This is a genomic window from Corynebacterium pseudopelargi, assembly GCF_003814005.1.
Classification (GTDB): domain Bacteria; phylum Actinomycetota; class Actinomycetes; order Mycobacteriales; family Mycobacteriaceae; genus Corynebacterium; species Corynebacterium pseudopelargi.
The window spans coordinates 1,656,313-2,113,166 of sequence record NZ_CP033898.1 but is presented as its reverse complement, the minus strand read 5'-3'; the positions used below and the strand labels follow the sequence as shown (position 1 = coordinate 2,113,166).

The window sequence follows — 456,854 nt, the reverse complement described above, 5'->3', positions numbered from 1 at the left end:
GCAGGCCTATGAGCGTCTCTGTGCCGAGGCGAAGGCCAGTGGCGCTAAACGTAAGCCGCACCGCCCCGCACCGCCCACGGCCGCTGAGATCGAAGATGTCTCCAGCGAAGAGTCCGTCGAAGATGTGGTGCAGCGCTTAAAGGCATTGTGCCAGGGTGGCCAGCAGGTGATTCGCCTGGTTCAGGGTAATCCGCTTGCCGACGAACGCACGCTCGCAGAGATCAACGAAGTTACCGAGCAGGGCCTGGAGTTCCATATCGTTCCGGGCATGTCTTTGCCTGCCACCGTGCCGATGTTTGCCGGCATTGCCTTAGGTTCTACCTATACCGAGACTGACCTTTCTCAAGGCAAGATCGACTGGGATCAATTGGCAAGCGCCCCGCAGCCACTGGTGTTGCAGGCAAGCCGCGATGATCTAGCGCTGATTGCAGAGGAGCTTTTAAGCCGAGGCATCCCAGAAGATACTTCGGCCACGGTTACTGCCTATGGCACCACCCGTTTGCAGCGCAGCTTCGATGTGGAGCTGTCTCAGCTTGCTCGCCTAGACGTTGATCTCAGCCCCACGGTGGTGGTGACCATTGGCCGGGCCGTGGATGAGCGCACCAAGTATTCCTGGTGGGAAAATAGGCCACTCTTTGGTTGGCGTGTGCTTGTGCCGCGAGCAAAGGATCAAGCAGGGCCAATGAGCGCCAGGCTGGCCTCGCATGGTGCGATTCCGCAGGAAGTTCCCACGATCTCCGTGGAGCCTCCCCGCAACCCCGCCCAACTTGAGCGTGCCATCAAAGGTGTGGTGGAAGGTCGCTACCAGTGGGTGGTATTTACCAGCGTGAATGCTGTGAAGGCCGTGTGGGAAAAGATCCGCGATTTTGGCCTCGATGCCCGCGCCTTTGCCGGTGTGCGCATTGCAGCGGTGGGCACCAAAACCGCCCATGCTGTGCGCGAACTCGGTATCACCCCAGAGCTATTGCCGCCGCGGACGCGTCAAAATGCTGCGGGGCTTGTTGAGGTATTCCCCGAATACGTCGAAGACCTCGACCCAGTTTCGCGCGTGCTGCTACCCAGGGCCGATATCGCCACCGAAGTGTTGGTAGAAGGCCTTGGTGCCGCTGGTTGGGAAGTAGACGATGTCACTGCCTACCGCACCGTTCGAGCAGCGCCTCCAAGTGCCGAGGTGCGCGACATGATCAAAACCGGCGGTTTTGATGCCGTGTGCTTTACCTCTGCATCTACTGTGCGCAACCTCGTCGGCATCGCCGGCAAACCGCATCAGCGCACGATCATTGCCTGCATTGGGCCGATGGCGAAGGCCGCCGCAGAAGAAGCGGGTTTGAAGGTCGATGTGGTGCCAGAGGTCGCCGATGTGCAGTCTTTGGTGGATGCGCTTGCCAGGCACGTAGCGGATTTGCGCACCGCCGGGCAGTTGCCTCCACCGCGAAAGAAGCGCCGTAGTCGTAAACAACCCACTGCCGCAAGCAACTAGCCTGCGTCTGTGTGCAAAAAGGGTAGCGTTAATACAGCGCCAGTGAGGTTGCCCGCAGCAACCTCACTGAAGCTCAGCACACTACCCAGATTGCCTAGGCAATGCTGTTTGGAAAGGAAGCCATGTCTGCAGCCGAATCTCAATTGAATCGCCGCCCACGCCGCCTGCGTTCCTCGAAGCAGATGCGCGAATTTGTCGCGGAGACGCAATTGCGCCCAGCAGATCTGATCCTGCCCATGTTCGTAGCCGATGGCATCGACGCACCCAACCCGATCGTCTCCATGCCTGGGGTGGTGCAGCACACGCTCGATTCTTTGGTTGAGGCAGTGCGCGAAGCCATCTCGGTGGGTATTCGCTGCGTGGATCTCTTTGGTGTACCCCTCGATAGCGATAAAGACGCCGAGGGCAGCGCCGCCTGGGATAAGGAGGGCATTTTAAATGTTGCTCTTCGCACCCTGCGCCGTGAATTTGGAGATGAAATCCTCATCATGGCCGATACTTGCTTAGATGAGTTCACCGATCATGGCCACTGCGGCGTGCTCAGCACCGATCGCTTTGGCAAGGTGATCGTGGATAATGATGCCACCTTGCCGCTCTATGCGCGCATGGCGGTAGCACAGGCAGAAGCCGGTGCTCATATCGTCAGCCCCTCGGGCATGATGGACGGCCAGGTGGCCTATATCCGCCAGGCGCTCGACCAAGCTGGCTTTAGCGATGTCGCCATCATGGCGTACTCGGCAAAATACGCCTCCGCCTTCTTTGGCCCATTCCGCGATGCGGTGGGATCCTCCCTCCAGGGCGATCGCCGTGCGTATCAGCAAGACCCTGCCAATATTCGTGAATCGCTGCTCGAAGTCGATCTCGATATCGAAGAAGGCGCCGACTTTGTCATGGTCAAACCAGCCATGCCCTACCTGGATGTGCTCCGGGAAGTCAGCGAACGCTCGCTCGTACCCGTGGCCGCCTATCAGGTTTCAGGTGAATACGCCATGCTCAAGGCTGCCGCCGCCCAGGGTTGGTTGGATGAGCGCCAGGTGATGATGGAATCACTCATGGCCATCAAGCGCGCAGGCGCGAACCAAATTCTGACCTACTTTGCAGTCGATGCCGCCAGGGTGCTGCGAGGTGAAGTCTAATTTTGAGCACCGAGAGCAAGAACGCCACGGCGGTTTCAGCGCAACGCCCGGAACCACTGCGCTTTGCCCTAAGGTGCTGGTGGGTGGTGGTGGCCGCAGAGATCATCCACCAGATCACGAATTTCATCATCGCGTTATTAACGCGCGGTCAGCTCCGCAATGAGATTGCCTCAAGCCAAAGCCAGGAGCTATCACCAAAGCTTCTCGACGCCGCCACCATCATGGCACTGGCCGGCATCACAGGTCTTTCGCTGATCATCGTCGGGATCATCGCTTGGTTGGTCTATACCCTTGGGCGTGCCGAAAAACGTGCGCCCATTGCGCGGAGGGTGCTTGGATATTTTGCTATCTACTTCGCGTTGCGCGCCGGGCTGCTGTTTAGCATGCAACCCCAGGGTGGCATTGATGTTGCCTACTACGCCATCGATGGCTGCTTACAAATGCTCATCGGTGTGCTTGGGCTTCTGGCCATCTACTTTGCTTCGCGCCCGGAGTCGGTGGAATTCATCGAGGGCAAAAAGGAGCAGCAGGAATGATCACGCAGCCGTCGAAAAGCGAAACTGTGCTGATCTATCTTGGCATCGTCGCTGCTGTGTTACTCATGGTCTCGCGTGGAGTGATGACGGTGTTATCGGACTCCTCGGCGCTGGGGCAGCACCCACTGCTTGGCGTGGCCAATATTTTTTGTGGCGTCTTGCTTGCGGCAGCCACAGCCCAAAGCTCGCTTAACCAGGCGAAATCTCGACGGGGGCTCTCGCTTGGGCTGCAGCTTTGTCTAGCCTTAAACCTTCTCGCCCTGGCGCTCGGAGCAGCCATTGCAGAGCATGTACTCATTGTGCTGATGTTGGCCTATAGCCTCTTTGCGATCCGTCGCCTGCACCCAGATAGTTGAATGGAAAATCCCGCGGAGTTCACATGAGCCAGGAACCACATCTCACCGACCCAGATGAGCAACTGGGGCGGGTCATTAGCCAAGCCAAAGAGGCCGCGGCGCTCGCCGGTGTTGATACTCGCGCTGGAGTCGATCCAGAAGAAAACGCCCAAGCCCTTGTTCATGCGGGTAAAACCTCATTCGCCTTCGAACTCAGCGGCCTGTCCAGCGCCACCATCGTCGGAGAAATCGAAGAGGCCTTAAGCCAGCTCAACGGTGTGGATGCGCGCATCGTCTACCCATCTTCAACCGCCTGGGTGAGTGCTTCGAGCACCTTTGATCCTCAAAGCATCGTGGACGTCTTCGCGCGCTTTGGCGTCGATGCCCAACTCACGGATTCTTCACTGCGCAGGCGCGTTGCCTGGTCAGATGTAGAAGACGGCCGTTTTCGACGCTCCGTGCGCCGGCATCGTCGTCGTGCATCCAAAGAACAAGTAGAACAAGAAGAACGCCAATTTGAGCTCGCCCGCAGGCAAGGCTTTTTAGAGCGCCAATCCGATCACCGCCGCCGCCAAGCCTCCACGCAGGTGCTCTTTACTGCTCGTGAGCTGATTACAAAGAAGCGCTTCTGGGTATCCCTGGCCTTCTCCATTCCGGTGCTCATCGTCAGCTATTACCCGTGGATGCAATTTGATTATTGGCAGTGGGTCCTTGCTGCGCTATCAGCACCGGTGGTGTTTTATGGCGCGTGGCCTTTTCACCGCGCCACCATCGGCGGTGCGCGCCGGGGCATGTCGGCTTTGGATTCGGCAAGCTCAGTGGCCATCCTGCTCGGTTGGTTCTGGTCTTTGGCCGCGATGTTGTTTAGCCGAGTCGGTGATATTGGCTACCGGGCAGACCCAACGTGGGCATCCTTAAGCCCGGATCAAGCCAGAACCGGCATGCTCTTTTTCGACGTCTCCTGCGGCATGACCTGTATTTTGCTGGCAGGCAGGCTCTTGATTCGCCACACCCGCAATAATTTGCTGGATGATTTAGACCGTCTGCGCACAGACCACAACACCAAGGTCACCTTGGTTACCCGGCACCGCAAAAACCCAAAGCCGGTTGAAACCAGCGTCGCTGTACAAAAACTCAATGTTGGCGACGATATCTTGGTAGGCCCTGGTGATCTTGTGCCTGTAGACGGCGTCGTCATCGGTGGTTCTTCCACGATCAATACTGAAGCGCTCGGCATCGAGCCACGCGAGGTCTCTGTCAACGACAAGGTCTATGCAGGCAGCATCAATGGTGATTCGCGCCTAAAAATCCGCGTCTCGCACACCGGTCACCGCACCTGGTTGGCAGAAATTTATCGTTGGGTGGCAGATACCAACGTCAACCAAAATATGGCCGATGATTTGGCCACCCGCACCGCCTCAACGCTGGTGCCGGTGTCATTTATGATCGCCGCCGCGGATTTTGCGCTTTGGGCGTTGATTACCGGCAACCTCACCCAGGCGTTTGCTAGTGCTTTGGCCGTGCTCGGTGGCGTAGCCCCGGTGGCCTTGGCTGTTTCGGCATCGCTGGCGATGCGCCAAGGCATTGAAGGAGCCGCGCGCCGGGGTATCTTGATTCGTTCTGGTAATACCCTGCGCGCGCTCGACGAGGTAGACACGGTGATTTTTAATCGCGTGGGAGCGCTTTCAAGCGGTGAGATGCACGTTGAAACGGTGACGGCTGATCGCGGTGAGAACCTAGATCTGGTGCTTCGCGTTGCCGGCGCCCTGGCGCTGGAAAGTGATCACCCCGTATCACGCGCCCTGGTGCGCGCTGCCCGCGAGGCTCGAGACGCACAGCACACCAGCACCATCCCCAACTGGATCGAGGTCTCGCACTATGAGCTCGATGAGGACGGAAACTTCCACGGCATGGTGGAACTGCCCATTCAAAATTCCGATGGGGAAGAAGAACTGCGCCAAGTAGAAGCCATTTTGTGGCGTCCGAAGAATCTTTCCGAGCTGGACGGCAGGCTTGCACAAGCAGCGGTCTCTGGCGGCACCCCCTTGGTGGTGCGCTGGAAGGGCAAGGATCGAGGCGTGATCACCTTGCACGATGACGCCAAAGACGATGCCATCGATGCCGTTGATGCACTGGAACAAATGGGGCTTGAGACCATGATGCTCAGCCGCGATACCTATCCAGTGGCACGGCGCTATGGCGATACGGTGGGCGTTTCCCATGTGCTAGCAGGCATCCAGCCGGCGAATAAAGCACAGACCGTGCGCTCTGTGCGCACGCACGGTGCACGCATCGCCATGGTGGGCGACGATTCTGTGCGCCGCTGCTTCCGGGTAGCCAATGTGGGTATTCAGATCGGGGCCATGAGCCACGTACAAACCGCCTCGGCCATCGAGCACAGTGAAGCCGATGTGGTCATGCTTGAAGGCAACGTCAAACCCATTCCGCAACTCTTCCAATTTGCCCGCAAGATCAATAGGGTTGTGCACTCCAATATCGCCTTTGCGTGGGGCTATAACTTCTTAGCAATGTTGGCCGCCATTGCCGGTGTTTTGCACCCAATGATTGCGACGGTGTTGATGCTGGTATCCACCCTGTATATCGAGGTGCGTTCCAACCGAGTGGGCAGCTTTGCGCCCGTGAGCAACAAAGCAGAAGCAGACAACCAAAGGATTGAGGGATCCCAGGTAGCATAGGGCGCATGCCTAATACTGCGCCCAACCCTCAAGCGCCCAACACAGAAGCACCCGAAGCGCCGATCCTCGCTGCTGCTGCCGGACGCACGCCCACGCGCCGACCAGTATGGTTTATGCGTCAGGCTGGCCGCTCCTTACCCGAATACCGCAAGGTGCGCGAAGGCATCAGCATGCTCGATAGCTGCTTCATGCCAGAGTTGCTGGCAGAGATCACCCTCCAGCCGGTGCGTCGGCATGATGTGGACGCCGCCATCTTGTTCTCCGACATTGTGGTTCCACTCAAGGCCGCGGGCGTCGACGTAGAGATCGTGCCAGGCCGAGGCCCCGTGATGGGCCAAGCGATCGAGAGCGCGGGGGACGTGGACAAGCTACCCATCCTGGATCAGGACGTGCCCGAAGTTGCTCAAGGCATTGGGATTATCCGCGAGGAACTCAACGAGCAGCAAACGCTTATCGGTTTTGCCGGCGCGCCATTTACGCTGGCCAGCTACCTTGTTGAGGGCGGGCCGAGCAAGAATCACGAGAAAACCAAGGCCATGATGCACGCAGAGCCTGCCACCTGGCACAAGCTCATGGAGCGCCTGGTACCAACCATCGTGGGATTTTTAAAAGTGCAGGTAGAAGCAGGCGTGCAGGCCATGCAGCTTTTCGATTCCTGGGCCGGATTCTTAAGCGACCGCGATTATCGCGAGTTCGTGTTGCCCTATTCCAAGCAGATCCTCGCGGAGATGGAAGGCACCCCACGCATCCACTTCGGTGTCACCACCGGTGAGCTGCTCGCCAGCATGAGCGAGGCCGGGTCCGAGGTTATGGGCGTGGATTGGCGCGTGCCCATGGACGTTGCCGCCAAGCGCATTGCCGCCCGCAGCGGAGCGAAGGTGCTGCAGGGCAACCTCGATCCAGCCATCCTTTTCGCTGGCGAGTCCGTGATCCGCGCCGAGGTGCAACGCATCTGCGAGGAGGCCGATCGCGCCATCGCCGCTGGTGATGCCACCGGGCACATTTTCAACCTCGGCCACGGTGTGCTTCCGAGCACCGACCCGGAAGCCATTACCCGCGCCGTGGAGATCATTCACGAGTTTTAAGCTTTTCGACGCCCCAGCGTCGCCTTATTGCCGCAATTCAAGGGAAGGATCCGCAAATAATGCGCATCGCCATCATTGGTGCAGGCCTAGCAGGTCTGGTGTCTGCCTATTCCATTCACAAGCAGCAGCCCGAAGCCAAGGTGGAGGTGTTTGAGGCCACTGACCGCATTGGCGGCAAGCTGTTCACCGTGCCCTTCGATTCCGGCCCCACCGACATGGGTGCGGAGGCGTACCTGGCGTTTCGTAAGGATGCCACCGAGTTTTTTGAGGAGCTCGGCTTAGGAGATCAGATCGTCGATCCCTCCGGTTTGCCCTCGCTGTTGTACGTGGACGGCAAGCTACAAGCGATGCCAATGGCCACGGTGATGGGCATTCCAGGCAGCTCCGAAGGCCTTGAAGGCCTGGTAAGTGAGCAGTCGCGCGCTCGCATCGATGCCGAAGGTGATGCGGAGCCGATTGAATGGGCGCTGGACAAGGAAGTGTCCGTCGGTGCGCTGGTGCGCGAGCGCTACGGCGACGATGTAGTAGAGCACGTCGTTTCTGCGCTCCAAGGTGGTGTGTATTCCTCTACCTCCGATGACCTCGGCCTGCGCGCCACGATGCCGCAGGTTGCCAATACTTTCGACGCCATGCTCGCCGAAGGCCAAGCGGTGACCTTAAGCGGAGCGATTAAGCGCATCATGGAATCACGCCCGGTAGCCCGCGGCTATAAGCCCAAGGTTTTTGGTGCATTCCGGGGCGGTTATGCCCAGGCCTATGAGGCGCTGGCTGAGCAGTCGGGTGCTGATATTCACATTGATGCGTTTATCTCACAGATCACCCGCACAAAGGAAGGCTTCAAGCTCAAGGGCGCAGATGGTGTGTTTGATCGTGTGCTGTTGGCTGTGCCAGCGCCTACCGCTGCGGTGCTGCTGAAGGGGCTCGGCGAGGATGCCCAGGTTGCTGCTGAGCAGCTCAAGCGCATTCCGCTGGCAAGCTCAGTGGTGGTTGGTATGAAGTTCGATAGTGACGAAGGCCTGCCCGATAATTCGGGCATTTTGGTAGCCACCGATGCCAAGGACGTTCGCGCAAAAGCCTTTACCTTCTCATCCAAGAAGTGGCCACACTTGGGCGAACGCGGCGGTGCGCTGGTGCGTGCATCCTTCGGACGCTACGGGGATGATGCCATCACGCGTATGGAAGAAGACGAGCTGGTGGATTTGGCGCTCGACGATTTGCAGCGCATCACCGGCTTTGATGGCCGTGCCGCTGGGCTCTCGGAGATTTTTGTGCAGCGCTGGTTCGGAGGCTTGCCCGTCTACAACGTGGACCATCTTGACGCGGTTGCTGCTGCGCGTGAGGCCTTGAGCAAGGTGCCGGGCATTGAAGCCACCGGTGCCTGGGATCAGGGCGTGGGTGTGCCGGACGTGATCGTTGCGGCCAAGGATGCTGCTGCACGGGTCTTGGAGTGACCTTTGGGCATGGCTTGGGTGGCGGAAGACAATGGTGTAGACGCCGCAATTCGCGCATCGTGGCGTCGAAAAGCAAGGCGTGATTGACCCCGGTTTGCCCCCGTCTGCTTAGAATGGGCGACATGACGCTTACTTCCGAAAACACCCGTCGTTCCGCGCAACTCATGGAGCAGGCGAAGGTGCTTACCCCCGGTGGCGTAAATTCGCCGGTGCGCGCTTTTGGTTCCGTGGGTGGGCAGACTCGCTTTATTGCTTCGGCGAAGGGCTCGAGGCTTTTCGACGTCGACGGTAATGAATACGTTGACCTGGTGAATTCCTGGGGGCCGATGCTCCTTGGCAATGCTCACCCGGCGATTGTGGAAGCTGTGCAGCAGGCGGCAGCGAAGGGGCTCTCCTTCGGCGCGCCCACGGAATCCGAGATCGAGCTGGCCAAGCTGATCGTGGATCGCACCTCTGTGGAAGAAGTCCGCATGGTCAATTCCGGTACTGAGGCCACCATGTCCGCCGTGCGTTTGGCTCGCGGGTTTACTGGCCGTGCCAAGATCATCAAGTTTGAGGGCTGCTACCACGGTCACGTGGATGCGCTGCTGGCATCGGCAGGTTCTGGTGTGGCGACCTTCGCCCTGCCGGATTCGCCTGGTGTGACCGGTGCATCGGCTGCCGATACCATCGTGGTGCCCTATAACGACATTGCCGCTGTTGAGCAGGCCTTTGCTGAAAACGACGGCGAAATCGCCTGCATCATCACCGAGGCAGCCGCCGGCAATATGGGCACGGTGGCGCCTCAAAACGAGTTCAATGCCAAGCTCAAGGAAATCGCGCACGCCAATGGTGCGCTGCTGATCCTCGATGAGGTAATGACTGGCTTCCGCACCTCCTACTCCGGTTGGTTCGGCGTGGATGGTGTCGCAGGCGATCTCACCACCTTTGGCAAGGTCGTATCCGGCGGTCTGCCCGCTGCGGCCTTTGGTGGTCGCGCCGAGATCATGCGCTACCTCGCCCCCGAAGGGCCCGTCTACCAGGCAGGAACGCTTTCGGGTAACCCAGTAGCCATGGCTGCTGGCAAGACCTCCCTTGAGCTTGCCACTGAGGATGTGTACGACACGGTGCGCGCCAACGCTGATCGCCTCGCCGGCATGATCTCCGATGCGCTTTCGGCTGAAGGCGTTGCCCACCACATGCAGCGCGCCGCCACGATGTTCAGCATCCGCTTTGCCGAAGGCCAGGGCAATAACTTCGCAGAGATGAAGGATGCGGATACCTTCCGCTTCCCGGCCTTCTTCCACACGCTGCTTGATCATGGCGTCTACGCCCCGCCGAGTGTGTTTGAAACTTGGTTTACCTCCGCAGCGTTGACGGATGAGGATTTCGAGCGCATCGAGGCCGCCCTGAAGCCAGCCGCGAAGGCTGCTGCCGCAGCGAAGAAGGAGCACTAAGTGCCACATACCATCGTGCACCTCGTGCGCCACGGCGAGGTCGATAACCCCGAGCGCATTCTTTATGGGCGCATCCCCGATTACCACCTTTCAGAGCGTGGCCGCCGCCAAGCGCAGCGCACCGCCGATGCCTTTGAAGGCCACGAGGTAGTCAAACTCTATGCCTCGCCACTGGAGCGTGCTCAAGAAACTGCTGCACCCTTTAGCCGCGGCCTGGGCCTTGAGATTGAAACAGAGGATCGTCTTTTAGAGGCCGGGAATCAATTTGAAGGCCTGCACGTCAAGGGTGTGCGCTCTCAATTGTGGAATCCGGTGCGCTGGCCTTTGATGCGCAATCCGCTGACCCCAAGCTGGGGTGAGCCTTATACCGAGATTGTGCAACGCATGGTTCAAGCCATTGAGCGTGCGGTAGAAGAGGCGGAAGGCTATGAGGCGATTATGGTCAGCCATCAGCTTCCCATCGTGTGCATTCAGCGCCACATGCAGGGCAAGCGCTTGGCGCACAACCCGGCGATGCGCCAGTGCAACCTGGCCAGTGTGACGTCGTTGGTCTTTGATGATCAAGGCTTGTGCGATTACCGCTACAGCGAACCGGCCAGGGGGCTATAAGTGGCACATACTGCGATGAAGAAGTTGCTGCTTGCTACAAGCCTTGGCATGAGCCTGGTGTTGGCAGCCTGTGGCGGTACCGCAGGCCAAGATGCCGTGGCCTCTGGTGGTACCTTCCAATTCCACTCACCCGGTGGCCAGCAGGAGATTTTTTATGAGCCTTCGGAGCGCTCTCCTGTCAGCGATATTGAAGGCCCATCGGTGATGGATCCGGATAAGACGATCAAGCTTTCAGATTTCGACGGCAAGATCGTGGTGCTCAATGCCTGGGGGCAGTGGTGCGCGCCGTGTCGCAGCGAATCGGATGATCTCCAGGAGGTTCACGAATACGCCAAGCAGCACGATGGCACCGTCTTGGGTATCAATGTTCGCGACTTTAACCCGGAGATCTCCCGCGATTTCCTCCGCGATAATGGCCTCACCTATCCAAGCGTGTACGATCCGCCCTTTAAAACGGCTGCTGCTTTAGGTGGTGTTCCGGCCTCGGTGGTTCCCACCACGATTGTCCTGGATAAGCAGCACCGCCCGGCGGCGGTGTTCCTTCGTGAAATTACCGCCGATGATCTCAAGCCCGTGATCGATAAGATCAACGCCGAGTAATCGGCGCGGGGAATCCACAAAACACTATGGGAAATTATTTTGCAGATCTCGCTGCCTCCGGCCCGCTGCTTCTAGGCATGCTGGCGGCGGCGTTTGCAGGTCTTGTGTCTTTTGCCAGCCCTTGCGTGATCCCACTGGTTCCCGGCTACATGTCCTATCTCGCCGGCGTGGTGGGTGCCGAAATGGAATTTGGCAAAGAAGGCCCCCAGGTCGCACGCCGTGGCCGCTGGAAAGTCGCCGGTGCAGCGCTGCTGTTTGTCGCAGGCTTCACGGTGATTTTTGTGCTGGCCACCGCCACGGTATTCGGTGCCATGAGTGCGCTAACTTTGAATGCTGATGTGCTCATGCGCGTCGGTGGTGTGGTCACGATTGTGATGGGCGTGGTGTTTCTAGGTTGGGTGCCGATGCTCCAAGAAGAACACCGCTTCGCGCCCAAACGCTGGAGCACCTGGCTGGGAGCGCCCTTACTCGGCGGAGTCTTCGCCCTTGGTTGGACACCGTGCTTGGGTCCCACCTTGGCCTCCATCGTTTCGATTTCTGTTGGTACCGAAGGCATGACCGCGCTGCGTGGCGTGTTGTTAATCATTGCCTACTGCCTTGGTTTAGGGCTGCCCTTTATTGTGGTGGCGCTGGGTTCTGCCCGCGCGATGCAAGGCGTTGGTTTTTTGCGCAAGCATTCGCGCACCATCCAAACCATCGGTGGTATCGCGTTGATTCTTGTTGGCCTTTGCCTGGTCACCGGCCTGTGGGGTGAGTTCATCACCTGGATCAGGCAGTGGATGGAGCCGTTCGGTACTACGCTGGTGTAGTTGCAATGTCCGCGATCTTCGCGGGCAGAAGAAAAAGTGAAAGGTCCATTGTGCGGACGATTTCTTTGTGGCTGAAACGCGCCTGGCGCTGGCTGACTTCGATGCGCACCGCCTTGGCGTTGCTCTTCCTTGTCGCCATCGCAGCCATCCCCGGTGCTTTGCTCCCGCAGCGGCAGCTCAACGAGCAAAAAGTACAGGAGTACATCGAAAACAACGGCAAGATCGCAGAGATCTACGATCGCCTCCAGCTTTTCGACGTCTTCCGTTCCACATGGTTTAACGCCATCTTCTTGCTGCTGTTTATCTCTTTGATCGGCTGCATCATCCCTCGCTCCATCGAGCACTATAAAGCGATGCGCACCCCACCGGTGCGCGCGCCGAAGAACTTATCCAGGATGCCCTGGCACGGCGAGGGCACCGTGGACAAGCCGATGCAGGCCGTGGAAGCGGATGTGCGCTCAACCTTTAAGGGCTGGCATTTAGCCGAATACACCCCGGAACAAGACCGCGCCGGTGCGCGTTCTTTTGCCGCGGAGCGCGGCTATTTGCGCGAGTTTTTCAACCTCGTGTTCCACCTTGGCCTGGTTGGCCTGTTGGTCACGGTGGCCATTGGCCACCTCTACCACTACGAGGGCCAGGTGATCATTGTTGCTGATAGGGAGAAGAATCAGAACACCCAGTTCTGCAACACCGCCACTGCGAATTACGACTCGTTCCGCGCAGGTCCGCTATTCGACGGCACTGGGCTGCACCCATTTTGCTTCGAGGCGCATGATTTCTCGGCCGATTACCTGCCCAATGGCCAAGCCGAGATGTTTAGCTCAAATGTCTCCTATGCCACCGGTGAAGATATCTTCAGCGATCCTTCGACGTGGAAAGACTATGAGCTGAAGGTGAATCACCCGCTGCGTGTGGCAGGCGATCGCGTGTATTTGCAAGGCCACGGTTTTGCCCCGACGTTTACGATCGAGTGGCCTAATGGTGAAAAGCGCAGTCAGACGGTGCAGTGGCAGCCGCAGGATCCCACCTTCTTCCTTTCTTCCGGCGTGATGCGCTTTGATCCGCCGGCGGGGATGTACCCGGATCTCTATGAGCGACGCCAGCACCAAATCGCCATCGAGGGGCTGTTTGCCCCAACCGCGCAGTGGGAAGGCGAGAACAAGAATCTGCTCACCTCCTCCTATCCGGCCATGACTGATCCGGCCGTGGCCATCGATGTGTATCGCGGCGATAACGGCCTCGATACTGGCCGTGGCCAGAGCATCTTCTCGCTTGATCAATCACTGGTGCATTCTGGTGCCTTGCAAAAGCTTGAGCGCGTGAACCTTGGCGTGGGTGAATCCATCACGCTTGACGACGGCACGAAGATCACCTTCGACGGGGCAAAAGAGTTTGCGAACTACCAAGTCAGCTACAACCCCACCCAAGTGTGGATGCTGGCCTTCTCCTTGATCTCCTTGACCGCCTTGGTTGGTTCTCTCATGATCAAGCGCCGCAGGATCTGGGTGCGCCTGTACCCAGAGGGCGAGCACACCACCCGCATTGAAACGGCCGGGCTTTCTCGCACCGACCGTGCAGGTTGGGGTGAGGAATATCAGAAGATCCACCGGCACCTTCTGGGATTGCCGGAACCCGAAGATGATGATTAGCCACCGGCCTTGGCGTTTGGCTGGGGCTAGGCCATATTTCAACTTTTAGTCGAGCACGAGTAGTGTGTTCGATACTGAGATGCAATCCCGAAGGATGAGGTGACATGCCAATCAATTCGAGTCTCGCTTCGCTGTCAGACATGGCGTTTGGTACAGCGTTCGTGATCTACCTCTTGGCGCTAGTGCTCTCGGTGATCTTCTACGTGAAGGCCGCTGGCGAAAAACCAGAAGGTGCCACCAAGTTCATTGGCATGACCCAAACACTGGTGTGGTTGGGCATTTTGGTGCACATCGTCTCTGTGGTGACCCGTGGCTTTGCCACCCACCGCTTCCCCTTTGGCAACCTCTATGAATACATCGCCATGATCACCCTGTTTGCCATGGTGGCAGCGGCGGTGTTCATGCAGCGCAGAGAGTTTAAGCCCCTGTGGCCTTGGGTGCTCGTGCCGGTGCTCTCGCTGCTGTTCCTCGGTGGCAAGAACCTCTATGCGGATGCAGCCCCGGTGGTGCCTGCCCTGCAATCGGTGTGGCTGCCCATCCACGTCTCCATCGTCTCTTCTGGTGCATCCATCGGTTTGATCTCAGGTATTGCCTCGCTGGCATATCTGCTGCGTCGCTGGCAGCCCGAGGGCAAAGAAAAGGGCTTCTTTGGCAAACTCGCCCGACCCTTGCCCAGCGCAAAGCGCCTAGATCTGGTGGCGTATCGCACGGCGATTATTACCGTGCCCGTGTTTGGCCTGGGCATTATCTTGGGTGCCATTTGGGCAGAAAGCGCCTGGGGACGTCCCTGGAACTGGGATCCTAAAGAGACGTTCTCGTTCATCACCTGGTTTTTGTATGCGGCGTATCTTCACGCCCGTGCAACCTCGGGTTGGCAAAACACCAAGGCGGCCTGGATTAATATCCTGGCCCTAGCTGCGATGACCTTCAACCTCTTCTTTATTAACCTGGTTACCTCGGGCCTGCACTCTTATGCGGGGCTGAACTAGAGCTGGTCAATCAGCGCTGCAATGCGCTGATACTCGCCGGGATTGACCTGATACCTCGTCCACTTGCCTTGGCGGTGGCGTTGCACCAGGTTGACCTCGGCGAGTTTTTGCATGTGGTGCGTCACCGTGGGTGCGGTGATGGCCAAATGCTCTGCGAGGTCTACTCCACAGATTGATTCTTGCTCGGCCACGAGCTGAAGAAGTTGTAGGCGCGTAGGGTCGCCAAGCGCCTTGAAAATTTGCGATGCGCGGTCGAGCGTCATGCCTCCAACTATAGAGGCAAGGCTAGGCTAAGTAAATGATTATCCTTCATCATTCTTTTGTTTATCTTCGCCCTCGCCGCGCTGCCGGCGCTCCTTTTCTAATCGCTCCTGCTCACGCTGCTGCTTAAAGCGTTCCTTTTCCAGCTTCCACAAGAACTCAGGATCATCATCAGGGCCTTTAATGGCCTCAGGCTCCACAGTGTTCTTCTTCCAAGAGGAAGGCCCAAATGCCCGCCACGCAATCCAGATCGCGGCAATGAGCAAAATGATCAAAATGAGACGTCCCAAGAGTTCGCTCCTAACTTCAAGTCTTGATCCACAACCGCCACTCAGTTTTCGTACCAGACTACCTTTGCGCCAGCAGGGTTGAGTAGGCTACGAGGTTGTGAATGAGCAAGCACCCCAAGCCCCTGATCCGCAGCTCAAGCGCGAGGCGCGCCGTGCGGTAATCGTCTACGGCCTCGCAAGGCTCGCGCTATTTATTGGCCTTACCGCCCTAATCCAGCTTCTAGCCGTAGCCATCGGCGCGCCCGTGCCGCTGCTCATCTCGGCCACACTCGCACTCATCGTTGCCATGCCACTTTCCATGTTCGTATTCAAAGGCATGAGGCTGCGAGCCACCCAAGCCGTGGCCGGATGGGACGCACAGCGCAAAGCGCACAAGGCTTGGCTGCGCGAAGAACTTTCCAAGCGCTAAATCAGCGCCAAGGCCACGCTCGTGGCAATCGACCACACCAGCATCGCCCTGCCACTGAGCCCAAGCACCGGGATAAGTGCCTTGCCCTGTTGCTGCGATCGAATCGGCTGAGCAGCAGCCAGGGCAAAAGGCAAGGCAAGCACACCTGCTGCGGCCCAAGGCGCGGTGGCAGCCAGAAGCAGCGAGATTACAAAGGGGGTTGCCATTAACCCCAGGTAGAGTTTCCTGGTCGCGGCGTCGCCAAGCTTGACCGCTAGGGTGATCTTCCCGGCCTCTCGGTCGGTGGGGATATCGCGCAAGTTATTGGTGAGGTTCACGGCACTCGACATCGCCCCAACGGCTACCGCCAAGCCAAGACCCACCCAGGAAATAGCCCCGGATTGGGTGTATTCGGTGCCGAGCACAGCTACCAGCCCAAAGAACACAAACACGGCGATCTCTCCAAAACCCCGATAGCCATAAGGGTTCTTGCCGCCGGTATAAAACCACGCGCCTGCAACGCAGAGGATGCCCAGCAGGATCAACCAAGGGGCAGAAAGCAAAGAAAGCCAGATGCCGGCGATGCCTGCCAGGCCAAAAGCGCCGAAGGCGGCGAACTTCACGTGCTCGGGCTTGGCAATGCCAGAGCCTGTCAGGCGCAGAGGACCAGAGCGATCATCATCGGTGCCACGAATGCCATCGGAGTAGTCATTGGCATAATTCACGCCCACGATCAGCGCCCACGCCACGATGGCGGCCAGCAATGCGCGACCAAGGTGGAACTGGCCGGCATACGCCGCAGCGCCGGAACCTGCTAGCACTGGTGCGAAGGCATTTGCCCAGGTATGAGGCCGCGCCCCCTCGAGCCAATCGGCGGGGGTGGCGGTGTGTGGCTTAGAAGAACTCATAGGCGATATTGTTCCACGCACGCCCGCCTACGCGGCAGAACGGGTAGCTATTGCCTGGTCTTGTCGCTGTTAAACAAAGCCGCGATGGCCTGCCGATCCACCTTGCCTACCCCAATAAGCGGCAAAGCATCCAGCTTGAGCATTCGTTTGGGAAGCTGCCAGCGGGGGAGATCATCAAGAGCCTCAATCAGATCCTCTGGGCTGGCATCGCCCTCAAAAGCACAGACGATGGCCTGACCAAGACGCCGATCAGGAATGCCCACCACGCACACCGCCCGCACGCCGGGCACATTGGCCAGGCGATGCTCAAGGACTTCCGGGTGAATCTTTAACCCCCCAGAATCAATGATCGTGTCCATGCGCCCAGTAATGCGCAAGACACCATCTTCCACCACACCAGTATCACTGCTGGCAAACCAACCAGGCTCAGCAAAGGCCTCATGGTCTGGCATATTCCTATACCCTCTAGCCACCATCGGCCCGCCGAGGATAATGCGCTCGCCGCGCAAGCGCACCTTCGCCCCAGGAATAGGCTTGCCGTTATACACACAGCCACCGGAGGTTTCAGAAGAACCGTAGGTGCTAATCAACGTGATGCCCAGTTCCGATGCGGCACGTTGGTCGTCGACAAGCAAAGGCGCGCCACCAACAAGAATGGCATCAAAGCTACGAAGCGCATCGATGCCCTCCAAACTATCCATGGCCTTGAGCAACTGCAGGGGAGTAAGCGAGGTATAGCGCCTGCCCTCCAAATTGCCCGCGGCCTCGGCAAAGGCATGCACCTGGAAGCCCTGAGCCACATTGAGCACCGCCGGGGTAAAGCCTGCAACCATCGAACGGATCAACACCTGCAGGCCAGCAATATGATTCGGGGGCATCGCCAACAGCCACTGCCCCTCACCGCCGAGATACTGGTGGGTGGCATCGGCAGAACTGATCACATTGGCGGGGCTGAGCATCGCCCCCTTGGGAGTTCCCGTAGAACCCGAGGTGGCCACCACCAAGGCAACGGAAGGATCGATATCGTGCCCGGCGCGCTGCGAAGCACGCAACACCGCCTCGTTTTCTTCAGAAACCGGCAAGAGGGTGCGCTGGCCTGCAATGGCAGACTCTAAAGCCCCAAGCACTTCCTCTGTGGCATGTGCCTGGGCAAAGCCCAATCCCGATTCAGGGAACAGCAGACGGTGGATAGGGAATGTTTCCAGGGTATGCATCGCGGTGGCAGGGGCTCGCAAACTAGTAGTAGTAGGGGAATGCGGACCAATCGGGGTCGCGCTTTTCTAAGAAACTATCGCGGCCTTCCACGGCCTCATCCGTCATATAGGCAAGGCGGGTGGCCTCACCGGCGAATACCTGCTGGCCCATCAGCCCATCATCGGTGAGGTTGAAGGCAAACTTCAGCATGCGCTGGGCCGTGGGGGACTTGCCGCAAATCTCGCGGGCAGCCTGAATGGCCTCCTGCTCCAGCTCGCCGTGATCGGCAACGATATTCACCGCACCCATGCGCTGCATCGTCTCTGCATCATAGGTGCGGCCAAGGAAGAAGATCTCGCGGGCAAATTTCTGCCCCACCATCTTGGCCAAGTAGGCCGAACCATAGCCGGCGTCGAAGGAACCAACATCGGCGTCCGTTTGCTTAAAACGTGCCTCTTGGCGTGAAGCGATGGTCATGTCGCACACCACATGCAGCGAGTGCCCGCCACCTGCAGCCCAACCATTGACCACAGCGATGACCACCTTGGGCATGGTGCGAATCAAACGCTGCACCTCGAGAATGTGCAGGCGCCCACCCTCGGCCTGCTCGCGGGCCGTATCGACGGTATCGGCTGTTTCGCCCTCGGCGTAGCGATAACCCGAGCGGCCACGAATGCGCTGGTCGCCACCGGAACAAAAGGCCCAGCCACCATCTTTTTCGCTCGGGCCATTGCCGGTGAGGAGCACCGCGCCCACATCGGGGGTGCGGCGAGCATGATCAAGCGCCCGGTAGAGCTCATCTACCGTGTGAGGGCGAAAGGCGTTGCGCACCTCGGGGCGATCAAAAGCGATGCGCACAATGCCGTTCTCGCGCCCCTCACCCACATGGCGGTGGTAGGTGATGTCGCTGAAATCCTCAAAACCTTCCACCAGTTTCCACTGCGTGGGATCAAAGGGATTATCCGTGGAGTATTGCTTGGAGTTTTGGGTGGCTTCGCTCATACCTAGCAAATGTAGTCGCTTCAATCCTGGCGATGGCGCAAGGCATTGCCGCGAGCCTGCGCGGTGATGGGGGCTGCGCGGCGGCGGAGCCTGAGGGCGCGCATGTGGGGAGACCCAGGTGGTGTTTAGACTCTGCAAGTATGGCGATTGCTTTAGAAGACGTCCTCGAACGCAGCTATGTCGTAGCACTGCCGATGCGAGTGCAGTTTCGCGGGATCCAAACCCGCGAGGCGCTGCTGATCCAAGGGCCTGCCGGTTGGGGCGAATTCTGCCCATTTGAAGATTATGCGGCACCCGAGGCCGCCCACTGGTTAGCCAGCGGCTTGGAAATGGCCTATCAGGGGCCACCGCCTTTGCTGCGCGAGTGGGTCGATATCAACGCCACGGTGCCAGCGGTACAACCCGAAGATGTGGCAGGAATCCTTGAGCGCTTTGAGGGCTGTAGCACCGTGAAAGTGAAAGTGGCAGAGCCTGGGCAAAGCCTTGCCCAAGACGTAGCCCGCGTGCAGGCGGTGCGTGATCTGTGGCCTTTGGCCAAGATTCGTGTGGATGCCAATCGTGGCTGGAGCGTGGATGAGGCCTTAGAGGCCGCCAAGCAGCTTGGCCCTTTGGACTATATGGAACAGCCCTGTGCCACGGTGGCCGAACTTGCCCAACTGCGCGATCGTCTGGTCCGCAGTGGCATCTTTCTCAGAGTCGCGGCCGATGAATCAATCCGAAGAGCAGAAGATCCCTACGAGGTGGCGCGCGCCAAAGCCGCTGATGTGGCCGTGGTAAAGCCTGCGCCGATCGGCGGAGTGCGCAAGGTGTTGGAGGTAGCGAAGTTTATGCGCGCCCAAGGCCTCGATATCACCGTTGCCAGTGCACTTGATACCGGCGTGGGCATCAACGCCGGCCTTGCGGCAGTGGCCGCCTTGCCGCGGCATAGCGATGATGAGGAATTCGATGTGCCACCTGCGGCCGCGGGCCTTGGCACCCAGCGGCTATTCCTTGAAGATGTCACCGCCAGCCGCGAATTGGTCGATGGCCGGCTCAAAGCCGAAATGTTGGCACCTGAGCCAGAGCGCTTAGAAGCACTTCAAGCTAGTGGGGCGCGCAAAGATGCCTGGTTGAAGCGTTTGGCGCAGGCATGGGAGTACCTGCCAGATGAGGCACTAGACTGCTAAACCATGACCTCCTCGCCAGAGCTTGCACGCCTTTTTGCCGCCGAACTCGCCCGCTTTGTTAGCGACGTAGTGATTTGCCCTGGTTCGCGGAACTCCGCGCTTTCACTTGCGGTATTAGCGCGCAATGATCTTCGCGTGCATACCCGGATTGATGAACGCTCCGCCGCTTTCTTGGCTTTAGGTATGGCACGGGTGCAAGGCCGCCACGTTGCCATCATCACCACTTCGGGTACTGCGGTGGCTAATTGCGCCCCGGCGATGGTGGAGGCCGCCTACTCCCATACGCCTTTGGTGATGATCTCTGCTGATCGTCCGGCGCGTTTGCAAGGAACCGGCGCGAATCAAACCATCGTGCAAGACGGCATCTTTAATGTCGCACCCACGGTGAATATCTCCGAAGCTGCCCACTTAGAGCAGCTCGACCAAGCATTTACAGCGCACGCGGTACACCTCAACGTGCAATGCGATACCCCACTGGTGGAAGATTCGCTGCTCGAAGCACCTTCGCAGGCAGAGCAGCCCCAGCGCGGAAGCAACCAGAGCCTTTTTAAAGATCACGGCGAAGTAGCCATTGATCTTAGAAAGCCAACCTTGGTTATCGCAGGAGATGAGGCCTGGGAGGTGGCAGGCTTAGAAGATGTCCCCACCATCGCAGAACCCAGCGCGCCCGCGCCTTTTCACCCGGTGCATCCGCTGGCTGCCGGGGTGTTTAGCAAGCAGCAGGTTTCCGCAGAAGGCTATGTAGTAAACACCAAGCCTGAGCAGATCATTGTGGTAGGCCATCCCACCTTGCACCGCGAGGTGATGGCGCTGCTATCTGATCCCGCCATTGATCTGTATGTGCTGAGCCGAAGCAACACCATCACCGATCCAGCCCAGCGGGCCAAGGCCGTGGGCTCCCGGGTGAAAGCTAGCGGTGCGCCAAGCAAAGAATGGCTCAATATTGCCCAGGCCGCTGCAGAGCTTGGGGCAGAAGCGGTGCGCGATACTTTGGCCGAAGATCACGGCTTGAGCGGATTGCATGTAGCAGCAGCGGTAGCAGATACCCTCGGCACCGGAGACACGCTGTTTCTCGGCTCCTCTAATCCGGTGCGCGATGCTGCATTTGTGGGCCTGCCTTTCGCGGGTGTGGATACCTTCGCCGCCCGCGGTGCTGCAGGCATTGATGGCAGCGTTTCGCAAGCCATCGGCATTGCCCTTGCCTTACAGCAGGCACACCCGACGGAGCTTCGTCCGCCGCGCACGGTGGCGTTGATGGGTGATGTGACCTTCTTGCACGACATTGGCGGCCTGCTTATCGGTGAGCAACCCCGCCCAGAAAACCTCACCATCGTGGTGGCAAATGATGATGGCTGCGGCATTTTCGAGACCTTAGAGGTTGGCGCCCCGCAGTATCGGGAGCGCTTCGAGCGTGCCTTTGGCACTCCCCATCACGCCGACCTTGAGGCGCTGTGCCAGGGCTATGAGGTGGAGTATCAGCAGGTGGATTCGCTGCAGGATCTCATCGTGGCATTGATTGATAGCACTGAGTACGGCGGTTTCCGGGTGATCGAGGCCAAAACCACCCGCGCTACTCGCCGCGATATCCATGCAAGCCTTCAGGCTCGGGTGAGCATGTGAGCCCGCTGCACCGACCAGGCATCACCCCAGCTATTCGACGCCGCGCTCACCAATTAGTGCTGGTGTTGTACATCTTTGCTGTGCTCGGTTGTGCCGCCATGGTGATTGGGCCTGCATTAAATGACCGCACCATCAATAACAACCCCGGGCGTGCCCTGGCCACGGTGGTTGATGTGGGAACTTTGCGCACATCGGTGGAATACCAAGGCGATGATGGGCGCTTACATTCGCCGAAAACGGGGTTGCTCTATCCCAGCGACTTAGGCGAAGGCCAGCGAGTGTGGGTGACCTACGCGAAAGACAACTACGACTTAGCCAAGGTTGAGGGAAGAAAGTGGACGCTTTCGCTGATTCCCGCCTTGAGCACGCTAGCGGTCGCGAGTGCCATAGCCGCCGGGTTATGGTGGCTGGTGAGCAGGTGGCCTGCTACGCAAGCCGCCAAGGCCCCCACTATTCGCACCACCGTGAGGTAAGCGTATGCGCGTGGCGATCATCGCCGAGTCCTTTTTGCCCTACGTCAATGGAGTAAGCAACTCCGTGTTGCGCATCCTCGACTATGCCTCGCGCCACGGGCACGAATGCATCGTGATCGCGCCGGGTAGCGCCCAAGACATCAGCAACGTAGGCACCACACCGGTCATTCGAGTACCGCAGATCCGAGTACCAAGAATTAACTCCCTGCCGGTAGGAGCCCCGAGCCCGAAGGTGCTTTCTGCCTTACGTGAATTCCAACCAGACGTCGTGCACCTGGCAAGCCCCTTCGTGCTTGGCGGCGCCGGTGCTTGGGCTGCAAAGCACCTCGATGTTCCCTGCGTGGCGGTATTTCAAACAGATATTGCAGGCTTTTCACTTCGCTATCGCCTGAGCTGGCTCTACCAAGCCTCCTGGCGCTGGATTGCCACCTTGCACAATGCCTGCAGCCTCACACTGGCCCCCAGTAGCGTGGCCGAGCAGGAACTGCGCCGCGCAGGTGTGCACGATATTCAGCGCTGGGGCAGGGGAGTAGACGTAGCGCTTTTTCACCCCAAGAAGCGCCGCCGCCAGAAGTCACAAGACCAACCAATCAGGGTGGGCTACGTGGGCAGGCTCGCCGCAGAAAAAAGCGTGCACCGCCTGGCCTGCCTGGATCAAGACCCAGCCTTTGAGCTGGTGATCATCGGTGATGGGCCAGAACGCGGCGCGCTGCAAAGAGCGATGCCCAATGCTGAGTTCCTCGGTGCACGGTATGGCGAAGAGCTCGCCGAGGAGATGGCGAACCTGGATATCTTCGTGCACACCGGGGAATTTGAAACCTTCTGCCAAACCATTCAAGAAGCTCACGCCAGCGGTGTACCAACCATCGCCCCGCGCGCCGGTGGCCCGATTGACCTCATCGACCCAAGCGTTGGGGAACTGCTGCCTGTTGCATCATTTGAGCAGGAATTGCCTGACGCGGTGCGTCGACTAGCTAAGCAACACGACGCGATGAGCAAAGCAGCCAGGGCGAAGGTAGAGCCGCGAACCTGGGACGCCGTGTGCGAAGCATTATTTGAGCACTACGCCCAGGTGCGTGCCTGTTTTGTGGCTTAGCGCCCAAAGGCAGAAGCGGCGTTGACTACACTTACACAGCGTGGCTAAGGCATCTTTGGATAAACAACCCAGCGACGTGGCAAAAATGTTTGACGCGGTGGGCAAAAAATACGACCTCACCAACACCATCTTGAGCTTTGGTCAGGATCGGCACTGGCGCAAACGCACCCGCGAGCGCCTAGACCTGCGCCCCGGCGAGCTCGTACTCGACCTTGCCGCCGGCACCGCAGTATCTACCGAGGAGCTAGCCAAGTCCGGCGCCACCGTGATTGCCTGCGACTTCTCCCAGGGCATGCTCGCAGCAGGTGCCGAACGCGACGTGCCCAAGGTCTGCGGCGATGGCATGCAACTGCCCTTTGCCGATAACACCTTCGACGCGGTCACAATCTCCTACGGCCTGCGCAATATCCACGATTTCCGCGCCGGGCTGCGCGAAATGGCGCGCGTGACCAAACCCGGTGGCAGGCTGACGGTGGCGGAGTTTTCCAAGCCCGTGGTGCCGGTATTTGGCACCGTGTACAAGGAATACCTGATGCGCCTCTTACCGCCGGTGGCTCGCCTCGTATCTTCCAACCCCGATGCCTATGAGTACTTAGCCGATTCCATCCGCGCTTGGCCGGAACAAGAGGCCTTGGCGCGTGAGATCAACGCCAATGGTTGGTCGGATTGCGGCTGGCAAAACCTCACCTTCGGCATCGTGGCCATGCACTCTGCCATCAAGCCTGCCTAGTAGTGCCAGGTAGCCTCGGGGCATGCAAAAAATCGTCCCGAATATTTGGTGTAACGGCAATGCCGATGAAATGGCCGAGTTCTACTTGGCCGCCTTCGAAGATGCCCACGTTGTTGAGCACCAGCGTTACCCCGAGGAAGGCCTGCTGGATTTCCAGCAGCCCATGGCCGGGCAAACGCTATTGATCGAGCTTTCCCTGCGCGGCTTTCACATCATGCTCATCAACGCTGATGACACCTTCACCCCCAACCCCTCGATCTCTTTGATGGTGAGCAACCCCAGCGTCGAGGCCACCGCCAAGCTCTATGAGCACCTCACAGATGGTGGCTTTGCCCTCATGCCCTTGGGCTCTTATGACTTCAATGAGCATTACGCCTGGGTGCAGGACAAGTTTGGTGTGAGCTGGCAGTTGTTCAGCCACACCGAACCCACCGACCTCCCCGCCATGTACCCCAGCCTCATGTTCTGCGGCGAGGCCCAGAATCGCGCCGGGGAGGCCATCGAGCGTTATACCAAGCTTTTTAGCGGCCGCGTGAACCAAAAGGTGACCTACGGTGAGATTGGCCAGGATGCTAACGGGGTGATTGAGCCCGAGTCGGTGGTGTTTGCCACCTTCGAGCTGCTCGGTGAAACCATCGGTGCCATGGACTCCGCGGTCAAGCAACCGTTTAGCTTCGATGGCGGCGTGGCGCTGCTGGTCAATGCCCACGGCCAGGAAGAAATTGACCACTACTTCGATGGCCTCAGCGCCGTGCCGGAGGCCGAGCGTTGCGGTTGGCTTCGCGACGAATTCGGCGTGAGCTGGGAGATCGTGCCAGACAACATGGGCGAACTCATGACCAAGCCCAATGCCTATGAAAAGCTCATGGGCATGGGCAAGATCATGATTGAGGAGTTTTAGCAGGTTGTTGCACGATCCGCGGAACTGCCCCCGGCCTGCTACTGCTTGGTGTTCTCCACGGTGTCGAGGATGAACTTGGCCGAGTGATGCAGTTGCTCAATTTCCCAGTCGTTGAGCTGGGGTTGGAGGCGTTTTGCCCAACCCTCGGGTTCGATGAAGGTGGGCAGGGACAGTGAGACTTCGGGCAAGTCGTAGATGCCGTCAGTGATCAGCGTGCAGATGGGGTGCACGGAGCGTTCGCCGATGAGCAGGCACTTGGCCAGTGCGTTAGCAGAGCGTGCCACACCGGCGTTGGTCCAGCCTTTGTTCAGCAGCACGTCGTAGGCGGAGCGGATCACGCGTTCTTGCATTTCTGGTGCGCTTGGCAGCGCGCTGCCGCGCCATTGGCCGAGTTCTTCCCAGCCAAGGCCAAAGACATTGACTTGTGAAAGGGCTGGCAGGGCGGTGGAGCCGTGCTCGCCGATCATGTAGCCGGTAACGGATTTGGGGTCGATACCGAGCTCTTGGCCGATGGCGTAGCGCAGGCGCGCGGAATCGAGCATGGTGCCGGTGCCGAAGATCTTGTGGGTGGGGTAGTCGAATTCGGTCACGGCCACATGCACCACGGCATCCAGTGGGTTGGTGATGAAGATAATCACCGCATCCTTGGTGTGTTGGACGATATTGCTCATCACATCGCGCACCACCACGCCGCTGAGCCCTGCCAGTTCGGAGCGATCGGGTAGGCGCTCGGGATCGTTGGGGTCTGGCACGATGGAGGCGCCGGCGGCCACGATGATGATGTCTGCATCTTTGCAGTCGCTGTAATCGCCTGCGTGGCAATAGGTGTGCGTAGTGCCCATCACGCCGGTGGATTGCGCTTGGTCTACTGCTTCACCGAGCGCGATCTTCGGCTCAATATCGATGGTGACAATTTCTGAATACAGGCCTGAGTCCATGGCATAGCTCAACACATAAGAACCAACATGACCCAGACCGACGACGACGAGTTTTGATTGCTGCATGCCTTTAACTCTAGAAAGCGTCGTTGCGTTTGTGTGCCCTATCGCCTGCGTTTATCCCCACAGCACCCTATCGCCGCGCAAACGCATGCTCATCCCTGAGGCCGCGCGCCAGCAACGAGCCACCAGGTCGCGGTCTTGTTCTACCACGAGGTTGCCCATCAAGCGGGCGGCCGTGGGCATGATGTACTTCCCCAGCGGTTTGCGCAGCGCGAATGGACCTGTAAGTGGCAAGAATTGTGGGTAGGTCAAAGCACGAGCCAAGGTGCGCGCCAGCAGGAAGGCCTCGCCATAGTGTTCGCGCAAGACAGCAGGCCATGTATCGCTGAAGTCTTCGCCTTGGCCCAGGATCGCTACTGCCATGCGGGCAGTTTCTAATCCATAGTCGATGCCCTCGCCGTTGAGCGGGTTCACGCAGGCGGCTGCATCACCAATGAGCATCCAGTTCGGTCCTGCCACGCCAGATACTGCGCCACCCATGGGCAGCAGCGCGGAGGTGACGTGCTGGGGCTTAGCAAACTCCCAGGCAACGCGTTGCTGATCGGCATAGAGATGCAGCAGCTTTTTGGTATTCACTTTCGCTGGGCGCTTGTCAGTGGAAAGGGCGCCGCAACCGACGTTCGCGCGGCCGTCGCCAAGCGGAAAGATCCACCCATAGCCTGGCTGAATCGTCCCTTCGGCGTCGCGAAGCTCAAGGTGCGAATGGATCCAGGGTTCATCGCAGAAGGGCGTATCGCAGTAGGAGCGCGCGGCAATGCCAAATACTTCACCTTTATGCCAGGTGCGGCCGAGCTGTTTGCCAAAGGTGGAACGCACCCCATCGGCCACGATGACAAAACGCGGATGGATCTGGGTGCCGTCGCTCAAACGCACCTGCTTGATCGACCCCTCGACTGTTACCTCCGTAGCGCCTGCGCCACCAAGGAAACGAACACTGTCCTGCGCCACGGCGTGATCCAGCAGGGTTTGATCCAGCTCGGTGCGGGGCATGGCCGAGCCGAGGGTGCCGAAGGGGGAGTCGGGCCAGGGTGCTTCAACGGAACCGCCGAAGCCGTGCAATTTCAGGCCCTTGGAGTGGTAGTGGGAGGTGACGTCGATGCCCATCAACTCAAGCTGGTGAATCGCGCGAGGGGTGAGGCCATCGCCGCAGGTTTTATCGCGGGGGAATTGTGCTTGATCAACGATCAGCACGTCGAGGCCTTGTTGCGCGGCGTGCCAAGCAGCGGCGGATCCGGCTGGTCCTGCACCGATCACGAGCAGCTCTGGGCTTAATTGCGTAGGAGTCACAGGGGTTATTGTGGCAGTTCAACTGCTGGCCGTGCACCCCGGGGTGTGTGTATGTGGGCGTTTCGACTACGGTAAAGGGGTTAGTTGGAACATGCTTCACGTGGCACGACGCTTTGAGCCCCTCGGCGCCGAGCCCTCGACCTCAATGTAAGGCAGTGTGGAAATGAGCAACGGCGCCGAAGGATCGCAGCCAGTGGCGGCGGCACACGTCGATCTTGGCGACGACACCCTAAACAAGGCCGTAGCCGATGGCATGGAGCGCGTAGAAACGCTGCTGATCGAGGAGCTATCGAAAGGCGAGGCCTTTGTTTCCGAGAAGGTGCTGCACCTGACCAAGGCAGGCGGCAAGCGCTTCCGCCCCATGTTCGCGCTGCTGGCCTCCCAATACGGCAGCGAGCCGATGAATGATCGCGTGATCAAGGCCGCCGCGATTGTAGAGATGACGCACCTGGCCACCCTCTATCACGATGATGTGATGGATGAGGCCGATAAGCGCCGTGGCGTGCCCAGTGCCAACGCCCGTTGGAATAACTCGGTGGCCATCCTGGCTGGCGACATCCTGTTGGCGCACACCTCGCGCATCATGAGTGAGCTGGGTGTGGAAACGGTGGCGCACTTTGCCGAGACCTTCGGGGATCTGGTTACCGGCCAGATGCGCGAGACCATCGGCGCTGGCGACGGGGATCCGGTGGAGCACTACATGAATGTGATCCGCGAAAAAACCGGCGTGCTGATCGCCTCTGCTGGCTTCCTTGGCGGCCTGCACTCCGGGGCAAGCCAGGAGCACATCAAGGCCTTGCAGGGTTACGGCTATGCCATCGGCATGGTCTTCCAGATCGTGGACGACTTCATCGACATCTTCTCTGATACCACCCAGTCCGGCAAGACCCCCGGCACGGACCTGCGCGAAGGCGTGTTCACCCTTCCTGTGCTCTACGCGCTGCAGGAAGACACCCCGGTGGGTGAGGAGCTGCGCGGCATCCTCACCGGCCCCATCCATGACGACGCCACGGTGGAGCATGTGCTGGGCCTGCTGGCGAAGTCGCAGGGGCGTCAAAAGGCGCTTGACGACGTCTCCGCGTACCTCAACGAAGCCGAGCAGCACCTCGAGGCGCTGCCTGCATGTGCCACCACGGATGCACTGCGCAACTTGGCTCGCTTTACTGTCGCACGCGTTGGATAATGGCTGTTGTAGTGCGAATTTGCAATGTTGCGGGATGGGCAGTGTAGAGTGTTCAACGCACGCCAGGTTGCCCGAGCGGCCAAAGGGAGCGGACTGTAAATCCGTCGGCATTGCCTACAGAAGTTCGAATCTTCTACCTGGCACAGCAATGTAAGGAGCCCGTCACGAAAGTGACGGGCTCCTTCGCGTTTCCCAAAAAACCTTGACCATAGTTCGATCAAGCCTACAATGAGGTGACCTACGACACGGTGGAGGGGTTATGAAGCGGAAAATTCTATTGGCTTCGGGATCGATGGGCGCAATACTTGCGGCGACTGGCGTCTTTCCCGTATTCCTGCCGGCATGATGCAGCGCAAGGTTGCTAAGCGTTCAGAAGAGCATGATCCCCAGGCGCGTCAGGCGGCGCTGGACTTCCAGCGGGACTTCGATCGAGGGCGCGCTGGCTTCTGGCGCGGCCGTGGTGATCAGGGGCGTTGGAAACGGAAGCGTTGGGGCGCTGAAAAACTAGGCTGTAGTGCAGATTTGTGTTCTTTCAATGCTTCGGGTTAATCTTTATCAGGCTTCAACAGGAGCGGGTCGGAAAATACCGGCACAATTCAATGAGGCTAGCGCCCCCTTAGCTCAGTCGGCAGAGCGTTTCCATGGTAAGGAAAAGGTCGACAGTTCGATTCTGTCAGGGGGCTCTGTTCTTTTATCTAGGGTAACCTAGTTGGAAGATCGTGGCGGTGTAGCTCAGTGGTAGAGCAAGCGACTCATAATCGCTGTGTCGCGAGTTCAATTCTCGCCATCGCTACCAAAGGGGCGTGGCTCAATTGGTAGAGCATCGGTCTCCAAAACCGAAGGTTGCAGGTTCGAGTCCTGTCGCCCCTGCAAGAGGAAAATAGAGAACACCCGGTTGCCTTGAGGCACCGGGTGTTCTTGCGTTCTATTGGCACCACCATCAGCGTGCTATAGTTGCCAATCTGAACGTGGTGTACCTGGCGGTGCGCCAAAAGGTCCCGATAGGCAACATGATTAAGGGAATGCAGTGAGCGAAGAACAACGGCAACCTACCTCGGCAGCCCGGCCCACCGGCAAGCGCCAACTCGCCGGAACGAGCACCGTTGATGCTTCCCAAGCGGAGGCCAAGAAGGTAGCCAAGCGCGAGCATGATGATCGCCCCGGTGGTTCCGTCGTGCAATTCCTGCCTGAGGTGGGCAAGGAAATGCGCAAGGTGATTTGGCCTACCACCAAGCAGATGGTCAACTACACCATCATCGTGTTTGCCTTCCTGATTTTGATGACGGCTCTTGTGGCAGGCGTGGACTTCATCGCCGGCTTGGGAGTTGAAAAGGTGTTGAGCCAGTAGTTATACTGACACCCACAAAAAAGAAGATCCCGCCTCACCGAAAGCACTGGTGAGGCGGGATACTTTATGTCAGCGAGCAGGCTAGGCTTAAAAAGCAGCACGGCCACCACGCTGGCAGGAAGTACGACACACCTTCAAAAGGATGGAACACAGTATGAGCGATGAGCACAATGGCTCCTTTGCTGATGCCTTCGGCGAAGCCGTCGAAGCATCACTAAGCGCCGAGCAAGAGCAAGAGCAGCAGACCGAAACCTCCAACGAGGTTGAGGTTGAAGAGCAAACGGTGCAGGAAGCCGACTACGAGGCTGCCATCGCTGAAGACTCCGAGGAACTCGACGCCGATGCCGAGTACAAGGCTCGCCTGCGTAAATTCACCCGTGAGCTGAAAAAGCAGCCCGGCAAGTGGTACATCATTCAGTGCTACTCCGGGTATGAGAACAAGGTGAAGACCAACCTGGACATGCGTGCCCAGACCCTTGAGGTAGAAGATTCCATCTTCGAGGTCGTTGTGCCCGTGGAGCAGGCCGTGGAGATCCGCGACGGCAAGCGCAAGATTGTCAAGCGCAAGCTGCTGCCCGGCTATGTGCTGGTGCGCATGGACATCAACGACCGCGCCTGGTCCGTGGTACGCGATACCCCTGGTGTGACCAGCTTCGTGGGCAACGAAGGCAACGCCACCCCCGTCAAGCACCGCGACGTGGCCAAGTTCCTCATGCCGCAGGAATCTGCGCCCGGCACCGACAAGGGTGCAGCGACCGAAGATGGCGAGCAGGTTGTGGCAATGCCCACCGAGGCCACCAAGGCTCCGGTGCAGGTGGACTACCAGGTTGGCGAGGCCGTGACCATCCTCACCGGCGCCCTGGCATCGGTATCGGCCACCATCTCCGAGATCGATGCCGAAAACGGCAAGCTCCAAGCGCTCGTGTCGATCTTCGGCCGCGAAACTCCTGTGGAGCTCGGCTTTGATCAGGTAGAAAAGATCACCTAGGCCTTTTCAAGTCCTGATTGCACTAGGAAAAACCCCGGCTGCTTTGGTTGCAGGCGGGGTTTGAGTGTATTCTGGTTGATCGCGTGTGTTTGAGGCATGCGCGAATAAGAACATATACATCCCCGGTGGCTGGATGAATGAAGCACAGGCACGCTTTTTCGCCTCGTTTCATGTCTCTGGCATCCGGACGTCGAAAAGCTAAAAAGGCGCATCGGCGTTAACACGGAAAGTTGGTAGAAGTCTCCATGGCTCCTAAGAAGAAGAAGGTCTCCGGCCTGATCAAGCTGCAGATCGAAGCAGGCCAGGCAAACCCGGCTCCCCCGGTTGGTCCTGCCCTTGGTGCTCACGGCGTGAACATCATGGAATTCTGCAAGGCTTATAACGCTGCAACGGAAAACCAGCGCGGCAACGTTGTGCCTGTAGAGATCACCGTCTACGAAGACCGCTCCTTCGACTTCAAGCTGAAGACCCCTCCGGCAGCCAAGCTGCTGATGAAGGCCGCTGGCATCAAGAAGGGCTCCGGCGTTCCTCACACCCAGAAGGTGGGCACCGTCACCCTCGACCAGGTCAAGGAAATCGCCCAGACCAAGCTTGAAGATCTCAACGCATACGACGTTGACACCGCAGCCAAGATCATCATGGGCACCGCACGCTCCATGGGCATCGAGGTCAAGGAATAAACAAGGAATAACGTGCTGCACCTTTTCGCAGCACCTTCCTTTCCCGTGGCAGGGCCAGCTTCGGCTCGCACCACACAATCCGAATAAGAACCACAGAAGGATTTTTCAACATGAGCAAGCGTTCTAAGGCATACAAGGCCAACGCAGAGAAGGTAGACAAGAGCCGCGTGTACAGCCCCATGGCTGCTGCAGAGCTGGTGAAGGAAACCTCCTCCAAGAACACCGACGCCACCGTTGAGGTTGCACTGCGCCTCGGCGTTGACCCCCGCAAGGCTGACCAGCTTGTGCGCGGCACCGTCTCCCTGCCCAACGGCACCGGTAAGACCGTGCGCGTGGCCGTATTCGCCGAGGGTGAGAAGGCAACCCAGGCTCAAGAAGCTGGCGCCGACATCGTGGGCACCACCGAGCTGATCGAGCAGATCACCGCTGGCACCATCGACTTCGACGTTGCCATCGCAACCCCCGACCAGATGGCCAAGGTTGGCCGTGTGGCTCGCGTGCTCGGCCCCCGTGGCCTGATGCCGAACCCCAAGACCGGCACCGTGACCACCGACGTGGCAAAGGCTATCGCCGACGTTAAGGGCGGCAAGATCTCCTTCCGCGTGGACAAGGCTTCCAACCTGCACGCCATCATTGGTAAGTCCTCCTTCGACGCCAAGGCATTGGCCGAGAACTACGGCGCACTGATCGACGAGATCCTGCGTATCAAGCCTTCCTCCTCCAAGGGCGTCTACCTGAAGAAGGTCACCATGGCCTCCACCTTCGGCCCTGGCGTTCCGGTTGATCCTTCCGTTCAGAAGAACTACACCGAGGCTTAAAGCACTCGCACGTGAGTGCACACTGCTAGCGCAAAACCGCGGCCAGCCCACTGTAATTGGGGCTGGCCGCGGTGTTTTGTATTGAATTAGCTCGTGGGGAAGCGCATTCCGTCGATGATGACTTCCTCTGTGCCCTTAGGTACTAGGAATTCGCCGAACACCTTCACCTTGCTGCCAACTGGTGTTGGAGTACTCCAATTCTGTTGTCCATCGTCTGGCGCCGCGCAGCTCACCAAGGTCTCTGCGTCCTGAGTGAAACCATCGGCGGTAACTACCATGGGGGTGCCTGGCATGGCGGGTAGCACCTGAGCCATTGGCCCTTCATAGCGTTCGACTTCGAATACGCCAGAGATCTGCATGATTTCTTGATCAGGTCCGACCTGTGGAGCTTCCTGGAATTCAGCCACACCAAACTTGCACTCAGAAGCGAAATCTACGGAATTGACTGTCATGAAAATGTCGTTTTCCGGTTGAATGGAAGTTTCCACACGCTCGCCTAGCGCGGCTCGCTTGTCATTGGAAGCGTTGTTGGGAGCGTCATTGCTGCCTGCGTTTTCCTGCGTCTGTGAGCTTTCTTGCTTCGCGGAGTTTGCATCGTCGGAATCGTTCGAGCAGGCGCCGAGCGCGAGAGCAGGGACGAGCAGATATGCAGCGATCTTTGCAGTTTTCATCTACATCTTTCGGTCATGTTCGAGGGAATGAGGGAGGGAGCCATCAATTGGCTTCACTTCGGAATATCGTTTCCAAGCCGGCGAATGTTATTTTCGCCTTAGAACTGAGTGCTTCGACTGTGCTTCTCCGATGTTGAGGGCACTAGCTACCTCAGGGGTGGTTCGGGAAAAATTCCAACTGTCACCTGGACTGGCCCCTCCTTATAATTCTTCACTTCTCAATTTGGTACCGACCAAAGGCTTCATGTGTGTTGCTTGAATCGCGGGGGCGTCGAAAAGCTCGCCCCCGAATAGGGGAATACTTGATCGGTTCAGTGTTAAATCTGAATCGGTTAAGCCCTTGAGCTGCATGTTTTAGGCAGCTTGGAGGGGTTAGTCTCGTGGGCATGGCAAAAATCAATGTGGCTATTGCAGGCCTAGGTAACTGTGCAACCTCCCTGATTCAGGGGATCCATTACTACCGTGATGCAGACCCGGCATCTGAAGTTCCTGGACTCATGCACGTCCAATTCGGCGATTATCACGTTGGTGATCTCAACGTGGTGGCAGCCTTCGATGTGGATGCAGACAAGGTAGGCAAGGACGTTTCCGAGGCGATCCAGAGCGGCCAGAACTGCACCATCAAGATCTGCGATGTGCCTGAGACGGGAGTGAAGGTCCAGCGTGGACACACCCTGGATGGCTTGGGCCGTTACTATCAGCAAACCATCGAGGAATCCGATGCTGAGCCGGTCGATGTAGTGCAGGCTCTCAAGGACGCCGAGGTAGATGTGCTGGTGAGCTACCTGCCGGTGGGCTCTGAGGAAGCAGACAAGTTCTACGCCCAGTGCGCGATTGATGCTGGCTGCGCCTTTGTCAACGCCCTGCCGGTCTTTATCGCCTCTGATCCTGAGTGGGCTGAGAAGTTCCGTGCAGCCGGTGTGCCGATCGTCGGTGACGATATTAAAAGCCAGGTGGGTGCCACCATTAGCCACCGCGTGCTGGCCAAGCTCTTCGAGGACCGCGGTGTTCGACTTGAGCGCACCATGCAGCTCAACGTCGGCGGCAACATGGACTTTAAAAACATGCTTGAACGCGAGCGCCTGGAATCGAAGAAGATCTCCAAGACCCAATCGGTGACCTCGAATCTGCACTCCGGGCCTTTGGCCGGCAAGATCGAAGACCGCAACGTGCATATCGGCCCTTCCGACTATGTGGAGTGGTTGGATGACCGCAAGTGGGCCTATGTGCGCCTTGAGGGCACTGCCTTCGGCGATGTGCCGCTGAACCTGGAGTACAAGCTGGAGGTGTGGGATTCGCCGAACTCCGCCGGCATCATCATCGACGCCATCCGTGCCGCAAAAATCGCCCTTGACCGTGGCATTGGCGGGCCGGTGGAGTCTGCTTCTTCCTATCTGATGAAGTCTCCGCCTACCCAGCTTGGCGACGACACCGCTCGTGCCGAACTCGAAGCGTTTATCGCAGGCAAGACTGAAGAATAATCCCCTCGGGGGCCAAGCAGGAGCCCTGTTTCAGCCGGAATTTGCGCTGTAGTGCGTGTGTGCTGTAGCCTCGCAAGTCGAAGTTTGAAACGGACCGCTTGGTCCCCGCTCAAGTTTCACCGAAGACCGTCGGTTAGCCAATGATTGGCTCGAAGGAATCCAAGCAATTGGATCAGCCCACGCAGGAGACACTGAAGCGTTTTACTCCTTCCAAGGAGAACAACGTGCCCTGTGCTCTTGCACGGGGTTTTTGTTTTGTCTCAAGCGCTAGCGCTTTCAGGCGAGCAGAAGCCCCGGCGGATCAGAACACGATCTATACGTACATGAGGAAGGAGGCGAAGTAATGGCAAACCCGAAGAACGAGCAGTCCCTCGCTGAGCTGAAGAACCGCTTTGCAGAGGCTGACTCCGTCGTGCTCACCGAGTACCGCGGCCTGTCCGTGGCTCAGACCACCGAACTGCGTCGTGCACTGGGTGCAGATGTCCAGTACTCCGTCGCCAAGAACACCCTGGTCAAGCTTGCCGCTAAGGAAGCTGGCATCGAGGGCCTTGATGACCTCCTCGTAGGCCCCACCGCTGTTGCCTTTGTTAAGGGCGAAGCTGTGGACGCTGCGAAGGCGATGAAGAAGTTCGCTTCTGACAACAAGGCATTCGTAGTCAAGGGTGGCTACATGGACGGCAACGCCCTGAGCGCTGCTCAGGTTGAAGCCATCGCCGAGCTGGACAACCGCGAGACCACCCTCGCAAAGCTGGCTGGCGCCATGAAGGGCAACTTGGCAAAGGCTGCAGGCCTATTCAACGCCCCCGCTTCTCAGGTTGCGCGCCTCGCAGTTGCGCTGCAGGAGAAGAAGGAAGCGTAAGCCTTGCCCCCAAGCGGGCAACACACGTTTTACACATAACACTTTGGATGCGAACCTGCGGACGAGCATCCGCCTTAAGAAAGGAATACCACCATGGCTAAGCTCACCAAGGACGAGCTCATTGAAGCTTTCAAGGAGATGACCCTGATCGAGCTCTCCGAGTTCGTTAAGGAATTCGAAGAGGTCTTCGAAGTTACCGCTGCTGCTCCGGTTGCTGTTGCTGCCGCTGGCGCTGCAGGTGGCGACGCTCCTGCCGCTGAAGAGAAGGACGAGTTCGACGTTGTGCTCGAGGACGCCGGCGCCAAGAAGATCGGCGTGATCAAGGCTGTTCGCGAGATCGTTTCCGGCCTGGGTCTGAAGGAAGCTAAGGAGCTCGTTGAGTCCGCTCCTAAGGCTATCCTCGAGGGCGCTAACAAGGACGACGCTGAGGCTGCCAAGACCAAGCTCGAAGAGGCTGGCGCTAAGGTTACCCTCAAGTAATATCCCCTCGGATATTCACTTCAAATCCCCCAACCGGCATCACGCTGGTGGGGGATTTTTTGCTTCTCGACGCTCACGCTTTCACAATCAAGCGCATGACACCCCATCCCACGCCTCCAGCGATCCTGGCCGACGTCGATACCGGCATCGACGACATGCTCGCGTTGATCTACCTTTGCGCCCTGCACCGTACAGGAGCAATCACCCTTGCCGGGGTAAGCGCAAACGCAGGGAATACCACCGCCACCATGGCGGCCAATAACACCCGCTACATCCTCAACCTGATGCAATGCGAGGATGTACCAGTAGCGCTCGGAGCCCAAGCACCGCTGAATGTGGCGCTAACGATCACCCCAGAAACTCACGGCCCGGCAGGTCTTGGCTACGTCTTAGCCCCCGGCAATGAGCACGCCCAAAACCTCAGCGTTACAGCAGGAGTAGTGCCGAATGCTCAAGTAATGCAGGCCTTGGAAGAACCAAGCCCACTGGCCCCGGGCATTATGAACGACGCCCCCAAACTGTGGAAGCAGGTACTTGACACCTACCCCCAGTGCCGGCTGCTGATCAGCGGGCCTTGCACGCTTGCCGCTAAGAATATGGATCTTGCCCGCGCTTTCTCCCATATCACCGTCATGGGTGGGGCAGTGGACTATCCCGGCAACACCACCGAACATGCCGAATGGAATTTTTGGTCCGATGCTGATGCAGCCCAAGCGCTACTGAGCCTAAATCCCACGCTGCTGAGCCTGCAGATCAGCGAGCAGATCACCATCACGGCAGAAGAACTAGACCTGCTAGCCTTGCCGCCCAAGCCGCACCAAGTAGTAGCCGAGGCACTGCGTTTTTACTTTGAATTCCACCAGGCAATGGGCGAAGGCTATCTTGCCCAAGTCCACGACCTGGCAGCGGCCATGATTGCCTGCGACACCGTCTCCTATTCCACCACCACCTGCAAGCTCAGCATGGACCCGGAGGATCGTGGAGCCGTCATACGCGGGCACGGCGATGATGTGGACGTTGTAAGCAGCCTGGAAAAAGCATCGGTACTAGAAGAATTTCGCCGGGTGTGCGCGCTGCTTGGCACGTAGGCAGCAACTATCCCGAGAGTGCGTTGTGGAGGTGTACGCGGGGCGTCGAAAAGCTTTTTGGGGGCACCCATGTGGAAAGCCCAAGGCCCAACGTGGTTGAATGCCCAAGTGTTGAGCTCGAGGTGACATAGAGCCAACCTGACCCAAGCCCAGTGGCTGCAAGCCCATCATCGGAGCTAACGCAAAGGTTATCTATGTCTGAAATCTCGAATCGTCGCAGTTATATCCTCACCGGTGTAGCACTTGCCATCATGGCGCTCACCTGGCTGATCCTGGTGCTCATGCACCCCGAAGATCAATGGGATTCTCTGGCCCAAGGCCCCGGAGCCGTAGTGGCACTGCTTGGATTTAGCCTCGGAGCCATCGTTGCCCTTGTGGCCGTCATCCCCGTGCTACACCCCCGTGCACTCGCACTGATCCCCGTGGCACTGGTGCTCAATATTGTGCTCGGGCAGATCGTGGGCACCAACCCGCTGCCCATTCCGCTCTACCTTGACTCCATCGGAACGGTACTGGTGGCAGCACTCTGCGGCCCGCGCGCAGGCATGGCTACCGGTGCGCTCTCGGCCCTGGTGTGGGGTACTTTTAATCCCACCGTGGTGCCCTTCGCCGCCGACTACGCCATGATCGGCCTGCTCGCAGGTCTGGCTCCCTGGGTTACCCGCCGCTGGCTCGTGCCGATCTGGGGCGCATTCGTTGGTCTGCTTTCCGCGCTCATGGCAGCACCCATCGCCTCCTTCATCTTTGGTGGCACCGCCGGCACCGGCACCGGGCTGCTGGTGAGCTTCTACCGCCAGCTCGGACTTTCGCCCATGTCTGCGGTGTATGCGCAGTCGTTGAGCTCTGATCCCATTGACAAGGTGATCGTGTTTAGCCTGGTGCTGCTGATCGTGGCTGCCCTGCCCAAGCGCACCATGCGAGAATTCCGCCCCAAGGATGCCGCACCAAAAGCCGTAGCAACCAACACCAATCCCGCCTAGTGCCCCTAGGTTTGCCTGCCGTGCGTCTGCACCCATTTACGCTGCTTACCTTCGCCGGATGCTCCATGGTGCTGCTCAGCGCCTTAAACAATGTGGTGGCATCCGCCATTGGGCTTGCCGGAGTGATCGTTGTAGGCCTGCTGGCTAGGCGCAAGGCAGTGCTGCTTGCCACCGCAGCACTCGGGCTTCCAGCAGTGGCCTCCTTTAGCTTGATGTATGGCCTGTTTGGCCAATGGCAATCGGCAGCAGAACTCAGCCTCCGCTTCGCCGCGATCCTAGGCTCAGGGCTGCTCTTTTTTAGCTTTATCGACGCCGACGAGATGCTTCGCGCCATGAGCACCAAAGTGCCCGCACCGGTGGTTTTTATCCTGGGCTCCATTAGCCGAATGACCCAACTAGCCCAGCAGCGCCTGAGCACCATTGAAGAGATTCAACGCTCGCGAGGCATGAAGGTGCGCAAGTTCTCGTGGAATAACGTGCTCTTGCCCCTCATCGTGGGCATGGTCACCGACGCCGCAGTGCGCAGCAGACCCCTCCAACGCACCGGCATTGCCAGGCCAGGACCACGCACCGTGCTCTACCCAGTAGCTGACCGCACCGCCGAGCAGGTCTTAAGATGGCTTTGTGTACTCATTACTGCCTTGGTCTGCATCGCGGTGGTGATCTGATGCAAGAGCAGCAAGGACAGCACTCACGCCGATATATCTGGGGTGCCTCTGGCAGCGGCTTGAGTCAATACGCCTGGGAGATGGCAGAACACACGGGGGCGGCGTGGGTTGGCAATGATGCAGCGGCACACATCAGCCTGCTGAGAGCCACCGTTGAACAAGAGCTGGCCTTTGGCATGGAGCAATTGGCAGTGCCGCGCGATGAGATGTTTGCACGCATTGCCAAGGCTGCCGAGCAATGGGGGCTTACACCGCTGCTCCAACGAGACCCAGCGAGCCTTTCTACCGGCCAAACCCGCAGAGTGGCCATCGCCAGCGCCTTACTCGTGCAGCCGTCTGGCCTGGTATTAGATTGCCCCCTCGATGGCTGCGATACCGCAGCGCAAGCAACACTCGCGCAGGTGATAAACGGCTTTGATGGTGAGGTGAGCATCTGCGATCGCCGCTGGACCGTGCTGGCCGATGATGCCGAAAGCTTTGAATACCGCGAAGGTGTGCTGCACCCGATGCAGCCACCGCGGCCGCAACTGCAACAGGGTTCATACCTGCCGCTGGAACAAGGCGTAGAGGCTGCGGCGCAAGACAATGACGTTGTCTTAAACGAGGTGATTGTGCACCGCGGGGAGCGCAAGGCTGGGCGCGGTGGTGGGCGCAGTGGCTGGCGCGGTGCTGGGTCTAAGCCAGGACGCGGTGCTGGGCCTAAGGCTGAGCGCGGTGCTGCACCTACCTTTGCCTTAGGCCCTGTGAGCCTGCGCTTTCCGGCAGGGGCTATCACGCACCTTCGAGGCGCAAATGGTTGCGGTAAAACCACGCTCATGCTCGCAGCAGCAGGGCTGATTCCGCACCAAGGCCAGGTGCAGGCTCCAACCATTGGCTGGGTGCCAACGGCGATGGACCAAGCCTTTTCGCAGCCCAGCGCATTGCGGGAGGTGTCTTTGGGTAGCGATCAAGCCCATGCCGAGGCTGCACTTGCTTGGTGCGGTTTAGAGGAGGTTGCCCAGTTGCACCCCCTTGATCTGCCGAGCTCTCAGCGACGCTTATTGGCATTTGCGTGTGCCATCGTCCGTGGCCCGGGCGCGATTTTTCTGGACGAACCTACCGTGGGCCTTGATACTGCCGGCATTGAGCAGCTTGCGGTGTTGATGCAGCGCTTTGTTCAAGGAAAGTGGCATGAGCACTTACGCGAACGTGGCCTTGCTGCGCTGCATGAGGGGCTGCCGAGCGTGGTGTGGAGTTGTCATGAGCAAGACTTCGCTCATATTTCTGATTTTGTTGTGGATCTGCCCTTGAGCTGATGGCTTTCGGGCTTTCCTGATCTCCTTCTTCCTCGTTAATGCGTTCTTGCAGGCGCGGTGGGTTCCTTGTGCTTGCTGCACAGCTCGGGGTGGATATATTGTGCATCACTTGAAGCGCAATGTGACCGGCGTTATAGTCGCAAGTGACACCGAGCACACTTGGTGTTCTGTGAATTTCCTACACAAGCACCACCCGGCTTGTTTTCTTCCGATAACTGCACCGCCCCGAATGCCTGTAAGGAACCACCATGAACGCGATCAACGAGCTGCCAACGCTTCCCCGCTCTGAGAATCCCTACGAGGACTTCCGCTACTTCTACCGCGACGGAATGCCGCTTCGCCCTTCGCCACGACGCCGCACCGAACGACCCTCTTGGAGTACTGTGCGCCACAACCTCTTTGATAAGTGGCACCATGTGCGCGATGACTGGAGCTACGACACGGCACAAACTCGCCTGCTCGACGACCACATGTGGCAAACCGACGAGCTAGGCGCCGCCGTGGCCGAGATGTTCAAGCGTGTGGGATCCAAGCAAGCTCGCGCCGATTTCGAGTTGGCCTTAGAGCAGGGCATTGACAAGGTAGAAAACCCCGAGCCCGAGCTCGTTGCACTCTTTGAACAGCTCGACCATATTCCTGAGTGGATCGACTTGGAGGCCGCAGAACGCGGGCGCGTGGCCTACTGCAACACCACCGAAACCTCAGAGTTTCTCACCTTCGCCTTCGGCTACTGGGCCACCACCATGGAGGATCGAACCTCCGCCGCTACCGGCGAAACCCAGATGTTTGAGCTGCGCCCACTACAGCGCGCGATGGAAACCAGCGAGTTCTTTGTCAATACCGGACTCCACGGCGTATTCGACCGTTATAGCGAGGGCTTTAAATCTGCCGTTCGTGTCCGCCTCGCGCACGCACAGGCAAATCGCTACCTAGAAAAGCTCTGGGGTCCGGAGCACTTTAATGAGTTCGGCCGCCCCATCGGATCAAGCTTCCTGGTGTCTGGAGAAGGGTGGTTCGCCCTGCTGCCGCTGGCCTTAGATGAATTCTTCGGCCGCCCACACTCCGGGCAGGAATGGGACGATGTGGCCATGTACTGGGCGTACATCCTCTACGTGATGGGCGCAGAAGAGCGCATCATCCCCAAAAACGGCGATGAGATGCGCAAGATGACCGACTTCATCTTTGCCAATGGCGGTATGAGCTCAAGCTATCGCCAACAAATCGCCACCGCGTTATTCGAGATCTTAGAAATGATGAACCCCGAAGCACCGCTAAAGTCACTGGCCGGGCTCTCTTTGATCGTGGGTGAAGAAGATACGCGTTTTATGATCAGCGGCACCCGATGGGCCGAGCTGGATTGGTCTGAGGAAGCCAAGAAGCTGGAAGCTGAGGCGCGCGAGCAGGCTGCGCAAATGCGCGAGGAAGATGCGCACACCGATGCCTGGCAGCGCATGGAAGCACGCTCCCGCGAAGGCAACCCGCCGTGGATGACCGCCCTGCGTGAGCAGATCCACCACGCCGAAGAACACGGCTTGGATGTGCCCAGCAACTTCCAATTACACGACGCCACTACCGACGCTCACTAGTGCCAACTCCGCCGGCGACACCGCAGCCTCCACCGATCACAGTGGGGGCTGCGGTGTCAGTATTTCGGCGCATTGGCCTTGTGCTTTGGCATGATGGGGCACATGAAGATCGCATGGCTTGGAACTGGACGTATGGGCACCGAGCTCGCCCTGCATTTGCTGGAAGATCATGAGGTGACGGTGTGGAATCGCACCGCTGCGAAGGCACAGAAGCTTGTCGACGCCGGCGCGACCCTCGCCAACTCTCCCGCAGAGGCAGTAAGTGGTGCTGATCTGGTGGGGACCTGCCTTTTCGGCCCGCCGCAGATCAAGGAAGTTGTGCTCGATGCCAACCTAATTCCCGATGGGGTGCCCTGGGCGGACGCCACCACCGTATCCCCAGCAGATACTTCCGATTTTGCAGAGGCCGTTCCCACTTACGTGGCAACTCCCGTGGTTGGCTCACTTGGCCCTGCTCGTGAGGGCAAGCTGGGCGTCTACGTTGGCGGCGCCGACGCCCAAGCTCGTGAGCTGGTGGCCAAAGTTGTGGCTCCGTGGGCCGCTGCCAATCCTGAGCGCCTCAAAGTGGTGGACTCCGCGGCCAAGGCTGCAACCGGCAAACTTATGGCCAACCTTGCCCTGGCTGTCAGCGCTCAGGGCGTGCTGGAGGCATTGCAGCTTGCGGCTTCTAATGATGTGGATGCTCAAGAGGCTCTGGAGATGCTGGACTCTACTGGTTTGGCCTTTTTAAAGAACATGAAGGCGCCGTTTGTCCTCGGCGAGCGTGAAACCTGCCCGGGTGATTTCACCGTGGATGCCATTGCTAAAGATGTGGGCTTGATGTTGCGCAGCGCCAATACTGTGCTGCCGGCTACCGCCGCTGCCCTTGAGAGCCTGGAAGGCCAGCAGGAGCAGGGTAGGGGAGATGAGGATTTCTCCGCTATGTTGGTGTACCGCAATAAGATCAACCCGGCTCAATAGTAGGATCAGACCTCATGCTGCCAAAGTCTCGCATTCAGTCGGCGCTCGCCATCGGCATCGGCCTGTTCCTTGTCGTGGTCGGTGTGCTGGCCCCCGTGCTGCTTGATAAGGGCGTGCAGTTGCCCATGGATCTCAAGCACAGCACCTATACGCTGCGAGACGAAGCGGCTCAGAGCCGAGTCATTGGCAAAGATGTGGAAGTCACTGCACCGGTGACTCGCCAAACCCACTTCGAGATCTTCCCGGCAGCAGACGAAGAGCATGCCACCTTGCAAGTTGGTGTGACCAATATGCGCGATAGCATGCAAGACGAGGTGGATAGGCTTATTACCGCAAGCGTGTGGTCAGTAACGATCGACCGCGTCACAGGTGAGATCACCGGCCCGATGACGGTTACGGATCAGCTTGGCAATCCCCCGCGTGAGGTGCAGGCCGAAGGCGTGTGGATGAAGTTCCCCGCCGATGCGCAGCAAAGCACCTACCAGGTATTTGATCCGCTGCTGCGTGAGGCTCTGCCGGCAGAATTTAGCCAAGAAGAGCAGCGCGATGGCAGAACGCTGTATCGCTATGTGCAGCGTATTGAGCCCAAAAACGTGGCCTTGAATTATGCCGCGGTGCAAAACACCGTCTCGGTTCCTCGCGATGATAAGCAGATCACCGCCTATCTCTATCACTCCGGTACCCGCGAGTTTCTCGTGGATCAGGCCACGGGGCTTGTTGTGGGCTTAGAGGAGCATATCGACGATTACTACGCCACCAATACCGGCGAGCGGGTGGCTGTGGGCATGTTGTTTAATGGCAGCTTGAATGAGCAGCAGGCCGAGGAGCTGCTTGCAGAAACGGACCAGTTCCCCGATTGGCATATCTGGCGCTATATCTGCTGGGGTATTGCAGGCCTGGGTGGGTTGTTGACGCTCATTGGGCTTTTCGGCGCCTTCGGTACTGGCAATAAGCAGAACAAGCCTCAGCCGGAAGCAGGCGGTGGCGACGATGCTGGATCCACTGCTAGCGACACGCCGCAAGGGGCGGCTACCCTAGACCAGGATTCGACCATGTATATTCCCCTCAAAGATGCATCCGCTGCTGCTGAGGATCTCAACCTTCCCCCTAGCAGACCGGCGGGGGAGCAACCAAAAAAGTAGTTGACGCTTTGGCTTTGGGGGTATAAGCTAAACCGTTGCGCTGGAATCCGTGTTGGATAGAAGCTCTGGCCTTGTTCAAGTTCGAGGAAAACGACAACTTGACAAGGTCATTCCGTGCTATCTGTGCACGATGATTCCTTAGCAGACCGAAATGCTCATTTACCAGCGGTTTTGGTGGTCAATATTGCGGGGCCATCATCCGCGCGAGGTGCTGGAAGGACCCATCTTGGCAGTCTCCCGCCAGACCAAGGCCGACATCCCTGGGGCTCCCGAACGTTATTCGTTCGCAAAAATTACCGAACCTATCGAGGTCCCGGGACTTCTCGATATTCAGCTCGATTCCTTTGCATGGCTGATTGGTACGCCTGAGTGGCGCGCCAAGAAGCAGGAGGAGTTGGGCCCTGATGCCCGCGTAACCAGCGGGTTGGAGGACATCCTAGAGGAGCTTTCTCCTATTCAGGATTACTCCGGCAATATGTCTTTGTCGCTCTCGGAGCCACGCTTCGAGGACATGAAAAACACCATCGACGAGGCTAAAGATAAAGACATCAACTACTCCGCGCCTCTCTACGTCACGGCGGAGTTCATTAACAACGACACCCAAGAGATCAAGTCTCAGACGGTGTTCATCGGCGATTTCCCGATGATGACCGACAAGGGCACGTTCATCGTCAACGGCACCGAGCGTGTTGTGGTGTCGCAGCTTGTTCGTTCCCCTGGTGTGTACTTCGACCAGACCATCGATAAGTCCACCGAGCGTCCCCTGCACTCCGTGAAGGTGATTCCTTCCCGCGGTGCGTGGCTCGAGTTCGACGTGGACAAGCGCGATACCGTTGGCGTTCGCATCGACCGCAAGCGTCGCCAGCCTGTCACCGTGCTGTTGAAGGCTCTGGGTTGGACCACCGAGCAGATCAAGGAGCGCTTCGGCTTCTCCGAGATCATGATGTCTACCCTTGAGGCAGACAACGTTGCTAGCACCGATGAAGCGCTGCTGGAGATCTACCGCAAGCAGCGTCCAGGCGAGCAGCCGACCCGCGATCTGGCTCAATCGCTGCTGGATAATTCCTTCTTCCGTGCAAAGCGCTATGACCTAGCCAAGGTGGGCCGCTACAAGGTCAACCGCAAGCTCGGTCTTGGTGGCGATAACGAGGGTCTGATGACTCTTACGGAAGAAGACATCGCTACCACCATCGAATACCTGGTGCGCCTGCACGCAGGTGAAACCAGCATGACCTCGCCTGAGGGCATCGTCATCCCCGTGGAAACCGACGATATCGACCACTTTGGTAACCGTCGTCTGCGCACCGTGGGTGAGTTGATCCAAAACCAGGTTCGCGTTGGTCTTTCCCGCATGGAGCGCGTCGTGCGTGAGCGCATGACCACCCAAGACGCAGAATCGATCACGCCTACCTCGCTGATCAACGTGCGTCCCGTTTCGGCTGCAATCCGCGAGTTCTTCGGCACCTCCCAGCTCTCGCAGTTCATGGACCAGAACAACTCCCTGTCTGGTCTGACCCACAAGCGTCGTTTGTCTGCGCTTGGCCCCGGCGGCCTGTCTCGTGAGCGCGCCGGCATCGAGGTGCGCGACGTGCACCCCTCGCACTACGGCCGTATGTGCCCGATTGAGACTCCCGAAGGCCCGAACATTGGTCTGATCGGCTCGCTGGCTTCCTATGCCCGCGTCAACGCCTTCGGCTTCATCGAGACCCCTTACCGCAAGGTGGTCGACGGTGTTGTCACCGATCAGGTTGATTACCTCACCGCTGATGAGGAAGACCGCTATGTGGTGGCGCAGGCCAACACTCCTTTTGATAAGGACGGCAAGATCCTCGAAGAGCGCGTCACCGTGCGCGTGAAGAACGGCGATATCCAGGTCGTTTCCGGCGACGCCATCGACTACATGGACGTTTCGCCTCGCCAGATGGTCTCCGTGGCAACCGCCATGATTCCCTTCCTGGAGCACGACGATGCAAACCGTGCCCTCATGGGTGCGAACATGCAGCGTCAGGCTGTGCCGCTGGTGCGTTCCGAGGCTCCGCTGGTTGGTACCGGCATGGAGCTGCGTGCCGCCTACGACGCCGGCGATCTGCTGATTAGCAAGAAGTCCGGTGCTGTTGAGAACGTCTCTGCAGACTTCATCACCATCATGGACGATGAGGGCATCCGCGATACCTACCGTCTGCGTAAGTTCGAGCGCACCAACCAGGGCACCAGCTACAACCAGAAGCCGCTGGTAAGCATCGGCGACCGTGTCGAGGCCGGCCAGGTTATTGCCGATGGCCCCGGCACCCACAACGGTGAGATGGCGCTTGGCCGCAACCTGCTCGTGGCATTCATGCCTTGGGAAGGCCACAACTACGAGGACGCCATCATCTTGAACCAGCGCCTGGTTGAAGAAGATGTGCTCACCTCCATCCACATCGAAGAGCACGAGATCGATGCCCGCGACACCAAGCTCGGTGCCGAGGAAATCACCCGTGAGCTGCCGAATGTTTCCGAAGACGTGCTCAAGGACCTCGATGAGCGCGGTATCGTGCGCATCGGTGCTGACGTGCGTGACGGCGACATCCTGGTGGGTAAGGTCACCCCGAAGGGTGAAACTGAGCTGACCCCTGAAGAGCGCCTGCTGCGCGCCATCTTCGGCGAGAAGGCCCGCGAGGTTCGCGATACCTCCATGAAGGTGCCTCACGGCGAAACCGGCAAGGTGATCGGCGTGCGTCGCTTCTCCCGCGAGGACGACGACGATCTCGCCCCCGGCGTGAACGAGATGATCCGCGTCTATGTGGCTCAAAAGCGCAAGATCCAGGACGGCGATAAGCTCGCTGGCCGCCACGGCAACAAGGGTGTTGTGGGCAAGATTCTGCCTGCCGAGGATATGCCCTTCATGCCCGATGGCACCCCTGTCGACATCATCTTGAACACCCACGGTGTGCCGCGTCGTATGAACATCGGCCAGGTGCTGGAAGTGCACCTTGGTTGGCTGGCTGCCGCTGGTTGGGAAATCGACACCGATGATCCCGCCAACGCCGAGCTGATGAAGATGCTGCCCGAGGAGCTCTACAGCGTTCCTGCTGGTTCGCTGACCTCCACCCCGGTATTCGACGGTGCATCCAATGATGAGCTGGCTGGCCTTCTTGCCAACTCGCGCCCCAACCGCGACGGCGACGTCATGGTTGATGCCGACGGTAAGGCGCAGCTTTTCGACGGCCGCTCCGGCGAGCCTTTCCCGTACCCGGTTTCGGTTGGCTACATGTACATCCTCAAGCTCCACCACCTGGTGGACGAGAAGATCCACGCACGTTCCACCGGCCCGTACTCCATGATTACCCAGCAGCCGCTGGGTGGTAAGGCTCAGTTCGGTGGCCAGCGCTTCGGCGAGATGGAGGTGTGGGCAATGCAGGCATACGGCGCTGCCTACACCCTGCAGGAGCTGCTGACCATCAAGTCGGATGACGTGGTTGGCCGTGTGAAGGTCTACGAGGCGATCGTCAAGGGCGAGAACATCCCGGATCCGGGTATCCCCGAATCCTTCAAGGTGTTGCTCAAGGAGCTGCAGTCGCTGTGCTTGAACGTGGAAGTGCTTTCCGCAGACGGCACCCCGATGGAACTGTCGGGCTCCGACGAGGACGACTTCGACCAGGCTGGTGCCTCCCTTGGCATCAACCTGTCTCGCGACGAGCGTTCGGACGCCGACACCGCATAACGCCAGGTCTGTAGGGGACGGCTTTTCAAGGCGCACATGAGCGTCGAAAAGCTCCCTGCAGGCGGACATTCAAAGAAAGCAAATAGTTTTTAACGAGCCCCTAAGCATTAGGGGGAAAGGGAGTTACGTGCTCGACGTCAACTTCTTCGACGAACTCCGCATCGGCCTGGCCACCGCCGACGACATCCGCCGTTGGTCCAAAGGTGAGGTTAAGAAGCCGGAGACCATTAACTACCGCACGCTCAAGCCTGAGAAGGACGGCTTGTTCTGTGAGCGTATTTTCGGCCCCACCCGCGACTGGGAGTGTGCCTGCGGTAAGTACAAGCGCGTGCGCTACAAGGGCATCATCTGTGAACGCTGCGGCGTTGAGGTGACCAAGTCCAAGGTGCGTCGTGAGCGCATGGGCCACATTGAGCTGGCCGCGCCCGTGACCCACATCTGGTACTTCAAGGGCGTGCCTTCTCGCCTGGGCTACCTGCTTGACCTTGCTCCTAAGGATCTTGAGCGCATCATCTACTTCGCTGCGAACATCATCACCAGCGTTGATGAGGAAGCTCGCCACAACGACCTGTCCACCCTGGAAGCTGAGATGCTTCTAGAAAAGAAGGACGTTGAGGCCGATGCAGAATCCGATATTGCAGAGCGTGCCCAAAAGCTTGAGGAAGACCTCGCAGAGCTTGAGGCCGCAGGTGCAAAGGCTGATGCGCGCCGCAAGGTGCAAAATGCAGCCGATAAGGAAATGCAGCACATCCGCGAGCGTGCCGAGCGTGAGATCGACCGCCTCGAGGAAATCTGGCAGACCTTTGTCAAGCTTGCCCCGAAGCAGATGATCATCGATGAGTCCATCTACGAAGAGCTCATCGACCGCTACGAGGATTACTTCACCGGCGGCATGGGTGCTGAGGCCATTCAGACCCTGATCCGCAACTTCGACCTCGACGCCGAGGCCGAGGAGCTGCGCGAGATCATCAACAATGGCAAGGGCCAGAAGAAGATGCGCGCGCTCAAGCGCCTGAAGGTTGTGGCCGCATTCCAGCGTTCGGGTAACGACCCGGCTGGCATGGTGCTCGACTGCATCCCAGTGATCCCGCCGGAGCTTCGCCCCATGGTGCAGCTCGACGGTGGCCGTTTTGCCACCTCGGACCTGAACGACCTCTACCGTCGCGTGATCAACCGCAACAACCGCCTCAAGCGCATGATCGATCTCGGTGCCCCTGAGATCATCGTGAACAACGAAAAGCGCATGCTGCAGGAATCTGTGGACGCGCTCTTCGATAACGGCCGTCGTGGCCGCCCCGTGTCTGGTCCGGGCAACCGCCCGCTGAAGTCTTTGAGCGACCTGCTCAAGGGCAAGGCTGGCCGTTTCCGTCAGAACCTGCTGGGTAAGCGTGTGGATTACTCCGGCCGTTCGGTGATTATCGTCGGCCCGCAGCTCAAGCTGCACGAGTGTGGTCTGCCCAAGCTCATGGCGTTGGAGCTGTTCAAGCCCTTCGTGATGAAGCGTCTGGTGGAAAATGACTTCGCCCAGAACATCCGCTCCGCAAAGCGCATGGTGGAACGCCAGCGCCCCGAGGTGTGGGACGTGCTGGAAGAGGCCATTGCAGAGCACCCCGTGATGCTCAACCGTGCACCTACCCTGCACCGCCTGGGTATCCAGGCCTTCGAGCCGAAGCTGGTGGAAGGTAAAGCCATCCAGCTACACCCGCTTGCCTGCGAAGCCTTCAACGCCGACTTCGACGGCGACCAGATGGCTGTGCACCTGCCGCTTTCGGCAGAGGCACAGGCAGAGGCCCGCATCCTCATGCTTGCCTCCAACAACATCCTTTCGCCTGCCTCGGGTAAGCCCTTGGCTATGCCGCGTCTGGATATGGTGACCGGCCTGTACTTCCTCACCATGGATAAGGCCGAAGGCGAGCTCGGTGGCGAAGGTGCCTACAAGCCTGCTACCGAGGATCACCCCGCGCAGGGCGTGTACTCCTCCTATGCTGAGGCAATCATGGCGCGCGACCGCGGCGTGCTTGGCCTGCAGGCCAAGATCAAGGTGCGTATTTCTCACCTGCGTCCGCCGGCAGATATCGAGGCCGAGCAGTTCCCCGATGGCTGGCAACAGGGTCAGACCTGGTTGGCAGACACCACCTTGGGTCGTGTCATGTTCAACGAGTTGCTGCCGTGGAACTACCCCTACCTTGAAGGCGTCATGGTGCGTAAGGGCGGCGGCTCCGACAAGATCATGCTTGGCGATGTGATTAATGATCTCGCTGCCAAGTACCCCATGATCACCGTGGCTCAGACCATGGACAAGATGAAGGATGCCGGCTTCTACTGGGCAACCCGTTCCGGTGTCACCATCGCCATGTCCGACGTGCTCGTGCTTCCCAACAAGGACGAGATGCTCGAAAACTACGAGGCCGAGGCCCGCAAGATCGAGCGCAAGTACTGGGAGCAGGGTGCGCTGACCGAGCGCGAGCGTTACGACCGCCTGGTGGAGCTGTGGAAGGATGCCACCGACGAAGTTGGTCAGGCCGTCGAGGATCTGTACCCCGACGACAACCCGATCCCGATGATCGTGAAGTCCGGTGCTGCCGGTAACATGCGTCAGATCTGGACCCTGGCCGGCATGAAGGGCATGGTTGTGAACTCCAAGGGTGACTACATCACCCGCCCGATCAAGACCTCCTTCCGCGAAGGTCTTTCGGTGCTGGAGTACTTCAACAACTCCCACGGTTCGCGTAAGGGCCTGGCCGATACCGCGCTTCGTACCGCCGACTCCGGCTACCTCACCCGTAGGCTTGTCGACGTCGCACAGGACGTCATTGTGCGCGAGGAAGACTGCGGTACCCGCCTTGGTATCCGCGTGCCCGTAGCCGAGGCCGTGAAGAATGCCGAAGGCAAGGTCACTTCCTACACCGGTAACGCCTTGATTGAAACCTCTGTGGCTGGCCGCGTGGCTGCCACCGATATCAAGGACTCCGAGGGCGAAGTGCTCGTTGCTGCTGGTGAGAACCTCACCGAGGCTGCCATCGAGAAGATCATCGCCGCTGGTGTGGAGCAGATCAAGGTGCGTTCGGTACTGACCTGCCAGACCGCCACCGGCGTGTGCGCCAAGTGCTACGGCAAATCCATGGCTACCGGCCAGCTCGTCGATATCGGCGAGGCCGTAGGCATCGTGGCTGCACAGTCCATTGGTGAGCCCGGTACCCAGCTGACCATGCGTACCTTCCACCAAGGTGGCGTGGGTGGCGACATCACCGGTGGTCTGCCGCGTGTGCAGGAGCTCTTCGAGGCTCGTGTACCAAAGAACCGCGCGCCGATCGCTTCGGTGGCCGGCACCGTACACCTGGAAGACGAGGGCAACTTCTACACCTTGACCATTACCCCGGACGATGGATCCGACAATGTGGTCTACGAGAAGCTCTCTAAGCGCCAGGGTCTTGCCACCGTGCGCGTGCCCATGGAATCCAACCCGGGTGCCATGATCGAACGCACGCTGGCCGAAGGCGATCACGTTGAGGTTGGCGACCGCCTCCTGCGCGGCCCTGCCGATCCTCACGACGTGCTTGAGGTGCTTGGTCGCCGCGGTGTGGAACAGCACCTGGTAGACGAAGTGCAGGATGTGTACCGCGCCCAGGGTGTGGCCATCCACGACAAGCACATCGAGATCATCATTCGCCAGATGCTGCGTCGCGGCACCGTGATCGAGTCGGGCTCCACCGAGTTCCTGCCCGGTACTCTGGTGGATCTCTCCGAGGCCAAGGCAGCCAATGCCGAGGCACTGGCTTCCGGTGGACAGCCCGCCGAGCTGCGTAGCGAGATCATGGGTATTACCAAGGCCTCGCTGGCAACCGAATCCTGGCTCTCCGCGGCCTCCTTCCAGGAGACCACCCGTGTGCTTACCGATGCCGCTATTAATAAGCGCTCCGATAAGCTCATCGGCCTCAAGGAGAACGTGATCATCGGTAAGCTGATCCCGGCCGGTACCGGCATCTCGCGTTACCGCAACATCTCGGTCAAGCCCACCGAGGCTGCGCGCAACGCCGCCTACTCCATCCCCACCTATGGTGAATCCGTCTACGGCGATGAAACCTTCGGTGAGTTCGTGGGCAAGTCTGTGCCGCTCGATGAGGCATACGACCTCTAAGCGCTAGACAAGCACAAAGCTCCCGGTACGTTCCTTCACTTGGAACACCGGGAGCTTTTCTTCTTGCTGCTAGGCCTTGCGCACGACGGAGGATTTGAGCTTCATCGCACCAAAACCATCGATCTTGCAGTCAATATCGTGGCCATCGCTTGCCTCAGGTAGCAGGCGAATATTGCGCACCTTCGTGCCTGCCTTAATGCCCTGGGGCGAGCCTTTGACCTTCAAGGTTTTGACTACGGTGACCGAGTCGCCGTCGACAAGCTCATTGCCCACGGCATCCTTGATCACCGGGCGTTGCTCTGCCACCTCCTGCTCAGGCTGCCACTCGTGGGCGCACTCGGGGCACACCAACAGCGGCGGCATCTCATAGGTGTACTCGCTTTGGCACTCAGGGCAGGGCTGCAGGGCTTCATCACTCATGGCTACTCATGCTACTTCTCAGCGCAGCGACTGCCCCCGGAAGCTAACCCCTGCGCTTAGAATAACTGTCTGTGAACAAAAACGAGTGGAACGATCAGCCAGAATACGCCGACGAGGATTTCGCCGGCGGCGGTTGGGGCGAGCAAGCAAACACCCCAGAAACGAGCATGTTCCCGCCGCAGGGTGCCTCCCAGGCCGAAACGCCGAAACAGCAGTTCCCAGAAACTGCCTATGCGCCGCCGGCATACTCGCAACCACCCCAGCAATACCCCCAAAACCAGTACCAACAGCCCATGCAAGCTGCACCGGTGTACCAGCAGCAGGGCGGATCCAAAACCTGGTTAGTAGTGCTGCTCGCGGTGATCGTACTGTTAGCTGGAGCAGGCGTGGTCTATTACGTTTTGCAAAATAACAACAGCAATGACGTGCAAGGCGCAGATGAAGATCCCGTGACTGTCGTGACCACGGTCGCACCCGAAAATGGCGAGGATGCCACCCAGACCACCACCAGCAAGAAGAAGGAACAGCGCCCAGCAAGGCCGAATCTTCCTTCCTCCGTAGAGGCTGTAAGCCAAGGCGCGAAAACAGGGCGCCAATCCGGCAACCTGGATAATGTGTGGAAGTCTGGGCCTACCTCCGACGTCTTCGCCATGGCCGTGGCCAAGGCCTTTAGCGATGAATACCGCAGCACCAAAAACACCAGCCCCACCTTGCAGGTGTACTCTGCGGTCACCGGCCAAACCTACAAGATGGAATGCTCAGATAACGGCCAATACGTGCACTGCACCGGAGGTAATAACGCCAATGTCTACATTGCCTAAGCAGTACCTTCGCCTACCCGCTGCCCTTGGAGGGGCAGCGCTGCTGCTGTCCGGCTGCATGTTCCCCGAAGATGTCCAACAGGACGAACGTTCCACCGTTACCTCCACCACCACAGCAGAAAGCAGCACACCAGATCCCGGTGTTTCAGCCGATCTGCCCCAAGCCATCCTCGATGCCGTATCCGATGTAGAAGCAGATACCGGCTCTAGGGTGTCCTTAGCAATCAGCAGTGGGGTAGATCAGCAGCCGCAATTTGCTGGTTCACTAGCGCCAAAACAAGAAGCATGGTCCACCATCAAGGTGCCGCTATCCATTGCTGCCTTGCGCCAAGATCCCTCGCTTGAGCCCACCATGTATTTGGCCATTACACAGTCCGATAATGGTGCAGCCACACAGATGTGGGAAGCCCTCGGTGGTGGTGAACAGGCAGCCGCCGCAGTAGAGGCAGTGTTGGCTGAAGCCGGGGTAGAAGTAGATGTACCGGCAGAAAAAACCCGCGCGCAGTTCAGTGCCTTTGGCCAGACCATGTTTTCTACCGGGCAGCAGGCAAGCTTTGCCGCAGCCTTGCCCACCCTTGATGGGGCAGCGCCGGTACTTGAGGCAATGGGTGAAGTGGTGGCCGGCCAAGATTATGGCCTCGGCACCTTCGAGGGCGCACGCTATAAAGGCGGCTGGGGTCCAGATACCAGTGGGGCCTACTTGGTGCGCCAATTCGGATTAGTAGGTGATACCGCCATCGCCATTGCCACCAAACCCGCCGATGGCACCTATGAATCCGGGCAAGTCGTGCTGACAAAAATTGCGCAGGCAATCAAGCCGCACCTGGATTCGCTTGGCAGTGCCGATGCGCAAGCCCAAACGGCTGGGGCATCTACTGGCGAATCTTCAAAGCCGGCAACCAGCAGCAAGACACCACAGCCGCAGGAAGAAGCGCCCGCGGAGCTACGTACACCTCGCCAGGAGCAACCGCGCGGCCCGGAGGGATTTAGCACCATTCCCGCCGTATAAGCCCTAAAGCCGTACAAAACCCGAAGCCGATGTGTGCGCCGGCGAAGGACTCACAAGATAAGAAGGCACCAAGATGACGCAGTGGGGACCCCAACACCAGCAACCACAGTGGCAAGACAATCAACAGTGGCAGACGTCGACAAGCCAATGGCAACAAGCACCGCAACCGCAACCCCGGCGCAACGGCTGGGTGATCGGCCTAGGCGTGGCCGCGCTGGTGCTGCTGGGCCTGCTCGCGGCGCTGATGCTGAGCACTCGCGATGATTCCGACCCTGTAGCCGAAGCCCCAAGTAGCACCCAAACAACGGTCACAGTGGAAGAACAAGCCCCGGTCACGGTGACAGAGACAGTGCAGCCGCCGGTGACGGTGACAGACCGAACCACTGTGAGGCAAACGGTTACTACCCAACCAAGCGGAAGCGATTGGGGCAGGCTAATGAATGGCGTAACTGCCTGCTCCAACCCCGAATACGCTGCAACGAATGGCACCGATTATGTTTCGGTGTGCAGAAGCGGTGGCACCAGGGTGTATCACGGTTGGTTCAATGGCAAGGCTTTAGAGCTTGAAGGCAAAACCACCCGCGAAGGCTATGGCGAATACACCGTCGATGCCAACCCCAACACCATCGAAATCGATGGCTCCGAAGTGGATGTGTATGACGCCGACGGCGATCTGGCTGCATCCTTTGCCATGAGCAACTGGGATGCGAAATAACAAACTCATACCCAGGTAGCATGTGGGCAGCCCAAAAGGCTGCTTATGCTAACAGCCACCATGGATTCCCCCAAGCAGCAAGCACCCAGCGCGCAGGAAGCGCAGCCGAATACGCAGCAGGCTGGACCGGACCAGGCGCAAGCGGCGCAGCAGGTTGAAGCGGCGCAGGGCGCGCAACCTGGCCAGGGCGCGCCCTTGAAGGCTAAGCCCCAGCTCAAGCGCATCACCTTCGAGCTATTGATCCTCGCGGCAATACTCTGGTCTGTGCTGCCGGTGCGATTGACTTCCCCCTCGGCTACGGGCACGGCCTGGCAAATTATCGCCAACCTAGCTGCAATCCTCCTGATCCTGGCGCTATTGATCCAGCGCTACCGCTTTGGTGTGGGCACATGGATGATTGTGGGCGCCCTGGTGCTCATCGCCGTGACGGGCTTAGGCCAATATGTTCTGCCGATCTATGGGTTGGTGTGCTGGCAGGCATGGCTTTTGGCTAAAAATCTGCAACGCTATCGCCCTTGGGTGCTCGCCGGCATGATCCTAGCCAGCGTCTCGGGCATGTTCGTGCTCTTCTTCCGCTTCATCGGCGCCACTGAAGTTAAGGAACTCTTAGCCGACCCAGAAAGAAACATCGCCGGTGCCCTGGCGGTTGGAGCTGTGCTCTGCGTTGTCTCCATCGGGTTTTTCTGGCTGCTTGGTAATAACGCTCGAAGAAAGCACCTCCGCCTGGCCGATTTGCAGGCGCGCGCGGAACTTGCTGCCTTGAGCGAACGAAGCCGCATTGCTCGGGAGATGCACGATATTGTGGCCCATTCGCTTACTGCGGTGATTGCGCAGGCCGATGGTGGGTGTTTTGCTGCCAAGCAGCACCCTGAATTGGCCCAAGAGGCGCTGAGCACTATTGGCCAGGAGGCGCGCCGGGCGCTTGATCAGATGCGTTCTTTGCTTTCGGTGCTGCATGAAGATGAGCGAAGCCAAGACATTGCCCCTGGTAGCGAGCAAATTAGCCAATTGCTGAGGGAGTCTCAGCGCAATGGGCTTCGTATTGATTTTCAAGAAACGTCCCAACCCGGCCAGCTCAGCGAGGCGCAGTCGCTTACCGTGTACCGAATTGTGCAAGAGTGCATTACTAATACCCTCAAACACGCCGGTGCTGTGGATGCCACCTTGGCCATCGACTGGGGCCAGCAGATCACCATCACCATGGACAATGCCCCCGGCCAAGGCCTCGATGGTTTGCCCAAGGATTTCGGGCGCGGCCTCATCGGTATTCGCGAGCGCGCCCGGATCCACGGCGGCGATGCGCAATGGGGTGCCTCGACACGCTACCCGGGAGGTTGGAAGGTGCAAGCATGGATCATGAGGTAGTGCGCGTTGGGCTTGTCGACGACCAACGTCTTGTTCGTGCAGGCTTTGCCATGGTGCTCAGCTCTCAACCCGATCTGCTCGTTGCCTGGCAGGCCGCCGATGGCAAAGAAGCCGTGCACATGGCGCAAACGCAGCCCGTTGATGTGATCTTGATGGATATTCAGATGCCGGTGATGAACGGCATTGAGGCCATTCGCGCACTTCGCACCAACCCGGCAAAGATCGTGGTGCTTACCACCTTTGATGCCGACGCATATGTGATCGGCGCGCTCGAACACGGCGCCTCGGGCTTTTTGCTTAAAGACACTGAACCAGAAGCACTCATCGAAGCAGTGCGCACCGTAGCTGCAGGTGATGCCGTAATTAGCCCCCAAGCAACATCCACCTTGCTCAAGCACATGCGCACATCTGTGCCCGAGACTGCTTCACAGCGCGTACCGCTGAAGCTGATCGATCCGCTCACACCGCGCGAGGAAGAAATTCTGGTGTTAATGGCCAAGGGGCTCAGCAACGCAGAAATTGCCCGTGAGCTTTATATTTCTATGCCCACGGTCAAAACCCATGTGGGCAAGGTGTTGGCAAAAACGGATTCGCGGGATCGCGTGCAGGCGGTGCTCTTTGCGTTTCGGCATGGGATGGTCACGCAGGCCGAATTGCTTAGAGATCATCCCCGGGGCTGATTTTCTAAAGCTCATACCCCGGTCGGATGCCCCAGACGACCAAGCCGTGCATGATGGTAGTCATGTTCACCGTAGAGGGATTAACTAAGCGTTATGGCAATCACACTGCCGTGCAGGACTTGAGCTTCCATGTACCTGATGGCGTAGTCACCGGCTTTCTCGGCCCAAATGGTTCCGGTAAGTCCACCACCATGCGTTGCATGCTAGGGCTCGATGCCCCAAGCAGCGGCAAGGTCACGGTGCGTCACGGCAGCTTCGAAGGCCCCGTGCAAGCCTGCAAACACAAGGCCCAATTAGTAGGCGCATTGCTCGATGCCTCCTGGGTAGACCCAAAGCGCAGCGCAAGAAACCACCTGCGCATGCTGGCTCAAGGTGCAGGCATTCCCGATTCGCGGGTAGACGAGTGCCTCGACCTGGTGGGCTTGAGCTCGAAAGCCAAAGCAAAAGTCGGCGGCTACTCCCTCGGTATGCGCCAACGCCTGGGCGTGGCTGCGGCCTTGCTTGGAGATCCTCAGCATTTGCTTTTCGACGAACCCGTCAACGGCCTTGACCCTGAAGGCGTGAGCTGGATGCGCCAAACCATCCGCTACTTCGCATCTGAGGGCAAATCGGTGCTGGTGTCCTCGCACCTTTTGGCAGAGATGCAGCAAACGGCAGACCGCTTGGTGATCATCGGCCGCGGCAAGCTCATTGGCGAATATGACATGGACGAGTTCCTTGGCGATGCCCTGGTGGAGGTGCAAACCCCACAACAAGAATTTGGTGCGCTGCTAGAACACCAAGGCTTTGCACCTCAGGCGATCGAAGGTGGCTTTAGCGTGCCGGTAGAAGGCGATGAGCAGCAGGCCAGGGAGCGCATTGCCCGCCTCGCCCTGGAACACCAGGTGCTCATTACCGGGCTGAGTTCGCGTAGCGCTGGGCTGGAAGAACGTTTCCTTCAAGCCACAATGAACGAGCAAGAATATAGGAGCAAATAAGTCATGAACGTTTTAAAGTCCGAACTGACCAAGCTGCTCACGCTGCGTTCTACGTGGATCACCTTTGCCATCGCCATCCTGCTCATGCAGATCCCGGTGCTGGTGCAAGGCTTTGTGGGCACTGAAACCCAAGACATAAGCATTAGCGGTGCCCTAGTAGCCGACATGCTCTTCGCGCTGATCATGACCTACTTTGGTGCAGCCATTGGCCGCGACCTGAACTTCAAGCTCCATGCTCAAGCCATGCTCACTCAACCCAGCCGCGGCTCCTGGATCTTTGCCCGCATGTTCTGGATGAACCTCTTCGCCTTCCTCGGGCTTGTGGTAGTTGTTGCCCTCAGCGCGATCATCGCCACGATCATGCCTGATCTGCACTTCCAAACAGAAGGCTGGGAGAGTTTCGGCACCGCAGCACTGAAAACCCTGACCATGCTGAACCTGGGTATGGGCTTTGCCATGCTCACCCGCAGCACCGCAGCCGGTGTAAGCATCCCCCTTGCCCTGGCGCTGGTGGTGGATAACCTCCTGTACGTGGCGTCAATGAAGTTCGAGTTTGTGAAGTACCTGATGCTGATTAGCCCCACCATGCGCGCCGGGCAATTCGGTGTGGATAATGGCGAAGCTCGTGGCTTCGAGGTAGGCCAGTACCAACCCGATTGGTTCAATGCCATCGTGATGCTGGTGTGGCTGGCGCTGATGATCGCCCTGGCATTGTGGTCGAATAAGCGCGACGTGCGTTAAGCCAGTTCCTGCCCGCCGTGGGTATATAAGGCGATGCCGGTAGCAACGGAAACATTCAGACTTTCTACGCCCTCACGCATCGCAATGGCATAGCGGTGCTTGGCGTGTTCATGCAATTGCGTGGACACGCCTTTTCTTTCACTGCCCATCACAAGGGCAATGCGCCCTTCAAGCTGAGCAATCTGTGCCAGCGGCTCACTGGCATCGGCAGCCAGGCTCACCAGCGGAATCTCTAGGGCGTCAAGCGCACCCAGAACATCTTCCCTGGTGCTTAATACCACCGGAAGGGCAAAGACCAACCCGCGGCTGGCGCGCACGAGGCGTCGATCAAGCGCATCGTCTAAACCGGAATCCACTAACACCACAGCGGCTGCGCCTAAACCTGCGGCAGTTCGGATAATCGCGCCAATATTGCCCGGCAGGCGCACCCCATCGAGCACCACCACATCGCCTTTGTGCTCCAGCGCCTTATCAAGTGTGCTGGCCGGGGGAGTATCTGCAAGCGCGAAAAGCCTGGGGCGCTTATCGCTGCCGAAGAGCTTCTTTGCCACATGAACGGCAATGCCGGTGACCTCAATATGCTGCTGCTTGAGTAGCTGGGCTAGCGATTCTTCGGGCGTGCGATCGCCTACGCAGAACACGGTGTGGATGCTTAGACCGTGGAGCAGTGCTTGCTCGATATTTTCTTCGTCGTCAATGATGAAGCGTCCTGGAACCTCGCCGTCAATCACGGCGGAGATTTCGCGGGCTTGAGCATCGAGCAGTGATTCAATCATGGCGAAAATCCTACCGGAGCTTTCGCATGCGCGTGCGCTAGACAATGCGCAGGTATAGGGGGATAAGCGGGTGTGTGCCAGGTGTTCGAACTGGACTATTCACACGGGCTGAATGTGTATTTGAATTTGGTTGGCGCTATCCTTGGAGTGTTCGTCAGACAAGCAAGCAAGGAGCGCAGTACGTTGCAGCAGGAGTGCTCGAGAGCCTCAACTCGGCCTCGGTCCTATTTCGTTGCACTGCTTCCACTGCTGCTTACTGTGCTTGGTATTTGTGTAGCTAGCGCCTACTTTTTTGCAGAAAAACTCGATACCAACGCCGCAGAAAACGTCCGTACCGGCAGCGTTGGCACAGATGGCATCGAAGAAAAAGCCCAGAGCACCTCGGTGGCTAACCTGCAAGACCATAGCCACGAAGGCGGGGCTGCTTGGGGGCACCTGGTCAATTCCGTAACTCGCTGCCAGGGGGAATACGCCTACGCCGGCACCAACGGGCACGATTTCGTTTCTATCTGCGCCACCCCCGAGGGGCTGTTATATCAGGCCTATGTGGCCAACGGCATCCTGCGCAAGCCCGCCCATGAAATTGGCCCCGGTTCCTACCAGGTAGATGCCGGTGCACACCGTATTCATATTGAAGGCCCTCGTGTGCGCGTGGTTGAGCCTGATGGGGAAATTGCTCTGGTGGTAGATCTGCCCGATTGGCATGAGCGCCAAGCATCTCAGGAGAGCCAAGCAAGCTAGACAGGCTAGCTAGACAGGTGATGCTAGCCCGGCAGTGCTTGGCTCCTTCTGTGGCCACAGATTAAGGCTGAGGTGAAAAGGCTCGGGGCTTTTTTGAGGCCATCTTCTTTTTCGCGTTGACTCGTTTCGGCTGCTCCGGTATGTTGAATCTTTGGCTCTGTGGCTTTTGACCACAGAATCTCTACAAGTCATACGGTCGGCTGACGCCAAAGGCATTGGTGTCTATGCCTCGTTCGTTCTTCGTAGCTCCAGCACTATCGCCCCACCGGGTACCCAAGTAGCTGTCTGCGGAGGGCCGGCCCGTTTTAGAAGGATGGTTTATGCCTACTATTCAACAGCTGGTCCGCAAGGGTCGCCACGATAAGACCGCTAAGGTCAAGACCGCGGCTCTCAAGGGCTCGCCTCAGCGTCGTGGTGTGTGCACCCGTGTGTACACCACCACCCCGAAGAAGCCGAACTCCGCTCTGCGTAAGGTTGCGCGTGTTCGCCTGACCTCCGGCATCGAGGTTTCTGCTTATATCCCCGGTGAGGGTCACAACCTCCAGGAGCACTCCATGGTGCTCGTTCGTGGTGGTCGTGTGAAGGACCTCCCCGGTGTTCGTTACAAGATCATCCGCGGTGCACTCGACACGCAGGGTGTGAAGGATCGTAAGCAGGCCCGTTCCCGTTACGGCGCAAAGAAGGAGAAGTAAACAATGCGTAAGAATGCAGCTCCCAAGCGTCCTGTAATCAAGGACCCGGTCTACGGCTCTGAGGTTGTTACCCAGCTCGTGAACAAGGTGCTTCTCGACGGCAAGAAGTCCACCGCTCAGCGCATCGTTTATGGTGCACTGGACATCTGCAAGGAAAAGACCGGCACCGATCCGGTTCTGACCCTTGAAAAGGCTCTCGGCAACATCAAGCCCGACCTTGAGGTTCGTTCCCGCCGCGTCGGTGGCGCCACCTACCAGGTGCCCGTTGACGTTCGCCCCGCCCGTGCCAACACCTTGGCACTGCGTTGGTTGGTGAACTTCACCCGTCAGCGTCGCGAGAACACCATGGTTGAGCGTCTTGCCAACGAGATCCTCGATGCTGCCAACGGCCTCGGTGCTTCCGTGAAGCGCCGCGAGGATACCCACAAGATGGCAGAGGCAAACCGCGCCTTCGCCCACTACCGCTGGTAATTCGCGTCCCATGCGTTTTCGAGCCCAACCGATCGCGGCGAACACCCCAGTGGTGGCATTTTGCCGTGCATCGGCTGGGCTCCAGCGCTATTCAAGGCTGTAAATTTCGAGGTTCGTCGGGCAAAAGTCCAACAAACCTGGCAGCATTGAGAAGAAACACTATCCGTGTGAGCCGAAGAATCTTCGGCTTCCGCTACACAAGTTAGGGAATAACGTGGCACAAGAAGTGCTTAAGGATCTGAACAAGGTCCGCAACATCGGCATCATGGCTCACATCGATGCCGGTAAGACCACGACCACCGAGCGCATCCTCTTCTACACCGGTATCAACCGCAAGGTTGGCGAGACCCACGATGGTCAGTCCACCACTGACTGGATGGAGCAGGAAAAGGAACGCGGCATCACCATTACGTCTGCTGCCGTGACCTGTTTCTGGGAGGGCAACCAGATCAACATCATCGACACCCCCGGCCACGTGGACTTCACCGTTGAGGTGGAGCGCTCGCTGCGCGTGCTCGATGGTGCCGTTGCCGTGTTCGACGGCAAGGAAGGCGTTGAGCCTCAGTCCGAGCAGGTTTGGCGTCAGGCTGCAAAGTACGACGTTCCTCGTATCTGCTTCGTTAACAAGATGGACAAGCTGGGTGCAGACTTCTACTACACCGTGCAAACCATCATCGACCGCCTCGGCGCTAAGCCGTTGGTAATGCAGCTTCCTATCGGTGCTGAAGATGACTTCGACGGCGTTGTAGACCTGCTCGAGATGAAGGCCATCACCTGGCGCGGCAAGGTTGAGACTGGTGCTGAACCCACCATCGAAGAGATCCCTGCTGATCTGAAGGAAAAGGCTGAGCAGTACCGCGAGCAGCTCGTCGAGACCGTTGCTGAGTCCGATGAAGAGCTCATGGAGAAGTACTTCGGTGGCGAAGAACTCACCATCGAAGAGCTCAAAGCCGGCATCCGCAAGATGACCGTGAACTCCGAGGTGTACCCCGTGCTTTGCGGTACCGCTTACCGCAACAAGGGTGTGCAGCCGCTCCTCGACGCTGTGATCGACTACCTGCCCACCCCGCTGGACATCGGCGAGGTTCACGGCCACGCTGTTGGCGATGAGACCAAGGAACTCGTGCGTAAGCCTTCCGTTGAGGAGCCTTTCTCCGCACTGGCCTTCAAGATCGCCGCACACCCCTTCTTTGGCAAGCTCACCTTCGTGCGCGTGTACTCCGGTCTGGTTGAGCCCGGTGCTCAGGTGGCTAACTCCACCAAGGGTAAGAACGAGCGCATTGGCAAGCTCTTCCAGATGCACGCCAACAAGGAGAACCCGGTTTCCGAGGCTCGCGCAGGTAACATCTACGCGTTCATCGGCCTGAAGGACACCACCACTGGTGACACCCTCTGCGATAAGAACAACCAGATCATCCTCGAGTCCATGGACTTCCCGGATCCTGTGATCAAGGTTTCCATCGAGCCGAAGACCAAGTCTGACCAGGAGAAGCTCGGCGTTGCTATTCAGAAGCTCGCCGAAGAGGACCCGACCTTCACCGTTGAGCTGGATGAGGAATCCGGCCAGACCGTGATCGGCGGCATGGGCGAGCTGCACCTCGACGTGCTGGTCGACCGCATGAAGCGCGAGTTCAAGGTTGAAGCCAACGTTGGTAACCCGCAGGTTGCTTACCGCGAGACCATCCGCAAGCCTGTGGAGAAGCTCGAGTACACCCACAAGAAGCAGACCGGTGGTTCCGGCCAGTTTGCAAAGGTCATCATCTCCCTGGAGCCTTATGCTCCCGACGTGGAGACCTTGGAAGAGGGCGAGTCCGCCATCTACAAGTTCGAAAACGCCGTTACCGGTGGCCGCATCCCCAAGGAATACATTCCTTCCGTGGACGCTGGTATCCAGGACGCCATGCAGTACGGTTACCTCGCCGGCTACCCGCTGGTGAACATCAAGGCCACCGTGCTTGATGGTGCGTACCACGAAGTGGACTCCTCGGAAATGGCCTTCAAGCTTGCAGGTTCGCAGGCTCTGAAGGAAGCTGTGGCTAAGGCAAAGCCTGTGCTGCTCGAGCCCGTGATGGCCGTTGAGGTTATTACGCCCGAGGATTACATGGGTGACGTCATCGGCGATATCAACTCTCGCCGTGGTGAAATGTCTGCCATGGAAGACCGCGCTGGTGCCAAGGTTGTGAAGGCCAAGGTGCCGCTGTCCGAGATGTTCGGTTACGTTGGCGACCTGCGTTCCAAGACCCAGGGCCGCGCCAACTACACCATGATCTTCGACTCCTACGCTGAGGTGCCGAAGAACGTGGCAGACGAGATCGTTGCTGAGCGCAACGGCTCCTAATGCCCACCGGGGCGTGGGATAACAAGATTCCTGCGCCCCACCCCCAACTACTGTGTGCCAAGCTGGTGCGGTAGCGGCGGGTTGAAGACTTTCCCAGCAGGTGAAAGCCTTGAACTGGCCGTTACCTCATCGCAGATCCCTGGAAATGTATCTCGGGTTTGAAAAATAGCCCGGTGCAACCTAGGATCATGTAACTGGCACATTTGTAATCACTGTACTGCCAGGCTGCCGAATTAGTGGCCAGAACGTACAGGAACTGTCAATCCGTGGCTGCGGAATCGTAGCCACCACGAAGTCCAGGAGGACACATAGTGGCAAAGGCTAAGTTCGAGCGTACTAAGCCGCACGTTAACATCGGTACTATCGGTCACGTCGACCACGGCAAGACCACCACTACCGCTGCTATTACCAAGGTTCTGGCTGACACCTACCCGGACCTGAACCAGGCTTTCGCTTTCGACGCCATCGATAAGGCGCCGGAAGAAAAAGAGCGTGGCATCACCATCAACATCTCCCACGTGGAGTACCAGACCGAGAAGCGCCACTACGCACACGTGGACGCCCCCGGCCACGCTGACTACATCAAGAACATGATTACCGGTGCCGCTCAGATGGACGGCGCAATCCTCGTGGTTGCTGCTACCGACGGCCCCATGCCTCAGACCCGCGAGCACGTGCTGCTCGCTCGCCAGGTGGGCGTGCCTTACATCCTCGTTGCTCTGAACAAGTGCGACATGGTTGACGATGAGGAAATCATCGAGCTCGTCGAGATGGAAATCCGCGAGCTGCTCGCTGAGCAGGACTACGATGAGGACGCTCCGATCGTTCACATCTCCGCTCTGAAGGCTCTTGAGGGCGACGAGAAGTGGACCCAGTCCATCGTCGAGCTCATGCAGGCTTGCGACGACTCCATCCCGGATCCCGAGCGCGAGACCGACAAGCCCTTCCTCATGCCTATCGAGGACATCTTCACCATTACCGGCCGCGGCACCGTGGTTACCGGTCGTGTTGAGCGTGGCTCCTTGAACGTGAACGAAGAAGTCGAGATCATCGGTATCCGCGAGAAGTCCACCAAGACCACCGTTACCGGTATCGAGATGTTCCGTAAGCTCCTCGACTACACCGAGGCTGGCGACAACTGTGGTCTGCTGCTTCGTGGCCTCAAGCGCGAAGATGTTGAGCGTGGCCAGGTTGTAATCAAGCCGGGCGCTTACACCCCTCACACCGAGTTCGAGGGCTCCGTCTACGTTCTGTCCAAGGACGAGGGCGGCCGCCACACCCCGTTCTTCGACAACTACCGTCCTCAGTTCTACTTCCGCACCACCGACGTTACCGGTGTTGTGAAGCTTCCTGAGGGCACCGAGATGGTTATGCCTGGCGACAACGTCGACATGTCCGTCACCCTGATCCAGCCTGTTGCTATGGACGAGGGCCTGCGCTTCGCTATCCGCGAAGGCTCCCGTACCGTTGGCGCCGGCCGCGTTACCAAGATCATCAAGTAACGCACGCTACGCAACGTAGTAGAAGCACCCAAGCATCAGGCTTGGGTGCTTCTCTTATGCACTCGATAAGATCACATAGCGTGAGCAAGCATCAGCAACGCATTATCGAAGCCCTCGCGGCTATATGGCGCGCCCAACCAGACCTAGGCATTAGCGATGTGCTCACACAAATCGCCAACCGGCATGGAGGCCCTGGGGCAAGCGATGAAGAATTCCTGCAAGCCTGTCACAGCATCCAGGCTGAAGTGCTCGGGGCACTGCCAGAACCCCTCCATCCCGATCAAACGCTGCTGGTACACACCGACAAGTTTTATGTAGCCATACGCGGCCAACACGCACTACTCATGCGCAAAGGGGCACAACCTGTGCACTGGCGCTATGAGCACGTCGCAAGCGCCCAAGTGGGCGGCCCGCTGTTGCTGGCGGATGCAGAATTTCATGTGCACAACTACGGCACGATCCAAAACATCAGGGTTGGTACAGCAGAAGAACAAGCAGCGGTATGTGAAGATGTGATTGCCATTGGCCGCGGGCAACACGTCCAACTATGGCGCCAGCAAAGACGAGCGGTGGGCGTCGAAAAGCTGCGCACCACGCTCGATGCTACGCCAGGGCAGTCGCTCATCTTGGGCGGGGTGGACTATGGGGAAGTGGTGCAGACCTTCGATCTGGGGTAGGAAATCGGGTGAAAGCACCTGGGGCACTAAGCTAAACCAGCATGGAAGAGTTCAAAAGGCTCGTCGTTGAACAGATGACAATCGAGCTCAAGCGCATCCCCGTGGTGGTGCTTGCCGGTCTCGTTGTCTACATCACGTTTCTTGGATTAGTGCACCTCTTTGGCCCTCGCGTGCTGGCCCGCATGACTGCCTTTGACGCCGTGGTGATTGTCATGTTCGGTGCCGTGGCCGGGCGTGTGATCGTGGGGCACCCGCCCACCCTTGCCGCGGGCATCGTGGGTTTGATTACGCTGATGGGCCTTGAAGCAGCCTTTGGCACCATACGCTCGGTATCGGGTATTCGCCAGGCGCTTGATGGGCGAGCCAGAATCGTGGTGGCGCACGGCAAAGTGGTGGAAAAGCAACTGCGAAAAAGCCACATGAACCGCAATGACATCCGCTTTGCTGTGCGCAAAGCCGGCATCCCCACCATGTCGCAGGTGCAATGCATGATCCTTGAGCCCACCGGCGAGCTCACCGTGATTCGAACGGGCACACCGATTGACCCGGAGCTGCTCAAGGGCGTAGCTGGAGTCGAGGCCCTCTACCCCTAGACGCTTCTTGGCCTTTGTGCGCTGATAAGGCGCCTGCGCATAGCAAAACACCACCGCCAACATGAAGAGGCGGTGGTGTTTTTTGTGTGTGTTTAGTCTTCGACCGACTGCACGTGCAGGCGGTATTCGGTGCGCACATCAAAGTTAGGAAGTGCGACGCGAATATCTTCTTCGGCCTGTTGGTGAGCTGCCTCGATCACATCGGTACTGGCTTGCGGGTCCACCGTGGTGGTGATCCGAATGATGCGTTCGCGCTTGTTATCAATGGCAGTGCCTTTGGATTGCACCACACCGGGGGTCTGTTCGAGCACCTCGGCGGTCATATCCGCGATCTGATCCAAGGCCACAGCCGAGCGGGTTTTACCCTTGCGCTCGACGTTGACACGGCCCACGCGGTTGAGGCGCAGGTTGGCAATCAGAATCCACAAACCAAGCACGGCAAACAGCACCGTGAGCCCGAAGAGCAGGTAGTTGTACCAGGGCTGCTCGTAGAGCTGGTTCCAGCTATCAAAGCTTGCTGCCTCGCTGACTTGCTCTGCTTCGCGCACATCGTAGTGCGAGGCGATGGCCCACACCGAGATGGCGATGAGGACTGCAGCCAAGAGGAAGGTGAAGATGCGCCCGAAGGCTACGGTTGAACGTTTCATTCTTCTTCCTTTCCGAGCACCACGCGAACCTTTGGCTTGGATGCCAGCTTGTCGACGTGCGCACGAACTTCATCTTCCACGCGCGCAGCCAAGCTCGGGTCATCATTGCCGATCACATTGACGGTGATCTTGGTGGCCTTATGGTTCACGGTGGTTTGGGCATCATAAACGCCGGTGACGCGCTCAGCCACGGCAGTGCTACGACGAGCAATGTCGATGGGGCGCAGGTACAGGCGAGTGTTGGCGCCCGCATCGGAGGCGATGTACTTCGGCGGTGCTGGCTTGAGCGAAAGGATCAGCAGCACCACGCCGAGCACACCAATGGCGATGCCGACGGGGAAGAACCAGTCTTGCTGTCCAAGGTTGGCAATCCAATCCAGCAGCGGACGAATCCACGCCTGGTCGCCATTGCCTTCCTGGCGCACCCACCAAAGCTCGCGCCCGCAGATCACTGCAAGAGCGATCAGCAGCAGCGAGAACAGGATCATCAGCACGCGAACAGCGGGGCTGCCCTTGAGGTATTTCGGTCCTTGATCCTGAACCTGGTGCTCAGTGCGGGGTGCCACTTCGGTGTTGGCCTTGGCCTCGTTATCGCTGACCACCGGCAAGGTTTCAGTGTTTGCTTCGAGGTGTTGATCAGCCACGGCGTGCTCCTTCCGATGTGCGATCAGCAAAACCGCGTTTGAGATCCACGGGGATCACGCGAATGGGGGCAAGCTCGAAGGCTGCTGGCGCCTCAGCCTTTTTCAGCGGCTGCTCCTTGGGCCTGGAGATCTTCACTTCCGGCACGCCAGGTGCTACCACCGGGTTGAGGTCGTGTTGCTTGACGCGATAATCCTCGACCTTCGGCTCCGGCAGACCATCGAGTACCGAGTTGATCTTCGGCTCAATGACCCGGGCGGTATTGCGTTGATTGATCTTCGGCTCGATCACGCGCGAGGTGTTCACGGCATCTACGCGAGGTTCAATCACCTTGGAGGTGTTGCGAGCATCCACGCGCGGGCGGATCGGCTCGGCAATGCCACGGCGCACCTTTGGCTGCACAGGCTCGGTGATGCCGCGGCGCACCCTGGGTTCTTGCACATCTTGGATGCGGTGATGCACTCGGGGCTCTTTGGCCTCGGCTACCACGTGGTGTACGCGCGGCTCGATGGCTTCACGTTCGATGGCCTTGGGGTGGAACAGCGATGGGGGAGTGGGCGCCTGCAAGGTGCTCAGGCGCTGGCCACGCACGAGCTCGCTTACGACGACGTTGACGCGCAATGCCTCCACGCCGGCATAGGTTTCCAGCCACTCGCGGATAGCCTCGCGCACCACACCGGTGAGGTCGGTGACGGGGCTTGGCCACGTAGCGGCGATGAATGCCTCTACGTTTGCCGTCTTACGTTCTGCATCTAGACGCACATCAACCCGAGGCAGGTCGCGGCCAGCAACCTTGCTTACCGCCGAGGTGCCGCGTACCGAGAGCACCGCCGCTTTGGCGATGGTGGTGAGCGCACGCTCGTCAATGGTTAGGGTCGAAGACGGCATTAACCGCGCCCTCCGTTACGGAAGCCTTCGAGGCCCTTATTCAGATCGATGCGGCCTTCGAGCTGTGCGCCGGCCAGGCCGCCGATGGCAGCGAGCACGACGATGAGTAGCAAGCCGCTCAGGCCCCATTGCAACAGGGCTACGGCAATCACTACGCCCAGAAGAGCGCCGAGAAAGGTTTTATTGGACATCATGATGGTCCTTCAGGTGTTTTCGTTGAATAAGAAAGTCTAAGTGGGCCTAGTCGAGGCACCGTGTTGCTGCGCAAAAGCGCGGGGCTTGGCTGAACATGTGAGACAGCAAACCCCGCGCCGAAGCAGTCGAATTACTCTTGTTCTTCTGCTTGTTGTTCAGTGGCGATATCGGCGATTACTACCGATACCGGCATGTCTAACCCATCTGATTTGAGGGTCTGCGCAGCGGTGGCGCGAACTTCCTCGGCAAGGTCGTAGAGATTTTCGGCGCCGAATTCGGCAACGATATCTACTTCAAAAGATTCCTCGTTCACGCTTTGAAAACGTAAACCCTGGACGCGCTGCTTTGGGTAGAGCAGTGCAACCTCGCCGAAGCGCCCCGAGTGCATGGAATGCACGCCGGGGATGGCCACCACGGCCTCGACAAGCGCTTGTGCTTTATCGAGTGAAAGAGTCGGCATTGTTATTACTGAACGCGGCTCGGGAGCTGCTTCTGCTCTTCTTCGTTGTTCTCGTCCTCGTTTTCATCTTCGAACTCGAAGTGAACGTCGTGAACGGTCACGTTAACCTCGGTAACCTCAAGGCCGGTCATGCGCTCGATGGCAGAGGAGATGTTCTCGCGGATTGCGTCGGCAAGCTGGTGGATAGCAACGCCATACTCGGCAACGATGGAAACGTCGACGGCAGCCTGACGCTCGCCAACCTCAACGTCTACGCCCTGCTGCAGGTTGGTGTTGGTGCCGGGGATGGAATCGCGAAGGGCACCCAGTGCGCGAGCAGCGCCGCCGCCGAGGGCGTGAACGCCAGAAACTTCGCGGGCAGCAACGCCGGCGATCTTGCCAACTACCTGATCATCAATGATGGTGCGGCCGTGGCCGTTGTCTTCTGCGACGTTGTTGTCCTGGGCTTCCTTGTTCTCAGCCATGTTTTCTCCTTCTATATAGGCACACATCCGCAGGAGAGCGGATGTGTAAGCGAATTGCTTGCCACCATCATAGGGACTTTCATGCAAGACTTCGCATCTAGAACGGGATTGTTGCCGATTTGATACACAACCGCGCCCGAACCGTGTCGAATAATGCACAAAACGTTATGGAATTACGGGGCATCCTCGCGTATTGCAGAGCCAACACGGGGATCTGCGTGTTTTAGTTACACCTATATATAAGGCTGCAAAGAAGTCAGGGCGCTTGAGGCGCTGCAAGTGCCGGGATGGATCGGATCGGGGTGGGGTGAAGAGCCAAGAAAAAGATTTTGCCAGTTCGCACTTGCATATCCCGTGGTGGCGTGTTTTAATACTGGGGTTGCTTTGACAACGGCTACCTTTGCGTAGTTGATGGCAAGGCAAACATGACACCTTCGCTGTGAAGCTCATGTAGATGAGTGAATCAGGTAAGGATCCTTGAGGAATGAAGTGCAAAGCACGTTTTTCTTGAGGGCCGGAACCTCGAAGGGGCATGGCAAATAAACAGCGGCAGTTGGCTAGGGCTCTTGAGCGTTTTTAACGTTGAGACCCTTCCTCACTTGGAGTGCATCTTCGAAGTGTGTGGCAGTTGATTTGCAACGCCCCGAAGCGAAGTTGCCGGCAAGTCTTAAACGACAGTCAAGTAAGAACTGGCGTTGCGCCCAGGCCCCAAAGGTCCGGACAACGTTATAGAGATGAATGAAGCGATTCCCACCAATCCATTCAGTGATGTGGGACAAGCGAGGAAGAGGTAACCGTGGCGGGACAAAAGATCCGCATTCGGCTCAAGGCCTACGACCACGAGGCGATCGATGCGTCTGCACGCAAGATCGTCGAGACCGTCACCCGCACGGGTGCACGTGTTGTTGGCCCGGTGCCGTTGCCCACCGAAAAGAACGTGTACGCCGTTATTCGTTCTCCCCACAAGTACAAGGATTCTCGCGAACACTTCGAGATGCGCACTCACAAGCGCCTGATCGATATCCTCGACCCGACGCCGAAGACGGTTGACGCTCTCATGCGCATCGACCTTCCGGCCAGCGTCGACGTGAACATTCAGTGATCGACGAAATTTTTGGCAGCGGAGAATAACTAATGAGTGAAACAGAGATCAAGGGCATCTTGGGCACCAAGCTCGGCATGACCCAGATCTTCGACGAGGAGAACCGAGTCATTCCGGTCACCGTCGTTGAAGCTGGTCCGTGCGTGGTCACCCAGATTCGCACCACCGAAACCGATGGCTACAACGCCATCCAAATCGCCTACGGCGACATCGACCCCCGCAAGGTAAAGAAGCCTCAGGCGGGTCACTTTAAGAAAGCTGGCGTTACCCCCCGCCGCCACGTAGCAGAAATCCGTATGGATGATGTTTCTGCCTACGAGGTTGGTCAGGACGTCACCGTTGAAATCTTCGAAGGCGTGACCTTCGTAGACGTCACCGGTACCTCCAAGGGTAAGGGCTACGCCGGTGGCATGAAGCGCCACGGCTTTGCCGGACAAGGCGCAGCCCACGGTAACCAGGCCGCTCACCGTCGTGTGGGTTCCATTGGCCAGGCTGCCACCCCGGGCCGCGTGTTCAAGGGCAAGCGCATGGCAGGCCGCATGGGTAATGACCGCGTCACCACCCAGAACCTCAAGGTTCAAAAGATTGACGCCGATGCCAACCTCATCCTGATCAAGGGTGCGATCCCGGGCAACCGTGGCGGCATCGTAACCGTTAAGACCGCAGTGAAGGGCGGTGCACACGCATGACCAATCTGAAGTTGGACGTCCACACCGCTGAGGGTGCTACCGACGGCTCCGTAGAGCTGCCTGCAGCAATCTTCGACCGCGAGGTGTCCGTTGCACTCCTGCACCAGGTAGTCAACGCACAGCTTGCAGCACGTCGTCAGGGCACTCACTCCACCAAGACCCGCGCAGAGGTGCGCGGTGGTGGTCGCAAGCCGTTCCGCCAGAAGGGCACCGGTCGCGCTCGTCAGGGCTCGATCCGTGCACCTCACTTCACCGGCGGCGGCATCTCGCACGGCCCCAAGCCGCGCGACTATGCTCAGCGCACCCCCAAGAAGATGATCAAGGCTGCTCTGTTCGGCGCACTGTCCGATCGTGCTCGTAACGAGCGCATCCACGTGCTCACCGAATTGGTGCCTGGTCAGACTCCTTCCACCAAGTCCGCACGCGCATTCTTCGAGCGCCTCACCGATCGCCGCAGCATCCTGTTCGTGGTCGGCCGCGCAGACGAGAATGCTCAGAAGAGCGCCCGCAACCTGCCTGGTGTGAACGTTTTGTTCGAAGACCAGCTCAACACCTACGACGTTCTGAATGCAGACGACGTTGTGTTCTCGGTTGAGGCTCTCAACACCTTCATCAACCGCGTCCAGGGCGCGGAGAAGGAGGAGAACTAATGGCTAAGATCGCAGACCCCCGCGACATCATCCTCGCACCGGTCGTCTCTGAGAAGTCTTATGGCCTGATGGAGCAGGGAACCTACACGTTCTTTGTTGCTCCCACCGCCCACAAGACGCAGATCAAGGATGCCGTGGAGCGCATTTTCGGCGTGAAGGTCGCCTCCGTGAACACCGTGAACCGTGAGGGCAAGCGCAAGCGCACCCGCACCGGCTACGGCCGACGCAAGGCAACCAAGCGCGCATACGTGACGCTTCGTGAAGGCAGCGACGCAATCGACATCTTCGGCGGCTCCGCCGCTTAAGGGTCGAGGTAAGGACAAACTATGGCTATTCGTAAATACAAGCCGACAACCCCGGGTCGCCGCCAGAGCTCCGTTTCCCAATTCGACGAGATCACTCGCTCGAATCCGGAAAAGTCTCTGCTTCGCCCCCTGCCCAAGAAGGGCGGCCGTAACGTACACGGCCACATCACCGTTCGTCACAAGGGTGGTGGCCACAAGCGTCGCTACCGCGTGATCGACTTCCGCCGCACCGACAAAGATGGCATTCCGGCCAAGGTTGCTCACATCGAGTACGACCCGAACCGTACCGCCAACATTGCGCTGCTGCACTACGCCGATGGCGAGAAGCGCTACATCATCGCCCCGAAGAACCTCAAGCAGGGTCAAATCATCGAGGCTGGCGCTAACGCAGACATCAAGGTTGGCAACAACCTGCCGCTGCGCAACATCCCCGCCGGTACCGTGGTGCACTGCGTGGAGCTCAAGCCAGGCGCTGGCGCTAAGCTCGCCCGCTCCGCTGGTGCTTCCATCCAGTTGCTGGGTAAGGCAGGCAAGTACGCAGTGCTGCGTATGCCTTCCTCCGAAATCCGCCGCGTGGACATCCGTTGCCGCGCCACCGTGGGTGAGGTTGGCAACGCCGACCAGATCAACATCCGCTGGGGCAAGGCCGGCCGTATGCGCTGGAAGGGCGTTCGCCCGACCGTGCGTGGTGTTGTGATGAACCCTGTTGACCACCCGCACGGCGGTGGTGAGGGTAAGACCTCCGGCGGTCGCCACCCTGTGTCCCCTTGGGGCAAGAAGGAAGGTCGCACCCGCAACCCCAACCGTTACAGCAACAAGATGATCGTGCAGCGTCGCCGCACGAACAAGTCCAAGAAGCGCTAAGAGGAGGAAACTTAGATGCCACGCAGCCTAAAGAAAGGCCCGTTCGTCGATGAGCACCTCCTCGCAAAGGTAGATGCTCAGAACGAGAAGGGCACCAAGCAGGTCATCAAGACCTGGTCCCGCCGTTCCACCATTCTCCCCGACTTCATCGGCCACACCTTCGCCGTTCACGACGGCCGCAAGCACGTGCCGGTGTTCGTGGACGACTCCATGGTCGGCCACAAGCTCGGTGAGTTCGCACCCACCAAGACCTTCAAGGGTCACGTCAAGGACGACAAGAAGGGACGTCGATAAGCGATGAGTGAAGCTATCACCTCCGCACGCGCAACCGCGCGCTTCGTCCGTGTTTCTCCAATGAAGGCACGTCGCGTGATCGACCTGGTTCGCGGCAAGTCCGTTGAAGAAGCACTGGCTATCTTGAAGTACGCCCCTCAGGCTGCTTCGGAGCCCGTTGCCAAGGTCGTCGCATCCGCTGCGGCTAACGCCGAGAACAACTTCGGCCTGGATCGCAAGAGCCTGGTCATCTCCGAGGCTTTCGCCGACGAGGGTCCGACGATGCGTCGATTCCAGCCGCGCGCACAGGGTCGTGCATTCCAGATCCGTAAGCGCACCAGCCACATCACCGTGGTTGTTAGCCAGAAGGAAGGGGCCAAGTAGTGGGCCAGAAAATCCATCCTCACGGCCTACGTTTGGGCATCACTTCCGATTGGAAGTCCCACTGGTACGCCGACAAGAACTACGCAGACTACGTCGCTGAGGACATCAAGATCCGCGAGTACCTGCAAAAGACCTTGGACCGCGCCGGTATCGCCGACATCGTGATCGAGCGCACCCGCGACCGCGTCCGCGTCGACATCCACACCGCCCGCCCGGGCATCGTGATTGGTCGTCGTGGCTCCGAGGCAGACCGTCTGCGCCGCGAGCTGGAAAAGCTCACCGGCAAGCAGGTTGCTCTGAACATCCTCGAGGTCAAGAACATTGACGCCAACGCTCAGCTCGTGGCTCAGTCCATCGCCGAGCAGTTGACCAACCGTGTGGCATTCCGCCGCGCAATGCGCAAGGCCATCCAGTCCGCGATGCGCCAGCCTCAGGTCAAGGGCATCAAGGTTATGTGCTCCGGTCGTCTCGGCGGTGCCGAGATGTCCCGCACCGAGCGCTACCACGAGGGTCGCGTTCCGCTGCACACGCTGCGTGCGGAAATCGACTACGGCACCTACGAAGCACACACCACCTTCGGCCGCATTGGCGTCAAGGTGTGGATCTACAAGGGTGACGTCGTGGGCGGCAAGCGCGAGTCCGAACTGAACGCACCCGCAGAACGCCGTGGCCGCGGCGACCGCAACGCACGTCCGCGTCGTGGTGGCCAGCGCCGCCAGCGTGCTGAGAAGAAGCAGGAGGGCTAAGAATGCTTATCCCCAAGCGCGTGAAGTACCGCCGTCAGCACCGCCCGACCCGTCGTGGCGTGTCCAAGGGTGGTAACCGCCTTAACTTCGGTGATTATGGCATCCAGGCCCTCGAGCCCGCCTACATCACCAACCGTCAGATCGAGTCCGCTCGTATTGCCATCAACCGCCACGTCAAGCGTGGTGGCAAGGTGTGGATCAACATCTTCCCGGATCGTCCTTTGACCCAGAAGCCGCTCGGCGTGCGTATGGGTTCCGGTAAGGGCCCCGTGGAGAAGTGGGTTGCGAACGTCAAGCCCGGTCGCATCCTCTTCGAGATGAGCTACCCCAACGAGGCTATGGCACTCGAGGCTCTGCGCCGCGCAGGCCAGAAGCTCCCTTGCAAAGTTCGTATCGTTAAGAAGGAGGACCAGTTCTAATGGCTAACGGTACCCCCGCACACGAGCTTCGCGAGCTAAACGCCGAGGAGCTGACCACCAAGCTGACCGAGGCTAAGGAAGAGCTGTTCAACCTGCGCTTCCAGCACGCCACCGGCCAGTTGAACAACAACCGTCGCCTGCGCACCGTCAAGCGCGACATCGCCCGCATCTACACGGTGCTCCGTGAGCGCGAGCTCGGCCTGTCCGAGGTTCCGGGAGCTGAGGCTTAAACATGAGTGAGGCAAACGTGACTGAGAACAACGAGAACGCCAAGGAAAAGGGTGCCCGCAAGGTTCGCATCGGCTACGTGGTTTCCACGAAGATGCAAAAGACCATTGTGGTTGAGCTTGAAGACCGCAAGCAGCACCGCCTTTACGGCAAGACCATCCGCACCAACTCCAAGGTGAAGGCTCACGATGAAAACGAGATCGCCGGTGTTGGCGACCGCGTGCGCATCGAAGAGACTCGCCCGCTGAGCAAGGACAAGCACTTCCGCCTCGTCGAGATCGTCGAGAAGGCACGCTAGTCCAAACGCGGACAAACGCTTGAAGCACATCCCACCACGGGGTGTGCTTTTTGCATTTCTTAGCTTTTCGACGAGCCCATGCCTGGCCCAGCTCGATGTGAGCGTGCAGCCAGGGCGAGTCCCCTTCTCCACCGGAATGAAGGTGCGTCTCGGTCTTGCGATGGCCTTATTGACCGACCCTTCCTTGCTGCTACTCGACGAGCCACAAAATGGTCTGGATCCAGCAGGTATCAACCAGCTTCGGGCGCTGATTCAACACCTCACAAAAAAGCTAAGACGATTGTGATCTCTTCGCACCAACTCGGCGAAGTAGCTCGCATGGTCGATGACGTAGGAGTCCTCTCAAAGGGCAAAATGCAGTACCAAGGAACCATTGAAGGCTTAGCATCCGAGGAAGAAACACTCGAAGATGCATTCCTACGACTCACCTCGAGCGAAGGGGCACGATAATGCGCGCTCTAAGAATTGATTTATTGCGTTCGTGGCGAACCTTTTTGTTGGTGCTTCCGCTGGTGGTGGTGCTGTGCTTAGTGTTCGCAGGGATTTTGCGTGGTCTGGGAGCCGCTGAAGGAGGGCTGATCACGCTTCACTCTTATACGGTGGGTCTTCTCATACCTATTGCCGTGCTCACGAGTGTGTACTTTCCGGTGTGCTTCGCTGGGCGTAACTCGTCAAAGACCTTCCGCAATTCTCAGCCGTGGCATTGCTTGTTCTCCTCATACTGACATTGTCTGCCTTGGGGGTTGGCTCGAAGAAAGCTCAACGGCCGATTCGTCTTGGTTAAGCACGGATGACCACAGGTAGCAGGGCGAGATAACATCTGTCAGGCTCAACCTATGCGAGGCGCGGACTTGCTTTAGGTTGGGGGAACGTCGAAAAGCTTGAAAGATGGAGCAGCAGTGCTCGTTCCCAGGCCCGGCCAAAACGATCGGATACGATCGTGACATGGGACTTTTCGGGGCTTTTATCGCCGCAATCGCCTACGGCGCCGGCACCATCGCCCAAGCAATCGGTGTACAACGCGCAACGGCCACCACTGGCGGTTGGCTACGCAAAGCGCTGGCCGGCTGGGCGTTTGGCCTTGGCCTGGTGTTTGATGGCATAGGCTATATCGCCTCCTTTGCTGCATTGCGGGACCTGCCGCTCTTTCTCGTCGAATCCGCCACCGCGTCTTCGGTGGCAGTAACGGCACTGCTAGGCGTAGTGATCCTGAGGCAAAAGCTGCACCGCTTTGAAATAGCAGCGTTGCTGGCGGTGCTCGCCGGCCTGATCATGCTGTCTGTTTCGGCGGAACCAGGACCAGCACCTCATGTGCCTTCCTGGGTGGGATGGCTGCTACTCGGCGCCGCTTTGTTGTGTGGCGTATTCCTGGTCCTGAGCAAGGCTTCGCACGTCTACGCTGTGGTGTCAGGTTTGGGTTTCGCGGTGGTGGGCCTGGCCTCGCGGCTGCTTGAAATTCCTGTGCACCATGTCTTTCGCGTTATCGAGCAACCAATGGCCTGGGCTTTGATCCTTGGTGGGGTGATCGCCGTGGTGGCCTACGGCATGGCACTTGATCGAGGCAACGCTACTTCCGTGGCAGCCTTGAGCTTTGCTACAGAGACGATCGTTCCTTCGCTCATCGGCCTCACGTTATTGCACGATCACATCCGCAGTGGTTTTAGCCTGATTGCGGTGCTCGGCTTTGTAGCCACGCTCGCTGGTTGCCTGGCGCTCTCGTCTCGCGCCGAGGTGGAGATTCAAACTCCAGCCAACTAAATGCTGGCGCTTGAACAATTTCAGTTTTGACCAGGTATTTTGAGGCGGAAATTGCACCCGGCAATTTATGCTCGAAGGCGATTAACCACCGGATGCTGAATATGATGGCTGGGGCCTCAGGGGAGTCTTCTATGCCCCCTGAGCTGTATCCACGCCACCACTCATTTGCGCACCAACCCACCCAAGGGGCGTACTCGCTGCTCGCGGGCACGGCGTCGGTTGATGCTGCATTGCTGCTCCTGCATCCGACCGGCGTGCTTGGACTAGGCTTTGTTCTTATGAACGCCCTTCACGTCATCCTTAACATCATTTGGCTGCTCACCGCAGGTATCTGGCTGTGGCTTGCCTACATCATCGCTGGTGCCATCGCCTGCATTTTCATCATCACCATCCCCTTCGGTGTGGCCAGCTTCCGCATCGCCAATTACATCCTGTGGCCATTTGGCCGCGAGGTTGTTGATACCGGCAGGGGCGGTGGCATGTCGATGCTAGGCAACGTGATCTGGTTTGTAGTAGCAGGCCTATGGCTCGCCCTGGGGCATGTCGCCACTGCTATTGCGCAGGCACTCACCATTATTGGTCTGCCCTTGGCTTGGGCAAACCTCAAGCTCATTCCTGTGACCTGCTTCCCCTTTGGCAAGAAGATTGTGGATTCTTCCGATGCCAAGGCAAATATGATTCCGCTTGCTCGCCCTTAAGGCAGCAACGCAATCCGCGCACCACGTGCTGTGGTGCGCGTTTGTTTTTGGGTTAGTTGCCACGCCTTGTTTTGATAGCCAGGATGGCTGCGATGCCAAAGCCTGCAAAACCTGCCAGCCAAAGCGCGAGTGTGACCCACGATGCTTCCACGTTGACGGCGCTCAGGAGCGCAGCGCTACTGAACAAAGCGAGCGCGCAGATGATGGGGGTGAGTGGGGATCTCGATGCGTTGTTTGGTGATGTCATGGCATTGCCTCCCTTCCATCGCTTACACAATCGCTACGGGTGGTGTGCGCCTTTTCGCTTGGAAAGCATCGGGCGTTGCAATACCCGTAATGTGATGCGTGTAACTATCAGTGTATGTGGCGTGTTAAAAAAAACAAGGCTGCAGCAACTATCATCGCCAGCATTGACCAAGCATGCTCGCTGCTGGCCTGGCTGAATAAGTCAGCAGCTCAGAAGGCAAGAACGCAAGATTTCAAGGAGGCGCTAACGTGCTCGCTGCACTGCTCACCTGCGTTGCAATGCTCGCGATTGCCATCGTGGCTGATGCGCCTGGTTGGCTATATGTGCTCACCATAACCTGTGGCACATTCGGTATCGCCCCTTTCGTGGGCAACTCGCTTGTTCGTATCATCCCTGAGTCGTTTTGGCGGCGTCTGCGCCTTTCGCGGGATTCATCGCGCCGGCTGGGGGTGAAAATCTTTAACTCCACGCTCACGCGCATTGGGTGGAACAAGCTTGTGTTCGAGATGCGTGGCGATGATCCCTGGAATCCACGCCACATGCAGGCAGCCGCGGCAGGCCACGGTTGGGGCTTTCTTATTCACCTCGTCGCTAGTGTGTGGGCCTGTTGTGCCCAATCCTGCTTGGTGGCAGCCATCTTGGTGGTATTGGGCGTGCTCTTGCATCTTTATCCGGTGCTCTTACAAATCTATGTGCTTACCCAACTGCGCGAGCACAAGATTGGCAGGTAGCACAACACCCCAGCAGGCCTCGCAGCTGGGGTGTTATGTCAGGTAACGTAGCCTAGTTGCCTTCGCCGATCTTGCCCTTGGGGTTCCACACCACCGCTACACCTGGGCGTGGAGGGGTCTTGCCTCCATCTGGCCAGTGAGAGGCGGGGTTTTCCACGGTGGCCTCATCGGTTTCGCCGGGGTGCTGCACGTTGACCAGCACTCGGTCTTTGGTCACGATGGGCCCGCAGGTTTCTGCTCCTGTGGGCACGGTGAGGAAGCAACGGGTATTGCCGCGGTTTTCACCTTCGAGGCCGACGGCATAGAGGCCATCATTGGAGCCGAGTGCGTTGCCATCGGAGGAGATCCACAAGTTGCCGTGATCATCAAAAGCGAGGTTATCCGGGCAGGAGATCGGGGATACCTTGGATTTATCAAAGCCGCCGAAGTAGCTATAGGCAGCCTCGGGATCTCCGCAGACGAGCAAGATATTCCACTTGAACTTCTCGCCGGCGTGATCGTCGTCAAGCTCCATGACGAGGCCATTCTTGTTCTCGGTGATCGGCGCCCATTCTTTGGCGTCTTCTTTATTCTTCTTCGCGTCCTTGCCCGTGGCGCCGCGGTAAGAGTTGTTGGTCAGTGCAACGTACACCTTGCCGCTGTGCTTATTTGCCTCAAAGTCTTCTGGGCGGTCCATCTTGGTGGCCCCTGCCTCATCGGCTGCGAAGCGGGTGTACACGGCAACTTCTTCTGGGCTCATGCCATCGATATGGGATTTCGCCCCATCCTCATCCACCGTCAGCAGTGGTACCCAGGTGCCTTGGCCGTCGAAAAGCCCATCGCTGGGTAGCTCACCGGAGCCGTCGATTTCTTTTTCGGGGGAGTTGCCGTCCAGCTTGCCCACGTACAAGGTGCCGTAGTCGAGAATGCCCATGTTGTGGGCGGTATCGCCCTCTTTGATCTTGCGGGAAGAAACGAACTTATAGATGTATTCGAAGCGGGCGTCATCGCCGGTGTAGCACACGACGGTGCCATCGGAGGTGACATAAATATTGCCTGACTCGTGCTTGAAGCGGCCGGCGGAGGTGTGCTTGACGGGCACAGAGTTGGGATCAAGCGGATCGATTTCTACTAAGTAGCCAAAGCGGTTGATCTCATTGGGTTGCTTGGACAGGTCAAAGCGTTCATGCAGGCGTTCCCACTGGCGCAGCGTTGGGCCTTCCTCGGAGCCGAGGCGCTCACAGTACTTCTTGGCCTGCTCATCTTTGACGTCTTGGTAGTTGGCGAAGTAAGGCTCGAAGTTTTCCTCACCGGAAAGGTAGGTGCCCCAAGGAGTCATGCCGCCGGAGCAGTTAGCAATGGTGCCAAGCACCGTGGTGCCCTGGGGGTCATCTTTGGTTTTTACATACTCGGTGCCGGCGAGCACACCCTGGATCTTCATGGGGGTGGTGGCGGTAATGCGGCGATTTAAGGGGCCAAATTCACGCTTGAGCTCGCCTTTATCGCCAACCTTGGATACTTCGAGCACGCTTTGGCCGTGATTGGCCAGGCCGATATTGATTTGCTCATCGGTGGGATTTTCCACGTCGTAGCCAGGGAACATGTGCGGCTCGGTGGTGTATTCGTGGGAGCACACATACACCATGCGGTTGTCGTCGCTGGGGTGATCCATCAGCCCGGCGAAGTCATTATTAAAGCCGAATTGGCGCTCGGCATTGGCTGCGGTTTGGTTGTTGATGTCGAATTCCGGCACGCCCTCGAACATCGGATCACCCCAGGCGATCAGCACGTTCTTGTCGTAGCCTTCGGGTACAACAACCTCGTCTTTTTTATTGGGCTCAACCACGGGGAAGTTCATGCCCTGAGGCAATGCGATGTTCTTGGCCTCGCTGCTGGCTGCGGCTTGTGCGGTGCTGCTTGCCGCGCTGCTTCCTTCACTGCCGCAGGCTGCGAGTACCTGGGCGCCTGCGAGTGAGGCCACCGCCACGCCGGAGCCCTTGAGGATCCCGCGGCGGGAGACGATTGCGCCAAAGTACTGGTTATTCGATTGATTGGTGGGTTCGCCCAGGCAGGCGTTACCGCACTTATATTCGCAGGTTTTTGCCGATCGGCTCGATGCAAATGAGCTGAGTAGATTCAAGCCCTTGATCCCCATGCTGCTGTGCTCCTGAAGTGTTGTTGGATGTTGTCCGGCACTTCACGCTAGAAGCTTCAGGTGTCACCGCGATGTGGCAGAAGTAAATCAAGGGTAAACAATCAGCTTTTCGACGCCACCCTACTCACCACCGGCGAACATCACCGTATTATCTGGGCCAAACTCAATACCGGCTTTACGCAGATCGCTGGTTACAGCAACGATGGCCGCGTCGAGCGCTGCTACGGTATCCATCTGGCGTGAACCAGACCAGAAGCGGACCTCCATCGTGGCCATACCATCGGCTACCTGGCGCAACACAGCCACCGGTGCTGGGGATTCGAGGATGGCATCGACCTTTTCTAATGCCTTAACGGCTACTTCACGAGCCTTTTGGAAGTCCTCGGCATGGCGGATCTTGACGTCGAAATTGGTGCGCACCCATTCATGGCGCGTTTGCACCGTGACGATGGAGGTATGCAGCGTGCCATTGGGAATCAAGACCTGCCGGCCGGAGAAGGTGCGCACCGTGGTGGTGGATAGGTTGATATCGGTGATGGTGCCTGCAACATCACCAATTTGGATTTGGTCGCCCACCAGGGGAGTTTCTCGCATCAAAATGACCAGGCCTGCGAAGGTATTGCCAAGCACCGTTTGGAAGGCGATACCGGCTGCAATAGAGACAACGCCCAGCCCACCGATAAGGTTGACGGGCTTGACTGAAGGAAAGACGTAGGTAATCGCTGCCGCGACGGCCAGTGCAATCACCACCCACTGCGTAATCGAGGAAAACGCCCGGGCAGAGGCCTTGGTTCGGTGGGCAATCTTGAGCAGCGCCTGGTTCACAATCAGCTTGACTATCCAGGCGATCAGTGCGCCAACGGCAATAATGACTAAGCCAATGCCGAGATCGTGCCAAGTAAGCGATTGGACGGCCTGTTGTACCTGGTCGGCGGGATTATCAGCGGCGAGCGTAAAAGACATGAGAAAATTGTAATGTTTCAGCGCCTAAAACGCAGCACGCCCTACTCGCTGTGCTGTTGCCACCACTGCACCACGCTCATTGGCGGATGTCCGGTGAGCTTTTCCACGTGATTGGTTACCCCATCGAGCTCACCATTGGCAATGGCGGTGTAGGTGGAGATCCAGGCATCTACCTCCCATTCCGGGGCGTTATACGAAGCTCTGGATTCGCGGGCTTGCTCGAGTGTTTCGTTGATGTATCGCACCGGCGAGCCAAGGAAATGGCTGGCGATGGTGGCCACTTCTTCCATGCTGATGGCTGCAGGTCCGGTGAGTTGATAGGCCCGATCGCGGTGTTGTTCAGGCTGCGCTAATACCGCCGCGGCGCTGCGTGCTACATCTTCGCGGCTGACAAAGGCCGCCTTGCCATCGCCCGCCGGGCCACGGATGGCGCCATCAACAATGAATGCGGCTGTGGCCTCGGTATAGAAGTTGTCTTGGAGGAAGGTGTAGTGCAAACCGGAGCGTTTGATGTACTCCTCGGTGGCGTAGTGCAGCCGGGCATGTGCGAAGGTGGCATCGGGCGCGGCGCCATAAAAGGAGAGGTAGACAATGTGTTGCACGCCTGCCAGGCGTGCGGCGTCTACTGCGTGTTGGTGCAGTTCTAGGCGATCAGCGCGTTCTGTGGTGGAGACTAAAAAGACCACGTCTTGGCCTTGAAAGGCTGCCTGGAGCGTTTCGGGTTTTGCAAAATCCCCGTATATCCAGCCCGGTTCTTCTCGTGGGCTGCGCGATAGGCGGCTGATCTGAGCTTTGGGGGCAAGTTGGTTTAAGTTCGCTGCGGTGTGGCCGCCAATAAAACCGCTGGCGCCGGTGATTAGGATCTTCGTTGTCATGGCCGCGAGTGTACGTCGAAAAGCTTAAAGCGGCGCCGGGGTGAACTGGCCTGGGCGATGTGGGGAGCTTTGGAAAAGCTAAGGGTGCGTGCAGGGGAGGGGGTAGTGTGCAGCTTTTTGCCACCCCCGAATCGGTAGCTCGTGACCGTTTTGGTGATTTGGCAGCAATGAAAACGTTGGCGATGTGCCCAGCTTGGGCGGTATGTGGTCATTTTTCGCGGTGGAGCTGGGCTTCTTAGGTAACACTTAGATCATTGACTAATAGGTAAGGCTTACCTTAAATTGGCGCCAGCACAGCCGAGGCCGTGCGGCGCCTGGCCACCACCTCCAAGGGAGTTGGACGCCGAGGCGAGAGTGAAAACCCCCTGTTTCCTCCCTTAAGGAGCACCCCAGAACTATGAAGCGCTCAGCTCTACCCCGCCGCGCGGCGGTTGGAATGCTCGCAGCGACGATGGCGATCGCGCCATTTATGGTCGCAGTCCCTCAAGCCGGTGCCGATGAAACGCACCAATGCGCCCAAGTAAAGATCAAGCCCGGTCGCGGCGTCGGCGAGCTCACCATGGACACCTCCCGGAACTACGCACCAGGTGAGGTAGTCACAGTCAAAGGCTCCGGATTCGAGCAACGCCCCGCCGAGGGCGGCTCCATCGCCTTTAAGATCGACGATAATCAAAACCAATGGCCCGTCGACCAGCCCGATGCACGCTTTGACAAGCTCGACGCACCACACACCGATATCTCCATCCCCGCAGAATCCATGCTTTCTGCCGATGGAAGCTTCGAAGTACAGGTCAAGCTGCCCGAAAACCTCAAAGACGGCAAGCACGTCATCCGTGCCCTCACCGGCAATGACGGCGGCTCCTCCAACTCCGTGCCCGTGGTATTCACCGTAAACTCCGGTGCCAATGACGGCCACTGCGAAACCCTGGTTGAAGGCAACCAGGATCAAGCTGGCGAAGAAGCCCAAACTCCCGAAGGCGAAAGCCAAGACGGTGCCACCACCGAGACCCCAGCCGAGCCAGAGAAGCCGGCAGAGTCCGAAAAGCCTGCAGAGCCTGAACAGCCCAGCGAGACTGAAAAGCCCAGCGAGACTGAGAAGCCTGCAGAGTCTGAAGGTGCGCAGGACGGTTCCGAAGATCAAGCAAGCAGTAGCGATGCCTCGGCAAGCGCAAGCGATGCCCAAAACAATGATCGCGGCCAGACCGTCACCGTCAATGTCTCCCTCGAAGGATTCACCCCCGGTTCCACGGTTCGCGCAACCGTCAACGGCCAAGCAGTGCTGTGGGGAAGTGGCCGTAACGCAAGCGCAGATCCGATCACCATCGGTGAAGACGGCGCGCTCAACACCGCAGTGACCCTGCCCAAGGGCTCTGCTCCTGCCGGTGAAAACACCATCGTGTTCACCGCCAACGATGACAAGACCGCCGAAGCAAAGGTCACCACCAGCGCCGGCGTGCAGGCATCTTCTACCAGCGCTAACGCAGAAACCACCGTCACGGTGTACAACCTGCCTGATGGTGCCAAGGTCACCGCAGTAGGCGCTAAAGGCAAGAACTACTACACCGGCTCCGGCGTCAATGCCGACAACCACGTTGCCGTTGTAGAAGGCGTCAAGCTGCCCAAGGACGCACCAGTCGGTGCCGCACTGGAAGCAACCTTTAGCCACAATGGTGCAAACCACACCGTTGCAGGCCCGAAGATCACCGCCGATAACTCCCCGGTGGCAGCCGATAGCTACTCCAGCATCTCTACGCAGCTTCCTGCCGGCCTGTACCAAAGCGCTGCCAACACAGACACCAACGAGCTCTTTGTTACCCGCGCCGTAGGCCGCCCGCCAATCAAGGAATCCACCCTGTACAAGCTGGATGCCACCACCTTGGAGGCCAAGCAAGAGGCCAACGCATCCGCGATTGATCCCAACAACCCCGACGCAGGCGTGCACGCAGTGTACGGCGTTGGTCTGGATAACCAGCGTGGCCTGGTGTGGGCAACCAACACCCGTACCGGCTCCGTTGCCGTGTACAAGCAGTCTGACCTCTCCTTGGTCAAGCAATTCCCCGCTGGCATCGTCGATCACGCCCGCGACGTTGTAGTAGATGAGCAAACCGGCAAAGCCTACGTTTCCTCGCCCACCGGCAACGGCATCATCGCTGAAGTAAGCGCAGATGGCACCGTGCGCAACATCGAGCTCGGCGGCGATTTCGGCGGCACCATGTCGCTGGCCTTCGATCAGGCATCCCGCAGCCTGTTTACCGTATCGCTTTCCCAGCCCAAGGCAGCCAAGGTTGATGTGGCCTCCGGCGATGTCACCGTGATTGATCTGCCCGCCAACGACGTAGACCGTGGCTCAGGCGTGGCCTGGGATCCAAGCCGCGGCAACCTCTACGTAGCCTCGCAGGGTAGCTCCAATGTTGTGGTGTACAACCTCGAGCAGAAGAAGGTTGTGGCAGAAGTGCCCACCGGTGCTGGTGCCCTCAACGCTGCATACGATCCGGTACATGACCGCGTCTACGTGACCAACCGCGGTGGCGGCACCGTCACGGTCCTTGATGCCGAAGACTTCCAGATCGTGGCCAATCTGCCCGCTGGCGGCAACACCAACCACACCTCCCTTGGTGCCAATGGCGTGGTGTACACCGTGCAGAAGTCTTCTACCACCAATGACAAGGGCGAGCCCACCAACACCGTGTACCGCTTCGCGCTCAACGAGCCTGCCCCAGCGCAGCCCGGTGAGACGGACAAGCCCGGTGAGAGCGAGCAGCCTGGTGAATCGGACAAGCCCGGTGAAACGGACAAGCCCGGCGAGAGCGAGCAGCCTGGCCAGGGTGAAGATACCCAGACCCCAGGTGAAGGTGCTCAAGAGCCAGGTGATGGCGCTCAAGAGCCGGGTCAAGGCGAGGATGGCGAACCCTCTACTCCTCAGCCACCCGCGGAAGATGGCGTGTTCAAGCCTGGTCGTATCGTGTCCTTCCTGTTCTCCGCTGTGAGCTCCTTGTTCTCCATGAACTGGGTATTCCAGCTCACCGTCGCCTTCGGTGTGCCTTCCTGGATTAGCAAGTGGCTGCCGCGCTGGTAAGCACCACACCTTGTTGCCTTCTTGGCAACCCCGCCTCAGCATCACTTAAGCAATGCGTGGTGCTAAGGCACACCACCACCGCGGTGAGTGCCCAACGCAGCACGAGCCGTGGCTGGTGCACTCGATAACCGCGGGCGGCAACGCCCGCGGTTATACCCGCACTTACATCCCAATAACTTCGCGCAATTCTTGCGCAGCGATCGCTGAATATAACTTCACAGAATTAAAGGAACCCACCATGCTCACAATGCGCCGATCGGCTACCCATTGGCTCCTAGTATTGTTCGCACTGCTGATGGCACTGTTCCTCTTTGCCTGCAGCTCAGAGGATGCTTCTTCCCAGAACGCTGTTGGTGAAGGCAACACCCGTGTGGTCAAAGACAGTGACGGAGTAGAAGTCACTGTGCCTGAGCACCCCCAACGCGTGATTACCTTTTCTGAACCCACCTTGGACTCGGTGCTGGCCCTGGGTGTGAAACCGGCCGGCACCGTGGCTGGCCGTGGTTTGACCACCGTGCCTGCATATCTGCAGGAACGAGCTGGCGATACGCCTATCGTCGGCAGCGTTGGCCAACCCAATTTTGAGGCCATCGGCGCCTTGAATCCCGACATGATCTTGGTTGATGGCACCAGTTTGAATAACAACCCAGACGTGATGGCTGCGCTGGGAGAAATCGCCCCCACCGTCATGACGGGTTATGCAGGTGGCGACTGGCGCAAGAACTTCGCCATCGTGGCCGATGCGATGAACATGAATGAAGAAGGCAAGAAGGTGCTCGAAGAGCATGACCGCCAGGTTGCAGAAACCTCGGCCAAGCTCGAGCCTTTTAAAGATAAGACCTTCTCCATTGTGCGCTGGCAGGGCAATGGTGCCTCATTGATCCTCAAAGAGTTGCCCGCAGGACAGTCCCTGGAAGAACTCGGCCTGAAGCGCCCGGCTAATCAAGACAAGTTCGGTGGCGGACACTCTGAGCCTGTGTCGAATGAAAACCTTGGCGATATCGACGCCGATTACATCTTCTTTGGCACCCTCGGCGGCTCCTCGGTGGGCAACCCCAATGCCGGCGGCAATGCCGATACCGGCGCTGCCGATGCATCCCTGCAAGAAGCCCGCCAAGTACCCGGCTTTGACCAGCTCACCGCGGTGAAAGACAATCACGTGATCCCCGTTGAGGGCTCTGCTTGGACTTCCACCGGTGGCCCGCTGCTGGTGCAAAAGATCATCTCCGATGTGGATACCCTGCTCGTGCAAAATCCCGCGATGCAGCCCAAGGCCTAAAGGTTATTTGCCATGAACAAAGCTGTAGAACGCAAGCGGGCGGGAACCAGGCGCGCAGCGCGAATCACCGCCCTTGGAGCAAGCCTTGCCCTAGGTGCATCACTCCAGGCAGGCAACGTGGTGTCCTTTATCCCGGTGCAGCCTGCCCATGCCCAAGATGCCCAGTGCGCCTCCGGTGCTACACCAGAATTTGATGTTGCTGCCGAAGCCGATGCGCAGAATCAACTTCGCATCGTTGGTACCGGTTGGTGTAATTCCGAGGGGCTCGGTGGTGCAAAGATTGCCGTGAAATTGGATGAGGGCAATATCAATCACCTCGATACCTCGCTGCATGAAAACACCACCATTTGGTACATCATCGAAGCGCAAAGCGATGGCAGCTTCGATGTGAATATGCCCTTGCCGGATGGCACCAATAGTGGAAAGTTGGGCTCGAATCCCACCTTTGGCCCAGGTGAGCACTCGATTCGTCTATTGTCTGGTTCCTTACAAGACGGCGATGTGCGCGAAACACGCCCAACTCCTTCTGAGAAAAAGGAGGGCAAAGGCCGATTCCTGCTCGGCGAATATAAGCCCAATGGCCTGCCAGATACCGTCTTTCACTACGACAATGATTTAAGTAGTGACAAGAAAAACGGCGTGAAGGTCAGCACCAAGGGCGACAAGCTTCAGGTGCAGGTGCCTTCTGCCCAGCCTGGCACCTGGGTGTATCTCTCCGCCTATAACGAGTGCGGTCAAACCAATGATCCCTATGGTGAGCAGTGGTTCCAGCTCGCCGAGGGTTCTACCGTCACTGCGGCTCTTAAGCCTGTCGACGCCCTCCGTGGCAACGTGAAAGTTACCGTCCAAGACGGCAGCCGCGGGGCAGGGCAGAAGCTGATTGGTTGGGATTATCTCGATTCCTCCGGCAAGCGCCCCGGCTGTGCCGAGCCCGCCGAAAGCGACGAGGCCGAAGACAAAGACAGTCAAAGCAGCGATGCGCAGTCAGATAAGCAAGACGCAAGCAAACACGATGGCGACTCGGGTGCTGCAGATAAAGGCACGAACGATCGCAACGACGATGCTGATAGCAACACCTCGAGTTACTCCGGTGGCAGCACCAATCCCAGTAGCACCATCGCCCTAGGCGAAGATGCCGAGGCCGTATCGGGCGGTTTTTATGCCACCGATAATTCCTTCAGTGGCGGCGGCGGTGGCGATACCAGCGGTGGAGGTTTTTCAGATAGCGGCTTCGATGGTGGCGACGATAGCCAACCGCGCCCGGATCACGATCCGGAACCGCCGGTGAAAAAGGCCTCGGAGCTTAACGACGACAACGCCGGTGAGATCGACGCCAGCCTAGACGGCACCATCCTTTCGCTGCACGCAGAGCCGATGGGTGCTGGTGACTGGGTATTCCTGCACTCCTATAACCCCGACCCGAAGGCTTTGGGCTGGGTAGAAGCAGATGCCGACGGCAACGTCTACATCGACATCGCAGGGCTGAAGAAGGGCTCACCCAAGATCACCTTGACCAGCGCAGAAGATGAACTGCTGGGTTGGGTGCTGATCGATCTAGGTGATGAATCCAATGGCAACCGCCCGAGCGTTCGTACCGCTTCTTCTCAAGCACCACTCATGGATGGCCGCGACTGGGCCTTGATCATCGGCGCGCTGTTTGCCGTAGGTGTCGCCGCAGGTGGGTTGATGCTTGGACGCAGATCCCGAAGCTAGTGCCCAATGTTTTTTCAAAGCAATAAGAAAGTGCGAGACATGAACAAGATCTCTCCAAAAGCAATGCTGCGCAGCACTGCCCAAGCCTGTGCTGCTGTGTGCGCTGCCGCTGCTTTGGCCCTCGCGCCGAGCTTCGTGCCTCAGGCTGAGGCACTCCCGCCAGGTGGAGCTAATGGCTCTAATACAGGCAATAGTGTTTCCACCGTCTCTCCCACCACGGTGCAGCGCTGTAGCACCTTGAACTACCAGCTTCGCAATTTCGCCCCCAACACGATGGTGAGCGTGAAATTCGACGATGGCCAGCTTTCAAGCCAAGACCAGTCCCAGCAAGGCGCTGGCGTGGTGGCCCGCCAAATGAGCGATGGCAGCGGCAACGTGTCCGGCACCTTAAATATTGGCTGCAATTTCCCCACCGGAACGCACTGGTTGCGCTTCCTTGCCACGGAACGAAAAGGCGACTCTGATCGAGAAACCCTCGGCTGGAGTAACCGAAGCCCCAACTTCACCGTGGTAGAAAAAGCCTCCAAGCCTGCCTCTCAAGGCCAGGCATCTGGTGGCAACCAGGGTGCTAAGGAACAAAAGCCTGCCACCGGTGGCCAGAAGCAAAACCAGAGCCGAGGCAATGCAGGTTCCAATAACTCCGTTGGATCCAACAGCGCACAAGGCAATAAGCCCAAGGCCAAGAACTCCATCAGCCTGAACCGCGGTGGCAATTCCGGTGGCAACTCCGGTGGTGCGAGCGGCGGTTCCGGTGGCGCGGGCGCCCCGGGTGGGGCACTTGATTCCTCGCCAGGCGAAGAAGGCGACGATGGCGAGGACGCATCCTTGGCCGTGCTCGACGAAGGCGACGATGGCTCCAACGACCAGGGCAGCGATGCAACGCAGCAAGACAACACGCAGCTCAGCGCCGCTTCTCAAAACCGCAAGGATCGCGCACCAATCATGGGTGCGGTAATCGGTGGCGCCATTTTGATTGTGGGCTTTGCTGCCATGGCCTTGTGGTACGTCACCACCGAGCGTCGTCGTCGTGCGGATGCACAGCTTTTAAGCGCCCAGCATCAGGTAGTGGTGCCCGATGCTGCCCAAGGTGGGTATCAAGATGAGGCTTCGCACCCCAGCACCGCCACCTTTAGCCCCCAAAGCTATGATCCCCACGCCGATTATGGCCCACCCCAAGGCCCGCATGGGCCTCAAGATCCGCACTCGCCACGCTAGATGTTTGGCCAGGTGTGGTGTAAGTGAGAAAAAATACCGTGGCAGTACTAGCGCTGCTATTGCTAGTGCTGCTGAGCACGGGATTGTCTATGGCCATAGGCTCCAACCTCATTGCCTTTCGCACGGTGTGGCAATCGCTGTGGCATCCAGACGGCTCCTTTGAGTCGGTGGTAGTCACCCAACAGCGCTGGCCACGAACCTTGCTGCTGATTGCCGTGGGTGCTGCGTTGGGAACTGCGGGTGCGCTCATGCAGGCGCTCACCCGCAACCCTTTGGCCGATCCGGGCATCTTAGGTGTCAATGCAGGTGCTTCCCTTGCGGTCGTGGCTGCGGTGGCGGTGTTTGGGATATCCACCATCAGTTTTTATGTGTGGTTCTCATTCGTCGGTGCAGCACTTGCGGCGGTGGCGGTCTACATCATTGGCACCACCACCACCGCGAGCATCGGTACCGCAGGAGGCCCGCCAAATCCTTCGCGTTTGGCGCTCGCTGGTGTGGCGGTAAGCATGGCCATCCAGGCGATTGTGCAGGTCATCATCCTGACCAACCAACAGGCATTCAACGAGTTCCGCTTTTGGGCCGCAGGTTCCGCCCAAGGCCGAGGATTTTCGGTGCTGTTCACCGTGATCGGCTTTATCTTCCTTGGGCTCATCTTCGCCTTCGCCATTACTCCAGCGCTGAATGCCATGGCGCTTGGCGACGCCACCTCCACCGCCCTTGGCGTGCGCCTTGGATTGGTGCGAGCGCTGGTGATGTGTGCTGTCACGCTGCTCGCCGGTGCCGCCACCGCGGCAGTAGGCCCGATCATGTTCGTTGGCCTGGCAGTGCCTTATGCCGCGCGCACCATCGCCGGTGCAGATTGGCGTTGGATTGTTGCGCTCTCGGCTCTTGGTGCGCCCTCGTTTTTATTGCTTGCAGACGTCCTCGCACGAGTGGTGGTCATGCCCAATGAAATCGAGGTGGGTTTGATGTCTGCCATCATCGGTGGCCCAATTTTTGTCGCCTTGGTGCGTCGATCGAAAGTGAGCGCTATATGAGCCAATTCAATACCATCTCCTTTGGATCTTCGCGTCGCCCAATCACCTTGCGCATCGCACCAAGAAGCGCCCTGGTGGCGCTCATCCTCGCGGTGCTCATCTGTGCCCTGGGTGCCTTCGCGTTGGTCACCGGCGAATATCACATGACTATTGCAGAGGCGCTTCGCGCGCTTGCTGGTAACTCCCAAGACCGCCTGGCCAATTTCTTTGTCCAACAACAACGTGCACCCCGCGTGCTCGCGGCCATCATTGTTGGTGCTGCCCTAGGTGTATCCGGCACGATCTTTCAATCCCTTTCCGATAACCCCCTGGGCAGCCCAGATGTGATCGGCTTTAGCACCGGTGCCGCCACCGGTGCGCTGCTACAAATCATCGTCTTTTCTGCCACACCAGCAGGGGTGGCCGTAGGCGCATTGTGCGGCGGCTTGGTCACCGCCCTGGTGGTATATGGATTGTCCTATGACTCCACCGTGGGCGTAGGCGGAATCCGCTTGGTGCTGGTAGGCATTGGTGTTTCAGCCATCCTGCACGCGGTGAACTCCCTGCTAATCGTGCGGGCTTCGCTGGCGAGTGCTCAAACCGCTGCGCTGTGGCTTGCAGGCACGCTTAATGCCGTGAGCTTCGATTCCATGCGGCTATATGTGATCGCCATTGTGCTGCTATTGCCCCTAGCGCTCATGTTGAGCCGGCCGCTGAACACGCTTAGCAGTGGAGACGACATCGCCACCAGCGTTGGCGTGAAAGTTCGGACACGTCGCAGCCAATTGGTTGCCATTGGCGTCGCCCTGATCGCAGCGGCTGTGGCCATCGCAGGCCCTGTGGCCTTCGTTGCCTTGGCGGCACCACAGATTGCCAAGCGGCTTGCCCGCTCTGGCGAATGCGAAATGATCGCATCAGGTTTGTGCGGTGCGGTGTTGGTGCTGGGTTCAGACATCGCCGCCCAGCGCCTGTTTGCTCCTACACAATTGCCCGTTGGCGCAGTCACCGGCACCCTTGGCGGCGTGTACTTGGTGTGGCTGTTGATTTATCAAAGCAGGAGGTCTCAGTGATGCCTACTCATCACAGCAATGCCGAAGCAAGCGTTGCAGCACCCCAAGATCAAGCAGCCATCGCAGTGCGCGACCTTGTTGCAGGTTACGGCAGGGCAGCGCGGGCGAAAGAGATTCTGCACTCCGTCAACGTCGATATCCGCCCCGGCACCTTCACCGTGATTGTTGGGCCGAATGCCTGCGGTAAATCCACCCTGTTAAAAACCATGGCTCGCTTATTGCCAGTGGCCTCTGGGCAAATCGATATTCACGGCCGACCCCTTGACGCTTATGGCACCAAAGAGCTTGCCCGCACCATGAGCTTTCTACCCCAATCGCCACTCACACCAGAATCTATCGTGGTAGAAGATCTGGTTGGCCGTGGGCGCTATCCCCACCAGGGGATTGTCCGCCAATGGTCACAAGCCGATGAGGCTGCCGTGGAAGCCGCGATGGTGCAGGCAGGCGTAGACAACCTTCGCGGCAGGGTTGTACAAGAGCTTTCCGGTGGGCAGCGCCAACGAGTGTGGCTGGCCTTGGTGCTGGCGCAACAAACACCGATTGTGCTGCTTGACGAGCCAACCACCTATCTGGATATCACCCACCAGCTTCAGGTGCTCGACGTTGCGCAGGAGCTGCAACGCTCGGGCAAAACGGTAGTAGCGGTGCTCCATGAGCTTTCTTTGGCGTTTCGTTATGCCACCGATTTGATTGTGATGAAGCAAGGCCGCGTTTTCGCAGCCGGGCGCGTTGATGAGGTGGTGACCCCAGAGTTGGTGTCCGAGGTCTACGACGTGGACTGCGATTTAGTGCTCGACCCGCGCACCAGCCGCCCCATCTTGGTTCCGCACCCCCGCGGCTAACGCCAGCAACACCGCGGCTAGCGCCAGCAACTCCGCGGCTAGCGGCAGCAACTCCGCGGCGAGCGCCGGGGGGGGGGCTAAGCAAGCAGCGCCGCGACCCTAGCCAAGGTGGCAGGATGCACCATCTCGGGGTGGCTGATGCCAAGCGGATGGATGCGCAGTTCGGCGGTGTGTGCTTCCCACAACTGAGGATCCCGCACCGCCTCTGCTTCCCCCTGCGGCTTCGAGGTTGCTGCCACGGTGGCTTGGAAGAGGTCGATGCTGCCTGGGTAATAGCTGCTGCGGTGTTCGCGCATCAACCTCGCGTTGTGGCCTACTACTTCACTTACCTCGGCCAGCACCTCACTTGGCAGGTGCGCAAAAGGTCCGCCGCTGTTGCTTAATGCCTCTCGCAATTGCGCGCGTGCGCGTTGTGGGTCTTGGGTATCAAGCACAGCAGGATCGCATCCTGCCATGGTGGCAATGCCTTGGAGCTTTTCAATCTCTGTTGGTGCAGGCAGCGCCGCCCAGGCTTCTGCTGGGTAGGCATCTAAAAGGAGCACTCGGCGGCACTGAAAGCCAAAGGATGGGGCGCAGGCAGCAACCTCATGGGCAAGCACTCCGCCTACAGACCATCCCACTACATCAACGTCAGTGACACCTAATGTGGTGCACATCTGTGCAATGTCTTCGGCTGCGATCTTGGCAGCTTCAGCCAACGTGGCTGGCCGTGGGCTTGTTCCGTCCACTCCGGGTGCCTGGCATGCATACACACCTCGGCCAGGATCAAGTTGGGCTACTAAGCCCGCATAGGACCAGCCCAGCCCGCCGGCGGGGTAAAGGCAGATCACGGGGATGCCTTCACGGTGGGCTCGCAGGCTTAACCAGCGCGCGGTTCCTGCGTTGTTGCTTGGTTGTTCGGCGTCGAGCTGGCGCAGTGCATTGGCCAGCGCATCAACGCTGGGAGCTGCAAAAACATCGGCTACGCGCACCTTTGTTCCAAGCGCATTAGCTAAAGCGATGGCCTCAAGGGAGGTGCCACCTAAATCAAAGAAGTTATCTTCTGTTCCAACAACTCCTAAGTTCAGCACCTCGGCAAAGGCCTGTTGCACCTGGGCTGTGTATGGATCCTTGGAAAGCTCAGCACTGCCTTGGTGTTCCACCTCGGGCAGCGGCAGCGCCTTGGTGTCGAGCTTGCCGTTTAGGGTCATGGGGAAACGTTCCAGCAAGATGATCGCACTTGGCACCATATAACTGGGCAGCGCTGCTGTGCAGGCTTGGCGTATGGCGTGGATGAGTGCTTGCTCATCGGCGTGTGCATCGCTTGGGATTGCATAGCCTAGAAGCCTGCTGCCTTCGTGTACCACGGCCACGGCCTGGGCTACGCCGGAAACGTGTTGCATGGTCGCGCTGACTTCTCCAAGTTCGAGGCGTTGCCCGCGTAGCTTGACTTGGCCATCGCTTCTGCCGTGGTAGAGCAGCGATCCATCGGCGCGCCACGAGGCAAGATCACCGGTGCGATACATCCTGCGGTTCTCTTGGCCTGCGGGTGCAAAAGGATCTTCAACAAATTGCTGTGCCGTGAGCTCTGGTTGCCCCAGGTAGCCGTTGGCAAGTTGCACTCCGGCCAGGTAGAGCATCCCGCGTGCGCCCACCGGCACGGCTTGTTGCCAAGGATCGAGCACATAGGTGCGGGTATTCCACACTGGTTTGCCAATGGGAATCACGCGATCTTCGGGCCTCACGGTGTGGGCGGTGACGTCAATAGATGCCTCGGTAGGCCCATAGAGGTTGTGTACCTGCACATCAAAGGTGCTGGCAGTGGCATGGGCCAGGCCTGCATCCAAGGCTTCCCCGGAGGTGATGACATGTTTGAGGCAATCGAGATCAATGTCTGAGTCGCGTTGGCTATTAAGAAACGCCCCCAGGGCACTGGGCACAAAGTGGCAGTGGGTGACACCGGCGCTATTGATATGTTCTGCAACAGCTACTGGGTCGAGGTGTAGTTGCTCGGGCAAGATCGCGCAGGGTACGTCGTGGCTAAACGGCAAGAGCAGTTCCCACACAGAAACATCAAAGGAGCTCGGCGTTTTCTGCATAATGCAGGCCTGGGCTTCTCTGCTGATCTGGTAGTACTCCACCATCCATACCAGGCGATTGAGCACACCGCGATGCGGCACGGCAACAGCCTTCGGTTTGCCGGTAGAGCCGGAGGTAAACAGCACATAGGCGGTGTGTTCGGGCTTGGGCAGCTCAAGGTCTGCCAACCAGGCGGGTTGCTCAAAGCTTGGTTGCTGCCCTGCGCGGATATCGGTGGAAGAAAGCCGCAACGTCGCCTTGATGCCCACCGAAGAGGCATCGAAAGCATCCCACACGTCGGTATCTGGAATCACTAGCAGACGAGGTTGCGTGCGTTCGAGCATGTAGGCTCTGCGCGCTTCGGGCAAGGTGGGGTCCACCGGCACCCACTGGGCTCCCAGCAGAAGTACTGCGGCAATGCTTAAGCTTAACGACGCACTGCGCGGCAACCCGAGCGCCACCATATCGCCACTGCGAACCCCCAGGTCGTGCATCTTATTGGCAATGGTGGTGATCACGCCCCAGGCTTGATCTGACGGAAGTTCCTGTTGCGCAAAATATAACAGTGGCGCGGCACCATCAGGTGTTGCATGCAGCGCTGCCGCACGCTGTTGGTGCAGCAAGTGGCTCAGCGTGGTGGTGGAGTCCCAGGGCAGCACGTGTTGGGTGCGATTAAACACCTCGATGCACTGTTGCTGTTCTGTTTCAGTTGCGATGCTGATATCTGAAAGCCGCTGTGTTGGGCTGAGCCTGGATGCTTGTGCAAAGAACTCTGCCATGCGGTTGGCATGAGCCTCGATCATCTCTTGATCTTTTGTGCTGCCGTGGGCAAGCAAGAGGCAATCCCAGCCGCCATTGGGGGCAGATTGTAAGACCCATTCGGCATCAACCACAGGTCCTGCACTGAGTGTGCGAATTTCGCATTTCACACCAGCAAAGGAATAGCTGGGGGTAAAGGGGCGGATATTGATCGATGGGCCAAGCAGCCTGCGTGAGGGATCGCTGAGCCCATGGAGCCTGCGGATATCTTCTAACCTGATCGACGCATGCGCGCGAGCCTGACCGAGTTGTTGTGCCACACTGGCGATGCTTTCTTCTAACTTCGGAGCTATCCCCGGTGCCTGCACAGGGCAGTCAAGCGCGATGGGCAGCACGCTTGCTACAGGGCTCATCGCTATTGTTTGTTGGCCAAAGGGGCGATGCATCATGGGCAAGCCCAGTGTGATGTGTTCTGCATGCGTCATTGCAGCGGTGTAGTGAGCAATGAGCGTGCAAGCGATATCGAGTTCTGTGGCACCACTTGCTGCTGCGATCTTGCGCAACGCGGCACGGGTTTCGGCAGTAATATGCGTCTGGGCGCTCAGGCTATGTGGTCGCTTGGAGCCGTGGGTGTGGGCTATGAGCGAAGGTGGATCCACAGGCAATGATTGTGCGCGCCAATATTGCGCGCATTCGGTGCTAAATAGCTCATCCTTTGTGGCAGATGCTTGGCTAAACGGGCTTGGCGGCAGGGCCTGCTCCTGGATCAAGGCGGTATAGCAGCGCGCCACCCAAGCAATAAAGGCATTGACCGCAAATCCATCGGCCACAATATGATGCACGCGCATCACCCACACAGTCGTGTGGGATTGAGCCTGATGCGGGATGCTAGCTACTACATGATGGATGAGCCCTGTCCCGCTGATCTTTTGGGTAGATGCAGGGGCTTGATCCACCAGGTGATGTGCCCAACGCGCAAGCGCTTCTGTGGAAGTATCGCTTAGCCCCTGGGCTTCTAAGGTGCGGGGATCAAGCACCTGCACTTTATGGGTCACAGGCTGGTCGGGAATGCTCATCACCGGCTGCTGTGCTTCGGTGAAAAAGCTTGCAGAAAACTCCGGTACCTCCCTCGTGCAGTGCTCGATGGCGCGTGTGAGGGTGTCGCTATCCACGCTGTGATAAGTGCCAGCGGCATCCTTGGTGGGGCGAAGGATTACCAGCTCGGCGCATTGGCATTGCTCAGGGGTGGTGGCATTGATAAACCAATGTGCCTGCTGGCCGGCGTTGAGCAAACGCTTCACAGTAGTGTTGCCTTTCCGGGTGCATGTTGATTGTTGTTGCCTAGGGCTTGGGCCAGTAATTCGATGAGGTTTTCGCGCCACCAGCAATAATCGTGGCCGCCATCTTCTACAGCTACGGTGCACGGCCAGCCAGCGCGTTGGGCGGTAAGGCTCAACAGCAGCACCCTCGGCAGCAGGGGAGTTTCTCGTGCACCCACGGCCAGCAACAGTGGTACATGATGCTTCGGTGCAGCAAGGGCGTATTGCTCACTGATCCAATCAACCACCCTGCTGCCCAATGCACTCGGCGTAGCGTTTTCACCCGGTGCCCACCACATAGAAGGTGACTGTGCTACCGCGGCAGCGATGTGCTCTGGGAAAAGTTGTGCACAGCGCAAGGCCAAGATGCCGCCGAGGCTTTGGCCGGCTACCACCAATGGTTGCTGGGCTAGGGTATTCGGGCTTTCTTGCTTATCGAGCACCTCCTGCGCCCAGCGCTGCGCCCAGGGGATGACTGCTTGGGCAAAATCATCATTGCCGCCGAGCACGCGGCGTCGGTCGGGGATGTCATTCACACCAACGCCAATAACGGCACAAGGGGGCAGCACCCCTGCTGAACAGGCTGCATCTAGGGCGTCTGCGAGGTTGAAGCGGCGGAACCACGAGTCGGCGTCGAAAAGCACCACGGTGGGCAACGGCTTGTCAGTGGAAAGCCCTGGTGCTGGAACCCACAAAAATACCGGCCTTTGGCCTAAAAGCTCGGCGCTTGCCTCAAAGAGGTGGCCAGGGTGCAGCCGATGGCCTTCAAGGCAGCGTGCTTGGGCGCCGGGTACTGGGGGGAAAAATTGCGGCGTCGGTGCTGCCTGGCCGGCAAAATGCGATAGACCCCGTGGTCCTTGTTGGGCAAGTGCCGGGCGTGGGGAGTGGGGGTCGAGCAGGTGTCCCTCGGTGCCGTGGGCGGCGTGGTGGCGTGTGGGGCCATCGCCGCCATTGCCGGTGCGGAAGCCATACGAGCCCTGATAGCTTGGGGGCAATATAAGTGTGCGCACCCACCAGCGTGTGCCGGGAACATGGTGCATGACACCTTGTGCATAATTATCTTTATCGGTGATCCGATTGAGAAAAAGATGCACACTTGCCTGATCAGCGGGGGTGTCCTCCGGGAGCTGAAACAGGAAGGTGTAGCGATTGCTGCCTTGCTCGTGCAGGGGAGTGCCCAGGCACACCAGCGCATCAACGACTTGCTCGCAACGCTTCGGATCTTTATCCCCCAAGGCGCAAAGCTCGTCTTCATCAGCAAAACCCCTGGCCAACCAGGATCGGTACACGCTCGAAGGATGGGTGGAAGCCTCTGCCATTAGGCGTTCAACTCCGCGATCCACTCGCGTGCGGTAGGCAGCGCCATCATGCGGTGAAAATCAATATCGGCGCCTGCTGCTCGCCAGCTTTCAATCAGGGTGATCATCCTTAAAGAATCCAAGCCCTGCTCGCTGAGCAATGCGTCTAAATCCAGCTCGGCTGCTTCAATCTGCAACATTGTGGCAATGTCGGCCACAATACGATCCTGCTGGAGTGCTTGGGGTGAGGTGTCATTCATGTTTTTCTAGGCTCCTAAACGTTAAAAATGGCTCAAGGGCTTGAGTTTTACTGCGATGCATCGAGGGTGTCGGCAAGCGCTCTGCGGAGTTGCTTACGGCTAATCTTTCCCACGCCAGTAACGGGGAATTGGCGCACGAAGCGAAAATCGTCCGGGATCTTATACGCCGCTAAGCCACGGGCTTTCAGGTGTGCTCTTAATGCCTCGGCATTGCTGCGGTGCTGGCTGCTATCGCCGGCAATATCTTCGGCAACTAAGACGAAGGCGCAGCTTCTTTCACCCAAATAGGCATCTGGGATAGCCACTAAGGCGGCGTCTTTGACCAGGCTGTGGGCAAGGAGGTGATCTTCAATTTCCTCAGCGGAGATCTTCTCGCCCCCGCGATGGATCTGATCTTTATCTCTGCCTTCTACCACCAGATAACCATCCTCGCGGCGGCGGACAATATCGCCGGTGCGATAAAAACCTTCCTCGTTAAAGCTGCTGGCATCCACCCCGCCCAAATAGCCGCGGATGGTGTAGGGGCCGCGAGTAAGCAGATGCCCTCGCTGCCCAGCAGGAACCTCCTGGCCGTGATCGTCAACCACCAAGACTTCATCGGCGGGGCTGATTGGGCGGCCTTGGGTGTGGATGCATACCTCGTGCGGATCATCTAAGCGGGTGTAATTAACCAAGCCTTCTGCCATGCCAAATACCTGCTGCAATTGGCACTGCAAGGTCTCAGCCACACGGCTTGCTGCCTGCGGGGTAAATTTTGCACCACCTACCTGCAGCACCTCCAGGCTTGAAAGATCACAGCCCAAGGCCGGAAGGATATTCATCCACGCCATCGCTAGCGGTGGCACAGCCGCAGTCATGGTGATGGCTTCAGCCTCAATCAGCGCACCCACCGTGCTTGGCGAAGGATCAGTGCAAAACACCACCGTGCCACCGGCATAGAGCACACCTAAGATGCCGGGCGAAGACATAGTGAAGTTGTGGCTTGCAGGCAATGCCACCAAAAACCGTGTGGCGGTGTTGAGCTTGCAAATCTCGGCCGACTCGCGCACAGAATAGAGGTAGTCTGCGTGGCTTCTAGGAATCAGCTTTGGCACACCGGTGGTGCCGCCGGATACCTGCAACATGGCAAGCGCATGAGAGGCTGGCAGATCCACGGCCTCGAGCCCAGCAGATGCAGTGGAGGAAGGTGGCTGTGTTGTATCGCCCGCATCGTCGCCGTGGAGCAGCACAATTAAGTCCGGATAGTCGCGTTGCAGCTCGGCTGCTAAGGCTTGATGCGAAAAGCCTGCGTGTTGTTGGCAGGTGCTCAGCCCTCGTGCACCGGCTGAGCGAATGAAATGTTCGATCTCGCTTCTTCGGTGGGCAGGGAGTGCGAACACCGGCACCGCCGCCATGCGCCACAGCGCGAATACCTCGATGAGGTATTCCAGCACATTGGGCAATTGCACGATCACCCGATCCCCAGGGCGAATCCCTACGTTGAGCAACTGCTTTGCTCTTTGTGCCGCGGCTCGGTTGAGCTCCTGATAGCTCAGGCGGATTTGTTGGCCATCAAGGCGGTTGGCCACCACTGCCTCTTGGGTGCCAAAGCGCGAAGCCGCATCGTCGAGGAACTCGGCAAATGTCTCATCCGTCCAATAGCCTGCCTGGCGATAGGCTTGTTCGACACTGGCTGGATACAAGCTGCCTGGAGCAGGCATCGCTACCGTGGGAATGGCTTGGGGGTAAGTGGTGTGGTGCGTCATCGTTGCAGCTCCAATTCATATTCGGCGGCCTTAATAAGGCTGGGGCTTAGGCTCAGTGCCTGGATAAGGGGGCCGAATTTGCTTTGCGTTTCTTGCACCTCTGCTGCTGGATCGGAATGCTGCACGATGCCACCGCCAGCACTGGCAAGAATGCGAAGGTGCTCTGAGGCGTTGCTTGCAGGATCCATCGTTGGTGGCAGCATTGTTGCGCTTCGAATTCCCACTCGCCATTGGCCATTGCCTTGGGCATCGGACCAACCCACCGCGCCGGCATAAAAGCCGCGTTCGGGTTCTTCCTCGCTTAGGATGTGGCGCGCTTCGGGCTGCGGATAGCCAGAAACTGCGGGCGTGGGGTGCAGCAATGCGGCAAGTTCCAGGCTGCTGATCGCATCATCGCGCAATTCGCCGGTGATTTTGGTGCCAAGGTGCCAGGTATGGCTGGTAGCACTAATCGATGGGCGCGCTGGAATATCTAGGCGGGTACATAAAGGCCCGAGTGTTTCAGCAATGTCGTGTGTAACAAAGGCATGTTCGTGAAGATCTTTGGCCGAAAGCTGCAGTTCAGTTGCCCGAGCTTGGTCTTGCACCGGATCAGCACTTCTGGCGATCGTGCCAGCCAAGGGGAAGGATTCGATATAGCGCCCGCGTTTTGCAATGAGCAGCTCAGGGCTGCTGCCCACAAAATACGCACCTTGATATCGCTTGCCAGCGGCATCAAGGCGGAGCAGGTGGCCATCGCCTGTGGCGCTGCCTTGAAGGAAACGCCCCAGCAGCCACAGGGGATCGGCAACAAGGTCTGCGTATTCACCAGAGGCGATATCCACACGCATCTGGCGTGAAAGCACCACTTTTTGCGCGATGCCTTGTTTGAGTTGCTCCACCATGCGCGCGACTCGCCCATGGTGCTCCCCGCTGTTGTGATTAAAGCTGATTGATACCGCAGCATCGTGTTCTGATGGCCCAAGAGCAGGGCTTGAAAGCGTGAGTGGCTGTTGGCGAATGCTATGGCGCTTCGGCCTAAACAAGCACACTGGATCTGCTTCGTGGAAGGGCAAAGCGCCCACGATGATCTCCACGGCCTGAGTGTGCAAGGCTTGGGCGGCCGCGCTCACGCTGGAAAATGTTTGAGCGATGCCAGTTGCTTGAAGCGTCTCGGTGGCGGAGCTAAAGATGGCCGAGGGGTGCTGGGCAGTGCTGTGGCTATGGTTCACAGGCGCACCTCGTGGGTGCGTGCTTGCAGGGCGTTGAGCGCTTCGTTTGCAGCAACCACCTTGCCGCAGCGGGCTGCTACCCAATTAAGGGTGCGCTGGTGATCTTCTGCAGAGAAATCTGCAATGCCGTCTGCCACGAGGAAGGGTTGGATGTCGTTCATAAACGCATCGACGGCGCTGACTTGGCAGCCCATGTGGCCATAGACGCCGGTGATGATGAGTTGATCGCGGCCTTCAAATGCGAGTGCTTGGCGCAGGTCGGTGCGCTCAAAAGCGCTATAGCGCCACTTCGTAAGCAGGTGGTGGTGCGGCAGTGGGGTGAGCTCTTCTACAACCTGAGCATCCTGGGTAGTTTGCATGCCTTTGCCCCAGAAATCGCTAAGAAGCCCGCGGCGAGCAGTCTTTTGTTCGGGTGGCTGCACGGAGTAAAACACTGGAACTTCCGCATCGTCGGCAGCCGAGATGAGTGCTTGGATATTTGGCAGCACGGTTGCCATGGGGGCTTGGTTTCGGTCGTATGCCTCAATGAAGTAGTTCTGCATGTCGTGGACCAGCAGTGCGCAGCGGTTGAGGTCGATGTTCCAGTGCTCGGCGGTATTGGGGGTGCTCAACAGTGCCAGCGGCTCGCTTGAGCTCAAGGGGTAGGGAGCAATCGCGGGAATGGGCATGGTGTTTTACTCGAATCTTTCTGGGTTGTGTTCAGGGCGTTGTCCGACATGCCTCATCGGTGTAACTGAAGATAGCCTAACCTAAGCGTCTAGGGTAGCCCCGCCATCTACTCGCAGGTCATGCATGGTGATGTGCCGAGATTGCGGGCTAATGAGCCAAAGGCATGCCTGCGCGATGTCTTCCGGGGTGGCGACTCGCTGCAGCGGAATGCCTAGGCGATAAGCCTCGGGGTTGCCTGCAATCACCTCCTGGTGGCGCTGCTTGAGCTGGGTTTCGGTATCGCTGGGCTCATGCCACATGCCGCGAAGCATTGGTGTGTCGGTGGAGCCGGGGGAGACGGTATTGCAGCGAACCCCATAGGGGGCGAGCTCAAGGCCAAGGGTGTGGACCCAGCTTTTTGCGGCAGCCTTTGATGCTCCATAGGCGGCCATGCCGCTTCTCGGTACCGCTGCGGCATTGGAGGTCACCACCACGATGGCACCTCGTTTGCGTGCGGCCATTTGTTGGGCAATCGGAGAACATGTGGCGATCACGCCTTCGAGGTTGATGGCCACGCTTTGCCGGATCGCGTCCCAATCGGGCTGCAAGGCGCTATCGGGGCGTAGCACTCCGGCGGTGTGGATGAGGTAATCCACAGGTGCCGGCAGTGCTTGGAGGTGATGGGCAATAGATTCCGGGTCGCTCACATCTACTTCTGGTAGATCCCACCGCGACACGCTATAGCCGTGCTCAAGCAGCAAATCGCAGGTGGCCTGCCCAATACCGCCCTTGGCGCCGGTGATAAGACAGTGGCCGCGGTGTTCTAAATCCTCAGAGTGCTTCAAAGCCATAAGGTAAGGCTAGCCTATCTATCAATCTGGCAGTAGGTAGCCGTCCGTGGCGGCCAAAATGAACGCCAAGCCGATGCGCCTGCACTGCACGGTGTGCTCTGTGAACACCTCGATGCCTGCCTGGGGCTTAGCCTGCAAGGTGTTGGCGGTGGCAGAACTTGAAAAGCCCGGCCATGAGTGATTAAATACTCGGGTTGCCTGTAATAGGTCGCTTAGCCGTGCGTTTCCGAGCGGTGAATGCGAGACCCTTCGGCCTTAAAGGTCCGTCGTCACTTCGGTGGGATTGCAGAGCAAATGCAAGCGAGACCGCGCGCGTCAGGACGGAAATCTGCCGCGCATGTATCCAGGTCAAGGAGACCCATAGTGATTCAGCAAGAATCGCGTCTGCGGGTTGCCGATAACACTGGTGCACGTGAAATTCTGTGCATCCGCGTACTCGGTGGCTCCACCCGACGCTTCGCTGGTATCGGCGACACCATTGTCGCTACCGTGAAGGAAGCAACCCCCGGCGGCAACGTCAAGGCCGGCGAGGTTGTTAAGGCCGTAATCGTTCGTGCGAAAAAGGAAACCCGTCGTCCGGACGGCTCCTACATTCGTTTCGATGAGAACGCTGCCGTGATCATCAAGAACGACAATGAGCCCCGCGGTACCCGTATCTTCGGCCCCGTGGCTCGTGAGCTTCGCGATAAGAAGTTCATGAAGATCGTTTCGCTCGCACCGGAGGTGATCTAAGGATGAAAATCCGTAAAGGCGATATGGTCCTCGTGATCTCTGGCCCCGACAAGGGCGCCAAGGGCAAGGTTATCCAGGCGTTCCCCAAGGAGGACAAGGTTCTCGTTGAGGGCGTGAAGCGCATCAAGAAGCACGTCGCTAACTCCGCACCCGAGCGCGGTGCTGAGTCCGGCGGCATCGTGACCCAAGAGTCGAAGATCCACGTTTCCAACGTGATGCTCCTCGACGCCGAGGGCACCCCCACCCGCGTGGGCTACCGCTTCGATGAGAACGGCAAGAAGGTCCGTATCTCGCGTCGTACCGGGAAGGACATCTAACCATGAGCGAGAACTACACTCCCCGTCTTAAGACCCGCTACCGCGAAGAGATCCGCACCAAGCTCAACGACGAATTCTCCTACGAGAACGTCATGCAGATCCCCGGTATTACCAAGGTTGTTGTGAACATGGGTGTGGGCGACGCTGCCCGCGACTCCAAGCTCATCAACGGCGCTCTTGAGGATCTCACCCTCATCACCGGTCAGAAGCCCGAGCTGCGTCGCGCCAAGAAGTCCATCGCGAACTTCAAGCTGCGTGAAGGCATGCCCATCGGTGCTCGCGTCACCCTGCGTGGCGACCGCATGTGGGAATTCCTCGACCGTCTGCTCACCGTGGCTCTGCCGCGTATTCGCGACTTCCGCGGTCTGTCTGACCAGCAGTTCGACGGCCACGGCAACTACACCTTCGGCCTGACCGAGCAGACCATGTTCTACGAAATCGACGTAGACAAGGTGGATCGTCCCCGCGGTATGGACATCACCGTGGTTACCACCGCCACCAACAACGAAGAAGGCCGCGCCCTGCTGCGCGAGCTCGGCTTCCCCTTCAAGAAGAACGAGAAGTAAAAGCTTCGTTGCTTTAAAAGAGCTTAAGACCCCGCCTGGTGCGGGGTCTTTTCTTTTGCCCGAAAGCTCAACGCCTGAATAGGCGTAGTTGAAGGGCGCGCAAACATAGCTATTATGCAGCCAATTTCTTTCGTGCTCAGTTGTGCCGCTAATGTTCAGCTTCGTGTTACGCACCATGCTGAAATCGAAAATTCACCGGGCTACCGTCACCCAGGCAGACCTGCACTACGTGGGATCCTGCACCATTGACGCAGACCTCATGGACGCCGCCGACATTCTCGAATGCGAAAAGATCGACATCGTCGATATTGATAATGGCAATAGGCTGAGCACCTACGCGATTAGCGGCGAGCGTGGTTCCGGGATTATCAGTATCAATGGCGCTGCCGCACGATTGATTAGCCCCGGTGACCTCGTCATCATTATCGGTTACGGGATCTTCAATTCCGAGGAACTAGAGCAGTACGCACCCAAGGTGGTGTTTGTTAATGATCGTAACCAGCAGGTGGAGTTGGGTCATGATCCAGCAGATGCTCCAGCAGGTTCGGGATTGTCTAACCCCCGCACACCGCACTGAGTGCGCAGCCCTAGCATATTCCGGGGGTGGAAAGCGGTGAAAAGCCAAACAAAAACCCACTTGGTGCCCCCGGAAGGTGTAAAGGTGTGAGGGGGAAATGGGGGTAGGGGATAAGCCTGCGGTTGAGCGTGCAAAATGCAGCAATAAACCCAAAATAACGCTGCTTTTTTATCCCCTCTATACCTTTGGTGTAAAGCACCCCTTATCCCACATGGCGGTGAACAATACCCTGGGTTTTGTGAACACTATTGCCCAGATAACTAGCCCTAGGCCAGAGGCTTTAGGGTCAATACGCTATGGGCGTGTTCTGTACTTAAGAATCTGGGCAAGTGGCGCGGCATTCGGTGCGAGCGAGTGCGCTGGTGCGTCGAAAAGCTCCAGGTTGTCAAGCCCTCTTATCGGGTCTACTTGAGCTGTGAAGGTCGAACCCTATGTTTTCCTCCCGAAGCAAACCCCCGCTGTATTCACGTAAGCGTCGCATCGCGATCCGCTCCGCCGTGGTGATGGTGCTGGTGGCACCGCTGTTGGTGGCCGCGGCCTGGATGTGGTCGATGTGGGATCCCTCCCACTACCTCGACGAAGTCAAAATTGCCGTGGTCAACGAGGATAAAGGCGTGACCCAAGATGGCCAGAAGGTCAACTTTGGCAAGGACATTGAAAAAGGTCTGCTCGATACCAGCTACCTCAACGTTGAGGCCGTCTCCACCGATCAAGCCGGCAAGGGCATGCGCGATGGCGAATATATCGCCACCATTTCCATCCCCCAGGATTTCTCGCGCAACATCGCCACGGTGATCGACGAAAAGCCCAGCCAGGCAGATGTGATCATCTCCTATAACGATCACTATGGCACCAACACCCCGCTGCTGACCTCCGGTTTGATCCCAGGCATCCAGGCGGGCATCCAGGCCGGTATCACCGAAGGTTATGGCCAAGAAATTCTCGACGGCATGAACCAACTTGGTGCCGGTTTGAAAGAGGCAGCCGATGGCGCCGTGCAGCTCGACGATGGCGCCGGCATGCTCAAAGACGGCACCGAACAAGGCATTGATGGTGCACACCAACTCAAAGATGGCACCGAGCAGGTTCGCGACGGCGCAGGCCAGGTCGATGATGGCGTAAGCCAGCTTCTCGACGGCACCCGCCAACTCGGCGACGGCGCCGCCCAAATCGATGCAGGCGTTGGCCAACTAACCGATCAACTGATCCCCCTTGCCCGCCAAGCAGGTGCCGCAGCCGATCAGATCCGCCCCATGATCCAGGTGCTGCGCCAACTGCAGCTCAACCAGGAAGCTGATCGCCTCCAGGGCATCGTGGATACCTTGAGCAATTCCAGCCCCCAAGGCGTTGCCAACCAGCTACAAATGCTCAAAGACGGCACCGCCGAGATGAGCCGCCAGCTCAACAGCCCCTCTGCTGAATACCTCGGTGGCATGCTCCAACTCAAAGACGGCACCTCGCAGCTTGCCGCAGGCACTGTGGAACTCGACGAGGGCATGGGCCAGATGCTCGATGGCACCTATCAGCTTGACGACGGCGTGCGCCAGCTCAAAGACGGCACGACCCAATTGCGCACTGGCCTGGTAGAAGGCTCCGCGCAAGCACCACAGATCACCGATATTCCTGCTTCTTCGCGCCAATTGGCCATGCCAGTTGCCTACTCCCAGGATTATCAGCACCCGGTGCAAACCCTTGAAGATCTCAACGACCCCACCTCCAAGCAGCTCTCCGGTGGCGTGACCTTCATCTTGATCCTCGTCTTCGGCTTTCTGTTCATGGTGCTGGTGAGCATGTTGGCGCCGCATATCCTTGGCTGCGATCGCAAGCGCAAGCCCATTAGGCAGGTGCTCGGCGGCTTTGCCATCTGCTCGGCCATCAACACTGTGCTGCTGTTCTTGCTGGTGTGGGCTGGTGCTCAGCTTGGCTTCTCGGTGCTGCACCGCGCGGCCTTTGCCATCGGCGTGGTCATTTTGGCCACCAATGCCACGGCCTTCTTCCAGATGCTTCGCGTGGCCTTTGGCCGGCTGATCGGCGGCACCTTGGCGCTGGGATTCTTCGCCTACGGTGTATTCAGCTTCGGTGGCGTGTGGCCAATCCAGCTCACCCCGAAGCCGCTGCGCCTCTTGCACGATATTCACCCCATGACCTACGCTCGCCAGCTCTTTATCGCAGGTGTGGAAGGTGATATTGATAGCTCCTACTATGGCGCGGCACTACTGCTGGTGGTGCTGACCATCGTCTGCCTTTCCATCTCGGTATTCGTGCTCAACCGCCGGCTGCGCCAGGCGCAAGAGCGCGCCGCGGCAGCGCATGCACAAACTGCCGATGAAGATACCGGCGAGCTGGTGAATTCCTAGCCTGCTAGCTCAGAAAGCGGCTGCACCTTCAAGGTGCAGCCGCTTTGTTGTTGGGCTTAAAAGCGCTATGGCCTAGGGATCAGGTAGAGCCCTGCATGTTCTTCTACCGTGTATTCGATGGGCAGCACATCAAAGCGGTCGCCATCGGCATAGACGGGCATATCGGGCATCTCAATGCGGATCTTCTTGGCGCGGTACTGGCTCAAGCCTTCTTCGCCACGGATATTGCCGGTGTAGATCTTGGGGAACTTCCTGGCCACGTTATAGCGATTCATGCGGCCAAGCACCGTGAGATCCAGCAGGCCATCGTTGTGGCGAGCATCCGGGCAGATTTGCATGCCGCCGCCATAGGAGCGGGTATTGCCCACCGCCGCTAGGGTAATGGGCTCATCCACCACGAGTTCATCGTCGAGGAAGATCCGGCAGGGGATGGAGTGGAAGTGCAAGAACTCCAACACGATGGCTGCCACATAGCGTGCAGAACCCTTGGGCCAAGAAATGGTGTTCGCACGCTCGGTCACGATCGAGTCGAAGCCTTGGGTAACACAGGTGCCAAAGTAGCGCTCGTGGCCATCATCGGTGCGCATCTTGCCTAGATCGGTGCGCACGCTTACGCCTTCTACAACCACTTCGGCGGCGCGCTCGGGATCCAGCGGGATGCCGTATTCGCGGGCGTGGTCATTGCCAGTGCCGGCGGGGATGATGCCCAAGGGGGTATCAGTGTTGGCCTGGGCTTGCAGGGCTAAGTTAATCAGACCATCGCCGCCGCAAACCACCAGTGCATCCACACCGGATTCGAGTGCCTCTTTGGCAAGCTCTGCAGAATTCTCGGGGCTTGAGCCAGCAATGCTGATCACATCCACGCCGAGCTGGTGAAAACGTGCTTCGGCGCGGTTGCTTTTGTGCTTGGCCAGGCCTTTACCGGCAGCAGGGTTGGTCAACAGCGCGATTTTGTTGATCTCGCGCTTGGCAATCTTGATGTCGTTCATGGCAGGAGCTTTCCTGGGTTGAGCACGCCCTGTGGGTCGAGGTGATCCTTCACAGCCCGCAGGATGCCCAGGCCAAGCTGGCCTACTTCCTGCTGCATGAAGTCTGCGTGATCGGTGCCCACGGCGTGGTGGTGGGTGATGGTTCCGTTGTGCTCAGTAATGGCACGAAGAATAGAAAGCTTTGCGTGGCGCCACTGCTCAATGGGGGCCTCATCCTGGGCACCCAGGATGGTGAAGTACAAAGAGCAGCCATTGGCATATACGTGAGAAACGTGGCAGAGCACCAGTGCCACCGAGTTCCCTTCGCCCAAGGCCTCGGTTACAGCGGCGGTAATCGCCTTTTTTAGATTCGGCACATTAGACCAGGTGGTGGCAGTTTCGAAGGTTTCGCACAGCACGCCTGCATCCAGGAGGGCGTCGCGAAGCACCGGGGCGCCAAAGCGTCCCTTCTCCCACTTGCGCACAGGTGCCTCACCCAAGGAGGTGCCACCCATTTCCAGCAGGAGGTTGCGGGTTTCTTCGTGGCGAGAGGCAACGTGCTCGCGGGTGCCTTCATACATGGTCAGGCACAGGCAGCCATGCGGTGCTGCGGATTCTTGCTCGCCAATGGCATCGGTGGAGGTGAGGTTGGTTGCCGATTCGATTTCGTCGGAAAGCCTGATCACCGTCGGGCCGGTCTTGTGCTGCTCAACGGCGCGAACTGCGGCCACACCGCTAGCAAAGTCGGGGAAGACGAATGCTTCATAGGCCTTGGCCTCGGGGATCGCGTGTACCTTCAGGCGCACCTTGGTGATGATGCCGAAGGTGCCCTCGGAGCCCATGAACAGCTCCTTGAGGTCAGGACCTGCTGCAGAAGCAGGCGCTGCGTCGCCCACCGTCATGATGCCTTGAGGGGTGACCACTTCCATGGAAGCGACCATCTCATCAAAACGCCCATAGCCTGCAGAGTTCTGGCCAGAGGAGCGGGTTGCGGCAAAGCCGCCGATGGTGGCGTAGGGGAAGGATTGGGGGAAGTGGCCAAGCTGCAAGCCATATTTGGCCAGCGCGATTTCTGCCTGTGGGCCGGACATGCCGGCGCCCAAGGTGGCTTCGCCGCTGATGGAATCCACATCTTCGATGGCATCAAAGCGGGTGAGATCCAGGCTGATCACCGCATTGAAGCGGCCGCGCAGCGGGGAAACACCGCCAACCACCGAGGTGCCGCCGCCGAAGGGGACAACGGCCACAGAGCTTTTCGACGCCCACTGCAGCAATTCCAGCACCTGCTCATTGCTCTTTGGCGCCACCACGGCATCGGGTACATCGATGACCTGGTCTACGCGCCAATCCAGCAGGTCAAAGTAGGACTTGCCGCGTGCGCGGGGGATGCGCTGTTCGCGTTCGGTGGAGACATAGCCTGCACCACAGATTGCTTCGAGAGCTTCAAGCTGTGCCGCATCCAGGGCGCATTCGCTGATCTTGACCTCGGCGAGTTCGGGGGCAGGGCGCGGGGTGGTATTTCCTACCACTTTGCCCACGAGCGATTGCAGGCTTTTGCTCAGGGGCTTGGCTTCTTGCTCCGAGCCCCAAATGGAAAATGACATGGGAGGGAGTGGCAATGCGTTCATACTTTCAAGCTACAAGCGCCCCAAAAGCTCGGGAAGGGGGTAGGAGCTGAAAATGGGGCCAAAAACCGGGGTGTGTAAAGTTGCCAAAAAATTTCTTAAGCGCTTCTAGCCAGCGAAAATGGGAGCTTTTCTAGCGCCAGTATCAATGATGTAAAGCGCAATTCCTTGACACCCCCGCCTCCCTAACGGCCACAATTGAGGCATGAGCACCGATGTAGACGAGGCGATCATGCTCGCCGCACGCACCCAAGTAGTGCAGATGGGCATTCGTCGTACCACCATGTCTTCGGTTGCTCGGGGAGCGAAGATTTCGCGCCCCACGCTCTATGCGCGTTTTAGTGGAAAAGACGCGCTCATCAGCAAACTTCTCACCCATGAGTTGCTCACCGTCGTCGCCGAGGGCAAGCGCCTGCCGGACACGGGCAGCGGCTTCGTCGAAGCGCTCATGGATGCCGCCCGCGCGGTGGCAAGCAATGAAGTGGTCAAGGCAATCGTCGAAGAGCAACCGGAGCTGCTTGGCACCTACTTTTTTCGACGCCTTGGAGAATCACAGGTGCGCATCATCGGTGCGCTTGAGCGAAAGATCGCCCAGATCCAACGCAACGCCCCACACACCATCTGCCACCGCGACCCCCACGCCGCAGCCACGATGTGCTGTTCGGTGCTGCAGCACTTTGCTATCAGCGCCAGAATTTTCGACCCCGTACTGCGAGCCCAACGCTCAGGCAGCACCTGGGATCAAGAACTACAAGTCATGCTAGAAGGGTATCTACTGCCATGAACACCGCACTCAACGCCGTGCGCCGGGAAGCTGACCTGGACTACCTTGCCAGCGATCCCGATGATATCGACCTCATCGTCATCGGTGGTGGCATCACCGGCGTGGGTATTGCCCTCGACGCCACCTCCCGCGGATTAAACACCGTGCTGCTTGAACGCCGCGACTTCGGCTTCGGCACCTCGCGGTGGTCCTCCAAGCTGGCGCACGGTGGCCTGCGCTACCTGACCAAACTTGAGGTAGGCATTGCCATGCACTCCGCCAAAGAGCGCGGCTTGCTCATGGAACACAACGCCCCGCACCTCATCCGCGCACTCCCGCAGGTGGCCCTGCTTGCCAGCGATACCAACCTGGTGCAAAAAGTAGCCATGCGCCTGGGCTTTATTGCAGGCGATATGTTGCGCATCGCAGCGGGCACCAGCTCGAAGATCCTGCCGCGTTCTCGTTATGCCAATAAGCAAGAAACGCTGCAGATGTGCCCCACCGCCCTGCAAGACGATCTGCGCGGATCCTGGGTCAACTACGACGGCCAAATGGTTGACGATGCCCGCATCGTGGCCGCCGTTGCCCGCACCGCAGCAGGCGAGGGCGCAAGGATCCTCAACTACACCGAGGTCACCCACGCCGAAGGCACGGCCGTGGAATTCCACGATGCCATTGGTGGGCGTGATCTTCGCGTCCGCGCCAAGGCCGTAATCAACGCAACTGGTGTGTGGGCAGGCACGGTGGATGAAGATATCCGCGTGCGCCCATCGCGCGGCACGCACCTCGTGGTGGATGCAGCAACCCTGGGCAATCCCACCGGTGCGCTTACTGTGCCGCTGCCTGGTTCCATCTCGCGCTACGTGTTCTTGGTGCCGCAGCAGTATGGCCGCGTCTTTATCGGGCTGACCGACGAAGACACCCCAGGCCCAATCCCCGATGTGCCAGATACCCCGGAAGAAGACATCGACTTCATCCTCGAGGCCATCAACCACGGCCTTGGCACCAAGCTGCAGCGCAGTGATGTGATCGGTGCATTTACCGGTCTGCGCCCGCTGATCGATACCGGCGAGGGCGGTTCCACCGCAGATCTTTCGCGTCGCCACAGCACCATCGAGGCCTCCAATGGCCTGATCTCCATCGTTGGCGGCAAGTACACCGAATTCCGACTCATGGCAGAAGAAGCCATCGACGAAGTGCTCAAGCGCAAGGGCATGCGCGCTGGATCCTGCCGCACCACCAACCTTCCCTATGTGGGTGCTCCCACCCACCCCGGCAGCTTGAGGGTCAATGGAGCCGATTTAGCCGGCCTGCCAGAAACCATGGTGCAGCGCTATGGCTATGAATCCCCGAAGGTAGTAGCCGCAGCGCAGGCAGCAATTGAGCGCCCCCTGGATAAGGTCGCAGGCCTCGATATCACCCGTGCAGAAGTGGCCTTTGCTATCAGCCACGAAGGTGCGCTGAATGCCGATGACGTACTGGATCGTCGTACCCGCATTGGCCTGGTCCAGCGTGACCGCGATGCAGCGGAGCAAGAAGTAACAGAGATCGTGGAGCAGATGCTCGAATACATCAAGGAGAACCAGTCATGAGCAAGCGCAACGTCGCCGATCGGGTAGGGCGTAAATTCATCGGCCGCGGGCTGGCCTGGGCACAGGTGCAACACCCCGGTGCAGTAGCCCGAGTGATCCAATTTGCCATTGCAAGGACGTCTTCTTCACATAAAGATGCTCCAAGCAGCAGCGAAAAGGCCGTAGGGCTTGAGGCCGCCCACCAGGCAGCCGGAGTCCCTGCGCCACTAGAATTCCACCGCCTCAGTGGTATCCAGGCTGCCAGTGCCATTGCTGGTGTGACCCCCGATCAGGCCACCACCATCAAGATCAGCAACTAGCACCGCCTTTGTAATTAATGCTCCTGCCGGCTAATCACCAGCAGGAGCAATTCTGCGCAACTGACCGGATCTGAAAGATCGGCCTCGCATACCTGCGCTGCTAAGCCCACGCGGGTGCGCACGGTGTGGCGGTGAATGCCGAGCACCTCTGCGGCCCTGGCAATGGAATTGCCCTGCTGGAGGTACACCGCCAGGGTGCGGTAGAGCTCGGTGCGGTTTTGCTGGTCATATACCTTGAGCCGCTCGATGGTTTCTTGGGCTCGAAAATCCAAGGCGGCGCGCACGGCTGGGTCTTGGGTCCACAGCATCCTATTGGTTTGGGCGCTGAAGTGTTCCCCCAGCTTTAAAGCTCGCACCGAGGTGAGCAGGTGGTAGAGCGATTCTTTAGTAATTTCTGCCCACGGTTGTTCCACATCGATACCGATGCGTAGTTTTTGGGTGTGTTCGCGAAAAAGCGTGAGGATATTCTTTGCGCTGCGATTGCCGCGAAAGAGCACGAGTGCTGCGTCTTCGCCAAAACTCACAGTGCATAATTCGCGTTCTACCAGGCGTAATTCCTGATCCACGGTGCTTAGTGCTTTGGCAATTTGTTGAGGATCATTGGAGTGGATCAGCACGGGGCGCACGCGCCCTGAGCCATCGGCAATGCGATTAAAAATTGCATCTAAAGAGCTTGGGTCGGTGGTTTGCCCAAGTAACACTTTTAAGGCCAATTCATTGAGCATGCTGCGCGCTGCTCTGAGTTGCTCGGGGCGCTGCAAGAGCAAATCGCACAGCCTGCATGCCTGCTTAATCATGGCGCGATCAAAACTATTCAGCGCTGTTTCGCGGTAGGTGGCAAGCTCAATGGCTCGATCGCCGATGGGGGTGAGGCGATGCTGAACCATGCGCAAGGCGGTATCAGAGGATCGCACTCCTCGCGGATCAGCCTGGGCAAGGATGCGCTGATCACTATCGCGAAGGACCGCGGCCAAATTGAGGCTTTGGGCCAGTTTGAGCATCACACCCTGAAGGCCTTCTTGCATGGCCGCGTGCTGCAGCGCGGTTTGAGAGGCATAAAGCGCGCGCTGCTGGCTGGTGGCTCGGTGGCGAAATTCCCTAGCAATCAAGCTGCTGATTGAAACAAAGGGGGTATCTCTGGGCACCTCGAATAGCCCGATGCCTTCGCGTTGGGCTGCCTGGATTAAGGCCTCGGGCACCTGCTCAAATACCAATCCCGTGCCAAAGCCGATTGCGCTCACGCGGTGTTGGGCGAGGTTGGCTACATAGGCGCTGAAGTGTTCGGGGTGATGTTCAAAGGCCAGGCCCACCAAAAGCACGAGGGCGTTGGGTTGGAGGAAGGGGGTTGGGTCGAGCAGCTCGGTGGGTTGTACCACGTGGATTTCTTGTTCCGAATCGCAGTGAAGCTGCAGGTTGAGCTGTTGTTGGCTAAGCAGCCACTGCAAGTTAATAAAAGAAGTTTCCAAGATCTTCCCAATAAGCAGTAGACAGTGTGGATAAAAAGATTCCTAAAGTTGTCCTTAATGTATATGGCTCCGGTGGGCGGGCGCCATACAAAATATGTGGTACTAGACACTGCGCAACTAAGTTGCTGCGACCATCACAGAAGAGGTGAACGCGAGTTGTTAACGCTAAATGCTGACTTGGGTGAGGGGATCGGCCGCCACAGCTTCGGCAATGACGCTGCTTTGATGCAGCTTATCGACGTAGCCAATGTCGCCTGCGGCTTCCACGCTGGTGACCCGGCGGAAATGGAACGTACCGTGCACTTGGCCAAAGAGCACGCAGTAGCGGTGGGCGCGCACCCCGGTCTGCCTGACCTTGCCGGCTTTGGACGCCGTGCCATGAACCTTGACCCGGCTGATGTGCGCCGTTTAATCACCTATCAAACCGGTGCGCTCAAGGCCTTTTTAGATGCCGCCGATCTGCCGCTGAACCACATCAAGCCCCACGGCGCGCTCTACGGCATGCTCGCCCGCGATGCCAAGCTCATGGAGGCAGCCGCCGCAGTGTGCAAGACCTTTGAGGTTCCCTTCTTTGGCCTTGCCGGCACCGCTCATGAGCAGGTGTGTGAAGCCGAAGGGGTGGGCTTTGTGCCAGAGCTCTACGTCGATCTGGACTATGACAATGAAGGTAACCTGCTAATCCGCCCGCAACCGGAAGAAAAAACTCCAGAGCAGGTGGCGCAGCGTCTAAACCAAGCCCTTGAGCAGTCCACTATTGCTGCCGAGGATGGCACCGCCGTGCCCGTTCGTTTTAGCAGCGTGTGTATTCACTCAGATGGCGGGCACTCCGTGCAGATCGCGCAGCGCTGCCGCGAGGTACTCGATGCTTATGGGAAGGAACGCGCATGAGCGATCCACACAACATCACCATGGAATCTTTGGGCGAGGCTCGCATCACCTTCGGTGGCGATGAATTCGTCTTTGTGGAAGTCAGCGATGAGATGTCGCTGGCGGCCAATTTCCGCGTGACCGCCATTGCCAGGAAGGTGGCCGAAGCCAGAGCATCCGGGCAATTAGCGGGCGTGATTGATATCTGCCCCGCCAATGCATCCTTGCTGCTTCGGATCGATCCCGAGGTCATGCACCCCTTTGAGTTGGAAAAGCGAATCCGGGAATTTGAGCGCGAGGCAGCCGATGAAGGCGGGCGGGTACACACCCGCATTATCGAGGTGCCGGTATGGTACTCCGATCCCTATACCTCTGAGGTTGTAGCGCGCTTTCGCGAGGGCTACCACCAAGACCCCTCCGGCACGGACCTCGACTATGCCGCTGCCATCAATGACCTTGAAAATGCCGAGGCCTTTATCCGCGCCCACCATGAGTCTCCTTGGCTTGTGACCATGGTTGGCTTTGTGGCCGGGTTGCCGTTTATGTTCCAGCTTGTCGATCGCGAAGAGCAGCTAGAAGTGCCGAAGTACTTAAGCCCGCGCACCGATACTCCCGCGCTGACGGTTGGCCACGGCGGCTGCTTTGCCTGCATCTATTCCGTGCGAGGAGCAGGCGGGTATCAGATGTTCGGTATTGCTGCTGCGCCCATTTATGACCCAGAACAGCAATTGCCAGACTTTGAAGATTTCATGATCTTGTTCCGCCCCGGCGACATTGTGAAGTTCAGGCCTGTAGAAGAAGCGGAGTATCGCCAAATCCAGCAGGACGTAGACGCCGGTAATTACAACTACCGCATGAAAGACGTCAGCTTCGATATCAGTGAGGCCCTGGCGGATCGCCACAAGCTCAATGAGCGTCTGATTGGAGAGTTATATGCAGATTAATGTGCTTGAACCCGGCTTGAGCACCACTGTGCAAGACCAGGGTCGAACCGGCTACTACCACCTGGGCATCCCTCAATCAGGATCCGCTGATCAACTTTCCGCACAAATTGCCAATGCGCTCGTGGGTAATCACCGCGATTCCGCCGTGCTGGAATGTACCTACACAGGACCCACCCTCGTGGTAGATGATTACACGGAGTTGGCCGTCACCGGTGCTCCGGTAGAGGTGAAGGTAAATGGGCGCACGCAGCCAATGTGGCACCGCCTGCACCTACGCCCCGATGATGAGATTAGCTTTGGCGATTTAGCAGAAGGCATCCGCTTTTATCTAGCGTTTCGCGGTGGCATCGATGTGCCAGAGGTGCTGGGCTCTCGTTCTACCTATGTGCTTGGCCGCTTAGGTGGTATTAATGGCCGCAGGTTAGAGTCAGGCGATGTGATTCCCATTGGCGCGCCCCAAAAGGATCTGCCAAAGCTGATGTACCTGGCAGAAAAATTGCGCCCGACCTTTTCCAAGGAGCAAGAGGTTCGTATTCTTCGAGGCCTCTATGATCACTACCTCACCGAGGAGGGGTGGCGTAACCTCGTGGAATCGGAATGGACGCTGACCCCCACCGCCGACCGCATGGGCTTGCGATATGAAGGCCCCGGTGTGATGTGGGCTGAACGCGAGCCGAAATTTGGTGCAGGCAGCGACCCTTCCAACATTGTGGATGCAGGCTATGCGGTGGGCTCAATCCAAATTCCTGGTGGCACCCAGCCCATTCTTTTGCACCGTGATGCGGTATCCGGTGGCGGCTACGCCATGGTGGGCACCGTAATTAGTAGTGACATGGATGTGGTGGCCAGGGCTGCGGCAGGTACTAAGACTCGCTTTGTGGAGGTGGATATGGATACCGCCCTTGCATTGCGCAAGCAAGCCAGGGAATTGGTAGATATGTTCCACCCCTAAAGGTAACTTTTTTGCAACATTGCTGCTGCTGGGCAGGGGAACGTCGACAAGCAATGATATATTGCTGAATGTTTATACTTCCTCTTGAAAGGGATAGCAATGAAAAATGCTGCAAAAATTGCCGTTGCACTCATCATTGGGGCCGTGGTGGCGGTCGCCGGTTTTATTGGGCTTAACAAAGCTGGAATCATCGGCGACCCTAACCGCACCATCACCTCCACGGGAATCGGCGGGCAGCTAGAAGATATTTCGGAATTAGCTGTAGAGCAATACACCTATTCCAATGTGGGGCGCTTTGAAGAAGACGGCCTCAAAGCATTGGGTATTCGCATCCCGCTGACCGGCAAGAACTTCCTTGTTGCCTACGACGGCGTGGTAAAAGCCGGCCTGAAAAACTTTGACAAGGTCGATGTAGATATCAACGATGCCGAGCGCACCATCACCGTCAAAGCGCCGAAGGTGCAAATTCTTTCCAGCGAGATCGAACCCTCCTCGGTGGTGGTATATGACCAAAGCTTTAACCCCTTAAACCAGCTCAAGGTGGATGACCTCACCGAATTCCTCGATACCCAGGAAAAAGAAGCCGAGAAAAAGGCCAAGAAAGAACACCTGCTAGATCGAGCATCGCAGCGAGTAAAAACGCTGATGAAAAGCCAAACAGAGGCCTTTATCGAGGGCTCAGATAAGCAAGACTATGCCGTGAAGGTAGAAACCAAATAGCCCCAGCCGAGCGTGATGTGAACATCCGCTCGGTTTCTTTTATGTTCAAGCAACAGTGCATGGGTGGCGGTGTTCTTGGGAAAGAGGGGGATTTCACGCTGGAGAAGAAAAGCACTCGCACACCCCACCCATTTACCCCTGCTCTTGAACGCTATTCACCAATGCACAATGTTGTTGCTTGTGGGATTGCTACCCCGATAGGTTTATGTGACCCAACTCGCGCCGGGTTGTGGATGTGACCCAATGCTAGGCTTATCGGAACAAAACCAACTTCGCCTCCTGCCCAGGACTGCCCCTGGGCAGCACAGAGGGAGCAACGCTAGGAGATGAGCGCCTTGACCAGGAGCTTTCGCGATAAGGTGATCTACCAGATCTACCCAAAGTCCTTCTATGATTCCAACGGGGACGGGGTAGGTGACTTACGCGGTGTGATTGAAAAGGTGCCCTATATCGCCTCGCTTGGCATCGACATGGTGTGGTTTAACCCCTTCTTTGTCTCACCAGGGCGCGACAATGGCTACGACATTGCCAACTACTACGAAGTAGACCCAGCCATGGGCACCATGGAAGACGTTGAAGAACTCATCCAGGCCCTTGCAGAACACAACATCGGCGTGATGTTCGATATGGTGCTCAACCACACCTCCACCGAACACGAATGGTTCCAGCGAGCACTCGCAGGTGAGCAGGAATACCAAGACTGCTACATCATCCGCGAAGCCCCAGAAGGCGAACTACCCACCAACTGGGTATCCAAATTCGGCGGGCCTGCCTGGGCACCCTTCGGCGATACCGGCAAATACTATCTGCACCTTTTCGACCCCACCCAAGCAGACCTCAACTGGCACAACCCCAAGGTGCGAGAAGAAGCCGCCAATATTGTGAACTTTTGGCGCGAAAAAGGCGTGCGAGGATTCCGCTTCGACGTGATCAACCTCATCGGCAAAGAACCCGAACTGGAATCAGCACCAGCCGGTGTGGATGACCGCGTGATGTACACCGATGGCGTGCATGTAGATCGCTTCCTTCAAGAGCTCAACCGCCGAAGCTTTGGTCAAGACCCCGATGCCGTGACAGTAGGCGAGATGTCTTCTACCAGCATCGAACGCTGCATCGCGTACTCCAAGCCCGAAAACCACGAACTGAACATGGTGTTTAACTTCCACCACCTCAAAGTGGATTATGACCAAGGCCAGAAATGGTCCAAGGTTCCCGCAGATATCGTGGCGCTAAAAAAGATCCTCAACGAGTGGGCACTGGGCATGCAAGAAGGCGGCGGCTGGAATGCACTGTTTTGGAACAACCACGACCAGCCCCGCGCCATCGACCGCTTCGGGGATGCAGGCCAAGGGCGCGTGCACACCGCCACCATGCTCGCCGCAGTAATTCACCTTTTGCGCGGCACACCCTTTGTGTACCAGGGCGAAGAAATCGGCATGACCGACCCGCGCTACACCAGCATCGAACAATATGTAGATGTAGAAGCCCGCAACGCCTATCACGCCCTACTGCAGGCAGGACACAGCGAGCAAGGCGCATTTGAGATCGTGCATGCCAAAGCCCGCGACAACTCCCGCACACCCATGCAGTGGGATAGCAGCAAGTACGCAGGCTTTAGCAGCGTGCAACCCTGGCTTGAGCCCACCCGCCAAGAAGAGATCAACGTTGAAGCCGAGCAGGCAAGCGGCGAGATCCTGCCGTTTTATCAACGCCTGATCGAGTTGCGACACACCATGCCGATCATTGCCGAAGGTAGCTACGCACCCTATGCGCTCGAACACGAGCAGGTGTTTGCCTATTGGCGTGAATATGAGCAGCAACGCCTGCTGGTGCTAGCAAACCTCACCGGCGAGCCAGCCTCGGTGCAGGTGCCAGAAGCGATGCTCGATGCAACGGTGCTCGTGCACAACTACCAAGACCCCAAGCCGGCGGCGACGATGACGCTGCGGGCTTATGAAACCATCGCATTACTCAAGTAGTCCCCTCCGAAGAAGAAAGATTCCTCATGAGCGAACACTCCGTGCGGCTGCTGAGCCCAGCAAGTGGCACCATCATCCCGATCGGCCAAGTACCCGATAAAGTCTTTGCCTCTCAAGGCGTAGGCGATGGATTTGGTGTAGCCAACCCAGCATCGGGTGAGATGCGTACCCCCGTGGCCGGCAAAATCACCATGGTGGCAAAAACCGGCCACGCCATCGGCATTCGTACCGAAGAAGGCCTCGACCTTCTCGTACACCTGGGTATCGACACCGTGGAGCTTGAAGGCAAGCCCTTTAAGCTCAACGTTGAGCGCGGTGCACAGGTAGAAGCCGGCGAAGTCTTTGGCACCATGGACACCAAGGCCATCGAGGATGCCGGCAAGAACACCACCATCATCGTCGCGGTGACCAACTCTAAGAAGAAGTTGGAAGCCATCGAGGTAGAAGAACACCAGGTGCAAGCAGGCGAGGTTGCCGTAGAGGTCACGCTTCGGTCGGCCAAGCCAGCCGCCGCCGCTGCTGGTGCAGGTGCCGCAGGTGCTGCCACGGCCGATAAGCAGGATTCCGGCAAAGCAGTAGCACAGCAGCGCCCCGCAGAACTCAGCGGTTTTGATGCCCTGGCGTGGGACATCCTGAACCTCATCGGCGGCAAGGAAAACGTCAAGTCGGTGACGCACTGCATCACCCGTGAGCGTTTCTATCTCCACGATGAATCCAAGGCCAACGACGCTGCCGTTGCAGATCTCGACGGCGTGATCGACGTGGTCAAGGCCGGTGGACAGTACCAGGTCGTGATTGGCCCGGATGTTGAAGATGTCTACGATGCCATCGTCAAGCAGCTTGGCGAGGACAAAGCTGCAGGCGAGCAAGAAGCAGTAGAACAAAAGCCACGGCCCGACTCTGCTATCGGTTGGGTCAAGCAGGGCTTTAGCTCTTTGATCGGCGTGATTACCGGTTCGATGATTCCGATCATCGGCTTGCTTGCCGCATCCGGCATTATCAAGGGTATTCTTTCGCTGCTCACCACATTCAATGTGACGACGCAGGATTCCAATACCTTCCAGATCATCAACGCCATGAGCGACTCGGTGTTCTACTTCCTGCCGATTTTCGTCGGCTTTACCGCTGCGAAACGCCTAGGTGCCGATCCGATTATCGTGGCCATCATCGGTGGTGTGCTTACCCACCCATCCATTGTGGATCTCTCCGGCCAAGAAGCCTCCCGCGACTTCCTTTCTGTGCCGCTCAACGGCGATTTCTTCGGCCTGCCCATCAACATTGCCAGCTACTCCTACTCGATCTTCCCGATCATCGTGGCCGCCTGGGTGGCTTCCAAGGTGGAACCGTGGTTGAAGAAGATTGTGCCCAACACCGTGCGCATGATTTTCGTGCCGCTGCTTGAGGTAGTGATTGTTTCGCTGGCCATCCTCTTGGTACTTGGCCCCGTGGTGATGCTCATCTCCGGTGGTATTGCCAACGCTATCCAGTGGCTCTACAGCCTCTCGCCAACCATCTCAGGTTTGTTCATCGGTGGTTTCTATCAGGTGCTGGTGATCTTCGGTCTGCACTGGGCCGTGATTCCGCTGGTGGCACAAGACATCGCCAACACCGGCCACTCCTACCTCAACGCCATCATCTCCGCCACCATGGTTGCTCAAGGTGGTGCGGCACTGGCAATCCTGGTCAAGTCCAAGATCCAAAAGATCAAAGGCCTGGCAGGTCCTGCCACTATCTCCGCCTTCTGCGGTGTTACCGAGCCCGCCATGTACGGTCTGAACCTGAAATATGGCCGCACCTTCATCATGGCCTCCATCGGTGGTGCCGCCGGCGGTTTGCTCACCGGCCTGTTCAACGTGAACATGTGGGGCTTTACCGGCTCGCTCATCGGCTTTACTTCCTTTGTTAACCCCGATGGCCTGGACTTCAGCTTCTGGGGCTTCCTCATCGCCTCTGCTGTGGCACTGGTCGTTTCCTTCACGCTGACCTACCTCTTCGGATTCAAGGATTCAGATGTAGAGCAGGCGCGCGAGGTGAAGAAGGTTCGCCTAGGAAACCGAGAACCCGTGGCCAAGTAGCGCAGCCTACACAGCAACACTCAAGCGCCCCTTGCGGGGCGCTTTTGTTTTCTCCTTCTAGCTAACGCCGCGCAAGCACCTCACACTCTGGCAGAATCAGTACTCAACTACCCCATGTGCCACATACACCTCATAGAAAGACTCCTGCCACCATGGCCACACCACTATTTGCCCGTATCGCACCGATTGCAGCTAGCATCGCGCTGTGCTGCTCTATGATCAGCCCCGCCCAGGCCACAGAGTCTGAACCCGCGCAGGATCTTTTGCAGGGAGGAAGGCTCGCAGGCAGCTCAACCCAACTTCTTCCCCGGGGCTTGAGCTCAGACAATGCCTTAGTGGAGACTGCAAGCGCCGTTGATCTGGAACGCTTTGCCGGCACCTGGTACCAAGTAGCTGCCGTGCCACAGCCTTATACCTTGCAGTGCTTGAGGGATACCACCGCCACATATGAGCGCATCGCACCGGGTGAGCTTTCAGTAAAGAACGCTTGCGTTACCCCTTGGGGAGCAACCTCCAGCATCGAGGGCACCGCGACAGTGCGCAGCAAGGCCTCGCTCCGCGTGAACTTCCCCAACATCCCCTTCCAAAATCCAGAAGGGCCAGTAAATTACAGGGTCACGTACCTCGCAGATGATTACTCACTGGCCATCGTTGGCGATCCCGACCGGCTTTCGGGCTTTGTGCTGTCTCGCACCCCGGATCTTCCAGCCGAGCAGTGGAGGCTTGTGCAACGCACCCTCGATCAGCGCGGCTGGTGGCCATGCACCTTCCTTACTGTGCCTGCCCGCGGAGGCATGGAAGATATCAAGCCAGTGTGCACCCTTTGAGCTAAGCCAAAACCCCAATGCCTGGCGTGAAAGCACACGGCATTGGGGCGGTGCCGTCGAAAAGCTAAAGCAAATCGGCGGCTTTCAAGATGCTGGCGATGGCCTCGCGGGAGGGGGCATCGTCGATCGGTGCCAACGGGGCAGACATCAAGTTGGACTCGAATACGCCCATCAGCTCCAGTGCCGTCTTGAATGACCCCACCCCGGCTGCCGGGCCTACCTTGGCAATGGGCTGGAATACGATCTCGAACAGCGCTGCCAGGCGATCTTGTTCACGGCGCACCGTATCCCACTGGCTTTCTTGAGCGGCTTTCCACATGCGCACATAGCCGTCGGGATCCACATTGCCTAGTCCTGGCACGCAACCATCGGCGCCGGCAAGAAATGCCCCATCAACCACGGCCTCGTGCCCGGTGAGCAACACCAAGGGCGAGCCTGCGGCGCGGTTGAGTGCTACCAAGCGGCGGAAGGATACGTCGTCACCGGAAGAATCCTTCACACCTGCGAGCACACCTTCGCGGCCGAGCTGCACCAGCATTTCTGGGATGAGTTTGGTGTGGACGCACACGGGAATGTCATAGGCCAGCACTGGCAGGGAGGTGGCCTCGGCAATGGCGCGGAAGTGGGCTTCTACCTCCATTGGTCCGCTAATGGCATAGAAGGGGGCGGTAGCTACTACGGCATCGACTCCGGCCTGTTCTGCTTGGCGCACATGCTGGAGCACGCGATTGACCTGCATATCAATCACGCCGGCATACACGGGCACGCGGCCTGCTACGTGTTCTACAACGGCGCGAAGCACTGCGCCGCGGTCTTCATCGCTTAAAAAGGCAACCTCGCCGGAAGAACCGAGGGCAAAAATGCCGTCGACTCCAGCGGTGATGAGTTTGTCTACCAAGCGCTCCAGAGAAGCGAAGTCGATGCTTCGATCGGCGTGGAGGGGAGTCAGCAGCGGAGGGATGATGCCTTTGTTGATGTTCATGTTTCTTCCTTTCAGAGCAATGAGGGGGTAGCGGCCAGCAGGGTGGCGGTGTATTCCTGCTTGGGCTTGGCAAAGAGGTCTTCGGTGGGTTGTTCCTCGATGATCTCCCCGGCGAGCATCACGCACATGCGATCAGATACGTAGCGCACGGTGTTGATGTCGTGGGAAATAAACACCAGGCCAAGGCCTAATTCCTTGCGCAGATCAGTGAGCAGATTGAGCACTTGGGCGCGCACAGACACATCGAGGGCGGAGGTAGGTTCATCGGCAATAATCAGATCCGGTTCCAGTGCAAGCGCACGGGCAATGGCCACGCGCTGGCGTTGCCCGCCAGAGATCTGCCGAGGCATCACATCGAGTGCGGATTGGGGCAGACCCACCAGATCCAGCAGCGTGCGAACACGCTTGAGCCTTGAGGCCTCATTATCAATGCCATGCACTTTGAGCGGATCAATGAGCTGTTCTTTCACGCTCATTCTGGGGTTCAAGGCGGTGGCGGGATCTTGGAACACCATCGACACAGCACGCCCCAGTTCTTTGCGCTGCGCGCCGCGGTGATTCAGTGGAGCTCCGCGAAACAGAACCTCGCCGCTGGTGGGCTTTTGCAGCCCCACCATCACCCTTGCCAGGGTTGATTTTCCGCAACCAGATTCGCCAACGATCCCGACTACTTCGCCGCGGCGTGCCACGAAGTTGATGTCTTTATTGGCGTGCACCGTATCGGGGCGAAAGAGCTTGCCGGTACGCGTCTTGTGCACCACATTGACGTTTTTGAGCTCAATGGTTGGTGGTTTTTGGGTACGGGTCTTGGGCTGGCTCATTGGGTAACTCCTTCCGAACCGCGGGCGGCAAGTAAAGCATCGGTGGCAGCGAAGGTGTGCTCAGCTTCTGTATCCACCGGCCTGAGGGTTGGGCGCTCGTCGACGCCAATGTTGTGGAACTGCGAGCGAGGAGCAAAGCGATCTCCTTGAACAAATTCCCGAGGGCTTGGAACAGTACCGGGAACTTGATACAGCCGCTTGGCACCGGACTCAATAGAAAGCACAGCACCGAGCAAACCGCGGGTGTATTCGTGTTGGGGGTTTGCCAACACATCTCGGGTTTTGCCTTGTTCTACAACCTGGCCTGCGTACATCACGGTGATCTTGTGGGCGAGCTTTGCCACCAGTGCCAGATCGTGGCTGACAAAGATCATGGAGAAGCCAAGCTGCTCGCGCAGCTCATTGAGCAGATCAACCACTTGGTGCTGCACCGTCACATCGAGTGCGGTGGTGGGTTCATCGGCAATGAGCAAACGAGGATTGCGGGTGAGTGCCATGGCGATGAGCACGCGCTGGCGTTGGCCACCAGAAAGCTCGTGCGGGTAGCTCTTGAGCGTGCGCTTCGGATCGAGGCCGACGAGCTCGAGGAGCTCTTCTGCGCTGCGCTTACCGCCGCGTCGAATAAGCTGGTTGAGCTGCGACTTAATCAGCATCGATGGGTTGAGCGAGCTCAAAGCATCCTGGTAAATCATGGCCATATCGTGGCCCCGCAGTTGATTGCGCTGCTCGGCGGAAAGCTCCAAGAGGTTCTTGCCGTCGAATAGGATCTCGCCTTCGATGCGGGCGTTTTGGGGCAAAAGGCCCATGATCGCCATCGAGATCAAAGACTTACCGCAGCCCGATTCGCCCACCAAACCCATGGTTTGGCCTGGCGCTACATCAAAGCTGACGCGATCGACAATATTGACGTCACCGTGGGCATCGGGGAATGCGATGCTGAGGTCTTTGACCTGTAGGATCGGTGCTTCATTGCGGGTGTAATGCAAGCGGCGGTCGTCGGCAAGCTCTGCATTGCGCAGCTTTTCCAAGGAATTATTCAGCGATGCCCGGGCCTCATCTTCGGAGACTTGGCCAAGGGTGTTCTTGGTGGCAACCTGCTCGCCATCGGTGGTGGCTGCGGTGCGCTTGATGGTGGGCGAGGCCATTGCGTCGGTAAGGCCTTCGGAAAGAATATTCAGCGCCAGCACCGTCAGCAGGATCATCAGACCAGGGAAGAAGGTTGGCCACCAAGCACCAGAAAGCAAGAGCTGCTTGCCGTCTGCCAGGATATTGCCCCAGGAAGGATTCGGCGGCTTCACGCCTGCGTTAATAAAGGACAGCGAAGCCTCGAACACGATGGCATCTGCCACGAGCACCGTGGCAAACACCGCAATTGGCGCCACAGTATTACGGGCAACATGCTTGATCAAGATATGAGGAACTCGAGCACCCATGACCTTGGCGGCGGAGACATAATCCTCGCCGAATTCCGCCAGGATATTGGCGCGAACCACACGGGAAAGCTGCGGGACGTACAAAAAGCCGATGGCCAGCACCAGTACCGGCAGCGAGTTGCCAAACACTGCCACAAATACCGCTGCCAAGGCGATGCCGGGGAAGCTCATGATGATGTCCAGTGCTCGCATGAGCACCTCGGATACTGCCTTGCCGCCAGTAGCAGCAATGGAACCGAGGACCGCTGCCGCCAAAAGCGCCACGCCGGTAGCGAGCAAGCCGATGATCAACGAGGAACGAGCACCGTAGGCAACGCGGGCGAAAATATCGCGCCCGATGGCGTCGGTGCCAAACCAGTGAGTAGCAGAAGGCGATTGCACCGGCTTGGTGGATTCGAGCGGGCTAAATTGCGCAATGAGCGGGGCGAAGATCGCTAGCAGCGCGATGGCAATTAAAAACCCGAGTGCAATTTTTGAGGCGCGCGGCAGGTTGCGGAGGCCGCTGAAGCGCTGGCCGGCGCGTTGTTCGAGGTTAGTGGTCAATGAACGTCGCATTAGATGCTCCTGATGCGCGGATTGACGAGGACGTAGAGCATGTCCACGATGATGTTAATAACGATAAAAGCAATGGCCACGGTGAGCGTTACGCCTTGAACAAGGAAGACGTCATTGCGAGTAACGCCGTCGAGAATGAGCTGGCCCATCGCCTGAATATTGAAGATGATCTCAATGATCACCGCGCCACCCATGAGGTAGCCCACGCGCAAACCCAACACCGTGATCGGTGTGATCAGTGCATTGCGAAGGACGTTTCTGGAGATAACCTCCACCTTGGGCACGCCCGAACCGATGGCGGTGCGTACATAATCCTTATCCAATTCCTCCACCATGGCCGTGCGCACCACGCGGGTTAAAGAACCAGCAACCGGCACAGCCAGGGCGAAAGCGGGGAGGAACATGTTGTTGGTATAGGTAGCTGGATCCTGGCTAAACGGCACCCACTTGGTAATCAGCGCCGGGAAAAAGCCCCAACCACCAGGCACCGTGCCAACCCACTGGATGAGCAAGATCGCCAACCAGAAGGAGGGGGTAGCCAGTGCAGCGATGGAGACAACGCGGATGACCTGATCTGGCCAACGATCGCGATACAACGCGGCGATAACGCCGAAGACCAGCGATAATACCGCGGCGATGATCAAGCCAAGGAAGGTGAGCTGCAAGGTGATGGGGAAGGCCTTGGCAATTACTTCGGTCACTGGGGTGTTGCCGGTGGTGGTGCCGAGATCGCCGTGGAGCATATCTACCAGAAAGCGGCCGTAGCGCACTAAGAGGGGATCGTTGAGGCCGTGCGTTTCTCGGTATTCCTCGAGGGCATCCATGGAGGCGGCTTCGCCGAGGGCGAGGCGCGCCGGGTCGGCTGGGCTAAACGACATGATGAAAAAGACGAGGAATGTCACGCCCAGGATCATCACGGGTAGCGCGAGGAGCCTTCTTCCTATGAGGCGAAGGAGGTTGGACATAGTGGTTCTCCCGAAAGTTGAGGGTGCAAGCTTGGGGTGCTAGGGCAGTGGTGGCTGCGCTGGTGCTCGTTACTGCGTAGAGCCCACATCCAGGAATCGCAGGCCGGTGAGCGAAATCGGCTCAAAGTTCACAAGCGTGCCGGGGTTCCAAGCCGTAGGGGTCTTGCGGTGGAACAAGGGGTAAAGCGGCACTTCGTCGCTAAGCAAATCAAAGCACTGATTCCAGCGTTGCTGCTGCTCTTTTGCGTCTTGGGTATATAGGGCGCTATCGAGGAGCTGCTGCATTTTGGTATAGGAGGGCTGGCCTTTCCAGTGCATACGCGATTCGGTCCAGGTATCACCGGAGTACCACCAACGCATGAGCAGATCGGGGTCGTTGCCAAATACGCTGGGATCACCTGGGGCGATGACCACGTCGTAGGCATCGGGTTTGCCGTCGATGGTGTTATAGACGTCCGAAGACTTCTTCTCTATAAAATCCACCTCCACGCCGGCTGCTTTAAGCGACTGGGCAATCAGCGGGGTGCACTTTTTCACCCAATCGTGGTCGGTGCACAACATCCTTAAAGAACGCAATCCGCTGTCTTGGAAGAGCTTTCGTGCGCGATCTTCATCGTGGTCATACACGGTGGAGGCGCGATGATAGTTGGGGTGATCCTTCTGCAGGAAGCAGGTGGGCTTGCTGGCCTGATCCAACATCGCCACCTCGATCACCTTGTCCATGTCAATGGCGTAGAGGAATGCCTGCCTATTGCGCAGGTCGTGGAAGGGGTTAGAAGGATCGTTGTTAAACATGGCAAACAACAAACCAAAGCCCTGCACAGATTCCACCTTGCTGGTGGCTTTGAGCTGGGTAATTGAAAGATAGGGCACCGAGTCGATGGCTTGAACCGACTCTGATTGGATGGCATTAGAACGAGTCGAGGCATCGGGGATGACTTGCCAGACCATGTGCTTGGCTAGTGCCGGGCGCGAACCGTTGTAATCATCGTTGCGCTCGAAGCGCACGGCCTTAGAGGTGCCGCCGTTATCAGTCATCTTGTACGGACCGGTGCCAACAGGGTTGGCGTCGAAGGCTTCCGCATCGGCCTCTACAAGGTTCTTGGGCACGATCTTGACCACCGAGAGACGCTCGGGCAAAAGATTCACGGCCTTGCTTAATTGGATATTGACCGACTGTGGCCCGGCCGGAGTGACCGACTCGATAAAGGGGATGAAGCTTGCATAGAGCGACTTATTATCTGGGTTCAGTACGCGCTCGAAGGAGTAGGCCACGTCTTCGGCGGTAACTGCCTGGCCGTTGTGGAAGCGAGCACCTTGGCGTAGATCCACCTTGACATTGGTGCTGGAACCTTGAGGGATCTCGCTTGCTAGTGCTGCATATACTTCGCCGCTGGCCGGGTCGATTTCTGTGAGGCCTTCAAGGGTGTGCCAGTTGGCTGCGATGGTTAAGGCAGAGGTGGTGGTCATCGGGTCGTAGCCATTGGTGCCGAGCTCATAGGAGATGGCTGCGTCGATGGTGCCGTCGCGTTTGATCTCTTCGGGGCTGGCGGTGGGGAGGTTGCCGAGGGTGACTCGATCCTTCGGGGCGCAGGCTCCGAGCGCTCCGGCCAGGGCTGCGGAGGAGGCGATGGTGGCGGAGAGTTTGAAAAAGTCTCGCCGTGAGTACTGGCGACGCTGGTACTGGCGACCTTGGAAAAATTCCATGACGATCCTTTCAACGCTTTCGCACTGTGTGCCTTCGCCTTGCTTGACGACGTGGCCTTGCTTGACGACGAGGCCTTGCTTGACGACGTTGGCGGTGCAGTGCCGAGAGCAAAAGTCAGCTAGAACACATCGTGAGCCCTGATGTGATCTTCGTGATTCTCAGGATACATCAGACGTCTGACAAGTAAAAGGGCTTATGTTAAGATTGTGAGTAGAAAAACCAAAGAAAATGCCGTCTTGCAGTAGTGATGCTCAAGCGTCAAGGTGCGTGGCAGACCCTGAGATTGCACCTGGTACAACCCCAGGCGTCAGGTCAATTGGTGCCAGGTGCCAGGTGTCTGAGTGGCGAGGCCACCCAACAAGCCCCGGCGTCAAGCTGGGACCTTGGCTTGGGACGTTGGGCTGGAACGTTGGGCCTAGACATGGGAAGGTCTTGACGTACCGGCTGAGCCAACACTGCTGAGGGTGACACAAAAGCGCAGCTTTCAAGGAGTAAAGATGCCTCAGAATGCACCGCGAGAGGATCACAGCGTGCAAGGCCGATCGCCGCAGGCGCGTACTCATGCATCCAAAACGGCAGCACAAGGCCACGGCCAGATACAGGGCCAAGGCCGCGTAGAAGGCTATGTTGGCACCACCTTGCCCTCGCGCAACCCCACGGTGATTGCCATCGAAGATCTCATCCGCGATCAAAACCTCACCCCTGGTGATGTATTGCCTTCAGAGGCAGCGCTGTGCGATATGCTCGGCGTCTCTCGATCCTCGGTGCGCGAGGCGATGCGAACCTTAGCCAGCCTGGATGTGGTGGAAACCCGACACGGCCACGGATCCTATGTGGGCAACATGTCGCTTGCCCCGCTGGTCAACGGCATGGTGTTGAGGCTTACGCTCAACGAGGAACTGGCGCTAGAAAACCTTTCGCACGTTGTGGATATGCGCGTTGCCCTGGATATGGCCAACGCCGAAGAACTTGCGCGCTACTACCAGGGCAAGCCCATGGAAAAACTGCGCGGCATCGTCCAAGCCATGGCGCAGCGCTTTGCAGAAGGCGAGTCTTTTGCGCGCGAAGATTTCGAGTTCCACGAAGAGCTCACCAACCACCTCTCTAATCCCCTCATGCGTGAGATGAGCCTGGCATTTTGGGAGATTCACACCCGGGTCGTACCCGTGCTTGGCTTAAGCGACCCAGAAGATGTGGAAGATACCGTCAAAGCCCACGCCAAGATTCTCGATGCCCTTGAAGCTGGGGATCCAGCACGGTACCGGGAACTGATCACCGAGCACTATGGGCCGCTGCGTCGAGTAATTGAAAAGAAACGCGCCCAGGCACGCGGCTAGTCTCTCGCGCTCGGTGCCCTCTCAAGCCACCGAGCGCTGCACACCCCAAGGAAGGTTCATGCATTCCATCGGAATCGATATCGGCGGAACAAAAATCGCCGGAGGCATCGTCGCTGAACAACCCACCACCATCCTGCGCCGAGTACAGGCTCCCACCCCAAAAGAGCAGGTAATTGAGCAAGTAGTCGAGTGCATCGCTGAGTTGATCAACGCCCACGACGAGCCCATCGGCAGCATCGGCATTGGCGCCCCAGGGGTGGTAGACCCTCACAGCGGCAAAGTGATTTCTGCCGGGCCAACCATGCCCACCTGGGCAGGAACCGATATCCGCTGCGCTGTGGCAGCAGCCTTCCCGAACACTGCCATTGCCATTCACAACGACGTGCGAGTGATGGGTCTTGGCGAGGCACTCTATGGCGCAGGCCGCGGCTATCAAAGCGCGCTGTTTCTCAGCCTCGGCACCGGGGTGGGAGGCGCCATTGTGAGAAATGGACACCTCTTAGACTCTCCCCACCACACCGCAGGAGAACTCCGGTGCCTATTTGGCAGGCTGCCCAATGGTCAAGCAGCCACCATCGAATCTTTTGCCGCAGGCCCTGGACTCACGCTCGCCTACGAGCAAGCCGCAGGCGAACAAGGCCTAGATCTACGCGAAGTCATGCGCCGCTACCACCGCGGCGATGCCTTGGCCTATGAGGTAATTGATACCCACCTTTTTGCCCTCGGCGAGGCAATCAGCGGCTTTGTTGCAGCCATCGACGTTGAAGTCTTGGTGCTCGGCGGGGGAGTCGGCAATATTGGTGCGCCCATCCTTGACCCTTTTACTCGGGGAATAAGAAGTGGCGGCATTGCCCCCAGCAACACCATCGCTGTGCACCAAGCCCAACTCGGCACCGACGCCCCCATCATTGGCGCTGCAGCCCTGGGTGCTCGCAGCATGAGCACGAAAAACTTTTAAGAACCACCGCTTCTATCTTTTAAGGAATCAGCATGAACGCCGAAGCATTCTTTGAACAAGTTCGCGATTCACTCATCGTTTCTGCCCAAGCACCTGATGGCCACGTGCTTCGCCACACCCCCACGATTGCCATGTTGGCCAAGGCAGCCGAAGCAGGTGGAGCCACCGCCATTCGATGCGGCGGCTATGGCGGTGTGGCTGATATCCAAGCGGTGCGCGAAGCGGTGTCGGTGCCCGTGATCGGGCTGAGCAAAGAAGGCGACACCGGGGTGTATATCACCCCTAGTGTCAAAAGCGTCCAGGCCGTGGCAAAGGCGGGGGCAGACGTGGTCGCTATCGACGCCACCCAACGTCCAAGGCCAGATGGCTCCACCTTCGCCCAACAGGTAGCAGCGGCGCACGAGTGTGGTGTTTTGGCTATGGCCGATATCGCCACCGCCGATGAAGCACTCGCAGCCCACCAGGCAGGCGCAGACCTGATCTCCACCACGCTTGCCGGTTATACCGAGCACCGCGAAAAGACCACCGGCCCAGATCTTGAGCTGATCCGCGAAATCCGCGCGCTGCTGGCACGTGAATGCCCAGGCCAATCGGTGTTCCTTATTGGCGAGGGGCGCTTCCACACCCCCGAGCAAGTAGCGCAAGGGAGGAAAGCCGGTGCCGATGCCATCATCGTTGGTACCGCGATTACCGATACCGCTTGGATTACCCAGCAGTTCGCAGCGCAGGCAGGTGCATAATGCAAGGTTATGAACGCGATGGGGCGTTAAGGCTTAGCGGTAAAATTCTGTGCCCTGATGGCCTGGTGCAAGGCGAGATCACTGTTCGTGATGGCCGCATCGCCGAAATCTCGCCCCAACCCCAAGCAGCCCAACCCCAAGCAACCCAGCCCGACCAGCCCGACCAGCCCCAAACACCCCAACCCGCCGATGATCTCCTGATCCTCCCCGGCTTTGCCGATGTGCATAACCACGGCGGTGCGGGGGAGTCTTTCCCAACTTCGGATCAACAAGGGTGCGCCAAGGCTGCGCGCCATCACTTAGCGCATGGCACCACCACGCTATTGGCCTCCACCGTGTCGATGCGTGAGCCGGTGCTTTTACCGCAGCTTGCCCAACTTGCAGAGCTCGCCCAGGAGGGGCTGATTGCAGGTATCCACGCAGAGGGGCCTTTTGTGAATGCGTGTCGCTGTGGTGCCCAAGATCCTGACGCCATCATTGACGGCGATCCTGAGCTTTTTGCCAAGATGATCAAGGCCGCAAAGGGCTATTTGCGTTCGGTTACCTTGGCGCCGGAAACGGCAAATGTAGAGGCATTGATCGATGCCTGCGTTGAGCACAATGTGATTGTTTCTTTCGGCCACTCGGATGCTGATTTCAGTCGGGCGGCTCAAGCGATCAATTACGCACATCAGGCCGGCGCCACCATTACTGCCACGCACCTTTTTAATGCGATGCCTCCGCTGCATCACCGTAATCCGGGTGTTGCTGCGGCATTGATTGAGGCTGCAGGCCGCGGTGTTGCTTCGGTGGAGTTGATCGCCGATGGTGTGCATTTAAGTGATGACGCGGTTGCGATGCTCATGGCATCGCTTGGGCCTGATCACATCACATTTGTTTCTGATGCCATGGGTGCAGCAGGTAAGGCCGATGGTGATTACATGCTGGGTGCCCTTGAGGTGCAGGTTCGTGATGGTGTGGCGCGTTTGCGCACCGAAGATGGCGCTCCTGGTGCCATTGCAGGTGGCACTTCGCGGATCATCGATCAGGTTCGCAGGCAGGTGAAGTCAGGGCACAGCTTGGAGTCGGTGGTGCGCGCCGCTACTACCGGCCATGAGCTTTTGGGTGTGCCCACCGGGTTGAAGGTGGGTAATCCTGCAGATCTTGTGGTGTGTACTCCAGGCTTTGAGGTGCAGCAGGTGTTGAAACGTGGCCAGTTGTTTCAGCCCGATGCTCAAGCGCAGGGATCGTAGGCAGTAGGAATTTAAAAAGGAGCCAATAGGTTATGGAAATCGTCATTGTTCAGCATAAGGATGAGGCCGCTAAGATCGCGGCGGATATCGTCGAAAGCTATGTGCGTGAAGGAAAAACGCTTGGTCTTGCCACTGGCTCTACGCCTCTTGGCACCTATCAGGAGTTGATTCGGCGCCACCGGGAGCAGGATTTGAGCTTTAGGGATTGCCAGGCTTTCTTACTTGATGAGTACGTGGGGCTTCCCCGCAGCCACGAGCAGACCTATTATCAGACGATTCGCCGGGAGTTTACTTCCCACATTGATATCGACGATGCGCAGGTGCATAGCCCCGATGGCACCGCCGAGCATCCCGGCGAGGCTGCGCGCGCCTATGATCGCTCTATCGGCGATGCCGGTGGCGTGGATATTCAGATTTTGGGCATTGGTTCGGATGGCCACATTGGTTTTAATGAGCCCACCAGTTCGCTGCAAAGCCGCACGCGCATTAAGACCTTGCACCCGGATACCGTGCGCGATAACGCCCGCTTCTTCGATGATGATGAGTCGAAGGTGCCGCACCATGTGATGACTCAGGGCATCGGCACGATTGGCGAGGCCCGCCACCTGCTGCTCTTGGCTTTCGGCGAGAACAAAGCCGAGGCGATTGCGGCGATGGTGGAAGGCCCGGTCTCTGCCATGTGCCCGGCTTCTGCTTTGCAGATGCATGAGCATGTCACGGTGATTGTGGATACCGCTGCCGCCTCCGGGCTCAAGCACACCCAGTACTACAACTACGCCTTGGAAAATAAGCCCACCTGGCAGGCTTTTTAAGCTTGTCGACGAACAAAGCCCGCCCCACATCATGTGAGGCGGGCTTGTGTGTTGCCCTTGGAGCGCCTATTGGCAATCAATAATGCTGCGCAATGGGCGGTGGGTATTGCTTTGGTGCTGTTGTGAAAAACATGTGGCTATCTGGCGCAGCGGGGTTGTGGTGCCAAATACCCCATCCCAGGATTGCTGTGCTGCGCAGTGCTTAAGAAGCTCAACTGCAGGGCCTAAGTGGTGTGGCTCGTAATTGTGCACTCCACGGATGCTGCGCCATCCGCGAACCAGCCACTGCGGGTCTATGGCTGTAGCAGGTGATGGAAACACGCTTCCTACCAGCACTGCTGTTGCGCCAATACCCAGCGATTGGATGGCTGCCTCCACTCCTTGTGGTGCCCCTGAAAAATCCAGCGCCAGATCTACGCGCAGATCATCACGATGTACTGCTGGCAGTGTGGTTGCACCCCAGCGACGAGCCAACCCAAGGCGAGTGGGGTTCGGATCTGCGGCGATGATCTCATTGGCGCCAAACAGTTGCGCTGCCTGTACTGCATAGAGCCCGAGCATGCCCACGCCTTGGATCAGCACCCGTTTCCCGGCCAGCGCAGCGCTGCCGAGTGTGTGGCAGCCTACGGCATCAAAGGCCGCTATCACCGTTGCTGCGGCGCAGCCGGCGGTGGCAGCGATGGGATCAGGCAGATGATCATCGATGCGGATGACGCTTTGACCAGGGCGAAGCACCATGTGGCTGGCGTATGTGCCAGACAGTGCCCACGAGGATGTGATGGGCTCGTGTCCCACCTTCTGCAGGTGGCGACATTTTGCTTTGAGCCCACTTTCGCAACGATCGCAGTGGCCGCAGGCAGCGATCACCGACCACACCACGCGATCGCCTTCAGCCAGCGGCGTGCCGTTACAATCTGTTCCCTCATTGCTGGCAACGATCCTGCCTACCCCTTCGTGGCCTAACACCGAAGGGCACGGCGAATCGCGATGCCCGCTGAGGGTGTGCCGATCTGATTGGCAGATCGTACTGGTAGAAAGCCGCACCAGGCTTTCGCCAGGCAGAAGCTGAGGTACTTCCATTACGGTGGGCTCAAAGCTTGTGCCGCCGCGCCACACCATCGCAAGTGCTGTGGAATCGAGGGCCTTTGGCAGGAGTTGATGCTTCATAAGATGCGCGCAGGGGAGGCGTCGACAAGCAAGATGCCGCCTTAGCGCCTATGCCTTCAAGGAATCTGGACCGGAGACCACCGCTACAACATCGGCGGCTTTATCCAAAATGAATTCTGCCTGCTCAGCGGAAAAATCCTCGGCAGTTAGATGGCCTGTAAGCACCCCGGCGGAGTGGACTTTCGCGGCTTTGGCTGCCTGAATATCCACCGCAGTATCGCCAAGAGAAATCACCGCCTCGGGCTGCTCAACGCCTGTATCACGCATAATCTGCTGGATCATATCGGGTGCGGGGCGGCCCTGAGCCACCTCATCACCAGCAACGGTTGCATCAACCACACAGTCTTTTGCATCTCCGCTGGTCCAGCCGAGGGCATCGAGGATGATATCGGTGATATCGCGGGAAAAACCGGTGCTCAAACCGACCTTGATGCCGCGGGAGCGAAGCTCGGCAAAGGCTTCGATAATCTCCGGCATCGGGGTTGGAGGATCCTCGCGGTACACCCGGCCTAGTTCTTCGCGGAACCACTGGAAGCACTCCTTAACCAGGTCTTCGCTGGCTTCCACACCGCCGATTGTGAGCAAATTGCGAATGGCCCACTGCTTTTCTGTACCCATCCACTGCTGAAATTCGGCGTCGGAGAACCTAGCGCCTTCGCGTTCTACGGATTCGCGCAGCACACGGTAGACCTCGTCGCGGTCATCAATGGTGGTGCCTGCGAGGTCGAATACCGCAAGCTGTACCGGGGTGGGTTGAGACATAAAAACGTTCCTTTCAAGTATGCATAGCTTTGTCCAGCAACAGTGGATGCTTTCTAGCGCACAGCGTTACGCATCCACATGGCTAGGGCTTCGATAGCCAGGACTACCACGAGTATGAGCCCCACAATGTAGGTCACAACATCAAATTGATTCACCCGCGCGGCGTTGAGGAGCTGGAAGCAGATGCCGCCGGCGCCGATCACACCTAAGAGTGTGGCTGCGCGGAAATTGGTATCCAGCAGGTAGAAGACGTGGGCAAAGAAGGATGGCAGCGCCTGGCGCAAGGTGGTGGAGAAGAAAATCTGTACCTCCGTAGCGCCTGTGGCACGGGTAGCTTCTTGCACGCGAACATCCGTTTCTTCTAAGGAATCGGCAATCAGCTTGGATAGTAGCCCTACTGCTCCGAGTGCAAGCGCAAGCGTGCCGGCCACAGAACCCAATCCGGTGACGACCACGAAGATGATGGCAAGGATGAGTTCCGGGATGCCGCGGACACCGACGATAATCAGGCGGAAGAATCCGCTGATGGCGCGGTTCGATACCACGTTGCGCGCAGCCAGGATGCCGATGGGCAAGGCAACGATCGCGCCAAGCACGGTGGCAGCCAGCGAGATCTGAAGGGTGAGCAATAGTTGCTCAAACACACTTCTGCCAATGCCGCCATCGCTTGGTGGGAAGAACAAGGCAAGGGTTTCTGGCAAGGAGATGAGGCCTTCCCACAGCGCACGCGGGCTTAGATCCACTTTGGCCACCGAGGCAATGAGCATCACCAGGATTACCGCGGCAGCTAAGAAGCGACGTAGGCGGTCGATGCTCCACGGCGGGCTGATGCGCTGGAGATCTTTTGAGGCTTCTGTGCTTCGAGTGCGCTGCCACAAACGATCCACCCAGGTACTTGGGCGTTTTGCCTGCGAGCTATTGCCAAGCAGTGCTTGGCGGATTGTTCCAGAGATCAGCTCGGTAATAATGCACAGTGCTAGCACCACTAGGGCTAGTGCCATGCCACGCTGGTAATCCAACACTCTTAAAGATTCAGAGATCGCAAGTCCGATACCACCGACTCCCACATAACCCAGCAGCACCGAGGTGCGGAGGTTGATATCGAATCGGTGCAGCGCAGTGGCGATGATTTGGGGCAGGAGTGCTTGGGGGATGGTGGCAACGATTTGTTGGCGGCGGCTCGCACCTGCCACCTCTGCTGCCTCCCTGGGGCCATCGTGAAGGTCCTCGATGGCATCGGCATAGAGCTTGCCCACCATGCCCACCGAGTGCAGCGCCATGGCAAGGATGCCGGCGGTAGCGCCTAAGCCAAAGACTCTTAAAAAGAAGATCGCGAGCACCAGATCGGGGATGGCACGCGCCAGCACGATCAGCGTTCTTGCAGCTCCGCGCGAGATGCGATTGCGTGAGGTTGCCTGGGCCGCAGCAACGACCACGGGGATAGAAAGCACGACCGACAAGCTGGTAGCTAGGAAGACAATGGCCAGTGTTTCAGCCACCATGGAAAGCAGTTCTGTGGCAGAAGGGAAGTCCAGGGGGAACATCCTGGCAACAAATTCCACGGCGTTATCTGCCGATTGGGCAATCGCTGCAATGTTGATGCCTAAATCCTGCACGGACCATAACCCGGCGATGACCAAGGTGAGCACCACGCCGGTGGCAATCACATTGCGTGGTGCAAGTGTGGGGCGCGAACTTGGCCGGATTGGCCTTGTTTGTTCTAGCACGGGGGCCATTAGCGCGCTCCCGTCGCTACCGGGGAATGTGGGGTGTTGTCTTCTGTGGCCGATACTGCGGAGTAGATCGAGGATGCGGTGGTGGCATCCAGGCCGCGGGTCTCGCGGTCGAGCACGATCTTTCCGCTGCGTAGACCGATGATGCGGTCGGCAAAGTCGATGGCAAGCTGGACCTGGTGCAAAGAGGCCACAACAGTGAGGTTATCTTCGCGGCTGATCTTTTTAATCAGGTCGATCACCTGGTGTGAGCTCACAGGATCCAATGAGGCCACTGGTTCGTCGGCAAGCAAAATCTTTGGGTGCTGCAGCAGCGAGCGGGCGATGGCGACTCGCTGGCGCTGCCCACCGGATAGAGTATCGGCGCGCTGGAAGGCGCGATCTGCCAGCCCAACGCGATCGAGCTGCTCTAATGCCTCTTTGCGCAGGCTCTTGGGATACATCATGAGGGTCAGCCGCGGCCCTCGCAGGGAGCCAAGACGCCCAGCACACACATTTTCTAGCACCGACATGGGCCCTACCAGGTTGAAGTCTTGAAAGACCATGCCAATTTCACGTCGAAGGGTGCGAAGCTCCTTCTTGTTCAACTCGGCTAGATCCTGCCCAAGGACTCGAACATGGCCCTTGGTGGGTTGGTGGAGTCCGTTGAGGTGGCGAAGCAGCGTCGATTTTCCGGAACCGGAAAGGCCAAGCAGCACGGTAATTTCGCCCTTTTTCAGCCCTGAGGTCACACCATCAAGGCCGCGCACGGTGCCAAAGTCCTTGGTCACGTTTTGCATCTGGATGGCATAGATCTGATCGATTTCACGTTGCAGCTCGGTGGTGATGGGTTTGGGGTGATCCACGAAGTTCACTCTTTCCTGATGGTGTTGAAGGTTCTGGCCTTGGAGCTAGCCAACGTTTTTGCAAGCATCTGCCTTGGTTACTTCGCAGATCTTTCGAATGGAGTTGTAATCGGCATCGGTGACGGGAAGGTATCCGTACTCGATTTCCTCCGGCAGCACGCAGTCTTGTTCAGAGCTGCAGATGCCCGCCTTGACCAGTTCCGGCTTATTCGCCTTGGTCTGGATGGCGTCTCGGATCTTGTCTGCCACCTCTGGGTCAAGGGTGGAGGTGTTGAGCACGATCGGGTCTTCCGGGATGGGGTTAGAGGTCCAAATATCTTGTACTGAGTCAGGTTTGATCTGGCCGGACTTTTCCAAGGTCTTAAGCATGGAATCGTGGGCGAAGGCTACATCGCACTGGCCGGAATCAAGCCCGAGCAAGGAGGCATCGTGCCCGCCTGCCATGACTGGTTCCACGTCGTCTTTAGGGTCGATGCCCTCGCTGAGCAGGCCTTCGGAGGGCACGAGGTAGCCGGAGGTAGAGGCTGCATCGACGAAGCACACCTTCTTGCCCTTGACGTCTTTGAGGTCTTTGATCTCGGAGCCCTTTTTCACGTATGCCACGGAGCGGTACGCGGGGGCTTCGTCTTTGTTATTGGTGGGTGCGGCAACTGGTTCGATATCCACCCCGGAGTCTTTGGCAATCACATAGGAGAAAGGCCCATAGGATGCGATGTCGATTTGTCCTGCGCGCTGGCCTTCGATCACGGCGGCGTAATCGGCGGCGTTTTGGAACTTCACCTTCACGCCAGCTTCTTGTTCAATCAGCTTGGCCAAGTTGGAGTAGGTGGATTCAAGGGTTTGGGAAGATTCGGCGGGGACGGCGGCGAAGGTGACGGACTTTTCTGAGTCGGAACCATCAGAGCTACATGCGCTCAGCCCTGCGAAAAGGCCTAGTGCAGCGATGCTTGCAACGGTGGCGGTGGTAGCGCGTTTGGTGGACTGAAGAAGAGTGGTCATGGGGGTGGATATCCTCTCAGGATTGTGATGGTGCTGGCAGGGGTGTGGGGTCTGTGTTCCCCGCCTTCAGAGATGATTCTTACCCAACGCGCTGGAAATATCTATACAATTACCAAGAGTTCATCTTGGCTAGCTTCTATTAACCTCCGCGATATCCGGCCTTCAGCTTCTAGGCTAGGAATTGCGCTGTTAATCACAGTTTTCTACGGTCAGAGAAGGCTGAGGGCCGGTGCGAAGATGTAGATACTTCTTGCTAGAACTGGTCCAAGATGTGTTCTGCGAGCCCGAAAGACAGTGTCATGCCGATGCCTGAGGCCACCACTGCCACCACGGTCTTGGCGTCCGGGCGATGCACCACCAGATTGGTAGAAGGTGAATCGGCATACACGCCTTGCCAGCGCTGCTTAACGCGCAGCTTGTCCACGCCCAGGTATGCCGCAGCCTTGCTTTGGAGCAGCGAGGCGGTTTCCTCGCTAATAAACGGTGTGGGGCTGTCGTGGTAATCGTGAGAATCGCCAACGAGCAAACCCTCGGGGATAGCAGTGACCATGAGATTTGCAATGCACTCCACCAGTTCCGGTTCGCGCTGCTGGAGCTCCTGGCGCAGCTCCGGTACCGAAGCCATGGCACTAAAGCCGTCGTATCGCGCCAAAGAGGTGCCGGTGAGCATACAAAAATCAGAGGCGATATGGTCCGGGCGTTCCACTAGCGCCATGCTGAGGGTGCAGGATCGCACGCCTTCGGCCTGGGCAAGATCGGGCAAAAGATAGGAGAGGTTCACCCCAGGGCAAAGCACGACGCGTTGCGCCTCCCACTGGCCACGGCTGGTATCCACCACGCCATCGGCGGTGGATCGCAGCGTGGTGTTCCACTGGAATGTCACGCCTTGGGCTTCAAGCCATTGGGCAAGCGTTGCTGCTGCTTCGCGCGGATTCACGCGCATGTCCAGCGGCAACAGGGCGCCGCCAACCGGCTTGAGGCGTTGGTGGCCAAGGCGTTGTTCTACCTCGCTGGGGCTAAGCAGCGTGACTTGCTCCTGGCCGCGATGGTTGGCGAACTGCTCAAGCACACTCATTTCCACGTCGCTTGTAGCGGGGATCAGGGTGCCTGGTTGGGCTGCCCAAAAGCCCGCGTCTTGTGCTGCGCTGATCCAACCTTCGCGGGATTTGGCCACCATGGCCTGGAGTTCATCGGCTTGGCCGGTAAAGCAGGCGTGGCCGAAGTTTTGAATGGAGGCGCCAGTAGGGCGGCTATTTCTTTCGATGACCATCACATTGTGGCCTTGTTTATAGGCTCGGTAGGCCGTGGCCAGGCCGATGATTCCCGCTCCGACCACGATGATGTCGAAGGGCTTTGCTGGGTGCTGGGGGTTTTGGTGCATGGCCTTTATTATGCTCGCCACCGCCAGGCAAGATCCATAGTTGTCTATATAAGTTTGGCTAGAATTCACTTGGGTTACCTCACGGCTACATCGCGGCATTGATGCAGATAAAAGCGCATTTTCAGCCTCTGGGGCACCCAAAAACCCTCTGAGGCGCTGCCCACTTGTGGGGTATTCTGATCACTACATCGTGGCGCAATGAGCAAACACCTGCTGAAGCCGCCGCTTCAGTCCAGGCCTAGCATGGTTCCAGCCCAGCATGGTTTCGGCTCTGCATGGTCCGACCCAGCATGGTTCCGACTCTGCATGGTCCGACTCTGCGCGGCACGAAAAGCAAGACAAGTCATTGATATTGCCCCTAGGGCATGGCCCTAGCGTTCCTAGAAGCACCCCGTGCCAAACGTGGTGCGAGGCGGGCTCGAGAGTTGCAGGAAGTGGTTGTGGCGTTTCAACAGCATGAATTGATTGCTAATTTCCTGCGGAAAGAGATCACCTCTGGTGCGTTGTGCCCAGGTGATCCTTTGCCATCTGAGGCTGAATTATGTGAACAATTCTCCTCGTCTCGCGGCCCGGTGCGCCAGGCCATGAGCACGCTGCGCAACGAAGGGCTGATTTCTTCAGGCCGTGGCCGCCGATCAGTGGTGCTAGAAAATATCCGCTCCCAGCCTTTCGACTCTGTCATTTCCTTTACCCAGTGGTGCTTGGAAAGTGGAGTGCAGCCTGGCCAAAAAACGCAGTGGATGATGCGTAAGCCTGCAGATAAACCCATGGCAGATGCCCTTGAAATCGGAGAGGGCGAGCCCATTGTTTCCCTCCTGCGTTTGCGCACTATGGACGGCACGCCCGCGATGCTTGAGCGCCTTACGTATCCGCTGTGGGTGGGCCAGCATGTATTGAATTTCGACCCCGATTCCGGGTCGATCTACCAGCGCATCATCGATTGCGGTGTGGATATCCATCACGCGAGCCGTGCGATTGATGCCATCGCCGCGCCCAAAGAGGATGCCGCATTGCTCGGAGTTGCCGAAGGTGCCCCGCTGCTTCGCATGTACCGCAGGGCCTTTACCCGTGATGGGGTGCCGATCGAGGCCTCCGACGATCGCTACTTGCCTTCGCGAGCACGCTTTTCCTTAGTCTCTGTGCGAGGGAACCGCTCGCCGCTGAGTTTGGTCAAAAATCAAGGCGATGCCCTGCAATCCGAACCTGCCTGATTGAGCTTTTCGACGAAAAAAGCCCGCCCCACAACACGTGGGGCGGGCTTTTTAGGCGCTGCGGTTTTACTCGCTGCCGAGCTTCTTGTCGGCGGCGTCGCGTGCCTTATCGATCTTGTCTGCTTTGTCCTCGCCAAGCTTCTGCTTAGCTACATCAGCAGCCTTGTCTAGGGCCTTGTCGGTGTTTTCCTCGCTGTTGAGGAAGTCCTTTGCCTTATCCATGATGCCCATACGCAACTCCTTTGCATGTTGTTGGGAACATTGACCTTTAAGAGCATAAACCCCATGCCCGGAGGTTGCGAGCTGTAGACCAAAACGTGGGGGCACTAAAAAAGCTTGCAAAAGCGCTCGTGGATACCGTAGTGTTGCACTTTGGACTTTTTCGAGGAGTCCAATTTGTAAACGTAAAACACCTACTTTGTTGTAGGCCTCCCGCCTTTTGCGGCCGAGCGAGAAAGTGGCAGCGAGCCCTTATAGCTACTGAGCTATAAGAGCGATGAGTGGCCCAAGAACGCACGGTGACGTTTCAGGTGGGTGAAGGAACCGCAACGAGAAAGGCGCAAGGTCACTTCTTATGACCATGACCGATCCTATTGCCGACATGCTGTCGCGCGTGCGCAACGCTAACCACGCGCACCATGACACCGTGTCGATGCCTTCTTCCAAGCTCAAGGCAAATATTGCTGAGATCTTGAAGCAGGAAGGCTACATCGCTGACTACCAGGTTGAGGATGCCAAGGTTGGCAAGACCCTCACCCTGGACCTGAAGTACGGCCCCAACCGCGAAGGCTCCATCCAGGGCCTGCGTCGCGTGTCCAAGCCGGGTCTGCGCGTGTACGCAAAGTCCACCAACCTGCCGAAGGTGCTCGGCGGCCTGGGCGTGGCAATCATCTCCACCTCCCAGGGTCTGCTCACCGATCGCCAGGCTCACGAGAAGAAGGTGGGCGGGGAAGTCCTCGCCTACGTCTGGTAAGAGAAGGGGGACTAGAACATGTCACGTGTAGGTAAGGCACCTATCGCTATCCCGTCCGGTGTGGACGTCAAGATTGACGGCCAGCACGTAGAGGTGAAAGGCCCCAAGGGCACCCTCGACGTCGACGTACCGGCTCCGATCTCTGTTGCTGTTGATAACGGCCAGATCGTGGTCAGCCGTCCGGATGATCACCGCAAGAACCGCTCGCTGCACGGTCTTTCCCGTTCGCTCGTGAACAACATCGTTGTTGGCGTGACCGAGGGCTACACCATCAAGATGGAAATCTTCGGTGTTGGTTACCGTGTGCAGCAAAAGGGCCAGGATCTCGAGTTCTCCTTGGGTTACTCCCACCCGGTTCTGATCAAGGCTCCGGAAGGCATCACATTCGCTGTGGACGGCAACACCAAGCTGTCCGTTTCCGGTATCGACAAGCAAAAGGTTGGACAGATCGCCGCCAACATCCGCCGTCTGCGTAAGGACGATCCTTACAAGGGCAAGGGTATTCGCTACGAAGGCGAGCAGATCCGTCGCAAGGTCGGAAAGACGGGTAAGTAAAAGATGAGCAACAACGAGAACAACAACGGCAAGCGCCTGCCGGTTGGCAAGGACATTTCCACCCGCCGTCGCCAGGCTCGCGTACGCCGTCACGAACGCATCCGCAAGACCCTGCGTGGCACCGCCGAGGCTCCCCGCCTCGTCGTGCACCGCTCTTCGCGCCACATGCACGTCCAGGTCATCGACGACACCAAGGGCCACACCCTTGCTGCCGCTTCCACCATGGAAGCCGATGTTCGTGGCATCGAAGGCGACAAGAAGGCCAAGGGCGCCAAGGTTGGCCAGCTCATTGCTGAGCGCGCTAAGGCCGCTGGCGTAGAAAAGGTCGTCTTTGACCGCGCAGGTTACAAGTACCACGGCCGCGTTGCTGCGCTGGCCGAGGCTGCTCGCGAAGGTGGTCTGAAGTTCTAATGACCGCTTTCACCAAGAACATCAACGGAAGGATCGCGTAATGCCGGGACGTGAACGGCGTGACGGCGGACGCTCCGCCGACAACAACAACGACAACCGCAACGAGCGCCGCGGCGGCCGCCGCGACGACCGTCGTAACCAGCAGGACGAGCGCTCGCAGTACATCGAGCGCGTCGTGACCATCAACCGTGTGTCCAAGGTCGTGAAGGGTGGTCGTCGCTTCAGCTTCACCGCCCTCGTGATCGTCGGCGACGGCAAGGGCATGGTCGGCGTTGGCTACGGTAAGGCCAAGGAAGTTCCTGCGGCAATCCAAAAGGGTGCAGAAGAGGCTCGTAAGAACTTCTTCCGCGTGCCCATGATTGCCGGCACCATCACCCACCCCGTGCAGGGCGAAGCCGCTGCCGGTGTCGTGATGATGCGCCCCGCCGCACCGGGTACCGGTGTGATCGCCGGTGGCGCTGCCCGCCCCGTGCTCGAGTGCGCAGGCGTACAGGACATCCTCTGCAAGTCGCTGGGCTCCGACAACGCCATCAACGTGGTGCACGCCACCGTTGCTGGCCTGAAGCAGCTCGCTCGCCCCGAAGAGGTTGCCGCTCGCCGCGGTAAGACCTTGGAGGAAGTGGCTCCGGCTCGTATGCTGCGCCAGCGCGCAGGACAGGAGGCGTAAAACCATGGCCCTGAAGATCACCCAGAAGAAGGGACTGGTTGGCGCAAACCCGAAGCAGCGTAAGAACATGACTGCTCTCGGCCTGAAGCGCATCAACCACTCCGTAGTCCGCGAAGATTCCGCAGCCGTGCGCGGCATGATTCACATCGTGCGCCACATGGTTGAGGTCGAAGAAGTGGCAGGGGAGTAAAACATGAGCGAACCAATCAAGCTCCACGACCTGCGCCCAGCACCGGGCGCTCACAAGGACAAGACCCGCGTTGGTCGCGGTGAGGCCTCCAAGGGTAAGACCGCCGGCCGCGGTACCAAGGGCACCAAGGCTCGTAAGCAAGTTTCGGCTGCTTTCGAGGGTGGCCAGATGCCGCTGCACATGCGTCTGCCCAAGCTGAAGGGCTTCAAGGCTCGCAACAAGGTCTACTACCAGGTAGTCAACGTTGCAGACCTGCAGAAGCACTTCGAAAATGGTGGCGACGTCACCGTTGCAGACCTCGTTGCTAAGGGTCTCGTGCGCAAGAACCAGCCCGTCAAGGTGCTGGGTAACGGTGAAATCTCCGCCAAGGTCAACGTGACCGTGGAGAAGTTCTCCAAGTCCGCACAGGAAAAGATCGAAGCCGCTGGCGGCTCGATCACCGCTTCCAAGTAATCTTTGAAGCACGCTTAAACCCCGCTTACCTGCCGGTAAGCGGGGTTTTGCTATAGCTCAACCCACACAGATGAGCGTGGAGGCCAAGGCAATCCAAAAAAGGACATAAGCTCACATCATGATCCCTAGTACACATCCCGATGCACTTATCGCATACACCGCAGCCCAAGGCGCAGCCGAGCTGATTTCCAAGCGCAGAGCCGAATACAACCTCCACGCCCTTGGTGTGGAACATAAAAGCTCCACGGTGGACCCAGTCACGGTAGTGGATAAAGAATCCGAACAATACATCGCTACCTACCTACGCCAGCAAGAACCAGGGGTCGCCATCTTGGGTGAAGAATCCCAGGCCGGCGGCAGTAGCAATGGCACAAGAAGATGGATTGTAGACCCTATCGATGGCACGGTGAACTTTCTCTACGATGCCCAGGCCTATGCAGTCTCGATCGCTTTGGAAGTAGCAGGGCGCATCGAGGTAGGCGTGGTCCACGACGTTCCAGCCGAGATCACCTACCTTGGCGTGCGCGGCGAAGGAGCCTGGCGTTTGCGCCAAGGCCAATGGCAAGCCCTGCAGTGCTCTACACCAGATGGCTTAGCCTCCACCTTGCTTGCCACTGGGTTTAGCTATGATGCGCAGCGCAGGAGCACCCAAGGCGCCCTGATTGCAACACTGCTTGGCCAGGTGCGAGATATACGAAGGTTCGGCTCGGCAGCACTTGACCTGTGCCGCGTAGCAGAAGGCAGCGTGGACGCATACTTTGAACATGGCCTCAACCCTTGGGACGTAGCCGCCGGCAGCTTGATCGCCGAAGAAGCAGGCGCATCGTGCACACTACCTGCCCTAGATAGCTTTGCAGACGACGCCGCACTGGTGCTGGCAGCAGCGCCATCAGTGGCTCAAGAGCTTGCAGCACTGCTGCCAAAAAGGATCTAAGAATCAAGCTCGAACACTGTGCATGCTCATGGCTTGGAGTACATTAAAGATGACGCATAAGCACAAAAGAAGCTGGTTTTTAAGGAGCAGAAATGATCACAGGAAAGAATTGGTTGGCGCTGCTTTCGGGCGTGTTATTCATCATCGGCGGCGTGCTGGTCTTTGCCAACCCAGTGTGGAATATGGCCACACTCGGATGGATCTTCACCTTCATCGTCTTAGTTGATGCCATCGTCGCCATCGTGGATTACTTCCAACGCCCCAGGGCCTTAAGAAGCGGCTGGGACCTCGCCCTGGCAATTCTGACGCTGATCATCGGCATTGGTCTACTGGGTAATTCCGCAATGGCTCAGGCCACCATCGTGCCCTACCTGGTGGGATTCTGGCTGATCTTCATCGGTGCCGGCCGCATTGCCGCCGGTGTTGTAGGCCCGCGTTCGCTCAAAGCCACCCTGCTGATCACCGGCACCTTGGTGCTCCTGCTCGGTGTGGCCGTGATGTTTAACCCGCTGTTTTCTGCCATCGTCTTGTCCTATATCTTCGCCTCCGTGCTCATCGCCTTCGGCGTGATCCGTGTGCTCGAATTTTTCAGGCCAGCAGAAGGCTAAACGCCAAAAATAACAAAGCCGGGCTACAAAGCCCGGCTTTTTTCTGTGCCTTAAGGAGCCGAGCAGTCCAGCTCACCGGCATAGAGATTCAGCCTGTCATCACGAACAAACCCCGCTAAGATCATGCCGCTTGCACGGGCTAAGTCCACGGCCAAAGAGGTTGCAGCAGAAACAGCAACCAGGGCAGGAATGCCCGCCAGAGCGGCCTTTTGCACCAGCTCGAAGCTGGCGCGAGAACTCATCACCAGTACTTTGTCTTTCGCAGGAAGCGCATCATCCATCAGCAGCGCACCAATGACCTTATCGGCGGCGTTGTGGCGACCGACGTCCTCGCGTAGAAGCTCTAGTTCGCCCTGAGCGTTGAAGATACCCGCAGCGTGCACGCCGCCGGTGCGTCGAAAAAGCTTTTGTTGCTTGCGCAAGATCTGCGGCATCGCAGCGATCTGCTCGGCACTCAGTGGGGGAGGGCAGAGCTTGGCGGGAACGCGATTGAGTACCGCGTACATGGAGCTCGAACCGCACACCCCGCAGGCAGAAGTGCCAGGGCGAATGCGAATGTGCTCTAGCCCAGGCGCGCGCACGCCGGGCCGTAAATCCACTTCCAGCACGTTATAGGTGTTCACACCATCTGCTGTGGAACCGGCACAATAGCGAGCCTCTGCAATATCGGAGGCCGAACGGATCAGGCCTTCGGCAAAAAGGTAGCCGTGCAACCATTCAATGTCGTGGCCGGGAGTGCGCATGGTGCTGGCAACTACCTCTCCACCAATGCGTACCTCTAAAGGTTCCTCCACAGCCACGGCATCGGCGCGGCGCTCAACGTGGGGTGCTGGGGCGTCGACAAGCGAGAACTTGCTCACCGCGATATTGCGCGAAAGCCTACCCACTACTTTTGCTGCTCCTCAAGCACCAGACCCTGATCCTCGGCCTCGTTTGCAGTCATGCCCACAGGCTCAAGGCGTACCACCACCGACTTGGAAATCGGGGTATTTGAGTGCTCGGCGGCCTCGGAAAGCGGAATCACCGCATTTGCCTCGGGGAAATAAGCCGTTACGCAATCCTTGGCGGTTTGATACTCAACGACGCGGAAATTGGGGGCCACGCGGCGAATGCCATCATATTCAGAGACAATATTGACCAAATCGCCATGGTGAAGCTGGCGCTCGCGGCAATCCTCGGGGCTGACAAACACCACGCGACGGCCATTGGAGATGCCGCGGTAGCGATCATCCAAGCCATAAATGGTGGAGTTGTACTGATCGTGCGAACGCACCGTGGAAAGCAGGAAAGCGCCACGGGGCAAATCAATCACGTTGGTTTCATTCACCGTCAGCTGTGCCTTGCCGTCGGAGGTATTGAAGATGCGCTCACGAGGACCATTGGGTAAGAAGAAGCCGCCGGGGATATCAATGCGCTCGTTATAGCGCTCGAAACCGTCGATGGTGGCCTCAATATGATCGCGAATCACCGAATAATCATCGATCATCGGCTGCCAGAACTCATCACCAAAGGTGGCAATGCCCGTCTTGGCAATAATCTCTACCTCGGACTGCAAATCCAGATCCTTATTGGCAGTGCGCTTACCAATAGAGGCGTGCACAGAGGAGAAGGAATCCTCCACCGTGATCCTCTGCGGGCCGCTGGCCTGCACATCTTTATCCGTGCGCGCCTTCACCGGCAGGATCAACGAGCGACGGCCTGGGTAGGCATGAGAACCATTGGGCTTGGTGGATAAGTGCACGGTAAGTTCCTGGGAACTCATAGCCTGCTCAATGACGGTGGTATCGGGTGAAACGCGCACGAAGTTGCCACCGAGCGACATAAAGAACTTGGTCTTGCCATCGCGCATCGCACGCATCGAATCCACTGAATCAAAGCCGTGCTCACGGGGGACATCGAAACCGAAACGATCCTCCAAGGCCTGCAAGAAGTGCTCGGGCATCTTCTCCCAAATACCCACCGTGCGGTTGCCCTGCACATTGGAGTGCCCGCGCAGGGGAGCAGCACCGGCACCGGGTTTACCAATATTGCCGGTAAGCAGCAGGAAGTTGACCATCTCGCGCAAGGTGTACACGGCGTTTTTGTGCTGGGTTACACCCAAAGTCCAGCTCAGCACCACCGTCTCTGCGGCCTCCACCATGTCGGCCACGCGATTGACCTGGCGCTGAAGCACCCCGGAGCCGCGCTCTAGCTCGGCATTGTCAAGGGATTGCAGATGCTTGATCGTTTCCTCTGCCCCAGAGCAGAAGGTGTCTAGGAATTCGTGGTCGATCGCGTCGCGGCGAATCAATTCCTTATTCAGCGCCTGGAAGAAGGCGCGGTCGCCATCGAGGCGAACCTGCACGTATTCATCGGCAAGTTTCTCGGCCACACCGAGCGCACCTTTGACCGACTGCGGCTCCATAAAGCTAATCAGCCCAGCCTCGGGCAGCGGATTAATGGCTACGATCTTGCCGCCGTTGTCCTTGCACTTCTTCAACGCTGTGAGCGAGCGGGGGTGGTTGGTGCCGGGATTTTGGCCAACAGAAATAATGAGGTCGGTGTTATAGAAATCCGACATCACTACAGAGCCCTTACCAAGGCCAAGGGTTTCACCCAACGCAGAGCCGGTGGACTCATGGCAGAGGTTGCCGCAATCGGGCAGGTTATTGGTGCCAAGCCTGCGAGCCAGCAAGCCAAAGATATAGGCGGCCTCATTCGATGCGCGCCCGGAGGTATAGAAGATGGCCTCTTCTGGGCGAATGCTTTGCAGCTGGGAGGCCATAAGCTCATAGGCCTCGTCCCAAGAAATGGGGCGGTAGTGATCATCGCCGGAATCGCGATCATAGAGCATGGGGGTGGTTAAACGGCCCTGCTTGCCCAGCCAGTGATCGGTTTTCTCGCGCAGTTCGCTTACCGAATACTTTGCAAAAAACTCAGGTGTAGCGCGATGGGGAGTAGTTTCCTCAGCCACGGCCTTCGCACCGTTTTCGCAGAACTCCACCACGTTGAGGTCGCTTTGCGCAGGCTCTGGCCAAGCACAGCCGGGGCAGTCGATACCGCCGTCTTTATTCATTGTGAGCAGCGGCAGCAGCGCCCTATTAGGTACCGCGTGCTGCATTGCATGGAGCACACCTGGAACGCCGGCGGCTTTAGTTTTTCGCTTACCTACCTTCGGTGCGTCGAAGGTGTTTTGCTCTGCGTTCACAGGGATGGGAGTGTGCTGGCTCATAGTTGCCGATTCTAGCCAGCGCAAGGGGCAGCATGTGTGCAGCCTTTATGCTTTAGCCTAGGCAAAAGCCCTCGCCACGGGGGCTGGCAGCTACAAAAGCGCTCGCGCTTTATTGATCAGCCCCTGGATTTCTTCTGCGCTTGCGCCCTTGGCGGCAAGACCAACCAAGAAGGCGCTCAAGGGTGCTGCGGGCCGGGCTTGCTCGTGGGCGACATCGCGGGTGAGATCCAACAGAGCCGGCACCACTTCCCGGGCAAGCTCGGCGTCTATATCGAATTCCTGGGCAAGCCGGGTGACCCACTCATAGGTGCTTGAAAGATCCTGTGCCATAGTGCTTCATCTTAGGCACCGCCCAGGCCCGCCCCGGACCCGCCCAAGCACGCGAGCACCAGCGCCCAAGCACGCGAGCACCCGCGCCCTGTAATTACTGCGGCAAACGAAGGCCGCTGGACGTCGAAAAGCAATGCAAACCACCTGGGGTAATGCGCGCAAAGATGCGGCTTCCTTCCGCGGGGCTTACTCCGGGGGTGGTGCGGATGACTACCTGATTGCCTAGCTCGGTGTCAGGATCGCCCGCTGGGGCGGCGTGCCGGCCAGAGGCGCCTTCCAGCGCGCCATAAAGATAGGTATCGGAGCCGAGTTCTTCTACCAAGGTGATGAGCAGGGGCAGATGGCCGGGGCCTTCGTGTTGAGCAATCTCGAGTGCCTCCGGGCGAAAGCCCAAGGTGATGGTGCTGGCGCCTTCTTGTTCTAAGGCGGCAAGGGTGGCTGGGCTTAGTGGGATCTGCGCATCGCCGCGCACGGCCTGATCGCCTTCAACCTTGAAGGTGTGCAGGTTCATTGCAGGTGAGCCGATAAAGCCGGCCACAAAGGCGTTGGCGGGGCGTTCATACAGCTCACGCGGGGTGCCCACTTGCTGGAGCACGCCGGATTCGAGCACGGCGATCCGGTCGCCCATGGTGAGCGCCTCGGTTTGGTCGTGGGTAACATACACCGTGGTCACGCCCAGTTTCTTCTGCAGTGAGGCGATTTGTGTGCGGGTTTGCACGCGCAGTTTGGCGTCCAAATTGGATAGGGGCTCGTCCATGAGAAAGACTTGGGGTTCGCGCACAATGGCTCGCCCCATGGCCACGCGCTGGCGCTGACCGCCCGAGAGTGCTTTGGGTTTGCGGTCGAGCAGCTCGCTGAGGTCCAGCATGCGGGCGGCGTCTTCTACTCTTTGTGAAATTTCTTCCTTCGAGCGCCCGTCCATTTTGAGGGCGAAGCCCATATTTTCGCGCACGCTCATGTGTGGGTATAGCGCGTAATTTTGAAACACCATTGCGATGTCGCGGTCTTTTGGCGCCACATTGCTTACGTCACGATCACCGATGAGGATGCGGCCTTCATTTACCTCTTCCAGTCCGGCGAGCATGCGCAAGGTGGTGGACTTTCCACAGCCGGAAGGCCCTACGAGCACGAGGAATTCACCGTCTTGGATTTCTAGTGAGATGTGATCTACTGATGGGCTGCTCGCGCCGGGGTAGATGCGCGTGGCTTGTTCGAAGGTCACAGATGCCATGTGGCGCTCCTTATCTTCATTGGCAGGTACGTGCCAAACGATCCGAGTGAAGTGGGATGGATAACGCAAAAAGCTTTTCGACGTTGCCAGTCACATTACTTCTTTCTTGGTGATCTCGATGGCTGTGCGCAGGCGTACTGCTATGAGCAATACAACCTGGGTGGTAGAGTGACTGCGTCTAAGACTGTGAAGACCCCAAGTGCTGGCAAGTCAGAGCCCAACTGGCTTTGCACATGCCCAGCGCCTGGCCCGAAAACAACCACGTGAACTCTGTGCCACACCCTTTGGGGTAGTAACGCAGAGCCCAGGAGGATAAGTGTCCGCCATTACTCAGGCATTCCGGGACGCGGATCTGCGCAAGAAGATTCTGATCAGCATCGCTTTGATCGTGCTGTATCGAATTGGTGCCCAGATCCCTTCCCCAGGCGTGGACTACGCAAGCATCAGTGGAAGGCTGCGTGACCTCACCGCCGACTCCTCAAGCGTTTATTCGCTGATCAATCTCTTCTCCGGCGGTGCGCTGCTGCAGCTTTCTATCTTCGCCATTGGTGTGATGCCCTACATCACCGCGTCGATTATCGTGCAGTTGCTCACCGTGGTGATTCCTAAATTTGAGGAGCTGAAAAAGGAGGGGCAATCGGGTCAGGCCAAGATGGACCAGTACACCCGCTACCTCACCTTGGCACTAGCACTGCTGCAATCCGCCGGCATTGTGGCCCTTGCAGATCGCCAGCAGCTCCTCGGCGCAGGCGTGCAGGTGCTTGTCGACGACGCCTCGGTGTGGACCTTGGTGGTGCTGGTCACCACCATGACCGCCGGTGCCATCTTGGTCATGTGGCTCGGTGAGATCATCACCGAGCGCGGTGTGGGCAACGGCATGTCGCTGCTGATCTTCGCCGGCATTGCTACGCGCCTGCCTTCTGATGGCGCCAATATCCTCAACAGCTCCGGTGGCGTGGTCTTCGGTGTTGTGCTGGCCGCTGTGATCTTGCTGGTGATCGGCGTGGTCTTTGTTGAGCAAGGCCAGCGCCGCATCCCGGTGCAGTACGCCAAGCGCATGGTTGGCCGACGCCAGTACGGTGGCTCTTCTACCTACCTGCCGCTGAAGGTGAACCAGGCCGGCGTGATCCCCGTGATCTTCGCCTCCTCTTTGATCTACATGCCTGTGCTGATCACCCAGATCATCAACTCCGGCAGCGCCGAGGTTTCTGATAGCTGGTGGCAGCGCAACGTGATCGCTCACCTCCAACAGCCCAGCTCCTGGCAGTACATCGTGATGTACTTCGTGCTGATCATCTTCTTCTCCTACTTCTACGTTTCGGTGCAATACGACCCGAACGAGCAGGCCGAGAACATGAAGAAATACGGCGGCTTTATCCCTGGAATTCGCCCAGGACGCCCCACAGCCGAGTACCTTGGATATGTGATGAATCGTCTGCTGTTTGTGGGCGCGCTCTACCTGGGCTTTATCGCGGTGCTACCAAACATCGCGCTAGATTTAGGTGTGAGCGGTGGCGGCGCCACTGGTGCAACGCCATTCGGTGGTACGGCCATCTTGATTATGGTGTCCGTGGCACTGACCACCGTCAAGCAGATCGAATCGCAACTGCTGCAAAGTAACTACGAAGGATTGTTGAAATAATGCGTCTGGTACTCCTTGGCCCTCCCGGTGCTGGTAAAGGCACTCAAGCGGTGATCCTGAGCGAAAAGCTCGGCATCCCCCACATCTCCACCGGTGATCTCTTCCGCGCCAACATCGGCGAAGGCACCGACCTGGGTAAGGAAGCTCAGGAGTACATCGACGCCGGCAAGCTCGTGCCTACCGACGTCACCGCGCGCATGGTCAAGGCTCGCCTGCAAGAAGAAGACGCCAACAATGGCTTCCTCCTCGATGGCTTCCCGCGCACCGTGGAACAGGCCGATATCCTCAACGGTTTCCTTGAAGAGTTCGGCACCAAGCTCGACGGCGTAATCAACTTCCAGGTCTCCGAGGACGTGGTGGTAGAGCGCATGCTTGGCCGCGGCCGTGCCGATGATAATGAAGACACCATCCGCACCCGCCTTGAGGTGTATCGATCTGAAACTGCCCCGTTGATTGATTACTACGGCGATCAGATCATCAACATCACCGCCGAAGGTAGCGTGGAAGAAATCAACGCACGCACCCTCGAGGCTCTTCAGAGCTAACACCAAAAAATTTCAACACCGGGTGCGGCAAGGCTGCCCCGGTGTTTCTCATTGCTCCACAACGTATAAGAGGAAAGCCCATGGCTTTTAGAAGAAAACGCAAAACCATCCCCGCCAAAACCCCAGGCGAACTCGACGCCATGGAGGCCGCTGGCCGGATCGTAGGCGAGGCCTTGGATGCGGTGCGTGAAGCCGCAACCGCTGGCATGAGCACCCTTGATCTTGACCGTATTGCCGAAGAGGTCATCCGCTCCCACGGTGCCACTCCCACTTTCTTGGGCTACCAGGGCTTCCCGGCCTCTGTTTGCGCATCGATCAATGAGGAGATCGTTCACGGCATCCCCAATAGCCGCAAGATCCTCAAAGAAGGCGATCTGGTCTCCATCGACTGCGGCGCCACCTTCGAAGGCTGGGTGGGCGATTCAGCGTGCAGTTTCGGCATTGGCGAGCTCGACCACGACGTCCAAGCCTTAAACAAGGCCACTGAGTTTGTGCTCTATGAAGGCCTGAAGGCTATGGTTCCTGGCAATAGGCTTAGCGACGTCTCCCATGCCCTCGAACAGGCGACGCGCGCAGCGGAGCAACGCTTTGGTGTGGCATTGGGAATCGTCGATGGCTACGGCGGACACGGCATCGGGCGCACGATGCACGAAGATCCCTACTTGGAAAATGAAGGCAAGCCGGGCAAAGGCCCAATCATTCAGGCAGGTTCCGTACTCGCTATCGAACCCATGCTCACCCTCGGATCCGTCGATTCCTATGTGCTCGAAGATGAGTGGACGGTAGTCACCGAAGATGATTCCTATGCCGCGCACTGGGAGCACACCGTTGCTGCCACTGATCAGGGCCCGCGTATTCTCACGCCACGAAAAACGATGAGAGCCTAAAAAAAGATGTAACGTCACCTGGCGCTTTTTCGATAGATTTATGAAAGTCGCATCATTTAGGTGATGGAAACAACGCGAGACATTCGTGCAAGGATGCGCGATTTTGTTCAAGAAGGGTTTATAGTAGCTGCCATGTCATACAAGCCTCGCCACGCAAAGAAGTCCCCGCTGCGCCGTCGTGCCGCCGCAGTAGTTGGCACCACCGCCGCCACCGTCGCCCTGGTTGCTGCCCAGCAACCGGCCAACGCACAGGATTTCGGCTCGCTGAAGCTGCCTTCTAGCCTGGATCAGCTCATCCAACTGCCCGGCACCGTTACCCAGCCGGCAGAGCAACTCAACCAGCGCATCAACGACAGCCTGCAGCAGTTCGGCCAGCAAACCCGCGATGGTGCATGGCAGCTGCGCGAAACACTGCGCCAGCAGGCCGAGGTGCTTCCGGTTGAGCTTCGCGAGCAAACCCTGATCGCCATCGACTCCACCGTCGAGGCCTTCTTCCCAGGCCTGATCGCCGAGCGCACCGTGCCTGCACCGGCACCGCGCCAGGTAGAGCCCGTAACCCCGGAAAACCCCTGCCCCAAAGAGGCTGATGCCTGCATCGACCTAGCCAAGCAGGAATCCTGGCTGCAAGAAGACGGCAAGATCACCTATGGTCCGGTGCCAATCTCGAGTGGCCGTGCGGGCTATGAAACCCCCACCGGACGCCACATCGTCAACCGCAAGGTCAAAGATGAGGTGTCTCGCGAGTTCAACAACGCTCCGATGCCGAATGCCGTGTACTTCACCAACAACGGCATTGCCTTCCATGAGGGCGATCCGAATGTGATGTCGCATGGCTGCATCCACCTGCGCCACGACGATTCCGTGAAGTACTTCGATACCCTTCAAAACGGCGATATGGTGTACGTGTTCTAGCGCAATATCAGTTCCGATCGCTCCTGCCACGCCGAGCCGTGGCAGGAGCGTTTGGTATTTTCGCAGCTTGTGTGTAGTGTGGAACGTTGGTGTGTGCACTTATGTGCCACGCCAAGGTAAACATTCCAAACATTCAGGCTTTTGAGCAGCAATAATGCTGGCAAGAGTCTCAGGAAAGTGGAGGCTATGGCTAAGGAAGGCGCAATCGAGGTTGAGGGTCGAATTATCGAGCCTTTGCCTAATGCAATGTTCCGCGTCGAGCTCGACAACGGGCACAAGGTGCTCGCTCATATCAGTGGCAAGATGCGCCAGCACTATATCCGCATCCTCCCCGAGGATCGCGTTGTAGTGGAGCTTTCACCTTATGACCTCAACCGAGGTCGCATCGTTTACCGCTACAAATAAGCAATATTTCAGCCTTCATACTCTCAAACCGCGCCGCTGTTCTAGCAGCGTGAGTGATGGATACCTCCAGCGACGGTGGCTGGAGCCTCGTATGACGTGCATACCCATCGTCCGGCGCCGACCGGGCAAAGCGTATGCCATGTGCGAGGGCGAGTATGGAGAAAACCACCGTAACAACCGGAAAGGTACTGCCACATGGCACGTCTAGCTGGAGTTGACCTCCCGCGCAATAAGCGCATGGAGGTTGCACTCACTTACATCTACGGCATCGGCCCCGCCCGTGCCGCCACCTTGCTTGAAGAGACCGGCATTTCCCCGGACCTGCGCACCGACAACTTGAGCGATGAGCAGCTTTCTGCTCTTCGTGACGTTATCGAAGCAACCTGGAAGGTTGAGGGTGACCTCCGCCGCCAGGTACAGGCTGATATTCGTCGCAAGATCGAAATTGGTTCCTACCAGGGTCTGCGCCACCGTCGTGGTCTGCCCGTTCGCGGTCAGCGCACCAAGACCAACGCCCGCACGCGCAAGGGCCCGAAGAAGACGATCGCCGGAAAGAAGAAGTAATTCATGCCTCCAAAAGCACGTAGTGGCGCACGCCGTACCGGCCGTCGCGTCGTAAAGAAGAACGTGGCTCAGGGCCACGCATACATCAAGTCCACCTTCAACAACACCATCGTGTCCATCACGGACCCTAATGGTGCTGTGATCTCCTGGGCGTCCTCCGGCCACGTTGGCTTCAAGGGCTCCCGCAAGTCCACCCCGTTCGCTGCACAGCTTGCTGCTGAGAACGCTGCCCGCAAGGCAATGGACCACGGAATGAAGAAGGTTGACGTTTTCGTTAAGGGTCCGGGCTCGGGCCGCGAAACCGCTATCCGTTCTCTGCAGGCTGCCGGCCTTGAGGTTTCGTCGATCACCGACGTCACCCCTCAGCCCTTCAATGGCTGCCGTCCGCCGAAGCGTCGTCGCGTTTAAGAAAGGAAAGGTAACTTACTATGGCTCGTTATACCGGCCCAGCAACCCGTAAGTCCCGCCGCCTCCGCGTCGACCTTGTCGGCGGAGACATGGCATTCGAGCGTCGTCCTTACCCTCCGGGGCAGGCCGGCCGCGCTCGCATCAAAGAGTCTGAGTACCTCCTGCAGCTCCAAGAGAAGCAGAAGGCTCGTTTCACCTACGGCGTTCTGGAAAAGCAGTTCCGCCGTTACTACGCAGAAGCTAACCGCCTGCCCGGCAAGACCGGTGACAACCTGGTAATTCTGCTCGAGTCTCGCCTGGACAACGTGATCTACCGTGCAGGTCTTGCACGCACCCGCCGCCAGGCACGTCAGCTCGTGTCCCACGGCCACTTCCTGGTCAACGGCAAGAAGGTTAACGTTCCTTCCTACCGTGTCTCCCAGTACGACATCATCGATGTTCGCGACAAGTCGCAGAAGATGCTGTGGTTCGAAGAGGCTCAGGAGAACCTGGTCGACGCCGTCGTTCCTGCATGGTTGCAGGTCGTGCCGGCTAACCTGCGCATCCTCGTGCACCAGTTGCCCGAGCGCGCTCAGATCGACGTTCCGCTGCAAGAGCAGCTCATCGTCGAGCTTTACTCGAAGTAATCGCACCATGTGGTGCACCTGCACCACGCGTTTACTGCCACTCGAATTTTCCTTTCCGTCCACAGACGTCAAATAGCGGTCGTCACCTCAAGGAGAGTCCTCTTCATGCTCATTTCTCAACGCCCTACTCTCACCGAAGAGTATGTGGATTCCGCTCGTTCCCGGTTCATCATTGAGCCGCTCGAGCCGGGCTTTGGCTACACCCTCGGCAACTCGCTGCGCCGCACCCTGCTTTCTTCTATCCCTGGTGCCGCTGTCACCAGCGTGAAGATCGACGGCGTGCTGCACGAGTTCACCACCATCAACGGTGTGAAGGAAGATGTTTCCGACATCATCTTGAACATCAAGGGATTGGTGCTGTCCTCCGACTCCGATGAGCCGGTCGTGATGTACCTGCGTGCCGAAGGCCCAGGCGAAGTGACCGCAGGCACCATCGAGCCCCCAGCAGGTGTTGAGATCCACAACCCCGATCTCCATATCGCTTCCCTCAACGAGCAGGGCAGCCTTGAGATCGAGATGATTGTGGAGCGTGGCCGCGGTTATGTTCCGGCAACGCTGTACTCCGGTACCAGCGAAATCGGCCGCATCCCCGTGGATCAGATCTACTCCCCGGTGCTGAAGGTGAGCTACAAGGTCGAGGCTACTCGTGTTGAGCAGCGCACCGACTTTGACAAGCTGATCATCGACGTGGAAACCAAGAACTCCATGGCTCCCCGCGACGCCCTTGCGTCGGCAGGCAAGACCCTGGTGGAACTCTTCGGTTTGGCACGCGAACTCAACACTGCAGCCGAAGGCATCGAAATCGGCCCCTCCCCGCAGGAGACCGAATACATCGCTGCCTACGGCACTCCGATCGAGGACCTGAACTTCTCTGTTCGTTCCTACAACTGCCTGAAGCGTCAAGATATCCACACCGTTGGTGAGCTCGCAGAGTGCACCGAATCGGACCTGCTGGACATCCGCAACTTCGGCCAGAAGTCGATCAACGAGGTCAAGATCAAGCTCGCCGGTTTGGGCCTGAGCCTCAAGGACACCCCTGAGGATTTCGACCCCACTCAGCTTGAAGGCTACGACGCCGCTACCGGCGATTACGTGGACACGGACCCGGAAGATTCCGAGTAAAAGCCCCCACGGGTCACCACCTGTGACCCAACGCGCTCACAACATCCGTTTACGAGGAGAACACTATGCCTACCCCTAAGAAGGGCGCCCGCCTCGGCGGTTCCGCGAGCCACCAGAAGCACATTCTGTCCAACCTCGCGGCACAACTGTTCGAGCACGGTGCCATCAAGACCACCGATGCCAAGGCTAAGATGCTGCGTCCTTACGCAGAAAAGCTGATCACCAAGGCAAAGTCCGGCACCATCGCCGACCGCCGCAACGTGCTCAAGCTGGTCAACAACAAAGAGATCGTCAAGCACCTCTTTGACAACCTTGCACCCCAGTTCGAGGGCCGCGAGGGTGGCTACACCCGCATCGTCAAGCTCGAGAACCGCAAGGGCGACAACGCTCCCATGAGCCAGATCTCCCTGGTGCTCGAAGAGACCGTCTCCAACGAGGCCAACCGTGCTGCTCGCGCCGCTGCTTCCAAGCAGGCCGAAGAAGCACAGGCTGAGGAGAACACCGAGGACAACGCTGCAGAAGCCACCGAGGCAGAAGCAACCGAGACCGAGGCTAAGGAAGAAGAGAACTAAACCTCTTTCCTTTACTTACACGGGCCGAAGCAGATACGCTTCGGCCCGTTTTTTGGCTATGCTCAACCCAGACTGCACCACCGCACACGCGATGCAAAGGAATAGGCCGTGTTTAAAAACCGCAACAAGCTCTCCGTAGCAGGCTTCGCCATCTTGCCGGCGGTAGCACTGCTCTGGCTTGGCCAATTCATTGCCATGCTCATGTGGGATGGCACCTATCTGCCAGACACCATGTACATCAGCGACTTAGGCGCACGCGAATGCGAAGTGCTCTTCGATGTGACCATGCCGCGAGCAGTATGCAGCCCAGGGCACATCTTCTACATCATCGGCTTCCAATTCGCAGGCCTTCTACTCCTGCTTAGTGCGACGGCACTACGTGCCATCGGTGTAGACCACCGGGGAGCGGCCGCGAAAACCCCGCCCTATCGTGGCGCGCTGATCAGCGCCTTCGGCCTGGCTATCGTGGGTATCTGCCTGATCTTAAGCGCCATGCTCGATGTGGGCGATAGCGTGATCGCACACCAACTCGCCTTCGGCGTAGGGTGCATTGCCCTATGGGTAGTCATGCTCAGCAACGCCATCATTGCGCTGCGCTATGAGCCGCTGCTCAAGCAGGCCTCCAAGCCTTTATTAAACAAACCCCAGGCCATTATCACCTTGATCGTGCTGGTGATTTCTGTAGGCGGCTATCTCTTCTTCGTGCTTAGCCCAGCGCCAGCCTCATTTGGCCTTTTCCAACACATCGCCGTAGATAGCGGTGCACTGTGGATGCTGCTTTTTGCCAGCGCCCTAATCCAGCACGCCCGCCCCAAGGCAGCAACAGCGGGGACGCATGCCTAGGATCCGCATCGACCTTGCCTATGATGGCAGCAATTTTCATGGCTGGGCACGCCAAGGCAACCAAGATCTAAGAACAGTCCAAAGAGTGCTCGAAGATGCACTCCAATTGATCCTGCGCGAACCCATTGCACTCAGCGTGGCAGGAAGAACCGATGCAGGGGTACACGCCACCGGGCAGGTGGCGCACTTCGACGTTCCAGCAAGTGCCTTGGATACTCGAAGCATCGACGGCGATCCGAGGAGGCTTGTGCGAAGGCTCGCGCGCCTGTTGCCCGAAGACGTGCGCATCCACCGCTGCGAATTCGCCCCTAAGGGCTTCGACGCGCGCTTTTCTGCCCTGGCGCGCCACTACCGCTATCGCATCACCACCCACCCCCGCGGCGCCTTGCCTACCAGGGCGGTTGATACGGCCACCTGGGCCAAGCCGGTGGATCTCCAGCGCATGAATGATGCAGCACAAGCACTGATCGGGCTGCACGATTTTGCCGCTTTTTGTAAACACCGCGACGGTGCCACCACCATCCGCGAGCTGCAGGCATTTACCTGGCACGATATTTCCACCGAGGAAGAACCGCAGCTCTACGAGGCGCGGGTACAGGCCGATGCCTTTTGTTGGTCCATGGTGCGCTCCTTGGTAGGCGCCTGCCTGGTGGTTGGCGAAGGCCGCCGCGATGATGCATTTACTCGTTCACTGCTGAGCCAAACCAGCCGCTCAAATAACGTGCCGGTAGCCCCAGCCAAGGGCTTGAGCTTGGTACAGGTGGATTATCCGCCGGCAGAGGAATTGGCTCAACGCGCCATGGATACCAGGGCAGTGCGAAGCCTGGATTAAAAAAGTTGGGAACCGCAGGCAGCGTATTTGCGTCTAATTCCTAGTGAGGGGAAGTTCCAACACTAGGAGGCCACTATGGCGCAGCCACCGATGCGTCCCACCACCAAAGCCCAAGTTTCAGGGCACAAGTTTTTAAGCAGAAGGCTCGAGCTTGGGGTAGCGCTTGGCGACGAGCGCATGTTGCATGATCCACTCGGCAAACGTCGAAAAGCTGTGGCCGCAGGCCTAGCCATTAGCATCTTGCTCTGTGTAGGATCTGCCGCCTTGGCGTGGCTCAAGCCCGAGCCCGACCCAGGCGATGCGCCGATTCTGAAGGCAAAAAGCGGGCAATTACTGGTGCGCGAAGAAGAAGTGTTGCACCCGGTAGCCAATTTGGCATCGGCAAGGCTGCTGGTAGGCGAGCCTGCGAACCCGATTAAAGCAGGCGATCAGATCTTGAAAAACACACCCATCGCAGCACCCGTGGGCATCATCGACGCGCCCGGGATTTTAAGTGAATCACCAATAGAACAGCCATCGTGGAGCCTGTGCACCACCCAAGGTGCCAATACGCCCACAGAAGGAATTCCGAGAATCCCCGGTGAGGTCCAAGACGTGGTGCTTGGCCAAGAAACCGTGCCACGCATGGCAAAAAGCAAAGGGATTTTGGCTGCGGTCGGCAGCGATGAATGGATTATCAGCCACAATCAACGCCTGCTGTTGCCACCGGCAGATACCCCTGAAGGCAGGGTGATACGAAGGCACATGGATATCGACCACGCTACTGCCAGGTGGCGCCCGCCAGAAGATGTGCTCAATGCCATCACCGAAGCTCCGCCGGTGCCCCAGTGGCAAGGCGATATCTTGCAGGCAGAAGATCAAGCCTGGTTGAGCCTGCCCCAAGGCATAGTCGCGCTCACACCACTGCAACGCGATATCCTGCTCGATTTGGGAAATAACCTCAAAACGCTTGGGCGCACCGAATTAACGCAACGTGCCGATGCCCAACGCAGCATCGATTTACCAGAAAGCACCGTGGAGTGGATCAATCCTGCAGCCCAGCCGGTATGTATTCAAACGCGCTGGGAACAGGATGGATTTACCCATCACGTTGGCGTGCTCAATGCATCCAGTGAACAGTTGCTTCATCACGCAGTGGCCTTGGCCGGTACCTCGGTGGCCACCCATGCCCACACCTTTGGTACTTCCATTGGGGTGCGCACCATCAACGGCACGCACGTCATAGGGGAGTCGGGGCTTCGGCACAGAATCAGCGATGCACACTACCCGGCCCTGGGCTTGGCGCAGCCGGTGATGATTCCTTGGGTGCTGCTTCGCCTGTTGCCTGAAGGCAGCGAACTTTCGGCCTCAGCCGCTGGGCGCAGCTTTATTGGATCCGCGCAGCAAGACCAGCCCACGCCGGCTGCTTCATCCTCGGCCGCGGCTGCAGATAGTGACTCGGCCACACCATCACCTACGCCGCAAGAGCAGGCAGAAGAAGAGCAACAGCAAGAAGAGCAAGCAGCGCAAGAAGAAGCCGCGCAACCTTAGCCTCCAGCGCGCTTTGGCCAAGACATCTGCGTCGGCGGGAGGAGCCGGTGTGGTGGCTGTGGCCTAAAAAGCTCATGTGAGCAGGCTGTGAGCTTGATAATGACCTGCGGTGTGCGCACCAACAAGCGCTACACTTGGGCTGAACCCCTTGTCTAGATGGACAAGGCTATGCCAAGCTAACGGTTGCTCGTGCTTGAAGGAGGTGGAATGTGCCGTGGCCAGTATGCGTGATGCAGTTGCTGAAAAAGTAGAGCGTTTAGAACGCAACCACGAGGCGCTCAAACAGCGCCGCTATGGATTCCTCGTTCGCCCGGCCGTGCTCACCTTAGGCACCCTGATTGTGATTGTCGGGCTGATCACCATTCCATTTCCAGGGCCAGGTTGGCTCACCGTATTTGTCGGCATCGGTGTACTAAGCCTCGAGGTGCATTGGGCTGCCAGGCTGCTCGGCTGGGGTGTGTCTTCCTATGATCGCTTTAGCAACTGGTATCAGCCGCAGCCGAAAAAGGTGCGCTATTCACTGATTTCAGGCACGGTGCTCGCCGCATGGATTACCGTGCTTGGCATTACATGGGTTGGCTGGAAAATGGGGATGTTTCCAGCGCTGGATCCCATGCTCGCCTCTACGCCTTAACGCCTAAGCCTTAACCTCTAGGCCTTAGCTAGTGTGCTCACGGCTTCGGCCAAGTGCTAGTACAACAATGCCCAGCAGGCTTGCGCCAAGTAATAACAACAACAGTTTGGATAAGCCCTGCGTTCTTATAGGGCTACGCGCCAAAAGTTGCACCTGATGGTGCTGGGCATCTTCGTGCCTAAACGTCACACTGCGAAGCGGATCTACCACCCCAGTATTTGGATCAACGCTGTGTTGGAGCATGGCGCGTAATTGTGCAGGAGAAGCATCGGGATGGCGTTGGCGCAGCAATGCAAAGGTGCCTGCCACCAATGGGGCAGCAAAGCTCGTGCCTTCAAACACCGCGGTGGTGTTATAGCTGCTGGTAGCTGCAGCCAAACCGGGGCCGCGAGGATCAACTGCTGCCATCACATGCCCAGGGGCACTGAAGGCAAAGCCTTCAACCGGCATGGAATATGTGGCAAGGGTGCGCTCATCGCTGGTGGCTCCAACGCCTACCACCAGGGGATGTGAGGCAGGAAGCGCTTGACTGTGCTCGGCGCATGGGCCGCCAATATTTCCAGCCGCAGCCACAATCACGATGCCGTGTGCCTCGGCTTTTTGAATCACCTGATCTAAGGCAGTGTTCGCGAGCGCTGTGCCCGGTGGCACGCAGGCCACCACCGAAATATTGATGATCTGCACGTGGTGCTCAATCGCTTCGTCGATGGCATCGACCAAGGTGGCGATGGTGCCGGCAGTATCTTCACGGCGCTGATCGCCTTCCTGGCGAATACCTAAGATCTCTGCACCAGGGGCAACGCCCACCACGCCATCACCGTTGTCGTGCGCAGCAATTACCCCGGCCACGATGGTGCCGTGAGCTTGGCAATCTCCAGGCTCATTGTCTGGGTGCAGGCGCAGGCGAGGATGTGGCTCCACACCCGTATCGATCACGGCCACCGTAACTCCGGTGCCATCGGCAAAACGATGCGCAGGTCGATACGCATCGCTTCTTAGTGCCTGGGAGGCAATTTGCTCAGTATCGGCGCCAACCGTCTCGGGGCATTCTGCTGCATACGCTGCGGGAAGCAGGCTGTGCGGAACACATGCCACCGCCGAAAGGGTGATCGCCGCTGCCGTCGCCGCGGCCATCGCGCTGCCGGTTCTAGCGCTGCCGGATTTAGCGCTGCCGACCCTCCCGCTGGCACCAGCGCCAGCGCGGCGTGTACCCAAGCAGGGCGAAAATCCAAGCAAATACTTCAAGTGCTTCAGCATGAGGCTCATCCTGCATGCCCCCTGAGCAGGCTAAATAAGCCTAAGATCTGCAAGGTTAAAGGAATGGCCAGGCATACGCTGGCCGCTTCGAGGCGCTCAATCCACACCACGGTGGTAGGTGCCAAGTTGCGTAAACGCGGCGACCAAGCACTCGCTAGTGCTAGGGCTCCGCAGGCGAGCCCGCTTAAGCTCAACCATGCCCAGTGCCCATGTGCTGCGGCACTGATGCTTGCGCTGAGCAGCGCTGCCATTGCCACCAGCCACATGCACCAGATGCTCAGTGCTGATTGATGCCGATGTGCGTGCAAGAGTAAGGCCAAGGCCACGGATAATCCGAGTGCGACGCACGCACCGGCGTGACCATGCATGCCCACACTTGGCAGGCTCCCAACGGCAAGCAGTAGCAGCGCCGGTACAGAGGTGATGGTAATGGCGAGGTGGAGGCCATTAAACATCACGCGTGCTACCTTGGCTTGTTCATTGAGCACCATCGGATCATGTTCTGCATCGCCGTGGCCTAGATCCTCCCCGGCAGTTGGCACCCGCGGTACGCTCAGGCCCGCAAGGTGTGCGGCAAGCAGGGGTGCTGCAAGGGCAAGCAGCGCACCGCCTAAGATGACCAGGGCACTGGCACCTACCAGCCACCCCAGGGGATCACTGAGGTAGTGCTGATGCATCCAACCTGCTGGCACGCCGCAGCCAAGCAAGAAGCAGGAAGCCAAGCTGGCAATGCAGGAGGTGCGTAACGCATCGGCTTCTTCGCGGCTTAATACCCCGGAACACCCCAGTTGCGCTGGGTGTTTGTGGTGTTTTTGCTCTGCACTCGTGCCTGATACATCCTCAAGCTCGTATGCCTGCTGGCCTTTGCGCCCAGATGCTGCAGGGCTTCGCATTGCCTCGCCCTGCGGCAGCGCTGTTGCCCCGCTATGGCTACCTGCCCGCCTTGTCGAGCCTCGCTTGGAAGCACCACCTCGTCCTAGGCCAATGGCCTGGCCTTGTGCTGAGCAATCCAGGTGGCGAAATCGCAAATGCACCCCGGTGCGCAGCCGAACGATCACCCAGCACACCCCGATCGCACTCATTGCTGCCACTACGCCGGCAAGCAAACCCCACACACCATCTTCTGCGTGGTGGCCGGTGACATAGATTCCGGCAGCAATGCCTACAAGCGTGGCAATCATGGGCATGATCAGCGCATTGGGTTTAAACGTAAAAGCGCTCGTGAGCAGTACTGCGGCAATCACGCAAGCAAGGGCGGCATGAAGCCCAGACGCGCTCAAACACAGCAGTGCGATGCACCCCAATGCTCCCGTGGCTGCGGCGACGATGGAGGTATGCCGTGCTGGGCGTTCGAATTGCGCCAGTGCCGATACCGCTTCGGCTGAATCGCGCAGCACTGGCACTGGCGTTGGCCTGCGTGGCCGAAGCATCACCACCGAGCCGTGCGTGAGCCCGATATTGGCAATGGATTCGTTGGCATCAATTTCAATGCCGGCCGGTGTGGTGGCTTGCCACGGCACGCTCACTGCTGGTGCTTGGGCAAGGTCGAGCACCTCTGCGAGCACTTCGGCGATGCTAGAGCTTGCCGGAATCGACATGTCTACGGCTTGGACTTTGGCAGTTGTCCTGCCGGAATTGATGCGAAAATGCAGCCGAATGTCCTGGTCTACGACGTGCACAAAAATTCCCCCTTGGTGTGAATGCTTGAGATCGTTGTGCCTACTCAAGCAGCGAAAGCGCAATCGGGCAGCAAACCTGTGCGATTCCCCAATCGCACGCTATCCCTTTTGCTGCAAGCTATCTTGACCTAAGCTCGGTGCTGTGTCCACCGCAAGGCGCGTGGCACCGGAGATTGTGTACGGGGGTACACATCTTTGGGGGAATGATCACAAGGGGGATTGATTGTCATGACTCGCACGTTGGCGCGCAAGCTTTTCGACGCACCACTGCCGCACACCACCGACGCCCACAGTGTTGATACACCGTCGGATATCACCATCGAGGCAGCAAGTGTGCCGGATTTGCCTACGGGCAATCTCAAAGCTCAGGCGGTGCCTAAAGCACAACAACCGCAACCATTGCCGTGGCCGAGGATCATCATGCCGGTGGTGATGGTGTTGGCCATGGTGGCGATGGTGGCGTTTATGGTGCTTTCTCAGGCCACCTTTAATCCAATGATGATGATGTTTCCGCTGTTCATGGTGGTATCGATGTTGGCGATGCTGCAGCCGAAGGGCAGCAATGAAGAAGACGACACCCGCCGCTCCTACCTGCGGCACTTGGTGTTCTTGCGTGATCAGGCTTTAGAGCACGCCGCTATCCAGCGCCAGAGGGAACACACGCTGCACCCAGATGCCAATACGTTAAGCCAGGGGCTCGTCGAGCACCGCGAGCAGCGCGATCCGCAGCATGAGCACTTCATGGCGGTGCGCCTGGGGGTGGGGCGCACTCCGTTATGCACGCCGATTGAGGTAGAAGATCCAGGCAATGCAGAAGATCTAGACCCGGTGTGCGCCATTGCGCTGCGCAGAGTGGTTCGCGCCGTTGGCACCATCCCAGAAATGCCCGTTGTGCTGCAGCCCCAGGCCTTTCCCATCATCGCGGTGGTGGGCGAACAGGCGCCGGGTTTGATCCGCCAGATGTTGCTGCAACTGGCCTATCACCACCAGCCGGCGCATGTGAGCATTGAGGTAGATGAGCCCCTGCGGCGTCTTGATCAGTGGCAGTGGTTGAAGTGGCTAGCGCACACCACCGCTGATGCCCATCATGGGGTGCAGGTGGTGGATGCCAAGGATCACGATGCAACGAGCATGCCTGGGCTTCGCGCCGATCGCACCTTGCTGTTGTGTTTTGAAGGCTCGCTTGCTCAAGCAGAGCTGCACCCGATGGTGGCGTTGGCAGAGGCAGAAGGTTTGGTGCTCATTGCCCAGGATGATCGAATCAGCGTGCTCACCGAAGCCGGTATGGAAGATCTAGGCCAGGTAGAGCTCGCCAGCGTGCCTGCGGCTGCGCAACTGGCGCGAAGCCTTGCCACCAGCGATGCACAAGCCGGCACCACCCAGGGCTTGCAGCCTCTGGAGGGGCTATTTCCTGAGGTAGAGCAGTTGCGCAAGCGTTGGGTGGCGAGAGGTCCTCAGCGCCTCCAAGTGCCCATCGGTGTGCGTGAAGATGGCGCAAGCTTGCTCTTAGATCTCAAAGAGTCCGCCCACGGCGGCATGGGCCCGCACGGGCTATGCGTGGGCGCTACCGGTAGTGGCAAGTCCGAGTTGCTGCGCACCCTGGTGGTATCGCTTGCTGGCCTGCATGATCCAGAGACGTTGAATTTTGTGCTGGTGGATTTCAAAGGCGGCGCTACGTTCTTGGGTCTAGAAAAGCTGCCGCATACCTCCGCGGTGATTACGAATCTTTCTGAAGAAGCCGTGCTGGTAGAGCGCATGCACGCAGCAATCGCAGGTGAGATGCACCGGCGCCAGGAGCTTTTAAGAAAGGCCGGCAATTTTGCCAATGTGGGCGAATACATGGCGGCTCGTGAGCATCGCCCAGACCTCGAAGCCATGCCGGCCTTGGTCATTGTGGTGGATGAGTTTTCGGAGCTGCTTGGCCAGCACCCAGATTTTGCGGATCTTTTTGTGGCGGTGGGCAGGCTTGGGCGTTCTTTGCACATGCATCTGCTGTTGGCTTCGCAGCGTTTAGAGGAAGGCAAGCTGCGTGGTTTGGATTCTCACTTGAGCTATCGCATTGGGCTCAAGACCTTCTCTTCGGCGGAATCTCGACAGGTGCTTGGTGTTGCCGATGCCTATGAGCTGCCCAATACTCCCGGTGCGGGGCTGCTCAAAACTGCCGATGGTGAGCTGCTGCGCTTTCATACCGACTATGTTTCTGGTCCTTTGATGGTGCCCACGCAACCTAGTGATGCACCAGGGCAGGCACGTCGCTGGGATGGTTGGGAATCCACCGAGGTGGATATGTGTGAGGCCGCCTCGGGTGCAAGTTATTTGGAATCTTTGGTGGATGCCGCAGTGCAGCTTGCCAGCGAATTGGGTATGCAGGCACGCCAGGTGTGGTTGCCTCCGCTGCCAGAGGCAATCGCGTTGGCCTCAGTGGCGCAGCCCGAAGGTACGTTGCGTGCTGCCATCGGGATTATCGATCGCCCCTTTGAGCAGCGCCAGGATCCTTTGGTGCTGGATTTCCATGGCCAGCAAGGCCACGCCGCCATTTGCGGTGGGCCGCAGTCGGGCAAAACCACAGCACTTCGCACCTTGGCGCTTTCTTTGGCGCTTAAGCACAGCACCCAGCAGTTGCGCATCTATGTATTGGACCTGGCGGCTAAGGATCTAGCTGCGTTGAAACAATTGCCGCATGTGGCTGGGGTGGCGCATCGCGATGAGCCGGAAAAAGTGGCGCGCATGATCGATGAGGTGCTTGGGCTGGTGGATAATGCTGAGGCGCGCCATACCTTTTTGCTTATCGACGGCTGGCATGTGCTCTCTGCCGAGTATGAAGAGCACTTGGAGTCCTTGAATCGAATAGCAGCAGATGGCTTGGCGTCACATGTTCACTTGGTGCTCAGCACTCCCAGGTGGACGGCAATGCGCCCTGCGGTACGCGATCTGATTGCCCAAAGAATTGAGCTGAAACTGGGTGAGGCGCTTGATTCTTTGATTGATCGCAAGATTCAAGAACGCCTCCCGCACCGCCCAGGTTTGGGCGTGCATCACAGCAAAGAGCAGATGCTCATTGCCCACAGCGGACCCCAAGACATTGCCCATGTGACCAGGCATTGTGCGGATCAGCCACGGGTGCCGGCCTTAAAGCTTTTGCCACACGCCATCAGCGTCGATGCACTTGAGCATGATCTTGCGGTGGTGCTCGGTGTTGGTGCTAAGGATCTCAAGGCGGTGGCATGGGACTTTGCCCAATCGCCGCACCTGCTTTGTTTTGGTGCCCAGGGTTCTGGAAAATCCACGCTGCTTGCATCCGTGCTGCAGCAGGTAGCAGCGATGGATCCGCAGCAGGCGCGGGTGGTGTTGATTGATCCTCGTCGCAGCCATCTCGGCACCGTGCCAGAGCACATGTTGGCCGGGTACGCCGGCTCACGCCAAGCCACGGAAGCGCTGATGGCAGAAACGCTCATCACCTTGCGCGGGCGCCTACCTGGGGCGGAGTTAAGTGCCGAGCAGCTTCGGGCTCGTAATTGGTGGGAAGGCCCGGAACTTTTTGTGTGCATTGATGATGCAGACTTATGCGATCCTGCCTCTTTAGCCCCGCTGCTAGAGGTGCTGCCACACGCCCGCGATATTGGCCTACATGTGGTGTGCATCAGAAAGATGGGCGGAGCCATGCGAGCTTTGTTCCAGCCCCTGTTGGCTGAGCTGAAAGATCAACACCCACTGGTGCTGCTGCTCAGCGGCGAACGCGATGATGGCCCCCTCTTTGGTGTGCGCCCCAGTGCGCAAATCCCAGGGCGTGCGGTGTGGGTTGAACGCGGAAGCCAACAAGGCATGCTGCAGGTTGCCACGCCGAAGGAAACGCCGTGAGCACCTTAAGCATCAGCGTGTTAGATGCAGCCACCATCTTTGAAGGCCCAGACACGCTGTTTCGTTATGACTTACCCGGCAGCGGCATCGTCGAGGGCTGGGCCACCGAGGCCGTGATTGAACAAGGCAAAGAACTCCTTCATGGTTGGGAGCATGGCTGTGTGGAGCTCATTGGCGAAGGCGAGGCCATCGAGATACTCAAAGCGGAGCTTCTTGCAGCAGGTGCGCAGGTCATTGAGCCAGAAGCGCAGCTCATGCGAGAGGAAGAAAAACCTCAAGCTGTGCCGCAATTGGCTATGAAGCGCGAACGTGGGGCGTCGAAAAGGCAAAAGATCGCCTGGGGTTTGATCGCAAGTGTGGCGCTGCTGGCGGTGATTGCTTCTTGGCGCTGGCTTGCAAGTGATGATGCGCCAGCGCCGATTGAGGCCGCAGCAACGCCAAACAGCAGCACAGTGCAGGCGACGAGCACCCCGCCGCCTGCGCCCAAAGGTCCGGTATTGCGCAGCATGGAATTAGATGGGCTACGCGTGAAGCTGCCGGTAGATTTTGGTTTGGCGCCACGTGATGGGGATGTGATGGCAACAGGCGATGACCCGAATTTAAGAATCCTGCTGAGCAAGGAAACACCGGGCAGAAGCCTCAGCAACACCCTCGATGCCGTGCGAGTCGATGATTCCTTAGAGGTGCTTGAGGCCAATACTCGCCTGGCCAATGCGCCCGCGGTGGTGTACTTGGAGCGCGCCGACGATGGCTCTGAGGTGCGCTGGACGCAATGGCAGCGCGGGGAGCACATGTTATTTGTGGGGTGTCAGACTCGTCAGGCTGCATCGAGCCAGCAATTAGCGGCCTGTGACCAAGCGGTGGCAAGCCTTGAGCTGGTGTAAAAAAACTTTGCTTCAAAAGGGAACCGCTGGGACGGCAATTACGTCTAAGAGTAATGAGTGTTTAGCAACGGCCTCGTGGCCGGGCGGGCAACTCAGCACTGACGCTCTCGGGGAATGTCAGTGATCAATTCAATTGTTATACAAAGGGGGAAATCACGTGACTAGTGCGTTTCGTACAGAATCCGACGTAATGGTGAGCACCGCCGCTCGGGTGGATGACACAAACAACGAAGTACAAGGAGAACTGACCAGGCTGCGCGGCGTGGTCGACGCAGTTCGCGGATCCTGGGTGGGTAGCGCTCAGCACAGCTTTGATGGGCTGATGGAACGCTGGAATGCTTCCGCGCGCGATCTGCAGCAAGCGCTGCAATCCATCGCCGATAACATCCGCTCCAACGCCGGATCCTTTGACCACACCGAAGCCGACAACGTGGCAGCCTTCAACGCCGTGGGCGGCCAAGGCCTAGCACTCTAAATAAGGGGGAACAACCATGGACATGATCAAGTACGGATTCGGTGAAATCGAAGCCGCAGCAGGAGATATTCAATCCACCTCCGGGCGCATCAATGCCCTCTTGGAATCACTGCGCGCACACATCCAGCCGATGGTGAGCACCTGGGAAGGCGAATCCGCCACCGCATACCAGCAGGCCCAGGCGCAGTGGGATCGCGCAGCCGCAGAACTCAACACCATCCTTTCCACCATCGCCAACACCGTTCGCCAGGGCAATGAGCGCATGAGTGAGGTGAACCGTTTGGCAGCAGCTTCCTGGGGCTAAAAGCTTTTCCACGCCCCCGCGCCCATCAATAACGCACCTCGATACATGGCAACGAACGCGAGGCCTGCTGCATTGATTGGCGCCCCGCTACCGATACTGCGAACGCGCAACCAGGGCAGGTTGCGCGTTTCGTGTTTTTCGGCTGCAGCCTTCCGGGGCGCTACGTGCTTTGGGTCTTGAGAAGTTTCTTTAGGTCGCTTTTCTTGACGGGCTTATCCGTCGCACGATTCTTTAAGGCGTCACTGATGTTTAGCCTGAACCCTTGGCCACCACGATAGAAGCACCTGGCTTTGGCTGATGCACTCGATTTGATGGTGCTATCCAGCCACTTGACGCCATTCTTGCCAAGGACCGAACCTCGGAATACAACGATGGCGTTTCTCTCCTCAGCCGTTTCCATGAAGGTGCGCACGTACTCCAAAATCGGCCGTTGAGAAGGCAAGAAACACCCATAATCTGCATTTTGGTCTGAGACGTTGAGCTCGAAATCTTCGGAATGCAGCAACTTTTTTAGGTCCGCACCAGTTTTAGATGCGTAGGGATGCAATTCGACTTGTGCTACCAAGTCTGAGGTTGATGTCTTCCTCTCTGCATCTGGAAAGAGGGATCGCAGATATGTTTCGTCTCGGGGCGCGCCAAAGTAGGTGGTGTGCCAGTTGTATTCTCCCGAGGTCCACTTTTCGGGATCCTGCTGAAACTGCTCTTTCTTTCCCCAAAAGCTGGCACCGTCGCCATGGCAATTTAATGGAGGGCAAAAAGCAAAGTCCGGGCTCCTGCCGTCCATAGACCAAGGGACTAAGACTTCTTCGCCTCTGATGTGTCGCAGCAGCTTTTCTTGTTCTTGTTTCCATTGCTCTCGTGCTTGTTTGCGAACAAGTTCAGATTTCTCATCAGTGCTATCGCTTGGATTAAAACCGTAGAGATCCCCGATGCGGTAATGCAGCTTGCCCCGTGTTTTCCATGGCAGAGCGGAAAAGGGGCGACCCATGACCCAGTCGGAGTACTCATGAAAGCTAGGGTTCATGGTCACTACCAACAAGCGAGGGGCTGAAAGATCCCCCATGAACGGTTGCGGCACTGCCGGGTAGAGCGGAAGTGCCTTTGCATCATCGGCTTGGAACTCTTTGAGCTTGTTGCCTTCATAACCGTTCACCCAGGAACGAAGCGTTGCTAGGCGCTTGTCTTCTGGGTCAGCCTCGTCTTTCAAGAAAGCAACATCTTTGGGGTGGATAAACGTATCAGATTCGAGTTTTTCCTGATCGAATTCACCATTGCCATGCAGAAAAGACTTAAAAGGCCTGCCGTTTAAGAACCCGTCTTTCCAGAACTTGGTCACAGCGTCGGCTGCCTCTTGTAGGCGCTCCCCAGCGTCCTTCTTTGTTTCGCTCATATCTATGAATCAACTCCTCAAAACCATTGCGGGCAAGTGTGTTTGTGGGCCGTCTTCTTCGAGGTGGGCGAGGGGGAGCTGGGCGTGGGCGTCGAAAAGCAAGAAGCCTTCGAGCATTTTTGGCTGTGTGCTGCCAATGGGGTAGGGTAGAGCGCCTGTGTGGAGTGTGCCTTTTTGCGGGCGCACAGCAGATCACCTCGGGTCTCCACCGGCCGCCGTGAGTGATCTTCCATTCGAGACTTTTGGCTGGCAGTTCTAGACAGACTTAAAAGGAGTCATTCAGTGTCTACTTACCACCCGAAGAGCGGTGACATCACCCGCAAGTGGTACGTCGTTGACGCGACTGACGTTGTGCTTGGTCGTCTTGCAACCCACGTAGCTGACCTGCTGCGCGGTAAGGGCAAGCCCCAGTTCGCACCCAACGTTGATTGCGGCGACCACGTGATCGTCATTAACGCTGACAAGGTTCACGTTTCCTCCAACAAGCGCGAGCGCGAGATGCGCTACCGCCACTCCGGCTACCCGGGTGGTCTGAAGAGCATGACCCTTGGTCGTTCGCTCGACCTGCACCCCGAGCGCGTTATCGAAGAATCCGTGCGCGGCATGATGCCCCACAACCGTCTTTCCCGTGCATCCGTGAAGAAGCTGCACGTGTTCGCCGGTTCCGAGCACCCCTACGCAGGCCAGAAGCCCGAAACCTACGAGATCAAGCAGGTGTCCCAGTGAGCGAACAGAACGTAAACGAAAACTTCGAGGCAGAAGCAGCCGAGATCGCCGCTGCTGCCGCCGCTTCCGAGGAATTCACCAACACCATTGGTGACGCTGTAGCCGTTGAGGCCGAGGTCGAAGAGGTCGAGGTCGCTTCGCTGCACGAAGGCCCCATCCAGACCGTTGGTCGCCGTAAGCGCGCCATCGTGCGCGTGCGCATGGTGGAGGGCTCCGGCCAGTTCATCTGCAATGGCCGCAGCCTGGAAGAGTACTTCCCCAACAAGCTGCACCAGCAGTTGATCAAGGCTCCTCTGGACCTGGTCGACCGCGAAGGCCAGTTCGATATCGTGGCAAACCTCACCGGTGGCGGCCCCACCGGCCAGGCTGGCGCATTCCGCCTCGCCATTGCCCGTGCACTCAACGTGTACAACCCGGCTGACCGTGCCGCCCTGAAGAAGGCTGGCTTCCTCACCCGTGACGCTCGTGCCGTCGAGCGCAAGAAGGCCGGTCTGCACAAGGCACGTCGTGCCCCGCAGTACTCCAAGCGTTAAGCCAACACTTACACGCTTCAGCAACGCCGCCAACTCCCGCATCGTTCGGGGTGGCGGCGTTTGCCGTTGCAGCGACCACCCCAGCATCCACCACAACGGCTCTGCTGTGTCATACACGCGACACCAAACGCCGCTGCCGGGTTAGGCAAAGCCGTGCATCGGCGCTGATAGGATAGCGGGGTTATTAACCACAAGCCTGAGATTCCCAGGCATCGCACTACACCGTATTAGAGCACCCCGGATGGCACCTTCTTTCTTCCACGCCAACAACAAAGGCGCAGCCCGCAAGGGCCTATTTCGCACTCGCCGTGCCCCGCGCCTTCCCATGACGGTGGAAGCAGAAAACCTCGGTGGCCAGCCGATTGGCAAGAAGATCCGCCGCGTGCCAGGCATCGATGGCCTGCGGGGCATCGCCGTTCTAGCCGTGGTGATCTACCACTTCGCAGCACAGCTTCTGCCAGGTGGCTACCTGGGCGTGGATGTCTTCTTCGTCCTCTCCGGCTTCCTGATCACCTCGTTGCTGCTGCGAGAATATGCGGCCACCGGCGCGATTAGCCTCAAAGACTTTTGGGTTCGCAGGTTGCGTCGAATAGTTCCCGCAGCCACCATGGTGCTGCTGATCACGGTGCCCATTACCAGGCTCTTTGGCGGCAACCTTGCCGTTGGCCTGGATAAACAATTCTTTGGCTCTGTGCTCTTTGTAAATAACTGGGTGCAAATTGCCAACGACAACACCTACTTTGGCCAAGACCAAGTGCAGATCTTTGCCCACTATTGGTCGCTTGCGGTAGAAGAACAGTTCTATATCCTCTTCCCACCAATCGTGGTTGGCTTGCTTTGGCTGCTGCGCAGGTATGGGCGGCGCTCTATCCGCCCTGTGCTCATGGCCGTGTTCCTTTTCGGTGCGGCACTCAGTGCTACCTGGATGGCCATCAAAGTAGAGCCAGGCCAAGACCCCACCCGTGTGTATTACGGCACCGATACTCACGCCTTCGGTCTGCTCATCGGCGCAGCCCTTGCCGCATTGCTTACCTCTACAAGCAGCAAGGCCAGGGATTCTTGGCCTAGGCATTCCAAGACCCTGCGCAAGCTGCTCGGCATCTTTGGCGTGATCGCCTTCGCCCTGCTGCTGTGGCAGATGTGGGCCATGGGCGATGATCTCACCTTTACCTACCGCGGCGGCTTAGTAGCGGCCAGCGTGCTTACAGCAATTGTGCTGGCTGCCGTCGTGTTTGAAGTAGGGCCGATCAGCAGGCTCATGGAATTGGCGCCGCTGCGTTGGCTTGGCGAGCGCTCCTTTAGCCTCTACCTCTGGCACTGGCCCATCATCCAACTTTTGCGCCATTGGTTCCCCGAACAGCCCTGGCAGTTGCTCGCCATTCTTGCCGTGGCAGTCTCACTGCCGCTTTCGGCCTGGTCGTATCGCAATATCGAAACCCCGATCCGTCGCGGCGGATATCTCAAGGCAGCCAAACGCCGCATGGCCACGCTTACTTCACCCGATCTACGTCCTATACGTGCCTGGATTACCACGGTGCTGGCGGTGTTGATTCTGCCCAGCGCCACGATTGCATCCTTGGTCACTGCCCCGGATAAAACCGATCTTGAGCGCTTCTTGGATCAAGCAGCATCCCAGCAGCAAAAGGCAGAGGCTGCAGAAACCACCAAGCCCAAACCCGTGCGCGTGATGCCGAAGGGCAACCAGATTTCAGCCGTGGGTGATTCCGTGATGCTTGCCAGTGCCGATGTGCTGCGCACGGAATTCCCAGGCATCTACGTTGATGGCGAGGTCTCGCGCGCCTTGGTCACGGCGAAGGCGATTCTGCAGCAGATGATTGCCGACGGCACCCTTGATCAATTTGTGGTACTCGGCTTTGGCACCAATAGCCAGGTAGATGATGAGCTCATGGACGAGGTGATGGAGGTCCTTGGGCCTGATCGCATCGTGGTGATTACCGAGCCATACGGTGATCGTCCTTGGATTCCTTATTCACGCGAAGCCATCCTCAAAGCCGCAAAGCGCTATAGCAACCTCTATGTCGCTCCCTGGTGCCAGGCGGTGGCCAGCGATCCTTTGATCCTTCGCGACGACGGCATCCACCCCACCCCCGATGGTGCCTTGGTGTATGCCGATACCATCCGCGATGCCTTCAAGCAGTGGAAAGACGATAAGAAGGTCATTCCAAGCACCTGCGGCTAGGCCGTTGCGCTTGTAGCTTGTCCTGCGCAGCTTTGTTGGCCAGCATCGTTTGTGCTTTGCAGGCCAAAGCCGGGGTGGGGGTCTGGGTTTCTAGCCTTGGCAGGCATAATGCTTGGTATGACTCGTCTTTTCGGTACCGATGGTGTTCGTGGTCTGGCGAACAAGAAGCTCACAGCTCAACTGGCCCTGCGCCTTGGCGCGGCGGCAGCGGAAGTGCTTACCCGAGATAACCGCAGCGGGAGTCGTCGTCCGGTAGCAGTGATCGGCCGAGATCCTCGCGTTTCTGGTGAAATGCTGGCCGCTGCATTGGCTGCCGGTATGGCAAGCCGTGGCGTCGATGTGCTTCGCGTGGGCGTGTTGCCTACCCCGGCGGTTGCCTTCCTTACTGATTTTTATGGCGCCGATATGGGCGTGATGATCTCTGCAAGCCATAACCCCATGCCAGATAACGGCATCAAGTTCTTCTCTAAGGGCGGCCATAAGCTGCCTGATCATGTAGAAGATGAAATTGAGCAGGTGATGGAAGGCCTTGAAGAATCCGGCCCCACTGGCCACGGCGTTGGCCGCGTGATTGAAGAGGCCACCGATGCCCGCGAACACTACCTAGACCACCTGCGCACCTCAATGCCAGAGCAGCTCGATGGCATCAAAGTGGTGGTGGATTGCGCCAATGGTGCCGCAAGTGAAGTTGCCCCCTTGGCCTATGCGGCAGCAGGGGCCACCGTGGTGGCTATTCACAATAAGCCCAATGCTTATAACATCAACGATCATTGCGGTTCTACCTACATTGATCAGGTGCAGGCCGCGGTGCTCGAACACGGTGCTGATTTAGGCCTTGCCCATGATGGTGATGCCGATCGCTGCCTGGCAGTAGATGCCGAGGGCAATGTGGTCGATGGTGATCAGATCATGGCCATCCTTGCCCTGGCCATGCAGGATAATGGCGAGCTGCGCAAAAATACCCTGGTGGCCACGGTGATGAGCAACCTTGGTTTGCACATTGCTATGCGCGAGGCCGGCATTACGCTGCTGAACACCAAAGTGGGCGATCGCTATGTGCTGGAAAAGATCAATGAGGGCGGCTATAGCCTCGGCGGCGAGCAGTCTGGCCACATTGTGATGCCCGATTTTGGCACCACCGGCGATGGCACGCTTACCGGTTTGGCGCTGATGTCTCGCATGGCGCAGACGGGGGTTTCTTTGAAGTCTTTGGCCGAGGCAATGAAGGTGTTGCCGCAGGTGCTGATCAACGTGCCTGTTTCGGATAAGTCGGCCATTGAATCTCACCCGGAAGTGGTAGCAGCCATCGAATCTGCCACCGATGAGCTTGGCGATACTGGCCGAGTCCTGCTTCGCCCCTCCGGTACTGAGGAGCTGTTCCGCGTGATGGTTGAAGCGGAGGCTGAGGAGAAGGCTCGTCGTATAGCGGGTGCCCTCGCAGCGGTGGTTTCTAAAGTGTAAGGGAACCGCCCCTTGAGTTTTTGCGTCAAATACTAGTGAAGGTTTTTGGCTCAACAACTTTGGGGGAATGATGACGTACATGGCATTCGATGCCACTAAGGCACTTGCCGTTCTAACGCAGCTTTCAGGCGAGGCGAAAGCCCAGCTCACATCGCATACGGCTACATCGCCGCACCTCGCGCCGGGCAGTACCGGCCGAGATTTCGCCGCCCAACAAGCTGCCCTGGAGCGGCTTTTTCATACGCTCCACCAGCAGCACGAACACCGCTACGCCACGTTGGTAGACGCCACGAAGCAGGCAAACTCGCAGGTGGAAACGGCTCGCAGCACAGATATCAGCAACGCTGCTGGCTTTGGGGGTGTGCAATGAACCCCTCTTTTCAGCTTTTCGACGCCGCCGTGCACGGCCTTCGCGGCGTCTCCAATGGCCTGTATCAAGGCCCTCAAACCTCAAGCGCTGCCCTTGAGCACGCCTTTAGTGCCACAGCCGGGCTCAATCCCGGCGCAGTAGCTGCAGCGGCGAAGAATATCGGGGGCAAAAGCGATCCAGAAAATACCGGTGTGCTCGGCACTCTTGGTGCTGAGGTTTTAGAGTTCTTTGCCGAACAAGCCATTAGTGAAGGCATTGAAAGCCTCATCGAAGAACTCTTCCTAGGCCACCAGCGCAATAGCGATATTGGCCAATCTGCGGGCAAAGCCGGTGAAGCGATGGAGTGTATTGATCAAGAAGCCGCGCGCACCTGCAATAGTGCCCTCGGTGCGCTCACAGCAGCAATGGGGCCACTACTTGGTGCCATTAGTGCTACGAATCCTGTGCTCAACCCCTTGGGTGCGGCAGGTATCTTTCAAGGCCTGGTTCGCACCGCCGAGGGGCTGATCAACGCCACCGCTTCGTTGATTATGGGCACCTGCCAGGCCAGGGATGAAGCAATTGGCGCCTGCTTGGAGCAACTGCGTGGAGAATGCGAACAAGCAGCAACTGCACCCAATCACACCAAAGCACCACGCCCCGAATCGTGCGTGCCACCACCTGCGCCAACACCGGTGCCGGCTCCGCAAGAGGCAGCACCTGCCCCGCAAGAAGCGCCGAAGCAAGCATCTGGTGGATCAGCAGCGGCAGTGCCAAGCACACACCAGGTGCCACCGCAGGCAGGATCGCCTTCGATCCAGGAGGCGGGGGTACAAGCGGCGTCGGTAAGCCAGCAACCTGAAGCGCAGCCGGCAGGTGCGATCGCGGGATTAGGCCAAGCGCTAGGTTCTGCCATCCAAGGTGTTGCGCAGCAGGTTGATCGCGGTGTTGCCGACTTGGCCACCCAGCTTGGGCAGGCAAGCAATAAGCCGCCCATGCAGCCGATGGAGGTGCAGCCGCAGGGCTTGGCTGAGGCGATGCAAGGTTTGGGCATCACGATCGATATTGATGCCGATATCCACTTCGAAGGGTGTGAGGGCGCTGGCGACACTGAACCAGCACCCGAATGCCCACCTGAGCCACTAGAGGAAACACCAGAGCAACCACCGCAGGAGGTTTCAGAGGAGCCATCGGCGCCGGAGCAAGCAGCACCCGAACCTGCGCCAACCAAAGCGGAGCTTGCTGCCAACGCGGGCAAGCCGCACTATGGTGCGGCGGCGGCAGCGCACTTGTCAGATGCCCCAAGCGCGCCACCGGCCGCCGAAGCGCCGGCACCTGAAGCAGCAGTGGAGGCACCAAGCGCTAAGAAGGCAGGGGGATGGTCATGAGCTACGAAGACTATATTGCAGAGTTTCGCCAGCGAACCGCGCAGCGAGTGGCGGATTTTGAAAAACTCGTGCGCGAAGCCGAAGCCGCGGTGCAAGCAGCAAAGAAGAACGCAGCGCCGCAACCCCCGGCTGCTCAAGCAACAGCAAAGCCCCGAAGGCGCGGGCGCGTTCGGGGCATTTTGCATTCTTCCTAGCGTTTGATCGTGCCGAGATCGGCGCGTTCTTGTAAGTCCTCGCCGGTGTAGATGCGGGTCTTTTTCAGCTCCTGCTCGGGATCAGAGAAAGCCTGGTACTTGTTTTCTCCGGCGAGCTCATGCAAGAAGAAGCCGGTGGTGAGTCCGCGCACCTGCTCGCGCACACCGGTTTTGATGCCGCCGGTGCCGGTGGCCAGCTTGAACAACACGTCTTCGGTTAAGACGTGGGCCTTGCCCTTTTCCATCTCGCGATACACCACATCGCCGCCCCAATTAGCGGCCATCTTTGCGGCGTTGCCGTAGTCGAAGAAGGCTTCCTCATCAGTGCTAATAACCAAGCCGGGGGCTTTTACCTTGGAGGCAAGCTCCTCGGCATTGGGGTGGCTGGCAGCAGGGTAGAGCGCTGCAACTGCGGCGACATTGTCGCGCTGCGCTGCGGCAAGCACCGCTGCGGCGGCACCCATGCCGTGACCGGCGACACCGATGCGACCGGGGGCAACGCTGACGTTGCCGGTGCCGAGCTTTACGCCGGTGAGGATTTGCAGGCAGGTTTCAATATCTGCTGCGAAACCGCGAACATCGGGGATCCAACCGCGCTCGGTATTCGGTGCCGCTACTGCAATGCCCCAGCTTGCGAGGTGACGCAGCGTGCCGTGGTATTTTTCTACGCCCTTTTTCCAATCATGGGCGAACACCACGCCAGGAATGCCATTGCCTTCGGCTGGGGTGTACACGCGCCCCTCGATGCCTGCATAGGCGAGGTCGCCAACGAGGACGCGGTGAGGGCCGCGCTTAGAAAGCTTTGGTAGTTGCTTGGACAGTTTGGTAGCCACGGTGTCTAAGGATAGTGGATACCAGCGCCTGGAGGTGGCACCGCCTGGCACAGGTGGCACAATAGAACACCATGAATCTGCTCGAAGCCCGCATCAACCTCGACGCCATCGCCGCCAACACCGCCAAACTCAAGGCCAAGGTAGCGCCAGCGCAGTTGATGTGCGTGGTCAAAGCCGATGGCTATAACCACGGTGCTCCCGAGGTGGCGAAGGTGATGCAAGCAGCAGGAGCCGATCAATTTGGTGTCGCTACCTTTGCAGAAGCCCTCGCCCTGCACCAATCCGGTGTGCAGCTTCCGATCATGTGCTGGCTGTGGTCGCCCGATCAAAACGTGGGCGAAGTCTTAGACGCTGGAATAACGGTGGCGGTGGCGTCGAAAAGCCAAGTAGACGCAGTGCTCGCACACGGCCGCGGAAAAGTGGTCCTCAAAATTGATACGGGCATGCACCGATCGGGGGTGCTGCAACCGCAGTGGGGCGAAATCATGCAGGCCCTTGCAAGCTCGCCGTTGGAAGTAACCGGGCTGATGAGCCACTTTGCCTGCGCCGATGACCTCAAAAGCAGCGCCACCGATGAACAAATCGCGCTGTTTGAGCAAGCCATCCAACAGGGCAGATCACTCGGACTAGAACTGCCCTGCAACCACATTGCCAATTCACCAGCAGTGCTCTCACGCCCGGATGCCTACTTTCAGATGGTGCGACCCGGCATCGCACTCTATGGCTGCGAGCCAATTCAAGGCCACGACCACGGGCTGAAACCAGCAATGCAATGGGTGGCCAAGGTGACGGTGGTAAAAGAGATCGCCGCTGGAGATCCCGTGAGCTACGGACACACCTGGCGCGCCCCGCATGACGGAGCCATCGCCATCGTGCCAGTGGGATATGCCGATGGATTAGCACGCGCCGCCCAAGGCCACGTGGAAGTAAGCATCGCCGGCAAACGATTCAAGCAAGTCGGCAGAGTATGCATGGACCAGATCGTGATCTTCCTCGGCGCTGATGATGCAGGAGTGCAACCCGGCGATGAGGCAGTGATTTTTGGCCCAGGGGGCATGAGCGCAAGCGATCTAGCCGAAGCCCTTGGCACCATCAACTACGAAATTGTGTGTAGCCCCAAAGGGCGCACACGCAGGGTATACGAACAAACCCACCATCAGCACGCAGAGAACCAGGAGCAAGCATGATCGAGCTTTCTTCAGGCACCCGCACCTGCCCAAGCGCTGCAAGCACCCAGGAGCTTGCACAAGCAATCGGCGCCCAACTCAGCGCCGGCGATGTAGTGATCCTGGTTGGGCCTTTAGGAGCGGGCAAAACGACGTTTACCCAAGGGCTCGCCCGAGGCCTAGAAGTACAAGGCCGAGTCACCTCACCCACCTTCCAAATCGCCCGCGAACATCACCCCATCAACGATGGCCCAACCCTCATTCACGTGGATGCATACCGCCTGCTTGAAGCAGGCGAAGACCCAATCGATGCGCTCGAATCCCTAGACCTGATTACCGAGCTCGATCACGCAGTGGTGGTAGCCGAATGGGGCGGCGGCATGATGGAGCAGCTCGCCCAGCGATACATCCAAATCACCATCGACCGCACCACCGCCGCCGAGCAAGATCCAGAATCAGAAGCCCGGATCATCTCCTGGGAAACCAAGGAAGGTTAAGCAGCGCTGGGGGAGTGGGGTGCTGCCTGCGGGGGCTCTTTGGCGCGGCTGCTTCCTTGGCGGAGTGGCGGCTGCTTTCTAGGAGGGGCTGCCTCCTTGGCGTGGATCTCCAAGAGGGGGCTGAAATCACACCGGCGTCTGATCTCAGCCACATTTTTGGCTCTGAGCTTGAGCTGGCACGCCCTCCTGGCAAGAATCGGGGGTGCTGTTTTTTACACCGATTATCGGATTTTTTAGAAACGAGACACCCTTGCTTGATTATTTGGCAACATCGCCGCTGCTCACGCTGGTCATCATTTTGGCTCTGGGCCTGGCGCTGGGAAAGATACGTTGCTTCGGTATCTCTCTAGGGGCCGCTGCGGTGTTGTTCGTGGCCTTGGCCTTTTCCACGCTCAACCCCGAGCTCGAGTTGCCGCCGCTGCTCTACCAGCTTGGCCTTGCCATGTTCGTCTACGCCATTGGCCTTGAAGCCGGCGGTGCCTTCTTTGCGCAGTTCAAGGCGCGTGGCTGGAAGCTGAACCTCTTTTTGTTGGTGCTGCTTGTTGCCATGGCGGTGCTTTCTGTTGCGATTGTCTCGTTGTTGGGCATTAAGCCGACCATTGGTGCTGGCATGTTTGCTGGTGCGCTGACCTCTACCCCTGGTATGGCGGCGATGGTGAATATGTTGGGCTCGCTTGATCCTGCTCAATCGGCTCAGCCCGTGGTGGGTTACTCCTTGGCGTATCCAGGTGCGGTGATTGGTTCCATCGTGGTTGCCGCGGTGGGTGCGAAGTTGTTAAAGGTCAATCACCGCGAGGATGCTCGTGCCGAAGGCCTCATTAGTGATTCGCTTGCGTGGCGCGGAGTGCGCATCGGGGAGGGGATTACTGGTCGCATTGGTGATTTGCAGGCCATTACTGGCCAGCAGGTGATTGCGAGCCGCATCGTGCGTTCGGATCATGAACATGAGCTTGGCATGAGGGATCGGGAGCTGCGCCCTGGGATGGTGTTGGTGCTCAATGGCACCCCGGATGCTTTGGATAAGGCCATCGCGGTCTTGGGTGAGCCGGTGGAGTTAAGCCTGGATGGCACCAATCTGGTGTATTCGCGCATCACTGTGTCCAATAAGGCCATCGCTGGGATGAGCCTTGGGCAGCTCAATACCTGCTCACGCGGCTTCTTGGTGGTCCGTGCCCGCAGGGGTGATGCCGATGAGGTGCCCAACCCAAGCACCGTCATTCGCCTTTCAGATCGCGTTCGCGTGGTCACCACCCCGGAGCGTTTGCCCGAGGTTCGCCGTTATCTCGGCGATTCTGAGCGTGAGCTTGCCGACGTAGACCTCTTGCCCTTCTTTATCGGCCTCCTCGCGGGCCTTCTGTTAGGCATCATCCCTGTCCCACTACCCGGCGGTAACACCCTCTCACTTGGTTTTGGTGGCGGGCCTATCGTGGCCGGTTTGATTCTTGGCGCGATGGAAAAGAGTGGCCCTTTGCGCTGGCAGGTGCCCTACCACGCCAACCGCACCATCAGCACCTTAGGTTTGAGCATTTTCTTAGCGGGCGTGGGCACCAAGGCCGGTGTGGGCTTCCGCCAGGCCATCACAGACCCAAGCTCTATTGCTGTGATCGGCGGTGGCTTCATCGTCACCATCGCCTCGGCGGTGCTGTGCGCCGCGGTATGTATGCCGCTGCTGAAGCTGAAGTGGGATGAGGCCATGGGTGTGGCCGCAGGTATGACCACCAACCCCGCGGTGATCTCGTATCTCAATGGCCAAACCAACACTGAGCTTGCTACCAGAGGCTATGCCACGGTGTATCCCACGGCCATGATCGGCAAAATCATCGCCTCGCAAGTGGTGTTGCTCTTACTCATCTAAGCGCCATAGTGGTGGGCAAGCTCGAGGCGATCGGTGGTGGCGTAGTAGCGTTTGAGGTAGCAAGCAAGCGGCGTGAAGCGACGCCGCGCACCTTTCGAAAGGACCCACCATGCAACTTCCTAAGCCACTTCGCGCTCTGGCTACCGTGCTCATTGTGCTGTTCCTGCTTCTCGTGGCCGGCATGATTTACTCTGCCAGCCAGGAAGATCAGCAGCCACTTTCCGGCAAGCGCCTTGAGGCAACCTTGCAAAAGCTCGAAGATCAAAACGTCCACATCGCTGGCTTGGTCATGGCAGATCTCTATGGCACCGAGTGGATGGAAGCCGCTACTGTTTGCTCCGGCATGACCGTTGAGCAGGTAGAGCAGCTCGGCGTGGGCTCCGATCTTTTTGCGGTAGAAGAAGGCAGCATCCCTGCGGATAAGAACTACCTGGTGTTTGTAAACCAAGACGGTGAATTCGCTTCTGCAGAATTCAACACCGAGGACTTGAACCTGTGCTTCCAGGGTCAGCCCACTGCGTTCCGTGCCTATGACATGAACCAGTTCTACCTCGACGGCGATACCTGGGTTCTGGCAGGTTAAGCCCTTGTTGCTGCTCACAGTTGATAGTGCCACCCCAAGGCTTGTGCTTGGGCTTGTGCGCGATGCCAAGGTGCTTGAGCAACGCTGCCTAGAAGATGCCCGCCGCCACAACGAGGCCTTGGTGCCTACCGTGATGGAGATGCTTGAGGCCACGGGTTTGGGCTTTGATGATCTTCAGGCAGTTGTTGTCGGTTGTGGCCCTGGGCCTTTTACTGGCTTGCGCGTGGGCATGGTCAGCGCCATGGCGTTTGCCGATGCCCTCGGCATCCCCGTGACTGGTGTTAGCAGCCACCAGGCCATCGCCTCCCAGCTTCCCGGCTCGAAGGTGCTGGTGGTTACGGATGCGCGCCGCAAAGAGGTCTATTACACCGAGGTAGTTGATGGCCAGGTGCACCAAGGCCCGCAGGTGTGCAAGCCTGCTGATCTCCCGGCCATGGACGTAGATACGCTCAGCGTGCCACAGCATCTTCAACAGGCTGTAGTAGAACAGGTCAATGCCACTGAGGTGGTGGAGTGCTATCCGAGTGCTCAAGGCCTTGCGGCGGTAGCGCAATTTGATCCGCCCCAAACACCCGAGCCGCTGTATCTTCGCCGCCCAGATGCCAAGGAGCCGCAGGTGCAGCTTTCTTCCGCGATCCCGCACCACGTCCCCACGGCAAGCCCCGAGGATTCGCACGAGGGATGAGCGAGCAAGCCAATCCCGGCGAGGCAGGAACGCAGCTTCGGCGCCTGAGTGATTTTGATGCCCCGCGCTTAGCGCACCTAGAAGCGCAGCTTTTCCCAGGAGATAATCCCTGGAGTGCTGCTGATTTCCGTTCGGAGTTTGCCCAGCCCCATACGCTGTATCTGGGCATTGATCTAGACAATCACCTGGTGGCCTATGCCGGTGTGGCATTTCTTGGGCCACAAGATCAGCCCGAGTGCGAAATTCATACCATCGGCGTTGACCCCGCCTACCAGGGCCAAGGGCTTGCCCGGGCAATGATGCAACAGATTTGTGGCCTGGCTGATCAACGCGCTGCTGCGATCTTTTTAGAAGTCCGTACTGACAACGAGCCGGCCATTGGTTTGTATGAGGCCTTTGGTTTTCAGCGCATTGGGCTTCGGCGCAATTACTATCAGCCCTCTGGGGCCGATGCTTTTACTATGCTGCGTCCTTGTTCTTTTGATCTTGCGAAAGGTGCCTCATGATCATTTTGGGCATTGAGTCCTCCTGCGATGAAACCGGCGTGGGCATTGTGCAGCGCCACGAAGATGGCTCCTTGGAAATCTTGGCCAATGCCGTTGCCAGTTCCATGGACCAGCATGCGCGCTTTGGTGGCGTGGTGCCGGAGATCGCCTCTCGTGCGCACCTGGAATCGATGGTGCCGGTGATGCGTGCCGCCTTGGCAGAAGCCGGCATCTCGCGCCCGGATGCCGTGGCGGCCACCGTGGGGCCGGGGCTTGCTGGTGCCCTGCTGGTGGGTGCTTCTGCGGCCAAGGCCTACGCGGCTGCCTGGAACGTGCCTTTTTATGGGGTCAACCACCTAGGCGGGCATGTGGCCGTGGCCAACTTAGCTGGTGCAGAGCTTGGTCATTGCGTGGCCTTGCTCGTTTCTGGTGGGCACACGCAGTTGCTTGAGGTCGATGCGGTGGGCACGCCCATGCGAGAACTTGGCTCTACGCTTGACGACGCCGCCGGCGAGGCCTACGACAAGGTCGCCCGCCTGCTTGGCTTGGGGTATCCGGGTGGCCCGGTGATTGATCGCTGGGCGCAACAGGGAGATAGGAAGGCGATTCGTTTCCCTAGAGGTTTGATGCGTGCGGATGAAATGCGTGGAGAGCATCGCTTCGATTTTTCCTTCTCTGGGCTCAAAACCTCCGTGGCGCGCTATGTAGAGGCCGCAGAACGCGAGGGGCGCACCATCGATATCGCCGATGTGTGCGCAAGCTTCCAAGAAGCCGTGTGCGATGTGCTTTCGGCCAAGGCCATCTTGGCCTGTAAGGAAACTGGTGCGCCTACGTTGCTCCTTGGTGGGGGCGTGGCGGCGAATGCGCGTTTGCGTTCTTTGCTTGGGGCTCGTTGCGCAAGCGCTGGCATCGAGTTGCTGGTGCCGCCACTGAAATTGTGTACCGATAATGGTGTGATGATTGCGAGTTTGGCAGCGGAGCTCATTGCTGCCGGCGGGCAGGCATCTGGCCTGGATGCGGGCACCAATACTGGCCTTGACGTGAGCATTCCTTTGGTGAGTTAGCTCTAAGCAATCACGGTTGAAGCCTTAGCACTGTAACGAGTAGAGTGCTAAGAGGTTGTCTCAGACACACAGTTGTTCACCCGCGACGACGGCTGTGCTGGCATCTGCAACCGGCACAATTTTTTGACACTTCATCAATGGAGGAACACCGTGGCAAACGTTCAAATTAAGCCGCTCGAGGACCGCGTTCTAGTAAAGATCAGCGAAGCCGAGACCACCACTGCTTCCGGCCTGGTTATCCCGGATTCCGCTAAGGAAAAGCCCCAGGAGGGCGTTGTTGTAGCAGCAGGCCCCGGCCGCTTCGCAGACGACAAGCGCGTACCCATGGATGTTAAAGAGGGTGACACCGTAGTCTTTTCCAAGTACGGCGGCACCGAGCTGAAGTACAACGGCGAAGAGTTCTTGCTGCTCAACGCCCGCGACATCCTCGCCATCATCGAGAAGTAAGGCCACTACATGGCAAAGCTCATTGCATTTGACCAAGAAGCCCGCGAAGGCTTGCTCAAGGGTGTCGATACCCTTGCCAATGCCGTCAAGGTCACCCTTGGCCCCCGTGGCCGCAACGTCGTATTGGACAAGAGCTTCGGCAGCCCCACCGTGACCAACGATGGTGTGACCATTGCTCGCGAGATCGACGTCGAGGATCCCTTTGAAAACCTCGGTGCTCAACTGGTGAAGTCCGTTGCGGTGAAAACCAACGACATCGCCGGCGATGGCACCACCACCGCCACCTTGTTGGCTCAGGCGCTGATTAGCGAAGGCCTGCGTAACGTCGCTGCCGGTGCTAACCCCATCGAGCTCAACCGTGGCATTCAGGCTGGCGCAGAGAAGGTCGTCGAAGAGCTGCTTGCTCGCGCCCAAGAAGTGGCATCGGCCGCCGATATCGCCAACGTGGCAACCGTGTCTTCTCGCGACGCCGAGGTGGGCGACATGGTCGCAGCCGCCATGGAAAAGGTGGGCAAAGACGGCGTTGTTACCGTCGAGGAATCCCAGTCCATCGAGTCTTATCTCGACGTCACCGAGGGTGTGTCTTTTGATAAGGGCTTCCTTTCGCCCTACTTCATCACCGACACCGATTCCCAGCACGCCGTCTTGGATAACCCCGCCGTGCTGCTGGTGCGCAACAAGATCTCCTCGCTGCCCGATTTCCTGCCGCTGCTGGAAAAGGTAGTAGAGGCCAACAAGCCACTGCTGATCATTGCCGAGGATGTTGAAGGCGAGCCGCTGCAGACGCTCGTGGTGAACTCCATCCGCAAGACCATCAAGGCAGTCGCAGTCAAGGCTCCGTACTTCGGCGAACGCCGCAAGGCATTCATGGACGATCTTGCCGTAGTGACCGGTGCCACCGTGGTGGACCCGGAAGTGGGCGTGACCCTCAACGAGGCCACCCCGGAGGTCTTCGGTGCTGCCCGTCGCGTGACCGTTACCAAGGATGAAACCATCATCGTCGATGGTGCCGGTACCGCTGATGCCGTGGAGCGCCGTCGCGAGCAGATCCGCCGCGAGATCGAGACCACGGATTCTTCCTGGGATCGTGAGAAGGCTGAGGAGCGTCTGGCCAAGCTTTCCGGTGGCGTTGCTGTGATCAAGGTTGGCGCAGCCACCGAAACTGAGGTGTCTGAGCGCAAGCTGCGCGTAGAAGATGCCATCAACGCTGCTCGTGCTGCCGCTCAAGAAGGCGTGATCGCCGGTGGCGGTGCTGTGCTGGTGCAGATCGCCGAAGAGCTCAAGCAATTCGCCGAGCAATTCGAAGGTGATGCCAAGGTAGGTGTGCTGGCTCTTGGCCGCGCCCTGCAAAAGCCCGCGTATTGGATTGCCGATAACGCCGGTAAAGATGGCGCCGTGATTGTCTCGCGCGTTGTTGAGCTTGGCAATGGTGAAGGCTTCAACGCCGCCTCCTTGGAGTACGGCAACCTCATCGAGCAGGGCATTATCGACCCAGTCAAGGTCACCCACTCTGCCGTGGTCAACGCTACTTCCGTGGCGCGCATGGTGCTTACCACCGAAGCCTCGGTGGTAGAAAAGCCGGCTGAGCCGCAGCCCCAGGCTGCAGGCCACCACCATCACCACTAAAAGCGCAAAGCGTGAAAAAGCACCCTCTCCCAATTGGGAGAGGGTGCTTCTTTTTTGTGGTGCTTAGCGCTGCTCAATGCGAACGGAGCGCAAATAGCGCTGGCGTTCACCTTCGGTCATCCCACCCCAGATGCCGTAGACCTCGCCGGTGCTGAGTGCGTGTTCGCGGCAGGCTTTGAGTACAGGGCATGTTTGGCAGATTTCTTTGGCACGACGCTCACGCATCATGCGGGCGCGACCGCGCTCGCCTTCGGGGTGGTAGAAGGTATCCGAGCTTTCGTCGCGGCAAGCTCCTTCGAGCCGCCAATCCCATTGCACCGTGTATGGGCCTGGGAGAACGGTCGTGGTGGGCATGCGTAGGCGCTCCTTTTGAGAAGACGATGAAAACAAATAAGGTGGTGCAGCCTGATCAACCAAGACCGCCGATGCAGCGGCGTGGCGGTTGAATATTCAGCGTGTGCCAGGGCGTGCTCCCATAGGATGGCGCAGGCAAGTAAACAACACATGATGCGCACATGACCTTTAGGCGATGTTTCTTCGGCATTGGGGCAAACAACGAGCTCACGCAGGCTGGCACCTGGTGCAACAATCTTTGAAGGGGGTGCTGCTAGGGCGATGGTGGGGTGGCTTCGAGCAGGGGGTTGGGTCTATGAACGTGACAAGTACTAGAATTTCAACAGCGACCACGCCAGAGATGCGGTACTGCAAGGAGAAACTACGTGAGCGACGAGGATGAGCTTCAACGGCTAGTGCCGAAAGCTCAAGCCGGCGATGCCGTAGCTCTCGAGCGCATTATTGAAATCTCTTATCCCGTAGTGTTGCGCTACGCCCGCGCACGCATGTCCGGGGGTAGGCACCCCACCCCCGAGGATGTGGCTCAAGAAACCTGTTTGGCGTTGGCGAACTCCATCGAACGCTACGTAGATCGTGGCAGGCCTTTCCTGGCTTTTGTCTATGGCATTGCCTCAAACAAAGTGGCAGACGCGATGCGCTACTATAAGCGCGATCTTGCGCACCCCACCGATGAGGTGCCCGATACGGAAATTGTGCACGATACTCCTGAGCATTTGACCATGGCGCAAGCAGGTAGTAACAGGATGCTTGCATTGCTCGATGTACTCAGTGACAAAGCTCGTGAGGTTGTAATCCTCAGGGTGTTTAATGGTCTGAGTGCTGATGAGACGGCAGAAATTCTGGGAAGTACTCCAGGCGCAGTCCGTGTGGCACAACATCGAGCACTAGCAACACTAAGAAAGGCTCTGGAGCAGGAGCGTGGCAATGAATAGGCGGCACCCGAAGCAGGAGGGCGTGACTCGTCGGCAGCTTGAACAGCTGCGCGAGGACGACGCCTTCTTGAGCGCGCTTGCGCAGGGTGTTGATCCCAGCGATGGTCGCGATGAGTTAGCGGCCTTATTCCTCCAAGCGCGTGAAGAAGTCAGCGCCGACATGCCCAAGGCACCGACGCTGGCAGAACTTGGCTTTGATTTTCGTGACCAGGCATTAACCAATGAGATGCCGGCAGTAGATGCTCCTGCACCGCGCAGGCGAGGCCGTTTTGCAGCCGAAGATCCAGCAAGCGATGCCGATGTGGCCGAGGTAGTGCCGCTGCACCGCCCAGCACGGGCAGTCTTCCACGGCATGGTGGGTGCGGCAGCAGCTACCGCCTTGATCGCCGGCAGTGGTGTGGCCATCCATAACGCAGAGCCAGGCAGCCCCCTGTATGGGCTTAACCAGCAGATCTTTGGCGGCAACGACGTCGAAGTGGTGCAATTAGCATCTGCGCTCCAAGAAGCCAATGACCTGAAAGCCAGCGGTGATATTGAGGGTGCCAAGCGCAAACTGGCAGAGGCCCAGGCGTTGGTAGACCGCATGAAGCCCGAAGGCCGCAAGGTGGGGCAGTCGCTGGTAGATCGCGTATCCACCACGATTACTGCCACGGTCACTACCACCGCGCCGGCGCCCGATAAGGAAACCACGACGGTTACCAAGACGAAGAACGAGGAAAAGTCTCCCGCTTCGGAAACCTCTCGTACTTCCGAGCCCACGGTGGAGGCCACCCCAGATGCCGGTGAGCCTTCTACCGAGGATCCCGTAGAGGAAGAAACTGGTGTGCGTAATGCGCCCCCGGTTGAGGAAAATGCTGAGGCGCAGCCTGGGATTGAAGATCCCGTCGATGGTATCTCTCGCAGCATTAGCGAGGTTGTGCAAGAAGTAGCACCGGCGATGGAGCGCTAAACAGCCCAAAGTAACCAAGGCGCCAGCTAGCCAAGCGGCAAAATAGCTAAGTGGCCGCGAAGCTGAGCCAGAAACGCTTAAAGCCCGGATCAATTATTGATCCGGGCTTTGGTGTTGTTGCTAGCGCCTGCTCATGCCGTCGATATAGCCGAGGCAATAATCCCAGGGCACATAGGCATTGGGGTTGGGGTTCATGCTGGGTTCATGCGCGGGGCTGAGCTCTCCGGCCAAGGTGGCGCGCATGTTGTTAATCATGATGTCCCAGTCGTAGTAGTGCTCTTCTTGGCACTCCTCGCAGATAGCCACCACACCCATCACGCCTTTAGGGAGCAGCGCTGCACGGAATTGGTAGACGAACTGGAGCTCTTGTTTGATTTGCTCGCGTTCTTGATCGCTCAGCGGCGGGAGCTGTTCTTCTTCGTCGTCAAACAGCGAAGCCGGGTCGAAATCGTCGTCGGCGAAGGGGTCTTTGGGCATTTGCCAGTCGAAGCTCACCCAAGCCAGCCTAAATGGGGTAAGCCTTTGGTTTCAAGTACCAAGGCCGGGCAATAAATGCACAGTCGGGGGTGTTAGAGGTGGCAAGACGAGCAGGAGCCAAGCCCTGATTGCCCAACGCGGTAGGCTAGACACACAGTTCGCGGCTTCGGCCTGCATGGATCACGGTTTCCAAGGAGAGAGATTCAATGACAGATAAGCGAGTAAGCACTGGTGGCGACGATCCCAACAAGGTTGCACTGGTAGGACTCACCTTCGACGATGTGCTGCTACTACCTGATGCATCGGATGTGATTCCCAGTGAGGTGTCCACCGCGACGCAACTGACTCGCAACATTCGTCTCAACATCCCGATTATCTCTGCTGCCATGGACACGGTCACTGAATCGCGCATGGCAATTGCTATGGCCCGCGAAGGCGGCATGGGTGTGTTGCACCGCAACCTCTCTATTGAAGAGCAAGCCCAGCACGTCGAGGTGGTCAAGCGTTCGGAGTCTGGCATGGTCACCGATCCTGTGACGTGCTCGCCTGATATGACCATCGCCGAGGTCGACGCCCTGTGCGCCCGCTTCCGCATCTCTGGTTTGCCTGTCGTAGATGATGAAGGCACCTTGCTGGGCATTTGCACCAACCGTGATATGCGCTTTGAGCGCGATTTTGAACGCAAAGTCTCCGAGGTTATGACCCCGATGCCCCTGGTGGTGGCCGAAGAGGGCGTAGGCAAAGAAGAAGCCCTTGAGCTGCTGAGCCAAAACAAGGTGGAAAAGCTGCCGATCGTCGACAAGCAAGGCAAGCTCACCGGCCTGATTACCGTCAAAGACTTCGTCAAAACTGAGCAGCACCCCAACGCCACCAAGGATGCCTCCGGGCGTTTGCTGGTGGGCGCAGGTATCGGCGTGGGCGAGGAATCTTGGCAGCGTGCAGGTTCGCTTGTCGACGCCGGCGTGGATGTCCTCGTAGTGGACTCAGCCCACGCACACTCCTCAGGGGTGCTGGATATGGTCTCTCGCGTCAAGCGTGAATTTGGCAAGCAGGTCGATGTGATCGGCGGCAACCTCGCCACCCGCAGCGCAGCCAAGGCCATGATCGAAGCCGGTGCCGATGCCATCAAGGTCGGCATTGGCCCAGGCTCTATTTGCACCACCCGTGTGGTCGCAGGCGTCGGTGCCCCGCAGATCACCGCGATCATGGAGGCCTCGGTGCCCGCCCATGAGGCAGGCGTGCCAATCATCGCCGACGGCGGCATGCAATTCTCCGGCGATATTTCCAAGGCCCTGGCAGCCGGTGCCTCCTCGGTGATGTTGGGCTCCATGCTGGCAGGTACCGCTGAAGCCCCCGGCGATATCGTTGTGGTGCAAGGCAAGCAGTACAAGCGCTACCGCGGCATGGGCTCCATGGGTGCGATGCAAGGCCGTGGCCTTTCTGGTGAAAAGCGCTCCTTCTCCAAAGACCGCTACTTCCAGGCCGATGTGAAAAGCGAAGACAAGCTCGTGCCAGAAGGCATCGAAGGCCGTGTGCCTTTCCGCGGTTCCATCGAGGCCATCACCCACCAGCTCGTTGGCGGCTTGCGTGCCTCTATGGGCTACACCGGCTCTGCCACCATCGAAGATCTCCAGCGCGCCAAGTTCGTGCAGATCACCTCTGCTGGTTTGAAGGAATCGCACCCGCACCACATCCAGCAGACTGTTGAAGCTCCGAACTACCGCTAACGCCGCCCACAGATACAAGGGAATCGAACTGACCTCATGCGAGATTTTGTAGAAATTGGCCAAGGCCGCGAGGCTCGCCGCGCCTACCACCTGAATCAGCTTTCTTTGGTGCCTGCGCGCCGTACCCGCTCTTCTAAGGACGTAGACACCACCTGGAATATCGACGCCTACACCTTCGACGTGCCTTTTATGTCGCACCCCACCGATGCACTGGCTTCTCCGGAGTTCGTGATCGAGATGGATAAGCAAGGCGGCCTCGGTGTGCTCAACGCCGAAGGCCTGCTTGCCCGCCACGCCGACTTCGATGCCGCTGTGGCAAAGGTGCTTGAGGCACGCGGTGATTTCCTCAACGAGGATCAAAGCAAAGCCATCCGCACCTTGCAGGAATTGCACCAAGCACCCTTAGATGAAGATCTTTTGGCCGAGCGCATAGCGCAGGTGCGCGATGCTGGCGCCACGGTGGCAGTGCGCGTGTCTCCGCAGCGCTGCCGCGAACTTGCCCCAGCACTGATCAAGGCGGGCGTGGAATTGCTGGTGGTGCAAGGCACCATCATTTCCGCCGAGCACGTTGAACAAGGCGGGGAGCCTTTAAACCTCAAAGAGTTCATCGGCAGCGTCGATGTGCCGGTGATCGCCGGCGGTGTCAACGACTACACCACCGCCTTGCACCTCATGCGCGCCGGTGCAGTGGGCGTGATCGTCGGCGGCGGCTTTAATACCAATGATCTTGCGCTGGGCATTAGCACGCCGCTGGCAACTGCTATCGCTGACGTTGCTGCAGCTAGGCGCGATTACTTGGATGAAACTGGTGGCCGCTATGTGCATGTGATTGCCGATGGTGATCTATACCTTTCCGGCGACGCGGTGAAGGCCATCGCCTGCGGCGCAGATGCCGTGGTCCTCGGTGCGCCTTTGGCTGCCGCCGAAGAAGCACCGGCCAAGGGTGCGTTTTGGCCTTCTGCTGCTGCTCACCCGCGCTTCCCCCGAGGCCAGATCGTTGGTACGGAAGGAGATCGCACCACCCTTGAGGTGTTGCTGCATGGGCCTTCTGCAAGCGTGTACGGCGAGCAGAACTTTGTAGGTGCACTCAAGCGCGCAATGGCAAAGTGTGGCTACACCGACTTAAAGAAGTTCCAAAAGGTAGATCTGGTCATCTACCCCTAGGCCAGCACACCACAACGCCGCCAAGCCTCTGCATTTTGCAGGTGTTCGGCGGCGTTTTTCTTGGGGGTTCTAATTGGCAGGCTGGGTCTGCTCGATGGCAGCGCGTACCTGCTGTGGCGTGGTGGCTTCAAGCAATGCTTCGCGCACCGGCTGCTTCATCAGCGCCCGCGAAAGCTGCGCCAAAATCTTGAGGTGCTGGTTGCCGGTATTGGAGGCCGGCACGCCTAACAAGAACACCATGTGTACGGGCTGATTATCAGGTGCATCCCATTCCAGGCCTTCGATCACGCGGCCAAAGGCGATAAATGGAGAGCTCACCGCATCGTCTTTGAGGTGGGGGATGGCAATGCCATTGCCTACTGCGGTGGAGAACTTTGCTTCGCGCACTAGGGCTGCGGCCACCGCACCTCCAACGTCATGCACTTTATCGGCCACCATGGCGTGCTCTGCTAGCAAGTGAATGATGTCTTCCTTGCTGGCGGCAAGGGTATCGAGCACAACGGCGTCGTCGGCAAGCAAATCGGCAATGCCTTCCTGGGCAGGCTTGCTGGCCTCGGCAGGCGAGGCGGGGGTGGTGCTTGGTTGCTTAGGGGTGGAGCGGCGTTGGAGCGACATCAAGGCCAAGGCCACAGCGGCTGTGACCACGGTGCCTACGGCGATGGCGATGAAGAAGCCGGCCACGTTATCTACCGCACCCAAGACTGCGACGATCGGCCCGCCGTGCATCACGTGGTCTTGGACTGAGAACACACCAGCTAAGCCACCGGCGAGGGCACCGCCGATCACGTTGGCCGGGATGATCTGCAGCGGGCGAGCCGCGGCGAAAGGAATGGCGCCTTCAGTGATACCGAAAAAGCCCATGAAGAGTGCGGCGATGCCCGATTCTGCCTCTTGTTTGCTAAACCAGTTGCGGCGAAGCAAGGTGGCAAGGCCCATGCCAAGCGGTGGGGTAGCAATCGCGGCTGCCATCATGCCCATGGGCATGGCGTTGCCCGAGGCAATCAGGCCACCGGAGAATAGGAAGGCCGTTTTGTTTACAGGCCCGCCCATATCAAAACCGGCCATGGCACCGAGGATGGCGCCAAGCAGGATCACGCTGCTGCCCTGCATGCCTGCGAGCCAGTTGGTGAGGAATTCAAACACCCCAGCTACTGGTGCGCCGATGATGTAGATAAATGCCAGTGCCACCAACAAGGTGGTGACCACGGGAATGATGATGATCGGCATGATCGGCTGCACATAGCGGTGCACGGGGATCTTTTTTAGCGCCAATGCCAGGTAGCCGGAGGCAAAACCTGTGATGATGCCGCCAAGGAATCCAGCACCGGCCTCAGAGTGGTAGAGATCCCCGGAAATTGCGATATAGCCGGTGATCATGCCTGGTGCTAGCCCTGGGCGATCGGCAATCGCCATGGCGATGTAGCCAGAAAGGATCGGCACCATGAGGGTGAAGGCGAGCGCGCCTACCGCAGAGATGGTGGCCCAGAAGGAACCTTCGGGGATCACGAGCCCTTCTTGGGTGGGCTCGCCACCAATGGACAAGGCGATGGCGATGAGCAGACCGCCGGCCACCACGAAGGGGATCATGTGCGAGACACCATTCATCAGCGCCTTGTACACGACATTGGCGCCGTTGCTGCCGGCCTGGGCTGCGGCAGCATCCTTGGTGCCGCCGGTTGCCAGTGGGGTGGCGGTGGCGGTGCGTTCGAGCAAGCCCTTGGGGTTGCGAATACCCTCGCTTACCCCGGTAATTACCGCTGGCATGCCGTGGAAGCGGGAGAGATCAATTTGTTTATCGGCGGCCACCACGATCGCGTCGGCTGCGTCGATATCTTCCTGGCTAAAGGGGTTCTCAACCCCCACGGAGCCGTGGGTTTCCACCTTGAGCTCATAGCCAAGTTCCTCGGCGGCTTGGCTGAGGTTTTCGGCGGCCATATAGGTATGGGCGATGCCTGTGGGGCAGGCGGTGATGGCAAGAATGGTTTTGGGTTTGGCCATAGTCATCGCTTCTTCTCGGAATCAAAAATGTTCACACATAGTTCAACAAAAATTAGTTTAAATTCTGTTTGAGTGGGCATAGGAATCGGCGCGGGGTGATCCTGCACAACAGTGCTGTGAGATTATGCGGGTACACAGTTCCGGCCAATCCGGGGTGCTGGGTTAGACTCACAGACGTGACTGAGCAGACCCCACAACACCATGATCCGGTGCTGGTCGTCGATTTCGGCGCCCAGTACGCACAGCTCATCGCGCGGCGTGTGCGCGAGGCCAATCTCTACTCGGAGGTCGTGCCGCATACGATGTCCGCTGAGGAGATCCGCGCCAAGCACCCAGCAGCGCTGGTGCTATCAGGCGGCCCCAGCTCGGTGTACGCCGATGGCGCCCCCTCTTTAGATCCTGAGATTCTCGAACTCGGCGTGCCAGTATTCGGCATCTGCTACGGCTTCCAAGCCATGACGCATGCCCTTGGCGGCACGGTGGCTAATACCGGCAACCGCGAATACGGCCGCACCGATATGCAAGTATCCGGCGGTGTGCTGCACCAAGGCTTCGAAGACGAGCACAAGGTGTGGATGAGCCACGGCGATGCCGTATCTGAAGCGCCCGCAGGCTTCGAGGTCACCGCCAGCACCGACGGTGCTCCCGTTGCGGCCTTTGAAAATCTAGAAAAGCGCATGGCAGGCGTGCAATACCACCCCGAGGTACTGCACTCTCCTCATGGCCAAGAGGTGCTTAGCCGCTTCCTTACCGAGGTAGCAGGCCTTGAGCAGAACTGGACTGCTGCCAATATTGCCGAAGAACTCGTCCAGGCAGTACGCGAGCAGGTAGGTCCAGAAGGACGCGCCATTTGTGGCCTGTCCGGCGGTGTTGATTCCGCCGTGGCTGCAGCGATTGTGCAGCGCGCCATCGGCGATCGCCTCACCTGCGTTTTCGTCGATCACGGTCTGCTGCGCGCCGGCGAGCGCGAACAAGTACAGCAAGACTTCGTGGCCGCCACCGGCGCCAAGCTGGTCACCGTGGATGAGCGCGAGGCCTTCCTAGCCAAGCTCGCCGGTGTGAGCGAACCGGAGGCAAAGCGCAAGGCTATCGGTGCGGAGTTCATTCGCTCCTTTGAGCGTGCCGTTGCAGGCGTGCTCGAATCCGCACCTGAAGGCTCCACCGTGGACTTCCTGGTGCAAGGCACCTTGTACCCGGATGTGGTGGAATCCGGTGGCGGCAGCGGTACCGCGAATATTAAGAGCCACCACAACGTCGGCGGTTTGCCAGACGATGTGGAATTCAAGCTCGTTGAGCCGCTGCGCCTGCTCTTTAAGGATGAGGTACGTGCCGTAGGCCGTGAGCTTGGCCTGCCCGAGGAAATTGTGGCCCGCCAGCCCTTCCCGGGTCCTGGTTTGGGTATCCGCATCATCGGTGAAGTCACCGAGGAGCGCCTTGAAACCCTGCGCGCAGCAGACCTGATTGCTCGCACGGAATTGACCAACGCTGGGCTTGATTCCGAGATCTGGCAGTGCCCCGTGGTGCTGCTGGCCGATGTGCGCTCCGTGGGCGTGCAAGGCGATGGCCGCACCTATGGCCACCCCATCGTGCTGCGCCCGGTGTCTTCTGAAGATGCCATGACTGCCGACTGGACGCGCCTGCCCTACGAAGTACTAGAGAAGATCTCTACGCGTATTACCAATGAAGTTCCCGATGTGAACCGCGTGGTGCTCGACTGCACCTCCAAGCCCCCGGGAACCATCGAGTGGGAGTAATTCCCACAGCTATACCCAGCCACAACACCCCCAGGCCTTAACCAAGGCGTGGGGGTGAGGTGTTTGTGGGGCACAGGCTCCGTCGCAAAGCAAAGCCCAGGCCAGCCGCCCGGGCCAGACCCGTCGCAAACCCCAGCCCCAGGCCCGCGGCTATTCCACCCAGGCGTGCCCGAATCTTCCCGAGCTCACTTTGATTGTGAGTAAGGCCCCTTTGCCTTTGTGGGTGGTGCTTTGGCACTGCGGGGTATTGCCGTCGAGGCATTCGAGTTCGTAATTGGTCTTGTTCGGCAGGATCACCCCAGCATTGCCATAGCGCGATTGCACGAGCACGGTCTGAGACTTCTTCAGTGGTTGCAGATCCTGCAGGTCAAGGTTCATGCTGCCGAAGTCGCTGGTGTATTCCGATTCCAAGGCGCTTGCTTGATCAACGTGCTCGTAGTGGCTTTCAAACAACGAGGATTGCGCGATGGCTATGGCGGCACCTGTGCCGATCATGAGCACGCACACGGCTGTGACCCAAGGCCAGCGCCTGCGGTGTGGGACAGGGGCGGCTTCTTTTCTCACCTCTGGTGTTAAGGCTTGGGGCTGGTCGGGGTGGCGCAGATACAGAAGCCACCACAGTGCACCGATGACAACGATGCCGATGAGCGCAATGAATCGGGCGAGGAGCATGAAAAACATCCAGCCTGCACCTACGACCGCCAGCCCGATCCAGCCGCCGGCGCGAAGCCTGGATGCGCGCTCTTTTTCCGCGTCGGGGTATTGCAGTAGCGATTGCGCAGGGGAGGTTTCCAGTGGGTAGCGCGGCATGAGCCACCAGAGGGTGCAGTAGAGCAATGGGCCGATGCCGATGAAGGAGAGGCCAACAAAGATCACGCGGAGCAGCAGCGGATCGATTTGGAAGCGGAAGCCGATGCCTTCGCATACGCCGGCTATTTTGGCGTTGGAGTCTTCCATTGCGCGGGGAAGGCGTGCTGGCCGGGTGGCGAGCATCTGAGAAAAAGTATTGGTACTCATGCTGTTGATCATTGTGCCAAGCAGGGTGCTTGCACATCGGGGTTCGCCCTGATTTTGCAAAGTTCAGGGTGTTCCCTGATGCCCCTGAGATCCTCGGGGTGCCAGAATGACAAGCATGATCACCTACCCAGCTTTTCGACGCTCCCGCGATCGCATGCTCGGCGGCGTCGCAGGAGGCTTAGGCGAACATCTCGGTGTACCCACCGTGACGGTGCGGGTGCTGTTTGCTGCCGCCTGCTTTGCCAACGGTCTTGGCCTGGTGCTGTATATCGCCTTGTGGGTGCTCTCGCCTTTGCAGCCTGCCCAGCAAGAGCCACATGAGCAATCGCAGGTGCAGCCTGCGCAGTGGGCGTTGGTGGTGCTTGCCATCTTTGGTTGCGCGTTCGGTGCTGGTTTTGGTTTTGGTATTGCCTTGGTGCTGCCTGTTGTGGTGATTCTTTGTGGCGCGGTGGTGGTCTGGGGTGCCACGGCACGGCAATCGAGCCGCAAGGTGTTGCTCAGCGTGGTGGGCGTGGCCTTGGTGTGTATCGGTGTGATGAGCTCGCTTCGGTTGTGGCAAGGCCCGTATTTCTTTGCCGCTTTCAGCTCGGTGCTGGTGACCTTGCTTGGTGCAGGGGCCTTGGCCTTGCCTTTTGCCCGCGGTTTTCTAGATAAGCTCACCGCCGAGCGCGAGGCTAGTGCTGTGGAGGCTCAGCGTGTGCAGATTGCCAATCAGCTTCATGATTCGGTGCTGCAAACCCTGGCGCTGATACAAAAGCGCTCTTCCGAGCCCGAGGTGCAACAGCTTGCCAGGCGCCAGGAGCGCGAGTTGCGGCAGTGGCTTTTTGCCCCCAGGCAGGAGGCCTCGGTGTTTGCTGCCATTGAGCATGCCTGTGCAGAGGTAGAAGATACTTTCGGCATTACCATTACCCCTGTGCTTGTGGGCGAGGATTGCCCAATGAATCACAACGCCGATCAGGCGGTGGCTGCCGCCCGCGAGGCCATGGTCAATGCCGCGAAGCACTCTGGTGAGCAGCACTGCGATGTGTATGCGGAGCTGATCTTTGGCGAGCTTCAGATTTTTGTGCGTGATCGCGGCGCGGGCTTTGATCCCGATGCGATTGACCCCAGCCGCCACGGCATTCAGGATTCCATCATGGCGCGCATTGAGCGTGCCGGCGGGCAGGCCATCATCCGTGCAGAGCAGGGCACAGAGGTAGAGATTCGTGTGGCAATGGACCAGGAGGTGGCGCGGTGAATGAGATCAAGGTGTTTTTAGTTGATGATCACCAGGTGTTTCGTGCTGGGGTACGCGCAGAAATCGGCGCTGCCTTTTCCATCGTGGGTGAGGCCGGCACCACCACCGAGGCCATCGAGAACATTGTGCGCACCTGCCCCGATGTGGTCTTGCTCGATGTACACATGCCCGATGGTGGTGGCGTGCGGGTGCTGCGCGAGGTCTTGGAACAAAGCGCCACACAGCCCCCAAAGTTTTTGGCACTCAGTGTCTCCGATGCCGCCGAGGATGTGATCGAGGTGATCCGCGCCGGGGCACGCGGCTACGTCACCAAAACAATCAGCGGCGATGAGCTGATCCAGGCGGTGCGTCGGGTAGCCGATAATGATGCGGTGTTTTCGCCGCGTCTGGCAGGTTTTGTGCTCGATGCTTTTGCCAAACCAGACCCCGTGGGCGCAGGTGTGGTGGATGCGCCCGAACGCGATGCTGCGGTGGAATCTGGTGTGGTGGTCGATGATCCGATCGTCGATGCGCTTACTCGCCGGGAATTAGAGGTGCTGCGTTTGCTTGCTCGCGGCTATACCTATAAAGAAATTGCCGCTGAGCTGTTTATTTCTATTAAGACTGTAGAAACGCACGCCTCGAATATCTTGCGTAAAACGCAGCAATCCAACCGCCATGCTTTAAGCCGCTGGGCGCGTGAACGCGAGCTTGATTAGGGGCAAAAAGTAACAGCCATCCGCGCCGGGCGGATGGCTGTGGGGTTGTAAGTTGCTTAGCGGGCCTTTGCGGTGCCGCGGAGGGTTTCTTCAACCTCGGGGGAGTTACCGGTTGCAACGTGTGCTTGGTAGATCTCGTGGTAGTAGGCGGTGTCGTCGTAAAGCTCATCGCGAAGCGGGTTGAGGTGGCGGCGACGGATGGTGCGGATCTGCCATACGGCCACAGCGACGTTGGCAATCAGGGCGATGAACGAGACGATGAACAGGGCTTCTGGGCGGTGCGATGCTTCCACGGCGAAGCGGGAGTCGGTGACGAAGCCGGGGACTGCCATGGTGAACATCATCCACAGTGCCAGGGTGTTGGCGCGGTGCTGCAGCCATGCGCCCTTGCAGATGAAGAAGGCGGGGATGGTGCAGGAGATGAGCAGTGCAGCGCCGGCGTAGAAGGAGTGATCGCCAACGCAGTTGTACACATAGGCGAAGTTCCACAGGTCATAGGCGATGATCCAGAACCACATCATGTCGGGCCAGACCATGTCTTGGCTGGGCTTACGCGAGATCATGATGCCTGCCCAGCCGCAGATGGTGAGCAGGTTCAGCAGGCCTGCAACGCCATTCATCCAGTTCCAGGAGCCAGAGACCATGTACACGCCATCAACGACGCCATCGGCGTTCATGGCGCCAACTTGGAAGTCGCGGATGCAAGCTTCGAGGATGTTCATGGCCAAAATGGCTGCGGGGAAGACCAAGGCCCAGCGCATATCGCGGATCTTCTTGTGGTAGCGCAGCAGCATAAAGCCCAATACGCCCGCTAGTGCCGAGTAGACCTTGACCCAGTGGAACCAGGTGCCGGTGGATGATCCTGCGCCTGCGGTGTGTGGCCAGACAAAGATGGTGAGGATGATGGGCAGGGCGATATAGAATGCCCAGGCTGCCGCGCGGTAGCGTCGGGTGAGTTCATTGAGTCCGATGAGTGCGCCGAGCACCACAAACCATGCCACCCAGGCGTACCAGGGGATTGAATCGAAGAGGAACATGTCCTTGCTCCTTATGCTCTAGGAAGCTTTTCGACGCCTCCGCCTCACATTCCAAGCGCTTCTAGCCGTCAAAGCTTCACTCGTGTGTGGCACCTTGAGTGTGCAGGTGATGTGCACCCTGCGCGATGCCTTTTTCTTACACTTTCAAGCGTATTGTTTGGCTAGTGTGTTGTCTTTAGACAGCTCGCCAGAAGTGTCTAGTGTTCTCACCTAAAGCTGGGGCGGATCCTTGGTGGCTTAAGCTAAAAGGCATGGCAATGCACGAGGCAACAGATGCGCAACTGGCCGTTGCGCGTGCCTTAAAGCAGCTTTTAAGGGATAAGCCGCTGCGAAAAATCTCCGTTGCCGAGCTCTGCCGGCTAGCAGTTATTAACCGCCAGACCTTTTACTACCACTTCAACGATATTTTTGATGCCGCCGGGTGGGTCTTTGCCAGGGATGTAGCCGACCATATCCTTGCCCACGCCAGCTATAGCGAATGGGCAGACGGCCTTGAGCATTTAATGGTGTACATGCGCGAGCATGCTGAACAAGCGCTGGCAGTGATCGATTCTTTGCCGTGGTCGCGCACCGAGCGCTTCTTTCATGCCGTATTAAGGCAGATGATGACGGCGGTGGTAGATGAGCTTCTTGCCCAGCCCCCAGCCCTTGTGCTGCAGCCGGCAGATCGTGCCTTTGTTATTGAGCACTACACCGTGGCGGTGTGGGGTCATATCGTGCACTGGCTGGCCACCGGCATGGCAGATGATCCCCATGATCTTGTCCGGCGCATCAGCTTTTCTATGCAAGGCCATGTGCGCGAATCTTTGGAGCGCTTTCATGCACATCCAGGTGGTGCCGGGGTGGGGAGCTAGAAATCAGCTTGCTTGCCTAAAGGCGGCGGCTTGTTTGTGGAGGCGGGCGTCAATTTCATTATTGCCCTCGGCGCCTTGTGAAGACCGCGGCGGTGCCAGGATCAGTGATTCGGAGTGAAGGCCTGCTTCAAGCTCGCGCACGCGGGTGATTTCTGCATCGAGTTTGAGCCCGAGCAGCAAGATGGTGTTGGAAAGCAGAAGGCCAAAGAAGCCGCCGATCAGCCCGCCGAGGGCTCCATACATGCCGATGTGTAGGAAGTTATTTACATACAGGCGCACTGCCAGGCCCACCAAGGTAATGGCCACCAGTGAGAGGGTGGAACCTACGGTAAGCCAGCGCATTTTCTTGTACCGCACATTAGGGGCCACGGTATAAAGCACGGCGATCAGCGCAATGGATAGGGCGATAATGGCAGGCCAGCGAAGGTATTTCCACACGGGCAGGAAGGTGACTAGGAAGAACTCTGCCACGCCATCAAGGTGGAGGGGTTGGGCGAAGGTGTCCAAGATGGGGCGCAGGATGTCTTCTTCAAGGAAAAACGCCACCACAATGAGTGCGAGCCCGGTGACGATCGCGATGGTCAAAGCCCACATGGTTAGCCACGTTTTAATCAGGCCGCGGCCTTCGTGGCGGCCGTAGAGGGCGTTGGCGCTGCGCGAGAAAGCGCGAACATAGGCAGAAGAGGAAAACAGGGCGATGGCCACGGAGATAATCAGGGTGATCACTGATTGTTGGGTGTTGCCCAAGACGATGTCGATGACCTTGTGGGCTTCGTTTTCGTAGTTGCTGGGGATGTTTTCGCTAATGAAGTCCTCGCTAAGCTCGCGCACCCTTGAGCTATTTTGCGCCAGCACCAGGGAGGCAATGGCATAAAACCCCAAGAGGGTGGGGATGCCGGTAAAGAGGGTATAAAAGCTCAGCAGCGCGCCTTTATCCATGAGGCTGCGGTTGAATACCTCCACATAGAGGCGTTTTGCAATCAGCTTCCAGGAGGCAAGCGGAATAAAGCGATGTGGTTTGCTTACCGTTTCGTAGTACTCCTCCACGCTTTTGGTGCCCACGGCGGGGCTGCCATCGAGTGGCACGATATACGGCTCGTGGGCATGCGAGGGCATGAGAAGAGATCACCTACTTAGAAAAGAGAGAGGGAAACGCCAGGGTTGGTGGGGGAGTGTTTAGCGCTTTTGTGGAGGGGTTTCTACAAATGCGAGTGCGCGGCTGCCGTCGATATGCGGAAACACCAGGTACATCCAGCCAAAGACCACCACGGCGCAGGCGATGCTGCCAATCAGGGGCAGTGGTGCAAACAGTGGTGCCAGCATGAGGGCTAACCACACCAAAAACAGCGGAAGGATTTGCGTGAACTTTGGCGTGTAGTGCAGGTTGCTGGCTTCGAGGAAGGCTTTGATTTTACGGCGGTAGGGGTGAGAGAAGATGAGCATGATGCCTGCTGCGATGCAGATGAGCATGCCTAGTACCTGTACGCCGCGGGGAAGACTGGTGGTGAGCAGTGCAACGCCGAGGCCGATGAGTGCGGAGCTGCCTACGCGAACAACCGGCGGGGTGGGGATCGGGGTGGTGTGCGAGCGCATGGTGGTATAGGCGTTCATGCAGCAAACGCTAGCACTTGGGTTGGCTTTGTCGTGTGGGGGCTGTATCTTGTGTCTGCTTGACGCACATTTGTTCGGCTGTTTAGCATGAGCACATGCAGCAAACGGGTGTTCGAAACATGGTGGATGTAGAAAGCGTAGAAAACCTCTCTGCGCTCAGCCGCCATGAGCGCATTGCCGTGTTGCGCAACAAGGTTGCGGCCATGAGCAATGCCGCCCCAGATATCACAGCACCCCAGGAACCGGATGCACAAAAGCCATCATCTACGCAGCTCATCGAGGTTGCACCCGGCATAGCGCAGGTATTGCCTGATGGAGGATTGCTCAGACGATGCGTATATGAATGTAGCCCCACCCCAGCCTTTGTTGTAGAACTCATTGCGCAATTAAGCGCCCAGGGCATGTTCGTTGCGGTGGTGGGTTGGCCAGAATTAAGCCTGGCGGGAGTACTTACTTCCGGTGGCGATACCACCTGTGTGGTGGCCATCCCCGATCCTGGTGAAGATCCCCTGTCTACGCTCGGGGTGTTAGTAGAAGGCATTGATGTGGTGATCTATCGCGGTGCGCCCATTACCTTGTCACCCGTGCGCGCCCGCCCACTACTAGCGCGCCTGCGCAAAGGGGTGGCGGCCTTAGTGATGGTGGGCATGCAGGTGGGCTCCCCACGAGCAAGGCTAGAAGCCCAGGTGCGCGGTTTTCGCGGCATTGGTGAAGGCCAAGGGCGCATTAAGGCGGTGGATCTTGAAGTAACCGGCCAGGCCAAGGCCTTTCATGCGCGCAGCATGATCAGCATTGGCCAGCCACGAACCTTATATGCGGTAGACCCATGAGGGTTTTGGCGTTGTGGTGTCCTGATTGGCCCGTGCAGGCAGCGATGATGGCCGGGCTTGTGCCTAGCGGTGCTGCGGTGATGATCAATGCCAACCACCGCATTAGCGTGTGTAATGCTGCCGCCAGAGCCCAGGGGGTGCGCCGTGGCATGCGCACGCGTGAAGCCCAGGCGATTGCCAATGCCCTGGTGGTCGATGCCGATGAGCAGCGTGATGCAGCCACCTTTGCAGGCATTGCAGAATCCTTAGATCAGGTGGCCTCAAGTATTGAGATTCTGCGCCCCGGCCTAGCCTTGGTCAATGCAGAGGCCGCGGGGCGTTTTCACGGCGGTGAAGATTGTGCCGCAGAAAAGCTTATCGACGCCTCCGCGCGCGAACACATGGATAGCTTCATCGGCATTGCCGACGACATTTCCACCGCCGTGATTGCCGCGCGTACCCAAGATATTGTGCCACCGGGTGGCTCACAGGCCTTCTTGCGTAATCAGCCCATTAGCCGCCTATTAGAGCCCGCCTTGGGCTGTGAGGCAGAGGTGGTGCGCACACTCGATGCGCTTGGGGTATGCACCCTCGGGGCCATTGATGAGCTGGGTGTGCGTGCGATGATCACGCGCTTTGGTGCCGCAGGCAGGCGTTGCTATGAGGTGGCGGCAGCCCGTGATACTCGCCTGGTGGCCCCTGCGATACAGCCTGCGGATCTCGGCGTGCAGATCACTCCCGAAACCCCCATCACTCGCGTGCATGAGGCCGCCTTTGCCGGGCGTGAATTAGCCGCGCAGTTGCATCAGCGCCTCCTGGCCCAGGGGCTTGTATGCCTGCGATTAAAAATCACTGCTTATGCAGGCCAGCAGGTATGTGAGCGCATCTGGCGCACACGCGAACCTCTAAGTGAGCGCGCTACTGCAGAAAGGATCCGTTGGCAGCTTGATGCCTGGCTGCAGCATGCGCAGCTAGAGCAGGGTGGCGGGATCCAAGAATTGCGCTTGCAGCCAATTGAGTGCGCCCCACCAGAACACTACGGGCTGTGGGGGCATACATCGGATCATGCGCGCCAGCAGGTGCTTGCGCGAGTGCAATCCACCCTAGGCATCGATGCGGTGCTCCAACCCATCAGCAGTGGTGGCAGGGGTGTAGAAGATCGCGTGCAGTTGGTGCCTTTTGGCGAATCCCAAGAAGCCCAGGCCGCTTTCGCCGGTGCCATTCCAGGGCCATTGCCGGCAAGCATTGGCCACCCCAGCACTAGGGCGCAGCTTGTTGATGCCCACGGCCAGCCCATTCGTGTGATCGAGGCTGCCTTAAGCGCCCCACCGGCAGGGTTGCAGTGGGGCAAGAAGCGCTATCGCATCACTGGATGGGCAGGCCCTTGGCCGGTGGATGATCAATGGTGGGTAGGCGGGCAGCCCTGTGCGCGCCTCCAGGTTGTGGCCGAAGGCCCACACGCATGGTTATTGGTGTGGGCAGGCCAATGGCGGGTAGAGGCCAGCTATACCTAGTTATCTACAATATCCACCACAACGCGGGTGGGGTTTTGTAGTAGCTGCACCGAATAGGGGCGGCGGCTATCAAGGCCAGCAACGAACATCTGGCGGCCTTCATAGATGCCATGCTCGCGAACTTCCTTAATGTGCCCAGCGCCGCCGATCTTGCTTAAGTCGGCAGACTCGATGGTGGTTTCAAAGGGATAGCTCACACCGTCGATATTGATAATCAAGGCAACCTTGCCGTTGTACTCCAAGGCATGCCCGGAACCCATCTGCGCTGGGGTGTCGGTGTAATCCACATACCAACCGGGTGCATCGGAGCCCTCGATATCGAACACGATGCGATCAAAACCATCGTGGTGTCCAACGCGCACATCGGTGACCACCGCGCCAACGCTTTGTGGGCGCTGCTCCTTGGCAGCTACTGAAGCATCACCCAAGGGGGCAATGCCCGCTTCTTCTTTTTCTGCCTGCTCGCGCAGTTGCTGGCGATCAGCAGTATTGGAAGGAGACACCGTGGCGGTGGAGGTGACCTTCTTGGTGGTGGTGGAAGTCTCAGAGCTTAAGGGGTTGAGCTTAGGGTCGTCGTCATCGCACGCGGCAAGGCCGACGGTCAAGCCAACAACGGTAATAAGCGATGCGATTTTTTTCATATCCCCACGCTAACCGAAACTGCAGCAAAGCATAGCCAAATTCACGCGAATGTTATCGAATCGAAACGACAACATACCAAGGGTGCCCTAAGCAATCTTGCTCTGAGGCGACTATGCTGTGCGCTTATGACTACCCGGTGCTCCGATGTTCAACCAGAACCCCTACCCGGTACCGCGAGAACCGGGGCAACATTTGTGCTGATGGAACATCACGGCCCCTGGAGCAGAGACATCCTTGATGGCGGCACGCTCGCCCACACCGAATGCTTCCGAGACATCCCCGGTTTCACGCTCATTCGCAAACCAGGCCGGGCAGGCCGCAAGCCGAAGCGCCTGCGCAACGTCTACCTGGTGTTTGCAGCACACAACATCGTCGAACACCTCGAAGTGCCAGAGGCGATGGTGCCCAACCTGGATTTCTCTGGACCTGGCCGCAACGCAGCACACGGTGCCACCACCTTAGATGCACCAGTGCTGCTGACCTGCACACATGCCAAGCGCGATCAGTGCTGCGCCCTCAAAGGCAGGCCGATCGTTGCCGATTTGCAGCAGCGCTTCCCCGATGGCCACATCTGGGAGTGCTCTCATGCCAAAGGCCACCGCTTTGCCCCCGCCATGCTGCTCTACCCCTGGGGCTTTTCATTCGGGCGGCTAAATAACGAAGCCGCAGCCGAGCTCTATCGCTATGCCTGCAATGGCCTGCTTTTTTATCCAGGCAATCGTGGGCGCACCACCTTAAATGCCCAAGAGCAGGTCGTAGAGCTGGCAGTGGCAGAAAAGCTCCACCAAGCCGGCGAGGCGGTGGCCATGGATGCGCTGAGCACCACGGGTACGAGGGTGCGCCATGCCGATGGCAGGCAGTGGGAGGTAAGCCTTGAATGCATCGAGGTAGAAGGCGTGATTGCTTCTTGTGGCGGTGCTGCCAAACAGGGCAAAGCGTGGGTTCCGGCTCAGGTGGAGCTTCTTACTACGCCGGAAGGCTAAGGCGGGGCGTCGAAAAGCGAAAAAGCCCAAGGCATTGCAACCTTGGGCTTTCTACGTGTTGGGCTAGCGGCGCATGATCTTCTTGGACAGCCAGTTGCCGAAAAGCTGGGCGACTTGGACGATCAAGATGATCACGAAGGTGGCCACATAGGTTACCTCCCAGTCGTAGGCGCGATAGCCGTAGACGATGGCGAAGTCACCCAAACCGCCGCCGCCGATGTAGCCGGCCATGGCCGACATGTCCACGATGGCGATAAAGATGAAGGTATAACCCAAAACCAGCGGGCCGAGCGCCTCGGGGATGATCACGGTGGTAATGATCTGCCAGGGGCTTGCACCCATGGAGCGGGCAGCTTCGATCACGCCGGGATCAATGGCCACGAGGTTTTGTTCCACAATGCGGGCCACGCCGAAGGTAGCGGCGATGGACATGATAAACATTGCGGCTTCGCGCCCAATCGTGGTTCCCACCACCGCCAAGGTAAGCGGACCAAAGGCGGTGATCATGATGATGAAGGGGATGGGGCGAACGAAGTTCACCAAGACATTCAGCAGGGTATAAAAGGCCTTGTTCTGCAAAATGCCGCCCGCGCGGGTGGTATAAAGCAGCACGCCGATGGCAAGACCTAAGATGCCGCCTACCACCAAGGTCACAGAAACCATGACCAAGGTATCGACGATGGCCTCGCCAAAGGTGGGGCCTAAACGGTCCCAATCGGCTGCAAGGATTGCGGTATTGGCTGCATCTGCACTCGAGCTGATTGCGGAGTTCAATGCGCCGAAGGTGGTGGTGCTCATCGGGTGATCTCCTCAATATTCGTGGTGCGCTTCAAGGCCTGGTAGAACTGCTCTACTACATCTTCGGGGCCCACCAGGCGCACCGTGACCTTGCCAAAGGAGTGCTTTTGCAAGGTAGTGATGCCGCCGTGGACGATGTGGATGATGGCGCCATGATCCTTGGCTGCAGCCGCGGCACTAAAGAACCCGGATTCCTCCGACAAGGTGATGGTAAAAAGGCGCCCCTCATGCACGAGGAGGTCTTCTGCCTCAAACTCATCGGGGGTGTTGCGCAAGGAGGTAGCCACAAAGCGCTGCGCCACACCGGTGCGTGGATTGGAAAACACCTCATAAACAGAGCCATATTCCACCACTTTGCCTTGCTCCATCACCGCGACTTTATCGGCAATAGAACGCACCACATCCATCTCGTGGGTAATCACCACGATGGTGATGCCAAGTTCACGATTCACCCGGCGCAGCAGTGCCAGAACTTCCTCGGTGGTTTCTGGGTCAAGTGCCGAGGTGGCTTCGTCTGCCAGTAGCAACGCGGGATCGGTGGCCAGTGCGCGGGCGATGCCCACACGCTGCTTTTGGCCGCCGGAAAGCTGCTCGGGGTAGTGCTTTCCGCGATCGCCAAGGCCTACGAAGTCGAGCAATTCCTGCACGCGCGCTTTGCGCTCGGCAGAAGACATACCGGCCAGCTTGAGCGGATATTCCACATTGCCCGCCACCGTTTTGGAGTTGAGCAAGTTAAATTGCTGGAAGATCATGCCAATATTGCGGCGCACTTTGCGCAACTGCTTTTCTGACATGCCCACGATATCGGTGCCGTCGAGGCGCAGCGCGCCGCTGGTGGGCTTATCTAGGCCGTTGATCATGCGCACCAACGTGGATTTACCGGCACCGGAGTAGCCGATCACGCCGATGATCTCGCCTGGTTCGACGGTGAGCGTGACGTTATCGAGCGCCGTGATGGTGCCGCCGAAGACTTTGGATACGCCTTCGAACTCAACCTTGGTGCCTGACATTACTTGTTTTGCTCCTCGAGGCGATCAAGGATCTTCTGCAGATCTTCCTGGGAACGATCCACGGAAACGGAGGTGCCCTTGGAGTCTTCCTCTACGGCCTTTTGCACCTCAGGGGTGTGCCAGAGCTCAACGAGCTTTTTCAGGTTCTCGTTATCCACGTTGTCCTTGGTGGTAACGAGCACGTTGATGAAGGGCTCGGTGGAAGGATCCGAAGGATCGTCCTGGAGCACGGCGGTCTTCGGGTCGATGCCGGCGCGATCAAGGAAGGTGTTGTTGATGATGGCAGGCTTGCCCTCGAAGTAGGCGGTGGAAGTCTGTGCCGCATCCACGGGGGTGAGCTTCACCTTGGACTTCTCGGTATCCACATCAGCCGGGGTGGGCTTTGCTACGTCGTCCTTTTTCAGCTTGACCAGGTCTTTGCTCTTGAGCACGTTGATGGCGCGAGCCTGGTTGGTGGGATCGTTGGGGATGGCTACCTCTTCGCCATCGATGCCGTCGATGGAGTCGTGATCCTTCCAGAACAGTGCCAGCGGCACGACCTCGGTGGAGCCAACCGGTGCGAGGTCTGAATTGGACTTCACATTGTAGGTAGCAAGGAAGTCGAGGTGCTGGAAGAGGTTGGCGTCGATCTGCTTTTGGGTCAGCGCCTGGTTGGGGGTGTTGTAATCGGAGAAGTTCTCGATTTCCAGGTTGATGCCGTTTTCCTTGGCCTTGTCTTCCCACACGCTCCAGGCCTTCTTGGCGGAGTCGGTGGTGCCGATGGTCACGGTGGCGTCGTCGGCCTTATCGTCGTTGCCGCAGGCCACCAGTCCGGTGGCGGCGATTGCGGAGGCGAACACGGCGGCGAGTTGCTTTTTCATGGTGTGCTTCCTAAACGTTGCAAAAGTATAGACAGAGCTTTCTATTGCCCTTTGGTGTTTGACAAATTTAGCAGCAGGAACGTCGAATGTACAGCTCAGTCTATTCCTAGCTTTTCGACGCCCCCGCTCAGCGCTTTTCAGGCGCAATTAATTATTGTTGCTTGGCGTCTTGTTCCAGCTTGTCCAGGATTTCTTGGAGATCTTCCTGACTGCGCTGAATGGGATAGGCAGTGCCCTTGGTGTCTTGCTTACGGGCCTCTTGGACCTCGGGGCTGTGCCAAATCTCTACAAGCTGTTGCAGTTGTGGATCATCGGCGCGATCCTCGGTGGTGACTAAGACGTTGATATAGGGCTCGGCCTCAGGGGATGCGGGATCGTCTTTGAAGATGGCCGTCTTGGCATCGATGCCGGCGCGATCAAGGAAGTTGTTATTGATAATCGCCGGTTGGCCATCGCCATAGGCTGCCGGGGTTTGGGCTGCATCCACTGGGGTGAGCGTGACCTTGGAGGCCTTGGTATCCACATCGGCAGGGGTGGGGCTGAGCTGGTCTTTATTCTTAAGCGTGATCAGATCAGCCGCAGCAAGCACGTGCAGGGCGCGCGCTTGATTGGTGGGATCATTGGGGATGGCAATGTTTTCACCTTCGATGCCATCGAGGGAATCGTGATCCTTCCAAAACAGTGCCAGGGGCACGACCTCGCTGGATCCAACAGGCACGAGATGCTCGCCAGTATTGGCGTTATATTCTGCCAAGAACTTCAGGTGCTGGAATTGGTTGGCGTCGATCTGGTGCTGGGAAAGCGCCTGGTTTGGGGTGGAGTAATCGGCAAAATTGACTACCTCGAGGTTAATGCCGGCCTCTTTGGCTTTGTCCTCCCATACCTGCCAGGCCTTCTGAGATGAGTCGGTGGAGCCGACCTTGATGGTATCGCTGGCCTCGTTGCTATCGCTGGAGCAGGCTACAAGGCCCGTGCTAAGCAGGCTGGCGGCGAGTGCTGTGCTGAGGATTTTCTTCATGTGCTCTTACTTTCTATTGCGTACCGAGTTGTCTATTAATCTGACAAAGCAAGAGGTTAGCAGTTTGGATGAGAACTGTACAGCTTGGTCTAAAACGCCAGCGCGATAGGGTGGAGGAGTGCCGATTTAGAACAAGCGTTCGCCAATGTTGGGGGTGCTGCTTTAGTATCGAACGCATGGACGATAACCCAACGCTTGGTATCTGCGGTGGAGGCCTTGAATGGGCAGATATTCATAGCGTGCTCAACGGCACCTTTGACAAGGTCCTCGTGCCCGCATCGCATCGAAGCCGGCTACGCTCCAGCGCTTTTTACTCTGCCGAAGGTTCGGGCGAGCAGGCTGGTGGGCAAGCTGGCGGGCAAGCGGGCAGCGGTGTGCAAGCTGGGAGCGGTGGGGCGGAGCTTCACGCCAAAAGCTCCTTTGCCTTTCTTGAAGGGGCTTCAAGCCCCGAGGACTATGTAGAAGCCGCCCAAGCATTAGGGCTGAGCGCGCTGTGCTTGATGGATAGAGACGGACTCTATGGCGCCATGGAATTTGCGCTGGCCGCTGCAGATGCAGGAGTGCAGACCGTCTTTGGGGCAGAGCTCAGCATTGATCCCACGCTGCCACCGTTGCCTGTGCTGTGTAAAAGCCCAGAGGGGTATCGCCGTTTAAGCCTTAGCATTACCCAAGCAGCCATGCGCACCGGCGAAAAAGGCCAGGTGGCGTACCCGAGCCTGGAATTGCTTGCGCAGGCAGCAAATAAGCAGTGGTATGTATTACTGCCTGCTGCCTGGCACAAGCGCGCACAGGAAGTAGTGGATGCCTTTGGCGCGCACAATGTGCTGGGCCTATTTGAATCCACCATGTGCCCCACCGACTGCGATGATCACGAGGTACTTGCAGCGCTATGCCAACGCCATGGCATACGCGGCATCGTCAGCGGATCACCTACCGCAGCATTCGCAGCACATGCGCGCCTTGCCGGGGCAAAAGCCGGATTACGGAAGCGGGCATCTCTTGCCCAACACCGCCCGCACACCCACCCCGCGGGAGGGTCGTGGCTTAAAGCCATGCCGCAGGTGGCAGCCTGTGTGGTTGGGGGAGCCGCACTTTTGCACACCACCGATGACATAGCCAAAGAATGTGCCTTTGCCCTCGATCTGCTGATCCCCGCACTGCCACACTGGGAGGTTCCCGAGGGGCATACAGAGATGAGTTGGCTACGCCACCTGGTGCGTGAAGGAGTACAGCAACGCTATGAGCCGCGCTACCGCGGTGATGAAGAAGCACTGGCCAAGGTGTGGGCGCAGATCCGCCATGAGCTTGAGATTATTGAGCAACTCGGTTTTCCCGGCTACTTCCTCATCGTGCACGATATTGTGCAGTTTTGTCACCGCTCCAATATTTTGTGCCAAGGCCGCGGCAGTGCCGCGAATTCTGTGGTGTGCTTCGCGCTTGGCATTACCAATGTGGACCCGATTGCCGCCCGGCTGTTATTTGAGCGCTTCTTATCCCCAGAACGCGACGGCCCACCAGATATTGATATTGATATTGAATCCACCCGGCGTGAGGAAGTGATCCAATACGTCTACCGCCGCTATGGCAGAGATAATGCAGCGCAGGTAGCCAACCTCATTACCTACCGGCGCCGTGGCGCACTCCGCGATGCATCCCGCGCCTTGGGCTACCCCCAAGGCAGTGCCGATGGTTGGGCGAAGGGCTTTCAAGCAGTACCAGAAGATGTAGACGCATTAGCGCAACAATTTCTAGAGCACCCACGGCATCTTGGCATCCATTCAGGTGGCATGGTGATTTGCGATCGCCCCATTGCCAATGTGGTGCCAGTGGAATGGGCGCGCATGGAAGGCCGCTCGGTGGTGCAGTGGGATAAAGAAAGCTGCGCTGCCGCAGGCTTGGTCAAGTTTGACCTGCTTGGCCTTGGCATGCTGGAAGCCCTACACCACATGATCGACCTGGTAGAAGAACAGCACGGTAGGCGCGTCAACCTTTGGGAGCTCGACTTAGCCGAAGCAGAAATCTATGCCATGCTTTCGCGCGGCGATGCCGTAGGGGTGTTTCAGGTGGAATCGCGCGCCCAGATGGCCACCCTGCCCAGGCTGAAGCCACGGGAATTTTTCGATCTAGTGGTAGAAGTCGCACTTATTCGCCCAGGGCCTATCCAAGGTGGTTCGGTGCACCCATATATTCGCCGCCGCAACGGGCTTGAGCCGGTGGAATATGATCACCCAATTTTGCGCAATGCTTTAGAAAAGACCCTCGGCATCCCGCTGTTTCAGGAACAACTCATGCAAATGGCGGTGGATGCCGCAGGGTTTAGTGGCGCCGAGGCCGATGAATTGCGCCGCGCCATGGGCTCGAAGCGCTCGCCAAAGAAGATGGCGGCAATGAAGCAACGCTTCTATCAAGGCCTAGCTGGCAATGGCATCGATGGAGAAGTGGCGCACAAGCTGTGGAATAAGATCGTGGCCTTTGCCGCCTATGGCTTCCCCGAATCCCACTCGCAGTCCTTTGCCTCCCTGGTGTATTTCTCCGCGTGGTTTAAATATCACTACCCGGCAGAATTCTGCGTTGGCCTCCTGCGCGCCCAACCCATGGGCTTCTACTCGCCGCAATCCTTGCTTGCCGACGCCAAACGCCACGGAGTAACAACGCTACCCATTGATGTGAACTGCTCCCAAGTAGAAGCGAGCATCGAGCAAGGCGCGATCAGATTAGGGCTCAACCTGGTCAAAGGCCTTGGAGAAAAAGCCGCTGCCGCAGTAGTAGCGCACGCCCCCTATCAGGATGTAGGCGATCTAGCGCGCCGGGCAGATCTGGGGCGCGCCAAAATTGAGGCACTCGCCAGAGCCGGTGCCTTGGAGCGTTTTGGTTCTCGGCGCCAAGCCCTATGGCAGGCAGGAACAGTAGAGCACGCTGGAATGTTGCCAGGCCTTGCAGTAGAGGCACCAGCGCTGCCTGGCATGACGGCCTTTGAGCTGATGGCAAGTGATATCGCCTCAACCGGGGTGAGCGAGATACAGCCCATTGAGATGCTGCGGGAATGGTTAGATACCCAAGGTGTGCTCAAGGCCTGTGACCTGCTTACGCCAGAAGATGGCACCCGTATCCGCATCGCCGGGGTGATCACCCACCGCCAGCGCCCCAAAACCGCCCAAGGCGTGACCTTTTTGGGCATGGAAGATGAGACAGGGTTGATGAATATCGTGGTCTCAGTGGGGTTATGGGAGCGATCCTTATTGGCCCGTAGCGCTAAAGCCGTGATGGTTCGTGGCATCGTGCAAAACCAAAACGGGGTGGCCAGCATCGTGGCGGATAAGTTTGAGCCACTGCCGCTTGCTCATGCCTTGAGCAGAGGGTCGAGGGATTTTAGGTGATGCGGTATCTAAGCAAAGGCGCAGGGAAAAGACCGGAAGTGGAATAGAAGCAAGCAGCGAAAAGGCCGCCGAAGAGGCATCGAGAACTCCAAGATGCATCGCCTGTGCTATTGATAGGCAATATGGAATATCAGCCAGTATCGCGGAAACTCATCCTAGGCAGATACATCGCCTACGGCATCGTCTTGGTGGTGCTCGCCATTGCTATTGCCGCAGGTGCGCTGCTGTGGACGCCGTGGCTCTGGCTGGCCATGCTTGTGCTGGTGATTTACGCCGGGTGGCAGGCGTGGCTGATCCCTGTGCAAGTAGGTGCAACTGGCTGGCGCGAAGACGAGCGAGAGCTGGTCATTAGCAAGGGCAGGATGTGGCACTCCCTGGTAGTGATTCCTTATAACCGCATCCAATACGTCGATATTTCCCGCGGGCCGATCGCCACCAAGCTCGGCTACGCGGATGTGCAAGTACACACCGCTGCCGTGGTGGATTCGACCATCCCTGGAGTACCACTGGAACAGGCCGAGCATCTGCGCGCACGATTCTCTCAGAGGCTGAGCTAATGCGGGTACATCGTCTCTCGCCGATGGTGCGCATTGCGCAGTCATGCATCGCAGTGCTGGTGGTGCTGCTGGTGCGCGAAGATTTCCGCAGCTTCATACTCAATCACTTGAGCACCTGGTGGATTGCGCTGCTGGTGCTCTTAGGCTTGATCGCGCTGACGTGGGTGCTTTCTGGGATCTGGTGGCGCGCCACCAGCTTTAGTATCGGCGAAGAAATATCCTACGAGCACGGCGTATTCAGCAAAACCACCCGCAGTGCTCAACGCGAAAATATCCAGGCTGTGGACGTCGTAGAGCCATTTTTTCCAAGGCTCTTCGGCTTGGCTGAGCTGCGCATCGAAACCGCAGGTGGCGATGATTCAGTTATTGCCATTCGATACCTCAGGCCCGCCCAAGCCCACGAACTGCGCAAAGAACTCCTCAGCCACGCAAGACATGCAGGCGAAGATGCTATTGAAGGCGCTGCCGAAGCTACCGATGCTCATCTGCTGGGGCACAAAGGTGCGAAGGCCCAAGGCCATGCCCACGATGAGCAAGCCGGTCACGCCGATGTCAGCATCCCTGTATCCAGAGCACTGCTTGGTGCGGGTTTGCAACAAGCCCCGCGCTTGCTCATCCTTCTGGTTGTTTTCTGGGTACTTGACTTGGCCAGCATTGGTCTGATCGCCATTGCCTTTAGTGTGGTGCCACCGCTGTTCCGCCGCCTTGATCAGGCCTGGCAGATGCGACTTCGCTTTAGTAACACCCTCAACCTCACCTACGGCTTGGCTAATCGCTCGCACAGTGACATTCCTTTGCACCGTGTGCATGCTGCGCGGATCAAGCAGTATCCGCTCTGGCGCTTCTTTGGTTGGTGGGAAGTCACGCTTGCGGTATCTGGCTACACCGAAAACACCACGGTGTTGCCCGTCGGTACTCGTGAGGAGGTAGAAGAAGTGCTCCAGCGCATCTTCGGTAGGGACATGGATATCCATGCCACTTGCTCAAGCCCAAAGCAGGCGAAGTGGATCTCTCCAATCGACTGGAAGCAACAGCAAGTCGAGCTAGAAAAAGAGCATGTGGTGCTGAGTTTCGGAAGGATCGCGCCTCAAAGGGTGTTGCTCAACCGTGCTGATATTCAAGCCCTGGAGTTAAGCCGCGGTCCGGTGCAGCATAAGTTCGGCGTGTGCAACCTCGAGTGTGCGGTAGTGCATGGGCCGGTGCGAGCCAAGATCAGGGATCTGCGCACTGAAGATGCCCAGAGGTTACTGGGGCAGTTGCGGGCAGGGCGGTAGGGCTACGGCCACGGAGGGCTCTTGGTTAGCCCGGTATCTTTTACGTCGCGGGGTAGTGCAGAATCTAGTGCTGCCATTGCTTGGTAACGACGCAAAAAGACCTGCATGTCGTTTTTGAACCCGCCGTTTTCGATGGCCCAACGCAGTAATTGCAACGTGTCTGCGTGCCTGATGCTCCCGCCGGGAGTGTGTTGCCTTCTAAGCTGTTGCATTGCCAATGCGCGCTGTTGGTTTTTGATCATCGCGGTGCCGGCTTCTTCATCGCACACCAGCAAAACCTTGTGCCCAGCACGAGCGAGTAGCACTCCATGAAGAATTGCCATGTTTTCGCCACGATCCTTTAGCTGTGCATACATGTGCTCAAATTCGAGGCCAAGGACGCTTTTGCAACATTCCCGCAGCTCATCAGTGGGTGCGTCAGAGAGTACCTCCTTAAAGCGTGGAGGGATTTTGGGCCAAACTTCACTCGCTCGTCTGAACTGGGGATGGCGTTTGGGAGTGTTGCTGATCTCGAACTCTACGGCCTCCGGAACTAAGACTTTGTGGTGCCCGAGCGCCAGAAGTAGTTCTGGAACGCAATCCGTGGTGAGGAACTTAAATATTGGCCCGGTATCCAAGATGTGCATTAGTCAGCTCCGCCCAAGAGACTTTCCAGTTCCTCGGCACTGAGCTGATCGCCGGAATCTGTGGGCTTTTCCGTCGAATATAAGTCCTCTGTTTGAGGGGTAATTCCCTGCTGTTTTAGTCGTTTGACTACCTGTTGTGGGGCTCGCTCACCTGAAAGCCTAGCGACGACGGCGGGGCTGATCAGCCCCCATCTATAGGCTTCAATGGCGCGGGAGTGCAGTGGTTGGGGTGCGCGAGAAGTCTGGGATTGTTGCGCCATCTGCTCGTAGCTTTTATGCCAGCCAAATTGCAGTGCTAGAGCTTTTGCGGATGGTGCGTTGATCCACTCTTGGCATTGTTGAGTACTAATGCGGCCTGCTTCACGCAGTTGAATTGCCACCATAGCTGGCGAAGCCCCAAAGAATTGCACCAGGGTTGATAGCAGCCCGAGGGTGCCTTCTCTTTCAGAAGACATCTGCTCAACAGCTTCCAGGGGAACTAGCAGGTGGCGTGCAAACGCATCCGCTTGGATCTCCTCTGGTTTCCTAGCTTCCCATTCAGTACTGCTAGCTACACGATTGACGCTATCGAGCACCAAGTGTCCGAGCTCGTGAGCCAGTGTGGATCGAAGGCGCATTGGGTGGTCGGTGCAGCCGACGCCGATGAGGGTTTTCTGACCGAGCGACATGGTCATGCCGTGCCCGGGAGCAGGGACGTCGATATAGGCCACACCAACGCCAGTGGTGTGTTCAATGAGGTCAGCTATATCCGCAATCGGCCCGATGCCCAGGTGGTGCTTGGCTCTGAAATCCTTGGCGGCATCCTTACCGATCTGTTCGTTGCTCATAGCTGTTCCGGCACCCCAAGCTGTTCAAGGCGTTGGTCTACACCGAGCGCGTACATCAGGTAGTCGGCAATCATTTTGGATCCCTCATCGTTGGTTCGCCCTGCGCAGCGAACTTGTTCTTCAATGCGGTTTGTGCCCAAAAGATCAGCCACCAACACCCCGCAAGCATCGGCGATCAGTGATAATTCGATACTGGAAACCTCACGCGATCCGGTTTCAATTCTGTGAAGGGTGGGCTGCGAAAGTCCAGTGAATTCGGCGAGGTCACGTTGCGAGATACCAGCTTGTTTTCGGGCATAAATAATGCGTTGAGCAGTATTGTTGAGGTTCACACTCATGCTGAATCACTCTCCTAAAAAGTGATTCTAAGCGCTCGGTTGATCAAAAGCGAGCCCAAAACGCCCAATCAGCGCAACGTTTCCCCGCCGACCCAAGGCGCGAAACAGAGCAGCCACTATGCGCAGCCCCATCAGCGCCTCAGGGGACTTAGTTGTTGCTGGAGCTTATACCGACACCACGACCGGGGAACCGTCGACGTCCATCACGTCGACGGAAGCTTCGAAGAGCTGCCCGATGCGCTCTGGGGTGAGCACCTCCTGCGGCTTGCCTGCGGCCACAATCTCGCCATCGCACATGGCCAGCATGTGGTGGCAGTAGCGGGCTGCCAAGTTGATATCGTGCAGCACCATTAGCACGGTGGTGCCCGCTTCGGCGTTTCTTTGTGCCACTGCCTCCATCAAGGCCACCTGGTGTGCTCGATCCAGATACGTTGTTGGCTCGTCGAGCACTAACACGTCGGTATCTTGGGCTAGGGCGCGAGCAAGCCAGACGCGCTGGCGTTGCCCGCCGGAAAGTTGGCTGATTGGTCGGTGGCGTAATGCGTGGACGTCGCAAAGCTTCATGGCTTCTTCCACAGCCTCCTGATCCCTTGTGCGCCAACGGTGCAACCCCTTGCCGTGGGGGTGCCTGCCTGCGACGATGACGTCTTCGACGCTAAAGCCCTCTAAGGGTTCCGGTTTTTGAGAGAGCACAGAAATCAGCCGGCCGCGCTGCTTCGGCGTGAGTGCATCCAAGGCCATATCGCCACCATCAGCGTGAACTGCCACGGAGCCTGCCAGGGGCGCCATGATGCCGGTGAGGGTTCGCACCAGCGTAGATTTGCCACAACCATTCGGGCCGATCACTCCGGTGATAGCCCCTTTGGCAATACGTACATCGAGGTTGGAGGATATTGTGGTGCCTTGATAGCCCGTGGCAAGCCCGGTTGCGCGGATAGCTGGGGTGGGATCAGATGCCAGATCGCATGCGGGAACAGCACTTATTGGCGCATCCTTGCGTTCCTGCCTGCTCCTATTCTGGCTGGTTGTTTGCGCCCCAGAACCAAGGTGGGGCACCAGCACCTTGCGCTTTGGGTGTTGAATAAACTTACAGTCCAGGCCAAAAACATCCTGATGGATCTCGCGGCTGAGCACCTCGCGCGAAGGCCCCGATGCAACGATCGCCCCGTCGCGCATCACCACGATCGTGTCGGCGATCTTGAGCGCAGCATCCACATCATGCAGCACAACCACCACCCGGATGCCGCGCTTTGCGATGGCGCCCACCAGATCGAGTACTCGCTGCTCACCGCCGATATCCAGATAGCTCGTTGGCTCATCAAAGAACACGATCGGCGTGGTTTGTGCCAGCGTCATGGCAATCCAGGCGCGCTGCTGCTGCCCGCCAGAAAGTGCCTCCATCGGCTGGTGGGCAAGTGCGCCGATGCCGCATTGCTCGATGGCATCATCGACGGCGCGAACATCCTCATTCGAATGCGGCTGGAAAAGCCCCTGGTAGGGGTAGCGACCCTTGCCAACAATATCGCGCACACTTAAACCATTGGTGTTGGAGCCGTGCTGACCAAGGACTGCAATCATCCTCGCCACAGCCTTGGGCGACATCCGCGATAGCCGCTTGCCATCGACCACCACGCTGCCGTGCGTGGGCCGCATCAGCCGAGCCATCGTGCGCAGCAGCGTGGATTTCCCGCAACCATTCGGCCCGATCAGCGCGGTCACGCCCTCCCCAATACACAGATCAATCCCATCGATGATCGGATCGCCCTTTTTGGAATAGCGCACGCTCAGCCCCTCGGCCTGGATCATGCGGGAGCTTTTCGACGCTCCCCCGACCCCAGCCGTGCCAGCACCGTGAGGAGCCGCTGTGTTTTCCGGTTGTGATGGCTGGGTTGAAGGCTTGTCTGCCTGCAGCGTTGCTGTGTTGTGTGGATTGTTGGGAAACATCAGCGCCTTCTTTGGAAAAGAGTGAACACAATCAAAAAATAGGGCGCGCCGATAGCGGCGATGACCACGCTCACGGGCACGGGAACGGGCATGAAATGTGCGCCAACAACATCGGCGATGATGGTTAAAAGCCCACCCACGATGCCTGTGAGCAGCAACGACAGCGCGGTAATTTGGCCTACCATCAAGCGAACAATGTGCGGCACCACCAGTGCCACGAAGCCGATCAGCCCGGCCACGCTCACAGCGATGGCAGCAAGCCAGCAGCCCACGCAGATCAGCACTAAGCGGGTGCGTTCAACGTGAATACCACTGGTGGCTGCAACATCTTCACCCAATGCAATAAGGCGCAAGGCGTTGATGCGAGCAAGTGCTATCGGCAGTGCCACCACCAGGCCTAGGGCGATGAGGCTCACGTCCGACCAGCTTGCCCGCGATAGTGAGCCGATGAGCAAATTATCTGCCCACACCACATCTTGGATGGGGAATCGGCGCACCATATAGGCCTCTGCTGCGCCTAGGAGTGTTTGCATACCAATGCCCACGAGTACTAGGCGGGCGGGGTCTAAGTTTCCGCGCTTTGCCAAGAAGTACACCGCCATGGTGGTGGCTACGGCACCGATGAAGACCACTACGGGCAAGAAGGCAACATTGTGCGTGATTAAAATCCAGATGAATCCCGCTGCGCCTGCGCCCGAGGTCACACCGATGATATCGGGGGCAACCAGATCATTTCTTGTCACGCCCTGAAAGATTGCGCCAGACATAGCAAGCGCCATGCCCACCAAAAATCCCAGCAGCAGGCGCGGCAGGCGAAGCCGAAACACCACGAACTCGGTCTTGGCATCGGCTTGTGACCATAGGGCAGTGAGCACGTCTTTGGCCGCTAGGGGCACATCGCCGATGGTCATGGCGAATACCGCCACGGCAGCGCTCAACCCCAGGGCAATGAGGATGAGCAGTGCCGTCGAGCTATGGAAGCGAAAGCTCCACCACGAGGTGCTGTGCACGCGCCACGGGCTTTTGTCCACCGGCGCGCCCGCTTTGGCCTGTGGCTTTGGGCGTTGCTTGGTTGTTGGAGTCATGACGCCACCTTCGAGGATTGGCGAGCAATAAGAATGAAAAATGGTGCACCGATCGCACCCATGACGATGCTGGCCTCTAATTCGGCGGGAAATAATGCGAAGCGGCCGAGGATATCGGCGGCGGTGAGCATGGATGCGCCCACGAAGGCAGACAGCACGATGCCCCATTCCACCGATCCGCGCACCAGTGGGCGAACCAGGTGGGGAACTGCAAAGCCCACAAAACCGATGGGCCCACAAATAGCCACGCTGGCACCGGCCATGGCCACCACCACGATTGAGGCGATGAGCCTGATGCGTGCGGTGTGTACGCCGGCGGCTGCGGCGATGTCTTCTCCAAGGGCGAGCATGCCGATGCTTCGAGACATCAATATGCAGATCACCATGCCTACAACGGCAAGGCCGATGGCCAGAGGGAAGTCCTGCAAGCGACGCCCGCCCACGCCACCGATCATGATGTAGCGAACCGTTTCACGGGTGTGATCATCGCTGTAGACCATGATGGAGGTCCAGGTCGTCATCACCGTGCCGCCGATCATGCCGGCAAGCACCAAGCGCACTGGGGAGGATTGCCCGCGGGTGCCTTGGCCAATAAAGATCACCAACAAACCCGCCAATACCGCACCGGCGATGGCCATGAGGGTGAACTGTTCTGGGCTATCGGCGCCGAAGAAGAACACCGCAGCAGTGATGCCGAATCCGGCGCCAGAAGATACCCCAAGCACGAAGGGATCGGCCAAAGGATTACGGGTCACCGCCTGCATCACTGCACCGGCGACACCGAGGGTGGCTCCCACCAGCATGGCGATGATGGTGCGCGGGATGCGCATATCGCTAATCACCGTGTGGTTATAGCCATTGGCATCAGCACTGGTGAGCGCTTGAATGATCTGTCGCGGCGGCACCGATACCGAACCCAAAGACACGCTAGCTACCGCTAACACGCAGGCCAACACGGCCACCAAGACCAGTGCGGCTACACGGCTGATGGTGAAGCGCCCGGTCTTTGCTTGCGAGGCCGCGCCGGGGGTTGGGTCTTGAGCCTGCCCGGCCGGACCAGCTTGCCCGGCCACCTCAGCCTGCCCAGCCTGCTTTACCGCAGCCGTGGTGCTGCCGGTTCCTGCCGCGGATGTGCCGCGGGCCGTCATGAATTCAGCGAGCCGATGTGCTTGTTCAGGTCATCCAGCATGGAGTTTGCTTCCATGACGGATTCACCGTTCCACACCGCATTGACAAAGAAGGTCTGGTTATTTTTCACCGCGTTGAGCTTGTTCCACAGCGGGTGGTTTTTGACCTTCTCCACGTTGGCCAAGGTGGCCTTGTCTTGATCGTCTTGCTCGGAAGGATCGTCGTGGACTTGCACCACCACGAACATGATGTCGGCGTCGGCTTCGTTCAGGCGCTCAGGCGAAAGCGGGAAGGCCTCAATGGATTCGCCGTTGGTGGCTGCCTTGGTGGCGGCAAGATCGAGGTCTTGGTTCTTGGGGCGCTTGATGCCCACCTGATCGAGAACACCACCGGCGAAGGAGCTCTTGGTGTAGATGATCAGGTTGTCGTTGCGGATGCGCAGTACGGAGACGGTTTTGTCTTTGAGGTAGTCGCCGTGCTTTTCCTTGAACTCATCTACGCGATCTTGATAATCGCTGAGCAGTTCTTCGGCCTTATCTTCTTTGTTCATCACTCGGCCAAAGAAGCGAAGTGTGTCGTCCCAGCGGTGCTTGCGCTCGTCGCCGGATTCGATCACCACGGTAGGTGCAATGGCTGCGAGGGTTTCGCGATTGTCGTCGTCTCGTGGGGTAGATGCCACGATCACGTCCGGCTGTAGGGAAATAACCTTTTCGATGTTCAGCTCGCGCTCATGAAGGTCCGTCGCCCCATCTTCCTTGAGCTTTTTCACCACATCCGGGTAGGGGTAGAGGTCGATTTCCATGTTGGCAATGCCCACCGGGGTAATGCCCAGGGCCACCAGCGAGGTAATGCCCTTGGTGGAAACAAGACGTTGCGGCTGGTTCGGAATTTCAACGTCGCGTCCCACATCGTCGGTGAAGGTGCGGGTGCCGGAGGCGTTGTTGGAGGAGGCTTCGCTGCCTGAGCCTTGGGTGCCGGTGGTGTTGGCGCCCTTGCTGTCGTCTGAGCAGGCTGCGAGTACGGTGCCGCTCATACCGATGCCGAGCATTGCCAGGAAGGTGCGTCGGCTCACTGTCTTGTTGTGCTGTAACACAAGATCCCCTTTAAGTATTGATAGCATAACCTTTGTAAGGCAAGGGCAACCTTAATAACGGGATTCATTCCTGACAAGCTCGTGGGTAATTTTATTCATCCCCCATTGCGCCCCCTTTCGTGCCAAAGATTCCAGCGCAGTATTCGGCACGATTTCCAAGCACTTCGAGCATCTAAAACCCCAGGTGAAAGGGGTTAGAACTGCTTTATAGCTTTTCGACGTCCACCGCTCCCAACCCCTCTGCCCGCGCGGGAGGGGAGTGGTGTGAAAAGCTTCCAGGGAAATTGCGAGAAAAGCGGGCTTGATTCAAAGACCGGTGTTAACGTTTTGCCTTCGGATTCTGGGCATCGGCCATGCTCAATATCGCCGGCGACCAAGCGTGGCTTTACCCTCGATATTTTTGGAGAAGTGCTTCACGAAGCTGCTCGTCGACAGCGTAAATGTACAACCCATGGACACCTCGGGTCATCAGAACATTCAACTCATTCCGGAGCAGGCTCAGTGCCAAATTGTGCTTTTTCCCGTCCTGGAAGGTTCGCTTATTTGTGGCAGCTTGGTTGCAACTCTCCTCGGGGCTGATGATGACTTTGCCGTTGCGATACTTCACGGAAGGTCCGAGGATTACGCCAGCGTAGTTGAGGTCAAAGCCTTGAATGGTGAAGGTTGAACCAACTTCATTGATGGTGTGTTCTTGTTCCGCCCATGCGAGGTCCCCATAGCCTGCTCTCCGGTGTTCAGGCTTGAGTTGCCCGTTCCAGGGCATGGAGAAGTCTGCACCGATCGTGACGTCCCATGCACCACCCCCTTCTTTGCTGCCTTTTTTAAATGGCCAGTCGTATGTAGCGACCAATCTTGATAAGCCACGTTCGGTGTTGCTGGCTTCCTTTTTAATTGCGGCTCTCAGGGCATTTGGATCATCGAAGACTTTGACTTGGTAGTGCTCGTCTTCGGGAAAATCGAGAATTTCGCCATCGTCGATGAACGTCCGAATCCATTGCACCGTCTCCTCACTTGCGGCAATACGCATTTGGTTGCTCAGGTGGAGCGGCTCGATGGCATTGCTTGCTTCGAAAATGCTGTCCTGATCCTCAATCCATGCGTTCGCACCAAGGATTTGTTTAAAGTCATACACAGCAATAACCATGTCGGCACATTTCAGAAGGTCTTCGATCTGATTTTTACCTCGATAGGATTGTTTGCCCTGGGTCCAGAGGAGATGAGCTTCATCGATGATAATTAAATCGACGTGCTTTTTGACGGTTTCGGTTTCCCAGTCATAGTGCGTATTGATAAACCTGGTTGGCTTCCAAACCCGCTGATTTCCATCCTTCTGCACCCCCAACTTGTTTGCGATTTGCTCATAGACCTTGAGCTGCTCGTCATGATTAACCAATAGGTGCGCATCTAGATCTTGAAATTCAAAAGCTGTGCCGTCATCGTCATTTTCAGGATTAAACGTTCGGGTTTCTCCCTGGCAAACCTCGAAGAAAAGGCTGCTGAGCAATACAGTCTTTCCCGATCCGGCTTCGCCGGTTACGACTTGGAGTTTGCCGGGTTCCCCGAGAGGGGCTTGACCTGTACTTTTATCCAAAATCACGTCGTAAATTCGACGCACAAGCTCATTTTTTACCATCACTTGCTCGTCGCTAAGACGATGGTAGGGGGAAGCCTTGAAGATTGCAGAGTCTCGAATGATCTGCTCAGTGGGGAAAAGTTTCTTGTCCTTCCTGCGCAAGTTCTTCCAGATCTCGCTGAAGACCTCATCAAACCGTTCTTTGGAGTAATAATCGCGCTGCGGATTGGTTCGGCCATTATTTAGTGACTCCACTGCATCTACACAATGAAGATATTGGATAAGTCGATTCTCAACGTCCAACGTCATGGACTTGTTAAAGAGATTGCTGCCAATGACGTACATCTGAGATTTCTGATCACTGCTAAGTTTCAGCCAATCCGCGCGGGCTTTTGGATCCGCCTTAATATGTGTCAGCGTGCGCTGCTTAATGCTATTGGTTTCACCGACGTAGGCCGTCACTTTTCTCGACGCATCCGAATGCACGATGTAAACAGTCGGATAATCCAGGAGGTACTTTGCGCGTTTCTTCCTTGGGGAGTAGTCAGCTTCCTCGGACTTGGCGAGTTCTGCGGATTCAAACTCCAACAGCGAGTCTTCGGTAAAATCGATTCGCTCGACCCACGTTTTGATCTTCATGAGTAAGCATGTCCTTTCGATCGCTAGAAGGAGGAGGGCTAGTAACCGCGCCGTCGACTCGGTTTGCTCCGAAAAATGTTACCTGTGCGCGCTTTTAGGGAGGCATCGACTCACGGGAGGTTCTTCAGAACCACCTGCTTAAGCCCCCACATACCCCAACTGCCGCCACGCCTCGAACACGCCCACGGCAGCGGCATTAGAGAGGTTCATGGAGCGCCTATTGGGCAGCATGGGGATGCGCACCTGGCTCGTAATACGCGGGTGCGCTAGGGCCTGCTCACTTAACCCCGTGGGCTCGGTGCCGAAGAGGAGGGCGTCGCCTTCTTGCCACTGCACATCTGAGTGCGTGAGCTCCCCTTTGGTGGTGAAGGCGAAGACGCGGGCGTCGACAAGCGAGGAAAGGCAAGCATCGAGGGAGTCGTGGATGCTGACTTCGGCAAGGTCGTGGTAGTCCAGGCCAGCGCGTTTGAGGTGTTTATCTTCAAAGTTGAATCCCAAAGGCTTGCACAGGTGCAGGTGCGCGCCGGTGTTGGCGCACAGGCGGATTGCGTTGCCGGTATTGCCGGGGATCACGGGCTGGTCAAAGATGATGTGAGCAAAGGCCATGTGCAAATCATAGGACGTGCAATAATTGGGAAACATGACGGCTCAAACACTTGACGGCAAGCTCTATCGCGACGAGATCTTTGAAGACCTCCACACCAGGGTTCAAGCCCTCAAGGAGCGTGGCATCACCCCAGGCCTGGCTACCGTGCTGGTGGGCGCTGATCCCGCTAGCCAGTCCTATGTGAAGATGAAGCACCGCGACTGCGAGCAGGTGGGCGTGAAGTCGATTCGTAAAGACCTGCCCGAAGAGACCACCCAGGAAGAACTCGAGCGCGTGATCGACGAGCTCAATGCGGATCCCGAGTGCACCGGCTATATCGTGCAACTGCCCTTGCCCAAGCACTTGGATGAAAACGCCATTTTGGAGCGCATCGATCCCTCCAAAGACGCCGATGGCTTGCACCCGGTGAACTTGGGCAAGCTCGTCCTTGGCGAGGAAGCACCGCTGCCGTGCACCCCCAATGGTGCCATTCACCTGCTGCGCCGCTTTGGCGTAGAGATCGAAGGCAAGAAGGTGGTGGTGATTGGCCGTGGCGTGACCGTCGGCCGCCCCATTGGCTTGATGCTCACGCGCCGCAGCGAAAACGCAACCGTCACCCTTTGCCACACCGGCACCAAGGATCTGGCCGCGGAAACCCGTGAGGCTGACATCATCATCGCCGCCGCCGGCAAGGGGCACATGCTCACCAAAGACATGGTCAAGCCTGGTGCGGCCATCTTGGATGTGGGTGTATCGCGTGTTGATGGCAAGTTGCTTGGCGACGTCCACCCCGACGTCTGGGACGTCGCCGGAGCCATTTCTCCTAACCCTGGGGGAGTAGGCCCACTTACCCGCGCCTTCCTTATCCGCAACGTGGTCGAGCGCGCAGAGCTTGCCGCGGGCACCGGGGAGCACGCCTAGGTTGCGCGGCTTTCATTTCCGCCTGAGCCAGCCGCCTGTGCAGCGGCCGAGCTTGCGCAACCCCCACGACGTAGCACTGCCACCTTCGAAGGTGCCGGTTGCCTTGCAGTGGATCGGCATCGGCATCTTTCTCGCACTCGCCTTAGCCTCCGGCATCTACTCCTTTGGCAACCACTGGCGCAGAGCCACCTTCACCCTTGGTGGCGCGATGCTGTGGCTTTCGCTGCTCAGGCTGAGCTGCGATTCCTCCATTATGGGCATTTTCGCGGTGCGCTCAAGAAAGTTCGATGCGGCATTCACCGCCGCGATCGGTGGACTCATGCTGTTTCTGTCTGCCACCGTGGAATCGCTGGGCTCCTAGGCCTGCATAGCTGAGCTCGGCTGTGGCTTAGTTTCGAGGCTTAGTTTTCTGCCGGCAGGTCTGCTGCCAGGGTTAAAAACCTGCGCAGAATGCGATCCATCTGGCGTGTCTCAGTTAAAAACGCATCATGGCCCACCGGCGAGCTCACCTTGGCCATGCCCAGCAGGTTGCCCACATTGCGCGAGATATGTTCCTGCTGGTGGTAGGGGTAGAGGATGTCGGTATCAATGCCCACCACAAAGATCGGCACCTCAATGCTTGCCAGCGCCTTGTTCAGCCCGCCGCGGTCGCGGCCAATATCGTGCCTATTTAAGGCTTCCGTCAAAATGACATAGGAGCCGGCATCAAAACGCTCGCACAGCTTATTGCCTTGATAATCCAGGTAGCTTTGCACCGCGAAGCGCTGGTTGGGGTTGCGATAGGGGCCTAGTGGATTTTCGCCCGGTTGGGCATCGGTGCCGAAGCGCTCGTCAATCTCTAGCTCGCCGCGATAGGTCAGGTGCGCAATCCTGCGGGCAGTTTTTAAGCCCTCAATCGGGGCTGCGTAACGGTAGTAATCGCCCCCGCGCCAGGCTGGATCTTGCTCAATGGCGGCAATCTGGGCGCTTTGAATACCAATCTGCCAGGCGCTCGCGCGCGCCGATACCGCAATCACCGCTGCGGCATGCACACGCTGCGGATACAGCGCTGCCCACTCCAATGCCCGTGCGCCACCCATGGAGCCGCCAACTACTGCATGAAGCTGCTCGATGCCAAGCGCGCTGAGAGCCTGAGCCTCGGCGTGGACGAGGTCGCGGATAGAAAGGGCTGGGAACTGCGAACCCCAAAAACCATTGGGGCGTTCACTGCTTGGCCCCGTCGATCCCTTACAGCCACCTAAGGCATTGGTACACACCACGCAATAGCGATCGGTATCAAGGGCAAGGCCTGGGCCAATGAGTCCCTCCCACCACGTTGCTGCATCGGAATCGCCGGTTAAGGCATGCTCGACCAACACCACGTTATCGGCGCGATAAGTGCCCCAGGCCTGATAGGCGATGCGCACCGGCAGGCTGATGCCTGCCTCTGTGGTGAAGTTGTCTAGGTCGACGTGCTGCAGTGTGCCGGTGGTGTCCAGCATGCGATTCCTTCCGTAGTTTTCCCACATGCTACTTGGACATGTGCCTTGCGTCATAAGCGAGGCGGGCAGGTGAATAAAAAGCCGCTGGGCTCTGTAAGCAAAACGCCACCTGCTTGGAAAGCAGGTGGCGTGATGTTGGAAAGCTTTAAGATGCTTTAGCGCAGGGCATCGGCAATGATGCGAGCCATGGCGTACTCACCGTGAACGGTGGGGTGGTTCGGCATGGGGCCGGAAACCGGGTCGATGGCGCCGGTAACCCAGCGGTCCTCGTTGCGCGGTGCGCAGGTGCCGTGGCCGATGGTTGCCTCGTAGACGTCAACGAACTTGGCGTTGTTGTACTCAGCGGCGTGCTTGATGCTGTCGCGGAATGCACGCTGAATGTCGGTGGCGCCAGGGGTGGGGATGGGGTTCACGCGGTCTGCGAAGTTGACCAAGCAGAGCTGGTCATCGGTGGCGAACTCAGGGTAGGAAGCCAGCACGATTTCGGCACCGGGGGCTACAGCGCGAACGCGGTCAGCCACGTGGCGGATGGTGTCGCGGTAGATGGTGGGGTTGGTGGCGTCGCCGGGCAGGATCTTCATCTCGCCTGCAACGTCAACCCACTGGAAGGCATCCATGCCGCCGTACATCAGCACGACCTTCTCGGTGCCCGGTCCGATGTCGCCGTAGGCGATGGCGGACTCAACGTAGGCCACGAGCTGAGCAACCGGCATGCCGCCGGTGCCGTTGCAGGACCAGTCGCCCAGGGTCTTGTTCAGGTCAGCTGCAGCGATCTTGGGCCAGTTCTCCATGTCGGTGGCGCAGTTCGGCAGCCAAGGAGCAACTGCAGGAGCCAAACCGCGAGGGCCGCTCTTGCCGGCGTTGGCGGTGAAGGAGTCACCGAACACAACCATCTGCTTCGGGCCGTCACCATGAGGCACGGGGGAGGGGATGGGCAGGTTGGGGATCTCGGGGAGTGCAGGCTGTGCGTTAGCAACGCCAGCGCCGAGTCCGAGGCTGAGGGTTGCGATGGTAGCAACGGCCGCGGAGCGGATTGCCTTGGAGAATAGCTTCTTCATATTGCAAGCTTCCTGTCTTCATTTACTAACGAGCAGTAAATTTACAACGAAATGGTCACGATTTGCTAGCTGTATGGCAAAACTTTGTCACACTAGTTCACAGTTTTCACACAAGTTTACAGCATTTTTCCAGCTCACTCACCTTTTGGGGGTGAAAAGTTATTTTTACCTCATTCCCCCAAAACCTGTCACCTCAAGCATCACAACACCCCCTGCTGCACGAGCAATCGTGGTGCAACAACAGGGGGTGTGGAAGTAAGAGGGTTGCTTGAAAGCGCACCCTAATTCTTGCGCTGTTATACGGCGTCCAGGCCGCGCTTGAGATCAGCCAAGATATCCTCAATCGCCTCAATGCCAACAGAAAGGCGAACCGTAGCCGGGGTGATGCCAGCGCGCTTGAGCGAAGTCTCATCCGACTGTGAGTGCGTGGTAGTGGCAGGGTGTACCACTAACGAGCGCACATCGCCCACATTGGCCAGGTTGGAATGCAGCTGGAGGGCGTCGATAAAGCGCCAAGCCTCGTCCTTACCGCCCTTGATATCGAAAGACAGCACCGAGCCGGTGTGCTCAAAGCCCAGCTTTTGCTTCACCTTAAACCACGGCGAGCTCTCAAGGCCTGCGTAATTGACCTTCGCTACCTTCTCGTGGCCTTCAAGAAATTCAGCCACGGCCTTGGCATTGGTGTTGTGGCGCTCAAGGCGCAAAGAAAGCGTATCTAGGCCCTGGGCCGTTACCCACGCATTAAAAGGAGAAGGAGCGGCACCGGTATCGCGCAAAAGACCAGCGCGAGCCTTAATGCCAAAGGCCACCTCGCCCAAATCCACATACTTCAAGCCGTGATAGGCGGGATCGGGGTTCACAAACTCCGGGAACACCGGCTTGCCGTCGCGCTCAACCGACCAATCGAACTTGCCGCCATCAACTAACACGCCACCTAAGCCGGAGCCATTGCCGGTATAGAACTTCGTCAGCGATGCCACCACCACGTCGGCGCCGAGCTCAAGGGGGCGAACCAGCGCTGCGGTAGCCAAGGTGTTATCCACGATCAGCGGCACCTTATGGGCGTGTGCCACCTCGGCCACAGCCGGGATGTCCAGCACGTCTGCCTGTGGGTTGGCAAAGGTTTCACCGAAAAACGCCACCGTGCGCTCATTGGCTGCATCTGCCCAGCTCTGGGGATCATCGGGGTTTTCCACATAGGTCACGTCAATGCCCAGGCGTCCGAGCGTGACACTAAACAGCGTCTCGGTGCCGCCATAGATGCGCGGCGAGCTCACGATGTGCGAACCGGAAGTAGCCAGGTTCAAAATCGCCGCAGTTTCTGCAGCCATGCCGGAGGCGAAAAGTACTGCGTTGGTGCCGCCTTCAAGGGAAGCAAGGCGCTGCTCCACGGCATCCACCGTGGGGTTGGTCAGGCGCGAGTAAATCGGGCCTGGATCCTCCAAGCTAAAGCGCTGGCGAGCGTGCTCAGCATCATCAAAGACGAAAGAGGAGGTGAGGTAAATCGGCAGATTGCGCGCCGGGGTGTAGGTGGGCTGGCCTGCGTGGATGGCGCGGGTATCAAAACCCCACTCGCCGGCGTTTTCGTTGTTGTACTTCATGGGTGAAATCACGTCCTTTCTGTGATTCCCCACGCTAGAACAAGGAAGGTGAATAAATAAACCGCTTGGTCTAGAAAAGCCTGAAAATCGCAGGTAGGACGTGAATAAAAATATGGACACGTGGGTTCGGGTTGCGGTTCCCCTTAAGGTTCGTGGGGCTTCATGGGGGAGATCCGAAAAGAACAATGCGTCCAGGAGGCGGTGGTTTTTGAACACAAGTGCTTTGGCACTCCGCTCCTGCTGCAGGATGCCTGCCTCGCGCAAATTCTTCAGCCGGCGTGACGCAGTTTGGCGTTGGGCTAGCCCGGCATCATTTGTCCATACCGGAACTTTCTGGGCCCATTTTCCGAGGTCGCAAAATCTTCATGTACAAATTTGCCCCGAAAATGTACATATCGCGCCCGATATGTACACGTCGTGTACATATCTCTGCACATCCGCAGGAAGCTCCAACCCAACGCCAAATCCCCGCAAACGCCCGAGCAAATGCCGCCGACCCAACGCACGCGAAAGCCCCCGCGGCAACGCTGTGGTTGGAGGCGGGGGCCGTCGAAAAGCTAGCTGCTACTTCAGCGAATCAATAACCTCGTTGAAGGTTGCAACCGGGCGCATGACCTCGGAGGTCTTAGCGTCGTTGGGGTAGTAGTAGCCGCCCAGGTCCACTTCCTTGCCCTGGACCTCGATGAGGGCTGCGTCAATGTCAGCGGCCTTCTCATCCAAAGCCTTGGCGACAGGAGCGAAGGTCTCGGCCAGCTCTGCATCCTCGGACTGTGCGGCCAGCTCCTCTGCCCAGAACTTGGTCAAGTAGAAGTGGGAGCCGCGGTTATCAATCTCGCCCACCTTGCGGGAAGGAGACTTGCCATCGTTGAGCAGGCGCTCGGTGGCCTTGTCCAGCGCATCTGCCAACACAGCGGCCTTCTTGGTGCCACCGTTGTTGGAGATGTGGCGCAGGGACTCAGCCAACGCCAGGAACTCGCCCAAAGAATCCCAACGCAGGTGGTTTTCTTCCTGGAGCTGCTGCACGTGCTTCGGTGCGGAACCGCCAGCGCCGGTTTCAAAGAGGCCACCGCCAGCCATCAGCGGCACCACGGAGAGCATCTTTGCAGAAGTGCCCAGCTCAAGGATGGGGAAGAGGTCGGTGTTGTAGTCACGCAGCACGTTGCCGGTCACCGAGATGGTGTCTTCACCACGGCGGATGCGCTCGATGGAGGTCTTGGTGGCCTCCACCGGGGAAGCAATGGTGATGTCCAGGCCCTCGGTATCGTGATCGGCCAGATACTTCTTCACCAGCTCGATCAGGTTACGGTCGTGAGCGCGCTCGGGATCCAGCCAGAAGATGGCAGGCATGCCCGAAAGGCGAGAACGGGTCACGGCGAGCTTCACCCAGTCCTGGATGGGGGCATCCTTGGTCTGGCATGCACGCCAAATGTCGCCGGCCTTGACCTCGTGGGACATCAGCACCTCACCTGCGGAGTTCACAACCTCCACGGTGCCGTCCTGCTTGATCTTGAAGGTCTTGTCGTGGGAGCCGTACTCCTCAGCCTTCTGAGCCATCAGGCCAACGTTGGGCACAGTGCCCATGGTGGTGGGATCGAAGGCGCCGTTTTCCTTGCAATCCTCAATCACGGCCTGGTACACGCCGGCGTAGGAGGAATCGGGGATCACCGCGAGGGTGTCCTGCTCCTGGTCATCGGCGTTCCACATGTGGCCGGAGGTGCGGATCATGGCAGGCATGGAGGCATCCACGATCACATCGGAAGGCACGTGCAGGTTGGTGATGCCCTTGTGGGAGTTCACCATGGCAAGGGCGGGGCCTTCGGCCAGAGCCTTATCAAAGGCGGCCTTGATCTCAGCGCCATTGTCGAGCTTTTCCAAACCGGAGTAGATGGCAGCCAGGCCGTTTTCACCGTTGAGGCCAGCAGCCAGCAGCTCCTCGCCGTACTGCTCGTAGACGTCTGCGAAGTAAGCGCGCACCACGTGGCCGAAGATGATCGGGTCAGAGACCTTCATCATGGTGGCCTTCAGGTGGGTGGAGAAGAGCACGCCTTCTTCCTTGGCGCGCTTGACCTGCTCGGCCAAGAACGCATCGAGTGCCTCGGCGGACATGAAGGTGCCGTCGATCACCTCGCCCTTGAGCACCTTGAGATCATCCTTGAGTACGGTATCGCCGATGCGGATGGTGAGTACATCATCGGCGGGCATGATTACAGACTTCTCGTTGTGGCGGAAGTCGTGATCGGCCATGGTGGCCACGTTGGTCTTAGAATCCTTCGACCACTCGCCCATGCGGTGCGGGTGCTTCTTGGCAAAGTTCTTCACGGCCTGCGGTGCGCGGCGATCAGAGTTGCCCTCACGCAGTACGGGGTTGACCGCGGAGCCCTTGACGGCGTCGTAGCGGTTGCGGATGTCCTTTTCTTCCTCGGTGGAAGGGGAATCCGGGTAATCGGGCAGCTTGAAGCCCTGAGCCTGCAGCTCTGCAATAGCGGCCTTCATCTGCGGCACGGATGCAGAGATATTCGGCAGCTTGATGATGTTCGCCTCGGGGGTCTTGGCAAGCTCGCCAAGCTCCGCCAGCGCGTCATCTACCTTCTGCTCATCGCTTAGGTAATCGGGGAACTGCGCGAGGATGCGGCCAGCCAGCGAAATGTCGCGGGTTTCCACATCGATGCCGGCGGTTGCAGCAAACGCCTCCACTACTGGCTTCAGCGAGTAGGTCGCAAGCAGCGGAGCTTCGTCGGTGCGGGTGTAAATGATCGTTGCCATGGGTCTCCTATTGATTTCCAAGCGTTGAGATACAACAGTTCAGAATACAGGTTCTACCCCCGTGTTGGCGGATGCAGCTCAAGAATTCGTGGGGTTTCGGGGGTGAGTAAGCGCTTGGCCTTGTGCTCCACGTTCTAGAACACAACGCCACCGAAGTTGTTTGACGTATCACGTTTGCCCCTTTGGGCACGTCGATAGCGCCGCCGCGATACTAAGGTGATCGCTCGTGTTACAACGTCGAAGCATCCCCCGCCAAACAGAAATCACCAACACCAAACGCATCATCGTCATGGTGGCCCTGGCCCTTGGTGGTTTCGGCATTGGTGTGACCGAATTCGTCACCATGGGGTTGCTCCGCGAAATCGCCGCAGACTTCAACGTCACCGAAAACACCGCAGGCACCATCATCACCGCCTACGCCATGGGTGTGGTGATCGGCGCGCCAGTAATCGCCGCCTCCACCGGCATGCTGCCTAGACGACGCCTCCTCTTGCTACTCATGGCAGCCTTTTGCGTAGGCAACCTGCTCACCGCTTTTTCCACCAGCATGGGCATGCTGATCATCGCCCGCTTACTCGCAGGTCTGCCACACGGCGCCTACTTCTCAGTATCTGGTCTAGCCGTCGCCTCCATGGCGCCTATCGGACAACGCGGCAGAGCCCTAGCCTTTGTGGGCATGGGCTTGCCCGTAGCCAGCGTCGCCGGTGTGCCCGCCGCCCAAGCGCTCGGCTTCGCCTTCGGCTGGCAATGGGCCTACGTGCTCGTGACCGCCATCGGCATCGCCACTTTTGCCGCACTGTGGTTTTTGATGCCGCACATGTCTGAAATGGCACCCACCAGCCCACTCACAGAACTCGGCGCCCTCCTGCGCGGGCAAGTATGGCTCACCCTGGCCATCGGCGCCGTGGGCTTTGGCGGCATGTTCGCCGTCTATACCTATATCTCTTGGACCATGACCAACCACGCAGGGCTCAACCCGGAGTGGATGTGGCTGGTGCTCATGCTGTATGGCATCGGCATGGTCGCCGGCACCTGGGTAGGCGGCAGGCTTTCCGATTGGAACGTTGATAAAGGCATCCTCTGCGCACTGATCGCCATCGTGAGCGCCCTGGTGGGCTTCTATTTCCTAAGCGCATGGCCGATCCCCGGCATCATCGCCTTCGGCCTGGTGGGCATGTCCGGTTCCACCTTGATCCCCTCCCTACAAATCCGCCTCATGGATGTAGCAGGGCGCGCCCAAACGCTCGCCGCCTCGCTGAACCACTCAGCGCTTAATATCGCCAATGCCCTGGGTGCCTCACTTGGTGGTGCCGTAATCGCTGCTGGTCACGGCTACAACACCCCAGCCCTTGCTGGCGCCGGGCTCGGCTTGGCAGCGGTGCTGTTGTGGATCCCAACCCACTGGTTGCGCAAGAAGCAGTTGGCCAAGTAGCACTCCGCCACGGCATGCTTGGCCAGGTAGGAACTGGCCTCGGGGCTCGCCTGCATTTGGGGGTGCTTTTCTCCCTCCATCGTTGTTGCTGGCCATAATGTTTGAGTGCCTAGCAACAATTCATGGAATAACAACGAGTGGGGGACTCCTCCTGCACAACAAGCAGCGCCCAAATCACGCCGGCCGCTGTATTGGGTGCTTGGGCTGCTGATCCTCGGCCTGATTGCCGCGGTAGTGGTGTTTTTTGTTGGCTCGAAAAGCAAAGACGCACAGCCCAGCGCCGCCAGCGAAGCAGCAGGCACCTCCACGGTAACGCTCACGCAGCAGCCTTCTACAACCAAGGTGACGCGCACCGAGGTAGAAACCGAGGTGGACGAAGCAAGCGTTGATCCTTGCAGTCAAGACGTCATTGAGGCGCAAACTTGGAATTTCGAACGCTTTGCTGTCAATGATTGCCAAAATGGCTGGATGGTTGGGGGCACACCTCAAACCGATGCCATTGGTTTGTATCAGTGGAATGGTGAGAAGTGGCAGCGATACGAAGCAGACGGTGAAACCTTCACCGGCTTCGACTGTTACGACTTCAAAAGCTTGAGGGATCAAGGCGCACCGGAAGTGATCCTGGAGCAGGTAGGTGAGTGTAAAACGCGATCCTTTCCGATTCATCTCACTCCCGAGCAGCCTTCCTGTGATGGCCGAAATGTGTTGATCGTTGAATCCGTGATCGTTCACCCAGGCGAAGACGCCGACAAGGAAATTGCTCAGGCACTTGGGCGTCACTCCGGTGCGAAATTCACCAGCCCCGGCCAGTGCTCATCGCTGCGCGCTGAAGCAGAAGGTGGCAAGGTGTATCCCGTCTACTACGACTTTGGCCGGGATGCCTCGGCGATGTGCCAACGAAAAGCAGAAATCGGCGGCAATGGCAGAACCCTCAACAATTCCGCTGATTTCAGCGACCCTTGTGAATAAACCGAAAGGAAGCCCCCATGGCTCACTATGACCTTTATCAAGACTTAAGCCTCGAGCGCTCCAAGTCAGCCGCGGAACTAGCCAATGAGCTGCAGGTTCGCATCCAACAGCTCGCCCCTGGTGCGAACGCTGAGCGCGATAAGCTCCAAACCGCCCAGAAGATCCTCGGCGATGCGCAGCGTCGCAGTGTCTACGATGCTCAGCTTGACGACGCCTCCGCCCCCACCATCGACATTGCTCGACTTCGAGAAATCGCCGCAATGCAAACCCAATCGCAGGCTTCCCAGCAGGGTTGGTCGGAGCAGGCGCACCCCCTCAACCGCACCTATAACCTTCAGGTGAATGCATCAAAGTTCCCTGTGTCGGCCCAGCGCAAGAAGGAAGACTCGCTGATGTGGACCATCGGCTGGGGTGTAATTCTGCTCGGCTGGATCATCGTCGGCTTCAATATTCTGGTGGTGCGGTTCAGCAGCGGTGCTGAATCCCTTGAAGCTGCGTTTGACACGGCGTACTCCGCTGGCCGCCTGGTTATGTCGATCTTCATGGCAGCAATCAACCACGCTGCCATGTACACGCTGCTCTCGGTGCTCTGGGGTGTGCGCCGCTATATGGGCCGCAACATGCCCTAGCCTTGCCCAAGCTATAAAGAAAGCCCCCTTGCTCACGGGTATGCGAGCAAGGGGGTTTCGGGTTTTGTTGTTTAAGACTTACGCCTTCTGCGCACCATCAAGCGGTGCCCAAGGTACATGGCCGGGCCAATGATTGGCAGGAACCAAATGATAAGCGCCAAGATCCACCAGCGTGGGTACTCGCGATAATGCTTAGCCAAGGAGATGATGGCTGCAACCAGCAGCACGATCCACGCAATCCAGAGTGAAGACCAAATGGCATCGTAGGCGCTGGGCAGGACGGCAGAGGGAGGGGAATCCAGCGGTAACTGCTCCATAACAAGGCGTCTTTCGGTGTCGTGGTGGCTTTTGGCTCATCTTACCACCACAGTCAAGACTTATCTAGGGCAAGGGGCAGTGTGAGGCCTGAACGCGAGCAACGCTATCCACACTGCAAGCACCTCGGAGGCTCCGGCTAAAGTGGTGCCCCATGAGCACACTCCACATCACCACCGTGAACGTCAATGGTATCCGTGCTGCAGTAAAGCAGCGCAGCGAAACCAACCTTGGTTTTATCCCCTGGCTTGAGCAATCCGGCAGTGATGTGGTGCTGCTGCAGGAAGTGCGCGCCAGCGAAAAAGAAACGCTCAAAGCACTTGAGCCCCTCCTCGATACCTGGCACTACGTTGGTGCGCCGGCCGCAGCCAAGGGTCGTGCAGGTGTGGGTATTTTAAGCAAGCAGCCCTTGGAGGATGTGCGCATCGGCATTGAGGGCTTTGAAGATTCCGGCCGCTATATCGAAGGCAAGCTCGGTGATGTCACCGTCGCTTCGCTCTACCTCCCTTCGGGTGCTGCGGATACTGAGAAGCAGGATGAGAAATACCGCTTCCTCGATAGCTTCCAGCCCTACATCGAGCAGGCTGCCCAAGATAATCCGAAGATGGTCATTGGTGGCGACTGGAATATCTGCCACCGCCCCGATGATCTGAAAAACGATAAGGCCAATAAGAAGAAGTCGGGCTTCTTGCCCGATGAGCGTGCCTTCATGGACGCCATCTTTGGCACCTTCCCCGAAGCGCACAGCTTGGTAGAAGGGGCAGGGCAGTGGGCAGGCGCGGTGGAATACCAGGGCACTGCGCGCGAGGTAGCAACAGATCCGAAGTGGTTCGACGTGGCGCGTCGACTAGCTCCGGAGCACACCAACTTCACGTGGTGGACGTATAGGGGTAAGGCTTTCGATACCGACGCGGGGTGGCGCATTGATTACCAGGCGGCCACCAAAACCATGCTTGAGCGGGCACAACGCTGCTGGGTAGACAAGGCTGCGGCCTATGATCTGCGTTGGTCGGACCATTCTCCCCTCAACGTCGTCTACGACATGGGATAACTAGTTTCAGGTTTTTAAGGGGCTTAGCCGGTAGCGAGTTTCTCTTTTTGAATCTTCGCTATCTGCTGTACCAGTTCAGGATCTTGTCCTCGCGGGTCAACTACAACGAAATGGTATCCACCCTCGTTATCGGCATATACAATCTGCTTCGATTCAAACTGCCCACCCATCCACTCCTGCAGGGTGCCGCCACCATCGAGCTGGGTTACTTTGTGAACATAAGAAATAGGCGTCCCTACCAGTTCACCCTTGGTTACGACATAGCTGCAGTCGTTTACTTCGACGGGCTGCTTGTCCACCATGACAAGTACGATGCCGTCGGGTGTGTAGAAACCGGTACTAGCCATATCCACTCCATCGGCTTGACCCCACCTTCGCGTCTCGGAGTCGTTCCAACCGATGGCCTCGCATTCCTGCGGTTCATAAGAAGTGGCCTCGAAGTAGCCGGCGTTCCCCATTTTGGAGATCTCCTGCTCTCTAAGGTCAAACTCCTGCAAATCCGAACTATGAACGATCACATCTTCGGCCGGACCTGGCGCCGGTGGGGTAGAGGCATTCGGTAGAGTACTGCCGCACCCGGCGAGCAAACCAGCAAGGAAAACGGGGAATAGTTTCTTCATAGTTCTTAGTTTATCGCCCTGGTCAGGAACATTTTTGTCTCGCTCGGACCGAACTATCTGCGTCATCGCTGCAAGGCGAAAGCCTCGTCAAACATCAGGAGGGTTGCTGTAGTGATCTGCTTCTGCGGTGTTTTGCTCATACGGGCTCTGCTTTGCGGCGCAGGGTAGCGGGAACTACCTGCCGGCACGAGTTTGCACAAAGCCATTGGACTACGTATTGAGCTGCAATCTGTTGAGAGCACCGAGAAAAGTTTGCTTACACCGTGAAGTACAATTTTTCTCATGCGGAGCCTCAAACACGCCCACACAGTTTTCGCGCTAGCAGCCTCGTCGCTGTTGGGTTTTAGCCTCACTGCATGCATTACTCCCTCGAGCCTTGCTCCAAACATTGAGCCAAATTCGCAAGCCGCTCCGGGTTCGGATGGAGCTGAAGGGTGTAGCTCCGAAGAGCTGATGTCTTCGCTTGAGCAGCACTCAGGCGATCTTCCTAGACTCTCAAGTACGCCCTGGGCAATAGAGCAAGCAGTTTTAGACAGTGAAAAGCCATGCGCCGAGCTTTCCTACGCACTGATCCCTGCTGCTGAGGGGAGAACGGTTTCGACGCCCATGCAGGTAGCGCTATTCCATAATGGTGAATTTATTGGGCCGGCCAGCGAAGAAATCTATAGTTTTGCACCAGAAGTAAATCGCTTGAGCGATTCGGCACTAGCGATCACCTACCGCTTCCGAAAGGAAGGGGAATCTGCCGCAGAATCGAGTGGCCGGACCACCGTTGCCTTTGAATGGGATCCTGATTCCGAAGAAGTCCTTGTTACTGGTCATTTTCCACCAAGTTCATAACTGCGGTATCCCGCTCTTATGTGCTTCCATTTCGGGTAGGGCTGTAGCCGTTAATGCCTCGGCCCCGAGACTGGCCGCCCTTCTAGGGTGGCGGCGGATTATTCTGCCCCTCCTAAGAATCAGATTCGGTTAGGTCCTACCTTGAACACGCCGGTGGAAAAGGCGACGTTGAAGACCCCATCGGACGGTGGTTGCTATAAACACCCGCGCAGACTCCTTAAATGCCTGTTGGATGCCACGTGTGCCGCTGGCTTCCATCGAAGCTCACCACTGGTTTTTTGTAGGCGTTGATCATCACCGACCGCGACGGCGGCGTGGCATATGAACTCCCCGGACCTTGTAAGTACTCCTGGACGGTGTAGAACCGTCCCGCCAATTACACACCCCGCAGACCAACGCGCCATCCGAATCCTCGCCCGCATTGAATCAGGACTCCCCCCCCGATCCTCGACGGCGACCCAGCGTTTGCCGGCAGGATCGCCAAGCGCCTCGATCTCCACCGGAGAATGCTTCAAAAAACAAGCCGAACACTGACGCAAAAGCGCCCAAAAACACTGGGGAGAACATGCTGCAAAAACAACGCTTAGGAAGCCGACAAAGGTTCCTAAAAATGCTGAAAGAACATCAACGAAATGGCTGGCCGCTAAGGGAACTTCATGAAAAAACTGGGGCTGCAAAAAGTTCAATAATCCGCTGGGCTTCGGAACCTAGGAGGGATTATTTAGCTAAGGCAGGAGAGAAACGGAAGCGCGTTGTAGCACTCTGCTCAACTGGACTAAGCATGAGAGGCATTGCGGCAGAAACCGGATACTCGATTGGCGCGGTTCACAGATACGTTAAAGAGACTAGATAGTACGGTTTTCGCAAACAGAGGCGACTCGAAAACTACTTCTTTCGAAAAAATCCATAGGAAGCGCAAGCAATAACAAGCAAAAAATTGATGGTGCTTGAGGCGTTCTGGCTAATAACCCCATTTCTATACAAAGCCCAGTTGGTAAAGTACACAACCACTGCTAACAACAGTGCTACCCAGACATCTCTCATCATTGCTCCTTAACGCTTGTTCGCTACTGCGGAGTGTAATAACAATTGAGTTTCGAGCATGCCTAAATTGAACTCCAGGGTCTTTTCGACGCAACGTCGCATTGCGTCTCGGCCGTGCCAACCTCACGCTTAAACAAGTCCAAGACCAGGCATAACCACGAGCGTTTTTGATCGTTGAGGATGCGACAACTGAGAAACCCAAACGTTTCAAATTTTTCATAGCCATTGCTGCCTCTTTTGAAAAGTTGTCCATTCGGAGACCAGTGCGAGCATGATTCTTCCGGATTGCAGGAAGTCAGATTTTTATGACATGGAACGCAGTAAGCTAGAAAGGCGAGGTAATACGAGGGTTGAACTGGCGGGATTAGAAATTGGGCACTTCACGCTAAAAGCAAAACTGGTGGATGTACCATCGACATAAAAACCGGCAGTGATACAAAACTTTTCAAGGTGCATGTTGCTCAAGCAAGACGTCTTGCAAGCAGTTATCAACGAAATCGAAGAAACTGGCGACTGGGCTTCGCTTGCTGCGGCGCTCGGCCAATACGGCAGTAACCCCTTAGTCGCAACAGACAGGGAAATCCTCGACTTCACCGACCAAGTATCCGAGTGTGAAGAAATAACAGCTTGCATTTACAAAGAAGGTGAACAGCCCGTATTCAGGCAAGATAAGAAGTTCATCAAACCTTTTGGCGAGTCTGCTCTAAGGAAAAACGATCTGGAAAAATCCGAGGCACTCTTCTCACTCCTTTTCGATGTCAGTGCAGATCACGAGCAAGGCTCCTGAGCGCCTCCCTCTGATCCAACCCCACCTGCCTATCGCTACGTGGAGCGTCGACAAGCTCCAGAGCACGCCAACTCCACGTGGTGGGCGTATAGGGGTAGAGCTTTCGATACCGACGCGAGGTGGCGCATCGACGATCAGTTGGCCATAAAAACCATGCTTGAGCGGGCACAACGCTGCTGGGTGGATAGGGCTGTGGCCTATGATCTGCGTTGCTCGGACCATTCTTCCCTCAACGTTGTCTAGGACATGGAATAATGGAGGGTAACTTCTGCCCACAGTTATCCCAGAATTCAAGGAGACCCCTCATGCGTGCCAAAGGCGTTGCACTTTTGATCCTCGGCGTTATTTTGATCGCTTTGTCCTTCCTGCTCTTTGGCGAGCCGGACATCAAGGCCATCATTGGGGCGTTGCTCATGGGCGTTGGTGGCGCAGCAGTGGTTGCTTCCCTTACTTTCTTCATGGGTAAAAAGCCGCAGATGCAATAGCAACGGCCCCCGAAAGCCAAGCCTCCGCTTCGCGCGGGGGCTTTTCTTATGCCACAGAGCGGATCTTTCAACCCCCGTGCCCACCCGGGCGTTGCCACCCTTGACCTGCACGCCTTGGAAGGGCAGCTAAGATGACTGCTTATGACTATGCAACGCGTCTTATCTGGTATCCAACCCACCGCCGATTCCTATCACCTGGGCAATTTCCTGGGTGCACTCAAGCAGTGGATTAACCTCCAAGACTCCTACGACGCGTTCTACTTCATCCCCGACCTGCACGCCATCACCGTGGATCAAGACCCGGAGGAGCTGCGCCAACGCACCATCGCCGGTGCAGCACAGCTTCTTGCCCTTGGCATCGATCCAGAGCGTTCCACCTTGTTCGTGCAATCCCATGTGCCAGAGCACGCAGAACTCGGTTGGGTACTCACCTGCCTCACCGGTTTTGGCGAGGCAAACCGCATGACGCAGTTTAAAGATAAATCGGCCAAGCGCGGCGCCGATCGCACCTCTGCGGGCCTGTTTACCTACCCCATGCTCATGGCCGCCGACATTCTGCTGTACCAGCCCCACCTCGTGCCGGTGGGTGAGGATCAGCGCCAGCACCTCGAACTCACCCGCAACCTTGCCGAGCGTTTTAACAACCGATTCGGAGAAACCTTCGTGGTGCCAGAAGGCTTTATCCCCGAAGGTGCTGCAAAGATTTACGACTTGCAAGATCCCACCTCAAAGATGAGCAAGTCCGGCGAAAACCCCAAGGGCTTGATCAATCTGCTGGATAGCCCCAAGGTATCTGCCAAGCGCATCCGTTCTGCTGTCACCGACGCCGATAACGAGATCCGCTACGACAAGGAAAATAAGCCCGGCGTATCCAACCTCTTGGTCATCCAATCTGCGCTCACCGGCCGCAGCATCGACGATATCGTCGCAGGCTACGAAGGCGCAGGCTATGGCGCCCTCAAGGTGGATACCGCCGATGCACTCGAGGCTTTCGTTACCCCGCTGCGCGAGAAGTTCGATATGTATATGAGCGATCAGGCAGAGCTTGAGCGCGTCTTGGCTCACGGCGCCGAAAAGGCCCGCGAAGTGGCAGCGCCGACTCTTGCCAAGGCGTATGAGCGCGTGGGCTTTTTGCCCCGCCGCTAGTGCAGGCAAGCACGGCCCAACTCACCCCAACTTCGGCCCCATCGTGGCCCAATGTGGCTTCAGCCCCGCAGCCTCACGCAGGTATTTTTGCAAAGGCCGCGGGGCTGCCGCTTGGAAAACCTGTGCTGTGCTGGGCTAGAATTCTGCCGATTCCCTAACTATCCCTCGACCGAGAAGAAGCGATGGCTACATCTACCAAGCAAAACGAGCAGCGCACCGACGAGTTCGGTATTGAGCGCGCCCACGCAGACGACCCAGGGTTCATTGATAAGTACCGCGAGAAGTGGGAATGGTTCGACCACATCATGCGCATGCAGCAGCGCTACAGCAAAAACGGTGGTAACCAGTACGCAGCCGGTATTACCTACTTTTCGGTGCTGTCGATGTTCCCCATCCTCATGCTGAGCTTCGCTATCGCAGCGATGGTGTTGGTTCGCCAGCCGGAGCTGCTTGAAAGGCTGCAAGACCGCATCGCAGAGGCGTTGAGCGGCACCTTGGGCGATACCGTCAACGAGATTTTGGATACTGCCATTGAACAGCGCAGCGTGATCTTCGGCGTCGGTGGTTTGACCGCACTGTGGTCTGGTCTTTCTTGGATGAACCACCTTCGTTATGGCGCTTCTAAGATGTGGCACTACCCGGTGTCCGGCGGCAACTTCATCATGCACAAGCTCCGCGATCTGCTCGGCTTGATCGGTTTGATGGTTGCCATGTTCATCGCCTTCGGCGTGACCGCGGTGGGTTCTTCTGGTCTTACCCAAACGGTGCTTGAGTGGCTGCACTTAGATGAGGTTCCAGGCATTAGCTACCTCACCTTCGGCGTGACGCTCCTGGTGGGTCTGATTGCTAACTACCTGGTGTTCTTGTGGATGCTCAAGTATCTTCCTCGCGGCGAGGTGCCCATGAAGGTGGCCGCGAAGGCCGCGCTGCTTGGTGCCGTGGCCTTCGAGGTGTTCAAGCAGATTGGTTCGCTGTTCTTTTCCAAGGCTTTGGATAACCCCGCAGGCGCGACCTTCGGCCCGATTATCGGTGTGATGGTGCTGCTGTACTTTGTGTGGCGCATTTACCTCTACTGCTGCGCGTGGGCTGCGACCACCCCTGAGGCTTTGGCCATTGCCAAGCTCGACGCCCCAGGACCTGCCGTGATCCACGTGCGCGAGGTGGTCAAGCCAGACACCAGCGTGCTTGCCGTTGGCAGCGCCGCGATCTCCGGTGTGCGCGACTCCATCAAGGGTTTGTTCAAGCGCTAGGCCCCAAAGCGGTAGGCCCCAAAGCCGCTAGGCGTCTTCTTTTCTTCCTAAACGCCAGGTGATCGCTCCAAGGATAAAGAGCAACACCACTCCAGCCCCGGCAAAGACCGGGGCTTTGCCATAGCTTTTCGACGTCGGTTCCGCCGCTTGCTGCTCGGCAGCATCGTCTCCGTCTTGGTCTTCATCATCGGCATCGTCTTCATCTTCGGCCACCAAGGTGCCTACTTCTCCGGTGGCAAGGAAGCCTGCATCAATGAGCGCATCGGCTTGCTCCCATGCCCTGCCCGCATCGGTGGTGGCATCTAGCAGCACGGCGGCGATGCGCGTGCCGTCTTCTTCTTTGGCGCCCACGAAGGTGTGGTGTGCATCGTCGGTATAGCCCGTTTTGCCGCCGAGGGCGTTTTCGTAGTTCAGCAGCAGCCCATTATCGTTCCACACCTCAAAGGTGGTGCCCGCCCCGGCGGGGAACTCCACATAATTGGTGCTAATCATCTTGGCAAAGGTCTTGTTTTGCCAGGCGTTGTAGTAAGCCACTGAAAGATCCCTGGCAGAAGTAGACATCCCTGCCTGATCCAATCCGCTGTAATCAGCAATATAGGTATCCTTCATGCCCCACTCTTGAGCGAGGTCATTGACCTTTTTCAGCGTCGCTTCATCTCCGCCGAGTTCTTGGGCAAGCGCATGCGCTGCGTCGTTTCCAGAAGAAAGTAACAGCCCATAAATGAGCTGCTCATTGGTGTAGCTTTCACCAGCAATCAACCCCACTGCGGAGCCTTCCATGGAGGCATCTTCGCTGGTGGCGGTGTAGGTATCTTTGAGCTTCAACTCATCGAGGGCCACCATCGCCAGCATCACTTTAATCAGGCTGGCTGGGCGATAGCGCCCATGGGGATCCTTGGTGGCGATCACTTCGCCATTATCAAGGTTAAACACCATCCAGGCACTGGCATTGGTATCTGGAACCTCAAAGCCTTTGGCTTTGACCACATCGCAGGAACCAAATTCATTGTCCACGGTAGGCAGGGGAGTAGGAGAAGACGATCCCGACGCCACCTGCTCGGAGGTGGTGACTGCCTTCAGTGGGCGGATGCGGTTGGGGCAATCCTTGGTATCTGGGGCGCTGCTGCGCACGGTGGGCTCGGTTTGAGCCACCGCCATGAGGGGTGTGGCGGTGGTAGCAGAAAGAGCAAGAATGAGGGCTGCGCAGCTTCGCTTCATAAGCAACTATGGTGCCCATAATCAACACCCCGGGGGCGGAGCCACGCGGGGTGTGAGAGGGAACTTCCTTGAGATCAGGTGTTGGGCTTGGAACTGTGCAGGCGCTATTTGCTCATGCGCTTGCTTAGCATCGACTCAAGCTCACGCCAGGATTGGGCGTGCTCATCAAAAGGCGGGGTGGGGGTGTAGCCAGACACGCGGTTTTTGCCCAGCATGTAGGACAGATAATCCTGGATCCTTGGGTTGGCCAGGAAGTAGGAGTTCAAGGAATCATCCTGCGCCCAGTCGGCGGCATCGGCCATCAGCTCATAGGCTCGCGCCATTTGCTCGGTATCCACGGCCTCAATGCCGGTGTTGATATCGCGGGCAATGCCGTTAAAGGAATACACATTGTCCGGGTGTACCTCTACCTCGAGCTCACCGGCGTTGATGCGCACCATCAGATCTTCCCAGGTGCTTACCTTGGCAAGGTCGTGCTCATCATGTTCTGCCAACCAGCGCAGCATGGCCTTAGAGGAGGTAAAGGTGTTGATTTCTCCAAAGCGGCCCAAGAACACCGGTTGGCCTGCCACATAGGTGCGAAGGCTATAGACCTGGCGGCCTTCGATCGCTACCTTGATCGGATCAATGCCGGCGGCAGCCCAGGCGGTGAGGTCATAAGGATCAGCCTGTTCCTTGGCTTCTTGTTCAGCCGCCTTGGCTTGGGCTTCTTCTTCCTTCTTGGCGCTTAAGGCCGCGTCGATGCGGGCTTGGGCGTCACCTGCATCGATGTGGCGCAGGGTCACGGCGGCGTCGATGGCGTCGATAATGCCATCCCAGCGATCCAGTACGGCTCGGCCAATATTGGTCCACAGCACCGGATCTGCCTGGAGGTGCTCGGCGCCGCGCTCAACGTTTTGCAGCACCATGTAGTTGCCAAAGAATTCGCGCACCTGCGCTAAGTCGAGGACGGTGCCGAGGCTTCGCACGATGTGGAAGCAGCGCGCCACCTCGGAGACATTGCGGTGCGAGGGGCGATCCGCCAAGGCGGCGGGCATGCCCACTAGGTCGTAGCAGTGGCGGGGAGTGGGGGTGACCTTGTTCAGTGCTTGTTGGCGAAACGCCTCCCACTGGGGGTGGTGGCTGAAGTCGTGGTGGGGTTCTTCTTCAATAAATGCCAACAGCTCACCGGTAGAGCCGAACACCAGCAGTTGATCGCCTTGGCCTAAAAAGGCCTGCCATTCATTGCCGTGCTCGCGCCACGAGGGCGCCCAGAGCGTGTAGACGTCGCCCTCGGTGAGCGAGAGTTGCACAGGAACAATGCCATTAGTAGCCATGGCAAAAGATACTAGCCGTATCAACCTTGGGGCCGGTAGTAGCCCTTAAAGGGCATGCCCATATTTGTGGTCCGAAGCGGCGACATCTGCACCGGGCTGCCGGCCTCGATGATTTGCCCATTGCCTGCATACATCGCCACATGCCCATCCCAGACCAGCAAATCGCCTTCGATTAATTCCGCCTGCGATACTTGCCTGCCCACATTCTGGTGCTCGGCTAATCGCGGCAACTCCACCCCTGCCTGCCGCCAGGCATAGGACGTTAATCCAGAGCAATCAAACCCACCTGGCTGCGTACCGCCCCACACATAGGGAGTGCCGAGTTGGGATTGCGCTGCTACTAGGGCTTTTCGGCCTCGTGCGCGTTCCTCGGCGCTGGCATGGCCTTCAGAACTGCCAAGCCCAACATGGCCATAGCTTTCCTGGTGTTCTTGGGCAGCAATGCCTTCGAGCGTGGCGGTATCGGCAGATAAGCGCGCTTGGGCTTCTTCGAGGCGCCGATACGCCGCTTCTACATAAATGCCCGGCAGGCTTGCCATATTCGTCGCCGCACTCAAGGCAAGCGCCGGGTTAGCGCTGAGCATCTTTGGGATGTACACGCTGGCCTCTGCTAGAAACTGCTGGCCAAGATGGGCAATATCGGCTGCGGCGGCCTCAAATTCTGGCCTGGCTCGCTGCACAATCGCCTCTACGGTTGCGATATCGCTTGCCAGCAATGCCGCCTGGCCAGGCAGTTGTGCTTGCTTTTCGACGATCCCAGCCAGCGCTTGCGTGCTAGCGAAGTCCACCGGAGTGGGCAAGGTGATCTTCGGTGGCGAGGGCATGAGCGCTCGCAGCATAGTAATGCCGGCTTCAAGTGGGATCATTGCGGCATCGCCTTATCTAATTGCTGGCCAAGCGTGAGATCTTGGTGGCTGATCTGTGCAAGTACTTGGCGTTGTTCATGGGCAATGCGCTCTGCTTCTGCTGCTTGGGCTTGAAGCCTGGCATACAGGCTGCTGGTGGCGTGGTTTAATGCTGCAATAAACCCGCCGGTACCTGGGCCGGATTCTCCTGGTAGTGCGGGTGGGCAGTGCTGGGCTTGGGCCTGATGGGCATCGCTAAGAAGGTGTTGGATCTGGGTGGCTGTATGTGTTTGAGAAAGCTCCATACCAATGTTTGACGTAAAAAAGGGCTGTGCGGTTCCACAACGCTACGATGAGATGCATGGACATCACTATCGTCGATCATCCGCTGGCTGCTTCGCGCCTGAGTATTATGCGCGATGAACGCACCGACAACGCCGCCTTTCGTGCAGCACTTGCAGATCTCGGAGCCATGCTGATTTATGAGGCTTCCCGCGATCTTGCGATCGAGCAATTCCCCCTTCAAACCCCTGTGGCTGAAACCACCGGCACCCGCCTGGAAGATCCGCCAATTATTGTGCCGGTGATTCGCGCCGGTTTGGGCATGGTTGATCCAGCGCTTTCCATGATCCCGGACGCGCAGGTTGGTTTTATTGGCCTTGCTCGCGATGAAAAGACCCACGAGCCGGTGCCCTACCTTGAGGCACTGCCCGAGGATCTCACCGGCCGGACCGTATTTTGTGTAGACCCCATGTTGGCCACCGGTGGCTCGCTGCTTCACGCCATTCGCTTGCTTGCCGAGCGCGGCGCTACCGATATCACCGCGGTGTGCATGGTGTCTGCCCAGCCTGGTGTGGATGCCCTTGCTGCCTCTGGGCTGCCTGTTCGTCTGCTCACCGCCACCATCGATCCTGAGCTGAACCAAGACGCCTATATCGTGCCTGGCCTTGGCGATGCAGGCGATCGCCTCTATGGCCCTCGCAATATCGATCTCTAGCGTCTTAACCTTTAGAAAAACCTCAAGCCTGTATTGCCCAATACATTTGGCGGTAGCTGTCTAATGTATTGGGCAAACTCGCGCGCATGGCAGCAGAACGGCAGGCGTGGTCGAGCTATGGATACGTCTTTGGGCGTCGGCTCCAACGTCTGCGCACCATGCGCGGTTTAAGCCAAGATCGCTTGGCCGAACTTGCCGATGTAAGCCGCAATCAGATCTCAAACCTCGAGCGCAACAATAACAACGGCACCTCTACCTCAGACCCCACCATGTCGATGGTCTACACCCTGGCCAGAGCTCTCCACGTGCCACCTGCTGCCCTTTTGCCCAACGTGGGCGGCTACGTCACCGATGTGTGCCCCGATACTGCAGACTTGGCCGTCGAGGTGGTCTGGCCGAATGACCCAACCGATACCCTCGCCTTTGATGTAGACCACCTCTTTTTCGCCCTACCTGGAGATGCTCCAAGCTTCGCGCTCCCACGAGGCAATAGCGCAGCAGGCCAGCCCACCCCGGATGCTGGCGCTGAGCAATAACGCTTGCGCTACATGTGCAGTAATTGGCGCTCCACATCGGCAATGGCCTGCGCTAACAGTGCCTCGCTGCCACCACCTTGGAATTCCACATAGGCCTTCACCTTCGGTTCCGTGCCAGAGGCACGCACCATCACCCGCAATTGGCCTTCATCGCAGGTGCCGATCAAGCCGTGATCTTTGTGCTCCATGGCAATACCGGCGATGCTCGTCGGCGGGTTTTCTTTCCACAGTGCCACCAGGGCCGCTGGATCCGTGGTGCGCACGGCTACCTGCTCGCCAATAAAGAAGCCGTATTGGCGATGCAAAGACCGCAGCTCATCAATGAGCGTTAACCCCTGGCCCTTGAGCTCTGCGGCCCAGGAACACACCGCGAGGGCAGTAGCGATGCCATCTTTGTCGTCGACAAGCCAAGGCGCCGGAGCAATGCCAACGGCCTCCTCATAGGCATAATCCAAGGTGGTATCACCGGCAGCGGCACAGATATTTTTAAAGCCCGTCGGCGTTTCCAAATAGCGCCACCCCCGATCGGCGGCAATGGTTGGCAACAGCCGCGAAGACACCACCGTAGAAGCCACCACCGGGGTGTGCTCGCAGCCCTGCAACAAACGCGTGGCCAGCAGCGGGCCTGTCTCATCACCGCGCAGCATGCGCAATTCCCCGCGATCGCGCACACCCACCGCACAACGATCCGCATCGGGATCCAAAGCGATCAGCACATCGGCTTGTACTTCCTCGCCGCGCTCAAGCAACTGCCGTACCGCGGCTGGTTCCTCGGGGTTAGGAAAATCCACGCTCGGGAAGGTTGGGTCGGGATAATGCTGGCTCATCACCGGAAACACCTGCGCAAAACCCGCAGCCTGCAGGGCAGAAGCAAGAGTGCGCCCGCCCACGCCATGCATCGCAGTCATGGCGATGCGGATATTGGCTCTATCGCTATTAGCGCGCAAAAGATCTGCCTGGCCAGGATGTACGACCTCCACCACATCGTCGATATAGCGGCGCACCATGTCATTGCAGGGGCGAACAGTCACCCGCGGCACTGATTCCGGCTCAATGGTGCTAATCATCTGCTCAATAGCCTCGGCACCATCGCGCAGTTGGCGGCCGGAAGCGGTGTATAACTTATAGCCATTTTCGGCAGAAGGATTGTGCGAGGCCGTAATCTGCACACCGCCATCCAAACCCCACTTGCGCACCAGCCACGGTACTAACTGGGTGGGGGTGGCGGTAGGAAACAGCAGCACCTCAAAGCCGAAACCGGCGAATACCTCCGCGGCGGTGGTGGCAAAGGCGTGGGAGCCATAGCGGCCGTCGTAGCCCACCACCACGCGAAGCGCTGGGTCTTCTTCCCGAAACGCCATGCCAATGCCTTGTTCTTCAGGAAAATTCTGGGCATGAGGGTGCGGATGCGAGGCGGCCTGCTCGGCCAGCCACGCCGCCACCGCGGCGCTGATGCGTGTTACTTGACGGACGTTCATTTGGTGCTCGGCAGGCCCGATCGGGGCTCGCATCCCGGCGGTACCGAAGCTCAAACTCATGGGCTGATCCAATCAAATGTTTGTTCAGAATAGGGTGTTACCCTCAAGAGTAGTAGACGCAGCTTGGGCCTTCGTAGGCTGAGCAAAGTTGCATACAGTGCAGCAAGGTGGCGCACCTGCCCGGTGGAATACACCTCGAACAAGGTAGTGCGCACAGAAGAAAAGGGAGGCAATAGGTGATGCTCGAAAGCCGGGGTGAAATCGAGGCGTATGTCTTAGATTGGCTGAAAAAGCACCAATACACCGTGCTGGACTGGCGCAGGCACCTGCACCAGCACCCCGAACTCTCGCACATGGAGTACGCCACCACCGAGTTCATTGCCATGCAGTTACGCGCCCGGGGGATGAATCCGCAGCGCTTTCCTAACACCGGACTCATGGTGGATATTGGCCCCGATACCCCCGAGCGCATCGCCTTTCGTGCAGACATCGACGCGCTACCCATCACCGAGCATGAGCACGAGGGGGCTTCGAAAAATGTTGGCGTGATGCACGCCTGCGGCCACGATATTCACACCGCCATCGCCCTCGGGTTTGCCTGCGCCTTGCAAAACGCCCCGCTACGAAGCGGCGTTCGCATCATCTTCCAGCCGGCAGAAGAAGTCATGGACGGTGGTGCGCCAGAGGTGATCTCCTACGGCGCCTTAGAGGGCGTGAGCTCGATTTTTGCCCTGCATGCAGAACCAAAGCTCAAAGTGGGCAAAATTGGTGTGCGCACCGGTGCCATTACTTCTGCAGGCGACATCATCGAGATCAAGGTCAAAGGCCCAGGCGGCCACAGTTCTCGCCCGCATTTGAGCGCCGATGTGGTGTTTGGCCTATCCAAATTAGTAGTGGAATTGCCGGCGCTGCTTTCGCGCCGGGTGGATCCGCGCACGGGCACCGTTTTGGTGTTCGGCACCATTAATGCAGGTTATGCCGCCAACGCGATTCCAGAAGAAGGCAGCGTGATGGGCACGATCCGCACCGGAGACATTGTGGTGTGGCGCTCGATCCAGGCGTTGCTGCGCGAGCTGGTAGCCCAGGTGCTTGCCCCCACTGGCTGCGATTTTGAGATTCGCTACACCGTGGGCGTGCCGCCGGTGATGAACGATGATGTTGCCACTGCAGTGCTTGCCGACGCCGCACGTACCCTTGGCCCACAGGCCGTGGTGCAGGCTCCGCAATCTTCTGGTGGCGAGGACTTCTCGTGGTATCTCGAACATGTGCCAGGATCGATGGCCCGATTGGGTTGCTGGGACGGCAAGGGCGAGCCGCAGGATTTGCACCGCGCCGGGCTCATGCCGGACGAGCGCTGCATTCCGATCGGTATCCAATTGTTTGCGGGGATCGTCGATAGGCTTTTGGATGCTGAAGCAATGCAGCACCTTCGCACTTAGGCGTTACACTTGAAGCACATACGCCCTTTTTAACCCCAAACCCACGGAGGAATGTTGAGTACACGCATCGTCATCATTGGCGGCGGCCCGGCAGGATATGAAGCAGCGTTAGCTGGCGCAAAATACGGCGCCGAGATCACCTTGATTGAAGATCGCGGACTCGGCGGCGCAGCGGTGATCAACGACTGCGTGCCCTCGAAATCCTTTATCGCCGGCGCAAACATTAAAACTGACCTCCGCCGCGCCGACGACATGGGGCTTAACAAAGGCATCGGCGAAGCACACCTGATGCTTGATGCGCTGAATAACCGCGTGCAGGCACTGGCCGAGGAACAAAGCGAAGACATCCTCGAGAACATGAAAAAGGCCGGGGTGCGCGTGCTTCAAGGCCGCGGCAGCTTTGATGATTACAACGTCAAGCAGACCCTGCACTACATCAAGGCCGAGCTCGAAGACGGCTCAGTTGAAACTATCGAATGCGACCTCGTGCTCGTGGCCACCGGCGCCACCCCGCGCATCTTGCCCGGTGCTCAGCCCGATGGCGAGCGCATCTTGACCTGGAGGCAGATCTATAACCTCAAGGAGCTGCCCGATCACCTCATCGTGGTCGGTTCCGGTGTCACCGGTGCTGAATTCGTCTCCGCCTTTGCCGAGCTCGGCGTGAAGGTGACCATGGTGGCCTCGCGTGATCGCATCTTGCCTCACGACGACGCCGATGCCGCCGATGTGCTGGAGACCGTGCTGGCAGAACGTGGTGTGACCTTAGAGAAGTTCGCCCGCGTGGATTCTGTGACCAACACCGGCGATGGGGTAGTGGTTCGCACTTCCGATGGCCGCGAAATCAGTGGCTCACACGCATTGATGACGGTCGGTTCCGTGCCGAACACCCAAAACCTCGGCCTAGAAAAGATCGGCATTGCCACCACGCCTTCTGGCCACATCAAGGTAGACCGCGTCTCGCGCACCTCCGTGCCCGGCATCTATGCCGGTGGCGACTGCACCGATTTGTTCCCGCTTGCCTCTGTGGCCGCAATGCAAGGCCGCGTGGCCATGTATCACGCACTGGGCGAAGGTGTTTCGCCTATTCGCCTGAAAACGGTAGCAACCGCTGTGTTTACCCGCCCCGAGATCGCGGCAGTGGGTGTGACCCAGGCGCAGATCGAATCCGGCGAAGTAGCAGCCCGTTCCATTGTGTTGCCGCTGAAGACCAATCCGCGTGCCAAGATGCGTTCGCTGCGCCACGGCTTTGTCAAGATTTTCTGCCGCAAAAACTCCGGCATTATCATCGGCGGCGTGATCGTGGCCCCGACCGCCTCTGAGCTGATCCTGCCCATTGCTGTGGCCGTGAGCAATCAACTTACCGTCAACGATCTGGCACGCACCTTCTCTGTGTACCCCTCGCTTTCTGGTTCTATTACCGAGGCCGCACGCCAGCTCGTAGCCCACGACGATCTGGAGTGATAGCAACGCCTCACCCATATAAAGGGGCAAAGCCGGCCGAATGTGCCAAGGCTTTGCCCCTTTTTTGTCTCGTTGGGTCTGCCGGGGTGTAAAGCGCCGAATTGTCGCTAAAAGTGCAGCTTAAGCCTAGAAACCTTGGCTGTTTGCACCTTGCGAGTACACTAGGCGTGTTCCTAAGCGCTATCACACTCATAGCGTCCATGTAATGGAAACCACAAAGGACAGGTGCCGTGAGCCGGTTGACAAAAACCAATACCTTTTCCAAAATCCTCGTCGCTAACCGCGGCGAGATCGCCGTTCGAGCCTTCCGCGCTGCCTTTGAAACGGGCGCGGCAACGGTAGCGGTGTACCCCAATGAGGACCGCAACTCCTTCCACCGCTCTTTTGCATCCGAGGCCGTGCTCATCGGCGAGGGTGGCTCGGCAGTTAAGGCATACTTAGATATTGATGAAATCATCCGTGCCGCCAAGGCCACCGGCGCCGATGCCATCTATCCGGGCTATGGCTTCTTATCTGAAAACGCCCAATTTGCCCGCGAGTGCGCCGAACACGGACTCACCTTCATCGGCCCGCCCCCAGAGGTGCTCGAACTCACCGGCGATAAGGCAGCAGCCGTGGCAGCAGCCAGGGAAGCAGGCCTGCCAACGCTGAAGGAAACAAAAGCCACCAAAGACCCCAAAGAGCTTTATGAGCTCGCCAAAGACCACACCTTCCCCGTCTTTGTCAAGGCCGTAGCCGGTGGCGGCGGCCGCGGTATGCGCTTTGTGGAATCACCAGAGAAGCTCCAAAAACTTGCAACCGAAGCCTCACGCGAGGCAGAAGCTGCCTTTGGCGATGGCCGCGTCTATGTTGAGCGGGCGGTAATCAACCCGCAGCACATCGAGGTGCAGATCCTTGGCGATGCCCACGGCAACATCATCCACCTCTACGAGCGCGACTGCTCCTTGCAGCGCCGCCACCAGAAGGTAGTAGAGATCGCCCCGGCACAGCACTTGGATCCGCAATTGCGCGAACGCATCTGCGCCGATGCCGTGAAGTTCTGCCAGCATATCGGCTACCAGGGCGCTGGCACGGTGGAGTTCCTCGTCGATGAACAAGGCGAGTACGTCTTTATCGAGATGAACCCGCGCATCCAGGTAGAGCACACGGTGACTGAGGAAGTTACCCAGGTGGATCTGGTGAAATCCCAGTTGCAGATCGCAGCAGGGGCCTCGCTTGAAGAACTCGGCTTGCGCCAAGAAGATATCCACACCGAAGGCGCTGCCCTGCAGTGCCGCATTACCACCGAGGATCCCTCCAATGGGTTCCGCCCCGATACCGGCACGATTAACGCCTATCGTTCCCCAGGTGGCGCCGGTGTGCGCCTCGATGGTGCCGCCATGCTCGGTGGTGAGATCACCCCGAACTTCGACTCGATGCTGGTGAAGATGACCTGCCGTGGCGCCGATTTTGCCACCGCCGTCGCCCGTGCCCAGCGTGCCTTAGCTGAATTCGTGGTATCCGGTGTGGCCACCAATATTGGCTTCCTTCGGGCGTTGCTGCGCGAGGAAGACTTCCAGCACAAGCGCATCGACACCGGCTTTATTGCCGAGCACCCCTGGTTGCTGCAGGCACCGCCTGCCGACGATGAACAAGGCCGCATCCTGCACTATCTTGCAGATACCACCGTGAATAAACCCCACGGCGAACGCCCAGTGGTGGCGAATCCCGTAGAAAAGCTGCCCGAAGAACAACAAGGCGCATTGCCCCGCGGTTCTCGTGATCGGCTCTTGCAACTAGGCCCGAAGGAATTTGCTCGCACGCTTCGAAGCCAAGACGCACTCGGGGTTACAGATACCACCTTCCGCGATGCGCACCAGTCGCTGCTGGCTACGCGAGTGCGCTCAAACACGCTGGTAGACGTGGCCAAGCACGTGGCAAGGCTGACCCCGGAACTGCTTTCGGTAGAGGCCTGGGGTGGTGCTACCTACGACGTAGCCATGCGCTTTTTGCACGAAGATCCCTGGGATCGCCTGGATCAGCTTCGTGCTGCCATGCCCAATATCAACATCCAAATGCTCCTGCGCGGGCGCAACACCGTGGGATACACCCCATACCCAGATTCTGTGTGCCGCGCCTTTGTCAAGGAAGCCGCGCGATCTGGTGTTGATATCTTCCGCATCTTCGACGCCCTGAACGATGTATCCCAGATGCGCCCGGCCATCGACGCCGTGCTGGAAACCAATACCACCGTCGCCGAAGTGGCCATGGCGTATTCAGGGGATCTGACCAACCCGAACGAGAAGCTCTACACCCTCGATTACTACCTCAAGCTCGCCGAGGAGATCGTCGATACCGGCGCACATGTGCTGGCCATTAAGGATATGGCGGGGCTGATGAAGCCCGCGGCAGCATCCAAGCTGGTAAGCGAGCTTCGACGCAACTTCGACCTGCCCGTGCATGTGCATACCCACGACACTGCTGGCGGCCAGCTCGCCACCTATTGGGCTGCAGCGCACGCAGGCGCCGACGCCGTAGATGGTGCGGCAGCTCCGCTTTCGGGCACTACTTCGCAACCATCGCTTTCTGCCATCGTGGCGGCCTTTGCCAATACCTACCGCGATACCGGGCTTTCTTTGGAAAACGTGGATGCACTCGAGCCCTATTGGGAGGCCGTGCGCAAGCTCTATGCGCCCTTCGAATCCGGCACCCCTGGCCCCACCGGGCGCGTGTATCACCACGAGATCCCAGGTGGCCAGCTTTCCAATCTGCGCGCCCAAGCCACCGCTTTGGGCTTGGCGGATCGCTTCGAGCTGATTGAGGATACCTACGCCGCCGTCAACGAGATGCTGGGCAGGCCAACCAAGGTCACGCCCTCTTCGAAAGTGGTGGGCGATCTTGCCCTCTACCTCGTAGGTGCCGGTGTGGATCCGAAGGACTTTGCTGCCGATCCCCAAAAATACGACATCCCCGATTCTGTGATCGCCTTCCTTCGCGGCGAGCTGGGCACACCTCCCGGTGGCTGGCCTGAGCAATTGCGTGAAAAGGCGCTCGCGGGCAGGAAGGAAACGCCCGATACCCTCGCGGCGCTGCCGGAGGAATCTGAGGCTGCGCTGCAAGATCCCGAGCAGGTGCGCGGCACCTTAAATAGGCTGCTCTTTCCCAAGCCTGCTCAGGAATACCAGGAGCACAAGCACCGCTTTGGTGATACCACCACCCTTGGCGACGCCGAATTCCTCTACGGGCTGCGCGAGGGCAAAGAGACGGTCATCCGCACCGCGGATTCCAGCGTGCCCATGATCGTTCGCCTCGATGCTGTTGGTGAGCCGGATGAAAAGGGCATGCGCAATGTGGTGTGCAATGTCAATGGTCAGATCCGCCCGATGTATGTGCGCGACCGCAGCGTGGAATCGGTAACTGCCTCGGCAGAAAAGGCCGATCCCTCCAATGGTGGCCATGTGGCAGCACCATTTGCCGGCGTCGTGAGCGTGAATGTGGCAGAAGGTGAAGAGGTGAAGGCCGGCGATCCCGTGGCGGTGATTGAGGCGATGAAGATGGAGGCCACCATCTCTGCAACCAAGGACGGCACCGTGCAAAGAGTAGTGCTGAGCCAGCCCACCAAGGTAGAAGGCGGCGACTTGCTGCTGGTGATCGAATAACCGGCCCACAAACCCCTCAAGCACCCAACGCAACAAAGGAGCAACACAGATGATCGTTACCACCACCCACAGCGTGGAAGGCCGAGAGATTAGCCAATACCTTCGGGTGGTGGCAGGCGAGACGGTGGCCGGTATTAATTTGGTGAAAGACTTCACCGCCGGCTTTCGCAACCTTGTTGGCGGGCGCTCCGGCTCCTATGAAAAGGAGTTGGTCCAAGCGCGTGAAAGCGCCTTGGCAGAACTGGTCAATCGGGCCAATGAACTCGGCGCCGATGCAGTGGTGGGAGTAGAGCTCGACTATGCCGCGCTCGGCAGCCACAGCGACATGTTGATGGTGACGGCCACCGGCACGGCAGTTCGGTTGCGCTAGCGCTAGGGGCTAGAGGTTCGAGGTGATCTGCTCGATGCCTAAGTAGCCTTTGGCCCAACGTTCCACGGTGGCCGCGCCTTCTTTGGCGCCATCGGCCACCGTTTTTCGTACCAACACCGGATCATTGGGCAGTACCCGGTCGGGATCTCCCACGCAGTAGGCACTGATCGTTGCCGGGGTGTGTTCCAAGTCCAGCACCACCAATGCCACCATGTCTACCGATGTTTGCTCGCAGGCAGCCCAGGTATAGCGGGTGTCTTCTTCCCATTGCTTACGCGAAAGTTCGGGGGAGAAGTCTTGTAAATGTTCAGGTAAGGGGATCTGGCTGAGCGCTGGGCGATCATCAATGCGGTCGTCATCGTGGAGCGGGCGTACATAAAAGCGTCCGCCGTTGATTTCCATTGGCTTCATAGTGCTCAATTCTATGGGGATCCAAGCATAGGGCGCATGCGAAATTGAACACTGTTTATCTAGCTCAGCCCATAGGCGGGTGAGTAAAGGCCAAAGGCCCCGCCGAGGCGGGGCCTTTGGGTATGGCTTTTGGCTTAGGCGTCCTTGATTTCCAGGAGCACCTGGCCCTTGGTTACGCCTTCGCCGGAGGCTACAGCCAAGTCGGCTACAACACCGGACTTGTGTGCCTTCACGGGGTTTTCCATCTTCATGGCTTCGAGCACGACCACGGTGTCGCCCTCGTTGACCTCGGCGCCGTCTTCAACGTTCACCTTGATCACGGTGCCCTGCATCGGCGCTGCTACGGCATCGCCGGATACGGCTGCCTTGGAGCCGCCGGAGCGACGCTTCTTTGCCTTCTTCTTAGCGGCACCATTGCCGCCACCGAGGGCAAGATCGCCGGGCAGTGCTACCTCGACGCGACGGCCGTCGATTTCAACGACCACCTTCTGTGAAGGCACGGACTCTTCTTCTTCCACGTCGTCGGCGTCGACATAAGGCTCGATGGGGTTCTCCCACTCTTCCTCAATCCACTTGGTGTACACGTCGAACTTCTCGCCATCGCCAACGAAGGCGGGGTTTTCAACGATGTGTGCGTGGAAGGGAAGCACGGTGGGCATGCCCTCGATCACGTACTCGCCAAGGGCACGGCGGGAGCGCTCAAGTGCTTCCTGGCGGGTCTCGCCGAAGACGATGAGCTTGGCCAACATGGAGTCGAACTGGCCGCCGATGACGGAGCCTTCAACAATGCCGGAATCCATGCGTACACCGGGGCCTGCGGGCTCGATGTACTTGGTGATCTTGCCGGGAGCAGGCATGAAGTTCGAGCCTGCGTCCTCGCCATTGATGCGGAACTCGAAGGCGTGGCCGCGAGGCTTCGGGTCTTCCTTCAGGTGCAGTTCCTTGCCCTCGGCAATGCGGAACTGCTCGCGCACCAGGTCAAGGCCGGTGGTGACCTCGGTTACGGGGTGCTCCACCTGGAGGCGGGTGTTGACCTCGAGGAAGGAGATCAGGCCATCGGAGCTCACCAGGTACTCAACGGTGCCGGCACCGTAGTAGCCAGCCTCTTTACAAATGCGCTTTGCAGACTCGTGCAGTTCATTGCGCTGCTCATCGGTGAGGAAGGGAGCCGGTGCTTCTTCCACGAGCTTCTGGAAGCGACGCTGCAGGGAGCAGTCACGGGTGCCGGCCACCACAACGTTGCCGTGCATATCGGCAATCACCTGGCACTCCACGTGGCGTGCCTTGTCCAGGTAGCGCTCCACGAAGCACTCGCCGCGGCCGAAGGCTGCAACAGCCTCGCGGGTGGCGGACTCATAAAGATCGGCGACCTCTTCCATCTTGTAGGCCACCTTCATGCCGCGGCCACCGCCGCCGAAGGCTGCCTTAATGGCGATGGGCAGGCCGTGCTCCTCGGCAAATGCCACCACTTCGTCGGCATCCTTTACCGGATCCTTGGTGCCGGGGGCCATGGGGGCTTCGGCGCGCAGCGCGATGGAGCGTGCGGTGACCTTATCGCCTAATTCGCGGATGGACTTCGGCGAGGGGCCGATCCAGATCAGGCCAGCTTCGATGACGGCCTCGGCAAAGTCGCCGTTTTCCGAAAGGAAGCCATAGCCGGGGTGAATAGCGTCAGCGCCGGACTTCTTAGCGGCGTCGAGGATCTTGTCAAAGACGAGGTAAGACTCGGCAGAGGTCTGGCCGCCAAGCGCAAAAGCCTCGTCTGCCATTGCAACAAAGGGGGCGTCTGCGTCGGGTTCTGCATAAACGGCAACGCTCGCGATGCCTGCGTCGCGAGCTGCACGAATCACGCGAACAGCAATCTCGCCGCGGTTAGCAACGAGGACCTTTGTAATCTTTCGGTTCTCCACAGACACTCAAGCTCTCCTAAGTAAGTTATCTCGCAACGACAATCGCGATGCGTTAGTGGCGGTAGTACGCATACCAGCGTAGCTTGCACGGGTGAAGCTTCGGGCATTTTTCAGCGTTGAAATTTGGTACTTACCGCCATATCGGGGGTATCGCGGCATATTCTTCCATGAAGGTGGCAAATGTGGGGTGCTTCACCGTGGTGAAGTTTCATCCCGCACCCGCCCCTGGGCACATGTGTATGGCCTTGTCAGGAAAGAATCTGCAGCAAGTATTCTTTTGTAGGGAAAATGATACACGGCATTGGCTATGCAGGGGCATAGAACGCTTTACCGCGCCTTGCGGCTCCAGGGCCTTGGAGCCGCGCCCTAGCCAAAGCCGCGCCCTGGCAGCCGCGCGCTACGCCGAGGGCTCGGTGGCAATAGGCATGCGCACCATGTTGCCCCACTCAACCCAGCCGCCGTCGTAGTTGCGCACATTCGGATACCCCAAGAGGTACTTCAGCACGAACCAGGAGTGTGCTGCGCGCTCTCCGACCTGGCAATAGACCACGATGTCTTCTTCTTTTTCAAAATCTTTAAAGGTCTGCTGCAGATCTTCGAAGTCGCGGAATCGCCCATTGGCGTGGGTGGAGTGCTCCCAGGAGATATTGCGGGCGCCAGGAATGTGTCCGTGGCGGCTGACATTGCTTTGGGGATACTCCTCGCTGGTGCGGCCGGCGAATTCTTTTTCGCTTCGCACATCAAGCAAGGTGAGTTCTTCGCGCCTGCTGCGAATCTCGTCAACAAAAATGCGCGAGGGGGCTTCGTTGTGTTCGCTTACCTCATAGTTGCTGGCGGGGTAGTCCGGCACGGCATAGGAGGTATCGCGTTCTTCGGCCATCCACGCATCGCGGCCGCCGTCGAGGATGCGAACGTCTTTGTGGCCAAAGAGCTCGAAAATCCACAGGGTAAACGCGGCCCACCAATTCGACTTATCTCCGTACACCACCACCGTGTCATCGGCGGCGATGCCTTTTTCGTCCATTAGCTTGGCAAAGGCGTCGGCGTCGATAAAGTCTCGGATGGTTTTATCGTTGAGGTCTTTGGCCCAGTCGATGCGCACTGCGCCAGGGATGTGCCCGATATCGTAAAGCAGGGCGTCTTCGTCGGATTCCACCACGCGCAACCCGGGGGAGCCGAGCCGGGCAGAAAGCCAGGAGGCAGAAACGAGGCGCTCGGGGTGTGCGTATTGCTCGAATTGCGGGTTGGGGTCGAGTGGAAGCGGCATGGGTGGCCTTTCTGCCGTCGGGAGTTCATTCTTCGTGCTGTATATGCATCGACGTGCAAAGCGCATCACGATATGCGGGTGCACGGAACTTGCTACTACGTGCCAAAGTGTAATGCCTATCTTCTTCAGTTTCGATGCTTTGACGCATGGAAATGGGTGGCTGCAGGGGTAGTTCCGGCCTGATTGCAGGGCGGGTTTTCGTGGTTGGCCATGGCGTGTCCCCACCCGTTTGGGGTGGTGTATGCACCTTTCTTTGCCGGCGAGCTGGGTGTATCGGGGCAGACAAAACCTTGGCTGTGTGTCTTTCCTAACTATTTGGCTATATGGCCGGGCTTGTCACTTCCTGCTGAATACGATGAGTGGTGGAGGCTGTAGTGCGCTGTGAACTCGGCAACACCGCAGTCAAGCGTGGCTGAAGCCTTCCTCGTGCGCCCCCAGTGGTGTCACGTGCATGATCGCAAGGACATATTTGTGCTCAGCGGGTAAACAGCGTCCCCTGGCACGGTGATCAACAACTATGAGCTGTGAGGAAAGGTTCACACGTATGCACAAGAGCATTGTCGTATTTGAGGTCGAAGGCGGCTCCGACAAGTACTTCGACGGCCACCGCAAGGACACCATGCCGATCGTGAACGCGATCAAGGAAAAGGGCTGGCACTCCGAGGTGGTGTACTACCGTCCCGAGTGGTCTGAGGCCCTGTTTGAGTACGTCTCAAAGAACTTCGACGCATACATCTCTCGTGTGAACCCCGGCAACATTCCCGGTGGCGAGAAGGGCTACTTCGAGCTGCTGACCAAGCTTTCCGAGGCCGGCCTCGTGGGCATGTCCACCCCGGAAGAGATGATGGCTTATGGCGCTAAGGACGCCCTGGTCAAGCTGAACAAGACCGACCTGGTGCCCGAAGATACCCACGCCTATTACGAGGTTGAAGAGTTCCACAAGACCTTCCCCACCTCCCTTTCCTACGGTGAGCGCGTGCTCAAGCAGAACCGCGGCTCCACCGGCTCCGGCATCTGGCGCGTCCAGCTTGAAGATAAAGAACTGGCCGCATCCGTCGAGCCCGGCACCGCCCTGCCGCTGGATACCAAGCTCAAGTGCACTGAGGCCGTGGATAACCACACCGAGGTTCGCGAGCTGGGCGAGTTCATGGACTTCTGCGATCAGTACATCATCGGCGATAACGGCATGCTCGTAGACATGCGCTTCATGCCTCGCATCGTCGAAGGCGAAATCCGCATCCTGCTCGTAGGCCCCCACCCCGTCTTCGTGGTGCACAAGAAGCCTGCTGCTGGCGGCGACAACTTCTCTGCCACCTTGTTCTCCGGCGCAAAGTACACCTACGACAAGCCAGAGGCATGGCAGGAATTGGTAGACATGTTCGCCGATGCCCGCCCCGTGATTGCAGAAAAGCTCGGTGGCGACAACATCCCGCTGATCTGGACCGCAGACTTCATGCTGGCTGATGCAGAAGACGGCTCCGATACCTACGTGCTGGGCGAGATCAACTGCTCCTGCGTGGGCTTTACCTCCGAGCTGGACATGGGCATCCAGGAACTGGTGGCTCAAGAGGCTATCGGCCGCGTCGAGGCAAAGCACGCCTAAAACAAAGCCGCGCACGAATTTTCCTCCCCAATACGTCATGGGGAGGAATTTTCCTTTTTGCCCATTAACAGCCAAAATGATGGGTTGGACAATCCTGTGCATTGCTAAGTAACTCAAAAGGAAAAGATGTCTTCAAGCGCCCGTTATCGCTATGACCTTGATGGTCTACGCGGTATCGCCATCGCCTTCGTGGTGATCTTCCACGTCTTCGTTGGCAAAGTCTCCGGCGGCGTCGACGTCTTCCTCCTTCTTTCGGGCTACTTCTTTCTAGGCTCCCAACTCAGAGACGCCTACCGCACCGAGGCCTCGCTCAACCCCTGGTGGCCGCTGTGGCGAACGATTCGCCGCCTTTATCCCACGCTCGTGGTGGTGCTCGTGGCCACCTTGGTGCTGATCAGTGCCTTTACCCCTGGCCTGCGCCAAATGACGATCGCGTATCAATTCATCGCCTCGCTGGGATATTTTCAAAACTGGGAGCTGATCACCCAAGGCCAGGCATATAACGCGGCCTCAGATGCAGTAAGCCCCTTGCAGCACCTGTGGTCTATGGCAGTTCAAGGCCAGTTCTATATCTTCGCCATCGTTTTTGCGTGCCTGGTTGGCCTGGTGGTGCGGCGTCGTCGCATGGATGCCCGCCTGATCGCGGGCCTGCCGCTGCTGGTGGTGACGTCTATTTCGATGTTCATCGCCTTTACCGCCACCGATTGGCAGCACAATTACTACTCCACCTTCTCGCGCATGTGGGAGCTCACCCTCGGTGCGGTGCTATTGCTGTTTTGCTCCCAGTGGCGCATCGCACCCAAGGTAGGCAAGGTGATGGTCGGGGTAGGCCTTTTCATGGTGCTATCCACCGGTTTGCTTTTCGACGGAGCGCGCCAATTCCCAGGCCCTGCAGCCCTGTATCCGATCGGTGGTGCAGCGCTGATCATTATTGGCGGCAATGGTTATGGCTTGCTCGCCTCTGGTTTTATGCGCTGGCTTGGCCGTATTGCCTATCCGCTGTATCTCTGGCACTGGCCTTTGCTGATCGTGGTGATGAACGTCAGCCATGATCCCACACCTCCGGTGTGGACGGGCCTGGCCATCATTGCCGTCTCGGTGCTGCTGGCCCAATTGACGCATATCTGGATCGAGCAGCCACTGCGCCAACATGCCGGGCGTCCACTTCGTGGAGAGCTGCGTGTGCGCAAAGCCCTGCGCACGCTGAAAACCCCCACCGGTGCGCTGCGCGCCAGCGCGATTCCCGTGATGCTGGCAACCTGCATCGCGGCAGCCTTTGTGCCTAGGGCTTGGCTTGCAGAGGTAGAACAGCTTTATACCGTGCGTTTAGATCCAGCGGTGTATCCAGGCGTTCGGGAGCTAGAAGGTAAGTCCGTGCCCGATGCCGAATGGGCGCCTGATCCTTATAGCCTCACGCGCAGGGTGGGCCCTGCGTGGGCGCATTGGTGTGTTGCTTTGCAAAGTGCCGATCCCGACTACGTTCCCTATGATGAACGCCCCGAGGATTGCACCTTTGGTGATACCCGCTCCAAGGTCACTGCCTATGCCATCGGTGGTTCGCATACCGATCAGTGGACGCAGGTCCTCGATGCCTTAGGCAAGGAGCATGGCTTTAAGGTGGTGGCGATTTTGCGCCAGGGTTGCCCGGCAACCTTGGATGAGGAAGGGCTTGTCGACGAAGAATGCGAGCGCTTTAACGAACACCTTCTCGATCGCCTCGAGCAAGATCGCCCAGACTTCGTCATCACCACCACCACGCGCCCCACATGGCAGCCTGATGAGCCTATGGAAGGCGTGCCCGATGGCTATGTGCGCTTCTGGCGTGAACTCGACCAACTAGGTATCCCCATGGTGGGCTTCCGCGACAATCCTTGGCTGCGCGAGCCGGATGGCACCCCGCGCATGGGTGCGCTGTGCGCCGCCGATACTGGTGATGCCGAGGCCTGCGGCACCCCGCGCGCGGTGTTCTACCGCGAAGAGGATCCTTCCCTTGCGCTGCTGCCAAACCCTGAAGAACAGATCAGCATCGATACCTCGGAGTTGATTTGTGATGAGGAGAACTGCCCGGCGGTGTTGGGCAATATCTACGTCTATCGCGACGATAATCACCTGACCAACGCCATTGCGATGTCTGCCAAGCAACAGGTGTGGGAGTCGATGCGCGATCTGGTGGAATCCATCAAGAATAAGAAGTGATAGGCGCCTTTTCGGCAACCGTTTGGAAATGCAGCGCTAAATAAGAAACAATGCAATCTGGCAATATCGCCATTGCTACCTACATTGAGCTCACCCCACCATTTGTTGCAAAGGACGTAGCCCCTCATGCCTGAAAACGTGAAATACCGCTATGACCTGGATGGTCTTCGCGGTATCGCCATCGCTTTCGTGGTGATCTTTCACGTCTTTGTTGGCAAAGTCTCCGGCGGCGTCGACGTATTCCTGTTGCTGTCTGGCTACTTCTTTCTCGGCTCGCAATTGCGCTATGCCCAAAAGCCCAACGCCAAGCTCAATCCCTGGTGGCCGCTGTGGCGTGCGATTCGTCGCCTCGTACCTTCGCTCATCGTGGTGCTGTTAAGCACCGCCATTTGCATCTCGATCCTTACCCCTGAGCTCAAGCAGGCCGATATCGGCGCGCAGATGCTCGCCTCGATGGGCTACTACCAAAACTGGGAGTTGCTCTGGCAGGGCCAAAGCTATGGCGCGGCCTCGGCGTCGATTAGCCCACTGCAGCACCTGTGGTCGATGTCGGTGCAAGGGCAGTTCTATCTTCTGGCCATCATCTTTGCCACCTTCCTGGCGGCGATTTTTCGCAAGAAGTTGCTGAGCCTGAAAATCGTCGCAGGCATCCCCTTGCTCATCGCCACCGGCGCCTCAATGTTCTATGCCTTTAGCGCTAGCAATAGCCAGTTGAATTACTACTCAACCTGGTCGCGCATGTGGGAGTTGACCCTTGGTGCGGTGCTGTTGATCTATTGCTCCAATCTTGCAATGCCTACCTGGCTGCGCAGGCTGCTCACGATCATCGGCGTGATCATGGTGCTAAGCACCGGGTGGATCTTTGATGGCGCCACCCAATTTCCAGGTCCCGCGGCGCTGTATCCGCTCGGCGGCGCAGCGCTGGTGATTATCGCCGGCCGTGGCGGGGGAGTGCTCGGCTCTGCACCCATGCGCTACCTTGGCCGCATCGCCTACCCGCTGTATCTGTGGCACTGGCCGTTGCTCATTGTGATCACCGCGCACATCAACGAGCCGGTGCCGCCGGTGTGGCTCGGCATTTTGGTGGTCGTTGGCTCTGTGGCGCTGGCGCACCTCACGCACATCTTTGTTGAAGAGCCCTTCATGCAGCACGCCCGCAGGCCTGCTGTTGGCGATAAGCGCATCCGCAGGGCATTTGGCTCCGTGGTTCGCCCTCAGGGGCTGTTGCGTGCCCTCGGCGGGCTTGTGGTTGTGGGGCTGTGCATCACTGCGATTTTTATCCCCCAAGAATGGGCAGACGAGGTTGAGGCGCTATCCGATTATCGTTTGGATCCGCGCGTCTACCCAGGGGCCATGGCACTCGATGGTGCGCGCGTACCGCAGGCGGAACCGAAACCAGACCCATACCTGTTGGCCGAAACGGTAGGCCCTGCCTGGACCAAAGGCTGCATGAGTTGGGCCAATAGCGATCCCACGGTCTTGCCCTATGACAAGAAACCCGATGATTGTACCTTCGGTGATAAAGATGCCGATACAACGGCCTTCCTCGTTGGAGGTTCGCATGCAGAGCAGTGGATGGCTGCCATGGATCAGCTTGGCAAAGAACATCACTTCAAGGTCTTGCCCTTTGTGCGCCAATCCTGCCCGGCTTTTAAAGAGGAACTCGATGGGGTCTTTAGCAGCAGTTGCCAGACCTTTAACTCCGTGGTGATGGAGCGCATCGCAGAAGACGAACCAGACTTCGTGGTATCGAATTCCACCCGACCACTCTTAGAGCTTGATCACTTTATTGATGAAGTACCAAAGAGCTACCCAACCTTCTGGGAATACCTCGATACCCTCGGCATTCCCTTTATTGGCCTCAGGGATAACCCCTGGTTTATCCTGCCTGGCGGTAAGGGCAAGAAGGTCTCGCAGTGCTTTGATAAAACGGGCGATTTGATTGAGTGCGGGAAGCCGGAGGCTGAATTCTACGCTCCAGAAGATCCCTCCAAAGAGTATTTCGATGGAGACACACAGATCGGCATTGATACCTCAAAGCTGGTGTGCGAAGACGGCTTCTGCCCGCCGGTGATTGGCAATATCTACGTCTATCGCGATGGCAACCACATCTCCGATGATTTCGCGCGATCCACGGTGCCGCTGTTGTGGGAGCAAATGCGCCCATTGGTGGAAAAGGCTAAGAGCGCTTGATTGCTGCGAGCGGCTTGCCTTTAGCTAGTTCGTCGACAAGCTTATCGGCACAGCGGATCCCCCACATTACCGGATCGCTGATTTCTTCGACCCGAACCCCGCAGACAGTCCCACGGATGAGCTTGGCCTCGGGGCGCAGGCTGCCTTGGCTAAAGAGCTGGCCAAGGCTTTGAGTATGCAGTGCCTCGAGGTCTTCTTGGCCTAGAAGCCAGCTTAAAACCTCGCGCAGTTCAGCTTCGCTTCTGCCTTTTCTTTGCACCTTGGCCAGATAGAGGGGATAGAGCTCGCCAAAGCTCATTGCGGTGAGATCAAAGGCCATGAGGCTATGCCTCTAGCAGGGCAGATACCGAGTCCGGGTCGGCGTCGCTGAGCATCTGGCGGCAACGATCGTATTCTTCCTCATCACCGATCATGCGCGAAGCCAACGCCAAGGCGGCGATAGAAGCGAGCACCCCACGATTGGGCTCGTGGGCATAAGGCACCGGGCCCCAACCCTTCCAGCCATTGGCTCGCAAGCGATCCAAACTACGGTGATAGCCGGTGCGCGCCAGGGCGTAGGCGTGCACGCGCTCCTGCTCGCTCTGAGCCTGCTCAATCGCTGCAAGGGCAAGGCCAGACCAAATAGCGGGCGACCAAGGAAACTCTAAGGCCGCACTCCACGATGGGGTGGCGCTGGCATCTTCTGGCAAGTACAGGGGATCGGGGGCGAGCATGTCGTTGAATTTGGTCATGCCAGCCATTGTGGCATGCCTAAGCGAATTGAGCCCAGCATGCGCAATCGCCGTGTGCACCGAGCAGGTAGCAAGCGTTAAGCCTCGGCGTGGTTCCAAAAATCGCTGGCATCAAAGCCCAAGGAGTACAAAGCCTCGCGCAATCCTGGCAAGGAAAGGCCGATCACGCTGGAGGGATCGCCTTCGATGCGATCAATAAACCACCCGCCGATGGCCTCAAGGGTAAAGGCACCCGCGCACTGCAAAGGCTCCCCGCTTTGGGCATAGGCTCGAATATCGGCATCGCTTGCCTGGGCAAAATGCACGGTGGTTTCGCGCACGAAGCTGCGCTGCCCGGCGGGGCTGAGAAGGTGATGGCCAGTAAGCAAGGTGGCTTGCTTGCCCCGCTGCTGCTGCCAACGCTTGATGGTGGCTTCTACCGTTTTAGGCTTGCCCTGCAATTCGCCTTCCAACAACAACATGGAATCGCAGCCAAGCACCACGGCATCTGGGTACTGCGGTGCGATCGCCTCGGCCTTAGCGGTGGCTAAGGCCTGCACCACCTGGGCGGCAGGGGCATGGCCGAGGTCTTGGATAATGGCATCTTCGTCCACATCAGCAGGGGCGATCACTGGGGCAACGCCAGCAGACAAAAGAATCGAGCGCCGCGATGGAGAAGAAGAGGCAAGCACTAAACGCATTGGCCTGGCAGCTCCTGATCTTGATTGGGGTAGGAGGTCTGTGCACCGTGCCCAGTCACCGAATAGGCGGCAACGCGCACGGCGTGGGCGGCAGCGCCGCGTAAATCTTCACCCTTGAGCAACGCCGCACAGCATGCACCGGCAAAGGCATCGCCTGCGCCGGTGGTATCAACGCTATCGACCTTCGGAGAGGCCACCGGAGTAAGCCCTTGGCCATCGGCCACCAACGCGCCTTGAGCACCCAAGGTGAGTACTACTGAAGCGAAGCCAAGATCGAGCAGGCGCTGGGCCAATGCTTCGGGTGATCCCGTGGCCTCTGCGCCGAATTGCTCCAAAATCAACCCAGCCTCGTGCTCATTGGCCATCAAGGGATCAGCCTGCAAAAGCGCGTGGGCGTCCACCTCTACCACGGGGGCAAGGTTGATTACTACCCTCCCAGAGGCCAAGGCGACGGCCTGGGCAAAAGCATCGGCAGGGATTTCTCCCTGCAACAAGAGCAGATCGGCTTCTTCGATGGTCTTGGCGTGCTTGCGCACATAGGCAGGATCAACCTTTGCATTGGCACCGGGGATCACGATGATGGCGTTTTCTCCATCCTCAGCCACGGTGATCACGGCTAAACCAGTAGAACCTTCAAGGCGTTGCACCCCAGCGAGATTAACCCCGGATTCTTCTAACAGAGCCAGGGCAGCAGCGGCATAGGCATCCTCGCCCACAGCACCTACGAAGCTGACATCCACGCCCTGTAGTGCCGCCGCTACTGCTTGGTTGGCGCCCTTGCCACCAGGAGAAATGCTTCCGCCTGAACCAAGGAGTGTTTCTCCAGGGTTGGGGTGGCGTTGGACGTGCACCGCGAGGTCGGCATTAATGGATCCAACCACAGTCAAGGTGGGCATAGGTGCTCCTCTGTTCAGCATGAAAGTGCCTTAGTTCTATGGCTGTTACGCTACCGCCTACGCCAAGCAAGCCCAAGCACAGCCTGCACCATGCGTGGATGAGGATTCACACGAGTATCTAGGCCAAGGTGGTAGAGCCGCGATCATGCATGATGGTGGGCAGCACCTTCGATTCGGGGACGTGCTGGCCGCTGAGCATTTCGTGTAAAAGCTCAAAGGCCTCGTGGCCCATCTTCGATACCTGCTGGTCAATCGTGCTCAGCGGGGGATTGTGATACAAGAACATGGGTAGCTCATCAAAACCAACTAAGGCGCAGTCCTTGCCAATGGCGATGCTGCGCTCGCACAGGGCTTGCACCGCACCCATGGTAAGCATGGCATCGCCGCCGATAACGGCGTTCACGCCGGCATCAAGCATGGCCACCGTGCCTTTGTAGCCATCGCGTTGGTTATAACCACCGTGTTCAATATGTAAATCAACGCCGCGCTCTTTGGCCAAAGCCTGCATCACCTTAAAGCGTTCGAGCCCGGTGGAGGTATCTTGAGGCCCTGCCAAAAAGCCGATGGTGGCATTGGGGTTGGCCAACACCGCGTCCATGGCCGCGGCAAATCCGGGTGCCGGATCCGATACCACCGAGGGCACCGTGGCGATATCTAAGCGGCGGTCGACGGCGACGATGGGGATGCCCTCGTCAACGGCATCTTCAAAGATGGCTTCTGTTTCTCCGTGGGGAACCACGATCATGCCGTCGACTCGCTGGTTAGCAAACATCTCGATGCTGCTTGCTAAAAGCTCTGGATCTTCCTCGGTATTGCCTAGCAAGATGGAAAATCCCTTTGCCCGCGCGCTGTGCTGGATGGCAGAAGCAAGGGTGGCAAAGAAGGGGTTTTCAATATCAGGGATGGCAACGCCGATGATGTTGGTGCGTTGTTTGCGAAGAGACGCTGCTTGGTTATTGGGTCGGTAGCGCAAGCGCCTGGCTGCTTCGCGCACGGTTTCGCGTGTTTCCTCCGCAATAGCGGGGTTATCTGCGAGGGCGCGCGAGACCGTGCTAACAGACAAACCAATTTCATTGGCAATGTCTTTGAGGGTGGTGGGGCGACGTCGTTGGAAGGGGGTGTGCGTCATGAGGGGGTCCCTTAGTCTTATCGTATTCACAAGCACTGGGTGGCTATAAGTTTAACCTTTTTGTGCTGGTATGGAGACTTTTTAGTGCAGCGAATCTGCTGTAACGCACAAAAAACCCACACACCGTAGCGCAACAGTGCTGCGACTGCGGTGTGCGGGTAGGCCCTGGCCTTTTTTAATGTCCTGCTTAGTAGAACTGGACGTTGCGGAAGGCGTTGGGGTTAAAGGTGGAGGGGCGAGAGAGCTGTTCGGAGATGTCGCCCCACATGTTGCGCTCACGTTCTTCCTGCTGTGCACCGGCGGCTTGGTCTGCCATCACTGCAAACAGGGTGGTAAGCGTTGCCACCTGGGTGGCATCCGGGTTGCCCTTGATCACTTTGAGGAAAGGACGCGCGGGCTTCTCGGCGTTGTCTGCGGCCTGCTCGGCCTGGGTGGCCTCAGTGTTTTCAGCCATGCGATACCTTCTTTTCCTTATTGCTCGCTTGCCGTGGATTGTTTTATAGCGGAATATTACCGTGCTTCTTGGCAGGTACGTTAACCACCTTGCGGTCGAGCAAGCGCAGGCCTTCGATGATCTGGCCACGGGTTTCGCTCGGCGGAATCACCGCGTCTACAAAGCCGCGCTCTGCAGCCATGTAGGGGTTGACGAGGGTCTCCTCGTATTCCTTCTCGTATTCCTTGGCTAGCGCTGCCACATCTTTGCCCTCTGCCGCAGCAGCCTTGAGCTCCTTGCGGTAGATAAAGCCCACGGCGCCGGATGCACCCATCACGGCGATCTGCGCGGTTGGCCATGCCAGCACCAGGTCTGCGCCCATGTCCTTGGAGCCCATCACGCAGTAGGCGCCACCATAAGACTTGCGGGTGATCACGGTGATCTTGCCAACGGTGGCCTCGGAGTAGGCGTAGAGCAGCTTGGCGCCACGGCGGATAATGCCGTCGTACTCCTCGGAGGTACCAGGCAGGAAGCCGGGAACGTCCACGAACTCGATGATCGGAATGTTGAATGCATCGCAGGTGCGGACGAAGCGTGCGGCCTTCTCGGAGGCCTTAATGTCCAAGCAGCCTGCGTATTCGGTGGGCTGGTTTGCAACCACGCCAACGCTGCGGCCTTCTACGCGGCCAAAGCCGATGAGGATATTGCCTGCGTAGCCTTCTTGGATTTCGAAGAAGTCGCCATCGTCGAGCACGCGGGTGATGACGTCTTTCATGTCATAAGGCTGGTTCGGGGAGTCCGGAATCAGGGTGTCGAGCTCAAGGTCAATCTCGTTGACGTTGTCCTTGATGGAGCCAACCATGATCTCGGCGGGCTCGCGGGGAGCCTCGGCGCGGTTATTGGAGGGCAGGAAGCCAACCAAGTCGCGTACCCAATCCAGGGCGTCGGCGTCGTCGGAGGCGGTGTAGTGGGAGGTACCGGAGGTGGCCATGTGGGTGTGGGCACCACCGAGCTCTTCCTGGGTGACTTCTTCGCCGGTCACGGTCTTAATCACGTCGGGGCCGGTAATGAACATCTTGGAGGTCTTATCCACCATGATGATGAAGTCGGTCAGGGCCGGCGAGTACACGTGGCCACCTGCGCAAGCGCCCATGATCAAGGAGATCTGGGGGATCACGCCGGATGCGAGGGTGTTGCGGTAGAAGATCTGCGAGTACAGACCCAGGGAGACCACACCTTCTTGGATGCGGGCGCCTGCGCCTTCGTTAATGCCGATCAGTGGCACACCGGTCTTGATGGCCATGTCCATGATCTTGACGATCTTTTCGCCGTACACCTCGCCCAGCGCGCCGCCGAACACGGCGCCGTCTTGGGAGAATACGCAGACCTTACGGCCGTCGATGGTGCCGTAGCCGGTAACCACACCGTCGGTGACGGGGCGCTTGGCGTCGAGGCCGAAGTTCTTGGAGCGGTGGCGGGCCAGCGCGTCTACCTCAACAAAGGAACCCTCGTCGAGGAGGTACTCGATGCGTTCGCGGGCGGTCTTTTTGCCTGCCTTGTGCACGCGCTCCACCGATGCCGGGCCCATGGGGGCTTCAGTTTCGGCGATACGGGCGCGGAGGTCGGCAAGTTTGCCTGCGGTGGTGGTGAGGTCCGGAGCTTGGCCAGAGTCAGTCTTCATAGCGGCGGTCATGCTTTCTAAGTTTAGGGAGCGACCCACGAATTTGTGAACGGTTTAAGAAAATCAACCCGGCTTCCCCCAAAGTTCCACATTTTGGGGGTATAGCGTGGGGGTAGCTTTTCGACGTCCTGCGCGCTCATACCCACAGGATCTCGAAGGGCGGAAACGGCAAGTTTCTAAGAAGAAACCATATCATTGCAGCGCTGATCACCATGGTGAGCGCACCCGGCCAGCGCTCCCAGCTTGGAAGATCACGCCCGGAGCGTCGAAAAGCCCAAGCAATAGCACTCCATGCCATAAGCGGCACAAAGAGCAGCAGTAGGGCATTAAAGTGCGCGGCCTGGACCAGATCGCCTTCGCTGAGCGCGTACACCATCCTTGATGCCCCACAAAGCGGGCAGCACAGCCCAAAGAGGGTTTTGGAGGGGCACACGGGGATCGGGCCGCCGGGGGTGGTGGGATCGGCCAGGCGCAGCAACACCACCGCTGCCCCCGTGGCTCCGGCAAGGCCAAGCAGGGGGAGTGTGGCGCTGGCGAAGGTTTTAGCCATTTGGTTTAACCAGGGGGAAGGCGATGGTTTGGCGGATGTTCTTATCGCAGAGCATCATCACCAGTCGGTCGATGCCCATGCCCATACCGCCCGAGGGCGGCATGGCGTACTCCAGGGCTTTGAGGAAGTCCTCGTCAACCTCCATGGCCTCTGGGTCACCACCGGCAGCAAGCAGCGATTGCTCCATAAAGCGCTCGCGCTGGACCACCGGATCAATCAACTCCGAATAGGCCGTGGCAACCTCGGCGCCAAAACAGATCAAATCCCATTTCTCTGCCACGCGCGGATCCTTGCGGTGCTGGCGAGTTAGCGGCGAGACATCGGTGGGGAAATCAATATAGAAGGTGGGCTCGATGGCGAATTGCTCGCTGAGCTCCTCGTGCAACTCAATCACCAAGGCCCCGCGCGAAAGCCCGGCATGGTCAATGCCGTGGGTTTCGGCCAGATCTTGTAACTGCTCAATGGGGGTATCGGGAGTAATGGGCAGCCCAGTTGCCTCGGCAATGCCCTCGTGCACACTGATCACGCGCCAGGGGCGGGAAAGATCTACCTCATGTTCTTTCCCATCAGGGCCTGTGCCTTGGATGCGGGTATGCCCATTGGCTGCCATAGCGGCGTTAAGCACGATGGTGCGGGTTAATTCGCGCATCGAGTTGTAATCGCCATAGGCCTGGTAGGCCTCCAACATGGTGAATTCCGGGTTGTGCGTGGCATCGGCACCCTCATTGCGGAAGTTCCTGCCGATCTCAAACACCCGATCCACGCCACCAACCATGAGGCGCTTGAGATAAAGCTCAGGGGCGATGCGCAGATACAAATCGAGGTTATAGGCGTTGATGTGGGTGCGGAACGGCCGGGCATTCGCACCACCGTGGATGGTTTGTAGCAGCGGAGTCTCAACTTCTAAGAAGGACTGTGTAAGCAAGGTATCGCGTACTGCCTGGATGATTGCGCTGCGGGTTTGCAGGATCCTTCGCGCCTCGGGGTTGCTGATCAAATCCAGGTAGCGCTGGCGCACGCGCACCTCCTCATCCGTAGGCGCAGTGCGAGGCACTGGCCTTAAGGCCTTAGAGGTAAGGCGAATGCTGTCTGCGATCACGCTCGGGGTGCCGTTGCGAGAGGCACCGATGATGCCTTCCACACCCACATGATCGCCAAGCGCAATATCGAATTTCAGGCGACGAAGTGCTTGTGCTCCCACCTGGTCGCGCTCGATGAGCACCTGGAATTCACTATCCCAATCACGCAGGCGATAAAACTGCACGCCACCATGATCACTCCGGCCAATCACGCGGCCAGCCGTGCACACGCGAGTGCCAGGTGCAAGGCCTTCCAGGCTTGCAAGGCGCTGCTCGCGGTGGAAATCGGTGGGGTAGGGATCTTCACCCTCGGCCAAAATCGCCTCACGGCGCTGCATCTTCTGCTTGACCTGCTGAGGGTAATGAGGCTCAGGAATACTGGGCTGAGCGTGGCTTAAGAACTCGACAATCTGAGGATTAGCCGCCTGGTAGATCGGCTGCTCGCGAGCGCCATCGCTGGCAAGGGGGATAGAGATCTGGCCTTCGGCAAGACCAAGAGCTACCGCAATGGCAGCCAAGTCGCTGGAATCACGCCAGCACAGATAGCGGGTGAGCCACTGCGGGTCATACTTCATATTCGAGCGATACAGCTGCTCAATTTGGAACTTGCGCGACATCAGCGCAATAGCCCAGCGGCTAATCCTTTGGGGCATCGTGGCGCCAACGTCCTCGCCAGCGGCGATGGTTTCGCGCAAGAAGGCAAAGTTCAGCGAAACACGCTTCACGCCCAACTCCCTGGCACCCATCAACAGTGCTGCCACCATGAACTCGGTAACACCATTGGCGGCCTGTTCTAGGTCGCGGCGCATCACATCCAGGGAAAGACCAGTACGGCCCCAGGGCACGAAAGAAAGCAAACCCCTTGTCTGGCCTTCGGCATCGAGCGCCTCGACCATCACGCAATCGCCATCGAGTGGATCGCCAAGGCGCCCAAGGGCCATGGAGAAACCGCGATCTTCGCCGTTTTGGCGCCAGCGATCAGCAAAACCGATCAGGCGCTGCATTTCTTGGTCGCTGAGATCCTTATGGCGACGAATCCGAACGCTATAGCCCTCGCCGAGCAGGCGGTGATAGCTACGGTGGACGTCGACAAGCTTGGGGCTATCCAAACGGAAGCGATCAACGTGCACCACTGATTCATCACCGAGGGCACGCACCTTCATACCCGCGCGGGCAAAGGCAGCAGCACCATCCCTCGAGGTACCAATGGCGGCTGGTGCCAGGCCCTGCTGATCTGCAAACTCAAGAAAGGCGTGGATGGCAGCATCCCAGTGATCGCGCGGGCCAACCGGATCGCCGGCCGCAAGGCAAGAATCCATCACATTGCGATACGCCACCGCAGCCTTGCCATCGGGGGAGAAAATCACGCCCTTATCGCGGCGAGTGGCGAAATAACCCAAAGAATCAGCATCCTGCTCATCTTGATCAAGCAACAGCCGACGCAGCGCAAGCTCCTGGTCTAAGCCCTGGAATTGTGTTCTTGCGCGGGCAAAAAGCAGCGCGGCAGCCGAGGCCACGAGCGTGAGCAAAGCACCAAGGCCTAAGACGAACTGCACTTCGGGGATGTAATCATCAGGAGACAAGGTGAGCTGGCGTAGCAAGCGGCTAAATGTGGGGTGCTCATCTGCGAAGAAAAAGCCCACAAGCAGCGCCAGCAGGGCCGTAAGCGCAATGCCAACCACCGCAGTAAGCAAGGCGCGGCGGAAGGCGGCCTCTGAAAGCGGGCCGCTATACGTAGCGCGAGCGCGCACCAAAATGACAAGGAGTGCGAAGAGCACCACAGCCAAGATGCTGATTTGGATGAGGTCTTCTACGCCCAAATAGGGCTGGAGATCTTCAAACGCAAAGGCGGCGCTGCCAAGCAATAACGCAGCACTGAGGAGTTCTACGCCAAAAAATGCCGCGGCAAGCCAGAAGCCGAGGCGCTTGTGGCGCACCAGGGCGTGGGCTGTGACCACCAAAAAGAGCGCCGTGAGGTAGCTCGATCCCACCACGGGGAAGATGTAATTTAAGGCCGCGCCGATTTTTTCGGCCCAGTGGAGGTGTCCGAACAGGCGGATGAACACCACGATGAGTGCGCTGAGGAAAAAATATCCCGGCAGAATTCTTTCCGGGCGTTGCAAAAGACGCATGGTATCCGATCAATTGGGAAACGATTTTAAACAACAATCCTAAACCAAAGGAATCGGGCAGAAAAAGCCCAACAACACCCACTGCGCTGCAATGATGGCCACAACGTTCTCAAGGTGGTCGCGGTACTGCGCGGGTGGTGGCGACGCTGTGGCGAGGAACGCGGTGCTTGCAGCAGTGGGGTTGGAGGGCGTGGTGCTTTAGAGCGGGATATTGCCGTGCTTGCGGGCCGGGCGCTGGACGTGCTTATTGCGCAGCAGGCGCAAATTGCGGCTGATCTGGCCGCGGGTTTCACTGGGCAAAATCACAGCGTCGATCAAGCCACGCTCGGCAGCCAGATAGGGGTTGAGCATGTGTTCTTCGTATTCGCGCTCAAAAGCGGCCGAAAGTTCCACGATGTCTTCTCCTTGCTCTGCTGCGCGAAGGAGTTCCTTGCGGTACAAAAAGCCCACCGCGCCGGCAGCGCCCATCACGGCGATCTGAGCCGTGGGCCACGCAAGGTTTACGTCAGCTCCCAGGCCCTTGGAGCCCATCACGCAGTAGGCGCCACCATAGGCCTTACGCATGGTCACGGTGATTTTCGGCACCGTTGCCTCGCCGTAGGCGTAGAGGAGCTTTGCGCCACGGCGCAAGATGCCGTCATGTTCTTGGCCGGCGCCGGGGAGGAAGCCGGGGACGTCGACAAGCATGACAATGGGGATATTAAAGGCATCGCAGGTACGCACGAAGCGCGCGGCTTTTTCGGAGGCATCAATATCGAGGCAGCCGGCAAATTGCGTGGGTTGGTTTGCCACAAAGCCGATGGATTCGCCCTCGATGCGCCCGAAGGCAGTGACCACGTTATCGGCGCGGCCTTGTTGGATCTCCAGATAGTCGCCATCATCGGTCAAGCAACTAATCACATCGCGCACGTCATAGGGCACGGTGGGGGAGTCGGGGATGATGTGATCTAAGGCCAGGTCATCGGGGTTGAGGTTGGCGTCGATGCTGCCTTCCTCGTGCTCGAAGTGATCCCTGGGCGCGGTGGTGCGGTTATTTGAGGGCAAAAAGGCCACGAGGTCGGAGACGAAGTCGAGGGCGTCTTCATCACTTGAGGCCGTGTAGTGGGCATTGCCCGCCTGCTGAAGGTGGACCCCGGCGCCGCCAAGTTCTTCCTGGGTGATCATCTCGCCGGTCACGGTCTTAATCACATCCGGGCCGGTGACGAACATTTTGGAGCTTTCTTCCACCATCACCACGAAGTCGGTTAATGCGGGTGAGTAGGCGTTGCCGCCGGCACATGCGCCCATGATCACCGAGATCTGCGGTACTACCCCGGAGGCCTTGACGTTTTGGTAGAAGGTTTGGGCAATCAGGTCCAGGGAAACGGCGCCGTCTTGGATGCGTGCGCCAGCACCTTCGTAGAGGCCGATTAATGGGCGGCCGGTGGTGATGGCCAGTTCCATTACCTTGATCATTTTCTCGCCATAGACCTCGCCCAGGGCGCCGCCGAAGACGGTGCCGTCTTGGCTAAAGATGCATACTTCTCTGCCGTCGATGGTGCCCCAGCCGGTGACGATGCCGTCGGTGGCGGGCCGCTTGTGTTCCATGCCAAAGGCGTGGGTGCGGTGACGTGCGAGCTGGTCGGTTTCGATGAAGGAGCCCTCGTCGAGGAGGTAGTCCAGGCGCTCGCGGGCGGTGAGTCGCTTGGCGTTTCGCACTCGATCCAGTGCGTTCTCACCCATGGGTGCGGCTGCTTCGCGTCGACGTGCTTTAAAGTCTGCGATCTTCCCGGCGGTGGTGGTGAGATCCTTGAGCGCTTCAACATCTACAAAAGGTGAGGAAATAGTCATGTTTTGGAATCTTAAGGTTGTTTCTAAAACCAAACAACTATGCGCGCTGTGATAATTGGCACACAAGCTGCTGAGCTGGTGCTTTTAGGGGCAAAAATATATTTGCCAGGCTGCAGCGCAGCGATCAGGCGGGATCTGGCAGGGCGGTCTGCGATCGGGCGGGGCGGTGTGCGATCTGGCGGGGCGGTCTGCGATCGGCCGGGGACGGTCTACGATCGGCCGCTAAGAAGCGCAACCACACTCAAGGCCAACAGACCTTCGAGGCCGATCCGACTAGGATCTAGCACCATGCACCCCCAAGATCCGCGCACCCCGCTAAATATCACTGCTCTACGCAGCCGCCTGGTCGCTCGTGGCCCACTGGCCCGCATCGAGCATGTCGAGACCACCGGATCAACCAACACCGATCTCGTGGCCATGGCCAAACAGGGAGCACCCGCGTGGACCGTGCTATTTGCCGAGCATCAAAGCCAAGGCCGCGGCAGGATGGGGCGCCGCTATGAGTCACCCTCCGGTGCCCAACTCACGCTTTCGCTGTTGCTTCGCCCGCCAGCAAGTTGTGTGCAAAGGCTTGGCCTCATGCCCCTGGCCACAGGCTTAGCGCTTGTCGACGCCCTGCCCAAAGACGCCGGCATCAAGGTGAAATGGCCAAATGACCTCATCATTGAGCACCGCAAACTATGCGGCATTCTTGCCGAGGCCGTAAGCCTTGGCCCTGAACCTGCCGTGGTGATCGGATTGGGGTTAAATACCTCGCTTCGCCGCGATGAACTGCCCGTGCCTCACGCCACCAGCCTGGAGCTTGAGGGCATTGCCTATGAAAGAAATGAACTCGCCGCCCAGGTGATGCTGAGCCTGCACCACCGCTTGAGCCAGTGGCAAGACAATGATCCCGCCCTGATTGAGGATTATCGCGCCGTGTGCGCCACCATCGGCACCGAAGTGCGCGTGATCTTGCCGGGAGATAAAGAACTGCTCGGTACTGCCATCAACGTCAGCGACGCCGGTTTGCTCCTGGTGCGCGATGATGCAGGCGAGGTACATGAGCTGAGCGCCGGCGATGTATTCCACCTGCGTGCCCAGCATGGAGGATATGGAGTGGGCCAATGATCCGCATCGCCCCAGAAGAACAGGTGCGCGCCGATGTCACCGCCTCCTTTGGCTCATTGCTCTACCCGGTGATGGAGCTGGTGGTCATCACCGGGCTGTGCTGGATGGGCATCGGTTGGATGGATCGGGAACACACCTTCCTCGATCCAGGGCCGATGCTGCGCAATGCCCTGGTTGGCCTCTGGTTTATCTTGGTGCTGCTGCGCTTTGTGCTGCCAGTGATCGGGGCACGAAGGCGAAGGATCATCGTTACCGACCACCGCATCATTGCCCGCGATGCGGGGTTGAGCTCAAAGGTGGAATCCATCCCCCTTTCTACGGTGCGCCATGTGCAACGCCGCCGCAAAGACATCACCCTATCTGTGGCAGGGCTGGATCATTTGGTGCTTTTAGAGTCTGTGCCCAAAGCCAAAACCGTGGCAGCCAGCATTGAGGCAGGCATTGTCAATCCCGTGATTTGGTAGGGCAAAGATGCCCAGGCTTTGGCGCTTGGAGCCTTGTGCTTTGCCCATGCGGGGGTACTAGAGGATGTATCCAACACACCTCCCCCGCGTATAGTCAGCGTGGTGATTGAGGCGCAACAGAGCAATGCAGAAGCAAATCAGCAACGTCACCCAGCGCACGCCCCCGATATGCCAATCGTGGCAGTGATCGGCGATGGGCAGCTCGCGCGCATGATGCAAACTGCTGCTATCGAGCTAGGCCAATCGTTGAGGCTTCTAGCCAGTAGCAATGATGCAAGTGCCGCCCAGGTGTGCTCCGATGTGTTGCTCGGAGACTACACCAATCTTGAAGATGTCCGGCGTGCCGCCCAAGGCGCCGATGCCGTGACCTTTGATCACGAGCATGTGCCCAATGAGCACCTCGATGCACTCATTGCCCAAGGTGTAAATGTGCAACCCCGCCCCGAGGCCTTGATTTATGCCCAAGACAAGCTCGAGATGCGCAAGAAATTGCAAGCACTCGGCGCCCCAGTACCGCCTTTCGCGCGCATTGACAGCGTGGAAGATGCCTTGGCGTTTTGGGATCAGGTCCAAGGCGAAGTCTGCCTCAAAGCCCGCCGCGGTGGCTACGACGGCCACGGCGTGTGGTTCCCAGATACCCGCGAAGCGCTCGCCACACAGGTAGGGGAGCTCCTTGAGGCGGGCACCCCACTGATGGCAGAAGAAAAGGTGGCCCTTCGCGGCGAGCTTTCTGCCATGGTCGCGCGCACCCCCAGTGGCGCTACCCAGGCATGGCCGGTGGTGGAATCAGTACAGCGCGATGGTGTGTGCGCCGAGGCGGTAGCCCCTGCCCCCAACCTTGACGTTGCGCTGCGCCAGCAGGCAGAAGAACTCAGCGTGGCCCTTGCCAATGGGCTCGGTGTTACAGGCGTGCTCGCCGTGGAGCTTTTTGTGTGCCAAGGCAAAGATGGTGCTGTGGAGTTGAGCGTCAATGAGTTGGCGATGCGCCCGCATAACACTGGGCACTGGACTCAAGATGGCTGCTGCACCAGCCAATTCGAGCAGCACCTTCGTGCTGTGCTCGACCTGCCTTTGGGCGATACCCACACCACCGCCAACTACACCGTGATGGCCAATGTGTTGGGCGCAGCGCACGATCCCGCCATGCCCATGAACAAACGAGTACTCGAGGTGATGCGCCGCTACCCGAAGGCAAAGATTCACCTCTACGGCAAAGAGCATCGCCCGGGCCGCAAGATTGCCCACGTCAATTTTTGCGGCGAGCACCTCGAAGCCACCCGCAACGCAGCCCAGGCAGCGGCACATTTCCTGGTGCATGCCACCTGGCCAGAACAATCAAGCGAGCAAGGAGAATAAACATGCAACCACTTGTTGGACTCATCATGGGATCCGATTCGGACTGGCCCACCGTGGAGCCGGCCGCGGAGGTTTTAGCGGAATTCGGTGTGCCCTTTGAGGTAGGCGTGGTATCGGCGCACCGCACTCCTGAGAAGATGCTCAACTATGCACAGCAGGCGCATCAGCGCGGATTGAAGGCGATTATTGCTTGCGCCGGGGGTGCAGCGCACCTTCCTGGCATGGTGGCTGCGGCAACTCCGCTGCCGGTGATCGGCATTCCGCGTGCCTTAGATCAGCTCGATGGGATGGATTCTTTGCTCTCTATCGTGCAGATGCCTGCTGGTGTGCCGGTAGCTACGGTGTCGATCGGCGGGGCGCAAAACGCAGGCTTGCTTGCGGTGCGCATCCTCGGCGCTGGCGATGAGCAATTAACCCAGCGCATGGCCGAATACCAAGAGCAGTTGCGTGAAAAGGTTGAGGCAAAAGACGAAGCGCTTCGTCGCAAGCTCATGGGGCAATAACAGCGATGCCAAGGCACACGCCTTGGCATCTTTTTTGTTTCGGTGGCTTTCTTAGGAAGGGTCGTGCCAGCGCCGCCTGATGCGCCATAGGGTCACGGTGGCGATCACAAGCACGAGTGCAAGCAGCGCTGGCCAGACCTTCGGCTCGGGCTGGAAGAGGTTGAGCACTGCTTGGATAAAGGCGAGGAAGGCAAAGAAGCCGACGAATCCGAAGATCGCGTCAAATACGAGTGCCTTGCGCTCGCTGTTGGGGGTGCTCATGGGCGAAAATTCTACGCCTTAATACCGCCTGCAGTCAGACCAGAGACGATTCTGCGTTGGAAAATGAGCACCATGATAATCAGTGGCACCGTGACCAGCGCGCCGGCGGCCATGATGGCGGCGTAGGGGAATTCGAATGCGCTGGGGCCAGAGAAGCGGGCGATAGCTACCGTTACCGGCTCGGTGGCATTGGTAGAAAGCTGCTTGGCCAGCATAAATTCATTCCAGGTGGCAATAAAGGCCAAGATCGCGGTGGTAAACAGCGCCGGTGCTGCCAGTGGCAGCAGGATCAGGCGAAAGGCCTGGGCGCGGGTGGCGCCATCAACGCGGGCGGCTTCTTCTAATTCCCAGGGCAGTTGGCGGAAAAAGCTCACCAGGGTGTAGATGGTAAGCGGCAGCGCGAAGGAGATATTCGGGATGATCAGCGCGCGGTAGGTGCCGATCCAGCCGAGGTTGCCAAAGAGCTGAAAAAGTGGAGTGACCAGCGCAATGCCTGGAAACATCGAGGCGGCCAAGATGATGCCCGTGACGAGCCCTTTGCCGCGGAATTCCAAACGTGCCAGCGCATAGGCGGTAAAAACGCCAATGATCACCGCCAGTGCCGTGGTGCAGAAGCTGATCAAGAGCGAGTTGCCAATGGCGTGCAGGAAGTCATTGCCTTTATCGGTAGCCAGCGCATCGCGGAAATTATCCAGGGTGATGTGGGTAGGCCAGGGTGTGGTGTCGAAGGTGTAGGTGGAATCACGCAGGGCGGTAATCACCATCCAATAAAACGGCGCAAGGCCCCACACGAGGATCAAAACAACACCAAGGTAGTTGCCAATCAGCGATTTTTTCATCGTGCTAACTCCTTGGCTTGTTCTTTCGCTTGTCGACGTTGCTCGCGCGTGCCAGCAATATCTGCACCTAAGAAGCGGATCATGACAAAGGCCACCGCGAAGATCAGCAGGAAGATCAGGGTGGAAAGTGCCGAGGCGGAATTGAAGTGCCCTTGGCGCATGTCTTCCACCACGAGCTGGGAGATGGTGGCAGCAGGCGAGTTGGAAGAAGGCGAGATCATGATTACCGGAAGGTCGTACATGCGCAGCGCGTCGAGGGTTCTAAACAGCACCGCCACCATCAATGCTGGTCGTACCAGTGGCAAGGTGATGTGGATGAATTGCTGGAAGGTGCTTGCACCGTCCACTTTGGCGGCTTCGTAGACGTCTTTGGGGATCATCTGCAGGCCAGCCAGGATCAGCAGCGCCATAAAAGGCGTGGTTTTCCATACATCGGCGATGATCACCGCGGTTCGCGCAGCCCAGGGGTCGGTGGTCCACTGGATCGGCTCGTGGAGCAGCGAGTTAATAATGCCGCGCTCGGCAAAGATGAATTGCCACAGCTTCGCAGTCACTGCCGTGGGAATCGCCCAGGGGATCAGCACTGCTGCGCGGACGAGCCCGCGGCCACGGAACTCCCGATTCATAATCAGCGCCATGCCCATACCCAGGATGATTTCCAGGCTCACCGTCACCACCGTGAAAAAGACGGTGTTGCCCATGGCCGGCCAGAAGTCGGTGGCGATTACTCCATCGGGGCAGGTGCTTGCGCCGGTGGCGCTGGTGCATCGCTGCAGTAGCCAGTATTGGTAGTGCTCGAGGCCGGCGAAGCCACCATCGCTAAACAAACCCGTGGCGGGGTCGATGCCTTTATCGCCTTGAAAGGACAGGTAGATGGCTCGCACGATGGGGTAGCCGATCACTACCGCGAGCACGCAGAGGGCGGGCGCAATCAGCCAGAAGGCAGTGGTGCGTTGCCGCGAGGGAGAGGCCATGGACAAATCCTAGAAGATCAAGCCAAAGGGTGTGTGAAGCTGCATTGCAGCAAGCAGCGCACCTGCACAAAAAGCACAGGTGCGCGAGAGGGGTTTATTGAGCTGCGTTGGCGATGGCTGCCTGCATATCCTTAGCGGCGTCGTCGACGGACTTTTCATCCTTGAGTGCCGCGGTGGCATTGTCTTGGATGGCCTTGGAAATGGCGGGGTAGAAGGGGCTGACAGGACGCGGCTTGGCGTTTTCCAGCGAGATCTTCAGTGCCGGCAGGTAGGGGTACTTTTCCACATAGGCTTCATCGTCGTACACAGAGGCCAGCACGGGTGGGAAGGATGCATCTGCGAAGGACTTCTGGTTGTCTTCGTTCACGATGAACTGCATGAAGTCCAATGCGGTGGCCTTGTGCTTGGAATTGACGTTGATGCCGTTGTTGTAGCCACCGAGGGTGGAAACACCGGTGCCATCTTTGCCCACCAGTGGCGAAACCTCGTACTTGCCCTTTACGGCTGAGTTTTCTGCATCGGCGGTGGTGAACATGTAGGGCCAGTTCACTGCCATGGCGGTTTCGCCGCCGACGAAGGCCTGGTTGGTTTCTTCCTCGGTAGCGGCGATGGAGTTCTTGGCAATCACACCATCCTTGTAGCCATCGACCATGGCCTGAATACCGGCGCGGGATTGTTCTGAATCCACGCTCGGGGTATCGCCATCCATCACATTGCCGCCCCAGCCGTGGATGAAGTCAATGGTGTTTACCGCCAGGCCTTCGTATTGGCTGAGCTGCAGGGTGAGGCAATCGACGTCTTTGTCTTCGATCTTTTCGCAGCTTTCTACCAGTTGCTGCCAGTTCTCCGGTGCCTCTGGCACAAACTCGGTGTTGCGATACAGCAACTGGCCATTGGTGTTTTGAGGAAGCGCATACAGCGTGCCGTTATAGGTGGCCGAATCCACGGTGGATTGCAGCAGGGCTGAGGTATCGACGCTGTAGTCGCCTTCAAGAGGCACGATCCACTGGCGTGCGGCAAATTCTGCAGTCCACGGCAGGTCGAGCGCCATGACGTCGTAGTCGTCATTGCCTGCCTGTAGGGATTGCACGAGGGTTTCGCGCTGCTCATCGGCAGAGCCTGCGAGCTCCTTGAGGGTCACTTCCTCATCGGGGTGCTCTTTATTCCAGGCCTCGATCACGGGGATGATCTTGTCGGTGTCATTTTTGCCCATGGCAAAGGTGATCGGTCCACGCGCTTGGCTATCGCTGGAGGTGGAGGCTGCTTGAGAGTTGGAAGAATCTGAATCGGAGGAGCAGCCGGCCAGTGCAGCGCCAGAGGCTAGTGCCAGGCAAGCAAGCGCTGCGCCGGTGCGGTTGAGGTGTTTCATGGCGTCGAACCCTTTCCTTTTGGTTTCCCCGTTCAAGCTAGTGACGCTGTACGCAGCGCGGGGCGAAAATGGTGTCGATCACCCTATTTCGGGGTTGAGATCTAGACCTCAATCCTGGCGTCCACCCGTTCGGCGCGAGCAATCTCATCCAAGCGTGCCTGGCTTACACCCCCGGTCACCACCACCACTGATCCGCCAGCAGCCATGGGCGCGAGCGCCTTTCTCATCCCCGCTACGTCCTGCCACCCTTCAAGCAACACGCGCTGGGGTTCGGCCTTGGTAGTCCAGGCATCAAGGCGTGGCCCGGGCTCTGGAAATACATCGCCATAGACGCGCACCGTGGGGCCAAAATCAATGGCACCGGGTGGGAGCGTGCCGCCGGTTTCTTCGATGCCACGGCCAAAAGGATCACGGCTGATCAACACAAGCTCACCATCAAAGCCTTCGGGTGCAGCTTCTGCAAAAAGCACATCCTCATCCTGGCCATCACGCACCTCCACTTCGGCTGCGATGCAGCCCAAGGTCAGTACCACGGCTTGCCAGCTACACGGTAGATCCATGCTGATGGCATCGCCGGGGTAGAGGTCGAATTCTTCGCGCAGCATATTGGCCACCTTTGCCGCCCAGTTATCAAGCGTCTGGGCGGAAAAGTCGAGGCGTGCATCGCCGTCATAGATGCTCAGCCTTGGTGCTGCGGGGTCTTGGGCAAGGAGTTGTTCAAGCAGGCGCATAGGCGCTGATGCTAGTTCACGCAGCGTGGACCTTCGCCACCGGCATCAATTTCAGGGCCAACGATGGCCTCGCCGGCATCGGCACCGGGCTCGCCAACGGTGGTAGAGGCCTCGGTGTTTTCTTCTTCTGCCTCCGGGGCTTGTTCCTGTGGGCCTGCATAATCAAAGCCCACGATCACGCTGACGGCATCTTTAGGCTGCTCGCGGTCTTCTTCCACCGGCAAGCCGAGCTTCTGGCTTAATTCCTGGGCCACCTCATCGTCTTTATCGTGGGCGAGGATGACCGAATCGGTGCGCTCTTGCTCATTGCCCGTCTCGCCAATGCTCATGCCCTGGGTGCGCACATACTGCGCCACGGTGCCAGCCAAGCCCTCGGTGGTGGTGGCGTTGTAGACGTTCACCTTCGACTTCTGGGCTTGTTCTTCTGAAGGGGCGCCATTGCCCAGCAGGGAATCGAAGAAGCCACGAACCTGGTCTTGGTCGATGGTCACCACGGATTCGCCATAGGTGCCAGTGCCGTCGATGGAGGTCACGGGGATGGTATTGAACTTCACGTTGCCACCGGCAAGGTTTTGCAACTGGTTGGCAAAGCTCATGATGTCCCAGTCCTCGTCAATGACCACGGAACGCTCCACAGCATTGGCCATATTGTTCAGTGCCTGGGGGTTGGTCAGCGTGCCGGTAGACAGCACCTTATTTACCAAAGAAGCCATGAAGGCCTGCTGGCGCACAATGCGATCGAGGTCGCCGCGGGGAAGGCCATGACGCTGGCGCACAAAGGCAAGGGCTTGGGCACCATTGAGTGTTTGCACACCGGCGGGGAAATCGGCGCCGGAGAATTCATCATAGGTTGGTTCATTCAGACAGACCTCAACGCCACCCACTGCGTCGGTAAGCAAAACAAAGCCCAAAAGACCAACCTCGGCATAGTGGTCAATGGTGACACCGGAAAGGTCTGCTACCTCACGGATCAAGCCCTGGCGGCCAGCCTGGGTGGCCTGCTGTTCAACCGTGCGATCATCGCTCACTCCTTCTTCGAGCAGATCCTGGCGCTTTTGGTCCTTATAGGCCTTATACACGCCGTTGATCTTCATATCCCCGAACTCCTCGTCGTGGATATAGGTATCGCGCGGAATAGAAATGGCGGTGGCGGAACTGCCGTCGTTGGGCACACGGATCAACATGATCGTGTCGGTGTTGTCATTTTGCTCATCACCGGCATGCAGCATCTCAATTTCTTCCGGCGTGAGCGCATTGCCCTGTGCATCGCTACGAGAATCGGATCCCACAAGCAAAATATCGGTGGCGCCATCGGCCGCCTCTTTCACGCCCTTGGCCTCACCCAAAGAGAGGTTGCCGGCAGAAGCGAGGGTATTGCCCAACTTGCCCACGGTGAAATAACCGGCGCCAGAAAGCGCCAAAACCAAAACGCTGAGCACAGCTAATACGGTGCGCAGGCTCCGCGGGCCTTGTTGGCCACGGGTGCGCTCTAGCTGTGGTGCCGGCCGAATATCGCGGTTTCGGCGCATGTTATTGCTCATGGTGTTCCTTGGTGCCTCTGTGGGCGTGCATTAAGTACTCGGAAAAGCAGTGTAGGGCAGACTGGGCCAGAATCTCATAACGCTCGGCCACTGGCTTGGGCAACGTCACAACTTTCCAAGCCTTGGGTAGGCTTTGGATCTGTGAATACTCCAGCCATTGCCGTGATCACCGTTACCTACTCACCGGGTGAGCACCTGGACGCCTTCCTCGATTCTTTAGAGCAGGCCACCACGGGCGACACCCTGTGCGTATTAGCAGATAATGGTTCCACCGATGGCGTGCCAGAACTGGCTGCATCGAAGCGCGAGAACGTGCACTTTGTGCCCACCGGTGGCAATATCGGCTACGGCGCGGGCATGAACGCCGGTGCCGCATGGCTTAAAGGCCAGGACTTCTCCATCGACCCTGAGTATTTCCTTATTGCCAATCCCGATGTGGTGTTTGATCCAGGCAGCATTGATGCGCTGATCGAGTGCGCGAAGCGCTGGCCAGAAGCCGCGGCCATCGGGCCGTATATCCGCCAAGACGATGGCAGCGCCTACCCATCGGCGCGTGCCCTGCCAAACCTGCGCAACGGTATTGGCCATGCGCTGTTGGGCACGATTTGGCCATCAAACCCCTTTACCCAGGAATATCGCGATGGCAACCGCATGGATCAAGAACGCCTAGCCGGTTGGCTCTCGGGGTCCTGTTTGCTGCTGCGCTGGGATGCCTTTGAGCGTATCGGCGGTTTTGATGAGCGCTACTTCATGTACATGGAGGATGTGGATTTAGGTGATCGCCTCGCCCGCGCAGGCTACGACAATGTCTTTTGCCCCCAAGCACAGATCACCCACGCGGTAGGCCATGCCGCGGCCAAAACCCCGGAATCGATGTTGCCTGCCCACCATGAATCGGCCTATCGCTATCAGGCCGATCGTCATCCGCATTGGTGGCAGTTGCCCTTACGCATCCTGCTGAAGGTGGGCTTAGACCTTCGGGCAAAACTTGCTGTGCTGAACGCAAAGCGGAAGCACTAGGAATCGATCGCGCCGGGTCTTGCTCATTGCTGGAAGCTTATAGCAGCAGTTCGGGCGCTATAAAGGCGCTATGTACCCGCATTTGAGGTAGGGATGAAACGCTCGGGGTGATCTAAACGATAGGAAGTTTTCATCCGTGTCACGGCACGCCCTGCTCAGATTTTGCGCGCTTCGGGTTATCGTTTGCTTCGACAGTGATTCTTAAAGGATGGAAGACATGACGAAGCAGAGTCGAAGCGAAACCACCGACGCCGTCATTTTGGTCGGCGGCAAGGGAACGCGTTTGCGTCCCTTAACGGTGAATACGCCGAAGCCTATGCTGCCGACTGCCGGAGTGCCCTTTTTAAAGCACCTGCTTGCCCGCATTCAGGCCGCGGGTATCCGCCACGTGGTGCTTGGCACCTCGTTTAAGGCCGAGGTATTCGAGGAATACTTTGGCAATGGCGAGGATATGGGCTTAGAAATTGAATACGTTGTAGAAGATCAGCCGCTTGGCACCGGCGGTGGTATTCGCAACGTCGCCGATAAGCTGCGTGCAGATACCGTGATGGTGTTTAACGGCGATGTGCTCGGTGGCGCTGAACTTGGCCCCATCCTTGACGCCCACCACCACAATGATGCCGATGTGACCTTGCATTTGGTGCGCGTGCCTGATCCGCGCGCTTTTGGTTGTGTGCCCACTGATGCCGATGGCCGGGTGCAGGCCTTCTTGGAAAAGACCGAGGATCCGCCAACTGATCAGATCAACGCCGGTTGTTACGTGTTTAAGCGTTCGGTGATCGAGGAGATTCCTAAAAATCGCGTGGTCTCTGTCGAGCGCGACACCTTCCCGCTGCTGCTTGAGCAGGGCCGCCGCGTGTTCGGGCATGTAGATAATGCTTATTGGCGCGATATGGGCACCCCGGGCGATTTTGTTCGTGGTTCCTCTGATTTGGTGCGCGGCATTGCTCCTTCGCCGCTGCTTGAGGGAAAGACTGGCGAGTCGCTTGTCGACGAATCCGCTGGGGTTCGTGACGGGGCGTTGCTGCTTGGTGGCACTGTGATTGGTCGTGGCACCGAGGTTGGTGCTGGCTGCCGCTTAGACGATGTGGTGGTCTTTGATGGTGTGACCATTGAGCCAGGTGCGGTGATTGAAGATTCCATCATTGCTGCCGGTGCTCGAATTGGTGCCAATGCTCGTATCCGTGGAGCGGTGATCGGCGAGGGTGCTGTGGTGGGTGCTCGTTGTGAATTGCTCGATGGCATGCGCGTGTGGCCTGGTGTTGAGCTGCCAGATTCGGGGATCCGCTTTAGCTCTGACGCTTAGGCCTTTCTCGGGCTCTTGTGAGGCACACCTAGGGGCGCCACTATATGTAGTGCCCCCGCCTACTACCCCCACCCCTAGAGTTCTGTGACTGATGTGGCGAATGTGAACAACTGCCTGCGTTTTTGGCAAGTGGTGAAGAAAAATTCGCCTAAAAAGTTGCGGATATCTTGTGTTGGCGTGTTGAATCGCAGGTGTGTAATTCATTGTCTCCTTTGATGGGCATTTGGCTCTCTTGGAGGCAGATGAACAGTAAGAAGCCAGGAGCAACCAGAGGAAGGTGGCGTGGAATATATGGCTGATAACGCCGCACCTCGCTCTCGGACGGCAGTAGAGCTCACGCTTGACGAGCTATTCGGGGCAGTTGAGCAGGAGTGGCAAGAGCAAGCACTGTGCGCTCAAACTGATCCTGAGGCATTCTTCCCCGAAAAGGGCGGCTCGACCCGCGAAGCCAAGCGCATCTGCAGCGCCTGCTCGGTTCGTGATGAATGCCTGGAATTCGCGCTCGAGCACGATGAGCGCTTCGGTATCTGGGGTGGACTGTCTGAACGTGAGCGTCGTCGTCTAAAAAACCAGATCGCCTAAACCACGATCAAACAATCAAGCCCTCGGCCACAAGGCCGCGGGCTTTTTATTTTACAAGCCCTAGGGCTAGTCCTCTGCAAAGTCTGGATCAATATCTTTCGGGCTGAGGTTTAAGTAGGTAGCCACCAAAGAGGTCAGCACTTTGCGCAGCAAGGCATCTAATTCCACCGCATCGCTGCTTCGCTGCTCAATTGGCATACGAAACATCACGATCCGCGCCCTGGTGGGGCGTCCGTGTTGATCAATGCCAGCCGGAATCACGCGCCCAAGGGGCACGATGCCATCGGCGGTGATCTCCTCTGGGATTAGCGAAGCCTCGGTGTTTAAACGCATCCTCGGGATGGTGTCTACCGCAATATCCAAATGGCTTAATTGCTCACGCCAGCGATCGTGGATGGGCGCGTAGGCACGTAGCACGGCGGCGTCGAAAAGCTCCCTGCGCGTGCGAAAACGAGGCACCGCAGTGGGGAATAAGGGGCCGCGAACCCCTCGGCCATGACGATCCTTTGACGCGCGCATCATAGCCGTCGATGCTACTGGCATAGGGGGCTTGGGCGTTGGCACCTCGCCGTGGAGCAATGCACGCAAAAAGGGGGTGATGGCCACATGGGCTACAAAAACCTCAAGTAGAGGTCTAGACTCTGTGGGCGTGAATCACTTCCGCCGATGCTCCCGACCAGGCTGCGGCAAGCCAGCCGTTGCAACGCTGACCTATGCCTATGCGCAATCGACCGCGGTGGTAGGCCCACTAGCTACAAGCAGCGACCCCCATAGCTGGGATCTATGTGAACATCACGCATCTAAAATCACCGCGCCACTCGGCTGGGAACTCCTGCGCGTAGACGCCCTTGAAGAAGATGATGAAGACCTCACCGCCTTAGCCGAGGCCGTGCGCCAAGCCGGGCGTTCGAGCATCGAGCAGCCGCAACTCGGCCAAAGCGAAGACATCGGCAGGAACCACCCAGTGCATCGAGCGCAGCGAAAAGCCACCCGCCGCGCCCACCTCCAAGTCGTGCACGACGCCGAAAAAGAGCACTAACCGTTCACGCCCACAGCAATGATGGCCAAATAGTTATTCGGCCAAACGCTTTCAACGGAGTAGGGTATTTCGGGAAGTTGGCGTAAGCAGCAACTGCTTCGCCCAAGCACCAAAGGTGCTTGTTAGAGGTTTGTTCCGAAAGGTAGGCACCCGCCCATGCGCTCTCGCGAAGCAGTCACCAGCGTGATCAAGGCATACGACGTCCGAGGCGTTGTAGATCAAGACATCGACGCTGAGTTCATCTACGAGGTCGGCCAAGCCTTCGGCGCACTCATGCGAGAAGAAGGCGCTACCCGCGTGGCCGTCGGCCACGATATGCGCCCCTCATCACCGGAGCTTTCCCAAGCCTTTGCCAAGGGTGTCAACGCCCAAGGCGTAGACGTGCTCGCCCTTGGCCTGACCTCTACCGATCAGCTCTACTTTGCCTCCGGCGAATTCGACTGCCCAGGCGCGATGTTTACCGCCTCGCACAACCCGGCTGAATACAACGGCATCAAACTGTGCCGCTCTGGTGCACGCCCCGTAGGCCAAGCCAGCGGCCTGGCACAGATCGTAGACATGCTCGTAGAAGGCGTGCCCAGCTACGAAGGCGCGCACGGCAGCATCACCGAAGAAGACACCCTGGCAGCCTATGGTGCATTCTTGCGCGGCCTGGTGGACTTAAGCGGTATTCGCCACCTGAAGGTGGCCGTGGACGCAGCCAACGGCATGGCAGGCCACACCGTGCCCGAGGTATTCAAAGGCCTCAACATCGACATCGAACCACTGTACTTCGAGCTCGACGGCACCTTCCCCAACCACGAGGCCAACCCGCTTGATCCTAAAAACCTCACTGACCTCCAAGCATTCACACCGAAAGTCGGCGCCGATATCGGACTTGCCTTCGACGGCGATGCCGACCGCTGCTTCGTGGTCGACGAACTCGGCCAGCCGGTGAGCCCCTCGGCTATTTGCGCAATCGTGGCGCAGCGCTACCTCCAAGAACACCCCGGCGCCACCATCATTCACAACCTGATTACCTCGAAAACCGTGCCGGAAATCATTCAAGAGCACGGCGGTACCGCGGTGCGCACCCGCGTTGGGCACTCCTTTATCAAAGCGCAGATGGCAGAACACAAGGCCGTCTTCGGTGGAGAGCACTCCGCGCACTACTACTTCCAGGAATTCTTCAACGCCGACTCCGGCATCCTGGCAGCCCTGCACGTGCTTGCAGCTCTTGGCCAGCAAGACCGCCCGCTGTCTGAACTCATGGCCAGCTACACCCGCTACGCGGCATCGGGCGAGATCAACTCCAAGCTTGCGTCTGCCGAACAGCAGCAGGAACGCGCACAGGCCGTCATCGATGCATTCCGCGATCGCGCAGCCTCCATCGATGATCTCGACGGATACACCGTTGAGCTTGCCCAGTCCCCGGCGTGGTTCAATGTGCGCGCCTCGAACACCGAGCCGCTATTGCGCCTGAATGTTGAAGCCCCCACCGAGGATGAAGTGGCATCCTTAGTGGAAGAGATCTTGGCCATCATCCGCGCCTAGTGCTTATGGCTGAACACATCGACCCAGATAAGGCGTACTTCGATATCGCCCACGAAGGCGCGCAGCTACGCGCAGTAGCCGATGCCTTGCCCTGGGAATCGATCTTAAGCGATGCCCCGAGAAGCATCGTGGTGCTCGCAGGCGATGAATTAAGCTACCGCGCAGCCCAAGCCGTGCTTGGGGTATGCCAGCCGCTTGCCACCCCAGTGGTGATAACCCAAAGCCTGCCCAGCTATGTTGGCGCCCTCGATGTAGTGCTGCTGCTCAGCGAAAGTGGGGCACACGATGGCCTGGCCCAAGCCGCCAGTGTGTGCCACGCCAGAGGTACTACGACCATAGCGGCTATTGGCCATGGCCGGCTGCGCGAGGATCTGCCCAGCAGCACGCACATCATCGATCCCTTGCCCATGCACGAAGGCCCATCGCCTGCCAGATCCGGTGCAGCACTGCTGGCACTGCTGGTAGCTCAGCCCACACGCCGCCTGCACGCCATTGCCGAGCGCGTCGACGAAGAGCTGCTGCGCTGCGCGCCAGAGCGTGAAACACTTAACCCGGCCCGCGATATCGCCCAAAAAGCAGCCTTTGGGCTGCATGTGGCAAACGATGCGGAATCGCTGGATCTTTGCGCACTGGTGGCGTGCATGTTCAACCAGCACGCCAAGCTCAGCGGCAGTATCGATGGCCGAGCCTTAGGTGCCTTCTATGCAGCACAACCACCGCGCGACCCCTTCCATGACCCGATCATTGATGGGCCGTTGCCACCGGAGCCGGCGATCATTCGCTGGGCAGTAGCTGAGCTGGCAGAAGCCGAGGGCGATCGCGCCACGGCCCTATTTACGCTCATGGCTCGCGCATTCGCGGCTACTATGTATTAGTTCCAGTCAGCAATGACCAAGCAGCAGCCAAATCTGGCCGAGCATTAGTCAGATATGACCTAGTTCCCGGCAGCCAGGCACACAGCATGTGCCACTGCCACCATTGCCAAGAGGCCATGCACATGGCCGCATTGGCAAGTGACCACGGAGGTTTCCACCTAGATGAAGAAGCTGATCCCGAGCACCCAAGCCTATTCCTGGGGCTCAAGGACTCTGATTCAACAGATGCGTGGCGAGCAAGCAAGCACGAAGCCCCTGGCAGAACTCTGGTACGGGGCGCACCCAGCAGCACCGGCCACCGCAGATGAGATCAGCCTCGATACGCTCATCGCCAGCGACCCCGAAGCAGCCTTGGGCACCACCGTGGCGCAGCGCTACGAGTCCACCTTGCCCTTCTTGCTCAAGCTGCTTGCAGCAGACCAGCCACTGAGCCTGCAGGCGCACCCATCCTTAGAGCAGGCCAGAGAAGGCTTTGCCCGCGAGAATGCCCAGGGCATTGATATCCACGCCCATGAGCGCAACTACCGCGACGATAACCATAAGCCAGAGCTCTTGGTGGCCTTAAGCGAATTCCACGCCATGGCAGGTTTTCGCCCCCTGGATCAAACCCGTGAGCTTTTCGCCGCCCTCGAGTGTGAGGAGCTCAACCACTACGCCTCGCTGATTGCTGAAGAAGGCGAAGAAGAAAACGACCTTCGTGCGCTGTTTACCACCTGGATTACCATCCCCTCGGCCGCACGAGCCGAGCTGATCGATGCAGTAGTAGCAGCAGCGCAACAAGCACGCGATCACGTACCAGCGTGGATGCAGCTCGTGTTGGATCACGTGATTGATCTGCAACAGCGCCACCCCGGCGATATTGGTGTCCTTGGAGCGCTGCTGTTGAATCACCTTCGCCTTGAACCAGGCGAAGCCATCTACTTAGACGCCGGCAACCTGCACGCCTATATCTCCGGCCTTGGCGTTGAGATTATGGCCAACTCCGACAATGTGCTTCGCGGCGGGCTGACCCCAAAGTATGTAGACATCCCAGAACTGGTGCATGTGCTGCGCTTTGACACCCTGGCCGATCCGGTAGTCGAGCCGATAGACGGCCGCTATGAGGTGCCCAGCGAAGAATTTGCGCTGCGCAGCGTGCACATCGACGGCGCGTTCACACTCGAACACGCAGGCCCTGCGATCGTGCTGTGTACCCAAGGCAATCTGCGCGCAGGCGAGCTTAGCCTTGAGCCCACCGAGGCATTGTGGATCGATGCCCAAGATGCACAGGTGCGCCTGGAAGGCGAGGGGGAAGTCTTTATCGCCACCGTGGGTGGAGCTTAAAAACTCCCAGCGGCTAGGCGGGGTTTAGGCGGCTAGGCGGGGGCCGTCTTCTGGCCGCGCTCTGGGCCTAGGTGTAGGCCTAGCTGTTGGTCTAGCTTTCGGTCTAACGCTGGGAGGTATCCGGTGCCGAGGTTTGAGCCTTGGCACCTTCATTCTTTTCAGCGGTGCTGCTTGGCTTAGGCGCTTGAGATTTGGGCTGTTGCTTTAAGCCCATCATTTCTGCCCAGTCCCAGATGGCGTCGATAGGCATCTGTTCCTCGCCATTGCTTGGCTCCAGCGGCAACTCGGTGGCCAGGTCGCCGTTGATGCCCGGAACCTCGGGTACAAGCGGCGTGACCGGCTCAATCACCGGGCTTGTGGGTGCAGACTCGGTGCTCGTAGTAGGCAAGGGGGCAGAGGTGGTTGGCGCGGAATTCTGCGCGGGCAGGTGCGCATTCGGTGGCAGCAGCGGATCGTTGCGATCCACATAGGTTTGAGAGCGATCCACGGCAACGGCAGTTTGCGGTGCCGGAACGGCGGTTTGCGTGGGCTCGCTTGTTTTGGTGCTGGATTTGGTACTTGTCGACGCCCCCGTGCTGCGTTCTGCGGTGCTTGCAGCAGGGGAGATGCCGGCGGTTTCTTCTGGAGTAGAGGAGTTCCATGCAGGATCGAGCTTCCACACTCCAAACCCCACGGCAGCAGCAAGCATCACGCCGGCTCCAAGCGTGCCGGCAATGGTCTTTGAAGTGTGCTTCATGTGCCGCTACCTGTACTAATAAAGGTTTGATAACAATTTGATCACAAACGCTATCACAAAAGGGAAGGGTTGCAAAGAACACATTCGGCAGCCCAACCGGCCAGGAAAAAGAAAATGCACTATGAATGGAAGTAGATCCCACATTCGATGGCGTTACTGCCAACACGCAATGCGCCAGCACACTTAAAGAAAGGTGATAGATCGTGAGTGGATGGGAAGCCGAGGTCTTTGAGGTAGAAAGCAATATCGATCTTCTAGACGAGCTCGCAGATCTCGATAGCGAGTCCATCGTGGAAGAAGTATCCGATCTGGTGCGTATTGCAGCCGAACAAGGAGCCCAGGCAGAAGAACAAGACAACGCCCAACTCGCGGCAACCCTGCTGGCCATTTGGGCAGGAGCCCCCTTTAGCGATCGCGAATTAGCCCAGGATTACCCCTTTATTCTTGGATTGCGCGGCAGGGGCGAGGAAGATATTAGAGAAATCGCCGCAGGCCTGTTGGAGCAGGTTGAAAGCGATGAAGATCTCGATGCCTATATCGAGGCTCTAAGCTAGAGCAGATAACACCAAACGCAGTACCCAAATAGAAGGACATCAAGGTTTTGACTGACTACCGCATCCGTGACATCCACCTGGCCGACGCTGGCCGCCACCAGATCCGTCTCGCCGAACACGAGATGCCGGGGCTGATGCAATTGCGCGAGATGTATCGCGAAGAACAGCCCCTTCAAGGCGCACGCATCGCCGGATCGATCCATATGACGGTGCAAACTGCTGTGCTGATCGAAACCCTCGTTGCACTCGGTGCCGAGGTGCGCTGGGCTTCCTGCAATATCTTTTCCACCCAAGATGAAGCTGCAGCCGCCGTGGTGGTTGGCAAGGGTACTCCCGAGGACCCGCAGGGTGTTCCGGTCTTTGCGTGGAAGGGCGAAACCCTTGAAGAATACTGGGACTGCGTCAATGAGATCTTCTCTTGGGGCGATCGCTTGCCCAATATGATCCTCGACGATGGCGGCGATGCCACCATGGCCGTGATCCGCGGACGCGAATATGAACAAGCCGGCGTGGTGCCACCTGATGATGAGCAGGATTCCGATGAATCCAAGGCATTTAAAGCCATGCTGCGCCGAGTGCTCGAAGCTGAGCCCGGCAAGTGGGGCAAGATTGCAGAGTCGGTCAAGGGCGTTACCGAGGAAACCACCACCGGTGTGCACCGCCTCTACCACTTTGCAGAAGCTGGCGAGCTGCCCTTCCCCGCAATGAACGTCAACGACGCTGTAACCAAGTCGAAGTTCGACAATAAGTACGGCACTCGCCACTCCCTGCTCGACGGCATTAACCGCGCCACCGATGCACTCATGGGTGGCAAGAGCGTGCTGATCTGCGGCTACGGCGATGTGGGCAAGGGCTGTGCCGAGGCCATGGACGGCCAAGGTGCCCGCGTGAAGGTAACCGAGGCTGATCCGATCAATGCCTTGCAGGCACTCATGGATGGCTTCCCCGTGGTCCACGTCGACGACGCCATTGCCGATGCCGATATCGTGATCACCGCAACCGGCAACCGCGACATCATTTCCTTCGAGCAGATGCTGAAGATGAAAGACCACGCCATCTTGGGCAATATCGGCCACTTCGATAATGAAATCGACGTCGCCTCCCTGCTACACCGCGATGACGTCACTCGCGTAAATATCAAGCCGCAGGTAGATGAGTTCACCCTGCCCAATGGCCGAAGCATCATCCTGCTTTCCGAAGGCCGCCTGCTCAACCTGGGCAATGCCACCGGGCACCCGAGCTTTGTTATGTCTACCTCTTTTGCCGATCAAACCCTCGCGCAGATCGAGCTTTTTAATAACGATGGCTCCTACGTCAACGAGGTCTACCGTCTGCCAAAGGTCCTTGACGAGCTCGTCGCACGCATCCACGTCGAAGCCCTCGGCGGCACCATCACCGAACTGACCAAGGAACAAGCGGAATATATTGGCGTCGATGTTGCAGGCCCTTATAAGCCGGAGCACTACCGCTACTAATGATTGTTGCGATTGAGGGGATCGACGGCGCGGGCAAAAACACCCTTGTTCGCGCGCTGCGCGAACAAGTAGATGCCGAGTACCTGGCCTTTCCCCGCTACGAGGAATCCATCCACGCCCAACTGGCCCAGCAAGCCCTTTATGGGCGCATGGGTGATTTGAGCGACTCAATCTACGGCATGGCCACGCTATTTGCCCTCGATCGCCTCGGGGCAAAAGAGCAATTGCACAAGGCCGCAGCAAGCTCGAAGATCTTGCTGCTTGATCGCTATGTGGCCTCGAATGCCGCCTACTCGGTGGCGCGAGCTCAAGATCCAAACATTGCTCAGTGGGTGGCGGGTTTAGAGTTCGAGCAATTTGGGCTCCCTAAGCCCACCCTGCAGGTGCTGCTTGGCACCGATGTGGCATTGGCTGCAAAGCGCGCAGCCTCGCGTGAGGCAGAAGATGCAAGCCGTGTACGCGATCAATATGAATCGGATGCCGGCTTGCAGCTTCGCACTGCTCATGCCTACGCCAACTTGGCCCAACAGCAGTGGTATTCGCCGTGGATGGTGGTTGATCCAGCACAGCAAACAAGTGCTGTGGCCACCGCGGTGCTGCAGGCGCTGGGATAGCAGCGGCAGAGGTTCTTAGCCTTCGGCGGCATTTGTATTCATTGGCATCACACATCGCTGCCATTGCAAAAAGGTGACAGTGTGTTTTGCCTGGCATGTGCGCACGGTAGGCTTAGAACGTCTGAGCAATGCAGAAAAGAAGAAAGGGTGGCCGTTATTTCTATGCCCCCAAAAATCCTCGTCGTTGATGATGATCCTGGCATCTCCGAGATGCTCACCTTGGTGCTTCAAGCCGAGGGCTATCAAACTGTAGCGGTATCCGATGGCGCCCAGGCCGTCCCGGTGTTCCAGCGCGAGCAGCCCGACCTGGTGCTGCTCGACTTGATGCTGCCCGGAGTCAATGGCATCGACATCTGCCGGATGATTCGCCGCGAATCCTCGGTGCCCATTGTCATGCTCACCGCCAAGACGGACACCGTCGACGTGGTGCTTGGCCTGGAATCGGGTGCCGATGACTATATTTCCAAGCCTTTTAAGCACAAGGAGCTCATTGCTCGTATGCGTGCGCGTCTGCGCCGCAGCGAAGATGAGCACCACGATGTGTTAGAGGCCGGGGATTTGCGTATCGACGTCCCAGGCCACCAAGTCACGCGCAATGGTGAAGAAATCCAGCTCACGCCTCTTGAGTTCCAATTATTAGTCGAGTTGGCCTCCAAGCCTGGGCAGGTCTTTAGCCGCGAAGAATTGCTGCAGAAGGTGTGGGGCTATCGCAACCCTGCCGATACCCGCCTTGTCAACGTGCATGTGCAGCGTCTTCGTTCCAAGATTGAAAAAGACCCAGATAACCCGCAGATCGTGCTGACTATCCGCGGCGTGGGTTACAAGATCGGCTAAGGAGCAGAAGGCCATTTCCGGGCTGATTCACCGCATACGTCACGCATTAGTAGAACGCTGGCAAACCAGCGTTCAGTACCGCGTGTTGGGCACGATTATTCTTGCCTCCGCTTTCGTGCTGCTTATTTTGGCCATGTTCGTGACTAACTTCTTAGTTGGGCGCTTCATGGACGCCAAAGAAGAAATCGCCGCTCAAGAGATCGACCGCGCGCGCGTGGCAGTGGAAGAACAAATTGCCGCCACGGGTGCATCAAGCCCATTAGATGTTCGCCTAAAAACGGCCCGCGCCGCCATCGTTTCTCGGGCTGTTGAAGGCCAGGAGCAGGCGGTATATGAGCCCGTCATTTTGGTCAATGAGCCAGAAGGCGAGGTGATTTCTGCTCCCGAGGGCTATCGCATTCCCGAGCGGCTTCGCAGCTTTGTCGCACAGGGGCAGGTGGCAAGCCAATACGCCACGATCCGAAGAAGCGACGATTCCAGCTATAAAGCCCTCATCATTGGCACGCCTACCGACGCCGAGGTGCCAAACCTCCAGGTGTATTTGGTGATGTCGATGGAAAACGACGAGGCTACCCTTGCCATGCTGCGTGGCTCCTTTGCAGGTGCCGCCATCTTGTTGATCGTGCTGTTTGTGATCATCGTCTGGGTGGCGATGAACCAGCTCATCACCCCGGTGCGCTCTGCCAGCCGCATCGCTGAACGTTTCGCCGATGGCCACCTGCGTGAGCGGATGGTGGTCGACGGCAGAGACGAAATTGCCCGCCTGGCCATGAGCTTTAACACCATGGCCGATAGCTTGTCTAAGAAGATCCAGCAGCTCGAAGAATACGGCAATTTCCAGCGTCAATTCACCTCCGATGTGTCCCACGAGCTGCGCACACCACTGACAACGGTGCGTTTGGCCGCCGATATGATCAACTCCGAATCGGAGGAGTTTGCCCCGCATACCAAGCGCGCTTCTCAGTTGCTTGTACAACAGCTTGATCTTTTCGAAGACCTGCTCAATGACTTGCTTGAGATTTCGCGTTACGACGCCGGCGCTACCGAACTTTCGCCAACACAGCTCGATATGCGCGAGTGCATCCATGCTGCATGGGATCAGGTGCGCGCGCTTGCCAAAGAGCTCGGGGTGCAAGTCACTTTCGTGCCAGAAGATGATCCGCTGCCAATGGTTGGCGATGCTCGACGCATTGAAAGGATCCTGCGCAACCTCTTTGCCAACGCCGTGGATCACTCGGAAGGCAACCCGGTAGAAATCCGCACCGCCATGAGCGCAGATGCCATCGCGGTGACGGTCACCGATCACGGCGTTGGCTTAAAGCCTGAACAAGAAGAGCTGGTGTTTGAACGCTTCTGGCGTGCCGATCCCTCCCGCGAGCGTCACTCCGGCGGCACCGGATTAGGCCTTGCTATTGCCTTAGAAGATGCACACTTACACGGCGGCACCATTGAGGCCAGGGGCAATATTGGGGTTGGCTCTACCTTTAGGGTGCTGTTGCCGCGCACCCCAGGCGGTGCGATTGATAAGCCTCCGCTGCCGCTGGAAGCGCCAAAGAGCAAGGAACCATCCAGCGAGGGCATTAACCTCAGCCAGGAGGAGCAATGATGAAGCGAGCTTCGCTGCTGTGCGTGAGCACCACCATGGCCATGGTGTTAAGCGGATGTATTTCTGTGCCTTCAGAAACAGACCCTCAAGCAATTCGGAGTTTTGAACAAGAACAACCCTCAAGCTTCCAAGGCCCCAAAGAAGGCGAAGCCCCAGATTTGCTGCTTCGAGATTTCTACAGTGCCAATGCGCTCGCAGAGCAGCAATACCGCGCTGCCAAGAGCTACATGAGCAAGGAAAAGGCAGAATCCTGGGCGCCAAAGCCAGATATTCTCGTGCTTGATCGCATCGATGTGAATTCCGCGCCACAGGATGATGAGGAACCGGGCAGAACCTACGAGGTAACCGGCACCATCGTCGGCGAGGTGAGCAAAGCTGGTGCCTACCAGCCCCGTAAAACTCCCTTTAGGCAAAATATTCGCCTCGAAGAAATTGATGGTGAGTGGCGCATCGTCGATCTGCCCAATCAGATCGTGGTGGAGCGCAATGCCTTCCGCAATCACTACACCATGCGCAATGTGTACTTCTTTGATCCCAGCGGCAGCCGCCTGGTTGCTGATCAGCGGTGGATTTATAACCGCACCGGCTCTTTAGACTCAGCCCTGCTATCGCTGCTGATCGAAGGCCCCTCCGAGTGGCTTGCCCCAGGCGTGATGGACGAACTACCAGCCGATGCCACCTATGCGGGCAGGCGCGATGGGGTGTATGAGTTTTCTGGGCTGACCAACTTAAGCTCCGATGCCATGCGCAGGCTCGCGGCAAGCATCGTCTGGACCTTAGGCATGGCAGAAATCGGCGGGCCGTATCATCTGGCATTCGATGGCAATGCGGTGCGCTCCAGAGACACCGAAGATCCAGACCTCACGGTGGATAACTTCGCCGAATACAACCCCCAGGCCACCGGCAATAGCTTCGATACCGCCTATGCGCTTATCGGCGGCCAATTGGTCAATATCAATGGCGGCAAGATCAATCCGGTAACCAAGCCCATCGGGCAGCTCGAAGATATTGAGTCGATCAGCATCTCGGGTAAAAGCGATGCGGTGGGTGCGGTGCGAAGCTCTGGCCAAGAAGAGGATCGCGAATCTGAATTGCTCATCGGCACCATGAACACCACCATGGAAAGCAAGCTTCGGGCCCGCACGCTGACCAAGCCCACCTTCGAGCCCACGGCATCATCGCTGTGGACGGTGATCGATGGCCAAAAGATCGCGCGCGTGGCTCGCTCCAGCGACAATGGCGAGATCGTCCAAACTGAGGTGGATTCGGAATCCTTGGGCGAGCACAGCGATATTTCCGTGCTGCAGCTTTCTCACGCAGGCTCAAGGGCGGCCATGGTGATGGACGGCAAGGTCTACGTGGGCGTGGTAGCCAGGCCAAATGTGGGCGAACGCAAGCTCACCAACGTTATTGATCTGCTGCCTGGTTTTGAAGACACGATCATCTCGCTTGATTGGCAAGCCGATGGCACCCTATTAATCGGCACGGCCAACCCCGAGGCGCCAGTGTGGGTGGTAGCCCCCGATGGCTCCAGTGCCACCCCGCTGCCAGGAGCCAACCTCGATGCCCCGGTGGTTTCGGTGACGTCGAATAGCTCCACCATTTTCGCCACCGACGCCAGGGCAACGATGCAGATTCCAAAGGATTTAGAAGAAGCGAATTTCTGGCGCGAGGTCGCAGGCCTTGAAGGCGTGCGCGCACCCGTGGTGGTGCCAAACTAATCCTGATTGCCAAAGCTGCAGAGGCGTTTTAGCCTCTTGGTAGATCGCTGTGCTGATAGGGGAGGAGCACGGCTCTACCAAGGGGGGGGCTTTTGGATTTTCGGGATGTGCGCTTAGCGGCTCGGGCTTTTGCCGAGTTATGCCTTCCGCGTAGTTGCGCCGGCTGTGGCACGGCAGGTGTTGCCTTGTGTGCTTCGTGCAAGCAGCAGCTTCGGCAGCCACCGCAGCGCATCAGCACCAGGGTGCTCCAGCATGTGCCCGTGTATTCACTTGGCCCCTACGGTGGCGTGCGCTCGGCAATGATTATTGGCATGAAAGAACGCGGGCGCATGGATATGTGTGCTGTGTTTGGTGCCGTACTGCGTGCGGCGGTGCAGTCCTTAGAAGCCCAAGGCCGCTTACCCGATGGGCTGTGGTTGGTGCCTGCCCCAACCACGTTGAGCAATGAGCGCGCAAGGGGCGGCGATCCGGTGTTTCTTGCCTGCCAATCCAGCCGCCTGCCAAGTGCTCAACTGTTGCGGCACGCAACAAGGGTGCGTGATTCTGCTGGTCTGAGCGCTGTGCAAAGAAGAATAAATATTTCTGGTGCTGTGCAGCTTTTGGGCACCGTGGATGCGCCGGTGTTGTTGGTCGATGATGTGATTACTACCGGCGCCACGCTGGCTTCTTCGGTGGCCGTCCTTCAATCTGCGGGAATGAAAGTGGCCGGCTGCCTGGGGTTTTCTCATGCTTGACCGTGTTGGGGCGGGATCTAGTTGCTCCAAGGGCATGGATTGGGTCAAGGCGTTGGGCAAATTGCCAACGCTGAGAGCGAACAACATTCTATGGCGGTGACTGCAAAACTACGGGTATCCTTAGAGATGAAAGTTCACCCCGCCCGGAGGGGTCTGTCAGAGGTTTCCTTCAAGGGCGGACAACACAAGGGAGGTACGTGATTATGACCACGCCTGATGGCTCCAACGAGGTGTTGAGCCCGGACGTCAAGGTGTCAATCACCGGCCGCAACGTCGAGGTTCCCGAGCATTTCGCGGAACGAGTCAATTCCAAGCTTGCCAAGATCGCGCGTTTGGATCCTACGCTGACGTTCTTCCACGTCGAGTTGCAGCACGAGCCGAATCCTCGCCGTGCAGATAACTCTGATCGCATTCAGATCACCGCTACCGGCAAGGGCCACATTGCTCGTTCTGAGGCGAAGGAAGATAGCTTCTACGCAGCACTGGAGACGGCACTGTCTCGCATGGAACGTTCCCTGCGTAAGGTCAAGGCTCGTCGTTCCATCTCCCTGTCCGGCCACCGTGCACCGATGAGCACCGGTGAAGCCGCCGCGGAATTGGTGCGTGAAGCTGAGCAGGCTCGCGCCAAGGATCAATATGATGAAGATCCCTATGCCGATTCTGTTGAAGATGTGTTGCCCGGTCAGATCGTGCGCACCAAGGAGCACTCCGCTACTCCGATGAGCGTGGATGATGCTTTGTCTGAGATGGAGCTCGTGGGCCACGATTTCTACCTGTTTGTCAATGAAGAGACTGGTCAGCCTTCCGTGGTGTATCGCCGCCACGCCTATGATTATGGCTTGATCTCTTTGAGCAACGACAAGGCCTAAGGTCATTTGACGCTTGCTTGATAGCCGCACCCGGATTGCTTTGCCGAGCTAGAACATGCTCGCAAGAGTCCGGGTGTTCGTGCTTTTCACAGACCCAAAACGTACAATACCTACGTTGATCGCAATTACCTTGCAAAAGATAGCCAATAGTTAAAGGAACTGTGCACGTGCTTGGACTTTCTAAAATGCTTCGCGTCGGTGAAGGGCGTGCGGTAAAGCGCCTGAAAAAGATCGCCGAAAGCGTGCTCGAGCTCGACGAAGAGTACTCGGCTTTGAGCGATGAGGAACTCAAGGCCAAAACTTCTGAGTTCCAGCGCCGCATTCAAGAAGGCGAATCCCTGGATGATTTGCTGCTTGAAGCCTTCGCCACCGCCCGCGAAGCCTCCTACCGCGTGCTTGGCCAGAAGCACTATTTGGTGCAGGTGATGGGTGGCGCTGCCTTGCACTTCGGCAACGTAGCCGAGATGCGCACCGGTGAGGGCAAAACCTTGACCTGTGTGCTGCCCGCGTACCTCAATGCCCTTGAGGGCAAGGGCGTGCACGTGGTCACCGTGAATGATTACCTTGCCAAGCGTGACGCCGAGTGGATGGGTCGTGTGCACCGTTGGCTCGGCCTTGAGGTGGGCGTGATTTTGTCTGAAATGCGCCCGGAGGAACGTCGACAAGCCTATAACGCCGATATCACCTACGGCACCAACAATGAGCTGGGCTTTGATTACCTGCGCGATAATATGGTGCGCTCTTTGGATGATCTGGTGCAGCGCGGACACCACTATGCCATCGTGGACGAGGTGGACTCGATCCTGATCGACGAGGCCCGTACTCCGCTAATTATTTCCGGCCCGGTGGATGGTTCCTCCCAGTGGTACTCGGTATTTGCGCAGCTCGCGCCGCTGATGAAGAAGGACATTCACTATGAAGTGGATGAGCGCAAGCGCACCATCGGCATCAAAGAAGAAGGCGTTGGCTTTGTAGAAGACCAGCTCGGCATTGACAATCTCTATGCCCCCGAGCACTCCCAGTTGGTCAGCTACCTCAATAATTCGCTCAAGGCCAAGGAGCTGTTTACCCGCGATAAGGATTACATCGTGCGTAAGGGCGAGGTGCTCATCGTTGACGATTTCACCGGCCGTGTGCTGGCGGGACGCCGCTATAACGAAGGTATGCACCAGGCCATTGAGGCCAAAGAGTCGGTGGAGATCAAAAACGAAAACCAGACGCTGGCTACGATCACCCTGCAAAACTACTTCCGCCTCTACGACAAGCTCGCCGGCATGACCGGTACCGCCGAGACCGAGGCCAGCGAGTTGTACCAGGTGTACAAGCTGCACGTGATGGCGATTCCTACCAACCGCGAAAACCAGCGCGAAGACATGACTGACCTGGTGTATAAGACCCAGGAGGCAAAGTTTGAGGCAGTGGTAGAAGATATTGCCGAGCGCGTGGCCAAAGGCCAGCCGGTGCTGGTGGGTACCACCTCGGTGGAGCGTTCGGAGTACCTGTCTAAGCTGCTGCAGCGCCGCGGCATTAAGCACAATGTGCTCAACGCGAAGTTCCACGAGCAAGAAGCGCAGATCGTGGCCCAGGCAGGTTTGCCTGGTGCTGTGACGGTGGCTACCAACATGGCAGGCCGTGGTACCGACATCGTGCTTGGCGGCAACCCCGACATCATTGCCGACCTCAACCTGCGTGAGCGCGGCCTGGATCCGGTGGATACCCCTGAGGAATACGAGGCGGCGTGGGATGAGGAACTCGCCCGCGTGAAGGCTCGTGGCGAGAAGCTTGCCGACGAAGTGCGTGACGCAGGCGGGCTGTATGTGCTTGGTACCGAGCGCCATGAATCTCGACGCATTGATAATCAGCTTCGTGGTCGCGCTGGCCGCCAGGGCGATCCCGGCACCACGCGCTTCTACCTCTCCATGCGCGATGACCTCATGGTGCGCTTTGTTGGCCAGTCCATGGAAAACATGATGAATCGCCTGAACGTGCCGGATAATGTGCCGATCGAGGCGAAGATGGTGACCAACTCCATCAAGGGTGTGCAAACCCAGGTGGAGAATCAGAACTTTGAGATGCGCAAGAACGTGCTCAAGTACGACGAGGTCATGAATGAGCAGCGCAAGGTGATTTATCGCGAGCGCCGCGAGATCCTTGAGGCCGCCGATATTGCCGATAACGTCCAGCACATGATCGACGACACGATCAACGCCTATGTCGATGGTGCCACCGCCAATGGTTATGTGGAGGACTGGGACCTAGATTCGCTGTGGCACGCCCTTGAGTCGCTCTACGGCCCGCGGGTCAGCAGCGAGGAATTGATCGAGGGCAGCGAGTATGGTGCCTCCGGTGAGCTTGGCGCCGAGGATCTGCGTGAGGCCTTGCTTGACGACGCCCACGCGCAGTACAAGGAACTCGAAACCATGGTGGCATCCGTCGGTGGAGACTCGCAGATGCGCAACCTTGAGCGCATGGTGATCCTGCCGGTGATCGACCAGAAGTGGCGCGAGCACCTCTACGAGATGGACTACCTCAAAGAGGGCATTGGCTTGCGTGCGATGGCGCAGCGCGACCCGCTGGTGGAATACCAAAAAGAAGGCGGCGATATGTTCAACGCCATGAAAGACGGCATCAAGGAAGAAACGGTGCGTCAATTGTTCATGGTGCGCAAGCAATTCGAGCAGCAGGAGCAACCCACCGCTGCCGAGTAAACGCGGGCTGATCTTCTACAGCACCCTCAGGCTTCTCATGCGAAGCCCGGGGGTGTTTCCTATGGCTGGCTCAAATTGGGCCAGGTAACCAAAGCTGCGCTTTTTGCTGGTGGCACTGCCTACGGCATCGATTCTTTGGCCGTGGATGCGAAGGTGCAAGGATTCGAGCTTGACCGAGCTATCGATGCGCTGGCCTCCAACGAGGCGGGCGGTGATGTGCCTGCGTACCTGCTCGCTGAAATAGCGCTGCTTGAGGCTGGCTACCACTCGCATGCCCGCTGCTACTTCAAGGGCGTGTTGGAGCATGCTGGAGGCTTGTTGGCGAAGCGCCGGGTCGATGGCGGGCGTGGGGTAGGTGGTGGCCTCATGTGGCCGAAGCGGTGCTGGTGGGAGCTTTTTTAGAAGGTTTCTTCCCGGGATTGCAACCAGCATGTGAGCTAAGCCTCCTTGGGGTCGTTGGCATGAACTATGGCAACGAATCCACTTGACGGCGCGTGGGCGGGCGCTGGCAAGGAGTGATATGTGAAAGAATAACGGCAAAACAAGGAACAATCTATCCCAAGGTGTGATGACTTTCGATGCGTGGACTCATCGTTGATTATGTGGGCGTGCTCGATGGCTCGGAGGAGTCGCAGCGCCGCTGGCAGCAACTGCTCGGTGCGCTGAAGGCTGCTGGCATTGGCATTGCCATTTTGTCCAATGATCCAGGCGGCCCCGGTGCCGCCCCGATCCGTGCGTTTAAAGATCGTGGGCTTGTCGACGCAGTCGTGCTTTCCGGTGAGATCGGTGTGGAAAAGCCCGAGGCTGGTGCCTTTGAGTTTGCAGCAGAGGCCATTGAGCTGCCGATGAAAGACTGCGTGATGGTTGACGATTCCATCCTCAATGTTCGCGCTGCGGTGGATAATGGCCTGGTGGGCGTGTACTACCAGCAATTCGATCGTGCCGTGGTGGAAATTACCGGCCTGTTCGGCATCCAAGGGGAGTTCTAGTGCGCGTTTATATCCCTGCCACCTTCGAGCTGCTGCGCACCCTTGCCCAAGAAGGCGAAGTGCCGGTGCGTTCTGGCTATGTCTTCGGTGTGACTCCCGCGTTGCGCGAGTTTTATACCTCCGGCGATGAGGAAGAAATCGCGCATTCTGCTTTTGAGGATGCTTCCTTGGCCTCGATTCGCCTCCTTGCCATTGGCGATGATCTGCACCCGCACCGCCGCGCCGTGATTTCGGCAGATGTGCCAGACGCAGCCATTAGCTTCATGCCTGATCTGGGCGAGTCGGTGATGCAATTGGATCCTGCAGTGATCGCTTTTGATCAGGTGGCTGCCATTCATGTTGATACTCAAGGCAATGAGCAGGCTACGGCCGCAGCCATTGAGGTAATTGATCAAGCCGACCTCGGTGTTGAGGATGCGGAGCTGTGCGTAGGCGATGCTCTTGATCAATTCATGGCTTGGTATGACCCAAGCGAGCTTTCAGTACTGGTGCAGCTAGCCTAGTCCGTTGACATCTTTGCGCTGCTTGCGTAGGGTTACGGCATCGTAACTATTTCGCTTGCAAAGCAAAGGTGTATCTTTCATGGCGCGTTCTCGCACGCAAGACCGCCTCGCTTCCATGCGCGGTCTACTCAAGCGCTTTACCACCCCCTTGCTGCCCGATGATTACTCGGCAGTGCTCAATCCCTTGTGGTCTACCAGAGAACTGCGCGGGCGGATCGAAGATGTCCGCCGCCACGGCGATGTGGTGCTCCTAGAGATCACACCCGGCTGGGGAGTGCAGACGAACTTTAAGCCCGGCCAATATATCGGCATCGGGGTAGAAGTAGATGGCCGATACGTCTGGCGCAGCTACTCTCTCACCAACGCGCCCGATAGCAACCAGGGCCGCTTTTCCATCGCCGTGAAGGCTGTAGAAAAAGGCAAGCTTTCCCAGCACCTCATCGGCACGGCAAGCCCCGGTACTGCCATTCGGATTGCCGCACCCGCAGGCGATTTCTATTTGCCCAATCCAGTGCCTGCAAAGATTGCCTTTATTACCGCAGGCACCGGCATTACCCCGGTGATCAGCATGCTTCGGGGCATGCAAGAACGCCAAGAATTTGGCCAAAGCGATGTGGTGCTCCACCACAGTGTGCGAAGCCTCAACGACCACGTCTTTGCCGAGGTGCTTGAGCAATTCGCCAAGGATATCCGCATCCACATCCGCCAAACCTCCATCGAAGGCAGGCTGCAAGCTGAAGATCTAGAGCAGCTCGAACCCGATTTGCGCCAAAGAGAAATCTTTGCCTGCGGTCCTGCAGAGATGCTGGATTATTGGCAGCAGTGGGCAGGCGATGATGTGGCCTTTCATAGCGAACGCTTTAGCTTGCAGCGCAGCAGCGATGCCGAGGGCGGCACCATCGAATTTTCAAACGGCGGGAAAGCAACCGCAGCCAGCGGCACCACCATCTTGGAAGCCGGAGAAGCAGCAGGGATCCCTATGCCCTTTGGTTGCCGCATGGGTATCTGCCATACCTGCGTGCGTCAGCTTGAACAAGGCGAAGTGATTGATCTGTTAAGCGGGGAAACACATGAGTCAGGCCAGCGAGTACGCACCTGTGTAAGCGTGCCCAAAGGCGATATCCGCGTGCAGACCTAAACCACCCGAGCTGGATAGAACATTGAAGGAAAGATAACGACGATGGCAATTGACAATATCAAGGCCTATTCCCACCTCAGCGACGAAGATATTCAAGAAATCGGCAGGAGGCTGGATGCCATCAAAGCCGAGGTAACCCAAGACTTAGGCGAACGCGATGCGGCCTATATTAAAAACCTCATCCGCTTCCAGCGCAGCCTGGAGGTAGCTGGGCGTGCAGTATTGCTGTTTAGCGGCAAGAAAAAGGCCTGGCTTGCAGGTACCTCGCTGCTTTCGCTTTCGAAGATCCTTGAAAACCTCGAAATTGGCCACAACGTGCTGCATGGCCAATGGGATTGGATGAACGATCCCGTGATCCACTCCAGCACCTGGGAATGGGATCTGGTGTGCCCCTCTTCGCAGTGGATGCATTCGCACAACTACGTCCACCACACCTACACCAATGTCATCGGCATGGATAACGACGTGGGATATGGCGTATTGCGCGTTACCCGCGATCGCTCCTGGACCCCAATGCATGCATTCCAGCCGCTGATTAACACCGTATTGGCCAGCCTGTTTCAGTGGGCAGTGGGCTACTACGATGTCGAGCTTGGCAAATACTTTTCCGGCAGGAAGTCTTGGGAGGAAACAGCAGAGAAGTTCTGGGAAACCACCAAGAAGGCCAGCCGCCAAACAGCTCGCGACTACCTGCTCTTTCCCGCACTTTCTGGAAAGAACTTCGGCCATACCCTAAGTGCGAATGCCACCGCCAACTTTGTGCGATCACTGTGGGCCTATGCCGTGATCTTCTGCGGGCACTTCCCAGACGAAGCCGAAACCTTTAGCAAAGAGCAGTTTAAAAACGAAGACCACAATGAGTGGTATCTGCGCCAGATGCTTGGATCAGCCAATTTCCACGGCGGGAAGATCCTGACCATTCTTTCTGGAAATCTGAACTACCAGATCGAACACCACCTCTTTCCCGATATGCCTTCGAATCGCCTTGCCCAAGTAGGGCGCAAGGTGCAGGCACTGTGTGTGGAATTCGATCTGCCCTATAACGTAGATAGCTTTCCAAAGCAGCTAGCAAAGGTGCAACGAACCTTGCTCAAGCTCAGCTTGCCCAATAAGTACCTCCGGGCAACCCCGGATAACGCCCCCGAGGTGCGCTCAAATAGGGCCTTTGAGCCCATCGAGCATCAACTCTGGGTGGGCGCAAAACATGGAGTGCGCCGCGGGCTGAAAACGGGGCTGAAGCTGCTCAAGGAGCTCAGGAAGCACGTTTAGTACGTCTCATTGGATCGCAGTGCCACCAGAAGTTTGCGCACCGCAGAAACTCGCCTGCCGGTAGGGGAGTCGGCCTCGAAGGTATCGAGGGCGCACTGTGGGTCTGCCGGCGGGCCGATATGCGTGCAGCCACGCGGGCAGGCCTCAATGGCCTCGCGGAGATCATCAAAGACTTCAACCACGGTGTCGGCTTCTACGTGGGCTAAGCCAAAGGAGCGGATACCAGGGGTATCAATAATCCAGCCGCCCTGCGAAAGCTCAAGGGCTACCGCCTGAGTGGAGGTGTGGCGGCCTTTGCCCACACCTGAGACCTCTCCAGTTTCTCTTTGAGCCTCTGGGATCAGGCGATTTACCAGGGTGGATTTGCCCACACCGGAATGGCCGATGAGCGCTGTGCGCTTGCCGGCCACCTGGTTGATCACGGGTTCGAGGGGATCATCCACACCGCAGAGCAGCACGGGTACATCGAGGGTTGCAAACTCTGCTGCGAAAGCGGAAGGATCTGCAAGATCAGATTTGGTCAGACCAATAATCGGCTGGAGATTGCCCACAAATGCTGCCACGAGGGCGCGTTCAATAAACCCGGCGCGAGGTTCGGGATCGGCCACCGCAGACACGATGAGCAATTGATCGGCGTTGGCCACCACGATGCGCTCATAAGGGTCTGTGTCATCGGCGGTGCGCCGAAGTACTGAGGTGCGTTGGGCAAGTTTGACAATTCTGGCTAAAGATCCAGGGCGTCCGGATGTATCGCCGACGATGCCGACCCTATCGCCCACCTCCACAGGGGTGCGCCCCATCTCGCGGGCTCGCATGGCCACTACGGGCTGGTGCTGGCCATCGAGTACCACGCCCCACCGGCCGCGGTCTTTGCTTACCACCATCCCGAACTTTGCGTCCTTGTGCTGGGGGCGGTCTTTGGTGCGAGGGCGTGAACCTTTGCCAGGGCGGATTTTCACATCGCTTTCATCCCAACGCCTGGCCATTTAGCTCTCCTTCGAATCGATCATCGTCTGCCACATCTGAGCAAAACCGGGCAGTGTTTTGGCGGTGGTTTCAATATTTTCAACCTCCACGCCTGCAACCCGCAATCCGATAATCGCACCGGCGGTGGCCATGCGGTGATCGGCATAGGAATACCACTGGCCACCATGCAACGCCGCCGGTTGGATTTCTAGGGCATCTGGGTGCTCGATGCAGCGCCCTCCAAGCCGGTTGATCTCGGTGGCAAGGGCGGAAAGCCGATCGGTTTCGTGGCCGCGTAGATGCGCAATATTGCTTAAATAGCTTGGGCTTTGCGCAAGCGCGGCAAGCGCTGCCACCGTGGGGGTGAGCTCGCCAATATCGCCCATATCTTGTTCCACACCACGAAGTGCACCGCGCTCTGGGCCAATCACGCACAAATCGCTGCCACGGCGTTCTACCTGGCAGCCCATGGTTTCTAAGATGCCACGGATCTGATCACCTGGCTGGGTGGTGCTTTCTGGCCAGTGCGCAATAGACACCTCGCCGCCGGTGACGGCAGCAGCGGCCATAAAGGGCGTGGCATTGGAAAGGTCCGGCTCAATGTTCCATTCGCGGCCTGCGATGCTACCTGGTGCTACCTCCCACACATGGGGTTCGGGTTGGGTCACCTGCACTCCTGCCTCACGCAACATGGCAATGCTCATATCGATATGGGGCGTACTAGGCAGGTGCGAGCCGATGTGGCGAATACGCATCCCTTGGCCATAGCGGGCGGCAGAAAGCAGCAGGCCGGAAAGAAATTGCGAGGAACTTGAGGCATCAATGCTGACCTCGCCACCTTGGGGTTGGCCATCGCCGTGGACGGAAAACGGCAAGCTATTGCCGTCTACTTGCACACCGACTGCTCGTAGGGCGTTCAAGATGGTGTCCATCGGGCGGGATTTTGCCTGCTCGTCGCCGTCGAAAAGCACTGTGCCCTGCGCAAGGGCTGCCACCGGCGGTAGAAAGCGCATCACGGTGCCGGCGAGGCCACAATCCACCGTGGCGCCATGCAGCGGTGCTGGAACCACGCGGATGGTTTCACCAGCTTCGATGCCGGTGCCCATCGCTTTGAGGCCCTCGCACATTAAAGAGGAATCTCGGCTTTGGAGTGCGCCGCGAATCGTTGAAGGCCCATCGGCTAGGGCTGCGAGCACCAGGGCGCGGTTGCTCATCGACTTCGAGCCGGGCACAGTAACCCTGGCGCGAATTGGGGTATCCACATGCGGTGCATTCCAAAACTTCGGCATTGCTCCATAATAAAGGCTATGTGTGGACGCTTCGTGTTATTTACCACCGAGGATGCCCTAATTGAGGCTGCTCGCGATACCGCAGGCTATGAACAAGTCACAGCACCCCAGGGATTGCCGCGGGCGCGCTATAACATCGCCCCAACCACACCCATTGCCATCCTCAGGGCGCACAATGCCCAGGAGGCAAGCCTAGAACCGGCGCGATGGGGATTAATTCCGCACTGGAAACGCGACGATTCTGGGCCACCGCTTTTTAATGCCCGCGCCGAAACGGTGCGAGAAAAGCCGAGCTTTCGATCCGCCTTTCAGCACGGCCGCTGTGCGATCCCCATGGACGGCTACTACGAGTGGCACAATAAGCAGCCCTATTGGATCAGCACCGGGCACGTGATTTGGGTCGCAGGGCTTGTCCAAGACAATGATGGCCAACTCAGTGCCACGATGATCACCACCGACTCAGAAGCACCACTGGAGTGGATTCATCACCGGATGCCGCGGTTTTTAGCTCCTGGGCAGATTAAGCAGTGGATGCTCGGCAGCGATGAGGAAGCCGCCGAATTGCTCGTACCTGGCCCCACCGAAGGTTTTGAGGCCAAAGCGGCTGACCCGGCGGTGGGGAATGTGCGCAATGATTACCCCGAATTACTCCAGCCGGCAGGGTTGTTTTAGCAGGCGGGGTTGTTTTAGCAGGCGATGGGCGCGAGCTTGGCGCTTAAGACCTTCAGCAGATCCTGTGGGGCTAGCCCAATATCAAGCCCGCGCTTGCCACCTGAGACGTAGATGCGATCGAAGTCTAAAGCGTGGGAATCAAGCAGCGTTGGTAGTTGGCGCTTTTGGCCAAAAGGCGAGATGCCGCCGGGAATATACCCGGTGCTGAGCTGGGCTTTGTGCGGGTCGGCCATGGTGGCTTTGGAAGCGCCTAAGGCCTTGGCTACTGCCTTGAGGTTCAAGCTATTGGCCACAGGTACGCAGGCCACTGCCAAACCGGAGGTGGTCTTGCCTGAAAGCTCCACCACGAGGGTTTTAAATACTTGCGTTTCGGGCAGACCGAGTTCTTGGGCGGCTTGGCTGCCGAAGTTATTCTTGCCTGCCTCAAACTGATGCACGGTGTGCTCGACATTGGCCGCGATGAGCATATTGAGCGCCGGTGTTGCCGCGTGTTGCCGTTTCGCCATAGAGCCATTGTTACACCTAGACTCGAAAGAGATTCGAACACCTAAGGGAGAACTGTGGCTGAAAACACCAAAGAGCTGCACGAGCGCTTTGAAGCTGAGGCGTTGCCGTTGCTCGACCAACTCTATGGCGGTGCGCTGCGCATGACTCGCAACCCAGCAGATGCCGAAGACCTGGTGCAAGAAACCTATATCAAGGCGTTTCAGGCTTTTGAAAGTTTTCAGCCTGGCACCAACCTCAAGGCATGGCTCTACCGAATCATGACCAATACCTATATCAACTCCTATCGCAAAAAGCAGCGCCAGCCTTCGCAATCCTCGGCGGAAGATATTAGCGATCACCAACTGTTTGCTACCTCCTCGCATGATTCCACCGGCCTGGAATCTGCCGAGGTGGAGGCGCTAAAAAACCTTCCGGATAAAGAAATCGCAGAGGCGATGAATAACCTTTCGGAGGACTACCGCATGGTGGTGTACTACGCCGATGTGGAAGGTCTTGCCTATAAAGAGATCGCAGAAATCATGGGCACTCCACTGGGAACCGTGATGAGTCGCCTCCACCGTGGAAGAAAGCAACTGCGTGAAGCGTTGAAGGATGTAGCAGCAGAACACGGTATTGGTGTTGTAAGTGGAAAAGGCAATGCAACCCAAGGCGCCGAAGCTGGCGTCACTCACAGCGCCACAGCCAGCGCCACAGGCAAGGGAGCGAAGTAAATGGACAGCATGCACCGAGATTGCAATTGTGCAGAGATTCACGCCTCAATGTTTGCGCTAGTCGACGAAGAGCTCAGCGCCGCAGATTGCGAGCGACTGCGCGCCCACCTCGAGGCCTGCCCGGGTTGTGCCGAAAGAGTCGCCGCCGAGGTGGAACTGCGCTCCTTATTAAGGCAGTGCTGTTGTGGGCCAGCACCCCAACAGTTGCGCCAAAGGATCACCTATTCCATCCGCGTGGAGCGCCGGGAATATAAATAAAGCCCACGATGCCCCCAGCGATAACGCTGGGGGCATCGTTGTTATGTGGGGCTTGTAACTTTAAGCGTTGGGGCGCTTGCCGTGGTTGGCGCCCTTCTTGCGACGGTCCTTGCGCTTACGTCCACGCTTGCTCATGAGGTACATCCTTTGCGTTTTTCTGCGGAAAAAGTAACAGCTTAATAGTGTACCGGCTGGCACATTGGCGATGAAATTTTTTCACCCCACTGCCGAAGAAGCTGGTGCAAACGGCACTGGGGTAGAGGCCTGTAATTAGGCGGAGATGCGGGCGCGACGGCCGCGGTTCTTGCGACGCTTGAGTGCACGACGCTCGTCTTCGCTCATGCCGCCCCATACGCCGGCGTCCTGGCCGGTTTCGAGTGCCCATGCCAGGCACTGGGAGGTCACGGGGCAGCGGTTGCATACAACTTTCGCTGCGGCGACCTGAGCGAGTGCAGGGCCTGAGTTGCCAACGGGGAAGAACAGCTCTGGGTCTTCATCGCGGCAGATTGCTTCGTGGCGCCAATCCATTGAAAGTCTCCTTGGGGTGGTAGCAGTGTTGTCACTCTAGGCGGGCTTCACGGGGTGAAGCGGCGCTGGTTGGCGCCTGCCTTTGGGCACAAAAAAGCGGCGAAGCCGCAGGTTGCCCTAGAGTTTCGGGCGAGAGCATCGGGTGGGCTCGCCTCAAGTACCCAGAAAGCATGACATGTGAAGCTTCACTTGACTAGAGCTACAGCCCAAAAAGTGTGCAAGCTCACAGAATTGGGGTGCTTTTCTGCCCTTTTGTGGCGTGGAAGTGTGGCGGGCTTCGCAAACTCTAGAGTGTTATGCAGTGCTTTTGGCCTAAAACAAAGATGCATGCGAAGTCTCGATGGTCAAATCTTCGCCTGTATTCGGGTGTACACAGGCCCTCCAAGCGGCCAACATCGGCCAGTATGAGGGCAGCAAAGCAAGCAGACTTTTTATGGCCTTGCTCAACGGCAGTAGGAAAGCTCAACGCCTTCGAGGCGCTACACTAATGTGCTGTGAATAAAGCCCAACCTCAGCCCATGCCCCCAGCACAGGTTCGTAGTGCCGCCTTGATCGCCGCAGTGCAGTCTCTAATCGGACTCGGCTACGCACTGGTGCTGATCATCCGCGGCTTGATGGGCAAGCGCGATGCCTCCATTGTGTACGAAAGCGACCAGGCAAATACCGCCGTGGGCTATGGCACCGCGATCTTTTTCATCATCGTCTTCGGCACCGTCATCTTCGCTGCCTGGCGCATGCAACAAGGCAAGCGTTGGGGCCGCGGCCCGGTGCTCATGCTGGAACTGCTCCTAGTGCCCATCACCATTTACATGTTCAAAGCAGGCGCCTGGATCCTGGGCATCGTGGTAGGTATCAGTGCCGTGGCGGGGTTGGCCATGCTCTTTTCTGCCCCCGCCGTGGAATGGGCGTCGGCGCGGTTTCGTCGATAAGCAAGCAGGATAGGCAAGCAGCCTTAAGAAGCCCTCGCGCCAAGGCCTACAAGGCGATCATCGCGCAGCTCGAGCAACACATCACCCGACACGCCCAAGGCCACCTTGGAGGCGGTGCCTGCGCGCGCAATCTTGAGCTCCCTGTCCGGCTTTTCCTGGATCTGATACTGCTCCACGGGATACAGCTCCACCCCGGCTTCAGTGGGGATAGCAAGCTGTGAGCCAACCATAGTGCCGGTGCCAATGGCTTGATCAAAGATGCGCACCGGCACCAAGGTTCGAGCGTTGAGCACGTAAAGCCGCGTGCCATCGAACCACTGCACAAACTTGCCTGCCGAGGCCACCTGAGGGTTAAAAACCTCGCCTTGCGAAAGGCCTTCTACCAGTGGAGAAGCGGCGATTTCTTCGCTGTGCTGCTGCTTGCCCTCACTATTGAACACATAGAAATGCGCCGGTGAGCCGGGCTCATACACGGCCACAGCATTCGCACTAATGCCCACCACCTGGCTGCCCTTGGCAAATTCCACCGAGGCATCTACCTCCGGTACTGAGGAAGATTCGGGGTCGGGGCTTTGCAAACGCACAAAGGTATGGCCCTTACAGGTTTCTGCCACCGCCAATAACGTGGCGCGGGTCAGCGCAGAGGAGATCACGCATTCTGGATGCGGCTGCTCATTGGGCTCTTGCTGGATATCAATTTCTCCATACACCACGGTGCGCACCAGATCAGAACGCCATAATTCCACCCGCTCGGGTGAGACAATCCCAGCGCGATCCTTGGAGCTAATGGGCACCACCTGATCAGAGGCATGGGCCGCGCGAGTGGCCTGATAGGTGCCATCAAGGCCGTGGATGGCCACCACCTCGCCGCAGCCGCGCCCGGAGCGATAACTCAACACCACTGAATCCCAGGCGCTTGCCATAGAGCACAGCTCAACATCGCGGGTATAACTCCACCGCGTCTGACCGGTTTTTGGGTCGATGGACTGCACCGTCTTGCCCGTGGAATCGAGCACTACGGGATACCCCGCGGCCATGATGGGGGTATTTATCATGGCAGGGACATCTGCCTCCCATAAAGGCTCAAGGGTAGAAGGCAACGCCATTGCTGCCTGCAGTGGTGCGGCAGGAGGCTGCGCTACCGGTTCGAGGTGCGAATCGCGGATGGGGGCTGCCCACCACACTCCGGCGACAAAGAGCAGGCTGGCCACGCTGATGGCGCCGGTTGCGATGAGATCCCGGCGCCTTCTTCGCAGTGGTTTCATGATCGCTTCGTGCTGCGGGACCGGCGCGTATGAGAACGAGCCCCGCCGCGCTGGCCGCCGCGTTGGTTGCCGTGCTGGCTATCCCGGCCGCCACGTTGGCTGCCGCGTTGAGCATCGCGGCGTTTGCCCTGGCCGCGTAGGGCGTTCGTGCCGCCGCCGAGGCTGCGCTTGGGCTCGCCGATGCGGTCTTGGGCATCCTCAGGGATATCCAGCGCCTGGTAGAGCTCAGGTGAGGTAGAAAACCACTGGGGAGGCTCGGGTGTGTCAAGGCCGAGCTCATCATTGATGGCCTGCCATTTCGCCAGCTCGTCGTATCCCACGAGCGTGACTGCGGTGCCGCTATGGCCGGCGCGTCCGGTGCGCCCAATGCGGTGCACATAGGTCATTGGATCATCGGGGGTTTGGTAGTTGATCACGTGGGTGACGTCATCAACGTCAATGCCGCGGGCTGCCACGTCGGTGGCCACCAAGATTTCTACGCGCCCCTCACGAAACGCCTTGAGCGATTGTTCGCGTGCGCCTTGGCCTAAGTCGCCGTGCACTCCTGCAACGCGGAAGCCGCGGTGGGCTAGATCCTCGGCCAATTGGGCTGCCGAGCGTTTGGTGCGGCAGAAGATAATGGTTTTTCCGCGCCCCCGGGCTTGGAGAATCCTGGCGCTGATGTCGTCTTTATTCATCCGGTGGGCTTGGAAGATCACCTGCTTGGTGCTGCTATGGGTTTGAGAAGCCCCAACTTCTTCTGCGCGAATATGTACCGGCTTGTCTAAGAAGGTGCGAGCCAGGGTAAGCACCGGCCCTGGCATGGTGGCAGAAAAGAGCATGGTTTGGTGCTGGTGGGTGAGTGCTTCAAGCAGCTTTTCAATATCGGGGAAAAACCCCAGATCCAGCATCTCGTCTGCCTCGTCGAGCACGAGGATAGCCACCTGGCTTAAATCTAAATGGCCGCGTTTATGCAGATCTAATAGGCGCCCTGGGGTGCCAACGACGACGTCGACGCCGCGTTCTAGGGCCTTGATTTGTTCTTCGAAGGGGCGGCCACCGTAGATGGTGGCGATCCGAACGGGGGTGTATTTGGCTGCTTTGACGAGGTCTTCGGATACCTGCGAGGCCAGTTCGCGGGTGGGGGCCACCACGAGTGCGCGGGGTGTGCCGTCGAGTTCTGCTACATCGGCTGAGTCAAACACTCGGTCCAGCAGGGGAATGCCGAATCCGTAGGTTTTGCCCATGCCGGTGCGTGCCTGGCCAATGAGGTCGCGCCCATCGAGGGCGATGGGCAAGGTGAGCTCTTGGATGGCGAAGGTTCGATCGATTCCGGCTTCGCGGAGTGCGTCGCATAGCTCGGCGGCCACACCGAGCTCTTCAAAGGTTGGTTGTTGGCGTTCGGCAGTCACCCTTCCGATACTATCGGGCTTGCTGCATTCAGGGATTACACTGGGTGCGTCCGAGGTTCTCTTGAGTAGTTCAGGCAACTGTTTCGCTTCGGCCAACAGGCCGGCCTAAAAAGAACTACTGAAGGTATTCGATACATACAACAATCTGGGAAGGAACTACCGCCAATGGACATCAAGATTGGCTTCAACGACTCTCCTCGCGAGCTCATCGTCGCTTCGAAGGAGGATCAGGAAGCAATTGCACAGCGCGTGTCCGAGGCGCTGAGTGCCGAGCATGGCGTATTGGATCTCACCGATGAGCAGGGCCGCCGCGTGCTCGTGCGCAATGCTTCTATTGCCTATGTAGAGGTGGGCACCACTACCACCCGCACTGTCGGTTTCGCTGGAGTATAAGCAGTGGGAACCCACGGTTCGCGCGCTCGTTCTCAGCGCCCGCACCCCGAGGATTCCGCGCCGTCAGGTGAGCATCGTGGGGCGTCGGAAAGCCCCTTTGTGCGCTTTGCCCGCAACTACGGTTGGCGTGCCTATGCCATTCCTGTGCTGTTGGTGATCACCATTTGGGTGCTTGTCGACGTCTTCCGTGCCGAACCCGAATCGCCCACACCAGGGCAAGCCTCGGTCACTTCGGCGGAATCGGAGGGGCTGGTGGGGCCAAAACCCGCGGAGCAAACGGCGAAGGAAATTCCCAATACCGAGCTTCCCGCTGGGGCAAAGTACACCGAAAATGGTGAGGGAACCTATCGCGTGGTGGGTAAACCTGGCGCCGAGGCCGGCAGCGACCACAAAAAGGTGTTCAAGTACATCGTGGAAGTAGAAAACGGCCTCGATTCTTCCGTCTATGGCGGCGATGATGCCTTTGCCGCGATGGTGGATGCCACCTTGTCTAACCCCAAGGGCTGGACTCACGATAAAGACTTCGGCTTTAAACACATCGATGCCAATGGTGATGAGGAGCCTGATCTGCGCATTCAGCTCACCAGCGTTGGTACCACGCACTCGCTGTGCGGCCACGATATCGAGATGGAAACAAGCTGTTTTTATTCCGATGGTGATCGCGTGATCTTAAACGAGTCGCGCTGGATCCGCGGGGCTACACCGTTCCAGGGTGATCTTGGGGCGTATCGCCAATACCTCATTAACCACGAGGTAGGCCACGGTATTGGCTATGCCAATCACGTGCCTTGCACCGGCAATGGTGACCTAGCGCCGATCATGATGCAGCAAACGCTGAGCCTTTCTAATAGCGAACTGCAAAAGATCAATAGCAAAGAGGTGTACAAAGACGACGGTGCCGTCTGCGCCTACAATCCCTGGCCCTATCCGCACGCCTAGGAAAGATCCCCATGCAAGCCCACAACACGCAGCTCCCGGAACATATCCGCAACGCCTTCCACGCTTCAGATGATCAGCCCCAGCGCCTCGGGGCGTGCTGGGACTATGGCTGGAAAGTGGGCTCTGTGGTGTTTGCCCAGGCTCCCAGCCCCAATCGAGCCGTGTGGTCTGCCAGGGTGCGCGAGAAGCTCGAAGTAGAGCAATTGCGCATATCCCAACCAATCCGATCCACCGATAGCCGATTTATTAACGCCGGTTGGCGGGCCACCACCTTTTTAGAAGGCGAGCCCGCAGCCCGCGCCGATGAGGTGGTGGCTGCAGCACTTCGCCTTGATAGCGCTTTGCAGCATGTTGCCTTAAGCGATGCTCTGCGCGATGTTGATGCAAGCGATCCCTTCTCTGTGGCCGATCATGCGGCGTGGTCGCGTGATCCTGCCGCCGCGGTGATGGCGCTTTTTGGCAAAGGTGCAGGTGATAGAGGCTTCGAGGCTACGCAGCGGCGAACTCGGCGTTCGATGGCCATGCGCATGGTGGATCAGCTTGCTCCCAGGTTGGTTGAGCTCGACGTTGATGTGCAGGTCTGCCACGCCGATATGTTGGCCACCACGGTCTTTCAGGGCACCCAGGTGCCAGGTGTGTGCGACATTGTGGGTGTGGCCAGGCCTTATGGCTATTCTGCTGCCTTGGCCGCCTTTGATTCGATGGTGATGCAGGCCAGTGGTGAGGCGATCGTGCACCGTTTTGCGCATGTGGAGCACTTTGCCCAGATGGTCGCCCGTGCGGCGATCTATCGCTTGGTGCTGCACGGTATTCACCCAGAGGCAAAATCGAACAGTAGTTCTAAATTAGAGCAGGCCTGTACATCGCTCATCCGGGGTGGTTTGCCACAATAGGGCACATGCCAGAACCTAGTCCCGCTCCTTCTCCACTTTCTCTCAGGGCTGAAGTATCGGGTGCATTCAAACCACCGGCAACCCCAGAGGTAACGCTGGTGGCAAGCCACAGCAGCGCCCGGATCCGGGAATGGGAGCTGCCCTTTTTCCAACAGCCTCGCGGCACATGGAGGCTGCAAGGCCCAGCCGGATCTGGCCTGAGCACCGCATTAATTGACTTTGTGGCAACGCAAATCATGCAGGGCAGATCCGCCCGGGAGATCTTGGTGGTAACCGCCTCTAAGCAAGCCGCCGGCAGGTTCCGCAGCGCGGTGGCCGATCGCCTGGCCACCGCAGGCCATAGCGACTATGTTGCCGATGCCACCATGGTGCGCTCTATCCACTCTCTGGCCTTTGCGCTGCTGCGCCAAAGCACCGATCAAGATATCCGCCTGATCACCGGTGCCGAGCAAGATAGTGTGATCCGAGAATTGCTCCTAGGCCAGCTCGATGCAGGCCCTGCGGCCCTTGCTATGTGGCCGCCTGCGTATCGCGAAGCCGTGGGCTTTGTAGGCTTTGCCCGCGACCTGCGCGATTTCCTCCTGCGCGCTGCAGAACGCGACCTTTCTCCGGAGCAATTGCAAAGCCTAGGCCAGCAATATGGCCAAGCAATTTGGTCTTCTGCGGGCGCTTTCTTAGATGAATACGAGCAGGTGATGAGCCTTGGATCACCGCACAACTACAGTGCCTCGGAACTAGTGGCCAAGGTTCCGCGCGAAAGCCTTGAACAACACCCCTGGTCCATCATCGTCGTTGATGATGCCCAGCACCTTGACCCACGTTCGGCAGAGCTGATCCAAGCCCTCATGGTGCAGGCAGAGACTGCCATTATCGCCGGGGATCCACAGCAATCGGTGTTTAGCTTCCGCGGCGCCTCGCCATTGTGGCTAGAAAATCTGCCAGTACCCAAAGGCCATGACATTGTGCTGGGGCCTTCACATCGCAACCCCCAACGCCAAAAGGTGCTGTGTAACAACCTTGCACGCGAGCACACCTTTATTGCCAACACGCTGCGAAGAGCGCACCTGATCCACAAGATCCCCTGGCAAGACATGGCCGTTATTGTGCGCGAGGCAAGCGCTATCGCCCCGATTCGGCGTGCGCTGCTGGCAGCAGGGGTTCCAGCGGCAGTGGACGCCACAGATGTGGTGTTAAGCGAAGAACACATCGTGGTGGCCATGCTGCTTGCGCTGCAAGCACTCGATAGCAAACTCATGCTGGCCGACGTAGAAGCACTCGTGCAAGGCCCGATCGGTGGCGCAGATGCCATCACCATGCGCAGGCTGCTCAGGGGATTGCGCCGCGCCGAGCTCAGCGCCGGCGGATCACGCCGCGCCATCGAGATGCTCGCGCAATTACTGCAACCGCAGTGCTATCCCGAAAGCGAGGACCTTGCCTGGGCCACCGCCTATCTTGGCCCGCGCGAGATGGAGATCCTAGAAAGAATCCAGAAGGTACTCCACGCAGGCGAACAGGCCGTGGGCGTAGAGCAGACCCTTTGGAGCATCTGGGAGGCCACCGGTTTAGGCGAACACCTCCTGGCGCAAAGCCTGCGCGGAGGCGCCATCGGTGCGCAGGCCGACCGCGACCTGGACGCCATGCTTGCGCTTTTCGACGCCGCAGGTGACTGGGTAGAACGCCGCCCGCAGGGCAGTGTGCGTGGCTTTATTCGGCACATCCAAGAACAAACGCTGCCCACCGGCGTTCGCGATCGCCGCATCGAAGCCCCAAAGGCAGTGCAAATCCTGACAGCACACGGGGCAGTAGGCCAAGAGTGGCAACTTGTGCTTGTCGCAGGCATCCAAGAAGGCACCTGGCCTGCCCTGGAACAAAGCGACACCATCTTCAAACAAGCAGCGCTGACAGACCTCATCGATCGCGGCATCGAACCAGGGCTGCCCACCTCAAGGCTGAAAGAACAACTGGATGAAGAACGCCGCCTATTCCACCTCGCCTGCACCAGAGCAAGCGCTCAACTGTATTGCACCGCAGTAGAAGACCCAGAGGCAGCAAACGGCGAACCCTCCCAGTTCTTCGAGTCCTTCGATGCGCCCTTGCTGCACCATCAACCTGCGCTCCAAGCCGAAGGTGCGGAACAAGACGCAGCCGAAGGCGCTGCAATGCCACGCAATAACCGGCTGCTTAGCGTGCCGGGCTTGGTAGCAGAACTCCGCCGCGTGCTCGGATCCCCTGATGCCTCACAGCGCCAGCGCCAACAGGCCGCACGCCAACTCGCACGCCTTGCCCAGGCCGGAGTCCCCGGTGCCCACCCGGGGCACTGGTGGGGGATCGGCGGTGGGTCGTCGAAAAGCCCGCTGGAGGTGCAGACCCTATCGCCTTCCAAACTTGAAACAGCACTGCTGTGCCCACTGAAAGCCCAGCTCGGCAACGTCGATGGAAATTCCGCCGCCATGCAAACCGGCACGCTGGTACACGCCTATGCAGAGGCCGTGTCCACCGGGGCTGATCCTTTGCAGGCGCGTGAACTCATCGCGCAGGCCCACGCAGCACAACTCGAAGGGCCTGATTGGGCACGGAAATCCAGCGAAGCCACCTTCAACCAGATGCTCGATCGCCTCGATGCCTGGCTTGAGGTGCACAACGCCGGCGATACGCTCCAAGGCGTGGAAGTGCCGGTGAATGTCGAAGTGGAACCGGACTTAAGAATCAAAGGCAAGATTGACCGGCTCGAACGCGAAGGCGATGGCCTTTTGATCGTGGACTTTAAAACGGGAAAGACACCCCCTGCAGCCAAAGCAGTAGAAGAGATGCCGCAGCTTCTGGCCTATCAACTCGCCCTTAGCCGAGGAAGCTTCGAACAAGGGCAGGTGCGCACGGCCAAAGGCGATGGAGAAGAAGTCGAAGGTGCGGTGCTGGTGTATCCAAAAAATACATCGGGTCGCATTACCCGCGAACAATCCAAACAAACACCAGAGGCACTAGAACAATTCGCCCAACAGCTACCCGCGGTGCTCGAATCGCTGCGCGGTCCTGTGCTTGAAGCGCGAGAAAACCCCATGTGTACTCACTGTGCCCTGGCTAGCATTTGCCCAGTACAAAACCCAGAAAGTGGCGTTGCGTCATGATTAACCCAGTGCAACTTTCCCAATACCTCGGCCAACCATACCCACCCACCACGCAGCAGGCCGCCGTGATCGGCGCGCCTTTGGCATCATCACTGGTGGTTGCTGGAGCAGGTGCTGGCAAAACCGAAACTATGGCGGCGCGAGTGGTGTGGCTGGTAGCCAATGGGCTTGTGGCACCCGAGCAGGTATTAGGGCTGACCTTTACCAATAAAGCCGCGCAGCAACTCGCACAACGCATCAGTGGTCGTTTGACCACCCTTCGGCAATCGGCGCACTTTGATGAGCTCGACGCACTCTTAGGGGATGAACAATCCTTAAGAGCAACCCTCGAGGTGATCGCGCCGACGGTAGCAACCTATGACTCCTTTGCCGGGCGCTTGGTGCGCGAATTTGGTTTGCTACTACCGGTTGAGCCCTCGGCCCGCATTATCAGCCGCACCGAGTTAATGCTGATCGCCCAACGCGTGCTCAAAGAGTATCGCGGGCCGATCAATAGCAACCTGGCCTTTAATACCTTGGTGTCGCGTCTGGTTGACCTCAACGCCGAAATGGAAGCCAACCTCGTTGAACCACAGGCGATTCGGGAAGAAACACACGCCCTATTTGCCGAAGCAGACGCCGTTCCCACTGGCCGGGAATCTATCAACAAAACAGCCACGGAGTATCTGCAAGCCCAAGAAGTCCGGCTCCAGCTCCTACCGGTAGTAGAGCAATTCCGCAGCTATCTGCGCGAAGAAAAGCTCATGACCTTCAACCAACAAATGGCGCTGGCTGCCCGCTTGGCTTCTGAACACCCGGAGGTGGGTGCTGCGATGCGGGAGCGCTTCTCGGTGGTGCTGCTGGATGAATACCAAGACACCAGCTACGCCCAAAGAGTGCTGCTATCTGCCCTGTTTGCAGAAAGCCACGTGACTGCCGTGGGTGATCCCATGCAGTCGATCTATGGCTGGCGCGGTGGATCCGCATCGAACCTCGAACGCTTCCCAGAAGACTTCCCGCACGAGGGGAAACCTGCAAAGAAATACGAGCTCACCACCAGCTTTAGAAACCCCAGCAGCGTGCTCACCCTGGCTAACCAAGTGGCCACATCGATCCTTGGATCCGCACACAACCCCAAGCGCTTGGTGCAGCCGCTAGAACCGCTGCCCAATCAAGGCCCAGGTTCAGTGGCGCTCGGGGCGTTTCCCACCAGGGAAGAAGAGATCGCCACGGTGGCTGATGCGCTGGCACAACGCTATTACCAGCGCGAAAGCGATACACCTTTTACTGCTGCGGTATTAATGCGCAAGCAGCGAGATTTCGCACCCATGGAACAAGCGCTGCGTGAACGCGGCGTGCCGGTAGAAGTGGTGGGGCTTTCCGGCTTGCTCACCATCCCCGAGGTAGCCGATATGTTGGCCATCGCCTCGATGCTGGTGGATCCGGCCGATAATCGCGCCAGCTTCCATGTGCTAGCTTCTGCGGCCGTGGGCCTTGACGCCGCAGATATCAAGGCACTGCAACGCCGCGCCAATGAGCTTGGCGGCAGCAAGGAAATCAACACCGAATCCATTGCAGATCCCCTAGAAAAGCTCAAAGCCCAAATCCAGCAGGTGCTGCAATCCGACCAGGAGAACCTCGCGGGCCTTGCCGATGCGGTTGCCGATATTGGTGATGCCCAACGCATCGGCTTAAGCCCCGAAGGTGAATTGCGTGTGCGCGATCTTGCCGCAAAGTTGCGCTTCTTGCGCGCCAGCGCCACCAATGTGGCCCTGCCTGATGTTTTTGCCAATATCGAGCGGGTATTTAATATCCGCACCGAGGTGCTCCAGCGCCCAGAACACGCCGGCCGTGTTGTAGGCACCACCCACCTTGATCGCTTTGCCGAGGTAGTGGAGGAATACTCCAGGCTCAAAGGGGCGACGCTGCCACAGTTTTTGCAGTACGTGCGCATGGCCATCGAGCACGATAAAGGCCTTGATCCAGGAGACGTGGAAGTGCACTCCGAGCGTGTGCAGATTCTTACCGTGCATAAGTCCAAGGGCTTGGAGTGGCAGCACGTTGCAGTGATGCACTGCGATAGTGATACCTATAAAGCTCGTACCGAAACGTGGCTGAAGCAGGAACACCGGATTCCTTCGGCCTTGCTTGGCGATGCCGATGAAGACGATCAGAGCATGTTCGGCTCTCCGGTGCTCAGCGAGGTGGATACTGAAACCAAAGCGGCGTTTGCCCGAAGCCTCGAAAGGCATCGTGAGGCGTTTAAACAGAAAAACGCTGCCGAGGCGATTCGCCTCTTTTATGTGGCGATGACTCGCGCAGAAGACTCGCTGCTGCTGACCTGCTCAGAAAAGCCACCCTTTGAAGCATTTGAACAACTCCACGATGTGGTGGATGCCGACGCTATCTTGCGTTGGGAATTCAAGCCCGAAGATGGCAAAGAGCAACAACTACCCCGAAGTGCTGTGTTTCCTCAGCCCCTCGAACCGAAGGGTGCTGATGAAGTAATGGCTGCCTTGGAGTCATTACCGGAGTTGATCCAAGACGGCGACTTGTTCCAGACCTGGGAACAAGACGTGAGCGCCATTATCCAGGAACATAAGGCCCTGGAAGCGCCAAGCGTGGAAGTGGCATTGCCGCGCGAACTCACCGCCACCGATTTGGTGAGCTTAAGAGACAACCCCGAACGATTTGCCAGGCGTAAGCGCAGGCCAGTGCCCTTTAAGCCCAATGAATATGCCAAACGAGGCACGGCCTTTCATGAGTGGATCGAGCGCCAATTTGGCCAGGCTGCGCTGCTGGATGAGCAGGAACTCGCCTTTGGTGAAGAATATGTAGAAGAAAACCTCGATCAGCTCAAAGAACACTTCCTTGCCTCCGAGTGGCTTGATCGCACCCCGGTGGCCGTGGAACAGCCCTTCGAGGTGGCCATTGGCCGCCATGTGCTGCGCGGGCGCATGGATGCGGTATTTGCCCAAGATGATGGCTTTTTGGTGGTGGACTGGAAAACGGGGCAGCTTCCTACAGCTCAGGAGCGAAAATCGGTGGAAATGCAGTTGGCTGTCTACCGGCTTGCCTGGGCTAAGCTGCAAGGTATTGAGCCTGAGGCAGTCCAAGCGGCCTTTTATTATGTGAGCAAGCATGAGCTTCTGGCTCCCCAACACCTGCCCGATGCCGAAGAGCTAGCGCAGCTCTTGGAAGCACAGAATCCAAAACGGTAGGGTTTGCCAGGGGCAAGTGAATAGAGATCACCCGATGAATGGAGCAGAGTCAAGCAGATGACCCAGCGTGACCAGGAGCGCTTCCGCCCGGAAGTGGAGTTAAACGAGCTCCCCGAGCACACGTTGCTCAATGTGATCCGCATGCCGGGCAATGCGGCAATGAGTCCGGTGCGCCTTATCGCGCGGCGCTTTGGCTATGCGCTCGGGTTGATCATCATGGTGGCACTGGTGGTCTACTTTGATAAAGACGGCTACTCAGAGCACCTCACGTTTGTCGATGCCCTCTACTATTCGGCAGTCTCGCTGTCGACCACCGGCTACGGCGATATCACCCCGGTGACCCAAGTCGCCCGCCTGATCAACATCATCATCGTTACCCCGATCCGCTTGGCCTTCGTGATCCTCTTGGTGGGCACCACCTTGTCGGTGCTCACAGAAGAATCAAGAATGGCCTGGAAGATCCAGCGTTGGAGGAAGAATATGCGCAACCACACCGTAGTCATCGGCTACGGCACCAAGGGACGTTCCGCTGTGGCAGCTTTGCTTGCCGACGGCGTGTCTCCCAACGAGATTGTGGTCGTAGATACCGACCCGACGGCACTGGAAATGGCCAATAACGCCGGTTTGGTGAGCGTGAATGGCACGGCCACCAAATCCGAGGTGCTCAAACTTGCAGGCGTGCCCAAAGCCAAGGCCGTGGTGGTTGCTCCAAGCATCGACGATACGGCCGTGCTGGTCACCCTCACCGTGCGCGAACTCTCGCCACATGCGTGGATTGTGGCCAGTGTGCGCGAATCCGAAAACCAGCACCTGCTTGAGCAATCAGGTGCCGATTCCGTGGTGATCTCCTCTGAAACTGCCGGCCGAATGCTTGGCCTTGCCACCGTTACCCCTTCCGTGGTGGAGATGATGGAGGATCTGCTTTCCCCCGGTGAGGGCTTCTCTGTGGCCGAGCGTCCCGTTGGCGAAGATGAAGTTGGTGCCAACCCTCGCCACCTGGCAGATATCGTCCTAGGCGTGGTGCGATCAGGCGAGCTCTACCGCATTGATTCCCCCGAAGCCGAAACGGTAGAACCCGGCGACCGCCTGCTGTATGTGCGTCGCGTGTTTAGCGACGATATCCAGCAATAATGCCCCAAAAGCAGTGGATTGTAGGCCCCAACGGCGAGTTGCCGGTGGATGCCGATGGGCAAGCGGTAGCCATCGATAGTGATCAGCCCGATCAAACACAGCCCCACATACGCCGCGTCAGCGCGCAGGAGGTGCGTGCGCTGACCGGTAAAGCGCAGCGCTGCTTCGATGCTGAATCCCTAACAGTGGTTGCGCACCTAGCCAATGAAGAAAACCTCCAATTTGATCCGCTCAGTGGACTTCCCTTAACACCGCACCCCACCCGGGCAGGTGTGAAGCGCACCGCCGAAGGCACCATGGTGTTTCCGCGAATCGACCCGGCGGTGATTGGGCGAGTGCAACTAGCAGGCACCGATTACATTCTGCTTGGGCGCAATGCTCAGCGTTCGAGCTATTTCTCGCTCATCGCCGGCTATGTGGATTTAGGCGAGACCTTTGAGCAGGCCTTTGCTAGGGAAGTGCTTGAAGAATCCGGCCGAAGGCTATCCCAGGTGCAATATCTACGCAGCCAACCTTGGCCTTTTAGCTCTTCAATCATGGTGGGAATGCATGCAATCACCAAGGATGAACAACAGGTCACAAGCACCGATGGTGAGTTGCTTGAAACCCGTTGGCTTAGCCCCGATGAATTACGCCGTGGGGTGGTGCCCTTGCCCGCTGAAGGTTCTATTGCTCATGCCTTAATCCAGGAGTGGTGTTCGTGATTGATTTAAGCCAATTAGATGCCGATCAAAGAAAAGCCGCCGAGGCTCCCCGTGGCCCGGTGGCGATTCTGGCCGGCGCTGGAACAGGCAAGACACGCACGATTACCTACCGCATTGCCCACCTGTGCGATCAAGGGCTGACAAGCCCCCAGCGCGTGCTGGCTGTGACCTTTACCAACCGCGCCGCCAATGAGATGCGCCACCGCCTGCACCTCATGGGCATCGGAGGGGTACAAGCACGCACCTTCCACGCGGCAGCAATGAAGCAACTGGGCTATTTCTGGCCCCAGGTGGCTGGCACGATGCCATGGAAACTGCTCGATAATAAATTCCCGCTTGTGGCTCGAGCCATGCGCTCGGTGGGTCTTGATTCCTCCACCGAACAGGTCCGCGATGTGTTATCCGAGGTGGAGTGGGCAAAAGCTGCCTTAGTCACCCCAGAACGCTATGTGGAAGCAGCCTCAAGCCGAAGCACACCTGTAGCAAAAGAAAAGATCGCCGAGGTGTACTCCAGGTACGAGCAATCCAAGGTCACCGATCAAGGAATGCTGCTGGATTTCAATGACATCATCATCCAAGCTGCCGGCGCTATTGAACATTCGCCGGCCATTGCCGAGGAATTCCGCGCCCAATACCGCACCTTCGTCGTCGACGAATACCAGGACGTTACGCCCTTGCAGCAACGCCTGCTCGATGCCTGGTTAGGCAATCGCGACGATCTGACCGTGGTGGGCGATGCCAACCAAACCATCTACTCGTTTACCGGCGCCACCCCGGACTACCTGCTGGATTTTTCAAGAAAATACGAAAACTCAGTCGTGGTGAAACTCCAGCGCGATTATCGCTCCACCAAAGAAGTAACCGATCTTGCCAACCAAGTCATCGGCAAAGCCAAAGGCCGTGTGGCAGGAACTCGCCTGGAGCTGCGCGGCATGCGCCCGAGTGTGAATCACGAGCCGGAGTTTGATCAATACCCAGACGATCCCTCAGAGGCGCGTGCGGTGGCCTCAAAGGTCAAACAACTGCTAGCCCAAGGCATCCCGGCTTCTGAAATTGCCGTGCTCTACCGCATCAATGCGCTTTCGGAACAGTTCGAGCAGGCCTTTAGCGAAGCCGGCATCGACTACGAAGTGCGCGGCGGCACCGAATTTTTTAAACGCCGCGAAATTAGAGAAGCCCTTGCCGCACTTGCCAAAGCCGCGCAGCGCCCCGAACTAGCCGAAGAACCCCTGCTGCCTACCGTGCGCAATCTGTTATTCCCCCTTGGGCTGGAACAGCAGGAGCCAACCGGTGCCCAGGCACGCGAACGCTGGCAATCCCTTCGCGCATTGGCAGATCTTGCAGAAGAATTCGCCCGCGCCGATGCCACACTGGATCTGCAGGGCTTGTTGCTGAAATTCCAGCAGCGCGCCGAGGCGAAAAACCCACCGAGTATGAATCGAGTGACGCTGACTTCTCTGCACTCTGCCAAGGGTTTGGAGTGGGACGCGGTATTTTTAACCGGGTTATATGAATCCATGGTGCCGATCCGCCAAGCCATCAAGGCAGGCGAAGACGCAATTGAAGAAGAACGCAGGCTGCTGTATGTTGGCGTGACCCGTGCGCGCGAACGCCTTTATTGCTCTTGGAGCCTCGCTCGCCAGGAAGGCGGCAAAGCCAACAGGCAGCGCAGCCGCTTTCTTGATGGCATTGCCCCAACAAGCAGCGCTGCGGCGATACCTGGCCGGGCACAAAGAAGAAAAACCTGCCGGGTCTGTGGCAGCGTGTTGGTGACTGCTCAATCCATGATTGTGGGGCGCTGCGAAGATTGCCCCGGTGACAATGAGGAACTGTTCCAAGCACTTAGAACATGGCGCCGCGAAGTGGCCATGGAGATACAAAAGCCGGCCTATGTGGTGTTTAGCGACGCCACCTTGCGCGCTATCGCAGAAAAAGCCCCAACAACTGAGGTGGAACTCGGCAGCGTATCTGGCGTAGGCGAAGTCAAACTCGAACGCTTTGGCCGCGAGATCCTAGCGATTGTGGAGGACTTCGCCTAAGCCTTCTGCGCCCAGCACAGCGGGCACAGCGAATACTGCTCGACAACGCGGTGGCACACCTTAAAGCCATTGCACACCAGCTCTAAGCCTGGAGTGGGCATAACCCCACTTTGGCCAGGGGAGGGGTTGGGTATTTCTAGGCCTCTGATCAGCGCTAAAAGCGCTGCCGCAGTAGCCAGGCGCGCCGGGGCTTCTAAGCCTGCGGCGCTTGTAGCTTTGCGGAGCCGAGCCCAAAGCGGATCGCCAGCAGTGCGCAGCAGATCAGCACATAGGATACATGGGCCATGCCCACGCAGCCGAAGCGGGCCGATCACACCGGCGCCGTCGATGGACTGCACTGGAAAGACGGTGGATTTTGTGGCCAACAGCGGCACTAGCTCTGGGGTTTCGTGCGGGGCGAGCACCACGATGGGGGTGTCGGCTGAAGCAGACTCAATCAGGGCTGCACTATCTTTGGCGCGTGTTCTTATCCGCCCTCGCAATTCGCGTCGCAGGATTCTGCCAATACCTGCCAATTCCCCGACCAACACAACAGGGCCTTCTCTTGGTGTGGGGCGCAAAATGCCGTGGACGAGGAGGTCGTCGATAAGCCCATAGGCCTCGCTGAGGCTATAACCCACGTGCTGGATGCGCTGGGCTAATTGCTGGTGCGTGGCCGGTTGTTCGAGCACCTCGCCGAGTTCTCTGGCCCGACCAGGTAAGGTTTCCACGATGCCAGCGCGCGTGGCGTCGAGGCCGAATTGCAGCTCGTGTGCGCTGCGGCGCAGTAGCGATGCCGATGGGCTCAAACGCAGCACGCGTTGCGAAGAATTGGCTCCCCCCGAAGTCATAAGCAATACCCTAACCCCTAATCCAGGAGGCCGCAGCATGGAAGTAGAAATTATTCGATCCAAGCGGCGCAAAAAGACGGTGGCGGCACGAGTAGTTGATGGGCGCATTCAGGTGCGGGTGCCTGAAGGGATGAAGCCGGAAGAAGAAGCCGCGGTGATTGCACAGTTGCGGCGCAAACTAGAAAGCCAGCAGGATCAAGCAAGCCTGCAGCACAAGGCAGAGGCATTAAACCACCAGTACCTCCAAGGCCGTGCGCAATGGAGTGCGATCCGGTGGGTGAGCAATCAACAGCATCGTTGGGGCTCATATTCGCCCCAAAGCGGAGAAATCCGCATTTCAGATCGGCTGTATGGTGTGCCGGAATATGTGTTGGACTCGGTGATCGTGCATGAATTGGCCCACAGCATTGAGCCCAACCACTCCAAGGCCTTTTGGGAGCTCGCCGGGCGCGTAGCGCATGCAGAACGCGCCCGGGGCTTTCTTGAAGGGTTGCAGTACCGCCAGGGCTAACCCGATTGCCTAGGGGGCTTGTGGGTCGTCTTTATCCTCTGGATCCTGTGAGTCTTGTGGATCTTGGTTTTGATCCTTGTTGCCTTCTTGCTCAAGCAACTTTTCTAACTCGTTGATCTCTGCGATCGGATCAAAATCATCACCTAAGAGGCCGTCGATAAATTCGGCGGAAGATTCCAAGTCCTTGGCTTCTGGCAAAAGATCTGGGTGATCCCAAATGTGATCGCGGCGCTCAGTTCCCACGGCCACATCTACTCGGCGCCACAGCTCGGCAGCTTGGCTTACCTTCGGTGCAGCAATATCGATGCTGACCACCTGCGAGAGCACTTTATCGGCCGAGCCTCCGGTGGCGCGGCGCCTACGCCAAGCCTCGGCAAGGGCGCTGGCTGCCGGCATCCGCTGGCCAAGAGCCGTGGCAGTGACGTGATCAACCCATCCCTCAATCAAAGCCAGCAGGGTTTCCAACCGTGCCGTTGCTACCTGATTGCTGGACGTAATCTTTGGGCTCAGATCCATGCCTTGTAGCTGCGCCATGGCATCTTGAATGGCTGCGGGATCACCGGAGTCGAGGTTGAGTTCTCGAACCGTTTCTTCAATATGCGAAGTATCAATCGTTAGACCCGCCGCGTATTCCTCCACGCTGGTCACAATCTGCTCAAGCAACCACGGAACGTGGCGGAACAGGCGCTGCCTAGCAGCCTCGCGGGCACTGAGGTACACCATCACATCCTGCGGCGTTTGGCCAAGTGCCGCAGTAAGTTCGCTTAGGTTCTTCGGCAGCAGCGCGGTGGTGCCGGCTGGTGCTACCGGGAGGGCGAAATCAGATCCCGCGATGGTCTGGGTAGCAAGATCGCCTAAGGCATTGCCCAACTGCATGCCAAAGTTCATCGAAGACATCTGGTTCATCACCTGCAGCATGGGGCCGACCATCTCGCGGGCTTCTTCCGGCATGGAATCAAGCTGGGCTTGGTTCATTTGCTCGGCCACTGGGGTAACTAGGCGCTTCCACATAGGCAAGCTCTGCTCAAGCCAATCGGTGGCATTCCAGGCCTGGACCTTATTGCCCGATGCGGGCAGGATGGTGGCATCGTCTAACCACAGCTCTGCCAGGCCAACGGATTCCTCCACCGCGCGCTCATCGCTGCTGCTGACGGGCGTGACCTTGCCAAGCTGCTGGCGTGCGATCCTTTCTGCAAGGGCGTAGTTCACGGCTCCTTGCCCCTCGGGGGAATTCATGGTTGATCCCATGCCCGAGAGCATCTGACCAAACTGGTTGAGCATATCGCCCAGTCCACCCATGGGGTTGTTCTGGTTACGGTCATCATCGTTATCGCCGATGTTGAAAGAGAAACCAAAGCCGTTATTCTTCATGGTCTTTAGGCTACCGCCTTAGACGCGGCAGGTGGCAACGCTGAGAGCGAACAAGCCTTTTGCCTTTGCCCTGCAACAAGCTTGGGGCTTGAAGCAGGTACGCTGTGATGCTGTGAAACGTCGCGCACGAACTCTCATCCTCGGTGCTTTACCCATGGCGGCATTAAGCGCCCTGATCGTCATGCCGAATATCCCCGGCACCGATGTGCATTTTCTTGTGCCCTACGCCATCGAAGCGCCAGGGCCTACCTTTAATACGCTCGGCAGCGTAGAGGGCAAAGAGGTAGTAGAGATCGAAGGTGCGCCCACTGATCCCACCAATGGGAAATTGAATATGACCACGGTGGCAGTCAGCAGCGGCATTACCTTGCCTCAAGCCATCGCCGAAGGACTCTGGTCGAGCAACACCATGGTGCCGATCGAGCAGATCTTCCCTCAAGACGTCAGCCCCGAAGAACAGCGCGAAGTCAATAGCGCAGACTTTGCCGCCTCTGAGGCTTCTGCAACAGCAGCGGCAATGCACTACCTTGATCGCCCCCTTGCAGTAGAAGTAGCGCAGGTGGTTCCCGATGGGCCTGCCGCTGATCAGTTGGAACAAGGCGATGTGATCCTAGCGATTGATAATCAACAGGTTTCTAGCCCCAAGCAGGTCAAAGAAGCGGTTGCCGATCAAAAACCTGGCCAAAAATTAGCGCTGAAGGTCAAGCGCAAGGATCAAGAACAAACCATCGACGTCACCCTTGGCTCGCACCCAAACAATGATGCGGCATTTTTGGGCATCGTGATGGCCCAAGTGCCTGCCGATGGCATGAAGGTGACCTACAACCTCAAAGATATCGGTGGCCCCTCTGCAGGCCTGATCTTCTCTTTGGCGGTAGTAGACAAGCTCGACCCAGCAGATATCACCGGCGGTGCCTTCGTGGCAGGCACCGGCACGATTAACGAGGAAGGCAAAGTCGGCCCCATTGGCGGGATTCGCCATAAGATCGAAGCCTCCAAAGATGCCGGTGCCGAGGTGTTTTTAGCGCCAAAGGGCAACTGTGCAGAAATTGATGCAAAAACCAGCGAGGGTATTGAGGTTGCTGCCGTGGGCAGCCTTGAAGAGGCAATTGATGCACTCAGCGCCCACCAGCGCGGAGAGGCCATGCCTACCTGCGGCTAAGCACAACATGAAACGAGGGTGAACCTGGCATCAGGCTCACCCTCTTTTTTTGCTTTTCTAAGGTTTTAAGAATCCGAAGCGGTGTCGTTTTGATCGTCACCGTCGTTTTGATCCTGGGCATCGGCTTCTTCTGATTCAGTTGCCGCAGAGCTCGAGGCCTCGGAGCTTGCGGCCTGCTTCTTTTCGCTTTCTACTACCGCAGGGGCTTGGAGCAGATCGAGTTCTTCAATGCGCTCTTCTGGATCTTTTTGGTCGGTAGAAGTCATCTGCTGCAGCACAGTGCCTTCTTCGTTATCCACCACGGTGATCACAGCGGTGCTACCCAAGGTATTCCAACCCACTACAGCGCGGCCGGTGTCTTTGACTACTCGGGCGCTGCGCAGCTCGGTCAGCAACTGCGTCATAGACGCGGCTTTGCTCTCAGAGCGGGAGAATTGGAATTGCCCAACATTCGGCCCGGAGCAATCCATGGCGTTTTTCACCCCGGCGGGCTCACAGGAATCAAAGTCTTCAAACACCGACTCCGGTGCCAGGGTGCCAAAGGCCTCCTTTGCTTCAGCCACCCCTTCTTTTTCCTTTTCTTCCTTGGATTCGCTGCTGCTGGTGGTGGCGGTGCTTTGGCTCGAGGTCTCGCTCGTGCTGCTTTGCTCGGTGGTGTCCTCGTTGCTATTGGTGCAGGCGGCAAGCGGCAGCATCGCTGCGGTGGCGAGCGCAATGAGGGGGCGGGCAAGAGATTTCACGAGGCGTCTCCTTGAAGTAATTGGGCAACATTGATTATTGGTGTATCAGGTCAAGCCTATACGAGCCTGCTGTTCGCACATGTCACCTCCCGCAGAGCCCAAAGCAACAGCGCAAAGATCACAGGCCCGCCGAGCAGGCCGATCCGAAAGCCCGGCAGCCCGATCTAGCAAGCCCAGCAGCCCTACCTCAAGCCTATTGGGCAAAGGACGCCTGCAACGCCGCAATCACCCCGGGTGCAACACCAGGGCCGCCGCGCAATTCCACCTCGTCTTCGGCAAAAGCGCCCTGAGCTTCGAGCTCTTCTTCACTTGGGCGAAGCTGCAGCAGGGTCAGTTCGAGGCCTTCTTCGCTGGCGGCTTGGCTGATTACACCGGAAAACAGGCGCGCCGGGGCAGGTTCGGCGCCCTCCACCGAGGCGTCGCGGAACATGATTTCTTGGGCAAGTACGGCACCTACGACCCCCTGGGGCCATTCGATGCGGGTGATGTATTCGCCCAATTCCTCGGAGCCGGGTTGGATGTGCTCGGGCAGATTGTCTTGCACCACTAAGGCCAGGGGAGCGTCGTCTGCTTCGAGGAGGTCTTCGCCGATGAGTTCGCGGGGCACCAGGGCAAAGAGTGTGGGTGGTGCGTCCCAGCCTTCGGCGTGGATGAAGTCGACGGCTTCAAGCATTGCTTTGTTGAGTGCTTGCTGCGGGTAGTTGGGTATCTCCATGGTGTTTCCTTCAATTCTTGCTGCTTTGCACCCCACCGCATTCGGGCTGGTGAATGCCGTAGAAGATGATCGCGTGGGGCGTCGAAAAGCGAGCGAACGCTCTGGATCATCCTAAAGGTGGACTCTGCGTGATCGTCCCGTAAACTGGGGCACCACTATTACATCTAGATTGTCCCACGCCATGGCGATCCACCGTGGCTGGAACACACCTGGCATCGATACAAGGAGTTGGCGTTGGCGCCTCGGCAAAACAAAGCGAACGCGAAGAAGCGATCTTCGCGCAAAGTGGCGAATCTGATCGCCTTCGTGGTGATCCTTTTCGCACTGATACCGCTTTTTATTGGCCTGTACACCGACTGGCTGTGGTTCGGGGAGGTGAACTTCCGCAACGTCTTTTCCAAGGTGCTGCTCACCCGCATCGGGCTCTTTTTCGCCTTCGGCCTGCTTGGAGCAGGAATTACCTGGCTGGCGGGGATGCTGACGTATCGTGGACGCCCCGATGAGTTAGAAGTGCTCGGCGCTAACGGCCCGGTAGGGGAGTACCGCAAGGTCATTGATCAAAGTGTGCACCGTCTGCTGTTGGTCCTGCCCCTGGTGGTTGGCGTCATTAGCGGCTTTTTGGGCCAAAGGAATTGGCAAACCGTCCAACTGTTTTTCAACCGCCAAGATTTCGGCGTGCAAGATCCCCAGTTCCACATGGACTACGGCTTCTACGCCTTCACTTTGCCCATGCTGTGGATGATCGTTGGCACCCTCTCGGTGCTGGTGGCCTTGGCCTTCTTCATCGCTTTGGTGGGCCACTACTTACTTGGCGGCATCCGAATCGGTAATCAAGCCACCGGCGTCAAGGGGCATGTAAGCAACTACGCCCGCGTGCAACTGGGTGTCACCGCAGGCATTTGGATGCTGCTGCGCGTGGCCTACTACTGGCTGGATCGCTACGGGCTGCTCGAGCGCCAGCACGACACCTTCACCGGCGGTAGCTACACCGATATCAACGCGATGCTGCCGGCCAAGATCATCTTGATGGTCATTGCCGCGGTGGTGGCCTTCTCCTTCTTCTCTGTGATCGTGCTCAAGGATCTGCGAATCCCCGCGGCTTCCACCGTGCTGATGGTGTTAAGTGCTGTGGTGATCGGCTCAGTGTGGCCGCTGATGATGGAGCGCTTCTCCGTGCAGCCCAACCGCGCGGAAAAAGAATCCGAGTACATCTCTCGCAATATCGAAGCCACCCGCTTTGCCTATGGCATCACCGATGATCAGGTGACCTACTTGGATAACTGGGGTGCCGATGGGGCAAGTGCCGAAGCCGTTGCCTCCGATGAGGCCACCGTTTCGAATATCCGCCTGCTCGATCCTGAGATTATTTCGCCCACCTTCACTCAGCAGCAGCAGTTGCGTAACTTCTATGGCTTCCCCAAATCGCTGCAGGTAGACCGCTACACCGTTGATGGTGAATTGCGCGACTTTGTGGTGGCAGCCCGCGAGCTGGACCCCCAAGCGCTGAAAGAAAACCAGCGTGACTGGATCAACCGCCACACTGTGTACACCCACGGCAATGGCATCGTGGCCGCCCCTGCCAACCAGGTGGATGAGGTTGCACGCGATGTGGGATCTGCTCGTGGTGGTTACCCGGTCTACACCGTCTCGGATCTACAAAAGACCAATGATGAGGCCAAGAAGATCGGTTTGGCCCTCGATCAGCCGCGCACCTACTTCGGTCCGGTCATTGCCAACGCCCCCGATGGCGCCGATTACGCAGTGGTGGGTTCTGCCGATGGCAATTCGGTGGAATACGACACGGATGCTGAGACCTACACCTATGAGGGTGAAGGTGGCGTGAACATTGGCAATATCTTCAACCGTGCCGCCTATGCGGTGCAGTACCAGGAGTTGAACCTGGTGCTTTCAGAGCGCGTCAATGAAAACTCCAAGATCATCTACAACCGCGATCCCCGCGAGCGCGTGCACAAGGTGGCCCCTTGGCTGACCACCGATAAGACCACCTACCCGGCCGTGATCGATGGCCGCATCAAGTGGATCGTGGATGGCTACACCACCTTGTCCAGCCTGCCCTATGCCGAGCGCACCTCGCTGACTGAATCCACCAATGATTCCTCCGAGGCCGTAGGCGATGGCCAGCAGCGCTTGGTCACTGATCAGGTGGGCTATATCCGCAACTCCGTCAAGGCAGTGGTGGACTCCTACGATGGCTCCGTTGAGCTCTACGCCTTTGATGAAAATGACCCGGTGCTCAAGGCATGGGAGGGCGTATTCCCTGGCACGGTGAAGTCGAAGTCGGATATCTCCGAGCAGTTGATGAACCACCTGCGTTACCCGGAGGATATGTTCAAGGTGCAGCGTGAAATGCTTGCGCGCTACCACGTCAGCGATGCTCGCGAGTTCTTCACCAACGACCGCTTCTGGTCTGTGCCGAACGATCCTTCCGCTAAGGAAGGCAAGAACGAAAAGGCTCAGCCTCCGTACTATGTGGTGGCCTCTGATCCTGAGAGCAAGAAGGCTTCCTTCCAGCTCATCACCCCCTTCCGCGGCTTGCAGCGTGAGTACTTGGCCGCGCACATGACGGTGACGTCGGATCCCGATAACTACGGCAAGATCACCGTGCGCGTGCTGCCTACCAACACCTTGACCCAAGGCCCGAAGCAGGCGCAGGACACGATGATGTCTTCCGACCAGATTGCCTCCGACCGCACCCTGTGGAAGGACACCAACGATCTGTATAACGGCAACCTGCTGACCCTCCCGGTAGGCGGCGGCGAGATCCTTTATGTGGAGCCTTTGTACTCGCAGCGCAAGGGACAGGAATCGGCCTTCCCGAAGCTGCTGCGCGTGCTGGTGTCGTATCAGGGCAAGGTTGGTTACGCGCCCACCATCTCCGAGGCCTTGAGCCAGGTGGGTATCGACCCTAAGGCAGCCCAGGACCTCAGCGAAGCCGAAAAGCTTGAAGATACGTCCAGCGCTGCTTCCTCCGATGAGGAAACGGATGCGAAGTCTGAGCAGAAGCCCTCTGCGCCCGCCAGCGGCTCCGGCAGCGAAGGCGAGGCCATTGGCAAGATCAATAGCGCTTTGGACAATCTGCGCAAGGCCCGCGGCGGCAGCAATGAGGAATATGGTCGCGCCCTTGACGAGCTAGACAAGGCCGTCGAGGAATACCAAAAGGTAGCCGGCCAGCAATAAGCTGCTTTTCGACGCCAACCCCACGCACTTCCAGCGTCTGAGCAGGGAGTTTGCGTGGGGTGTGGTGTTCTGTGTAGTGTTATCACACGTTGCACAGGGCAGTAATGCTCACAGCAATGCAGCGCGGGGTGGAGCAGCTCGGTAGCTCGCTGGGCTCATAACCCAGAGGTCGTAGGTTCGAATCCTGCCCCCGCTACTAATCCGGAACCCTCGGTTTGCGAAAGTGAACCGGGGGTTTCTTGCTGTGCACTTACTTTTCGGGGGAGTAGATTCTGCCAACACTGGCGAGCAACAGTGCTAGTCCATCTCCTGCATCCGCTTGATACGGATCGGTTCTAAGAACATCTCGTTGGCCGCGAGCTCCTTCGCTTGGCGCATGACTCGTTCGTGCATCGCCATCCACTCTTCCCCGTTGTCGAACAGTTCCTGGCCTGGATGGTATTGCTCCCACTTCTGGGTGTAGCTCTCCTGGAGCTCCAATCTAAGGTCCGAGATTCGATCGGTCAGTGCTTCCCATTGTTCCTCGACGTTGTCCTCCGTCGCTGGAATCCCCAGTACTTCCAACCATTGACTCACTAGCCCGGGTGATAGATACATGATTTGTCCTCCTCCTTAAACGTTGCTCCTTCAGAAAGTGCCTGGTCATCGGCATCATGTTTTGCTGCCGGTAGCCGCAAACTCGATTGGCTTGATCCTAACCAAGTAGGGCGCCCAACGTTGCGCTTTTGAGCCGCCGGATTCTCGCTGAGCCGAGTGGCTGAAAACATTGCGCATGTGGGCAGTGCCTCAATGTTCAAGCCCGGCGCATTGGCGGCGTTGGACGTCGAAAAGCGGTGCTGTTCGCGCATGAAAAGAAGCCTCCGCACTTTGGGTGCAGAGGCGTGAAGATGCTGGGTTGTCGCGGGTGTTACTTCACGGTGGTGGAGCCGATAGCGGGGAATACGGTGCAGACCTCGCCGTCTCGGTAGGCGGTCTTACCTGCGATGGCGGCGATTACGGGGCCTTGGCCGGTCTTGACCAGCTTGGAGGTCTGTGCGTTGATGCCTAGACCGAGGACAGAATCATCAAGATCATCGATGCCGCCCTTGAAGGTCTTCAGGTTGAGCCATGCCACCTTCATGTCGGTGCCTTTAGGTACGGGTGCGAGCTGATCTTCGCCTACAAAGATGTGGAAGAAGGCGTGGCCGTGGGGGATGTATGGATGGATCAGGTTGTTCTTGCCCAATACGCGCCCTGCGCCATTGTTGGGACCAGGCTGCACAGTTGCCCATGCGCCGGAGACTTTGAGGTCGCCAATTCCGCAGCCGAACACTGGAGCAGGAGCCCAGAACTCCTTCTTTTGGCTCTTGTCGCCCCACTTGGCGGCGGCGAATTCATCTTCTGATTCTGCATAGGGCAAGGCAGGAGCTTTTGCTTGTTCGAGCAGTGCCTTTACTGCCTCCTGGATTTCAGGGGATTGGGTCTGGGCGAGTTCGAGCAGTTGCTCAACGCTCAAGCCGGGTGCCTCGGAGGATACGGCGGTGGGCTCGGCCTGTGCCGGTTGCACGGTGCCGAATGCAAGGGCTGCTGCCGATGCGATTGCGAGCAGGGACTTTTTCATAGCTAGCACTCCTATTTGAGGGGAAGAGATGGAGGTATCTGAATTAAATATTGTCACAAAAGTAACATCAGTAACATCAGCACCAATTTTCGGGGGTAGAAATACTGCTACCCCCACCTCAATACTGCAATGAGCAGGCAGACCCTCGATAAAGCGCAATAACCCCCTCGAAGCACGATGGCTCGAAGGGGTTGCAGATGCAGTGTTTAGCGCAAGGACAGCGGCACCGTCACAGTGCTGCCATCAATGTTGGTGTAAGCAATGCAGCCGGTGAGGGTTTGGAAATCCCCTGCGAAACCCGCCTGGCCTTCGCATACCACTGGGGTGGTGCCGTCGATATGCACCATGGTGTTCGGGCCTGCAATGCCGATGGCAAGACCGGGGTTCACGCCGTGGGCCTCAACATGAGCACCTTCGCCAACGGCAATAGCAGCAGGGCCAGAAAGGTTGCTGGCATGAGCATTGGCCTTGCCGCCAAGGGCTGCGACGCTCAACGCGATGGCATCTTCGGCCTTTGCTCCGGCGTGGCCGTTCTCAATGTGCCAATCAGGCAGTGCGCCAGCGACGTCCACTCCCGGTGCGCTGGGTTGGATCCATGCATCCCAGGTGGCAGCCTGTGCAGCAGCAGGGGTCAGGATTGCTGCGCCGAAGACGGAAAGAGCGGCGATCTTGGTGGAACGGTTCATGGTGTTGTCTCCTTAGTAGATAGGAAAGTGTGGGGATTATTCGGCGGGGATGAGTACGGAGTCGATCAGGTACACCTGGGCATTTTCGGTAGGCACATTGCCGCAGCCGATGGTGGCGTCATTGACCTTCATCGGATCGCCGTCGGTGACTTCGAGGGTGGTGCCCTCAACGGTGGTGTGCTCGCCTACCACTGCGGAAAGATCTGCCTTGCCGTCTACGACGTGGTAGGTGAGGATCTTGCTGAGCAACTCAGGGTCGTTCTTGAGCTGCTCGATGGTCTCGGTGTCGAGCTTTTCAAATGCTGCGTTGATAGGCGCAAAGATGGTCCACTGACCATCTTTGATGGTGGCAATCAAATTCACATCGGGGTTCAGCTCCCCGGCAAGAGCCGAGGTGAGCGTGGAAAGCTCGGGGATATTGGGCAAGGCATCCACCACGTTTTGGGCGGAAATCACTTCAAGCGAAGCCGGGCCATCGGGGTGTGCATCGGCGTATGCCTGGCACAACGGCCCCTTGGGGCTATCTGCCGCCACTGCTTCCGTAGAGGTGGCGGCGGCGCTGGTTGAGCTCATCACAGCGGAGGTAGTGGCCTCAGAAGAAGCCGTGCTGTCCTCATCGCTGTTTGAACAAGCAGAAAGCAAGAGGGTCGATGCGGCCACAATGGCGGCTGCCGTCTTGGCGGTGCGTCGGTGTAGGTGCATGATGCTCCGATCAAATGTGGTCGAAATAAAGCAGCGGAGTGCTGCCTTCACACAGTGTTCGGAGCCACCCGGTGGGGTGGGTGGGTGTGTGGGAGAAAAAATTTTTTTGTGTACTGTTGTGCCCGTGCCAAGCCTTCAACTCGACGCGACTGAGCTGCTGCTCGCCACCGCCGGTGGTGACGTAGCAGCCTTTGAGCAGCTCTTCGGACTGCTGCACAAGCGCGTCTATGGGTTGGCGCTGCGAGTGGTAGTCGATCCGGCGCTGGCAGAAGACGTTGCCCACGAGGCCTTTTTATCGGTCTGGCACAGTGCCCATAGTTTTAATCCAGACAAAGGCTCGGCCGAAGGTTGGGTGCTGGCGATGGCGCATCGAAGGGCAGTGGATCTGCTTCGAAGCCGCCAATCTCAAAACCGCAGAACCGATACATTTACCCAACAAATGCAATCGACCGGGGCAGAAGAACCGGCAGATTCCAGGGCGCTGCAACTCGACGAGCACGCAGCGCTTGCCCAGTGCTTTGCAGGGCTTACGCTCAAACAACGTGAAGCTGTTACCTTGGCCTATTTCCAAGGCCTGAGCTACAAGCAGGTGGCAGAGCGCCTTGGCGCAACACATTCGGCAATTAAGACTCGACTACGAGACGCGATGGCGTCGTTAAGGAGGTGCATGGGCTCGTGAATAATCCACAACCTTCGCGTGAGGAGCTGGAGATGCTCGCGGCGCTTTCCGCCTTCGGGGCGCTGCCGGATGAGGAAGCACGCGACGTCGAAAAGCTAAAAGAACCAGAATTTGAACGCATGCGCGGCCAATTCCGCGATGTTGCTGCCGGGTTGAGCTCGGAGGCGGACATGCCTGATAGTGATGCTGCGTGGCGCAAACTCAAAGCCGACCTAACGCCCCAAGAAGTGCCTTCGATCAGCCGACGTAGAAAGCCCTGGTTTGCAGCAATCGCCGCTGCGGCTGCGCTTGTGGTGGGAGCCGTGGTGGTCGTGCCACAGCTTGGCAACGACGCCGAGCAGCAGCAATCCGTGCAGGCCGAAAAGGCCGTAGAAGTGCCCGTTGCCGGAGGTACCGTCACCCTGGAGTATGCGCCGGGCTCGAACCAAGCCAAGGTGTCCTTGCACAATGTTCCTGCTCCTCCCGCCGATCAGGCCTATCAGATGTGGTTGGTGGATGATCAGGGTGCGCAATCGGCAGGCGTGATGGAATCTGAGGAAATTGAGCCGGAGATGGAAGCCGAAATCAGCGGTGTGCGCCAGGCCAAGGCGTTTATGATCACCCAGGAACCCGCGGGTGGGTCCACCACGCCTTCCCAGGCCTTGCTCGAGGTGCCGCTCGAAGCCTAGGGGAGTAGGCGAGGAGGGGCTGGAAGCCCAAAAGGCAAACCCCTGCGCGCCTTCGGCGCGGTGCTCTCTTGGACTGCATCGCCGCCGGCTGAGATGCCCTCAGAAGTGTCCGCTGAGGCTCGGCAGAAGTGTCCGCTGAGGCTCCTGTCGAGCGCTCGACACCCCTGTGTTTGCCCGGATGCCCGCCTGCATGTCTGCCCAGATGCCCGCCCGGATAAGTCTTTCTGCGATCATGTCCGAACGGGCGTGAGCAAACTCATATATGCCCGATTCTGTGAGTAGTCGGTCATATTCAGACATTAAATCGCGTGTTCACGGGCGTAAAACAACATTCCCGAACGGTGTTCAATTCCCACATTTTGCGTGAATGTGACCTGAGTTGTAGCCTTCGCGGGCTGCAGTTAGCATCACATCCGCCTACATTTGATAAGCATGAGCCCACGAAAAATTGGAGTGACCGAAGTCGCTCTGCGCGACGCGCACCAGAGCCTATTCGCAACCCGCATGGCCATGGAAGACATGGTGGATGCCTGTGAGGATATTGATAAGGCCGGATTCTGGTCCGTGGAGTGCTGGGGCGGCGCCACCTTCGACGCCTGCATTCGCTTCCTCAACGAAGATCCCTGGGAGCGACTGCGCACCTTCCGCAAACTCATGCCGAATTCCAAGCTGCAGATGCTGCTTCGCGGCCAGAACCTCCTTGGCTACCGCCACTACGAAGACATGGTGGTAGACAAGTTCGCCGAGAAGTCCAAAGAAAACGGCATGGACGTCTTCCGTGTATTCGATGCACTGAATGATCCCCGCAACCTCGAGCGCGCCATGAACGCCGTGACCAAGGTAGATGGCCATGCCCAGGGCACCATCTGCTACACCGTTTCACCGCTGCACGACGTAGAAGGCTACGTCAAGCAAGCCGGACGCCTGCTGGACATGGGCGCATCTTCCATCGCGCTCAAAGACATGGCAGCCCTGCTCAAGCCGCAGCCCGCCTACGACATCGTCCGTGGCATCAAGGAAACCTACGGCGAAGATACGCAAATCAACGTCCACTGCCACTCCACCACTGGCGTGACGCTGGTGACGCTGATGAAGGCCATCGAGGCCGGCGCCGACGTCGTAGATACCGCCATCTCTTCGATGTCGCTTGGCCCAGGCCACAATCCCACCGAGTCCTTGGTGGAGATGCTTGAAGGCACCGACTACACCACCGATCTAGATATGGAGCGTTTGATCCATATCCGCGATCACTTCAAGCAGGTGCGCCCGAAGTACAAGGAATTCGAGTCGAAGACCTTGGTGGATACCAACATCTTCCTCTCCCAGATCCCCGGCGGCATGCTTTCTAACATGGAAAGCCAGCTCAACGCCCAGGGTGCAGGCGACCGCATCGACGAGGTCATGGAAGAAGTACCCCGCGTGCGCAAGGACGCAGGCTACCCGCCGCTGGTGACTCCCTCTTCGCAGATCGTGGGCACCCAGGCCGTGTTCAACGTGCTCATGGGCCGCTACAAGGTCATGACCGCCGAATTTGCCGACCTCATGCTCGGCTACTACGGCGAGACGATCGGCGAGCGCGACCCTGAGCTGATCAAGCAGGCCCAGGAGCAAACCAAGAAGGAAGCCATCACCGTTCGCCCGGCTGATCTGCTTGAGCCCGAGTGGGATCACCTGGTTGAAGAGGCCTCCAAGCTCGAAGGCTTCAATGGCACCGACGAGGACGTGCTCACCAACGCCTTGTTCCCCGGTGTTGCACCGAACTTCTTTAGAACCCGCGACGAAGGTCCAAAGAACGTGGGCAAGGATCCCGCCAAGCAGAAGAAGCGCGAGAACGAAGCCGTGCTTGAGCCCATCACCTACAAGGTCACCGTTGGTGGCCGTAGCCAGACCGTCAAGGTCGAGCCAGCCGAATAAGGAATATGACACGACATGAGTAACGAACCCACAATGTCCGATCGCCTTGAGCAACTGGCCGAGGCTCGCCACAAGGTTGAGCTCGGCGGTGGCCAGGCAAAGATCGACAAGCAGCACGAAAAAGGCAAGCTCACCGCCCGTGAGCGCATCGAGGCGCTTGTCGACGAAGGCACCTTCTACGAAACCGGCATGTTTGCCAAGCACCGCACCACGCACTTCGGCATGGACAAAGCCGATGCGCCCGCCGATGGTGTGGTCACAGGATCCGGCGCCGTCTTCGGCCGCCCCCTGCACATCGCTTCCCAAGACTTCACCGTCATGGGTGGTTCCGCAGGTGAAACCCAGTCCAACAAGGTAGCGGCCATGATGCAGGCATCCGCTACCACCGGCACACCTTTTGTGTTCATCAACGACTCAGGCGGAGCCCGCGTCCAGGAAGGCATTGATTCCCTTTCCGGCTACGGCAAGGTCTTCTACCAAAACGTGCTGCTGTCTGGTCTGGTGCCGCAGATCTCGATCATCGCAGGCCCTTGCGCCGGCGGTGCCGCGTACTCCCCGGCACTGACGGACTTCATCATCCAAACCCGCAAGGCCAACATGTTCATCACCGGCCCCGGTGTGATCAAGTCGGTCACAGGCGAGGACGTTACTGCAGAGCAGCTCGGTGGTGCCGATGCGCACATGACCAAGGCCGGCAATATCCACTTCGTTGCAGAAGATGATGAGCAGGCAATCCTGATCGCCCAGAAGCTGCTGAGCTTCCTTCCTCAGAACAACACTGAGGAACCCCCGGTGGTCAATCCCGATCCGATTGTCGAGCCCGATGAGTCTTTGCGCGACATCGTTCCCGTGGAAGGCAAGAAGGGCTACGACATCCGCGATATCATCACCCGCGTGGTCGACCGCGGCGACTTCCTTGAGGTGCAGGCAGGCTATGCCCAAAACCTCGTGGTTGGTTTTGCTCGCATCGTGGGCCGCACCGTCGGCATCATCGCCAACCAGCCCAATGTGATGTCCGGTGTGCTCGACATCAACTCCTCCGATAAGGGCAGCCAGTTCATCCGCTTCTGCAACGCCTTCAATATTCCGCTGGTGACCTTCGTGGACGTCCCGGGCTTTATGCCAGGCGTTGCCCAGGAACACGGTGGCATTATCCGCCACGGCGCGAAGATGCTCTACGCCTATTCGGCGGCATCGGTGCCGAAGGTGACCATCGAGCTGCGTAAGTCTTATGGTGGCGCGCACCTGGCCATGTGCTCCAAGGATCTTGGTGCAGACCGCGTCTATGCATGGCCTACCGCAGAGATTGCCGTCATGGGTGCCGAAGGCGCTGTCAATGTGGTCTTCCGCAAAGAGATTGAGGCCGCTGAGGATAAGGAAGCCAAGCGCCAGGAGCTCATCGAGCTCTACCGCGAGACGTTCTCTACCCCCTATATGGCCGCCTCGCGCGGGCTTGTCGACGACATCATCGACCCCGCCGAAACCCGCATGCACATCGCCAATGCCCTCGAGGTGCTGAGCAATAAGCGCGTGACGCGCCCCGCGAAGAAGCACGGCCTGGGTCCGGTGTAAGGAGCAGCCATGGAAATGAGCAACGAGCAACTGCTCGAATTGGTACAAGGTCTGAGCCAGCGTTTGGATGTGGCAGAAAAAGAAATTGCCGAACTACGCAAGCGTTCAGACGCCTCCATCCCAGAAGACGTCGTGCTGGCCATCTCGGCTGCAGTAAGCGCCTTCTTGGGTAATAGAGGCAAGATCAAGGCCGTGAAGTACTCGCGTCACCGCACGTGGGCGGCTCAGGGCCGACAGAACGTTCAGCTCCACATTCCGCAGCTCTAAGCGGAATCGGCGAAACTTCAACACAAGGAAGAACATGAAACTTAATGTGACAGTCAATGGCATTGCCTACTCTGTCGAAGTCGAGGTCGAAGAGGAGCAGCGTCAACTCGGATCGATCGTCTTCGGCGGCTCTAGCCAAACCCATAGCGAACCCTCCAACGCCTCCGTGCAAGGTGTTTCCGCCAACGCCGTGGTGGCTCCGCTTGCCGGCTCCGTATTTAAGGTGCTGGTCAATGAGGGCGACACCATCGAGGCTGGCCAGGTCCTGTTGATCCTCGAAGCCATGAAGATGGAAACAGAGATCACCGCACCTTCCGGCGGCACCGTGGGCGCAATCCATGTGGAGGTAGGCGACTCGGTCCAAGGTGGCCAAGCACTGGTCGAAATCGACTAAGCCAACCTGCACCACACGAAAGCCGCACCTTTGGGTGCGGCTTTTTAACCGGCCCCCACCCCCGCTACGACTATCGAAGTGCGCATTGGTGGCGTAGCATGGCCTTGACTACTTTCTCACTCAAAGGAAAAGGATTCCCTTTATGGCTTCACGCTTGATGCGCCGCGTCGCTATCGCCTGCGGCACCCTGGCACTGGCCGGCACCCTGGCAGCTCCAAATGCCATGGCCCAGTCCAGCGATCAGCTCAGCCAACAAGTGTTGGCACCGCTGGCTCAACTCAACCCCGAGGTAGCAGGGCAAGTAGAGGCAGCCTTGGATCAAGCCCAGCTTGGATCTTCGGCCACCTTAGAAGAACAAATTGCTGCCCTCGCCGAGCAATTCCCGGTCGAAACCCCCTTTGAGCTCGAGCCTTTGCCCAACGGCCCTTTCTACCAGTGGACTAACGATCCTTTTTCTAAGGTCATGGCACTGCAGACTGGCCCCGTGCTTCACCGCGTAACCGGATCCTTCTTCCATGGCCCGGATGTGCCGCAGGTTGCTCGCGATGCTCACGCCCGCGGCACCACCTTGTATGGCCCAGGTACACCGATCCTGGTCAATGACGAAAGCATGTGCACCGTTGCTGTCACTGGCACCGATGCCCAGGGGCGCAAGCTCGCCATTACCGCCGGGCACTGCGGTGAAGTTGGCCAACCCATCAAGAGCCTTGATGCGGTGCAGCTTGGCAATAACGCCCCCTCTGGCACCATCGTGCGCAAGGGCCAAGACCTTGATTATGCAGTGATTGAGCTGGGCCCCAACACCGAGATCACCAGCGAATACTATCCAGGTGTTGCCGTGCACGCCGTGGGTGCAGAACCGCGCGCACTCGACACGGCCTGCAAGCAAGGTGTTGCCAGCAACAACTCCTGCGGCCCGGTGCTGCTCAGCGATCCAGAGTTTGCTATCTCGCATGTGTGCGCACGCCCCGGTGATTCCGGCGGCCCGCTGATCGAAGGCGACCGCGTAGTCGGCATCATCTCCGGTGGCATCATCCCCACCGAACTTGCTGCCTGCAACACCCCGCTGCAAGGCCCGCTGCATTCGCCCACTGCCACGGTGAATATGGAAGCCGTACTGCGTGACCTCAACACCGGTGGAGCAGGCGTAGGTTTCCAACCCGCCTAAAAGCTCTACAAAAAGAACAATGCCCTGCCTTTTGAGCAGGGCATTTTCGCTATGGGTTCACAATATTTAGGCTTGCTTGGTGCAAGAGGCCATTGGAGGCAATGGCATCGCCACCGTGTGGTCCGGGCTTGCCGCCAAGCGAGCTAAAGGTACCACCGGCTTCTTCTACCAGGATTGCCAGGGGAGCGAGATCCCACAGGGATACTTCCGGTTCTGCTGCGATGTCCACAGCGCCTTCTGCCACCAGGCAGTAGCTGAAGAAATCGCCAAAACCACGCAAACGCCACGTTTCGCGCGAAAGCTGCTCGATATTGCCCAGCAAGTCGCGAGCCTCCCAGCCTTCTAAGGAGGAAAGCGATACGGAGGCATCTTCAAGCTTGGCCACCTTGGATACGCTAAGGCGCTTCGGTGAGCCACCAGCAAAGCTGCGCCAAGCACCTGCATCTTCAGCAGCCCACCACCTGCGCGCAAGTGCCGGTGCAGACACCACACCGGCAACGGGGCGGCCATCTTCAAGCAAGGCAATCAGCGTTGCCCACACCGGCACACCGCGCACAAAGTTCTTGGTGCCATCGATAGGGTCAATCACCCATTGGCGCCCCTCAAAGGACACATCGCCGCCAAATTCCTCTCCAAGCACGGCATCGGCTGGGCGCTGTTCCTGCAAAAGGCCACGCAGTTTTTCTTCTACCGCGAGATCGGCATCGCTGACCGGCGTCATGTCCGGCTTGGAGTCGATGCGCAGATCCGAGGCTTCGAAGCGCTCCATGGTGATGGCATCGGCTGCGTCGGCAAGCTCTAAAGCAAAGGCAAGATCATCGGCAAAATTGCTCATAGAGGCCATCCTATCTGTGACCAAAGGTGATCGCGGGCGAACGGGTGCCTAGCGTGCCTGACAAAATTCATGGGCAATCCATGACGAATGACCTATGTGGCCAAGCAGCCTGCCAGGTTGGATCAACGGCATGGACACAGCAATTTCTCTTCTTGGAGTAAGGAAGTGCTTCCGCGCTGGGAACACTCGGCATAAGAAGCACCAAACGCAGGCCAGTAACCGTTGTGAGGCCGCGCGTCGTGCACGCGATAACGGCTGGCTCTAGTGCTTTGAGGCGCTATGCAGTCAGCGCTGCTTGTGCTTCGCGTACTGCCTGCGCATTGCCGGCAATGCACCACGTAACTCCGCCTGCCTCGACTTTTTCACAGGCGCCACCGGCACCTTCTACGAGTGCGCGGCCCGGCAGCCAATCCCAGTCATGCACGCTGTGTTGCATCCATACGCCAATGCGGCCTTCGGCAACACCGGCAAGATCAACTGAGGCGGCGCCAAACATACGCAAGGTAGCGCATGCGGTCGCGACCTTAAGCCAGGCTTCGCGCACCTCGTCTTTGGCAAGGAAGGTGGGGTGAATATAGGTGCCCAGCGAGATATCGGCCAGTGGGGCACTGTCAAGCTTTGGTAGTGCTTTGCCATCGCGGGTGGTGGGTAGATCCTTGCCACCTAGCCAGGTGTAGCCAAGATCTGCGCGGTGGACTGCACCTAGGTGGAGTACTTCTGGGTCGGAAGGATCACCGCTTACTAGGGCTAGGGCGGAGCACCAATAATCGCCACCGGTGGTGAAGTTGAAGGTGCCGTCTACTGGGTCTACTACCCAGATCCGGCCCGATGTGCCTTGTTGGTTGGTGCCTTCTTCACCGATCACGCCATCTTCGGGGCGCAAGAGCGCGAGGGCGGTGTGGATGAACGATTCGGCAGCGCGGTCGGCTTCTGTTACCACGTCGGAGATGGAAGTCTTTTCTTCCACCTGCACACCTTGGTCACGCATGCGCCAGGCCAGGCGGCCGGCATTAAACACCAGTGCCTGGGCGATCTGTGCATCGCTGCGCCCCTCGTGCGAGACGGCGAAAGTCTTGGCAAGGGCGGGGATCATTTCCGCCACGGAGGTTGGGGCTTCGTTCTGGCTCGACATGGCTACCATTGTGCAACACAAGCGAAAGCGCTTCGAGTTAAGCGCTAGACTTTGTGCTCATGCGACCTGATATTCAGCAAACGCTCAGCGATTTAGATGCCACCCTCACCACTATTGAGAAGGTGATGGATCCTGAAGAGATTGCTACTCGCGCGCGTGAGCTTGAGCAACAGGCGGCAGACCCCCAATTGTGGGATGATCCCGAGCACGCGCAGCAGGTAACCCAAGAGCTTTCCATGCAACAGGCCAAGTTGAAAAAGCTCACTGCTTTGCGCCAGCGCCTCGATGACGTGCCGGTGATGTATGAGTTGGCCGAGGAAGAAGGCGAAGATACCGCCTTGGCCGATGAGGAACTGCAAGATCTTGAGCAGGAAATCCAAACGCTTGAGGTCAAGACCATGCTGTCGGGCGAATACGATGCCCGCGAGGCCGTGGTGAATATTCGCTCAGGCGCCGGTGGTGTGGATGCCGCCGATTGGGCAGAGATGCTTATGCGCATGTACACCCGTTGGGCTGAGAAAAACGGCCTCAAGGTTGAGGTGTACGACATTTCCTATGCAGAAGAAGCCGGCATTAAGTCGGCCACCTTCGTGGTGCATGGCGAATACATGTATGGCCAGCTTTCGGTTGAGCAGGGCGCGCACCGCTTGGTGCGTATTAGCCCCTTTGATAATCAAGGCCGCCGCCAGACTTCCTTTGCCGAGGTAGAGGTGCTGCCCGTGGTGGAGCAGACCGACCATATCGAGGTTCCCGATAATGAGATCCGCGTGGATGTCTATCGTTCTTCAGGTCCTGGTGGGCAGTCGGTCAATACCACCGACTCTGCTGTTCGTCTGACCCATATTCCCACTGGCATCGTGGTGACCTGCCAGAATGAGAAGTCTCAGATTCAGAATAAGGCTGCGGCCATGCGCGTGCTGCAGGCGAAGCTGTTAGAGCGTAAGCGCCAAGAAGAACGCGCCGAGCTGGATGCTCTCGGCGCGGGTGGTAATGCTTCTTGGGGTAATCAGATGCGTTCTTATGTGCTGCATCCCTACCAGATGGTCAAGGACCTGCGCACAAATTATGAGGTCAATGATCCTCAAAAGGTCCTTGATGGGGACATCGACAAGTTCCTCGAGGCCGGGATCCGCTGGCGCATGGCGCAGGATTCCTAGCCCCTAGCTTGTCGACGCCCCACCGTCGCTCTAGGCAGGGTAGGTGGTGGGAGTGCCTGGGCCGATCGGGATGCCAAGGGCATACCAAATGACGAAGAAGAGGAACCAGCCCACCAACATGGCAATGGAGTAGGGCAGGGCGAGCGACATCAACGTGCCCACGCCGGCGCGTTTGTAATAGCGCTGCAAGAAGGTGAGCGCCAGGGCAAAGTAGGGGCTCATCGGGGTGATGATGTTGCTGGGGCTATCACCAATACGGAAGAGCATCTGCGATACCTCTGGTGAGACGTGCACGTACATCATCATCGGCACGATCACTGGGGCCATGAGTGCCCACTGGGCCGAACCGGAGGTGATGAAGATATTGAGCAGTGCGACCATCAGCACCAATGCTGCGAAGAGGACATAGACGGGCAGATCCCATTGCTGGAGCAACTCCGAGCCCTTAATAGCAGTCCAGATGCCCAGGTTGGACCATTGGAACCATGCCAGGAACTGCGCCACGGCGAAAAAGAGCACGATCATCGGCAGCAGGGTTTTTAAGCCTTTGGCCATGAACTCCGGAATGTCGGCGGCTTTGGTGATGGTTCCTGCGACCACGCCGTAGACGATGCCGAGGATGAAGAAGATGCCGGCGATCGGGATGGCCACGGATCGGATGAGCGGGCCTTCCAATGCGCCTTCTGGTGAATACAAGGGAGAGGCGGGCCAGAACATCAAGATGAAGTAGGCGGCGGTACTCAGCACGGCTGCAAGGAGGGTGAACCACAAGGCGCGAACCTCTTGGGGTTCGAGCTTGATTTCCTCTTTGAGCTCTTCTTCTGATTGCTCAGCGGGTGCGGTGGCGCTTTCTTTGAAGGTGAGTTCGGAGTAGTCCAGATCGTCGTGATCGACGAGTTCTCGGGCCTTGTTCTTAATAAACAGCTCAGTCACCGCGGTGATGATCAAGGCCAACACAATGGAAGACGCCACCACGAAGAAGTAGTTCGCCAGCGGTGAGACCTCGTAGTTTTCGTCGACAAGCTGGGCAGCAGAAGTACTGATGCCGCCGAGCAGGACGTCGGTGATGTTCAAAATGAGCGAGGCATTAAACCCGGCGGAAGACGCGGCGAAGGCGACCATGGCGCCCACGATGGGGGACCGGCCGAGGGCGCGGAAGCTCATTGCGCCAAGCGGAATCAAAATGACGTACACGGCATCGGAGGCAATGGAACCGGTGACACCTGCCAAGGCCACAGCGAAGGTGAGGGTGGTGGGGCCGACTTTGGCCACCATGGCTCGAACCAGGGCGCTAATCAGCCCTGTGTGTTCGGCGACCGCTACGCCCAACATGACCGTGAGGATCACGCCAAGGGGAGGAAAGTCGGTGAAGTTCTTGATGGCATCGGTGACCATTCTGGTGATGCCCTCGGAGGTGAGCAGGTTGCTGACCTCGATTTTTTCACCACTTTGAGGGTCTGTGGCGCTCATGCCGATGGTGGAACCGATCCAACTGCTGATCGCCACGACGCCGGCAAGAATGACGAAGAGCCAAAAAGGGTCGGGCAGTTTATTGCCGATTCTTTCGATCACTCCGAGCAGGCCGCTGGCGCGCTGCGGGGAGGGATCCTTGGTTTTGGTTTGAGTCATGAGGACCTTCGGGTTGAGGGACAATCCTGACCAAGGCTAGCAGTTAGTGAGTTGAGTCTCATCGAAGTTTGAGGCTTGGAGAAGATTGGCAAGGTGAGTGCACCCTTAGTGAAAGAGATTTCGCCACATGGGTCACACCAGCTTCATTCGTCACAGGGCTTTCGCTAAGGTGGGAAGCCGTGATCACCTTTTCGCACGTCACCAAGTCCTACAAGACCTCCACGCGCCCAGCGTTGGACGATATTTCGCTGCACATCGAAAAAGGCGAGTTCGTGTTCTTGATCGGCCCGTCTGGCTCGGGCAAGTCCACCTTCTTGCAGCTCATGATCCGCGAAACCAACCTCTCATCGGGGGATCTCCACCTTGGCGATTTCCACGTGAACAAACTGCGCGGCAAGCAGATCAACCAACTGCGCCAGCGCATCGGCTACGTGTTTCAGGACTTCCGCCTGCTGCAGCAAAAAAATGTCTACGACAACGTGGCGTTTGCCCTCGAGGTGATTGGCACACCAAAAGACAAGATCAACCGGCTTGTGCCAGAAACCCTCGAGCTGGTGGGCTTAAGTGGAAAAGAACACCGCATGCCCCAAGAACTCTCCGGCGGCGAGCAACAGCGCGTGGCCATCGCGCGTGCCTTTGTCAACCGCCCGCTCGTCTTGCTTGCCGACGAACCAACCGGCAACCTCGACCCGGAGACCTCCGATGGGATCATGTTGTTGCTCAACCAGATCAACCGCACAGGCACCACCGTGATCATGTCCACCCACAATGCACGGGCCGTGAACGACATGCGACGACGCGTGATCGAACTCAACCTGGGCAAGCTGGTGCGCGACGATGCCCACGGCGTGTACGGCGAAGCGAAATAACAAAGGGAAGGCGAAAACACGATGAAACAAGGATTTGTCTTCCGCGAAGCATTCCGCGGCCTCGGACGCAACATCACCATGACCATCGCGCTCGTGATCACCACCGCGATTTCCCTAGCGCTGCTGGCCACCGGTTTCTTGGTTACCAACATGACCGAGCGAACCAAAGAGATCTACCTCGACCGCGTAGAAGTCATGGTGCAGTTCAATGAGGAGATCTCAGCCAACGACAAAGACTGCTCCACCAAAGACTGCCAGGAAGTACGCGACAAGCTCCAAGCCTCCGATGGCGTAGAAAGCGTGACCTTCCGATCCCGCGAACAAAGCTATGAGCGCTTTGTAGAGGTATTCCAAGACACCGACCCGCTGCTGGTAGAAGAAACCTCCCGCGACGCGCTCCCAGCGGCCTTGCACGTGCGCTTGAAAGATCCACTCGATACCGAACCCCTGGATGCCGTTCGCGACATGAAGCAGGTCGATACCATCGTGGATCAGGTCGATGATCTTCGAGGTGCCACCGATAACCTCGACTCCATCCGCAACGCCACCTTCCTCTTCGCCGCCATCCAGGCCATTGCCGCGATCTTCCTCATCGTGAACATGGTGCAGATCGCAGCATTTAACCGCCGCGAAGAAATCTCCATCATGCGCATGGTGGGTGCCTCGCGCTGGTACACCCAAGCACCATTCGTGCTTGAGGCTGTGATTGCCACCCTCATCGGTGCCGTGCTTTCCGGCGCAGCGCTATTCGGCGGCAAGGCATGGGTGATTGATAAAGCACTCAATGGTCTCTACGAATCTCAATTGATCGCCCGAGTCAGCAGCGCCGATATTTGGACAGTGCTGCCCGTTGTTGCCATCGTGGGCGTCATTTTTGCAGCGCTTACAGCCCAGGTGACCTTGCGTTGGTACGTGCGCAAGTAGAAGCGCTATCTTGGAGCAATGGCGAAAAAGAAGAAGGCAGCGAACTCAAACCCCGTGCTCGCAACCAACCGCAAGGCGCGCCACGATTACAAGATCCTCGATACCTTCGAGTGTGGCGTGGTGCTGCTTGGCACCGAAATTAAGTCCTTGCGCGAAGGTCGCGTCTCGCTGGTCGATGCCTTCGCCACCATTGATGAGGGCGAAGTCTGGCTGCGCCACCTGAATATTCCGGTGTATTCGCGCGGATCCTGGACCAATCACTCGCCTTATCGCACCCGCAAACTCCTGCTGCACCGACGCGAGATCGACTCGCTCATGGGCAAAGTACGCGATGGCAATAAGACCTTGGTGCCGCTCTCGCTGTACCTCAAGGATGGCCGCGTCAAGCTCGAACTAGCGCTGGCCCAAGGCAAGCAAGACTACGACAAGCGCGAAGACATCAAACGCCGCACCACCGAACGCGAAATTGTGCGCGAGGTGGGCCGCAAAATTAAAGGCATCAACGCATGAGATGCGAAAGGATCTACAGCGTTGTACACGGCGAAGCAACGGTGGACGGCACCGGCGTGATGGTGGATCGCTTATGGCCACGTGGGGTGTCTAAAGCAGAAACCAGCGAGTTTTTGTGGCTGAAAAACGTCGCGCCTTCCCCCGAATTGCGCAAGTGGTTCGATCACGACCCCAAAAAGTTTGAAGAATTTAGCAAGCGCTACCGCGAAGAATTAAACGCAAACGAATCTGAAGATCTGGAACGGCTGCTGAGCCTGGACGAGGCCACCTTGCTCTACGCGGCCAAAGACGCAGAACACAACCACGCGCTGGTACTGGCCCAGTGGTGCGTGGAGACGCAATCTCAAAACACCTGAATCTAGGCCTTAAGCACTGCTTGAATTAGATTGCGAACCAAACATCGAGTTGCTTTGCCTCTGCGCTTTTCATCGCCCTCATAAGGTGCAGTCGAGCAGAACTATACCCGCCCATCGCGTACTCGATCAGGCTCGCGGAGCTGAGGTGCACGTACTGGATGCACTTGGTGCTGCCACCTGCGGCAGCGGCAAGGATCTGAAATTTTCGCGGATCAATGCGAATGGCAACGGTGGCCTGGCGGCTTTCTTTCCTAGCGAAAAACGCAGACGCGCCCAGAGCAACAGCACGCAAGGCATAAAAGCTGCTAAGGCCAAAACGAGCTGCTCTCGCTGCCGGGGATCTCCACCCGACCCCTGGAACGGGTGATGAGGGCTATGCCATGTTGAAGCTGAATCGGCCCACCAAGTTGTGGGTGCTAAACGCTGATGGCTTCGGTTCTAAGACTGTGAACGCCACCTTGCTCAGCTCGGATAATCCCGGGCCGCAGTCGCGTATTCGAGGGCATCACGTGACGGTGCCACTAGGCCCACCACAGACCCGCGCATTTTCGGATGCCTCGATGCATCTAGACCAGCCACGTACTTAAAACCCGCAGGTAGTGGTTGAAACCAAACAGTGGTGTTGTTGCAAAAGGCGTGGTAATTTTCCATTAAAAATGGTCGAGCACCGTGATTTATGAGGAGGGATCATGCCCCGACAATCCCGGAAGGTAACACTCATAGCGTTGGCCTTAATTTGGCCCCTGGCAGCCTGCGGAAGCGGTGGAAACGAGCAGACAGATACATCGAGTGAGCAATCCACAGCGATGCGCAGCGAAAGTACCCCTGCAAGCACTTCCGCATCCAAAGAAGAACAGTCGGCTACAGCACAGGGCAACGACACAGAGAGTGCAGCACAGCTACAACGCTTTGAAGGCACCGTTCGTGTGCTCAACATTGATGAACTAGCTGCCATGCACCAAGAAGACCCAGAGGTCTTAGCCGGCATGGATGATGAGCATGTGGTGGTGCTCGTACTGGATACGCCTACGCAAGCAGATGTGCTCTATCCCCAAGAGCAAAAGATCCGTAAAGAAAAGATCTCTATGATTCTCATGGCTCAGGACTATCCGATTGACGGCGGCAAGGTGGCCTCCTTTGAGTCCATGGACGGCCAACACAAAACCATGCTGGTAAGTGCAGATAACCTCGTATTCCCCACGGATCAACGACCGCCAAAAGCCGAGCCGTTTGCCAGGGAATTTGAACTAGAACCCTAAAGGCCTTGCAGCCTATGGCGCACAAGGAGTAGTGTTGTGCTTCCTGCCGGGTGAGTGCAGCACAACTCCCGCACCCGGTAACGCACGAGGGGCTGACATGGTTTCGACTGCGTTCATTACGCCAGGGGAAGCGTGCCGGTGCAGGCTAGAGACCACCGTAAGCGTCGTAGCAAATTTATAAGCGCCGAGAACACTCAGCGCGACTACGCCCTCGCTGCCTAATTTGTAGCGACCGCGTGTCTGTCAGCCCAGGGTTGTCCCTGCTCTGGTGTCTGGCATCGACTAAGGGACTTGCCGTTGCATCGCGTTAGCGGGGTGCAACGGGACTCTTACCGCTAACTGGGCTCATCATCCGGAAGTGTTCGTCCTAGCCGGAGAGTCGAGTAAAGATCCAAGCGCGAACTGCGCACGGAGAAGCCCTGGCAAGGTGACGTAGGACCCGGGTTCAATTCCCGGCAGCTCCACAAATTGATAACCCCCGCTGGCCTGGTGTTTTGCCTGGTTAGTGGGGGTTTTTCTTGGGTGTAGCATGTGTGATGCTTAAGTCTGTTTAAGCCTGTTCTAGTCTCGCATGTCGTGGAAATGTCGTGGGATTACGGGATCATGGGGCGCATGAAGGTCAGCACCGATCACTCGTCTTGGGAGGGCACGAGGCGGGAATTACGCGCTCAGATGATTGCCCTTATCACCACCGCTCCCGATGATGAGACGTTGCTCAGGCTTGCGGCGGTGGCGTTGGACTGCCATAGACATCATGCCTACCGCTGGAGTGCCTCGACAGCGCGACAGGAATTTCACACGGAAATTCCTCCTGATCCACCATCCAGCCGCCTCCATTCCCCGAGCCCCATTGGAAACACCATCTTCAAGCACTGACTCGAGCATGACTCGCTCCTGACCCGTCAAAAACAGATCCCCATCCGGATTGCGAAACGACTTGGACTTCGACAGCGGCTCCGCCTGCTCGTGGGTGTTCTCCACATTGGTGGCGGTGTTTTCTTCCGACATGATCCCTCCTGGGTGATCTGATTTCGGGCATAAGAAAACCCCGCCACCACAAGACGTGGTGCGGGGTGGTGCCATGGTGGGGACTCGCACCCCACACACGTGGCTACTGCATGGCTGTTCGCGAGACAGAAACAGGGTTCTGAAGGAAAACGGGTTCCCAATCATAGATTCGTGGATCCGTAGCGCTGAGTTTCTCTACATGCCTGGTTTCTTTCCAAACAACGTAAGAAGTAAGACCTTCATACTCGGGATCATCAGGAGGTAATAAGAAAAACTCATCCGTTTCATAGCCCTGTGTGCTAATTCTGGCACCAAGGAACTCGCGACGGACAAGCTCAAAGGCTGCTTTGTAGTTCATGTTGACTCTCTTTTGACCACTGATTCTACACCAGCTTGTGGTCTAAATCCGTCTATCCTCGCCCACCGAATTGATCCTCTGACCGCGGCCTCTAGGTAGTCTTCAGCATCGATACGTTCGTTCTGTGGATTCAAGACTTTGACTCCTTCATCGTCTCTTTCCCAGGACATGACATGCGCTCCGGTCGTCTTAGCTGCTCTAATAAATCCGTAGGAGCCAACTGGGTATTCTTTCTCAAGTTTCTCCCGAACTTCAGCCCATCGAAGGGCGCCGTGTCCAGTATCGTTAGACTCCCACCTCGGGGAGTCCCCATTTTTGTTACGCCAGAAAATCGTGGAGTATTCAACTGGCGTCAGGGGCCCAGGATAGCTTTCGGAATGTCGTACTGCCCGGGAGCGGCGACAGAGTCATACTCAAGCTTCCGCAACGCATACGCATGAACACACCGGATGCGGTTCGGGTTGTCCCCAGTAGGATTCGCACCCTTGATCGGGTTCTTCATCCTCCGCTTCGAACCCTTACGAGAAAACCCAGCAAGTTTCCCCGGCGAAGCACCACGCTCAGCCTCATACACAAGCGACGAATACCATGCTGGATTCAAACCACCGCCAGCAACATAAAAAGCCCTGCGCGGGGGATCACCACAATCAATCCATGCGGGGCATACCAACCACCTACAACAGCAGCCATCAGCAGTAAGGATAGCCGATGGCCTCCATCAAAAAATATAAGACCGCCAAGGGCACGGCGTGGCGCGTCCAATACCGCTCACCCGACGGACGATCACGCAACAAACAAGGTTTCCAACCAAAACCGCGACTCAAGCGTGGGCTGATCCCATGGCCGTCGACATGCGCTCTGGTGACTGGCAACCACCAGAGCAGACCGCCGTCACAGTAGGGGAGCTTGATCGATCGGCTGTTCCACATCTCGGAGCGGAAACCATCATGGCAATCAAGGCTCAGAAGCGTTGCTGGTACACAGGCGCGCCCACGGTGGGGCGCAGTGAGAGCTACGGCAGTGCGCCAGTCGCAAGTGTGTGATTGACTTGCTGGCCTTGAGGCGCCAGATCATGCCAGCCTCGACCAAGACGGGGTGTGGGACGCTGCAATGAAGCCAATGAACGAACCGTCAAAACGACACTGTCTCACGCTTCTATCCGGTGCGGTTGATTTAGCGGTGGAAGACCAGGTGCTCAAGGCCAACCCGGTGAGCGGGTCCCCCTACCAAAGAAGGCAAAGGCGCCTCAGCGGTTTTTGACTGAGGTGGAGTTGATGGCGTTGGCGAAGGCGTCGAAGCACCCGGATGTGGTCTGGGTGCTGGGCACCACGGGGATGCGCATTGGCGAGCTGACTGGGCTGCAGGCGAGAGACATTGATGTGGTCGGGCGTCGTATCAGCATTGAGCGCAACGCGGTGCTGGTCGATAGCCTGTCAGTGGTGGGCACACCAAAAAACGGAGGAGCGCCGTGCGGTCACCGCGCAAGGGTTTGTGTTCGAGATGCTGGCGGAGCAGTGTCGGCTGAAGTTGCTGTCCGCGTGGGTGTTTTCTGATTCGACTGAGCCAATGAAGCAACCAGGGCCGGGGGAGTGGTTTGATCAGGCCGTGAATCATTGCGTGAAGGACGGACGGTTTAGCGTGCGGGTGACGCTGCATGATTTGCGGCATACCGCGGCGTCGTTGATGGTGGCCTCTGGCGCGAATGTGAAGGTGGTGCAGCGTCAGTTGGGGCATGCTTCGGCTACACGATGACGTTGGATACGTATTCGGCGCTGTTTGATGCGGATTTGGATGAGTTGGGCGCCCGGTTGGATGCGACGTTTTCGTGTGTCGTGTGATTGTCGCGGGGTTTTGGAAAACTGGCGTGTTTGTGCAGATAGGGGCGTTTTTGTTGCTGGGTTCAACGCCCGGCAGCTCAACGACTCAAGACCCCTGTTCCTAGCCTTGGCCTGGCCGATTGGGATCAAGTGGCTAGAGTTCTGAGTCTGGATCAAGCAAAGCGGTGCGTGATGATGCTGATGGTGGAAAAATGGTTCCTGTGGTTACAGAGGTTCGACCAATGGTGTGGAGGGCAGACACATGATGATGAAGATTCATCCCTACGTCGAGGTGCTCGAAACCACGGATACCAAGCTCACGGAAAAGCTCATCGAGGAATGGAGAAAAGAAACCGGCGCAACGGTGCCATTGTGGTTTGAGTTCTTCGATGATGAAGATTTGTTTTTAGTTCGAGCAACCATCGTCAACATGGATCACTTCCCCGAAGTAGATAGCCTTTTCCACTACATGTGTGAACATTCGGATCTGTCCCTACATCTGGACTGGGACGATACTCCAGAAACAACTACAGACTTCAAGATGCGTTATCTTGATCGACCATCGGGAGCGCCACACCCGGTACTTGAAGATCGATACAACTTTTAAGTAGTTTGCAGCGGACCCGGTTCGACTTTGACGGTCGCGCCGGTTTTCTCATGGGAAGATCCAGCTAGCAGCGGGCTAGAAAAACGATCAGGGGGTTCAACGCCCGGTAGCTCCACAAATCAAGACCCCTGTTCCTAGCAAGGAGCAGGGGTTTTCTCGTTTCTAGCCTTGGTCTGGCCGATTGGGATCAAGTGGCTAGAGTTCTGAGTCTGGATCAAGCAAAGCGGTGCGTGATGATGCTGATGGTGGAAAAATGGTTCCTGTGGTTACAGAGGTTCGACCAATGGTGTGGAGGGCAGACACATGATGATGAAGATTCATCCCTACGTCGAGGTGCTCGAAACCACGGATACCAAGCTCACGGAAAAGCTCATCGAGGAATGGAGAAAAGAAACCGGCGCCACGGTGCCTTTGTGGTTTGACTTTTATGACGATGAAAACTTGTTCGAGGTTCGAGCAACCATCGTCAACATGGAGCACTTCCCGGAAGTGGATAGCCTTTTCCACTACATGTGTGAACATTCAGATCTGTCGCTACATCTTGATTGGGATGAAACACCAACGCGCACCACAGATTTCGAGATGCGTTATCTTGATCGCCCATCAGGAGCACCACACCCAGTGCCAGAAGATCGATTCAACTTCTAATTAGTTTGCAGCGGACCCGGTTGGGCCTTGGCGGTCGCGCCGGTTTTCACATATGAAGATCCAGTTACGGACGAGTACTTCAACAAATGGCTAAGATCGAGGTCATGATCCTTCACAGTGGCCCTTATCGAATGATGTTTGATGAACACGTCCAACGGTTTATTGACGAGGGATACCCAGCTGAGGACGCACCTGAATATACGGAGATTATGTGTGCCGCAGGCTTCTTTGTCGCTACAGATCGACTCGATGAGTTCCCAGAACTCGATGAACCAAATCCCTTGATCACACTGTAAAGAAGCAAAAAGTAACCCGGTTCGACCATGGCGGTCGCGCCGGGTTTTCTCATGGGAAGGTCCAGCTAGCAACGGGCTAGCACCAGCATGAGGGGTTCGACCCCCTGCCTTCCCGAGCACCGCCTCCCGCGCCGGTAGCCCAGAGGATCGCATAGGGATTCATGCCATCTCCGAGCGTTTTACCCGGCTTTGGAGTGGCACCTCGCCACCGGTGCCGATTGCTATCCCCACTGCACCCCGTCTGGTGGAGCATAGGGGCTTGGCGTGTAGATATACACCACCGCGTCGTTGCCGCCGCGGCACGTCACCGAAGTATGCTGCACGCAGGTCATCGTGTATGTTTGCCCAGTTACCGGCGAGGCCACTTCCAATACGGGTGTGGTGTTGGCGTTGTAGATCCACTCCAAAATAAAGGCGTTATACACCGCGCGTGCGAACTGCGGTGAGGTCTTGGGAACATAGTTGGGGTTGGCGCTGCTGGCATCGCCACTGAAGGTGGGGAAGTCCGCTTTGGATCGACCATCAACTACGTCTTCGATGCTGCGATTGCTCGTTTTTTCTTCTGACTTCGCGCTTGCAGCGTCCTGGCCACCTGTTTCACCTTCAATGTTTGGTAGATCGCCGGGGTTGCTGCGCAACAGATCTGGTTGCTCATTAAAGGGGCGCTGAGCGATATTTTCCCAGTCCAGTTCTGCCTCTGCTGCCTCCAGGCTTTCCGGCGTGCCGGATGGGCCAGCGGTGTATTCCCATTGGCCTTGGTCTACCAAGGATGCTCCATCGATGGTGTAGAGCACCGCCGTTGTCGCCCCGCTGGCGGCCTCGCCGCTGCTGGCGATAATGCCGTGTTCGCTTTTGGTTCCCGCGATGCGATAACGGCTACCGCCAGCCGTTGCGACGCCGTCTTTTAGTGCTGTATCTGCAAGTATCGCCTGGTTGTGTTCAGGGTCGGCGGCAAATACGAGCACAGAACCTATCGCCGCGTTGGGGGTTTTGCGCAGGAGCAATTCTTTTTGGCCGTCGCCGTTGGCGTCGACAAGCGAATAGTCGTAAGTGGATGAGGCATCTTCGATGTCGAAGTCGTACTCATCGGCGTGGTCGAGCACATGATTAAAAATCTTTGCAGTTTTCTGCCACTGCTCGGGTTTCGCACTCGAATCATCCGAAGAGGCACTGCATCCGGCCAGCACTAGGATCGCGCTGCCGGCAAGCAACTTGCGCAACATGTTTTAGGCTTCCTTCACCACGGCTTCAAGCAGTGCTTTCATCGCGGCTTCTTGTTCCTCGGTGGCGGCGAGCTTGTGGTCTTTGAATGCCTCGCGGAAGGGCAGGAACACGTCCTTGCCAACAGGCTTCATGCCTACGCGCTGGACAATATCGTGCCAGTGGCGCACTGCAGACTCGCCGCCATTACCGCCCCAGGCGACGAAGCCCACGGGCTTATCGGCCCATTCGCCATAGATGGAGTCGAAATTGTTCTTCATGGTGCCAGGCACGCTGGCGTTGTACTCGGGGGTGGCAAAGATGAAGCCATCGAAGCTATCGATGAGTTCGGCCCATTCGCGCACTTGTGCTTCCGGGTACTTACCTTCGTAGGCTGCCGGCGGTTTCGGGGTGGCGATGTGGGGGAGGATGTGATCGGCCAGGTCGATGAGTTCAAACTCGGCGTCCAAGCCTTCACTTAAGCCCTTTGCCCAGCGGGCAACGTCGATTGCGTTGCGTCCTTCGCGGATAGAACCTACATAGATAGCGATTCGCTTTGTTGCTGCATCATTCATTTAGCTAACCCTACCTGCAGTGCGCCGGTATGCGTTAGGGATAGAAAATCTGCAGCAATGCTCCTTGTGCAGTTGCCGCCACGCTCACGCGCGACATGCCCCTCGCCTCATCCGCGACAAGCCCTTGCCTCAGGTTCGCAAGGCAACGCCTCATGCGCTTGGTCGTGCTTTCCGCTATCTGATCCTGCTAGCAGCGTTTGCTTCGGAGCCTCAAAGCGCTTAACAGCGTTGGGCGGAATTCTTTAATAAGTTCGCGATCTCGTCGGCTTGCTCGAAGGTGTAGTCGGCTTGTGCTTTGCGCATAAAACACTCACCAAAAGGTCCGCGCCACATTCGATCGGTGGGGCCAGTCTTATGCGATTGCACTTTGAGTACATGCTGAGATTCCAGCTCGTAGTCAAAGTGGGTGATTCCGCCGAAGCCATTGGCGGGTTCCTCGGTAGGTAATGCCGCACGCTGGGAGCCCACCTCTACCCACACTCCATCCTCTTCTACGAACTTTGCCCCCTTGAGCTCAATTCTGAGTACCGCTTCTTCGGCACTGAGGTGGGCCTGATAGCTGCTGGAGCAGGCGCCCAAAAGCAGCGCGCAGGGGATTGCGGCAAAGATTCGGTTGAAGCGCACGGCGGTCTCCTTGGCAGTTGCTCAATTACTTTTCGCCCAGGATACTCGCGCGTTTACTTCACATCGCATGAAAGCTTTTCGACGCCCCGCGCAAAATTTCAAAGCGACTAGTCGAAGATGGTACCCAGGTGAGGATTTGATCTACGAGGTCCGCCTGCTGATTGAAGCCAGGTTCCCACTAAACTTTGAGAATGGTAGAGCCGTTGAGGCAAAAGTCTCAAACGTTTTAAACATCATTGGGAATAACAACCTGGATTCTCCAAAACGACGGACTGGCAAAGGTGAGCTCACACCTCGTATTCCGGCGGATTGAAAAGTTTCCGAATCTTTCTGCGGGGCTTAGTTAAAGTCTAGTCGGTGTTTCCGAGCAGGTGCTCACGAAAATTAACCGGTGTGACCTCGTAATTTGATACGTAAAGCTCGTGGGTAGAGAGGCGCAAGGGGGGGGGGTCGCAGGGATCACTTCGGGAATCTGCTCAGACCCATGAAGCTATGCAGCGATTTGGCGACACCCTGCAGAGCGGTTTGTTTTTTAGTAGGCTGTACGCTCAGTGGAACTCGGTTAGGTTCTAAAACGGCAGTGGTATGCCTTGTTAACCAATCGCATGCTCGAGGTAGAGGTCCGTACCGATGCCTTTTTAATCCTTACCGAATTCTGCCTGGACTCTAAACGTGCATTTTCGATTGGGTCTTGAACAAGATGGCTGAAGACGAACCGTCACAGGGGCTCCCGGCGCTAGTCGCAGTAGTTCGGTTCGGTGGAGAACTCACTCCGGCCTTCCCTTAAAAAGCGCCGGGAGCCAGAGTCTTCAGCGATAATCGGTTTTTAGCTGCCCTGATTCCCATCCTTGAATGTATTAGCGAGTACCTGTGACTGTGAAGCTAAGATCTGGACGTCTGCACCCACTGCGACGAAATCGACGCCAGATCGAACATATTCCCGCGCCTGGTCGAGGTCAAAAGCGTTCACGCCTACAAGTTTCCCGGATTTCTGCACAACATCAATGCATTGATAGACCCTCTCGAGGACATCAGGGTGGGTCTGCTTTCCAAGAAGTCCCATAGACGCAGCCAAATCGGAAGGTCCGATGAATACCGCGTCCACACCATCCGTATTGGCGATAGCCTCGCAATTCCGGACAGCACGATCGGACTCAATCTGTACTGTCAGGCTGACTGTTTCCGAGGCGTTGTCCAGATAACCAGAAACACGATTCCAGCGCGAAGAACGAGCAAGCGCACTACCCACTCCACGGATGCCTTTGGGGGGATAGTGCATTGCGGCAACTGCATGAGCGGCGTCCTCGCCTGTGTGCACCATTGGCACCATGATGTTCTGAGCACCCAGATCCAGGTACTGCTTGATCAACGTAGTGTCTAGAACGGGGACGCGTACCACGGGCGTAGCGGAGCCAGCGGCCACCGCGCGAAGCATGGAGGTTATGGTTTCCAATCCAACAGGGGAGTGCTCGCCGTCGATCAGCAACCACTCGGCACCTGAGAGAGAAAGAATTTCAGCTGCAGAATCGCTGCCCGAGCACACCCAAAGGCCGGTGGCAGGGCCTCTTGTTCCGCGAACTTTTTCGTTAAATGTCGGCGGTAGATCTACTTGAATTTGCACGTTATTGCTCCAAGCGGTCCAAAGTCGGCGTGTACAGTGTCTCCCTCTTTCACCCACATCGGCCGGGTGAAAGAACCTGCAAGGATGATCTCCCCGGCCTCCAAAGAATCACCATGAGCTGCTAGCTTGTTAGCCAACCAGGCCACTCCGGTTGCAGGATGATTTAGGATCGCGGCAGCAACACCAGACTCCTCGATTATCTCGTTGCGATAGAGCAAAGCCGCTACCCAGCGCAGATCCACGTCGTGTGGTTTAACCGGGTTACCTCCATACACCATCCCGCCCATTGCGGCGTTATCAGAAATAGTGTCGACAATGGTGCGCCCCTCCATTTCGATCCGAGAACTAAGAATCTCCAGGGCAGGAATGACGTAGTCAGTTGCGTTCATGACCTCGAAGATGGTGACGTTAGGCCCCTTCAAGGGTTCCTTCAATACGAAGGCTAATTCCGTTTCAATTCGTACATTAGAAAACTGCGCATGCTCAATTACCGATCCGTTCTCGAAGACCATGTCTGAAAAAATCGCACCATAGTCCGGCTCGGTAATACCGGTGGCCTGTTGCATCACTTTGGAGGTTAGGCCAATCTTACGGCCGACTGGCCTACGGCCCGCCTCAATACCGCGGCGGCGCCATTCGTTCTGCACGGCATACGAGTCTTCAACGGTCATGTTTTCAAATCGCTTGGTCAATAACGGAATCATTGAGCGGTTTTCTTCCGCCGCTGCAAGTTCATCCGCGATTTGAATGATGGTTTCCTTGTTCAGCAAGGGGTGCTCCATTCCGAAAGAGGGCGGCGACCGAAGTCGCCGCCGTGAGAGGTAACGCGGGGCGTCGTAAATTTAAAGCTGATGGCCTAGCTTGTATTCGCCCTTCTTGTAATCGGGCATTTCTTCGCCCGGGCGAGTGTACGAAAAGCCATCGGCTCCGATAGTCTCTTCCATCTCAGAGGCGTCGGTACGTTTCGTCAACTGAACCAGATTGCCGTCGAGGTCAAGTACCCGTGAGCCGTCGGTGTACCAGGAAGGCACAACAGGGGTGCCCCACCAATCGCGGCGCTGATTGTCATGAACATCCCAAGTTACTCGAGGGTTGTCCGGATCACCTGTGTAGTAGTCCTGGGTGTAGATCTCCACGCGGTGTCCGTCCGGGTCGCGCAGGTAGAGGTAGTAAGCATTGGATACACCGTGGCGACCGGGACCACGCTCGATTGCGTCCGAGCGTCGCAGCGAACCGAGCTTGTCGCAGATCGCGATGATGTTGTGCTTTTCATGCGTAGCGAACGCAATGTGGTGCATACGCGGACCATCGCCACCGGTCATTGCGGTGTCATGCACAGTTGGCTTGCGTCGCATCCAGGCAGCGTACACCGTGCCCTTTTCATCTTGAATGTCTTCGGTGACGCGGAAGCCAAGGTCTTCCATGTACTCCACGGCTTTGGGCACGTCTGGAGTGATTTGGTTGAAGTGATCCAGGCGAACCAGCGCGCCGGGAATGTGCGCTTGGTAGTCCCAAGCCAGTCGACGTTCATGCTTGACTTCGTAGAAAAACTCATACGGAAAGCCAAGCGGATCTTCAACGCGAACAGAATCTCCAATGCCCTTGACGAAACCATCTGCCTTCCGCTCTACGCGACAACCACGCTCTTTATAGAAGGCCTCTGCTTTGTCGAGGTCCTCGGGTGAGCGCACGCGGAAGGAGAATGCTTGAACTGCTGCCTCGGGGCCTTGGCGCAACACAAGATTGTGGTGAATAAATTCCTCGTAGGTGCGCAGGTAGATTGCGTTGTCGTCTTCCTCGGTAACGACCAGGCCGAGAACATCGACGTAGAAGTCGCGAGATGCCTTGAGATCAGTTACAACAATCTCCATGTAGGCACAACGCAAAATGTCTGGTGCTTGAACAGTCATGATGTGATCCTTTGTGTACGCGTTGGGTAATTAGTCGTCTTGCTTGCCGAATACTGGGTTGTGGACTTCGCCTAGATTGATGTGTACGGCCTGCTGATCGGTGTAGAAGTCAATTGAACGGTAGCCACCCTCGTGGCCTAATCCCGATGCTTTGACGCCACCGAAAGGTGTACGCAAATCACGGACGTTGTTGGAGTTGAGCCAAACCATGCCAGCTTCGACGTTTTGCGCGAAGTTGTGAGCACGTTTGAGATCGTTGGTCCAGATGTATGCGGCTAAACCATATTTGGTGTTGTTAGCCAGTTCGAGTGCTTCCTCTTCGGTGTCGAAGGGGGTGATCGCTACTACCGGACCGAAGATTTCTTCTTGGAAAATTCGAGCTTCCGGGGATACATCGGCAAATACGGTGGGTTGAACGAAGTTGCCCTCTTCAAAGCCATCAGGGCGGCCACCACCAGCGACCAAGCGAGCCTCTTGCTTACCGATCTCGACATAACTCATGACCTTCTCAAAGTGCTCTGGATGTACCAGAGCCCCGACCTCAGTCTTAGGATCCTCTGGTAGGCCGACTTTCACACGCTTTGCCTGGTTAGCGTATCGTTCGACAAATTCTTCGTATATTTCTCGCTGCACCAGGATTCGAGAGCCTGCCGTGCACCTCTCGCCGTTTAGGGAAAAGACTCCGAAGATCGTAGCGTCGATGGCTGCGTCCAAATCTGCGTCGGCAAAGACCACTGCGGGTGACTTGCCACCGAGTTCCATGGATAGACCTTTGAGATACGGTGCTGCGTTCCCGAAAATGATCTGACCTGTGCGGGATTCACCTGTGAAGGAAATCAGCGGCACATCGGGGTGCTTGACCAGCGAATCACCGGCGTAGCCTTCTTCGCCGTATCCATTTACGAGATTGAAAACACCCTTGGGAAGGCCAGCTTCTTCGAAGATACCCGGCCACAGCGAGGCTGAAAGAGGTGTGAACTCAGCTGGCTTCAACACGACGGTGTTGCCCGTTGCCAGTGCAGGGCCGAGTTTCCAGGATTCGAGCATAAATGGTGTGTTCCAGGGGGTGATGAGGCCAGCGACGCCGATCGGCTTACGATTGACATAATTGGCCTGGCGGCCCGGTACTTTAAACGCATCATCATGCTGAGCAACAATCAAATCTGCGAAGAAGCGGAAGTTTTCCGCAGCGCGCCGAGCCTGGCCAAGTGCCTGAGTAATGGGAAGGCCTGAGTCGAAAGACTCCATCTCAGCAAGGATGTCTTCCCTTGATTCGACGATATCCGCAATTTTGTGGAGAATGCGGGAACGCTCTCGGGGGAGCATTTTTGGCCAAGGGCCGTTTAGGAACGCCTCCTTGGCGGCTTTTACAGCTCGGTCGATATCTTCAACTTTTCCGGAAGCTGCCTGAATGTAGGGCTCATTGGTCACTGGGTTGATCACGTCGAAAGTATCGCCGTCGAGCGAGTCGACCCATTCGCCGTTGATGTAGTGCTGAATTCTTTCAGGAAGGTTCTTCGGTGCCATTGTTATGTCCTCTCAATATGAGTTCGTTTATTTGGGGTTTCGACCTGTAGAGATGGTCGCCGGATTGCATCTAGCTGGACCGCTGATAAGCATCGATTGTGTTTAGCCTGTGCTGACGAGCAACTTTTTCTATGTACGCAGCTTCAGCACCAGCCTCAATTAGTGCCACGATTTGTTCATGTTCTCTTACTGAAGCGATGGCGCGTTGAGGAACGAAAGCGAATGTAGACTCGCGGACGTAATTCAGCCGTTCCCACTCGCTGAATACCAGGTCCAACAAGTGCTGGTTCGGGCACTTATTGAACAATGCCTGATGAAATTTTTTGTTCAGGTGAGTGAATTCAGACGGATCGAGATTCTTGGTGGAGATCTCAAGTTGAGAATTGATTTTCCTCGCTTCAGCGAGATCTGTGGAATCGAGGTTCGGAGCTGATAAAGCGGTGGCGACACCTTCGAGTACTGCGACGGATTCCATAAGGTTGGAATAACGTTCGGGCTCGATCATTGTGACCCTCGCCCCCACGTTGCGGGCGAACGTCACCAACCCTTCTGCTTCCAATTGACGGATGGCCTCACGGATAGGTACCGGGCTGACGGAGAGTTCATCAGCAATCGAACTGATGACCAACCTATGCCCGGGTGCGAATTCATGAGTTTGAATTTTCGCTTTGATCCACTCGTAGGCGCGCTCAGTCTTGCTTTGTTCAACTACTGTCATGTGCGTTCCTTGCGATATTGCTGCCACTTATCTTTCCAATCCCCGGTGGGAGGGAATAAGCCGTCTACTGGGTTACCTTCGGAGACACGGGCAGCAACCCATTCGTCTTGTAGTTCCTTCTCCATTGCAGCATCCACAACCTCTTCTACGATGCCCCGGGGAATCACAATCACTCCGTCATCGTCGCCTACTATTACGTCACCTGGGATGACGGTGGCGTTGCCACAAGCAATTGGTAGATCCATGTCCCACGGGACGTGCTTTCGGCCGAGTACAGCCGGATGGGCGCCCTGAGTAAAAACCGGAAGACCGACTTCCTGCACGGCTGCATAATCACGAACACACCCGTCTGTAACTATTCCGGCCGCTCCTAGGCTCTTGGCTCGTATGGCGAGCACGTCGCCCAGAGTGCCGGATCCTGCCTCTTGACGAGCCTCGATAACGAGAACTTCTCCAGGCTTCAGTTCATCGAAGGCTCGCTTTTGGGTGTTGTAACCACCGCCGTGAGCTTTAAAAAGATCTTCTCTACCAGGGATAAAGCGAAGAGTTTTTGCAACGCCTACCATTTTGGTTCCTGGAGTTTGCGGGTATACACCTTCGATAACTACTTGATTGAGCCCACGATTTCGTAGCTGTGCAGATAGCCCGGCGGTCGGAGTTTGTTCGAGCTTTTTGCGTAGGTCATCGGGTAGGTCAGATTTGGAAGATCCTGAGCCATCGGGATCTGTGCCATATGCATCAGCACGTTGTTTCTCATCTACATGAGGAAGCATGCCGATGTTTTCGTCGAAAGTACCAACACCTTCGATGACCTCGGTGCGAAGTTTGCCTGATGTTAAACCTGCACCATCAACTTCCACTTCCATCACGTCACCGGGGTTGACCACTGTGGAACCGGCGGGCGTGCCGGTCAAAATGATATCCCCGGGGTGCAGAGTCATGTGCTGTGAAAGATCCGCCACAAACTGGGGGAGTGGAAAGATGAGGCTTTCTTCGCTGGTGTTACCTTCCTGCACTAGCTCGCCATTGACCCAGGTGCGAATACGTAAATTGCCTGGCTCTACGGCTCGGGCATCGATGAGCTCCGGTCCTATGGGCGTGTAACCGTCCCGGGACTTTGAGCGAGTGTTAGACCCCTTATCTTGGGCTCGATAGTCGTAAATGCCAAGGTCGTTGGATGCGGTAACGGCTGCTACATAGTCCCAGGCGTTCTCCAACGAGACATTTCGCGCTTCGGTACCGATGATAAGAGCAACTTCACCCTCAAAAGCCAGGAGTTCGCAGCCCTTAGGGCGTTCGACGGTTCCAGATTCACTGAGAGAGCTGGTGGCCTTCATGAAGTAAGAAGGCTGCTTCGGTCTGCGCCCGCGTTGAGCGGCTCTTGATTCATACGCCACATGGACGGCGAGGACTTTGCCTGGTGTCGCTGGCAGTTTTTCGAGAATTCCCATGGAGTCTCCCCTCTAATGATTGCGCCAAACTTCGGCGTACTTGAAGTCTTTTGGTGACTTTTATCTCGTTTGCATACTTCGTCGCCGTGACGTTTCTTCTACACCAGGCAGCTGCTGCACAGAATTTTTTCTTGACGACTTGGCTGAATCATATATGATGAAGTTCAGCCCTGCAAGTAATCCAAATCACAAACTACTTCCAGCTTGACGGGAAACACTGTAAGGTGTGACGTGGAACGCTTAAAAATGTCTAAAACTGCAGATCGAGCGGGCTGTTTTGAAGATGTGGAGGCGGGCATCTCTCTGTTTTGAAAAACCAGTGGCATGGCTCGCCCGAAAATGAAATATGTTCTAAGGAGGATGGATGGGTTCCAATGCTTGCAACCCGAATGCGCATGATGCGCGTGGCGCGGCACATTCAGGGCAGGTTTTGCCCGGCGACGAAGTTCGTAACGTAAAAGAGCAGCGCCGCGTCGCGATGGCGACCACGGTCGGCACAGCTATCGAATGGTATGACTTCTTCCTCTACGCAAGTGCCGCCGGCTTGGTCTTCAACAAGCTCTTTTTCGCAGGACTTGGCCCCCAGGCAGCTACTGTGGTGGCGTTCCTAAGCGTTGGATTGAGCTTCCTTTTCCGACCTCTAGGTGCTTTTCTTGCCGGCTACTTCGGTGACAAGTTGGGTCGGCGGGTGGTTCTTATGGTCACTCTCATGGGAATGGGGGCGGCAACGGCAATAATTGGTTTGCTTCCAACTTATGATGCGATCGGCATCGCGGCACCGATTTTGCTGATTCTCCTTCGAATCGTCCAAGGTATTTCTGCTGGCGGTGAGTGGGGTGGTGCGGTTCTGATGGCCGTCGAACACGCCCCTGACAACAAGCGAGGTTGGTACGGATGTTCCCCACAAATCGGTGTACCTGCCGGCTTGCTGCTGGCCTCCGGCATGCTGGCGTTGATGAGTTTGATCGCACCAGGTGACGCATTTCTTGACTGGGGATGGCGTATCCCGTTCCTTATCAGCGTATTGCTGATTGGCCTTGGCTATCTGATTCGACGCGGTGTCGATGAATCGCCGGTGTTTAAGGAAATCGCTGAGCGGAAGGAGCAGACTTCCAACCCGATTGGAGTGTTGTTCAAGCGACATGGTCTGCTTGTACTGATTGCTGCGTTGGTCTTTGCCGGCAACGGTGCCGTTGGCTACATGACCACTGGTGGGTGGATCCAAAAGTATGCGTCCAACCCTGATGGGCCTGTGGGGCTCGATCGTGACACCGTTTTGCTTGCGGTAACCGGATCGGCTGCTACCTGGCTGTGTTTCACTTTGCTGTCCGGCAAAGTCTCCGATGTTATCGGACGTAAAAAAACGTACATCCTTGGGTTTGTTCTCCAACTCGCAGGGGTGTTTGCACTCTTCCCCCTAGTCGAAGCTGGTAGTGGCACATCTCTGTTCTTTGGTTTGGCCCTGCTCACCATCGGAACTGGTTTTACCTATGGGCCGCAAGCTGCGATGTATACCGAAATCTTTCCCGCATCGATCAGGTTCTCGGGTGTGTCGATCTCTTATGCAATTGGGGCAATTCTGGGTGGTGCTTTCGCACCCACAATTGCGGAAGCGCTGGTGGATGCAACAGGAGGTACACAAGCAGTGACCTTCTACCTGGCGGGCATGACTGTTGTTGGGCTGTTGGCAGTCTCGGCTTTGACCGACAAAACCAACGTCCCGCTAGGTCCTTTGCACGAGGAGGAACAGCAGGAACGACCATTTGTCTGGAGTTAAGGCAGGGACGGGTTAATCCCAGCAACCTAACGCTTGCAGCCTCACGTTAATTAAGGAGAAAAAATGCAATTCCATCACCATGGCTATGTATCCACTAATCCCCGGGTTCTCCCCGCCGCAGGCCCCGAAAGGTCTGAGGCACTGCCTGATCATATGGATGTGTTGATCGTGGGAGCGGGGCCTGCGGGAATGATCGCTGCCGCCCAGCTGTCTATGTTCCCAAATGTGCACACTCGCATTATTGACCGTAGGCCCCACCGTTTGGAGATCGGGCAGGCAGACGGCATCCAAGCAAGATCGGTCGAAACGTTTCAGGCATTCGGATTTGCCCAAGAAATTACTAACGAAGCATTCCGAATTACCGAGATGGCTTTTTGGAAGCAAAAGCCAGATTCGCCGGGAGAGATCCACCGTACAGCACGAACTTTGGACGATGAACACGGTGTTTCGGAGTTTCCTCACTTGATTGTGAATCAGGCACGCGTTCTCGACTATTTCTCGGAGTTTATGGGGCGCTCGCCGTCGCGCATGAAACCGAATTTCGGCTACGAGTTCTTGGGGCTTGAAGTGGGAGATGGAGAATATCCGGTGGCTGTTCAGCTATGCGATGTTCAGACCGGAGAAAAACGCACCGTGTATTCAAAGTATGTGGTTGGGTGCGACGGCGCCCGCTCCGGCGTCCGGAAAGCGATTGGGGGACGCCTTGAAGGTAAGTCTGCTAACCATGCGTGGGGCGTAATGGATGTAATTGCCGAAACGGACTTCCCGGATATCCGTCTGAAATGCGCAATCAACTCGAAATATGGCTCTATCTTGCATATTCCGCGCGAGGGTGGCTATTTGTTCCGGATGTATGTGGATCTTGGTGAAGTGAGTGAAGATGACAACGGTCAGGTTCGTAGTACTACGATCGAGCAGATTATTGACCAGGCCAACAATATTCTAAGCCCATACACTCTCGACGTTCGCGAGGTCTGCTGGCACTCGGTCTATGAAGTCGGGCACCGGTTAGCCAACAAATTCGACAATCTGTCGGATGAGTGTCCTGAGCCGCGAGTTTTCATTACCGGCGATGCCTGCCATACACACTCCGCAAAGGCCGGACAAGGCATGAATGTGTCAATGCAGGACGGGTTCAATATTGCTTGGAAGCTCGGCTATGTACTCGATGGCCGCAGTCCGGAGACTTTGCTGCGAACCTATGCCGAGGAACGAAAGGAAATTGCCAAGAACCTCATAGATTTCGACCGTGAGTGGTCAACGCTAATGGCGACGCCTACTGAAGAACTTGAAAATCCTAATTATTTGGAGGATTACTATGTTCAGACGGCAGAATTTCCTGCCGGGTTTATGACCGAATACCAACCGTCAATCCTTACGGGTGGGAAAGAGCATCAGGACTTAGCCAAGGGGTATCCCGTAGGAAAGCGCTTCAAGTCTGCTGAGGTGTGTCGAGTTGCCGACGCTAATCCTGTGCACTTAGGACATCATGCGACGGCTGACGGACGTTATCGAATCTATGTGTTCGCTGACTTGGATGGCGCTCGTGCGGTTGAGTGGGCAGAGTGGTTTGCTCACGACCCGGATTCACCTCAGAATCGCTACATGCTTCCAGGCGACGAGGATGCAATGTTTGATGTCAAAATTATTTATCCTAAATTGCATACGGATGTAGATTTAAACCAAGTTCCTTCGATCTTCTTTCCGAAGTGTGGTCCGTTCAGGGTGAGTAACTATGAAAAGGTCTATTCAGTCCTCCCCGAAAGCAGCATTTTTGAAGAACGTGAAATCTCCGAGCAGGGTGCAGTGGTGGTAGTGCGGCCGGATCAATATGTGGCTGCAGTTCTGCCTCTCGAAGACACTGTGGGATTCCAGAAAGTGTTCGAGCCTGTCTTGAAGGGGTAACGCAATGATTGGACTGAAAGAGTTCCGTTTTGCGGTTAACAGCACTGTGGTGCCCCTCCGTATTGATGCTTTGGAATCATTTTGCGGTGCGGTGAAGATGCACAACGTCGGTAGGGCAACGTTTGTGCACATCAGTGCTGACGCTCATTCGGTCCATCGCACTGAAGAGCTAATAGCTTGGCCAAGCGATGCCTATGTAAAGGTGAGCCAGATAATCGAGGGGCATGGGGTTCTATGCCAGGATGGGAAGGCGGTTCACTTCGGTCAAGGGGACATTGTAATTTACGACACCTCGCGTCCCTATGATCTTGAGTTTCCTGAAGGGTGCACCTTATTGGTGGTTATGGTTCCCAAAGACGACCTTGCCCTCAGTGAAAACGTGTTGGCGCATGTCACTGCTATTTCACTCACTCGAGGATTTTCGGTCAGTGCTGCTGTAGCGGCCTTTTTGGGAGAACTTGCGCGTAATTTTGACGAGCTCGGCACTCGTGCTGGGGCACAGTTGGCAGAGATGGTCGTAGCGATGATTCGGCCCGTTCTAGTTGCGGCCGCGGAAGATGCCGGATTTGCCCTGGACTCTAGGGCTCAACTGGTCCGAAAAATTGACGCCTTCATCGATGACCATCTCAACGACCCCGATTTGGGGCCGAAGCGCATAGCTCAAGCACATTTCATATCGGTTCGGTATCTTCACCAGCTCTTTAGCGACCGTGCAACAACTGTGGCTGGGGCGATCAAAGGCCGCCGGCTGGACCGTGCCCACGCTCTGCTCGGAGACCCATCGAGTTCTTCGCAGCCGATTAGTGTGATTGCGGCTAGTTGCGGCCTGTCTGATGCGGCTTACTTCTCTCGTGCATTTAAGGAAAGATTTGGGCTAAGTCCCAGTGCTTTTCGCCGAACCTTTGTAGCTTAATGCACTCCTAGAAAAATAAAGTGCACTGTCTCACAAATAGGAGTGGGCTGGCTCACTTAGAATGGCTTTACCTAAGAAAGGAGCCAGGATGCAAACTAGGCAATACATCAATGGAGAATGGGTTGAGGGAGCAGCAGGTAGTATTTCTTCCTACAATCCCGCGACCGGCGAGGTGATCGCTGAGGTAAGGTGCGCTAGCTCCACTCAAGTGGACGACGCGATTACCGCAGCGCGTGAAGCCCTGTCAGGAGAATGGGCAAATTTATTGCCGGTGCAGCGTGCAGCCGTACTATTCAAAATTGCAGATTTGATAGAGGCGAACGCAGAAGAATTCGCCCAGCTCGAAACTTTGGATCAGGGGCAGCCGATCGGAGTTGCTCGCCAAGTATCGGTGGCAGGTGCAGCCAATCACTTCCGATACTTCGCTGGTTTCGTTACCAAGATTCAGGGTACAACCAACCCAATCAGTTTCCCCGATACCTTGCACTACACCAGGCGAGAGCCTGTGGGGGTCAACGCGTTAATTACTCCCTGGAATTTTCCGCTAATGATCCTAGCTTGGAAGCTTGCACCTGCCCTGGCTACAGGTAATTCGGTAGTAATTAAACCATCCGAAGTTACCCCACTCACCTCCATCAAGCTGGTTGAAGTCTGTGAACAGGCAGGTGTTCCCGCAGGCGTTGTAAACATTGTGACGGGTGCTGGAGATGTTGGCGCAATGCTGTCATCGCACATGGGTGTCGATCATCTTTCATACACTGGCTCAACTCCGACCGGTAAAGCGATCACTCATGCTGCCGCGGATTCTAACCTCAAGCGTTTGACGCTTGAACTCGGTGGCAAAGCGCCTTCGATAATTACAGCCTCAGCAGATATAGACTCTGCTGTGGCTGGCAATGTTGGTGGTGCGTTGTTGAACTCAGGACAGGTTTGTGCGGCCTACACTCGCTTCTACGTGGACTCCAAGGTGCATGATGAATTTGTAGAAAAGCTTGCTTCGGCTGCAGCTTCAATGCACGTAGGACCTGGAAATGATGAGAAATCTCAACTAACTCCAGTAGTTTCCGAAAAGCATCTCGGTCATATCACCAATTTGATTGAGGCTGGGCGTTCCGAAGGCGCCGAACTCGTCACAGGTGGCCATCGGATTGATCGTGAAGGCTATTTCGTTGAACCCACCGTTTTTGCAGGAGTTGATGAAGATAATTCGATCGCGAAGCAAGAAATTTTTGGCCCAGTCCTTTCGGTAATGAAGTACGACGGGGAGCTAGACGAAGTCATCGCGCGTGCGAACGATTCTGAGTATGGTCTCGCTGCCGCAGTTTGGACCAGCGACATTGCGGAGAGTCAACGCATAGCGAATGGGCTACGTTCAGGTGCGGTCTTTGTGAATATGCTGCCAATCCCTGATATGGCAGCCCCCTGGGGTGGATATAAACAATCCGGTTGGGGTCGAGAAATGGGACCCCAAGCTATCGAGTGCTACACCGAGACTAAGGCTGTCTGGTTGCATTACGGCAGCTAGAATCCGGCGAAGTAATTTTTAGACGACGGTATCGAGGCAGATTTTCTTCACGATACCGTCGTCTTCGTTGTGGTGAAAGATGAAAAGCAGATTGAGAAACTTGATGGTTAAGACCTTTTGGTGGCGGAACAGTTTTCTGAATTTCGAAACTCCACGCTTAGATTTTGATGCTGTTGTAAGAGCCCCGACACAGTCGGGGCTCCTTGGTTAGGTCAAGAGTTTTAGGGTCGATGCTCTTCAATTTCGCGGGCTGCCCGGAACCCTGTCTCGATAGCTCCGTCGACAAAAGAGTTCCAACCTGCCGCCCAATCTGAGCCGGCAAAAATTAGATTCCCATGACGAAGCTTTTCTGGGTGACCGTGGAGGAATTGGCCGGTTCGCGGAGTTGCCCAAGTCTGTCCGGTGAATTCGTCCTCTACCCAGTCGTGGCTAAAAGTGCTCACAACCTCGATGTTTGCCTCCCAAGCATCTACAGCGCGCTGGACGGCCTCGACGTTATTGAGGTCGATTGCTGCGTGGTCAGGACCGAAGCCTACGCAAATCGTGGTGTCGTCTTCCATGAAATACTCTGAGCGAAGAAGTGCTAGGGGGTGGCCGTCTGGAGCGTAAGCCAAGATTTTGCGATGGCCTTTGATCTTCACCCATACCTTGTGACCAGTACAGTTCCAGCCTTCCACCATCGCTTCTTTAGCGTGTTCGGGAAGCCCCTCGGTGAAGTCGATGGTTTTGAGTGCTCCAATTGGAAGTGTCACTACGACTTGTTCGAACTGTCGGGTGGTGCCGTCCGCTAGCGTGATCTCGACACAGTTCCCTTGGTCGTCTACCTTGGAGACTCTCGTATTGAGGTGTACTGCTCCACGGATATCGTTTCGGATCTTCGAATAAATACTCTTCATGCCGCCCGCGAGCTTATAGCGCAATGTTTGATCATCAAGCAAAGATAGGCGGTGATCTGACAAAGCTGCCCAGTGTGCTGCCATAAGTGGCGATGCTGTGCGAGATTCGCCATTGTAGCCAGCGTTCCAGTACGCATTGGCTAGGGCTACTTCTTCCTCGGTAAATTCACCGTTTCGGACGCAGTCGAGCACAGTCCCGGTATCCGCTTTCGCGACAGCTTCACGGTTAGTCCACGGCGCGTGGGGGAGGGGGAACAGTTCGCGGGAGCGTTCGAAAATTTTCGACTGTACGCCGGCGAGTTTTTCGTCTACGTCTGCTTCAACACCTTTATGGACCGTATCGCCGACAATCCAGAATGCCTCGTCGCAAACTGGAGAAGAGACGATATCTGCGCCGTAGCGTGTGATTTCTGCCCAAATGAATGGTTGCATCCAGTGAACCCAAGTCCCACCGACTTCGAGCTCGTGTCCCAGTTTTTGAGTAGTCCAGGTTCGTCCACCGATTCGGTCTCGAGCCTCGAAAATTTCAACCGTGTACCCAAGGCGCTCTAATTCTCGAGCGGAAATCAGTCCAGCGAAACCTGCCCCGATGATGCCGACAGTTCCCTTCATAATCAGCTCCTTTGCTTGTTGTAGGGGACCAGTTGCACTTGAAACCAGTTCATCATGAGCTGAATCACAATTCTTGGCCTACAGTGCAATTGTTTTGTGACTGGGCGCACAGTAGTGTGGGAGATCTTTTTGCATAACCTTACAAACCTTAGAGTCATCTACATCACATTTTGAAAGGGTAGGAAATGACTCAGAAAAATAAGGTCGATAGTGGTCGTGCGCTCCAAGGAAAACTTGGTGCTGGATCCCTCATGATGCTCATCATTGCTGCTTCAGCTCCGCTCACGGCTGTAGCCGGCGGTGCCCCAACGTCCTACGCTGTCACTGGAATGATCGAAGTTCCAATGGGCTATCTCGTCCTCGGAATTGTATTGCTTGTTTTCGCGGTTGGTTACGCTGCAATGAGTACAAAAATTACTAACGCCGGCGCGCTCTATGCTTACACCGCTACTGGCCTGGGAAAGCGTCAGGGGCTTGCTGCCGCGTGGCTTGCGCTCGTGAGTTATAACGCGATGCAGATCGGTTTATATGGCATCGTTGGAGCAACGATTGCGGGTACTTTGTCTGCTCTGGCAGGCATCACGATCCAATGGTGGGTTGCCGCGTTATTCTGTTGGTTTCTTACGGGATTGCTCGGAGCTATGAATATCGATGCCTCGGCCAAAGTTATTGGTGTGCTTGTGATTCTCGAATTCTTAGTCGTGGTGCTTGTCGACTTTATTGGATTGAGTAGCCCCGCTGAGCCGATCAGTGTGGCAGCTTTTGACCCCTCTGGGTTTGTAGGGCCAGGCATTGGTGCCGCGCTAGCCTTCGGTATGGCGGCTTTTATGGGGTTCGAGTCTGCAACTATTTATGCTGAAGAAGCTGAAAACCCCCAGAAATCTGTACCGAAGGCAACATATGGAGCTCTCGGGTTGATCGCTGGGTTCTACGCTTTTTCGGCCTGGGCCATTGCCCAGGGCGTGGGGGAATCGCAGATCGTGGAAAAAGCGAGGGAAAGTGGACCGGAGCTTCTGTTCGTTTTTCTTGAGGAAAGTGGGCATCACGGTCTAGCCACCTTTGGCCGTATAATCTTCATTACCTCTCTTTTAGCCGCACTTTTCGCCTTCCATAATGCTGTGGCGCGTTATGCCCTGGTGCTAGGTAGGGAAGGGGTGCTGCCTGAGCGTCTAGGTCGAACACACCCGAAGACGCATGCACCGATTTACTCATCCTTGGCGCAGTCTGCCTTAGCGTTGCTGTTCATTGGGGGATTTGCGATCTACGGTTCAGTGACAAATGCGGGACCGGAGTTTCCTGTCCTGACCATGTTCTCCTGGTTGACCAACGCGGGAGCTTTCGGCATTGTTTTCCTGTTGTTTATCACCTCGGTGTCGGTAGTCAGATTCTTTTGGGGTACCAATGAGCACAATCTGTTTGTCCGGTTGATCGCACCGGTTGCTGCAATGGTTGGACTGGCCGTGATTTTTGTCCAGATTCTTGTTCACTTTGATGTCATGGTGGGTGAAGAGGGCTTTCACCCCTTAGTGGTCGGTATGCCCTCTGTGATTTTGTTGACCGGTGTTGCAGGGTATCTTCGTGCAGAATGGTTGCGAAGGGCCAATCCAACTCGCTATAGCTGCATAGGCACGGGGATGGGATCGGCAGAACTCGTAGGAAATGGCCACAATATCGATAGGTGAAACCTCGAAATGTGGCAGCGGGCGCTTTAAGCTCCGGCAAATTTTTTTAAGTCCATCCCGGTGGCGGGGGGGGGGGCAGCGCTAAGGCATCGTCTTAAAGCGAGGGCGGTCGGTTCAATCCTTCAATAGGTGCCAGGCGCTACGACGGATTTACTCCACAACTTCGTATTGGGGGTGGGGTCGTCTTCGGGTGCTGCTACTACTTCATCGTCGAGCATCCAGGTCATGTATTGAAAATCAAGTAGATGTATTCTGCTTCTTTGCTGTTGGTATTTGTCTCTCCAACACGGCCTTCCATCCTCGTGTTTTAACTTCACGTCTCCGTCTTTTTTCGCATACGACTCCCTGATTCCAAAATGGCCGGCTCATAGGGAGTGGGGTGCTGAAAAGCGTCTGCGATGCGCCTTGTCGCCTTATGCCTGGATACACAAACAGGGGGAAGGTATTCGTGCGTTTCCCACAATAAATTTTTTCCACCGCAAGTAATTCAATTCCAATGCCTTGGCCTGAGCGTTTGGGCTCTTCAAACAGGGAAAACCTGCGAAAATGTAGCAACTCTGCATCACGTGGGACGTAAGAGATTCGTGTGAATCAACGATGTGGAAAGAGTATGTGTTTTCTTTTTAGTGCAAAAAGCCTGAGGTTTTGGCACTAAAGTGTTGTAGGTCATAGCGCCGGGTGTCGGGGTTATGGGTGAAAACGAACAATGTTCAAGGAGGCTCGATGAGCTCAAATGCTGAAGGTGGATCCGCGAAGGCGGCATCCCATCAGGCCCAGCAGCTATTGCCAGGCGATGAGGTGCGTAGCAGCAATGAGCAGCGTCGCGTGGCGCTTGCAACCACCGTCGGTACCGCAATTGAGTGGTACGACTTCTTCCTCTACGCCAGTGCCGCTGGTTTGGTCTTTAATAAATTGTTCTTCGCCGGCCTCGGTGCCCAGGCAGCGACCGTTGCCTCCTTCCTTACCGTTGGTTTGAGCTTCCTTTTCCGCCCGCTCGGCGCCTTCCTCGCTGGTTATTTCGGCGATAAGCTCGGCCGCCGCGTCGTGCTCATGGTCACGCTGATGGGCATGGGTACCGCCACCGCCGTCATTGGCCTTTTGCCCACCTATGCCTCTATCGGCGTGGCGGCCCCAATTCTTTTGGTGCTGCTTCGCGTGCTTCAGGGCATCTCTGCTGGTGGCGAGTGGGGCGGTGCTGTGCTCATGGCGGTGGAGCACGCCCCTGATCACAAGCGCGGTTGGTATGGCTGCTCCCCGCAGGTGGGCGTGCCGCTCGGTTTGCTCATGGCCTCTGGCATCTTGGCGCTAATGAGCGTGATTGCCCCAGGTGATGCCTTCTTAACTTGGGGTTGGCGTATTCCTTTCCTTATTAGCGTGGTGCTCATTGCCCTCGGATACTTCATTCGCCGCGGCGTGGATGAATCGCCCGTCTTTAAAGAAATTGCTGAGCGCAAGGAGCAAACCAGCAACCCCATCGGTGCGCTGTTCCGCCGCCACGGCCTCCTGGTGCTGCTTGCGGCCTTGGTCTTCGCGGGCAATAACGCTGTGGGCTATATGACGACCGGCGGCTGGATCCAAAAGTACGCCTCGAATCCCGATGGTCCGGTGGGTCTTTCTCGCGACACGGTGCTGCTCGCGGTGACTGGTTCCGCTGCTTCCTGGCTGGTATTCACGTTGCTTTCCGGCAAGGTATCGGACTTTATCGGCCGTAAAAAGACCTACATCCTCGGCTTCATCCTCCAGCTCGGCGGCGTATTTACCCTCTTTCCGCTGGTCAACCATGGCGACGGCGCTTCGCTCTTTTTCGGCCTCGCCCTTCTTACCATCGGCACCGGCTTTACCTATGGTCCCCAGGCCGCGATGTATGCAGAGATCTTCCCGGCTTCGGTTCGCTTCTCCGGCGTTTCCATCTCCTACGCCATCGGTGCCATCCTCGGTGGTGCCTTTGCTCCTACGATCGCAGAAACGCTTGTCGACGCCACGGGTAGCACCCAGGCCGTTACCTACTACCTGGCGGCGATGTCGATTATTGGTCTGCTCGCGGTCATTGCGCTTCGCGATAAAACCAATGTTCCTCTCGGCCCCTTGCACGAAGAAGAACAACGCGAGCGTCCCTTTATCTGGAGTGCCTCTTAACGCACCTCTCAAACATGAACCCCCAGCTATGGCCAAGCCCTGCTGGGGGTTTTGATATGTACCGGTCTTATTGCGTTCCAGGAGCCTTACCTGCCTTGAGCCTCCATGCGGCGGCGGTAGCAAGTGCCACGATGGCGCCGAAGATGCATGCCCATTGGCCAGGAACTGCCACGCTGAGCAAAGCGAGGATCCACGGGGCAAAAAAGCCCAGGTAGGTGGCCGAATAGTAGATGGCGGTGAATTGTCCCAGATCGTCGCGATGGGCCTGTTGCTGCACTTGGAAAAGGCCTGAAACCATCAAAATGCCATAGGCCACGCCAAGTACTGGTGCTGCAAGCAATAATGCGAGCACTGAATGGCTGATAACCACCCATGCGCCTATGCCCATGCCTAGTGCAGAAAGCACCAGCCCGAATGCCACAGGTGCTTTGCCGGTGGCATTAATGCGCGCGTTGATGGTCTTTTGCACGGCCACGCCGCTGAGCATGGTTATTGAGGAAATAAGCCCTGTAAACGCCACCATTGCGGTCACCGAAACATAGGTGGTGAGCGTGGCAAATGCCGTGGTTGCCGAGCCAAAGACCCACGGTGCCCACAGCAGCGTGGGCACAATTGGTGTGATCCGGCGCCACTGGGTTTTTTGGCGCTGCGCAGGCCTTGAGGCCTCGGGTACGTTCCACACGGCGATGCCGGAAAAGATGATTAGGACCAGGTGCGCAAACAGTGGGGTATAGAGCGGGGCCGGCAGCCACTCGGCTACCGCACCACTTACGGCAGGGCCAAGACCAAAACCTGCAGAGGTAGCCACCGTTGCTCGACGTGCTCCTAGCGCAGTGGTGCCACCGGCTGAAGCGGTGAGTTCTTTGAGCCAGGAGGCGCCTGCGGCAAGCATTAAGCCCACTGCTACGCCGGTGACTAGCCTTCCGATGGCAACCACGACGTCGAAACGCTCAGGGAAGCTCATAAGCAAGATGGTGCCGAGCAGGGAAATGACTGCAGCTGGCCGCATGATGGCGCGCCGGCCAAGCACGTCGGAGCGTGTGCCGCCGTAGATGAGCGCGGGGATGAGTCCGAGGATGTAGATCGCCAGCAAGAAGGTTACTTTTGCTTGGCTTAATCCCAATTCTTGGCGATACACAGGCAGGAGTGGGGCGAAGTGGTTCGCGCCAAACCCGATTGCGAACATGACCAGGGCCACTCTTTTCCAATCCTGCATGGCAAAAGTGTAGCTAGGATCACAAGGCACTGTATCCGATGGCACATTTGGGGGTGCGTGTCACCTCACGCTAGGGGGTGGTAGGTGGGTGTGTTTGGTACTGGATTCCAACTGGCAAACAAGCAGCGCAGTGCAATCTTTTTCAACACGTTTCGATACTTATCTTAGGATTAACTTAATAAGGCTTGCCTTGGCTTGCTGGGGATCGTTAGGCTGCACCCAATCTCTCAGAAAGGCAGACATGAAACTTAAAGCGATCACCGCTGCGATGTTGGCTGCAGGCCTCGGATTGGCTGCATGCAGCAACGCTGAAGAAGCTGACGTTGCAACTAAGGGCCAAGAAATCACCATCGAAGACAACTACGGCGATGTCACCATTCCTCTGCCAGTAGAGCGCGTGGCTTCCACTGATAACCGCACCTTCGAGGTGCTCGAAGATTGGGACGTTCCCCTGGTTGCAGTGCCAAAGGGCCTGCTGCCCGACACGGTTGAGGCCTACCGCGGCGATGACGTTGCCGATATGGGCATGCACCGCGAGCCCGACCTGGAGGCCCTGGTAAAGGCAAAGCCCGACCTGATCATCTCCGGCCAGCGCTTCACCCAGCACTACGAGGACATGAAGAAGCTCAACCCCGGTGTGCCGATCGTGGATTTCGAGCCCCGCGATGATCAAGACTTCTTCGAAGAACTCAAGCGCGAAGTGATCGCCATGGGCGAGATCTTCGACAAAGAAGACGATGCAAACCAGCTCGTTGAGAACTTTGACAAGGCAGCCGAGCGCGCCAAGAAGGCCTACAACGGCAAAGACACCGTGATGGCCGTCAACGTATCCGGTGGCGAGATTGGTTACATCGCCCCCAATGTTGGCCGCACCTATGGCCAGGTGTTCAACCTGCTCGACCTCAAGCCCGCCCTGGAGGTAGATGGCTCCAGCAGCAACCACGAGGGTGACGACATCTCCGTGGAAGCTATCGCCGACTCCGATCCCGACTGGATCTTCGTGCTTGACCGCGACGGTGCCGTTAACGCCGAAAAGCCTGACTACCAGCGCGCCTCCAAGGTCATCGCCGATTCGCCTGCACTGAAAAACGTCAAGGCAATCAAGGACGACCAGATCGTCTATGCACCGCAAGACACCTACGTCAATGAGTCCATCATCACCTACACGGAGATGCTGAACGATATTGCAGATGCCTTCGAGCAGAAAAAGTAACCATCTAGAAAGGGTCTTGTGAATCCTGGATTCAATCCCCGCTTCGCCATCGCCCTGGTGGTCGTAGCGGGGCTTCTGCTGTGTTCGCTCATGGTTGGTGAGTACAACATTTTCTCGCCGGGTGGATTTGAAATGCTGCAAATCACCCGCATCCCAAGAACAATTGCCCTGGTGCTCTCGGGTGCAGCACTTGCTATGAGTGGTCTGCTCATGCAGCTTCTAACCCAAAACCGCTTCGTGGAACCAACCACCACCGGCACTACCGAATGGGCAGGCCTAGGCCTGCTGCTCAGCCTTATTTTTATGCCTGAGGCCGGCATTCTCGAGCGCATGATCCTCGCGGTGCTGTGCTCTTTTATCGGCACCATGGTCTTTTTTGGGTTCTTAAGAAAGGTAAGTCTCAAACAATCGCTGGTGGTGCCCATCATCGGCATCATGCTCGGCGCAGTCGTTGGTGCCATCAGTACCTTCATCGCCTTGCAATTCGACGCACTCCAAAGCCTGGGCGTGTGGTTCCAAGGCAGCTACACCTCCGTGTACCAAGGCCAATATGAGGTGCTTTGGCTCGTGCTGATCGTGGTCATTGCCGTAGCCGTCGGTGCTGATTACTTCACCGCCGTAGGCCTTGGCCAAGATGTGGCCACCAGCATCGGCGTGCCCTATCAGCGCTTGGTGTTTTTGGGCACCGCCCTCATCGCACTTGCCACCGGTGTGGTCACGGTCGTGGTGGGCAATTTGCCCTTCCTGGGCTTAATCGTGCCCAACGTGGTCTCAATGGTCCGCGGTGATGATTTGCGCAGCAACCTTCCCTGGGTGTGCCTTTTGGGCATCGGGCTGGTTACTGCTTGCGACCTCGTGGCGCGCACGATCATCTCGCCATTCGAGATCCCCGTCGCCGTGATCCTAGGCGTGCTCGGCGCAGCATTCTTCGTGGTGCTGATTGTAAGGAGGGCCAATGCAAACTAAAGCGTTTGTCCATTCCTCACGCCGCTATTGGATCCTGCTCATTAGCATCTATGCCATCGGCATCGGCTGTGCCATCGGGCTTTTAAGCTACGACAATCCCATGCCCTTTGGCTCAGAAACCTTCTGGTTGATCGCCCAGCGCCGCCTCAATGCGGTGCTGGCTATCGCCTTAGTTGCTGCCTGCCAGGCATTTGCCACCTTGAGCTTTCAAACGGTGGTGAATAACCGCATCGTCACCCCATCGATCATGGGTTTCGAGTCGTTGTATCGCACCATCCACACCGCCACGGTGTTCTTCGGTGTTGCAGCACTAAGCCACACCTTTTCCATGTTCATCTTCCAATTGGTGCTCATGGTGGGCTTCTCACTGCTGCTTTACGCCTGGCTTTTAGGCAAAGACATGCACGCGATGCTGCTGGTGGGCATCGTGCTCGGCGGTGGTTTGGGCAGCTTGGCCACCTTTATGCAGCGCCTGCTTACCCCGAGCGAATTTGATCTGCTCACCGCTAGGCTCTTCGGTTCCATCGCTAATGCCCAAGCGCAGTATTTCCCCATCGCCATTCCGCTGGTACTCATCGGTGTGGCTGTGCTGCTGTCGAAGGCCAACACCCTCAACGTGATGGCTCTGGGCAAACAAGCCGCTCAAAATTTGGGTCTGAATTATCGTCGTGAAGCGTTGATCTTGCTGGTGTTGGTCTCGATTTTGATGGCCACTTCCACCGCACTGGTGGGACCTATGACTTTCTTGGGCTTCTTGGTGGTAACGCTGACCTATCAAATCGCCGGAACCGAAGACCACCGCTATTTGCTTCCGCTTGCATTCGGTTTAGCTTTCGCCATTTTGACAAGCGCATATTTCGTGCTCAACCACGTTTTCTACGCCCAGGGTGTAGTGAGCGTGATTATCGAACTCGTCGGCGGACTGGTATTCCTGCTGGTGCTGCTGAGGAAGGGAACCCTGTGATCAAACTCGATCAAGTACATAAAAATTACGGCGAAACGAGCATCGGCCCGGTCAATCTGGAGATCCCCAATGGCGGCATCACCGCACTCGTTGGCCCCAACGGTGCCGGCAAATCCACGCTGTTGACCATGATCGGCCGCTTGCTGGACATGGACGAGGGTGCCATCGAGGTGGCAGGCCTAGATGTGGCGAACACGAAAAGCGCCGACCTGGCCAAGGTGCTGTCGATTCTGCGTCAAGAAAACCACTTCATCACCCGCCTGACGGTGCGCCAACTGGTTGCCTTTGGCCGCTTCCCCCACTCCAAAGGGCGCCTGACCCGCGATGACGAAGATCTAATTACTCGCACGCTGGAGTTTTTCAACCTCAGCGAATTGCAGCACCGCTACCTAGATCAGCTCTCTGGTGGCCAGCGTCAGCGCGCTTATGTGGCGATGGTTTTGGCGCAAGACACCGACTATGTGCTTTTAGATGAGCCGCTCAACAACCTCGATATCGCGCATTCGGTGGAAATGATGCGCCACCTCAAGCGCGCGGCAGATGAGTTGGGCAAGACCATCATTGTGGTGCTGCACGACATTAACTTTGCTGCTTGTTATGCCGATCGAATCTGTGCGGTGCGCGACGGCCAGATCTTTGCCTTTGGCACGCCCGATGAAATCATCTGCGACGAGACGCTGAGCAATATCTTCGGCACTCCCATTTCGGTGATTCCCGGCCCGCATGGCCCAATCGCTGCTTATTTCTAAGCTTTTCGACGTTCAAACCCGCAGTTTACCTGCGGGTTTGTGTTGTTGTTGGTGTGTGTGTAACTTTATGTGAGTCGCCGCGACCGACAACGCCCCCACGATGTGGAGATGGCGGTTAAGAAAACGAGCGGTAGACGAAATACCATTTGCAGCTTCCCTTTCCTTAGTTGGTGTGGGGTTGTTGTGCGTGTTGTTTGAGAACTCAATAGTGTGCCAATACTTTTTATATGTTTTGTGCTGTTGATGATGATGGTCGTGTTGGTGGTGCCGGTTGTGGTGCTGTTGTCACGGTTATTGTGATTGGTAGTACTTAGGGTGATTGGTGTGTGTGGTTGTTTGTCCTCGTCAAGGATGGCCATGCGTGTGCACTGATTGCCCTGTTTTGTTTTTGATGATTTTTTTGTCATCGTTTGGTTTGGTTGCCACTGTTTTGGTGGTGGCTTTGCTAGGTTTTGGGCTTTTCACGAGCCTTTGTGGACTGTTTTGTTCATTTTTTGTGGAGAGTTTGATCCTGGCTCAGGACGAACGCTGGCGGCGTGCTTAACACATGCAAGTCGAACGGAAAGGCCCTGCTTGCAGGGTACTCGAGTGGCGAACGGGTGAGTAACACGTGGGTGACCTGCCCTGCACTTTGGGATAAGCCTGGGAAACTGGGTCTAATACCAGATAGGACCACATGGTAGTTCGTGTGGTGGAAAGTTTTTTCGGTGTGGGATGGGCCCGCGGCCTATCAGCTTGTTGGTGGGGTAATGGCCTACCAAGGCGGCGACGGGTAGCCGGCCTGAGAGGGTGGACGGCCACATTGGGACTGAGATACGGCCCAGACTCCTACGGGAGGCAGCAGTGGGGAATATTGCACAATGGGCGCAAGCCTGATGCAGCGACGCCGCGTGGGGGATGACGGCCTTCGGGTTGTAAACCTCTTTCGCAAGGGACGAAGCTTTTTTGTGACGGTACCTTGAGAAGAAGCACCGGCTAACTACGTGCCAGCAGCCGCGGTAATACGTAGGGTGCGAGCGTTGTCCGGAATTACTGGGCGTAAAGAGCTCGTAGGTGGTTTGTCGCGTCGTCTGTGAAATTCCGGGGCTTAACTCCGGGCGTGCAGGCGATACGGGCATAACTTGAGTGCTGTAGGGGAGACTGGAATTCCTGGTGTAGCGGTGGAATGCGCAGATATCAGGAGGAACACCGATGGCGAAGGCAGGTCTCTGGGCAGTAACTGACGCTGAGGAGCGAAAGCATGGGGAGCGAACAGGATTAGATACCCTGGTAGTCCATGCCGTAAACGGTGGGCGCTAGGTGTAGGGATCTTCCACGATTTCTGTGCCGTAGCTAACGCATTAAGCGCCCCGCCTGGGGAGTACGGCCGCAAGGCTAAAACTCAAAGGAATTGACGGGGGCCCGCACAAGCGGCGGAGCATGTGGATTAATTCGATGCAACGCGAAGAACCTTACCTGGGCTTGACATACACCAGATCGGGCTAGAGATAGTCTTTCCCTTGTGGTTGGTGTACAGGTGGTGCATGGTTGTCGTCAGCTCGTGTCGTGAGATGTTGGGTTAAGTCCCGCAACGAGCGCAACCCTTGTCTTATGTTGCCAGCACGTAATGGTGGGGACTCATGAGAGACTGCCGGGGTGAACTCGGAGGAAGGTGGGGATGACGTCAAATCATCATGCCCCTTATGTCCAGGGCTTCACACATGCTACAATGGTCGGTACAACGCGCAGCGAGCCTGTGAGGGTAAGCGAATCGCTGAAAGCCGGCCTCAGTTCGGATTGGGGTCTGCAACTCGACCCCATGAAGTCGGAGTCGCTAGTAATCGCAGATCAGCAACGCTGCGGTGAATACGTTCCCGGGCCTTGTACACACCGCCCGTCACGTCATGAAAGTTGGTAACACCCGAAGCCCATGGCCCAACCACTGTGTGTGGAGGGAGTGGTCGAAGGTGGGATCGGCGATTGGGACGAAGTCGTAACAAGGTAGCCGTACCGGAAGGTGCGGCTGGATCACCTCCTTTCTAAGGAGCAATATTTTTTCTTTTCTTTTCTTTGAACAACACTGCATCGTCGTTGATGAGGTTGCACACTCTCGCCAGTTTGGTGGTGGTGTGTGATGGGTGTGGTGTGACCGGGTGGAGATCACCAATGGGTGTGGGTAGGTGTTGCAAGCAGATCTTGTGACACGCCCGCATCGTGATCGTCATTGTTGTAACAAGCACAAACGATATGTTGTTTTCAAAGTGTTGGCATGCTGTTGGGTGTCTGGGACATGCACGTGTCCTTGTGATTGTTGTGTGCGCTACTGGCTGCTGTTGGTGGTTGGTGGGGTGCATGGTGGTGTTGTGTGAGAACTGTATAGTGGACGCGAGTCATCTTTATTTCTTTGTTGCTGAAATATCAGTGATGAATGTTTGTAAGAGTTTTGTAATACACCAGTTTGTTTGTGTGTGTTTGTGTGGCGCATCATTGCTGATCACCTTGTTGGTGGTTGGTGGTGGTGGTCGTATTACTTGTGTTTTCTGTCATGCACAGCTGCCAATGGTTGTTGGTGGTTGGTGTGTGTTGGAAGGGCACACGGTGGATGCCTTGGCATTTCGAGCCGATGAAGGACGTGGAAGGCCGCGATAGGCCTCGGGGAGTTGTCAATCAAGCGTTGATCCGAGGGTGTCCGAATGGGGAAACCTGGCTACTGTGATTGGTAGTGACCGCAGCGTGAATGAAATAGCGTTGTTGGGGGTAGACGTGGGGAAGTGAAACATCTCAGTACCTACAGGAAGAGAAAACAATTGTGATTCTGCTAGTAGTGGCGAACGAACGTGGATGAGGCTAAACCGCATGCGTGTGATACCTGTGCCAGGGTTGCGTGTGTGGTGTTGTGGGGCGTGGTTGTACATGGTGGCATGACATGTGGCATGACTGCAGTTGGTAAGCGGAAGTGGTGTGGAATCGCCTGCCGTAGACGGTGAAAGCCCGGTACGTGAATGCTGATTGTGGTGGTGTTGATCGCGTTGCCCCGAGTAGCAGCGGGCTCGTGGAATCTGCTGTGAATCTGCCGGGACCACCCGGTAAGCCTAAATACTCCGAAATGACCGATAGCGGAATAGTACCGTGAGGGAATGGTGAAAAGTACCCCGGGAGGGGAGTGAAAGAGTACCTGAAACCGTGTGCTTACAAACCGTCAGAGCCACCTTGTGTGTGGTGATGGCGTGCCTTTTGAAGAATGAGCCTGCGAGTCAGCGGCATGTCGCGAGGTTAACCATGAGTGTGGGTAGCCGTAGCGAAAGCGAATCCTAACGAGGGTGTTGTGAGTGGCATGTCCTGGACCCGAAGCGGAGTGATCTACCCATGGCCAGTGTGAAGCAGCTGTAAGAGGTTGTGGAGGCGCGAACCCACTTAGGTTGAAAACTGAGGGGATGAGCTGTGGGTAGGGGTGAAAGGCCAATCAAACTCCGTGATAGCTGGTTCTCCCCGAAATGCATTTAGGTGCAGCGTTGTATGGTGCTTCCTGGAGGTAGAGCGACTGGTTGGTTGAGCGGGACTATCATCTTAGCAATGTCAGCCAAACTCCGAATGCCAGTGAATGCTAGTACGGCAGTGAGACTGCGGGGGATAAGCTCCGTTGGTCGAAAGGGAAACAGCCCAGATCGCCGGTTAAGGCCCCTAAGGGTGTACTAAGTGGAAAAGGATGTGGGATCGCGAAGACAGCCAGGAGGTTGGCTTAGAAGCAGCCATCCTTGAAAGAGTGCGTAATAGCTCACTGGTCGAGTGGTTCTGCGCCGACAATGTAGTGGGGCTCAAGTACACCGCCGAAACCGCGGCAACACACCACAGTGTGTGTTGGGTAGGGGAGCGTCGTGTGCGGCGTTGAAGCATCCGAGTGATCGTGGTGTGGAGTGCATACGAGTGAGAATGCAGGCATGAGTAACGAATGAGCAGTGAAAACCTGCTCCGCCGAATGACGAAGGGTTCCTGGGTCAAGCTAATCTTCCCAGGGTGAGTCGGGACCTAAGGCGAGGCCGACAGGCGTAGTCGATGGACAACCAGTTGATATTCTGGTACCTCACAACAGCCGTCCATGATGAATCAGTGGTACTAACCACCCAGCATCCCAATCGTGGTCACCTTGTGTGACCTGGTGTTGGGTTTGTTGCGTGGGACCTTCATTGGTAGTAGTCAAGCGATGGGGTGACACAGGTTGGTAGCCACGCCACGAGGTTGGTTTTCGTGGTGTAAGCGTGCAGCCCGCCTACTAGGCAAATCCGGTAGGCATCATGGGTCAGGCGTGATGCAACCCCACACTGGTGGGGAAGGTGGTGATCCTGGACTGTCGAGAAAAGCCTCTAGCGAGGATGTTGTGAGCCCGTACCCCAAACCGACACAGGTCGTCAAGTAGAGCATACTCAGGCGAACGGGTGAACTGTGGTTAAGGAACTCGGCAAAATGCCCCCGTAACTTCGGGAGAAGGGGGGCCACTGTTGGTGCCACACCTTTTTGCGGTGTTGGTTGCTGATCGTGGTCGCAGAGAATAGAGGGAAGCGACTGTTTATTAAAAACACAGGTCCGTGCGAAAACGTGGAAGTTGATGTATACGGACTGACGCCTGCCCGGTGCTGGAAGGTTAAGAGGACCTGTTAGAACCCTTGTGGTTCGAAGCGGAGAATTTAAGCCCCAGTAAACGGCGGTGGTAACTATAACCATCCTAAGGTAGCGAAATTCCTTGTCGGGTAAGTTCCGACCTGCACGAATGGCGTAACGACTTCCCTGCTGTCTCAACCACAGGCCCGGTGAAATTGCAGTACGAGTAAAGATGCTCGTTACGCGCGGCAGGACGAAAAGACCCCGGGACCTTCACTATAGCTTGGTATTGATATTCGGTTCGGTTTGTGTAGCATAGGTGGGAGACGTTAACAGCACGCCACGCCAGTGGTGGTGTCAGTCACAGGTGAAATACCACTCTGATCGAATTGGATATCTTGTAACCTCGGCCCATGATCTGGGTCAGGGACAGTGCCTGGTGGGTAGTTTAACTGGGGCGGTTGCCTCCTAAAATGTAACGGAGGCGCCCAAAGGTTCCCTCAGCCTGGTTGGCAATCAGGTGGTGAGTGTAAGTGCACAAGGGAGCTTGACTGTGAGAGTGACAACTCAAGCAGGGACGAAAGTCGGGACTAGTGATCCGGCACCTACGAGTGGAAGTGGTGTCGCTCAACGGATAAAAGGTACCCCGGGGATAACAGGCTGATCTTCCCCAAGAGTCCATATCGACGGGATGGTTTGGCACCTCGATGTCGGCTCGTCGCATCCTGGGGCTGGAGTAGGTCCCAAGGGTTGGGCTGTTCGCCCATTAAAGCGGCACGCGAGCTGGGTTTAGAACGTCGTGAGACAGTTCGGTCTCTATCCGCCGCGCGCGTAGAAACTTGCAGAAGGCTGTCCCTAGTACGAGAGGACCGGGACGGACGTACCTCTAGTGCGCCAGTTGTCACGCCAGTGGCACGGCTGGTTGGCTACGTACGGAAGGGATAACCGCTGAAAGCATCTAAGCGGGAAGCCTGTTTTAAGATGAGGTTTCATTACTAGGTGCCCGGTAGACCACCGGGTTGATAGGCCAGAACTGGACATACCGCAAGGTCATGCAGGTGACTGGTACTAATCCACCGAACAACACACCAAAAAACACACCACCTGACACACACATATGAAGGTGTGTTACAACTCGCGTCCACTATGCAGTCCTGACACAACACCCCCCAAACAACACCAAACAACATAAACGTGTCGGTGGTTATAGCATCGGGGTCACGCCCGGACCCATTCCGAACCCGGAAGCTAAGCCCGATAGCGCTGATGGTACTGCACCCGGGAGGGTGTGGGAGAGTAAGACACCGCCGACCAACAACTTCACAACACAAAAACGCACCCCACACCAGGGTGCGTTTTTGCTATATCTACACCCCCTAAGACTGCAAAGCCAAACGCTTCGCAGCCTCACGGATTACATCTTCCTGCTTACAAAGAGCAAAGCGAATCTTGCGCTCCCAACCCTCAGGGTGATCACAAAAAACTTCAATCGGAATGGCAGCCACGCCGTGCTCTTGTACTAATTGCTCGCAAAATTCGCGGCCAGAACGATCACTCAAGCCACTAAAATCAGCCACCAAATAATAGGTGCCGGGGCAGTCATGGACCTGGAAACCAGCAGATTCCAAAGCCTCGGCCAACAGCGTGCGCTTGCGCTCGAGGCTTTGGGCCAGATCTTCAACCCAGGCCATTTCTTCTTCCAAGGCATAAGCCACAGCGGGTTGGAAACAGCTCGCGCCAACATAGGTCAGGTACTGCTTTGCCTGGCGGATCTTGGCTAAAAGCTCCACCGGGGCAATGGCCCAGCCCGTTTTCCAGCCAGTGGCATTGAAGGTTTTCGCCGCCGATGAGACAGTAATGGTCCGGGCCGCCATGCCCGGATAACTACAGGTGGGGCGGTGACGTTGGGCGTCGAAAAGCAAATGCTCATACACCTCATCCGATAGCACCACCACATCATGGGGTTGCAGGATTGAGGCAAGACGCTGCATCGAAGCCTCGCTGAACACAGCACCCGTGGGATTGTGGGGATTGTTGATGATCAGCATGGCCGTATTCGGGCCGATGGCTGCCTCGATGGCATCGACGTCCAAATCCCAAGACTTGCCCGAAGGCTTTAACGGCACTGCCACCCTTTTGGCCCCCGCCAACGCAATAGCAGCGGCGTAGGCATCATAAAAGGGCTCAACAACGATCACTTCTTGGCCGGGCTCGACAAGGCCTAAAACACTGGCACTGATCGCCTCTGTGGCGCCCACGGTAACGAGCACCTCATCCGGGGATACATCGAGGCCATAGCGGCGTTGATGCGCAGCCACAGCCTCGCGCAACACCTGCATACCAGGACCTGGGGCGTATTGATTATTGCCAGCAGCGATCTCTGCTTGGGCCTTGTGCAGCATCGCTGCAGGGCCGTCTTGATCAGGAAACCCCTGCCCGAGATTGATGGCATCATAGTGCTGCGCCATCGCGCTCATGGTGGCAAAAATCGTTTCTTGAAACTCCGCCAAGCGCGCAACCATTACTTCAGCTCCAACAGGTCATACTTGGTGGCGCGCACGGCCTCAAGGTCACCACTGTGACGCTGCAGCAAATCCCAATCGCGCTGGGGGATGGCCTGCTTGGCGCGCTTGATCACCGCCTGATCGGGTGTACCCCAGGCAATCGGCATCGGCGTAATCTCATCCCAAGTGGTGGTGTTGCGCGAGGAACGACGCCCCGTTACCGCCACCGCCGGCACCTTTTCGCCCTCTGCTCGGGCGTGCCCATCGAGATTGCTTACCGTGCGGGCTGCTAAACCCCAACGCGGCGGGAGGCTTTGGTCCTGGTTGATATTCACCAGCGCCAACAACACCACATCGCGGGGATTCACCTTGGCAATTACCGCAGGGCACAGGGGATAGGCGCTATAGAGCTCATTGACCTTGCCCACCTGTTTGGGAATCACAGCGATCATGCCAAAGCTAATCAAGGCCATCACAGCAAAGACCACCAGGATGATGGTGCCCATGCCAGCACCGAGCCAGGCATAAAATGCCGCGCCAATGCCAAGCTGAATCAGGCCGAACAAAGCGGCAGAAATCTGTAAACGCTTGGTATCTTTGAGCAGCTCATTGTGCTTCTTGGCGTATTCGGTATCGACATCAAAGTGAAAGTTAGCCATAGCCTCTAAGCCTAGCGTCTTGCGCTCTTATGTGAGCCTCCGCGTCTGGCTTTCAGGTAGGCCGGGACTTGGTGTGGGCTCGGTGTGGGCTTGGCTTGAGCTTGTCGACGCCCCACGGCCCCCACACCCCTGCCCGTACTGGGCTAACAGGGGATGGGGTTGGATGCGGCGAGTTTTTAGCGCTGCTCGCGCAGATCGTCGGCATCCACAATGTGATAGGCATAGCCTTGTTCGGCTAAGAAACGCTGCCGATGCGCTGCATATTCGGCATCGAGGCTGTCGCGGCTGACGATGGTATAAAAATGCGCCTCATTGCCCTGAGTTTTCGGACGAAGCAAACGGCCAAGCCGCTGGGCTTCTTCTTGGCGCGAACCAAAGGTGCCAGATACCTGGATGGCCACGGCTGCTTCAGGTAAATCAATGGAGAAGTTAGCCACCTTGCTTACCACCAGGGTGCGCAGCTCACCATCGCGGAAGCGTTGAAAGAGCTCCTCGCGCTTCTTGGTGCTGGTTTTGCCCTCAATGACGGGTACTTGCAGGTGCTGTGCAATTTCTTCTAATTGATCAATAAAGGCACCAATGATCAAGGTGGGTTCACCTTCGTGGCGTTGTAATAACGCATCGATGGCCTTCATTTTCGACCCGGCGCAAGCAGCGATGCGGTAGCGATCCTTTGGCTCTGCTGTGGCATAGAGCATCCGCTCCGATTCGCTCATCGAGGTGCGAACCTCCACGCACTCGGCGGTAGCGATATAGCCCTGCATCTCTAGATCTTTCCAGGGGGCGTCATAGCGCTTTGGGCCAATGAGCGAAAAGACGTCGCCTTCTCTGCCGTCTTCGCGCACCAAGGTTGCTGTGAGCCCGAGGCGCCGGCGCGACTGTAAATCGGAGGTCATGCGGAATACCGGCGCGGGTAGGAGGTGCACCTCGTCGTAGATGATCAGGCCCCAGTCGCGGGAATCGAAAAGTTCAAGCGCGCGGTATTCGCCTTGAGTTTTGCGCGTTACCACCTGGTAGGTGGCGATGGTCACGGGGCGAATCTCCTTCTTTTCGCCTGAGTATTCGCCAATCTCTTCTTCGCTCAGCGTGGTTCTGCGCAACAACTCATCTCGCCACTGGCGCCCAGCCACGGTATTGGTTACCAGAATTAAGGTGGTGGCTTGAGCTTTGGCCATTGCTGCAGCACCCACCATGGTTTTGCCTGCACCGCAGGGCAGTACCACCACACCGGAGCCGCCTTCCCAAAACGACTCCGCTGCCAATTGTTGGTAGTCGCGCAACGCCCACTGTTCCTCGGCGGTGGAAAGCGCGATGGGGTGCGCTTCGCCGTCGACATAGCCGGCGAGGTCTTCGGCCGGCCAGTGCACCTTGAGCAAGGCCTGCTTGAGCCTGCCGCGTTCGGAGGGAAATACGGCGATACTGTGCTGATCAATTTGTGTGCCCAGCATGTCTTTGACCTGCTTATGGCGGCGCAATTCGGCCAGGATCGCAGGTTCTTGGCTTTCGAGCACCAAGCCGTGGGCGGGGTGCTGGATCAGGCGCACGCGTCCGTAGCGCGCCATGGTTTCGGCTACGTCGATGAGCAGCGCCTGCGGTACTGGAAAGCGTGAGTAGCGCTCTAGGACGTCGACAAGCTGCTCTGCATCGTGGCCGGCCGCCCTGGCATTCCACAAGGCCAAGGGCGTGATCCGGTAGGTGTGTACGTGTTCTGGTGCGCGTTCGAGCTCAGCAAAAGGCGCAAGGGCTGCTCGGGCAGCGCCTGCTTGCTCATGATCGATTTCGAGCAAGACCGTTTTATCGGATTGCACAATGAGGGGACCAGAGCCAAAGGCCATGTTCTTCGCTCCTTGAGAGGCCGGAAAGAATCAGACGCTCCAGTCTAGCCTTGAATCTGCCCGACTTCTGTAATGCGATGCAGCGGGAAGTGCTCCACCTTGTCCGTTGCCGCTTCCACCGCGCTCAATTTGCCTGCAGAAACATCCACCGGTGCCACAAGTATTCTTTGCACCCGCCCGGTGTTATCCACGAATCCAAGCATCACCTGCTGGTTGGCGCGTACTGCTGCGCGAAGCAGCCCGAGGGTTTCTTTGGCACTCGATGGGGTGGTGGTGGATGCATGTTCTGCTGCTCGGTTGAGCGCATCGCCTGCCTCAATCGCTTTCAGTGCCGCCTCAATGCTGGGCTGGGTACTGCTTGCCTGGGGTGCAGGGGCAAGGGGGATGCGGCTTGGTGCAGGGCGCAGATCCAAGGCCACTCCTTGATCGTCCTCGGCCACCGGCATGAGCCCTGCTGCCCGGAGCTGCTCAATGACCTGCACCAGGGGTACTTGAGCAATAGCAACGCTAGGAGCTATTCGACGCAAGCCGAGGCGGTGGGAGCTATCTGCCCGTATCGCCTCTTGCAAGAGGGCTTCATCATCGCTTCGGATATAACTTAAGGCCGCCCCACCTCGGATACTGCCGTGCTTTCGGGCTGCATCATCGACCAAAAAACCCACGGCCTGGGGGAGTTCACCGAGGGTGTGCCGGTGGAAGAACTCCTTGATCTCTGCTGCGGTGCGTCCTGCATCTAAAGCCCGTCTGATGCTGGCGTCGTTTAAGCGATACACGCTGGCCAGCCCAGGAGATTCCACCTGCGCAAGCAGTTTTAATTCCGCTTCGATCTTCGGGCTTAAAGGCCCTGGCACCAGCACCGTCATATCGCCTTGAGGGATGAAGTACTCCACGGGATCCGGGGTTGCGGCCTCGCATGCCGGCAGCACAGAATCCTGCTGGATCAATGCCACCAGTTGCGCCGTGGGTGCGAGATCTGGGCCTAGGGCACCAATCCACATGGCGTTGCGCAGCTGTGCTTCGATTTCCTCGGTGCTGATGTTGAGCGCCAAGATGGGGTGGGCAAATGCCAAAGCCTGTTCGATGCGCTTGGTGCTGCCACCGTTGGCCGCTGCCGCTTCAAGCAGCGCTTGTCGACGCTGCGGCAAGTCCCGGAGGATGGTATCGGCACTGAAGATCTTGTGTGCTTGGCCTTTGGCATCCGGGGTGCCGATCAACCACAACGCCCAATTGGCCTGCAGCCACCAAGACTCGAGAAGGTGTGCCCATTGCTTCGCCATGGGCTGCGTCATCCATGCATCGGCTTGCGAGGTGGGGGCGAGATAATCGCCACCTGTATCGCTTGCCGGAAGCGGCTGGGGCTCGCCGCGGGCAATCAGGCGAGCTGCCACTGCCACGCTGAGCAACTGTGCCAGCACCTCTTGATCAATCTCGAGGGCCGTACATAGCTGCTGGGTGGTTCTTTGGGCAAGCGCACCGCTTTTGACCAGCACACCTGGGTGCTGGCCGAGGTATTCGATCACAGTGCGCATGAGCCTTACTATCTCAAGGCCAGCGCCGGTGGCGGCATCATTGGCCGCCAGATCCTGCGGATACACCGGCGGCCAGTTGTCTGGGGGCAACAGCGTGGGTGCAGCCGGGGTGAGCCCGCGTAGCGCGGCGCGCACCATCGCGGGCAGGCGCACGGTGTGTTCATTAATGCGCAGCAGCAGCCCTTTGGCGATGAGCTGCGGAATTGGGCGTTGTGGATCAGCGTCAATGGCTGCATCTCTGGTGGTTCCGGTGCCGCCGCCGTGATTGAGCGTGTCGATGATGGCGCGCTGTTTTTGATCAAGGCCATCTAATTGGCTTTGGAGTTGCGAAGGCTCGAAGGCGATGGCGGGTTCTAAACCTGAAGGCAGTGCGCTCATCACACCGCGGGGAATCATCATCCCTTCAGAAAAATTCATGCACAGCCCCAACTGGGCAAGGTGTTCCTGGGATTGTTCCACGAGGGTTGCTACCCGCTGTGTGGTGATTTCTGGGGCTTCGCGCTGGAGGATGGGCAGGAGGCTTTGCACCAAATCGGGGGCAACAATTGGGCTGAATTCTGCCCCCTGTGATGCGGCGACGTGGAGCAGTGCGATGTCGAAGGCGTGGGCTTGTAGCACTGCTCGGCGCAAGGAAGCGGGCAATAAGAGCCGTTCTGCAAGCGACGTAATCCCCGGTGGGGGCGGGGCGAGGGCATCTGGGCGTGCGCCTAGCAAGGCAGCGAGGGCCTGTTGATCCAAAGATCGAAGCCAATCAACAAAGCTTCGGGTATGAGAGTGCGCCATGATGTAGACAAGTTTAACGCCCAAAGGAGGTGACTTTTTCTCCCGTGATTTGGAAGAATAGGGCACATGGCAAACATGGAGAAAAAGGGATACGTTGATCCGGGCTGGCCTAAGCACGTCCCCGGTGATGGACATGCAGTAACCGAAATGGTGGCAAAGGTTGCCGGGGCGGAAACGCCTTTTGGTGATATTGAGCTGCCCGTGCCGCCGGAACAGGTCGGCTACGTTCACCCCTATACGCGCATTAACCGCTAAGAGGCGGCGCCTCTGTTCCCAGAGGCATTCATCCGTGCTCTACACAAGATAAGGGAGCCACCGGTATCGGTGGCTCCCTTTCTTAAGGCTGTGTGCGATCTTGTTAGATCTTGAATGCCAGCACGGAGTCGATCAACGCAGCGTTGGCGTTGTAGAAGGCCTCAACGTTGCCGCGCAGTGCGTGGTAGGAGGCATCGAGCTCTGCAGGAACCGGCAGGCCGAGGGCACGAAGCTGGCTCTTGACCTGGTTGTAGAGGGCATCTGCAGGCGCGAAGATGGAAGCCTCTGCTGCAGCTACCGCAGGAGCGGGAGCAGCAGGTGCGGTGCGCTGGGAAGGTGCGGAGTTCAGGCCGAGGGAAGCCGAGCAAGCAGGCCATGCGCCCCAGCCCTGGTTAGCCAACACGCGCTCTGCCACAACGATCTGCTGTTCGCGGGTTGCCAGATCAGCGCGGGGAGCGAATTCCTGGCCACCGTGGCCAACCCAGGTGCCGTGGGAGAACTGCAGACCACCGTAGTAGCCATTGCCGGTGTTGATGTTCCAGTCGCCACCGGACTCGCACTGTGCCAAGCGATCCCAGTCGGAATCGGGGGCTGCAGAAGCGTTAGGAGCAAGCATTGCTGCTGCGGCGCCGACGGCTACGGTAGAGGTAGCGATCTTGGTCAGGGTGCGGTTGTTCTTGCGGGCGTGACGTGCCATGTGGGGAATTTTCCTCTCGTCGTCATAGCCCTTGATTGGGGCTACATAGTTTAGGCGAGCACGATTGCTCGTTTCACTGTGTGAACGTTGCTTTCGTTCTGCAGGTGCCTCATCATGCCAAGGGCATATCCCAAGGTGCAAACCGACATCGGTGATGCCTAGCTCCCTGCAGGCTTGAGAACACACTAGCGCTTTATAACGAAAGTGTCACGTTTTGGCTTCGATAATGTTGCGAATGTGGGCAATGTGAACAAAAAGGTTCACTGAGGTGGGTTAAAAGGTATGGAATCGCTCACAGCGCTGGCTGCCGCGGGAAGGAAGCGGGCACCAGAAAGTGTTATATATGTACGACTACAATCCAAAGCCATTCGAGTGTTCAACGCCTATAAACCACGGGCATCGCAGTCTCAAGGCGCACATGCTATGGCATGGAAAACACCATGAAAACGATCAAGACGAAGATGATGAGGAGGATTCCCAATGCCTATTGGAACCATCCGATGGTACGACCCTGAGCGCGGCTTTGGATTTGCCAGCAACCCAGGCGAAGAAGACGTATTTATTAGCCAAAGCGTGCTGCCAAAGGGCGTAGAAAGCTTGCACAAAGGCCAACGCGTTGAATTCGATTTTGCCGCTGGCCGGCGCGGCCCGCAGGCGCTGCGGTTAAAGGTGCTCGAGCAGCCCAAGCGCGAGACCCGCACGCGCCACAAGCGCAAGCCCGAAGAGCTCAATAGCCTCGTGGCTGATCTGGTGACCACCCTGGAACAGCGCGTGATGCCACCGCTGGCTGCCGGGCGTTATCCAGAGCGCGCAGAAGGCCGACAGATTGCCAAGATCCTTCGCGCACTTGCTAAAGACCTTGATGCTTAATCGTTGATCTTCGCGCGCACCGACCAGGTCACGCGGTAGGGCGTTTCATTGCCCTCATCGTCGTGGCCGATCATAATTGAGGTCACCTCGCACACGACGAGCTTGCTTTCATATTCCTCCACCATTGCCGGGGCCGATGCCTCGGTTGCTTCATGAGGACCGAAAGCCTGCTCGTCGTTTGCTTTAGGGTCGTCGTAGATCTTCAGCAGCGTCCAATCGTGATCGGCGACATCCTCCGGCACCGTGACCTTAAGGCTGTCATCCTTGCCAAGGCTGATCTCCGGCACCTCTGCTTCCTCGCAGGGCACGCCCGGTTCGCAGATGCTAAAGGGGAACACTTCTAAGCTTTGGCCAGCAGCGCTTACAGTGATGCTGACTTCTTCTGGTTCTCGCTGCTTTCTATCACCCCACCATTGCTGGAACACAAGGGTTGCCACCAAGACAATCACCACGGCAATAGCAAGGAAGCCGATCTGTTTAGCATTCTTCATGCGTGTGCGAGAACTGACCATAAGCCTGCATCTTATCTGCCCTTAGTGAAATCTCACGCGATAGATATCCGGCCAACGCTTACCAGTGATCCAAAATTCATCACTGCCGGGGATATTCGCAATTCCATTGAGCACATGATCGGGGTTTGAAACAGCCCGGTTGGGCACAGAGGAGGCGTCGATAAGCCCACGAAGCTCGGCAGAATCATCATCCAGACTGATCTTGAGCACATTGGTGCTTAAAAACACATTGGCATATACCTCACGGCCATCATCGCCTTGGACGCAGGCAAGCTCATTGATCTTGGAATCAGCACTCGAAAGCCCCTGTACCTCTAAGCGGGTTCGTTCTTCGAAGCTATGGGGATCAAGCAGGCGCAATGTGCTCGTGCCATCGGACATCACCAGCACATCATCAAAAGAGCACAAACCCCAGCCCTCGCCTTCATACTGCACTCGGCGGCGCTGCTCCAAGGTGGTGGCATCGCGCTCGATGGCCTCGCCAGCACGCCAAGTGAGCTGCCAGACCGTGTTGCCAAATTGCGTGCTGCCCTCACCAAAAAGCTCCGGTTCAAGCTGCTGTTCATGCAGGCGATTGCCTTGATCATCGCGATAAAAAATGCTGCTTTGGCCGTACATGCCACTGGAGACAAGCAAACCATGATCAGTGACCTCAATGCCTTGGGTGAACACACTTGGATCAAAGGGGCGAGTTTCTAAAATCTCCACCTGCATCGCCTCGGGTTGTTGCTGCTCAGCACTCTGGCAGCCGCCAAGAAGAAGCCCAAGGCTTGTGCAAAGGGCTATAGCGTAAGGGGTGAAGAGGCGATGGTTGCTGGGCATGGCAACGATCATAGAGCCAGTGCGGCATGGATAATGGCACTGTGGCTAGCAGACGTAACAAGCAAAGAAGGTCCTCCGGGCCACTGCTCGACGCCAAGGCCGTAGCTGCCGCGCGTGAAGCACTCGAAGCGCTCGACGAAGGAGAAGTAGGCGAGCACATCGGAGTCAAAGGCGTAAGCAAGTATGCAGCCACCCACCGCTTTCGAGCCGAGGTAGAAGGCTATAGCGGCTGGGAGTGGAATGCTGTGGTGGCCTGGGCGCCAGGCAACACAGCGGTGACCATCAACGAAGTGGCCCTGGTTCAAGGCGGAGACGCACTCAAAGCACCAGCGTGGGTGCCTTATCACGAGCGCGTTCGCCCAGGAGATCTCGGGCCAAAAGACGTGCTGCCCCCACGCGCAGATGATCCACGCCTAGAAGGCGAAGCCCCACGCCACTTGAGTGGCTACGGCCTCAAAGAAGCACAAGAACGACTCGAATCAGGCGATTTTGGCCCCAGCTCACCCTTTGCGCGCCATGCCCAATTCCACTGCAAAACCTGCGCCTTTTTCCTCCCGGTAGCCAATAAGGCCTTCGCCGGTGGTGCGTGCGTGAATGAATACTCAGCAGATGGCCACGTGGTGGCAGAAGACTTTGGCTGTGGCGCGCACTCCGATACACCGCCCGCCGAGCCTTTGAGCACCAACGACAACAAAGCCTTCGACGACGAACGCCCCGAGCGCTTCCAGGTGCGATAGCAATACGCTTGCTCGCGATCGCTCGGCGGTGCTTCTGCGGTGCTTCTGCGATGCTTCTGCGGTGCGGCCTTGCTTCTTTTAAAGGCCTCGGTGGGGCAGGGGGCGTGCCCCCGGCAGCCTTAGCAAGTTTGGAACTGTATCCAAGAAAGTGGGAATATCGTTCCGGCAGGTGCGCTGTCAATACCCTCATCATGTTCGGAGAACAGCATGGAAGCTTCAGGCTCTTCTACAACGCAGCAGTCTGCGTTGGATCGATATTTCAAAATCTCTGAACGCGGCTCCACCATCGGCACTGAAATCCGTGCAGGTGTAGTCACGTTCTTTGCCATGGCGTACATCATCATCCTGAACCCACTGATCCTGGGTACCGGTGAAGACGTCAATGGAAAAGTCCTCGGCATCCCCCAAGTTGCCGCCGCAACGGCACTGGCCGCAGGTGTGATGACCATTGCCTTCGGTTTAATTGCCCGCTATCCCTTCGGCATCGCCGCAGGCCTTGGCATTAACACCCTCGTTGCCGTGACCATGGTCTCTTCTGAAGGTTTGACCTGGGAAGAAGCAATGGGCTTGGTGGTCCTCGACGGTATCGTCATCGTGATCCTGGCCGTCTCTGGTTTCCGCACCGCGGTCTTTGCCGCCATCCCACCGTCAATGATCGCCGCGATGAGCGTGGGCATTGGTATGTTCATTGCCTTAATCGGCTTAGTTGATGCAGGCTTCGTGCGCCGCATCCCCGATGCCGCCCACACCACCGTGCCAGTAAGCCTGGGCACCGGCGGATCCATCGCCTCGTGGCCAACCTTCGTGTTCGTGCTCGGTCTGATCATCTGCGGTTTCATGGTCATCCGCAATGTGCGCGGCGGCCTGTTTATCGGCATCGTGCTCACCACCATCATCGCCATGGTGGTAGAGGCCATCACTGGTGCCGGTTCTTCTGCCGATGATCCGGTAGGCGGCTGGAACCTCGCAGTACCGACCTTCCCCGATGGCTTCGGCGGCATCCCGGACCTTTCCATCGTTGGCGATGTCTCCATCTTTGGTGCCTTTAGCCACGTCGGCGCCTTGGCAGCGACCTTGTTGCTCTTTACCTTGGTGTTGGCCAACTTCTTCGATGCCATGGGCACCATGACGGCACTGGGTAAGCAGGCTGAGCTTGTCGACGCCCAAGGCGTGCTGCCCGATATGAAAAAGGCCCTGATCGTCGAAGGTACTGGCGCCATTATTGGCGGTGGCGCTTCGGCTTCCTCCAATACCGTCTACGTGGATTCCGCGGCAGGTATTGCCGATGGTGCAAGGACCGGCCTGGCCAATGTGGTCACCGGCTTACTCTTCTTGCTGGCAATGTTCCTCACCCCCTTGTACGAGGTGGTACCGATCGAGGCTGCCGCACCAGTGCTCGTGATCGTTGGTGCGTTGATGATCGGCCAGGTTCGAGACATCGACTTCAACCAATTCCACATCGCCCTGCCGGCCTTCCTAACCATCGTGGTAATGCCCTTTACCTACTCCATTGCCAATGGCATTGGTGTTGGCTTCATCGCCTTTACCTTGATGGCACTGTTTGCTGGAAAGGCAAAAGAAATCCACTGGATTATGTGGCTGATCTCAGCCCTGTTCGTGGTCTACTTCGCCATGGATCCCATCCTCGCTGCGGTGGGTTAACCATAAGGCAGTAGCATAAAGCCCATGCTTGAGCACCTCACCAACCCAGACGATCCCCGCCTAGATGATTTCCGCGATCTGAATCATTCAGACCAGCGCCCAGATCTTCCAGGCGGCAAGGGATTGGTGATCGCCGAAGGCCCCTTGGTGGTAGGCAGGCTGCTTGCATCGCGCTTCCCGGTGAGAAAGCTCATCGGATTTCCCTCCAAGCTGGAATCCTTCCTGGCCGAACCGGGCATCAGTGAGCTGGTCCAAGACGTAGAAATCTATAGTCTCGATCGCCCCACCCTGGCAAAGGTCGCAGGTTTTGATATGCACCGCGGGCTGCTGGCTGCAGCAGACCGCGTAGAGGAGATGAGCATCGAGCAGGCGATTCAGGGTGCTACAACCATCGCGGTGCTTGAAGGGGTGGGGGATCATGAAAATATTGGCTCGATGTTTCGCAACGCCGCAGGCATGGGTGTTGATGCCGTGCTCTTTGGCAATGGATGCGCCGATCCGCTGTACCGCAGGGTAGTGCGAGTATCAATGGGCCACGTGCTGCGCACCCCCTTTGCCAGCTTTGGTGGCAAAAGGGCCACCTGGCACAAAGAATTGGATCAACTCCGCGAAGCCGGCTTCAGGCTCGTATCGCTAACCCCAGACGCCAACGCCGCCCACTTAGCAGATGCCCTAGTCGATGCATCGGGCAAGCCCTTTGAAAAGGTGGCTCTTTTAGTTGGGGCAGAAGGCCCAGGTTTAAGCGAAAAGACGATGCGAGCCACCGATATCCGCGCGAGAATCCCTATGGCTGAGGGCACCGATTCTTTAAACCTGGCCACCGCTGCGGCCATTGCCTTTTATGAACGCGACCGCAGCCTTAAGGTCGATCAACGTGGCGCACACGCTCTTTGATGTTCTGCCACGTCTTTGACACTGCACTCGAAGCGCTGTGAAGCCATCCCCGAGCCTTTGAGGTGCCCTGGGCGAGGTACTCATCGAGTTCTCGCTCCGGCTCCTCGTGTTCTTCATAATCGTCATAATCGCGACGCTGTTCGCCCAAACCAAGCTTTGCCGACGCCGCCTGCGCCACCTGCCCGATCGTGGCTTTAGGAGTTGCCACCTTAGGTTCTGGGCGCCCATCAATGGCATAGGCCACCACGTTGATGTCATTGGCGTTTGCTGGATCAAAGCCGAGCCAGGCGCGCTGTGCTGCTTCTACCAATTCCAAGGGCACGAAGGGCAGGGCAATACCGCCGATCGGCTCTGCAGTCTCTCCTGCCCAATAGGGTTGCTCAAAAGGTTCTGGAAGGCCGATATCTTCAAACACTCGCTCGCGCATCGCCGCGAAGGAACGCTTCAGCGCACCACCTTTCCAATGCGCAAAACCACCAAGGCCAGTGCGCTGCTCGCTTAAAAATGCATACACCTCGGCGGCGGGAATGGCCTGGCGCAATTGTTCAGGGATGGCAGAAGGCGCGGCGGTATCAAGGCAGGTTTGGACGATGCTCAAGCCGGGGAATCCGGCGATATAGAACTCGTCTTTTGAGGCCTGTGCGGAACGGTTGAGCGCAAATTGCCCAATTGGCGTGATCGGCCACAAGGGGTTGAGTTGTGCCAGCAATTTGCGGCCGAATCCGCGGTCGGCCTTGGGCTGCAATTGAATCACTGCGGCTGGATCCGCGGTGGTGAGATACCACAGCGTGACAACCGTTTGGTGCTCCGAGGTTTCAGCCATGAGTGCTTATGACCTCGGGCGTTTGGTGTTGGTGCGCACCCCAAGCAGCACGTCTTCCCAGCTTGGCGTTACAGCTTTTCGACGCTTCCGCGGCTGTGGTTCAGGATGCTGCAAGAGCTCACCTTCGACGGTGGTTTCCTCTTCTTGCTCAACTTCTTCTACTTCGGGCTGCTGTTGTACGGCACTTAAATTGCGTACAGGTTGCGCGAAGTTGGGGTCGATCAAATCGGCGGCCACGGCGTTGCGCGCCACGGTAGTTTTGGCGCCGGCGCCGTGCAATACAAAGTTCCATTCGGCACTTTGCTCGCTCAAACCCGATTGCCACGTCACCTTGATCACCCACTGATTCGCGCTATCGCGGTAGGCATCCCAGGTGGCATCTTGTAGCTCCATGCCGCGGGCGGCGAAGGCGGTGGCCAGGATTTCCCACAATGTAAGTTGTGCCGGGCCATCATCGCGCACGGGATTGGATTGCTTGGCCATATTGGCAATGCGGGAACGCTCCAGCAAAACCGGGTGTGCAAAAGGCTCGATGCGCGATTCGGTCACGCCATTTTCTTGTGCAAGCTCTGCAATGGTGCCACCGCGACGAAGGCGCTCTTGAATCTCACGCGGGCGCATCTTCAGCGGGTTAGTCAGGCGCGGGTCAACCTCTTTTTGCTGGCGTGAAGGCTTCTCTGTTGCTTCTGCCTCCACCTGCGCCTGCTCGGGCTGTTCATCTTCGTTGTGCTCTGGCTCAGGGCTTTCAGGTTGAGCAACGTTGAGCGCATTGCGCAGCGAATCATCGACAGCCAAGAAGAACTGTTCTTGATTGTCGCTGGCCTCAAACACCAGCGAAGAATGAGTTGATTCCTCGGGGATCAGGCGAAGTTCGCGCATATTCGCACTCCGTTTCTTCGATTGCATCAACGCCGCGCGCAATTGATGTCTTCCACCATAACGCATGCACCCCGCGCGAAAGGAGAATAAAACTCCTCATATTCGCGCGGGGTGTGCGATCGAGCCGGTTTAAGCCATGTGCTCGATGGTGTAGTCGATGGCCTTGGTCAAGGTGACAATATCCTCGGTATCAATGGCCGGGAACATACCAATGCGAAGCTGGTTGCGGCCAAGCTTGCGGTAAGGCTCAACATCCAAGATGCCATTGGCGCGCAGCGCCTTGGCAAGGGCGGCAGCATCGATGGAATCATCAAAATCGATGGTGCCCACCACCAGCGAGCGCTTGGCGGGATCGCTGACAAAGCAGGAGGCGTGCTCGTGCGCCTCGGCCCAGTCGTACAAGGCCTTGGCATTCGCAGAGGTGCGAGCCACCATCGCGTCGAGGCCGCCGGCTTCATTCATCCACTGCACCTGGTTATCCAGCATGAGCAAGGTGCCCACGGCCGGGGTGTTGTAGGTCTGGTTCTTGCGGGAATTCTCCACAGCAGTTTGGAGATTTAAAAAGGCCGGGATGAAGCGATCCGAGGCATTGATCTTGGCAATGCGCTCAATGGCAGCCGGGCTCATTGCAGCCAACCACAGGCCACCATCAGAGGCGAAGCACTTCTGAGGAGAGAAGTAGTACACATCGGCCTGGCTCATATCCACTGGCAAGCCGCCGGCACCGGAGGTGGCGTCGATGGCGATCAGGGAACCATCGCTGCCCTCGGGGCGAACAACTTCCACCATGGCACCGGTGGAGGTTTCATTGTGAGCCCACGCCAGCACATCGCAGCCTTCCATGGCCTGCGGTGCGGGTGCATCGCCTGGTTCCGCGCTAATCACGGTTGGCTCTTGCAACCAAGGGGCCTTCTTCGAGGCCTGGGCGAACTTCGAGGAGAACTCACCAAAGGCAAGGTGACCGGATTGCTGCTCGATCAGGCCGAAGGTTGCGGCATCCCAAAAGGCGGTGGCGCCACCGAGGGAGAGGACGATTTCATAGCCCTCGGGCAGGGAGAACAAAGAGGCCAAGCCCTCGCGAACAGAACCAACAACGTCTTTCACAGCAGGCTGGCGGTGAGAGGTGCCAATGATGTCGATGCCGTGATCGACAACGGCCTGGAGCTGCTCCGGGCGAACCTTAGAAGGGCCGCAGCCGAAACGAGCATCCGAAGGGATGAGATCTTTGGGCAACGATGGAAATTCGCTCATGTTCTTTCCTGGTTAGCAAGCAGTGGGCGGTGTCGGGTGATTGCTTGAAGCAATCCAGACCTGCTGATCGTACCGCGCACTACCTCAAACAGGGGTGGGAATGAAGGTCGGGGAGTGGTGCTGCGTGCGTGAGCTGAAGCACGACAGGGGGCGTCGACAAGCGAAATGCTACGGCGAAAAAGTTTGCATAGCCCCCGGCTGAGGCGTGGCCGGAAGGCAGGTTGGGGGTAAAACACTGCGAGTTCATTCCGAATTTTCTTGCAATGTAGGGTGTATCACAAACTTTGCTAGACTAGGCTGTGATCCATGGCAGTACGAGCTGCCCATTGGAAGAAAAACAACATGAACACCATCGTTCGAAAGTGCGATCTTGAGCAACCCCAAGATTGCGCGCGGACCCGAAGAAACGTTGGCCCAGGCGCAAATGCGATGCAGACTTGATCGCCGGGGGCCACAAGGAAAGGGAAGTTGTGGCTACTGACAACAACAAGGCCGTTCTCCACTACCCCGGTGGCGAGTATGAGATGAACCTCATCGAAGCTTCTGAGGGCAATAACGGCATTGTCCTCGACAAGCTTTTGAGCGAAACTGGTCTGGTCACCTTCGACCCCGGTTATGTCTCCACCGGCTCCTGCGAATCCAAGATCACCTACATCGATGGCGATGCGGGCATCCTGCGCCACCGCGGATACGACATTGCCGACCTGGCCGAAAACGCCACCTTCAACGAGGTTTCCTACCTCCTGATCAAGGGTCACCTGCCCACCGTTGAAGAGCTGCGTAACTTCAACGACGAGATCCGCCACCACACCCTGCTGGATGAGGACTTCAAGGCGCAGTTCAACATCTTCCCGCGCAACTCCCACCCGATGGCAGTGCTGGCTTCCTCGCTGAACATTCTGTCTACCTACTACCAGGATCAGCTCAACCCCCTCGACGAGGAGCAACTGGACAAGGCCACCGTTCGCCTGCTGGCGAAGGTGCCGATGCTGGCGGCCTACGCATACCGCGCATCCAAGGGCCAGCCCTACATGTACCCGGATAACTCGCTGAATGCTCGCGAGAACTTCCTGCGCATGATGTTCGGCTACCCCACCGAGCCCTACGAGGTAGACCCGGTAGTGGCAAAGGCCCTGGATAAGCTGCTCATCCTGCACGCAGACCACGAGCAGAACTGCTCCACCTCCACCGTGCGCATGATTGGTTCTGCACAGGCCAACATGTTCGTGGCAATCGCCGGTGGCATCAACGCCCTGTCCGGCCCGCTGCACGGTGGCGCAAACCAGGCCGTGCTGGAGATGCTTGAAGAAATCAAGCAAAACGGCGGCGACGCCACCGACTTCATGAACCGCGTGAAGAACAAGGAAAAGGGCGTACGCCTGATGGGCTTCGGCCACCGCGTGTACAAGAACTACGACCCGCGTGCGGCCATCGTGAAGGAAACCGCACACGAGATCCTTGAGCACCTCGGCGGCGACGATCTGCTGGATCTGGCCATGAAGCTCGAAGAGATTGCACTCAACGACGATTACTTCGTCTCCCGCAAGCTCTACCCGAACGTGGACTTCTACACCGGCCTGATCTACCGCGCCATGGGCTTCCCCACGGACTTCTTCACCGTGCTCTTTGCCATTGGTCGCCTGCCCGGCTGGATCGCTCAGTACCGCGAGCAGCTTTCCACCACCACCAAGATCAACCGCCCGCGCCAGGTGTACACCGGCGAGGCACTGCGCAAGGTCACCCCGCGCGAAGAGCGCTAAAAAGATCGCTGATGCGATAAGCGCAACACCAACACAATGCCCACGAGCCAAAAGGCCGTGGGCATTGTTTTATGCCAAGAATGAAGCGTGAGGTGTCAAAGCTTGAAAACGCGAGAAGATACAGGATTTTGATAAGAACCTGTGCATAGTCTGCCCGCTCTGACCTGCACATTGCAGCGAAGTGCCAGGTGGCTGGGTAAGATAGTGCGAAATGTCTTGCTGAAGCCTTGAGAAAGGCTTAGGCAGACAAACGACAGACCCCTACCTAGGAGACTGAAAAATGTCCATGGAAAAGCCCCAGATCGAGGTACCTGAAGGTCCTGCACCTGAAGACATCGTGATCGTCGACCTTGTGGAAGGCGATGGCGCCGAAGCACAACCCGGCGGTTTCGTCGAGGTGCACTATGTTGGTGTGGACTTCGAAACTGGTCAAGAGTTTGACTCTTCCTGGGATCGCGGTCAAAGCATCGAATTCCCACTGTCCGGCCTCATCGCTGGTTGGCAAGAGGGCATCCCCGGCATGAAGGTTGGCGGCCGCCGTCAGCTGACCATCCCGCCGGAGGCAGCCTACGGCCCCGAAGGCGGCGGACACCCGCTGTCTGGTCGCACCCTGGTCTTTGTTATCGACTTGCTCGATACCAAGTAAAAACGACCACACCTCGTACAACGTCGACGTAGCTTTTACGTCGGCGTTGTTTTTATGTTTCCGGGGTGCGGGGCTTGCCGCTGTGTGCCTGCGGCCGGGGTAGGCGGGGCTTGCTGTGCGGGGCTTGCCGCTGTGTGCCCGCAGCCGGGATCGGCGGGGTTTGCTGTGAGGGGGCGTGTCCTTACCACGCCCCCTCACAGCAACAAGCAGCTTAGCTCAGCCGATCGGCCAGCTTTTCGTAGTGGCGCATCCTTTGTTCGCGCCCAACACGCTGGGGAGCGGTGTGGAGATCCCACAGCGCTTTGTGAATATGCGCCAAGACTGCCTCGATCAGGCCATCGTGTTCGGGCACAATCCTGTCAATGACTCCTGCGGCTAACAGTTGTGCTGCCTGCACGCCCTGTTCTTCCATCATCTGGGGCGCGTGCTCGGTATCGCGATAGATAATCGCAGATGCGCCCTCTGGTGGCAGGGGGCTAAGCCAGCCGTGCTCGGCGGCTAATACGATATCGGCTGGCAGCATGGCCAGGGCGCCACCGCCGCAGCCTTGACCCAAGATGACAGAGACAGTGGGCACATCGACTGACACCAGCTCGCTCAGCGTGCGCGCAATGGAACCTGCCATGCCTCCTGTTTCTGCCTCGGCGCTTAATTCTGCACCGGGAGTATCTACTACGGAGATCAGGGGGATTTTAAGCTCATGGGCCAATTGGATGCCTCGGCGGGCAACACGTAGCGCGGCATTGCCCATTTCTTCCTGCGCAATCGGTGGCTGCTGGTGGCGATCTTGGCCGATGATCACCACGGGCTGATCAAACATGCGCGCCAAGACAATGCGGATTGCCTGTGAGGTTCTTCCATCGCCGGAGCCGGAAAGCTCAATAAAGTTGTCCTCGCCGAGTGCATTGAGCAAATCTCCAAGACCGGGGCGATCATCCTCCCGGGTAGCGGTAATCGACTCCCATGCGCTTGGAGGTGTCGGGCCGGGAGCAGGTGCGGCTGGTGGTTCCTCTTCAGCACGAGGCGATGGTGCTTGAAGGATCCGCATGAGCTTGGACACGGACGCTGCTAATTGCTCGGGTGGGATCACACCATCGATGACTCCGCTTGCTGCAAGATGTTCTCCTGATTGGATGTGGCTTTCGATGGTTCTGCCGGTGGTCAATTCCACTACGCGTGGGCCTAGGAATCCAAGCAGTGCATCGGGCTCGGCATAGGTGATATGCCCCGCTGAACCCCACGACGCCATCACGCCACCGGTGGTGGGGTTGCGCAAGTACACCATGAAGGGCAGATGGGCGTCTTTATGGCGATATACCGCGGTGGTAATAGAGACCATGAGTGCAAATGCTGGTGTGCCTTCTTGCATGCGGGTGCCACCTGAAGAAGGCGAGATGAGCAGCGGAAGGCGTTGATCGGTGGCTTTGTGGATGGCGTCGATAATCCTTCGCGCCGTTGCTGCACCAATAGATCCGCCAAGGAACCCAAATTCGCTGAGTACCACGGCCACGGCTTGGCCATTGATGGTGCCTTCGCCGGTAATGACCGATTCATCTACCCCCGATTTTTCCCTTGCGCGAGCCAAGCTGGCGCGATAATCCTCGGAGATATCGTGGTATTCCGGAGGGCTATCCCAGGATTGATAGGAGCCGGGGTCGAGGACATCATCGATGAGTTCTTGAGCTGAGGTGCGGGTCATACGCTCATGCTATCCAGGGGATAGAGCCCTTGGAGCGCCTTTGGCGCTATCTACTGGCCCAGTTACCCCCACGCGTGTTGAACCACCTGCTTTTGTATGGTCGCCGGCGCTATTGCAGGTGCCCCCGAACCGGGCGTTGGCCTAAAATTTGCCAATCCCTAGCGGGGGTGGGGTCAAAGGTGTTCAATGAAAGGCATGAGTCAAGCAGAAGTGAACATTCCAACCGTGAGCCTCAATGATGGTTCCGAGATGCCAGTGCTTGGATTTGGCACTTGGAATTTAGAGGGTGCCGAGTGCATTCGAGCAGTGCGCGAAGCCATCGAGGTGGGTTATCGCCACATTGATACTGCCGCCATTTATAAGAATGAGGAGGCGGTAGGCCAGGCGGTACGTGAAGCGATTGCTGCAGGCGATGTCACAAGAGAAGAGCTGTTCATCACCTCGAAGGTGTGGAATAACCAGCAGGGTGATCAGGAAGTGCAGCAGGCGTTCCAGGCTTCGCTGAAGCGCTTGGACATGGAGTTCATTGATTGCATGATGGTGCACTGGCCTTGGCCGCAGCGAGGCTTGTATGTGGAGTCCTATGAGGCTCTGGCAAAGATCCAAGGTCTTGGCCAGCTTCGTTCCATTGCGGTGGCGAACTTCTACCCCGAGGTATTAGAGGAGATCATCCAGGCCACCGGCATCGCGCCCGTGCTAAACCAGGTGGAGTTGCACCCTGGTTTTTCTCAAGCGCAGTTGCGTGCGGTGCATAAAGAACTCGGTGTGATGACGGAGGCGTGGTCGCCTTTGGGTCGCGGCGATTTGCTCGGCGATCCAAAGATTGTGAGCATCGCAGATGAGCTTGAAAAAACTCCCGCTCAGGTGGTACTTCGCTGGCTTGTGCAGCTCGGTTGCTCTGCTGTGCCGAAGTCTTCGCAGCAGCAACGCCAGTTTGAAAACGCCGACATTTTCAATTTTGAGCTTTCCGACGAACAAATGCAGGCCATCACCAGCATGGATGATGAAGGCGGCAGGCTGTTTCAAAGCCCCTTCGAATTCCCCGGTGAGGTGCGTCAGTGAGCGAACAACTAACCCAGCGCCTTGCAGGCACGCTGCTTGAGCTTCAGCTTGATCGCCCAGAAAAGCGCAATGCGCTCAATGCGCAGTTGTGCCAGGAAATCACTGAGGCCCTGCAGCAGGCGGCACAGGCATATAAACGTGACCGTAGCGTGCGTGCGGTATTGATCAGCGGCGATGAGCGCGCCTTTTGCGCCGGCGCTGATCTAGGTGGGCAGGGCGAAGGCGTATATGGTGATGGCTTTTTGGTGCACTTGCACGCCATGCTCAAAGCTATTGTGCATTTGCCCGTGCCGGTGATTGCCAATGTGCAAGGCCCGGCGGTGGGTGCTGGTACGCAATTGGCCTTGGCCTGCGATTTGCGGGTGGTAGGCGAGCGTGGCTGGTTTAGTATTCCGGCTGCAGCCCTTGGTTTTGCACTCGATGCCTGGACTATTCACCGTGCCAAAGATTTGCTCGGTGGGGCAGTGGCTCGCCAAATGTTGCTTGGTGCCTCACGTATTCAGGCTGATCGCGCGGTAGATCTTGGTTTTGCTCACGGTGGTGATGATCAGGCTGCACGCAATTTTGCCCAGGAGATGACCACCAGGGCGCCACTTGCGGTAGAGCAGCTGAAGAAGGTGCTCAATGCCGACGATGCGGGTTATGAGCTCAGTGCCGCGGCTCAAGAGCTGTTTTCTCAGTGCTGGGCAAGTGAGGACGCCCAGGAGGCTCGTCTTGCGAGGGTAGAAAAGCGCGCCCCTGAGTTTCGGGGCAAGTAGCAGCTTATCTGTCTTTTGTGCACCCGGGCGGCTTGGTCTGCTCGGGTGCTTCGGCTTTTTTTTTGGGGGGGGGGCACGTTGTGCGCTACGCACTGAACCCGCTTTGTTAATTGTTGCTTTGCAAAGTTAGCAAAGGTGGGCTTTTGCTCTTTGCAGGGGTGAAAATGTTTTGGAAACGCTGCAGCTAGAGGCGTTTCGGGGGTGATGTGAAGCTTGCAAACACCCTTTTGCCAAAGATTTACTTTCGATCTAAACGTGAGCCATGTAACTTTCAACAGGAACGTATGCTGTGACGCCGTCCACAAAGCGATGTGGTGTGTATCAAGCTACGAAACAAGCAGATCCGAACAGAAAGCGAGCTCCTTCCTCATGAGTGCAGCACCCCAGCGCCAGCGGCGGCAGCCAAGCGCGCAAGAGTTTCGCGAAATGCAGGCCAGCCCGCAATTTGCCGACCTAAAAAAGACCTACCGGTCTTTCACCTTCCCCATGTCCATTGCCTTTTTCCTTTGGTATTTGGTCTACGTCCTCGCGGCTACATACGCCCCGGACTTCATGGGACACCAGGTATTTGGTCGGGTAAACGTAGGTGTGGTCTTTGGCCTCCTGCAATTCCTCACCACCTTCATCATCACCTGGGTGTATGTGAAGTACGCGAATAAGAACATCGAGCCCAAAGCGGCCGCCATCCGCGAGCAGATGGAAGGCTAGGAAAGCCCAATGAATACTGCATATCTAGCGGCCGACGCGCCGCAAACCGGCAACCCACTTCTCAACATTGCCGTCTTCGTCGCCTTCATCGTGGTCACCATGGCCGTGGTGTTGCGCGCAGGTAAGTCCACCAAAGAAGCCTCCGACTTCTACACCGGCGGCGGCAGCTTCTCCGGGCGTCAAAACGGCCTGGCTATTGCGGGTGACTACCTCTCGGCCGCATCCTTCCTCGGTATCGTCGGCGCGATTGCCTTGAATGGTTACGACGGCTTCCTGTACTCCATCGGCTTCTTCGTTGCATGGCTCGTCGCCCTGCTGCTTGTGGCTGAGCCTCTGCGTAACGTGGGCCGCTTCACCATGGCCGACGTGCTCTCTTTCCGCCTGAAGCAAAAGCCAGTGCGCGTGGCCGCAGCCTTCGGCACCCTGTTCGTGTCGCTGTTCTACCTCATCGCGCAGATGGCCGGCGCTGGTTCGCTGGTATCCGTGCTCCTGGACCTGCACGATAAGACCGCACAGTCCATCGTGGTGGCCGTCGTTGGCGTCATCATGATCATCTACGTGCTGGTCGGTGGCATGAAGGGCACCACCTATGTGCAGATGATCAAAGCCGTGCTGTTGATCCTGTGCGTTGGCATCATGACGGTGCTGGTATTCGTCAGCATCAAGGGCGGTATGTCTGCACTGTTTGATGGCGCAGTCGAAACGCATGCGAACTCCGAGTACATCGCCCAAAAGGGCTACGAGGCACAGGCACTGCTTGAGCCGGGCATGAAGTACGGCAAGAGCGCTACCACCAAGCTCGACTTCATCTCCTTGGCCCTCTCGCTGGTCCTTGGTACCGCAGGTCTGCCGCACGTGCTCATGCGCTTCTACACCGTGCCGACCGCAACCGAGGCTCGTCGCTCCGTGACCTGGGCTATCGTGCTCATCGGTGCCTTCTACCTGATGACCTTGGCTCTGGGCTTCGGTGCCGCCGCTCTGGTTGGCCCCGACACCATCCTTGCAGCACCAGGTGGCGCGAACGCCGCAGCACCGCTGCTCGCACTTGAGCTCTGGGGCCCGCTGTTTATGGCAGCGATCTCCGCAGTGGCCTTCGCAACCGTGCTCGCCGTGGTGGCAGGTCTGGCCATTACCGCCTCCGCATCGGTGGCACACGATATCTACGATGCCGTGCTCCGCGATGGCCAGTCTTCGGAAGAAGAGCAGGTTCGCGTTTCCCGCATCACCGTTGTGGTGATCGGCGTTGCCTCGATCATCCTGGGCATCCTGGCAATGTCGCAGAACGTGGCCTTCCTGGTATCCCTGGCCTTCGCCATCGCCGCTTCGGCCAACCTGCCCACCATCTTGTACTCGCTGTACTGGAAGCGCTTCAACACCACCGGTGCTGTGGCCTCGATGTACACCGGCCTTGTAGCCGCGCTGGTACTGATCGTGTTCTCCCCGGCCGTCTCCGGTACCGAGACCTCGATGTTCCCCAACGTCGATTTCCACTGGTTCCCGCTGAGCAGCCCCGGCATCGTCTCCATCCCGCTGGCATTTATCGCCGGTGTGGTTGGTACCTACGTGGGCAAGCCTGACAATCTGGATGATCTCCAGGCTGAGATGGAAGTTCGCTCGCTCACCGGTGTGGGCGTGGAAGCAGCCGTCGATCACTAAAAAGCACGCACTTCCCCCAACAGGGGAGTGATACCCCGGTCCCGGAATTCTTAATCTGGGACCGGGGTTTTAGTATGTCTGCTATGTCAAAATTCCAGGGTCTTCGTTGGTGGCAGGCCGCGCCGCTAGTTGTAGCAGGTGCGGCGGTGATTGCCATGCCTTTTGCCGCCTTGCGCCCTGGGAGCACCCCGGAACCAGAACACACGGATTTTCACACCGTGATGGCCACGAAGGCCCCGGCTTTCGATGACGCCCCGGAGATCACCCAGCGTTATGATCCCCAAACCAGCCAGCTCACCTACCTCAACTTGCGCACGGGCGAGCACAAGGGCACGGCGAATGAGCGTTTTTCGCGCCCAAGTTTGAGCTTGAGCAAGCTGTATATCGCCCAATACGTTTTCGAGCACGGCGATGATGAGCAGCAGGAATTAGCCACGCAGATGGTGGAGACTTCCGATGATGCTATCGCCGATGAGCTTTTCGACGCCTTCCCGGACTCCATCGATGCCATCGCAGAGCAATACGATCTGGAATCTACTGCCCAAAATGGGCAACGCTGGGGATATTCGGTGACCTCCACCTATGACGTGGTGTACTTCCTGCTGCAATTGTTGCGCGAAGACCCAGATTCGCCTGTGATCCAGGCGATGGTGGAATACGCCCCCAAGGCTGCCGATGGCACTGATCAAAACTTTGGCACCGCAACCCTGCCGGGGGCAGAGGCAAATAAATTTGGGTGGGCAAGCGATGGTAGCTTGCACTCTTCTGTGTCGATCGGGCAAGACTATATCGTGGCTGCCGCGGTGTTCGGTAGCGAAGAAGATCTCAGTGAATTTGTGCAGCGCCAGTTGGGGCAGTACCCCAACGGTGCGAAGGGTTAGGCCTGTTCTTTTTCTAAGGCCTCTTGGCGTTCCTTGGGATCTTCTTCGTCATAATCTTCAGCCGGTTTGACCAGGCTGCCAATCAACGGGAACAGCAGCACGGTGACAGAGCCCGCGGCCACCAAAATGGAGGCGTTTTCGGCGGTCAGCAGCTTGGAGGAAACTGCCACATCGGTCACGGCCACGATAATTGGCAGTGCGGTTGCAGCGTAGAAGCTCAACTGGAAGGCCTCGCGCCAGCCACGTATTTGCGAGCCGGTATTGGAAAAGCGCTCGCGCAAGAGAATTGGCACGCCGCGGGTGATGTAGATCAACGGGATCAACAGCACCAGGAACCAGGGGTTATTCTTCACAGCCTCTGGGTCGATGGCCATGCCGGAGCAGACAAAGAATACGGGGATGAGCAGGCCATAACCTACAACGTCGAGGCGTTGTTCCAAGGGGGTGCGGAATTTCTCTGGCACCATCTGGCGCAGGATCACACCGGCGGCGAATGCGCCGAGCACCACGTCGAGTTCAAAGACTGCGGCCACGGCCATGAGCACGCCAAGCAGCAGCATGACCATGCGCACGATGGTCTGGTTGGTAGACCCAGCGCCGTGGATCATGGCCCTTCGCATCCAGGGCGCAAAAAAGTGCACCGTTTTTGGTACCGCCGCTACTAAGAAGGCCACGGCAAAGAAGGCAAGCAGCACCACTGCGGTAAGCCAGGTGGCGCGGGTAGAAAGCAGGGTTGCCATGGCGATAATGGGTGCGATCTCTCCGATGGCACCGTGGACCATGAGCGAATTGCCCACGGGCTTATCCAGCATGCGCTGTTCTTTCATAATCGGCAGCAAGGTGCCAACGGCGGTGGAGGTAAACGCGATGGCGAGCACCACGGCGGTGGTTGGGCGGCTAAACCCAAGTACTGCATAGGCGCCGATAAAGCTCGACACCATGCAGATTAACCAGGTGATGAGGCCTTGTTTTCCTTCGCGGCCACGCAGGATATTGGGGTTGATTTCAAAGCCTGCGAGCAAGAAGAGCAACCCCAGACCCATCTCTTTGACCAAGTGCACCCCGCCTGCCTCTGAGGCAAGCTCCAGGCCATGCGGGCCGATGATCACACCGAAAGCGATCAGCACCACCACCGCTGGGATGCGTTTGCCGGTGGCGTAGGAAAGGATTGGCCCAAGCAGCGCTACCGCCATGATCCAGGCAAACGACACCAGCGGTTCGGATTCTGGCCCCGCCTCGGCGAGCAGGGTCACTGAAAGGTCTTTCGTCATGCGGTTAGCGTACCGTGGCAGCTCCTAGCTTTTCGACGCCAACCGGGCAACACCACCCGGTGTGCTCAAGGCAATGTCTGCGATAGGGGAGTTGATCACTTCCATTTGCGATGGCACCACTTTGAGATAAACCTGGTGGAATTGCTCGCCGGCCAGGTAGTTGGCTAAGAAGGCTTGAAGTTCTAGGTCGTGTGCAGCGGCTGCCTTTGTTGTGTCAGGCACCTCAAAGGCTGCGGCGTAATTGCGCGGCACGGCCTCGACAAGCCCTGCCGGCCTGGCACCGAATTCGCCTTCACCTGGCAGCATTCTCATGCTCAAGGCGGTACCAAGGCGACCATCCACGGTGTGCAGGATCAGTGGATATACACGCTGGCCGATCCGAAGCTGCACCTCGCGCTTAGGTGAGGCATAGGAGAAGGCGTCAATATCGAGCTGCACTCCGGGGCTTAGCTCTCCTGAGTAGGAGTAAGGACTCGGCGGCGCCAAGGTGTCTGAGGAACGGTCGCTGGGGGAGTTTTCTAACAACGCTGCTTCAAGGGGCGCATCGGTGGGGGTGAAAGACCAGTTGGCGTCGAAAAGCTGCTTGTGCCAATAACCAGTACGGCCCTGATCCCTGCCTTCGACTCTCAGTTCTCGCTGATCAGAGCCTTCTCCGGTGGAGTGAATGGAGATGCGCTGGGTGATTTCTCCAGGGATTTTCGGCTGTGGGTGCCAATCATCGCCAGGCAGGCCAATGGGGGCTGTTCGCGGATCCAGGCGGTGCGTGAGGGCATCGGGGGCTGCAGGGCGTGGATCTTCACCCCAGGTGTAGCGAAACTGGGCGGGGTCGGCGCCTTTGACGTCAAAATCATCAAGGCGGGTAAACATATCGCCATAGCGGTTGATCACAAAGATCTGGGAGCCAGAAGCCGAAATGGATCCGGGGATAAAGCGACCATTGATGGGGCTGCCAACCTCATAGGAATAATCGCGGGCGAGCCAAGGATCGAGGCTATAGATGCGCGAACCATCTAGGGCAAGCACCTGGGTGACCTTGGCAAGCGAGATCGGCTGCTGCTTGCCATCGGGGGTGTCATAGACGCGGTCGGTGCGATTGCCGATGATGCTCAGCGACCACTGATACGGCGTGGTGCTTGGCGATTGCAAACCAGGGCCAAACCAAAATGGACCACCCCAGGCGCGGATCCAACCCCAACGATTGGGACTTGAAAGCAAATTGGAGGCCGTATAAATCCAGCCAGCCTGATCCAGGGCAACCAGGGCGTCTTCGTTGATGGAGATGCCGATGATCTGGCCATCAATGCACTCCGGTGTAGGCATCACCCGCCAGGTGGCATCGCCGATATTGCGCACATAGATATGCCCATCGCGCAATGCAGCTTCAATTTTGCGGTTAAACCCCTGGGCGTTATCGCGGAAATCAATGCGCTGGGGCAGATCTTGGCGCTCGGCTACCTCGAGAGCCTCATAGCCCTCATTGCCAAAATCCGGGGCTTGAAGCCCGAGCGGAAACTGCCCATTGCCCTTGGTTATATCCCCGGAGTAGGGAACACAGGCGGCAGGACCTGGAGAATCGGCAATCACTGGCTGCTGAGAATCCGGTGCTGCCAGGGCAACTGGGCTGATCACTGCAGTGCTCAGTAGCGCTGCAATCGGCAAGGCAAGATAGCGGTAGCGGGACAAAGCGCACTCCTTTGGGCACATCGAGGGGTTGCCACAAAGTGTAAACCTCCAGGTAAGAACCTGGAGGTTAAAAGCAAGGGGTGTAAAGCCAAGGGGCGTGTGCTTAAGCGCTGCCGAGAGAAACCCAAGTGTTTGGATCAAAGAGGCGCTTGAAAAAGTCCTGGATGCCAAAACCGATCTTGCGAAGCACCTGCAAGAAGCTTTCCAACGCATGAGGGTTGCCCTCTGCAACGTCGCCAACGAGGGTGGCTACCTCACCTTGGACACCATCGATCTTCTCGGTGACCGCAACGCCGCGCTCCTTACCCGCGGGAAGGTAGCCGAGGTTGCAGCTAAAGTTGCCGTCTTCATCCGCGGTGGCAACACAGCGATTACCACCGGGAGCCAAAGCCTCAACCACCGCGCCGGGGGTGGCCTTACCACTGACGATGGTGTGCACCTGATCGTTCAATTTCTCCTCGGTGAAGGTGAGATCTTGAGGCTGCTTCGGCACTGCACTTAAGACCTTGACCTTATAAGCCTCAGACTCCGAAGCGGCGATAGCGTCGGTGCCGCCAAAGCGTGCCTTCACGCTCTTTTCACCCAGGCTTGCAGGCTTCCATTTGCAGGTGGCGAAGCCTTCGGCATTCAGGTTTGCGCTACACAGCGTTTCCGAACCGGCTTCAAAGCGAATCTCTTGGCCTTGAAGTGTGGCGGCATCGTCTGCTTGCACCGTGGCGATCAGCGGGGTTTCCACACCAATGGCCACGTACTCAGGCAGGGGGCTCAGGGTAGTGGTGCTGGCAGTTTTGATCTTGGCAACCACCTGCGCTGCGGGGCCGCCGTTGAATTTGCTGGCTGGGTAGTCTTTGTTGGTTTTGCTACCCCAAAAAAATCCGTCGTACTCATAGCTAAAACCAGATTCCAAGGTCTGCTCGCTGGCACAGGCTTGCGTGACTCGGTAGCTCAACTGGAATGTATGTGGCTGATCAGCAGAGTAGGTCCACTTGCCATTGGGGGCACTGATGGTGGTGCTACCCGAGGTGGCCTTCACCTGCGCGGCCTCGATATTTTGTGTCTGATCTGCAATGTTCAGCTTGGCACTACCAGGAACATACTCCAGGCAGGAGTTCACCTTATTGATCCAGGAGTAGATCGCATCGGTGCGAGCCCTGCGCTCAAAGCTTTGGGTGTAGGTGAGGGTTTGACCGACTGTGACCTCGCTGGAGCTCACGCTGCGGTTGAAGATGGAGTCGCGATCCCTATGGCTTGCCTCAACGCCAGCGGCGTGGGCTACGGGGGTGATCAAGGCGCTCGCGGCGATGCTCATGGCCGCGGCAGTTGCGAAGAAAGCACGTTTTGACATTAGGCTTCATCCTCTCCATTGGTGCTTGCTGCAGCAGGTGGCTCGTTTTCAGGCTTGGCAGGCAGCTTGGGAAGCGAAGATGATCCCAAGAACTTTGCTGGGCTGCCGCCTTCATAGCCGGTGAAGACGTGCGGCTGCTTGCTCTCGCTTGGGGTGCACATTAAAAAGGCAGCGGCCTGGAAATCGGTGCGAGCGCCCTTGGCAGGGGCAGGCAACGCCGCTTCAAACTCCACGGTTTCACCAGCAGGAATAGTGAACTTCTTAATCAGCCCAACATGGCCTGCCATGCGGGCATCCGAATACTCTTTGGCAATGGTGTTGCGGATGCCATTGGCCTGACCAAGCAACGGGCCAGAACCCTGCAGTGCGCCCTGAGAGGATCCAAGGTCAAGGGTGCCCAGGTTGAGCTGGCCGAAGATGGGAAGCTCCGGGCTTTTCACCGGCAGCTCAGGGGCAACGCGGTAGAGGTGTGCTTGGTAGTAGGCAGCAGATTTTGCCACAAGCTCTGCTGGGGCAACATCGCCTGCGGTTGCGTCGGTGCCTTTTGCACCAGCGCACACGAAGGTCTCTTCGGAGGTGTTTCGTACCTTGCCGGAAATAGCGGTGGCTGCTGCGTCGGCGGGATCGACTGTGACTTCAAGCGCAGTGCTATCGGTGATCACCACCTCGGCGGTGGTTTCTGCGCCGGGAACAACATTGGCAGCATGAGCCGGTAGCGCCAAAGCGCCCAAGCTCAAGGCGGCGGCAACGCTGGTGAATCGGGTGAAAGATTTCATCTGAGCCGTCCTACTTTCGGTTCGAAGAGCCGTTGATTGCTGGGTTGCTTGCAGAGCTCAGGCCTGACCACATGGGGTTTACGCCCGGCTCATAGCCTGCAAAGACATAGGCCTGCTGATCTTCTACATCGGTGCAATACAGCAAGACGCCAGCATCAAAGTCGGTGCGAGGGCCATGGCCTGGGGTGTTGAGCTTGACGGTGATCTCCTTGGTGCTAGATGCATCCAAGGTAAAAGGAGCGATCTCACCGGTGTGGCCGGCGATGCGTGCGCGATCCCACTGGCGCGAAAGCTCGGCACGCGCTGCAGTCTCGGCGCCGAAGATTCGGCCGGAGCTTCCCTCTGGCACGTATTGCAGGAAGATATCGGTGGGGATCACACCGATTACTGGCACATTCTTGCCGTCCTTGGGCAGGAATGGTTGTGCTCGGTAGTAATTCATCGAGTCGTTGATGATGCGCGCTTCGCTGAGCACATTCGGCAGCTTCTCGGGAGTTGCTGGGTCGGTAGATGTGCCGGGGGCGAAGCACTCGAAGGCGTGATCGTAGTTGTTTTTCACCGTTACTTTTGCGGAGTCTTCGGTGCTGAAAGGTTCAACTTCTACGCGCACGTGCGGGCTATCGCTGATGACCACGGTGCCTTCGGTGGAAGCGCCGGGGAGTTGGGACACCAGGTTTTCTTCTGCTTGGGCGGGCTGCTGGATCATGGCGGCCGCAAGGCCGAGGGTGCTCAACGCAATGATTGCGCGCTTGAAGCTCATCTTTTACCTCTCAAGTCACAGGAGTTCACTTCTGTCACAGTATTTCATGTTGGAAAAGGAAAGGGCAATTGGAAAGGTGCTTGATCAACAAAGCGGGTGTAACCCCCATTCTGAGGCAGGCACTTGACTGAGAGATATCCGTATGAACACAGATGTGAAGTGGCGCTATGCCAAAGGAGATCCCTGGTAACACCACATCGTGGCACGCATCCAATGCTTGAAGTGGGCTCGCTATATCTCGCTATATAAGAGAAAAAGAGCACCAAAGAAACCGAAAGAGATGCGCAGCGCTATTCAGCACGGCCCTGAGCCATCGTGGTGGTGTGCTTGCGGTGGCAGCAAAAAAGAAAAAGCGCCCCAGGTAGGAATCGAACCTACGACACCGGCTTTAGGAGAGCCGTGCTCTATCCACTGAGCTACTGGGGCAGTACCAATGCGAAGAATTTGAGAATCTCATCGGCGGAGAACATGCTACCGCAATATAGGGGCATCGCTGTAATTCGCTGCAAGGGAAGTTAGTGAAATTTAACCATCCTGCTTACAAACTGCTTTTGAGGGAATAAGCTAGAGCTACTACCTACCACCCGTGATACAAGGAGTGTTTTGCAATGAGCAACGTTCACCCAATTTTCCACGATGTCCAGCGTCGCCCTGTGGTGGCCAACGTCAAGATGGAAGGCGATAGCCTGATCCTTGCCCTCGATGAGCTCGGAGAAGACGGCAGCCTCACCCGTCTGCTCACTCTGAATAAGTTTGACGCCAAGCAGCTTTCAGCAGTGTGCGACCGTTACCTGCACCAGCAGAACTCCCTGTCCTACGCCAACGTCAACACCTTGCTCACCGAGGTAGACCGCGCAGAACTCTACGGTGATGACGACGACGAATAAGCCGATGCGCACCATCTACGTCATTGGTATTGGCGCTGGTGATCCGGAGCTTTTAACGCTTAAAGCCATCCGGGCGCTCCAACGCGTTGATGTCGTAGTGGCCTTGGATAAAGGTGACGCCAAAAACGATCTGCTCGCGCTGCGCGAACAGATCGTTCGTGCTCACGCACCCAACTTGCCAATTGTCACGGTGGAAGATCCCCCAAGGGATCGCAACCCGGAGAACTATCGTGCAGAAGTGCGCCGCTGGCATGCCGAACGCGCTCGCCTTTTGGCACAGGCCATCCGCGAGCACAGCACCGATAGCGTGGCGTTCCTTGTGTGGGGTGATCCCTCGCTCTACGACTCCACGTTGAGGATTATCGAGCGGATGCAGCGCCACGAGGGACTTGAATCCACAGTAGAAGTAATCCCCGGTGTGACGGCAATCCAGTTGCTCACGGCAGAACACAAGATGCTGCTCAATCGTATCGGAGAAGACATCCACGTCACCACCGCGCGCAACCTTGCCAAAGCATCGCCGAAGGATCGCCGCAACTGCGTGGTCATGCTCGACGGTGGAGCAGGCTGGCTCGATGGGCCAACCCACAACACCTATATGTGGTGGGGCGCCTACTTGGGCACCGAGCACCAGGTGCTGCGCGAAGGCTATATCTGCGACATTGGCGAGCAAGTAGCAGAGCTGAAACAGCAACTGCGCGCCGAACACGGTTGGATTATGGATATATATCTGCTTCGGGAACTCGAAGAAGACGCCCCGTAGCCTGAGCAGAAAAGCAAAAAAGCGCCCATCAGGGCGCTTTTTCTTTGGTGTTGTCTAGCCTTGGAGTTCTTCGAGCTTGCGGCGAACCTCAGAGGCAGCAGGGTTGGTGGCGGTGGTGCCATCGGAGTACTTCACGGTAGGTACGATGCGGTCACCGTTATTGACCGACTTCACCCATTCCGAGGCCTGCTCATCGGCTTCTACGTCTACCAGTGCATAAGGGGTTTCGGTGCGATCAAGCGCCTTGCGGAGGCGCTGGCAAAAAGGGCACCAGTCGGCGGCGTAAATAGTGACATGTTGTTCGTTGCTCATGTCTTACCATCGTGGTGATTTATTGCTTGCGGCGCAAGTGCTTGATGCGAAAGCGCACCGGATGCTGCTGCCCATCGGCGCCAAGCACCCAGCCGCGAGAGTCCTGCCACTGGCCTGAACACACGAGTTCGAAGTCTTCCACCGTGGGGGCACAGACGGCCCTATCACCCAAAACGGGGCCAAGCTGTGCATCCACCTCGGTAATTACTACCTCGGAGCACAAGGGCAGTGTTTGGGCGTAGACGCTGCCACCGCCGATCACCCAGGCGTCGAAAAGCTTTGGAAGCTGCCCAATCACCTCGGCTCCCTTGGACCAATCGCCAGGCGTGCGAGAAGATAACACGAGATTTTCCCGGCCGGGAAGGGGTCGAAAACGCGGGGGAATGGACTCCCAGGTGCTGCGCCCCATCAACACTGGCTCGCCGTTGGTGGTGCGTTTGAAGTGGGCGAGGTCTTCAGGAATATGCCAGGGCATATCCTTGCCATCGCCGATCACACCATCGATCGATTGCGCCCAAATCGCTTTCATCGTCACCGTCTTTTACACAGCCACCGTTTTACACAGCCACCTGGCCGCGAATCACGGGGTGCGGATCGTAGCCGATGATTTCAACATCCTCGAAGGTGTAATCGTTGATGCTTGCAGCCTTGTGCAATTTCAGTTGCGGATAGGGCCTGGGCTCGCGTGAAAGCTGCAGTTGTACCTGCTCACGGTGGTTATCGTAAATGTGGCAATCGCCACCAGTCCAGATGAATTCACCCACCTCAAGGCCGGTTTGCTGGGCCAGCATGTGGGTAAGCAGCGAGTAGCTGGCGATATTAAAAGGCACCCCAAGGAACATATCGGCGCTGCGCTGATAGAGCTGCACCGAGAGCTTGCCATCGGCAACATACATCTGGAACATCATGTGGCACGGCGGCAAAGCCATATTGTGCAGCTCGGAAACATTCCAGGCGCTTACGATATTGCGGCGCGAATCGGGATTGTTTTTGAGCACGTCGATGGCATTCAAAATCTGGTCGATGTGCTGGCCATCCGGGGTGGGCCAAGAGCGCCACTGCACGCCGTAGATCGGGCCGAGATCGCCGTGCTCATCGGCCCATTCATCCCAAATACTCACGCCGTGTTCGTGGAGGAACTCCACATTGGAATCGCCGCGCAAAAACCACAAAAGCTCGCCGATCACCGATTTCATGTGCACCTTTTTGGTGGTGATCAGCGGAAAGCACTCCTGCAAATTAAAACGCATCTGGGCACCGAACAGGCTTTGCGTTCCGGTGCCAGTGCGATCGTCTTTGTGGGTACCTTCGGCAAGAATTTTGCGCAGGAGGTCCTCATAGGGCGTTGGGATGGCGGTCATGCCCCCTAGCCTAATAGAGGCACCCCACGCTCTAGTAAGAACCGTGCTCTTCGCGGAATTCAGCCAGCATCCGCAAAATATCCTCGGCAAGTTCCTTACGGCAGATCAGCACATCCGGTAAGTAAGTGTCTTTGTTGTTATACGTCAGTGGGCTGCCGTCTAAGCGCGAGCAGTGCAAGCCCGCTGCAAGGCTTACGCCCACCGGCGCTGCGGAGTCCCACTCATATTGGCCACCGGCGTGGATATAGGCGTCATAATCGCCCAAGAGCACGTGCATGGCCTTCGCGCCGGCAGAACCCATTGGTTCAGTTTCAAATCCGAGCTGCTGGGCAATGTATTCCGCCACCGCCGGAGGACGATTGTGTGAAACGGCAATGCGCTTGGCATACGGCCCGCTCACCGCGCGGGAATCGGCGGTGGTAAACACCACGCCCAAGTCGGGCAAGCCCACGGCAGCATGGGTGGGGTGGCCGTTTTCTACCAGCGCAATATGCACCGCCCAGTCCTGCCTACCGGTAGCAAATTCCTTGGTGCCATCGAGCGGGTCGACGATCCACACACGTTCTTTGCCAAGGCGCTCGGGGTTATCGGCGGCTTCTTCTGAGAGGAATCCATCATCTGGTCGGTGTTGCTCCAACACGCGTGCAATCCAGTTTTGGGCGAGATCATCACCTGCATCGCCCAGGCTGCGCCCCCGCAGCACGCCGACATTGCGCACGCCTTTGAGCACCTCGCCGGTGCCTTGGGCGAGACGTCGGGTTAAGGTCTCATCATCAAAGTGAGCAGTCATGTATGCCAGTGTAGATCTTTGGTTGAATAGGCACATGTCCAACCTTCCCACCGAGAGCATTCTCACGCGCTTTCGGCCTCAGGTAGCCACATGGTTTCAAGAGGTCTTCGCAGCGCCCACGGCCGTGCAAGAGCAAGCCTGGCGGCACATCTCTGCCGGTGAGCACGCCCTGGTGGTGGCACCTACCGGCTCTGGTAAAACCTTGGCGGCGTTTTTGTGGGCGCTCAACGGCTTAGTGGAGGCCCCTGGCCAAATGGCGCTGCCCACCGGCGCTGCGCAGCCAAAGACTGCCAAGCAGGGCGGCGGGGTAAAAGTGCTGTATATCTCGCCGCTGAAAGCACTCGGTGTGGACGTAGAAAATAACCTGCGCGCTCCCTTATATGGCATTAACCAAGTAGCTGCGCGCCTGGGGCTAGATCCGGCCGAGATTTCGGTGGGGGTGCGAAGCGGAGATACTCCCCAAGCAGAGCGCTCGCGCCAAGTGCGCAGACCACCGGATATTTTGATCACCACCCCCGAATCCGCGTATTTGATGCTCACCTCAAAAGCAGGTGGGATCTTATCTGGTGTTGAGACGGTGATTATTGATGAAATCCACGCGCTTGCTGGCACCAAGCGCGGCGTGCACCTTGCCCTTACCCTGGAGCGTCTCGAACGCCTTGCCCAGCACCCCATCCAGCGCATTGGTCTTTCGGCGACGGTGCGGCCCTTAGATACGGTGGCGAAGTTTCTTGGTGGGGATCGGCCGGTGCAGATTGTCGATCCGCCCTTAGAAAAGCGCTGGCAGCTCGATGTGCATGTGCCGGTTGAGGATATGTCGGATCTTCCTACCCCGGAACCTGGTTCCACCATCGGTGAGGCCACCATCGATGATCCCTTGGGTTTGATGTCCCCACTGGAAGGTGCACCCGAAGATGCACTGGAAGGTACGCCCGAAGATGCAGCCGTGATGCAGCAAAGCCAAGAATCCGCGCTGCCGCAACAGGGATCGATTTGGCCTTTTATTGAGCAAGAACTCTTTGATGAGGTCATGGCGCACCGCTCTACCTTGGTGTTTGTCAACTCCAGGCGTACTGCGGAGCGTTTAACCAGCCGCCTCAATGAGTTGCACGCGATGCAACATGCGCCGGAGACTCTATCGCCAGAACTACGGCGCACCCCGGCACAGTTAATGAAGGCCAGCGATGTTGCCGGCAAAGCGCCTGCGGTGATTGCCCGTGCGCACCACGGCTCGGTGTCGAAGGACGAGCGCGCGCTGACAGAAACGATGCTCAAAGAAGGCGCGCTCAAGGCCGTGGTAGCCACCAGTTCGCTAGAGCTTGGCATCGATATGGGTGCGGTTGAGCTGGTAATTCAGGTGGAGTCGCCGCCTTCGGTGGCCAGTGGTTTGCAGCGCGTTGGTCGCGCCGGGCACGTGGTGGGTGCGGTGTCGAAGGGATCGTTTTATCCCAAGCATCGCGCGGATTTGGTCCAATCGGCTGTGACGGTGCAGCGGATGCGCCAGGGCTTGATTGAAGAGCTCAGCGTGCCCATGAATCCGCTGGATGTGCTGGTGCAGCAGACCATCGCTGCGGTGTCCATGGAGGATCTGGACGTAGAAGAATGGTACGCAACCGTATTGCGTGCATATCCTTATCGCGATCTTGCGCGCGATGTGTTCAACGCCGTGATCGACCTGGCAAGCGGGGTGTATCCCTCTACCGATTTTGCCGAGCTGCGCCCGCGCATCACCTTCGACCGCATCAATGGCATCATGTCTGCTCGCCCCGGTGCCCAGCGCGTGGCCGTCACCTCCGGCGGCACCATCCCAGACCGCGGCATGTTCGGGGTGTTCCTTGTGGGCGGCGAGGGCGTGCCGCGCCGCGTGGGCGAGTTGGACGAGGAGATGGTCTACGAGTCTCGCGTGGGCGATATTTTTACCCTCGGTGCCTCAAGCTGGCGCATCGAAGAAATCACTCGCGACCAGGTGCTTGTTACTCCGGCACCAGGGCATACAGGCCGTTTGCCGTTTTGGTCCGGCGATCAAGCAGGCCGCCCGGCAGAACTTGGTGCAGCCTTGGGAGCTTTTCGACGCCACGTGCTCGCCAACGAAGGCGAACTCGATGGCATTGGCTTAGATGATCGTGCCCGCCGCAACCTGCTGGCGTTTTTGCAGGAGCAGCGCGAGGCCACCGGCATCGTGCCCGATGAGCAAACCCTGGTGTTGGAGCGCTTCCGCGATGAATTAGGTGATTGGCGCGTGGTGCTGCACACCCCCTATGGCCGTGGCGTGAATGCTGCCTGGGCGCTTGCGGTGGGTGCTCGCATTGCCCAAGAAACGGGCATGGATGCTCAGGCTGTGAGCTCAGATGATGGCATCGTGCTGCGTTTGCCTGAGGCAGAAGAAGAACCTTCGGCGGCACTGTTTGTGGTGGATGCGGATGAGATTGAGCAGATTGTTGCTGAACAAGTGGGCAATTCTGCACTGTTTGCCTCGCGTTTTCGTGAGTGTGCTGCTCGCGCCCTGCTGTTGCCACGCAAGCATCCCGGCAAACGCGCGCCCTTGTGGCAGCAGCGCCAACGCGCCGCGCAGCTATTGGACGTTGCGCGCAAATACCCGAGCTTTCCCATCATCTTGGAAACGGTGCGCGAATGCCTCAAGGATGTCTACGATCTGCCCTCCTTGCAGGCACTGTTGCGGGCTATTGCTTTGCGCAAGGTGCGCATCGCGGAGGTCACCACGCAGCAACCAAGCCCCTTTGCCTCCTCGATCCTGTTTAATTACACCGGCGCATTCATGTACGAGGGCGATTCGCCCCTGGCAGAAAAGCGAGCAGCAGCATTAGCACTCGATCCAGCCTTGCTGGCCAAGCTCTTGGGCACTGTTGAGCTGCGCAATCTGCTGGACCCAGAAATCATCACCGAGGTAGATCAGCGCCTGCGCCGCGTGGCAGCCGAGCGCCAAGCCCGAAGCCCCGAGGAGCTTGCCGATGCCCTGCGTGTGCTTGGCCCCGTACCCCTTGAGGCACTGCCCGATATTGCGAATTTCGCAGCATCCGCCGAGGAACTGCATGCCCAATCCACCGCCGCGCTTTCCGGCCGAGTGATGACGGTGCGCATCGCAGGCGTGCCACACCTGGCACAAGTACTCGATGCGCCGCTGTTGCGCGATGGTTTGGGCATTCCCGTTCCACCTGGGGTGGCAGCACAGGTAGAAACCATTCCCGATGCCTTAGAGCAATTGGTGGCCAGGTGGTCGCGCACCCGAGGGCCATTTGTGTTGGCAGATCTGCAGGCCGCTTTTGGTTTGGCAGCGGGTGTGGCTCATACCGTCTTGCGTTCCTTTGAGGCAGATGGTCGCCTGATCAGCGGGCATTTCCGCCAGGGTATTGATGAGTCGGAATACGTTGCCCCTGAGGTGCTTAAGACGATCCGCTCGCGTTCTTTGGCGGCAGCGCGTGCAGAAACCCAGCCGGTAAGCCCCAGCGCTTATGGGCGTTTCCTGCCTGCCTGGCAGCAAGTAGCCACCATGGGTACACGCCCCGAGGCCATGGGTGCCGATGGTGTGTTTGCCGTGATCGAACAACTCGCCGGTGTGCGCCTTCCGGCTTCTGCTTGGGAAACGCTGGTATTACCGCAGCGTGTGCGCAACTATTCACCACTGGACTTAGATGAGCTCACCGCCTCCGGTGAGGTACTCGTGGTGGGCGCAGGAAGTGCTGGGGCAGCGGATCCTTGGGTGATGTTGTTGCCGAGTGACTATGCAGCAGAGCTCATGCCAGAGCCTGTAGAGGTGGAACTGAGCCACTTACAAACCCAGTTGCTTGAGGTAATGCGCCACGGCGGCAGCTTCTTATTTGCGGCACTGCGTGAGAAAGTCAGTGGCGAAGACCTCGGTTTGATTCACGGCACGGCCACGGACTTAGAAATCCGCGAGGCCCTCTGGGGCTTGTTTGAGGCAGGCTTAGTATCTCCCGATAGCTTCACCCCGATCCGCGCGCGCCTTGCTGCAGCAGGAGGTGGCGGCAAGGCATCGTACCGCGCACGGCGTACACCGAATCGTTCCCGCTTACGCATGGGCAGGACCAGCTTTGCCCAGGCGCAAAGGGCTGGCCAACCGGAGGATATGAAAGGCCGTTGGGCCATGGCGCCGCTGGCCAATTCCGATGCCACCGCCCGTTCGGTAGCCCACGGCGAGGCCTGGTTGGATCGCTATGGTGTGGTCACCCGCGGCAGTGTGGTGGCAGAAGATGTGTTGGGTGGCTTTGCGCTGGCCTACCGCGTGCTCACGCGCTTTGAAGAGTCCGGTAAAGCCATGCGCGGCTACATCATTGAAGGCCTCGGTGGCGCACAGTTTTCTACCCCTGCGGTGATCGACTGGTTGCGTGGCCTGAGCGATACCCCAGATGTTGAAGGCTGGCCCAGTGGCACCAAGGAACCAACCGTGGTGGTCCTTGCTGCCTGCGATCCCGCCAACCCCTATGGCGCGGCCTTGGCATGGCCAGAGGTGCAAGGAACACTTAGCAGATCAGCCGGTGCGGTTGTGGTGCTTATCGACGGCCTCCTTGCAGCCCACCTCACCCGTGGCGGAAAAACGCTCACGCTCTTAGATCCTCCGCCCGGTATTAGCCAAGAAGCACTCGCACAATTGGTGGTGCAAGCATTAAGCCAGGCGGTAGGCCAGAACATGCTCAGCCGCTTGGTCATTGAGAAGGTCAATGGCGAAGCAGCACTGACAGGCGGGTACGTGGAGCTCATGCGCGGTGCCGGGGCATCGATTACCCCACGCGGTATCCGCATTGCCGGCCAACCCGTGGATACGGGCTCGGGTGCAAGACGCGGCCGTGATCTAAACAGCGCGCTTGAAGATGTGCCCTTCAACGGCCAGACCGGTGTAAACCCCGATGGCAGCGTGGGGGAGAAGGGCCTAAATCCCTTCCGCGACCGCGGGCCGAAGCGCGGAGGGTACGGCTCTGGGGGTTGGCGGCGCTAGTCGTGCATCACCGCCTGCCACTTGGCGGCCAGGGTGTCAATGTTTTCGTGCGCATTCAGCCCACTTGGCTGAGGCACAACCCACAGCGGCACGTGGGCAGGCCAGCCGGGAATCAGCGAGGTATCTTGCTTGCCCAGCTTTGCCTTGCGCAGCCCGAAGGCCGTGCGAAACGCGGTGATGCCGGCTACGGCCACGCGCTTGGGTTCAAGCTCGCACACTAAATCAATCACGCGGCGGGCCCCGCGGATAAGCTCCTGCTTTTCTAGTTCGTCGGCGCGAGCTGTGGCGCGGGCAACCAGGTTAGTAATGCCGATGCGAAGCTCGCGCAAGCGTTGCTCGTCGCTATCGCTCATGCCGGCGGAGCAATCCACCACGGGGCTGATGATGCCCGCGCGATCAAGCGAGGGCCAAAAGCGGTTGCCGGGGTGCGCGAAGGGGGCGTTGACGGCGGCCGTCCACAAACCAGGGTTCACACCGACGATCAGAAGCTCTAATTGTGGCGCGCCGGGTTCCGGTAGGCGGTCGCTGACAGGATGGTCATAGAATCCGGGAAGCTCATCGCGGGTGGGGCGCCTGCCGCCGAGCGGGGATGGGTGCGTGGTGCTCATGCCAACAAGTCATACACTGTTGTGCATGCCAGAGGGTGATTCCGTCTATCAACTATCCAGGCGCATGCAGTTCATGCAAGGCCGCGAGGTGCTTGGCACCAGCATCCGCGTGCCCAATTTCGCCCTGGCTAATTTTGATGGGCGCATCGTGGATCGCGTGTGGCCTTATGGCAAACACCTCTTTATGCAGTTCGGCCCGGAGATCTTGCACACGCACCTGAAAATGGAAGGCACCTGGGCGGTGCACCTCAAGGGTGATAAGTGGCGCAAGCCAGGCTTTAGTGCGCGCGTAGTACTAGAGCTCGAAGGCGCCCCGCAGCCGCGCCCCATCGAGGTGGTAGGCCACGATTTGGGCATGGTGCGGGTGTATCCCACCAGCGAATACCACAACCAGATCGGCCACCTAGGTCCTGATGTGTTGGGCGATGCTTGGTTGGAAGGCGGCGAAGAAGAAGCGCGCCGGCGGATGCTGGCGCAACCTGATCGAGCCATCGGTTTGGCCTTGTTGGATCAGAAAATTCTCGCCGGTGTGGGCAATGAGTACCGCGCGGAGATCTGCTTTATTTGCGGGGTGCATCCCGCCGAGCGAGTGCGATACGTGGACGTGGATCGGATCCTTCAGGTCACGCGCAATCTGATGTGGGACAACCGACTTTCACCCATTCGCGTATCCACCGGGGTGCGCCGCGCAGGCGAAACCTCCTATGTGTTTGGGCGCAATCACAAACCCTGCAGGCGTTGCGGCAGCCTGATTGAAAAATCTTCGCTTGTCGACGACCCACGTGCCGAACTTGAGCGCATCATCTGGTGGTGCCCGCACTGCCAGCCCCTGCGCGGGAACTAGGCCGCGCGAGGCCATCAGCTAGCGTGGCAGCCCCTTGATCGCATCAAAGGCGGTCAGTGCCCTGGCGCGCGATTCGCGTAGATCGACCACTGGGGTGTGAGCCATCCAGTCGGGTGCCCAGCGGTTGACGTACTTGCCGTTGGCGTCGAACTTCTTTTGCTGCGTTTCGGGGTTAAAGATGCGGAAATAGGGTGAGGCGTCTGCGCCACAGCCGGCCACCCACTGCCAGTTGAAAGGGTTGCTGGCCTCGTCGGCATCCAACAGGGTATCCCAGAACCATTGCTCGCCAAGGCGCCAGTCGATCATCATGTTCTTCACCAGCAGGGAAGCTGCGGCCATGCGCACGCGATTGTGCATGGTGCCGGTGCGCCAAAGCTCACGCAGGCCTGCGTCGACAAGCCCAAACCCCGTCTTGCCCTGTTGCCACAGTGTCAAGCCCTCCGGGTCGTGCTCCCACACCATCGCATCGAAGCGGCGATCAAGGCCGCGGGTAGCAAGATCGGGGTGGCGATAGAGCGTATGCCAGGCGAATTCGCGCCAACCCAGCTCGGAGAGGAATACCCGTGCGCCCTCAGAATCATGCGCGGGGTGCTCGGCCACGGCATGCCAAACTTCGCGTGGGCTGATCTCACCAAAACGCAGGTGCGGGGAAAGCTTGGAGGTGTGGCCCAACGCAGGAACATCACGGCCATCGGCATATTCATCGATGGTGTGGTCTAAGAAATCCTCCAAGGCCTCGTAGGCGCCCGCCGCACCGGGTTGCCAGTGCTGGGCAAATTCATGCGGCCAGGTCGGCAGCGGCAGGATCTGATCCAATGAGGCTGTGGGAAAGTCGCTCGGGGTGCCACCAAGGGGATCGGGGGCATCCTTGGGGTAGGCGGGGGCAGGTTGTTCGCGGCATGCCCGCCAGAAGGGGGTAAAGACCTTATAGGGATCGCCCTGCTTATTGGCGATGTTCCAGGGTTCAAAAAGCAGGTGGCCAGGAAAAGAACTCGCCTGGATGCCTTCGTGGTGGAGGTGCTGTTTGATATCGGCGTCGATAGCTCGCGAAGCGCCATAGCGACGATTCCAGAACACCGCCGAGGCCTGGACTTCTTTCGCAAGAGCGGGGATTGCCTCGCGTGCGGCACCTGTGCGGAAGATGAGTTGAATGCCGAGTGCTCTAAGCTCTGCGTGCAAGGCTTTGAGGCTGTGGTGGAGCCACCACTTGGACGCTCCGCCGAGGGGGCGTATCTCAGGGGAGTGCTCATCGAGCAGATAGACCGCCACCACTTCCTCGGCAGATTCGCAGGCAGCAAGCAGCGCCAGATTGTCTTGGACTCGAAGATCATCTCTGAACCACAGCAATGCTCCCATGGCAGAAAGTGTAGGGCAGGTGCCCATCACACTTCGAGCCACACCTTGGGATGCTGCTGGGCTATCGACAAAAAACGGGCTACTGAGGCTCGGGGCTTACGGCGAGGGGGATGGCGCTGAGGCAGGCAATAATTGAACCACCAGCAACAGTTAAGAAACCGAAGATGTTGATGGTGGTGGGGGCATTGAAGATGTAGAAGGAAGTAACACCAAGGATCACTGACAGCATCGAGATGGTGTGGATGATCGCCACAGGGCGGCTGTGCTGGCGGTGTCTACGCATTGCAGCGATGCTCAGAGCGGCAATGAGCAGCACCGCGACATAAAAGATGGCAGGAAACCACTGCAAGGTTATGGAAGTAGATGGCTTGGAAATAAGCGCATATACAAACGTCCCGAGCAGCAGGGCAAGCAGCGCGATGGATGCGATCAAGGGAGTGAATTTGGAGTTCATGGCATGCACCTTCTTTGCTTGCGGTTGCTCCTCACGTTATCGCTGGCTTCAACGCCGCAGCAATGCCTAGACCCTGAAGGAGGGTAGTAAACGTGCAGTAGCTTCTGCGATGCTGCAAAACATCCGGATGTGGGCGGTGGCCTGTATCAAGCAAAAAAGAAACGCCGCCGAGGCGTTTGCAACCTCGGCGGCGAGATGAGTGCAGCGTGGCACCCGCATCAGGGGCAGGTGATGAGTATTCGCCTTAGCCCCAAAGCCCAAGCGCCTTGCCGATGAAGTAGATGGCCACACCAGATCCCACCAGGATGAGGATAAGCAAGAGCACGAAGACGAGGATCGCGCCGATGATGTAGGCCTTGGCCTCCTTGCGCTTTGCCTCTGGGCTGGCGATGGCCTCTTCCAGCAGGCGCAGGTTGCGCTTATTGGCCTTAAAACCGAAGTCGAAGGCCTGGCCGATGAAAGGGATTGCGCCGATGATCATATCCACCATGATCATCAACCCCATGCGCAGCAGCACGATGATTGGCACGCGATAGCGGATCGCGTCGGCCACAATGCCCATCGCCACCAACGCGCCGGCGACCGCGCCGACACCTGGCACCAGACCCATGACCGGATCGAGTCCGAAGCGCCGTTGCGTGCCAGGCACCTTAATGGAATCGTCCATCACATGGGCAATCTTGCTGCTAATGGTGTTTGGCTTTTGAGCTGGTTGGGACACGGATCGAGGCCTTTCACGGGGTAAGAAAATTTTTACTCAGGGGAGGATACCCCAAGACCTGGGATTATGAAGATTTCAACAACAGGCTTGTCGACGCCCCACCGCCTTCAACTCCCCTGCACAGCAAAGACAATGCGCCGTTGATCTCCGGGTGGGTGCTGCCTTGGATTGTTCTTCCATTTCGTTCATGTCTTACTGCTGAGGAATACTTCAAGCCATGCAGAAATGGATCCCCGCAGCGCTGCTGTTGCTGCTAGCGCAATTGATCGCGATGTACTCACTTGATGGCAGCGCTTCCTACACGATCAGCGTCGGTGCAGCACTGGTTCTCACGGCTTTGACTTTTGCGTGGGCACCTCCGCAGGCTCGTCGCGCGCTGCTGATCGGCACCATCTTCTTCGCCGCCTATGTAGGCGCGCGTTTGGACGCCACTCCCGCCAAAGTTCTCATCACGCTCGTGCTATGTACTTCCACTGCTTGGTCTCTGTATCGCGGTCTGCCCAGTGGGTGGCGTTTGAGGTAGGTAGCGGGGGCGTCGAAAAGCTAAGAGCGCACCATGTGCAAGATGGGGTAGGGCAGGCCGGCCTCGTCGGTTTCGCTGCGTGATGTGGTGGAAAAGCCGTGGCGCTGGTAGAAGGCGATGGCCTGCGGGTTTTCTTCGTTAACGTCCAGGCGGGTGATGCCGCGTTCGAGGGCGTGGTTGAGCAGGCGGGTGCCGATGCCGTGGCGCATCCAATCGGGGTGGATAAAGAGCATCTCTAAGCTATCGCCGTGGGTGCCGCTAAAGCCCACAGGCTTCCCGGCGATGGTGGCGACGTGGAGTTCGACTTGGGGGAAGTAGCCCTCTGCGAGGTGGCCGCGGATTTCTTCGAAGTGCTGCTCGCTCAAAAATGTGTGGGTGGCGCGGACGCTGGCCTCCCAAATGTGCACGAGCTGCTGGTATTCGTGCGGGCCTTCGCTCGGACGGATCCGTACAACGTGGTGGTGGTTAGCTTCAAGCATTGCCCTATTGTATTGCCTCCGATAGTATGTGACCTAAGCTACAAACTTAAGCGACCAGCCGGCAAAGAGGCTTTTGGTGCTCAACAAGAAAGCCGGAGAGGAAGCATCATGGATAACGCCCAACTGTGGCAACGCATAGATCACCCGAGGCCTTCTACACACAGCGTGAAGTGGCTCTACCTGCTGTGTGCACTCATCATCGGTGGGGCAATGGCGTATGTGGGGATGCGATGGGAAGACATTCCCTCGCCGGTGCCCACCCACTGGGGCGCAGACGGGCCGGATGATTTTGCGCCGAAATCGATCAGCGCTGTTTTTATGGGCAGTTTTATCTTCATCGGCACCATTGTGCTCATGGTGGTCGTGACCGGGCTTGCCACCTACGCGATGAAGCAAAATGAATCCGAAGATCACCCCATTGACCGGCGCCTGCAAAGTGAACTCAACCGGGTGCTGACAGCCAAAATGATTGCTTACATCAGCCTGGCGCTGGCACTTGTAATCGCGGTGGTTCAAGTGTGCTCGGTGCTGCCCCAGTACCAGCACGTGATGGATGGGATGGGACTGTTCATTGGCATCATGATTCTCGTGCTGGTGGTGCTGGTGCTGTTGCTTTGGTGGGCCAGTGCGCAAACGCGAGGTTTGCAGCGAGCAATCGAAAAGGCCCAGCAATCCGGGAGGATGCCAGAGGGGGCCGAGGTAGAAGGCGTCAATGACCACTACAAGTTCGGGCTTTTCTACTACAACCCTAAGGATCCGCGCGTAACAGTTGAGCGTCGCTTTGGCATCGGCATTGACTTCAACTATGCCCGCTGGCAGGGCAAGCTATTTGCCGCCATCATCTTTGGCACCGTCGTGGCGTGCGTTGCGTTGCCCTTCTTGCTGAGTTAGCAAAGGCGCTGTCGTGCTGAATTAGCAAAGGTGCTGGCGTGCTGAGTTAGCAAAGGTGCTGGCGTGCTGTGCTAATCGTCATGTACTGCCTGGTAGAAGACACCAGCCCCCTGTGCTGCGAAATGTGCAGTAAGGGGCTGGTTTTCTCTTTGTCACCGCAAAAAACACCATCCCTCCCACACCTGGCATGTGAGGTGGGGAAGGGGTGGCGCGTAAAAGCTAAGAGGCCTTAGCGCTTGGAGCGGTACCAGCGGATGAGCTCGTCGGTGGAGGAATCGCCGGAATCGACGTCCTGCTCGCCACTGACGGCCGGGGCAAGGTCATTGGCCTGCTGCTTGCCCAGCTCAACGCCCCATTGATCGAAGGAGTTGATGTCCCAGATCATGCCCTGGGTAAACACGATGTGCTCATACAGGGCGATTAAGGAACCAAGCACATAGGGGGTGAGTTCCTCGGCAAGGATGGTGGTGGTGGGGCGGTTGCCCGGCATCACCTTGTGGGGCACAACCTCGGCTGCAACGCCTTCGGCCTCGATCTCCTCGGCGGTCTTGCCAAAGGCCAGGACCTTGGTTTGGGCAAAGAAGTTGCTCATCAAAAGATCGTGCATGGAACCCTCGCCACTCGCGGTGGGCAGATCCTGCTTGGGGCGGGCAAAACCAATGAAGTCTGCGGGGATCAGCTTGGTGCCCTGGTGCATGAGCTGGAAAAAGGCGTGCTGGCCATTGGTGCCGGGCTCGCCCCAGAAAATCTCGCCGGTACCAGCGGTCACGGGGGTGCCGTCGCGGCGCACAGACTTGCCGTTGGACTCCATTGTGAGCTGCTGCAAGTAGGCGGGGAAGCGGCCAAGATCCTCGGAATAAGGCAGCACCGCGTGGGTTTCTGCGCCGAAGAAGTCGTTGTAGAACACGCCCAGCAAGCCCATGAGCACGGGGATGTTCTCGCGGAAATCGGCGGTGCGGAAGTGCTCATCCATGGCGTGGAAGCCTTCGAGGAAGCGCATGAAGTCCATGGGGCCAATCACGGTCATCAGGGACAAGCCGATGGCGGAATCCACGGAGTAGCGCCCGCCAACCCAGTTCCAGAAGCCGAACATGTTCTTGGTATCGATGCCGAATTCGGCAACCTTCTCGGCGTTGGTAGAAACGGCCACGAAGTGCTTTGCTACCGCGGCTTCATCTCCGAACTTCTCCAATACCCAGCGCTTGGCGGCATGGGCATTGGCCAGGGTTTCTTGGGTGGTAAAGGTCTTAGAGGCCACCACAAACAAGGTGGATTCGGGGTCGCATTCATCCAGTACTGCCACCATATCGGCGGGATCGACGTTGGAGACGAACTTGGCATGAATACCCGCGGTGGCATAAGCGCGCAGTGCCTTCACTGCCATAGCGGGACCTAAATCGGAACCGCCGATGCCGATGTTCACCACCGTCTTGATGGTGTGGCCGGTATAGCCCAACCACGCACCGGAGCGCAGGGCCGTGGCAAAGTCACGCATGCGAGCGAGCACCTCGTGCACATCGGCGGCCACGTCTTGGCCATCGACTTCCAGCTCATCTTCTACCGGCATGCGCAAGGCGGTGTGTAGTACTGCGCGATCCTCGGTGTTGTTGATGTGCTCGCCTTGGTACATGGCCTCGATCTTGTTCTTTAGATCAGCGGCGTTGGCCAGATCCACAAGAGCATTGAGGGTATCGGCATCGATGAAGTTCTTCGACAAATCGACGTGCAGCCCAGCGGCATCGAAGCTGAAGCGCTCGGCGCGATTGACGTCTGCGCCAAAAAGTGTGCGCAAATCGGTGGCCTGCAGCGCCTCGTGGCGCTTGCCTAGCGCCTCCCATTGCGGTGTGGCAGTGACGTCGAATGACATAGTCGAGCTCCGTTTCTCTAGACGAGCTTGGGAAATCCCACGCAGGCACAAAAGCGCATGCCTTTTGCCTGAGCTTGGGAAATCCAAGTTTTGTTTTATACCGACTTTATTTCCGATCGGTCATGAGTTCACCTCTAACGCTAGTCCAGTTTTGTCCGAATCGCTCTGATCGAGCACTCCAAATTCATCACAGTTGCTGTGACCTCCCGGAGCGTAAAAATAGCCTGTACCGTCGATCACACATCCTGGCCGTATCGCCGCTACAGTAGTGGCATGACTGCACAGAATTTCCCAACTGAATTGCCTCAAGATGTCCCCACCGGCCTATTCATCGGCGGAGAATTCCGCGATGGATCAGATGGCGGCACCGTCGAGGTATATAACCCCTCCAACGGCACCGTGCTGGCCACTGTGGCCTCTGCCAGCAAAGACGACGCCCGCGAGGCGCTAGATAAGGCCGTAGAAGTACAAGAGCAGTGGGCTGCAACCTCTACCCGCGAACGCTCTGAGATCCTGCGCAAGGCCTTCGAGCTCATCCACGAACACGCTGATGAACTTGCCCTGATCCAATCCCTCGAACTTGGCCGCGCGCTGAAGGACTCCCAGGGCGAAGTTGCCTATGCTGCGGAATTCTTCCGTTGGTTTGCAGAAGAGGCCGTGCGTGTTCGCGGCGATTATCGCGAAAGTCCAGCAGGCAACGCCCGCATCGTGGTTCGCCACGTTCCAGTAGGCCCCTGCCTTGCCGTCACCCCCTGGAACTTCCCGCTTGCCATGGGTGCTCGCAAGCTGGCACCAGCGCTGGCTGCTGGCTGCACCATGGTGGTCAAGCCTGCCTCAAAGACCCCGCTGACCATGCTGTACCTGGCCAAGCTGCTGCAGCAGGCAGGTGTGCCAGATGGCGTGGTTGCCGTCTTGCCTTCCAATAAGGCCTCGAACGTATCCTCCCTGCTTGAAGATGCCCGCCTGCGCAAATTCACCTTCACCGGCTCCACTGAAATTGGTCAGATGCTCGCACAAAAAGCAGCAGAGAAGTCCATTCGCGTCTCGCTCGAGCTCGGCGGCAATGCCCCGTATGTGGTGCTCGATGATGCCGACATGGACACCGCAGTGGAGGCCGTAGCAACTGCGAAGATGCGTGGCGCGGGCCAGGTGTGCATCGCCGCCAACCGCTTCCTGGTGCAAGAAAGCATCGCCGAGGAATTCACCCAGCGCGTGGTGGAGCGCATGAAGCAGCTCCGCCAAGGCCCTGCCACCTTGGAAGATGTGGACTACGCAGCACTTTCGGGCACCGATCAGGTGGAGACGGTATCCAAGCTTGTCGACGACGCCCTAGAGCGCGGTGCTACCCGCTATCTTGGAGATGCACTGCCCGAGGGCTTGCCAGAAGAAGGTTATTACTACCCGCTCACCGTCCTTGGCAATATCCCCGATGGCTCAGAGATCCTGGACAACGAGATCTTCGGCCCAGTGATCGCAGTGAGCACCTTCACCAGCGATGAAGAAGCTGTGCAAAAGGCCAACGACACGCAATTCGGTTTGGCAGCCTACGTCTTCTCCTCCGGCTTAGAGCGAGCACTGAATGTGGCAGAAAAGATCGAAGCCGGCATGGTGGCAGTAAACAAGGGTGCACTCTCTGATCCGGCTGCCCCATTTGGTGGCGTAAAGCAATCGGGTATCGGCCGCGAAGGCGGCTTTGAGGGCATCCACGAGTTCCTCGAAACCCAGTTCATCTCTTTGCCAAAATAACCTCGCCAAGGTGCACAACCCGCCACTGCAACGTGGCGGCGGGTAGGCCCTAAAACGCCTCAAGGCCTCGAAACACAGCAATGTGAATCGAGGCCTTCGGTCATTTATGCGTGGCGCTGATGCGAGCTACTGCTCGGTGTTATTGCTTGCTATTGCTCGGAGGCGTTGCCGAGCTTGCCGCGGCCCATTCTTAAGAGCAAACCTGCAAGCACTGGGCCTTCCTCGCCAATTTCTTTTCTGAATTGGTTGATAATGGCTACTTCGCGGGTGTGCACCAAACGAGTGCCACCTGAGCCCATGCGAGTTTGGCCAATCGCCTTAGAGATGAGCGCGCGACGCTTGACCGCATCGAGGATCTCTCGATCAAGTCGATCGATTTCTTTGCGATAGCGCTGGATCTCGGCATCAGACAAAGGATCATCGGTGCCACTTGGCATACGGATTTCAAACAGCTGCTCCTCGCTCATGAGCAACTATTGTGCCACGCTTGGCACAAAAAGAGGGCAGGGGCAGGCCAAGCTACAGGTGTTCGAATGCTAATCGGGGGTTGGGTTGTAGGTTGGTAGGCGATGAATAGCACGCAGCAATCCCCATTCGAGCCTCAAAAGGCCAATCCTTTCCAAGCACGCACACCACAGCACAGCTTCGATGGTGCGCCTGCGCAAACGCCCAACCCAAATGCTGAGCAGCTCACCCAGGGCTTAAATCCTCAGCAGCGTCAGGCCGTTGAGCACACCGGATCGCCGCTGCTGATCGTAGCCGGTGCCGGTTCGGGTAAAACGGCAGTGCTCACGCGAAGGATCGCCTATCTCATGGCCGCCAGGGGCGTGCACCCCGGCCAGATTTTGGCTATTACTTTTACCAACAAAGCCGCAGCCGAGATGCGCGAGCGCGTCACAGAGCTCGTCGGCCCTGTGGCCTCAAGGATGTGGGTTGCTACCTTCCACTCCACCTGCGTGCGTATTTTGCGTGAACAAGCACAACTTGTTCGAGGGCTCAATAGCAATTTCACTATCTACGATTCCGATGATTCCAAGCGCCTGCTGCAGATGATTGCTAAGGATCAGGGCCTGGACATTAAAAAGTTCACCCCTCGGGTGCTCGCCACTGCTATTTCGAATCTGAAAAACGAATTGCGGGATCCCAAGGCAGCGCTGGCAGAGGCGATGAATACCCGCAATCCCTTTGAAAAGACGGTGGCGGAAGTCTTCGTGGATTATCAAGCACGGCTGCGTGAATCCAATGCGGTGGATTTCGATGATCTGATCGCGGAAGTAGTCCGCATCTTCCGCGAGCACCCCCAGGTCACCGAATACTATCGTCGCCGCTTCCGCCACGTGCTCATCGATGAGTACCAAGACACCAACCATGCGCAGTATGTGCTCGTGCGTGAGCTGGTAGGCACTGGGCCAGATGCCAGTGAGCTGTGCGTGGTGGGTGATTCGGATCAGTCCATTTATGCCTTCCGTGGCGCCACCATCAGAAACATTGAAGAGTTCGAGCAGGACTACCCCCAGGCCACCACGATTTTGCTGGAGCAGAACTATCGCTCCACCCAAACCATCTTGAGTGCCGCGAACGCGGTGATCTCCCAAAATGAACACCGCCGCGATAAAAAGCTGTGGACCGCGCTTGGGCAGGGAGAGCAGATCGCCGCCTATGTTGCCGATAATGAGCACGACGAGGCGCGTTTTATTGCCAACGAGATTGATGCGCTTGAGGCTCGAGGCGTGGCCTATGAAGATATCGCGGTGATGTATCGCACCAATAACTCCTCGCGTGCGATTGAAGATGTATTCATGCGCACCGGCATCCCGTACAAGGTGGTAGGCGGCACCCGATTTTATGAGCGCAAAGAAATCCGCGATGTGATCGCATATCTGCGTCTGCTGGATAATCCGGAAGACACAGTCTCTTTAAGGCGCATCATCAACACCCCTCGTCGTGCCATCGGCGAGAAAGCCATTGCCACCCTCGCACTGCATGCCCAGCACCATCAGGTGAGTTTGCACCAGGCGCTTATCGACGCCCGCGCTGGCCACGTCAGCGCCTTAAATCCACGCAGCGCCAAGGCCGTCTCGCAATTCGTGGACATGATGGACGGGCTGCGCTCAGAGGCCGAGCAACTCATCAGTGAGCTCAGCGGGCTGCCAGATATCGGAGAGATCATCGCCCGCATTCTCGATGTCACTGGCTATAAGGCGCAACTGGAACAAAGCAATGATCCTCAAGATCGCGCAAGGCTGGATAACCTCCAGGAATTAGTCTCCGTGGCTCGCGAGTTTTCCTCAGAAGCTGCCAATCAGCTTGCCTATGAGCAAATGGACGGCAGCGAAATAAGCACAGAAGAAGGCGAAGCGGCACCCGGAAGCATCCAGGCCTTTCTTGAGCGTGTGTCCTTGGTAGCCGATGCCGACCAAATTCCAGAACACGAACAAGGCGTGGTCACGCTCATGACGCTGCACACCGCCAAGGGCCTGGAATTTCCCGTGGTGTTCCTGATCGGCTGGGAAGATGGGCAATTTCCCCACATGCGTGCGCTTGGAGATCCCAAAGAACTCGCCGAAGAGCGACGCCTGGCCTATGTCGGCATTACACGCGCACGCAAGCATCTCTACCTCTCGCGCGCCATGCTGCGTTCGAGCTGGGGCAATGCAGTGACCAACCCGCCATCACGATTCTTCTCAGAGATTCCAGAAGAGCTTATGGATTGGCGCCGGGAAGAACCCACGGCTCAAGACCCCTGGGGTGGCTATGGTGCCAAACGCTTCAACGGTGGGGGATGGGGCTCAGGTGGACACCCCCAGGCCGGTCGAGCACGCAAGGTCGCACCAAAAATGCCCACGCGTTCGAGCACACCTGCACTCAAACTGGTGGTTGGTGACCGCGTGAACCACGATAAGTACGGGCTCGGAACTGTCAATGAGGTCACAGCAGTTGGGGGAACATCCACGGCAACGATCGATTTTGGTTCATCAGGAACGGTGCGCTTGATGCTCCTGCCAGGACTTCCAATGGAAAAGCTCTAAACAAACACGACACCCCAGGCAAGCAGTTGCCTGGGGTGTGTGGAACTAGTCCATGCGATAGCGCACTGTTTGCTGGCGCCAGCTCATGGCCGCCCCGATGCATAAGGCCACAAGCGGGAACACCACGGCCAAGCTCAGCACCAGTATTGGATCAAAATGCACCCAATCACGCTGACCAAAGCGAAGCAGCGTGCCATCTTCGCCGTATGTTGGCCCTTCTGAGCTAATCCAAATGCTCATCATGGCGATCAGCATCGGCACCACCGTGCCCAAGGCGGCGAGAAGGCATGTGGAGGTAGCACCTAAAGCGCGAAGCTGTGCGGGTGTTGCGCCAACATTGGCAATCTGGCGCTGCATTCTGCGCAGATCTCCAAGACCGAGCACCGCGCTAATAGCCACCACCAGAACCAGTGGCACAAGCAAGAGCCCGCTTAACAGCAGCCGATCCTGCACGGTTTTCTCTGCCGGATAGGTGTAGAGGAACACATCGGGTGCGGATTCGCGCAGTGTTGTGTCAAGTGTCTGTACGGTGCGTCCATCAAGGGGGTGCTCAAGCAATAACATCGAGGCCCAAAAGCTTGGGGTGTATCCCAACTCTTCTGCCACCTGAGGCGTCATCACCATCTCGGAGGTATGTCCGGGCAAAAGCGAGGCCACCTCGACCTTTTGAAGCTTTGGGTGAGCGTCATCGAAGGAGGTTTCGAGCTCCTGGACACCATCGAGCTGAGCGTCCTTTGATACCAGCACCTTGCCCTGCTCGAGTGCTCGTTGAGCCTGAGCCAAATCATTACCTTCTAAGTTGAAAAACTCCAGAATCTCAGGTTCAGCGACTAATGGCTCGAGATAGGTGCCCAGGAGGAATGTTGCCGGATTATCGCTTTCTGGGACGTCACACGCCGAGCTAGCTACCTCGATGCTTTGGTTATGAGGGCAATGCTGCGTTGATAACCCAGGCAGCATCACAGCACCTCCGGTGTGGTACACATCTACTTTCTTTTTCACCGGAACTTCGGCCGCTACCGTACTGGCTGCAGCAGTAAGCGACTGAGGGGAATGCGTCGGGAATTCAGGATCCTGCTCGGTCGCGGCGAAACCAATAGCGGCGGTGTTATAGCTTCGAGCAGTGAGATCAACCATGCGCTGGGTGCGCATATCCTCAGTGCTGACCAAGGTAAAGGCGATGAGGGTGATGCCAGCCAGGGCTGCAAGCGCAGAGCCAGACCGTAGCATTTGGCGCCGCATGAGGGTCCCGGCAAGCCTCAGCATCAGTGGTTTGCGCAGTACCGCGCAGCCAAAGATGACGGCAGGTACAGATAACACGGTGGCGATCAGTACGTAGAGCAGGGGTAATGGAGAAGCAAACCACAGTGCGTAAAGCGGCAGCGTTCCGAATGCTGAGGCCTGTGAAAGCCCGGCGAAGATGAAAAACACCAGCAACATCACGGGTCCGATTGCCATCCAATTGTGCCAACGGCGCACCCGGTCGATTCTGCCGCCATCAGCGCCTTGGCTGATGTTGCTGCGTGCGGCAAGCCAGGCGGGGAGATAGGAGGCGATGAGTGCTCCGATAATGGCAAAGATCATGCCGATGGGCAGCAACTCGAGGTGGGTTGCAAATTGCACGCTCGGGGCTTTGATGCGCCAGAACACAAAGCACGCGATAAGGCCCAAAGCGGTGCCGAGCAGTGCGCCGACAACACCTGCGACCAGGCCGTAACCGAGCACGGCAATTCGGATATCACGGCGGGTGGCTCCTTGGCTTCGCATCAACGCGAAGGTTTCGCCGCGCTTGGAGGCACTGATGGCAAACACAGGTGCCACCACGAGCAAGATGAGGATGGCGATGATGGCATAGGCTGCGATGCTCATGACCAAAAAGGCAGTGTCATTGAAGTAAAAGTCCCGCACGACCGAGGAATCTTCAAAGCCAGGGTAGAGCTCCTCGGCTGGGGGTGGATTATCCATGACGTCTTGGGAACGCACCACGAAGCCTTTGGCGTTCAAGGCCTTCACATCGTCCCAGGAAAGGGGGCGTGGGCCACTGAGCACCCAGGAGGATTCCACTGAGTTGCTCAACTGCTCGGGCTCAAACAGTGTGCCGGGGATGATCACTGCGTTAGCGCTGCCAATGAGCTGGTTTACCGTGAGTTCTTTTGTGGCCTTAAGCTGCTGATCCTTCGGGGTCTGCGTGCTTACTTCCACCTTCACCTTGTCGCCAGGGTGGACTCCGATGCGTTGGGCGGTATCCACGGGTAGCGCAATGTCTCCTATACCTGGGGTGGCATCACCCATGCGCAGGTTTTCTGGTGCGCGGATAGCAAGGCCGGTATGGTGCGAGATCTTCTTGCTTGAGACGGCTTGAATCTTGGCGGTGGTATCGGCATTGATCGTGGCCTCGAAGCCACTGGGTAGGGCTTGGTTGAGGGCATCGGAAGGGCCGGCACCCTTGGCGGAGTTACCCTCGCAATCGGCATCCCATCCTTCGACATTTTGCTGGCAGCTTCCGCCAAAGAAGGTGGCGACGTTACGCTGTTCTACTGCTTGGGAAGCCTTGGTGTAAATCGCACTTGAGCTGGTGCTAAAGGCGAATACCCCAACGGGGAGAGCCACAAGGATTACTGCGAGCAGTGAGCGCCACCAATGCTTGCGGGCATCGCGCAGTGTGGGGCGAAGGGAAGCTTTGACGGTGTGGAGTGTAGCCATCACACACCCCTATCCTCACTGAGGCGGCCATCGCGCATGTACACCACTCGATCAGCCCACCCGGCAAAGCGGGCCTCGTGGGTGACAAGCAGGCCGGCTGCGCCATGATCTACTCGCTCTCGCAGCACTTTCATTACGGCGTCGCTGGTGGCGGTATCGAGAGCGCCGGTTGGTTCGTCTGCCAGCAACACATCGCGTGAACCGATGAGGGCGCGAGCGATGGCAACGCGCTGTTGTTGTCCACCGGAAATCTCATCGGGGAAGCGATCTTCGAGGCCTTCAAGCCCAACTGAGCCAAGAGCCTCGCTAATAGCCTCTTGCAGTTTGGAGGGGGTTTGCCCATCGAGTTCGAGGGGTAGTGAGATATTTTCAGCCACGGTGAGCTCAGGAACGAGATTAAAGCGTTGGAAGACGACCCCGATCTTGGTTCGTCGAAAAGCTGCAAGCTTGGCATCGCTCAAGCCGGCGGTGTCTTCGCCGTGTACCAGCACTGCGCCGGAATTTGGGCGTTGCAGCAGGCCAGCGACATTTAGCAGGGTGGATTTGCCTGAGCCTGAAGGTCCCATCACCGCGATGAGCTCGCCGGGGTGAAGCTTCAGGCTGGCGTCGCACAGAGCTTGCACGGGGTAGGCCTTCGAGCCAAACACCATGTTTACGTTGCGTAGTTCGATGGGAAGATTCATGATGCAGCTCCTTTGGTTTTAGGGGCGAGTGCCTCTACTCGATCAAGCCAACGAGCTTCGGCTTCAAGGTCGAAGATTCTGCGCTCGTAGAGCAGTTTCTCGGCGCTTCGGTCTTCGGGGAGATCTTGGTTCTGCTTATGAAGTGCCCGCAGTTTTTGCAGCACCCCTGCGCGTTGTCGATCAATTAGTGCTAATAAGTCCACTCCGTTGTTTGCGGCAAGCACGATTTTGGTCACGAGTTCATCGCGATCGTCTTCGGTACGAAGTGCTGGTGTGCGCCACCAGAGTTGGAGTGCTTCTTTTCCGGCCTCGCTTAGGCGATAGACCTGGACGGTTCTTCCGTTGCTGCCTTGTGCCGTCCCGGCTTCTGCTACAAGACCATCGCGAACGAGCCGATCCAGCGTCTGGGTGACCTGGCCAATATTCAAAGGCCACATCTCGTCGGTTGCTTCTTGGAAGTGTTGGCGAAGTTGGTTTGCGGAGAGTTCTTGAGAATGCAGCAGTGCCATGAGCGCGTGTTTGATTGCCATGGGCTGGCCTCTTATCGAATAGGTTACTGGGTAATCTGAAACTTACTGAGTAACCTTCAGGGGCGCAATAGCTACAGCGACTACAGATAAAGAAAAACCCCCGAGAAGGGGGTGGAGGTGTTAGGCGATGACGATGCCGAGGTTAGCAAGCCAGGGGATCGGATCAACGGGGCCGCCGCCATTGGGGTGTACCTCGAAGTGCAGGTGGGTGCCGGTGGAGAAACCGCGATTGCCCATGCCTGCAATCTGCTCGCCTGCTGCCACCTTCTGGCCAACGCTTACGTTGATCGTCTCGACGTGGCCGTAGACGGTGATGGTGCCATCTTCGTGCTGCACGCGAACCCACTGGCCAAAGCCGGACGCTGCGCCAGCGTCGATCACGACGCCATCGAGCACGGAGTAGATGGGGGTGTTCGTTGCATTGGCAATGTCGATACCGGCGTGCAGTACGCCCCAGCGCATACCAAAACCAGAGGTAAAAGCACCCTCGGCTGGGGTGTGCACCTTCGGCTTGGGGGTACGCGCTGCAACATCGGCAGCAGCGAGCACATTGGAGTATTCCACGGCCTTGTTGAGCTGATCGCCCAGGTTAGGCATGGGCTTGAACTCTGGGATGGCCAGGATCTGTGGCGAATTCTCGGCGCCAGGCTGAGCGGCGTCGGCGGTGAGTTCAATAGCGGGATTGGCATTGTTGGCTAGCGCAACGCCTGTTGCGCCAGCGGTGGACACAGTGCCGGTTGCTAAAGCTACAAAGGCAATACGGCTGCGTGCTGGGGTAGGTTGCTTGCGATGCTTGCCACCTGCCACGCGCTGAGTCTGCTCCATGAGCCTTCTTCCGTGTCTTCGCTTCAAGCCCCTGGGTGTGGGGCCAATGTGTTCTTCCTTGCGCCAACCATGGTTACGTTTCGTGCAAGGAATGTAACCAAGTTGTTATCTAACTCGCTGTAACGATAGTGAAGCCTTGGCAATCAAGCAACTTGTTTTGGCAGTTTTTTTCAAAATTTTTCCGCTGTTATATCACCTTTCTCTGGCGGAAGTTACGCATGTGTTATTAACCAACCCATGTGATTGCTGTTGTGGACATATCCAGCACTCTTCGCTACTACTCTTCGCTATTACAGCCCGGCTGGTAGCTCCACCCAAGCTCGTCGGGGAACCAGCCCAACGTATAAGGCAGGCAAGCGCCAGGAGGGCAGTGGCGGGGCGCAAATGAATAATCCCTTGGCTTTGCATGAGAAAAGTTGAAGCAATGCTGAGATCTATATATGATTCCCAGGTCCGATACCTCCCGGCCGGAATACATCCGTTTGGGGGAGGTCCCTCGCATCACGCCCCAGTTACGCCGGCGCGCGATCCGAGCCTTGAGGGTTTTCGGTGAGGACACACCAGATACGCACACACCCTTGACGTGAGGATCTCCCATGCCTAATTCACCCAAGCAAGCCCTGCTTTTTACCCTGCTCATGTGCCCGATCATGGTGGCCGGAATGAGCCTCTACAACATGGTCGCCATCCACGGTTTTACCTGGGAAGCACTGCGCGCAGCCATCATCGGTTTCCCCTTAGCGCTGCTGGTGGCCTTCGCCCTCGACTTCTTTGTGGTAGCCCAACCTGCAAAGGTCATCGCCGGAAAAATCATTCGCCCATCCTGGCCCAATTGGGGCAAGGTCATCACCGTGTCCTCCACCATGGTGGTGTTCATGGTGGTGTTCATGAGTGGATTCGGTGCGATCATGAGCGTTGGCTACACCAGCGAGATTTGGTCCGCCTGGGCCGCCAACATCCCCTTCAACTTCGTTGCAGCCCTGCCTTTGCAGTTGCTGATCGCAGGGCCCATTGTTCGCTTCGTCTTCGGCCGAGTCATCACCTGGCGTCGCACGCGCGTGGTGCACCTCAACCAATAACACCGCCTCGCCCACACCAAGCCCAGGCACACCGGGCCCAGGCTTTGAATCATTTGGCCTTAGTTTGGGGGCAAGGTTCGCCAGCATCACCGGAATTTTTCAGAGTGGCTTACAGCCATCAACCGCAATCCGTGGCACAGTAACCAGTGATGAGAAAGAAGACGAGCCCCAGCAACGGTCCCACACGCCGCCCACGCTCGCGCCCAGCGAGCGCTGGAACAAAGCCGTCTTCTACAAGTTCGAGGCCAAGCACAAGTGCCCGCAAGGCCGAGCGCGCCGCGAAAGTAGTGCCCAATAGTGGCGAAAAAACGCTCAAGCAGCGCTTTCGCAACTATCTCAACGTAGCCATCGTGCCCAATGGCATCGCGGTGGCCATCACCATCATGCTGGCGCTGCTGATCCTGGTACTTACCTCAACCACGCTGGCAGCCCTGCCCGCCACGATCGCAGAGATCTGGTTGGTGGCCAATTTGGTGCCGGCGCATGCAGATGGCATCACCATCGGCGTGCTGCCCATGCTGCCCGCCATCGCCTTAGGCGCCGGTGTGGCCAGGAAGATGCGCAAAACTGTCGGCAGGCACGTCACCTTGCGTGATCTCAGCGGAATCATCCTCGCCTGCCTGGGAGTACCGGTGCTGCTAAGCATCACGGCCTGGGCCATGCTTTTGGATGCCTCCCAGGTATTTGACCTAAAAGCACCGAATTTCTTCTTAGTTGTGCTCAATACCTTTTTGGTGCATGCCAGCGCTATTGCAATCGGCATGGGCCAAAAGCTTTGGCGTTCGCTGGCTAAGCATTGGGCAATCAGCACCGATCTTGTGACCATTATCCGCGCCACCTGGACGTTATTCTTAGAGCTTCTGGTGTTGGGGCTCCTGGCTGCCATCGTCTCTCTTGCCGTGCACCACCAAGCCCTCATGCAGTCGCTCCAGCCCTATAACGGTCAGGGCATCCTCGCATTGGTGGGGGTATGCCTGCTGTATCTGCCCAACGTGGCCATCGCTGCAACCAGCATGCTCTTGGGCGCAGATTTCCAGATCCAGGGGCTTTCGCTTTCGCTTTTCGAGGCCCAACCGCCCGTACTTCCACCAGTTCCATGGTTTGCGGCGTTCGCGTTTGAACACCACGCATGGATGCCCTTGCTCATGCTGCTACCTGCAGTCCTGATCCTGCGTTTTGCCATGAACAACCTGGCTAGCTGGAAGCAACTGGCTGCGTCGGCAAGCGCCTTGGGCCTTGTGATGTTGCTTGGCACCTGGTTTGCAGGCGGTGCGCTGGGCTATTTCGATACCGTCGGGCCTACGGTGTGGCTGAGCACGCTTCTTGCCGTGGTGTGGCTGGCGGCGATCGGTGCGGCGGTGCTTGGTGTGGCAGCACTGCTTGCCCGTAAGGCCGTGGTGGAACCGGAAGTGGTCGAGGCTGTCGAAGAGCCAGAAGAGGCACCGGAGGATCAACCAGAAGCTGCCGAGGAAATCCTCGAAGGCGAAGTGATCGAAGAATCCGAGCCCGAAGAAGACATCGAGGATGTTGATCAAGCATCACCCGATATCGAGCCCGAGGAGCCAGAGCACACCGAGGAGCCCGAGGAACCGGAGCCTGCCGAGGGGCCGGAAGAACCCGAGGAACCTGAGGTGCCTGAGGAGGCGGAAGAAGCGGTTGAAGCTGAACAACCTGCCGAGGATTTGGAAGACGATCAGCCCGATCCACCTCAGCAGCGCGACTCTTAGTTACGATGACCTGTGTGAATACTCCAATGGACATCGTGGTGCTGGCTTCTGGTTCTGGCACTTTATTGCAGGCGATCATCGATGCACAGGGCAGCTACCGGGTACAAGCCGTGGTCGCTGACGTGCCCTGCCAAGCCCTTGAGCGTGCCAAAGCCGCAGGAATTGCTACCCACCTGGTAGCCCTTGAGCCAGGTGGCGACCGAGCACAG

At 57.8% G+C, this 456,854-nt stretch carries 426 protein-coding genes, 6 tRNA genes, 3 rRNA genes, 1 other RNA gene and 4 pseudogenes (2 of these 440 only partly in view); 273 read left to right on the top strand and 167 right to left on the bottom strand.

The features are described from left to right. The 13 genes from CPPEL_RS09925 to ccsB form a co-directional block, all read left to right on the top strand. Nucleotides 1-1,480, top strand: the 3' portion of a protein-coding gene (locus CPPEL_RS09925) for a bifunctional uroporphyrinogen-III C-methyltransferase/uroporphyrinogen-III synthase (protein WP_123960977.1). 206 nt of this gene lie to the left of the window's left edge; only the last 1,480 of its 1,686 coding nucleotides appear in the window; its start codon lies beyond the left edge, outside the window; the stop codon is at nt 1,478-1,480. Between the two features lie 122 nt (nt 1,481-1,602). Then, a complete protein-coding gene (gene hemB, locus CPPEL_RS09920; protein WP_123961310.1) occupies nt 1,603-2,616 on the top strand; it encodes a porphobilinogen synthase in 1,014 nt (337 codons plus the stop codon). 2 nt (nt 2,617-2,618) lie between these two features. Next, nucleotides 2,619-3,152: a hypothetical protein gene (locus tag CPPEL_RS09915; RefSeq protein WP_123960976.1), complete on the top strand. Its 534-nt coding sequence runs from the start codon at nt 2,619-2,621 to the stop codon at nt 3,150-3,152. Further along, nucleotides 3,149-3,508, top strand: coding sequence for a hypothetical protein (locus tag CPPEL_RS09910; RefSeq protein ID WP_123960975.1), 360 nt, complete (start codon nt 3,149-3,151; stop codon nt 3,506-3,508). Before CPPEL_RS09915 ends, CPPEL_RS09910 begins: the two co-directional genes overlap by 4 nt. 23 nt (nt 3,509-3,531) lie before the next feature. After that, nucleotides 3,532-6,183: a heavy metal translocating P-type ATPase gene (locus CPPEL_RS09905; protein ID WP_123960974.1), complete on the top strand. Its 2,652-nt coding sequence runs from the start codon at nt 3,532-3,534 to the stop codon at nt 6,181-6,183. Between the two features lie 5 nt (nt 6,184-6,188). Further along, complete coding sequence (gene hemE, locus CPPEL_RS09900) at nt 6,189-7,268, top strand: uroporphyrinogen decarboxylase (RefSeq protein ID WP_123960973.1); 1,080 nt, start codon at nt 6,189-6,191, stop codon at nt 7,266-7,268. A gap of 59 nt (nt 7,269-7,327) precedes the next feature. After that, nucleotides 7,328-8,719: a protoporphyrinogen oxidase gene (locus CPPEL_RS09895; RefSeq protein ID WP_123960972.1), complete on the top strand. Its 1,392-nt coding sequence runs from the start codon at nt 7,328-7,330 to the stop codon at nt 8,717-8,719. A 122-nt stretch (nt 8,720-8,841) separates the two neighbouring features. Next, the gene (hemL, locus tag CPPEL_RS09890) at nt 8,842-10,155 is read left to right on the top strand and encodes a glutamate-1-semialdehyde 2,1-aminomutase (protein ID WP_425453791.1); all 1,314 of its coding nucleotides are present in this window, start codon (nt 8,842-8,844) and stop codon (nt 10,153-10,155) included. After that, complete coding sequence (locus CPPEL_RS09885; protein WP_123960970.1) at nt 10,156-10,764, top strand: histidine phosphatase family protein; 609 nt, start codon at nt 10,156-10,158, stop codon at nt 10,762-10,764. 15 nt (nt 10,765-10,779) lie between these two features. Continuing rightward, the gene (locus tag CPPEL_RS09880) at nt 10,780-11,364 is read left to right on the top strand and encodes a TlpA family protein disulfide reductase (protein ID WP_123961309.1); all 585 of its coding nucleotides are present in this window, start codon (nt 10,780-10,782) and stop codon (nt 11,362-11,364) included. Between the two features lie 26 nt (nt 11,365-11,390). Continuing rightward, entirely contained in the window at nt 11,391-12,173 is a 783-nt protein-coding gene (locus CPPEL_RS09875) for a cytochrome c biogenesis CcdA family protein (protein ID WP_123960969.1), read from the top strand. 101 nt (nt 12,174-12,274) lie between these two features. Beyond that, the gene (locus tag CPPEL_RS09870; protein WP_164470435.1) at nt 12,275-13,822 is read left to right on the top strand and encodes a cytochrome c biogenesis protein ResB; all 1,548 of its coding nucleotides are present in this window, start codon (nt 12,275-12,277) and stop codon (nt 13,820-13,822) included. A 104-nt stretch (nt 13,823-13,926) separates the two neighbouring features. Beyond that, nucleotides 13,927-14,811, top strand: coding sequence for a c-type cytochrome biogenesis protein CcsB (gene ccsB / locus CPPEL_RS09865; RefSeq protein WP_123960968.1), 885 nt, complete (start codon nt 13,927-13,929; stop codon nt 14,809-14,811). Here ccsB and CPPEL_RS09860 read toward each other — a convergent pair. Both CPPEL_RS09860 and CPPEL_RS09855 read right to left on the bottom strand, forming a co-directional pair. Beyond that, nucleotides 14,808-15,074: an ArsR/SmtB family transcription factor gene (locus tag CPPEL_RS09860; protein ID WP_123960967.1), complete on the bottom strand. Its 267-nt coding sequence runs from the start codon at nt 15,072-15,074 to the stop codon at nt 14,808-14,810. The genes ccsB and CPPEL_RS09860 overlap by 4 nt on opposite strands. A gap of 39 nt (nt 15,075-15,113) precedes the next feature. Next, a complete protein-coding gene (locus CPPEL_RS09855) occupies nt 15,114-15,362 on the bottom strand; it encodes a hypothetical protein (RefSeq protein WP_123960966.1) in 249 nt (82 codons plus the stop codon). Between the two features lie 97 nt (nt 15,363-15,459). Between CPPEL_RS09855 and CPPEL_RS09850 the strand changes: the two genes are divergently transcribed. Then, nucleotides 15,460-15,771: a DUF4229 domain-containing protein gene (locus CPPEL_RS09850; protein ID WP_123960965.1), complete on the top strand. Its 312-nt coding sequence runs from the start codon at nt 15,460-15,462 to the stop codon at nt 15,769-15,771. Here the strand turns inward: CPPEL_RS09850 and CPPEL_RS09845 are convergent. The 3 genes from CPPEL_RS09845 to CPPEL_RS09835 are packed head-to-tail and all read right to left on the bottom strand — an operon-like array spanning nt 15,768 to nt 18,854. Continuing rightward, the gene (locus tag CPPEL_RS09845; RefSeq protein ID WP_123960964.1) at nt 15,768-16,658 is read right to left on the bottom strand and encodes a 1,4-dihydroxy-2-naphthoate polyprenyltransferase; all 891 of its coding nucleotides are present in this window, start codon (nt 16,656-16,658) and stop codon (nt 15,768-15,770) included. The genes CPPEL_RS09850 and CPPEL_RS09845 overlap by 4 nt on opposite strands. Nucleotides 16,659-16,705: 47 nt before the next feature. Further along, nucleotides 16,706-17,872 carry an o-succinylbenzoate--CoA ligase gene (gene menE / locus CPPEL_RS09840; protein WP_123961307.1) on the bottom strand — a complete coding sequence of 389 codons (1,167 nt, stop codon included), beginning with the start codon at nt 17,870-17,872 and terminating at the stop codon, nt 16,706-16,708. 22 nt (nt 17,873-17,894) lie between these two features. Next, nucleotides 17,895-18,854 (bottom strand): 1,4-dihydroxy-2-naphthoyl-CoA synthase, encoded by a 960-nt coding sequence (locus CPPEL_RS09835; protein ID WP_123960963.1) that lies wholly within the window; start codon nt 18,852-18,854, stop codon nt 17,895-17,897. A gap of 140 nt (nt 18,855-18,994) precedes the next feature. On the opposite strand from CPPEL_RS09835, the gene CPPEL_RS09830 reads away from it, so the two are divergent. Genes CPPEL_RS09830 through CPPEL_RS09805 form a run of 6 tightly spaced genes read left to right on the top strand, consistent with a single transcriptional unit; the run spans nt 18,995 to nt 24,840 of the window. After that, nucleotides 18,995-20,020 carry an o-succinylbenzoate synthase gene (locus CPPEL_RS09830; RefSeq protein WP_123960962.1) on the top strand — a complete coding sequence of 342 codons (1,026 nt, stop codon included), beginning with the start codon at nt 18,995-18,997 and terminating at the stop codon, nt 20,018-20,020. Nucleotides 20,021-20,023: 3 nt separating this feature from the next. Further along, complete coding sequence (gene menD, locus CPPEL_RS09825; RefSeq protein WP_123960961.1) at nt 20,024-21,640, top strand: 2-succinyl-5-enolpyruvyl-6-hydroxy-3-cyclohexene-1-carboxylic-acid synthase; 1,617 nt, start codon at nt 20,024-20,026, stop codon at nt 21,638-21,640. A gap of 32 nt (nt 21,641-21,672) precedes the next feature. Beyond that, nucleotides 21,673-22,113 (top strand): hypothetical protein, encoded by a 441-nt coding sequence (locus CPPEL_RS09820; RefSeq protein ID WP_123961306.1) that lies wholly within the window; start codon nt 21,673-21,675, stop codon nt 22,111-22,113. A 4-nt stretch (nt 22,114-22,117) separates the two neighbouring features. Then, on the top strand, nt 22,118-23,209 hold the full coding sequence (locus tag CPPEL_RS09815) for a glycosyltransferase family 4 protein (protein WP_123960960.1): 1,092 nt from the start codon (nt 22,118-22,120) through the stop codon (nt 23,207-23,209). Nucleotides 23,210-23,249: 40 nt separating this feature from the next. Beyond that, complete coding sequence (locus tag CPPEL_RS09810; protein ID WP_123960959.1) at nt 23,250-23,939, top strand: demethylmenaquinone methyltransferase; 690 nt, start codon at nt 23,250-23,252, stop codon at nt 23,937-23,939. A 22-nt stretch (nt 23,940-23,961) separates the two neighbouring features. Next, complete coding sequence (locus CPPEL_RS09805) at nt 23,962-24,840, top strand: VOC family protein (protein ID WP_123960958.1); 879 nt, start codon at nt 23,962-23,964, stop codon at nt 24,838-24,840. Nucleotides 24,841-24,878: 38 nt separating this feature from the next. Here CPPEL_RS09805 and CPPEL_RS09800 read toward each other — a convergent pair whose 3' ends face one another. Further along, the gene (locus CPPEL_RS09800) at nt 24,879-25,844 is read right to left on the bottom strand and encodes a lactate/malate family dehydrogenase (RefSeq protein ID WP_123960957.1); all 966 of its coding nucleotides are present in this window, start codon (nt 25,842-25,844) and stop codon (nt 24,879-24,881) included. Nucleotides 25,845-25,895: 51 nt separating this feature from the next. After that, nucleotides 25,896-27,137, bottom strand: coding sequence for a geranylgeranyl reductase family protein (locus CPPEL_RS09795; RefSeq protein ID WP_123960956.1), 1,242 nt, complete (start codon nt 27,135-27,137; stop codon nt 25,896-25,898). 154 nt (nt 27,138-27,291) lie between these two features. Between CPPEL_RS09795 and CPPEL_RS09790 the strand changes: the two genes are divergently transcribed. From CPPEL_RS09790 to rplA, 9 genes are all read left to right on the top strand, one after another. Continuing rightward, nucleotides 27,292-28,311 (top strand): polyprenyl synthetase family protein, encoded by a 1,020-nt coding sequence (locus CPPEL_RS09790; RefSeq protein ID WP_123960955.1) that lies wholly within the window; start codon nt 27,292-27,294, stop codon nt 28,309-28,311. A gap of 61 nt (nt 28,312-28,372) precedes the next feature. After that, a tRNA-Tyr gene (locus tag CPPEL_RS09785) sits at nt 28,373-28,454 on the top strand. Between the two features lie 467 nt (nt 28,455-28,921). After that, nucleotides 28,922-28,994, top strand: a tRNA-Thr gene (locus CPPEL_RS09780). Nucleotides 28,995-29,032: 38 nt separating this feature from the next. Then, nucleotides 29,033-29,107 (top strand) — tRNA-Met (locus tag CPPEL_RS09775). Nucleotide 29,108: 1 nt separating this feature from the next. Then, nucleotides 29,109-29,181, top strand: a tRNA-Trp gene (locus CPPEL_RS09770). 157 nt (nt 29,182-29,338) lie between these two features. Continuing rightward, nucleotides 29,339-29,659, top strand: coding sequence for a preprotein translocase subunit SecE (gene secE, locus CPPEL_RS09765; RefSeq protein ID WP_123960954.1), 321 nt, complete (start codon nt 29,339-29,341; stop codon nt 29,657-29,659). A 154-nt stretch (nt 29,660-29,813) separates the two neighbouring features. After that, nucleotides 29,814-30,647 carry a transcription termination/antitermination protein NusG gene (gene nusG / locus CPPEL_RS09760; protein WP_123960953.1) on the top strand — a complete coding sequence of 278 codons (834 nt, stop codon included), beginning with the start codon at nt 29,814-29,816 and terminating at the stop codon, nt 30,645-30,647. 245 nt (nt 30,648-30,892) lie between these two features. Next, a complete protein-coding gene (rplK, locus tag CPPEL_RS09755; protein ID WP_123960952.1) occupies nt 30,893-31,327 on the top strand; it encodes a 50S ribosomal protein L11 in 435 nt (144 codons plus the stop codon). Nucleotides 31,328-31,437: 110 nt separating this feature from the next. Beyond that, complete coding sequence (gene rplA / locus CPPEL_RS09750; RefSeq protein WP_123960951.1) at nt 31,438-32,145, top strand: 50S ribosomal protein L1; 708 nt, start codon at nt 31,438-31,440, stop codon at nt 32,143-32,145. An 86-nt stretch (nt 32,146-32,231) separates the two neighbouring features. On the opposite strand, the gene CPPEL_RS09745 is transcribed toward rplA, so the two are convergent. After that, nucleotides 32,232-32,816, bottom strand: a complete 585-nt coding sequence (locus CPPEL_RS09745) for a hypothetical protein (RefSeq protein WP_123960950.1) — start codon at nt 32,814-32,816, stop codon at nt 32,232-32,234. Nucleotides 32,817-33,202: 386 nt separating this feature from the next. Here CPPEL_RS09745 and CPPEL_RS09740 point away from each other — a divergent pair, with 386 nt between their 5' ends. The 12 genes from CPPEL_RS09740 to CPPEL_RS09685 all read left to right on the top strand — a co-directional run bounded on the left by CPPEL_RS09740 (nt 33,203) and on the right by CPPEL_RS09685 (nt 51,196). After that, nucleotides 33,203-34,297 carry an inositol-3-phosphate synthase gene (locus tag CPPEL_RS09740; protein ID WP_123960949.1) on the top strand — a complete coding sequence of 365 codons (1,095 nt, stop codon included), beginning with the start codon at nt 33,203-33,205 and terminating at the stop codon, nt 34,295-34,297. 343 nt (nt 34,298-34,640) lie between these two features. Then, complete coding sequence (rplJ, locus tag CPPEL_RS09735) at nt 34,641-35,156, top strand: 50S ribosomal protein L10 (RefSeq protein WP_123960948.1); 516 nt, start codon at nt 34,641-34,643, stop codon at nt 35,154-35,156. Nucleotides 35,157-35,249: 93 nt separating this feature from the next. Next, nucleotides 35,250-35,636, top strand: a complete 387-nt coding sequence (rplL, locus tag CPPEL_RS09730; protein WP_123960947.1) for a 50S ribosomal protein L7/L12 — start codon at nt 35,250-35,252, stop codon at nt 35,634-35,636. A 95-nt stretch (nt 35,637-35,731) separates the two neighbouring features. Next, nucleotides 35,732-36,724, top strand: coding sequence for a nucleoside hydrolase (locus CPPEL_RS09725; RefSeq protein WP_123960946.1), 993 nt, complete (start codon nt 35,732-35,734; stop codon nt 36,722-36,724). 194 nt (nt 36,725-36,918) lie between these two features. Then, entirely contained in the window at nt 36,919-37,704 is a 786-nt protein-coding gene (locus tag CPPEL_RS09720) for an ECF transporter S component (RefSeq protein WP_123960945.1), read from the top strand. Nucleotides 37,705-37,724: 20 nt separating this feature from the next. Further along, complete coding sequence (locus CPPEL_RS09715; RefSeq protein WP_123960944.1) at nt 37,725-38,372, top strand: energy-coupling factor transporter transmembrane component T; 648 nt, start codon at nt 37,725-37,727, stop codon at nt 38,370-38,372. Beyond that, on the top strand, nt 38,372-39,667 hold the full coding sequence (locus CPPEL_RS09710) for an ATP-binding cassette domain-containing protein (protein ID WP_123960943.1): 1,296 nt from the start codon (nt 38,372-38,374) through the stop codon (nt 39,665-39,667). The genes CPPEL_RS09715 and CPPEL_RS09710 overlap by 1 nt, the downstream gene beginning before the upstream one ends. Nucleotides 39,668-39,915: 248 nt before the next feature. Then, on the top strand, nt 39,916-41,253 hold the full coding sequence (locus tag CPPEL_RS09705) for an oxygenase MpaB family protein (protein ID WP_123960942.1): 1,338 nt from the start codon (nt 39,916-39,918) through the stop codon (nt 41,251-41,253). 102 nt (nt 41,254-41,355) lie between these two features. Continuing rightward, nucleotides 41,356-42,213 (top strand): NAD(P)-dependent oxidoreductase, encoded by an 858-nt coding sequence (locus CPPEL_RS09700; protein WP_123960941.1) that lies wholly within the window; start codon nt 41,356-41,358, stop codon nt 42,211-42,213. A gap of 14 nt (nt 42,214-42,227) precedes the next feature. Further along, on the top strand, nt 42,228-43,355 hold the full coding sequence (gene pgfA, locus CPPEL_RS09695) for a cell envelope lipid trafficking protein PgfA (RefSeq protein WP_123960940.1): 1,128 nt from the start codon (nt 42,228-42,230) through the stop codon (nt 43,353-43,355). 208 nt (nt 43,356-43,563) lie between these two features. After that, nucleotides 43,564-47,058 (top strand): DNA-directed RNA polymerase subunit beta, encoded by a 3,495-nt coding sequence (rpoB, locus tag CPPEL_RS09690; protein WP_164470413.1) that lies wholly within the window; start codon nt 43,564-43,566, stop codon nt 47,056-47,058. A 127-nt stretch (nt 47,059-47,185) separates the two neighbouring features. Beyond that, entirely contained in the window at nt 47,186-51,196 is a 4,011-nt protein-coding gene (locus CPPEL_RS09685) for a DNA-directed RNA polymerase subunit beta' (RefSeq protein ID WP_123960938.1), read from the top strand. A 69-nt stretch (nt 51,197-51,265) separates the two neighbouring features. On the opposite strand, the gene CPPEL_RS09680 is transcribed toward CPPEL_RS09685, so the two are convergent. Next, nucleotides 51,266-51,616, bottom strand: a complete 351-nt coding sequence (locus tag CPPEL_RS09680; RefSeq protein WP_123960937.1) for a zinc ribbon domain-containing protein YjdM — start codon at nt 51,614-51,616, stop codon at nt 51,266-51,268. A gap of 71 nt (nt 51,617-51,687) precedes the next feature. Between CPPEL_RS09680 and CPPEL_RS09675 the strand changes: the two genes are divergently transcribed. From CPPEL_RS09675 to CPPEL_RS09645, 7 genes are all read left to right on the top strand, one after another. After that, nucleotides 51,688-52,437, top strand: coding sequence for a hypothetical protein (locus tag CPPEL_RS09675; protein ID WP_123960936.1), 750 nt, complete (start codon nt 51,688-51,690; stop codon nt 52,435-52,437). Then, entirely contained in the window at nt 52,421-53,446 is a 1,026-nt protein-coding gene (locus tag CPPEL_RS09670) for a hypothetical protein (protein WP_123960935.1), read from the top strand. Before CPPEL_RS09675 ends, CPPEL_RS09670 begins: the two co-directional genes overlap by 17 nt. Before the next feature lie 73 nt (nt 53,447-53,519). After that, nucleotides 53,520-54,161: a hypothetical protein gene (locus tag CPPEL_RS09665; protein ID WP_123960934.1), complete on the top strand. Its 642-nt coding sequence runs from the start codon at nt 53,520-53,522 to the stop codon at nt 54,159-54,161. Nucleotides 54,162-54,221: 60 nt separating this feature from the next. Then, the gene (locus CPPEL_RS09660; RefSeq protein WP_164470412.1) at nt 54,222-55,526 is read left to right on the top strand and encodes a sensor histidine kinase; all 1,305 of its coding nucleotides are present in this window, start codon (nt 54,222-54,224) and stop codon (nt 55,524-55,526) included. Beyond that, complete coding sequence (locus CPPEL_RS09655; RefSeq protein ID WP_123960932.1) at nt 55,511-56,206, top strand: response regulator; 696 nt, start codon at nt 55,511-55,513, stop codon at nt 56,204-56,206. The genes CPPEL_RS09660 and CPPEL_RS09655 overlap by 16 nt, the downstream gene beginning before the upstream one ends. Before the next feature lie 53 nt (nt 56,207-56,259). Beyond that, the gene (locus tag CPPEL_RS09650; protein ID WP_123961305.1) at nt 56,260-57,183 is read left to right on the top strand and encodes an ABC transporter ATP-binding protein; all 924 of its coding nucleotides are present in this window, start codon (nt 56,260-56,262) and stop codon (nt 57,181-57,183) included. 3 nt (nt 57,184-57,186) lie between these two features. After that, nucleotides 57,187-57,924, top strand: coding sequence for an ABC-2 transporter permease (locus CPPEL_RS09645; protein WP_123960931.1), 738 nt, complete (start codon nt 57,187-57,189; stop codon nt 57,922-57,924). Here CPPEL_RS09645 and CPPEL_RS09640 read toward each other — a convergent pair. Continuing rightward, nucleotides 57,921-58,700, bottom strand: a complete 780-nt coding sequence (locus CPPEL_RS09640) for a TrmH family RNA methyltransferase (protein WP_123960930.1) — start codon at nt 58,698-58,700, stop codon at nt 57,921-57,923. The genes CPPEL_RS09645 and CPPEL_RS09640 overlap by 4 nt on opposite strands. Nucleotides 58,701-58,958: 258 nt before the next feature. On the opposite strand from CPPEL_RS09640, the gene CPPEL_RS09635 reads away from it, so the two are divergent. From CPPEL_RS09635 to CPPEL_RS09605, 7 genes are all read left to right on the top strand, one after another. Beyond that, complete coding sequence (locus tag CPPEL_RS09635; RefSeq protein WP_123960929.1) at nt 58,959-59,441, top strand: hypothetical protein; 483 nt, start codon at nt 58,959-58,961, stop codon at nt 59,439-59,441. A gap of 320 nt (nt 59,442-59,761) precedes the next feature. After that, complete coding sequence (gene rpsL / locus CPPEL_RS09630) at nt 59,762-60,133, top strand: 30S ribosomal protein S12 (protein ID WP_025251882.1); 372 nt, start codon at nt 59,762-59,764, stop codon at nt 60,131-60,133. Between the two features lie 3 nt (nt 60,134-60,136). Then, a complete protein-coding gene (gene rpsG / locus CPPEL_RS09625; protein ID WP_123935314.1) occupies nt 60,137-60,604 on the top strand; it encodes a 30S ribosomal protein S7 in 468 nt (155 codons plus the stop codon). 214 nt (nt 60,605-60,818) lie between these two features. Continuing rightward, nucleotides 60,819-62,942 carry an elongation factor G gene (gene fusA, locus CPPEL_RS09620; RefSeq protein ID WP_123960928.1) on the top strand — a complete coding sequence of 708 codons (2,124 nt, stop codon included), beginning with the start codon at nt 60,819-60,821 and terminating at the stop codon, nt 62,940-62,942. 311 nt (nt 62,943-63,253) lie between these two features. Further along, on the top strand, nt 63,254-64,444 hold the full coding sequence (tuf, locus tag CPPEL_RS09615) for an elongation factor Tu (RefSeq protein ID WP_123960927.1): 1,191 nt from the start codon (nt 63,254-63,256) through the stop codon (nt 64,442-64,444). Nucleotides 64,445-64,524: 80 nt separating this feature from the next. Beyond that, nucleotides 64,525-65,121, top strand: coding sequence for a hypothetical protein (locus tag CPPEL_RS09610; protein ID WP_123960926.1), 597 nt, complete (start codon nt 64,525-64,527; stop codon nt 65,119-65,121). A gap of 41 nt (nt 65,122-65,162) precedes the next feature. Next, nucleotides 65,163-65,714: a DUF421 domain-containing protein gene (locus CPPEL_RS09605; RefSeq protein ID WP_123960925.1), complete on the top strand. Its 552-nt coding sequence runs from the start codon at nt 65,163-65,165 to the stop codon at nt 65,712-65,714. A 92-nt stretch (nt 65,715-65,806) separates the two neighbouring features. Here the strand turns inward: CPPEL_RS09605 and CPPEL_RS09600 are convergent, their stop codons facing one another. The 6 genes from CPPEL_RS09600 to CPPEL_RS09575 form a co-directional block, all read right to left on the bottom strand. After that, nucleotides 65,807-66,361 (bottom strand): Asp23/Gls24 family envelope stress response protein, encoded by a 555-nt coding sequence (locus CPPEL_RS09600; protein ID WP_123960924.1) that lies wholly within the window; start codon nt 66,359-66,361, stop codon nt 65,807-65,809. Then, complete coding sequence (locus CPPEL_RS09595) at nt 66,358-67,005, bottom strand: DUF6286 domain-containing protein (protein ID WP_123960923.1); 648 nt, start codon at nt 67,003-67,005, stop codon at nt 66,358-66,360. The genes CPPEL_RS09600 and CPPEL_RS09595 overlap by 4 nt, the downstream gene beginning before the upstream one ends. Continuing rightward, complete coding sequence (locus CPPEL_RS09590) at nt 66,998-67,891, bottom strand: Asp23/Gls24 family envelope stress response protein (protein WP_123960922.1); 894 nt, start codon at nt 67,889-67,891, stop codon at nt 66,998-67,000. The genes CPPEL_RS09595 and CPPEL_RS09590 overlap by 8 nt, the downstream gene beginning before the upstream one ends. Further along, a complete protein-coding gene (locus CPPEL_RS09585) occupies nt 67,891-68,085 on the bottom strand; it encodes a hypothetical protein (protein ID WP_245990431.1) in 195 nt (64 codons plus the stop codon). The genes CPPEL_RS09590 and CPPEL_RS09585 overlap by 1 nt, the downstream gene beginning before the upstream one ends. Nucleotides 68,086-68,216: 131 nt before the next feature. Further along, nucleotides 68,217-68,546, bottom strand: a complete 330-nt coding sequence (locus tag CPPEL_RS09580) for an Asp23/Gls24 family envelope stress response protein (RefSeq protein WP_123960921.1) — start codon at nt 68,544-68,546, stop codon at nt 68,217-68,219. 5 nt (nt 68,547-68,551) lie between these two features. Beyond that, nucleotides 68,552-69,010, bottom strand: a complete 459-nt coding sequence (locus CPPEL_RS09575) for an Asp23/Gls24 family envelope stress response protein (protein WP_123960920.1) — start codon at nt 69,008-69,010, stop codon at nt 68,552-68,554. Nucleotides 69,011-69,806: 796 nt separating this feature from the next. Between CPPEL_RS09575 and rpsJ the strand changes: the two genes are divergently transcribed. The 16 genes from rpsJ (at nt 69,807) to CPPEL_RS09500 (ending at nt 78,402) form a co-directional block, all read left to right on the top strand. Continuing rightward, nucleotides 69,807-70,112 (top strand): 30S ribosomal protein S10, encoded by a 306-nt coding sequence (gene rpsJ, locus CPPEL_RS09570; RefSeq protein ID WP_003854291.1) that lies wholly within the window; start codon nt 69,807-69,809, stop codon nt 70,110-70,112. Nucleotides 70,113-70,144: 32 nt separating this feature from the next. Then, complete coding sequence (gene rplC / locus CPPEL_RS09565) at nt 70,145-70,801, top strand: 50S ribosomal protein L3 (RefSeq protein ID WP_123960919.1); 657 nt, start codon at nt 70,145-70,147, stop codon at nt 70,799-70,801. Continuing rightward, nucleotides 70,798-71,451, top strand: a complete 654-nt coding sequence (rplD, locus tag CPPEL_RS09560; protein WP_123960918.1) for a 50S ribosomal protein L4 — start codon at nt 70,798-70,800, stop codon at nt 71,449-71,451. Before rplC ends, rplD begins: the two co-directional genes overlap by 4 nt. Next, a complete protein-coding gene (gene rplW, locus CPPEL_RS09555) occupies nt 71,451-71,756 on the top strand; it encodes a 50S ribosomal protein L23 (RefSeq protein WP_123935288.1) in 306 nt (101 codons plus the stop codon). Before rplD ends, rplW begins: the two co-directional genes overlap by 1 nt. Nucleotides 71,757-71,777: 21 nt before the next feature. After that, nucleotides 71,778-72,620, top strand: a complete 843-nt coding sequence (rplB, locus tag CPPEL_RS09550; protein WP_123960917.1) for a 50S ribosomal protein L2 — start codon at nt 71,778-71,780, stop codon at nt 72,618-72,620. Nucleotides 72,621-72,635: 15 nt separating this feature from the next. Then, complete coding sequence (rpsS, locus tag CPPEL_RS09545) at nt 72,636-72,914, top strand: 30S ribosomal protein S19 (protein ID WP_005509882.1); 279 nt, start codon at nt 72,636-72,638, stop codon at nt 72,912-72,914. 3 nt (nt 72,915-72,917) lie between these two features. Next, complete coding sequence (gene rplV / locus CPPEL_RS09540) at nt 72,918-73,277, top strand: 50S ribosomal protein L22 (RefSeq protein ID WP_123960916.1); 360 nt, start codon at nt 72,918-72,920, stop codon at nt 73,275-73,277. Then, nucleotides 73,277-74,023, top strand: coding sequence for a 30S ribosomal protein S3 (gene rpsC / locus CPPEL_RS09535; RefSeq protein WP_123960915.1), 747 nt, complete (start codon nt 73,277-73,279; stop codon nt 74,021-74,023). The genes rplV and rpsC overlap by 1 nt, the downstream gene beginning before the upstream one ends. A gap of 2 nt (nt 74,024-74,025) precedes the next feature. Continuing rightward, nucleotides 74,026-74,442: a 50S ribosomal protein L16 gene (gene rplP, locus CPPEL_RS09530; protein ID WP_123935280.1), complete on the top strand. Its 417-nt coding sequence runs from the start codon at nt 74,026-74,028 to the stop codon at nt 74,440-74,442. After that, nucleotides 74,442-74,672 carry a 50S ribosomal protein L29 gene (rpmC, locus tag CPPEL_RS09525; RefSeq protein ID WP_123960914.1) on the top strand — a complete coding sequence of 77 codons (231 nt, stop codon included), beginning with the start codon at nt 74,442-74,444 and terminating at the stop codon, nt 74,670-74,672. Before rplP ends, rpmC begins: the two co-directional genes overlap by 1 nt. 2 nt (nt 74,673-74,674) lie before the next feature. Beyond that, complete coding sequence (gene rpsQ, locus CPPEL_RS09520) at nt 74,675-74,968, top strand: 30S ribosomal protein S17 (protein WP_123935276.1); 294 nt, start codon at nt 74,675-74,677, stop codon at nt 74,966-74,968. 43 nt (nt 74,969-75,011) lie between these two features. Then, on the top strand, nt 75,012-75,254 hold the full coding sequence (locus CPPEL_RS11430; protein ID WP_425453825.1) for an AAA family ATPase: 243 nt from the start codon (nt 75,012-75,014) through the stop codon (nt 75,252-75,254). Continuing rightward, on the top strand, nt 75,251-75,418 hold the full coding sequence (locus CPPEL_RS11225) for a hypothetical protein (protein WP_206608926.1): 168 nt from the start codon (nt 75,251-75,253) through the stop codon (nt 75,416-75,418). Before CPPEL_RS11430 ends, CPPEL_RS11225 begins: the two co-directional genes overlap by 4 nt. Before the next feature lie 495 nt (nt 75,419-75,913). After that, the gene (locus CPPEL_RS09510; protein WP_123960913.1) at nt 75,914-76,726 is read left to right on the top strand and encodes a hypothetical protein; all 813 of its coding nucleotides are present in this window, start codon (nt 75,914-75,916) and stop codon (nt 76,724-76,726) included. Nucleotides 76,727-77,004: 278 nt separating this feature from the next. After that, nucleotides 77,005-77,424 (top strand): YccF domain-containing protein, encoded by a 420-nt coding sequence (locus CPPEL_RS09505; RefSeq protein WP_123961303.1) that lies wholly within the window; start codon nt 77,005-77,007, stop codon nt 77,422-77,424. A gap of 495 nt (nt 77,425-77,919) precedes the next feature. Beyond that, entirely contained in the window at nt 77,920-78,402 is a 483-nt protein-coding gene (locus CPPEL_RS09500) for a hypothetical protein (protein ID WP_123960912.1), read from the top strand. Between the two features lie 52 nt (nt 78,403-78,454). Here CPPEL_RS09500 and CPPEL_RS09495 read toward each other — a convergent pair whose 3' ends face one another. The 3 genes from CPPEL_RS09495 to CPPEL_RS09485 form a co-directional block, all read right to left on the bottom strand. After that, on the bottom strand, nt 78,455-80,536 hold the full coding sequence (locus tag CPPEL_RS09495) for a PhoX family protein (protein WP_123960911.1): 2,082 nt from the start codon (nt 80,534-80,536) through the stop codon (nt 78,455-78,457). 120 nt (nt 80,537-80,656) lie between these two features. Next, on the bottom strand, nt 80,657-81,499 hold the full coding sequence (locus tag CPPEL_RS09490) for a mechanosensitive ion channel family protein (RefSeq protein ID WP_123960910.1): 843 nt from the start codon (nt 81,497-81,499) through the stop codon (nt 80,657-80,659). Nucleotides 81,500-81,540: 41 nt separating this feature from the next. Next, nucleotides 81,541-82,374, bottom strand: a complete 834-nt coding sequence (locus CPPEL_RS09485) for an SDR family oxidoreductase (RefSeq protein WP_123960909.1) — start codon at nt 82,372-82,374, stop codon at nt 81,541-81,543. A 397-nt stretch (nt 82,375-82,771) separates the two neighbouring features. On the opposite strand from CPPEL_RS09485, the gene CPPEL_RS11350 reads away from it, so the two are divergent. The 7 genes from CPPEL_RS11350 to CPPEL_RS09450 all read left to right on the top strand — a co-directional run bounded on the left by CPPEL_RS11350 (nt 82,772) and on the right by CPPEL_RS09450 (nt 92,585). Continuing rightward, entirely contained in the window at nt 82,772-85,450 is a 2,679-nt protein-coding gene (locus tag CPPEL_RS11350) for a YncE family protein (RefSeq protein ID WP_123960908.1), read from the top strand. Between the two features lie 238 nt (nt 85,451-85,688). Beyond that, nucleotides 85,689-86,729 carry an ABC transporter substrate-binding protein gene (locus CPPEL_RS09475; RefSeq protein ID WP_206608925.1) on the top strand — a complete coding sequence of 347 codons (1,041 nt, stop codon included), beginning with the start codon at nt 85,689-85,691 and terminating at the stop codon, nt 86,727-86,729. A 12-nt stretch (nt 86,730-86,741) separates the two neighbouring features. Next, a complete protein-coding gene (locus CPPEL_RS09470; RefSeq protein WP_123960907.1) occupies nt 86,742-88,442 on the top strand; it encodes a hypothetical protein in 1,701 nt (566 codons plus the stop codon). Between the two features lie 39 nt (nt 88,443-88,481). After that, nucleotides 88,482-89,657: a hypothetical protein gene (locus tag CPPEL_RS09465; protein WP_123960906.1), complete on the top strand. Its 1,176-nt coding sequence runs from the start codon at nt 88,482-88,484 to the stop codon at nt 89,655-89,657. Between the two features lie 23 nt (nt 89,658-89,680). Beyond that, complete coding sequence (locus tag CPPEL_RS09460) at nt 89,681-90,694, top strand: FecCD family ABC transporter permease (RefSeq protein WP_123960905.1); 1,014 nt, start codon at nt 89,681-89,683, stop codon at nt 90,692-90,694. Beyond that, entirely contained in the window at nt 90,691-91,743 is a 1,053-nt protein-coding gene (locus CPPEL_RS09455; protein WP_123960904.1) for a FecCD family ABC transporter permease, read from the top strand. Before CPPEL_RS09460 ends, CPPEL_RS09455 begins: the two co-directional genes overlap by 4 nt. Then, nucleotides 91,743-92,585, top strand: a complete 843-nt coding sequence (locus CPPEL_RS09450; protein WP_123960903.1) for an ABC transporter ATP-binding protein — start codon at nt 91,743-91,745, stop codon at nt 92,583-92,585. Before CPPEL_RS09455 ends, CPPEL_RS09450 begins: the two co-directional genes overlap by 1 nt. Before the next feature lie 77 nt (nt 92,586-92,662). Here the strand turns inward: CPPEL_RS09450 and CPPEL_RS09445 are convergent, their stop codons facing one another. From CPPEL_RS09445 to CPPEL_RS09415, 7 genes are all read right to left on the bottom strand, one after another. Next, nucleotides 92,663-96,703 (bottom strand): non-ribosomal peptide synthetase, encoded by a 4,041-nt coding sequence (locus CPPEL_RS09445; RefSeq protein WP_123960902.1) that lies wholly within the window; start codon nt 96,701-96,703, stop codon nt 92,663-92,665. Continuing rightward, nucleotides 96,700-98,040 carry an alpha/beta hydrolase gene (locus tag CPPEL_RS09440; RefSeq protein WP_123960901.1) on the bottom strand — a complete coding sequence of 447 codons (1,341 nt, stop codon included), beginning with the start codon at nt 98,038-98,040 and terminating at the stop codon, nt 96,700-96,702. Before CPPEL_RS09440 ends, CPPEL_RS09445 begins: the two co-directional genes overlap by 4 nt. Beyond that, nucleotides 98,040-98,279: a phosphopantetheine-binding protein gene (locus CPPEL_RS09435; protein ID WP_123960900.1), complete on the bottom strand. Its 240-nt coding sequence runs from the start codon at nt 98,277-98,279 to the stop codon at nt 98,040-98,042. The genes CPPEL_RS09440 and CPPEL_RS09435 overlap by 1 nt, the downstream gene beginning before the upstream one ends. Nucleotides 98,280-98,326: 47 nt before the next feature. After that, complete coding sequence (locus CPPEL_RS09430; RefSeq protein ID WP_123961301.1) at nt 98,327-99,979, bottom strand: (2,3-dihydroxybenzoyl)adenylate synthase; 1,653 nt, start codon at nt 99,977-99,979, stop codon at nt 98,327-98,329. Nucleotides 99,980-100,020: 41 nt separating this feature from the next. Next, nucleotides 100,021-101,235, bottom strand: a complete 1,215-nt coding sequence (locus CPPEL_RS09425) for an isochorismate synthase (protein ID WP_123960899.1) — start codon at nt 101,233-101,235, stop codon at nt 100,021-100,023. Further along, nucleotides 101,232-101,903, bottom strand: coding sequence for an isochorismatase family protein (locus CPPEL_RS09420; RefSeq protein WP_123960897.1), 672 nt, complete (start codon nt 101,901-101,903; stop codon nt 101,232-101,234). Before CPPEL_RS09420 ends, CPPEL_RS09425 begins: the two co-directional genes overlap by 4 nt. Nucleotides 101,904-101,984: 81 nt before the next feature. Further along, nucleotides 101,985-102,734, bottom strand: a complete 750-nt coding sequence (locus CPPEL_RS09415; RefSeq protein WP_123960896.1) for an SDR family oxidoreductase — start codon at nt 102,732-102,734, stop codon at nt 101,985-101,987. 46 nt (nt 102,735-102,780) lie between these two features. Between CPPEL_RS09415 and CPPEL_RS11345 the strand changes: the two genes are divergently transcribed. The 6 genes from CPPEL_RS11345 (at nt 102,781) to CPPEL_RS09390 (ending at nt 107,283) form a co-directional block, all read left to right on the top strand. Continuing rightward, nucleotides 102,781-102,915: a hypothetical protein gene (locus tag CPPEL_RS11345; protein ID WP_281270484.1), complete on the top strand. Its 135-nt coding sequence runs from the start codon at nt 102,781-102,783 to the stop codon at nt 102,913-102,915. Between the two features lie 182 nt (nt 102,916-103,097). After that, nucleotides 103,098-103,466 carry a 50S ribosomal protein L14 gene (gene rplN, locus CPPEL_RS09410; RefSeq protein WP_123960894.1) on the top strand — a complete coding sequence of 123 codons (369 nt, stop codon included), beginning with the start codon at nt 103,098-103,100 and terminating at the stop codon, nt 103,464-103,466. A 2-nt stretch (nt 103,467-103,468) separates the two neighbouring features. Then, nucleotides 103,469-103,783: a 50S ribosomal protein L24 gene (gene rplX, locus CPPEL_RS09405; RefSeq protein WP_123960892.1), complete on the top strand. Its 315-nt coding sequence runs from the start codon at nt 103,469-103,471 to the stop codon at nt 103,781-103,783. A gap of 2 nt (nt 103,784-103,785) precedes the next feature. Next, entirely contained in the window at nt 103,786-104,349 is a 564-nt protein-coding gene (gene rplE, locus CPPEL_RS09400) for a 50S ribosomal protein L5 (protein ID WP_123960890.1), read from the top strand. Between the two features lie 163 nt (nt 104,350-104,512). Then, nucleotides 104,513-104,926: an aspartate 1-decarboxylase gene (gene panD, locus CPPEL_RS09395; protein WP_123960889.1), complete on the top strand. Its 414-nt coding sequence runs from the start codon at nt 104,513-104,515 to the stop codon at nt 104,924-104,926. A gap of 431 nt (nt 104,927-105,357) precedes the next feature. Beyond that, a complete protein-coding gene (locus tag CPPEL_RS09390) occupies nt 105,358-107,283 on the top strand; it encodes a YhgE/Pip domain-containing protein (protein ID WP_123960887.1) in 1,926 nt (641 codons plus the stop codon). A 65-nt stretch (nt 107,284-107,348) separates the two neighbouring features. On the opposite strand, the gene CPPEL_RS09385 is transcribed toward CPPEL_RS09390, so the two are convergent. Then, nucleotides 107,349-108,272, bottom strand: coding sequence for a diacylglycerol kinase (locus tag CPPEL_RS09385; protein WP_123960886.1), 924 nt, complete (start codon nt 108,270-108,272; stop codon nt 107,349-107,351). Next, on the bottom strand, nt 108,269-109,855 hold the full coding sequence (locus CPPEL_RS09380) for an FAD-binding oxidoreductase (protein WP_123960884.1): 1,587 nt from the start codon (nt 109,853-109,855) through the stop codon (nt 108,269-108,271). Before CPPEL_RS09380 ends, CPPEL_RS09385 begins: the two co-directional genes overlap by 4 nt. A gap of 226 nt (nt 109,856-110,081) precedes the next feature. Between CPPEL_RS09380 and CPPEL_RS09375 the strand changes: the two genes are divergently transcribed. The 3 genes from CPPEL_RS09375 to CPPEL_RS09365 are packed head-to-tail and all read left to right on the top strand — an operon-like array spanning nt 110,082 to nt 112,530. Next, nucleotides 110,082-110,660: a TetR/AcrR family transcriptional regulator gene (locus CPPEL_RS09375; RefSeq protein ID WP_123960883.1), complete on the top strand. Its 579-nt coding sequence runs from the start codon at nt 110,082-110,084 to the stop codon at nt 110,658-110,660. Continuing rightward, on the top strand, nt 110,657-112,231 hold the full coding sequence (locus CPPEL_RS09370) for a glycerol-3-phosphate dehydrogenase/oxidase (protein ID WP_123960882.1): 1,575 nt from the start codon (nt 110,657-110,659) through the stop codon (nt 112,229-112,231). The genes CPPEL_RS09375 and CPPEL_RS09370 overlap by 4 nt, the downstream gene beginning before the upstream one ends. After that, nucleotides 112,228-112,530 (top strand): hypothetical protein, encoded by a 303-nt coding sequence (locus CPPEL_RS09365; RefSeq protein WP_123960880.1) that lies wholly within the window; start codon nt 112,228-112,230, stop codon nt 112,528-112,530. The genes CPPEL_RS09370 and CPPEL_RS09365 overlap by 4 nt, the downstream gene beginning before the upstream one ends. 14 nt (nt 112,531-112,544) lie before the next feature. On the opposite strand, the gene CPPEL_RS09360 is transcribed toward CPPEL_RS09365, so the two are convergent. After that, the gene (locus tag CPPEL_RS09360; protein WP_123960878.1) at nt 112,545-113,996 is read right to left on the bottom strand and encodes a PucR family transcriptional regulator; all 1,452 of its coding nucleotides are present in this window, start codon (nt 113,994-113,996) and stop codon (nt 112,545-112,547) included. Nucleotides 113,997-114,053: 57 nt separating this feature from the next. On the opposite strand from CPPEL_RS09360, the gene pxpA reads away from it, so the two are divergent. The 7 genes from pxpA to CPPEL_RS09325 all read left to right on the top strand — a co-directional run bounded on the left by pxpA (nt 114,054) and on the right by CPPEL_RS09325 (nt 122,360). Beyond that, on the top strand, nt 114,054-114,884 hold the full coding sequence (pxpA, locus tag CPPEL_RS09355) for a 5-oxoprolinase subunit PxpA (protein ID WP_342767993.1): 831 nt from the start codon (nt 114,054-114,056) through the stop codon (nt 114,882-114,884). After that, a complete protein-coding gene (locus CPPEL_RS09350; protein ID WP_123960877.1) occupies nt 114,881-115,807 on the top strand; it encodes a 5-oxoprolinase subunit B family protein in 927 nt (308 codons plus the stop codon). The genes pxpA and CPPEL_RS09350 overlap by 4 nt, the downstream gene beginning before the upstream one ends. Beyond that, the gene (locus tag CPPEL_RS09345; RefSeq protein WP_123960875.1) at nt 115,797-116,759 is read left to right on the top strand and encodes a 5-oxoprolinase subunit C family protein; all 963 of its coding nucleotides are present in this window, start codon (nt 115,797-115,799) and stop codon (nt 116,757-116,759) included. Before CPPEL_RS09350 ends, CPPEL_RS09345 begins: the two co-directional genes overlap by 11 nt. Before the next feature lie 99 nt (nt 116,760-116,858). Continuing rightward, on the top strand, nt 116,859-117,479 hold the full coding sequence (locus CPPEL_RS09340) for a DUF4230 domain-containing protein (protein WP_123960873.1): 621 nt from the start codon (nt 116,859-116,861) through the stop codon (nt 117,477-117,479). 326 nt (nt 117,480-117,805) lie between these two features. After that, entirely contained in the window at nt 117,806-119,458 is a 1,653-nt protein-coding gene (treC, locus tag CPPEL_RS09335) for an alpha,alpha-phosphotrehalase (RefSeq protein WP_123960872.1), read from the top strand. Nucleotides 119,459-119,484: 26 nt separating this feature from the next. Next, entirely contained in the window at nt 119,485-121,533 is a 2,049-nt protein-coding gene (locus CPPEL_RS09330) for a PTS sugar transporter subunit IIABC (protein WP_123960870.1), read from the top strand. A gap of 152 nt (nt 121,534-121,685) precedes the next feature. After that, nucleotides 121,686-122,360 (top strand): lipocalin family protein, encoded by a 675-nt coding sequence (locus CPPEL_RS09325; RefSeq protein ID WP_123960869.1) that lies wholly within the window; start codon nt 121,686-121,688, stop codon nt 122,358-122,360. A gap of 64 nt (nt 122,361-122,424) precedes the next feature. On the opposite strand, the gene CPPEL_RS09320 is transcribed toward CPPEL_RS09325, so the two are convergent. The 5 genes from CPPEL_RS09320 to CPPEL_RS09300 form a co-directional block, all read right to left on the bottom strand. Next, a complete protein-coding gene (locus CPPEL_RS09320) occupies nt 122,425-123,342 on the bottom strand; it encodes a dihydrodipicolinate synthase family protein (RefSeq protein WP_123960868.1) in 918 nt (305 codons plus the stop codon). A gap of 11 nt (nt 123,343-123,353) precedes the next feature. Then, nucleotides 123,354-124,163: an ABC transporter ATP-binding protein gene (locus CPPEL_RS09315; protein ID WP_123960866.1), complete on the bottom strand. Its 810-nt coding sequence runs from the start codon at nt 124,161-124,163 to the stop codon at nt 123,354-123,356. Further along, entirely contained in the window at nt 124,160-126,151 is a 1,992-nt protein-coding gene (locus CPPEL_RS09310; RefSeq protein WP_123960865.1) for a dipeptide/oligopeptide/nickel ABC transporter permease/ATP-binding protein, read from the bottom strand. The genes CPPEL_RS09315 and CPPEL_RS09310 overlap by 4 nt, the downstream gene beginning before the upstream one ends. Next, nucleotides 126,151-127,116, bottom strand: coding sequence for an ABC transporter permease (locus CPPEL_RS09305; RefSeq protein WP_123960863.1), 966 nt, complete (start codon nt 127,114-127,116; stop codon nt 126,151-126,153). The genes CPPEL_RS09310 and CPPEL_RS09305 overlap by 1 nt, the downstream gene beginning before the upstream one ends. 69 nt (nt 127,117-127,185) lie before the next feature. Then, complete coding sequence (locus tag CPPEL_RS09300) at nt 127,186-128,823, bottom strand: ABC transporter substrate-binding protein (protein WP_123960861.1); 1,638 nt, start codon at nt 128,821-128,823, stop codon at nt 127,186-127,188. Between CPPEL_RS09300 and CPPEL_RS11170 the strand changes: the two genes are divergently transcribed. The 6 genes from CPPEL_RS11170 (at nt 128,809) to nagB (ending at nt 133,903) form a co-directional block, all read left to right on the top strand. Next, on the top strand, nt 128,809-128,946 hold the full coding sequence (locus CPPEL_RS11170; RefSeq protein ID WP_164470411.1) for a hypothetical protein: 138 nt from the start codon (nt 128,809-128,811) through the stop codon (nt 128,944-128,946). The genes CPPEL_RS09300 and CPPEL_RS11170 overlap by 15 nt on opposite strands. Nucleotides 128,947-129,321: 375 nt before the next feature. Next, nucleotides 129,322-130,161 (top strand): FadR/GntR family transcriptional regulator, encoded by an 840-nt coding sequence (locus CPPEL_RS09295; protein WP_123960860.1) that lies wholly within the window; start codon nt 129,322-129,324, stop codon nt 130,159-130,161. 58 nt (nt 130,162-130,219) lie between these two features. Beyond that, nucleotides 130,220-131,119 (top strand): ROK family protein, encoded by a 900-nt coding sequence (locus CPPEL_RS09290; RefSeq protein WP_123960858.1) that lies wholly within the window; start codon nt 130,220-130,222, stop codon nt 131,117-131,119. A gap of 32 nt (nt 131,120-131,151) precedes the next feature. Continuing rightward, nucleotides 131,152-131,859: an N-acetylmannosamine-6-phosphate 2-epimerase gene (locus CPPEL_RS09285; RefSeq protein WP_123960857.1), complete on the top strand. Its 708-nt coding sequence runs from the start codon at nt 131,152-131,154 to the stop codon at nt 131,857-131,859. Further along, nucleotides 131,859-133,091: an N-acetylglucosamine-6-phosphate deacetylase gene (locus tag CPPEL_RS09280; protein WP_123960855.1), complete on the top strand. Its 1,233-nt coding sequence runs from the start codon at nt 131,859-131,861 to the stop codon at nt 133,089-133,091. Before CPPEL_RS09285 ends, CPPEL_RS09280 begins: the two co-directional genes overlap by 1 nt. 32 nt (nt 133,092-133,123) lie before the next feature. Further along, complete coding sequence (gene nagB, locus CPPEL_RS09275) at nt 133,124-133,903, top strand: glucosamine-6-phosphate deaminase (RefSeq protein ID WP_123960854.1); 780 nt, start codon at nt 133,124-133,126, stop codon at nt 133,901-133,903. Nucleotides 133,904-133,969: 66 nt separating this feature from the next. Here nagB and CPPEL_RS09270 read toward each other — a convergent pair whose 3' ends face one another. From CPPEL_RS09270 to CPPEL_RS09245, 6 genes are all read right to left on the bottom strand, one after another. Continuing rightward, nucleotides 133,970-135,070: a zinc-binding dehydrogenase gene (locus CPPEL_RS09270; protein WP_123960853.1), complete on the bottom strand. Its 1,101-nt coding sequence runs from the start codon at nt 135,068-135,070 to the stop codon at nt 133,970-133,972. A gap of 48 nt (nt 135,071-135,118) precedes the next feature. Beyond that, nucleotides 135,119-135,832, bottom strand: coding sequence for an HAD family hydrolase (locus CPPEL_RS09265; protein ID WP_123960852.1), 714 nt, complete (start codon nt 135,830-135,832; stop codon nt 135,119-135,121). Nucleotides 135,833-135,885: 53 nt separating this feature from the next. Beyond that, nucleotides 135,886-137,568 (bottom strand): PhnE/PtxC family ABC transporter permease, encoded by a 1,683-nt coding sequence (locus CPPEL_RS09260; RefSeq protein WP_123960851.1) that lies wholly within the window; start codon nt 137,566-137,568, stop codon nt 135,886-135,888. Further along, entirely contained in the window at nt 137,568-138,344 is a 777-nt protein-coding gene (gene phnC, locus CPPEL_RS09255; protein ID WP_425453824.1) for a phosphonate ABC transporter ATP-binding protein, read from the bottom strand. Before phnC ends, CPPEL_RS09260 begins: the two co-directional genes overlap by 1 nt. Nucleotides 138,345-138,455: 111 nt before the next feature. After that, on the bottom strand, nt 138,456-139,409 hold the full coding sequence (locus tag CPPEL_RS09250; RefSeq protein WP_123960849.1) for a phosphate/phosphite/phosphonate ABC transporter substrate-binding protein: 954 nt from the start codon (nt 139,407-139,409) through the stop codon (nt 138,456-138,458). Nucleotides 139,410-139,662: 253 nt separating this feature from the next. Next, nucleotides 139,663-140,790: a TIGR03364 family FAD-dependent oxidoreductase gene (locus CPPEL_RS09245; RefSeq protein ID WP_123960848.1), complete on the bottom strand. Its 1,128-nt coding sequence runs from the start codon at nt 140,788-140,790 to the stop codon at nt 139,663-139,665. Between the two features lie 440 nt (nt 140,791-141,230). On the opposite strand from CPPEL_RS09245, the gene CPPEL_RS09240 reads away from it, so the two are divergent. Then, nucleotides 141,231-142,001, top strand: coding sequence for a GntR family transcriptional regulator (locus tag CPPEL_RS09240; RefSeq protein WP_245990430.1), 771 nt, complete (start codon nt 141,231-141,233; stop codon nt 141,999-142,001). Nucleotides 142,002-142,067: 66 nt separating this feature from the next. Here the strand turns inward: CPPEL_RS09240 and CPPEL_RS09235 are convergent, their stop codons facing one another. Next, nucleotides 142,068-142,232, bottom strand: coding sequence for an antitoxin (locus CPPEL_RS09235; RefSeq protein WP_123960846.1), 165 nt, complete (start codon nt 142,230-142,232; stop codon nt 142,068-142,070). A 343-nt stretch (nt 142,233-142,575) separates the two neighbouring features. Between CPPEL_RS09235 and rpsH the strand changes: the two genes are divergently transcribed. The 8 genes from rpsH (at nt 142,576) to CPPEL_RS09195 (ending at nt 146,792) form a co-directional block, all read left to right on the top strand. Then, on the top strand, nt 142,576-142,974 hold the full coding sequence (rpsH, locus tag CPPEL_RS09230) for a 30S ribosomal protein S8 (RefSeq protein WP_123960845.1): 399 nt from the start codon (nt 142,576-142,578) through the stop codon (nt 142,972-142,974). 18 nt (nt 142,975-142,992) lie between these two features. Further along, nucleotides 142,993-143,529 (top strand): 50S ribosomal protein L6, encoded by a 537-nt coding sequence (gene rplF / locus CPPEL_RS09225; RefSeq protein WP_123960844.1) that lies wholly within the window; start codon nt 142,993-142,995, stop codon nt 143,527-143,529. Between the two features lie 3 nt (nt 143,530-143,532). After that, nucleotides 143,533-143,940 carry a 50S ribosomal protein L18 gene (gene rplR, locus CPPEL_RS09220; RefSeq protein ID WP_123960843.1) on the top strand — a complete coding sequence of 136 codons (408 nt, stop codon included), beginning with the start codon at nt 143,533-143,535 and terminating at the stop codon, nt 143,938-143,940. 40 nt (nt 143,941-143,980) lie between these two features. Beyond that, a complete protein-coding gene (gene rpsE, locus CPPEL_RS09215; RefSeq protein ID WP_123960842.1) occupies nt 143,981-144,607 on the top strand; it encodes a 30S ribosomal protein S5 in 627 nt (208 codons plus the stop codon). Between the two features lie 4 nt (nt 144,608-144,611). Next, on the top strand, nt 144,612-144,797 hold the full coding sequence (gene rpmD / locus CPPEL_RS09210) for a 50S ribosomal protein L30 (protein ID WP_123960841.1): 186 nt from the start codon (nt 144,612-144,614) through the stop codon (nt 144,795-144,797). Between the two features lie 3 nt (nt 144,798-144,800). Next, nucleotides 144,801-145,250: a 50S ribosomal protein L15 gene (gene rplO, locus CPPEL_RS09205; protein WP_123960840.1), complete on the top strand. Its 450-nt coding sequence runs from the start codon at nt 144,801-144,803 to the stop codon at nt 145,248-145,250. Between the two features lie 118 nt (nt 145,251-145,368). Continuing rightward, nucleotides 145,369-146,184: an inositol monophosphatase family protein gene (locus CPPEL_RS09200; protein ID WP_123960839.1), complete on the top strand. Its 816-nt coding sequence runs from the start codon at nt 145,369-145,371 to the stop codon at nt 146,182-146,184. 92 nt (nt 146,185-146,276) lie between these two features. Next, entirely contained in the window at nt 146,277-146,792 is a 516-nt protein-coding gene (locus CPPEL_RS09195; protein ID WP_123960838.1) for an HdeD family acid-resistance protein, read from the top strand. A 50-nt stretch (nt 146,793-146,842) separates the two neighbouring features. Here CPPEL_RS09195 and fdhD read toward each other — a convergent pair whose 3' ends face one another. From fdhD to CPPEL_RS09175, 4 genes are all read right to left on the bottom strand, one after another. Continuing rightward, nucleotides 146,843-147,679, bottom strand: coding sequence for a formate dehydrogenase accessory sulfurtransferase FdhD (gene fdhD, locus CPPEL_RS09190; protein WP_123960837.1), 837 nt, complete (start codon nt 147,677-147,679; stop codon nt 146,843-146,845). Further along, a complete protein-coding gene (locus CPPEL_RS09185; RefSeq protein ID WP_123960836.1) occupies nt 147,679-150,003 on the bottom strand; it encodes an FdhF/YdeP family oxidoreductase in 2,325 nt (774 codons plus the stop codon). Before CPPEL_RS09185 ends, fdhD begins: the two co-directional genes overlap by 1 nt. Before the next feature lie 90 nt (nt 150,004-150,093). Continuing rightward, nucleotides 150,094-150,333: a DUF6457 domain-containing protein gene (locus CPPEL_RS09180; protein WP_123960835.1), complete on the bottom strand. Its 240-nt coding sequence runs from the start codon at nt 150,331-150,333 to the stop codon at nt 150,094-150,096. A gap of 94 nt (nt 150,334-150,427) precedes the next feature. Further along, a complete protein-coding gene (locus CPPEL_RS09175) occupies nt 150,428-151,564 on the bottom strand; it encodes an ABC transporter ATP-binding protein (protein WP_123960834.1) in 1,137 nt (378 codons plus the stop codon). 316 nt (nt 151,565-151,880) lie between these two features. Here CPPEL_RS09175 and secY point away from each other — a divergent pair, with 316 nt between their 5' ends. From secY to CPPEL_RS09105, 14 genes are all read left to right on the top strand, one after another. After that, nucleotides 151,881-153,206 (top strand): preprotein translocase subunit SecY, encoded by a 1,326-nt coding sequence (secY, locus tag CPPEL_RS09170; protein ID WP_123960833.1) that lies wholly within the window; start codon nt 151,881-151,883, stop codon nt 153,204-153,206. Continuing rightward, a complete protein-coding gene (locus tag CPPEL_RS09165; RefSeq protein ID WP_123960832.1) occupies nt 153,206-153,751 on the top strand; it encodes an adenylate kinase in 546 nt (181 codons plus the stop codon). The genes secY and CPPEL_RS09165 overlap by 1 nt, the downstream gene beginning before the upstream one ends. Before the next feature lie 80 nt (nt 153,752-153,831). Next, nucleotides 153,832-154,638 carry a type I methionyl aminopeptidase gene (map, locus tag CPPEL_RS09160; protein ID WP_123960831.1) on the top strand — a complete coding sequence of 269 codons (807 nt, stop codon included), beginning with the start codon at nt 153,832-153,834 and terminating at the stop codon, nt 154,636-154,638. 132 nt (nt 154,639-154,770) lie between these two features. After that, nucleotides 154,771-155,550 (top strand): L,D-transpeptidase, encoded by a 780-nt coding sequence (locus CPPEL_RS09155; protein ID WP_123960830.1) that lies wholly within the window; start codon nt 154,771-154,773, stop codon nt 155,548-155,550. 186 nt (nt 155,551-155,736) lie between these two features. Continuing rightward, complete coding sequence (infA, locus tag CPPEL_RS09150; protein WP_013241245.1) at nt 155,737-155,955, top strand: translation initiation factor IF-1; 219 nt, start codon at nt 155,737-155,739, stop codon at nt 155,953-155,955. A 195-nt stretch (nt 155,956-156,150) separates the two neighbouring features. Continuing rightward, entirely contained in the window at nt 156,151-156,519 is a 369-nt protein-coding gene (gene rpsM / locus CPPEL_RS09145) for a 30S ribosomal protein S13 (protein WP_123960829.1), read from the top strand. Nucleotides 156,520-156,522: 3 nt separating this feature from the next. Next, complete coding sequence (gene rpsK / locus CPPEL_RS09140; RefSeq protein ID WP_123960828.1) at nt 156,523-156,927, top strand: 30S ribosomal protein S11; 405 nt, start codon at nt 156,523-156,525, stop codon at nt 156,925-156,927. 20 nt (nt 156,928-156,947) lie between these two features. Then, nucleotides 156,948-157,553, top strand: coding sequence for a 30S ribosomal protein S4 (gene rpsD, locus CPPEL_RS09135; RefSeq protein WP_123960827.1), 606 nt, complete (start codon nt 156,948-156,950; stop codon nt 157,551-157,553). Nucleotides 157,554-157,658: 105 nt separating this feature from the next. After that, entirely contained in the window at nt 157,659-158,675 is a 1,017-nt protein-coding gene (locus CPPEL_RS09130; RefSeq protein WP_123960826.1) for a DNA-directed RNA polymerase subunit alpha, read from the top strand. A 65-nt stretch (nt 158,676-158,740) separates the two neighbouring features. Continuing rightward, the gene (gene rplQ, locus CPPEL_RS09125; protein ID WP_123960825.1) at nt 158,741-159,247 is read left to right on the top strand and encodes a 50S ribosomal protein L17; all 507 of its coding nucleotides are present in this window, start codon (nt 158,741-158,743) and stop codon (nt 159,245-159,247) included. A gap of 108 nt (nt 159,248-159,355) precedes the next feature. Next, nucleotides 159,356-160,090, top strand: coding sequence for a hypothetical protein (locus CPPEL_RS09120; RefSeq protein WP_123960824.1), 735 nt, complete (start codon nt 159,356-159,358; stop codon nt 160,088-160,090). Beyond that, on the top strand, nt 160,083-160,922 hold the full coding sequence (gene truA / locus CPPEL_RS09115) for a tRNA pseudouridine(38-40) synthase TruA (RefSeq protein WP_123960823.1): 840 nt from the start codon (nt 160,083-160,085) through the stop codon (nt 160,920-160,922). The genes CPPEL_RS09120 and truA overlap by 8 nt, the downstream gene beginning before the upstream one ends. A 75-nt stretch (nt 160,923-160,997) precedes the next feature. Continuing rightward, nucleotides 160,998-162,452, top strand: a complete 1,455-nt coding sequence (gene eccB, locus CPPEL_RS09110; protein ID WP_123960822.1) for a type VII secretion protein EccB — start codon at nt 160,998-161,000, stop codon at nt 162,450-162,452. Between the two features lie 214 nt (nt 162,453-162,666). Next, nucleotides 162,667-163,086 (top strand): TIGR02611 family protein, encoded by a 420-nt coding sequence (locus CPPEL_RS09105; RefSeq protein ID WP_123960821.1) that lies wholly within the window; start codon nt 162,667-162,669, stop codon nt 163,084-163,086. Nucleotides 163,087-163,110: 24 nt separating this feature from the next. Here the strand turns inward: CPPEL_RS09105 and CPPEL_RS09100 are convergent, their stop codons facing one another. Together CPPEL_RS09100 and eccD are read right to left on the bottom strand one after the other, a co-directional pair. After that, complete coding sequence (locus CPPEL_RS09100; protein ID WP_164470410.1) at nt 163,111-164,343, bottom strand: S8 family serine peptidase; 1,233 nt, start codon at nt 164,341-164,343, stop codon at nt 163,111-163,113. A gap of 5 nt (nt 164,344-164,348) precedes the next feature. Continuing rightward, a complete protein-coding gene (eccD, locus tag CPPEL_RS09095) occupies nt 164,349-166,022 on the bottom strand; it encodes a type VII secretion integral membrane protein EccD (protein WP_123960819.1) in 1,674 nt (557 codons plus the stop codon). 228 nt (nt 166,023-166,250) lie between these two features. Between eccD and eccCb the strand changes: the two genes are divergently transcribed. From eccCb to CPPEL_RS09075, 4 genes are all read left to right on the top strand, one after another. Further along, nucleotides 166,251-169,880: a type VII secretion protein EccCb gene (gene eccCb / locus CPPEL_RS09090; protein WP_245990429.1), complete on the top strand. Its 3,630-nt coding sequence runs from the start codon at nt 166,251-166,253 to the stop codon at nt 169,878-169,880. After that, the gene (locus CPPEL_RS09085) at nt 169,877-170,764 is read left to right on the top strand and encodes a type VII secretion-associated protein (RefSeq protein WP_123960818.1); all 888 of its coding nucleotides are present in this window, start codon (nt 169,877-169,879) and stop codon (nt 170,762-170,764) included. Before eccCb ends, CPPEL_RS09085 begins: the two co-directional genes overlap by 4 nt. A gap of 157 nt (nt 170,765-170,921) precedes the next feature. Continuing rightward, nucleotides 170,922-171,239, top strand: coding sequence for a WXG100 family type VII secretion target (locus tag CPPEL_RS09080; protein ID WP_123960817.1), 318 nt, complete (start codon nt 170,922-170,924; stop codon nt 171,237-171,239). A 16-nt stretch (nt 171,240-171,255) separates the two neighbouring features. Beyond that, nucleotides 171,256-171,543, top strand: coding sequence for a WXG100 family type VII secretion target (locus tag CPPEL_RS09075; RefSeq protein ID WP_123960816.1), 288 nt, complete (start codon nt 171,256-171,258; stop codon nt 171,541-171,543). Between the two features lie 160 nt (nt 171,544-171,703). On the opposite strand, the gene CPPEL_RS09070 is transcribed toward CPPEL_RS09075, so the two are convergent. Further along, the gene (locus CPPEL_RS09070; protein ID WP_123960815.1) at nt 171,704-172,933 is read right to left on the bottom strand and encodes a hypothetical protein; all 1,230 of its coding nucleotides are present in this window, start codon (nt 172,931-172,933) and stop codon (nt 171,704-171,706) included. A gap of 282 nt (nt 172,934-173,215) precedes the next feature. Between CPPEL_RS09070 and rplM the strand changes: the two genes are divergently transcribed. From rplM to CPPEL_RS09035, 7 genes are all read left to right on the top strand, one after another. Continuing rightward, the gene (rplM, locus tag CPPEL_RS09065; RefSeq protein WP_123960814.1) at nt 173,216-173,659 is read left to right on the top strand and encodes a 50S ribosomal protein L13; all 444 of its coding nucleotides are present in this window, start codon (nt 173,216-173,218) and stop codon (nt 173,657-173,659) included. Next, nucleotides 173,656-174,192 (top strand): 30S ribosomal protein S9, encoded by a 537-nt coding sequence (rpsI, locus tag CPPEL_RS09060; RefSeq protein WP_123960813.1) that lies wholly within the window; start codon nt 173,656-173,658, stop codon nt 174,190-174,192. Before rplM ends, rpsI begins: the two co-directional genes overlap by 4 nt. A 241-nt stretch (nt 174,193-174,433) precedes the next feature. Continuing rightward, nucleotides 174,434-176,392: an acyltransferase family protein gene (locus tag CPPEL_RS09055; RefSeq protein WP_123960812.1), complete on the top strand. Its 1,959-nt coding sequence runs from the start codon at nt 174,434-174,436 to the stop codon at nt 176,390-176,392. A 117-nt stretch (nt 176,393-176,509) separates the two neighbouring features. Next, nucleotides 176,510-177,853, top strand: coding sequence for a phosphoglucosamine mutase (gene glmM / locus CPPEL_RS09050; protein WP_123960811.1), 1,344 nt, complete (start codon nt 176,510-176,512; stop codon nt 177,851-177,853). 79 nt (nt 177,854-177,932) lie between these two features. Further along, nucleotides 177,933-178,223 carry a hypothetical protein gene (locus CPPEL_RS09045; protein WP_123960810.1) on the top strand — a complete coding sequence of 97 codons (291 nt, stop codon included), beginning with the start codon at nt 177,933-177,935 and terminating at the stop codon, nt 178,221-178,223. Further along, on the top strand, nt 178,220-179,590 hold the full coding sequence (locus CPPEL_RS09040; protein ID WP_123960809.1) for a hypothetical protein: 1,371 nt from the start codon (nt 178,220-178,222) through the stop codon (nt 179,588-179,590). The genes CPPEL_RS09045 and CPPEL_RS09040 overlap by 4 nt, the downstream gene beginning before the upstream one ends. Further along, nucleotides 179,587-179,784, top strand: coding sequence for a hypothetical protein (locus CPPEL_RS09035; protein WP_123960808.1), 198 nt, complete (start codon nt 179,587-179,589; stop codon nt 179,782-179,784). Before CPPEL_RS09040 ends, CPPEL_RS09035 begins: the two co-directional genes overlap by 4 nt. Here the strand turns inward: CPPEL_RS09035 and CPPEL_RS09030 are convergent. Further along, on the bottom strand, nt 179,781-180,617 hold the full coding sequence (locus CPPEL_RS09030; RefSeq protein WP_123960807.1) for a dienelactone hydrolase family protein: 837 nt from the start codon (nt 180,615-180,617) through the stop codon (nt 179,781-179,783). The two genes, CPPEL_RS09035 and CPPEL_RS09030, sit on opposite strands and share 4 nt — an antisense overlap. A gap of 71 nt (nt 180,618-180,688) precedes the next feature. Here CPPEL_RS09030 and alr point away from each other — a divergent pair, with 71 nt between their 5' ends. The 9 genes from alr to groL all read left to right on the top strand — a co-directional run bounded on the left by alr (nt 180,689) and on the right by groL (nt 189,025). Further along, on the top strand, nt 180,689-181,804 hold the full coding sequence (gene alr, locus CPPEL_RS09025; RefSeq protein WP_123960806.1) for an alanine racemase: 1,116 nt from the start codon (nt 180,689-180,691) through the stop codon (nt 181,802-181,804). Next, complete coding sequence (gene tsaE / locus CPPEL_RS09020; RefSeq protein WP_123960805.1) at nt 181,801-182,280, top strand: tRNA (adenosine(37)-N6)-threonylcarbamoyltransferase complex ATPase subunit type 1 TsaE; 480 nt, start codon at nt 181,801-181,803, stop codon at nt 182,278-182,280. The genes alr and tsaE overlap by 4 nt, the downstream gene beginning before the upstream one ends. 250 nt (nt 182,281-182,530) lie before the next feature. Next, nucleotides 182,531-184,135, top strand: coding sequence for an aspartate:alanine exchanger family transporter (locus CPPEL_RS09015; RefSeq protein WP_123960804.1), 1,605 nt, complete (start codon nt 182,531-182,533; stop codon nt 184,133-184,135). Between the two features lie 109 nt (nt 184,136-184,244). Further along, a complete protein-coding gene (locus CPPEL_RS09010) occupies nt 184,245-184,718 on the top strand; it encodes a hypothetical protein (protein ID WP_123960803.1) in 474 nt (157 codons plus the stop codon). Between the two features lie 4 nt (nt 184,719-184,722). Next, the gene (tsaB, locus tag CPPEL_RS09005) at nt 184,723-185,403 is read left to right on the top strand and encodes a tRNA (adenosine(37)-N6)-threonylcarbamoyltransferase complex dimerization subunit type 1 TsaB (RefSeq protein ID WP_123960802.1); all 681 of its coding nucleotides are present in this window, start codon (nt 184,723-184,725) and stop codon (nt 185,401-185,403) included. After that, a complete protein-coding gene (rimI, locus tag CPPEL_RS09000) occupies nt 185,400-185,909 on the top strand; it encodes a ribosomal protein S18-alanine N-acetyltransferase (RefSeq protein WP_123960801.1) in 510 nt (169 codons plus the stop codon). The genes tsaB and rimI overlap by 4 nt, the downstream gene beginning before the upstream one ends. Then, complete coding sequence (gene tsaD, locus CPPEL_RS08995) at nt 185,906-186,952, top strand: tRNA (adenosine(37)-N6)-threonylcarbamoyltransferase complex transferase subunit TsaD (RefSeq protein WP_123960800.1); 1,047 nt, start codon at nt 185,906-185,908, stop codon at nt 186,950-186,952. Before rimI ends, tsaD begins: the two co-directional genes overlap by 4 nt. 150 nt (nt 186,953-187,102) lie before the next feature. Further along, nucleotides 187,103-187,399 (top strand): co-chaperone GroES, encoded by a 297-nt coding sequence (groES, locus tag CPPEL_RS08990; RefSeq protein ID WP_123960799.1) that lies wholly within the window; start codon nt 187,103-187,105, stop codon nt 187,397-187,399. A 9-nt stretch (nt 187,400-187,408) separates the two neighbouring features. Beyond that, complete coding sequence (gene groL / locus CPPEL_RS08985) at nt 187,409-189,025, top strand: chaperonin GroEL (RefSeq protein ID WP_123960798.1); 1,617 nt, start codon at nt 187,409-187,411, stop codon at nt 189,023-189,025. Nucleotides 189,026-189,088: 63 nt separating this feature from the next. Here groL and CPPEL_RS08980 read toward each other — a convergent pair whose 3' ends face one another. Next, complete coding sequence (locus tag CPPEL_RS08980; protein WP_123960797.1) at nt 189,089-189,379, bottom strand: WhiB family transcriptional regulator; 291 nt, start codon at nt 189,377-189,379, stop codon at nt 189,089-189,091. A gap of 365 nt (nt 189,380-189,744) precedes the next feature. On the opposite strand from CPPEL_RS08980, the gene CPPEL_RS08975 reads away from it, so the two are divergent. Then, entirely contained in the window at nt 189,745-190,311 is a 567-nt protein-coding gene (locus CPPEL_RS08975) for a sigma-70 family RNA polymerase sigma factor (RefSeq protein WP_123960796.1), read from the top strand. Then, entirely contained in the window at nt 190,304-191,260 is a 957-nt protein-coding gene (locus tag CPPEL_RS08970) for a hypothetical protein (RefSeq protein ID WP_123960795.1), read from the top strand. Before CPPEL_RS08975 ends, CPPEL_RS08970 begins: the two co-directional genes overlap by 8 nt. Before the next feature lie 120 nt (nt 191,261-191,380). Here the strand turns inward: CPPEL_RS08970 and CPPEL_RS08965 are convergent, their stop codons facing one another. Next, the gene (locus CPPEL_RS08965) at nt 191,381-191,755 is read right to left on the bottom strand and encodes a DUF5319 domain-containing protein (RefSeq protein ID WP_123960794.1); all 375 of its coding nucleotides are present in this window, start codon (nt 191,753-191,755) and stop codon (nt 191,381-191,383) included. A gap of 188 nt (nt 191,756-191,943) precedes the next feature. Here CPPEL_RS08965 and guaB point away from each other — a divergent pair, with 188 nt between their 5' ends. Together guaB and CPPEL_RS08955 are read left to right on the top strand one after the other, a co-directional pair. Continuing rightward, nucleotides 191,944-193,464: an IMP dehydrogenase gene (gene guaB, locus CPPEL_RS08960; RefSeq protein ID WP_123960793.1), complete on the top strand. Its 1,521-nt coding sequence runs from the start codon at nt 191,944-191,946 to the stop codon at nt 193,462-193,464. A 36-nt stretch (nt 193,465-193,500) separates the two neighbouring features. Then, a complete protein-coding gene (locus CPPEL_RS08955; RefSeq protein ID WP_123960792.1) occupies nt 193,501-194,628 on the top strand; it encodes a GuaB3 family IMP dehydrogenase-related protein in 1,128 nt (375 codons plus the stop codon). A 69-nt stretch (nt 194,629-194,697) separates the two neighbouring features. Here CPPEL_RS08955 and CPPEL_RS08950 read toward each other — a convergent pair whose 3' ends face one another. Next, nucleotides 194,698-196,632 carry a fructose-specific PTS transporter subunit EIIC gene (locus CPPEL_RS08950; protein WP_123960791.1) on the bottom strand — a complete coding sequence of 645 codons (1,935 nt, stop codon included), beginning with the start codon at nt 196,630-196,632 and terminating at the stop codon, nt 194,698-194,700. Nucleotides 196,633-196,802: 170 nt separating this feature from the next. On the opposite strand from CPPEL_RS08950, the gene guaA reads away from it, so the two are divergent. After that, nucleotides 196,803-198,380, top strand: coding sequence for a glutamine-hydrolyzing GMP synthase (gene guaA, locus CPPEL_RS08945; protein ID WP_123960790.1), 1,578 nt, complete (start codon nt 196,803-196,805; stop codon nt 198,378-198,380). A gap of 150 nt (nt 198,381-198,530) precedes the next feature. On the opposite strand, the gene CPPEL_RS08940 is transcribed toward guaA, so the two are convergent. Then, nucleotides 198,531-199,397: a PspC domain-containing protein gene (locus CPPEL_RS08940; RefSeq protein ID WP_164470409.1), complete on the bottom strand. Its 867-nt coding sequence runs from the start codon at nt 199,395-199,397 to the stop codon at nt 198,531-198,533. 115 nt (nt 199,398-199,512) lie between these two features. On the opposite strand from CPPEL_RS08940, the gene CPPEL_RS08935 reads away from it, so the two are divergent. Next, entirely contained in the window at nt 199,513-200,634 is a 1,122-nt protein-coding gene (locus CPPEL_RS08935) for an ATP-binding protein (RefSeq protein WP_164470408.1), read from the top strand. Between the two features lie 5 nt (nt 200,635-200,639). Then, complete coding sequence (locus tag CPPEL_RS08930) at nt 200,640-201,332, top strand: response regulator (RefSeq protein WP_123961298.1); 693 nt, start codon at nt 200,640-200,642, stop codon at nt 201,330-201,332. A gap of 56 nt (nt 201,333-201,388) precedes the next feature. Here CPPEL_RS08930 and CPPEL_RS08925 read toward each other — a convergent pair whose 3' ends face one another. Beyond that, the gene (locus CPPEL_RS08925; protein ID WP_123960787.1) at nt 201,389-202,369 is read right to left on the bottom strand and encodes a DUF5692 family protein; all 981 of its coding nucleotides are present in this window, start codon (nt 202,367-202,369) and stop codon (nt 201,389-201,391) included. 251 nt (nt 202,370-202,620) lie between these two features. Here CPPEL_RS08925 and CPPEL_RS08920 point away from each other — a divergent pair, with 251 nt between their 5' ends. Continuing rightward, the gene (locus CPPEL_RS08920) at nt 202,621-203,223 is read left to right on the top strand and encodes a TetR/AcrR family transcriptional regulator C-terminal domain-containing protein (RefSeq protein ID WP_123960786.1); all 603 of its coding nucleotides are present in this window, start codon (nt 202,621-202,623) and stop codon (nt 203,221-203,223) included. A 3-nt stretch (nt 203,224-203,226) separates the two neighbouring features. Here the strand turns inward: CPPEL_RS08920 and CPPEL_RS08915 are convergent, their stop codons facing one another. Continuing rightward, nucleotides 203,227-204,339: a YihY/virulence factor BrkB family protein gene (locus CPPEL_RS08915; protein WP_123960785.1), complete on the bottom strand. Its 1,113-nt coding sequence runs from the start codon at nt 204,337-204,339 to the stop codon at nt 203,227-203,229. Nucleotides 204,340-204,399: 60 nt separating this feature from the next. Next, on the bottom strand, nt 204,400-204,834 hold the full coding sequence (locus CPPEL_RS08910) for a hypothetical protein (RefSeq protein WP_123960784.1): 435 nt from the start codon (nt 204,832-204,834) through the stop codon (nt 204,400-204,402). A 95-nt stretch (nt 204,835-204,929) separates the two neighbouring features. Between CPPEL_RS08910 and CPPEL_RS08905 the strand changes: the two genes are divergently transcribed. Together CPPEL_RS08905 and CPPEL_RS08900 are read left to right on the top strand one after the other, a co-directional pair. Further along, nucleotides 204,930-205,664: a hypothetical protein gene (locus CPPEL_RS08905; RefSeq protein ID WP_123960783.1), complete on the top strand. Its 735-nt coding sequence runs from the start codon at nt 204,930-204,932 to the stop codon at nt 205,662-205,664. Beyond that, on the top strand, nt 205,661-207,157 hold the full coding sequence (locus tag CPPEL_RS08900) for a Y-family DNA polymerase (protein WP_123960782.1): 1,497 nt from the start codon (nt 205,661-205,663) through the stop codon (nt 207,155-207,157). Before CPPEL_RS08905 ends, CPPEL_RS08900 begins: the two co-directional genes overlap by 4 nt. On the opposite strand, the gene CPPEL_RS08895 is transcribed toward CPPEL_RS08900, so the two are convergent. Beyond that, complete coding sequence (locus CPPEL_RS08895) at nt 207,154-207,798, bottom strand: AMIN-like domain-containing (lipo)protein (protein WP_123960781.1); 645 nt, start codon at nt 207,796-207,798, stop codon at nt 207,154-207,156. The genes CPPEL_RS08900 and CPPEL_RS08895 overlap by 4 nt on opposite strands. Nucleotides 207,799-207,924: 126 nt before the next feature. Here CPPEL_RS08895 and CPPEL_RS08890 point away from each other — a divergent pair, with 126 nt between their 5' ends. Continuing rightward, the gene (locus tag CPPEL_RS08890; RefSeq protein ID WP_123960780.1) at nt 207,925-208,782 is read left to right on the top strand and encodes a sucrase ferredoxin; all 858 of its coding nucleotides are present in this window, start codon (nt 207,925-207,927) and stop codon (nt 208,780-208,782) included. 63 nt (nt 208,783-208,845) lie between these two features. Here the strand turns inward: CPPEL_RS08890 and CPPEL_RS08885 are convergent, their stop codons facing one another. From CPPEL_RS08885 to CPPEL_RS08870, 4 genes are all read right to left on the bottom strand, one after another. Beyond that, on the bottom strand, nt 208,846-209,580 hold the full coding sequence (locus tag CPPEL_RS08885) for a methionine ABC transporter permease (protein WP_123960779.1): 735 nt from the start codon (nt 209,578-209,580) through the stop codon (nt 208,846-208,848). Continuing rightward, complete coding sequence (locus tag CPPEL_RS08880; RefSeq protein WP_123960778.1) at nt 209,577-210,590, bottom strand: methionine ABC transporter ATP-binding protein; 1,014 nt, start codon at nt 210,588-210,590, stop codon at nt 209,577-209,579. The genes CPPEL_RS08885 and CPPEL_RS08880 overlap by 4 nt, the downstream gene beginning before the upstream one ends. Further along, nucleotides 210,590-211,450, bottom strand: a complete 861-nt coding sequence (locus CPPEL_RS08875; RefSeq protein WP_123960777.1) for a MetQ/NlpA family ABC transporter substrate-binding protein — start codon at nt 211,448-211,450, stop codon at nt 210,590-210,592. Before CPPEL_RS08875 ends, CPPEL_RS08880 begins: the two co-directional genes overlap by 1 nt. 151 nt (nt 211,451-211,601) lie before the next feature. Then, entirely contained in the window at nt 211,602-212,468 is an 867-nt protein-coding gene (locus CPPEL_RS08870; RefSeq protein ID WP_123960776.1) for a MetQ/NlpA family ABC transporter substrate-binding protein, read from the bottom strand. Nucleotides 212,469-212,644: 176 nt separating this feature from the next. Between CPPEL_RS08870 and CPPEL_RS08865 the strand changes: the two genes are divergently transcribed. The 3 genes from CPPEL_RS08865 (at nt 212,645) to CPPEL_RS08855 (ending at nt 217,676) form a co-directional block, all read left to right on the top strand. Beyond that, nucleotides 212,645-215,845 carry an error-prone DNA polymerase gene (locus CPPEL_RS08865; protein WP_123960775.1) on the top strand — a complete coding sequence of 1,067 codons (3,201 nt, stop codon included), beginning with the start codon at nt 212,645-212,647 and terminating at the stop codon, nt 215,843-215,845. 122 nt (nt 215,846-215,967) lie between these two features. Beyond that, the gene (locus CPPEL_RS08860) at nt 215,968-216,402 is read left to right on the top strand and encodes a PH domain-containing protein (RefSeq protein WP_123960774.1); all 435 of its coding nucleotides are present in this window, start codon (nt 215,968-215,970) and stop codon (nt 216,400-216,402) included. Then, nucleotides 216,402-217,676, top strand: coding sequence for a PH domain-containing protein (locus tag CPPEL_RS08855; protein ID WP_123960773.1), 1,275 nt, complete (start codon nt 216,402-216,404; stop codon nt 217,674-217,676). Before CPPEL_RS08860 ends, CPPEL_RS08855 begins: the two co-directional genes overlap by 1 nt. A 2-nt stretch (nt 217,677-217,678) precedes the next feature. Here CPPEL_RS08855 and CPPEL_RS08850 read toward each other — a convergent pair whose 3' ends face one another. From CPPEL_RS08850 to CPPEL_RS08810, 9 genes are all read right to left on the bottom strand, one after another. Further along, on the bottom strand, nt 217,679-218,302 hold the full coding sequence (locus CPPEL_RS08850) for a PIN domain-containing protein (protein ID WP_123960772.1): 624 nt from the start codon (nt 218,300-218,302) through the stop codon (nt 217,679-217,681). Next, a complete protein-coding gene (locus CPPEL_RS08845; protein WP_123960771.1) occupies nt 218,302-219,129 on the bottom strand; it encodes an ImmA/IrrE family metallo-endopeptidase in 828 nt (275 codons plus the stop codon). The genes CPPEL_RS08850 and CPPEL_RS08845 overlap by 1 nt, the downstream gene beginning before the upstream one ends. Then, entirely contained in the window at nt 219,126-219,467 is a 342-nt protein-coding gene (locus CPPEL_RS08840) for a helix-turn-helix domain-containing protein (RefSeq protein WP_123960770.1), read from the bottom strand. The genes CPPEL_RS08845 and CPPEL_RS08840 overlap by 4 nt, the downstream gene beginning before the upstream one ends. A 165-nt stretch (nt 219,468-219,632) precedes the next feature. Then, nucleotides 219,633-221,411 (bottom strand): ABC transporter ATP-binding protein, encoded by a 1,779-nt coding sequence (locus tag CPPEL_RS08835; protein WP_123960769.1) that lies wholly within the window; start codon nt 221,409-221,411, stop codon nt 219,633-219,635. After that, a complete protein-coding gene (locus CPPEL_RS08830) occupies nt 221,411-222,496 on the bottom strand; it encodes a FecCD family ABC transporter permease (protein WP_123960768.1) in 1,086 nt (361 codons plus the stop codon). Before CPPEL_RS08830 ends, CPPEL_RS08835 begins: the two co-directional genes overlap by 1 nt. Further along, on the bottom strand, nt 222,493-223,644 hold the full coding sequence (locus tag CPPEL_RS08825) for a FecCD family ABC transporter permease (protein WP_123960767.1): 1,152 nt from the start codon (nt 223,642-223,644) through the stop codon (nt 222,493-222,495). Before CPPEL_RS08825 ends, CPPEL_RS08830 begins: the two co-directional genes overlap by 4 nt. After that, the gene (locus CPPEL_RS08820) at nt 223,641-224,717 is read right to left on the bottom strand and encodes an ABC transporter substrate-binding protein (protein WP_123960766.1); all 1,077 of its coding nucleotides are present in this window, start codon (nt 224,715-224,717) and stop codon (nt 223,641-223,643) included. The genes CPPEL_RS08825 and CPPEL_RS08820 overlap by 4 nt, the downstream gene beginning before the upstream one ends. Before the next feature lie 385 nt (nt 224,718-225,102). Beyond that, nucleotides 225,103-226,929, bottom strand: a complete 1,827-nt coding sequence (locus tag CPPEL_RS08815) for a DUF2075 domain-containing protein (RefSeq protein WP_123960765.1) — start codon at nt 226,927-226,929, stop codon at nt 225,103-225,105. A gap of 138 nt (nt 226,930-227,067) precedes the next feature. Beyond that, on the bottom strand, nt 227,068-227,535 hold the full coding sequence (locus CPPEL_RS08810) for a tRNA (cytidine(34)-2'-O)-methyltransferase (protein ID WP_123933292.1): 468 nt from the start codon (nt 227,533-227,535) through the stop codon (nt 227,068-227,070). A 34-nt stretch (nt 227,536-227,569) separates the two neighbouring features. Between CPPEL_RS08810 and CPPEL_RS08805 the strand changes: the two genes are divergently transcribed. Beyond that, nucleotides 227,570-228,436 (top strand): bifunctional methylenetetrahydrofolate dehydrogenase/methenyltetrahydrofolate cyclohydrolase, encoded by an 867-nt coding sequence (locus tag CPPEL_RS08805; protein ID WP_123960764.1) that lies wholly within the window; start codon nt 227,570-227,572, stop codon nt 228,434-228,436. 37 nt (nt 228,437-228,473) lie between these two features. Then, on the top strand, nt 228,474-228,797 hold the full coding sequence (locus tag CPPEL_RS08800) for a DUF3017 domain-containing protein (RefSeq protein WP_123960763.1): 324 nt from the start codon (nt 228,474-228,476) through the stop codon (nt 228,795-228,797). 40 nt (nt 228,798-228,837) lie between these two features. Here CPPEL_RS08800 and metX read toward each other — a convergent pair whose 3' ends face one another. The 5 genes and pseudogenes from metX to CPPEL_RS08780 form a co-directional block, all read right to left on the bottom strand. Then, the gene (gene metX / locus CPPEL_RS08795) at nt 228,838-229,917 is read right to left on the bottom strand and encodes a homoserine O-acetyltransferase MetX (protein ID WP_123960762.1); all 1,080 of its coding nucleotides are present in this window, start codon (nt 229,915-229,917) and stop codon (nt 228,838-228,840) included. Nucleotides 229,918-230,072: 155 nt separating this feature from the next. Then, nucleotides 230,073-230,975 (bottom strand): GDSL-type esterase/lipase family protein, encoded by a 903-nt coding sequence (locus CPPEL_RS08790; protein WP_123960761.1) that lies wholly within the window; start codon nt 230,973-230,975, stop codon nt 230,073-230,075. A 296-nt stretch (nt 230,976-231,271) separates the two neighbouring features. Then, nucleotides 231,272-232,576, bottom strand: a complete 1,305-nt coding sequence (locus CPPEL_RS08785; protein ID WP_123960760.1) for an O-acetylhomoserine/O-acetylserine sulfhydrylase — start codon at nt 232,574-232,576, stop codon at nt 231,272-231,274. A 207-nt stretch (nt 232,577-232,783) separates the two neighbouring features. Beyond that, a pseudogene (locus CPPEL_RS11425) lies at nt 232,784-232,876 on the bottom strand (hypothetical protein); the annotation flags it as partial. Nucleotides 232,877-233,140: 264 nt separating this feature from the next. Beyond that, nucleotides 233,141-235,339 carry an NADP-dependent isocitrate dehydrogenase gene (locus CPPEL_RS08780; RefSeq protein ID WP_123960759.1) on the bottom strand — a complete coding sequence of 733 codons (2,199 nt, stop codon included), beginning with the start codon at nt 235,337-235,339 and terminating at the stop codon, nt 233,141-233,143. Nucleotides 235,340-235,565: 226 nt separating this feature from the next. On the opposite strand from CPPEL_RS08780, the gene CPPEL_RS08775 reads away from it, so the two are divergent. The 3 genes from CPPEL_RS08775 to CPPEL_RS08765 all read left to right on the top strand — a co-directional run bounded on the left by CPPEL_RS08775 (nt 235,566) and on the right by CPPEL_RS08765 (nt 238,369). Next, nucleotides 235,566-236,771 (top strand): MFS transporter, encoded by a 1,206-nt coding sequence (locus CPPEL_RS08775; protein ID WP_245990427.1) that lies wholly within the window; start codon nt 235,566-235,568, stop codon nt 236,769-236,771. Nucleotides 236,772-236,876: 105 nt separating this feature from the next. Then, nucleotides 236,877-237,740, top strand: coding sequence for a hypothetical protein (locus CPPEL_RS08770; protein ID WP_123960758.1), 864 nt, complete (start codon nt 236,877-236,879; stop codon nt 237,738-237,740). Nucleotides 237,741-237,757: 17 nt separating this feature from the next. After that, nucleotides 237,758-238,369 (top strand): hypothetical protein, encoded by a 612-nt coding sequence (locus tag CPPEL_RS08765; RefSeq protein ID WP_123960757.1) that lies wholly within the window; start codon nt 237,758-237,760, stop codon nt 238,367-238,369. Nucleotides 238,370-238,440: 71 nt separating this feature from the next. Here CPPEL_RS08765 and CPPEL_RS08760 read toward each other — a convergent pair whose 3' ends face one another. Continuing rightward, entirely contained in the window at nt 238,441-238,686 is a 246-nt protein-coding gene (locus CPPEL_RS08760; RefSeq protein ID WP_123960756.1) for a hypothetical protein, read from the bottom strand. Between the two features lie 152 nt (nt 238,687-238,838). Between CPPEL_RS08760 and CPPEL_RS08755 the strand changes: the two genes are divergently transcribed. Then, complete coding sequence (locus tag CPPEL_RS08755) at nt 238,839-239,735, top strand: exodeoxyribonuclease III (RefSeq protein WP_123960755.1); 897 nt, start codon at nt 238,839-238,841, stop codon at nt 239,733-239,735. A gap of 23 nt (nt 239,736-239,758) precedes the next feature. Here the strand turns inward: CPPEL_RS08755 and CPPEL_RS08750 are convergent, their stop codons facing one another. Next, nucleotides 239,759-240,355 (bottom strand): hypothetical protein, encoded by a 597-nt coding sequence (locus tag CPPEL_RS08750; protein ID WP_123960754.1) that lies wholly within the window; start codon nt 240,353-240,355, stop codon nt 239,759-239,761. Nucleotides 240,356-240,637: 282 nt separating this feature from the next. Here CPPEL_RS08750 and CPPEL_RS08745 point away from each other — a divergent pair, with 282 nt between their 5' ends. The 6 genes and pseudogenes from CPPEL_RS08745 to CPPEL_RS08715 all read left to right on the top strand — a co-directional run bounded on the left by CPPEL_RS08745 (nt 240,638) and on the right by CPPEL_RS08715 (nt 245,907). After that, on the top strand, nt 240,638-241,195 hold the full coding sequence (locus CPPEL_RS08745; protein ID WP_123960753.1) for an LppP/LprE family lipoprotein: 558 nt from the start codon (nt 240,638-240,640) through the stop codon (nt 241,193-241,195). Between the two features lie 1,498 nt (nt 241,196-242,693). Further along, entirely contained in the window at nt 242,694-243,026 is a 333-nt protein-coding gene (locus CPPEL_RS08735; RefSeq protein WP_123960751.1) for a hypothetical protein, read from the top strand. A gap of 39 nt (nt 243,027-243,065) precedes the next feature. Then, a pseudogene (locus CPPEL_RS11300) lies at nt 243,066-243,269 on the top strand (exodeoxyribonuclease III); the annotation flags it as partial. Between the two features lie 62 nt (nt 243,270-243,331). Beyond that, on the top strand, nt 243,332-243,511 hold the full coding sequence (locus CPPEL_RS08725; RefSeq protein WP_123960750.1) for a hypothetical protein: 180 nt from the start codon (nt 243,332-243,334) through the stop codon (nt 243,509-243,511). A gap of 141 nt (nt 243,512-243,652) precedes the next feature. Next, nucleotides 243,653-244,657 (top strand): tryptophan--tRNA ligase, encoded by a 1,005-nt coding sequence (gene trpS / locus CPPEL_RS08720; RefSeq protein ID WP_123960749.1) that lies wholly within the window; start codon nt 243,653-243,655, stop codon nt 244,655-244,657. Between the two features lie 182 nt (nt 244,658-244,839). Then, the gene (locus CPPEL_RS08715) at nt 244,840-245,907 is read left to right on the top strand and encodes a YhjD/YihY/BrkB family envelope integrity protein (RefSeq protein WP_123960748.1); all 1,068 of its coding nucleotides are present in this window, start codon (nt 244,840-244,842) and stop codon (nt 245,905-245,907) included. A gap of 27 nt (nt 245,908-245,934) precedes the next feature. On the opposite strand, the gene CPPEL_RS08710 is transcribed toward CPPEL_RS08715, so the two are convergent. The 4 genes from CPPEL_RS08710 to CPPEL_RS08695 form a co-directional block, all read right to left on the bottom strand. Next, nucleotides 245,935-247,125, bottom strand: a complete 1,191-nt coding sequence (locus CPPEL_RS08710; RefSeq protein WP_123960747.1) for a D-alanyl-D-alanine carboxypeptidase family protein — start codon at nt 247,123-247,125, stop codon at nt 245,935-245,937. A 104-nt stretch (nt 247,126-247,229) separates the two neighbouring features. Then, nucleotides 247,230-248,441 (bottom strand): hypothetical protein, encoded by a 1,212-nt coding sequence (locus CPPEL_RS08705; RefSeq protein ID WP_123960746.1) that lies wholly within the window; start codon nt 248,439-248,441, stop codon nt 247,230-247,232. Between the two features lie 20 nt (nt 248,442-248,461). Then, complete coding sequence (locus CPPEL_RS08700; RefSeq protein WP_123960745.1) at nt 248,462-249,307, bottom strand: C40 family peptidase; 846 nt, start codon at nt 249,305-249,307, stop codon at nt 248,462-248,464. Next, nucleotides 249,304-249,591 (bottom strand): hypothetical protein, encoded by a 288-nt coding sequence (locus CPPEL_RS08695; RefSeq protein ID WP_123960744.1) that lies wholly within the window; start codon nt 249,589-249,591, stop codon nt 249,304-249,306. Before CPPEL_RS08695 ends, CPPEL_RS08700 begins: the two co-directional genes overlap by 4 nt. A gap of 56 nt (nt 249,592-249,647) precedes the next feature. Here CPPEL_RS08695 and upp point away from each other — a divergent pair, with 56 nt between their 5' ends. Further along, nucleotides 249,648-250,283 (top strand): uracil phosphoribosyltransferase, encoded by a 636-nt coding sequence (gene upp / locus CPPEL_RS08690; protein WP_123960743.1) that lies wholly within the window; start codon nt 249,648-249,650, stop codon nt 250,281-250,283. Nucleotides 250,284-250,369: 86 nt separating this feature from the next. Then, the gene (locus tag CPPEL_RS08685) at nt 250,370-250,819 is read left to right on the top strand and encodes a helix-turn-helix domain-containing protein (RefSeq protein WP_123960742.1); all 450 of its coding nucleotides are present in this window, start codon (nt 250,370-250,372) and stop codon (nt 250,817-250,819) included. A gap of 8 nt (nt 250,820-250,827) precedes the next feature. Here CPPEL_RS08685 and CPPEL_RS08680 read toward each other — a convergent pair whose 3' ends face one another. Further along, nucleotides 250,828-252,357 carry a phospho-sugar mutase gene (locus CPPEL_RS08680; protein WP_123960741.1) on the bottom strand — a complete coding sequence of 510 codons (1,530 nt, stop codon included), beginning with the start codon at nt 252,355-252,357 and terminating at the stop codon, nt 250,828-250,830. Nucleotides 252,358-252,536: 179 nt separating this feature from the next. On the opposite strand from CPPEL_RS08680, the gene CPPEL_RS08675 reads away from it, so the two are divergent. From CPPEL_RS08675 to CPPEL_RS08660, 4 genes are all read left to right on the top strand, one after another. Further along, on the top strand, nt 252,537-253,736 hold the full coding sequence (locus tag CPPEL_RS08675) for an amidohydrolase (RefSeq protein ID WP_123961296.1): 1,200 nt from the start codon (nt 252,537-252,539) through the stop codon (nt 253,734-253,736). A 51-nt stretch (nt 253,737-253,787) separates the two neighbouring features. Further along, the gene (locus tag CPPEL_RS08670) at nt 253,788-255,197 is read left to right on the top strand and encodes an NAD(P)H-quinone dehydrogenase (protein ID WP_164470407.1); all 1,410 of its coding nucleotides are present in this window, start codon (nt 253,788-253,790) and stop codon (nt 255,195-255,197) included. Nucleotides 255,198-255,427: 230 nt separating this feature from the next. Continuing rightward, entirely contained in the window at nt 255,428-258,835 is a 3,408-nt protein-coding gene (locus tag CPPEL_RS08665; protein ID WP_123960740.1) for a pyruvate carboxylase, read from the top strand. 49 nt (nt 258,836-258,884) lie between these two features. Beyond that, the gene (locus tag CPPEL_RS08660; RefSeq protein WP_123960739.1) at nt 258,885-259,205 is read left to right on the top strand and encodes a YbjQ family protein; all 321 of its coding nucleotides are present in this window, start codon (nt 258,885-258,887) and stop codon (nt 259,203-259,205) included. A 9-nt stretch (nt 259,206-259,214) separates the two neighbouring features. Here the strand turns inward: CPPEL_RS08660 and CPPEL_RS08655 are convergent, their stop codons facing one another. The 3 genes from CPPEL_RS08655 to CPPEL_RS08645 form a co-directional block, all read right to left on the bottom strand. Beyond that, a complete protein-coding gene (locus CPPEL_RS08655) occupies nt 259,215-259,616 on the bottom strand; it encodes a hypothetical protein (RefSeq protein ID WP_123960738.1) in 402 nt (133 codons plus the stop codon). Nucleotides 259,617-259,750: 134 nt separating this feature from the next. Beyond that, entirely contained in the window at nt 259,751-261,532 is a 1,782-nt protein-coding gene (locus tag CPPEL_RS08650; protein WP_123960737.1) for an acetyl/propionyl/methylcrotonyl-CoA carboxylase subunit alpha, read from the bottom strand. A gap of 391 nt (nt 261,533-261,923) precedes the next feature. Beyond that, nucleotides 261,924-262,793 (bottom strand): sulfurtransferase, encoded by an 870-nt coding sequence (locus tag CPPEL_RS08645; protein ID WP_123960736.1) that lies wholly within the window; start codon nt 262,791-262,793, stop codon nt 261,924-261,926. 544 nt (nt 262,794-263,337) lie between these two features. On the opposite strand from CPPEL_RS08645, the gene CPPEL_RS08640 reads away from it, so the two are divergent. From CPPEL_RS08640 to CPPEL_RS08630, 3 genes are all read left to right on the top strand, one after another. Further along, nucleotides 263,338-264,396 carry a Cj0069 family protein gene (locus CPPEL_RS08640; protein WP_123960735.1) on the top strand — a complete coding sequence of 353 codons (1,059 nt, stop codon included), beginning with the start codon at nt 263,338-263,340 and terminating at the stop codon, nt 264,394-264,396. A 126-nt stretch (nt 264,397-264,522) separates the two neighbouring features. Continuing rightward, nucleotides 264,523-266,592 (top strand): acyltransferase family protein, encoded by a 2,070-nt coding sequence (locus CPPEL_RS08635; protein WP_123960734.1) that lies wholly within the window; start codon nt 264,523-264,525, stop codon nt 266,590-266,592. 126 nt (nt 266,593-266,718) lie between these two features. After that, nucleotides 266,719-268,785 carry an acyltransferase family protein gene (locus CPPEL_RS08630; protein ID WP_123960733.1) on the top strand — a complete coding sequence of 689 codons (2,067 nt, stop codon included), beginning with the start codon at nt 266,719-266,721 and terminating at the stop codon, nt 268,783-268,785. On the opposite strand, the gene CPPEL_RS08625 is transcribed toward CPPEL_RS08630, so the two are convergent. The 10 genes and pseudogenes from CPPEL_RS08625 to CPPEL_RS08580 form a co-directional block, all read right to left on the bottom strand. Further along, the gene (locus CPPEL_RS08625) at nt 268,772-269,104 is read right to left on the bottom strand and encodes a DUF2200 family protein (protein ID WP_123960732.1); all 333 of its coding nucleotides are present in this window, start codon (nt 269,102-269,104) and stop codon (nt 268,772-268,774) included. The two genes, CPPEL_RS08630 and CPPEL_RS08625, sit on opposite strands and share 14 nt — an antisense overlap. A 4-nt stretch (nt 269,105-269,108) precedes the next feature. After that, the gene (locus CPPEL_RS08620) at nt 269,109-269,516 is read right to left on the bottom strand and encodes a DUF3151 domain-containing protein (RefSeq protein ID WP_123960731.1); all 408 of its coding nucleotides are present in this window, start codon (nt 269,514-269,516) and stop codon (nt 269,109-269,111) included. Nucleotides 269,517-269,593: 77 nt separating this feature from the next. After that, entirely contained in the window at nt 269,594-270,196 is a 603-nt protein-coding gene (locus CPPEL_RS08615) for a Maf family protein (protein WP_123960730.1), read from the bottom strand. After that, nucleotides 270,187-271,092: a ribokinase gene (locus CPPEL_RS08610; protein WP_123960729.1), complete on the bottom strand. Its 906-nt coding sequence runs from the start codon at nt 271,090-271,092 to the stop codon at nt 270,187-270,189. Before CPPEL_RS08610 ends, CPPEL_RS08615 begins: the two co-directional genes overlap by 10 nt. Before the next feature lie 118 nt (nt 271,093-271,210). Beyond that, nucleotides 271,211-272,221 (bottom strand): LacI family DNA-binding transcriptional regulator, encoded by a 1,011-nt coding sequence (locus CPPEL_RS08605; RefSeq protein ID WP_123960728.1) that lies wholly within the window; start codon nt 272,219-272,221, stop codon nt 271,211-271,213. Nucleotides 272,222-272,408: 187 nt separating this feature from the next. Further along, complete coding sequence (locus CPPEL_RS08600; protein ID WP_123960727.1) at nt 272,409-272,675, bottom strand: acyl-CoA carboxylase subunit epsilon; 267 nt, start codon at nt 272,673-272,675, stop codon at nt 272,409-272,411. A 43-nt stretch (nt 272,676-272,718) separates the two neighbouring features. After that, nucleotides 272,719-274,347 (bottom strand): acyl-CoA carboxylase subunit beta, encoded by a 1,629-nt coding sequence (locus CPPEL_RS08595; RefSeq protein WP_123960726.1) that lies wholly within the window; start codon nt 274,345-274,347, stop codon nt 272,719-272,721. 124 nt (nt 274,348-274,471) lie between these two features. After that, nucleotides 274,472-274,885, bottom strand: a complete 414-nt coding sequence (locus CPPEL_RS08590) for a DUF2752 domain-containing protein (RefSeq protein ID WP_123960725.1) — start codon at nt 274,883-274,885, stop codon at nt 274,472-274,474. Further along, nucleotides 274,878-278,045 (bottom strand): annotated as a pseudogene (gene lysX / locus CPPEL_RS08585) (bifunctional lysylphosphatidylglycerol synthetase/lysine--tRNA ligase LysX); the annotation flags it as partial. The pseudogene lysX and the gene CPPEL_RS08590, both read right to left, overlap by 8 nt. 249 nt (nt 278,046-278,294) lie before the next feature. Next, on the bottom strand, nt 278,295-279,926 hold the full coding sequence (locus CPPEL_RS08580; protein ID WP_123960723.1) for an acyl-CoA carboxylase subunit beta: 1,632 nt from the start codon (nt 279,924-279,926) through the stop codon (nt 278,295-278,297). 288 nt (nt 279,927-280,214) lie between these two features. Between CPPEL_RS08580 and CPPEL_RS08575 the strand changes: the two genes are divergently transcribed. From CPPEL_RS08575 to purE, 4 genes are all read left to right on the top strand, one after another. Beyond that, the gene (locus CPPEL_RS08575) at nt 280,215-281,036 is read left to right on the top strand and encodes a biotin--[acetyl-CoA-carboxylase] ligase (protein ID WP_123960722.1); all 822 of its coding nucleotides are present in this window, start codon (nt 280,215-280,217) and stop codon (nt 281,034-281,036) included. Beyond that, a complete protein-coding gene (locus tag CPPEL_RS08570) occupies nt 281,033-281,500 on the top strand; it encodes a PH domain-containing protein (protein ID WP_123960721.1) in 468 nt (155 codons plus the stop codon). Before CPPEL_RS08575 ends, CPPEL_RS08570 begins: the two co-directional genes overlap by 4 nt. A gap of 105 nt (nt 281,501-281,605) precedes the next feature. Continuing rightward, complete coding sequence (locus CPPEL_RS08565; protein WP_281270523.1) at nt 281,606-282,856, top strand: 5-(carboxyamino)imidazole ribonucleotide synthase; 1,251 nt, start codon at nt 281,606-281,608, stop codon at nt 282,854-282,856. 2 nt (nt 282,857-282,858) lie between these two features. Beyond that, nucleotides 282,859-283,359 (top strand): 5-(carboxyamino)imidazole ribonucleotide mutase, encoded by a 501-nt coding sequence (purE, locus tag CPPEL_RS08560; RefSeq protein ID WP_123960720.1) that lies wholly within the window; start codon nt 282,859-282,861, stop codon nt 283,357-283,359. Between the two features lie 51 nt (nt 283,360-283,410). On the opposite strand, the gene CPPEL_RS08555 is transcribed toward purE, so the two are convergent. The 6 genes from CPPEL_RS08555 to CPPEL_RS08530 all read right to left on the bottom strand — a co-directional run bounded on the left by CPPEL_RS08555 (nt 283,411) and on the right by CPPEL_RS08530 (nt 289,074). Beyond that, on the bottom strand, nt 283,411-283,620 hold the full coding sequence (locus tag CPPEL_RS08555) for a hypothetical protein (RefSeq protein WP_123960719.1): 210 nt from the start codon (nt 283,618-283,620) through the stop codon (nt 283,411-283,413). An 11-nt stretch (nt 283,621-283,631) separates the two neighbouring features. After that, a complete protein-coding gene (locus CPPEL_RS08550; protein WP_123960718.1) occupies nt 283,632-284,459 on the bottom strand; it encodes a carbohydrate ABC transporter permease in 828 nt (275 codons plus the stop codon). After that, complete coding sequence (locus CPPEL_RS08545; RefSeq protein WP_123960717.1) at nt 284,456-285,433, bottom strand: carbohydrate ABC transporter permease; 978 nt, start codon at nt 285,431-285,433, stop codon at nt 284,456-284,458. The genes CPPEL_RS08550 and CPPEL_RS08545 overlap by 4 nt, the downstream gene beginning before the upstream one ends. Before the next feature lie 94 nt (nt 285,434-285,527). Further along, a complete protein-coding gene (locus CPPEL_RS08540; RefSeq protein ID WP_123960716.1) occupies nt 285,528-286,802 on the bottom strand; it encodes an ABC transporter substrate-binding protein in 1,275 nt (424 codons plus the stop codon). Nucleotides 286,803-286,903: 101 nt separating this feature from the next. Continuing rightward, a complete protein-coding gene (locus tag CPPEL_RS08535; RefSeq protein ID WP_123960715.1) occupies nt 286,904-287,533 on the bottom strand; it encodes a TIGR03089 family protein in 630 nt (209 codons plus the stop codon). Between the two features lie 11 nt (nt 287,534-287,544). Continuing rightward, a complete protein-coding gene (locus CPPEL_RS08530; RefSeq protein ID WP_123960714.1) occupies nt 287,545-289,074 on the bottom strand; it encodes an LCP family protein in 1,530 nt (509 codons plus the stop codon). 141 nt (nt 289,075-289,215) lie between these two features. Here CPPEL_RS08530 and CPPEL_RS08525 point away from each other — a divergent pair, with 141 nt between their 5' ends. The 3 genes from CPPEL_RS08525 (at nt 289,216) to CPPEL_RS08515 (ending at nt 291,982) form a co-directional block, all read left to right on the top strand. Continuing rightward, complete coding sequence (locus tag CPPEL_RS08525; RefSeq protein WP_245990426.1) at nt 289,216-290,094, top strand: glycosyltransferase family 2 protein; 879 nt, start codon at nt 289,216-289,218, stop codon at nt 290,092-290,094. A gap of 217 nt (nt 290,095-290,311) precedes the next feature. Then, complete coding sequence (gene manB / locus CPPEL_RS08520; RefSeq protein WP_123960712.1) at nt 290,312-291,400, top strand: mannose-1-phosphate guanylyltransferase; 1,089 nt, start codon at nt 290,312-290,314, stop codon at nt 291,398-291,400. A gap of 282 nt (nt 291,401-291,682) precedes the next feature. Beyond that, a complete protein-coding gene (locus tag CPPEL_RS08515) occupies nt 291,683-291,982 on the top strand; it encodes a WhiB family transcriptional regulator (protein ID WP_164470406.1) in 300 nt (99 codons plus the stop codon). A 66-nt stretch (nt 291,983-292,048) separates the two neighbouring features. Here CPPEL_RS08515 and CPPEL_RS08510 read toward each other — a convergent pair whose 3' ends face one another. Next, nucleotides 292,049-292,501: a metallopeptidase family protein gene (locus CPPEL_RS08510; RefSeq protein ID WP_206608957.1), complete on the bottom strand. Its 453-nt coding sequence runs from the start codon at nt 292,499-292,501 to the stop codon at nt 292,049-292,051. A 130-nt stretch (nt 292,502-292,631) separates the two neighbouring features. On the opposite strand from CPPEL_RS08510, the gene CPPEL_RS08505 reads away from it, so the two are divergent. From CPPEL_RS08505 to manA, 4 genes are all read left to right on the top strand, one after another. Beyond that, nucleotides 292,632-293,021 (top strand): DUF3499 domain-containing protein, encoded by a 390-nt coding sequence (locus CPPEL_RS08505; protein WP_206608923.1) that lies wholly within the window; start codon nt 292,632-292,634, stop codon nt 293,019-293,021. Nucleotides 293,022-293,177: 156 nt separating this feature from the next. Next, the gene (locus CPPEL_RS08500) at nt 293,178-294,554 is read left to right on the top strand and encodes a phosphomannomutase/phosphoglucomutase (protein WP_123960708.1); all 1,377 of its coding nucleotides are present in this window, start codon (nt 293,178-293,180) and stop codon (nt 294,552-294,554) included. 5 nt (nt 294,555-294,559) lie between these two features. Beyond that, nucleotides 294,560-295,429: a hypothetical protein gene (locus CPPEL_RS08495; protein ID WP_123960707.1), complete on the top strand. Its 870-nt coding sequence runs from the start codon at nt 294,560-294,562 to the stop codon at nt 295,427-295,429. A gap of 162 nt (nt 295,430-295,591) precedes the next feature. Then, the gene (manA, locus tag CPPEL_RS08490; protein WP_123960706.1) at nt 295,592-296,752 is read left to right on the top strand and encodes a mannose-6-phosphate isomerase, class I; all 1,161 of its coding nucleotides are present in this window, start codon (nt 295,592-295,594) and stop codon (nt 296,750-296,752) included. A gap of 103 nt (nt 296,753-296,855) precedes the next feature. Here manA and CPPEL_RS08485 read toward each other — a convergent pair whose 3' ends face one another. Continuing rightward, complete coding sequence (locus tag CPPEL_RS08485; protein ID WP_123960705.1) at nt 296,856-297,488, bottom strand: hypothetical protein; 633 nt, start codon at nt 297,486-297,488, stop codon at nt 296,856-296,858. A 203-nt stretch (nt 297,489-297,691) separates the two neighbouring features. Between CPPEL_RS08485 and CPPEL_RS08480 the strand changes: the two genes are divergently transcribed. The 9 genes from CPPEL_RS08480 (at nt 297,692) to secA (ending at nt 308,603) form a co-directional block, all read left to right on the top strand. Further along, nucleotides 297,692-298,042, top strand: coding sequence for a DUF4259 domain-containing protein (locus CPPEL_RS08480; protein WP_123960704.1), 351 nt, complete (start codon nt 297,692-297,694; stop codon nt 298,040-298,042). 47 nt (nt 298,043-298,089) lie between these two features. Next, entirely contained in the window at nt 298,090-299,517 is a 1,428-nt protein-coding gene (gene ahcY, locus CPPEL_RS08475) for an adenosylhomocysteinase (RefSeq protein ID WP_425453783.1), read from the top strand. Continuing rightward, nucleotides 299,517-300,131, top strand: coding sequence for a dTMP kinase (locus CPPEL_RS08470; protein WP_123960702.1), 615 nt, complete (start codon nt 299,517-299,519; stop codon nt 300,129-300,131). Before ahcY ends, CPPEL_RS08470 begins: the two co-directional genes overlap by 1 nt. A gap of 162 nt (nt 300,132-300,293) precedes the next feature. Further along, on the top strand, nt 300,294-300,965 hold the full coding sequence (gene mtrA / locus CPPEL_RS08465; protein WP_123960701.1) for an MtrAB system response regulator MtrA: 672 nt from the start codon (nt 300,294-300,296) through the stop codon (nt 300,963-300,965). A gap of 13 nt (nt 300,966-300,978) precedes the next feature. Continuing rightward, nucleotides 300,979-302,571, top strand: a complete 1,593-nt coding sequence (mtrB, locus tag CPPEL_RS08460; RefSeq protein ID WP_342767992.1) for an MtrAB system histidine kinase MtrB — start codon at nt 300,979-300,981, stop codon at nt 302,569-302,571. Beyond that, complete coding sequence (gene lpqB / locus CPPEL_RS08455; protein WP_123960700.1) at nt 302,568-304,292, top strand: MtrAB system accessory lipoprotein LpqB; 1,725 nt, start codon at nt 302,568-302,570, stop codon at nt 304,290-304,292. The genes mtrB and lpqB overlap by 4 nt, the downstream gene beginning before the upstream one ends. Before the next feature lie 185 nt (nt 304,293-304,477). Next, nucleotides 304,478-305,026: a ComF family protein gene (locus tag CPPEL_RS08450; protein WP_245990425.1), complete on the top strand. Its 549-nt coding sequence runs from the start codon at nt 304,478-304,480 to the stop codon at nt 305,024-305,026. 203 nt (nt 305,027-305,229) lie between these two features. Further along, nucleotides 305,230-305,895 carry a ribosome hibernation-promoting factor, HPF/YfiA family gene (hpf, locus tag CPPEL_RS08445; RefSeq protein WP_123960699.1) on the top strand — a complete coding sequence of 222 codons (666 nt, stop codon included), beginning with the start codon at nt 305,230-305,232 and terminating at the stop codon, nt 305,893-305,895. Between the two features lie 167 nt (nt 305,896-306,062). After that, a complete protein-coding gene (secA, locus tag CPPEL_RS08440; RefSeq protein WP_123960698.1) occupies nt 306,063-308,603 on the top strand; it encodes a preprotein translocase subunit SecA in 2,541 nt (846 codons plus the stop codon). Between the two features lie 15 nt (nt 308,604-308,618). Here the strand turns inward: secA and CPPEL_RS08435 are convergent, their stop codons facing one another. Further along, nucleotides 308,619-309,035 carry a hypothetical protein gene (locus CPPEL_RS08435; RefSeq protein ID WP_123960697.1) on the bottom strand — a complete coding sequence of 139 codons (417 nt, stop codon included), beginning with the start codon at nt 309,033-309,035 and terminating at the stop codon, nt 308,619-308,621. Between the two features lie 146 nt (nt 309,036-309,181). Here CPPEL_RS08435 and CPPEL_RS08430 point away from each other — a divergent pair, with 146 nt between their 5' ends. From CPPEL_RS08430 to CPPEL_RS08415, 4 genes are all read left to right on the top strand, one after another. Continuing rightward, nucleotides 309,182-309,592 carry an HAD-IA family hydrolase gene (locus CPPEL_RS08430; protein ID WP_123960696.1) on the top strand — a complete coding sequence of 137 codons (411 nt, stop codon included), beginning with the start codon at nt 309,182-309,184 and terminating at the stop codon, nt 309,590-309,592. Continuing rightward, on the top strand, nt 309,592-310,095 hold the full coding sequence (locus tag CPPEL_RS08425; RefSeq protein WP_123960695.1) for a DUF6912 family protein: 504 nt from the start codon (nt 309,592-309,594) through the stop codon (nt 310,093-310,095). The genes CPPEL_RS08430 and CPPEL_RS08425 overlap by 1 nt, the downstream gene beginning before the upstream one ends. Before the next feature lie 79 nt (nt 310,096-310,174). Next, a complete protein-coding gene (locus tag CPPEL_RS08420) occupies nt 310,175-311,233 on the top strand; it encodes a ferredoxin reductase (protein ID WP_123960694.1) in 1,059 nt (352 codons plus the stop codon). Between the two features lie 42 nt (nt 311,234-311,275). After that, nucleotides 311,276-312,502 (top strand): fatty acid desaturase family protein, encoded by a 1,227-nt coding sequence (locus CPPEL_RS08415; RefSeq protein ID WP_123960693.1) that lies wholly within the window; start codon nt 311,276-311,278, stop codon nt 312,500-312,502. On the opposite strand, the gene rsgA is transcribed toward CPPEL_RS08415, so the two are convergent. Beyond that, nucleotides 312,499-313,488 carry a ribosome small subunit-dependent GTPase A gene (rsgA, locus tag CPPEL_RS08410; protein WP_123960692.1) on the bottom strand — a complete coding sequence of 330 codons (990 nt, stop codon included), beginning with the start codon at nt 313,486-313,488 and terminating at the stop codon, nt 312,499-312,501. The genes CPPEL_RS08415 and rsgA overlap by 4 nt on opposite strands. Further along, complete coding sequence (aroA, locus tag CPPEL_RS08405; protein ID WP_123960691.1) at nt 313,489-314,757, bottom strand: 3-phosphoshikimate 1-carboxyvinyltransferase; 1,269 nt, start codon at nt 314,755-314,757, stop codon at nt 313,489-313,491. Nucleotides 314,758-314,775: 18 nt separating this feature from the next. Here aroA and CPPEL_RS08400 point away from each other — a divergent pair, with 18 nt between their 5' ends. Further along, nucleotides 314,776-315,429: an SOS response-associated peptidase gene (locus CPPEL_RS08400; protein ID WP_123960690.1), complete on the top strand. Its 654-nt coding sequence runs from the start codon at nt 314,776-314,778 to the stop codon at nt 315,427-315,429. Between the two features lie 14 nt (nt 315,430-315,443). On the opposite strand, the gene ybaK is transcribed toward CPPEL_RS08400, so the two are convergent. After that, nucleotides 315,444-315,935 (bottom strand): Cys-tRNA(Pro) deacylase, encoded by a 492-nt coding sequence (ybaK, locus tag CPPEL_RS08395; protein WP_123960689.1) that lies wholly within the window; start codon nt 315,933-315,935, stop codon nt 315,444-315,446. A gap of 54 nt (nt 315,936-315,989) precedes the next feature. Here ybaK and CPPEL_RS08390 point away from each other — a divergent pair, with 54 nt between their 5' ends. Both CPPEL_RS08390 and rsrA read left to right on the top strand, forming a co-directional pair. Further along, entirely contained in the window at nt 315,990-316,646 is a 657-nt protein-coding gene (locus tag CPPEL_RS08390) for a sigma-70 family RNA polymerase sigma factor (protein ID WP_123960688.1), read from the top strand. Continuing rightward, nucleotides 316,647-316,904: a mycothiol system anti-sigma-R factor gene (gene rsrA / locus CPPEL_RS08385; RefSeq protein WP_123960687.1), complete on the top strand. Its 258-nt coding sequence runs from the start codon at nt 316,647-316,649 to the stop codon at nt 316,902-316,904. It abuts the gene before it with no gap. A gap of 60 nt (nt 316,905-316,964) precedes the next feature. Here rsrA and CPPEL_RS11420 read toward each other — a convergent pair whose 3' ends face one another. Together CPPEL_RS11420 and CPPEL_RS08380 are read right to left on the bottom strand one after the other, a co-directional pair. Beyond that, nucleotides 316,965-317,039 carry a 50S ribosomal protein bL37 gene (locus CPPEL_RS11420; RefSeq protein ID WP_370513275.1) on the bottom strand — a complete coding sequence of 25 codons (75 nt, stop codon included), beginning with the start codon at nt 317,037-317,039 and terminating at the stop codon, nt 316,965-316,967. Between the two features lie 135 nt (nt 317,040-317,174). Beyond that, entirely contained in the window at nt 317,175-317,432 is a 258-nt protein-coding gene (locus CPPEL_RS08380; protein WP_123960686.1) for a WhiB family transcriptional regulator, read from the bottom strand. Between the two features lie 518 nt (nt 317,433-317,950). Between CPPEL_RS08380 and CPPEL_RS08375 the strand changes: the two genes are divergently transcribed. After that, nucleotides 317,951-318,361 carry a hypothetical protein gene (locus CPPEL_RS08375; RefSeq protein WP_123961291.1) on the top strand — a complete coding sequence of 137 codons (411 nt, stop codon included), beginning with the start codon at nt 317,951-317,953 and terminating at the stop codon, nt 318,359-318,361. A 23-nt stretch (nt 318,362-318,384) separates the two neighbouring features. Here CPPEL_RS08375 and CPPEL_RS08370 read toward each other — a convergent pair whose 3' ends face one another. After that, nucleotides 318,385-319,626 carry an Rv3212 family protein gene (locus CPPEL_RS08370; RefSeq protein WP_123960685.1) on the bottom strand — a complete coding sequence of 414 codons (1,242 nt, stop codon included), beginning with the start codon at nt 319,624-319,626 and terminating at the stop codon, nt 318,385-318,387. Beyond that, a complete protein-coding gene (locus CPPEL_RS08365) occupies nt 319,623-321,017 on the bottom strand; it encodes a DEAD/DEAH box helicase (RefSeq protein ID WP_123960684.1) in 1,395 nt (464 codons plus the stop codon). Before CPPEL_RS08365 ends, CPPEL_RS08370 begins: the two co-directional genes overlap by 4 nt. Nucleotides 321,018-321,182: 165 nt before the next feature. On the opposite strand from CPPEL_RS08365, the gene CPPEL_RS08360 reads away from it, so the two are divergent. From CPPEL_RS08360 to CPPEL_RS08325, 8 genes are all read left to right on the top strand, one after another. Next, a complete protein-coding gene (locus tag CPPEL_RS08360) occupies nt 321,183-321,410 on the top strand; it encodes a DUF3107 domain-containing protein (RefSeq protein WP_123960683.1) in 228 nt (75 codons plus the stop codon). Nucleotides 321,411-321,509: 99 nt separating this feature from the next. Then, a complete protein-coding gene (locus CPPEL_RS08355; RefSeq protein WP_245990550.1) occupies nt 321,510-322,349 on the top strand; it encodes a DUF3152 domain-containing protein in 840 nt (279 codons plus the stop codon). 11 nt (nt 322,350-322,360) lie between these two features. Next, nucleotides 322,361-323,242, top strand: coding sequence for a TIGR02569 family protein (locus CPPEL_RS08350; protein ID WP_123960681.1), 882 nt, complete (start codon nt 322,361-322,363; stop codon nt 323,240-323,242). Between the two features lie 5 nt (nt 323,243-323,247). Then, complete coding sequence (locus CPPEL_RS08345) at nt 323,248-326,367, top strand: ATP-dependent DNA helicase (RefSeq protein ID WP_123960680.1); 3,120 nt, start codon at nt 323,248-323,250, stop codon at nt 326,365-326,367. After that, a complete protein-coding gene (locus CPPEL_RS08340) occupies nt 326,364-329,567 on the top strand; it encodes an ATP-dependent helicase (RefSeq protein WP_123960679.1) in 3,204 nt (1,067 codons plus the stop codon). Before CPPEL_RS08345 ends, CPPEL_RS08340 begins: the two co-directional genes overlap by 4 nt. Before the next feature lie 57 nt (nt 329,568-329,624). Further along, on the top strand, nt 329,625-330,698 hold the full coding sequence (locus tag CPPEL_RS08335) for a potassium channel family protein (RefSeq protein WP_123960678.1): 1,074 nt from the start codon (nt 329,625-329,627) through the stop codon (nt 330,696-330,698). Next, nucleotides 330,698-331,402, top strand: coding sequence for an NAD(+) diphosphatase (locus tag CPPEL_RS08330; RefSeq protein WP_123960677.1), 705 nt, complete (start codon nt 330,698-330,700; stop codon nt 331,400-331,402). The genes CPPEL_RS08335 and CPPEL_RS08330 overlap by 1 nt, the downstream gene beginning before the upstream one ends. Next, nucleotides 331,399-333,441 carry an ATP-dependent DNA helicase UvrD2 gene (locus CPPEL_RS08325; RefSeq protein ID WP_123960676.1) on the top strand — a complete coding sequence of 681 codons (2,043 nt, stop codon included), beginning with the start codon at nt 331,399-331,401 and terminating at the stop codon, nt 333,439-333,441. The genes CPPEL_RS08330 and CPPEL_RS08325 overlap by 4 nt, the downstream gene beginning before the upstream one ends. Here CPPEL_RS08325 and CPPEL_RS08320 read toward each other — a convergent pair. Further along, on the bottom strand, nt 333,438-334,271 hold the full coding sequence (locus CPPEL_RS08320; RefSeq protein WP_123960675.1) for a hypothetical protein: 834 nt from the start codon (nt 334,269-334,271) through the stop codon (nt 333,438-333,440). The genes CPPEL_RS08325 and CPPEL_RS08320 overlap by 4 nt on opposite strands. A gap of 37 nt (nt 334,272-334,308) precedes the next feature. On the opposite strand from CPPEL_RS08320, the gene CPPEL_RS08315 reads away from it, so the two are divergent. Next, complete coding sequence (locus tag CPPEL_RS08315) at nt 334,309-334,782, top strand: M48 family metallopeptidase (RefSeq protein ID WP_123960674.1); 474 nt, start codon at nt 334,309-334,311, stop codon at nt 334,780-334,782. A 9-nt stretch (nt 334,783-334,791) separates the two neighbouring features. Here the strand turns inward: CPPEL_RS08315 and CPPEL_RS08310 are convergent, their stop codons facing one another. After that, nucleotides 334,792-336,153 carry a zinc-dependent metalloprotease gene (locus CPPEL_RS08310; protein WP_123960673.1) on the bottom strand — a complete coding sequence of 454 codons (1,362 nt, stop codon included), beginning with the start codon at nt 336,151-336,153 and terminating at the stop codon, nt 334,792-334,794. A gap of 112 nt (nt 336,154-336,265) precedes the next feature. On the opposite strand from CPPEL_RS08310, the gene CPPEL_RS08305 reads away from it, so the two are divergent. Beyond that, a complete protein-coding gene (locus tag CPPEL_RS08305) occupies nt 336,266-337,315 on the top strand; it encodes a YlbL family protein (protein WP_123960672.1) in 1,050 nt (349 codons plus the stop codon). A gap of 65 nt (nt 337,316-337,380) precedes the next feature. Here the strand turns inward: CPPEL_RS08305 and CPPEL_RS08300 are convergent, their stop codons facing one another. Together CPPEL_RS08300 and CPPEL_RS08295 are read right to left on the bottom strand one after the other, a co-directional pair. Next, entirely contained in the window at nt 337,381-338,055 is a 675-nt protein-coding gene (locus tag CPPEL_RS08300) for a hypothetical protein (RefSeq protein ID WP_245990424.1), read from the bottom strand. A 193-nt stretch (nt 338,056-338,248) separates the two neighbouring features. After that, nucleotides 338,249-338,770 carry a PPA1309 family protein gene (locus tag CPPEL_RS08295; RefSeq protein WP_123960670.1) on the bottom strand — a complete coding sequence of 174 codons (522 nt, stop codon included), beginning with the start codon at nt 338,768-338,770 and terminating at the stop codon, nt 338,249-338,251. A 234-nt stretch (nt 338,771-339,004) separates the two neighbouring features. On the opposite strand from CPPEL_RS08295, the gene CPPEL_RS08290 reads away from it, so the two are divergent. Continuing rightward, the gene (locus tag CPPEL_RS08290; RefSeq protein ID WP_123960669.1) at nt 339,005-341,968 is read left to right on the top strand and encodes a UPF0182 family protein; all 2,964 of its coding nucleotides are present in this window, start codon (nt 339,005-339,007) and stop codon (nt 341,966-341,968) included. A gap of 122 nt (nt 341,969-342,090) precedes the next feature. Beyond that, nucleotides 342,091-342,164 (top strand) — tRNA-Met (locus tag CPPEL_RS08285). Between the two features lie 101 nt (nt 342,165-342,265). Here CPPEL_RS08285 and CPPEL_RS08280 read toward each other — a convergent pair. The 4 genes from CPPEL_RS08280 to CPPEL_RS08265 all read right to left on the bottom strand — a co-directional run bounded on the left by CPPEL_RS08280 (nt 342,266) and on the right by CPPEL_RS08265 (nt 344,956). Continuing rightward, nucleotides 342,266-342,544 carry a hypothetical protein gene (locus CPPEL_RS08280; protein WP_123960668.1) on the bottom strand — a complete coding sequence of 93 codons (279 nt, stop codon included), beginning with the start codon at nt 342,542-342,544 and terminating at the stop codon, nt 342,266-342,268. A 331-nt stretch (nt 342,545-342,875) separates the two neighbouring features. Next, on the bottom strand, nt 342,876-343,568 hold the full coding sequence (locus tag CPPEL_RS08275) for a hypothetical protein (RefSeq protein ID WP_123960667.1): 693 nt from the start codon (nt 343,566-343,568) through the stop codon (nt 342,876-342,878). A 206-nt stretch (nt 343,569-343,774) separates the two neighbouring features. After that, nucleotides 343,775-344,254 carry a hypothetical protein gene (locus tag CPPEL_RS08270; RefSeq protein WP_123960666.1) on the bottom strand — a complete coding sequence of 160 codons (480 nt, stop codon included), beginning with the start codon at nt 344,252-344,254 and terminating at the stop codon, nt 343,775-343,777. 36 nt (nt 344,255-344,290) lie between these two features. Beyond that, nucleotides 344,291-344,956 (bottom strand): fasciclin domain-containing protein, encoded by a 666-nt coding sequence (locus tag CPPEL_RS08265; RefSeq protein ID WP_123960665.1) that lies wholly within the window; start codon nt 344,954-344,956, stop codon nt 344,291-344,293. 124 nt (nt 344,957-345,080) lie between these two features. Between CPPEL_RS08265 and CPPEL_RS08260 the strand changes: the two genes are divergently transcribed. The 7 genes from CPPEL_RS08260 (at nt 345,081) to CPPEL_RS08230 (ending at nt 351,618) form a co-directional block, all read left to right on the top strand. After that, complete coding sequence (locus CPPEL_RS08260; RefSeq protein WP_164470403.1) at nt 345,081-345,635, top strand: sigma-70 family RNA polymerase sigma factor; 555 nt, start codon at nt 345,081-345,083, stop codon at nt 345,633-345,635. Next, nucleotides 345,632-346,303: an anti-sigma factor gene (locus CPPEL_RS08255; RefSeq protein ID WP_123960663.1), complete on the top strand. Its 672-nt coding sequence runs from the start codon at nt 345,632-345,634 to the stop codon at nt 346,301-346,303. The genes CPPEL_RS08260 and CPPEL_RS08255 overlap by 4 nt, the downstream gene beginning before the upstream one ends. Before the next feature lie 432 nt (nt 346,304-346,735). Next, entirely contained in the window at nt 346,736-348,217 is a 1,482-nt protein-coding gene (locus tag CPPEL_RS08250) for a methylmalonyl-CoA carboxytransferase subunit 5S (protein WP_123960662.1), read from the top strand. 15 nt (nt 348,218-348,232) lie between these two features. Then, nucleotides 348,233-349,789 (top strand): acyl-CoA carboxylase subunit beta, encoded by a 1,557-nt coding sequence (locus tag CPPEL_RS08245; protein WP_123960661.1) that lies wholly within the window; start codon nt 348,233-348,235, stop codon nt 349,787-349,789. Between the two features lie 9 nt (nt 349,790-349,798). Further along, a complete protein-coding gene (locus CPPEL_RS08240) occupies nt 349,799-350,056 on the top strand; it encodes a hypothetical protein (RefSeq protein WP_188358293.1) in 258 nt (85 codons plus the stop codon). A gap of 34 nt (nt 350,057-350,090) precedes the next feature. Then, nucleotides 350,091-350,450 carry a biotin/lipoyl-containing protein gene (locus tag CPPEL_RS08235; protein ID WP_123960660.1) on the top strand — a complete coding sequence of 120 codons (360 nt, stop codon included), beginning with the start codon at nt 350,091-350,093 and terminating at the stop codon, nt 350,448-350,450. A 142-nt stretch (nt 350,451-350,592) separates the two neighbouring features. Continuing rightward, entirely contained in the window at nt 350,593-351,618 is a 1,026-nt protein-coding gene (locus tag CPPEL_RS08230) for a S1 family peptidase (protein ID WP_245990423.1), read from the top strand. Nucleotides 351,619-351,667: 49 nt separating this feature from the next. On the opposite strand, the gene hisN is transcribed toward CPPEL_RS08230, so the two are convergent. Continuing rightward, the gene (gene hisN / locus CPPEL_RS08225; protein WP_123960659.1) at nt 351,668-352,453 is read right to left on the bottom strand and encodes a histidinol-phosphatase; all 786 of its coding nucleotides are present in this window, start codon (nt 352,451-352,453) and stop codon (nt 351,668-351,670) included. 277 nt (nt 352,454-352,730) lie between these two features. After that, a complete protein-coding gene (locus CPPEL_RS08220) occupies nt 352,731-353,585 on the bottom strand; it encodes an inositol monophosphatase family protein (protein WP_123960658.1) in 855 nt (284 codons plus the stop codon). A gap of 59 nt (nt 353,586-353,644) precedes the next feature. Between CPPEL_RS08220 and prfB the strand changes: the two genes are divergently transcribed. Next, nucleotides 353,645-354,742, top strand: coding sequence for a peptide chain release factor 2 (prfB, locus tag CPPEL_RS08215; RefSeq protein WP_123960657.1), 1,098 nt, complete (start codon nt 353,645-353,647; stop codon nt 354,740-354,742). A gap of 30 nt (nt 354,743-354,772) precedes the next feature. Here prfB and CPPEL_RS08210 read toward each other — a convergent pair whose 3' ends face one another. Next, nucleotides 354,773-356,371, bottom strand: a complete 1,599-nt coding sequence (locus tag CPPEL_RS08210) for an AbgT family transporter (protein WP_123960656.1) — start codon at nt 356,369-356,371, stop codon at nt 354,773-354,775. Nucleotides 356,372-356,550: 179 nt separating this feature from the next. On the opposite strand from CPPEL_RS08210, the gene ftsE reads away from it, so the two are divergent. From ftsE to ssrA, 7 genes are all read left to right on the top strand, one after another. Further along, nucleotides 356,551-357,240 carry a cell division ATP-binding protein FtsE gene (ftsE, locus tag CPPEL_RS08205; protein WP_123960655.1) on the top strand — a complete coding sequence of 230 codons (690 nt, stop codon included), beginning with the start codon at nt 356,551-356,553 and terminating at the stop codon, nt 357,238-357,240. 21 nt (nt 357,241-357,261) lie between these two features. Continuing rightward, entirely contained in the window at nt 357,262-358,164 is a 903-nt protein-coding gene (ftsX, locus tag CPPEL_RS08200) for a permease-like cell division protein FtsX (RefSeq protein ID WP_123933405.1), read from the top strand. A gap of 18 nt (nt 358,165-358,182) precedes the next feature. Beyond that, complete coding sequence (smpB, locus tag CPPEL_RS08195; RefSeq protein WP_123933406.1) at nt 358,183-358,674, top strand: SsrA-binding protein SmpB; 492 nt, start codon at nt 358,183-358,185, stop codon at nt 358,672-358,674. Then, nucleotides 358,671-359,030, top strand: a complete 360-nt coding sequence (locus tag CPPEL_RS08190) for a DUF488 domain-containing protein (RefSeq protein ID WP_123960654.1) — start codon at nt 358,671-358,673, stop codon at nt 359,028-359,030. Before smpB ends, CPPEL_RS08190 begins: the two co-directional genes overlap by 4 nt. Before the next feature lie 380 nt (nt 359,031-359,410). Next, nucleotides 359,411-359,617, top strand: a complete 207-nt coding sequence (locus tag CPPEL_RS08185) for a hypothetical protein (RefSeq protein WP_123960653.1) — start codon at nt 359,411-359,413, stop codon at nt 359,615-359,617. Nucleotides 359,618-359,836: 219 nt separating this feature from the next. Then, nucleotides 359,837-360,289, top strand: a complete 453-nt coding sequence (locus CPPEL_RS08180; RefSeq protein ID WP_123960652.1) for a hypothetical protein — start codon at nt 359,837-359,839, stop codon at nt 360,287-360,289. A gap of 88 nt (nt 360,290-360,377) precedes the next feature. After that, nucleotides 360,378-360,756, top strand: a transfer-messenger RNA (tmRNA) gene (gene ssrA, locus CPPEL_RS08175). Nucleotides 360,757-360,949: 193 nt separating this feature from the next. Here ssrA and CPPEL_RS11165 read toward each other — a convergent pair. Together CPPEL_RS11165 and CPPEL_RS08165 are read right to left on the bottom strand one after the other, a co-directional pair. After that, a complete protein-coding gene (locus CPPEL_RS11165; RefSeq protein WP_164470401.1) occupies nt 360,950-361,297 on the bottom strand; it encodes a hypothetical protein in 348 nt (115 codons plus the stop codon). Nucleotides 361,298-361,400: 103 nt separating this feature from the next. Next, nucleotides 361,401-361,655 carry a hypothetical protein gene (locus CPPEL_RS08165; RefSeq protein ID WP_123960650.1) on the bottom strand — a complete coding sequence of 85 codons (255 nt, stop codon included), beginning with the start codon at nt 361,653-361,655 and terminating at the stop codon, nt 361,401-361,403. A 1,377-nt stretch (nt 361,656-363,032) separates the two neighbouring features. Between CPPEL_RS08165 and CPPEL_RS08160 the strand changes: the two genes are divergently transcribed. From CPPEL_RS08160 to CPPEL_RS08145, 4 genes are all read left to right on the top strand, one after another. After that, nucleotides 363,033-363,407 carry a tyrosine-type recombinase/integrase gene (locus CPPEL_RS08160; protein WP_123960649.1) on the top strand — a complete coding sequence of 125 codons (375 nt, stop codon included), beginning with the start codon at nt 363,033-363,035 and terminating at the stop codon, nt 363,405-363,407. A gap of 327 nt (nt 363,408-363,734) precedes the next feature. Next, nucleotides 363,735-364,079 carry a hypothetical protein gene (locus CPPEL_RS08155; RefSeq protein WP_123933409.1) on the top strand — a complete coding sequence of 115 codons (345 nt, stop codon included), beginning with the start codon at nt 363,735-363,737 and terminating at the stop codon, nt 364,077-364,079. A 303-nt stretch (nt 364,080-364,382) separates the two neighbouring features. Continuing rightward, nucleotides 364,383-364,727: a hypothetical protein gene (locus CPPEL_RS08150; RefSeq protein ID WP_123960648.1), complete on the top strand. Its 345-nt coding sequence runs from the start codon at nt 364,383-364,385 to the stop codon at nt 364,725-364,727. Between the two features lie 104 nt (nt 364,728-364,831). Continuing rightward, nucleotides 364,832-365,023 carry a hypothetical protein gene (locus tag CPPEL_RS08145; RefSeq protein WP_123960647.1) on the top strand — a complete coding sequence of 64 codons (192 nt, stop codon included), beginning with the start codon at nt 364,832-364,834 and terminating at the stop codon, nt 365,021-365,023. Between the two features lie 221 nt (nt 365,024-365,244). Here the strand turns inward: CPPEL_RS08145 and CPPEL_RS08140 are convergent, their stop codons facing one another. From CPPEL_RS08140 to CPPEL_RS08100, 9 genes are all read right to left on the bottom strand, one after another. Next, nucleotides 365,245-366,246, bottom strand: coding sequence for a hypothetical protein (locus CPPEL_RS08140; protein ID WP_123960646.1), 1,002 nt, complete (start codon nt 366,244-366,246; stop codon nt 365,245-365,247). A 3-nt stretch (nt 366,247-366,249) separates the two neighbouring features. Next, nucleotides 366,250-366,798, bottom strand: coding sequence for an NADPH-dependent FMN reductase (locus CPPEL_RS08135; protein ID WP_123960645.1), 549 nt, complete (start codon nt 366,796-366,798; stop codon nt 366,250-366,252). Nucleotides 366,799-367,017: 219 nt separating this feature from the next. Further along, nucleotides 367,018-367,422, bottom strand: a complete 405-nt coding sequence (locus tag CPPEL_RS08130) for a hypothetical protein (RefSeq protein ID WP_123960644.1) — start codon at nt 367,420-367,422, stop codon at nt 367,018-367,020. 826 nt (nt 367,423-368,248) lie between these two features. After that, complete coding sequence (locus tag CPPEL_RS08125) at nt 368,249-369,043, bottom strand: HpcH/HpaI aldolase family protein (RefSeq protein ID WP_123960643.1); 795 nt, start codon at nt 369,041-369,043, stop codon at nt 368,249-368,251. Next, entirely contained in the window at nt 369,028-369,813 is a 786-nt protein-coding gene (hpaH, locus tag CPPEL_RS08120) for a 2-oxo-hept-4-ene-1,7-dioate hydratase (RefSeq protein ID WP_123960642.1), read from the bottom strand. Before hpaH ends, CPPEL_RS08125 begins: the two co-directional genes overlap by 16 nt. A 72-nt stretch (nt 369,814-369,885) precedes the next feature. Next, nucleotides 369,886-370,953, bottom strand: coding sequence for a 3,4-dihydroxyphenylacetate 2,3-dioxygenase (gene hpaD / locus CPPEL_RS08115; RefSeq protein WP_123960641.1), 1,068 nt, complete (start codon nt 370,951-370,953; stop codon nt 369,886-369,888). Nucleotides 370,954-370,983: 30 nt separating this feature from the next. Then, the gene (gene hpaE / locus CPPEL_RS08110; protein ID WP_123960640.1) at nt 370,984-372,480 is read right to left on the bottom strand and encodes a 5-carboxymethyl-2-hydroxymuconate semialdehyde dehydrogenase; all 1,497 of its coding nucleotides are present in this window, start codon (nt 372,478-372,480) and stop codon (nt 370,984-370,986) included. Nucleotides 372,481-372,550: 70 nt separating this feature from the next. Continuing rightward, the gene (locus CPPEL_RS08105) at nt 372,551-373,198 is read right to left on the bottom strand and encodes a GntR family transcriptional regulator (protein ID WP_123960639.1); all 648 of its coding nucleotides are present in this window, start codon (nt 373,196-373,198) and stop codon (nt 372,551-372,553) included. Continuing rightward, complete coding sequence (locus CPPEL_RS08100) at nt 373,195-374,649, bottom strand: fumarylacetoacetate hydrolase family protein (protein WP_123960638.1); 1,455 nt, start codon at nt 374,647-374,649, stop codon at nt 373,195-373,197. Before CPPEL_RS08100 ends, CPPEL_RS08105 begins: the two co-directional genes overlap by 4 nt. Nucleotides 374,650-375,127: 478 nt before the next feature. Between CPPEL_RS08100 and CPPEL_RS08095 the strand changes: the two genes are divergently transcribed. From CPPEL_RS08095 to CPPEL_RS08080, 4 genes are all read left to right on the top strand, one after another. Then, complete coding sequence (locus CPPEL_RS08095) at nt 375,128-376,426, top strand: MFS transporter (protein WP_245990547.1); 1,299 nt, start codon at nt 375,128-375,130, stop codon at nt 376,424-376,426. 63 nt (nt 376,427-376,489) lie between these two features. After that, nucleotides 376,490-378,331, top strand: a complete 1,842-nt coding sequence (locus tag CPPEL_RS08090) for an FAD-dependent monooxygenase (RefSeq protein ID WP_123960636.1) — start codon at nt 376,490-376,492, stop codon at nt 378,329-378,331. Nucleotides 378,332-378,335: 4 nt separating this feature from the next. Next, nucleotides 378,336-379,244 carry an AraC-like ligand-binding domain-containing protein gene (locus CPPEL_RS08085; protein WP_123960635.1) on the top strand — a complete coding sequence of 303 codons (909 nt, stop codon included), beginning with the start codon at nt 378,336-378,338 and terminating at the stop codon, nt 379,242-379,244. Between the two features lie 88 nt (nt 379,245-379,332). Further along, a complete protein-coding gene (locus tag CPPEL_RS08080; protein WP_123960634.1) occupies nt 379,333-380,769 on the top strand; it encodes an aldehyde dehydrogenase family protein in 1,437 nt (478 codons plus the stop codon). Nucleotides 380,770-380,990: 221 nt separating this feature from the next. On the opposite strand, the gene CPPEL_RS08075 is transcribed toward CPPEL_RS08080, so the two are convergent. Beyond that, on the bottom strand, nt 380,991-382,277 hold the full coding sequence (locus tag CPPEL_RS08075; RefSeq protein WP_245990422.1) for a flavin monoamine oxidase family protein: 1,287 nt from the start codon (nt 382,275-382,277) through the stop codon (nt 380,991-380,993). 185 nt (nt 382,278-382,462) lie between these two features. On the opposite strand from CPPEL_RS08075, the gene CPPEL_RS08070 reads away from it, so the two are divergent. Together CPPEL_RS08070 and CPPEL_RS08065 are read left to right on the top strand one after the other, a co-directional pair. Beyond that, entirely contained in the window at nt 382,463-383,959 is a 1,497-nt protein-coding gene (locus CPPEL_RS08070; RefSeq protein WP_123960632.1) for an APC family permease, read from the top strand. A gap of 825 nt (nt 383,960-384,784) precedes the next feature. Continuing rightward, nucleotides 384,785-386,095 (top strand): MFS transporter, encoded by a 1,311-nt coding sequence (locus CPPEL_RS08065; protein ID WP_245990546.1) that lies wholly within the window; start codon nt 384,785-384,787, stop codon nt 386,093-386,095. Between the two features lie 67 nt (nt 386,096-386,162). Here CPPEL_RS08065 and CPPEL_RS08060 read toward each other — a convergent pair whose 3' ends face one another. Beyond that, complete coding sequence (locus CPPEL_RS08060; protein ID WP_123960630.1) at nt 386,163-387,311, bottom strand: MFS transporter; 1,149 nt, start codon at nt 387,309-387,311, stop codon at nt 386,163-386,165. Between the two features lie 241 nt (nt 387,312-387,552). On the opposite strand from CPPEL_RS08060, the gene CPPEL_RS08055 reads away from it, so the two are divergent. The 7 genes from CPPEL_RS08055 (at nt 387,553) to rrf (ending at nt 397,091) form a co-directional block, all read left to right on the top strand. Further along, nucleotides 387,553-388,524: a siderophore ABC transporter substrate-binding protein gene (locus CPPEL_RS08055; RefSeq protein WP_123960629.1), complete on the top strand. Its 972-nt coding sequence runs from the start codon at nt 387,553-387,555 to the stop codon at nt 388,522-388,524. 18 nt (nt 388,525-388,542) lie between these two features. Then, on the top strand, nt 388,543-389,490 hold the full coding sequence (locus CPPEL_RS08050; RefSeq protein WP_281270478.1) for an ABC transporter permease: 948 nt from the start codon (nt 388,543-388,545) through the stop codon (nt 389,488-389,490). Next, the gene (locus tag CPPEL_RS08045) at nt 389,480-390,454 is read left to right on the top strand and encodes an iron chelate uptake ABC transporter family permease subunit (protein WP_123960627.1); all 975 of its coding nucleotides are present in this window, start codon (nt 389,480-389,482) and stop codon (nt 390,452-390,454) included. The genes CPPEL_RS08050 and CPPEL_RS08045 overlap by 11 nt, the downstream gene beginning before the upstream one ends. Beyond that, nucleotides 390,451-391,203, top strand: coding sequence for an iron ABC transporter ATP-binding protein (locus CPPEL_RS08040; RefSeq protein WP_123960625.1), 753 nt, complete (start codon nt 390,451-390,453; stop codon nt 391,201-391,203). Before CPPEL_RS08045 ends, CPPEL_RS08040 begins: the two co-directional genes overlap by 4 nt. Nucleotides 391,204-391,696: 493 nt before the next feature. Continuing rightward, nucleotides 391,697-393,221: ribosomal RNA gene (locus CPPEL_RS08035) — 16S ribosomal RNA — on the top strand. A 535-nt stretch (nt 393,222-393,756) separates the two neighbouring features. After that, a 23S ribosomal RNA gene (locus CPPEL_RS08030) occupies nt 393,757-396,871 on the top strand. A 103-nt stretch (nt 396,872-396,974) separates the two neighbouring features. Then, nucleotides 396,975-397,091: ribosomal RNA gene (gene rrf, locus CPPEL_RS08025) — 5S ribosomal RNA — on the top strand. Together the 16S, 23S and 5S rRNA genes form the textbook arrangement of a ribosomal RNA operon. A 63-nt stretch (nt 397,092-397,154) precedes the next feature. On the opposite strand, the gene CPPEL_RS08020 is transcribed toward rrf, so the two are convergent. From CPPEL_RS08020 to CPPEL_RS08005, 4 genes are all read right to left on the bottom strand, one after another. Next, nucleotides 397,155-398,300: a pyridoxal phosphate-dependent aminotransferase gene (locus tag CPPEL_RS08020; RefSeq protein ID WP_123960624.1), complete on the bottom strand. Its 1,146-nt coding sequence runs from the start codon at nt 398,298-398,300 to the stop codon at nt 397,155-397,157. Beyond that, the gene (locus tag CPPEL_RS08015; protein ID WP_123960623.1) at nt 398,300-398,941 is read right to left on the bottom strand and encodes a DUF3239 domain-containing protein; all 642 of its coding nucleotides are present in this window, start codon (nt 398,939-398,941) and stop codon (nt 398,300-398,302) included. Before CPPEL_RS08015 ends, CPPEL_RS08020 begins: the two co-directional genes overlap by 1 nt. Nucleotides 398,942-399,117: 176 nt before the next feature. Then, nucleotides 399,118-400,776 carry a DNA repair helicase XPB gene (locus CPPEL_RS08010; protein ID WP_123960622.1) on the bottom strand — a complete coding sequence of 553 codons (1,659 nt, stop codon included), beginning with the start codon at nt 400,774-400,776 and terminating at the stop codon, nt 399,118-399,120. A 44-nt stretch (nt 400,777-400,820) separates the two neighbouring features. Next, nucleotides 400,821-403,088, bottom strand: a complete 2,268-nt coding sequence (locus CPPEL_RS08005; RefSeq protein WP_164470400.1) for a helicase-associated domain-containing protein — start codon at nt 403,086-403,088, stop codon at nt 400,821-400,823. A gap of 66 nt (nt 403,089-403,154) precedes the next feature. On the opposite strand from CPPEL_RS08005, the gene CPPEL_RS08000 reads away from it, so the two are divergent. Further along, the gene (locus CPPEL_RS08000; protein WP_123960620.1) at nt 403,155-403,343 is read left to right on the top strand and encodes a hypothetical protein; all 189 of its coding nucleotides are present in this window, start codon (nt 403,155-403,157) and stop codon (nt 403,341-403,343) included. A gap of 103 nt (nt 403,344-403,446) precedes the next feature. Here the strand turns inward: CPPEL_RS08000 and CPPEL_RS07995 are convergent, their stop codons facing one another. Continuing rightward, entirely contained in the window at nt 403,447-404,040 is a 594-nt protein-coding gene (locus CPPEL_RS07995) for a resuscitation-promoting factor Rpf1 domain-containing protein (protein WP_123960619.1), read from the bottom strand. Between the two features lie 480 nt (nt 404,041-404,520). Between CPPEL_RS07995 and CPPEL_RS07990 the strand changes: the two genes are divergently transcribed. Next, the gene (locus CPPEL_RS07990; protein ID WP_123960618.1) at nt 404,521-404,910 is read left to right on the top strand and encodes a cold-shock protein; all 390 of its coding nucleotides are present in this window, start codon (nt 404,521-404,523) and stop codon (nt 404,908-404,910) included. Here CPPEL_RS07990 and CPPEL_RS07985 read toward each other — a convergent pair. Both CPPEL_RS07985 and CPPEL_RS07980 read right to left on the bottom strand, forming a co-directional pair. Next, the gene (locus tag CPPEL_RS07985; RefSeq protein ID WP_123960617.1) at nt 404,907-405,422 is read right to left on the bottom strand and encodes a DUF2771 domain-containing protein; all 516 of its coding nucleotides are present in this window, start codon (nt 405,420-405,422) and stop codon (nt 404,907-404,909) included. The two genes, CPPEL_RS07990 and CPPEL_RS07985, sit on opposite strands and share 4 nt — an antisense overlap. Nucleotides 405,423-405,443: 21 nt before the next feature. After that, nucleotides 405,444-406,244 (bottom strand): glutaminyl-peptide cyclotransferase, encoded by an 801-nt coding sequence (locus CPPEL_RS07980; RefSeq protein ID WP_123960616.1) that lies wholly within the window; start codon nt 406,242-406,244, stop codon nt 405,444-405,446. A gap of 26 nt (nt 406,245-406,270) precedes the next feature. Here CPPEL_RS07980 and CPPEL_RS07975 point away from each other — a divergent pair, with 26 nt between their 5' ends. From CPPEL_RS07975 to CPPEL_RS07965, 3 genes are all read left to right on the top strand, one after another. Further along, entirely contained in the window at nt 406,271-406,981 is a 711-nt protein-coding gene (locus CPPEL_RS07975; protein ID WP_425453780.1) for a DUF3027 domain-containing protein, read from the top strand. A 207-nt stretch (nt 406,982-407,188) separates the two neighbouring features. Then, on the top strand, nt 407,189-408,643 hold the full coding sequence (locus CPPEL_RS07970) for an NCS2 family permease (protein ID WP_123960614.1): 1,455 nt from the start codon (nt 407,189-407,191) through the stop codon (nt 408,641-408,643). Nucleotides 408,644-408,667: 24 nt separating this feature from the next. Beyond that, nucleotides 408,668-409,537, top strand: coding sequence for a TrmH family RNA methyltransferase (locus CPPEL_RS07965; protein WP_123960613.1), 870 nt, complete (start codon nt 408,668-408,670; stop codon nt 409,535-409,537). On the opposite strand, the gene CPPEL_RS07960 is transcribed toward CPPEL_RS07965, so the two are convergent. The 3 genes from CPPEL_RS07960 to serC form a co-directional block, all read right to left on the bottom strand. Beyond that, nucleotides 409,503-410,360 (bottom strand): DUF6928 family protein, encoded by an 858-nt coding sequence (locus CPPEL_RS07960; protein ID WP_123960612.1) that lies wholly within the window; start codon nt 410,358-410,360, stop codon nt 409,503-409,505. The two genes, CPPEL_RS07965 and CPPEL_RS07960, sit on opposite strands and share 35 nt — an antisense overlap. 6 nt (nt 410,361-410,366) lie before the next feature. Then, nucleotides 410,367-411,239, bottom strand: coding sequence for a septation protein SepH (gene sepH / locus CPPEL_RS07955; protein WP_123960611.1), 873 nt, complete (start codon nt 411,237-411,239; stop codon nt 410,367-410,369). A gap of 129 nt (nt 411,240-411,368) precedes the next feature. Continuing rightward, the gene (serC, locus tag CPPEL_RS07950) at nt 411,369-412,490 is read right to left on the bottom strand and encodes a phosphoserine transaminase (protein WP_123960610.1); all 1,122 of its coding nucleotides are present in this window, start codon (nt 412,488-412,490) and stop codon (nt 411,369-411,371) included. A 470-nt stretch (nt 412,491-412,960) separates the two neighbouring features. Here serC and CPPEL_RS07945 point away from each other — a divergent pair, with 470 nt between their 5' ends. Both CPPEL_RS07945 and fkpA read left to right on the top strand, forming a co-directional pair. Beyond that, the gene (locus CPPEL_RS07945; protein ID WP_164470399.1) at nt 412,961-414,250 is read left to right on the top strand and encodes a citrate synthase; all 1,290 of its coding nucleotides are present in this window, start codon (nt 412,961-412,963) and stop codon (nt 414,248-414,250) included. A gap of 286 nt (nt 414,251-414,536) precedes the next feature. Then, nucleotides 414,537-414,896, top strand: coding sequence for an FKBP-type peptidyl-prolyl cis-trans isomerase FkpA (fkpA, locus tag CPPEL_RS07940; RefSeq protein ID WP_123960609.1), 360 nt, complete (start codon nt 414,537-414,539; stop codon nt 414,894-414,896). Between the two features lie 211 nt (nt 414,897-415,107). Here the strand turns inward: fkpA and CPPEL_RS07935 are convergent, their stop codons facing one another. Next, on the bottom strand, nt 415,108-416,595 hold the full coding sequence (locus CPPEL_RS07935) for a carboxyl transferase domain-containing protein (protein ID WP_123960608.1): 1,488 nt from the start codon (nt 416,593-416,595) through the stop codon (nt 415,108-415,110). Nucleotides 416,596-416,781: 186 nt separating this feature from the next. Here CPPEL_RS07935 and CPPEL_RS07930 point away from each other — a divergent pair, with 186 nt between their 5' ends. The 5 genes from CPPEL_RS07930 (at nt 416,782) to CPPEL_RS07910 (ending at nt 421,660) form a co-directional block, all read left to right on the top strand. Continuing rightward, nucleotides 416,782-417,657, top strand: a complete 876-nt coding sequence (locus CPPEL_RS07930) for an aldo/keto reductase (RefSeq protein WP_425453779.1) — start codon at nt 416,782-416,784, stop codon at nt 417,655-417,657. Then, on the top strand, nt 417,654-418,415 hold the full coding sequence (locus CPPEL_RS07925; protein WP_123960606.1) for an enoyl-CoA hydratase: 762 nt from the start codon (nt 417,654-417,656) through the stop codon (nt 418,413-418,415). Before CPPEL_RS07930 ends, CPPEL_RS07925 begins: the two co-directional genes overlap by 4 nt. A 369-nt stretch (nt 418,416-418,784) precedes the next feature. Then, complete coding sequence (locus tag CPPEL_RS07920; RefSeq protein WP_123960605.1) at nt 418,785-419,123, top strand: DUF485 domain-containing protein; 339 nt, start codon at nt 418,785-418,787, stop codon at nt 419,121-419,123. 9 nt (nt 419,124-419,132) lie between these two features. Continuing rightward, nucleotides 419,133-420,779: a solute symporter family protein gene (locus CPPEL_RS07915; RefSeq protein WP_123960604.1), complete on the top strand. Its 1,647-nt coding sequence runs from the start codon at nt 419,133-419,135 to the stop codon at nt 420,777-420,779. A gap of 83 nt (nt 420,780-420,862) precedes the next feature. Next, nucleotides 420,863-421,660, top strand: coding sequence for a class A beta-lactamase-related serine hydrolase (locus CPPEL_RS07910; RefSeq protein ID WP_245990421.1), 798 nt, complete (start codon nt 420,863-420,865; stop codon nt 421,658-421,660). On the opposite strand, the gene CPPEL_RS07905 is transcribed toward CPPEL_RS07910, so the two are convergent. From CPPEL_RS07905 to CPPEL_RS07880, 6 genes are all read right to left on the bottom strand, one after another. Further along, nucleotides 421,657-422,931: a cation:proton antiporter gene (locus CPPEL_RS07905; protein ID WP_123960602.1), complete on the bottom strand. Its 1,275-nt coding sequence runs from the start codon at nt 422,929-422,931 to the stop codon at nt 421,657-421,659. The genes CPPEL_RS07910 and CPPEL_RS07905 overlap by 4 nt on opposite strands. Nucleotides 422,932-422,955: 24 nt before the next feature. Further along, nucleotides 422,956-424,614 carry a hypothetical protein gene (locus tag CPPEL_RS07900; protein ID WP_123960601.1) on the bottom strand — a complete coding sequence of 553 codons (1,659 nt, stop codon included), beginning with the start codon at nt 424,612-424,614 and terminating at the stop codon, nt 422,956-422,958. Nucleotides 424,615-424,717: 103 nt separating this feature from the next. Beyond that, a complete protein-coding gene (locus CPPEL_RS07895; RefSeq protein WP_123960600.1) occupies nt 424,718-425,959 on the bottom strand; it encodes an Ig-like domain repeat protein in 1,242 nt (413 codons plus the stop codon). After that, complete coding sequence (locus CPPEL_RS07890) at nt 425,959-426,735, bottom strand: hypothetical protein (RefSeq protein ID WP_123960599.1); 777 nt, start codon at nt 426,733-426,735, stop codon at nt 425,959-425,961. Before CPPEL_RS07890 ends, CPPEL_RS07895 begins: the two co-directional genes overlap by 1 nt. A 10-nt stretch (nt 426,736-426,745) precedes the next feature. After that, nucleotides 426,746-427,495, bottom strand: a complete 750-nt coding sequence (locus CPPEL_RS07885; protein ID WP_123960598.1) for a hypothetical protein — start codon at nt 427,493-427,495, stop codon at nt 426,746-426,748. A 353-nt stretch (nt 427,496-427,848) separates the two neighbouring features. After that, nucleotides 427,849-427,921, bottom strand: a tRNA-Arg gene (locus tag CPPEL_RS07880). A gap of 182 nt (nt 427,922-428,103) precedes the next feature. Between CPPEL_RS07880 and CPPEL_RS07875 the strand changes: the two genes are divergently transcribed. Together CPPEL_RS07875 and cobF are read left to right on the top strand one after the other, a co-directional pair. Beyond that, nucleotides 428,104-428,382 (top strand): cg0963 family protein, encoded by a 279-nt coding sequence (locus tag CPPEL_RS07875; protein WP_123960597.1) that lies wholly within the window; start codon nt 428,104-428,106, stop codon nt 428,380-428,382. A gap of 4 nt (nt 428,383-428,386) precedes the next feature. Further along, nucleotides 428,387-429,145 (top strand): precorrin-6A synthase (deacetylating), encoded by a 759-nt coding sequence (cobF, locus tag CPPEL_RS07870; RefSeq protein WP_123961286.1) that lies wholly within the window; start codon nt 428,387-428,389, stop codon nt 429,143-429,145. Between the two features lie 54 nt (nt 429,146-429,199). On the opposite strand, the gene CPPEL_RS07865 is transcribed toward cobF, so the two are convergent. Genes CPPEL_RS07865 through CPPEL_RS07850 form a run of 4 tightly spaced genes read right to left on the bottom strand, consistent with a single transcriptional unit; the run spans nt 429,200 to nt 431,608 of the window. Then, nucleotides 429,200-429,457 carry a mycoredoxin gene (locus CPPEL_RS07865; protein WP_123960596.1) on the bottom strand — a complete coding sequence of 86 codons (258 nt, stop codon included), beginning with the start codon at nt 429,455-429,457 and terminating at the stop codon, nt 429,200-429,202. 19 nt (nt 429,458-429,476) lie between these two features. Beyond that, nucleotides 429,477-429,986: a dihydrofolate reductase gene (locus tag CPPEL_RS07860; protein ID WP_123960595.1), complete on the bottom strand. Its 510-nt coding sequence runs from the start codon at nt 429,984-429,986 to the stop codon at nt 429,477-429,479. Between the two features lie 28 nt (nt 429,987-430,014). Then, nucleotides 430,015-430,818 carry a thymidylate synthase gene (locus CPPEL_RS07855; protein WP_123960594.1) on the bottom strand — a complete coding sequence of 268 codons (804 nt, stop codon included), beginning with the start codon at nt 430,816-430,818 and terminating at the stop codon, nt 430,015-430,017. Between the two features lie 31 nt (nt 430,819-430,849). Next, entirely contained in the window at nt 430,850-431,608 is a 759-nt protein-coding gene (locus tag CPPEL_RS07850) for a 3'(2'),5'-bisphosphate nucleotidase CysQ (protein ID WP_123960593.1), read from the bottom strand. Nucleotides 431,609-431,642: 34 nt separating this feature from the next. Here CPPEL_RS07850 and CPPEL_RS07845 point away from each other — a divergent pair, with 34 nt between their 5' ends. Beyond that, nucleotides 431,643-436,580 (top strand): Lhr family helicase, encoded by a 4,938-nt coding sequence (locus tag CPPEL_RS07845; RefSeq protein ID WP_123960592.1) that lies wholly within the window; start codon nt 431,643-431,645, stop codon nt 436,578-436,580. On the opposite strand, the gene CPPEL_RS07840 is transcribed toward CPPEL_RS07845, so the two are convergent. Next, nucleotides 436,577-437,188, bottom strand: coding sequence for a mismatch-specific DNA-glycosylase (locus CPPEL_RS07840; protein WP_123960591.1), 612 nt, complete (start codon nt 437,186-437,188; stop codon nt 436,577-436,579). The genes CPPEL_RS07845 and CPPEL_RS07840 overlap by 4 nt on opposite strands. A 25-nt stretch (nt 437,189-437,213) precedes the next feature. Between CPPEL_RS07840 and CPPEL_RS07835 the strand changes: the two genes are divergently transcribed. Further along, nucleotides 437,214-438,032 (top strand): DNA-formamidopyrimidine glycosylase family protein, encoded by an 819-nt coding sequence (locus tag CPPEL_RS07835; RefSeq protein ID WP_123933467.1) that lies wholly within the window; start codon nt 437,214-437,216, stop codon nt 438,030-438,032. An 18-nt stretch (nt 438,033-438,050) separates the two neighbouring features. Here CPPEL_RS07835 and CPPEL_RS07830 read toward each other — a convergent pair whose 3' ends face one another. The 3 genes from CPPEL_RS07830 to CPPEL_RS07820 all read right to left on the bottom strand — a co-directional run bounded on the left by CPPEL_RS07830 (nt 438,051) and on the right by CPPEL_RS07820 (nt 440,563). Next, entirely contained in the window at nt 438,051-439,388 is a 1,338-nt protein-coding gene (locus tag CPPEL_RS07830) for a cryptochrome/photolyase family protein (protein ID WP_123960590.1), read from the bottom strand. Between the two features lie 79 nt (nt 439,389-439,467). Continuing rightward, the gene (locus CPPEL_RS07825; RefSeq protein ID WP_123960589.1) at nt 439,468-439,842 is read right to left on the bottom strand and encodes a hypothetical protein; all 375 of its coding nucleotides are present in this window, start codon (nt 439,840-439,842) and stop codon (nt 439,468-439,470) included. Nucleotides 439,843-440,086: 244 nt separating this feature from the next. Beyond that, a complete protein-coding gene (locus CPPEL_RS07820) occupies nt 440,087-440,563 on the bottom strand; it encodes a DUF4112 domain-containing protein (RefSeq protein ID WP_123933470.1) in 477 nt (158 codons plus the stop codon). Nucleotides 440,564-440,780: 217 nt separating this feature from the next. On the opposite strand from CPPEL_RS07820, the gene CPPEL_RS07815 reads away from it, so the two are divergent. Then, complete coding sequence (locus CPPEL_RS07815; RefSeq protein ID WP_123960588.1) at nt 440,781-441,086, top strand: hypothetical protein; 306 nt, start codon at nt 440,781-440,783, stop codon at nt 441,084-441,086. Nucleotides 441,087-441,106: 20 nt separating this feature from the next. Here CPPEL_RS07815 and CPPEL_RS07810 read toward each other — a convergent pair. Further along, a pseudogene (locus CPPEL_RS07810) lies at nt 441,107-441,574 on the bottom strand (GNAT family N-acetyltransferase); the annotation flags it as partial. A gap of 99 nt (nt 441,575-441,673) precedes the next feature. Here CPPEL_RS07810 and CPPEL_RS07805 point away from each other — a divergent pair. After that, nucleotides 441,674-442,456, top strand: coding sequence for a DUF5808 domain-containing protein (locus tag CPPEL_RS07805; RefSeq protein ID WP_123960586.1), 783 nt, complete (start codon nt 441,674-441,676; stop codon nt 442,454-442,456). Between the two features lie 229 nt (nt 442,457-442,685). Here the strand turns inward: CPPEL_RS07805 and pgi are convergent, their stop codons facing one another. Continuing rightward, nucleotides 442,686-444,323, bottom strand: coding sequence for a glucose-6-phosphate isomerase (gene pgi, locus CPPEL_RS07800; protein WP_123960585.1), 1,638 nt, complete (start codon nt 444,321-444,323; stop codon nt 442,686-442,688). A 273-nt stretch (nt 444,324-444,596) separates the two neighbouring features. On the opposite strand from pgi, the gene CPPEL_RS07795 reads away from it, so the two are divergent. After that, nucleotides 444,597-446,069 (top strand): NAD-dependent succinate-semialdehyde dehydrogenase, encoded by a 1,473-nt coding sequence (locus tag CPPEL_RS07795; RefSeq protein WP_123960584.1) that lies wholly within the window; start codon nt 444,597-444,599, stop codon nt 446,067-446,069. Nucleotides 446,070-446,218: 149 nt separating this feature from the next. Here CPPEL_RS07795 and CPPEL_RS07790 read toward each other — a convergent pair whose 3' ends face one another. Next, nucleotides 446,219-446,536, bottom strand: coding sequence for a chorismate mutase (locus tag CPPEL_RS07790; RefSeq protein WP_123960583.1), 318 nt, complete (start codon nt 446,534-446,536; stop codon nt 446,219-446,221). A gap of 102 nt (nt 446,537-446,638) precedes the next feature. Between CPPEL_RS07790 and pcrA the strand changes: the two genes are divergently transcribed. Continuing rightward, entirely contained in the window at nt 446,639-449,098 is a 2,460-nt protein-coding gene (gene pcrA, locus CPPEL_RS07785; protein ID WP_123960582.1) for a DNA helicase PcrA, read from the top strand. 45 nt (nt 449,099-449,143) lie between these two features. On the opposite strand, the gene CPPEL_RS07780 is transcribed toward pcrA, so the two are convergent. The 4 genes from CPPEL_RS07780 to CPPEL_RS07765 form a co-directional block, all read right to left on the bottom strand. Next, on the bottom strand, nt 449,144-451,801 hold the full coding sequence (locus CPPEL_RS07780; RefSeq protein ID WP_123960581.1) for an ABC transporter permease: 2,658 nt from the start codon (nt 451,799-451,801) through the stop codon (nt 449,144-449,146). Continuing rightward, nucleotides 451,801-452,484, bottom strand: coding sequence for an ABC transporter ATP-binding protein (locus tag CPPEL_RS07775; protein ID WP_123960580.1), 684 nt, complete (start codon nt 452,482-452,484; stop codon nt 451,801-451,803). The genes CPPEL_RS07780 and CPPEL_RS07775 overlap by 1 nt, the downstream gene beginning before the upstream one ends. Further along, nucleotides 452,481-453,014, bottom strand: a complete 534-nt coding sequence (locus CPPEL_RS07770; protein WP_123960579.1) for a PadR family transcriptional regulator — start codon at nt 453,012-453,014, stop codon at nt 452,481-452,483. The genes CPPEL_RS07775 and CPPEL_RS07770 overlap by 4 nt, the downstream gene beginning before the upstream one ends. 120 nt (nt 453,015-453,134) lie before the next feature. Beyond that, on the bottom strand, nt 453,135-453,839 hold the full coding sequence (locus CPPEL_RS07765) for a M23 family metallopeptidase (protein WP_123960578.1): 705 nt from the start codon (nt 453,837-453,839) through the stop codon (nt 453,135-453,137). A gap of 596 nt (nt 453,840-454,435) precedes the next feature. Here CPPEL_RS07765 and CPPEL_RS07760 point away from each other — a divergent pair. The 3 genes from CPPEL_RS07760 to purN all read left to right on the top strand — a co-directional run. Continuing rightward, the gene (locus CPPEL_RS07760) at nt 454,436-454,918 is read left to right on the top strand and encodes a DUF2798 domain-containing protein (RefSeq protein WP_123960577.1); all 483 of its coding nucleotides are present in this window, start codon (nt 454,436-454,438) and stop codon (nt 454,916-454,918) included. 149 nt (nt 454,919-455,067) lie between these two features. Then, complete coding sequence (locus CPPEL_RS07755) at nt 455,068-456,645, top strand: cell division protein PerM (RefSeq protein ID WP_123960576.1); 1,578 nt, start codon at nt 455,068-455,070, stop codon at nt 456,643-456,645. Nucleotides 456,646-456,671: 26 nt separating this feature from the next. Continuing rightward, nucleotides 456,672-456,854 carry the 5' portion of a phosphoribosylglycinamide formyltransferase gene (purN, locus tag CPPEL_RS07750; RefSeq protein ID WP_425453823.1) on the top strand. The gene runs 396 nt beyond the window's last position, so 183 of the gene's 579 nt are visible here — the first part of the coding sequence; it begins with the start codon at nt 456,672-456,674; the stop codon falls past the right edge of the window.

What these genes read in the sequence shown, in the direction of transcription:
- pgfA (WP_123960940.1), top strand. Translation starts at nt 42,228, where the DNA reads ATGCTGCCAAAGTCTCGCATTCAGTCGGCGCTCGCCATCGGCATCGGC.
- CPPEL_RS09800 (WP_123960957.1), bottom strand. Translation starts at nt 25,844, where the DNA reads ATGCAGCAATCAAAACTCGTCGTCGTCGGTCTGGGTCATGTTGGTTCT.
- CPPEL_RS09835 (WP_123960963.1), bottom strand. Translation starts at nt 18,854, where the DNA reads ATGAGCGAAGCCACCCAAAACTCCAAGCAATACTCCACGGATAATCCC.
- CPPEL_RS08415 (WP_123960693.1), top strand. Translation starts at nt 311,276, where the DNA reads ATGGCAATTGACAATATCAAGGCCTATTCCCACCTCAGCGACGAAGAT.
- CPPEL_RS08420 (WP_123960694.1), top strand. Translation starts at nt 310,175, where the DNA reads ATGGCGCGTTCTCGCACGCAAGACCGCCTCGCTTCCATGCGCGGTCTA.
- CPPEL_RS08240 (WP_188358293.1), top strand. Translation starts at nt 349,799, where the DNA reads ATGGAAATGAGCAACGAGCAACTGCTCGAATTGGTACAAGGTCTGAGC.
- CPPEL_RS07905 (WP_123960602.1), bottom strand. Translation starts at nt 422,931, where the DNA reads ATGACGAAAGACCTTTCAGTGACCCTGCTCGCCGAGGCGGGGCCAGAA.
- CPPEL_RS09815 (WP_123960960.1), top strand. Translation starts at nt 22,118, where the DNA reads ATGCGCGTGGCGATCATCGCCGAGTCCTTTTTGCCCTACGTCAATGGA.
- CPPEL_RS09195 (WP_123960838.1), top strand. Translation starts at nt 146,277, where the DNA reads ATGATCACAGGAAAGAATTGGTTGGCGCTGCTTTCGGGCGTGTTATTC.
- pxpA (WP_342767993.1), top strand. Translation starts at nt 114,054, where the DNA reads ATGTATATGGCTCCGGTGGGCGGGCGCCATACAAAATATGTGGTACTA.
- CPPEL_RS09300 (WP_123960861.1), bottom strand. Translation starts at nt 128,823, where the DNA reads ATGGAATTTTTCCAAGGTCGCCAGTACCAGCGTCGCCAGTACTCACGG.
- menD (WP_123960961.1), top strand. Translation starts at nt 20,024, where the DNA reads ATGACCTCCTCGCCAGAGCTTGCACGCCTTTTTGCCGCCGAACTCGCC.
- CPPEL_RS08765 (WP_123960757.1), top strand. Translation starts at nt 237,758, where the DNA reads ATGGCTCACTATGACCTTTATCAAGACTTAAGCCTCGAGCGCTCCAAG.
- CPPEL_RS08885 (WP_123960779.1), bottom strand. Translation starts at nt 209,580, where the DNA reads ATGAGCACCACCACCTTCGGCGCATTGAACTCCGCAATCAGCTCGAGT.
- CPPEL_RS09235 (WP_123960846.1), bottom strand. Translation starts at nt 142,232, where the DNA reads ATGGGCATCATGGATAAGGCAAAGGACTTCCTCAACAGCGAGGAAAAC.
- treC (WP_123960872.1), top strand. Translation starts at nt 117,806, where the DNA reads ATGAGCGCCTTGACCAGGAGCTTTCGCGATAAGGTGATCTACCAGATC.
- CPPEL_RS09345 (WP_123960875.1), top strand. Translation starts at nt 115,797, where the DNA reads ATGCAGATTAATGTGCTTGAACCCGGCTTGAGCACCACTGTGCAAGAC.
- CPPEL_RS09180 (WP_123960835.1), bottom strand. Translation starts at nt 150,333, where the DNA reads ATGGCACAGGATCTTTCAAGCACCTATGAGTGGGTCACCCGGCTTGCC.
- rpmC (WP_123960914.1), top strand. Translation starts at nt 74,442, where the DNA reads ATGGCTAACGGTACCCCCGCACACGAGCTTCGCGAGCTAAACGCCGAG.
- CPPEL_RS08935 (WP_164470408.1), top strand. Translation starts at nt 199,513, where the DNA reads ATGATCACCTACCCAGCTTTTCGACGCTCCCGCGATCGCATGCTCGGC.
- CPPEL_RS09175 (WP_123960834.1), bottom strand. Translation starts at nt 151,564, where the DNA reads ATGGCATCTGTGACCTTCGAACAAGCCACGCGCATCTACCCCGGCGCG.
- tsaE (WP_123960805.1), top strand. Translation starts at nt 181,801, where the DNA reads ATGATCGAGCTTTCTTCAGGCACCCGCACCTGCCCAAGCGCTGCAAGC.
- CPPEL_RS09370 (WP_123960882.1), top strand. Translation starts at nt 110,657, where the DNA reads ATGAACACCGCACTCAACGCCGTGCGCCGGGAAGCTGACCTGGACTAC.
- CPPEL_RS09745 (WP_123960950.1), bottom strand. Translation starts at nt 32,816, where the DNA reads ATGAAAACTGCAAAGATCGCTGCATATCTGCTCGTCCCTGCTCTCGCG.
- fkpA (WP_123960609.1), top strand. Translation starts at nt 414,537, where the DNA reads ATGGAAAAGCCCCAGATCGAGGTACCTGAAGGTCCTGCACCTGAAGAC.
- CPPEL_RS07980 (WP_123960616.1), bottom strand. Translation starts at nt 406,244, where the DNA reads ATGCCCAGCAACCATCGCCTCTTCACCCCTTACGCTATAGCCCTTTGC.
- rplO (WP_123960840.1), top strand. Translation starts at nt 144,801, where the DNA reads ATGAGCGAACCAATCAAGCTCCACGACCTGCGCCCAGCACCGGGCGCT.
- CPPEL_RS09605 (WP_123960925.1), top strand. Translation starts at nt 65,163, where the DNA reads ATGGAAGAGTTCAAAAGGCTCGTCGTTGAACAGATGACAATCGAGCTC.
- CPPEL_RS08270 (WP_123960666.1), bottom strand. Translation starts at nt 344,254, where the DNA reads ATGAACCGTTCCACCAAGATCGCCGCTCTTTCCGTCTTCGGCGCAGCA.
- CPPEL_RS08320 (WP_123960675.1), bottom strand. Translation starts at nt 334,271, where the DNA reads ATGACTTCGGGGGGAGCCAATTCTTCGCAACGCGTGCTGCGTTTGAGC.
- CPPEL_RS08685 (WP_123960742.1), top strand. Translation starts at nt 250,370, where the DNA reads ATGGCAGCAGAACGGCAGGCGTGGTCGAGCTATGGATACGTCTTTGGG.
- rplK (WP_123960952.1), top strand. Translation starts at nt 30,893, where the DNA reads ATGGCTCCTAAGAAGAAGAAGGTCTCCGGCCTGATCAAGCTGCAGATC.
- CPPEL_RS08910 (WP_123960784.1), bottom strand. Translation starts at nt 204,834, where the DNA reads ATGAACGCCTATACCACCATGCGCTCGCACACCACCCCGATCCCCACC.
- CPPEL_RS08640 (WP_123960735.1), top strand. Translation starts at nt 263,338, where the DNA reads ATGCACAAGAGCATTGTCGTATTTGAGGTCGAAGGCGGCTCCGACAAG.
- CPPEL_RS08915 (WP_123960785.1), bottom strand. Translation starts at nt 204,339, where the DNA reads ATGCCCTCGCATGCCCACGAGCCGTATATCGTGCCACTCGATGGCAGC.
- CPPEL_RS09310 (WP_123960865.1), bottom strand. Translation starts at nt 126,151, where the DNA reads ATGCGACGTTCATTGACCACTAACCTCGAACAACGCGCCGGCCAGCGC.
- phnC (WP_425453824.1), bottom strand. Translation starts at nt 138,344, where the DNA reads ATGCAAAACGTGACCAAGGACTTTGGCACCGTGCGCGGCCTTGATGGT.
- CPPEL_RS08750 (WP_123960754.1), bottom strand. Translation starts at nt 240,355, where the DNA reads ATGAAGAAACTATTCCCCGTTTTCCTTGCTGGTTTGCTCGCCGGGTGC.
- nagB (WP_123960854.1), top strand. Translation starts at nt 133,124, where the DNA reads ATGGAAATCGTCATTGTTCAGCATAAGGATGAGGCCGCTAAGATCGCG.
- CPPEL_RS08590 (WP_123960725.1), bottom strand. Translation starts at nt 274,885, where the DNA reads ATGGCTAAAACCTTCGCCAGCGCCACACTCCCCCTGCTTGGCCTTGCC.
- CPPEL_RS09075 (WP_123960816.1), top strand. Translation starts at nt 171,256, where the DNA reads ATGGACATGATCAAGTACGGATTCGGTGAAATCGAAGCCGCAGCAGGA.
- CPPEL_RS08950 (WP_123960791.1), bottom strand. Translation starts at nt 196,632, where the DNA reads ATGACTATGGCCAAACCCAAAACCATTCTTGCCATCACCGCCTGCCCC.
- CPPEL_RS07895 (WP_123960600.1), bottom strand. Translation starts at nt 425,959, where the DNA reads ATGTCAAAACGTGCTTTCTTCGCAACTGCCGCGGCCATGAGCATCGCC.
- CPPEL_RS08735 (WP_123960751.1), top strand. Translation starts at nt 242,694, where the DNA reads ATGTTGCTCAAGCAAGACGTCTTGCAAGCAGTTATCAACGAAATCGAA.
- CPPEL_RS08610 (WP_123960729.1), bottom strand. Translation starts at nt 271,092, where the DNA reads ATGCCCACCTTGACTGTGGTTGGATCCATTAATGCCGACCTCGCGGTG.
- CPPEL_RS08625 (WP_123960732.1), bottom strand. Translation starts at nt 269,104, where the DNA reads ATGGCCTTTGATCTCACCGCAATGAGCTTTGGCGAGCTCTATCCCCTC.
- lpqB (WP_123960700.1), top strand. Translation starts at nt 302,568, where the DNA reads ATGATGAAGCGAGCTTCGCTGCTGTGCGTGAGCACCACCATGGCCATG.
- CPPEL_RS09390 (WP_123960887.1), top strand. Translation starts at nt 105,358, where the DNA reads ATGTTTTCCTCCCGAAGCAAACCCCCGCTGTATTCACGTAAGCGTCGC.
- CPPEL_RS09740 (WP_123960949.1), top strand. Translation starts at nt 33,203, where the DNA reads ATGGCAAAAATCAATGTGGCTATTGCAGGCCTAGGTAACTGTGCAACC.
- hemE (WP_123960973.1), top strand. Translation starts at nt 6,189, where the DNA reads ATGCCTAATACTGCGCCCAACCCTCAAGCGCCCAACACAGAAGCACCC.
- truA (WP_123960823.1), top strand. Translation starts at nt 160,083, where the DNA reads ATGCCTAGGATCCGCATCGACCTTGCCTATGATGGCAGCAATTTTCAT.
- CPPEL_RS09700 (WP_123960941.1), top strand. Translation starts at nt 41,356, where the DNA reads ATGAAGATCGCATGGCTTGGAACTGGACGTATGGGCACCGAGCTCGCC.
- CPPEL_RS08595 (WP_123960726.1), bottom strand. Translation starts at nt 274,347, where the DNA reads ATGACCGCCGCTATGAAGACTGACTCTGGCCAAGCTCCGGACCTCACC.
- eccB (WP_123960822.1), top strand. Translation starts at nt 160,998, where the DNA reads ATGGCGCAGCCACCGATGCGTCCCACCACCAAAGCCCAAGTTTCAGGG.
- CPPEL_RS07890 (WP_123960599.1), bottom strand. Translation starts at nt 426,735, where the DNA reads ATGAAATCTTTCACCCGATTCACCAGCGTTGCCGCCGCCTTGAGCTTG.
- rplD (WP_123960918.1), top strand. Translation starts at nt 70,798, where the DNA reads ATGACCAATCTGAAGTTGGACGTCCACACCGCTGAGGGTGCTACCGAC.
- CPPEL_RS08345 (WP_123960680.1), top strand. Translation starts at nt 323,248, where the DNA reads ATGCCAGAACCTAGTCCCGCTCCTTCTCCACTTTCTCTCAGGGCTGAA.
- manA (WP_123960706.1), top strand. Translation starts at nt 295,592, where the DNA reads ATGAAGAAGCTGATCCCGAGCACCCAAGCCTATTCCTGGGGCTCAAGG.
- CPPEL_RS08655 (WP_123960738.1), bottom strand. Translation starts at nt 259,616, where the DNA reads ATGAAGCCAATGGAAATCAACGGCGGACGCTTTTATGTACGCCCGCTC.
- CPPEL_RS09315 (WP_123960866.1), bottom strand. Translation starts at nt 124,163, where the DNA reads ATGAGCCAGCCCAAGACCCGTACCCAAAAACCACCAACCATTGAGCTC.
- CPPEL_RS09100 (WP_164470410.1), bottom strand. Translation starts at nt 164,343, where the DNA reads ATGCTGAAGCACTTGAAGTATTTGCTTGGATTTTCGCCCTGCTTGGGT.
- rimI (WP_123960801.1), top strand. Translation starts at nt 185,400, where the DNA reads ATGAGCGAGCAAGCCAATCCCGGCGAGGCAGGAACGCAGCTTCGGCGC.
- rsrA (WP_123960687.1), top strand. Translation starts at nt 316,647, where the DNA reads ATGGACAGCATGCACCGAGATTGCAATTGTGCAGAGATTCACGCCTCA.
- CPPEL_RS08855 (WP_123960773.1), top strand. Translation starts at nt 216,402, where the DNA reads ATGCGGGTACATCGTCTCTCGCCGATGGTGCGCATTGCGCAGTCATGC.
- CPPEL_RS09575 (WP_123960920.1), bottom strand. Translation starts at nt 69,010, where the DNA reads ATGGCTGAGAACAAGGAAGCCCAGGACAACAACGTCGCAGAAGACAAC.
- CPPEL_RS09245 (WP_123960848.1), bottom strand. Translation starts at nt 140,790, where the DNA reads ATGCACCAAAACCCCCAGCACCCAGCAAAGCCCTTCGACATCATCGTG.
- CPPEL_RS08675 (WP_123961296.1), top strand. Translation starts at nt 252,537, where the DNA reads ATGCTCGAAAGCCGGGGTGAAATCGAGGCGTATGTCTTAGATTGGCTG.
- CPPEL_RS08180 (WP_123960652.1), top strand. Translation starts at nt 359,837, where the DNA reads ATGCGCAGCGAAAGTACCCCTGCAAGCACTTCCGCATCCAAAGAAGAA.
- CPPEL_RS08860 (WP_123960774.1), top strand. Translation starts at nt 215,968, where the DNA reads ATGGAATATCAGCCAGTATCGCGGAAACTCATCCTAGGCAGATACATC.
- CPPEL_RS08230 (WP_245990423.1), top strand. Translation starts at nt 350,593, where the DNA reads ATGGCTTCACGCTTGATGCGCCGCGTCGCTATCGCCTGCGGCACCCTG.
- infA (WP_013241245.1), top strand. Translation starts at nt 155,737, where the DNA reads ATGGCTAAGGAAGGCGCAATCGAGGTTGAGGGTCGAATTATCGAGCCT.
- CPPEL_RS07960 (WP_123960612.1), bottom strand. Translation starts at nt 410,360, where the DNA reads ATGGCTGAAACCTCGGAGCACCAAACGGTTGTCACGCTGTGGTATCTC.
- CPPEL_RS08235 (WP_123960660.1), top strand. Translation starts at nt 350,091, where the DNA reads ATGAAACTTAATGTGACAGTCAATGGCATTGCCTACTCTGTCGAAGTC.
- CPPEL_RS08865 (WP_123960775.1), top strand. Translation starts at nt 212,645, where the DNA reads ATGGACGATAACCCAACGCTTGGTATCTGCGGTGGAGGCCTTGAATGG.
- CPPEL_RS08815 (WP_123960765.1), bottom strand. Translation starts at nt 226,929, where the DNA reads ATGAAGATCAAAACGTGGGTCGAGCGAATCGATTTTACCGAAGACTCG.
- rpsM (WP_123960829.1), top strand. Translation starts at nt 156,151, where the DNA reads ATGGCACGTCTAGCTGGAGTTGACCTCCCGCGCAATAAGCGCATGGAG.
- CPPEL_RS09470 (WP_123960907.1), top strand. Translation starts at nt 86,742, where the DNA reads ATGAACAAAGCTGTAGAACGCAAGCGGGCGGGAACCAGGCGCGCAGCG.
- CPPEL_RS08630 (WP_123960733.1), top strand. Translation starts at nt 266,719, where the DNA reads ATGCCTGAAAACGTGAAATACCGCTATGACCTGGATGGTCTTCGCGGT.
- rpsS (WP_005509882.1), top strand. Translation starts at nt 72,636, where the DNA reads ATGCCACGCAGCCTAAAGAAAGGCCCGTTCGTCGATGAGCACCTCCTC.
- CPPEL_RS07775 (WP_123960580.1), bottom strand. Translation starts at nt 452,484, where the DNA reads ATGAATCTTCCCATCGAACTACGCAACGTAAACATGGTGTTTGGCTCG.
- CPPEL_RS07915 (WP_123960604.1), top strand. Translation starts at nt 419,133, where the DNA reads ATGAATACTGCATATCTAGCGGCCGACGCGCCGCAAACCGGCAACCCA.
- CPPEL_RS08575 (WP_123960722.1), top strand. Translation starts at nt 280,215, where the DNA reads ATGCACCCCCAAGATCCGCGCACCCCGCTAAATATCACTGCTCTACGC.
- rplV (WP_123960916.1), top strand. Translation starts at nt 72,918, where the DNA reads ATGAGTGAAGCTATCACCTCCGCACGCGCAACCGCGCGCTTCGTCCGT.
- CPPEL_RS09385 (WP_123960886.1), bottom strand. Translation starts at nt 108,272, where the DNA reads ATGAACGACATCAAGATTGCCAAGCGCGAGATCAACAAAATCGCGCTG.
- CPPEL_RS07765 (WP_123960578.1), bottom strand. Translation starts at nt 453,839, where the DNA reads ATGGAGCAGACTCAGCGCGTGGCAGGTGGCAAGCATCGCAAGCAACCT.
- CPPEL_RS07865 (WP_123960596.1), bottom strand. Translation starts at nt 429,457, where the DNA reads ATGAGCAACGAACAACATGTCACTATTTACGCCGCCGACTGGTGCCCT.
- CPPEL_RS08140 (WP_123960646.1), bottom strand. Translation starts at nt 366,246, where the DNA reads ATGTTGCGCAAGTTGCTTGCCGGCAGCGCGATCCTAGTGCTGGCCGGA.
- pgi (WP_123960585.1), bottom strand. Translation starts at nt 444,323, where the DNA reads ATGTCATTCGACGTCACTGCCACACCGCAATGGGAGGCGCTAGGCAAG.
- guaB (WP_123960793.1), top strand. Translation starts at nt 191,944, where the DNA reads ATGACAGATAAGCGAGTAAGCACTGGTGGCGACGATCCCAACAAGGTT.
- CPPEL_RS08295 (WP_123960670.1), bottom strand. Translation starts at nt 338,770, where the DNA reads ATGGAGATACCCAACTACCCGCAGCAAGCACTCAACAAAGCAATGCTT.
- CPPEL_RS08000 (WP_123960620.1), top strand. Translation starts at nt 403,155, where the DNA reads ATGGCAAACATGGAGAAAAAGGGATACGTTGATCCGGGCTGGCCTAAG.
- CPPEL_RS07830 (WP_123960590.1), bottom strand. Translation starts at nt 439,388, where the DNA reads ATGGGAGCATTGCTGTGGTTCAGAGATGATCTTCGAGTCCAAGACAAT.
- CPPEL_RS09910 (WP_123960975.1), top strand. Translation starts at nt 3,149, where the DNA reads ATGATCACGCAGCCGTCGAAAAGCGAAACTGTGCTGATCTATCTTGGC.
- CPPEL_RS08875 (WP_123960777.1), bottom strand. Translation starts at nt 211,450, where the DNA reads ATGAAAAAGCAACTCGCCGCCGTGTTCGCCTCCGCAATCGCCGCCACC.
- map (WP_123960831.1), top strand. Translation starts at nt 153,832, where the DNA reads ATGGCTTTTAGAAGAAAACGCAAAACCATCCCCGCCAAAACCCCAGGC.
- CPPEL_RS09475 (WP_206608925.1), top strand. Translation starts at nt 85,689, where the DNA reads ATGCTCACAATGCGCCGATCGGCTACCCATTGGCTCCTAGTATTGTTC.
- rpsQ (WP_123935276.1), top strand. Translation starts at nt 74,675, where the DNA reads ATGAGTGAGGCAAACGTGACTGAGAACAACGAGAACGCCAAGGAAAAG.
- nusG (WP_123960953.1), top strand. Translation starts at nt 29,814, where the DNA reads ATGAGCGATGAGCACAATGGCTCCTTTGCTGATGCCTTCGGCGAAGCC.
- CPPEL_RS08645 (WP_123960736.1), bottom strand. Translation starts at nt 262,793, where the DNA reads ATGCCGCTTCCACTCGACCCCAACCCGCAATTCGAGCAATACGCACAC.
- hemL (WP_425453791.1), top strand. Translation starts at nt 8,842, where the DNA reads ATGACGCTTACTTCCGAAAACACCCGTCGTTCCGCGCAACTCATGGAG.
- CPPEL_RS08485 (WP_123960705.1), bottom strand. Translation starts at nt 297,488, where the DNA reads ATGAAGCACACTTCAAAGACCATTGCCGGCACGCTTGGAGCCGGCGTG.
- upp (WP_123960743.1), top strand. Translation starts at nt 249,648, where the DNA reads ATGGACATCACTATCGTCGATCATCCGCTGGCTGCTTCGCGCCTGAGT.
- CPPEL_RS08500 (WP_123960708.1), top strand. Translation starts at nt 293,178, where the DNA reads ATGCGCTCTCGCGAAGCAGTCACCAGCGTGATCAAGGCATACGACGTC.
- CPPEL_RS09455 (WP_123960904.1), top strand. Translation starts at nt 90,691, where the DNA reads ATGAGCCAATTCAATACCATCTCCTTTGGATCTTCGCGTCGCCCAATC.
- ftsX (WP_123933405.1), top strand. Translation starts at nt 357,262, where the DNA reads ATGAAACAAGGATTTGTCTTCCGCGAAGCATTCCGCGGCCTCGGACGC.
- CPPEL_RS08600 (WP_123960727.1), bottom strand. Translation starts at nt 272,675, where the DNA reads ATGGCTGAAAACACTGAGGCCACCCAGGCCGAGCAGGCCGCAGACAAC.
- CPPEL_RS07860 (WP_123960595.1), bottom strand. Translation starts at nt 429,986, where the DNA reads ATGAAAGCGATTTGGGCGCAATCGATCGATGGTGTGATCGGCGATGGC.
- CPPEL_RS09330 (WP_123960870.1), top strand. Translation starts at nt 119,485, where the DNA reads ATGAGCGAACACTCCGTGCGGCTGCTGAGCCCAGCAAGTGGCACCATC.
- CPPEL_RS08530 (WP_123960714.1), bottom strand. Translation starts at nt 289,074, where the DNA reads ATGAGCAATAACATGCGCCGAAACCGCGATATTCGGCCGGCACCACAG.
- CPPEL_RS08165 (WP_123960650.1), bottom strand. Translation starts at nt 361,655, where the DNA reads ATGAACTACAAAGCAGCCTTTGAGCTTGTCCGTCGCGAGTTCCTTGGT.
- CPPEL_RS08335 (WP_123960678.1), top strand. Translation starts at nt 329,625, where the DNA reads ATGACCCAGCGTGACCAGGAGCGCTTCCGCCCGGAAGTGGAGTTAAAC.
- CPPEL_RS08535 (WP_123960715.1), bottom strand. Translation starts at nt 287,533, where the DNA reads ATGCGCCTGCTTGAACAACTCCTTGCCCAAGACCCCGCAGCACCAAGG.
- CPPEL_RS09660 (WP_164470412.1), top strand. Translation starts at nt 54,222, where the DNA reads ATGGATTCCCCCAAGCAGCAAGCACCCAGCGCGCAGGAAGCGCAGCCG.
- CPPEL_RS09305 (WP_123960863.1), bottom strand. Translation starts at nt 127,116, where the DNA reads ATGTCCAACCTCCTTCGCCTCATAGGAAGAAGGCTCCTCGCGCTACCC.
- CPPEL_RS07790 (WP_123960583.1), bottom strand. Translation starts at nt 446,536, where the DNA reads ATGAGCGAGGAGCAGCTGTTTGAAATCCGTATGCCAAGTGGCACCGAT.
- rplC (WP_123960919.1), top strand. Translation starts at nt 70,145, where the DNA reads ATGAGTGAAACAGAGATCAAGGGCATCTTGGGCACCAAGCTCGGCATG.
- CPPEL_RS08100 (WP_123960638.1), bottom strand. Translation starts at nt 374,649, where the DNA reads ATGGGAATTCTCGAAAAACTGCCAGCGACACCAGGCAAAGTCCTCGCC.
- CPPEL_RS09420 (WP_123960897.1), bottom strand. Translation starts at nt 101,903, where the DNA reads ATGCCCATTCCCGCGATTGCTCCCTACCCCTTGAGCTCAAGCGAGCCG.
- purE (WP_123960720.1), top strand. Translation starts at nt 282,859, where the DNA reads ATGCAACCACTTGTTGGACTCATCATGGGATCCGATTCGGACTGGCCC.
- CPPEL_RS08435 (WP_123960697.1), bottom strand. Translation starts at nt 309,035, where the DNA reads ATGCTGGTTGCAATCCCGGGAAGAAACCTTCTAAAAAAGCTCCCACCA.
- CPPEL_RS08145 (WP_123960647.1), top strand. Translation starts at nt 364,832, where the DNA reads ATGATCCTTCACAGTGGCCCTTATCGAATGATGTTTGATGAACACGTC.
- CPPEL_RS11165 (WP_164470401.1), bottom strand. Translation starts at nt 361,297, where the DNA reads ATGTCGGAAGAAAACACCGCCACCAATGTGGAGAACACCCACGAGCAG.
- CPPEL_RS08790 (WP_123960761.1), bottom strand. Translation starts at nt 230,975, where the DNA reads ATGAAGAAGCTATTCTCCAAGGCAATCCGCTCCGCGGCCGTTGCTACC.
- CPPEL_RS07755 (WP_123960576.1), top strand. Translation starts at nt 455,068, where the DNA reads ATGAGAAAGAAGACGAGCCCCAGCAACGGTCCCACACGCCGCCCACGC.
- rplJ (WP_123960948.1), top strand. Translation starts at nt 34,641, where the DNA reads ATGGCAAACCCGAAGAACGAGCAGTCCCTCGCTGAGCTGAAGAACCGC.
- CPPEL_RS08840 (WP_123960770.1), bottom strand. Translation starts at nt 219,467, where the DNA reads ATGAGTGTGAACCTCAACAATACTGCTCAACGCATTATTTATGCCCGA.
- rplX (WP_123960892.1), top strand. Translation starts at nt 103,469, where the DNA reads ATGAAAATCCGTAAAGGCGATATGGTCCTCGTGATCTCTGGCCCCGAC.
- CPPEL_RS07935 (WP_123960608.1), bottom strand. Translation starts at nt 416,595, where the DNA reads ATGACCCGCACCTCAGCTCAAGAACTCATCGATGATGTCCTCGACCCC.
- CPPEL_RS08210 (WP_123960656.1), bottom strand. Translation starts at nt 356,371, where the DNA reads ATGACTCAAACCAAAACCAAGGATCCCTCCCCGCAGCGCGCCAGCGGC.
- CPPEL_RS09320 (WP_123960868.1), bottom strand. Translation starts at nt 123,342, where the DNA reads ATGAACATCAACAAAGGCATCATCCCTCCGCTGCTGACTCCCCTCCAC.
- CPPEL_RS09880 (WP_123961309.1), top strand. Translation starts at nt 10,780, where the DNA reads ATGAAGAAGTTGCTGCTTGCTACAAGCCTTGGCATGAGCCTGGTGTTG.
- CPPEL_RS08845 (WP_123960771.1), bottom strand. Translation starts at nt 219,129, where the DNA reads ATGAGCAACGAACAGATCGGTAAGGATGCCGCCAAGGATTTCAGAGCC.
- CPPEL_RS08045 (WP_123960627.1), top strand. Translation starts at nt 389,480, where the DNA reads ATGCAAACTAAAGCGTTTGTCCATTCCTCACGCCGCTATTGGATCCTG.
- CPPEL_RS08075 (WP_245990422.1), bottom strand. Translation starts at nt 382,277, where the DNA reads ATGAAGGGAACTGTCGGCATCATCGGGGCAGGTTTCGCTGGACTGATT.
- CPPEL_RS08085 (WP_123960635.1), top strand. Translation starts at nt 378,336, where the DNA reads ATGATTGGACTGAAAGAGTTCCGTTTTGCGGTTAACAGCACTGTGGTG.
- CPPEL_RS09710 (WP_123960943.1), top strand. Translation starts at nt 38,372, where the DNA reads ATGCAAGAGCAGCAAGGACAGCACTCACGCCGATATATCTGGGGTGCC.
- CPPEL_RS07805 (WP_123960586.1), top strand. Translation starts at nt 441,674, where the DNA reads ATGGATAACGCCCAACTGTGGCAACGCATAGATCACCCGAGGCCTTCT.
- CPPEL_RS08635 (WP_123960734.1), top strand. Translation starts at nt 264,523, where the DNA reads ATGTCTTCAAGCGCCCGTTATCGCTATGACCTTGATGGTCTACGCGGT.
- CPPEL_RS09260 (WP_123960851.1), bottom strand. Translation starts at nt 137,568, where the DNA reads ATGGCCCCCGTGCTAGAACAAACAAGGCCAATCCGGCCAAGTTCGCGC.
- CPPEL_RS09505 (WP_123961303.1), top strand. Translation starts at nt 77,005, where the DNA reads ATGAACGCCCTTCACGTCATCCTTAACATCATTTGGCTGCTCACCGCA.
- CPPEL_RS08470 (WP_123960702.1), top strand. Translation starts at nt 299,517, where the DNA reads ATGATTGTTGCGATTGAGGGGATCGACGGCGCGGGCAAAAACACCCTT.
- CPPEL_RS07840 (WP_123960591.1), bottom strand. Translation starts at nt 437,188, where the DNA reads ATGAGCACCACGCACCCATCCCCGCTCGGCGGCAGGCGCCCCACCCGC.
- CPPEL_RS08925 (WP_123960787.1), bottom strand. Translation starts at nt 202,369, where the DNA reads ATGTTCCTCTTCGATTCAATCCCCTGGTACGCCTGGGTGGCATGGTTT.
- serC (WP_123960610.1), bottom strand. Translation starts at nt 412,490, where the DNA reads ATGAGCGAATTTCCATCGTTGCCCAAAGATCTCATCCCTTCGGATGCT.
- CPPEL_RS07995 (WP_123960619.1), bottom strand. Translation starts at nt 404,040, where the DNA reads ATGGCACGTCACGCCCGCAAGAACAACCGCACCCTGACCAAGATCGCT.
- CPPEL_RS09805 (WP_123960958.1), top strand. Translation starts at nt 23,962, where the DNA reads ATGCAAAAAATCGTCCCGAATATTTGGTGTAACGGCAATGCCGATGAA.
- CPPEL_RS07920 (WP_123960605.1), top strand. Translation starts at nt 418,785, where the DNA reads ATGAGTGCAGCACCCCAGCGCCAGCGGCGGCAGCCAAGCGCGCAAGAG.
- CPPEL_RS08245 (WP_123960661.1), top strand. Translation starts at nt 348,233, where the DNA reads ATGAGTAACGAACCCACAATGTCCGATCGCCTTGAGCAACTGGCCGAG.
- aroA (WP_123960691.1), bottom strand. Translation starts at nt 314,757, where the DNA reads ATGCCGAAGTTTTGGAATGCACCGCATGTGGATACCCCAATTCGCGCC.
- CPPEL_RS08380 (WP_123960686.1), bottom strand. Translation starts at nt 317,432, where the DNA reads ATGGATTGGCGCCACGAAGCAATCTGCCGCGATGAAGACCCAGAGCTG.
- CPPEL_RS08020 (WP_123960624.1), bottom strand. Translation starts at nt 398,300, where the DNA reads ATGGTTGCGCGCTTGGCGGAGTTTCAAGAAACGATTTTTGCCACCATG.
- CPPEL_RS07885 (WP_123960598.1), bottom strand. Translation starts at nt 427,495, where the DNA reads ATGAGCTTCAAGCGCGCAATCATTGCGTTGAGCACCCTCGGCCTTGCG.
- CPPEL_RS07975 (WP_425453780.1), top strand. Translation starts at nt 406,271, where the DNA reads ATGGATAATGGCACTGTGGCTAGCAGACGTAACAAGCAAAGAAGGTCC.
- CPPEL_RS08980 (WP_123960797.1), bottom strand. Translation starts at nt 189,379, where the DNA reads ATGCCCACCACGACCGTTCTCCCAGGCCCATACACGGTGCAATGGGAT.
- CPPEL_RS09450 (WP_123960903.1), top strand. Translation starts at nt 91,743, where the DNA reads ATGCCTACTCATCACAGCAATGCCGAAGCAAGCGTTGCAGCACCCCAA.
- CPPEL_RS08430 (WP_123960696.1), top strand. Translation starts at nt 309,182, where the DNA reads ATGCGTGGACTCATCGTTGATTATGTGGGCGTGCTCGATGGCTCGGAG.
- CPPEL_RS09270 (WP_123960853.1), bottom strand. Translation starts at nt 135,070, where the DNA reads ATGAAGCATCAACTCCTGCCAAAGGCCCTCGATTCCACAGCACTTGCG.
- CPPEL_RS08220 (WP_123960658.1), bottom strand. Translation starts at nt 353,585, where the DNA reads ATGTCGAGCCAGAACGAAGCCCCAACCTCCGTGGCGGAAATGATCCCC.
- rpsD (WP_123960827.1), top strand. Translation starts at nt 156,948, where the DNA reads ATGGCTCGTTATACCGGCCCAGCAACCCGTAAGTCCCGCCGCCTCCGC.
- CPPEL_RS08550 (WP_123960718.1), bottom strand. Translation starts at nt 284,459, where the DNA reads ATGAAAAAATCGCTGATTGGCAACTACCTTGGTGTTGTTTTGATCCTC.
- CPPEL_RS09440 (WP_123960901.1), bottom strand. Translation starts at nt 98,040, where the DNA reads ATGGCAGAGGCTTCCACCCATCCTTCGAGCGTGTACCGATCCTGGTTG.
- CPPEL_RS09830 (WP_123960962.1), top strand. Translation starts at nt 18,995, where the DNA reads ATGGCGATTGCTTTAGAAGACGTCCTCGAACGCAGCTATGTCGTAGCA.
- CPPEL_RS08310 (WP_123960673.1), bottom strand. Translation starts at nt 336,153, where the DNA reads ATGAAGAATAACGGCTTTGGTTTCTCTTTCAACATCGGCGATAACGAT.
- CPPEL_RS09380 (WP_123960884.1), bottom strand. Translation starts at nt 109,855, where the DNA reads ATGTCATTTTCCATTTGGGGCTCGGAGCAAGAAGCCAAGCCCCTGAGC.
- CPPEL_RS08825 (WP_123960767.1), bottom strand. Translation starts at nt 223,644, where the DNA reads ATGACGGCCCGCGGCACATCCGCGGCAGGAACCGGCAGCACCACGGCT.
- metX (WP_123960762.1), bottom strand. Translation starts at nt 229,917, where the DNA reads ATGCTGGACACCACCGGCACACTGCAGCACGTCGACCTAGACAACTTC.
- CPPEL_RS08060 (WP_123960630.1), bottom strand. Translation starts at nt 387,311, where the DNA reads ATGCAGGATTGGAAAAGAGTGGCCCTGGTCATGTTCGCAATCGGGTTT.
- CPPEL_RS07965 (WP_123960613.1), top strand. Translation starts at nt 408,668, where the DNA reads ATGCTTGAGCACCTCACCAACCCAGACGATCCCCGCCTAGATGATTTC.
- CPPEL_RS08400 (WP_123960690.1), top strand. Translation starts at nt 314,776, where the DNA reads ATGTGTGGACGCTTCGTGTTATTTACCACCGAGGATGCCCTAATTGAG.
- CPPEL_RS09510 (WP_123960913.1), top strand. Translation starts at nt 75,914, where the DNA reads ATGGGACTTTTCGGGGCTTTTATCGCCGCAATCGCCTACGGCGCCGGC.
- CPPEL_RS08315 (WP_123960674.1), top strand. Translation starts at nt 334,309, where the DNA reads ATGGAAGTAGAAATTATTCGATCCAAGCGGCGCAAAAAGACGGTGGCG.
- rplQ (WP_123960825.1), top strand. Translation starts at nt 158,741, where the DNA reads ATGCCTACCCCTAAGAAGGGCGCCCGCCTCGGCGGTTCCGCGAGCCAC.
- CPPEL_RS08830 (WP_123960768.1), bottom strand. Translation starts at nt 222,496, where the DNA reads ATGACTCCAACAACCAAGCAACGCCCAAAGCCACAGGCCAAAGCGGGC.
- CPPEL_RS07815 (WP_123960588.1), top strand. Translation starts at nt 440,781, where the DNA reads ATGCAGAAATGGATCCCCGCAGCGCTGCTGTTGCTGCTAGCGCAATTG.
- CPPEL_RS08185 (WP_123960653.1), top strand. Translation starts at nt 359,411, where the DNA reads ATGTTGAAGCTGAATCGGCCCACCAAGTTGTGGGTGCTAAACGCTGAT.
- CPPEL_RS09895 (WP_123960972.1), top strand. Translation starts at nt 7,328, where the DNA reads ATGCGCATCGCCATCATTGGTGCAGGCCTAGCAGGTCTGGTGTCTGCC.
- CPPEL_RS08190 (WP_123960654.1), top strand. Translation starts at nt 358,671, where the DNA reads ATGAGATGCGAAAGGATCTACAGCGTTGTACACGGCGAAGCAACGGTG.
- ccsB (WP_123960968.1), top strand. Translation starts at nt 13,927, where the DNA reads ATGCCAATCAATTCGAGTCTCGCTTCGCTGTCAGACATGGCGTTTGGT.
- CPPEL_RS09165 (WP_123960832.1), top strand. Translation starts at nt 153,206, where the DNA reads ATGCGTCTGGTACTCCTTGGCCCTCCCGGTGCTGGTAAAGGCACTCAA.
- CPPEL_RS08265 (WP_123960665.1), bottom strand. Translation starts at nt 344,956, where the DNA reads ATGCACCTACACCGACGCACCGCCAAGACGGCAGCCGCCATTGTGGCC.
- CPPEL_RS08680 (WP_123960741.1), bottom strand. Translation starts at nt 252,357, where the DNA reads ATGAGTTTGAGCTTCGGTACCGCCGGGATGCGAGCCCCGATCGGGCCT.
- CPPEL_RS08105 (WP_123960639.1), bottom strand. Translation starts at nt 373,198, where the DNA reads ATGACAGTAGTTGAACAAAGCAAGACTGAGCGCGCCTACGAGTGGATC.
- menE (WP_123961307.1), bottom strand. Translation starts at nt 17,872, where the DNA reads ATGCATACCCTGGAAACATTCCCTATCCACCGTCTGCTGTTCCCTGAA.
- CPPEL_RS09725 (WP_123960946.1), top strand. Translation starts at nt 35,732, where the DNA reads ATGACACCCCATCCCACGCCTCCAGCGATCCTGGCCGACGTCGATACC.
- CPPEL_RS09325 (WP_123960869.1), top strand. Translation starts at nt 121,686, where the DNA reads ATGGCCACACCACTATTTGCCCGTATCGCACCGATTGCAGCTAGCATC.
- CPPEL_RS09045 (WP_123960810.1), top strand. Translation starts at nt 177,933, where the DNA reads ATGGCATTCGATGCCACTAAGGCACTTGCCGTTCTAACGCAGCTTTCA.
- CPPEL_RS08705 (WP_123960746.1), bottom strand. Translation starts at nt 248,441, where the DNA reads ATGGCTACTAATGGCATTGTTCCTGTGCAACTCTCGCTCACCGAGGGC.
- CPPEL_RS09640 (WP_123960930.1), bottom strand. Translation starts at nt 58,700, where the DNA reads ATGATTGAATCACTGCTCGATGCTCAAGCCCGCGAAATCTCCGCCGTG.
- CPPEL_RS08015 (WP_123960623.1), bottom strand. Translation starts at nt 398,941, where the DNA reads ATGGCTAACTTTCACTTTGATGTCGATACCGAATACGCCAAGAAGCAC.
- CPPEL_RS07770 (WP_123960579.1), bottom strand. Translation starts at nt 453,014, where the DNA reads ATGGCAATCAAACACGCGCTCATGGCACTGCTGCATTCTCAAGAACTC.
- CPPEL_RS07985 (WP_123960617.1), bottom strand. Translation starts at nt 405,422, where the DNA reads ATGGTCAGTTCTCGCACACGCATGAAGAATGCTAAACAGATCGGCTTC.
- CPPEL_RS08160 (WP_123960649.1), top strand. Translation starts at nt 363,033, where the DNA reads ATGTGGTCGGGCGTCGTATCAGCATTGAGCGCAACGCGGTGCTGGTCG.
- CPPEL_RS09705 (WP_123960942.1), top strand. Translation starts at nt 39,916, where the DNA reads ATGAACGCGATCAACGAGCTGCCAACGCTTCCCCGCTCTGAGAATCCC.
- CPPEL_RS07855 (WP_123960594.1), bottom strand. Translation starts at nt 430,818, where the DNA reads ATGACCGCCATCCCAACGCCCTATGAGGACCTCCTGCGCAAAATTCTT.
- CPPEL_RS09720 (WP_123960945.1), top strand. Translation starts at nt 36,919, where the DNA reads ATGTCTGAAATCTCGAATCGTCGCAGTTATATCCTCACCGGTGTAGCA.
- CPPEL_RS11350 (WP_123960908.1), top strand. Translation starts at nt 82,772, where the DNA reads ATGAAGCGCTCAGCTCTACCCCGCCGCGCGGCGGTTGGAATGCTCGCA.
- CPPEL_RS08710 (WP_123960747.1), bottom strand. Translation starts at nt 247,125, where the DNA reads ATGAAGCGAAGCTGCGCAGCCCTCATTCTTGCTCTTTCTGCTACCACC.
- CPPEL_RS08785 (WP_123960760.1), bottom strand. Translation starts at nt 232,576, where the DNA reads ATGAAGTACAACAACGAAAACGCCGGCGAGTGGGGTTTTGATACCCGC.
- CPPEL_RS08880 (WP_123960778.1), bottom strand. Translation starts at nt 210,590, where the DNA reads ATGTCAGGCACCAAGGTTGAGTTCGAAGGCGTATCCAAAGTCTTCGGC.
- CPPEL_RS09870 (WP_164470435.1), top strand. Translation starts at nt 12,275, where the DNA reads ATGCGCACCGCCTTGGCGTTGCTCTTCCTTGTCGCCATCGCAGCCATC.
- CPPEL_RS08620 (WP_123960731.1), bottom strand. Translation starts at nt 269,516, where the DNA reads ATGACCAAATTCAACGACATGCTCGCCCCCGATCCCCTGTACTTGCCA.
- CPPEL_RS08890 (WP_123960780.1), top strand. Translation starts at nt 207,925, where the DNA reads ATGACTACCCGGTGCTCCGATGTTCAACCAGAACCCCTACCCGGTACC.
- CPPEL_RS08150 (WP_123960648.1), top strand. Translation starts at nt 364,383, where the DNA reads ATGATGATGAAGATTCATCCCTACGTCGAGGTGCTCGAAACCACGGAT.
- CPPEL_RS08670 (WP_164470407.1), top strand. Translation starts at nt 253,788, where the DNA reads ATGTTGAGTACACGCATCGTCATCATTGGCGGCGGCCCGGCAGGATAT.
- CPPEL_RS08275 (WP_123960667.1), bottom strand. Translation starts at nt 343,568, where the DNA reads ATGAAAAAGTCCCTGCTCGCAATCGCATCGGCAGCAGCCCTTGCATTC.
- CPPEL_RS09340 (WP_123960873.1), top strand. Translation starts at nt 116,859, where the DNA reads ATGAAAAATGCTGCAAAAATTGCCGTTGCACTCATCATTGGGGCCGTG.
- CPPEL_RS08760 (WP_123960756.1), bottom strand. Translation starts at nt 238,686, where the DNA reads ATGGAGCAGTTACCGCTGGATTCCCCTCCCTCTGCCGTCCTGCCCAGC.
- CPPEL_RS08895 (WP_123960781.1), bottom strand. Translation starts at nt 207,798, where the DNA reads ATGAAAAAAATCGCATCGCTTATTACCGTTGTTGGCTTGACCGTCGGC.
- tsaD (WP_123960800.1), top strand. Translation starts at nt 185,906, where the DNA reads ATGATCATTTTGGGCATTGAGTCCTCCTGCGATGAAACCGGCGTGGGC.
- CPPEL_RS07990 (WP_123960618.1), top strand. Translation starts at nt 404,521, where the DNA reads ATGCCTATTGGAACCATCCGATGGTACGACCCTGAGCGCGGCTTTGGA.
- CPPEL_RS08850 (WP_123960772.1), bottom strand. Translation starts at nt 218,302, where the DNA reads ATGCACATCTTGGATACCGGGCCAATATTTAAGTTCCTCACCACGGAT.
- CPPEL_RS09580 (WP_123960921.1), bottom strand. Translation starts at nt 68,546, where the DNA reads ATGCCGACTCTTTCACTCGATAAAGCACAAGCGCTTGTCGAGGCCGTG.
- CPPEL_RS08715 (WP_123960748.1), top strand. Translation starts at nt 244,840, where the DNA reads ATGGCTACATCTACCAAGCAAAACGAGCAGCGCACCGACGAGTTCGGT.
- CPPEL_RS09655 (WP_123960932.1), top strand. Translation starts at nt 55,511, where the DNA reads ATGGATCATGAGGTAGTGCGCGTTGGGCTTGTCGACGACCAACGTCTT.
- CPPEL_RS07760 (WP_123960577.1), top strand. Translation starts at nt 454,436, where the DNA reads ATGCCTAATTCACCCAAGCAAGCCCTGCTTTTTACCCTGCTCATGTGC.
- CPPEL_RS08010 (WP_123960622.1), bottom strand. Translation starts at nt 400,776, where the DNA reads ATGGCCTTTGGCTCTGGTCCCCTCATTGTGCAATCCGATAAAACGGTC.
- rpsH (WP_123960845.1), top strand. Translation starts at nt 142,576, where the DNA reads ATGACCATGACCGATCCTATTGCCGACATGCTGTCGCGCGTGCGCAAC.
- CPPEL_RS08955 (WP_123960792.1), top strand. Translation starts at nt 193,501, where the DNA reads ATGCGAGATTTTGTAGAAATTGGCCAAGGCCGCGAGGCTCGCCGCGCC.
- rpsG (WP_123935314.1), top strand. Translation starts at nt 60,137, where the DNA reads ATGCGTAAGAATGCAGCTCCCAAGCGTCCTGTAATCAAGGACCCGGTC.
- CPPEL_RS07780 (WP_123960581.1), bottom strand. Translation starts at nt 451,801, where the DNA reads ATGGCTACACTCCACACCGTCAAAGCTTCCCTTCGCCCCACACTGCGC.
- hpaD (WP_123960641.1), bottom strand. Translation starts at nt 370,953, where the DNA reads ATGACTGTTCAAGCACCAGACATTTTGCGTTGTGCCTACATGGAGATT.
- CPPEL_RS08055 (WP_123960629.1), top strand. Translation starts at nt 387,553, where the DNA reads ATGAAACTTAAAGCGATCACCGCTGCGATGTTGGCTGCAGGCCTCGGA.
- CPPEL_RS08920 (WP_123960786.1), top strand. Translation starts at nt 202,621, where the DNA reads ATGGCAATGCACGAGGCAACAGATGCGCAACTGGCCGTTGCGCGTGCC.
- CPPEL_RS08905 (WP_123960783.1), top strand. Translation starts at nt 204,930, where the DNA reads ATGCAGCAAACGGGTGTTCGAAACATGGTGGATGTAGAAAGCGTAGAA.
- CPPEL_RS07845 (WP_123960592.1), top strand. Translation starts at nt 431,643, where the DNA reads ATGTCCAACCTTCCCACCGAGAGCATTCTCACGCGCTTTCGGCCTCAG.
- rpsE (WP_123960842.1), top strand. Translation starts at nt 143,981, where the DNA reads ATGCCGGGACGTGAACGGCGTGACGGCGGACGCTCCGCCGACAACAAC.
- rpsK (WP_123960828.1), top strand. Translation starts at nt 156,523, where the DNA reads ATGCCTCCAAAAGCACGTAGTGGCGCACGCCGTACCGGCCGTCGCGTC.
- CPPEL_RS09365 (WP_123960880.1), top strand. Translation starts at nt 112,228, where the DNA reads ATGAGCAAGCGCAACGTCGCCGATCGGGTAGGGCGTAAATTCATCGGC.
- CPPEL_RS09010 (WP_123960803.1), top strand. Translation starts at nt 184,245, where the DNA reads ATGCAACTTCCTAAGCCACTTCGCGCTCTGGCTACCGTGCTCATTGTG.
- CPPEL_RS08090 (WP_123960636.1), top strand. Translation starts at nt 376,490, where the DNA reads ATGCAATTCCATCACCATGGCTATGTATCCACTAATCCCCGGGTTCTC.
- CPPEL_RS08780 (WP_123960759.1), bottom strand. Translation starts at nt 235,339, where the DNA reads ATGGCAACGATCATTTACACCCGCACCGACGAAGCTCCGCTGCTTGCG.
- CPPEL_RS08615 (WP_123960730.1), bottom strand. Translation starts at nt 270,196, where the DNA reads ATGCGTTTAGTGCTTGCCTCTTCTTCTCCATCGCGGCGCTCGATTCTT.
- CPPEL_RS08805 (WP_123960764.1), top strand. Translation starts at nt 227,570, where the DNA reads ATGACGGCTCAAACACTTGACGGCAAGCTCTATCGCGACGAGATCTTT.
- CPPEL_RS08580 (WP_123960723.1), bottom strand. Translation starts at nt 279,926, where the DNA reads ATGACTATTTCCTCACCTTTTGTAGATGTTGAAGCGCTCAAGGATCTC.
- CPPEL_RS08940 (WP_164470409.1), bottom strand. Translation starts at nt 199,397, where the DNA reads ATGAGTACCAATACTTTTTCTCAGATGCTCGCCACCCGGCCAGCACGC.
- rsgA (WP_123960692.1), bottom strand. Translation starts at nt 313,488, where the DNA reads ATGGCCAGGCGTTGGGATGAAAGCGATGTGAAAATCCGCCCTGGCAAA.
- CPPEL_RS08970 (WP_123960795.1), top strand. Translation starts at nt 190,304, where the DNA reads ATGAATAGGCGGCACCCGAAGCAGGAGGGCGTGACTCGTCGGCAGCTT.
- CPPEL_RS07850 (WP_123960593.1), bottom strand. Translation starts at nt 431,608, where the DNA reads ATGACTGCTCACTTTGATGATGAGACCTTAACCCGACGTCTCGCCCAA.
- rpmD (WP_123960841.1), top strand. Translation starts at nt 144,612, where the DNA reads ATGGCCCTGAAGATCACCCAGAAGAAGGGACTGGTTGGCGCAAACCCG.
- CPPEL_RS09130 (WP_123960826.1), top strand. Translation starts at nt 157,659, where the DNA reads ATGCTCATTTCTCAACGCCCTACTCTCACCGAAGAGTATGTGGATTCC.
- CPPEL_RS08660 (WP_123960739.1), top strand. Translation starts at nt 258,885, where the DNA reads ATGATCGTTACCACCACCCACAGCGTGGAAGGCCGAGAGATTAGCCAA.
- CPPEL_RS08870 (WP_123960776.1), bottom strand. Translation starts at nt 212,468, where the DNA reads ATGAAGAAAATCCTCAGCACAGCACTCGCCGCCAGCCTGCTTAGCACG.
- CPPEL_RS08080 (WP_123960634.1), top strand. Translation starts at nt 379,333, where the DNA reads ATGCAAACTAGGCAATACATCAATGGAGAATGGGTTGAGGGAGCAGCA.
- CPPEL_RS09465 (WP_123960906.1), top strand. Translation starts at nt 88,482, where the DNA reads ATGAACAAGATCTCTCCAAAAGCAATGCTGCGCAGCACTGCCCAAGCC.
- ybaK (WP_123960689.1), bottom strand. Translation starts at nt 315,935, where the DNA reads ATGGCGAAACGGCAACACGCGGCAACACCGGCGCTCAATATGCTCATC.
- CPPEL_RS09265 (WP_123960852.1), bottom strand. Translation starts at nt 135,832, where the DNA reads ATGTCTCAACCCACCCCGGTACAGCTTGCGGTATTCGACCTCGCAGGC.
- CPPEL_RS08155 (WP_123933409.1), top strand. Translation starts at nt 363,735, where the DNA reads ATGATGATGAAGATTCATCCCTACGTCGAGGTGCTCGAAACCACGGAT.
- rplW (WP_123935288.1), top strand. Translation starts at nt 71,451, where the DNA reads ATGGCTAAGATCGCAGACCCCCGCGACATCATCCTCGCACCGGTCGTC.
- CPPEL_RS09040 (WP_123960809.1), top strand. Translation starts at nt 178,220, where the DNA reads ATGAACCCCTCTTTTCAGCTTTTCGACGCCGCCGTGCACGGCCTTCGC.
- CPPEL_RS09035 (WP_123960808.1), top strand. Translation starts at nt 179,587, where the DNA reads ATGAGCTACGAAGACTATATTGCAGAGTTTCGCCAGCGAACCGCGCAG.
- CPPEL_RS07795 (WP_123960584.1), top strand. Translation starts at nt 444,597, where the DNA reads ATGACTGCACAGAATTTCCCAACTGAATTGCCTCAAGATGTCCCCACC.
- mtrA (WP_123960701.1), top strand. Translation starts at nt 300,294, where the DNA reads ATGCCCCCAAAAATCCTCGTCGTTGATGATGATCCTGGCATCTCCGAG.
- CPPEL_RS09645 (WP_123960931.1), top strand. Translation starts at nt 57,187, where the DNA reads ATGAACGTTTTAAAGTCCGAACTGACCAAGCTGCTCACGCTGCGTTCT.
- eccCb (WP_245990429.1), top strand. Translation starts at nt 166,251, where the DNA reads ATGACTCGCACGTTGGCGCGCAAGCTTTTCGACGCACCACTGCCGCAC.
- hisN (WP_123960659.1), bottom strand. Translation starts at nt 352,453, where the DNA reads ATGAGCAATTTTGCCGATGATCTTGCCTTTGCTTTAGAGCTTGCCGAC.
- hemB (WP_123961310.1), top strand. Translation starts at nt 1,603, where the DNA reads ATGTCTGCAGCCGAATCTCAATTGAATCGCCGCCCACGCCGCCTGCGT.
- CPPEL_RS09860 (WP_123960967.1), bottom strand. Translation starts at nt 15,074, where the DNA reads ATGACGCTCGACCGCGCATCGCAAATTTTCAAGGCGCTTGGCGACCCT.
- CPPEL_RS08135 (WP_123960645.1), bottom strand. Translation starts at nt 366,798, where the DNA reads ATGAATGATGCAGCAACAAAGCGAATCGCTATCTATGTAGGTTCTATC.
- CPPEL_RS09790 (WP_123960955.1), top strand. Translation starts at nt 27,292, where the DNA reads ATGAGCAACGGCGCCGAAGGATCGCAGCCAGTGGCGGCGGCACACGTC.
- CPPEL_RS08570 (WP_123960721.1), top strand. Translation starts at nt 281,033, where the DNA reads ATGATCCGCATCGCCCCAGAAGAACAGGTGCGCGCCGATGTCACCGCC.
- CPPEL_RS08545 (WP_123960717.1), bottom strand. Translation starts at nt 285,433, where the DNA reads ATGGCCTCTCCCTCGCGGCAACGCACCACTGCCTTCTGGCTGATTGCG.
- rplE (WP_123960890.1), top strand. Translation starts at nt 103,786, where the DNA reads ATGAGCGAGAACTACACTCCCCGTCTTAAGACCCGCTACCGCGAAGAG.
- rplL (WP_123960947.1), top strand. Translation starts at nt 35,250, where the DNA reads ATGGCTAAGCTCACCAAGGACGAGCTCATTGAAGCTTTCAAGGAGATG.
- CPPEL_RS08555 (WP_123960719.1), bottom strand. Translation starts at nt 283,620, where the DNA reads ATGAGCACCCCCAACAGCGAGCGCAAGGCACTCGTATTTGACGCGATC.
- prfB (WP_123960657.1), top strand. Translation starts at nt 353,645, where the DNA reads ATGCGACCTGATATTCAGCAAACGCTCAGCGATTTAGATGCCACCCTC.
- CPPEL_RS08370 (WP_123960685.1), bottom strand. Translation starts at nt 319,626, where the DNA reads ATGAAACCACTGCGAAGAAGGCGCCGGGATCTCATCGCAACCGGCGCC.
- trpS (WP_123960749.1), top strand. Translation starts at nt 243,653, where the DNA reads ATGACTATGCAACGCGTCTTATCTGGTATCCAACCCACCGCCGATTCC.
- CPPEL_RS09435 (WP_123960900.1), bottom strand. Translation starts at nt 98,279, where the DNA reads ATGAATGACACCTCACCCCAAGCACTCCAGCAGGATCGTATTGTGGCC.
- CPPEL_RS08375 (WP_123961291.1), top strand. Translation starts at nt 317,951, where the DNA reads ATGCCCCCAGCACAGGTTCGTAGTGCCGCCTTGATCGCCGCAGTGCAG.
- CPPEL_RS09430 (WP_123961301.1), bottom strand. Translation starts at nt 99,979, where the DNA reads ATGCCTGCTCCAGGCAGCTTGTATCCAGCCAGTGTCGAACAAGCCTAT.
- rpsL (WP_025251882.1), top strand. Translation starts at nt 59,762, where the DNA reads ATGCCTACTATTCAACAGCTGGTCCGCAAGGGTCGCCACGATAAGACC.
- CPPEL_RS08350 (WP_123960681.1), top strand. Translation starts at nt 322,361, where the DNA reads ATGCAAGCCCACAACACGCAGCTCCCGGAACATATCCGCAACGCCTTC.
- CPPEL_RS09250 (WP_123960849.1), bottom strand. Translation starts at nt 139,409, where the DNA reads ATGACCACTCTTCTTCAGTCCACCAAACGCGCTACCACCGCCACCGTT.
- CPPEL_RS09290 (WP_123960858.1), top strand. Translation starts at nt 130,220, where the DNA reads ATGCATTCCATCGGAATCGATATCGGCGGAACAAAAATCGCCGGAGGC.
- CPPEL_RS09485 (WP_123960909.1), bottom strand. Translation starts at nt 82,374, where the DNA reads ATGACAACGAAGATCCTAATCACCGGCGCCAGCGGTTTTATTGGCGGC.
- CPPEL_RS09650 (WP_123961305.1), top strand. Translation starts at nt 56,260, where the DNA reads ATGGTAGTCATGTTCACCGTAGAGGGATTAACTAAGCGTTATGGCAAT.
- glmM (WP_123960811.1), top strand. Translation starts at nt 176,510, where the DNA reads ATGACTCGTCTTTTCGGTACCGATGGTGTTCGTGGTCTGGCGAACAAG.
- CPPEL_RS08250 (WP_123960662.1), top strand. Translation starts at nt 346,736, where the DNA reads ATGAGCCCACGAAAAATTGGAGTGACCGAAGTCGCTCTGCGCGACGCG.
- CPPEL_RS09055 (WP_123960812.1), top strand. Translation starts at nt 174,434, where the DNA reads ATGGCACCTTCTTTCTTCCACGCCAACAACAAAGGCGCAGCCCGCAAG.
- hpaE (WP_123960640.1), bottom strand. Translation starts at nt 372,480, where the DNA reads ATGGCACCGAAGAACCTTCCTGAAAGAATTCAGCACTACATCAACGGC.
- rplB (WP_123960917.1), top strand. Translation starts at nt 71,778, where the DNA reads ATGGCTATTCGTAAATACAAGCCGACAACCCCGGGTCGCCGCCAGAGC.
- rplP (WP_123935280.1), top strand. Translation starts at nt 74,026, where the DNA reads ATGCTTATCCCCAAGCGCGTGAAGTACCGCCGTCAGCACCGCCCGACC.
- CPPEL_RS09295 (WP_123960860.1), top strand. Translation starts at nt 129,322, where the DNA reads ATGCCTCAGAATGCACCGCGAGAGGATCACAGCGTGCAAGGCCGATCG.
- alr (WP_123960806.1), top strand. Translation starts at nt 180,689, where the DNA reads ATGAATCTGCTCGAAGCCCGCATCAACCTCGACGCCATCGCCGCCAAC.
- CPPEL_RS09680 (WP_123960937.1), bottom strand. Translation starts at nt 51,616, where the DNA reads ATGAGTGATGAAGCCCTGCAGCCCTGCCCTGAGTGCCAAAGCGAGTAC.
- CPPEL_RS09200 (WP_123960839.1), top strand. Translation starts at nt 145,369, where the DNA reads ATGATCCCTAGTACACATCCCGATGCACTTATCGCATACACCGCAGCC.
- CPPEL_RS09350 (WP_123960877.1), top strand. Translation starts at nt 114,881, where the DNA reads ATGAGCGATCCACACAACATCACCATGGAATCTTTGGGCGAGGCTCGC.
- CPPEL_RS09280 (WP_123960855.1), top strand. Translation starts at nt 131,859, where the DNA reads ATGCAAGGTTATGAACGCGATGGGGCGTTAAGGCTTAGCGGTAAAATT.
- CPPEL_RS09585 (WP_245990431.1), bottom strand. Translation starts at nt 68,085, where the DNA reads ATGATGTCCAATAAAACCTTTCTCGGCGCTCTTCTGGGCGTAGTGATT.
- CPPEL_RS07910 (WP_245990421.1), top strand. Translation starts at nt 420,863, where the DNA reads ATGTCAAAATTCCAGGGTCTTCGTTGGTGGCAGGCCGCGCCGCTAGTT.
- CPPEL_RS09665 (WP_123960934.1), top strand. Translation starts at nt 53,520, where the DNA reads ATGACGCAGTGGGGACCCCAACACCAGCAACCACAGTGGCAAGACAAT.
- CPPEL_RS08330 (WP_123960677.1), top strand. Translation starts at nt 330,698, where the DNA reads ATGCCCCAAAAGCAGTGGATTGTAGGCCCCAACGGCGAGTTGCCGGTG.
- CPPEL_RS07970 (WP_123960614.1), top strand. Translation starts at nt 407,189, where the DNA reads ATGGAAGCTTCAGGCTCTTCTACAACGCAGCAGTCTGCGTTGGATCGA.
- CPPEL_RS09185 (WP_123960836.1), bottom strand. Translation starts at nt 150,003, where the DNA reads ATGAGCCAGCACACTCCCATCCCTGTGAACGCAGAGCAAAACACCTTC.
- CPPEL_RS09155 (WP_123960830.1), top strand. Translation starts at nt 154,771, where the DNA reads ATGTCATACAAGCCTCGCCACGCAAAGAAGTCCCCGCTGCGCCGTCGT.
- CPPEL_RS09495 (WP_123960911.1), bottom strand. Translation starts at nt 80,536, where the DNA reads ATGGGGATCAAGGGCTTGAATCTACTCAGCTCATTTGCATCGAGCCGA.
- CPPEL_RS07825 (WP_123960589.1), bottom strand. Translation starts at nt 439,842, where the DNA reads ATGAACTCCAAATTCACTCCCTTGATCGCATCCATCGCGCTGCTTGCC.
- CPPEL_RS09875 (WP_123960969.1), top strand. Translation starts at nt 11,391, where the DNA reads ATGGGAAATTATTTTGCAGATCTCGCTGCCTCCGGCCCGCTGCTTCTA.
- CPPEL_RS09590 (WP_123960922.1), bottom strand. Translation starts at nt 67,891, where the DNA reads ATGCCGTCTTCGACCCTAACCATTGACGAGCGTGCGCTCACCACCATC.
- rplR (WP_123960843.1), top strand. Translation starts at nt 143,533, where the DNA reads ATGAGCAACAACGAGAACAACAACGGCAAGCGCCTGCCGGTTGGCAAG.
- pcrA (WP_123960582.1), top strand. Translation starts at nt 446,639, where the DNA reads ATGAATAGCACGCAGCAATCCCCATTCGAGCCTCAAAAGGCCAATCCT.
- groL (WP_123960798.1), top strand. Translation starts at nt 187,409, where the DNA reads ATGGCAAAGCTCATTGCATTTGACCAAGAAGCCCGCGAAGGCTTGCTC.
- CPPEL_RS09070 (WP_123960815.1), bottom strand. Translation starts at nt 172,933, where the DNA reads ATGAGCGAAACAAAGAAGGACGCTGGGGAGCGCCTACAAGAGGCAGCC.
- CPPEL_RS07930 (WP_425453779.1), top strand. Translation starts at nt 416,782, where the DNA reads ATGAAAGGCATGAGTCAAGCAGAAGTGAACATTCCAACCGTGAGCCTC.
- CPPEL_RS09845 (WP_123960964.1), bottom strand. Translation starts at nt 16,658, where the DNA reads ATGAGTTCTTCTAAGCCACACACCGCCACCCCCGCCGATTGGCTCGAG.
- CPPEL_RS09490 (WP_123960910.1), bottom strand. Translation starts at nt 81,499, where the DNA reads ATGTCTTTTACGCTCGCCGCTGATAATCCCGCCGACCAGGTACAACAG.
- CPPEL_RS08340 (WP_123960679.1), top strand. Translation starts at nt 326,364, where the DNA reads ATGATTAACCCAGTGCAACTTTCCCAATACCTCGGCCAACCATACCCA.
- CPPEL_RS08695 (WP_123960744.1), bottom strand. Translation starts at nt 249,591, where the DNA reads ATGGAGCTTTCTCAAACACATACAGCCACCCAGATCCAACACCTTCTT.
- CPPEL_RS08510 (WP_206608957.1), bottom strand. Translation starts at nt 292,501, where the DNA reads ATGCGCGCGTCAAAGGATCGTCATGGCCGAGGGGTTCGCGGCCCCTTA.
- rplF (WP_123960844.1), top strand. Translation starts at nt 142,993, where the DNA reads ATGTCACGTGTAGGTAAGGCACCTATCGCTATCCCGTCCGGTGTGGAC.
- CPPEL_RS09600 (WP_123960924.1), bottom strand. Translation starts at nt 66,361, where the DNA reads ATGAAACGTTCAACCGTAGCCTTCGGGCGCATCTTCACCTTCCTCTTG.
- CPPEL_RS08700 (WP_123960745.1), bottom strand. Translation starts at nt 249,307, where the DNA reads ATGATCCCACTTGAAGCCGGCATTACTATGCTGCGAGCGCTCATGCCC.
- CPPEL_RS08835 (WP_123960769.1), bottom strand. Translation starts at nt 221,411, where the DNA reads ATGTTTCCCAACAATCCACACAACACAGCAACGCTGCAGGCAGACAAG.
- CPPEL_RS09670 (WP_123960935.1), top strand. Translation starts at nt 52,421, where the DNA reads ATGTCTACATTGCCTAAGCAGTACCTTCGCCTACCCGCTGCCCTTGGA.
- CPPEL_RS08095 (WP_245990547.1), top strand. Translation starts at nt 375,128, where the DNA reads ATGGCGACCACGGTCGGCACAGCTATCGAATGGTATGACTTCTTCCTC.
- CPPEL_RS09285 (WP_123960857.1), top strand. Translation starts at nt 131,152, where the DNA reads ATGAACGCCGAAGCATTCTTTGAACAAGTTCGCGATTCACTCATCGTT.
- CPPEL_RS09905 (WP_123960974.1), top strand. Translation starts at nt 3,532, where the DNA reads ATGAGCCAGGAACCACATCTCACCGACCCAGATGAGCAACTGGGGCGG.
- CPPEL_RS07875 (WP_123960597.1), top strand. Translation starts at nt 428,104, where the DNA reads ATGAGCAACGTTCACCCAATTTTCCACGATGTCCAGCGTCGCCCTGTG.
- cobF (WP_123961286.1), top strand. Translation starts at nt 428,387, where the DNA reads ATGCGCACCATCTACGTCATTGGTATTGGCGCTGGTGATCCGGAGCTT.
- rplA (WP_123960951.1), top strand. Translation starts at nt 31,438, where the DNA reads ATGAGCAAGCGTTCTAAGGCATACAAGGCCAACGCAGAGAAGGTAGAC.
- smpB (WP_123933406.1), top strand. Translation starts at nt 358,183, where the DNA reads ATGGCGAAAAAGAAGAAGGCAGCGAACTCAAACCCCGTGCTCGCAACC.
- manB (WP_123960712.1), top strand. Translation starts at nt 290,312, where the DNA reads ATGACGAAGCAGAGTCGAAGCGAAACCACCGACGCCGTCATTTTGGTC.
- CPPEL_RS08070 (WP_123960632.1), top strand. Translation starts at nt 382,463, where the DNA reads ATGACTCAGAAAAATAAGGTCGATAGTGGTCGTGCGCTCCAAGGAAAA.
- CPPEL_RS08540 (WP_123960716.1), bottom strand. Translation starts at nt 286,802, where the DNA reads ATGAAACACCTCAACCGCACCGGCGCAGCGCTTGCTTGCCTGGCACTA.
- CPPEL_RS08495 (WP_123960707.1), top strand. Translation starts at nt 294,560, where the DNA reads ATGGCTGAACACATCGACCCAGATAAGGCGTACTTCGATATCGCCCAC.
- CPPEL_RS08725 (WP_123960750.1), top strand. Translation starts at nt 243,332, where the DNA reads ATGCGTGCCAAAGGCGTTGCACTTTTGATCCTCGGCGTTATTTTGATC.
- CPPEL_RS09375 (WP_123960883.1), top strand. Translation starts at nt 110,082, where the DNA reads ATGAGCACCGATGTAGACGAGGCGATCATGCTCGCCGCACGCACCCAA.
- CPPEL_RS08745 (WP_123960753.1), top strand. Translation starts at nt 240,638, where the DNA reads ATGCGGAGCCTCAAACACGCCCACACAGTTTTCGCGCTAGCAGCCTCG.
- CPPEL_RS08900 (WP_123960782.1), top strand. Translation starts at nt 205,661, where the DNA reads ATGAGGGTTTTGGCGTTGTGGTGTCCTGATTGGCCCGTGCAGGCAGCG.
- CPPEL_RS09415 (WP_123960896.1), bottom strand. Translation starts at nt 102,734, where the DNA reads ATGGCTTTGAAGCACTCTGAGGATTTAGAACACCGCGGCCACTGTCTT.
- hpf (WP_123960699.1), top strand. Translation starts at nt 305,230, where the DNA reads ATGACCACGCCTGATGGCTCCAACGAGGTGTTGAGCCCGGACGTCAAG.
- CPPEL_RS08605 (WP_123960728.1), bottom strand. Translation starts at nt 272,221, where the DNA reads ATGACGCACACCCCCTTCCAACGACGTCGCCCCACCACCCTCAAAGAC.
- CPPEL_RS08755 (WP_123960755.1), top strand. Translation starts at nt 238,839, where the DNA reads ATGAGCACACTCCACATCACCACCGTGAACGTCAATGGTATCCGTGCT.
- CPPEL_RS08360 (WP_123960683.1), top strand. Translation starts at nt 321,183, where the DNA reads ATGGACATCAAGATTGGCTTCAACGACTCTCCTCGCGAGCTCATCGTC.
- CPPEL_RS08005 (WP_164470400.1), bottom strand. Translation starts at nt 403,088, where the DNA reads ATGGCGCACTCTCATACCCGAAGCTTTGTTGATTGGCTTCGATCTTTG.
- CPPEL_RS07835 (WP_123933467.1), top strand. Translation starts at nt 437,214, where the DNA reads ATGCCAGAGGGTGATTCCGTCTATCAACTATCCAGGCGCATGCAGTTC.
- CPPEL_RS08810 (WP_123933292.1), bottom strand. Translation starts at nt 227,535, where the DNA reads ATGGCCTTTGCTCACATCATCTTTGACCAGCCCGTGATCCCCGGCAAT.
- sepH (WP_123960611.1), bottom strand. Translation starts at nt 411,239, where the DNA reads ATGCGCGAACTTCGCCTGATCCCCGAGGAATCAACTCATTCTTCGCTG.